The organism is Neptuniibacter marinus (assembly GCF_965223595.1).
Classification (GTDB): domain Bacteria; phylum Pseudomonadota; class Gammaproteobacteria; order Pseudomonadales; family Balneatricaceae; genus Neptuniibacter; species Neptuniibacter marinus.
Map to the genome: position 1 here is coordinate 3,106,088 of NZ_OZ245004.1, position 461,373 is coordinate 3,567,460.

Below are 461,373 nucleotides of genomic sequence, written 5' to 3' on the forward strand. Positions count from 1 at the left end.
GCATATTTTGAGACGGTCGCGCCAAGTCTTTATTAATCTGATGCTTAACACCGCTTAGGTTTTCTTCTAAGAGCTGCTGTACCGGACGATTCGGCGGCAGCTGAGCCAATAGTTTTTGAGGTTGCGCTTCCCCATTAATAAAGATCATTTTATCCTGATAACGGATAACATCACCCGGCAAACCAACCACTCGCTTAATATAATTAATCGACGGATTCTCCGGGTATTTAAATACAATCACATCACCACGCTCAGGCTCATTGATCTCCACAATCTTAGTATTCAATACAGGTAAACGTAACCCATAATGAAATTTATTAACTAAGATAAAATCACCTATTTTTAAGGTTGGCAACATTGAGCCTGATGGAATTTGAAAAGGCTCAACCAGAAAAGAACGCAGCACCAACACAATAAGTAACACAGGGAACATCGATCTACCTGTGTCCACCCAACCTGACTCACGCTCAATTTCAGCTTTAACCGATTCTGAAAGCTCACCATCCACTTGATTAGCTGCTGCACTCAGTTTAGCTTCACGTTTAGGCTTAAGTGATACTTTATCGTAAAACCACACAAGCCCTGATATAAACGTCAGTGCTACAAGTATTAGTGCAAAATCAAAATCCATCTATACTGCCCTTAAAAATTAACTATCTACTTTTAGTACGGCTAAGAAAGCATCCTGAGGTATCTCTACATTACCTACCTGCTTCATGCGTTTTTTACCTGCTTTCTGTTTCGCTAGCAATTTTTTCTTACGACTCACATCACCACCGTAACATTTCGCTAACACGTTTTTACGTAATGCTTTTACCGTTGTTCGTGCGATAATTTTACCACCCAATGCCGCCTGAATAGCAACATCAAACATCTGGCGCGGAATAACTTCCTTCATTTTTTCACAAAGCTGGCGGCCTTTATACTGAGCATTATCTCGATGCAAAATAAGAGCTAATGCATCCACCTTATCGCCATTAATCAGGATATCCATACGAACCAGCTGGGCCGGCTCAAAACGGACAAAGTTATATTCAAGCGATGCATATCCACGGCTAACCGACTTTAAGCGGTCAAAGAAGTCTAAAACCACTTCAGCCATGGGCAGTTCATAAGAGATCTGAACCTGATTACCTACATAGTTCATCTCTTTTTGAACGCCGCGCTTTTCAACACAAAGACCTATCACTTGCCCTAGATAATCTTGCGGCACAAGGATATTCGCTTCCACTATAGGCTCGCGCATTTCATTGATAGACCCTGGATCTGGTAGCTTGGACGGGCTGTCGATTTTAACAACATCACCGTTATTCATTTCAAGCTCATAAATTACCGTAGGTGCGGTGGTAATTAGATCAAGATTATACTCCCGCTCTAAGCGCTCTTGAATAATCTCCATATGGAGCATACCAAGAAAACCACAACGGAAACCAAAACCAAGGGCATCTGATGTTTCAGGCTCAAAGAACAACGAAGCATCATTCAATGTAAGCTTATCAAGTGCTTCACGAAAATCTTGATAGTCATCAGAGCTTGTTGGAAACAAGCCGGAGTAGACCTGAGGTTGAACCTTCTGGAAACCAGGTAGCATATCAACTTCAGGTGTTTTCTGATGGGTTAATGTATCACCCACAGGAGCCCCATGAATATCTTTAACACCGGCGACAACAAAACCTACTTCCCCAGCCTTAAGCACGCCAGTTTCTTTCCGTTTTGGCGTAAAAATACCTACAGATTCAGCTTGATAACTCTGCCCTGTAGATTTAACTAAGATCTTATCTTTCTTACTTAATGTTCCCTGTTTAACACGTACTAAGGAAACAACGCCTAAATAATTATCAAACCATGAATCTATAATTAAGGCTTGAAGTGGTGCATCTACATCACCTTGCGGTGAAGGGACATCTCGCACGAGATGCTCTAGTACATCAAGCACCCCTAAGCCACTTTTTGCTGAGCAGGTCACGGCTTCTGTCGCATCAATACCAATAACTTCTTCAATCTCCATACGAACCCTTTCAGGCTCCGCTTGAGGCAGATCGATTTTATTCAGAACAGGCACAACTTCTAACCCTTGTTCTATCGCCGTATAACAGTTAGCGACAGATTGGGCTTCAACACCTTGTGCAGCATCAACAACTAACAAAGCCCCTTCACAAGCCGCAAGGGAACGTGACACTTCGTATGAAAAGTCAACATGCCCAGGCGTATCGATAAAGTTAAGCTGATATGTTTGCCCATCTTTAGCAGTGTAATCCAAAGTCACACTCTGAGCCTTAATGGTAATACCACGCTCACGCTCGATATCCATTGAATCGAGCACTTGCGCCTCCATTTCACGTTCACTAAGGCCACCGCACATCTGGATAAAGCGGTCAGCTAAAGTCGACTTACCATGGTCAATATGGGCAATAATTGAAAAATTTCGGATATGTTCTAGGCTGCTCACTTGATGGCTACCATTACTATTAACTCGCTGGAAAGGCGCAAGTTTACAGTATTTGCTCTATATGAGCCACGAAAAATAGAGTGCATCTTTTTCAATATTTTTTATGATTTTTTTCACCTACAAAAAAATAAAATAAAGGGGTTAAAACACCCCTTTATTTTTAACCTTTTCACTCTACTCTTAAAGGAATAAACATTGGACTACCTCTACGCACAATCCGCATAGGTAAGGAACGATTGACAGGAAGAGAGCTTGCAATCCGATTAAAGTCGGCAACAGAACCAACCTGCTCGCCGTTTAACATAGTAATCACATCACCAACCATTAAACCAGAATTAGAGCCAGCCCCCGGCATAACGCGACGCACAACAACGCCAGCACTCACTTGCCATTTTTCTCGTCTCTGCTCATCTAATTCTACTACATCAACATTCAGGCGATTTAATGTATCTGCGTTATATTTATCCTGCCCTGCACTTGCTAGCTGGTTTTGATTCGGTAAAACACCAATCTTCACATTGATTGTTTGCTTTCTTCCAGCGCGCATTACTTCTACTTTGGCTCTAACACCTGGTTTAACTTGCCCTACATAATGAGGGAGATCAGACGACAGCGTTACATCTAATCCTTCAAAACTTAAAATCACATCACCCGCTTGCAAACCAGCTTCATCGGCGGGACTATCAGGCAAAACCTTCGCAACCAATGCGCCTGCGGGTTTATCTAATCCAAAAGATTCCGCTAAGTCCCTATTTACTTCTTGAATAATAACGCCCAACCATCCACGCGTAACATAACCATTGGCTTTCAACTGATCGGCAACATTCATAGCCACATCAATGGGAATAGCAAATGACAACCCCATGAAGCCACCAGAGCGCGTGTATATCTGCGAATTAATACCGACAACCTCACCATCAAGATTAAACAAAGGCCCACCGGAATTACCCGGGTTAATCGCTACATCAGTCTGAATAAAAGGAACGTATGTCTCGTTCGCCAAGGCACGTTCTTTCGCACTAACAATACCGGCCGTAACACTATGATCAAATCCGAAAGGAGATCCTATAGCCAGTACCCACTCACCTACTTCAAGATCTTTAGATTTACCTAATTCAACGGTTGGCAGGTTATGAGCATCGATTTTAAGCAATGCCACATCAGAGCGTTTATCCGAGCCAATCACTTCAGCTTCTAACTCACGCCGATCAGCAAGTCGAACGATGACTTTATCTGCATCAGCGACAACATGATGATTGGTAAGCAAATAACCATCTTCAGAGATAATAAAACCGGAACCTAAAGATTGAGGGGCTTGGTGCTTTGGCCTCTCTCCTTGCTCAAACTCCGGCATTCTAAAAAAATGCTTAAAAATTTCGGGAATCTCTTCTCCATTAGGGCCAACTAAAGAGTAGCCTTTAGAACTATCAGCTTTCTGGATTGTACTAATATTTACAACCGCGGGAGAAGCTTCTTTCACAAGAGATTTAAAGTCAGGAAGGTTGGCAGCTGAGACCGAATGTGCGAACACAATAAAAAAAGCAAAAATGAATTTAGATAAATATTTCATATCAAAATCACCTATAACTATCAGAAATAAAATTAAATTACTTTCATTAACGTAGGCTGGTACTTATACGAACGGAATAGAGAATAGCTTCCAAAACGAACAAGCAAGAAGCCTACTAACAAAGAGGAAAAAGATATTAAAATCATCCAGCCTTCGGAAAATCCTAAGGCATCAGAAATAACCGCTCCCGCAAAAAGACCAATAAGCGGTATAAGGTACATAAAGACAGTAGCCTTAAGAAAGGCACCCTCTTCAATTCCGATCAGCACATCATCATCGGTAATAACAGATAAGTTATCTGGGTTATTCACGCGGAAAATAAAACGCTTACCCTGACCTACTGATGCTAACAACTTCTGACCGCAACCATTTTTAGCTGCACAACTCGCACACGCACTTTGCTTGACTGTCTCAACCCATACACCTTGCGAGTTAACATCAACGACTTTCCCGTTTTCTTGAATCATTTTTTCACTACTGAAGACGCAATTCTTTCAGCGATCATCAAAGGGACATCACCAACAACGGTAACAAATTGATCGCCAATTCTTTTACCTACTGCAACCATATTTCCAGACTGGGCAACCCCTTCTGAAACTGATTGATGTCCATAGTTTTCAACACAAACACTAAACGTATTACGTCCGTTACTAAAAATTTGCACTTCCGCGTGAGGCATTACATCACTACGTAACCCACTAAAACCGTCTGGAAGCCATGAAGCCTGCCAATTCGGTTTTTGTTTTTTCAGCATATGCTCATGCTGTTCAATATAACGATCTATACCTTGAGGTAAGCGGATAATTTCAGGCTGCTGACTCTCAACTTCGATATTAGAACGGTTGCCAAACTGCGCTCGAACAATATCATTAGAAAGCGTACCCGCTGGAAGAGAATAGCTCGGACGGTTATCTGCAATAGTCGACTCTACAGGCTGAGAAAGGTTCTGCGCCCCAAGAATAACCATCGCCGTTACTGATGCCGCAGCGGCCATACTTGCTACTGGTTTCCAAAGAAAATGAGATTTACTCACCGCTTTTTCTGAATCAGTAGATCCATCTTCCAAATGAAACTCAGGCTCAGATTCCAAAGCAGACATAACACTGGAACTTATATCTACAGCGATTCCATTACCATCTTCGCTACGTATAGCAGACCGAATTAAATGGTAACGCTGCCAAGTTTCTGCAAGCTCAGGTTCGCTCTCAATCCGCGCTAATGTACGGCGGAGTTCAAAATCAGTTACTTCACCATCCATAAGTGCAGAAACAGACTCAATAGATCGATCAGTCATAATTGTGTACCTCAAATTTCATCATTTCTGCAATCAACTTGCCATTAAAGGCATAATTTCTTTATCTAATGTTTCCCGCGCCCTGAAAATCCTAGACCTTACCGTCCCAACGGGACAATCCATAACGCGCGCAATCTCATCATAACTCATACCCTCAAACTCTCTCAGGGTAAGCGCCATTCTTAAATCTTCTGGTAATCGATTCAACGTACGCTTAATCACTAAGTCCAACTCATCTTTATAAAGTTCATTTTCAGGCGTCGCTATGTCTTTCAATTGATGATCACCCTCAAAAAACTGTGCATCGTCAACATCAACGTCTATAGGTTTACGACCGCGTGAAACCAGATGGTTTTTAGCCGTATTAATGGCTATACGGTACAACCACGTATAAAACGCACTATCACCGCGAAAATTTGGAAGTGCTCGATATGCCTTAATAAATGTTTCTTGGGCTACATCTTGAGCTTCATGGAAGTCATATACATAACGACCAATTAACGCAATAATCTTGTGTTGGTACTTTTTAACCAAAAGATCAAACGCTGTTTTGTCACCTGCTTTAACGCGTTCGACAAGTTTTTGATCAACTACTGTTTGGCTCTCATTTGACACTCGATATTCCTTAGATTCTTTCCATGAGACTCATTACTATAAGCATAGAGGCTAAAGCAGCCAAAGTATCTCTTTTGCTTCTACTATATTCAACTCTCATCAAGAGTGTCGGGACAACTACTATGAGCTTAGAAATAAGATGAAGTTCCCTCAACACGTAAAAAAATGCTAAATTGCGCATTAAAAGTTCTAACAATTACCATAAAACACTACCCTCTACAGAATTTCTGTCAGTAAAATAGCCCGACAGCAATTTCTACTTTCATATAAAGAGCAACCAAATGACACAACACCACCACTACGACGCTTTAATTATTGGTAGCGGAGCCGCAGGCCTAAGTATGGCGTTACACCTCGCTGAAAACGCGCGCGTGGCGGTTCTTAGCAAGCGAAAACTAAAAAGTGGATCAACTTGGTTAGCTCAAGGTGGTATTGCCGCAGTCTTAGATACAACCGACAGCACACAAGCTCATATAGAAGATACGATGACAGCAGGAGGACAATTAAGCCGCCCTTCCGCCGTTGAATTTACGGTATCCCATGGCAAAGAGAGTATTGACTGGTTAATTCAACAAGGCGTTGCCTTCACACAAGAGAGTGATGATTACCATCTAACAAAAGAGGGTGGCCACTCCCATCGAAGAATTATTCATTCTGCCGATGCAACAGGCAAAGCACTACAAAGCACACTGATAGATCGTGCAAAAGCATCGCCGAATATAGACCTCTTTGAAGATCACATCGCAGTTGACCTTATTACCCGCCGCAAGCTCGGTCTGGCACACAACCGTTGCGTCGGAGCTTATATATTGAATGGAAAAACAGGCCACGTAGAAGTATTTCAAGCACCCCATGTGGTTTTAGCAACGGGAGGTGCTTCTAAAGCCTACCTTTATACAAGCAATTCAGATGGCGCAACTGGGGATGGTATTGCCATGGCTTGGCGTGCGGGCTGTCGGGTGGGAAATATGGAATTTAATCAATTCCACCCTACCTGCCTTTACCACCCCCAGGCAAAATCCTTTTTAATTACAGAAGCCGTTCGCGGTGAGGGTGGAAAATTATTACTACCTGATGGCGAACAGTTCATGCAGAAATTTGATAAGCGTGGTGAATTAGCGCCTCGAGACATTGTCGCTCGCGCTATAGATCATGAAATGAAACGCTTAGGTTGTGATTGTTTATTTCTAGATATATCTCACAAACCCGAATCGTTTATACGCGGGCACTTCCCGACCATCTATAAACGGTGCTTAAAGCTAGGTATTGATATCACTAAAGAACCTATCCCTGTCGTGCCCGCTGCCCACTATACCTGTGGAGGCATTGTTACCGACGAAAAAGGACGAACCGACATCCCTGGCCTCTATGCTATAGGCGAAACCTCATTCACGGGTTTACATGGCGCGAACCGGCTAGCCAGCAATTCATTACTTGAGTGCCTAGTCTATGCAAAATCAGCATCAGAGGAAGTTTACAGCTCCTTGGTAGCACCTCTCGATAAATCATTAATCCCTGCATGGGATGAAAGCCAAGTAACTGATTCTGATGAGGATGTGATTATCTCCCACAACTGGGATGAAATACGACGTTTTATGTGGGATTACGTGGGTATTGTGCGTACTACAAAGCGCCTACAACGGGCAAAGCATCGTATTGACCTTTTACACCATGAGATCAGCGAATATTACAGTAACTACAAAATCAGCAATGACCTTTTAGAATTACGCAATTTAGCCGTAGTGGCAGATTTGATAATACGCTCTGCTATGCTCCGTCACGAAAGCCGCGGGCTACATTATACTCTCGATTACCCAGAACTAGGCGCAGAGCCCATAGATACCATCCTGACCCCTATTAACTTTTCTTGGAACTAAATCAAAGATAAAGCGAAGCAACGCCACTGTTATTGAACAGCTTCGCCATTAGACTTTACCGAACAGTGTAAAGCCAACACTCTTAGACGACGAAATTCTTGAGGTGTGCAAGCATCCCAGAACACTATAACGGGAATAGGAAATAGACGTTCTTCAACTTTACATTGTAAACATACAACAATGGGTAAAACAGACGCCTGTTTTAGCTCCACAACATCCAAGCGCACACCATCTCTCTGGAAAAGCTGGATACAACCTCCTTCAGCTGACCAGGCTATAGAGGCGATCGAAGACGAGTCTCTACATAGCCTATTATAAATAAAATAAGCAAAACTCATTATTACAAACAAAGAAAAGAGAGATTTATGAAACGTAGGGATAAGCGAAACAAAAATAGAGTACAGCGCAATAAAATACACCCCACTACAAAGATAGAGTAGAGTGCGAGATTGTCTTATATATAGATTACTTAGGTTGAACACGCTCTAATATAATCCTCACAATCCGTTGCAAATCTAAATCATCAGGTACCGCCCGCTCCATAAGCCAAACAAAAAGATCCTGATCTTCACAAGCCAGCAATTTCACAAAGCGATCTTGATCATCCTTTTCAAGATCCGCAAAAGCTTCTTCTACAAATGGAACAAATAACACATCAAGTTCCAGCATGCCCCTACGACTCTGCCACCTTAAACGACGGATATCTTCTTCTGTATACATAACACCCACTATAGCTGACAATAATTTTATACTAGAAATACTGACTAGCGATAACTCTAATTATGAAGGTAAGCACAAAGAAAAAGAAGTCGAATACAACAACATTATTCAGATTAAAAGTACTTACCTTATATACACTAGAACTCTATGCATCTAAGCCTCTTACTTCCTACACTCCAAGCCCCAGACGCAAAAAACCCCGGCTACATAGTAACCGGGGTTTCTCTAAATAAATGCTTGGCGATGACCTACTCTCACATGAGGAAACCCCACACTACCATCGGCGATATTGCGTTTCACGTCTGAGTTCGGGATGGATTCAGGTGGTTCCACAACTCTATGGTCGCCAAGCAAAACTGTCACAATTAAGATTCAAATTCATTTTGATTTAGAAGGGAGTCTGTTGTCTCAACCTTGTACTTTCTACACACGCTAATTCGTTACTCTCTATCGTGTTTATTCTCTACTTAATCAATCACTTGCCAAACGCCTTAGGCGTTATATGGTCAAGCCTCACGGGCAATTAGTATTGGTTAGCTCAACGCCTCACAGCGCTTCCACACCCAACCTATCAACGTCGTAGTCTTCAACGGCCCTTTAGGGGAATCAAGTTCCCAGTGAGATCTCATCTTGAAGGAGGCTTCCCGCTTAGATGCTTTCAGCGGTTATCCCGTCCGAACGTAGCTACCCGGCAATGCAATTGGCATCACAACCGGTACACCAGAGGTTCGTTCACTCCGGTCCTCTCGTACTAGGAGCAACTCTTCTCAAATCTCAAACGCCCACGGCAGATAGGGACCGAACTGTCTCACGACGTTCTAAACCCAGCTCGCGTACCACTTTAAATGGCGAACAGCCATACCCTTGGGACCGGCTTCAGCCCCAGGATGTGATGAGCCGACATCGAGGTGCCAAACACCGCCGTCGATGTGAACTCTTGGGCGGTATCAGCCTGTTATCCCCGGAGTACCTTTTATCCGTTGAGCGATGGCCCTTCCATACAGAACCACCGGATCACTAGAACCTACTTTCGTACCTGCTCGATGTGTCTATCTCGCAGTCAAGCACCCTTCTACTCTTGCGCTCATTGCATGATTTCCGACCATGCTGAGGGTACCTTCGTGCTCCTCCGTTACTCTTTGGGAGGAGACCGCCCCAGTCAAACTACCCACCACACAATGTCCCTGATCCCGCTTAGGGACCTAGGTTAGAACCTCAATATTACCAGGCTGGTATTTCAAGATTGGCTCCACTCTATCTGGCGATAAAGTTTCAAAGCCTCCCAGCTATCCTACACAAGTAATATCAAAGTCCACTGTGAAGCTGTAGTAAAGGTTCACGGGGTCTTTCCGTCTAGCCGCGGGTAAACGGCATCTTAACCGCTATTTCAATTTCACTGAGTCTCGGGTGGAGACAGTGTGGCCATCGTTACGCCATTCGTGCAGGTCGGAACTTACCCGACAAGGAATTTCGCTACCTTAGGACCGTTATAGTTACGGCCGCCGTTTACCGGGGCTTCGATCAAGAGCTTCGGACGAATCCTAACCCCATCAATTAACCTTCCGGCACCGGGCAGGCGTCACACCCTATACGTCCTCTTTCGAGTTTGCAGAGTGCTATGTTTTTAATAAACAGTCGCAGCCACCTGGTATCTTCGACCGGCCTCAGCTTAGGGAGCAAGTCCCATCACTAAAACCGGCGCACCTTCTCCCGAAGTTACGGTGCCATTTTGCCTAGTTCCTTCACCCGAGTTTTCTCATACGCCTTAGTATTCTCTACCTGACCACCTGTGTCGGTTTGGGGTACGGTTAGTTATAACCTGAAGCTTAGAGGTTTTTCCTGGAAGCATGGCATCAACTACTTCGTTCCATATAGGAACTCGTCATCGGTTCTCAGCCTAACAAGGACCCGGATTTACCTAAGTCCTTAGCCTACTACCTTAAACGCGGACAACCAACGCCGCGCTAGCCTAGCCTACTCCGTCACCCCATCGCAGTTATAATCAGTACAGGAATATTAACCTGTTTCCCATCGGATACGCTCTTCAGCCTCTCCTTAGGGGCCGACTCACCCTGCCACGAAAAGCGTTGGACAGGAACCCTTGGTCTTCCGGCGGGGAGGGTTTTCACCTCCCTTATCGTTACTCATGTCAGCATTCGCACTTCTGATATGTCCACGGTGCCTTACGGCTTCCGCTTCAACCACTTACAGAACGCTCCTCTACCATGCACTAAGTGCATCCGTAGCTTCGGTGTTATGCTTAGCCCCGTTATATCTTCCGCGCGGGCCGACTCGACTAGTGAGCTATTACGCTTTCTTTAAAGGGTGGCTGCTTCTAAGCCAACCTCCTAGCTGTCTAAGCCTTCCCACATCGTTTCCCACTTAGCATAAACTTTGGGACCTTAGCTGACGGTCTGGGTTGTTTCCCTTTCCACGACGGACGTTAGCACCCGCCGTGTGTCTCCCGTGATTGAACTCATGGGTATTCGGAGTTTGCATCGGGTTGGTAAGTCGGGATGACCCCCTAGCCGAAACAGTGCTCTACCCCCCATGGTTAGACACGAGGCACTACCTAAATAGTTTTCGAGGAGAACCAGCTATCTCCGAGTTTGATTAGCCTTTCACTCCTATCCACAAGTCATCCGCTGGCTTTTCAACGACAGTCGGTTCGGTCCTCCAATGCATGTTACTGCATCTTCAACCTGCCCATGGATAGATCACTCGGTTTCGGGTCTACTCCTAGCGACTGGACGCCCTATTAAGACTCGGTTTCCCTACGGCTCCGCAATTGCTTAACCTTGCCACTAAAAGTAAGTCGCTGACCCATTATACAAAAGGTACGCAGTCACCGTCCTAAAACGGCTCCCACTGCTTGTACGTACACGGTTTCAGGATCTATTTCACTCCCCTCACAGGGGTTCTTTTCGCCTTTCCCTCACGGTACTGGTTCACTATCGGTCAGTCAGGAGTATTTAGCCTTGGAGGATGGTCCCCCCATGTTCAGACAGGATATCACGTGTCCCGTCCTACTCGATTTCACAATAAATAAGTTTTTGAATACGGGGCTATCACCCACTATGGCGGCGCTTTCCAGCGCCTTCTTCTAACTACATTATTGCTTAAGGGCTAATCCCCGTTCGCTCGCCGCTACTTAGGGAATCTCGGTTGATTTCTTTTCCTCCGGGTACTTAGATGTTTCAGTTCCCCGGGTTCGCCTCTAATACGCTATGTATTCACGTAAAAGATACCTATAAATAGGTGGGTTTCCCCATTCGGAAATGTCCGGATCAAAGCTTGTTTACCAGCTCCCCGAACCTTATCGCAGGTTACAACGTCCTTCATCGCCTCTGACTGCCAAGGCATCCACCGTGCACGCTTAGTCACTTGACCATATAACCCGAAGGCGTCTGGAATCATAGTAACTGATTAGTACAGTAACGATAGATTTCGCCGAATTGGCGCTTGTATGAAAAATACAAGTCAATCTAAATCAATGAATCTAAATCCAAATTGTTAAAGAGCGTTAAAGCAAAAAAGCTTTAAAAGATAAGTCACTTAGTAAACAATCTTCACTAATTGAGCTATGTTTTAAAACTCTTAATCCTTAGACTGAAGAGTTATGGTGGAGCTATGCGGGATCGAACCGCAGACCTCCTGCGTGCAAAGCAGGCGCTCTCCCAGCTGAGCTATAGCCCCTTACTTGTCCTTTTCACTTTATACGGCGTTGCACTCGTCGCTCGCTCAGTTATTACCCATTGAGGGTAACGTCTTCGCTCGCTCCAGCGTGCGCCTTGTCTAAAGCAAAAATGACTGCGTAAGTATTCTGCCTAGCAGGTTGTAGAGTGATGCAATATGGATCGGCCTGAGTGGACTTGAATCACTGACCTCACCCCCCTTTCTTTTATAAAGAGTGGGGTGCGCTCTAACCAGCTGAGCGTCTTTACTCTCAGTTCTAACTGACCACTTACTTAAGATTTTGCCAGTAAAAGTGGTAGGCCTGAGTGGACTTGAACCACCGACCTCACCCTTATCAGGGGTGCGCTCTAACCAGCTGAGCTACAAGCCTTCAATCGGTTAGAACTAATTCGCTCTCTTCACTTTCTGATCAGATAATTCGTGTGAACGCTTGCCAAGATTCGGCTTTCGTTTAAGGAGGTGATCCAGCCCCAGGTTCCCCTAGGGCTACCTTGTTACGACTTCACCCCAGTCATGAACCACACCGTGGTAACCGCCCTCCCGAAGGTTAAGCTAGCTACTTCTGGTGCAATCCACTCCCATGGTGTGACGGGCGGTGTGTACAAGGCCCGGGAACGTATTCACCGTGGCATTCTGATCCACGATTACTAGCGATTCCGACTTCATGGAGTCGAGTTGCAGACTCCAATCCGGACTACGACCGGTTTTATGAGATTAGCTTACCTTCGCAGGTTCGCAGCCCTCTGTACCGGCCATTGTAGCACGTGTGTAGCCCAACTCGTAAGGGCCATGATGACTTGACGTCGTCCCCACCTTCCTCCGGTTTGTCACCGGCAGTCTCCTTAGAGTTCCCACCATTATGTGCTGGCAAATAAGGACAAGGGTTGCGCTCGTTACGGGACTTAACCCAACATTTCACAACACGAGCTGACGACAGCCATGCAGCACCTGTCTCAGAGTTCCCGAAGGCACGAAACTATCTCTAGTAACTTCTCTGGATGTCAAGAGTTGGTAAGGTTCTTCGCGTTGCGTCGAATTAAACCACATGCTCCACCGCTTGTGCGGGCCCCCGTCAATTCATTTGAGTTTTAACCTTGCGGCCGTACTCCCCAGGCGGTCTACTTATCGCGTTAGCTTCGCCACTAAAAGATCAAGTCTTCCAACGGCTAGTAGACATCGTTTACGGCGTGGACTACCAGGGTATCTAATCCTGTTTGCTCCCCACGCTTTCGCACCTCAGTGTCAATATCGGTCCAGGTAGTCGCCTTCGCCACTGGTGTTCCTTCCTATATCTACGCATTTCACCGCTACACAGGAAATTCCACTACCCTCTACCGTATTCTAGACTGGTAGTATCAGGTGCAGTTCCAAGGTTGAGCCCTGGGCTTTCACATCTGACTGACCAATCCACCTACGCGCGCTTTACGCCCAGTAATTCCGATTAACGCTCGGACCCTCCGTATTACCGCGGCTGCTGGCACGGAGTTAGCCGGTCCTTCTTCTGTCGCTAACGTCACAGTATGCACGTATTAAGTACACACCTTTCCTCACGACTGAAAGTGCTTTACAACCCTAGGGCCTTCTTCACACACGCGGCATGGCTGCATCAGGGTTTCCCCCATTGTGCAATATTCCCCACTGCTGCCTCCCGTAGGAGTCTGGACCGTGTCTCAGTTCCAGTGTGGCTGATCATCCTCTCAGACCAGCTAGAGATCGTCGCCTTGGTGAGCTCTTACCTCACCAACTAGCTAATCTCACGCAGGCTCATCCAATAGTGCAAGGTCCGAAGAGCCCCTGCTTTCCCCCGAAGGGCGTATGCGGTATTAGACCAAATTTCTCTGGCTTATCCCCCGCTACTGGGTAGATTCCTACGCGTTACTCACCCGTCCGCCGCTCGTCAGCATCTAGCAAGCTAGATCTGTTACCGCTCGACTTGCATGTGTTAGGCCTGCCGCCAGCGTTCAATCTGAGCCATGATCAAACTCTTCAGTTTAAATCATATAGTGTCACCAGGAATATGGTGACGGCTCTAGTACTAAACAACCGGATTGCATTCGAAAATGCAAAACCTATTGTAAATCGTTTTAAATGAATTCACTTGGTTGCTTGTCTAGAAAATAAAGCTATTTGCTTCATCTCAACAAGCGCCCACACGAATTATCTGATCAAATTGTTAAAGAGCGTTGCTTGGAACCAACCTAACGCTGCGAAGCGTTTCGTCTCAAGCGAGGCGCATATTCTACTTTGCGCCGCTTCAAAGTCAACCGTTATTTTGTGTTTTTCTGAATTAATTCTCAATCAATTCCAACACAACAACCAACCTTGAAACTTTCAAACCAAATCCAACAAAACCAAAGGTTTTCAAGGAGTTAATTCAACCTCAACTTAGGTCATTCAGCGCTGCTTTGCAGGCCTCCCTTAGCAAGGACGGCGAATTATAGACTCTTCCCAAACAACGTCAACAGGCAAAACTAAAAAACTGTGAAATAAAGGTAAAAAAACACCTTAGTTAAGAGTTTTGTTCAAACAATAAACAAAATATTCAACTTAATAAGCCATATCGGTAATAGATCAACTTACCTAATCTACTCCGCTACTCTAGTCCCTCACCTACCCCGACCCAAAAGCAGACGAAAGAAGCTACAAATAGATTTGCCCTAAACGCCGATCGCAATTACAGTTTAAGCATATATAAAGCTCTTAATTGAGGTTATACATGTACAAAATACCCTCTTTGCCTACAAACAAGACAAAACCTCAAGCTATTGCAATTTTGACCAGTGGCGGAGACTCTCCAGGAATGAATCCTGCCATTCGAGGCGTTGTTCGTGCAGCCCTACATAAAGGTATAAAAGTTTACGGTATCAACAAAGGGTACAGCGGCTTAATTATTGGGGACATGGTGGAGATGGATTCCGCATCCGTTACTAACATTGTTCAACGCGGGGGGACCTTATTAAAAAGTGATCGCTGCTTAGCATTCAAAGACCCAACTGTCCGCCATCAAGCCGCCCTAGTATTAAGAGAAAAAAATATCGATGCGTTAGTTGTAATTGGTGGCGATGGATCTCTTACCGGCGCTCACTTACTAACACAAGAAAACGATATCAAAGTGATTGGGCTACCCGGCACTATTGATAATGATATTTATGGAACAGACGACACTATAGGGTTTGACACAGCCGTTAATACAGCTCTAGATGCAATCGACAAAATACGCGATACAGCCCTCTCACACGAAAGCCTCTTTTTAGTCGAAGTCATGGGACGAAATTCAGGCTTCATCGCCACACATGTAGGTATAGCCTGCGGTGCAGAAATGGTTGTTGTACCCGAATATGAAATCAAGCCTGAGACCATCTGCTTTCAGCTAGCCAATAACCGCTTATTAGGCAAAGGAGCAAGCGGTATTATTGTTGTTGCTGAAGGCCAAACCCCTGGTCTAACAACCCACTTAGCCAACGTATTAGCTCAACGTCAATTAGAAGCGAAAGTATGCATATTAGGCCACATACAACGAGGTGGTAGCCCGTCCGGCCATGACCGCGTGCTAGCATCTTGCCTTGGTTCAACTGCCGTTAATTATCTATGCGCAGGCTATAATGATGTGATGATTGGAGTACGAAATAACGCCATAACAGAGACTCCATTAAAAGATATTATCGAAAAAAACAAAAAGCTCGATGATACATTTTTTGAATTAGCCTTACTTCTGCATAAATGATCGCTGACTATATGATCACCACTCCAACAACCTTCTAAGTTTATAATAGCTTTCTTATGAAGATAATTATTCGGTCTATAGAAAAACAGTATCAGCAACTACTTGATCAATCCCAACTATCACCGGACCTTGCACAAACAGAGGTTGTTAAACAACTTCAGCAGCAACTAAACCACCTTTCTCATTTCGAACTATCCAAACCGATAAAGTGGGGTAAAAGATGGTTCGACAAACCGCCTTCTAGCCTTGGCATTTATATCTGGGGGCCTGTAGGTCGAGGCAAAACAATGCTAATGGATCTATTTTGCCAATGCCTAGCACCAAAGACTTATATCAGACTCCATTTTCATCGCTTCATGGTGATGGTTCATCAACAACTTTTTTTACATTCAGGAAAACCCGATCCTTTAGCTCATATTGCCAACAAACTGAGTCTTAAATACAAGGTAATATGCTTCGATGAGTTTTTTGTCTCTGACATTGGTGATGCCATGTTATTAGGACGGCTTTATCAGGCTCTGTTCTCCAAAGGGGTCACCATTATCAGCACATCAAATATAGAACCCGATGATCTATACTCAGACGGCCTTCACCGTGATCGATTCCTGCCCACGATCAAATTAATCAAGGACAATATGCAGGTCATTCCTCTAGATAATGGCAACGATCACCGCCTCAGTTACTTAGCTTCAAACCCAGCTTATTTTATTCAAGATAACCAAGCCTTAAAAAAGATCTATTACAAACTAACCCAGCACGAGGCACAGCCTAACAGCAACAGCGTCACACTCTGCGGGCGAAAAATTAACTGCATAGCTAGAGACGATTCTGTAATTTGGTTTGATTTTGCCGAACTCTGTGAGGGCCCAAGATCAGCACGAGATTACATTGAACTTGCTTCGAACTATTCACACCTCATTTTAAGTAACGTCCCACGTTTTCAAGGCCAAAGCAAAGAGCAGATAAAAGCGAGAGGAACGGAAGATAGTTATGGCTTATTTAACACCACCGGCTTAAGAAAGGTCGTGCAAAGTAATCATGATGATCCAGCAAGACGCTTTATCAGCCTAGTTGATGAGCTTTATGACTGTAGAGTAAATTTATATCTCAGCGCAGAAGACACTGCAGAGCAACTCTACAAGGGGGTTCTATTGAAAAAACCATTCAAGAGAACACTCAGCCGCTTACATGAAATGTCTTCCACCGCCTATCAAACAACACCCTCTTACGCTGTTAGCGAACGTAAGGATTACTCTTAATCTCAACACCCAATGTTGAGCGCGGGCCATGACCAGGAATAAACTCGACAGATTCACCTAAAGGAAAAAGCTTCATTTTGATAGAATCGATCAGCTCTTGGTGATTACCTTTAGGAAAATCAGTTCGACCAATAGAGCCATGGAATATTACATCTCCAACCAATGCCATCTGATCTTTCTCATTATAAAAAACAACATGACCTGGAGTATGTCCAGGACAGTGGATTACCTGAAAAACACCATCACCTACCTTAACCTCATCTCCATCATCCAACCATCGATCCGGCGTAAAAGAGTCACAATGTGGAAAATTAAACATTGAGCATTGCTGCGACATGCCTTCTATCCAAAAAAGATCACCTTTATGAGGCCCCTCAATAGGGAGACCTTTATTAGCCGACAACTCAGCAGTGCCACCAGCATGATCTATATGGGCATGAGTAAGCATGATCTTTTCTACCAGCACACCCTCCTCTTCAACCGCCATTAATATCCGATCCAAATCACCACCAGGGTCAACAATCGCTGCCTTTTTTGTATGCTCGCACCACACTAGAGTGCAGTTTTGCTGGAAAGGCGTTACAGGAATAGTCCGATATTTCATACTCATCTCTAATATAAACGTGCGACAAAGGCTCATTATATCAGCGGATATAGATTAAAAGACAAGATCTAAAGCGTATCTCTCCACTATCCATAATAATATTTATTTTCACGAGAAAGAAATACAACACCGCTACTGCAGAAAAGGGCATAATGAATAATTAATACAAAGACTTGTTTTTTATCACCTTTCTATTCAAAGTTAACATTTGAGCATCAAATAGAGTGGCTATTATGAAAAAGCACAAACATGAAGCAGAGCTAGTCAAGGAAGCACTTCGCATCGGCTCCATTTACATAGAAAAACGGGGTGCGGGCCAATTTGAATCTACAGATAGCGCATCAAATAAAATTACTGCCATTTATAGATTATTAGTACAAGATGGGCTCATTCAGCCGCTAGCCAAAGGCCAAGACAACGAAATCAACATGAGACATAAGCTGGCACTCTGGATCGAGAGACAACTTCCAGCAGAGCACCCTTTAAAACAGAAATAGTAAACCTCTCTTTCGGTAGCCCAGCCATCCCTAAGGATCTGTGACTTTGCGTCCTAAGATTACTCTAAGTTTGCCGTTATCGAGAGAGGATCTATTCGCTGGAACAAGACTTAAAATACCTCTACACTTAATTAGCTAACCAAATGTTCAGGCTCTTCAAGTCCTCTACAAGGTTAGCAGAGTTACAAGATTTTGCTAAATAATGATTTCAAATAAATAACAAGAACTAGACTAATATTCACAGACAACTAAATCAGTGACAGAACAAAGGCCAAACGCTAATGAATCATCCGACAAACGAGCCATCTCCAAGTAATCGCAACGATTTTTTAGAATGTCTTCGCTTGATTGAACGTCTTCACCGACGAATCTTAGATATTCTAAAATTCAGACTTGAAGCACTCGGATATACGGATATCAACAGTGTACAAGCACTTCTTTTACATAATATTGCTGACCGCGAGATGACCGCTGGTGAACTGCGCACACGCGGCTATTACTTAGGCTCGAATGTTTCATATAATCTAAAAAAAATGGTCAGCAACGGATACATAATTCAAGAACGCTCAGAACATGATCTACGCTCAATCCGCATAAAACTAAGCCCTAAAGGCCTAAATATACATACTCTAATTTCTGAACTTTTCGATCAGCAACTTGAATTAATCAATGCCGAGCAAGTATTACAAGGGGGCGACTTTAACCCACTACGTGAACAGCTCCGCCATTTAGAGACTTTTTGGGATCAGCAAGTTAGTTGTTACTAGCCTCTTTTTCTTTCTGGGCCTCAAGATACTGCTCATCTAATTGTCCATATTGACGCTTATATGCTTCAGGATCTGAGCGCCATAAACGATACAACTTACGATCATTTGCAGCTAAAGGCGGTGGAATTTCTTTTCTGCGACGGAAAGCATTCAACGTCACCACGCCAAAAGCAAAAACAATCATAAATCCGACTACGATATAGCTTACCCATTCATCTGACACATCATTCTCCAAAAACATCTTCAAAATGACACAAAAAAGCCGCTAAAGTAGCGGCTTTTTAATAGTGCTACTCAACTATACCTTATGATAAATTTCAGCACCTGAATCTTTAAATTCAGCTGATTTCTCCTGCATCCCTTGTTCAGCTTGTGCATTAATCGCTGCAACCTGCTCAGCATCTAACTCACGAACCTCTTGAGATATTTTCATAGAACAGAATTTAGGCCCGCACATTGAACAGAAGTGAGCAACTTTAGCCGACTCCTTCGGTAATGTTTCATCGTGATAAGCACGTGCAGTATCAGGATCCAGACCTATATTAAACTGATCTTCCCAGCGGAACTCGAAACGAGCTTTAGACATCGCATTATCACGAATTTGAGCACCTGGATGACCTTTTGCAAGATCAGCAGCATGTGCAGCGATCTTATAGGTAATAATACCTTCTTTCACATCATCTTTATTCGGAAGACCCAAATGCTCTTTTGGTGTTACATAACAAAGCATTGCACAGCCATACCAACCAATTATTGCAGCACCAATACCTGACGTAATATGGTCATAGCCGGGTGCAATATCAGTCGTCAACGGACCTAAGGTATAAAATGGCGCTTCATGACACTCAGTTAGCTGCTTATCCATATTCTCTTTGATCATATGCATAGGCACATGTCCAGGCCCTTCAATCATAACCTGCACATCATGGTTCCAAGCAATCTTAGTTAACTCACCTAAGGTCTCCAGCTCAGCAAATTGTGCTTCATCATTGGCATCGTACACAGAACCTGGACGCAAACCATCGCCTAATGAGAAAGAGACGTCATAAGCCTTGCAGATCTCACAGATTTCTTCGAAATGAGTGTAAAGGAAGTTTTCCTGATGATGCGCCAAGCACCATTTCGCCATGATAGAACCACCACGGGAAACAATACCCGTCATACGTTTAGCGGTCATCGGTACATAGCGCAGCAATACACCAGCGTGAATTGTGAAATAATCCACACCCTGCTCAGCTTGCTCAATCAACGTATCTTTAAAGACTTCCCAGTCTAAATCTTCAGCAACACCATTTACTTTTTCTAGCGCCTGATAAATAGGCACTGTACCAATAGGTACCGGCGAATTACGCATGATCCACTCACGGGTCTCATGGATATTCTTACCTGTAGAAAGATCCATAATGGTATCCGCACCCCAGCGCGTACCCCATGTCATTTTCTCTACTTCTTCTTCAATCGAAGAGCTCACTGCAGAGTTACCAATATTGCCATTAATTTTGACAAGGAAGTTGCGGCCAATAATCATCGGCTCCACTTCGGGATGGTTAATATTGGCAGGAATAATTGCGCGACCTTCTGCCACTTCTTGACGAACAAACTCTGGTGTTATTTCATCCGGTAAATTCGCACCAAAATTAAACCCAGGATGCTGTTCAGCAACAACATTTCCCTCAGCCCGCGTTTTCGCTAACTTCATATTCTCGCGAATCGCTATATATTCCATCTCAGGTGTAATTATACCTTGGCGTGCATAATGCAGCTGGGTAACATTCTTACCTTCTTGCGCGCGTAACGGCTTACGCGTCAATTCAAAACGTAGCTCATCTAAACGCAGATCCGCAGCACGAACACGGCCATACTGAGAGGTAAGCTTATCAAGCTCACAAGTATCTCCACGCTCTAAAATCCACTGATCACGTACAGGCGCCAACCCTTTACGTACATCAATCACTGCATCCGGGTCAGTATATGGACCTGACGTATCATAAACATACAAAGGATCATTTCTCTCTCCACCCATATCCGTTGGCGTATCATCAAGCGTAATTTCACGCATAGGTACACGGATATCTGGGCGCGAGCCTTCAACGTAGACCTTTCTAGATTTAGGAAACGGCTGCACCGAATCACGGTCAACCTGTGCTGTCTGGCTCAATGCCTGACTCTGTGGTTCTAATTGCTTATTATCTTCCATCATCCAACCTGTCATTATTGTTTCTTCACAGCACAAGTAGCGATTGCTACCAGATATTGTGGAAGTGATTAACTGGGCCGTGTCCTGCACCCACATTCAATTGATCAGCCGCTTTAATCGCCGCTGTAATGTATTCTTTTGCTCGTGTGACCGCTTCCAGAATGGAGCAGCCTTGCGCTAAATACGCAGTAACAGCTGACGCTAAAGTACAGCCCGTACCATGAGTATTCTTGGTTGCTATACGCACACTTGGGAATTCAGTAAATGTAGTACCATCAAATAAAATATCTGGAGAAGACTCGCCTTCAAGGTGACCGCCTTTTAAAAGTACATTTTGAACGCCTAAAGCATGTACTTGGACAGCCATTTCACGCATACCTTGAATAGATATGGGTTCCTCTACACCCAGTAAAGCTGCAGCTTCTGGAAGGTTTGGTGTAACCACGTAGGTTAAAGGTATCAGTTTATCGATTAACACCTCTACCGCATCAGAAGATAACAAAGCGTTGCCACTTTTTGAGATCATCACCGGATCAACAACCAGCCTCACATTATCAACACCTGATAAAAACTGAGCCACCCGACCAACCATCTCAGCACTACCTAACATGCCTGTTTTGACAGCATGAATCTGAATATCAGCAAAAATAGTCTCTAACTGCAGAGATACAAAATCAGGTGTAACAGGATAAATACCCGCGACACATTGGGTATTCTGGGCAGTTAATGCGGTTATTACGGAAGCACCATAAACACCCAGGGCGGAAAAGGCTTTCAAGTCAGCTTGTATACCTGCCCCTCCGCCAGAATCGGAACCAGCGATGGTTAATACATTAGATATTTTAGGTGTGTTAACAGACATGACTGACCTCAATTATCATACTGAGGCCAGAAAAATTATTGAATTGATTTGAGATTATCAACATCTGGGTTTCCTACGCCGGAATAAACCGGATCAGGTTCAACGGGTATAGTCTCAGCCCTATAGGGCACCCCGACCAAAAACGCCTATCAGTTTAAGTCCCCTCCCCCCATATGTCCAGTAAACAGAAAAAACTCATGACTAGCCAAAATCTAAGATACAGGGTCAAAAAAAGAAACTTTATTACCTGCTACGTAATCTAAACCCAGAGATCAACGATCACAATGCCCCAACTGGACAAATATCAAACAGATAAAATATCAGGGTTATCCATTCGATAACTATCTTTTTGCCTCCATCAAAAGATAGGAAATCGTCAAAAGCCACCTAATAGATTAAAACAAGCGTTCCACTCACAATTCAAACTGAAAATTTCCATTAGCTTAGCTAGACCGAAAATTAGGAATTTTTCTTATATCAATACTCCCCGTAAAGGGCATAATTGAATACGTGGATCTCCTGTTCATGGAACGAATACGAAGGATGGCCTCGAGAAGCGGAAAGGAAGGCATGACGCCCTAGGATTTTCGACCGCAAGGATTATGGAAGCCAATAGAGGGGATTCTTCAAGGAATGAAGTATCCCCTTACCCCCCATTTTTACATATCTCAATTTAACTAAGCACTAATCTCTAAAGACTATATTACTTACAGTTAGATACGTCTATAAAAGATTAAGGCGGTCTTAACGAGAAGGAGTGACGCGATATGAGCTATTCCAAGCATCATCCACCACTGACTGCACCGTTCGATTACAACCAGCTGCAATCCATTCAGCTAAAATAGTCGCCAAATCAGGAAACACTTTAGGCTCAGGCATAGGTAAAACTAACCACTGAACAAGTCGCTCGGATTGCAAACTATCAATCACAACCCCTAACCCTAAATATTCGAGTATCTCAGCATTAGATTCCTGCTCTGCCTGCCCGACCTGTGGCAGCGTCAGAATTTTTTTACCGTACTGAATCGCCTCACTCAACAAACCAAAGCCAGAATTACAAATCACCCCCGAACAGTCAGACAAGTCGCGGTGAAACCCATCACGCGAAAAAGGCCGAACATGCATATTCCCATCATCTGTCGCTTTATCAACTCGCGCATAGACAAAAAATTCGCACTCGGTATACAGCTGCAACGCCCGACAAATTTGATCTACATTATCATGTGGTAAATAGACAACGACTTTATTGTCACTTTTAACGGGATCGAACAACCGCGCTTGAATCAACGGCGGGCAGATTGCATGGTTAAAATGGTGCCAATGAATACCAACAGACACTTTAGCAGGTGCAAAGCTTTTGATTTGATGTCTAAAAATAAAGCCTGTTTTTGAATCAGGCAAAGCATGCAAAAAAGCATATTGGTGAGCTATACCCACACTAGGAACCCCTTTGAGCTTGGCCGCCCAAGCAGTCACGGGCTCAAAATCGGTGATCACTAAATCGTATTGATCCAGATTCAAAGCAAAAATATCTCTGACCAATTTTATTGGATTATTACCCGTAAAGGTTTTCCACTGATTAACTTTACTACCTTCCATATAGAAGGTTAAACCTTGTCGGCACTGGTAAGCACCAAAGGGCTCCATATTGAACAACTCTTCAGGATTTCGACCACTAAATAAATAATCAACATCCACACCTGCTTTCTCTAAAGCGGGAGCCATCACCCTGGCACGTGTGATATGGCCATTACCTGTCGCTTGAACACCATATAAAACTTTCATATTTTAGAACGTAACCAAAGTAGGCAAAAAACTTAATGCAAACGTTGCACTGCACAAACCTAAGGCAGCACCCGCCAAAATATCAGTAGGATAATGAACGCCTAACAATATACGAGAAACACCCACCATCAACGCACAACCATAAGCGAACTCAGCATAATCAGGGTAGAAATTAGCAATAAGGGCTGCAAAAACAAAAGCCGCTGCGGAATGCCCTGAAGGAAAACTAAACTTATCAGAAGGTACTATATAAGCCTCAATAGAAAGAGACTCACAAGGGCGATCCCGTTTAATAGTATTTTTAAGTATTAAATACAGAGGTAATTCGATTGAGTAAGCAAACAATCCGGCAATCAGAAAAACGAGCCCAGACTCTGACTCGAAGATTGCAAGAAAAACACCCACCAGCAAATAAAAGCCGCCATCACCTAAACGAGAAATTTGACGGCTAATTAAAGCCATTTGAGGTGCTTTAGGCAGCCCTAAACACCAATTAAATGCCAAAAGATCAAACGCTGTTAGAAACTTTATAGCACTCATATTCGGAGTTCTCCAAGTACTCTAGTCATACTTGAAGATAATGAGTAACTAAGGTGACATTCCGATGAATGAGTATTTACATTTTTATGACAACGATAAATTAAAGAACGGCGTCAGCCATCTCTTTCAAAAACTGCTTTTCAAACCACTGAGCGGCCATTTCAACAATAAGCTTAGGCTTCATTAATGGCACCATATGCCCTTCATTATCAACAACTAATAGTTCCAATGGCTGGTCGCAGTAACTCATCACCCGCCGAGAATAACTAAGAGGCAGCACCTCATCTTGATCGCCATGTAAAATAGCAGAAGAAAAGTCAAACTTTTGGCTAACAATATTACAGCGGTAATTAAATAAGCTAGAAAGGGTACGAAGCGGATAATCAAAAACAATCAAAGGATCATTATTGATTTCTTGTGCGGCTGGATGACCTTTTAGTAACTGCTCAAAATCTACAAAGTTTTTAAGAGGGACTTTATAAGTAGGCATCATAAGAGAAGAAGCCCATGTCCAATTCCAGCCCATACGATAACCCATATCAGGCGCTACATCAGGTACCAATAACGTGCCACATAGAACTGCACAAAGACGATCATCTTGTTCCGCTGCAGCCATCGCAAGCAACGCGCCAATAGAATAGCCATAAATACCAAACGGCCCCTCAAAGCGTTGCTGAAGCACATCAAGCACTTCCGATACTGCTTCACACATCTGTTCAACGGTGTAATCCCCTCGAGAACCCGCCGAATATCCGTGCCCTAAAGGGTCAATACCGACCACATTGAACCCTTTTTTAGCCAACTCCGACAATAACTCAGCGTAAAGCTCGCAATACGTGCCAATACCCGGTAAAAAAACAATCGTGGGAGCATCAGGAGAGTACTCATACAATTCACAGTGAATCGCTTTCTCTCCTACACAAAACGCGGTCCGGTCCTGTAAGTAAGATTCAATATTTAGCTTCTTTCGCAGATTAGCGCGAAATACACTTCCTTCTTGCGATAAAACGGGAGGTCTAATCTGTACTGTCATAAATAATCTCTGGTTATGTCTGGCAATGCTTACAAAAAACGGTAGAGCGTTGCCCTAATCGCACTTCAGTCAAAGGAGCTAAACAATTAACACAAGGCTCCCCTTTACGGCCATATGCATGCAGTTTTTGCTGAAAATACCCTGGCTTACCATCACCTCCAACAAAATCTTTCAGCGTAGTACCTCCCTGCTGTATTGCGGCGGCCAGTACACCTTTAATCTCATTAACCAATATCAGCAACCGCCTCTTAGAAATTTTTCCTGCAGATCTTCGCGGATCTATACCACTTATAAAAAGCGCTTCCGTAGCATATATATTCCCTACACCCACTACGATCTTACTATCCATAATTAAGGACTTAATAGCCACTTTTTTGCCCGCACAACAGCCCGCCAAATACTCAACATTAAATGCCTCACTTAAAGGCTCTGGACCCAGCTTATAGAGCAATTCATGGTGCTCACCTTCTGGCTGCCATAAAACAGAGCCAAAGCGGCGCGGATCGGTTAACCGAAGAACCTGATTATTAGTAAAGCAAAAATCTACATGATCATGCTTTTGCGGGACTTTATCTTTATCTACAATTCGCAAACTTCCAGACATTCCCAAATGAAGCATCACCTGCCCACCGTCAACGCAAACAAGAATGTATTTCCCTCGACGAACAACATCAACTACCGTTTTCCCTTCTATTTTTTCAGCAAGGAAGTCAGGTACTGGCCATCTTAAATTCGGATTTCTCACATTCAAGGCAATTAATTTCTCCCCCTTAATGTGAGGGCGAATACCACGACAGGTCGTTTCTACTTCAGGCAATTCAGGCATGAATACAACTAATTTAAATAAATAGATAAAGAAAAATCACTATCAGATTAACACAAAAACAAGTAATTAAATGCTTCAGCTAATCCACAGTACAAAAACGGCGTGGTAAACTTCGCCTTAACTTAACAAGCTCATTTATTAGGTAGTCTCAATAGCTTATGGATTTTATCTGGATACTTTTTGCATTTGTCTGCGGCTATACGCTACGTTTAATCGAAATGCCACCACTAATCGGCTACCTTTTTGCCGGCTTTTTCCTCAACTTCCTTGGCATAGAGCCTGTTGATAGTCTAGATAGCTTAGCAGACCTGGGCATAACTTTGATGCTCTTCACTATAGGTTTGAAACTAAACATAAAAGACCTAATTAGAAAAGAAGTATGGGTAAGTAGCCTGTCACATATGGGCCTATGGACTCTATTGATCGGATTGCTATTTTTATTGCTGTCGGTCATGTCCGCGCCATTCTTTACTCAGCTAGACCTGAAATCAGCAGCCCTTATAAGCTTTGCACTCAGCTTCAGCAGTACTGTATGTATAGTTAAACTGCTAGAAGAAAATGGTGAAATGCAAACAAGGCACGGCCAACTCGCCATTGGCGTTTTAGTAATGCAGGATATTGCGGCAGTCCTTTTCTTAGCTTTTGCCACAGGAAAAGTCCCTTCTATCTGGGCATTAGCTTTATTTGGCCTACTTTTCATAAGACCCCTATTAAACCATTTACTCATGCGTGCAGGTCACGGGGAACTACTTCCACTATCAGGTTTTTTCTTGGCTCTCGGCGGTTATGAGCTTTTCACTCTTGTTGGCGTAAAAGGCGACTTAGGTGCTTTGATCTTCGGCATGCTATTAAGCGCTCACCCTAAAGCAAGTGAGTTGACAAAGTCGCTTCTGAGTTTTAAAGATTTATTCCTAATCGGTTTTTTCTTATCTATAGGTTTCACCGCTCTCCCTAGCTGGCCGATGTTTGGAATGGCCCTTGCGCTAGCCATATTAATACCGCTGAAGTACTTCATGTTCTTCTTACTGTTTACCAAACTAAATTTAAGAGGACGATCCTCGTACCTTGGCGCCCTCGCACTCAGTAACTTCAGTGAATTTGGCTTGATCGTAGCTTACCTTTGTGTAGATAACGGCTGGCTAAATAAAGAGTGGCTCGTCATATTGGCACTGGCCGTATCGATCTCATTTATAGCCACAAGTCTCGTTTATCGATCAGCACACTCAATTTTCGCCCGCTACAAAAATAATATAAAAAGCTACGAAAGCAATACACCTTTACTGAACGATATATTTGTTCAACCTAAAGACTCAGAAATATTAGTCATTGGACTTGGGCGCGTAGGTAAAGGCGCATTTAGGGCGCTTCACAATATTGTCGGAGATAAAGTATGGGGAATGGATGCGGATCGAAACCGTATCAAGAAATTCCAAGAAAAAGGGTTACATGTATTCTATGGGGATGGTGAAGATGCCGATCTCTGGAGCAATATGAATACTAGCGGTATAAAACTTGTTCTCCTTGCCCTCCCCTCCATTGATGACACTCTAAATATCGCAGAGCAGCTACACAGTGCAAATTACTCTGGAACGATTGCAGCCATTGCACGCTTTCCCGATGAGCATGACATATTAGCAGATGGTGGTATTGATAAAGTGTTCAACTTTTATACTGAAGCAGGCGTAGGTTTTGCGGAGGAAAGTCTTCAACTAATTGCTAACGCGAATGACCGCGCTTAACCAGCAGCTAAATTTCAAAACAAAAAAAACCCGATACAAGATCGGGTTTTTCTGAAGAACATAAAATCTTATTTGATTTTATGTTCTTTATATTCAACATGTTTACGAACTACTGGATCGTACTTTTTGAACACCATCTTTTCAGGAGTGTTACGTTTGTTCTTATCAGTAGTGTAAAAGTGACCTGTACCGGCAGAAGAAACCAGTTTGATCTTCTCGCGTGCGCCTTTAGCCATGATTCAGTTCCTTATACTTTAATGCCGTTGGCACGAACATCAGCAAGAACTGCGTCGATACCTTTTTTGTCTATAATACGCATACCTTTGGCAGATACACGGATACGAACAAATTTCTGCTCGCTCTCTACCCAAAAACGATGCCAATGCAGGTTTGGAAGAAAACGGCGACGAGTTTTACGCTGTGAGTGGGAAACATTGTTCCCTGTAACTGGGCGTTTACCAGTTACCATACAAACTTTAGACATATTAATAGCCTTATAAATTAATGGTTACGTATCTACCCTTAATATTTATCAAAATAGCCTTCGTGCTTTTACTGAAAGTAGCCACATAGTGACCTTTCAAGCACCTTGGATATATCTGCACTCATCAGATTCCAAGCTATTCCTTAGGCGGAGCGTCCCGTAACTGAACAAACTACCGTACCGGAGTGTGGATAGAAGGTCGCGCATTATACACAAGGAATACTCTTAGCACTAGCTAAAACAACTTTTATTTATAGTAATCCCCGTTCAGCAAAAGAAACAACCTCTTGATCACCTACAATCATATGATCGATAACGCGTACATCGATCATATCTAGGGCTTTTACTAAACGATCGGTTATTTGCTGATCGGCCATACTCGGTTCTGCAACACCCGACGGATGATTATGCGCAAACACAACTGCAGCCGCATTATTAGCGAGAGATCTAGCCACGACCTCGCGAGGATAAACAGCAGCTGCATTAATTGTCCCTAGAAACAATATTTCAAAATTAATCACCTGATGTTTATTATCCAAAAAAAGACATGCAAACACCTCCCTCGATTGGTGGCGCAGCTTTAAAGTCAAGTATTCTCTGACTTGCTGAGGATTTTCCATAGCATTACCACGCGCCATCGCAGAGCGAAGATGCCTTCGACTCATCTCCAGTACTGCCTGCAACTGCACATATTTAGCCACGCCTAAACCATGCGCTGCACAAAATGCTTGCTGCTCACTTTCAAGCAATACTCGAAGTGAACCAAAACTATTTAAAAGATCCCTCGCTAAATCAACTGCGCTTTTCCCCTTCACCCCCGTACGCAAGAAAATAGCTAACAGCTCAGCATCAGATAAAGCTGAAGCGCCCTGCTGTAATAATTTTTCCCTCGGCCGTTCAGACATTGGCCAATCAGTAATAGACATACTCAAACTCCTTTTTAAGACCATCAATCCTTGATGTTTTTTTTACATAAATAAGGTTCATACAATCTACGAAACTTTTACTAAAAATGGTATGGTTAACATCAGCTTTAATAGCAAGTGTTAACAAACACTTCTCATCCAACCCTATAGATAACAGTATCCAGCAAGTATGCAGAGACTTACTAACAAACGGATCATTTTAGGTATTACCGGTGGTATTGCCGCATACAAAAGCGCCGAATTAACACGTTTACTAAAAAATGCCGGCGCCGACGTTAGGGTTGTTATGACTCCAGCATCCACTGAATTTATTACCCCTCTAACATTACAAGCACTCTCGGGAAACACTGTACATCTTCACCTATTAAATGCTGAAGCAGAAGCAGGTATGGGCCATATAGAGTTAGCAAAATGGGCTGATTTAGTATTAATAGCACCCGGCAGCGCCAATTTTATATCCCGATTAGCTGCTGGCCAAGGTGACGATTTGCTTACCACCCTCTGTTTAGCAACAGATGCTCCTATATGTATCGCTCCAGCGATGAATCAAGCGATGTGGCGAGATGCGGGGACACAAGCCAATACCAACTTACTAACAAATCGTGGCATCAAACTCTTCGGCCCCGGCGTTGGCGAACAAGCCTGCGGAGATAACGGTCCAGGCCGAATGTTAGAGCCGGAGGAGATAGCGAATCTGACGGCTTCACAATTCAATTCAGGCCAGTTGACCGGTAAAACTGTTTTTATCACAGCTGGCCCTACTCGTGAAGCACTTGATCCCGTACGTTACATATCCAACCACAGTTCAGGAAAAATGGGTTACGCTTTAGCTGAAGCTGCGATTGAAGCCGGCGCTAAAGTAAAACTTATCAGCGGCCCAGTGACACTGCCAGCCCCTGAACGTGTAAAAACTGTAAAAGTAGAAAGTGCTCAAGAGATGCTAGCTGCATCCTTACAAGACTTAGCACTCTGCGATATCTTTATAGCAGCGGCCGCTGTGGCAGATTACCGTCCAACGGCCGTAGCGGAACATAAAATAAAAAAAGGCTCTGAAGAAATCATGGAGCTTCATCTGGTTAAAAACCCAGATATAGTCGCAACAATTGCAAACACAGAACCAAAACCATTTACTATTGGCTTTGCTGCTGAAACTCAAGATGTTCTAAATTATGCACGTAGTAAGCTAGAACGAAAAAACTTAGACATGATCATAGCAAATGACGTTTCTCGCACTGATATAGGTTTTAACAGTGATGAAAATACCGTCACAATTGTGACTGACACCAGTACAGAAACATTGCCGCAAACATCCAAACGTAAACTGGCCATTCAGTTAATTAACCAAATTGCGATCCAATACAACAAACATGATATTTAATTTTGTATTGGCTACACCTAATTCATTTTATGCAAATTAAAGGATTAACATGCGCTACACATTAAACGAACTTGATCATGCAATTTTTCGTGCCTACGATGTTCGTGGGATAGTTGGCACAGCCCTAACCGACAGTACTGTTTATCACTTAGGCCGAGCCTTTTCTGCCGAAGCAAAATCTCAAGGCATCAACCATATCAATGTGGCCGCAGACGGCCGTTTATCCAGCCCATCGCTGAAAAAAATATTTAGCCAAGGGTTAATGGATGGCGGTTGCAAAGTGACCGATATTGGCTATGTCCCTACACCGACTTTGTACTATTCAGCCTATCAAAATGAGCAATGCACAGGCGTGATGATCACAGGTAGCCACAATCCTGCTGATTACAACGGTTTTAAAATGATGATTAATGGCCACACGCTGTCTGGCGATGACATACAAAGCCTAAAAACACGAATCATCGAACAAAACTACACTGAAGGTGAAGGCTCGTTTGAAGAGCTCGATATTCGTAAACGTTATTTAGAACGTATTCTCAGCGACATTAAACTGAAGAAAAAACTTAAAGTCGTTGTAGATTGCGGTAACGGTATTCCTGGAGAGCTGGCACCACAACTTATTGAGCAACTAGGCTGTGAAATTACGCCGATGTACTGCGAAGTTGATGGCACTTTCCCTAATCATCATCCAGATCCCGGTAAACCCAAAAACTTACAAGACGCAATCGCGATGGTTAAAGAAACGGGAGCGGATCTAGGCTTAGCCTTCGATGGGGATGGCGACCGTGTAGGCGTTATCACCAACGAAGGTAATATAGTCTATCCCGATCGCGTAATGATGCTCTTCTCTGAAGAGATCATTAAACGTAACCCAGGTGCAGAGATTATCTTTGATGTGAAGTGTTCACGCCTACTTGCCAAAGTCATCGAAGCAGCCGGTGGCAAAGCCACTATGTGGCGAACAGGCCACTCCTTAATTAAACAAAAAATCAAAGAATCTGGCGCACTCTTGGGCGGCGAGATGAGTGGACACATTTTCTTTAAAGAGCGTTGGTATGGTTTTGATGACGCTCTATACAGCGCTGCCCGCCTCTTAGAAATTCTTACAAATACCGATAAAACAGCCGAACAGCTTTTTACTCAGTACCCAGAAGATATCAGCACTCCAGAGCTAAACATTACCGTAACGGACGAGAACAAATTCAATATAGTTAAAGCCCTGCAAGAGAAAACATTCTCCGGTGGTATCGCTAACCACATTGATGGGGTTCGAGTTGATTACCCTGATGGCTGGGGTCTTGTGCGTGCATCAAACACTACACCAGTTTTAGTCCTTCGCTTTGAAGCGGAAACTGAAGAAGTATTACAAAGAATAAGAAATGAGTTTGAACAGAAGCTGCATGAAGTAGACAGCAGCCTCGTCATTCCTCATGAATAAATGACTACTACGGTTGGTACTACGCTTGTAGTACTGGCCGTATTTAACCGTTTTTAAGGACCAACTATGCCTCTTACACGCAAAGAAGCCATGACAACCGCTCATGTTCTTAGTGAAGCAATGCCCTACATTCAGCGCTTCGTGGGAAAAACCATCATCATTAAATATGGTGGCAATGCCATGATCGACGAAAAGCTACAAAACAGCTTTGCTCGCGATATAGTAATGATGAAACTGATAGGCATAAACCCCATCGTAGTCCACGGCGGAGGCCCGCAGATTGGCGAATTACTTAATGACCTAAACATTGAGTCCCACTTTATTAACGGCATGCGCGTCACCGACTCCAAAACGATGGATGTTGTTGAAATGGTATTAGGCGGTGCAGTTAATAAACAGATCGTCGGACTTATTAATAACAATGGTGGTCAAGCGATCGGTTTAACCGGTAAAGACGGTAAACTCCTACAAGCTAAAAAATTGCGTATAGAACACAAAACACCTGATATGGAAGCTCCAGAGATCGTCGACATTGGTCACGTAGGTGAAGTATCTAGTGTCAACGTGAGTGTTTTAGATATGCTGGTAAACTCCAATATTATTCCCGTTATTGCCCCTATTGGAGTAGGCTCAGACGGCGCCTCTTATAATATCAACGCCGACTTAGTTGCAGGAAAAGTTGCCGAAGTCATGCAAGCAGAAAAACTAATTCTGCTAACCAATATCGCAGGCTTAATGGATAAAGATGGCAACATTCTTACCGGTTTAACTACCCACGAAGTCGATGAACTAATCAACGATGGTACTATCTATGGCGGCATGCTACCTAAAATCGGCTGCGCACTCAGCGCAGTAAAAAATGGCGTAACAAGCGCACATATTATTGATGGCCGAGTAGAGCACTCATGCATGTTAGAGATTTTCACCGATGAAGGTGTTGGTACATTGATTACCAATCGTGGTTAGAGGCAAGACAATGAACGACAACGAAAAACTTTCTCGACGTGAGCAGATATTGCAATCACTAGCTCACATGCTTGAAAGCCCAGGACAAAAAATAACAACCGCCGCACTAGCCAAAGAAGTAGGCGTGTCTGAAGCTGCGCTCTATAGGCACTTCCCAAGCAAAGCACGTATGTTTGAGGGATTAATTGGCTTTATTGAAGAAACTGTCTTCAGTCGTGTAACGGTGATTACACAGGTTGAGCCTGACGGCATAAAGCAATGCGAGCAAGTACTTACACTTACGCTAGCCTTCGTAGAACGAAACCCTGGCATGGCGCGTATTTTAACGGGTGAAGCACTTGCAGGTGAAACAGACCGGCTGCGTCAACGTATTAACCAGTTTTTTGAACGCTTAGAAACTCAACTTAAGCAGATTCTACGTGAAGCAGAAGCCAAACATGGTTTACGCACAAAAACGACCGCAGGTGCGTCAGCTAATCTAATGCTATCTACAACAGAAGGTAGAATTAGACAGTTTGTCCGGAGTGATTTCCGTAAAAAGCCTACCGAACAATGGCAAGAGCAATGGCCTCGCCTAGCTGAAGGCATTTTTCGCCAAGCTTAATGACTAAAAAGCTAAAGGGAGATCGCTATCTCCCTTTTTTATTCCAGTTAGCGCTCGACCCTATCTTAGAATAAACAGATTTCATGGACATACTTTTAGAACAAAGCACTCTGCTGCTCCTCTCTTTAGTGGCCAACACTCTGTCAGCCATGGCCGGCGGAGGCGCAGGGCTACTCCAGCTCCCCGTCCTGCTTTTTTTAGGACTTAGCTTTAGCACAGCACTCGCCACTCACAAAATAGCCAGTGTCGCTTTAGGTATAGGTGCAACGCTGCGTCATATAAAAGAGGGACATTTAGATTATCGTTTCTGTGGATATATTCTTTTATGCGGCTTACCCGGCGTAGTACTTGGGGCAGACATAATCTTAAGAATACCTGAAGGCTGGACTATTCTCAGCCTAGGCATTCTAACAACAGGCTTAGGCATCTATTCCCTACTGCAAAAATCTTTAGGGCTGACTGAAGAGCCCCGAAATAGAAACCGCCGAGGCATGATTATTGGTGGCTTAGTCCTTTTCATTATCGGCGCGCTAAACGGCTCGCTAACCTCCGGAACAGGGCTTTTTGTCACAATCTGGTTAGTGCGCTGGTTCGGCCTAGAATACAAAACAGCGGTAACTTACGTTCTGATATTAGTCGGCCTTTTCTGGAACTCTACTGGTGCACTTACGGTTTCGCTCCAGCAAGCTCCCCGCTGGGATTGGCTTGCCGCACTGCTTATAGGCGCAACAGCAGGCTCATACTTAGGAGCGCATTTAGCCATTACCCAAGGAAACAAACTGGTAAAGCGAGCATTTGAAGCACTGACGATGCTCGTAGGCATCAAGCTTATCGTAGATGGCACGTCAATTCTTTCTAATGTTTTATAGCGACAGGCATAGAGACACAATGCCCCTCTTTACTATCGCAAGGTTGATCAACCTTGGGCGGACTGATCATTAGGCGTGTTTGGGAGCGTAAGCTCAAAAGTTCAGAGGCAGAAACTAATTTAATATTTAACTCTGCCAAGATCGGAATAACTTCAGATAAGTAAGCGATAGTTTCAGGGTAAGGATGACCTATGACAACTGCATGGCCTTGTGTAACAGCTAAGCTCAAGGCCTGCTTAAACTGGTTATGAATATAAGCACGATGAGGCTGATTATCTAAAAAAACATCTCTAATCAAATAAGGAATCTTATATTCATGAGCAAGCTGCCAAGCTACTGTATTAGGTGTTGTTAAACTATCGATAAAAAACATATTCCTTTCACGTATAACCGACATAACAATATCCATTCTCTGTCGATCTTCCGTTAAAAGGCTACCCATATGGTTATTCATACCGACAACATGAGGTATTGAATCTAAGTCTTCATTTAAAATCTGATTCACTTGCTGCAAACTATGTTGCTGTGTCAGTGCACCCGGCCCTAAACGCAGCCCTGCCTTATTCTCCATAGGCGCATGAAGAATAACCTCCTTACCTAAACCATAAGCCGTTTGAGCCAATTCAAAAGAATAAGGAGTATGTGGAAGAAATGCATAAGTGATCACCCCTGGCAATTTTATGGCCGCCAGCCCCTTCTCTTTGTTATCCCCAATATCATCAATAATAATAACCATAACGGGGTCTTCATTAGTAAATGCTTGATTCGCAACCACATTGCTGACAAGACCTATAGGCGATGCCAGTAAAAACAGAAGCAATAATTTATTAACGAAGCCCATCATTACTTCTGGACGATCACTAGAGCTTTTAACAGATTCAGCGCTTCATAAAGTTGATAGTCCTGAGCCGCGAGCCCTGCCACATCAGCATCAGTCTTATCAGTTTTACTTTCATCACCATTTTCTAAATGGCCACTTAGATCTCTTTCTTTCAAATATTCAGGGCCATTATCCCGTAGAGTAATATCTGCATCTTTTACCTCTATATCAGGCTTAATACCTTGCGCTTGAATCGAACGCCCTGCAGGCGTGTAATAACGAGCAGTAGTCAGTTTTAATGCACGTTCTTTGGTCAACGGCAGTACCGTTTGAACTGAACCTTTCCCAAAACTCGGCAATCCCATAATAACCGCCCGCTTTTGATCTTGCAGCGCACCTGCGACAATTTCTGAAGCAGAAGCAGAGCCTCCATTAATTAATACCACCATCGGTAGATCGGGTACTAATGTATCTTGCGTTGCGCCAAAACGTTGCTCAGAATCAGGCAGTCGCCCTTTGGTATAAACAATCAACCCATCATTTAAGAAAGTATTACCAATATCAACAGCGGCCTGAAGCACACCTCCTGGATTATTTCTCAAATCCAGAACCACCCCTTTAAGGTCATTTTTCATTAAGCGCTTAAGGTGTTTATTAACCTCTTTACCTGAATCGACTTGAAACTGCGATACACGCAAATAGGCTATATTGTCATCAAGCATCCGGCTTTTAACACTGGCAACCTGGATAACATCCCGTATTACTTCAATCTCAAGGGGTTTATCTTCCCCTTGACGTACTACCGTTAAAATTATCTTGCTGCCGGGCTTGCCGCGCATTAACTCTACAGCTTTGCTCAGATCCATCCCCTGTACAGCGTGATCATCAAGTTTAGTAATTAAATCTCCCGATTTAACTCCCGCCCTTTGTGCAGGTGTATCATCGATCGGTGTAATGACACGGACAAAACCATCTTCAATTCCAACTTCTATACCTAGGCCTCCAAACTCACCGCTTGTATGAGCTTGAAGATCTTCAAATTCACTAGGTTCTAAATAAGCAGAATGGGGATCAAGACCAGCAATCATGCCTCGTAATGCATCCTCTAATAATTGCGCATCATCAACAGGCTCAACATAGGAAGACTTGATGCGCTGAAAAACCTCAGTAAACAACCGCAATTCATCAAGTGGTAAAACTTTTTCGCTTTTAACTTCTTCAGCATCAGGAACAGGCGCTTCGGCAGCAATGACAGATAATGACAAACATCCGCTCATAGCTATACTTATAAGACTGTTTTTTAACCCGCCAGACATAAACACTGACTTCATAATCCATTCCCTTATCAATTATCGACTTAACCAACGCTGAGGGTTACTTGGTTTACCTTTGTAACGTATAGCAAAATAGAGCCCGCTTACTTCATGCCCACCACTATTACCAGCAGTTGCAACAGTATCACCCACGGAAACCCAATCACCCGTTTCAAGCAGCAAGCTCTGGTTGTAACCGTAAAGACTCATATAGCCAGAACCATGATCAATGATCAACACTAGACCATACCCGCGTAACCAGTCCGAAAAAACAACTCGACCATGATGTACAGCCTTAACCGGCGCGGCTTCATTAGCATTAATCCATACCCCATCATAACGGATATTATTACGGACAGAGCCAAAAGTCTGCTTAACTTTACCTTTTAACGGCCAAGGCAACTTACCTTTAAGCTGAGAGAACTTCTTATCGTCTTTAATTAAACTCGAAAAATTAAGACTCTTCTCAATTTCACGCAGTACCGCCTGCAATCTTTTTTGGTCTAATTTGAGCTGTTTAAGCTGTTGCTCATCTGACGAAAGAGTTTTACGCAACTGCGCTAAAGTTTCTTTCCGCTGACTTCTTGATGCACGAAGCGCAGTCACTTCGCTTTTCAATTCATCACGTTTTAAGACCATTTTCTTTTCAGTTTCGGTCAGTTCACGCTCTGTGCCACCAAGTAAAGCTAATTTGTTTGTAAACGCCTGCATATCATTACGCAGTTCATCATTTATAAAATCATAATAGCGAATCATTCGATCTAAGGTTTCCGGATCTCGCTGTGTCAGCAGCAACTGTAAACGAGCTTGATTACCCATTTTATACTGCTGAGCTACCTGCTGTTCGATCAACTCAGCTCTCTTTTTTAGTTCTGCCTTCAGAGCATCCCTTTTTTCTTCTAAATCTTCCGCATGCTCACTTAAGCCGCTCAACTGCTTATCTAAAGCCTGAATTTGACGAGCGAGTTTACCTATAGCAACCTCACTTTTTCTCAGTTCGTCACTCAATTGACGAGACTCTCCTTCCTGCTGACGCATATTTTTTTGTAGCGAAGAGATTCGAGAGGAAAGTTGTTTAATCTGTTTTTCAGTCAAAACTTGCTTGTCAGCTGCTTGAAGAGCCGAAGCAAGTAGTCCAAAACAGACCAACGAACTAAGAAGAACGAGAACGCGCAACATATAATTTTCTAAAGAAAAAGGGATAATATTTTATCCCTTTTTTCAGTTACAACTTAAAACGATGCCAATGAATTGCCGCTCATCTCTGCAGGCTTTTCAAGATCCATCATCGCCAATAAGGTTGGAGCTAAATCACATAAGGCCCCATCCGATAAAGTTAAATTATTTTTCCTTGGTCCATCATAGATAAGCGCAACAGGCCAATTAGTATGGGAGGTATGAGGCTGCCCAGTCTCAGGGTTTACCATTAATTCAACATTACCATGATCGGCTGTAATTAAGGCTTCGCCGCCCACCTCTTCCAAAGCGGCGAGTACCTGCTTCACACTTTCATCAAGAACTTCACACGCCTTCACTGCCGCATCAAATTTGCCTGTATGTCCAACCATATCACCATTAGCAAAGTTACAAACGATCAAGTCATATTTGCCACTTTTGATCGCTTCAACCAATTTAGCAGTCACTTCAGGGGCACTCATTTCTGGCTGTAGGTCATAGGTGGCAACATCTGGAGAAGGCACAAGGATACGATCTTCTCCAAGGTACTTATCCTCTTCCCCGCCATTAAAGAAAAACGTTACATGCGCATACTTTTCAGTTTCAGCGATACGAAGCTGAGTTTTACCTAACCCAGATAAATACTCACCTAGATCGTTAGTGATTTTTTGCGGCGGATAAGCGCAGTCTGCATCAATATCGGCTGCATATTGAGTCAAAGTCACAAAACTAGATAATTCTGGGCGTTTTGCACGCTCAAAACCAGCGAAGCTATCTTCAGTAAACGCTCGGGTAATTTCACGTGCACGGTCGGGACGAAAATTAGCACAAATAACTGTATCGCCGTCACTAATAGCGCCCACCGGCAATCCTTGGTTATCAGTGATCACTGTCGCCTGAACAAACTCATCATTTTCATCACGCGTGTAGGCATCGGCTAACGCATCTAATGCGCTCAAAGCCTGACAAGGGGCCTTATCTGATGTCATTGCATCATAACCCAACTGCACGCGGTCCCAGCGGTTATCACGATCCATGCTGTAATAACGCCCAACCACGGAAGCGATAACACCAACACCTAATTCAGCTAGTTTAGCTTCCGTCAGCTCAATAGATGGTTTAGCGGAACGGGGCGGCATGTCACGACCATCTAGTATGGCATGTATATATACCTGCTTGGCACCACGTTTAACGGCCATCTCAACCAATGCTAGAATATGCTCTTCATGGCTATGTACACCACCAGGTGACAGCAAGCCCAGAATATGCACAGCTTTATCAGCAGAAATTGCTGCATCCATCCCTTTAGTTAAAGCCCTATTCTCAAAGAAGTCACCATCATTTATCGCTTTAGATATGCGAGTGAAGTTTTGATAAACAATTCGCCCAGCACCGATATTCATATGACCTACTTCAGAATTACCCATTTGACCATCAGGTAAGCCGACCGCTAAGCCTGATGTTTGAATTCTTGAGTTAGGGTTATCGGAGAGCAGCTTATCCCAAACAGGTGTATTTGCTGCTTGAATAGCGGATGACTCTGAACTTTCAACACCATAACCATCAAGAATAATTAGTGCTTTCGTTGCGCGCTTTTGTGTCATATCTGCCAAATTCTGTAATTAACGATAATAAAATGGCTCATAATTTTACTGTGAAAGCCCTAACAACGCCATGAATGAACAGGAGGAAAGCAATAAATAATCAAAATTCGACACTTTCCTCTACATATCCCCTTATACCGTCAAAAAACGCAAGGTATACTATTGCCCACTTTTAGTGGATCAATAGCATCCTTAGTTTTTTATCGGCCCAAACTTAAGCGGCCTCATCTGGATACGTAATGGACCAATTTATCGAATTTATCAGCAACCACCCTCTTATGGTTGCAGCTTGGGTTTTAACGCTAGGCATGTTTCTCTTTTATGAGCGCAGTAAATCAGGCAAGGCTGTCACTCCTGCTCAAGCAACCAGCCTCATTAATAAAGAAAATGCTGTCGTTCTAGATATTCGCCCCAAAAAAGAGTGGTCTACTGGCCATATTACTGGTGCGAAGCACATCCCTCTTTCAGATCTTGATCACAGAATTGATGAGCTTTCCAAATATCAGCAACGTCCTGTTATAGTCGTATGCAATCTAGGCCAAGCAGCTGGTACCGCTACGCGTAAGTTAAAAACAGCAGGGTTTGAAAATGCGGTTCGCCTATCTGGCGGTATGACTGAATGGAAGAGTCAAAGCCTTCCTATAATAAAAAGTAAATAATATGAAAGATGTAACGATCTATACAACAAAATGGTGCCCATTTTGTATTCGCGCCAAAAAGCTACTTGAACACAAAGAGATCAACTACACAGAAATAAAAGTGGATGGCGATCAAGCTAAGCGCCAAGAGATGACCGAATTAAGCGGCGGTCGTACCGTTCCACAAATTTTCATTGGTGATACACCTATTGGTGGCTGCGATGAAATATTTGCCCTTGAGCGCCAAGGCAAATTAGATGCATTGATAAACGCCAACTAAATATAAAACGCAAAGGAACTAACATGGCCGATAACGAACAAAATACAGCAGCACAAGAAGAACAGGGACCACAATTTGCGGTTCAGCGTGTTTACATTAAAGACGCTTCTTTTGAATCACCTAACTCACCTGAAATTTTCATGAGCCCATGGAAGCCAGAAGTTGGTTTAGAGATGAACACCCAAACAAATCAAGTGGGTGAAAATGCATTTGAAGTTGTATTAACGCTAACCGTAACTGTTAAAAACGATGAGAAAACGGCTTTCTTGGTTGAACTACAACAAGCCGGTATCTTTGCTGTTTCAGGATTAGGCGAACAAGAGATGCACCATACTCTGGGTGCGTTCTGCCCTAGCATTTTATTCCCTTATGCACGTGAAGCTATCGATGCAATGGTTATCAAAGCCAGCTTCCCTGCACTAATGTTAGCACCTGTTAACTTTGATGCTTTATATGCTCAACAGATGACTCAAGCGCAGCAAGAAGCATCTGAAGCACAGCACTAAGTATTAGTACACTTATAAAAAAAGAGCCTAATTGTAAAATTAAGCTCTTTTTTTATATCTAACAAATAGTCTCTAACAGTATCATCAGTCCCGCCGCTACGGACCCATCTCGCCCTTGGCCGTTGCAACAGCTGCAGCTTTACGCTTAACTTTATAATTAAGCCAGCCCACAAGATCTGTCCACATTTTATCTATATCTTTTTTCTTCGGCATAATCCCTGCGTAAGGAAGCTCAATAGTCACGACGGGAATATTTTTCACAAACCAACCATAGTTACCTAAAGAGCCAGGATAAGTACCCAACTGACGTAAGTGCAAAGGCCCTAGCTTTCTGGGCGGTTGAATCCCACCATCAAAATCAAGAATCCCATGAGGAGCATGCACCGATACAATCACTGTCGGTTTATAACTATCAATAAGCTCATGTATCACACGGCTTTCAGGCTCACTTAAGGGCTGATGCCCTGGATAGTAACGCAGTCGCTTCTTAGCTTGCTTTTGCCAATGTACTAAAGGTTCTGGGAACTCTGGTGCAGGTAAAAAATTACGATTTAAATCAACTTTATTGGCATTTACGCGAGTCGATTTACGCTGTAATAAACCATCCGGATTAAGTACTGGTAAAAAGTACCAATCAAACTTCCCACTGTGATGTTTATGAAGCGTATTCAGCCATTTAAAGGTAACACTCACACTAGAATATTCATCTCCATGAATCCCTCCAATAAATAAAATACGAGGAGCATCTTCATTGCCTTCACGGGCAGGAAAATGAGTTTCTAAAATTGCATGACCATTAACTGAAAAAAAACGAGGTTCATTATATTGATGAGTTAGGCACTCCTTCTCAGAAACACTTGCCAGTTTACGCCCAACCGCTTGACACAGGCTTTTAACATCATCATTCACTGCCGCCACTGGTAGTGGGACACACAGCATTGTTAGCGTAAAAAAAGACAGGAAGTATTTAATCATGTAAAAATCCAGCAGCACTCAACCATTGCTTGCAAATTGACCAAATTTCGCATTCTAACATGATTTTAAAGAAAGACTTTGAAGAATCTCTTCTGCTTTACCTGCGTCAATCACACCCTGCATAGACCTTGCAGCAATGGGTACGCTACTGACTAAAGCAGTAGCAGGTATAGATATCCGCTCATCACCGATAATATCTATCTGATCCGATAGAACAACAATGGGAAATACCTGATTTTGGAGCGCCCTAATATTAATCTGCTGCTCAGGAGTTCCCAATATTGAAATATTACGGTTACGATAATCGATCAGACCAAGGCGAAAAACCTGACCTTCGCACTCTGCCACATAAGATTCAATTTTAGTAAAAATAAAAGCATGCTGCATAGAGCAACTCCACCCAAGAGCGTATAAAACGACTATAGCTGATTAACTTTCCTCAGCACCGGAAAAACCTAACTGACGCCAAGCCTCATATACAACTACAGCACAAGCGTTAGACAAATTAAGGCTACGACTATCAGCCATCATTGGCAGCTTAATCCATTGATCTTCAGGTAAGGATTCACGCACATCAACAGGCAAGCCTCTTGTTTCTGGCCCTAGCAATAACATATCCCCTTCTGAAAAGTCGGCATCTACATGCATCCGGCTGCCCTTAGTCGTTAGCGCCCAAACTTTACGCGGTTTAATTTCAGCTAAACACGCTGCTAGATCCTTATGTACTTTTATGGCTGCAAATTCATGATAATCCAAACCAGCCCGACGTAAACGCTTGTCATCGATATCAAAACCTAAAGGTTCAACCAAATGGAGATGAAAACCCGTATTGGCACACAAACGGATAATATTGCCGGTGTTCGGCGGGATTTCTGGTTCAAAAAGTACAACGTGTAACATAAAAAATCCCCGCAACGTTTAAGATGCAGGGATTATATAGGAAACTATAAATGAAAGGTGTAGTTATACAAGGTTAGTGCTAAGCGGCACTATCTTGAGAATCGCTTTTATCATCATCCATACCCAGTTCTTTAATTTTACGAGTTAAGGTATTACGTCCCCAGCCCAGTAGCTCTGAAGCATCACGTCGACGCCCCGCAGTATGCTTCAATGCGGTTTCAATCATGATTTTCTCAAACGCTGGAACAGCTGAATCCAATAAATTCCGCTGCCCCAAGCTGAGCTGCTGATCTGCCCAATTTCTTAGGGACTGCTCCCAATTACTTCCAGCAACTGGCTCTCCGCCCGCCTGCTCCATTAACTCCGGTGGCAGGTCATCAATCAACACTTCACGGCCTGTTGCCATAACTGTTAACCAGCGGCAAGTATTTTCAAGCTGACGGACATTGCCAGGCCAAGCGAGATTACAGATATAGTTTTCTGTATCTGTATTAAGAATTTTAGGCTCAACGCTTAACTCTTCCGCAGATGTTTGCAAGAAATGCCGTGCTAAACGGGGAATATCTTCTCTACGCTGAGACAGGGTAGGTAGATGAACACGAATCACGTTTAGACGATGGAATAGATCTTCACGGAAACGCCCTTCTTCAACAAGCTTTTCCAGATTCTGATGTGTCGCAGCGATAATACGCACATCAACTTTTACTGCTGTATGCCCACCTACACGATAAAACTCACTATCAGCTAATACACGCAACAATCGAGTTTGCGCATCTGCTGGCATATCTCCGATCTCATCCAGAAACAGCGTACCACCATCCGCCTGCTCAAAACGCCCACGGCGTGCTGCGGCTGCACCAGTAAAGGCGCCTTTTTCATGACCAAACAACTCGGACTCAATAAGATCATGAGGAATAGCAGCCATATTTAAAGGAATAAAGGGCCGATCTCTTCTTGGACTATGCTTGTGCAGAGCATGAGCTACCAACTCTTTACCTGTACCCGATTCGCCATTAATAAGAACCGTAATATTCGATTGTGATAATCGTCCAATGGCACGAAAGACCTCCTGCATTGCAGGCGCCTCACCAATAATTTCCGTATTATCTTCTAATACCTGCTCCGCAACTTGCTGGCGCTGCTCAATCGCATGAGCCAGTGCTCGTTTAGCCAATGCAACGGCGTCATCTACATCAAATGGTTTTGGCAGATACTCAAAGGCACCGCCTTGATAAGAAGCAACCGCAGACTCTAAATCTGAGTGCGCGGTCATAATAATAATTGGCACTTCAGGATGACTCTCCTGAATACGCTCTAGCATCTGCAGGCCATCGGTTCCTGGCATACGAATATCACTAATTATCGCATCCGGTGTATCTTTACTTAATCTGGATAACAGAGAATCAGCGGTTTCAAAAGCTTCAGTATATAAACCTTCAGCAGCTAACGCTTTCTCTAGGACCCAACGAATAGATCTATCATCATCAACGATCCAAACTTTACATGGTAGATTCATTGTTAAGCTCCAAAGGGATTAAAAGTTGAAATCTAGTTTCACCAGGGCGTGTTTCACACTCAATCAGCCCTTGGTGTTGATTAATAATTGACTGAGCAATCGACAACCCAAGCCCAGTTCCTTCAGCACGCCCACTTACCATGGGATAAAATATCTTACTGAGGATATCTTCTGGAATACCTGGACCATTATCGATAATTTCGACACTACAAACTAAACGATGCTTTTCCGCGCCTAAAGTTACTTGTCGGAAAGCACGTGTTCTAATCTTAATAGTAGGTACATCTACATCTGCGCTCATTATCGCCTGCATACTGTTACGTAGAATATTAAGCATAGCTTGAATTAACTGCTCTGCATCGCCCATAAATTCTGGAATACTTGGGTCGTAATCCCGCTGAAGAAGAATCTCACCTTTAGTTTCAGCTTCGATTAGGTGGCAAACTCTTTCTAAGACAGCGTGAATATTAATCATTTTCATATTAGGGAGTTTTCTCGGCCCCAACAGACGATCAACTAGGTTACGAAGCCTGTCAGCTTCTTCAATAATGACATGGGTATAATCATGCAGACTAGGATCATGAAGCTCACGTTCAAGGAGTTGCGCAGCTCCACGAATTCCCCCTAAAGGGTTTTTAATTTCATGCGCTAGCCCTCGCACTAAAGAGCGAGCTGTATCATGTTGAGTCAAAAGATCCTCTTCCCTCTCAATACGCATCAAGCGATCTCTTGATTCAATCTCAATCAGCAATTGCTGCCCTTCAGGTGTAATCAAAGGATTGATACTGTAATCCACAGTGAGCGTTGCACCACTTAACGTAACAATTTTCGCTTCTCTATGGGTATATGGATGACCGGTCGCTAAACACTCTTGTAAATCTTTCTGCTCCACCGCACACAACGAAAACCACTCAGCTATATTAAGTTGACTCAAACGGCGCATACTTGCTTCCAACAGCATTTCAGCCGCTGGATTCGCATATTCAACCACCATACTTTCATCCAACAAAACAACTGCGGTTGATAGGTTTTCCAAAATCTGTTTATGTAACTCTATTTTTGCCATTAGCCTGCACTCAATATCCGTAAGATTACTACTGCAAAAAGCAAACCAATTTGAATTAATACAAAAAAATAGCCGCAGGGCGCACCATTACTATATCTAAATCATTATAAGTCTAGCCTAGATAATGCAACACGCCCCATATTGGTGCAAGCCAATATATTGAGTCATTCCCGCCTACACTAACCGCCCCTTCAAGCCACCTTATTAAAAGCCTCCCATGAAAATACTCAACTAAAAGCCAAAAACAAAAAAGCCTCCACTAGGGAGGCTTTTTCAGCGAAAGTTTAACTTATACAGAGTAGTACAGGTCAAATTCAACTGGGTGAGTTGTCATGTTCACTTTCTCAACTTCTTCACGTTTAAGCTCGATAAAAGCATCAATCATGTCATTAGTAAACACGTTACCTTTAGTCAAAAATTCACGATCTTCATCCAAAGCGTTAAGCGCTTCTTCTAAAGAGCTAGCAACTGTTGGAATTTCAGCCGCTTCTTCAGCAGGTAGATCATATAGATCTTTATCTGCAGCATCGCCAGGGTGAATCTTATTCTGGATACCGTCTAGGCCAGCCATCATCAATGCAGCAAAGCATAAGTATGGGTTAGCAGATGGATCAGGGAAACGCGTTTCAACACGACGTGCTTTTGGGTTTGTAACGTAAGGAATACGGATAGACGCAGAACGGTTACGTGCAGAGTACGCAAGCATTACAGGTGCTTCAAAACCAGGAACTAAACGCTTATAAGCGTTAGTTGATGAGTTAGTTAACGCATTCAACGCTCTAGCGTGCTTGATAATACCGCCAATGTAATAAAGCGACATTTCGCTCATGCCCGCGTAGGCATCACCAGCAAACAAGTTAACGCCATCTTTAGAAAGAGACATATGAACGTGCATACCAGAGCCATTATCACCAACAAGTGGTTTAGGCATAAATGTAGCTGTTTTCCCGTAAGCATGGGCAACGTTATGTACACAATACTTAAGAATCTGCACTTCATCAGCTTTAGCTGTAAGTGTGTTTGGACCTACACCAATTTCACACTGGCCCGCTGTCGCTACTTCATGGTGATGTACTTCAATATGAAGATCCATTGCTTCCATCGCATCACACATAGCGCCACGTAAGTCATGCAAGGAATCGATTGGAGGTACTGGGAAATAACCACCTTTAACACGTGGACGATGACCCGTGTTTCCGCCTTCAATACTATGACTAGAAGACCAAGATGCTTCTTCAGAGTCAATAGAGTATCCACAACCACTGATATCAGCGTGCCATTTAACAGCATCAAATACGAAGAATTCTGGCTCAGGACCAAACATAGCAGTGTCAGCAATACCTGTAGACTTTAGGTACTCTTCTGCACGTTTAGCAACAGAACGTGGATCACGCTCGTAACCTTGACCTGTAGCAGGCTCAACGATATCACAACGAACAATAACGGTCGTTGCTTCAGAAAATGGATCTAGAACAGATGCACTGTCATCAGGCATAAGAATCATGTCAGATTCATTGATGCCCTTCCAACCGGAAATGGAAGAGCCATCGAACATTTTGCCTTCTTCAAAGAAGTCATCACCCATATCGGAAACAGGGATAGTAACGTGCTGCTCTTTACCATGAGAATCAGTGAAACGCATATCGATCCACTTAGCTTCGCTTTCTTTGATCAGATTCAGAGTCTTCTCTGACATGTGACTTTCTCCACTTTGTAATTACCAGGCCGATATTAGCTCAGCCTTGAGAAATCAGAATTATAAAATCAGCGAGAATTCAAGCAAGTAATATACCAAAAAGCCACCACTAAGAGCTTCCCGAAATTACTGGCATTACAACGAAAACACCAAAAGCCAGACGCACCAAAAAAAATCACTCGCAACACAATGTGCGCTATATTGGTGCAAATAACAATTAACCTGAGCTTCCACCATGATTCTTGCTTTTATAATCATACTCCAACAGATACGCAAAAACCTAGCGCAAACGCGAGTTTTAGATACAGATCGACCTAGAGATTGATGATCATCACCCCTTATTGATCTTTAAACACACTTTTAGTCCCTTTTGTCTCAGAAATATGCGGTATTTTCTGCATAAATCCGTATAATTCCGCATTCGCAAAAAAATATCTCACAGGTATACACACGTGATTGAAAAGCTAAGAAATATCGCCATCATTGCGCACGTTGACCACGGTAAAACAACCTTGGTTGACAAGCTGCTTTCCCAATCAGGCACATTGGGTCGTCGTGATGAAGGTACTGAGCGCATCATGGACTCCAATGATCAGGAGAAAGAGCGCGGCATTACCATTCTGGCAAAAAATACAGCCATTACATGGAACGACTACCGCATCAACATCGTTGATACTCCTGGACACGCAGACTTTGGTGGAGAAGTTGAACGCGTACTTTCCATGGTTGACTGTGTATGCCTTTTGGTAGACGCGGTAGATGGCCCAATGCCACAAACCCGCTTCGTCACCCAAAAAGCCTTTGACCAAGGCTTACGCCCAATCGTTGTTGTCAACAAGGTTGACCGCCCTGGCTCTCGTCCAGATTGGGTTATCGACCAAGTTTTCGAGCTTTTCGACAGCTTGGGCGCCACCGATGAGCAACTCGACTTCCCTGTTGTTTACGCATCTGCATTAAATGGTATCGCAGGCCCAGAGCCTGATGATATGGCCGATGATATGACACCTCTATTTGAGGCTATTGTCGAGCATGTCACACCGCCGCAAGTTGACCTTGATGGTCCGTTGCAGATGCAGGTTTCTGCCCTAGACTACAACAGCTACCTTGGCGTTATCGGCGTTGGCCGTGTAACCCGCGGTACTATGAAGATCAACACTCAGGTAAAAGTGATCGACCGTGAAGGAAAAATTCGCAGCGGACGCATTCTAAAAGTCATGGGTTACCATGGACTTGAGCGTATAGATGTAGAAAGCGCAACTGCGGGTGATATTATCTGCGTTACAGGTATAGACGAGCTAAACATTTCGGACACTATTTGTGATCCTGAAAAAATTGAAGCCCTAACAGCCTTAAGCGTCGATGAGCCAACGGTATCGATGACATTCCAAGTGAATGACTCTCCATTTGCTGGCCAAGATGGTAAATACGTAACAAGCCGAAATATCAAAGAACGCTTAGAACGGGAACTTATTCATAACGTTGCCCTTCGTGTTGAAGACGGCGAAACTCCTGAAAAATTCAAAGTATCAGGCCGTGGTGAATTACATCTATCCGTTCTGATAGAAACCATGCGCCGTGAAGGCTTTGAACTTGGCGTATCTCGTCCTGAAGTAGTTCAAAAAGAGGTCGATGGCGAAATCCACGAGCCTTACGAAGATGTAATGATCGACGTAGAAGATGAGCATCAAGGTGCAATCATCGAAGAGTTAGGTAAACGTAAAGGCGATATGACCAATATGGAAGTAGATGGCAAAGGACGCTCGCGTCTTAGCTTCATCATCCCTTCCCGTGGTCTGATCGGCTTCCGCTCCCTGTTCTTAACAATGACTTCAGGCACAGGCATCATGACGTCTGTATTTGACCACTATGGTCCCGTTAAAGCAGGCGAAGTTGAAAGCCGAAATAACGGCGTATTAGTGTCAATGGTGACAGGTAAAGCACTAGGCTATTCTCTTTGGAACCTGCAGAGCCGTGGCCGCCTATGTATTGAACCCAACGTTGATGTTTACGAAGGCATGCTTCTAGGCATTCACAGCCGCAGTAACGATTTAGCTGTTAACCCTATTAAAGGTAAGCAGCTCACCAACGTACGTGCGTCCGGTACTGATGAGAACATTCAATTAACACCTCCGATTAAATTCACGCTCGAACAGGCACTGGATTTCATTGAAGATGACGAATTAGTTGAAGTAACACCTAATTTCATTCGCTTACGCAAGAAACTACTTAAAGAAAACGAGCGTAAACGCGCTAAAAATAAGTAGATCTTCAGATCTAAGAGGCAGCCCCATTGGCTGCCTTTTTTTTCATTTCAACGTAGATTGCCACACCTCTCCTCTTTATACTGCTGTGCATACAGCAATAGATAGCGGAGACATAATGCGCACCCTGTATCCCGAAATTAGCTCTTACCATAAGCTTAATCTTCCGGTAGATGACCTTCACACCCTTTATATTGAAGAAAGCGGTAACCCTAAAGGGATACCCGTGATTTTCATTCATGGTGGTCCTGGCGGCGGTACAAGCTCTGCGCATCGTCGATTTTTCAATCCTGAAAAATATAGAATCATATTGTTTGATCAACGTGGCTGTGGTCGCTCAACACCCCACTCAGAGCTACATAAAAATACGACAAATAATTTACTGGAGGATATGGAAAAAATAAGAAAGCACCTATCTATCGAACAATGGCTTTTATTTGGTGGCTCATGGGGCTCCACCCTCAGTCTGCTATATGCGCAAGCCTTTCCCGATAAAGTATTAGGGCTGATTTTACGCGGTATATTTTTATGTCGAAAACAAGATATCCAATGGTTCTATCAACGTGGCGCTAGCGCTATCTTCCCCGACTACTGGAAAGAGTACCAGCACCCTATCCCTACAGCTGAACGTCACGATATGCTAAGCGCGTACTATAAACGCTTAACCTCAGATAATGAGATAGCCCGCATGTCCGCAGCAAAAGCTTGGTCAATATGGGAAGGCCGCTGCTCTACAATTGATCCAAATACAGACATTGTTGATCACTTTGGCGATCCTCACTTCGCCTTAGCCATGGCTAGAATTGAAGCTCATTACTTTATTAATAACGCCTTTATTGACGAAAACCAGATTCTTAATAACTGCGAATCTATTAAAGAGATCAACACAACAATTATCCACGGTCGATACGATATGGTCTGCCCTATAGAACAAGCCCAAGCTCTCCATGATCGACTACCTAATTCAAAATTCCATATAGTTCGCGATGCAGGTCACTCCGCTTTTGAAAAAGGCATTACAGACAATTTAATTAAGACAACTGACGATTTCGCTCTCTCTCTAGCGTAACTAGGAATTGATAATAAAAATGAAAGCACTTATACAGCGTGTAAGTTCCGCCTCGGTACACATTGATGGCAACTCAGTCGGCCAAATAGAACAAGGCATATTACTTTTGTTAGGAATTGAAAAGGGAGATACATTCCAAGCAGCCGACAAGCTTCTACAAAAAATTTTGGCCTACCGAGTATTTTCAGATAAAGAGGGAAAAATGAATCTTAACCTTCAACAAACCGAAGGTGGGCTACTCATCGTTTCACAATTCACTCTTGTTGCAGATACAAAAAAGGGATTACGACCAGGGTTTTCGGCAGGAGCTTCTCCACAATTAGGCGAGGAACTCTATAATTACTTTATCGAACAAGCTAAACGCTTACACCCGATCGTTGAAACAGGCCGTTTCGGTGCAGATATGCAGGTCCACTTAATAAATAACGGACCCGTTACATTTTGGTTAGAGAGCTAATCAGCTCTCAATCTACGCAAAAAGGCTTTAGCTTCTGAATTATCATCTAAAGGCCGATTTAAACGGGACGCCTTGTAATGATCATTAAAAATTGAAAAGTAAGCCGATAGTATCTCCGCCCCCTTAGTATCATTTACTTGTTGTAGCATCAATGCAGCAACCTCAGCTGTACAAAGCTGTCCATCAACGGCAGCTTTGCGCAAATGGTAGTTAGAGGAAGCAACCACATCAGGTTCGATCACGGGTAGATGATCAAGAAATCGACTCAGACGAAACATTCTTCGAGCTTGACGCCAAGTACCGTCCAAGACGATAAACACTGGGCGCTTCCCCTTTTTCGGCTCATACTTCACCATTCTACCTTCATAGCCCTCCCCCTCAGGAAACACAATATAAGGATCTAACTGCGGATCCGTAATAGCACGGAGCAGCTCATCAGAAGGTTCTGTCCTAGACCACTCAAAACGTCTTGTATCAGCAATACAATCCTCAATTAAACGCCCTGTGTTAGTTGGTTTGAACCCCTCATTATGATGCATTAACAAAAAAAACTGGGCTTCTGACTGATAGGACATTTTAAAATCACAAATACAGACATGAGCAGCTAATAAACAGGATCGACAGCGAAGAACACGAGATCCTCGAGCAACAAAAGGTTTTCGTGGATACATAAATTACTGCAACGTTAAAGAAGAGGTAGAAACATCAGGAGTGAATAACTGATTATCCACACCCCAATCTAATGCTAAAGATCCTCGATGGATAAGGTAGAGCATCTGATGCAATTCATCATAAGTTAAAACACTGGCAGCAAAAGGGTCTTCATCACCAATAAAGAACAATATACGGTAACGTCCATCCTGATGGCTTACATCCAATCGACATAATAGAGATGGGTCTTCGGCAAGCAAGTCCTCACTCTCTCGATCAACCTGCAGTCCTTGACGGGCGCTATCATGGTGAAACTGAGCAAGGTCAGACTTAAGCTGAACCGGAGCTCCAGCAATATCACTCGATGTTTTCTCAATTAACCCTGCCGCTGCCGATAAAAGACGCAGAACAAGCTTACGTGTTAACCAAAAATCGACTCTCTGTAGATCATTACCAAGATTACCCACCATCAAAATACGATCTTCAATATGATCATATTTAAATGTAAACGCAGCGACATTTAACATTAAGAATACTCGTAGTCCATAACAACTAAATGGATATTAAAAACATGTAATATAGGGAGTGATCAGTAGCAATGATAACAAAAATTAGAACATAAACGCATCTTGCATAACACTCCTAAGCAACCTAACACAACTACTAAAAGGTAGCAGTACTTCCTAAGCCCTAACACCAAAGCCCCACAAAGTCGCCCCAAGCCCTCAGACGCAAAAAACCCCGGCTACGTAGTAACCGGGGTTTCTCTAAATAAATGCTTGGCGATGACCTACTCTCACATGAGGAAACCCCACACTACCATCGGCGATATTGCGTTTCACGTCTGAGTTCGGGATGGATTCAGGTGGTTCCACAACTCTATGGTCGCCAAGCAAAACTGTCACAATTAAGATTCAAATTCATTTTGATTTAGAAGGGAGTCTGTTGTCTCAACCTTGTACTTTCTAACACACGCTAATTCGTTACTCTCTATCGTGTTTATTCTCTACTTAATCAATCACTTGCCAAACGCCTTGGGCGTTATATGGTCAAGCCTCACGGGCAATTAGTATTGGTTAGCTCAACGCCTCACAGCGCTTCCACACCCAACCTATCAACGTCGTAGTCTTCAACGGCCCTTTAGGGGAATCAAGTTCCCAGTGAGATCTCATCTTGAAGGAGGCTTCCCGCTTAGATGCTTTCAGCGGTTATCCCGTCCGAACGTAGCTACCCGGCAATGCAATTGGCATCACAACCGGTACACCAGAGGTTCGTTCACTCCGGTCCTCTCGTACTAGGAGCAACTCTTCTCAAATCTCAAACGCCCACGGCAGATAGGGACCGAACTGTCTCACGACGTTCTAAACCCAGCTCGCGTACCACTTTAAATGGCGAACAGCCATACCCTTGGGACCGGCTTCAGCCCCAGGATGTGATGAGCCGACATCGAGGTGCCAAACACCGCCGTCGATGTGAACTCTTGGGCGGTATCAGCCTGTTATCCCCGGAGTACCTTTTATCCGTTGAGCGATGGCCCTTCCATACAGAACCACCGGATCACTAGAACCTACTTTCGTACCTGCTCGATGTGTCTATCTCGCAGTCAAGCACCCTTCTACTCTTGCGCTCATTGCATGATTTCCGACCATGCTGAGGGTACCTTCGTGCTCCTCCGTTACTCTTTGGGAGGAGACCGCCCCAGTCAAACTACCCACCACACAATGTCCCTGATCCCGCTTAGGGACCTAGGTTAGAACCTCAATATTACCAGGCTGGTATTTCAAGATTGGCTCCACTCTATCTGGCGATAAAGTTTCAAAGCCTCCCAGCTATCCTACACAAGTAATATCAAAGTCCACTGTGAAGCTGTAGTAAAGGTTCACGGGGTCTTTCCGTCTAGCCGCGGGTAAACGGCATCTTAACCGCTATTTCAATTTCACTGAGTCTCGGGTGGAGACAGTGTGGCCATCGTTACGCCATTCGTGCAGGTCGGAACTTACCCGACAAGGAATTTCGCTACCTTAGGACCGTTATAGTTACGGCCGCCGTTTACCGGGGCTTCGATCAAGAGCTTCGGACGAATCCTAACCCCATCAATTAACCTTCCGGCACCGGGCAGGCGTCACACCCTATACGTCCTCTTTCGAGTTTGCAGAGTGCTATGTTTTTAATAAACAGTCGCAGCCACCTGGTATCTTCGACCGGCCTCAGCTTAGGGAGCAAGTCCCATCACTAAAACCGGCGCACCTTCTCCCGAAGTTACGGTGCCATTTTGCCTAGTTCCTTCACCCGAGTTTTCTCATACGCCTTAGTATTCTCTACCTGACCACCTGTGTCGGTTTGGGGTACGGTTAGTTATAACCTGAAGCTTAGAGGTTTTTCCTGGAAGCATGGCATCAACTACTTCGTTCCATATAGGAACTCGTCATCGGTTCTCAGCCTAACAAGGACCCGGATTTACCTAAGTCCTTAGCCTACTACCTTAAACGCGGACAACCAACGCCGCGCTAGCCTAGCCTACTCCGTCACCCCATCGCAGTTATAATCAGTACAGGAATATTAACCTGTTTCCCATCGGATACGCTCTTCAGCCTCTCCTTAGGGGCCGACTCACCCTGCCACGAAAAGCGTTGGACAGGAACCCTTGGTCTTCCGGCGGGGAGGGTTTTCACCTCCCTTATCGTTACTCATGTCAGCATTCGCACTTCTGATATGTCCACGGTGCCTTACGGCTTCCGCTTCAACCACTTACAGAACGCTCCTCTACCATGCACTAAGTGCATCCGTAGCTTCGGTGTTATGCTTAGCCCCGTTATATCTTCCGCGCGGGCCGACTCGACTAGTGAGCTATTACGCTTTCTTTAAAGGGTGGCTGCTTCTAAGCCAACCTCCTAGCTGTCTAAGCCTTCCCACATCGTTTCCCACTTAGCATAAACTTTGGGACCTTAGCTGACGGTCTGGGTTGTTTCCCTTTCCACGACGGACGTTAGCACCCGCCGTGTGTCTCCCGTGATTGAACTCATGGGTATTCGGAGTTTGCATCGGGTTGGTAAGTCGGGATGACCCCCTAGCCGAAACAGTGCTCTACCCCCCATGGTTAGACACGAGGCACTACCTAAATAGTTTTCGAGGAGAACCAGCTATCTCCGAGTTTGATTAGCCTTTCACTCCTATCCACAAGTCATCCGCTGGCTTTTCAACGACAGTCGGTTCGGTCCTCCAATGCATGTTACTGCATCTTCAACCTGCCCATGGATAGATCACTCGGTTTCGGGTCTACTCCTAGCGACTGGACGCCCTATTAAGACTCGGTTTCCCTACGGCTCCGCAATTGCTTAACCTTGCCACTAAAAGTAAGTCGCTGACCCATTATACAAAAGGTACGCAGTCACCGTCCTAAAACGGCTCCCACTGCTTGTACGTACACGGTTTCAGGATCTATTTCACTCCCCTCACAGGGGTTCTTTTCGCCTTTCCCTCACGGTACTGGTTCACTATCGGTCAGTCAGGAGTATTTAGCCTTGGAGGATGGTCCCCCCATGTTCAGACAGGATATCACGTGTCCCGTCCTACTCGATTTCACAATAAATAAGTTTTTGAATACGGGGCTATCACCCACTATGGCGGCGCTTTCCAGCGCCTTCTTCTAACTACATTATTGCTTAAGGGCTAATCCCCGTTCGCTCGCCGCTACTTAGGGAATCTCGGTTGATTTCTTTTCCTCCGGGTACTTAGATGTTTCAGTTCCCCGGGTTCGCCTCTAATGCGTTATGTATTCACGCAAAAGATACCTATAAATAGGTGGGTTTCCCCATTCGGAAATGTCCGGATCAAAGCTTGTTTACCAGCTCCCCGAACCTTATCGCAGGTTACAACGTCCTTCATCGCCTCTGACTGCCAAGGCATCCACCGTGCACGCTTAGTCACTTGACCATATAACCCGAAGGCGTCTGGAATCATAGTAACTGATTAGTACAGTAACGATAGATTTCGCCGAATTGGCGCTTGTATGAAAAATACAAGTCAATCTAAATCAATGAATCTAAATCCAAATTGTTAAAGAGCGTTTAAAGCAAAAAAGCTTTAAAAGATAAGTCACTTAGTAAACAATCTTCACTAATTGAGCTATGTTTTAAAACTCTTAATCCTTAGACTGAAGAGTTATGGTGGAGCTATGCGGGATCGAACCGCAGACCTCCTGCGTGCAAAGCAGGCGCTCTCCCAGCTGAGCTATAGCCCCTTACTTGTCCTTTTCACTTTATACGGCGTTGCACTCGTCGCTCGCTCAGTTATTACCCATTGAGGGTAACGTCTTCGCTCGCTCCAGCGTGCGCCTTGTCTAAAGCAAAAATGACTGCGTAAGTATTCTGCCTAGCAGGTTGTAGAGTGATGCAATATGGATCGGCCTGAGTGGACTTGAATCACTGACCTCACCCCCCTTTCTTTTATAAAGAGTGGGGTGCGCTCTAACCAGCTGAGCGTCTTTACTCTCAGTTCTAACTGACCACTTACTTAAGATTTTGCCAGTAAAAGTGGTAGGCCTGAGTGGACTTGAACCACCGACCTCACCCTTATCAGGGGTGCGCTCTAACCAGCTGAGCTACAAGCCTTCAATCGGTTAGAACTAATTCGCTCTCTTCACTTTCTGATCAGATAATTCGTGTGAACGCTTGCCAAGATTCGGCTTTCGTTTAAGGAGGTGATCCAGCCCCAGGTTCCCCTAGGGCTACCTTGTTACGACTTCACCCCAGTCATGAACCACACCGTGGTAACCGCCCTCCCGAAGGTTAAGCTAGCTACTTCTGGTGCAATCCACTCCCATGGTGTGACGGGCGGTGTGTACAAGGCCCGGGAACGTATTCACCGTGGCATTCTGATCCACGATTACTAGCGATTCCGACTTCATGGAGTCGAGTTGCAGACTCCAATCCGGACTACGACCGGTTTTATGAGATTAGCTTACCTTCGCAGGTTCGCAGCCCTCTGTACCGGCCATTGTAGCACGTGTGTAGCCCAACTCGTAAGGGCCATGATGACTTGACGTCGTCCCCACCTTCCTCCGGTTTGTCACCGGCAGTCTCCTTAGAGTTCCCACCATTATGTGCTGGCAAATAAGGACAAGGGTTGCGCTCGTTACGGGACTTAACCCAACATTTCACAACACGAGCTGACGACAGCCATGCAGCACCTGTCTCAGAGTTCCCGAAGGCACGAAACTATCTCTAGTAACTTCTCTGGATGTCAAGAGTTGGTAAGGTTCTTCGCGTTGCGTCGAATTAAACCACATGCTCCACCGCTTGTGCGGGCCCCCGTCAATTCATTTGAGTTTTAACCTTGCGGCCGTACTCCCCAGGCGGTCTACTTATCGCGTTAGCTTCGCCACTAAAAGATCAAGTCTTCCAACGGCTAGTAGACATCGTTTACGGCGTGGACTACCAGGGTATCTAATCCTGTTTGCTCCCCACGCTTTCGCACCTCAGTGTCAATATCGGTCCAGGTAGTCGCCTTCGCCACTGGTGTTCCTTCCTATATCTACGCATTTCACCGCTACACAGGAAATTCCACTACCCTCTACCGTATTCTAGACTGGCAGTATCAGGTGCAGTTCCAAGGTTGAGCCCTGGGCTTTCACATCTGACTGACCAATCCACCTACGCGCGCTTTACGCCCAGTAATTCCGATTAACGCTCGGACCCTCCGTATTACCGCGGCTGCTGGCACGGAGTTAGCCGGTCCTTCTTCTGTCGCTAACGTCACAGTATGCACGTATTAAGTACACACCTTTCCTCACGACTGAAAGTGCTTTACAACCCTAGGGCCTTCTTCACACACGCGGCATGGCTGCATCAGGGTTTCCCCCATTGTGCAATATTCCCCACTGCTGCCTCCCGTAGGAGTCTGGACCGTGTCTCAGTTCCAGTGTGGCTGATCATCCTCTCAGACCAGCTAGAGATCGTCGCCTTGGTGAGCTCTTACCTCACCAACTAGCTAATCTCACGCAGGCTCATCCAATAGTGCAAGGTCCGAAGAGCCCCTGCTTTCCCCCGAAGGGCGTATGCGGTATTAGACCAAATTTCTCTGGCTTATCCCCCGCTACTGGGTAGATTCCTACGCGTTACTCACCCGTCCGCCGCTCGTCAGCATCTAGCAAGCTAGATCTGTTACCGCTCGACTTGCATGTGTTAGGCCTGCCGCCAGCGTTCAATCTGAGCCATGATCAAACTCTTCAGTTTAAATCATATAGTGTCACCAGGAATATGGTGACGGCTCTAGTACTAAACAACCGGATTGCATTCGAAAATGCAAAACCTATTGTAAATCGTTTTAAATGAATTCACTTGGTTGCTTGTCTAGAAAATAAAGCTATTTGCTTCATCTCAACAAGCGCCCACACGAATTATCTGATCAAATTGTTAAAGAGCGTTGCTTGGAACCAACCTAACGCTGCGAAGCGTTTCGTCTCAAGCGAGGCGCATATTCTACTTTGCGCCGCTTCAAAGTCAACCGTTATTTTGTGTTTTTCTGAATTAATTCTCAATCAATTCCAACACAACAATCAACTCTAAAACTTTCAAACCAAACCCAACAAAACCAAAGGTTTTCAAGGAGTTAATTCAACCTTTACTTAGGTCATTCAGCGCTGTTTTGCAGGCCTCCCTTAGCAAGGACGGCGAATTATAGACACTTCCCAAACAACGTCAACAGGCAAAACTAAAAAACTGTGAAATAAAGGCAAAAAAGTGAGATTAAGCGGAAATCGGGGCGAAATTGATTGCTGAATAGTCAATTTGACATTAGCGCCTTACCTAAGAACAGAGAAAAACATGCAAACATGTCATAAGGCGGGGCTATTATATAGACGCCATTAAGGTAAACGACTCAAAAACGCTTTAATGGGCAAAGTGCTGTATATCAACCAATTGTATTTCTGAGCCAGGAATAGGATCTGAGAAAAAATGCTGAGCCACACGCGCAAAACGGGTAGGCCCGTCGGTTACTAAGAATTGAACATCTCCTTTAACCATCCGTGTATTTGACAAATCATCTATTTGCAACCGATTAGCGACCTCCTGGGCCGTTACCTCTGCCGAATCAACTAAGCTGACCGCGTCACCCATCACCTCCCCAATTACTTCCTTTAATGCCGGGAAATGCGTACAGCCTAATACTAGCGTATCGATCATTGCATGATCAGCATGTCTGAACGGTTCAAGACAAGCTTCAGCTATTTGCTTAACGAGATCACCTTTATGCCAACCTTCTTCAGCAAGCGCAACAAATAATGAACAGGGGTGAGCAACAACAGAAGCACTAGGCAACCGCTCTAATATTGCATTTTGGTATGCCTGATTATTAACGGTACCTTCTGTAGCAATCACACCTATATGCTGACTTTGGGTGGCATCACAGCTAGCGTCGGCACCTGGACCAATAACACCAATCACAGGAATATCTGGATATAAATATTGAAGCGGCTCAATAGCCACCGCGGATGCCGTGTTACAAGCGATAACTAGCATCTTTATTTTACGTTCCATTAAGGCTTTGGCTGCTTGTTCTGCATAGCGGGTTACAGATAATGCACTTTTCGTCCCATAAGGAACACGGGCTGTATCGCCTAAATAGATGAGATTCTCATTAGGTAAACGCTGACGAATAGCATTAAGCACCGTTAATCCGCCCACACCCGAATCAAAAACACCTATAGGTAAATGGGCATTATGCGCCAAGCTCATCGTTTGGCTTTTTTCTTCTTGTTCATTTTTTTCAACTGCTTAACGTGATCTCTGAAACGTTCTTTCTTCGCAAGCTGTCGTGAACTCAATGGGTTCACCTTACCCTCAAATGGATTATCACTCGATTTAAACTCAAATCGAATAGGTGTGCCTTTAATCGCCAACACTTTAATAAACTTATTTTCTAAATAACGTTTATAAGAGCCAGGAAGTGATTTCGTCTGATTACCATGAATAACAATAATTGGAGGGTTTGAACCGCCCTGATGAGCATAACGTAGCTTAATACGCCGATTATTAATGGCCGGAGGCTGATGATCCGCAACTATATCTTCTAAAAGACGCGTCAACTTACTGGTCGACCACTTAGCCATTGCACAATCATAAGCCTCTTCAACAGAGTCATACATATTACCAACGCCACTACCATGAAGCGCTGAGATAAAGTGCATACGAGCAAACTCAGCAAACTCTAATTTTCGCTCAATCTGTTCTTTAACCTCTTCCTTTTCATCAGCACTCATACCATCCCATTTATTCAACGCGATAACCAATGAGCGTCCAGTATCAATAACAAAACTAAGCATATGCATATCTTGCTCAGTGATACCATCTCGAGCATCAATCACCATAACAACTACATGGGCATCTTTAACCGCTTGAAGTGTTTTAACTATTGAGAATTTTTCTACCGCTTCACGAATATTCTTACGACGTCGTATACCTGCCGTATCAATTAGCGTGTAGTTTCGACCATCTCTCTCATAAGGTATATAGACGCTATCGCGTGTAGTCCCCGCTTTATCAAAAACGACAACACGCTCCTCTCCTAACAAGCGATTAACTAAGGTTGATTTACCAACATTCGGTCGACCAACAACAGCAATCTTAATTCCTTTTTGTACTTGAGCCATCATCTCCAATGACTCTTCACTCAATTCAGGAAGTTCTTCCAGTACATATTCAATCAATGAGGTAACGCCACGACCGTGCGCAGCCGCAATCGCTAATGGATGACCTAAACCTATAGAAAAGAAGTCACCAATAACAACATCTGGATTTAAACCATCTGTTTTATTAACAACCAAATAACAAGGTTTATCTATTTTTCGTAAATAATTGGCGATAACTTCATCCGCAGGATTCAGACCGGCACGACCATCCACCAAAAACAAGACTATATCCGCTTCATCAATGGCTTGAAGAGACTGCTTAGCCATCTCATAATCTATACCTTGCTCATCACCTGTGATACCACCTGTATCGATCACGATGTAGTCTTGATCTTCGCCTAGCTGGCCTTCACCATATTTTCGATCACGCGTCAGCCCTGGCAAATCAGCCACTAACGCATCTCTTGATTTAGTTAGACGATTAAATAATGTAGATTTGCCGACATTCGGTCGACCAACAAGAGCAATTACCGGAAGCATGAACCCTACTCCTGCACTATGCAGGTAAAAACAAAACGACGGCTAATTGCAAAGCAAATAGCCGTCAGAATCGAACAATTTAAATTACTGTACGCTCAACGCAGCCAAGCGGCCGCTGTTTGTCAGCACATACAGAACATCATCTTTGACAATCATATCGCCATAAACACCAGAAGAGTCTACTTTATGTCTTGCCACAAAATGTCCATCAGTCTGAGACATAAAATGTAGATAGCCTTCAAAGTCAGCCACTACAACTTCATTACCTATAGTTGCCGGCGCAGTAATACCTCTGTTAGCCAGCTCAGCTTGACGCCAAACACTCGCACTACTTGCACGATCGAAGGCCTGAACAGCATCATCAGCCTCACTGACGTAGACATTACCAAAACCTGCCGCCAATGAATGATAGCTCGATACATCTTGAGCCCAAACAACCTGAGCACGGAATGGATTAATCGCAACCAAACGTCCTTGATAACTAGATACGTAAAGCATACGGTCAACTAACAATGGACGTCCATCAATATCTACCATACGCTCTAATTCTGAGCGGCCCTGCGGTAAAGCCACTCGGCTTTCCCAGATTGCTACACCTTTAGCATTATCGATAGCAACCAGCTTACCGCTAGCAAAACCAGCAAAAGTAACATCACTCGCAACAATAGGAGAGCTTGTACCACGCAAGGTTAAACGAGGAATTTGACTGTCATACAACCAGCGCTGCTCACCCGTTGAAATATCAAATGCAATGACCTTGCCATTAATTAGCTGAAACACGGCTAACTCTTCATTAAACTGAGCCGCTGCACTCACTTCAGAGTTGACATTAGCACGCCATAATTCAGCGCCATCATCACCCGAAAGCACAACAACTTCACCTTCATCATTAGCAACAGCGACTCGACCAAAACCGGCACCGACACCGCCAATCACTGTCGTTTCTAATTCAACTTCCCAAACCTTATTACCCGTTTCCAGATCAAACGCAAAAACAGATCCATCTTTGTCGGCTGCATATATATGCTCTCCATCAATTACAGGCCTGACTTGATGATACTTCTCACCTAACCCTGAACCTACGGAAGCGGACCACAATACAGATACTTTCTTTTCAGCATCAAAGGATACTAAGGGATTAGCTTCAACCTCTTCGCCATCATCGCCCCAAAAGCCACAACCAGCGATAAGAATAGATGCGATACTAACTGCAGCTAGACGACATAGACTTTTCATTTAACTCTCCTGTGCAGCGAGATCATTCAACTTCATTTCTAACAAAGGACGACTGCCTACAGCGGAAGCATTCAATGCTGATTCATACGCTGCTTTAGCTTTAGCTCTATCACCTTTAGAGAGATAAAGATCACCTTTCAACTCATTCAAACTGACATCATAACCCGCAGTTGGAATGCTATCGATTATGCTAATTGCTTTGCTAGCATCACCTTGGTCAGCAATCACACGTGCTTTCCGCATACTAGCTAGAACATACATGGATTCTGTTGGCTGATGGGTTAAAACCCAATCAAGCTCTTCGACTGCCTTATCTAACTGACTTTGCTCAACAGCAACACGAGCCATGATAAGCGCAGCATAATTAGCATATGCAGTGCTTTCGTATTCTGACTTAAGCTGACCACTAAGATGACTAGCTGTTGCTAGCTTTGCTTCATCCTGCTGAGGCCCTATTGCACCGACAACAGAGTCTAAAAGATTCTGATAGAGAATAGATGCGTTTTCAGCCTTAACAGCTTCTTGCTGCTGCCAACCTTTCCAGCCAAGAACAGCCGCTAATGCTACTACAATCCCTAGAATCAAGGATTTCCCATTCTCATCCCACCACGACTTTAGCGCCTGGATTTGTTCTTCTTCGGTGCGTAGCTCTGCCACCTTAAACTCCTGTGCCTATGTTCAAATTCAATAAATTTAGATTATGCGCTATGGCATTTAGTAATCGTTTCTAGTATTTGAGATTCAGTTAGATCAAACACTGGTTCTTCTTGGTGCCAGATTGTACCGCAAAGCTGCTGATTATCAGACTCTTTTACCAACAGAACAATAGGCGCACCTGATTGTTGTGCTTTCTGTTTAATATTTTTCAATCCACCACAATGGACCCGAACCCTTAAACCTGGACACTGATCACGTAAACGATCAGCTAAAAGTACAACCTGAGACTGCAACCCTTTTTCTTCTGCTGCCACATAAAGATCAAACGGCAAACGCACCTTTTCAGGTATGAGTTCCAATGTTTCAAGTAATAAAATTAGACGCTCAACACCCATGGCAAAACCAACAGCGGGCGTTGGTCGACCACCCAATTGCTTCACTAGGCCATCATAACGACCGCCAGCACACACTGTACCTTGAGCACCTAATTTGTCAGTTACCCACTCAAATACAGTTTTGCAATAATAATCCAGCCCACGCACTAAACGAGGGTTAATCTCATACACAATACCTGCCGCATCTAATATCGACGTCAATTCCAGAAAATGCTCTCGCGACTCAGCATCTAAATAATCGCTTAATACTGGCGCATCATTCAAAAGCACCTGGGTCTGAGGCGCCTTGCTATCAAGAATCCGCAATGGATTAGAATCTAAGCGACGAAGGCTGTCTTCATCTAACTGATCTTTGTGCGCACTAAGAAATACAACCAATGCCTCTTTATATTCAGCACGCGCCTCATTACTCCCCAACGAATTCAATTGAAGAGTAACCGAGTCCAATAAACCTAGCTCTTTCCATAAGCGCGCACTTAACAAAATCACTTCGGCATCTATATCTGCATTAGGCATACCGAACGTTTCAACACCAATCTGATGAAACTGCCTATATCGACCTTTTTGAGGTCGCTCATAACGAAACATAGGACCTTGATACCAAAAACGCTGCATCTGATTAAATAGCAGACCATGCTCTTCCGCCGCACGTACACAACTGGCCGTTCCTTCTGGACGAAGCGTTAAACTCTCTCCGTTTCGATCCTCAAAGGTATACATCTCTTTTTCAACAATATCAGTCACTTCACCTATGGAGCGCTTAAACAAACTCGTTTGCTCAACAATAGGCATACGAACTTCACTATAAGCATAAGCGGAAAGTACATTTTTAACGGTGCTTTCAAGATACTGCCACACTGGCGACTGATCAGGCAGGATATCGTTCATCCCGCGAATGGCTTTAATTTTGGCCAAAACAACAACTCACACAACTATAATTTATTCGGAAATAGGAAGATTCACACGAACTACATTTTTATTACTATAGGGCGTCAAATCAAACGACTTACCATTGTAGGTGAAGTTACCTACTGCATCGGCTGCACCAATAAGAACGTTCAATGGAGGCTTACCGGTCACACTAACACTCTGACCTTTGCCTCTTAAGTTATTAAATAACTTTTTACCGTCACCATCCTGTATAGATACCCAGCACTCCGCTACAAAATCAGCAGAGACTGTAATTTCAGCATTGCTATCAGCGCTTTGATTAGAGTTTTCAACACTCACCTCAGTAGAGGCTCTATTTTCATCTATCGCTTGCTGCAGCTTCTCTTGTTCCTCTGCAGAAAGCTCTGGCTGAGTTTCCTCATCCTGTGCAGCACTAGGTTTGTTATCTACGCTTTCATCTAGAGGGCTATCATCTAACATAGGTAACGCCAATGCAGCCGTACCATCTTCCAGCACAGTGACATCACCCGCCTGCGAAGAGGGATCCGTTATTTCTGTCGTTTCGCTTTCTGTAGATGATGCTAAGTCTAATGAACCACCATATTGGGTCTGCCACCACCAAAAGGAGACACCTAAGATCGCCAACACAAAAACCCATGTAAAGAGCTTCATCAAAGGATCGCCCATTTTAACCTGCTGGCGAACACGACTAACAGGGCGAATAGCCCCTTTACTCGAACCTTCACCATGAATTGCGACAAACTCCGCAACCCGTACATCTATATCCTCCATGCCAAGCATTTTGAGATACGCACGGATATAACCTTTAGCAAATACCATGCTTGGCAAGCCTTTCAAACTCCCAGCCTCAATGCAGCTAAGGTACTCGGCTGGCAAGTTCAAATCTGCAGCCGCTTGTTCTATAGAAATAGAACGAGATTCACGAGCAGATGTCAGGCGCGCCCCCCACTCTTCTGCCAGTAATTCAGGTTGACACTCTTGTTCTTCACTGTTCAACGCGCAGACTCCTCATACTGACGATACTCTTCTGAATTCGGATAAAGGTTTTTAAGGATTAAAGCAAAAGTCGCCGCACGGGTTGCCTCTCTATTATGACGAGCCAAACGAATACCCACCCAAAGACTTTTCGCATAATGATCAACACGTCGATTCTCTACCAAAGCAAGAAATCGATCAAAGTAATTTTCAGCTTCTAAGTAATTACCTTCAAGCAGATACAGTTCTGATAACTCAACTAAGGATACCGGCCGATTTGCTGTGACTTGAAGAGCACGCTTAAATGCGTGAATAGAAGCTTCTTTACGATCTAATAGACGATAACAACGTCCTAAATTCTCAAACGCTTGAGATCGTAATTTATAGAAAGGATCTTCAGTCGCTCTCGCTAATTCGTCACAAGCTTCAGCGTAACGCTCATTGGAAAAGAGAAAAGCACCAAAATTATTATGAACCATGGCCGAATCTGGCGCGACAGCAATGGCTTTGCGGAAATATGTCTCGGCCAGCTCACTATCACCTTCTAACTGAAAGGTCAGAGCTAATCCATTATATGCTTCAGCGTAACCACTATTAAGCTCTATAGCACGTTGAAATGATTGTTTTGCAGTTACCGTATCGCCATTTTGAAGGTACTGAAATCCCAATCGAGAATAAGCTTCATGAGCAACCGCATTATTACTCTCTGGCTGGGAACCTTTTGTCGTACAACCTACGACGACTAGCACCATAAATAGAGCGAGTACCAGTTTGATTCCTCTCACGCTTTTCTTCCCTCTTATTGTTAGCGATGACGTTTACTCACGCCCTTCTTGAACTACAGGTATATATTTTTGGCTACGCCGTGTTCTATCTGCAACTTGACCAACCAATTGACCACAAGCAGCATCGATTTCATCACCACGTGTACGCCTTACCGTTGTAACAATGCCACCATGAACGATTATCTCTTTAAATGCCAGAATTCTTTCTTCTGTTGGGCGTTCATAGCCTGAATTTGGGAATGGGTTGAACGGTATAATATTTAACTTCGATGGCATACGGCGCAAAACTTTCAACAACTGCTTAGCATGCTCCGGTTTATCGTTCACCCCATTAATCAATGTATATTCAACAGTGATAACCCTTTTATCACTAAGCTTACCCAAATAACGATTACATGCATCAACCAGATCATTAATAGGATAACGCTTATTAATAGGCACGAGAATATCACGTAAATCATCATTCGGCGCATGTATAGAAACAGCTAAAGAGACATCAGTCACTTCAGCCAGTTTATCAATTGCGGGAACAACGCCTGCAGTTGACAAAGTAACACGCCTTTTCGATAAGCAGTAAGCATTATCCTCCATCATCAACGTCATAGCATCAACTACGTTGTCAAAGTTCATCAGAGGTTCGCCCATACCCATCATAACCACGTTAGACACGACACGCTGAGATGTAGTGTTGTAATCGCCGTATGACCGAATAGCTATACGCAGTTGCCCAATAATTTCTGCAGCGGTGAGGTTACTATTAAACCCCTGTTTACCCGTCGAACAGAAACTACAATCTAAGGAGCAACCAACCTGAGATGATACACAAAGTGTTTTTCGCTCACCATCGGGTATTAATACTGCCTCGACACTAGAGCCACTTTCTGTACGGATAATCCATTTCTTAGTGCCATCTTTCGAGACTTTTTCTAACAAAACTTCAGGCTCTCGAATTTCCGCTACTTCTTCAAGCTTAATGCGTAAAGCCTTACTAATATTAGTCATCTCTTCAAAGCTAGACGCTCCAAGCTGATGAATCCATTTAATCACTTGAGTTGCACGGAATTTTTTTTCGCCTATCTCTTCAAAAAAAGCTTCCAGCTTTGCAGGTGACATGCCCAGTAAATTAACTTTTTTGGTGGATTCAGTCATAGATGACAGTGCTCATAATTGGGGGTAGATCAATAGACCGCTCATAACTAAAGTCATAAGCGGCCTGGACGGTAATTACTTACCGAAGAAGTAAGCGATTTCGCGCTCAGCAGACGCTGGTGAATCAGAACCATGTACCGCATTTGCATCAATAGATTGTGCAAAATCACGACGAATAGTACCTTCAGCAGCTTCTTGAGGGTTAGTAGCGCCCATAAGCTCACGATTTAAAGCAATTGCATTTTCGCCTTCAAGAACCTGAACAACAACAGGGCCTGAAGTCATAAATTCAACAAGATCACCAAAGAAAGGACGCTCTTTATGCTCTGCATAAAAACCTTCAGCTTCTTCTTTAGAAAGCTGCTTTAGTTGCATTTCAACAATTTTAAGACCGTTAGACTCAAAACGAGAAACGATTTTGCCAATAACATTCTTAGCAACTGCATCCGGCTTAATAATTGAAAACGTACGTTCAAGTGCCATGTTTAAAGCTCCAAAATAAAATAAAAAGAATTATCTGAAAACCCTTACAGTTCTGTTAAACCGTATAATTAACCGATATAAAACAATCGACAAACTGCAATAAGGCTTTCGGATGACCCCTACAAAAATCCAGCGCGCAATTATACGCTAGAGCGGCGCCAGAAAACAGCCATTAAAAAACAAGAAAACCCGGCATAACCGGGTTTTCACAATAAGTTGGAGATTAATCCATCTCTTCTATCCAGGCCATTTGAATCCCTTCTAGAATTTTCTCTCCACAACGATCAGGATCATCATCAAATTCTTCAAGATCCATTACCTTCTGATAAAGGTCAGGAAAGCCAATTGCCATAGGGTCTTGCTCAGGATATTTCTCTGATAATTCAATCGCGATATCTAATACATCTACCCACTTAAGACTCATATCAATCCCTTTAGTGACGTTCAGAAACCTGATTAATTGTATACTTAGGAATTTCGACCACTAAGTCTTCATCAGCTACAACCGCTTGGCAACTTAAACGAGACTCAGGCTCTAACCCCCAAGCTTTATCTAACATGTCATCCTCAAGCTCATCAGATTCCTCTAAGGAATCAAACCCCTCACGCACAATCACGTGACAAGTTGTACAAGCACAAGATTTTTCACAAGCGTGCTCAATCTCAATTCCATGAGCAAGCGCAGCATCACAGACCGTAACCCCTGGTTCAGCGTCAATCACCTTACCTTCAGGACATAATTCATCGTGTGGCAGAAAGATAATCTGCGGCATCACTCACTCTCCCCAAGTTCATCAATACTGTGTCCTTGCAACGCTTTTTGGATGCTATGATCCATACGACGCGAGGCATATTCATCCGAAGCTTTTGACAAGGCAGCAACACCTCGCTCAATAGCCACCAGATCACTACCATTACGTAGCTCAATTAACTTTTCAATTTCACTTTCTAGTAACTTGTATTCATCAGGACTTAATAACTGCTTGCCATCTGCAATTAACGCATCCTGAAGAGAAACAATTAATCGATCTGCATCCACCTGCTGTTCACGCAATGCACGCATATCTTTATCTTCAGCTGCATTCAAATAAGACGATTTTAACATCTCAGCAATTTCAACATCGCCTAAACCATAAGAAGGCTTAACCTGAATACTACTCTCAACACCTGAGGTAAGCTCTTTAGCATGCACGCCCAACAAACCATCAGCATCCACTTGATAAGTAACACGAATCTTAGCAGCACCTGCTGCCATCGGCGGTATACCGCGTAAAACAAACCGCGCTAAAGAACGACAATCCGATACCAACTCACGCTCACCCTGAACAACATGAATCGCCATAGCCGTCTGGCCATCTTGATACGTGGTAAACTCTTGAGCGCGCGCAACAGGAATAGATGTATTCCTATGTATAATCTTTTCCGTTAACCCACCCATAGTCTCAATACCTAGAGAGAGAGGAATAACATCCAGCAACAACATACCACTATCAGGCTTATTACCTGCCAGCACATCTGCTTGAATAGACGCACCAACCGCAACAACGCAGTCTGGATCTATTTTTATATGAGGTTCACGTGCAAAAAACTGCTTTACCTCTTCCCGCACCAATGGCACACGAGTTGAGCCGCCCACCATCACAACCTCAAGCACATCTTCAGCTTCAACCGATGCATCTTTCAACGCCCTACGGCAGGCACGGATAGTACGCTTAACCAGAGGCGAGACCAATTCATCAAACTTTGCTCTCGTCACGGTAATGGACTGCTTACGCCCTTTTATTTCAAGATCAATGGTCGCTTCGTCAGCACCACTTAACACTTCTTTCGCTTGTTTTGATTTTTCCATCAAATAGCGAGATACCGAGTTACCATCAATATCTATATCTAACTGTTGCGCTATCCAGTCAGCCAAAGCCAAATCAAGATCATCTCCACCCAGCGCACTATCACCCCCGGTCGACAGCACCTCAAACACGCCCTTATTTAGACGAAGTATAGATATATCAAAGGTACCACCACCAAGGTCATAAACGGCAATAACGCCTTCCTTACCTTGATCTAAACCATAAGCAACAGCCGCAGCCGTAGGCTCATTTAACAAGCGAAGTACTTTAATATTCGCTAAGGTAGCCGCATCTTTAGTCGCCTGCCTCTGTGCATCATCAAAATAGGCAGGCACCGTAATCACAGCACCGGTCAATTCACCGCCTAGCGCCTCTTCTGCACGCGAAACCAACGCTTTCAATATATCAGCAGAAACCTGAACAGGACTTTTATTTCCAGCCGCTGTTTTAATGTAAGGCATACCGCCATCATTAACGTCAAACTGGTAAGGCGCTTCATCTCCAAGCGTTTTAAGATCACTAACCCCACGCCCCATCAATCGCTTAACGGAGATGATCGTATTATCAGGATCCGAAGCGGCATAAGTCCGTGCCTCAGCACCAACTAAATGATTTCCGCAGGGCATGTATCGTACAACTGAAGGCAATAAATGCTGACCTTCAATATCGGGGATAGTAACAGCTTCGCCACTCTTAACTGATGCGACAAGAGAATTAGTTGTCCCTAAATCGATACCCACTGCTAGTTTATGTTGATGCGGAGCCTCACTCTGCCCCGGTTCTGCTATCTGTAATAGCGCCATAGTATTGCGTTAACCATCCAGCCTGTCTTCAAGACGTTCTATCTCAACAACAAGCTTTTCTAAAAATTGCATTTTACGCACAGCTTCAGTAGCAGCAGTTAATGCCCCTTCCTGATAATCCTGTGCAAACTGCTCGCGTAAAGCCTTTAACATACCCTCAACTTCAGCCAGCAAATTTTCTAGCTCTGCATAAGGATCATCCTGATCGGGAATCTCCTCAAGTCGCTCTCTCAACTCCATCTGCTGCATCAAAAACATCGGCGCAATAGGTGTAGAAGATTCACTTTCCGTATCAATCCCTTGCAACAACAAAAGATATTGCGCTCGCAACAACGGCGATCGCAACGTTGCCACGCCTTCATTAAGAAAGGACATATATTGCACAGACATACGCTGTTCACGGTCAGATAAATGAGCGTAACGGTCAGGATGAAGTTTTTTTTGTAATTCGCGAGAACGATCAGCCAATTCTGACTGATCTATGTCGAAAGAGACCGGCAGACCGATAAACTCAAAGAAATTTTTACTAATATCCATCATTCTGCCGACAAAGGAGTTTAGACGTTGAAGCTTTCACCGCAACCACATTCGCTAGAAACATTAGGATTATTGAATTTGAAACCTTCATTTAATCCCTCCTTAACGAAATCTAATTCAGTGCCATCCAAGTACAACAAGCTTTTCGGATCAATAACAATTCGAACATCTTGCGGACCATCAAACACTTCATCTTCATCCTGAACTTCATCTACAAATTCAAGGACATAAGCCATACCAGAACAGCCAGAGGTACGCACACCTAAACGAATACCCGCACCTTGGCCACGCTTCTCAATATAACGCGCAACATGTTCTGCTGCTGCATCAGTCATGGTAATTGCCATAAACGCCTACTTCTCCCGAACAAATAACTAAACAGTTACTTGCTCTTTTTTTCTTTATAGTCAGCCACTGCTGCTTTAATAGCATCTTCAGCTAAAACAGAGCAGTGAATCTTCACTGGTGGCAAAGCCAACTCTTCAGCAATAGCAGTGTTTTTCAATTCTGACGCTTCTTCTAGGGACATCCCTTTGACCCATTCAGTGATCAAAGAACTAGAAGCGATAGCAGAACCGCAACCATAAGTTTTAAATTTAGCATCTTCAATAATACCATCATCGCTTACTTTAATTTGTAAGCGCATAACATCGCCACAAGCAGGTGCTCCAACCATACCTGTACCAACGCTTGTATCTTTATCATTCATTTTGCCAACATTACGAGGATTCTCGTAATGATCAATAACTTTCTCACTATAAGCCATGACGACCTCCAAAAAACTTTCAGTGTTGAATTAGTGATGAACCCATTCAACTTTGCTCAAATCAACACCGTCTTGAAACATATCCCACAACGGTGAAAGCTCACGTAATTTGCTCACTGCTTCTTCAATCTGTGCCGCTGCATAGTCCACTTCCTCTTCTGTCGTAAAACGACCGAATGAGAAACGAATAGAACTGTGCGCCAACTCATCGTTTAAACCTAAGGCACGAAGCACATAGGAAGGTTCTAAACTTGCAGATGTACAAGCAGAACCAGACGAAACAGCTAGATCTTTTAATGACATCAGTAATGATTCACCCTCAACAAAAGCAAAGCTAATGTTAAGGTTACCTGGAACGCGCTGCTCTTTAGAGCCATTCAGGTAAACCTCTTCCATGCCGTCAATACCGGCTAGAAAGCGGTCACGTAGTGCAATAATTGCTTTAGTATCTGCCGCTAGCTCTTCTTTACAGATACGAGCAGCTTCACCCATACCAACAATCTGATGGGTAGGCAATGTGCCTGAACGCATACCACGCTCATGACCACCACCATGAATCTGTGCCTCTAAACGAACACGCGGTTTACGACGTACAAATAGAGCGCCGATCCCTTTTGGCCCATACATTTTATGCGCAGAGAACGACATCAAATCAACTTTTGCTTTAGCTAAATCAATCTCAACTTTCCCCGCACTCTGAGCGGCATCTACATGAAAGATAATGCCCTTAGTACGTGTTAGCTCGCCAATAGCTTCTATATCGGTAATAGTGCCTATTTCGTTATTTACATGCATCAGCGACACAAGAATTGTATCTTCACGAATAGCATCGGCAACCGCTTGCGGTTCAATTAAACCATCAGAATTAGGCGTTAAGTAAGTTACTTCAAACCCTTCACGCTCAAGCTGACGACATGGATCTAACACAGCTTTATGTTCAATTTTCGAGGTAATAATGTGCTTACCTTTCTTTTGATAAAAGTGTGCAGCCCCTTTTATAGCTAAGTTATCAGATTCTGTAGCACCCGAAGTCCACACAATTTCACGCGGATCAGCATTAATCAGATCAGCAACTTGACGACGTGCAATCTCAACAGCTTCTTCTGCTTTCCAACCAAAAAGGTGTGAGCGAGAAGCTGGATTTCCAAAGTTACCATCTACGGTTAAACACTCGATCATTTTATCAGCAACGCGCTGATCTACGGGTGTTGTAGCTGAATAGTCCAGATAAATCGGTGTTTTCATTTATTCTCTCCGAGCCTACTTATACAGACGCTTTATCTGAAAGCGCCAGAGTATCTGATCCCGTCATAATCTGATCTAAATTGACCCTATTCTGACGTTCTGAAATATTTTGCACATCTTTTCTAGCCACTAAATCGGCCAAAGATATACTTCTTAAAAAACCATGAATTTGGTCACTCAAATCGCACCACAAATGATGGGTAAGACAAATCTCGCCATTCTGACAATCGCCATGACGCTGGCAGCCTGTGGCATCAACCGATTCATTTACTGCGTCGATAACTTCAGCAACATTAATAATCGATTGTTCACGATTAAGCTGATAGCCGCCACCCGGACCTCGTACACTACGCACTAATTCATTTCTACGCAGTTTTGCAAATAACTGCTCTAGATATGACAAAGAGATTCCCTGCCTTTCTGATATATCAGCCAAGCTAATAGGCCCTTTACCTTCATGAAGAGCCAAATCAAGCATTGCTGTCACAGCATAGCGCCCTTTAGTCGTCAGTCGCATATTCTTTACCCCGATGCGAGTTAGCATTTGAGTATATTATGCAATACCCGACTAAAAAGGTCAATTAAATAACCAACCTCTTTGGTAGGGCTTTACCTACTTTGTGCGCAAATTCTAACACGAATAGAGAACAACCCCACGCCACAAATTAAAGATTACTTTTTTACGTGCTTCTGAGTCGCCGTTAAAATACCACGCAACACATTTACCTCGACCTTATCCATCAAAGAGCGAAGGTAGAGCCTACGAAGCCTAGGCATTAATTGACGCGGACGCTCCGGATCTAAAAACTCTATATCAATCAACGTCTGCTCCATATGCTCAAACAACCTCTCTAAATCAGCACTTTCTGCCAAATCCATATCCCACTCTGTACCCCATTGAGGCTTATGCGCTTCATTTTGTGAAGCATACAAAGAAGCCATACGTAACTCATAAGTAATAACCTGAACCGCAGCCGCAAGATTCAAGGAACTAAACGCCTCATTAGACGGGATATGCACATGATGGTGACATAAGTGCAACTCTTCATTAGTTAAGCCTCGGTCTTCTCTACCAAAAACAATCGCGACTTTTTTATCTGTCATTATAGGATAGATGATTGACGCCAATTCACGAGGATCAACAACAGGCCAAGGAATATGACGCCCTCGCGCACTCGTACCCACCACTAACTGACAGTCACCAATAGCAGCCTCTAACGTTTCATGAACAACCGCATTTTCTAAAAGATCTGTAGCACCTGACGCACGCGCGTCAGCATTAGGATGAGGAAATTTTTTAGGGGCAACAAGATGCAGCTCTTCAAACTTCATATTTTTCATTGCACGTGCCACCCCACCAATATTTCCAGGATGGGTCGTGTTAACCAGCACAATACGAACATTAACTGACATCAAATTAACCTTAAAGTGGGAAATACTCTATTTTAACAGACCTAACGACATCAATTCAGCTATTAAGCACATCTAATCGGCGACTTAATTCAAGCTTTTATTCACGACACCCTTATCCTCAGGTATAATACTCGCTTCAATTTTGTACAGTCTTTAGGTCCCCATCAGATGCAACCTATGGTTAACATTGCACTGCGCGCTGCTCGCGTCGCAGGAGAACAGATTACCCGCGCCGTCGAACGCTTAGATCTTGTAAAATCAGAACAAGCGGATGCAGCAAAATTAATCAGCGAAACATGTAAAAAAGCTGAATTAAGCATTACCCAGGCGATTCATAAAGCTTACCCAAACCACAAAGTGATTGGGGAGTATACAGGGGAGCATGCACCTATTGGCGAAGGCCCAGAATTCACTTGGACTATAAACCCAATTGATAGCCTATCCAATTTTTCCAATGGCTTACCTACTTTTGCGCTTTGTATTGCAGGACAACAAAATAACCGCATCGAACATGCACTAATTTTGAACCCAATCACGAATGAAGAGTTCACCGCAAGCCGAGGCCATGGAGCCCAACTAAACGGCAAGAGACTGCGTGTAAGCAACCATAAAGGTATAGAAAACGCCTTAATTAGCACAGGCTTCTTTAATCGCAAAAGTGACAAAGACCATTTAGACACTTACTTAAATATCTTTCGCGACATCACCACCACGGGCGGCACGATTTATAACGGCGGCTCCCCAGCACTTAATTTAGCCTATATCGCCGCTGGGCGAATCGATGGTTATTATCAAATCGGCCTAAATTACAGTGAGATTGAAGCAGGCCTATTACTTATCCAAGAAGCTGGCGGACTTGTAGGCGATTTCAAAGGGAGCAATAATTTCCGCCAGAACGGCAATCTAATTGCTGGCAACCCGAAAATGTTTAAAGCCCTGATAAAAGCACTTCAACCATCACTGACTGATGATTTGAAATAAGTTTTATCAGATATAAAAAAACCGGCTAATGCCGGTTTTTTTTATATCTGAACGAACCCTTAAACTTCGTAAGGGTTACGCAAAATAATCGTTTCAACACGATCCGGTCCAGTAGAGATGATATCTACAGGCGCCTCGATTAGCACTTCAATACGCTTAATATAAGCAACAGCAGCTGCTGGCAACTCATCGATTGATTGAGCACCAACCGTACTTTCACTCCAACCCGACATAGTTTCGTAAACAGGTTCCACCACTTCGTAGTCTTCACTACCGCTTAGGGAAGTAACCAAATTACCTTCAGAGTCCTTATAACCTACACAGATATTAATTTCATCCATGCCGTCCAAAACATCTAACTTAGTTAAGCAAAGACCGGAAACAGAGTTAATTTGAATCGCATGTTTCAACGCAACCGCATCAAACCAACCACAACGACGGGAACGCCCGGTTGTAGAACCAAACTCATGCCCACGCTCTGCTAAGCCCTCACCCACATCACAATGAAGCTCCGTAGGGAAAGGCCCCCCCCCAACTCGAGTTGTATAAGCCTTCGTGATACCCAATATGTAATCTAAGTACAACGGACCAAAACCACTACCCGTAGAAGTACCGCCAGCAGTAGTATTAGAAGAGGTAACATATGGATAAGTACCATGATCAATATCTAATAATGATCCTTGAGCCCCTTCAAACATAATATTCTTGTCTGCCTTTCTCAAGTCATGAAGCATCGCTGTCACATCAGCAACCATAGGTGCAATCTGCTCACCCATAGCCAACGCTTCATCAAGAACAGTCTGATAGTCAACCGGCTCAACTTTATAATAATGCTCAAGCTGGAAGTTATGATACGCCAAAACCTCCTTCAACTTAGCCGCAAAGCGCTCTTTATCCATAAGGTCAGCCAAACGCAAACCACGACGAGCAACTTTGTCTTCATACGCAGGACCTATACCACGACCTGTTGTACCAATTTTTGCCTCACCACGCGCAAGTTCTCGCGCCTGATCCAATGCAACATGATAAGGGAGAATAAGAGGACAAGCAGGGCTTAAGCGCAAACGCTCACGTACAGGAACCCCTGCATCTTCAAGACCTTTAATCTCTTTCAACAGCGCTTCCGGCGAAAGCACTACACCATTACCAATCATACACACGACATTGTCGCGTAATATCCCCGACGGAATCAGGTGCAAAACAGTTTTTTCACCGTCTATAACCAACGTATGCCCAGCATTATGTCCGCCTTGAAAGCGAGCGACTGCTGATGCTTGGTCTGTTAGCAAATCAACGATTTTGCCTTTACCTTCATCACCCCATTGGGTACCCAGAACGACTACGTTTTTGCCCATTGCTGCCTACTTGAGATTACTTAAAAAATTTAATACAAGTTACAGATCACTAACGATCCATTCACCATTACACCGCACTAACTGAGCGGTACACTTTGCTGCCGATTCAACACCAGACAACGCATAAATCACACAAACACCCTCTGAACGGAGCTGTTTCACTTTATTTAAAAGCGAAGCATCTTCCTCAACTGGCGCCAAAACTACCTCAAGACTCGAAGCAACCTCTTTAGAGAGCTCAACCAGTCTATGCAAATCAGCACTAAAACCCGTTGCAGGGCGCGCACGACCAAAATCTCGGCCAATTTCATCATAACGACCGCCTTTAGCAATCGCTTGCCCAAACGCTGGGGTATACGCAGCAAAAACAACACCCGTGTGATAGTTATAACCACGTAATTCACTCAGATCAAAATATTGATCCAATTCAGGGAAACGTAACGCAATACGATCAGCTAATTGCTGCAAATACTCAATTGCATCGAGTACGCGCTTCGGCGCTTCAGCAAATAATGTACGAGCACGAGAAAGCACTTCTACACCACCGTTTAAACGTGGTAACGCTAATAAACACTGAGCAATGATAGGCTGCGCATCTAAGGAGGCTACAAACACTTCTAATTCTGGCAAAGCCTTACGGCTTAATATATCTAGATACTGATCTTGCTGCTGGTCAGTCAGCTCAGCTATCTCCATTAACCCAGTAAACACACCTACATGACCTAAATCTATACTCAGCTCATGCTCAAGACCTACTACCTGCATAGTCTCAACCATAAGAGAGATAACCTCTACATCACTCTCAATACCTGAGTGACCATAAAGTTCAGCACCAATTTGCAGAGGATTACGTGAAGCTAAGGGCTGTGCTGGCATAGCATGAACAACAGGACCAGCATAACAAAGACGTGTTGCTCCCGATTCACGCAAACGGTGAGCATCTATACGTGCAACTTGAGGCGTAATATCTGCACGTACACCGATCAAATGGCCACTCATCTGATCCGTAGCTTTAACCGTATTGAGCTCTAAATCACGACCAACACCAGTAAGCAGAGATTCTAGATGCTCAAACAAGGGAGGCATAACGAGCTCATAACCCCAATGTTCGTACAGATCCAATAGACGCCTACGTAAAATTTCAACGCGACGGGCTTGCGAAGGAAGAAGTTCTTGCACACCTTCCGGTAGCAGCCAACGATCTGCCAATGCCATGTGGTACTCCGTATATCTCAAAAAAAACATCACACCGGGCAAATACCCGATACTTCAATAAATCTTTAATGAACTAGGTAGAGAAGAAAAACCCCTAGTAGCATACTGCCAAGGCCGATAAAACGCAGAGATCGGTCACTGACAAGCGCAAGCTGCTGAACAAGATTGCGCCAACGCTGCGGATAGAGGAATGGAATAATACCTTCGAGTATAAGCATCAAGCAGAAACCAATCACCAAACCATCAACTAATTCAGATGACACTACTTAATATCCCCAATCTTATCACACAAAAAAACCGGGCTTTAACCCGGCTGCCGTATTCTATCACGGAATCAGGGGAATGCCTTCCCCTGAACCGTTTTTTTGTGCATTTTTACATCAACATTTCTTAACGTACACTAGGCTGCCCCATGTACTTAAAGAAATCGCTATCAGGCTTTAAGACAAGCACATCGCCACTTTGAGAAAATGACTCGCGATACGCCTGCAAGCTACGATAGAAAGAGTAGAACTCTGGGTTAGCTGAATAGGCTTTAGAGTAGTTATTTGCCGCAACCGCATCACCCTCACCGCGAAGCTCTTCAGATTCACGATAAGCTTCAGCCTCAATAACCGTTCTTTGACGGTCAGCATCCGCACGGATACCTTCCGCTAACTCTTTACCACGAGAACGAAGCTCACGAGCTTCAAGCTCACGCTCTGAACGCATACGTCCATAAACTGATTCAGATACCTCTTGCGGTAGATCAATACGTTTAACACGTACATCAACCACTTCAACACCAAATTCCTGGATCGCTATTGAACTCAACTTATTAGTCAGTTCACGCATCAACTCTTCACGCTCACCTGACACAACCTCAGTAACAGTACGTTCACCAAACTGATTACGTAAACCTGTATCAACACGGTCAGACAGCAATTGGGCCGCTTTCAGTGCATCACCTGATGTAGCCGTATAGAACTTTTGCACATCTGATACACGCCATTTAACAAAAGAATCAACGATCAAACGCTTTTTCTCTAGCGTCAAATACGCTTGCGGACGCGTGTCCAACGTTAAAATACGCGAATCAAATTTACGCACTTTATTCATAACCGGAATTTTAAAGTGCAATCCCGGAGCAACATCAGCCTCAGAAACTTCACCAAACTTCAGCAATACTGCACGTTCAGTTTCTTTAACAATATAAAGAGAGCTTTGAGCCAACAAAACAACAACAGCCAGTAAAGCTAGGCCTACCATAGATTTAGATTGCATTATCGACCCTCCCTACGTGTACTCTGTCTTATACGAAGCTCATCCACCACCTGATCAGTCACTTCTCTCAAGCTTTGACTATCTAGACGAACTGGCGAATTAGCATCTGCCGATACCGGACGATTCTGCATAATCTTATCAAGCGGTAAATACATCATGTTATTACCACCCTCAACATCTACAAGAACCTTAGGATTAGCAGCAAGCACCTCCTGCATTGTATCTAAATACAAACGTTCACGAGTAACATCAGGAGCCTTTTCATACTCAGTCAACAATGCCGTAAAACGCTTAGCATCACCTTCAGAGCGGGCAACAACCTGCTCTTTATATGCACTTGCTTCTTCTAACACACGCTGCGCCTGACCACGAGCCTCTGGAATAATACCATTCGCATAAGATTCAGCTTCGTTTTTAACACGCTGCTCATCTTCTCGCGCCTTGATCACATCATCGAATGCATCTTGAACCTGGTTAGGTGCTTTAGCCTCTTTAATATTGACCTTAGATATACGCAGACCTGTACCATAATCAGCCATATAACCCTGCAAGCGTTCCTGCACTTGAATAGACAGCTGCTCACGACCTTGGGTTAAGATTGAATGCATATTGGTAGAACCAACCACATGACGAAGTGCAGATTCTGCAGCATTAGAAAGACTCGCTTCAGGATCTCTAACGGTTAGCACAAAACCTTTGGCGTCAGTAATAACGTACTGAACCGTCATTTCAACATCCACAATATTTTCATCTTTAGTCAACATAAGCGCACGATGATCACGCGTACGTACACGCGTTACGTTTACTTTTTCAACCAGATCAATTAACGGCGGATTCCACTGCAAACCAGGGCCAACAGTATCGTTATACTTACCTAAACGTAGCACGACACCTCGTTCTTGCTGATCGACGGTATACACCCCCATACCAGCCCAGATCACGATAGCAATAAGCGCAATAATCCAGAACAAGCCAGCACCACCCGAGGGGGTGCTTGAACCACCGCCATTTCCAGTACTACGTTTACCAGAACCACCAAAAATACCACTCAGCTTATCTTGTAATTTCCGTAACGCCTCATCTAAGTCTGGCGGCCCCTGATCTCCACCACCTTTATTGCCCCCACGGTTGTTATTACCACTACCCCAAGGATCTTTATTATCATTATTACCAGGCTCATTCCAAGCCATATGCCACTCCGTATAAACAACTAGTTAGCTAAATTAAAACACACAAATTCAATAAGTATTATTCGATTGATATTACTCAGCCCTTCGCAATACCCGAAGTATTCACAAAACAGCTCCAGCAATCAAATTAAATCAATAAGGATTGACCTCCATTGGGAAACAACGTTCCCGAGACATACCCAACCGACTCAAAATTTGTAACATATCTTTCTTTTGTATACGTACTTCAAGAACAATAGACCCTTTATCATCCATTTGCTCCGAAAGCACCGCACCGCTTTCATATAACTTTGCTCTAAACTGCCCTTCGTCTGGCTGCAAAGAGACACGATCATGATAAACATCATCCGCAAGCAACTCATTCACAGCCTGAAATAACAGGTCATGACCTACGCCTGCAACAGCAGAAAGCCACACTCGAATGGGCTTACCTTCTTCATTACGATCAATTCTTGCTTCACGCCCCTCAAGCAGATCTATTTTATTATAAATCTCAAGTACAGGAACCTCATCAGCACCGATTTCACTTAAAACGTGTTCAACTTCAGTTATATGCTCGTGCCTGTCATCATCATGACAATCAATAACATGTAACAGCAACGTTGCTTCAATCGTTTCTTGCAATGTTGCTCTAAATGCTTCAACTAACTTATGCGGAAGGTGACGAATAAAACCAACAGTATCAGCTAATATCGCAGATCCAACATCTTCAATTTCTATACGGCGCAATGTAGGATCAAGCGTCGCAAAAAGCTGATCAGCCGCATAAACCTCAGAGGCTGTAAGAGAATTAAACAGTGTGGACTTACCAGCATTGGTATAGCCAACCAGCGAGAGTGTTGGGACTTCGGCACGTTTTCTTGAGCGCCGCCCTTGATCTCGCTGTTTACGAACTTTTTCTAAGCGCTTATGAATAGACTTCATACGTGCTCGAAGCAGACGCCGGTCAGTCTCAAGCTGGGTTTCACCTGGACCTCGCAGACCTATACCACCTTTTTGTCTTTCTAAGTGGGTCCAGCCTCGAACCAAACGAGTCGACATATGATCCAACTGCGCTAACTCAACCTGCAGTTTCCCCTCATGAGTACGCGCACGCTGAGCAAATATATCCAATATCAGCCCTGTACGATCCAGCACTCTACATTGAATTTCATGTTCAATGTTTCGTTCCTGAGCAGGGCTCAAAGCATGATTAAAGATCACAACCTCGGAGTTGTGATGATCAACCAATACTTTTAGCTCTTCAAGCTTGCCCTGACCAATAAAGAACTTAGGGTTCGGATGCCCAAGAGACCCGGTAAGAAACTCAACCGGGTCTGCACCCGCTGACAATGCCAGCTCTTCGAGTTCCTTTGGACTTTCTTGGTCAGCAGCAGCTGCCAAATTCATGTGTACTAATATGGCGCATTCGCCACTCTTCGGTCGCTCAAAGAACAATTATTATCAGTCCTCAGCTTTCATTTCGTCAGCAGCTGGTAGTTTTACAGGGCGTGCAGGTACAACTGTAGAAATTGCATGCTTGTAAACCATTTGACTAACTGTGTTTTTTAACAGAATGACAAACTGATCAAACGATTCAATCTGTCCCTGCAATTTAATACCATTTACCAGAAAAATAGAGACCGGAATGCGTTCCTTACGTAACGCATTTAAATAAGGGTCTTGTAACGATTGCCCTTTTGACATTTTGCAAACTCCTTCCCAAGAAATATTTTATATTTTGTCGTTATAGTATTACTGACGGCGCGCAATTCGCCTCACTGTAGCCGAATTACAACTAATATACGGCAGTTTTTCAGTCCAGCATGACATTATATAATGCCACCATCCACTAATTTCAAGGCATTAGATAATAGTTTTGAATCATGAGTGTCCATCCAAGTAAGATTTTCCCAACTTCTCAGCCAAGTAACCTGCCTTTTTGCTAGCTGACGCGTAGCCACCACACTTTTGAATTTCATAGTCTCAAAATCCCAAGTCCCGGCAAAATATTCCCACACCTGTCTATAGCCAACACACCGAACGGCGGGCATTTGCAACGTTAAATCGCCACGATCCCACAACCCTCTAACCTCATCAATAAAGCCTTGATCCAGCATAAGATCAAATCGTTTTTCTATACGTTCATGTAGTTCAGAGCGATCTTTAGGCATTACCGCCATAGGAATAATAGAAAAATCAGGCTGTTGGGCTTTTTGCTCTGCCCAGAGCTCACTCATGGGCCGACCCGTAATCTCATACACCTCAAGGGCACGCTGCAAACGCTGCGAATCATTTTTATTTAAGCGAGCTGCAGATTCAGGATCAACTTCAGCTAAACGGCTATGGATACTTTCCCAACCACTAAATTCAGCTTCTTTAAGGATGCGCTCCCGCACCGCGACATCAGCCTTCGGCAAAGAGGCTAACCCATTCTTTAAGGCATGAAAGTACAGCATAGTCCCCCCAGTCAAAAGAGGAATTTTTCCCGCTGATCGAATTTCTTCAATTTGCGTTAAAGCATCACAACGAAATTCAGCCGCTGAGTACGCATCAAGGGGGTCACATATATCAATTAATTGATGCGGGTAACGCGCCAACATGGCAGCATCGGGCTTTGCCGTACCTATATCCATTCCTTGATAGATCATAGCGGAATCAACACTGACTATTTCACAAGGCATATTATCGTAAAGCTGCATGGCAAGATCAGTTTTACCTGAAGCCGTAGGCCCCATTAAAAAAACAACCGGTAAATTACTCAAATTATCCTCAACTACTGCCCACGCATAAATAATTTATCAAGATCGTTCATCGTCATTTGACTCCACGTAGGCCGACCATGATTGCACTGTCCACTACGCTCTGTATTTTCCATATCACGCAGCAGCGCATTCATCTCAGGTATGGTTAGCTGCCGATTTGCTCTCACAGCCCCATGGCAAGCCATAGTTCCTAGCAACTCGTTAATATGTTGCTCTATTCGCTTACTTTCACCATAGACCAGCATGTCTGATAACACATCACGAATAAGCTGCTCCACATTACCTTTAGCTAAAGAAACTGGCACTTGGCGTACAACAATTGTTTCTTCACCCATACGTGCTAATTCAAAACCTAAACGCTTAAACGTGTCTGCATACTCTTCAGAGCAATCAGCTTCACGCTCACTTACAGCAAGACTCAAAGGCACCAACAAGGGCTGAGAGCGCACGACATCTTCCTCGTAAGACTGCTTCATACGCTCATAAACAATACGCTCATGGGCCGCATGCATATCTACAACAATTAAACCTTGCGCATTCTCTGCAAGGATATAAACCCCATGCAATTGAGCAACCGCATACCCCATGGGAGGACATTCCTCCTGAGCTTCATCAATTTCACCAGTCTGCTGAGCACTATCAGGGTGTAGCGCAGCATAGCCAGCTAACTGATCATTAACCAGCCCCTGCGATGGTGGCTGCGAATAACTAGATCTATATCCAGAAGAAACGGCGCCTTCTCCATAGCGAGTTGGCGACCGTTGAGTAAATGCCATTCTCCCTTGCTCATGCGACGGCTCTTGCACAGCGACAACCGGTTGTAATCCCTGCTCAAAACCTACATTTTCAGCCGTTCGTTCACCGCCCAATTGATCTTGTGGCCGCATATCTGCAATTAATCTATGCAAGGTTCTGAATAAAAAATCGTGCACTAAGCGACTTTCACGGAACCGAACTTCATGCTTGGTTGGATGGACATTAACATCCACTAAGGAAGGATCAAGTTCCAAATAGAGAACATACGCAGGGAAACGACCATGATAAAGCACATCAGCATAAGCCTGCCTCACAGCATGAGTAACCACTTTATCTTTAATCATTCGACCATTAACAAAGAAATACTGCAGATCCGCCTGACTACGTGAGAAGGTAGGTAAGCCAACCCAACCCCACAACCTTAGCCCTGATGCCTCAGCAACAACATCAACATTTAAAGCGTTATCAATGAAGGCCGAACCACAAATATTAGCGACTCGCCGCTCTTGCTCTAGCTGACTATCAGCCTGTCGAAGTTGATGAATCACCTTTCCGTTATGTCGTAACTGAAAAGCCACATCAAAACGACTTAACGCAAGGCGTTTAACCACTTCATCTAGATGGCGAAATTCTGTTTTCTCTGTTTTAAGAAATTTACGACGGGCAGGTGTATTAAAAAAAAGATCCTTAACTTCAACCGTTGTCCCTTCTGGATGGGCAGCAGGCTCCGTTGTAGCCTCCATATCACGCCCTTCTGTCTGTACCTGCCAAGCATTCTCTTGTGAGGCCTGCCGGGAGGTCAATGATAAGCGAGAAACCGAACTGATACTGGCTAAAGCCTCGCCGCGAAAGCCCAAACTTCCCACCGACTCCAAATCCTCCAGCACCTGTATTTTCGATGTTGCATGCCGACTAAGCGCTAATGGCAAATCCTCTTTATCTATACCGGAGCCATTATCCCGGACACGCATTAACTTAACACCGCCTTGCTCAATCTCAACATCAACCTTACTGGCACCAGCATCAAGACTGTTTTCTAAGATTTCTTTTATAACTGAAGCAGGACGCTCAACAACCTCCCCCGCTGCTATCTGGTTAGCTAAACGTGGTGATAGCAAATGAATACGTGACATTAAAAATCCTTTAACTTGCGGGAATTCTTAGAACTTGACCAATTTTGATCGTATCATTTTTAAGGCTATTAACCTTACGAAGCGATGCCAACGAGACACCATTTTTTGAAGCAATAACGGAGAGGGTATCACCTCGTACAACTTTGTAGCTACGAGCATCCTTTACTTTACGCTGTGCAATAAGCGTTAGAGCCGGCGGCTTCCGTTCAAAATGCTGAACAATACCTTTGTAGACCGCATCAGCCATCTTTTTTTGATAGCTACGCGTCTTTAACTTAGCCGCTTCTCCAGGATTAGAGATAAAGCCAGTTTCAACCAATATAGAAGGAATATCAGGCGATTTCAGGACTACAAAACCAGCCTGTTCAACATAGGACTTATGCATACGAGCAAAACGCTTAATATTAGTATGAATCCCTTTAGCTATTGAGCGACTATCTTCTCTGCTTGCGGTCATCGACATATCAAGTAATACACTGGCTAAAACATTATCTTTATCATCTAAGCTAACGCTACCCACACCACCAATCAGATCTGCACTATTCTCTTTACTTGCCAACCATCGCCCCATTTCACTACTCGCCCCTCTCGAGGAGAGCACCCAAACAGAAGCACCTCGGGCTCTAGGATCTTTGAACGCATCCGCATGAATTGAGACAAAAAGATCTGCATTATGTTTTCGTGCCGCCGACGTTCGTCCACGCAAGCTAATGTAATAATCCCCGGTACGCGTCAACTGACCTTTGTAACCCGGCGTTTGATCTAAACGTCGCTTCAACTCTTTTGCTATCGCAAGTACAACATCTTTCTCTCTAACTCGCCCACTCCCAATAGCACCTGGATCATCGCCCCCATGCCCAGCATCAATAGCGATCACAATATCTCGACCAGCTACCGCCTGCGGTTTAGCCGTTTTTGTCGCTTTAACTAAGGACGCTTTTTCATAAAGATCCAAGACCAAACGGTGACCATATTTTTGATTAGGTTTAAGTTCAAAACTCTTCGGGCGCACAGCATGTTTGAGGTCCAACACCAACCTGAGTGTTTTACCATTTTTACCAGAACGAATACGCTCAACCGGACTTTTTTCAAGACCTAAGCGCTCCAAATTTGCCGTTAGCTTCGTATCCTCAATATCCAAAACGATACGTTCAGGGTTATTTAAGGTAAAAACCTTATGTACAGCAGGCCCCGAAAGATCAAAAACCAAACGAGCATGATCCGGTGCAAGCCATATACGTACCTTTTCGACTTCTGCCCCTTGAACAAAAAAACTGCCCAACGATAGGGCCGCACAAAATAACCAACTGACTACCTGTCTATACTTCGTTATCTGCATAAAGCCCCAAAAAACCCCTTCACAAAAAGCAAAACACCCTAACCCAACTTATGACTCAGCATCGAATCGTTTAATCAATAAGCTTATCGGCCATTATCTGACCTAATTCAGTCTGCGGCGTCCAGCTTAACTGCCGACCATACCCCAATAGCTCTATCTGTAACACTAAATCGGCTTTCGGCAACATACCACGACCTCGATCTGGCCATTCAACCAAGCACAATGCATTTTCATCAAAATAATCACGAATACCCAAGTATTCTAGCTCTTCAGGATCCGACAAGCGGTAAAGATCGAAATGATAGATATGTTTACCGTTAATTTCATAAGGCTCCACCAGCGTATAGGTAGGACTCTTAACGGAGCCTTGATGACCGGCCCCTCTTATAACACCACGGCTTAAGGTGGTCTTACCCATACCCAAATCACCTAATAAAAAAACAACGCCCCCATTTTCTGCAGCTTGGGCTATTTTGTAACCAAAGGCGACCATGGAATCTTCATCAGGCAATTCAATCCGATACTCTTTACTCATATTGACCATTTATCACTTTAGGAATCGTTAAAAAAAGATCGGACGCCAACATCCCAATCTCCCCTTGAGACTGAGCAATATAATCTGCTGCTGTCGCATGTACATAAACAGCGATACGGGCCGCATTTTCAGGGCTCATCTTTTGCGCCATAAATGCTCCACAAATACCCGATAATACATCACCCATTCCGCCGACAGACATCCCTGGATTACCCGCAGAACACAAATAGCTCGCATCACCCGCCGACACCAGCGAACCTGAACCTTTTAACACTACAGCGCCACCACAAACAATCTGCAACCTTTCAACCGCATCAAAACGGTCCCGCTCTATATCATTCACGGTTTCACCCAGTAAGCGCGCAGCTTCGCCCGGATGGGGTGTACATAGCCATTTATTACGCTGTTTCAGCTCAAATTGACTAAATAAATTCTTACCTACCATCAAATTCAACGCGTCCGCATCTAGCACCATAGGCTTACCAGCCCCTAAAGCGGTGAAGAGCATCTGTTCAGCCCAAGCGTTCTGACCAAGCCCTGGCCCGGCAATAATAACATCCACTTTATCAAGTAAAGGTTGCAGTTGAGCGCTTGAATCAACCCCTTTAACCATAATCTCTGGACAGCGACTTAACGAAGCCCGCACATGTTCAGAGCGTGTAGCCAGTGTGACTAAACCAGCCCCACTTCGCATGGCTGCTTCTGAAGCTAATAGAGCAGCCCCGCCCATACCGTGGTCGCCACCAACAACTAATAAGTGACCAAATCGCCCCTTATGTGATGACTTTGATCGAGGCGGCAAACACTCACCGAGATCCTCTTCTGTTGTTCTAAAAAGATTAACAGGAACCGCTTCATAAACCTCATCAGGCACCTTGAGGTCATCAAACAACAGTGTTCCACAGTAATCAACAGCCTGACCCGTCAACAGGCCCCGTTTCATGCCAATAAAGCTTATGGTGATATCAGCATGGACCGCCACACCCAAAACCCCTCCAGTGTCAGCACAAAGCCCTGAGGGAATATCAACTGAGACAACAGCTTTAGTGGAAGCGTTAAACTGCTCAATCGCAGTGTAAAACAAACCACGAACCTTACCAGAAAGCCCTGTGCCTAACATAGCATCAACTAATAGACCGCCACGAAAACTCATACCTGGCCTATAAAGCTCATAGCTAGGATAGATCGATTGCAGTTGCTGCCACGCCGCTAACGCCTCACCTTTAAGTGTAAAAGGAAAGCGTTCATCCCCTACACAAATCAGTTGAACATCAAGCCCTTTCTGTTTAGCCAGCAACGCAACAACAAAACCATCACCCCCATTATTACCTGCACCACAGACTATTGTAATTGCAGTTACATTTGGGAAACGATCTAGCATTTCAGCAAAAACAGCGTGACCCGCCCGCTGCATAAGGCGGATACCTGGAATACCAAATTCATTGATTGCCGTACTATCCAGCACACGAGTTTGTTCCGCTGTGTATAATGTCGCCGGAAGAACCGCTCTGTTTACAGACATCGCTCGAACCAATTATTTATGTAACGTTATGTTTTTAGAACATTATGAGGAATCTTCCCCGTAAAGGGCAAGCCTGAATATATGCCAGATAAACCATCAGATACACTAGCAACACTCGCACAGAAGATAAAAAGCTGGGCAAAAGAGCTAGGTTTCCAACAATGCGGTATCACCGATTGCGATCTGAGTGCGGAGAGAGCCCATTATGAACAGTGGATCGAAGCGGGATATCACGGTGAAATGGCGTACCTCAACAATCATTTAGACAAACGTTTCTCAGCTGAGAGTTTACTCCCTGGCACGCAACGCATTATTTGTGTACGGATGGATTACCTTCCACCAGATACTGCAGCTGTAGACCGGCTTGATGATGGTAAACATGCGTATGTATCTCGTTATACCTTAGGTCGAGACTATCACAAACTCATTCGTAAACGTCTAACTCAGCTGGGTAAAAAAATAGATGATGAAGTAGGGAAAACAGTCTTTCGAGCCTTTGTTGACAGCGCCCCTCTACTGGAACGCCCTTTAGCGGAGAAAGCAGGTCTCGGCTGGCGTGGAAAACATACACTTATCCTTAACCGCGAAGCGGGTTCCATGTTTTTCTTGGGCGAACTTCTGATCGACCTTCCCCTTCCTATAGATCAACCTAGTACGGAAGAGCATTGCGGGAAATGCACGGCCTGTTTAGATGTATGCCCAACACAGGCCTTTCCCCAACCGCATCTGCTTGACGCACGAAAATGTATCTCTTATTTAACAATTGAACTAAGCGGATCTATTCCAGAAGAGCTCCGCCCCAAAATGGGTAATCGCATCTTTGGTTGTGATGATTGTCAATTGATCTGTCCTTGGAATCGATTTGCCGATTTCACTCACGAACAAGACTTCCATCCTCGACAAAAGTTAGACAAAAGCGAATTAATTGAGCTCTTCAACTGGGATGAAGCCACATTCCTGAAAAAAACTGAAGGCTCCGCTATCCGTCGAACAGGCCATATTGGCTGGCTAAGAAACATTGCTGTTGCTTTAGGTAATAGTGATGGCGGGGAGAATGTTATTAACGCACTGAAAGCAAAGCTATCCCATAGTTCAGAGATCGTACAAGAACATAGCTTATGGGCACTCAACAGGTTAGCGACTAAAAGGACTGAAGGGGCATTGCCAATCCACACCCACTCCCGTCGAAATAAGATCAAATTCTAAGAAAATAGATTTACAGCTTAATAAAGTGCTCTCGGTAATACTTCAGCTCATCAATAGAATCACGAATATCGTCTAAAGCTAAGTGAGAGCCTTTTTTAACAACACCAGCAGCAACTTCAGGTTTCCAGCGTTTAGCTAACTCTTTCAGCGAGCTGACATCCAAATTACGGTAATGGAAGAAAGCCTCTAATTCAGGCATATATTTATCAAGGAAACGGCGGTCCTGACCTATACTATTACCGCACATGGGGGACTCACCCGCGGCCACATACTGCTTCAAGAATGCAATAGTTTCCTGTTCAGCCTGAGCCTCAGTGACAGAACTATCTTTTACTCTCTGAGTTAATCCAGACTTACCATGCTGATTAGTACACCACTCATCCATTCCGTCCAATAGCTCATCACTTTGATGGATAGCTAACATAGGCCCCTCAGCCAATATATTCAGATCAGAGTCTGTAACAACCGTTGCAATTTCAATAATTACATCAGTTTTCGGCTCTAAACCGGTCATTTCTAGATCAATCCAGATCAAATTGCCCTTATTTTCCATTAAAAATCTCCAAAGTTGACGCAGGCACTGCACTTTCCCTTAGAATACCTTACCTTGGGCAGGTAAACAGGCCTTATTATTCTATTAAAATCATAAAATCGGGGATATTTAGTGATTCAGTCGCTACTCTTTAAGAACATACAGCAACTAAAGGCGTGTCACTAACAGCCTATGACAAAACGTAAACTTACTCGCCGTCAAAGCTGGCGCATTCAAAAGATTCAAGACGAACGTACTGCTCGTGCGTACAAAAAAGACGCCACAATTGAGCAACAGCTCGATAGTAGCGAATTAGGTCCAGAACAACATGGGCTTATTATTTCCCACTTTGGCCGTACTGTAGATGTAGAAGCGTCTGAAGGTGAGCATAAGGGAGACATAATCCGCTGCCATATGCGTACAAATTTAGGTCAGCTTGTTACTGGCGATCGCGTCATCTGGCGTCAAGGCAAAGATACCGGAGTCGTCGTTGCCAAACTAGAGAGAAAGAGCGAACTACTTCGCCCTAACCCATACGGAGAGATGAAGCCTGTAGCCGCAAACATTGATTTTATCGTTATTACTGTAGCCGTAGAACCAACGCCCCATGCAAATTTAATTGACCGCTATCTCGTTGCCGCAGAATTAAGTGGTATAGAGCCAGTTATCTTGCTGAATAAAACCGATCTACTTAATGCTAAAAACCGCGAAAAAATTGAAGCTATGCTGCAACGCTACCGAGATATAGGCTACGAAGTATTACTCGCGTCCACCTCTCAAGAACAAGGGCTTGCAGAGCTTAAGGCTAAACTTGATCAGAGAATCAGTGTATTCGTTGGCCAGTCAGGTGTAGGTAAATCCTCACTAATTAACGCACTCCTACCCGGTATAGATCTAAAAGTCGGCGATCTATCAGAACAGACTAAGAAAGGTCGACACACGACAACCACCGCTCGCTTATTTCACTTTCCCGATGGTGGTGACCTAATAGATTCCCCAGGCATCAGGGAATTTGGCTTATGGCACATTGAGTTGGATGACGTTATAAGTGGCTTTAGAGAGTTAAAACCACTTGCAGGTCTATGTAAATTTCGTGATTGTAATCACGAAAAAGAACCTGGGTGTGCGCTGAAAAGCGCGGTCGAAGATGGCACAATTAGCGAGCAACGCTGGAAAAGCTACAAATATATTCTTTGCTCTATTAAGGAGCAAAACAGTTAAATGCAGTTAGAATTATAAATAATCAGCAAACAAAGGCGTAGTAGAAATGTCGAATTTTCCATACGGTGCAGAGTCTTGGGTTAGCTACCTAAAAGACCGCCCTTTGCCTGTAAGAAACAGTGTACTTCGCCGACTACAACGCAAGTTACGTGATGCTTCAGTCCCCTTACAAGATCTGAAAAAGATAATAAAATTGGATCCTGTCCTCTCTTTGCACATGGTACGTAAAGCCGCTGAACTTCATAACAAGGTCGACTCAAAAGTCACAAGTCTTGACCATGCTATTAGCTCATTGGGGCTAGATAATATTGCAGCGGTTTCCGAAACAATAACCCCGCTAAGACTAAACCCTTCAAGCGTTGCGCAAAAAATGTACTTCCGCTATATATCAGTTAGCCACCATGCAGCCTCTCAAGCTCAAGCTTGGTTAGCGCGAAAAAGTACACTATTTGCAGAAGAAACCTATCTGGCTTCTCTCTTTTATGGCGTAGGGCATTGGTTTCTCTGGCAACATGCAGCCTTACATATGAGCCAAATTCAGATAAAGATACGAGAGGAACAGATCGACGTAGTCTTGGCTGAAACCGATATTCTCGGCTGCACTGTGCAAGAGATATCCCGCGGTCTCATTGAGAGCTGGGGGATTTCAGAATTAGCTGTCACCAGCTTAGAGCATGAAACGTCCCCCAATAAGAAAACCTTGGCACAACTCCATCAAAGAGCATTAGGCGATCCACGTTTAAGTGCAGAGAGCCTTCGCGAAATCAACCATCTAGTACAAGAGAAGTTTTTCCCTGTAAAACTATCCAACTGGATAGCATTAACGACCAGTTTCGGCTGGAACAGCACCAAATCAATGAAAATAATCGACATTATTAATGATTATTTAAAAGCTGAAATTGCAGAAACGACCAATAGTTTACATATGACCTGCGCCCATTCATCACGCACATTTCATGTAGCAGGTACTATGGCTCTCGCTGCAGAGATGCTATTACTTCCATCAAACGAAACGATCAACTACCGCATATCTTCTAAAGAAGAAAAGCTACTTTGTAGTTTAATGCCAGCCATCAGCCCCACTATTATCGAGCCTTCCTCTCCCAAAAAACGCAACACTTCAGCGCCTAACACAAAAACAAAACCCGAATTTTTAGACAAATTTCTTTATGACCAAATATCTGAGCGTTTTTCAAAAGGGTACGATGCCTATACTCAACCTAAGCACATTCTACGCGTACTGACTCAGGGATTAAACAAAGGTCTAGGGTTTAATCGTGTGGCGCTATTACTCATAAACCATAAAGCTCGCTCTCTCAAAACAGCACTCAGCGTTGGCTTTACCGATGAGCACCCTATCCATAGCTTTAAATATGATCTTGAAGTCCCGAGTCTTTTTAAAAAGCTAAGAGATAAGCCTGCCTGCATCTGGATAAAGCCAACCAACAAAGAGCAGCTGCTGCCTATGCTACCGGAAACTTATCACAACTGGGGAAGTCCCAACGGCTTCTTGCTCATGTCCATATTCTCTAACAAAGCACCACTCGCTATTATCCATGCAGATTATGATATGGCAGGCACCGAAATATCTGAATTTCATTATGAGCTATTCAAACACTTATGCTCTGCGGCAACCGCCAACTTACAAAAAATAAAAACCTAGTTTCAATAATTACAGCAGGTTGGTTTGTTATAAATATCCATATAACCCGCTTTCCAGCGCTAAACCAACCCAGTATTATCCTTTTTTCTAATCAGTTTTTGGAGCGACCACAATGACACTGCCCCTATTGATTGAGGCTTCTGAACTACATCAACACCTCAATAATCCAGATCTATTAATTGTTGATCTCTCTAGCGGAGAGAATTATTTAAAAGGGCACATTCCAAACGCTATTAATCTATCACCCTCCTCTTTACTTTCTGGACAGCCTCCTGTTCCGAACAAGCTGCCATCTAACGACCAACTCCAACAACTATGTAAGGCAATAGGCTTAACAGAGAAAAGCCTTGTAGTCGCATATGACGATCAGAAAGGAGCGCTGGCAGGCAGATTTATATGGAGTTTAAATATTATTGGGCACAACAACTGCTCAATGCTTAATGGGCAGATAACCAGCTGGACAACAGAAGCATTTCCGCTTGAAACAGCAGTTAATCAAGCAAAAGCTTCCACTTACAAAATTAGTATCAACCCAAAACTAATCGCTGACGTCGAGTTTATAACCCAACATCTACAAGACCCGAATCTAGCTATATGGGATGCCCGAAGTTACCCAGAATATACTGGTGAAAAGGTGATCAATGCCGCAAAAGGAGGGCATATTCCAGGAGCATACCACTTTGAATGGACAGATTGCCTTATTAGCGAAGATAATCTTCGGCTTAAACCAGCTAATACATTATTATCTGCACTTAAAGAACAGGGCATAACCCCAGAGAAAACAATCATTACACACTGCCAAACACATCGCCGCTCTGGCTTAACCTATTTCGTGGCACGCTACTTAGGTTTCAAGGATGTTCGCTGCTACGATGGCTCATGGTTTGAATGGGGTAATCTACCTGACACACCTGTGGAGAAATAATGAAAAAGCTAAAAGAAACGCTGTTTATTCTTTTTCAGCATATTGTACCTCAGCACCTTTTATCTAGACTGGTCGGAAAAATCGCTGACAGTACAACCCCTTGGATAAAAAACAGCTTTATAAAGTGGTTTTGTAATAACTACCAGATCAATATGACGGAAGCTAAGGAAGAGATTGCCACAAACTACCCTAGTTTTAACGCTTTCTTTACCCGAGCGTTAAAAGATGATGTTCGACCTATTGACCAAACACCGGGGGTTATTACAAGTCCTGCCGATGGCGCATTTAGCCAATTAGGTAAAATCGAACATGGACGAATCTTTCAAGCTAAAGGACACGCTTACGGCTTAACCACCCTTTTAGGTGGTGACCACGAGATAGCCGCTCCTTTTATCGATGGCGAGTTTGCCACTATTTACCTCTCTCCACGTGACTACCACCGTGTACACATGCCTATTGCTGGCACACTAACCCACACAACCTATGTCCCTGGTGATCTATTCTCAGTAAACCAAACAACGGCGGCAGGGGTAGAACAGCTATTTGCTCGCAACGAAAGGCTGATTGCTCATTTTGAGACCGAACATGGCCCTATGGCAATGGTATTAGTAGGTGCAATGATTGTAGCTGGAATAGAGACGGTATGGTCGGGCCAAGAAGCACCCCGCCTAAAAGCGCCTGAACACAGATCATTCAAGAATGAAACAATCCCACCTATCAAGCTTGAGAAAGGCGCAGAAATGGGCCGTTTTAAACTGGGTTCAACGGTTATATTATTATTCGGTAAAGACAAAATCAGCTGGCAAACAGGTCTAGAGGCAAACAGCCCCATAAAGCTGGGCGAAGCTATAGGTTCACAAAACAACGAATCAAAGAATCTGAATTAAATAACCTTAAAATATGTCTGCTGTTCTCAACTATTTTTTGGCGTAGACTGAGTACCTTAAACGATTACCTACAGGTATAAGAGTTACAATGAACAACCTACTAACCTTACTTGAAGAGAAAAAAATTCAACTTAACGCCGATAAAACTCGCGTATTAAATAGTAGCGGTAAAAAAACGCAGGTTATTCCTCTTATTCACCAACGCGTTCTTTCCATTAAAGGTCCTGAGACTGAAAAATTCTTACAAGGACAACTGAGCTGTGACGTTAACAACGCTTTCAAGACAGGCAGCTCACTAGGCTCACACTGCAACATCAAAGGGCATATGTTAAGCCTATTTCGTCTACTTAAAGCAGGCAGTGAAGAAGCCTGGCTACGTATGAGCCAGGATATTTTTGAAAGCGCGACGGCGAACCTGCAAAAATATATGATTTTTTCCAAAGCTGAAGCTCAAGCAATTAGTCATACAATCTCAGGAATAGGCTTAGTCGGCCCAGGTGCTCAAACACTCATAGAACGCTGGTTTGGAAATAGCCCAAGTGAAACAAATAGTATCATCTCATTAAGTAACGGCCTTATTGTACGTGTTCCTGGAGATCGTTTTGAAATATGGATGGACGATGATGCAGTAACAGAGATAGTACGTCAGTTACCGGAAGAGGTTGGGATTGGCTCAACTAATGATTGGATCCTCAGTGAGATAGATGCTGGTATCCCTGATCTTAGAGCTGAAACCCAAGAAGCCTTTATTCCTCAAATGACAAATTTCCAAGTTTTCGCTGGCATTAGTTTCACTAAAGGTTGCTATACGGGCCAAGAGATCATTACCCGCTTACAGCATCGCGGACAGCTAAAAAAGCCTATGTATCTTGCTGAAGTATCAACTGATCAAGAACCGCAAGTAGGAGAAACAATCTCAGCACCCAATAAACCTAATGCGGGACGCGTTGTGCTTTCCGCTCAATGCGGTGAAAATAGATATAGAATCTTAGCCGTTATTGTGAAAAATTTAGCTGAGGAAGGCGCTTTATCACTGCATAACCAAGCAGTAGAGTTAAAAACACTCCCTTACACATTAGATCCCAAGCTTTTTCTCCCCAAATAAAAGTGCTCAATTAAATACCAACAGTTGACCTTGCCGTCAAATAGCGAGACACTTCTAGTATGGGATCAAACAACGCAAAGGGAGATGCGCGGGGATGAAGCGAACAACGAACACCCCGACTATACCATTACTACTTATCGGTATGACCGCAATACTTAGTATCCTGCTGCTTCTCTATATTCATGTCATCTCAAAAAGCACTAGCCAAAAATATGTTCCTTGGGTTGATGCCTCCATTGAAATAAAATTAGAAACAACCCTATCCCATCTTTGGTTCGAAGAAATTCTATCAGGTGATAGCGTTCGCTCCATCGACTCAGTCTATCATCACATCACTATGGCTAAGTGGTATGCCACAGCCATACTCGATGGCGGCAAAAATGATCAAGGCACTTATTACCCACTAAAAAATGCAGAGCTAAGGGCAAAAGTTAATAAGCTACTCTACTCTTTACAAAAATTTCATAATATTACAACCGTTCGCTACCAATTTCCTGACAAAAACTCAAAATCAGATCAGCAACTCGATGCTCTATTTGTTCAGATTATGGAAGACGCAGACCTGCTTGAAGTCGAATTAAAACAACATATCGCATCTGAAAACCATTCACAAAATGCACTTTTGTTTATGTTATTTATTGCGATATGCTTTATGTGCTTTATTTCTGCTTATTCAGTTTGGCGCTTTACCGATAATAGAACGCGTTATCTCAAACAATTATCCTCAGCCCATCATCAAATTTCAGAACAATATACCCAGTTAAAAACCCTTGCTCATACAGACCAGCTGACGGGTATCCCTAATAGAAAAATGTTAGAAACATTTGCTAATCAAGCGCTTAGCAAAGTAAACAGAGGAGATAAATGGCTATCCGTAACCTTCATAGATTTAGACTTTTTCAAACCAATTAACGATCAGTTTGGTCACAATGTAGGCGATAAAGTTCTTGTTAACTTTACTAAGGCCATCAAAGCTCAATTAAGAGAGGGAGATATCTTATCTCGCTTAGCGGGCGATGAATTTATTCTTCTTATCGAAGCAGACAGTGAAACTCAGCTTCACGAATCACTAAATCGCATAATTACACGTGTGCAACAGCAATTATTACAACCGATTTTAACAACACCCGTAGATATACATGTTAGATATAGTGCAGGATCCGCCGTCGCCCCTACAGACTCCACGGATTTTGAAACCCTAGTTCATTATGCCGATATTGCCATGTATGACAGCAAGAAAAATGGCCGCGGGCAGCATCATTACTACAGTGAGACAAACAGCTACCAAGAAGAGTTAGCGCTTGAGATGACTAAACCAGAGGCGGGAGCTGCCAGGTAATAATCAAACGCTTATGCTGAGCAAGATACTCATTCGCTTGACTAAAATGCCTGCAACCAAAAAAACCTCGGTAAGAAGAGAGCGGCGATGGATGCGGCGCCTTAAGCACTAAATGTCGATCTGTATCAATACAGCCCCCCTTCTTTTGCGCATAACTTCCCCACAAAAGAAAAACAATATGTTCACATCTATCATTGATAACTTGAATGATTTTATCAGTGAAATGCTCCCAGCCCTTGCCTTGATGAGAACCGGCTGCACCCTGCTCTACCGTCAGCACACTATTCAGCAACAGAACACCCTGCTTAGCCCAACTTTCTAGATAGCCATGGGAAACAGGTTCAACACCCAAATCGCTCTTTAACTCTTTATAAATATTTACCAATGAGGGAGGTATTTTCACCCCGGGCTGTACGGAAAAACACAAACCATGGGCCTGTCCAGGCTGATGGTAAGGGTCCTGCCCCAAAATAACGACTTTCACATCATCAAGCGGCGTTGATTCCAAAGCATGGAACCAATTAGACGAATGGGGGTAGATCACTTTCTGTTGATCTTTCTGCTCTTGTAAAAACTGTTTCAACTTCTGCATATAGGACTGATCGAACTCATCAGACAATACATTCTGCCAGCTTTTCGCACGCTCTAAGACCATAATCACCTATCCCCCACAATCTGTAAGTTGCTTACCTTTACGCATAGACGAATTCATAACTACACGGCCATGCCAAACCGAAAAATACCTGACTTTACCGGGCGCATGGGATACTACACCAGAAATAATAATGACCAAAAAATATATATTAGAATTCGGCTGTTCAAACCACCAAATCATCGTAGATAGCAAAAGCAGCTTAATACCTATAGCCGTACCTCTAAGCTGTAAAAGCCAGATGCCATCGGTATAAATCTCCAAACCGCTCATCACCAGACCACTCACAACGGTGAGATATAGAAACAACTGCCAAGACCCTATAGGCTGATGATACAAGTAAGCGCCCGCCAATCCACAAATACCAACCAGATGCAAAGTACGGCTAAGAATACTTATCCAGCGTTTCCCAGGGATGATCCGTTTTTTTATAGGAAAGAGCCAAGCCATCATATCCCTCATTAAAAAAGACGGAAAACAACCAAAAAAGCCCTCATAGAGGGCTTTTTAATCTTATAAATAACAAACTTTAAACTATGTCCGCGGGCGCATGGCAGGAAATAGAATCACATCACGGATCGAAGGCGAATCAGTAAATAGCATGACCAAACGGTCGATACCAATACCTTCCCCCGCAGTCGGTGGTAAGCCATATTCTAAAGCATTGATGTAGTCATCATCGTAATGCATTGCTTCATCATCACCTGCATCTTTTTCTGCCACTTGAGCACTAAAACGCTCTGCTTGGTCTTCTGAATCATTTAACTCGGAGAAACCATTAGCAAGCTCACGCCCTGCAACAAAGAACTCAAAGCGATCTGTAACAAACGGATTATCATCGCTACGACGGGCCAGCGGTGAGACCTCAGTTGGGTATTCAGTAATAAAGGTCGGTTGCTGAAGGCGATGTTCAACCGTTTTCTCAAAGATTTCGATCTGAACTTTACCTAAGCCCCAACTATCTTTAACTGCAATATCTAAACGCTCAGCTATTTGACGCGCCGCATGATCATCAGCCAGAGCTTCAGCAGTGATATCTTCATTAAAATGCAAGATAGAATCAAACACACTTAAACGCTGAAACGGCTTAGCCAGATCGTATTCAAAGGTTTCAAGGACTTCACCTTCATCATTACGAACCGTATTGATGATCGTTGTTGTACCTAACACCTCTTGTGCCACAGTACGCAGCATATTTTCGGTTAGGTCCATCAGATCATTGTAGTCAGCATAAGCCTGATAGAACTCAATCATAGTGAATTCTGGGTTATGACGCGTCGATAGACCTTCGTTACGGAAGTTACGGTTGATCTCAAAAACACGTTCAAAACCACCCACAACCAAACGCTTCAAATAAAGCTCAGGTGCAATACGAAGATACATATCACGATCGAGTGCGTTATGGTGGGTAATAAATGGCCGCGCAGTCGCTCCACCTGGAATAACCTGAAGCATTGGTGTTTCTGCTTCAATAAAACGACGTTCAGTAAGGAAATTACGAATACCGGATACAATTTTAGAACGCATTTCAAACACGTTACGTGAATCTTGATTAGTAATAAGATCAACATAACGCTGACGGTAACGAATTTCAGTATCCTGCAAACCTTTATGTTTATCCGGTAGTGGACGTAGGTTTTTAGTTAATAACTGGTATTCCCCCATATCGACATAAAGGTCACCTTTACCTGACTTATGCAGTACACCCGTAACACCAATAATATCACCAAGATCTAAACGCTTAGCAAACTTACGCGCCTCTTTATTGACATAAAACTGCACACGGCCTGTCATATCTTGAACCACGCCAAATGCGCCACGATTAAGCATTACACGACCAGCAATACTAACGGTAATCGCTGCTTCTTCCAGCTCTTCCTTAGTCTTATCGCCGTACTGATCTTGTAAGTCCTGAGCGTAAGAATCACGACGGAAGTTATTTGGAAATGCATTCCCCTCTTCACGAAGCGCATTTAGTTTTTCTCGGCGCTCTGCAATCAGGCGGTTCTCATCTTGCTTCTGATTATTGTCAGACATCGGTGGTAAACCTTTAAATTTGTTAACTAATAGCCCTACCCGAAAGGAAGAACTTAGCTGTTAGAGTTTAAGGCGCAAAACCTATCCCTGTAACAAACGCTATAACCTCAAGAGATCTGTTTACAATCCAGCTTTTAAACTTGCTTCGATAAATAGATCTAGATCGCCATCCAGTACCTTGTCACAGTTGGAACTCTGCACATTGGTACGTAGATCCTTGATACGCTGATCATCTAAAACGTAAGAACGAATCTGGCTACCCCAGCCAATATCCGCTTTTGAATCTTCTAGTTCTTGCGCTGCTTCACTGCGTTTTAACATCTCCATCTCATAGAGTTTTGCACGCAGCTGCTTCATACAAGTGTCTTTGTTTTGATGCTGTGAACGCTGGCTCTGACTCTGCACAACAACACCTGATGGTTCATGGGTAATACGTACAGCAGATTCCGTTCTGTTTACATGCTGTCCACCCGCACCCGAGGCACGGTAAACATCAACACGTAGATCCGCAGGGTTAATATCGATCTCTACGTTATCGTCAATCTCCGGCGAGACAAATACCGAAGAAAAGGAAGTATGACGACGGCCACCAGAATCAAAAGGTGATTTTCGTACCAAACGGTGAACACCCGTCTCTGTACGAAGCCAACCAAATGCATATTCACCCTGAAAACGAATCGTAGCGGATTTAATCCCCGCCACATCACCCGCTGAGCACTCCAACAATTCAGTTTTAAAACCTTTATCTTCACCCCAGCGCAGATACATACGCAACATCATCTCAGCCCAGTCTTGAGCTTCTGTGCCACCTGAACCTGACTGAATATCCAGAAAGGCATTATTAGGATCCGCTTCACCAGAAAACATACGACGAAATTCAAGCTTCTGTAGACGTTCCATCATGGCCGCCACATCATTTTCGACTTCACCGACCGTATCTTCATCATCTTCTTCGACGGCCATATCCAGCAGGTCTCGAGTATCTTCAACACCCGCAGTAAGGTCGTCAATTGTTTCAACAACCATCTCAAGTGCTGAGCGTTCTTTACCTAGCTGTTGAGCATTTTCTGGATTATCCCAAACAGCAGGATCTTCTAGCTCACGAGTCACCTCTTCTAGGCGCTCTTTTTTACCTTCATAATCAAGAAAACCGCGCAATTCGTTCGCGCGTTCGCTAATATCTTTTAAGGCATTGAGAATCGGGTTAATTTCCATGATAAAAATCGTAGACGACCGTTTGAAAAAGTGCGGTATTTTATCGAAATTAAGCATATAACACTACCAATTTCGACCCTATCTACGCTTTAATTGCCTTTAAAATGAAATTCTCGACTCAAACTAGCATCACACAGAAACAAAGATTTAGAATAAGCTTATTCAGTAACTACGGAATCAAAGATGCTTAGTAAAAAAATTCTGTTACTCTGCACACTTATTTTTGCACCCCATCTATATGCGTCTACAGGCGCCCCCCCTCTAATATTATCCGATATGACCGGATCAATTTTTGGTATTTTAGCACTGATTATTTTTGTTATCGGTTATATTTTTGTACTCGGGGAGGAGTTTATCCACCTTCGAAAATCAAAACCAATTATGGTGGCGGCAGGATTGATCTGGTTATTAACCGGTATCGCCTACTCTCTTAGTGGCGACGAATTCACAGCGGGATTAGCCGTAAAGCAATACATTCTTGAATATGCCGAGCTATTTCTATTTCTATTAGCCGCTATGACATTTATCACCACAATGGAGGAGCGATTAGTATTCGCAGCACTTCGGTCTTGGCTTGTTGTGCAAAGCTTCTCCTTAAGAAAGATCTATTGGATTACTGGGCTACTCGCGTTTTTTATCTCACCTATAGCTGACAACCTTTCAACAGCGCTACTCATGGGCGCTGTCGTGCTCGTCGTAGGTAATTCATACCATCATTTTGTTACTGTCGGTTGTATCAATATTGTTATTGCCGCCAATGCAGGAGGGGCATTCAGCCCGTTCGGTGATATTACAACACTTATGGTTTGGCAAAAGGGGCTGGTTCAATTTGAGGAGTTTTTACTACTTTTCTTCCCTGCATTAATTACTTGGTTTATACCTGCACTCATTATGAATAGAGTGATTGAGGATGGCCCACCATCCGGCGAAACAAACCTCCTTCATATGAAGAAAGGTGCTATTACAATTATCTTTATTTTCCTCTTCACGATTGTCCTCTCCGTACTGTCGCACAGCATTTTACACTTGCCTCCTGTACTCGGCATGATGACTGGGTTAGGGATACTGAAATTATTTGGCTTCTACATCAGTAAACAAGCCCCTATCGTCCAAGAACAAGGGCATATCCACAACTTTCAAGCTGAAAATATGCAAAGCCACGAACAGAGCAAAGGTGATAACGCTGATGTTATTCGCCGTTTCAATATATTCAACGTTGTTGAGCGCTCCTCATGGGACACACTTATGTTTTTCTATGGAGTTGTACTCTGTGTAGGTGGGCTCGCAACGTTAGGCTACCTTACACTGTTATCTGAATTTATGTATAACGGCTTAGGCGCCACAACAGCCAATATACTCGTAGGGGTCGCCTCAGCATTGATAGATAATATTCCTGTTATGTTTGCAGTATTGAGCATGGAACCCGATATGAACGTGCAACAGTGGTTACTCGTCACACTAACTGCCGGTATTGGTGGTTCACTTCTTTCTGTAGGTTCAGCAGCAGGAATAGCGCTTATGGGACAAGCCCAAGGTGTTTACACTTTTATGAGCCACCTGAAGTGGAGCTGGGCAATATTGATCGGTTATAGCTTTGGTATATTAACCCACCTATATATTAGCGGGTTAATATAGGAAGCACTCATAACGTATAACAATCAACGTTAAAGCATATCAAACTCAGCAAGGACTTGTTGTGACCATTGCTCAACCCGCGCAAAGGTTTCACCGTGCTGACAATCTTCATCGATTGCCAAACCGACAAACTGGCAACCATCTTCAGTTAACGCTTTAGATTCATCAAAACTATAGCCTTCGATAGGCCAGTACCCGACCATCTCAGCACCTTGTGCTTTTAGAAGATTGTGGAGCAACCCCATCGCATCAAGAAACCATTCGCCATAACCAATTTGATCGCCCAAACCAAATACAGCGCAGGTCTTACCTGCAACATTAGCGTTTTCTGCAATCTCCCATAAATCAGCCCAATCTTCCTGCAACTCCCCAAAATCCCAAGTAGGGATTCCTAAAATAAGGTACTGATAATCAGAGATACTATCTAAACCATCAGCGGCAATATCGATCCGATCAATTTTATCAAACCCTATATTTTCAGCGATAAGATCCGCAATGCTTTCAGTATTTCCTGTTGTCGAACCATAAAAAAGACCAATCGGTGCTGTCATTCTTTATACCTTACCCCAGACAAACAAAAAGCAGCCCTTGGCTGCTTTTATGAATGATAACAAATTACTTATTAAAAGCATCAAAAGCTGAATGTGCAATTTCTTCAATTTCTATTCTTGCATCTTGCAAGGCTTTCAAATTTTGATCACTGGCGCTTTTAATTGTTGCTTCAAGATCTCGTGCATAACTCTTTTGAAGATCAACAAGATCCCTCGGCGACTGGCATTTTTGCATCTCTTGTGTCTGTTGTATAGTTGCATCAATACAAGATTTAGTACACGCCATCTGCTGCCGAGTTAGCTCCTCCAACATTTTCGTTTGTATATTAACCAGCTCCCTAAAAGGCCCTATTGAATCTGATATTTTCTTATTCATGTCTTGGAACATAACAACTTCCTCTACCCTACCGCCAGAAGCACAACTATTTAACGCCGTTTATAATTCACATAATGTACGCATGACTTATTTCTTTAATCACTTATAATAAAGCACTCTATCATTGAAATGGCAAAGCTTATCTTGCCCTTATGATACCAAATAACAATATTAAGGATGTAGAAAATGCGCCTATTACACACCATGTTACGTGTCACAGATTTACAAAAATCGATAGATTTCTACACCAATATATTAGGAATGCAGCTTTTACGCAGCAAGGATTACCCAGAAGGTCGTTTCTCCCTTACCTTTTTAGGCTACGGTGACGAATCTGAAACCACAGCACTAGAATTAACCCACAACTGGGACACTGACAGCTATGATTTAGGTAATGCATATGGGCATATCGCGATTGAAGTAGACGATGTGTACAAAGCCTGCGAAAAAATAAAAAGTAAGGGCGGCGAGATCGTTCGCGAAGCAGGACCTATGAAAAACAGTACAACGATACTTGCCTTTGCCAAAGATCCTGATGGCTACATGATCGAACTACTCGACAAAACAAGGAACGACTAAGTCGATCACCTCCAAACAGATATAAAATATCAACTCTACAGCGATTAGCTTTATCGCTGTAGAGAATACCTCCTATACCGATAAAAAACGCCTAGCAATTACTCCTCTCAACGGATCAAAGCCTATATTCAAACCTCTCTCAAATACCGAATAAGCCTTAATTACCAACAATTGCAGTCTTACTTTATAGACGTGGATCATTAAGCAGAACAGTAGCAACGATATTATTAAAGTTTACTAAACAACAAAGGTCGCCGTTTTATAAATTGCATATAAAATTCACCTTTATATTCATAAGATATGAAAATTTGTCTTCAATAGGGTTATAATTACCCACCTCTCTCGAATCCTAACGACATTTAAAGTGAGCGATACTCGATGAAGAAACAAATCCTTTTAGCTGCAGGTTTGATGCTAAGCATTAGCACAACCCAACTAATAGCAGCTGATCTAGGCAAAGGCACAATAGCTTTTGACAACAAAGATTACACTACTGCGTTTAATGAGCTAAATTCGTTGGCTAAGGAAGGCAACCAAGATGCTATGAACATGGTTGGCCAAATGTATGAAAATGGCTGGGGTGTTGATAAAGACATTAAAAAAGCACGCCGCTTCTATAAACGTGGCGCTGCTTCAGGTCATATGGGCTGCGTCAACAGCTTGCGCGCCTTAAAAGACCAGGAATATAAAAAAGAATTAGTCACAGTCATCCCAGCAGCAGAAGCTGGAGATGCTACAGCACAAAACCGTCTAGGAGAGATGGCGGAATTTGGCTACGGCATGAAACGAGATCCAAACTTAGCAATTCAATGGTATAAACAAGCCGCTGACCAAGGCTTAGTTGCTGCACAACATAATATTGGACGCTGCTACAATTTTGGCACTGGCGTAGAACAAGACTTTGCCGAAGCTGAACATTGGTATCGCAAAGCAGCAGAACAAGGCCACACCGATGCAATGTTCTTTTTAGGTACTCTTTACTCCAATAATCATGGGACACAAGCAGACCAGAACACCAACGTTCTAGCTTATGCATGGATGCATAATGCAGCAGAACTTGGTAACCGCACAGCAGTGGCTATCGAGAAACGCTTAGTTATGAAACTGAATGAAAGTGAGTTGAGCGATGCAAAACAATTAGCGGCAACTTACCGCCATGAGTACGTCGGCAAATAAACTTCATATCGAAAAAGGCGATCTTATGATCGCCTTTATTATTTTATAAGGCCCCATTTATTTTAAAGAAACACTAAGCTGATTTTATTTCATTCAAGATCACTATTGATTGATGATATAATGATCAACTAATACTGATAGATACCCTCTTGATAAACAGGAACGATCTTTCACCCCAAGCCGCTGCCCTTATAATATGAATAAACCTTATGAATAGCGTGAAAACGCCCTCTACAGCTACGTTCAATATCTCGCCTAATCGCACACGCAAAGCAGCGATAGTAATGTTTGCTGCAAGCTTGTTTATCTATAGTTTGTATTGGCTAAACACCTATGAATCCAACAAGCTTATGTGGCTTATGTTTATAGGCGGACTATTAGGACTTTCTCTCTATCATGCTTCATTTGGCTTCACCACAGCTTGGCGAAATTTCATCATCAACCGTCGAGGTCGCGGCCTTAGAGCGCAGATGGTTATGCTTGCCGTGACAGTATGTCTATTCTTCCCTGCATTAAATGCAGGTGCGCTTTTTGGCGAAGAGGTTAGAGGTTATATCCGCCCATTAGGCTCTTCAGTCCTTATAGGCGCATTTATCTTTGGTATTGGCATGCAACTAGGTAACGGCTGTGCATCAGGCAACCTTTATCATGCCGGCGGTGGTCAAGTACGCGCGATACCAAGCATGATCGGCTTTGTCATAGGCGGGTTATGGGCAACAGCAGACTATGAATGGTGGATGGAGTTACCGCAATTAGCTCCCGTATCTCTGATTGAACAAGCAGGGGTTGTCGGTGCAATTATCCTTAACCTCACTCTCTTTGCCGGGATTGCAGGAATGACTATCTGGCTAGAAAAACGTTCCCATGGCCACATAGAAAAGGACAAAACATTCAATAATATAAAAAATTGGCGGCGCTACCTGCAAGGTCCCTGGCCTTTTATTTGGGGAGCTCTCGCCTTAGCCTTATTAAACTTTTCCACACTGGCACTAACCGGCCGCCCATGGGCCGTTGCAGTAGCCTATCCGCTTTGGGGTGCAAAACTTGCGATGCTTCTCGAAATGGAACTAGAATTCGATTTTTGGACTTACTGGCTACAACCGGGAAGAGAAACAGCTCTAAGCCAACCCCTTACCAGCGATATTAATTCAGTAATGAACGCGGGTGTATTACTCGGTGCCTTTTTTGCCGCAGCAATAGCGGGTAAATTTTCCTTCGAGTGGCGTTTACCTTTACTACATTGGGTCGCAGCCATTTTAGGTGGATTGATGCTAGGTTATGGCGCTACTATAGCCTTTGGCTGTAATATTGGCGCCTATTTTAGCGGTATAGCCTCTGGTAGTTTACATGGCTGGCTATGGCTAGTTGCAGCCTTTGCAGGGAGCTATATAGGCAGCCACCTACGCCCCTTGTTTAAATTAGATAAAAAAACATCAACGCGTAGCTCGTGTTAAAGACACTTATCACTTTTCAATAATTAAGATTAAAGCGGTACCCAACCTGATGTCACGTTCATTTAAAGAAACATATTCCGATATAAAAGTTGCCAGCCCCATCAAACGTTTAGGCGCTTTTGTTTATGACATGATGCTAATTATCGCCTTACTTATGGTTTCCACCGGCATTATCACTATGGGATTTAATCAAGGGGAATCCGTCCAAGGCCCCCTCTTCCAATCCTTCCTTTTTATTTTGGTCTACCTGTTTTTATCTTTTTTCTGGATGAGAAACGGCCAAACATTAGGCATGCTTGCCTGGCGTTTGCGTGTTCAAACCACAGAAGGAGAACGCCTAAATGCTAAACAATGCTTACTTCGATATATCGTAGGTATACTTTCCCTATTAGCGGGAGGTGCGGGATTTTTATGGATGTTCATCAACAAACAAAAAATGACATGGCACGACTTAGCCTCAGGCACCCATGTTATTGAACTGCCTAAGCGCGCTAAGATCTTAGAATAAACACTAATGAGCTATGGCTTAGCTAAATAATCCACAGCTCATGACAGAGTTACTTAGCTCTATTAAGTAACCAAAAACCAAGCCCTATACAGATCAAAATCGGCAACAACACAGCGACTAAAGGCGAAAAGCCAAAAACTGCACTAGTTGGCCCTAAAACATCTTGGCTTAACTTAAAGGTCAAACCCACAATAATTCCGGTTATCAAGCGCTGCCCTAATGTAACACTGCGTAAAGGACCAAAAATAAAAGACACTGCAACAATAACCAAGGCAAAAATAGCAACAGGAAGTAGCAATTTACTCCAGAAAGCAACACGATATTGCGAAGAAGCTAACCCCTGCTCATCCAGATAATCCCCGTAAGAAAGTAATCCAGCCATAGATAAATTGGAGGGTTCAATCATCACCACTTTAAGCAACTCAGGTGTTAAACCGCTCGGCCAAACCTCTTCTTTCAGTATAGATGTTTCCAGTTGTGCTGTAGCGGGATCGCTGCCATCAACATTGTCTGGAAAGCGAGTTTCTTTAATATTCGATAGAAGCCAATCTTTGCCATCATAACGCGCCTCTTTTGCAAAACTGGCACGTGCTAAGCTCAAATCCTCATTAAATTCATAACGGGTTAAGCCACGTACAGAGCCATCAGGGATAACCGCATTAATATGTAGAAAGGTCATCTCATCTCTATGCCAAACATGGCTTGCATCACTAATCGCTGAGTTCCCTGTAAGCATCACCTGACGATGACTTTGCGCGCTCTGCTCACTTTGCGGCACAACCAACTCGCCCAAACTCAGAGCCAGAACAATAATCAACAGAACCGGCTTCATCACTGAGAGAATAATCCCAAATGTTGAAATACCTGCCGCACGCATAACAGTAAGCTCAGAACTGGAGGCCAAAATACCAAGACCTAACAAGCAACCAATCAAGCTAGAAAGGGGGATAAATTCATAAAACCTGCGGGGCGCAGTTAACATCACATATTCAACGGCAGCAGCAAAAGTATAGTCGCCGCCAACATCCTTAACCTCCTCAACTAAAGCGAAGAGCATATCTAAACCAGCAACCACGAGCAGAACAATAAGGAAGCCACCTAGTACATGACGAGCCACATAAAGATCTAAAATTTTCATGAGCTTTTCTTCCACAACATACTTAACGTCGGCATAGGTATCTGGTTGTATAACCTACTCCAGAAAGCACCAAACAAAATCATATTGAAAGCAAAGGCCGCAAAAACAAAGTGTACTAACCAGATCAGAATAGGAGAACTCTGCCCCTCACCCACCTTACTCGTAATGCTACTAAGAACAGAGATGTAAACTAAATAGATAAGAATAGAGGGCACTAAACGGGCAAAGCGCCCTTGTCTAGGATTTACACGACTTAAAGGCACAGCCAAAAGCGTTACAACAATAGCTAATACAGGCAAAGATAAGCGCCAATTTAATTGCGCACGATATTTTGGCTCATCTGAATTCCAAAGTACCGATGTAGGCAAGGCTTCAATTTTATCATAACGAATTTCATTATCTTTCCGCGTGATTTCGCTACCATACTTCTGGAATCCTAACTCAACAAAATCACCAGAACCGGGCGAACCTTCATAACGAAAACCATCTTCCAAGACAACAAAACGCTGATCTCGTTCTTTATCAAGCAATGTGTCTCCACTAGCGGCCAAGGTGACTCGCGTACGATTGTTACTTTTATTCTTATCGGAGATAAACGTCATACCGAGCAAGCCATCGCTTGTAACAGAATCGGTGTAGGTAACACGCGCACTGCTACTTTGACGCTGAAAACGCCCTGGTACCAAGCTCTCTAATTCACTGCGACTTTCCTGCTCATCAAAAATTTTATTTGTTTCTGATGCACCATAAGGCGATATAAAAATAGCCAAGCAGCCCACAATCAAAGCTATAAACAGCGCGGGTCCCATAGAGTAACCGATTAAACGTCGACGACTCATTCCACAAGCCTCTAAAACGGTCATCTCACTTTCAAGATAAAGGCGTCCATAGCCTAACAAAAAGCCTAAAAACAAACCTAAAGGCAAGATCAGCTCAAGAAAACTAGGTAAACGATAAAAGATAAGAGAAAATAGAACATTAGGATCTAACTCACCAACAGCCGCCTTCGATAAATACCGAACAAAGCGCCCACTCATAATAATAAACAGCAGCACAGAACTGACAGCAAGCATGCTGAACAAAACTTCACGTGCTAAATAGCGAAAAACGATCACTCTATGTCCTTAATGAAAACTGTTACTGACCCAAAAATGGTTTATATTATTAGGCTTTGACAGTAAATAAAGCAGATTGCCACAAGAAATTGCCTACTTATTTTAAAAACCGATATGGAAAATCTATTTAGTATCAGGTCACACACCTATATAGTAGCCAACATTATCCTTTAATCTGCGGACAATGTCTTGTGCAGACGCATACACGCCTCAAGTTGGAGCCAATATGGATTTTGAAATTGTAAACGGTGATATCGCATCACTTGAAACCGAATGTCTAATTATCGCTGTAGAAGCGGATTCTACTCTTTCACCTGCAGCCAAAGCAGCTGACACAGCAAGCTCGGGCTATATTAGTGAGATTTTAAAGGGTGGCGATATAAGTGGTAAAAACGCAGAAAGCTTATTACTACATAAAGTACCTGGCCTCGCGGCCAAACGTGTACTACTACTGGGCTTTGGCAAAAAAGATGAACGCAATAACCGCAACTTCCGCAAAATAATCACTGCGGCAATGAGCATCGTAAAAAGCACAGGAGTAAGCAACGTAACGTTTGCCTTAGATTGCACCCTGACAGACGATGCTGATCAGTACCGCCAACTACGCCACCTGGTTGAATGGAGTGGAGCTGAGCTTTACAGCTACGATGAGACAAAAAGCAAAAAAGCAGATCCATTAAAATTAGAGCAGATCGGTATTCTGGTTAACGAAGAAATTTCTGATATAGCGGAAACCGCCCTATTAGATGGAACCGCTATTGTTAACGGAATGAGCATCGCGCGTGACCTTGGCAACCTGCCAGGAAACATATGTACGCCTACTTATCTTGCTGAACAAGCCCTTGAACTAGATGATGAATTTGAAGACCTAACAGCGACCATCGTTGATGAAGAGGAAATGGCTGAGTTAGGTATGCACTGCCTTCTATCCGTAGGCACGGGTAGCGCACAGCCTTCAAAATTAGTGGTTATGGAATACAAAGGTGGTCCAGAAGGTGAAAAGCCACATGTACTCGTCGGCAAAGGCGTGACCTTTGATACCGGCGGCATCTCACTAAAACCAGGCGGCGGCATGGATGAGATGAAATATGACATGTGTGGTGCGGCCAGCGTATTTGGAGCAATGACAGCTGTATGTGAAATGGCCCTACCGATCAATGTTGTAGGTATTGTTGCAGCGGCAGAAAATATGCCGAGCGGTAACGCAACTAAGCCCGGTGATATAGTAACCACAATGTCGGGTCAAACAGTAGAGATCCTAAACACCGATGCAGAAGGTCGATTAGTACTATGTGATGCGCTAACTTATGCAGGTCGTTTCGAACCAGCATCTGTGGTAGATATTGCAACCTTAACGGGTGCTTGCATCATCGCTCTGGGCCATCACGCGACCGGGGTACTAACGAACACTGACGATTTAGCCCAAGAGCTGATCGAAGCCAGTAATCAAGCCGCTGATAAAGCGTGGCAGTTGCCTTTATGGGATGAGTTCCAAGAACAGCTTGATTCTAACTTTGCTGATATTGCAAACATTGGTGGTCGCCCAGGTGGTACTATCACTGCAGCATGTTTCCTATCTCGCTTTACTAAAGAGTATCGCTGGGCGCATTTAGATATTGCGGGTGTCGCATGGCACAGCGGAGGCAAAGCCAAAGGTGCCACTGGTCGCTGCGTTCCTCTTTTGACCCAATACTTGCTCAATCAAGCAACTGAAGAATAAGGTCTAGAGTTAACATAGATGACCAGCAAAGCTGATTTTTACGTATTACCTTCAACCGATCCCGATGCTCGGGGTCGCTTTCTTTGCCGTTTGGTTGAAAAGATCCGCGCCCTTGGACATGAGATATTTATCCAAACCCGCGACGAAAGCGAAGCACAACGTATAGATCAGCTCCTCTGGGAGTATCGCCCTGAATCCTTTATCCCTCACAGCTTATTAAATGAGAAAGATACTGCAGGCGTAAAGATAGGCTGGGACGAACAACGCCCAGCCCATCACGATGTTTACGTTAACCTTAATTTAGAGATCCCTGAAGACGCGCTAAACTTTGATCGTATTCTTGAAATTGTTGTGCAAAGTGAGGACATACTTACCGCAACACGCAGTAATTACAAACTCTATCAAAAAAGCAATGTGCAGATAGACATGCATGATATGCGTAAAAAAGTCTGATATATCCTGTCTTATTCAGTGATCGACAGATTAATATCTGCAACTTATTCAGACCTATAAAACAAGACTCCATTTAACACACCACTCTCCCTCAAACCCCACCCGTCCAAACAGAGCATAAAAATAGATCAAAACATCTACTCCAATCCCTCGCCACTTATTGGTTTTAACCTGTATAATGCCGGGTTTATTTGTGCCTCCCAACCATTCAGGGAAGCCCACAACTGACTGATTTTCAGAAAATACTTTTCGGAAGAACTAGAGCGCCATGGAAACTACTTACCAGCCGCAAGAGATCGAAAAATCCTGGTACAAAACCTGGGAAGAAAACAACTACTTTGCCCCATCTGGCGAAGGTGACTCCTACTGCATCATGATTCCGCCGCCAAATGTCACTGGTAGCTTACATATGGGTCACGCTTTCCAACATACGATCATGGATGCGCTCACACGCTACAAGCGTATGCAGGGCAAAAATACATTGTGGCAAGTCGGTACTGACCACGCGGGTATCGCAACCCAGATGGTTGTAGAACGTAAATTGGCCGCAGAAAGTCAGCAAACACGCCATGACCTTGGCCGCGATGCGTTTATCGAAAAGATCTGGGAATGGAAAGAGGAATCCGGCGGCACAATTACTAACCAGATGCGCCGCCTAGGCAACTCTGTTGACTGGAACACTGAGCGTTTCACTATGGACTCGGGCTTTTACAAAGCCGTACAAGAAGTCTTTATCCGCCTCTATGATGAAGGCCTCGTTTACCGTGGTAAACGCCTTGTAAACTGGGATCCAAAACTACATACCGCCATCTCTGACCTTGAAGTCGAAAACAAAGAGACTAAAGGTAAAATGTGGTACCTACGCTACCCATTAGCCGATGGCGAAAAAACGGCTACAGGCGACGATTTCCTCGTAGTCGGCACCACTCGTCCAGAAACTTTCTTGGGTGATACTGGCGTGGCCGTTAACCCAGACGATGAGCGCTATAAAGACCTCATTGGCAAAGAGGTTGTTCTTCCATTTGTTGACCGCCGTATTCCTATTGTTGGCGACGAACATGCTGATATGGATAAAGGCACGGGTTGCGTAAAAATTACGCCGGCTCATGACTTCAACGATAATGAAGTTGGCAAGCGCTGCAACCTACCTATGATCAATATCTTGACCTACAACGCCGATATTCGCGATGAAGGTGAAGGCTTTAATACGGACGGAACGCCTAACAGCGATCTTAATACAGCTATTCCAGAAAAATATCGCGGTATGGAACGCTTTGCTGCTCGCCGTGCAATCGTCGCGGATTTTGAAGAAGCAGGCCTACTGGTTAAGATCGAAGAAAACGATATGACCGTACCTTACGGTGACCGTGGCGGTGTGGTTATCGAACCTATGCTAACGGATCAATGGTTTGCCGATGCAAAAACGCTGGCTAAACCTGCGGTAGAAGCAGTCGAAAAGGGCGACATCAAATTTGTACCACAACAATACGAAAACATGTACAACGCTTGGATGCGTGATATCCAAGACTGGTGTATCTCTCGCCAGCTATGGTGGGGCCACCGTATCCCGGCCTTCTACGATAATGAAGGCAATGTCTATGTCGCAAACGATAAAGAAGCTGCACGCCAAAAATACAATCTAGATCCAGAAACAGAACTACGTCAAGACGATGATGTACTAGATACTTGGTTCAGCTCGGCACTTTGGACATTCGGCACACTAGGCTGGCCTGAAAACACCCAGCGCCTGCAGACGTTCCACCCAACTGATGTACTGGTTACCGGCTTCGATATTATCTTCTTCTGGGTTGCCCGCATGATCATGATGACCATGCACTTTATGAAAGATGAAGATGGCAAACCTCAAGTACCTTTCAAAACCGTCTACGTTACTGGCCTAATCCGCGATGAAAACGGCGATAAAATGTCCAAGTCTAAAGGTAACGTGCTAGATCCGTTGGATATGATTGACGGTATCGAGCTACAAACGCTACTTGAGAAACGTACCGGCAACATGATGCAGCCGCAATTGGCTGAGAAGATCGGCAAACGTACCGAGAAGGAGTTCCCAGAAGGTATCTCTGCCCATGGTACTGATGCTCTACGTTTCACCCTTGCTGCACTGGCCTCTACTGGCCGTGACATCAACTGGGATATGAAACGTCTAGAAGGTTACCGTAACTTCTGTAACAAAATCTGGAACGCAGCCCGCTACGTGTTAATGAACACAGAGGGCGAAGATTGCGGCCAAAACGCCACTGACGATAACGGCATTGAACTATCTTTAGCAGATCGTTGGATCAGCAGCCGTCTACAGCAAGTCGAAACCGACGTTATCAAACATTTCGACGAATACCGTTTCGATATGGCCTCTAAAACCCTGTATGACCTCATCTGGAATGAATACTGCGGTTGGTACTTAGAGCTATCTAAGCCGGTATTATGGGACGAAGATGCCTCTGCAGAAGCCAAACGTGGCACACGCCGCACGTTGGTACGTGTACTTGAAGCTCTGCTTCGTTTAGCACACCCGATCATGCCTTACATCACTGAAGAGATCTGGCAACAAGTTAAAGGCTTAGCCGGCAAAGATGGCGACACCATCATGAACCAACCCTACCCTGTTGCTAACAACGATAAGTTCGATGCAGCCGCTGAAACGGAGATCGAATGGCTAAAAGGTGTTATCACTGGCGTACGTAATATTCGTGGTGAAATGGGGATCTCTCCAGCTAAAGAACTTTCAGTGCTACTACAAAACGGCAGCCCTGAAGATCTAACTCGTCTTAACGCTAACCGTACTTTCTTATGTAAATTAGCCGCACTGGAAAGCATTACTTGGCTTAACGTCGGTGACGAAGCTCCAATGTCAGCAACACAACTAGTTGGTGACATGGAAGTACTCGTGCCAATGGCTGGCCTGATAAACAAAGATGCTGAACTAGCTCGTCTACAAAAAGAGCTCGATAAGCTGCAAAAAGATATAGCTCGCGTCAAAGGCAAGTTGAGTAACGAGAAGTTTGTATCCAACGCCCCTGAAGCGGTTATCGCTAAAGAGCGTGAAAAGATGGCTGCCTCTCAATCTTCTTTTGATAAACTACAAGAGCAATACGCGAAAATTGAAGCGCTTTAATTAAGCACTAGATATTTGAATCACAAAAAAGCCCAGACACTGTTCTGGGCTTTTTTGGGCAGAGGGTAGAGACGTGTTCAGTTTTTACAAGGTCACCACAAACAGACTATGCCACAGCAACCCTTCGGCCAGAGGCAGGCCTCCTACAAACCAGCAACACCCCCGCAAGAATAAATCCCGCGCCAATAATAAAGTTCAGCTCAATCTGCTCATTAAGCCACCAGCTCCCCAGCAACACACCCAAAACAGGGGTCATAAAGGAGAGAATGCCTAGCTGAGATGCCTTATAGCGGGTTAACAACCAGAACCAGAGCAAAAAAGCGAGAAAAGCAACTCCAATTCCATGAAACGCCAAACTTGCCAGCACTTCAGGTGTCAGATTAATAGAAGCCTGCTCGCTCCAAAAGGACCACAACCCCAGCACCACAAATGCAATTAACAGCTGATAAAATAAGATCTGCTTCGCTGGTAGCACCGACAACCCCGTTGCTCGAACAACAACCGTTGTAACGCCCCACGAAGCCCCCGCTAACAATGCCAATAGATCGCCCAACAGCACCACTGCACCGAAACTGCTTGCGTCTCCCCCAATAAATGCCAACACCATACCGCTAAATGCTAAGGCGATACCGACCCATTGCAGAATGCCCATACGCTCGCTCGGTATTTTAATATGTAGCCCTATCGCAGCAAAAATAGGGGAGGTATAAAGAAAAACCGTTGCATGTCCAGCCGTTGTAAATCTTAACGCCTCCCCTAATAAAAGAAACTCCAAAGTAAATAAAACACCGATCCACAGCGCTGGCCATCTATTTTCAGGCGCGAGCCTGACTTGAGTTCGCTTCGTGCGAATCAACATCATCAACAGCAGTAGCGCAATTCCATATCGCAACGCAATCTGGAAAACCGGCGCAATATCCTCTTCAACCGCTTTTAAAACCACCTGTTGTGATGCCATTACTAAACAAAACAGCAACATACAACCAAATGCAAACAGATCGAGTGGTTGACGAACCAACATATAGATACCCCATAATAGTGTAGCCACTATTATGTTTTGTCTTAAATAATTTATATAGCTAAAATAAGACAAATAGGCATGCAGATTCGCCAAGTTAGCGAAACATATTTTTTCCTCTAGTGCGTTAGTCATGTCATCATGGCCTTTTATTCACACACTGCTAAAGTTCAGCCCCCCCCGAGCCGGAAGTTATTTTCCCGATTCAAATAACCCAATGTTGATAAAAGTATTGACCTATATTCCTCTGGAATTGCTTTATCCAAAGCCCGCCGACTAATATTTGTAAACACAGCCCCATAGCCATAAGGACAACACAACTTCCCCTTATAGCGACCGGACACTTGTTTTAAAGCAGTATCAGCCTCCAACATATTTAAAACTTGGTAACTACACTGGCGAGCTTGTTCAATAGGATTAGATACTGTTTTCATTCCTGAACCAGTCAGTAAATCTACCGAATGATGACTGATCTTCTTAATACTCTCAGGCTTCCAATCCTTTACCTCTAAAAACAGCAAGCCTCTTGACGGGTGCAAAATAATAAAGTCAGGATCACGACGTTTCCCACCAACGGGATGTCATACCAACACAAATAATCATCTTCCAGAAAGGCTTCTAAACAGCGAGCCAAACGCTTCTCGCCTGATGTCATATTAGGTAAGCAAGTATTTAAGAAGGGGATCAACTCAGCCATAAGCAACCTACTTGCAAACAAATAAAAAAACAGGGATAACTGCTATCTAACCGCTCCACTAATCTCCTCCCTACAAAACGGTTCCATTAATTTTCTGCGGCAAAATCTCAGCTTTATCCATACTTTCAAAGCGCTTCCCCAACAAAGCCTTTAGCTCTTCTGGTTTATACCCACGTTTTGCCGGTACTCGATAAAGCGAAAGCCCTGCGGATTCACATACTGACTCAAGCAGTTCATCACGTTGCTGACGTTTCTTTTGGTTGTGACTTTGATCATCCAGCTCAATAGTGCAGACAGGGATTAAAATATCGCGGTACATATAATGTAATCGGAGTGCTTAGCATTAACCTTATTAAAAGCTTTTTGCCATTCGCTTCGGTTTTTTGATGGGTTAGGTTCTATTAGATCAGCTACACACACCTTGCCAAAAACACGATACTTATCCTGATCAATGACTTGATCAAGCACACCTAAAAAAGAGCGTTCGGCTGCACTAAACAGGGTTTTCTTTTGACGATAACCAAGTGCGTCACTTAAAGGGTTTTCACTATTTAATTAAGAGGCAAGACCTTTTAAGAAAAATAACGCAATTAACATTAGTACGACAACAATCAGAATTATATCCATTAAATACCCTTTACTCGCCGTTCCTTTTGGCTTTTGCTCCTAGACCCTCTGGTCTACTGGCAAACAGTTTGCCTTTATCAGCAGCCCATGACACAACTACACTTACTGATAAGTAGCTGAGGCTTAAGCTCATAAATGATGAAAATCTGTAATCGTACTTTCAAGCACTGCTTTGATTATCTTCACGCCAGAAAATAAAGCTTTTTGCGTTAACATTTGGAATGGTATTTATTACAACTTTCGCGTAAAAGGGAATGTTATACGTGCAGATATGTAAGCAATAGATCTTAGCTCCTGAAAAAATTCAGGAGTGCTAATGGGCGAAGGTAAGCGGAATTAGTTAGATCTGAGCAGACGTTAGCTGCCTATGGTCAAGAGCCGTTAAGCTTTCAGATCGGCTTATATAATCCCGTCTAGTTTTCGGATAATTTGTATATTAAATGGAGTTACTTATGTGTTTTGTCGCTTATCGTCGTTTTTTATATTTAGTTAGCGCTCTTCTTTTAAGCGTTTTATCTTTTTCTGCAAGCGCAGAAAAATATGATGACTCAGTGGCTCTTAAAGGAATTGATGCAGTGAAATCTGTTTTCTTAATCGACTTTAAAACGGCCGCACAAACAGCTTTTTACATGGACTTAATAAAAGGTACTTACGATGGCTTAGAGCGACAAGGCGTATCTACCGAGATGATCATTGTTATTATCGGGCCCACAGTGCAATTCCTCAGCAAAACAAATAACCCTGAACTGACATTCGATTATGAAAAAGAGTTTGACTCTATTCAAGCGAGTATCAAAGCTTTACATGAGCGCGGGGTGAGAATTGAAGTTTGTGCAATTGCGACTAAAGTTTTTAATGTAAAAGATGAAACCCTACCACCAGAACTAAGCATGGTGGCCGATGGCTTTATCTCTCTTATTGGGTGGCAAACTAAAGGATATAAATTAGTACCCGTTTTTTAAGAGAGTACAAATCACAAAGATAAGAGAGACAACCTTACCTGTAAAATAGACCTCTCGAAAGCATTCGAGGGGTCCCTTCGAGGGATAAGGTTTTGCTTTTTACAACTTCAACGGCACAATATACAGTGACCTATAGGTTAGGTGCTTACCCCAGCTACAACAACCCCGACTTAATCAAATCAAAGCTTTCTAATATGCGTGCTACATACTGATCTTTAGGGCGGAAACTACCCTGAGTCTGTTTGAGTAAATCATCTTCCATATGCTTAAGCATTTTGCGCAGTCGGAAACGATGTAACCCTGTTTTCGCTTGTATAGGGTCTGTAATAACACCGGATAAAGCGGCAAAAGATGCCAACAATGTCAGTACAAACACTATACTCAGCGTAGTTAAACCCAAAGATGGATCAGGTGGGAAAGCACCATAATAGAGCTCCCCCACTCTATGGCCAAAAATAAAATCTGAAGCAGCTAATTGGATACTTAATGAATAGGCTAACATTAGCGCGATACCTATGCCTCCGGGTGTAAATTTCTGGAAGGCAAAGGCTCCTAAGATAGTACATGACAGTGTGTTTGCAATATCAGCTGAAGCGGTTCTGGCAACTTGATACTGGGCTAAAGATTCAGTAACAATAGGTTGAAAACAGGCATGGAAGTGTTTTTCATCCACTTCCACATGTTCTGCACGTTGATAAAGATTGCGCAATTCATCTGTGATATACCAGTTAAGGGTGTATTCGCCTTCACCCAAATCCTCCTTAGCTGCCTTAAGCAGATCACTGAGAACCAGATCAGAAATCTGTTTCTGAACATCGGTGGTAAAACCGGCGGGAATAGCAGCCAATATTTTGCCTAACTGATCCCCATCTGAAAAACGACCTAGCAAAAACTTAAACAAACTGATTAAGGTAAAACAGGGTGCCCAAAAAAGATTAACAGGGGCACGGAAAATATCTAATCCCCAAGCAATACGGTTGGTTTTTATAGCGCCAGGGTAATTAAAATGCCGGCTTACAAAATCGGGGATACGCGCTTGACAAGATTCAAAGTAACGCTTGATACCACGCTCAATAGCTGGCTCGACCTCTCCCGACAAGCTCACTATAGGTAACGTTAGATCTGAGTGTGACATAAATAACTTAGCCTAAGTAAGACCTTATGGCCATGATGATAAAAACCTTATTGAGTTTAAAACCTTTAGGTTAAGCCCTGATGAAACTCGGTAAATTAGTTTATATCGACATAAAGCAGAAAAATCGGCCAGCATTCAATACTGGCCGATTAATATGAATGGTTTGTATCTTAACTATCAGCTAACAATTACTCTGTAGCGGCCTTGGCAAACTTTGCCAACGCACCAGAAACTTTAGCCACCGCAGCATCACAGCCTTTAACATTATGGCGTGAAGCAAGGTAATGAGGGTCATTATAGCTCAACCATACGGCTCCATTTTCATCCTGCCAAACTAGTGCTTTTTGCGGCAGATCTATCGCCATAGTTTGGGAACATTGCATCAAGGGAGTACCTACCTTGGGGTTACCAAACAACACCACCTCAGTTTCACGTAACTCTTTACCAGCCTTTTTAGCGCCTTCCGTATGATTTATACGCGTAAAAACAGTCATCCCTTTGCTTGTTAGTACTGATTCTAATTTATCCGCAGTTTCTTTTACGCCATGCGTACTTGGTACACTTACAAGACCATTTTCAGCTAAGGAGCCATCCGCCGCAAACGAAAAATTACTAATACCTAACGTAAGCGCAACTAAGATTAATGCTTGTTTCATATATAAAGCTCCCTCAATTTAATCAAACAGCGGTTGAACCGAATATGTGACAAGACACATGAGAATAAGTTTCAAATAAAGTAATTACAACCTTCTTAATCTGTTGACCCAACGGGTCACAATAAGGATTACACCCAAAGCAAGTAAGAAAAAGTAACTACTGACAATAATTCCTCAGCGTAAGGGAAAAGAAAATCGCTTGAACGACTCCCTCATCTCCGATTAGTCATTAATTTAAACTCCTTAGCCGCCAGCTTAGCTAGATACTTTAAACCTATCACAGGAAAAAATAGATTAGCCTACAAAGCTTCCCCAAAAACTGTGGATAACACTGTAGATTAATTATGGACATCCCCTATATACCCCTAAATATAAGGCTTTCAGATAACTGTTTATTTATTAACCCTATCCACTAAAGCCCCATTTCTCGATTAATAGCAACATCTTTTTAATAAATATGCTTTTAATTCTTTAACCAAAAATTTTGTATAAAATTCACTCAACTTAAGCTTATGTTTAACTATTTTTTTACCCCCACATTCTGTGGATAAGTATGTAGACTAATTATGGGTATCCTCACAAAGGCCCGTAAAATAGGGATTATAGAAGACTGCCTACTTTTCAGCCCATTATATGGACTATAAAATTATTTAATATATCCACCACTTTTATTGCTTTCTACCCCACCCTTATAGTACTTCTAACACTAACTGTTCCTAACTAAAATAGATTAGATGTCGTTGACCCTTCTTTCCCTTTTTATCCCCACTTTTTTCTTAGTTTCTATCACCCCAGGTATGTGTATGACCCTAGCTCTTAGCTTAGGTATATCAATTGGCGTAAAACGCAGCCTTCATATGATGTGGGGGGAACTGATTGGCGTGGGCTTAGTCGCTACATCGGCGGCCCTTGGGGTTGCTACCTTAATGCTTAAATATCCTGATGCGTTTCTCTTTCTCAAATTAGGTGGCGGAGCCTACCTATGCTGGATTGGTTATCAGATGTTCCGCTCAAGAGGAAAGCTCGTTTTAACCGAATCGACACAAGAGCAACCAGAGCTATCTCGATTACAATTGGCATCCAATGGTTTTTTAACTGCGGTAGCAAACCCTAAAGGCTGGGCTTTTTTTGTTACCCTCTTACCACCCTTTATAGACTCAACACAGCCAATAGCACCGCAATTAAGTATGTTAATCGCCATAATTCTACTGCTGGAGTTCATCTGTTTGCTGATTTACGCAAATGGCGGCAAGCTACTTCGGCAACTACTGATGAAGCGCGACAATGTCCGTTTAATGAACCGTATTGCAGGCTCACTTATGATTATTGTTGGATTATGGCTAGCACTAGGAAAGTAAGCCCTGCTCCAAGTTAAAACAGAGCTCAATAACTAAGAACGGAAGTAAGATCCTTCCTTCTATAGCTGTTCATCCATTGATTTCACAGTAATAGAAGAAAGGTCTAATTATTGTTCTGATAGAAGCCGTATCAATTTCTTGATACTGAAACCTGCCCACTCACAACCCAAGCAGAGTCACCTGTACTATTCTGAGAGCGGATACGGTATTGATAAGTGCCCCCAAATACAGAGTCTTGATAACTCGTAGAATCGGCTGCCGCCCTCACAACGGAACGATAAGTACCCCATTGATTAGAGAACTTACGACGTTTCTCAATATAGAAACCCGTTTCATTTGTACTTTGATCGGACCAATTAAGCGTTACTGTGCCAGCACCCGCTATGGCAGTAAAGTTACTTGGTGCCGCAGGTTCTGTCGGCGTAACACTACCATCCAATGCCGCAATAGCTGCACCAGCATCTAAAATACCAGACCCGCATTGAACACAGGAGTCAGGAAATGCACGTGCCGTTGAGGTTAATATAGTTTTCACTTCAGTAGGCGTAACACTCGGCTTTTTCACATAGAGTAAACCAGCCACTGCTGCCACATGAGGGGCTGCCATACTAGTGCCTTGATAATAAGCGTATGTTGGAGCGGCTGGAACCGTTGTACCTTCATTTAAGGTAGAAAGCACGCCATTACGTGCACCTGTACTTGTTTCCCCACCAGGTGCTGCTAGATCAACAACATCGCCGTAGTTTGAATAATAAGCTCGACCTCCAGCTCGGTTAGTAGAAGCAACGCTAATTACATTATTACAGCTAGCAGGCGTATAGTTTCCAGCATCATCATCCGAGTTACCCGCTGCTACCACAATCGTTGTTCCGGCCGCAACCGCAGTATCTATCGCTTGCTGGTAGGTTGCATTACAACTACCCGCGCCACCGATACTCATATTAATAACTTGCGCTTTATTCGGGTTGTCCTCGCCAGTCGCAGCCCAAACAATCGCATCTGCAATATCGGAGGTATAACCACCACATTTACCCAATATACGAACAGGCACTATATTAATTTTGTTATAACCAACACCAGCAACACCTGCACTATTATTAGTAAAAGCGCTGATCGTGCCACTGACATGAGTCCCATGCCAACTACTATTTGACGCCTTAGAGCCTAAATAACATTCGCCTCGACTAACCCAATCACCGGGATCACTTGGGTCAGCATCTCGTCCATCGCCATCATTAGATATGGACTGTGCAGTAATCATATCTGTACCGCCAATAACATTAGCATCTAGATCGGGGTGCGCTGTGATCCCCGTATCTAAAACAGCTACATTTACCACTGAATCACTACTATCTAATTGATTCCATGCACCATCAGCATTCATACCTCCAACCGGTTCAAAATAATGCCATTGCAGGTCATAAATTGGCTTCTTTGTACCCACGATGCCTTCGGTAGGAGGAACCGCTAAGTCATTAATAGCAAACATCATCTGGTCAGCTTCAGCGTATTTGATACCAGAGATAGTTTTCAACACTTTCAAGTAGGCTTTTACACTCGAAAAATTTTCTCTTGAGGGAAGTCTAAATACATAGGAACCTTGAGAAGTTTTACGAACAAAGGCAAGTTTCTTATTAAGGCGTGTTGATAACGTTCTCGCTTGTGAATTCCCTTCAACATTTGCATTATCAAACTTAATGATAATCTGATCGGTAGGTTTATGCTCCACCGTAACAGCCGCTGCATTTAGCGATATTAAAGAGGTTAAACCAAGCAATGGTAACAACCGAAGATTCCTAATTTTCATTTTAAATTCCTATAATCCCTTACCACATGGATAAACTAATTCGAATCTTAAAAGACGGCTCTGAAGCATATCGGATCAATCAACCAATCCTCATATCTTATAAGTTCAAAAACTGGTAGTGGCATTTTAGCTTTTTTGAACAAAAAATGCTCACTGCGGTTTTCAATTGAAGACTAAATAACTTGAAATTCATTAACTAGAGGCGAGAAACGTAAGAGGGTGCTAAGCGCAGTGAGGTAAAAACGATGTATTTAGCCCGGCTAAGGGCGATAAACATCGACCATTTTCAAACTAAATTGCGCTTGGCCGAGTTCAGAATTAGCAGTATTAGGGGCAGAGATTGTTCGTTCAAACCGCTCAATAATTTCGACTAAATTATAACCATTTTGAGGGGCGACTCTAAGTAAAGGCAAACCCACTTCATAACACAACTCCTCAATAAATAGATCTTGTTGTTTATGACGCTTTTTATGATATTCATGATCATCTAATTCGACAGCACAGATAACGGCGCTATTACTAACAGCACACACAATGTAATCAAACTGGAGGGATTTAAGCGGTTTAGTTACTTTATTCTTAGCTCTATCTGATAAGCCACTTTCTGCCTCAAATACATGCTCCATTGGAACTTTACAGATAACTCTATATTGCTCCCCGACTGCTTTTTCAAGAACAGAGGTAAACATACGCTCTTTTTGAGACAAGTTTGGATCGATTTCCTGTTTTGCCCTGACTTTCTTGAAACAAACTAACAATAGAATTAAGAAGATTACTAAAGCAGAAAGATATAGCCACGATTGTTCAATCACATTTTTAACCTTGTACAAAATGAGGCGGCAATATTACCCAGTGTGTATACAGAAAGCATCTCAAATTTAAGCGAACTGTACCTGTTTCAAACAAAATCTATCAATTATTTTCGGGGCTCTAAATCTATCAGTGACAAGAAGCGTAACAATAATAAAATTACTGATAACTTAACAATATACCGAGATCGGCCTCTATAAAGAGATCGCCCACTTAAAAGTGCTCGACTCAAATATATTAAAAGATATGTTTAAGAGTCAGAAATATCTAGAAAGGTCAGATAAAGGCGAAGATCTAATTCATATTGATGATAGTTAGGTTCCATATACTCACAAAGCTGATAGAACGCTTTGTTATGATCCATCTCTTTTAAATGCGCTAACTCATGTACCACGATCATACGTAAAAATTCCAGTGGCATTTGTTTAAAACGGGAATCGATCTTAATCTCTTTTTTAGCTTTTAACTTCCCTCCATGCACACGGGATATACGGGTGTGTAAGCCTAAAGCGTTTAATGCAGATATTTTATCGCTGTACTGTACTTTGCTAAGAGGCGAAGATTTGCGCATATAGCTATTTTTAATATCTATAGCGAAATCATATAACGCTTTATTACTTTGAAAGCTATGAATTGCTGGGTATTTTTTTTGTAATATTGTGCCTAGCTTATTTTTGTCCAGCAATTCCTGCACTTGATGCTGAATGTGGCTAGGGTAATGGCTGATATATTTTAACCGATGCATTTTATCTTCAATTAGCCAAGCGTAATAAGTTAGTCATACGCTTGGCTGGGTCATTAAACTGCGCGAATATGAAGCACCATGCCTTCTGAGGCATAAACCTCTATCAAGGTTCCGGCTTTTAGCTCACCTTCTGCTTCTACTTTCCATAGGGTATCGCCAATCTGAATTTTACCTTGGCCATTGTCAATATCCGCCTGCAGGGTCAGCTTTCTACCAATCAACTGGGCTGCGCGGTTATTAATATTAACCGCTTCATCTGTCGTATTTTGACTACGGAAAAACTTCCAGAAAACAATAGAAGCAAGTACAGAAAATAGAGCAAATAGCAGAAATTGGATCTGCCAATCATGTACCAAATCTATAGCTAACAAAGCTCCAACAATAAACGCAGAAATTGCCAAACCGATTAAAAAGCCTGCTGCCCCTAAGGCTTCACCGGCCAGTAGCAACAGACCAAGAATAATCCAGTGCCAATATGACAACGTTTCTAGTTGCTCAATCATTTAAGATCCTGCTTTAGTATTTTTAAGTAACTCACTAATGCCAGCTATAGAGCCAATCATGCTACTTGCTTCCAATGGCATCATAACCACTTTAGAGTTTTCGCTTGCACCTATACCTTGCAATGCCTCAGTATATTTTTGTGCAACAAAATAATTCAACGCTTGCGGGTTACCTTGAGAGATCGCTTCTGATACTACTTTTGTAGCTCTCGCTTCGGCCATAGCCAAACGTTCACGGGATTCCGCCTCACGGAAAGCGGCCTCTTTTTCACCTTCGGCTCTTAAAATAGCCGCACGCTTTTCACCTTCGGCTACCTGAACTGCTGCTTCGCGCTCACCTTCAGCCGTTAAAATAGCAGCACGCTTTTCACGCTCCGCTTTCATCTGGTTGGCCATCGCATCAACCAGATCACTAGGAGGGGAAATATCACGAATTTCTACACGGGTAACTTTTACACCCCAAGGATCGGTAACTTCATCAACTTTATTCAGAAGGTGGCTATTAATGTTATCTCGGTTAGATAGCATTTCATCCAACTCCATTGAGCCTAGCACCGCACGAATATTTGTCATGACCAAATTCTGCATAGCGCGGTATAGATCATTTACTTCGTAACTGGCTTTAGATGCATCATGCACCTGATAAAAACAAACAGCATCTGTTGTAACCTGAGCATTATCTGCACTGATAACTTCTTGCGGAGGAACATCTAATACCTGCTCCATCATGTTTTGCTTAGTGCCTATACGATCCACAAAAGGAATAATCAAATTCAGCCCTGGCGTTAGGGTTTTGGTAAAACGACCAAACCGTTCTATCGTCCAGTTGTGGCCCTGTGGGACCATCTTGACCCCCGAAAAAATTACAATCAAAGCCAGTACAACGACTACGCCTGCTGTCATTTCAAATCCAAACATTACAACCTCCATTTGTGGAACACTAAACGCCTGTACGCAGATCCAACCACTCTACCTTTTAGAGTAATTGGCAACTATGACATGTACAGCATCGATTCCCTTATTTTTCATTATTACCTGAATAATGAACTAGAGCCGTCTATGGTAATACTGATCAAGAATAACTGATAGGGAGCCTATAAAAAAATAGCTCTAAAGATGCAGGATGAGATGAGAAAGGGTTACAGAATTGAATGGAATAGAGGAGAAAGGAAGTAGATATCATCTACTTCCTTTCTAAAAATAATCAGTTAAGCGCTAATTATTTTGCTTTTTTAAGCAGTTTCTTAAGCCCTTTAAGCTTACCTTCGTGCTTAGCAATTTTAGCTTTACGTGCTTTGATCTCTTTTTTAACTGTTTTTGCTTTTACTTTAGCCATTATATAAATCTCCATTGGAATAATTAAATATAAGCACAGCAATCATCCAGGTGATAATTATCACTCTTCTTTTTGCGCATGCTCTTCTAGAAAACCACGTATAAAACGACGTATCTCACGTGCAGCGCTTGTATCTAATTCATCACACAGCGAAACAAACTCATCTCGTTGCTCACCATTAATACGAATTACTAATTGGCTGTTTTTTTTCTTCGCTTTCGTCTTCTTTTTTTCAGTCATACTGTGCGACCTCAAATATCTTCTGACAGGAAGAATACAGCAAATACAACGCATGCCCAACGCACATCGAATGTATATACATATTTATATAGATTTTAACCTTCAGGATCAAATGATTATGAAAAACTTCATGAAAATGAAACATATAAAAGCAACGCACTTTTTATATATAGATCGATCTAAAGGTGCTTCTAATCCGCTTTAATTTCTAGGCGGCATTTGTCTAAGAGCTTGTGGTAAAATCGCGCTCATTTAAGATCCGGAGTCGGTAAAAAGAGATGGACATACTTAGCAGCGCCTTTGGAGAGTTCCAACTATCACGCTTTCCTCGCCGTAGAAAAGAGCAACTTAGAGCTTGGGATGCAGCGGATGAATATATTCTTCAGCATCTTAGCGAAAATGAAGCAATCAATGAGCATTCAAAGGTGCTCATCGTTAATGATCAGTTTGGCGCGCTGGCTGTATCGCTCAATCAATTCCATCCAGAATCCATAAGCGACTCTTGGTTAGCCCATGCAGGCACTAAGGAAAACCAAACGGACAACCAAATCAGCCAAGAAGATATAACCCTTCATACGAGCCTTAACTATCCCAAACAGATATTTGACATAGTGCTTATCAAAGTACCAAAAAGCTTAGCTATGTTGGAAGATCAGCTCATCCGGTTAAAACCGCTTTTAACACGAGAAAGCACTATTATTGCGGGAGCGATGACTAAAGCAATTCATACATCAACATTAAAATTGTTCGAGAAAATAATCGGCCCGACTAAGACATCTTTAGCTAAAAAGAAAGCTCGTTTAATCTTTCCTACTATAGATGAGTCACTTAATATCACCGATTCGCCATACCCTTCAACTTACAAACTTGAAGGAACTCAGTATCAAATTAGCAATCACGCTGCCGTATTCTCTAGAGATAGCTTGGATATAGGGACTCGCTTTTTCCTACAGTACCTACCTGCCACCGATAAATATGAAACGATTGTTGATTTAGGCTGCGGAAACGGTGTCGTCGGATTAGTTGCTGCGGAGAAAAACCCTAAAGCGGTGATCAACTTTGTTGATGAATCATTTATGGCTGTAGATTCAGCTAAAATAAATTTTATCCATGCATTCGGGCCTGAACGCACAGCGATATTCACACCGACTGATTGTTTACAGGGTTTAGCTAAGAATAGTTTTGATTTAGTACTCAACAACCCCCCGTTTCATCAGCAGAATGTTGTCGGTGATTTTATAGCACAGCAGATGTTCCATGAATCTTACGCCGTACTCAAAAAAGGTGGGGAGCTCTGGGTTATTGGCAATCGCCATCTTGGTTACCATATTCCACTTAAGAAAATCTTTGGTAACTGTACAACCGTAGCCAGTAATAAAAAATTTATAATTTTAAGAGCCACTAAATAAAATATAACAATATGGGGTCGATAGTGCATCTACCGACCCATTGATTATCAGCTACTTAAGGTCAGCGGCATAGGGATGAACTCCCCAACTTCATCGGGTTGCTGATCAAGCACAGCTTCCCATCCCTCTTCCCCCGGTTTCATCTCGTCCGGTAAACCCCATAGTTCACCACACCAATAAGCGGCAATCCAACGCTTACCATAACGGACTTTATAAAAGCCTCTTTCTCTACTGTCATTCACCATCATCTCCTTTTTGCTCAAAATGCGAAAACCTCTCATTTATCACGCAAGAAGCAGTTTGAAGAACCTCTTGCTTGTAAAGGACTTATTATTTCAAAAATGTACAAGTGCTGACCTCTCATTACATGGGGCCATTTCACTTATACAAATCAGGGATAAGTGTACACAATACGCTTAAGCTATAAACAGCATTTAGTCTAAGGTTTAATAAGTATGCAGAGATATACAAACTCAATAGGCATATGACAAAAACAAAAAAAGACCACCAAAGTGATCTTCTTTTGCTGTAGTAAGAGAACTCTCTATCGAACCGAGGAAGGTGACAACAACCTCAATAGTATCCGCTTACTTCTTTTTATCTTCGTTCATCAATCCGCGAACTTTAAAAAAGCCCCAAGTCATAGCGGCGCTCATTACACCAATCATCAACAAGCTAGGAACCAACACTTCCATACTATATACATCAACCATCACGATATCCCCACGATTTGTTCGTAATTTTTTACTGCTCTGGTAAAGGAGATTACCCCTTTACACATTAGCAAATATTGATGCAGCTCAAGAAAGCCCCTCCCGTTTAATACTGGCTTAGCCTTTTATTGATCTAGTTCAATTTATTGGGCCTTTTACCCCAAGCGCCAGGCAGTTCTTTCTGACCTACCGATCCCAGATAATGCTGCAAATCAACAGCGACTCTTCTCACACGCCCAACCTTCGAAAGCTACTCCATAAGATAACCAGCGGTTGAACAACAAAACAAAACAAATCAATAAACAATCAAAAATTAATTACAACAAACATAAATAAATTTTAATCATTTAAAACAACAATTTGATTAAAATATTTCAAGATGACAAATAAAAAATATCCTTTAATTTCAATTAGTTACAAACAACAAATACACCCCTTTTAAAACCTAGAAATAATTTATTTTATCCTTATTTTTCAATTAGTTAGACAACAAAAAATCAACTAAAAATTTGGCTATACTCAAAACTTAATTTATAATTATCATTATTAATTTAAGATAAGTTAAATAAGGAATATGAATATGCAAGAGAAAGAAATAAGACTTCTTTTTAAGGCAGGTGTATTTGATTCTTGCCAAGCAATACCGATCTCTATGGCACGAGGCTGGACACTAAAATTTGTCACTAAACATGAAGAGGTTTTTACCCTTGAACTACAACGCTCAAAAAAGGAACGTGAATTTAAAAGCTTAGATGGCGCAGCCGCCGTTGCTAAGAAGATAGGGTTTGAGTGGTTAAAAGTTCAAATAGGAGATTTAGAATGGCAGGAAAAAGTAAAATAAAGACATAAAAAAGCCGTTTATTCAACGGCTTAGCTAGGAGTAAGAATCGATAGCAAAGCAATACTATCGATCTAATGCATCCTTAATTTTCTGATCAGTTTTATACTGGCTTAGTGCATACACTGACCAAATAGCGGCAGGAATCCAACCGACAACCGTGATCTGTAAAATCAAACAGATAATGCCGGCAATTGGACGACCAATAGTAAAAAACTGTAACCAAGGTATAAGCAAAGCTAATATTAAACGCATGATAATTTCCAAATATTCACGGTAGCTTGAAGGTAATCGCTACTGCGTACGGCTTTATTTAAACGGTTTTATAACTTTAAAAAGTTTATAGTTCAATACGTCCAGCAGACAACTCATCTTCTGTTGCATCTCTGATGTCCATAATTTCCACATCAAAATTGAGTTCAAGACCGGCAAAAGGATGATTCGCATCAACCGTCACCTCCTCTTCATCAATTTTGGTAATTGAGACAAGCTGAAGATCACCCTGCTCATCCTCCATCTGACAAACCATGCCTTCAGCTAATTCGGTGAACCCCTCGAAAGACGCACGTTCAACCAATGAGACTTTGTCTTCATCACGCAGCCCATAGCCTTGCTCAGGTGACACCTTAATCTTGAATTTATCACCGACACTGTGACCCAACATGGCCTGCTCTAAACCCGGCACAATGTTTTTATGTCCATGCAGATAAGGTAAAGGGTCGCCCCCACGGGAGCCATCTAATACTTCGCCATCAGCATTAACTAAGGCATAATGAAACTTAACAACTTTATTATTTGCAATCTTCATACACTCTCCGACTTAAAGCTTAAGCTGCTGAGCCATCCAGCAACCTAAGGCTTCGATCTCTTCCATCATGACTTCATGCCCCATAGGGTAAGTAGTCCATAACGCGTTATAATTCATATCCTTCAATGCAGTCAGCGCTTGCTCGCCAAGCGCAAGCTGAACAACTTCATCTCGCTCACCATGGGCAACCCAAATAGGAATTTGATAATTACTCGATTGGCGCTGTAGTTTAATTTCCTCAGCGGTCGCCATATAAGTAGACAAAGCAACTAAGCCAGCCAAGGATTTGGGATATGTTAAAGCGGCATGATAGGCAACTGCACCACCTTGTGAGAAACCGGCTAACAGAATCTTATCCGCAGGAATGCCTTCAGCAATCTGCTCATCGATCAGGCGCTGTATCCTCTCGCTAGATGCAATCAATGTAGCCTTATCCACTTTACGGCCTACATTCATTTCTAAAATATCGTACCATGCCCGCATCGGTGCTCCGCCATTAACCGTTACAGGCATCACCTCTGCATGGGGAAATAAAAAACGTACCGCACTCGATTTAGGAAGCTTTAAATAAGGTATTATCGGTTCAAAATCGTAGCCATCGGCACCCAATCCATGCAACCAAATAATACAAGTACTAGGTGTAGATTCTGGTTCAACGCGAACTAAGGTCGCTTCAGTTTCGCTACTCATGGTTGCAACCTCTGTATCTGCCAACCGCTCTCGGTCAGATTAAATTGAAAACGATCATGTAGTCGACTTTCTCGACCTTGCCAAAACTCAAACCGCGTAGGTTTTAAAATATATCCTCCCCACTCTTCAGGATGAGGGATCTGTCCATCTTGGTGTTGTTGCTCTAAACGCTGCACAGCTAGCTCTAATTCTTCTCTACTGGCAATAGGGTGGCTTTGACAAGAAGCCGCTGCGCTTAAACGGCTTCCAAGAGGACGTTCCTCAAAGTATTTCTTTCCCTGAGAAAGCGATAGTTTTTCTACTCTGCCTTGAATTCGGACCTGCCGCTCTAGACCGTACCAGTAAAACATCAATTCCGCTTGAGGATTTTCCGCTAGATCAGCGCCCTTCTGGCTGCGATAGTCCGTGTACCAGGCAAACCCCTCTTCACCAAAATGTTTTAACAATACGATACGTGCCGAGGGCATGCCCGATGAATTAGCCGTCGCTAAGGTCATGGAAGTGGCATCATCAGGCGTGACCGAGAGTGCTGTATCCATCCACTCAGAAAACTGAACGAGAGGATCTATATTTAATCCTGCTTCACTGAGAGGGGCAGCTATATATTCTCGACGGGTAGTGGTGAGATCACCTTTCGCTTTCATAAATATGTCTCAAGTTAATGTCTATGTTCAGTAAAAAATAAAGCGAACTATATCATTAAGGACCGCAGCAAATAAGAGGATCAAAATAGCCACCAGCCCGTTTATCATTCCGAGTAGATAGGGCAAACTCACTCCTTACACCTTCATACAAAGGTTGTCTGCTCTGGCCAGCCAAACCTTTTATATTCAAACATACACGCATGTTTATATGTTCTTATTCCTTGTTAGCTTGTACCTTATTCAACATTACCTATATAGTTGCTATTGTCACCCGCTACGCATCATTAAGGGAATTTATGCGTTTTATTTTGGTTATTATTTCGTTATTTCTAATTACTGGCTGTTTAGATAAAAATGCAAAGCCGTTCGAGGTCAAAAACTTAGCTAAATCTGACATCGATATGGTTGCAGACGTTAATATCAAAGAATGGCATAAACTGACAAAAGAACTCACGATCAAACTCTACAAACGTAACCCAAAGGAGCTTAGGAAAGTTGAAGGCATGACCCTTAGCATGCGTTTAGAGCAGCTTTTCCCAACAGAACGACTTCCCAATGGGTTCGCTGAACTTAATTACTCTGATGGCATTACAGCGGTGCCTTTAGCCTTCTCGGATGAGTTTGAAGGTGATCGTGTCTTTGCGTTAATGGCAGGCATTACAGGCATGCTTCATGCCGCTTATGATGGGAAGAAAGAGATTTTTATCTTAGACGATCTAGACCAACAGAAGCTTTATAACTCAGCACGCAACCTCGAATCAATCGCTTGGCATCTGAACAATCGCAAAGACCCATCCGGACAACTCTATATATTAAGTAACGGTATCTCACCAGAAGGGATCAGCAATTACAGCTACGAGAGAATCCTTGGTAAACTTATAGGTATTCAAGATCTTATGGCGGATATTATTGCAGATAAAACAAGCCGAACGATTAACCGCGTTGTTCAAGGTGCGGCATCTATGACATTTTTACCTATTTAGCGAGCAGTAAGCATAGCGCTTTTTTACCAAGCGCTAGCCTATTATTTAGCTGAAAGGCTAAGTCTTCTACACCGATTCATGGAAAGCTTAGCTATTAGATTTTAACCCACAATGCTTGAGTGGGCTGTTAATCCTTATCTCTGAAATCTTATGATTTTTATTCAAAAATAAGGATATATCGGCACGATCTGGCATCTCTTCCAACATATGCCGAGTCAACCTCTCGTAGTGCTGAATAAAGCTCTTAATTTGCTCTTCATTCATAATCCGCAAATGCTCGGTTGGCTGTTGAGTGTCATAAATATATTTGACCCGCTCCGCTAGCTTTTTCTCTTGTAGTGAACGCCACTCAAAAACCGCATCCATGCTCGGTACTTTTAACATTATAAGTACCTCTATCATGGAGAAAAGATCTTGATAAACACCGGATAGTTGCGCATTAACATAATCACGCCATAAACCACTGGAGTCTTTATCCCTTTCAAGCTCATTAATCGGTTCTAATAAAGCATCCGCTTTTTGCGGATCCGCACCGACACACCACCCTTCAAAGACGATAATATCAGCAGGCCCAACCCACTCTTGCCAAACCGCTGCTTGGCAACGGTCATCTGTAGATTTATCAAAAACGGGAATCTTAGTGACGGTATGCTCATCACTATTTTTTAACGAATTAAGAATCTCTATTCCCAACTCAACATCATGAGTGCCTGGGACCCCTCTTGTACGCAATAAAGGGTGTACGGTTTCCGACAGCTCAACGCGCTCATCATAGGTTTTATAGAGATCATCTATAGAGAAACCAACAACTTTAAAATTAAAACCTTCAGTAAGAATCACTTCCAGTAAATTAAATAGGGTTGATTTTCCCGCCCCTTGCGCTCCGTTTATACCGATGACAAGCGGGCCTGTTTTCTGTCGTTTCCTACAAGCTAGCCATGCTCCTAGAGGAACATAAATCGCTTCAAACATATCGACTAGCCCAATATCCACTTTCAAGGACTCAAGCGTTGAGGCAAAAGCTTTTTCTACTGCATCTACTGCATCTTTACGCTCTTGGTCACTTAAACAAAGCTGATCTTGTGGCCAACGTGTTAATACGCTCATCTAAACTCCTTTATAGACCGCTCAAATATAGTAGGCAGTGCTTTAATTATGTCTATGCTGTTCACGCAACCACATTTTAACTTTTTCAATTTGTGGGCGCTCCATCAAAGAGGGAACGTGCCCTATCTCAGGTATAGTGAATAACTCCAGCTGATCATTCGCCTGCATAGCTCGTACCGTCTTTTCTGGCAACACATCTGATTCCTCACCCCAGATTAATAACTGAGGGATTTTAATAGCCGACCAGAAAGGCCAAAGGTCAACATCATCACTACAACTATGCTTAGCAGCTTCAGCAATCGCGGGATCATAGTGCAAGGCATATTCACCATTACCCTGTAACCGTGAGCCATACTTTGCTAAGTGACGCCACTGCTTGTCAGTTAGGTTGTTAAATGACAGATAGGTACTGCGCATATACTGCTCAACATCCGACAAGCTTTGAAAATGCTTATCGCCTAGGTATTCGGCAATACGCTGTAACGCAGTAGCTGGCACAAAAGCACCAATATCATTCAGCACTAAATGTTTAATCGGGGAATTAGGCAGGGCCGCTAAACAGATCCCGATAATCCCACCCATCGATGTTCCAATCCAGTCCACTGTATCTACATTTAAACGGGCTAGTAGGGTCGTCATATCACTTAAATACTGGGGAATATCATAAGTTTGACCTGAAGGTAGCCACTCGCTTGCTCCTCGCCCAACAATATCAGGGCAGATCACTCGATATTCGCGAGACAGCGCTAAAGCCAACTCATCAAAATCACGGCTATTTCGCGCCAATCCATGCACACACACAAGCACACGAGCATTATCACGACTACCCCATTCGTGATATACCATATTGTGAAATCCAGTAGCGTTTAAGCAGCGTACACTATCAGTATGCATACAAACTCCTTTTCATGGTCATAATTAATAGCACGTTAGCACAATATAAAGCGGCAACGTGAACAATCACAATATTCGGTGGTCATACTCACTATTCCATAAACATCGATATTAAGTACATAGTTTCAAAGATTGTAGATATACGAAACGATAAATGATCATTAATATAGGGTTCGGCTAATATTAGCCCGTTCACATAATAAACATGCTTACTGCCTGAATACGGAAATGACATGACCGAAGTGAAAGTAAAACAAAACACCCACTTAAAATGGATTCTACCTCTACTTATTATTGGGGCCGCCATTGCCGTGTTCGCTTTCCTGATGATGACCAAGCCCCAAGCACCCTCTCGCCCTACGACGGAAAAGATATGGAGCATAAGTACAGTGCCAGCAGCGTTTGGACTCCATCAACCCGTGCTCACACTTTATGGCAAAGTAGAATCTCCACGTGTCAGTAAAATAACCGCAGCAGTCACTGCATTTGTCAAAGACGTTTATACCGATGAAGGGCGCGCTATTAACCCAAATGAACCTCTGGTCCAACTTGACGATAGTGATACACAATTACTAGTTCAACAACGACAAGCCGATGTCGATAATACTATCGCTCAGATTGAAACCGAAAAAGTACGTCACAAGACCGATCTAAAATCTCTAAAAATCGAAAAGAACTTACAGCAGCTACGCCTCAAGACGGTTCAACGTTATGAAAATCTAATCAAACGCAAACTAACAAGCCAAGAACAACTGGATTCAGCCCGTCGTGATTATCAACAGCAAGCTTTATCTATTGCGCAACGGGAACAATCAATAGCTGACCATCCAAATCGTTTACGTCAATTAGAATCCCAGCTCATGCGTACAACGAGTCTTTTAGATGCAGCTAAACTTGATCTTTCGCGCACCAAAATCCACGCACCTTTTAGCGGCCGAGTAGCAAGTTTAAGTGTATCCCCAGGGGATCGCGTTCGTGCTGGGGATCCTATTGTTGAGCTTTACAGTTTAGATCGTTTAGAAGTCCGCGCACAAATTCCTAATCGTATTCTTCCTTTATTGAGAAACAAAAACTCATTACAAGAGATTGCAGCAACCGGTACGATCGACAATCGCACCATTGAGCTCAATTTAGAACGTATCGCCGCTGCAGTTAATAGTGGACGCGCAGGGGTTGACGTATTTTTTAGTATACAAAAACAGGATTATCAACCAGAACTGGGCCGCTCTTTGGCGATTAGTGTTACGCTCCCTGCAACCACTAAAGTCATTCCTGTTCCCCCTACCGCGCTCTATGGTTTAAATAAGGTATACAAGGTTGTGGATGATCGTTTAGTTTCGGTTCAAATTGAACGTATTGGGGATAGTACTGACGCCGATAACAACCCCATAGTCCTAATTACTAGCCCTGACCTTCAAGCTGGGGATTCTATAGTAACAACACAGCTACCCAATGCGATTACCGGTTTACGTGTTAAAGAGTTTACATCCCCTGAAACAAAGGGGCTAAAAGATGAGTAAGTACAATGGTTCGCTACAAAATATAACCGCCTCTTTTGCAACCCATAGAGTAGCTGCCAACTTATTTATGCTGCTAATGATATTGGCGGGAGTTTGGGGTATAAAGAAGCTTAATACTCAGTTCTTTCCTACCTTTGAGCTAGATGTAATAACAGTACAAGTCATCTGGAGTGGTGCCGCTGCTGAGGATATTGCCAGCTCTATTATTTTACCCATCGAAGAGGAACTTAAATCTCTTACTGGCATAGACACCCTCTATTCCACGGCTCAACAAAGCTCCGCATCTATTCGTATCGAGGTTGATGAAGACACCGACGTTGATTTTCTGTTAGATGAAGTCAAACAGAAAATAGATAGTGTGCGTAATGAATTACCTAGTGATATTGAGGAGCCTTTAGTTCAGCGTGTTATCCGCTACGAGCAAATTGCCAGCTTAATTCTTAGCAGTAAAAAAGGCACATTGGAGGAGTTACGAACCTTTGCGCACCGCTTTGAACAGGAGCTTTTAGCACTAGGTATTAACAAGATAGATTTTATCGGCCTACCTGACCAACAAATCAGCATCGAGTTTCCGGCAGCTCAATTACATGAGCTAGATATGACCATGGGGCAAGTCGCTGAGAGCATAAAATTAAGAAGTTTAGATCTGCCAGCAGGCACCGCAGCTAAAGGCGATGGTTCACGGCAAATACGCAGTTTAAATCAACAACGCGATGTAGAGGGTTTCCGGCAGCTTCCCATTATTACTGATAAAGACGGACGTTTAATCCGTCTAGGCGATATTGCGGAGATCTCATTAAAAGCCAAAGACAGTCAAGTACTACTACAATATCAAGGCGAACCTGCAGCGATGTTACAGCTTCGCCGCACAGAAACCCAAGACACCCTTAAATCTGCAAAAATTCTCAATAATTGGTTAGAAAAAACGCGACCGACCCTACCCGCTGACATACAAATGATCGCCTATGATGAACAATGGCAACCGGTCAAACAACGTATCAACCTCCTCTTAAAAAACGGTATTAGCGGTTTAATCTTAGTTATTTGCATCCTTTTCCTATTCCTCAATGCCCGCGTTGCCTTTTGGGTCACTATCGGTATTCCGGTTTCATTTATGGCTACCTTAGCGGTACTTTATGCCATTGGTGGGAGCATTAATATGATCAGCCTATTTGGGTTGATTATGGCGTTAGGTATTATCGTTGATGACGCTATTGTTGTGGGAGAGGACACCTTAACTCATGTCCAAATGGGAGAAAGTGGATTAAACGCCGCCATTGGTGGAGCACATCGCATGCTCGCCCCTGTAATAGCCTCATCATTGACCACTATAGCCGCCTTTTTACCTTTACTCATGATTGGTGGGACTATTGGGAACATCCTTATAGATATACCCACCGTAGTCATCTGCGTTATTTTAGCCTCATTAGTTGAATGCTTTCTCATTCTCCCAGGCCACCTTCACCACAGTATTAAGAACATAAAAGATTTACATCCATCTAAACTACGTGTTCGACTAGACAACGGTTTTAACCAATTTAAAGATGGGCCTTTTAGGAGACTCGTTACTAAAGCGGTAGAGTTCCGCTGGACCACCATAGCAACCGCACTAGGGATGTTTATTTTAGCCATAGCACTGATTCTTGGTGGTAAGGTCAAATTCACTTTTTTCCCTGCGGTTGAACGCGACACAATGACAGCCAACGTGCAATTCAGCGCAGGAACAGACTCAGCGACGGTGGATAAGTTTGTCCGCCATTTGGATATCACCTTGCAGGAAACAGATAAAGAGCTTGGCGGTGATAATATTAAAGTCGCCTTCCAACGTTTACGTAGTGCCTCCTTTTCGCGTACCTCCGCCTCCGGCAATAGTGGCGATGAATTCGGCTCACTGTTAGTGGAATTAGAGCCAGGGGACGACCGTGAAATGAGTACCACAGAATTTAACCGAGAGTGGCGCAAACGGATCACCGTACCAGCCGGCATTGAAAAGTTCACCATTGATGTGGCAACAAGTGGACCTCCTGGAAAACCTATCGAGGTAAAACTCGCAGGCAATGATATCCACGATATAAAGCAAGCCTCTTTGGATCTTCAGTCTCTGTTAAAAAGCTATGTAGGTTTAAGCAACATTGACGATGACCTGCCTTATGGAAAATCACAACTAATTTACGAACTAACCCCCGCCGGTAAAACCGCAGGGCTGACCTTAGATGCAGTAGGCCGCCAGCTACGTGCAGCATTTGATGGTTTAGAGGTGCAAAACTTCTATCAAGGCCAAGACGAAATAGAAGTACGCATTCAGCTACCGGAGGAGGAAAGAGATCGCCTTAGTATTATTGAACAACTCCCCGTTGTACTACCCGATGGGGGCACGACGCCACTGAGTAATGTTGTAAGCTTCCGCGCCAAACAAGGCTTAGATACCTTAACCCGTGTCGATGGCCAACTATCCATCAAAGTAACGGCGGATTTGGATGAAGCCATCGCCAATGCAGATGAGATCATCACCGATCTAAAATCGAGCAAACTTGATCAGATACTTGCTCAGTACGGTGTTTCAGCAAGCTTCGAAGGTAAAAATAAAAGCCAGCGAGAAACCTTAGATGATATGAAACTAGGTTTAATGCTCGCTTTAACATTAATTTTCATAATCTTAGCTTGGGTGTTCTCCTCTTACAGCTGGCCGATTTCTGTAATGCTTGCTATTCCTTTAGGCCTGACTGGCGCTATTCTTGGCCATGCTTTTATGGGGATGAGTATGACAATTCTGTCCCTATTTGGCTTTTTTGGCCTCTCCGGCATTGTAATCAACGACTCCATCGTATTAGTCACTTTCTATCAGGGCTTACGCAAAAAAGGAGTCGCCATCAAAGAAGCGTTGATTGAAGCAGCTTGTCAGCGTTTACGAGCCGTACTATTAACATCACTCACCACTATAGCAGGACTCACTCCCATATTATTTGAAACCTCGCTACAAGCGCAGTTTCTAATTCCTATGGCGGTATCCATTGTCTTCGGCTTAGCTTACGGTACGGCGCTGATCCTGTTATTTGTCCCTGCAACCCTAACCATTATTGAATCAACACGTGGCAGATTAAATATGAAAGATCACAACACACCGGTCACAGCAGACAAACCAGAGCTAGGAGGATAAATCTGGCTATATATCCATTAAGTTAACTGTTCAGAAATATACTGTTGAAGTAACGCTAAGGCTCTATCATCGATACTCAACAAGGACAATCCCAACTGTATACAGCCTTGGGATTGTCGATGCTGATAAACCACTCAACAATGACAGTGTAAAGGATACTGATTCAGGCCAAAATGCAGGTATAACTCCAAAGGAACTCCGTCAACCAGTGGCTGCAGTAACTCTACCGCCTTACCGCCTTACCGCCTTACCGCCTTACCGCCTTACCGCCTTACCGCCTTACCGCCTTACCGCCTTCAACGAACATACTACCAAACTAAGTTTTATCAACCTAACGCCAACACTCAATCCAGCAAACATCTACACCCCAGCAGGCAGGTACGTATCTATTCGAGGATAAGTTCCTCTATCTATATACATAACAATGCCTTTATAAAAATCGAAAAAATATACTGACCTAAGTTACAAATAAAACATCACCATTCAGTAACAAAACCAACCTATATTTATCTTCATATTGCAGCATAGTGTTTTTTATAAGTTGGACAAAAGGTCTTATAAATCAAAGTCAAAACCAGTACTCCCTATAAAGGGCAGAGACTAGAGAAACCTTTTCACAAAATAGCGCCCATACGCAGCGTTCAGTTAAACAACATATAACTTAGCCTATTCGCAGATTGGGGATAGTTAAGGTATAATTTAGCTCCTATTTTCTGCATTTCCATTTTCATCTATCGCCTTAAATATAGGAACTCAAGGATCAGTATGAATCGCGACCTTAGCCTGCTACAGCCTTATCCTTTCGAAAAACTCACTGCACTAAAGGCAGAAGTGACTCCACCGGCTGATTTAGATCATATTGCATTGTCTATTGGTGAGCCTAAGCACCCTTCACCACCGTTTGTGCAAGAGTGTTTAATTAAAAATATGGAAAAGCTGGCTAACTACCCCACCACCAAAGGGTTGCCTGAACTGCGCCAAGCTATTACCGATTGGTGCACCCGTCGTTTCAAGCTTACAGAAGGTAGTCTGAACGCAGAAGACAATGTATTACCCGTAAATGGAACCCGTGAAGCGATTTTTGCATTTACTCAATGCGCTGTAGACCGTTCACCTGAAGCATTAGTTTTATCACCTAACCCCTTTTACCAAATCTATGAAGGTTCAGCATACCTCGCGGGTGCGAAGCCTTATTATCTGAATTGCCTAGAAGAGAATGGCTTTATTCCAGATTACGATTCAATACCTGAAGACGTATGGCAGCGCTGCCAATTACTATTTATCTGTTCCCCAAGTAACCCAACGGGTGCAGTCACCGACTTAAAAACCCTGAAAAAACTGATCCAACTTTCAGACCAGTATGACTTTATTATTGCATCTGATGAGTGCTATTCAGAGATATATCTAAATGAAGAGCAAGCACCTGTAGGGCTTCTTCAGGCGTGCGCCGAGCTAGGTCGTGACGATTACAAAAATTGTGTAGTTATGCACAGCCTATCTAAACGCTCAAACTTACCAGGATTGAGATCTGGCTTTATTGCTGGAGATACAGCATTAATAACCCCTTTCCTCTCCTATCGTACTTATCATGGTTCATCTATGCCGATTCAACATCAACTAGCATCTATAGAAGCATGGTCCGATGAAGATCACGTTTTAGATAACCGAGATCAGTATCGACACAAATTCGACGCCGTTATAAAAATATTAGAGCCAGTAATGGATGTAAAAAAACCAGAAGCCAGCTTCTACTTATGGGCAAAAACACCGATTGCCGATGATAAATTTGCACAAGGCCTATTTGCATCACAAAACGTTACTGTACTACCTGGCAGCTATCTATCTAGAACAACTGACAACATAGTACCCGGCGCAGGCTATGTACGTATGGCCTTAGTTGCAACAATGGATGAATGCGTCGAAGCAGCACAACGTATTCGTAGCTATATTGAAGCACTATAAAAGGTAGGCAATTTATGATTACGATGTACGGCATACCTAACTGCGACACGATCAAAAAAGCGCGTAAATGGCTAGAAGCCAACCAGATAGAGTACCGCTTCCATGATTACCGAAAAGATGGTTTAGACGAAACCCAATTAAAAAATTGGGTATCAGAATTAGGTTGGGAAACTTTACTTAATAAGCGTGGCACTACATGGCGCCAACAACCTGAAGAGATAAAAAAAGCGATTGATGAAACATCAGCTATTAGCTTGATGCTTGAATACCCTGCCATGATAAAACGACCGTTAATTGATACAGGAAGCGTTCGTTTGGTAGGTTTTAAAGACACAGAATATTCCGCTCTGTTTGACATATAAGTCACAGGCATAACGAATAAATAATTTTAAGAATCGGAGATCAACATGGCTAATTTTGCATTCGGCTTAGGTGTAGGAACAAAATCCTCAGCGGGCGAGTTACTTGAAGTTTATTACAACGTACCCCTACTTAACGCTGATGATGCCATCGTAAACGCCGTTGCTGAGAAAGTAGGTTACCAAGGCGGCAATGCGGCAATAGAAATTAAAGAATCTCAACTTAAAGACCTTGAAGCGGCCTTTTTATCAGTAAATGCAGAAGCACAAGCGGAAGTTGTCGAGATTTTAGAAGGTACAAGCCAAGCATTAGTTTTATGTATTCTGGAAACTGATGAAGCACCTTCTTCAACCGCTGAAGCTTACCTAAAACTAACCCTACTTTCACACCGTTTAGTGCAACCACACGCTATTAATTTAACCGGTATTTTCGGTCTACTACCGAACGTTGCATGGACAAACGAAGGCGCGATCTCGTTAGATGACCTACCAAAGCGACAACTTGCTGCCCGCGCCCAAGGTCGTATTTTAAGTGTTACTTCTGTAGATAAATTCCCTAAAATGACAGATTACGTTGTACCAACAGGTATTCGTATTGGCGATGCTATCCGTGTTCGTTTAGGCGCTCACGTAGGTGAAGGCACAACGGTCATGCATGAAGGTTTCGTGAACTTCAATGCAGGTACACTAGGCGTCAGCATGATTGAAGGCCGTATCTCTGCGGGTGTTGTAGTAGGCAACGGTTCCGATCTTGGCGGCGGCTGTTCTACTATGGGTACACTTTCTGGCGGTAACAATGTTGTTATCTCTGTAGGTGAAAACTGCCTACTAGGCGCAAATGCTGGCCTAGGCTTACCTATGGGCGATCGCTGTACCTTAGAAGCAGGCCTTTATGTCACAGCAGGCTCTAAAGTCACTATCCTTGATGACCAAAATAACGAAGTCAGCACAGTGAAAGCTGCTGAACTAGCAGGTAAGCCTGATCTATTGTTCCGTCGTAACTCTAAAAATGGCCGCATTGAAGTTAAAACCAACAAATCTGCCATCGAGTTGAACGAAGAGCTGCATAAGCACAACTAACAAACCCGGTCATTCAATCACTGATTGTATAAACAATCTAAACTGATAGGTGACAGCGGTTAAGCGGTAATATTTAGAAGTGCGCCATAGGCGCACTTCTTATTACTAGCACTAAATTTTAAAAGGCTACACGGATCACAATTATGACCCAGAAACTTTCAGCAACAATCGAACTTGCCAAAGACCTCATTAACCGCCGCTCAGTAACACCGGAGGATGCAGGCTGCCAAGATATGATGATTGAGCGATTAGAAGCGCTAGGGTTTAAAATTGAACGTCTACCTTTTGAAGATGTGAAAAATTTCTGGGCACGACGCGGCGATTCCGGCCCAGTATTCTGTTTTGCTGGCCACACTGATGTTGTACCTTCAGGTCCAGAAGAACGTTGGGAGTTTCCGCCATTCGAAGCAACTATAGAACAAGGTATGCTTTGTGGCCGAGGCGCTGCCGACATGAAAGGCAGTATCGCTGCTTTTATGACTGCACTTGAACGCTTTATTGAACATCACCCTGATCATCAAGGCTCTATCGCATTACTGATTACCAGTGATGAAGAAGGTCCTTGGATTAACGGTACTACTCGCGTTATTGACCATTTAGAAGCGCGTAATGAAAAAATAAAATGGTGCATCGTTGGCGAACCATCCAGCACCACTCATGTCGGCGATACAATTAAAAATGGCCGTCGCGGCTCTTTAGGCGCTACCCTGAAAATTCGTGGCGTACAAGGCCATGTAGCCTATCCCCATTTAGTTAAAAACCCTATTCACATGGCTGCCCCTGCACTCGCAGCACTGGCCTCTGAAGTATGGGATGAGGGGAATGACTTTTTCCCACCAACTAGTTTCCAAATCTCAAACATTAATGGCGGTACAGGTGTTACTAATGTTGTACCTGGGCATGTCGACATTATGTTTAACTTCCGCTTTTCCACGGAAGTTACCGCCGATGAACTAAAAACACGTGTTGGTGACATCCTTGATAGCCACAATTTAGAATGGGATATAGATTGGGTGCTTTCCGGCAATCCTTTCTTAACCGCCGAAGGGGACTTAGTAGAAGCCTGCCAACAGGCCATTTCAGCCGTTACAGGCACTAAAACAGAGCTATCTACATCAGGTGGTACCTCTGACGGCCGCTTTATCGCCCCTACAGGCGCTCAAGTGGTTGAATTAGGCCCGATTAACGCAACCATTCATAAAGTTGATGAACGGGTTAGCTGTAAAGACTTAGACACACTGTCTGATCTCTATGAAAACATTATGGCTCATCTGTTAACTCAATCTTAAAGGTCCCGCTCAGATGCCACTCACTTGCCCTGTTTGCAAATCACTGCTCATTTTGCAGGATAAAAGCCTTCGCTGTGAAAACAACCACAGCTTTGACGCAGCTAAACAGGGCTACTGGAATCTCCTTTTAGCCCATAAAAAACGCTCAAAAGATCCAGGAGACAATCCTGAGATGGTACAGGCACGTAGAACATTTCTTGAACTAGGGTTCTATGAGTCCTTATCCAATGAGATAAATAAGCTTGCCGTAGAAGCGTTAGCGAGTGTCGATCATCCTCAGATTCTTGATATGGGCTGCGGCGAAGGTTACTACACAACGCGGCTACAAGATGCACTACTTCAAGCACATAAAGCCCCTTCAATAACAGCACTCGATATTTCAAAGCATGCAGTGAAAGCCGCAAGTGGAAAAAGCAAAGCCATAACTTGGCTTGTAGCATCCGGCGCAGATATTCCTTTGCCTGCAGAGAGTTTAGATCTACAACTTGTGCTTTTTAGCCGCTTAATACCTGAAGCATTTGCTAAACCGATGAGGCCAGGCAGCACCTTAATACTCGCTTGGCCAGGGGAGCAGCACTTAATAGAGCTACGTCAACTGATCTACCAAGAGATCAAAACGAGCCATTTTGATCCCATCAGTACATTGAGTGAACAGTTCGATCTCAGCCACAAGCAACAAGTTACTTACCCTTTTCAATTAGAGTCCAACAAAGAAATTACAGCCCTATTAGCGATGACCCCTCATAGTCAACGCTTGCCCCCAGAAGCTAAAGATAAAATCTGTCAGCTAAATACTTTGCCGCTTACCTTAGATGTTAATCTAGGGGTCTTCACACGGCGATGAAAAAAAAGATTCAACATTGGCTCTATCAACGGGCAGATAACCCTAAACAAAATCTAATCCTACTTGGCATTGGTTTTGTTGTGTTCTTTTTAGGTATGTTAATTCTAGGAGCCGCAGAGTTCGTATTAAAAAGCTCCATATCGCAGGAGATTCTTGCACTCATTGGCTTGATCATCCTATCGGCTGGCATCATACTGGCAGCAATTGGCTACATAAGCCTTAGCGTTTTACGCATTATCCGTTTTATAAGCGATGACAAACATGACTAGTACACGACACCCTGATATCGAAATCTATATTAAAAACTGTTCGTTCGAAGCGATTCAGGAATGGCTAGCATCACAGGCAGAAAAAATAGATTATATTTCATCCAAAGGAACAACCCACCAGCTCAACTTGCGCTTCTCCGGTAACGATGTAGAGACAATGATTCATGAGCGCGCAGCAGGAAAAGCATGGACAAGCCTCTGGTTAAAGTCTGACAAAAGCCCTTGGGCAACAGATCTTGAATGCGCTCACGCAACGGCCACCGCACTAAACACACAAGTTCGATGCATCGTTTCAAGCTGGGAAGATGGTGATGATCCTGATGAATATTGGAAGATTGAGAACGGCGCAGAAGAAAAAATTCAGTGGCAAACATAAGGCTTGCCTATCCATTAATTAGCTGCATAAGATGAGCGGTACTTATAACTTATCCCACGCTAAGTTAGCTGGCTATTACCCTCACCATAAACCACCACTCGATTTCGCCCTCCTTCTTTTGCCGCATAAAGTGCCTCGTCAGCCCGTTTAAGTAGCCTATTTAATGTATCCTCATCGTTAGTATATAAATGCGATACACCAAGACTAACTGTGACGCTAATAAGCTCGCCATTATCATTAAAACTCAGCTCAGATACTTTATGCCGTAACCGCTCAGCCACCGCATAAGCTGCGTCTAGAGAGGTTTCAGGCAACAGCATGGCGAACTCCTCACCACCAATTCGACCAAAACTATCCACTTCTCGCAGTTCACGGGTACACACGTTTACAATGTCTAACAAAACAGCATCACCAAACGCATGGCCGCAACGATCATTGATCTGCTTAAAGTAATCCACGTCTAGCATAAGTAGGGTTAACGGTAACCTATAGCGCTTACTTCTTGCACACGCGCTTTCTGCCTGCGCCATAAAATACCGGCGATTATAAGCATTGGTCAGCGAATCCCTATTAGCAAGCTCTCGTAACTCCTCATTACTCTTTTCTAAGGCAGCCGACGCTTCTGCTAACTCATGCGTCCGGGTCTTCACTTGATTGATAACCAACATATTTTGCCGAGCCAGCGCACCAATAATGGAAAATAACGCTAACACTAACGCAGTCCCTCCAACATGGACCACCCAGCCCAATACCTTATTGATACCTCCCTGATAGTTCGCCTCAACGTCCCAATAAAAATCCCAGCGCGCATTACCCGAGCGCGTCTGATAATAAAACGTTTCAACAATATCGTCGGTATCCGGCGAACCAATCATCAGATGTTCAACCAACACCTCGCGATCACCTTCACCCACGGGAAGGCGTTCAACCATTCGCAGCCTTAAACCATTCGGTACATGCAGCACGCTTAAATCTGCAAAAAAATCACTTAAATTAACTAAAGAGAGAACAACACCGGGCTGATTATCATTGGCAGCACTAAACGCAAAGGCGATAAATAGTTTGCCGTAATCATCAATAAACATAGGACTTAAGACCACCTGCGAAGGACTCGCCAGCGCTTGGCGCAAAACCGGAGCAATAATCGGCTGCGCTCTAAGATCACCCTTTTTAGAAAGCACCCCATGAACATCCGTGCTATAGCGCACTTTACTTTCCATATTGGGAGAATTGCTATTCATCACCGAAACATAGGCCACACTGGTTAATGGGATTACTGATTCATTCTCAATCTCCTCCATCAACTCGACCCCTTTAAAAAACTCATCCTCTGTAATAGATTGAGAGCCATAAAAGAGGGCGGCTACTCCCCTCAACTCTGAATGAAAAAGCGACATCCAGTTAAGGCTAATATGGGTAATCTGCTGGGTTTCCAGCTCGGCTTTATCTAACCAAACTTTGGCGGCGTGATCCCCTAAAGCCCAGCCCCAGCCATTGATTCCAATCAACGAAATCAAAAACGCCAGAACAAACATTATAAGCTTTACAACTCGCCTCTGTATTAACACATCTAATGCCTTATTTCACAGATAAAAATTGAACATACATAGCCCTTAAACCCTGTCCAAATACCCGCCGATTCAGTCCTCTCCTTTCAAGCGAACCCCCACTGAATAAGTCGCACGGAAACCGCTAGGAGCCAATGACGTTAAACGCGCTAACGCGTTTATATTTTTTTGATCAACCACATAAATTTCGGGGCCCACATGGCGAATAAAGGTTTTTTTATCCAGTACTCGTACCAATTGATCGACTGCAATTCGCCCTTGAATAACCGCAGAATCAGTCGGCGCTCCAACAATCTGTCCTCGCTTAATCCCTCGGTAGACCTCAGGCGTAAAATAATAAGCAAGGATCTTAACTTGGTCACTTAACCCTCGGGCACGTAACACCTTAATGGCCGCAGACGCCGTGACAGCAGTACCCACGATATAATCAATATCAGGTTGCATATCTAACACCTCGTTTAGCAAGGCTGTCTGCACTAACTTTCCCGTATCCCCATAGCGTTTAGCAACGATATTAACATCGCTGCCCATCAACGCCTTCTGAAACCCCAAATCACCCGCTAACACCCAACCCGCACCCTCAGGTCCGGGGAACCAAGCCACCTTTGCAGGTGAATTTGATGTGGCATGAAGCTGAGCAAGATAAGTGCCAGCACTAAACCCCATTTCTTCAAAGGACACTAAGGAGCGGGCAGCCACACGTGAAGATGACATGCCATTAATCACATCAATAACCGGTATACCTTTATTATGAAGCTCCTCAACAAGATCATCTAACCCTTTATAAGAGATGGCACCAATAATAACGCCGTTACTTCCCTCCTCCACGCACTTACGGATCTGTTGCAATTGAGTCTGCAAATGATCATAGCCTCCCGCTTCATGCACCTCTAAGTTAATCCCTAAACGACGCGCTTCACTGACCACACCGAAGTTAACAGCCAGCCAATAGGAGTCTTTCATATGGGGGAAGGATGTACAGATACGCCACGTTTTTTGAGCGGCCTTTAATGGGCTGTAGAACGCAATACTCTTTTCTTTTTCACCATCAATAGAGTGCCCCTGAACTTCTACAGGAAAGGGGTACCAAGAAACACCTCCCTGAGCATACACCGTCACAACAGCGCACTTTAGAAGCAGGATAGAGATCAAGGTTGTTAAACTACATCTCATCATTATTCAAGAATCACCACAGCCCATAACTTACCTAAACGCACTCACAAAGTGCCGCTAAAATAGATAAAACCGGTGTCGTATTGCATACGTGGATAAAACGCATCGCGCCCTATTTATACACAGTCAGCGTTGATCTTTTAAAAATCCACAGTGTACAAGATAGCAGCTTTTTATCTGGAAGGTCGAAAAAGACAACGGGGAAACAGCCAGAACGCTGAGTTAAAAACACTCTAATTGAAACAGAGAGGAGTTATTTTAAGCCGCAGCTCGAATCTGCTGCTTAGAACGCTCAATTTCACCAATAAGTAACTGCCCTGTCGACATCAAACCGACTTTCGCATACTCATCAGACGCCTGAGCTTGCTGACGAGGCATATGACTATGACTATAGATGTAACTATTAACGTAAGCGAAATCCCCTACTAATCCCTCATGCACAGCAACATTTAACCTTTCAGTTACTTGCGCATTATATAATTCGTTTGGATCTGGGTAGGTACTTTGGACTTCAGGAAGCTTAAAGTCACCGGACCCTTCAGATATGGACTCCGATTTAATGAGCGCTTGATTAGAATGAATCAAACTCAGCAGCATGGAGAATTGCGCACCACTACCACTTTGAACCGCTTGGCTCAAAGTAGAGGTATAGCCCTCAATTCGATTGATAATCTGCTCTGTTCGCATACTACTCGCTAATAAGTAAAAATAAATACTGATTTCTAATCCCAATTTTATCGACCAAAGGCTAGAATTCTTTACTATAAAATCATAAAAAATAAGGATAATTTATGGGAAGGTGGCGTCCACCACAGCCTCGCAGCTCGAAATATATTACCGCTGAAGGCTACGCTCGCTTAAATGAGGAGCTGAAATATCTATGGAAAGTAAAACGGCCTGAAATCACGCAGTCGGTAAAAGAGGCTGCAGCCCAAGGTGATCGGTCAGAAAATGCTGAATATATCTATGGGAAAAAGCAGTTACGTGAAATTGACAGGCGAGTTCGCTACCTATCAAAACGTCTCGAAGACATGGTAGTGGTCGATCGTGCACCGGAGCCATCAAAGCAAGACACTGTATTCTTTGGTGCTTGGGTAACCCTTATCGATGAAGATGACAACGAAAGAACACACCGCATCGTAGGACCGGATGAGATTGGTATCGAAGCTGATTTTATCTCCATAGATTCACCATTGGCGCGTCTTATCTTAAAAAAGCAGCTAGGGGACGAAATTTGTCTCAAGAAACCCGATGGAAGTGAAGTCTATTACGAAATTGTAGGGATTAGATACACCCCCTAAAAGCCGGTTACGCATTTTTATTTTCATACATCCGCCGATCAGCCTCCCCAATCCAGTACTCTAATGTCTGCGCGCTATCATCCATTAATACCGAGCCAATACTTACACGGATATCGTCCTTAGTTATTCGGTCGACTACTCGTTCAGCAATTTGGGTTAGCTGCTCAAGATTACGTATCGCGACCAGCATCACAAACTCATCACCCGATAACCGAGCGGCGACATCACTCTCTCTTACCGTCTCTTCCAAAGCTTTACCTAAGCGCCTTAACGCTTGATCACCGGCTAAATGCCCGTTAGACATCATTAACCCTCTTAAGACCGTCCATATCCATATACAGAAGCCCCAGCGACAATTTCGAGCGTTTAGCCAAGGCAATATATTGCTGAGCTACGGAATAAAACCCCCTCCGGTTATAAAGTCCAGTCAGCTCATCAGTCATAGCAAGATTAGAAATCATTTGATACCGCGATAGGATTTTAAGATCAGCCTCAATTAAATCTCTTAACTCACTCACCAGATCAACATAATCTTTTTGATAATTAGTGGCATTAAAATCCATCACACAAATGGTGCCAAAAGGCTCGCCTGTCGGCCATTTAACAGGCAAGCCTAGGTAGGAACAAAATCCATCGTCACTCACTTCTGGATTAGTGTTCCAATAAGGGTCAGTTGACGCATCAGGAACGTAAAGCAACTCCTGCTGCTCGACAACTTTTTTACAGAAAAGATTAGTATCCTGAGGAACCGTCACGCCAGCATCATAAGGGTTCGATGCCTGACCACTTGAGATCACGACTTGGAACCCTTCTGGTGCATACTGAACAATAAAGCCTGCCGGCGCGTTAAAGACACGCGCCATAACATCAATTGTTTTTTGCCACTTAGCTAAAGGGACTGAACCTTCACTCTCATCTAACACCCACTGGTCAGGGGTAAGCATCGCCATTCCTTATAAATACAACTAGAACTACTACTGTGACACTCCAATTAGCAAATAGTTTGTATAGTTTAAAAAGATAGATAAACGCCCCATAGACAATAACTAAACCAAAGGCGTTTAAACGCTAACCTTTAGAGAAAGGTAGGCTTAAAAATTTTCACTGAATTTCTTGCAGGCATAAAAAAACCAGCACAGGGCTGGATTCTTATAAGTGGTGGGTCGTACAGGATTACTGTTGCCCTTCGGGCCATCGTCGCAAGCTCCGATGTTTTCTTATGACTTCGTCATGCGAATCGAACCTTTAACGGTTCTCATCCTGTACTCGTGCATTTTTTACAGGCATAAAAAAACCAGCGCAGGGCTGGATTCTTATAAGTGGTGGGTCGTACAGGATTCGAACCTGTGACCAATTGGTTAAAAGCCAACTGCTCTACCAGCTGAGCTAACGACCCACAGTATTGCGATGATACTCACATAATAAAAGAGTGGTGGGTCGTACAGGATTCGAACCTGTGACCAATTGGTTAAAAGCCAACTGCTCTACCAGCTGAGCTAACGACCCATCTCTTAGATTGGCTCCCTGAGCTGGACTCGAACCAGCGACCAATAGATTAACAGTCTACTGCTCTACCAACTGAGCTATCAGGGAACTCTAGTTCCAGTAAATGGCGGAGGGATAGGGATTCGAACCCTAGGGCCCTCTCGGACCGCTGGTTTTCAAGACCAGTGCTTTCGACCACTCAGCCATCCCTCCGCAGGAACGGCGCGTATATTATAGGATTGAGTTTTTGTGTCAACCAATAACGCGACTTTTTACTGAAAAAAGCTGAATTATTATGAAACTATTTTCACAATAAAAATAAGCGGTTAGATAGTGTACAGAAATACACAACAAAGCAACCAAATAAGATCAAATTATAACCATTAGGTCAATATCCTGATCCCATTAACGTTACTCCTTCATCCCCTTAATGGGTCAATATCTTCCCTCTATTATGTATTTCTTATAAAAAACCTTAAAAAAATCACATGTTTGGGTAATTTGGCCCGCCTGTTCCTTCAGGCACCACCCAGCGAATATTTTGCGCAGGGTCTTTAATATCACATGTTTTACAATGTACGCAGTTTTGGCTGTTAATCTGAAACCGCTTCCCCTCTGCCTCCTCAATCACTTCGTATACCCCAGCAGGGCAGTAGCGTTGTGCAGGTTCAGCAAAGCGCTCTAGGTTACTCCCAAGCGGTATAGATGGATCTTTTAACTGTAAGTGACAAGGCTGATCTTCTTCATGGTTAGTATTAGACAGAAAAACTGAACTCAGTTTATCAAAGCTAAGCACCCCATCCGGTTTTGGATACGTAATTTGCTCACACTCTGCCGCCGGCTTTAACTGTGCATAATCTTCATGATTATCATGCAGTGTTACAGGCAATTTCCCGGAAAATATATTCTGATCAATAAAGTTAAAAGCTCCGCCTAATAACGGCCCGAACTTATGCATAGCTGGACCAAAATTCTTAGAGCTAAATAACTCATCATATAACCAAGAAGCTTTAAACTTATCTGCAAAGCTATTTAGATTTTCCCCACCAGCAGACGAGGACTGCAGCGCGTCAAAGATCGCCTCAGCCGCCAACATACCAGACTTCATCGCCGTGTGCGTACCTTTGATTTTTGAAAAATTCAACGTACCTGCATTACAGCCCGCAACGATACCACCAGGGAAAGTCATCTTAGGCAGTGCATTAAAACCACCTTTAGTGATTGCTCGCGCTCCATAGGAGACGCGCTTACCGCCGTCTAAATACTGTTTAAGAACAGGGTGATGCTTCAATTTTTGAAATTCATCAAAAGGGCTTAAGTAAGGGTTTTTATAGTTTAAATCAACAATCAAACCCACAACAACTTGATTGTTTTCAGTATGGTAAAGGAAAAAGCCACCACTGCTCTCGCCTGTTAACGGCCAACCCGAACCATGCAGTACAAGCCCTGGCTGGTGTTTATCTGGATCAACATCCCATAGCTCTTTAATACCTAGCCCATAATGCTGAGCATCAGATTGAGCAGCAAGATCATAGCGTTCGATCAGTTCCTTACCTAAATGCCCCCGACAACCTTCAGAGAAAATGGTGTATTTAGCATGCAACTCCATACCCGGCATATAACCATCTTTGTGCTCGCCGGATGCACTAACACCCATATCACCTGTCGCAATCCCTTTAACACTGCCATCCTCGTTATACAGCACCTCGGATGCAGCAAAACCGGGGAAAATTTCAACACCAAGCTGCTCAGCCTGCTCCGCCAACCAACGACAAAGATTCCCTAAACTAACAATGTAATTGCCGTGATTGTGCATAGTTTTAGGCACAAACATATTAGGTACTTTTATGGAGGAGGTTTCGTTTTTTAGCATGAAGATCTGATCTTCAACTACAGGGGTGTTTAAAGGCGCACCTAGCTCTTTCCACTCAGGAAAAAGCTCATCGAGTGCGCGACTTTCAACCACGGCACCAGACAATATATGCGCCCCCACCTCAGATCCTTTTTCAACCACACAAACCGTCATCTCTTGCTCGGCCGCCTGCGCTTGCTGCATTAATTTACATGCAGCGGATAAACCAGCAGGGCCAGCACCGACAATAACCACATCAAATTCCATGGATTCTCTAGCCACAGCATTCATATTTTTCACCTCAATTTTTTCGGGTATTAAGCGCGATCTATATACTTATCTGATCGCAGCTTAAAACTGCTCTTCGCTCATAGCCATAACGGTCTCACCACCAGATTGCATGGCCACTAATAAAGAACTAACCCTAGGTAACATCTGTTCGGTAAAGAAACTGGCAGAGATAATTTTGGCACTAAGGAAGTCACTATCAGCCCCCTCTTTAGAGAGATTTTCTTGCGCTATAGCTGCCGATTTAGTTAACAACCAAGCACCGCAAAGATAGCCCATTAGCATCATATAGCTGACACTCGCACTCCCTGCCGCTGAAGCATCTTTTGCAGCAACCTCTAAAACCCATTGTTTAGCGATGCTCGCTTGCTCAACCGCGGCCTGTGTTGCGCTAACAATGTCTTGCAACTCTGGATGGTCTATTTCCTTTAAATCACTGCTTATTTCAGAGAGCAGATCGGTAACCGCATCACCTCCATCCACAAGGGTCTTGCGACCAATAAGATCCAAAGCCTGAATCCCTGTTGTACCTTCATAGATAGTTAAGATACGTGCATCACGATAGTATTGAGCAACGCCTGTTTCCTCAATAAACCCCATACCCCCATGGATCTGTACCGCAAGATAAGTCAGCTCTTGTGCTAACTCAGTCACCCAGCCTTTTACAATAGGGGTCAATAGATCATTACGTTTCTGATGTTTTAACTTAGCCTCAGCATCGACAGCATTGTTTACATAGTCACTTTCGGCACGCGCCACATACACCAACGCACGCATTGCTTGAATTGACGATTTCATCTGCAAAAGCATTCGGCGCACATCCGGATGCTTAATAATGCTAATACGTGAACCATCCCGTAGCGTCCCTTGGATTCGCTCTTTAGCATAGGTAACAGCATGCTGATACGACCTTTCGGAGATCGCCAAACCTTGTAAGCCAACACCTTGCCGCGCATCGTTCATCATTGTGAACATACAGGCTAAACCTTGGTTTTCCTTACCCACTAGATAACCGATTGCTCCCCCGTTATCACCAAAACTCATCACACAAGTCGGGCTACCATGAATACCTAATTTATGCTCAAGAGAAACGGCATAAGCATCATTGCGCTGTTCAGTTGGATTGCCGTTCTCATCGAGTAGGTATTTAGGTACAACAAAGAGCGAGATACCTTTAACACCTGCAGGTGCATCAGGAAGACGAGCCAAAACCAGATGAACAATATTGTCCGTCATCTGGTGATCACCCCAAGTAATAAAGATTTTTTGCCCAGTGATACGGTAATAATCGTCCTCAGGTACCGCTTTAGATTTGAGCGCTGCCAGATCAGTACCTGCATCAGGCTCAGTCAAATTCATGGTTCCAGTCCACTCACCGCTAATTAACTTAGGCAGATAGTGTTTTTTAAGTTGATCATTTCCATGAGTTTCGATCGCTTCGATAGCCCCTTGCGTTAACAGTGGACAAAGTGCCCAAGCAAGATTCGCCGACTGCCAAACCTCATTAACCGCAACGGCTAATACATTCGGTAAGCCCTGCCCTCCAAATTCGGGATTGCCCGCAAGTGAAGGCCAGCCACCATCACAAAACTGTTGATATGCATCTGAGAAACCAGGCGTTTCAGACACATTATTATTCTCAATGGATGCACCTAATTTATCACCAGTAACGTTCAATGGCGCCAACTGCTCACTGCCAAGTTTCGCAGCCTCATCAAGTACCGCTTCCGCGAGACCATCAGCAAAATCGTCCAAACCTGCCTGCTGACAAATTTGTTCTAAACCCACCAACTGATTTAAAACAAAAACACCATCTTGATAGGGATATCGATAATCACTCATTGCTACTCTTGCTCCGTTCTGTAACCCACCTATCAATAATAGGCCACATTTTATTATTCTAAAGGAACTATAATCACATCGGGAAATGCTATTAACATGATCTATTTAGCACACCAAACCAGCAATAACATTTAATACCTTATTCGCTAACAATAACGGTCAAGACATTAAAAAACCCTAAATTTTATAAGTTACAGCCCTATCAAGAAGAAGCTAACTGCTGACAATATGTATCGCTACGACGATATTCACCGGGTGTCATACCTGTCCATTTTTTAAAGGAGCGGAAAAAAGCGGAAGGCTCATCAAAGCCCATCAAACCAGCCACATCATTAATTGATAATTGCGGAGAGTTCATATAATTAAGCGCCGCCATTTTACGGCTCTCATCTTTAATCTTTTGATAAGAGGTATCCTCTTCTAATAAGCGCCGACGTAGTGTAGAAACCGACATATGTAGACGGTAAGCAACCTCTTCAGCACTAGGCAACTCTTGGCTAAAATCTTTACCAATCAGTGCAACAACCTGCGATTTAAGACTCGCATCATCATCCACCATTACAATCAGTTGATAGGGCGCTGTTTTCAGGAAACTACGTAGAGTTTCGGGCGTTTGCACTATAGGAAAATCTAAATAGCGGGCAGGAAAAACAATGGCATTATCGTGCTGATCAAATTTAACTTCAGATTGAAAAAGAGTTTTATACTGCGCTACATCATCAGGTTCAGAGAATGAAAAATAAGCCGCTTTTAACTCCAAACGCTTACCAATCAACCAGCATAAAAAGTGATGCCACATGGAAAGAGAGGTTCTAATTCGACCTGGATTCTCATCAACCAACAGCTCCTCCATAGACGCGCCGGAAGCATCTGTTGTAGTGAACGAAACTTTGGCATATCGCCCTTTGCGTACTAAAAACGGCTTAACCTGAGTTCCACGACAGATCTCATGAAAATCACTTGCACGGTAGATCGCTCTTTCCAACGTAGGGCAATGAATCAAACAATGACACATCATGCGAAAAGTCCCATTCGGAACCTTCCCTCCGCTTAACATGCCAAAATATTCATCCTGAGCGATGTAATATATACGTTGGTATAATAGACCAAATTTATCCGCTGGAAACTCGGTCTGACTTCCCACCTCTGAAGGACTGATACCCACCTGATTTAACAGTTGATCAACACTAAAACCCTGTTCTTGAACTAGTTGCAGAAGGTGCCGTACATAGCCTGCCGGCACAGTAATTTTACGCTCCATAATCTCACTACCTACAATTAATATTGGTTAACATGAAACGCATTTCCCTCTTCATTGTTGACCCGAAGTAGTATATTTATCAAGCCCAAAGAACAATTTTGTTAATAAATGTGGAGTCAATTGTTATTGAGACTCAAGTCGCAGACATAGATTATGTGTAGGGTTCCTTACTCTATTTTACGCCCAAAGCACCTGAAAAAAGGCGCTTTATCAGAAAGTCGGCTATCTTAGAAGTAATACTAATTAGCGCCTTTTAAAAAAATAACAATGCTAGGTGAACGAAATGGCAATAAGAAATAGGATTTTGCACCGCAGCAAAAACCAAACTCCGATGTTCACACATCGACTACTTCCAATATTGGTGGGTTCTGTCGTGTCCATCAATCAAGCTCAAGCCCTCGAATTTAATCTAGGCGAGATAGAAGGCCGGTTAGATTCTCAAATTTCAGTCGGCGCTAGCTGGCGAATGGATGACCCTTCTCAAGCACTAATTTCGCCAGCGAATGGGGGTACAAGTAAAGGCGGTGGCAGCTATGATGATGCAACCCAAAACTTCGAAAAAGGAGAAACATTCTCTCAGATTGTTAAAGGGGTCCATGACCTTGAATTAAGTTATGAGAATGTAGGTTTCTTTGCCCGCGCAAAATATTGGTACGACTTAGAATTGGAAAATGGGGCCCGTGCACACGGCCATACCGCGAACAGCTACATTCCAGATACAGAATTAGATGATTCTGGCTTTAATGACTTTGCCAAGTTCTCCGGCTTCGAGCTACTCGATGCCTATTGGTATGGGTCATTTGATATTGCTCAAAAGCCGCTTGATGTTCGCTTAGGTCGACAAGTTATCAACTGGGGCGAAAGCACCTTTATACAAGGTGGCTTAAATGCGATCAACCCAGTGGATGTTAGTTCATTCAGACGGGCTGGCGCTGAAGTAAAAGAAGGCCTTCTGCCTGTTAATATGGCATTTGCATCTTTAGGTGTTACCGATAACCTAAGTGTTGAAGGTTTTTACCAACTTAAATGGGAACCCACAGCGATTGATGGCTGCGGCACCTACTTTTCAAACAACGACTTTGTCGGCGAAGGCTGTGACGGTATTCGTATAGGTAGTGGCGCTCTAGGCACTCTTGATGACCAAACTTATTTCAATAACCCCGCTGCGTTAGGCGGACAAGACCCCGTCGTTTATAGAAATGCCGATGGCCGACGTGAAGCCGATGATGATGGTCAGTTTGGTATCGCTTTCCGCTATTTTGCAGAAGAGCTCAACAATACTGAATTTGGTCTCTATGCTGCGCAGTACCATAGCCGCTTACCCATCACTAGTGGTGTCTATGACGTTGGGGCTTTCTTTGGTGGCCTTCCAGCAACCTTAGGCTCATCTTATTATGTTGAATACCCAGAAGACATTAAAATGCTCGGTCTGAGTTTTAGCACAAACGTTGGTGACATAGCTTGGTCAGGTGAGATCAGCCATAAAAAAGATGTCCCTATGCAAATCAACGGAACCTCGTTAATAGCAGGTATTCTAACCGCCGGTGCGACAGGGAATACAGCTTTAGATAACTATATAAAGGATGCAACCGGCAACGGTGCTTCGTTTGATAGCGAAGTAGACGGTTATCAAACCTTTGATGTTTCACAGTTCCAAACTAGCTTGATTAGCTTTCATGATCGGGTATTAGGCGCAAGCCGCTTAACCTTAATCGGTGAATTCGGCTGGACCCATGTTCACAGTCTAGATGAAAGCGCGAACGCTCTAAAATATGGCCGTCATGGTGCATACGGTTATGCGGCTGGCGATAACGATGGCTTCGTTACTCAAGACTCATATGGTTATGTAGTCAGAGCCAATCTTAATTACACTAATGTTTTTGCAGGTGTAAACTTAACACCAGAGATTAGCTTTAAGCACGGTTTAGAGGGTTATGGCCCTCAACCCGGTGCAGGCTTCAATGAGGATGAGAAAACACTAGGTCTAAGCTTAACCGCTGACTACCTTAACAGATACTCAGTCCAGCTTTCATACACTGATTACTTTGGTGGTGACTTCAATTCAATTGAAGACCGCGACTTTCTTTCACTCAGCGCATCCGTTTCTTTCTAAGAAGCGTTTACCAGATGGAGATATCATCAATGCTTAAAACTAAAAGACTGCTGCTGAGCACTGCCCTTATTTTGGCTTCATCTGCAGCATATTCAGCTACAACTGCTGAAGAAGCAGCTAAACTCGGTGATTCATTGACACCAATTGGCGCAGAAAAAGCCGCTAATTCATCGGGAAGCATTCCTGCATGGAAGGGGGGCTTAGCCACATCAACTGACCGTTATACCGACCCATTTGCTAACGAAAAACCATTATTTACAATTACAGCGGCCAATGCCGATCAGTATAAAGATAATTTGACGCCCGGCCAGCTAGCAATGTTAGAGCGTTACAAAGATAGTTTTTCTATCCCTGTTTATCCGACTCACCGAACCGCTGCATTACCCGATCATATCTATACCGCAGCTAAAGCTAATGCCATATCGACCACGTTAACCGATGGAGGCAACGGCCTAAAAGACTTTACAACAGCAATCCCCTTCCCTATCCCTAGCAATGGACTAGAAGTCATTTGGAATCATATGACTCGATATAGAGGCGGGGCTTTGGAACGTACTTTTGTGCAAGTTCCTGTACAAGCCAATGGTAGCTATACCGCGGTAAAAATAAACGAGAAAATGTCTTGGCCAAGCGCCTTAGAAGACGGTGCTGATCCTCAAAAAGACCAGAATATCTTGTTTTATTTCGTTCAAGAGGTCAAAGCACCTTCACGCCTAACCGGTAATGTACTTTTGGTGCATGAAACAATGAACCAAATCACCCAGCCTCGCCAAGCTTGGACCTATAATGCCGGCCAAAGAAGAGTACGTAGAGCTCCCCAGATTGCTTACGATGCACCGGGAACGGCAAGTGACGGGCAACGCACCACGGATAACTTAGACCTTTTCAATGGCGCGCCTGATCGTTACGACTGGAATCTTGTAGGTAAACAGGAAGTCTATATTCCTTACAATAGCTTCAAGCTAGCAGACAGAGGCCTAAAATATGAAGATATTTTACAGTCTGGTCATATGAACCCTGAACACACTCGCTATGAACTGCATCGGGTATGGAAAGTTGAAGCAACATTAAAAGAGGGTGAACGACACATCTATGCCAAGCGTACTTTTTACATAGATGAAGATAGCTGGCAAATCGCGATTGTTGATCACTATGATGGTCGAGGCGAGCTTTGGCGCGTAGCAGAAGCTCATCAGTTCCAATATCGTGATGCAAACGTACCTTGGCTTGTAGCGGAAACCTTATATGACCTTCAATCAGGACGTTATTTAGTCGGTAGTTTAACCAATGAAGAGGGTGAAGGGTTCGACTTTACTAAACGCTTTAGTCATAAAAACTTTACACCACAGGCCATTAGACGCTTAGGCAAGTAATAGCCCATTTATCCTCCTTTAATTTGATAGTTTTCCATAGCCTCCTCAGCTTTTGAGGAGGCTTTTTTATAAAAAGGCTTTTCTAATTCAACAGGGGCTAGGATAATAGGTTAGATTAGCAATGAATGCTGTTACAGCTCACCTACTCCGGAAATGAAAACCATGGCCGAAATCGGCAAATACAATACCCTTGAAGTACTTAAAGAAAGAGATTTTGGCGTTTATCTAGATGCCGGAGACTTAGGTGAAATTCTGTTACCTAAGCGTTACTGTGCTGATGACTTAGAAGTAGGTGATCGTATTCGCGTTTTCATCTACCTTGATACTGATGACCATCTTATCGCCACAACCGAAATACCCGTGGCCATTGTTGGTGAATTTTCCATGCTAAAAGTATCTGAGGTCAACAATACTGGTGCTTTCTTGGATTGGGGTTTACCTAAAGAGGTATTACTACCTTATAGCGAGCAAAAAAAACGCCCTGTTGAAGTCGATAAACGCTACCTTGTACGCCTTTATTTAGATAAGCACACCAATCGCATTGTCGCTTCCACCAAAATCGATAGGTTTTTAGATAAAACCCCTCCAAATTACAAAACCGGTGAAGAAGTTCAACTCGTTGTAGCAAATCGTACAGATCTAGGTCAGAAAGTTATCGTAAACCATGAACATTGGGGCATGATTTTCCGCAGTGACGTATTAAAAACGGTTTATCCTGGGCAAAAGTTTAAAGGCTATATAAAAGAAGTACGTGCCGACGGGAAGATCAATGTATCTATGCAAAAACCCGGTTATGGGAAAGTGATAGATACAACCGATAAAATTTTAGAAATGATGGCCGAACAAGACGGTTTTATCACAGTGCATGATAAATCATCACCTGAGATAATCTTCCAACATTTTGGTCTCAGCAAAAAAGCATTTAAGAAAGCGGTCGGCGCTTTATTAAAACAAGACAAAATCACTGTAGAACCCAGCGGTCTACGCCTTAAAGATTAAATAAAAAAACGCACTTCAATGAGGTGCGTTTTTTATTTCATATACTAAGAGGAAGGATTATGAAGCAACCCACTCCTCTAACTCATCAGCACTACCAATAAGCTTGCCATCGACAAAGATCTGCGGTGTAGTACCACGCCCAGATACCGCCTGCAAAGAACTAAAGCTAACACCGTTGGTACCTAGAACAATCTCTTCGTATTTATAGCCGTTATCAGCCAATACCTTCTTAGCACGCGTACAATGTCCGCAGCCAGGCTTACTAATAAGTGTGACACGTTTTGGCTGCTCCGCTTGTGGATTAATATACTCAAGCATAGTATCGCCATCAGATACTTCAAAAGGGTCGCCTGGCAGATCGGGTTCGATAAACATTTTGTCGATCACCCCGTCTTTTACCAACATCGAATAGCGCCATGAACGCTTTCCAAAACCTAGGTCATTTTTATCGACCAACATACCCATAGCTTCACTAAACTCACCATTACCATCAGGTATAAACGTAATATTTTCAGCCTTTTGGTCTTCAGCCCATGCATTCATTACAAAAGTATCATTCACAGACAAACAGATAATTTCATCAACGCCATTATCAGAAAAAACCGGCGCTAACTCATTATATCGTGGTAAATGAGTACTAGAGCATGTCGGCGTAAATGCCCCTGGTAATGCGAACAAAATAACCGTTTTTCCTTTGAACAACTGATCGCTTGTCACATCAACCCAATCATTACCCTGACGAGTGTGGAACACAACCTGTGGTACGCTTTGACCTTCTTTTGTCTGTAACATCAATCAATTCCTCATACTAAAATTATTACTCTAACGCCCGTTTGCGTTGATGGAATTACTATAACGAAAATCAAATAATTTAAGAAATTTAATAAAACAAAAGCACCGATAGATTAAAACTATATCTAGACACGATTTACCATGACCCAATTTAACGAGAACGATAAAAAGCGATAAACTCATCAAACGGTAAAGGCTTTCCTAAATAAAACCCCTGAATAAAGTCACAGCCTCGATCTTCTAACATCGCTAGCTGTTCCTTAGTCTCTACACCTTCAGCAATCACTCGGATACCCAGTGTTTGGCCCATTTTAATGATCACCTCCACAAGTGTACGGTCCTGCTCATCATCCATAATATCTGTAACAAAACTACGATCGATCTTTAGAAAATCAACCGGGTAGTGACGTAGATAATTTATGGCTGAATAACCGGTCCCAAAATCATCAATAGAAAAAGCGATCCCTTGCTCTCGTAATTGATTAATTTTATCTAATTGACTACCTCCGCCATCCATTAACAACGATTCAGTAATCTCAAAGACTAATTTATGATGATCAACTTCATACTGATCAATAATTCTCAGCCAACGCTCAACCGCATCTTTAGGAAAAAACTCGGCAACAGAACGGTTAACAGCGATTTGCACCTCAACCCCTCTCTCTGTCAACTGATTGGACAGATGACAGGCTTCCTCTAATACCCAATCCCCTAAGGCTCTAATCGCTCCCGTTTGCTCCGCTATAGGGATAAAATCTACAGGAGGAACGATCCCCCGTTCAGGATGAAACCATCGAATAAGCGCTTCACATTTAGCGATTTTACTATCTTTTAAGGACATTATAGGTTGAAGGTAAAGCTGAAACTGACCTCGGCGAATACCATCAAGGATTTCATTATGTACTTGTACATGCCGCTTAACTTCAAGACTTAGCTCATCATTAAAGAAATAAATTCTATTTTTTCCCGATCGCTTAGCTTCATACATCGCTCGGTCAGCATTTTGTAACAATACATCGGCTGACTGTCCATCTTGTGGGTATATAGCAATACCAAGACTATGAGTTACCGACAGATATTGTCCGCCAATAAGGTAAGGCTCACCCAACTCTAGTTGTAACTTTTCTGCCAACAGCTCCGCTTGAGTAGCGGTTTCAATATCATTCAGCACAATCACAAACTCATCACCCGCCAACCGAGCAATAAGGTCATCAGAACGAACAATATGACCCATACGTTGAGAAAACAGCCTTAAAAGCTCATCACCTGCATGATGGCCCCAGTTATCATTAACTTCTTTAAAATAATCAAGATCGATAAAAAACAACGCAAATATATTGCCGTGGCGTTGATGTTCATTAATTATTTTTTTGAATCTCTGCGTAAAATGGTAACGGTTGGACAGTCCTGTTAGACCATCATAGCTAGCCCTATAGTTTGCCGTATCTATAGCAACAAGCTTTTCTCGATAGTTGGAAGCAATAAGATAAGTAGCCATGGCTGTAACTAGGCTAACAAGCAGAGCGGCGGCCCAAAAATAAATAATTTCTTGAAGACTTACCTGCCATCCACCTTTAGCGCTGGCCGCCAGCTGCCATTTTCCTAAAGGTAAAAACACATCAACAATAACAGGGTCATTATCAAACGTAGAGGCATGTCCAAAAAAGACAGCTCCTTCAGACCCTTTACCATCTTTACCACGAATGGCAATGTCTAGCCCCCATAGCTTCTCATGGAGGCCAGCATTAGCAAACAGCTCTTTATCGTTGATAACGACTGAGATGAGTCCCCATAAAATATCACGCTTTACACCAATAAACACAGGCACTCTAGCGATTAAGGCACTCCCCCCCTGAACAAGATCAACTGGGCCAGTAAGGATAACCTGATCATTAATTACAGATTCTTGAACCGTCACAGACTGATCGGGCACATCACGATAATCAACCCCTAGGGCCGATTCATTACCAAGAACGGGATAAATATTAGTGATAATAAGGTCTGGAGCCAAAGCGATATGACTAATGCTTAGTTGGGTTTGAAGGTATTCATCGACGAGCCTAGCGAATTCTGACTGCGTTATATCAGAATTAATTGCAATTTCAGCCTTCAAACCACGCAAAACAACAAGATGTGAATTAATGGCACCTTCAAGACGGGCACCTAAAGTAAGCAGATTAACAAATGCCTGATGCTTCTGATTGTCACGAATTCGTTCGAACTCATGATTAACAAAAAACATAGCTATCAAAAACACGATCAAAAACACAAACGCTGAAAAAGCCAATGAGCGCTGTGTTAAAAACTGTAGAGCCTGTCGAAACATATTTATAAATGGTGCCCCTAAATTCACACTATAACGTGACTAAACCACCTCATGCATAGTGCTGTGTTGTAAACCTATGTATTGCAAAGCACTAGGTCATTCAATGACCGCCCCTGTATTCGCAATATATATCTTATTTAAAAATGCTTTACTAAAAAGGTTTCCAACCTATTGCTAATAATAGCGCACTTTGCCCATTTAGTACTGTGTTAACATGCCCTTCTGCGCCATAAATAAAATAATTTCCGATACCCCGTCACCAGATAAAACTCAACAGCACTTATTGAGCTTTATCTCACAACAAAATAACAGAGACCAGCTACCTTTTCCCAGCGTCCCAAAATAAAGCCACTGCTTTAAGGCTAGCCGCCTTAGAGAAAACTACCAAATTAAATAATAAAAACTTGATAATTTCCTAGCTTGATTAGAATTAAGATATAATCTCCACGCTTAGTGAGCTTAAAATTGATCTATCTCACACAAAACAGCAGCAATATAAAGGCCAAATAAAATGCCCATTGAGAACCATGTCTTCTGAAAATCTAGCATGCCACTGCTGCGATCTAATTGTTGAGGTGTCGACGCTCAAACAGGGCAGTAAAGCGCACTGCCCTCGATGCGGCCACTTATTATCTTCACAAACGGCCAATGCCTACAATAAGGCAACAGCATTCGCAGCAAGCGCACTCCTTTTTTTACTACTATCACTACCGTTTCCTTTTATGGCCTTCCAATCGCAAGGCCGTGAACAACAGGTTTCCTTAATCCAAAGTGGTTATGACTTACTCATACTAGGTTTTCCTCTCCTAGCATTACTATTGAGCGTATTCATTTTAATCGTTCCCTCTTTACTGCTTTGCGCATATTTATTGATCCTCATCCCCTTACGCAAACACACCACTTACCCTTGGAGTTACACACTCGCTCGGCTTATATTTACCCTCCACCCTTGGGCAATGGCCGAAGTATTTTTAATCGGTGTTTTAGTCAGCTTCGTTAAAATATCAGGTATGGCTGACCTTGTGATTGGTATGTCTTTTTGGGCTTATGTACTCTTCGTCCTTTGTCTAATCGCAACAATTACCTGTATAGATCGAGTACAACTATGGCACAGCCTAGATAAGGCATCATCAATACAAAGAACTCCTCCTAAGCACAATTATGGCGGTGCAATGCAACAGCAATTACAAAGCTGCCACTGCTGTGGTTTGATCCATCATTTAGACGCACACAACTGCCAGCGCTGTTCCAGCTCGTTACACCCAAGAATCCCAGCTAGCCTACAAAAAACCTGGGCTTTTTTAATCACGGCAGCCTTGCTATACATCCCAGCAAATATTTACCCAATTATGCACACTCGCTTATTAGGTGCTGACGAACCCAGTACTATACTGGGTGGTGTAGTCCTTTTATGGCAGCACGGCTCTTATCCCATTGCCCTCATTGTCTTTATCGCCAGTATTTTAATTCCTATAGTAAAAATGCTAGCGCTGTTCTGGCTCGCACTTAGCGTACAAGCGGGCCATCAAAATCGCGTCAGTGAACGTATATGGATGTATAGAATGACTGAACTTATTGGGCGCTGGTCAATGATTGATGTATTTGTCGTCGCAGTTTTAGTCGCGTTAGTACAACTTGGCGGGTTAGCTAGTATATTACCGGGTATCGCCGTAACTGCTTTTGCCGGAGTCGTTATTCTGACTATGTTATCGGCTATAAACTTTGACCCTCGCTTAATATGGGATAATCTGGATAAAGATGAGTTACACATTATCAAGAGTGGCCAAGAGCCATTAAATGATCTATTAGATGAGATAAACTAGGCCTCATATGTTTAATCATCAAACACTTAGCCAACAAGATAACTGATACTTATGACAGCAACAAATCACTCTTCAGCACAACCACTAATCAGTGCTAAACGTTCAGTGTCCAGCATTTGGCTGCTACCTTTCATTGCCTTATTTATAGGTGGTTGGATGGTCTATAACGATTGGGCGCATAGAGGGCAGCTAGTTAATATTAGTTTTATAACTGCCGATGGTATTGAAGCCGGAAAAACAAAAATCAAAGTCCGCAATGTTGAGGTTGGGAAAGTAGAATCAGTTAAACTTAACTATCCTAATAATAATGTTCTTGTACAAGCACGGATTGACCCTGAAGCAGAAGCGCTTCTACTTAAAGATACAAAATTCTGGGTTGTCAGACCCCGTGTAGGTACAGGCGGCGTGAGTGGTTTAGGCACCCTCCTATCTGGTGCTTACATCGAAATGGCACCGGGTGAAAAAGGCAAACCATCTAACCGATATATTGGTTTAGAAGAGCCCCCTGTAGCTTCCACAACAGAACCTGGCTTACGTTTAGAACTTATTAGTGATAATGCTCACTCATTAAGTGTGGGTGACACTGTACTTTATCGTGGCTTTTCTGTTGGTAGAATTGAGCGGGTTAATTTTGATGCCCAAGCGAAAGAAGCAGTTTATGGGATTTTTATTCAAGCCCCATATGATCAGCTCGTCAGTACAGATAGCCGCTTTTGGAATATGAGTGGTATCAACCTAAACCTCTCAGCGAACGGTGTTAATGTTCAAACGGGAACTTTCGACACCCTTTTTAGTGGCGGCATCACTTTCGATTTATTAGAAGGCGAACAACAAGGACGCACAGCAAAAGATGGCGACCGCTTCCGCCTTTATGCAGATTTTAATAGCGTCAAAGAACGCCCTTATGCGTACTATAATGAGTATCTGTTACTCTTCGATCAGTCGGTACGAGGACTGGTTGCCGGAGCACCTGTTGAATTTCGTGGTGTTCGAGTCGGCACCGTAGAAAATATCTCCTTTCAAATCGCTCACCTTTCAGAGATTACTGATTCACGTATACCTGTAGTGATCAGGCTCGAACCTGGACGTCTAGGTTATAAAGATGAAGAGCGCATATTAGCCGAAGTGCATTCCAAACTTAGTAACTGGGTGGAGCGCGGTATGCGAGCAAGCCTTAAATCAGGCAACCTTGTCACAGGTAGTTTATTTGTCGACTTAGACCTTTACCCAGACTCTCCCCATAAAACACTCACCAAAGTCGATGACTATTCCGTTATCCCTACAGCGCCAGGAGGCTTTGTACAACTGGAGAATAAATTAATTGCAGTGTTAAGCAAAATAGAACGCTTAAAAGTTGAGCCTGTACTTGATCAGCTCGACCATACTCTCAGTTCCAGCGAGAAAGTAATCACCCAACTCGATCAAACACTCCAACAGATCGAAAGCTTAGTGAAAAGTAAAGATACAAAAGCGCTACCTGAAGAGCTAACCGCCACCTTAAAAGAGATACGCCTAGCAGCCCAAGGACTAACCCCCGACAGTCAGCTATATTTAGAGATACACAACACACTACAAACATTGCAACAAACCTTAAAACAGCTACAACCGGTCATAAAAACTTTAGATGAAAAACCTAATGCACTTATTTTTGATGCTCAAAAAGGCCCAGACCTTATTCCTGGAGGTAAAAATGCCGACGACTAAAGGCTTAATGGCGTTAGCTATCTCGTTTTTATTACTCAGTGGTTGTGCCCAGCAAACAAGCCGCGATGAAAACCAGTTTTATCTACTCAGTAGTGACAGTGCAGCCATTCAAAAAGTAGATACTAAACACGTCATAGGTCTCAAGCCTGTGACGGTGGCTGCCTATCTGAATAATGCTGGTATCGCGATACAAACCACTGAAAGCCAATTAAAAATTGCTAATCATCACCTTTGGGCCGAGCAACCTAACTTAGCGATCACCCGTGTGTTACATGGAGAACTCAATAAAAAGCTCAGCCATAGTCGTATCGACAATGGCCAATTTGGGCGAAGCTCCGATTGGCAATACAGCCTTTCAACCCATGTGGACCAATTCCATGGTACTGAAAATGGACTCGCCACTTTTAGTGGTTACTGGCAATTAGATAAACAAGGCAAAGTACTTTTTAGTGCACGCTTTAATCTCTCGGCACCTTTAGAGGAACCCGGCTATGCCGCACTTGTATCTCAGCTACGACAGCTATTATCCCAACTAGCAGAAGATCAAACACAACAAATTACCAACCAACTAAATGAATAGACTCATTAAAGTTGATCTAAATAGAGCATGAACTTCATAGACAAAAAATGGTCTATACTTGCCTTAGGGTTTGCGTTACATAAAGCGACCTGCAGTAAAAAAACATATATTTATATCCACAATTTAAATAACTTTTGGTTCGCTTTATGGAAAATAGTATTCTCTCAACAGGCCTTTCAACGACATTATCTACACAAAGAACAGATAATTCAGCTAATCAGCCACCAGCGCCATCATCAGTGAATGACTCACTCGCGAACGCCTCAACAGGCGCTGCTGAGAGAAACCGTGATCTACCCGCCACTAGCCAAATTCCAGACGTTAACAATCCATCCGAGACGCGCACAAATCGTGTAAACAATACGGAAGAACAGACAGACCCAGCAGTTCAGCAACAACAGATAGAAAACTTTCTGGCTGAACAAACCGGCGCTGATCCAGCATTATTCCAAGGTATCGACATCCAAACAGCACTGGACCTACAAGAGAGCTTGCGCAATCGCCCAGAGCAGACAGAGCAAGCCTCAGTCTCATTAGCTCAACAAAATGCAGAACAACCCGTTGATTCTAACGAGCAACAAGCACAAGAGCTGCAACAGCGCTTACAAAGCCGACTCGCGGAACAGATCGCAAACGATCCTGGTACAGAGTTCCCCCAATTAATAGAAACCGTTGCTTAAACCTTATAAGTTAACGAAACGGTCTATTTGGTTCAGTTTTTTTCTATTAGATCGAAACTTTCCACTTCCAATACACTCCAATCAGCATTTAACGGGTCAGGAAGCTCTTAATGAAAATAGCACCAACCTCTATTTATCACTCCCTTCGCTTTCAAATTACCCTTGTTATCGTTCTGTTAATCGGCGTATTGCTTATTAATACTCTGTTTTCATTTTATAGTGAGAATCAGCGTCGCCATGATTACGACACATTGCAAAGCTCCGGTACAACGCAGCAGCTTTTTAGCTCGCTGATTACTCGCAGCAGCCAATATGCAGAAGCGGCTCCTAGAGACTGGGAGACATACTTCCGCGATTTAGGGATGTATGGACAAGATTTAAATAACATCATCTTAAAATTAGATAACACACTGTTAACGCTGACAGACCTACCCGATCTCCAACAGCAATGGAAAATCTACTCCCAAGAAATACACACTGTTCGAGGGGATCTAGCTGAACCTAAATTAGAAGCGGTTGCACACTGGGTCGTCGCCCATCAAGAAGAGATTAATGCATTATCTGATCAGATAGATAAGCGCATTAAAACGATGTTAGACCAACAGCTAAAAACACAAAGCCAGATTAATATTGCACTACTTGCCCTCTCTTTACTGGTGGGTTTATCTGCCCTGTTTGCACTTAACCAATTCTTTAGTCGCCCCTTACAAAGCATACTGTCTCGCTTACAACACTTAGCCCAAGGAAAAACCGCTGCAGATGATGCAATCACAAGCAGGAATGAGATGGGGACGATCTATTCCGCTATAAATGATTTAGCCTTCAATCTTGATACCACCTTCAACCTGACACGTAGCGTTAACCAAGCAACCAGTGTTGATAGTGCCTTATGCTTTGTTTATCGAGAGTATCAGCAACGTCTGCCAATCGATGCCCTGTGCTTAATACGCGATAGTAACGATAGCCAGTCTTTACTGCTGGAAAGAGTTCACAGCGATCAGCAACTCACACTGCAAGAAAATAGCCGTTACTCTAAACTCCATTGTGAACTGTGTAGTATGATTACACTGTCTGAACCTCTTCTTTGGCAAGAAGATCAAGACTGGGATGGGAAACACTCAGAGCTCGCTATATATCTACACAATGCGGGGATCAACTCAGCGCTATTTTTCCCATTTAATAATCAAAGCGGTTCGGTTTTACTCTTTGCCAGCATAAAACCATCCGCGTTTGATGAAAAACATCTGCAACTATTAAAAAACGCGGGTGGACAACTCCAACACGCATTTGAGAAAACAGAATTAGTTGAAAGCCTCGTTATATCGGCTATTAGCGGCCTATCAAAACTGGCCGAAAGTCGAGATCCGGAAACTGGCGACCATCTCGCACGCATGTCTCAATACTCTATGATTCTCGCCGAAGAGCTTAGCCATAACAGCCCTTACCAAGATCTGATTGATAACCGCTACATACGCGACATTCTCCGCTTCTCCCCGATGCATGACATTGGAAAAGTAGGGATCGCAGATAGCATTCTACTGAAACCCGGTCGATTAACCGGTGAAGAACGTCGGGATATGGAGTTTCACCCCGCTATTGGCGGTGAAGTATTAAAACGTTGCGAAGAACAACTTAATGCCAGTGGCCATAGTATGTTCACCACCGGTATCGAAATTGCTGAAGGACATCATGAAAAATGGGATGGCAGTGGTTATCCACACGGTTGGAAAGAGAAGGAGATCCCCCTTTCAGCACGTATTGTTGCCGTTGCCGATGTGTTTGATGCTTTAACATCAAAACGCCCTTATAAAGAAGCTTGGCCGGTCGAAAAGGCACTTAAACTCTTTGATGAAGAATCAGGCAAGCACTTTGATCCTGAGATCATTAAAGCTTTTCATCGCGCCCTACCGAAAATTTTAGAGATCTATGAACGCCTAAAACATGTGTAAAAACCACAGAGCCCCTCTGTGGTTTTACTCTCTAGCTATAGATTAAATATCAGCCGCTAATCGGGTACCTTGATCAATCGCCCGTTTAGCATCCAGTTCAGATGCCACATCCGCACCACCAATCAAGTGAACAGCTACATTTTTAATCTGTTCAACCAATTCACGACGAGGCTCCTGCCCTGCACAGACAATCACATTATCAACAGCAAGTGTTTGCGGCTCACCATTAACAAGAAGATGCAGACCCTCATCATCAATTTTCAGGTATTCACAGTTATTTAGCATATTAACGCCTTTCTTAGCTAAATCTGCGCGATGAATCCAACCGGTTGTTTTACCAAGCTGCGCACCCACTTTAGATTTTTTACGCTGTAAGAGATAAACCTCTCTAGCGGCCGGTTCAAAAACTGGGGTTATCTTTTCTACACCGCCACGGGCATCCATCGTCATATCTACGCCCCACTCCTGCATAAACGCGGGGATATTTAAACTCGTAGATTCACCCTGATGAATAAGATACTCAGAAATATCAAACCCAATACCGCCAGCACCAATCACCGCAACCTTTTGCCCAACCTCAGCACCTGACATCACATCAAGATAGTTCAATACCTTCCGGTGCTCTATCCCTTCAATATCAGGTGTACGAGGGGAGATCCCTGTTGCCAGTACAACCTCATCAAAGCCTTGCTCCTCAAGCATTTCAGCGTTAACAAAGGTATTCAATTTCAACTCAACACCGGTCAGTTCAACCTGTTTAGAGAAGTATCTCAATGTTTCATAAAATTCCTCTTTACCCGGAATCCGCTTAGCTATATTAAATTGGCCACCTATTTCAGAAGCTGCATCAAACAAGGTTACTTGATGGCCTCGCTTAGCCGCCGTTGTAGAAAATGCTAAACCAGCAGGACCTGCACCCACCACCGCTATTTTCTTACTATGGGTCGCCGGTGCGATCAACAATTCAGTCTCATGGCACGCCCGAGGGTTGACTAAGCAACTCGTTAATTTGCCAGCAAAAATATGATCCAAACAAGCTTGGTTACAACCGATACAGGTATTGATCTGATCTGCCTGATTCTGTTCAGCTTTACGTACAAAATCGGGATCCGCTAAAAATGGCCGTGCCATAGACACCATATCCGCATCACCACGGGCTAAAACCGATTCAGCAACGTCGGGCATATTGATACGGTTGGACGTAATCACAGGCACACTCAGTGCAGCACGCACTTTAGCTGAAGCCCATGTAAAAGCAGCTCGAGGCACTTTAGTCGCAATGGTAGGAATACGCGCCTCATGCCAACCTATACCTGTATTAATAATAGTTGCACCGGCATCTTCAACTGCTTTTCCTAACTGCACAATCTCATCAAAACTACTGCCCCCTTCCACAAGATCTAACATCGATAGGCGGTAGATAATAATAAAATCACTGCCTACCGCTTCGCGTACACGACGCACGACCTCTAACGGAAAACGAATTCTATGCTCATAATCGCCACCCCAGCTATCCTCACGTTTATTGGTGCGACTCACGATAAACTGATTTAATAGGTAACCTTCAGAGCCCATAATCTCAACGCCATCATAACCGGCCTCTTGAGCAAGGGTGGCACATCGAACAAAATCTTTAATCTGTTTTTCAATATCCTCTTCTGATAACTCTTTCGGCGGAAAAGGATTGATAGGTGCCTGCAATGCAGAAGGCGCAACAGGCTGAGGGTTATAAGCATAACGACCTGTATGTAATATCTGCATACAAATCTTACCGCCTTCATCATGAACAGCCTCAGTAACAATTTTATGATTGTCGACATCTTCAGCATTCGCCATTTGAGCAGCATGTCCATGTACTGCCCCCTCTTTATTAGGCCCAATACCGCCCGTCACAATCAAGGCAACACCTCCGCGGGCACGCTCTGCATAAAAGGCCGCCATGCGCTGGAAACCATTAGGGGTCTCTTCTAAGCCCAAGTGCATGGAACCCATCAGAATTCTATTTTTTAACGTGGTAAAACCTAAATCTAACGGCTGAAATAGGTGAGGATATTGGGTATTGCTCATGACTAAACTCTCGTCTTATATATTTTATTATTGTTAGGCTTTCTGCAGTGGTGGTGTAATCTTTCTTAGCGGCTCAAACTCAGGTGGCTTGCCCGACATTTTCGCGCTAAAGGTTTGCATCATATCCGCTGGCTGAAACATACCTGCTTGCCATGTAGCCATATAACTTAAACTATCGGCCAAACTGTGATCACGGGCGTAGTTGATCATCTGCTTACAACCGGTAACAGCTAGTGGAGAGCGTAACGCAATCTCTTCAGCAATCCTGTTAACTCCTTCTAACATCCTCTTCCCATCAGGATAAACACAATTGACCAATCCAGAAATGTGAGCTTCGTCAGCTTTCATTTTTCTTGCGGTATAAGCCAGTTCTCGGGCTAAACCGGGTGCGATTAGCTGAGGCAGACGTTGTAATGTACCTAAATCTGCCGTCATCCCTAATTCAGTCTCTTTAATCGTAAAAAACGCATCCTCTGTGCAATAACGCATATCGGCAGCACAAACGAGGTCGAGTGCCCCCCCTATGCAGCCCCCTTGGATGGCGCATAACACAGGGATTCGAATCTCTTCCAATACAGAAAAACACTGCTGCAGCTGAGTCACCAAACGCCTCATCGCTTCAGCTCTACGACCCGCTTCGCCATTAAACATCTGCGGATCAGGCTGGGTAAAAACCTCTAGATCCATTCCCGCACAAAAATGTTTGCCTGTAGACGAAATAATCAGAACTCGGGCTTCACCTTCAGCATCTAATGCCTGAACAGCCTGAGGAAACTCCGACCAAAATGCTCGGTTCATGGAGTTATATGCATCCGGCCTATTAAGCGTTATCTGTGCTATATGATTCTCAACACTCAACGTGAAGGTTTCGTAACTCATGGGATATCCATTTCTGTTTAATTAAACGGTTTATTACCTGATTACACTCACATTAAAAGCATAATCTAGACACTGTCTAGTTCACTAAGATAGTAATCAATTTTGACACTGTCAAGATTGATTGATAAATTGCCCCCATGACTGAGACAAAAAAGCCCTATCACCACGGTGATTTAAGAGAGAAATTATTAAGCGCCGCTACAAATCTAATCGCAGATGGCGGTGTAGATAATCTATCTATTCGCAAATTAGCGGATAAAGTGGGCGTATCCAGAACAGCCCCCTATCATCACTTTAAAGATAAAAACGAGTTGCTCTGCGCTATAGCTGAACAAGGGTTTTATCAGCAAGATCAAATTGTTAGAGCTATATCAACACAAAAAACAGATTTACCTGCCGCTGAACTTTTTGAAGAGTATGTGCTCACCTACATACGTTTTGCGAATGAAAACAGTGAAACCTACGACTTGATGTATGGACGCGATATATGGAAAGCAGGACAACCAACAAAATCATTAAAAGCGATCTCAAAAAACTGTTTTAAACTCTGGCTAGAATGGATCACCGTTCTGCAAACAGAAGGAGTTTTCGAATCAAACCATCCTCCTTTGCGAATAGCTCAATCAAGTTGGGCTGCTTTACACGGATTATGTCGACTCTTTAATGACGGCGTGTACATCAACCAAGATGATGTAGATGAAATCGCCAAAACAACAGTAGAGATACTGATAAAAAAAACCAGCTAATCATATACAGATAGACATAGACTTAATGACACAGATTCAATTTAGTCACGCCAATGGTTTCCCCGGTAGTAGCTACAATTATCTATTTAGCTTACTCCCCGACTACCTCATCAATTATGTTGAAAAGATGGGACATGGCGACTATCCGCTTGATAATGATCTGAAAAATTACGCAGCAGAACTTATTGCAGATATTGAAAAAAATCATAAGGAAGCGGTCGTAGGTATGGGCCATTCTGCAGGTGCGATTGTGACACTCATTGCAGCCTCACTACGTCCTGATCTTTTCAAACATGTTATTTTACTGGACCCTGTTCTTTTCAGTAAACGTAAACGCTATGCGTTAAAACTAGCAAAAAAACTGGGTTTTATCGATAAGATAACCCCCGCAGCACGTGCCAAAAAACGCCGAACCTACTTTAAAGACAGGCCAGCCGCAAAGCTGTATTTTAGCAATAAAGCACTGTTTAAAAAGTTTCACCCACGCTGCTTTGATGACTATATTGAATACGGTTTAGTCGATACAGATCAAGGTGTAGAGCTAAATATATCCCCTGAAGTAGAAGCTGACATTTTCCGTAATGTACTACTTGATGCACCTAAATCGTTAAGGCGGGTCAAAGGCACTGTTATTTATGGCGCCAACAGTGACCTTTTCGAAAAAAACGATCGAAAATGGTGGCAACGGAAATTTCCCAATATGGCGCTAATCAGTTTTGAAGGAGGGCACCTTTTCCCATTTGAAGACCCAGAAGGAACAGCCAACCTATTAAATAAGGTATTAAAGGATCAGTGCTGTTAAGGTTATTTTTCGCCCTAAAACAGCGAACAAGCCCAGCCATACACGCAGGCTGCCTAACGTAAAGATCCCCGCTGGAATTAAATCAGTCATTATTCGCAGTTACGATTCAGTACATGGCTTAGGCGAGAAAGAGTTCCGAGTAGAACTCCCCTAGAACAACCTCAATAGCGTATAATTATCTAAAAACGATAATTCTGATCGCTTATGTCTGAACAAAAAACATTCTTCTCTACTGCTGATGTTGCTATTGTTGCGGAAAAGATTCGTGACGCAAGCCATGAATATGAAGCCCTATTTACGCACTTAGGCACGCAGATCTATTCGGTCATTGAACCGCTTGAAAACCCATCAGATAAAGTGGACCTCACCCTACAATATATTGCTGACGCCGAAATCGCTTTTGAAAAAAGCTTCCCTACTAATCAGACGATCGCTTGCCAGAAAGGCTGCCATCACTGCTGCTACTTCCCTATTCAAACATCACAGCAAGTAGTCGATGATATTGTCGATTATATTCATCACCACTTTAGCGACGATAAGATTCAACAACTAAAAGCCAAACTCATAGACGATATAGCATCACGGCAACCACCCCTATACCGCTCGGCTTGTCCTTTTCTTGATGAAAATAATGCATGTTCTATCTATTCAAAACGTCCCTTGGCCTGTCGCTGGTTTAGCTCACCCGATGCCCAGAACTGCGAAAAATCCGTCAAAGATGGCCGAAATATTGATCAACATCCGGTGAAATCTCGTATTTATCAAGCCGCAAATACCTCCCTATTGGCTGATCAGAAAAGATTAACCGATTCAGATCAACAGCTTGCATTCATTCCCGCCATTTTGGCGGCTTTATAATTTTTGCGCCCTGATCCCCATGACGGACCGCTCTCTTTACACTACACTGCCCTATATATTTTGATTTAACACTCGCTGTTCAAAGGATGTGCAGATTATGCAGTTTCAGGACTACCTTACTATTTTGTCCAAACGCGACGGATCAGACCTCTATCTCACCACTGGAGCTCCACCTTGTGCAAAGTTCGAAGGCAAGCTGACACCGCTAAGTAAAGAAGCTTATAAACCGGGTGAAGTTGAACTGATCGCTCGCGAACTAATGGATGAGCAACAACAAGCTGTTTTTGAAGACGAGTTAGAGATGAACTTAGCCTACTCCATTCCTAAAGTGGGCCGTTTTCGTATCAATATTTTCCGCCAGCGAAACCAATACTCCCTTGTCGCCCGAAATATTAAAACCGACATTCCAAAAATGAATGACTTAGGGCTACCTAATGTCCTTAAAGATATCATTATGGAAAAACGCGGTCTCGTGTTATTTGTTGGTGCTACAGGTTCAGGTAAATCTACATCTTTAGCCGCCTTAATTGACCATCGTAACCGCAACAGTGGCGGTCATATTATTACCATTGAAGACCCTATCGAGTTTGTCCATAACCATAAAAAGTCATTGATTAACCAGCGCGAGGTGGGTGTAGATACACGAAACTTCCATAGCGCCTTAAAAAACGCACTGCGACAAGCCCCCGATGTAATTTTAATCGGTGAAATACGTGACCAAGAAACCATGGAACAGTGTTTAACTTATGCCGAAACAGGGCATTTAGCTATATCAACACTGCATGCTAATAACGCTAACCAAGCGATAGATCGTATTATCAACTTTTTCCCACAAGCGCGTCATAAACAGATATTTCACGACTTAGCGCTTAACCTTAAAGCCATTATTTCCCAGCGCCTCATCCCCACAAAAGAGGGTAAACGCTGCGCGGCAATTGAAGTGATGTTAGGCACATCAACGATCCAAGAACTGATTATGAAGGGTGATATCAAAGAGATTAAAGAAGTGATGTCATCCGCCTCTGAAGCGACAGGGATGCAAACCTTTGATGATTCACTTTATAAGCTTTATAAACAAGGGATCATTACAGAGGAGCAGGCCCTGCTCAATTCCGACTCAGCAAACGATATGCGTTTAAAAATGAACCTTGCTGTTGAGGAAGGTGATGATGAAAAAAAAGAAGACACACCACAAGACGAAACATTTGACGAAGAGAATCCTCTCGCAGGAATCAGACTGTTAGATGAGGGCGAAGAGGTCTAAAGTACCAACGAAAAAAGCCCCATCCAATGGATGGGGCAAACAAAGCTATAGAGCAGGGTTGAAAATATACGAATGAAGTCTGAGCCTATAAACGCTCAATTACTGTTGAGATACCTTGTCCCATACCTATACACATAGTCGCTAAGCCTAATGTGCCGTCTTGTTGCTCAAGCACATTCATTAAGGTATTAGTGATACGCGTACCAGAACAACCTAACGGATGCCCTAACGCAATCGCGCCGCCTTTAAGGTTTACTTTCTCTTCCATCTTATCGAGTAGTTTCAACCCTTTAAGAACGGACAAACCTTGTGCCGCAAACGCTTCGTTTAGCTCAACATAATCAATATCATCAATGGTAAGACCAGCACGCTTCAAGGCTTTCTGTGTTGCCGGTACGGGACCATAACCCATAATAGAAGGATCACAACCGGCCACGGCCATACTAACAATACGTGCCCGCGGTTTAAGTCCTAAGGCTTCAGCTTTAGCGGCTGACATCACCAACATCGCTGATGCGCCATCAGAGAAAGCCGAGGAGGTACCCGCCGTCACTGTACCCACTTTAGGTACAAAGACAGGCTTTAAACCTGCTAAGGTTTCAACGGTGGTTTCTGGGCGAATAACTTCATCCGCCTCAAGTAGAGATTTAAAGCCATTCTCATCATGTCCTTCGACGGCCACAATCTCGCTATCCCACATACCATCAAGGTGAGCTTGATGGGCTAAACGGTGTGAACGCGCCGCAAATTCATCTTGCATCTCGCGGCTAATACCGTTCATTTTACCCAGCATCTCTGCTGTAACGCCCATCATCATTGCCGCTTTGGCAACTTGCTTAGACATTTGAGGGTTAATATCCACGCCGTGCATAATAGAGATATGCCCCATATGCTCTACACCACCAGCAATAAAGACATCGCCATTACCGGTCATAATGTTCTGAGCAACCGCATGCAACGCCGCCATAGAGGAACCACATAGACGGTTGATCGTTTGCCCTGCAACGGTATGGGGAATACCCGCTAATACTGCCGCGTTACGCGCAATATTAAAACCTTGTTCTTTTGTTTGGTTAACACAACCCCACATCACATCTTCGATATCAGCCGGATTTAATGCATCGTTACGCTCAAGAAGTGCCGTCATCATCGCTGCAGATAATGCCTCTGCACGTACATTACGGAAAGATCCATTTTTTGACTTACCCATTGGGGTACGCACACCGTCAACGATGACTACGTCATTTGGTTTCAAGTTCATTGTCTTACCCCTTAACCTTTAACTTCAGAAAAGTATTTATCGCCAGCGGCGGCCATCTGTTTCATTTTTTCAGTCGGCTGATACAGCGGACCTAAGGCTTCATATTTTTTAGCCATCTCACAGAAACCGGCTAAGCCGATCTGATCAAGGTAATGAAGCGCGCCACCTCGGAAAGGAGGGAAACCTATACCATAAACAAGTCCCATATCAGCTTCTGCTGGGCTTGCCACTATGCCATCTTCCAAACAACGAACCGTTTCAATACAAAGCGGGATCATCATACGTTCAACGATCTCTTCATCACTAAACTCGCGTGTTTCAGAGCTAATACCCGCTAAAAGCGCCGGTACTTCATCATCTACTAACTTCTTAGGCTTACCTTTTCTATCGAGTTCATAGCGATAGAAACCTTTGTTATTTTTCTGGCCAAAACGTTCAAGCTTAAACATGCGATCAATCGCATTTTCACCTTCATGCTGCATACGATCTGGGAAGCCTGCCGCCATAACCGCATCGGCATGATGGGCCGTATCTATACCCACAACATCTAACAGATAAGCAGGGCCCATTGGCCAACCAAAACGCTCCATCACCCGATCTACTTGTTGGAAATCTGCACCATCAGAAATTAAAGCGCTGAAACCACCAAAGTATGGAAAAAGAATACGGTTAACTAAGAAACCTGGGCAGTCATTAACAACAATAGGAGTTTTACCCATCGCTTTTGCATAAGCGACTGTGCGTGCCACTGCCTCTTCCGAGGTTTTCTCTCCACGGATAACCTCAACTAAAGGCATCAAATGAACAGGGTTAAAGAAGTGCATACCGCAGAAGTTTTCAGGCTTTTTCAACGCAGTAGCTAGATCAGTAATAGAGATCGTTGAGGTATTAGAAGTCAATACCGCACCTTCAGGTAGATGACCTTCCACTTCAGCCAAAACCGCTTTCTTCACATTTGGATTTTCTACAACCGCTTCAACTACAAGATCTACGTTAGAGAAATCACCGTAATTCAAGGTCGGTCTAATGCTGTTAAGCACTTGAGCCATTTTAGTGGTGTCCATACGGCCACGAGTGACTTGCTTATTCAGCAGTTTAGTCGCTTCATCTAGACCTAACTGCAAAGCAGCCTCATTGATATCTTTCATCAAAATAGACGTGCCTTTAGAGGCCGATTGATAAGCAACACCCCCCCCCATAATACCAGCGCCTAGCACCGCAGCCTGTTTCACCGGCTCGGCTTTGCTTTCAAAACCTTTGCTGACTTTCTTGATATATTGGTCTTTCATAAATAGACCAACAAGCGCCGCACATACTTCCGTTTTAGCAACTTTGACAAAGCCTTTAGCTTCTATTTCTATGGCTTTATCTCGTGGAAGGCTAGCATGCTTTTGAATCGTTTTTAGGACCGCCATTGGCGCTGGGTAGTGCGGACCAGCCTTAGCACCAATCACACCTTTAGCCGACTCAAATGCCATCATCTGTTCAATTTGATTTAACTTGATAGGATTAATTTTCTCATCACGTCGCGCTTGATAATCAAATTTTCCTGCAATACAGCCTTTCAATAGATCTAATGCAGCGTCTTTAACCCGTGAGGTTTCAACAACCGCATCTACCGCACCATCAGTTAGCGCGGCCTTAGCGCGTTTTTCACTACCGCCACAGATCCACTCATTAGCATTATCAACACCAATCAAGCGAGATAAACGAACAGTACCGCCCCAACCTGGATAGATGCCCAATTTAACTTCAGGTAGACCGACCTTAGCCTTGTCGCCCAGCACACGGTAATCGGTGGCTAAACAAAGCTCAAAACCGCCTCCTAGAGCTAAACCATTGATCGCCGCAACCGTAGGAACGGACAGGTCCTCAATCTGGTTTAATAAACCGTGAATATCTAACAAACCTTGAACCAACTCATCTTCATCGGATGAGAAAAAGCCCATAAATTCCGTGATATCAGCACCGACAATAAAACTATCTTTGGCACTGGATAAAATCACGCCACGTAGGCCATCAACACCTGAAAGTGTATCAATTGCCGTGCGTAGTTCAGCTAATGTACTCTGATCAAGTTTATTGATTGAATCGCCTTGACGATCAAACACTAGATCGTAGATTCCGTCTTCAATCGACTTTACTTGAATCGCTTGCCCTTCGAAAAGCATCTAAGTTGCTCCGTATTTTTTATTATTAAGCCCTGCGGTTTACGCCAGAGCTGTTTAAAATTAAGTAAAAGCGTTAAAGCTTGCCTTCAAGTTCAGGCACTGCCTCAAACAGATCAGCCACAAGGCCATAATCTGCCACCTGAAAAATAGGTGCTTCTTCATCTTTATTGATAGCGACAATAATTTTTGAATCTTTCATACCCGCTAGATGCTGGATAGCTCCAGAGATACCGACAGCGATATATAGATCCGGCGCAACCATTTTTCCGGTCTGACCCACCTGCATATCATTAGGTACAAAGCCTGCGTCCACCGCTGCTCGCGAGGCACCAACTGCAGCGCCTAACTTATCCGCTACCTTATTCAGCAACTCAAAGTTTTCGCCGTTACCCATACCACGACCACCTGAAACAACAATCGAAGCGGCAGTCAACTCTGGGCGTTCACTCTCAGCAATCTCTTCATTAACAAAACGAGAGGTTCCTGCATCACAAACGTCTGATAAGTTCACAACCTCTGCGCTACCACCCGCCCCTTCAACAGGGTCGAACGCAGTGCCGCGTACCGTCATCACTTTAATTGCATCTGCGGACTTAACCGTTGCTATCGCATTACCCGCATAGATTGGACGCTTAAACGTATCCGCTGACTCAATCGCCATAACATCTGAAAGCTGATTAACGTCTAGCAACGCAGCCACACGCGGCAGCATGTTCTTAGCTGTCGTTGTGGACGACCCTAAAATATGGCTATAACTCTCCGCTAAACCCTGCACTAACTTACTCACATTCTCCGCAAGCTGATGCTCATAGGCGTCATTATCAGCCACCAATACCTGTGCAACAGCCGGAATTTGAGCAGCTGCATCCGCAACGGACTGACAACCACTACCCGCAACAAGAAGATGAATATCTCCACCAATCGCTTGCGCAGCACTTAGCGTATTCAGTGTGACTGGCTTTAATTCATTATTATCATGTTCTGCAATGACTAGAATGGTCATAACATTCACCCCTATATCACTTTTGCTTCGTTGCGTAATTTTTCCACCAGCTCATCAACTGAACTCACCTTGATACCCGCTTGACGTTCTGCCGGCGGTTCAACACTTAAAAGTGTTAAATTGCTCGATACAGCAACACCTAACTCATCAGGGGTCAGTAGATCTAAAGGCTTGCGCTTAGCTTTCATAATATTAGGCAGGGAGGCATAACGGGGTTCATTAAGACGAAGATCCGTGGTCACAATCGCAGGCATCTGTAATTCAACCGTTTGCAGACCACCATCGATCTCGCGTGTTACCTGTACTTTGTCACCATCCACGGCAACCTTAGACGCAAAGGTACCCTGCGGACGATCCAGCAATGCTGCCAGCATTTGGCCCGTTTGGTTATTATCAGAGTCAATCGCTTGCTTGCCCAAAATAACCATACCAGGCGCTTCTTTTTCCACGACCTTCGCTAACAATTTAGCAACAGACAAAGAATCTGGCGCATCCTCAGTATCAACACGAATACCACGGTCAGCACCTAAAGCTAATGCGGTACGAATCTGTTCTTCGCAGCTTTTACTACCAATAGAGACAACAACAACTTCGTCAGCCACGCTGGCTTCTTTTAAACGAACGGCTTCTTCTATAGCTATTTCACAGAAAGGATTTAAAGCCATTTTGACATTAGCTAGATCAACATCGCTATTATCGGCTTTAACACGTACTTTGACGTTGTAGTCAATTACACGTTTTACGGCAACCAGTACTTTCATAACCGCCTCTTCTCATTGTTATTCGGCTTTCAGGGCTTTTTAAAAAAATGCGCCCTGTAAAGGTTTAGGTATAGCTAAATACTAGTACCTATGCCGAATTCAACAATAACAAAAAGCAGCGACTTCACTGACAAAAATTACCATTAGGCATCAAAAGCCCATTAAATAAGCCTTACAGAGGAGATGTTTTGCAAACAAATACGATCACAAATAACTTACAAACTGTCATTTAAGGGCATAAAGGCTGACGCACCTAAACCTAACCCTATAAATCGTTTGGTATTAAAAAATTACCTTTTCGTGCAAAGCTATTGTTTCTCTACAATATCTGTATGGATATACAATATATTTTTAGCCTTACACTATTTATGCTGGTTTACAGCGCTTCTTATCCAAAATGATGCTTGTATTGCAGCCATGCTTAAGTTAAAAATAGTTATAAATCAGACAGATGGATGTCTGGCATGAGTAGATATACAGACCCCCGTATATCAATTGTTAATGCGCATGCTCGTTTTGTCACGGAAGAGTTCGATTTAATTCTTTAGTTTCTCCTTCCTTTTCAAATAATTACATCTATTTTTAATCAATAGCGGTGTGGGTAGATACACGGCCCCCCGTATATACAAATGTTAGCGTGTCAACTAATTAATAAATCAGCGGTGTCTAGTTTTTGCGGATAACACGACATGTCGCCTGATTTAAAAACCAGAAATTTCCAGATAATATGGGTGCCACTACCAATTAGTGATAAACAAGAGAGAAAATGATGGACTCTACAGGTCTGACCGACAAGGAAATACTCGATATAGTTTTACCGCTAGCCAACCATACTGAGAATTCATGGAATGAAAAGAATTATAGTGAATTCATAAGGTATTTTATTGAGGAAGATCCATCAGAGCACTTTCCTGAAGAGGAATTCAATAGACAAATCGAGGAAAGTTACGAAGAATATGGTAAGCATACAATCGCCGATTTAGTGACAATCCATAGGAATCCTGACCACGTCATTGTGATATGGAAATTGGATCTTGAAAATCGTATAGAACCTGGTCTTTTAATCTACGGCTTTAAAAATCGAGACGGTCAGGTGCTAATCGAAGGTTGTTCATACCATGCCTAGTATCGACTTTTAAGCGAGACGTTAGGGTATATGATTGAGTGCTATATTTTGGCAGGAGTGTGTTTATTGCTAACCATTCACTCCATGGGAACCAAACTGCGGTCCACAATTTTGGGGTGCTTCGCACTTTACCCCAAAATTGCTCCCCTCCGTTTGGTCCCATGAGCTTGGCGTTGGTATGACTCCCACTGTCAAGTTTAAGCACAGTTCTACCTGCTTTTTCGTTTAAAGCCCTTTTGTTTAACTAAATAGAGTTAATGCATCGAATGAGGCCGGTAATTTCGTCGGTTTTCATGCTGGTATCCGTGGATTACTCACTCTTAAATGAGCAGCGCCTACCTTACTTATTCCCTCGTGGCACCGATCTTCAGTCTATGCTCGTGGATCAACTGTTTACACAGTTGCCTGCCTAACGCCGTCGGAGATTATGCCACTGCCGTGGCCTGATCCAATGCACTAACTCTAAACCTGTCATTATGCGGGAACTCTCGATAAACGTTTTGTTGGATCCACGAATTAAAGGGCTCAGCCCTTTACGACCTTAGTAAACTCTTTGGGAGTGTCTAAGCCAATAAAAATTATGCTACTGTTAATCATGCTGACCTCCGACTGGTATTGTTAACAGATACAGTATGGCTCTGGCTTTCAGCTAACCCACGAAAATGGAGGTCAGCACCTCGTGGGAGTCATTATGTCTAACTGACTTTTGAGGAAAGGCATTATGTCTGGTTTACTTCCCCCTATTCAGAATAACCACAGCGGTAAAGAGCGCCGTATTGGCGTTGAAATAGAGTTTGCTGGTGTTGATCCTAATACTGTTTTGGCGATGATCGTAGAGTTGTACGGCGGTACATCGCAAGAAAATCATCTTTTTGACTATATTGTTCAAGATTCATCTTTAGGTGATTTCATTTTAGAGTTAGATTCATCTCAGTTTAAATCCCTTGGTGACTCGATAAGTGAGTTCAAAGAAGGTGGCCCACCAAGTCAGTCTGAATCGATGGCTTTACCTATCTTATCGAAGGTTGCAGAATCCTTGGTGCCATGGGAAATTGTGACCGCACCTATTGCACTGAGCGACTATGAAAAATTATTGCCTTTAGTGTCGAGTTTGCGGAAAGCTGGTGCATTAGGTACACGACATTCTTTGTACTATGCATTTGGGTTACATCTGAATCCTGAGGTGCCCGAACTCTCCTCAGAAACAATTTTATGTTATTTAAGGGCTTATTGTTGCCTTTACGATTGGATAGATGACAAAGAAAAAGTTGATTGGGTAAGAAAAATAACGCCCTATATTCGTCACTTTGATAAAGACTATATTCTGCATATATTACCCAGTGACTACCAGCCGGATATGAATCAGCTGATTGATGATTATTTATTTTTTAACCCCACTCGTAATCGCAGTTTAGATATGCTGCCCTTGTTTACTTTTATTGATGAACAGCATGTCAGAGCAACAATTAAAGATAAGCGGGTTAATGCGCGCCCTACCTTTCATTATCGTCTGCCGAATTGTGATATTGATAACCCTAACTGGAATGTCGATTACCCTTGGTTATTGTGGTTGGAAGTTGAAAAACTGGCGAATGACAAAAATAAACTAAGCGAGATGTGTAGCGCGTATCTGCAAGACTTAGATCGACTTACTCACAGTATTGATAATCAATGGTTAAAAAAATTAAATCATTATTTCGATAAGCAAGTTCAAACTTAAACCTCGAATTATTTACTTATGACTCGCCCATTGATTGCCGTGACCGGCCCTGACAAAAAACTCAAATTTGGTTGGTGGGCTACCCGCTTTGTTTTATGGTTGTGTGGAGCTCGCAGCTGTTATGTAACACCTTCTAATCCTCAACTTATCAATGCTGTTGATGGTGTGGTGATTGGCGGTGGCGACGATATTGAACCTCAGCATTATGGTGAGGTGGCCCCCGTAGGAAAAGATGGAGATTTTAGCCGTAGCTATGACCCAGCAAGAGATCAGCTTGAAATTGCAATGATTAAAGCCGCTTTAAAATCCAACGTGCCTATGTTGGGTATTTGTCGAGGCGCTCAACTGATTAATGTGGTCTCAGGGGGGAACCTGTATCAAGATATTAGACCCTTACGTTCAATAACGCCTAACCGTAACAGTGCGTTTATTGTGAAATTGGCCCTAATAGAAGAGCACTGCATTTTAAAGGGTATATTGAACAAGGCGGTCGTGAAAATAAATAGTCTTCACAGTCAAGCAGTTAACCGAATCGGTAAAGGGTTAACGGTTTCAGCCTATGATAAAGACGGCTTTGTACAAGCATTTGAACACAGGCAAAAATTATTTCTTATTGGTGTTCAGTGGCATCCGGAATACCTGCCTCATCATGCGGTTCAAAGAAAGCTATTCAAAAAAATGGTGAGCGCAGTGCAACAACAGAAAAATAAAATAACGCCTGATGTTTTTAATGAAATCCACTCTAAATAGACTATGTTAAGTTATTGGCTATTGTTTGGTAGCGCCTTTTTAGCAGCAACCATTTTTCCCTTCTACTCAGAAATATTATTAGTCACTTTGTTAACGCAAGGTAAGTCTGTTTGGATGGTATGGCTATTTGCCACGACGGGTAATTCATTGGGGGCGGTGGTTAACTGGGTGTTGGGGCGTTACCTTTTGTATTTTCAAGATCACCGCTGGTTTCCTTTTAAAGCGAAGCAGTTAAGTGGCGCGCAACGCTGCTTTCAACGCTATGGTGTGTGGAGTTTATTGTTTGCTTGGTTACCTATTGGCGGCGATGCGCTAACATTTATTGCTGGTATTATGCGTGTCAATTTTTGGGCCTTTTTTATATTGACGGCTATAGGCAAAGGTCTGCGTTATTGGTTTGTCATTTTGATTGCACAGGGCGTATTCCAGTAAAATAATTAGGGTCAAAGCCTGAGGAATTCCCACTATCTAACTAGATAGACATCCACTTTAAAATACCCCCGTGTGCTTTCCTGAATGAATTTTTAATGTGCGGTAGTGACCCGTGTGATCAGGCAAGATTGAAGAATGGAAAGCCGGGAGCCATTTGAATTGTAGAGCGAAGAGTATTTACTTATTCTGTCTTGGTGGCAATCAATATACCCAAATACAGTAGAAGATGACTTGAATTCTGAAAGACCTTTGGGGGGGGGCAGGTCTTGCATAGTGCATGCTGGGTACTAATACCTAACTAGGCCATATTCTTTTAAGTTGATGATTGTTGTTTTTGACAGACTTTCACAAGGAGTATAAATATGTCACGACCGCTAAAACTTAAAGGGAGCAGAGCCCTTTAAGTTTGTATTGCCACCCTGCAAATATCTATAAATCAAATAGATGGATGTCTGGCATGGGTCGATACAGATCCCCGTATATACAAATGTTATATTTCAGAGAGCTCGGTGCACATCTATGCTTTTATGGAGAATTCGAATAATTACAACATGTTCCTTACCAAACTCTTTGTAATAAATGAGTCAAAGTGCTCACCTAATGTAACACTTGTATTTTTCGCCATACTGCCCCCCAGTACCAATATTTCACATACTTTGGTATCAAAAACATATCAAGTCAATTAAGAAAGACAAAAACAGGGCCAAGTCTTGCTTTTTGCGATACATAAAACGACAAGCGAGAGCTGACTCCTTACATAGGGCTATTAGTCACCCTCATCCTTCTCAACGTCTTTCGGGTAAGTGTTATAAGGGGAAAGATGATTCTATTCATAACATTGGGGCATTCCAGACAACTGGGAAACTAGCCGTAAATATTTAAATGAACCTAAGGCGAATAACATAATGACTTACATTACACTAGCGGTGTAAGGAAAAAGGCGTATCCCATTGGAACTTGCGAATTACTCTATCGAATTACTACTACTTTTATTTTTGGTATCGGTTGTCGCCGGACTCCTTGATACATTGGCAGGTGGCGGCGGGTTAATATCAATACCCGCCTTAATTTTGAGCGGTGTTCCCCCTTTGGCTGCACTGGGGACCAACAAATTACAAGGTTGTATGGGGACGGCTACAGCGTCTTATATGATGCTTAAAAACAAAAGAATACGCTGGAACAACGTGAAGTATCTAATGTTAACAGCGTTTGTAGGCGCAGCATTGGGAACTATCGCTGTGCAGTTTATAAATACAGATATATTGGCATTTGTTATTCCCATTGTTCTTTTATTTATCGCTATCTACTTTCTTATATCGCCAAAACTCATTAAAACTCAGGGTGTCGCTAAATTAACCAACACAAAGTATAAAAATATAGTTGTCCCTTTTATTGGTTTTTATGACGGTATGTTTGGTCCCGGTACGGGCTCTTTTTTCGCCCTATCGGGTAATCTATGTCGAGGTCATGACCTAATAACATCTACGGTCATCGCTAAACCCTTAAACTTTGCGACCAATATCGCGTCTTTAATTGTATTTTTAGTGGCCGGTCATATTGTTTGGGTTGTTGGACTATCGATGATGCTGGGGCAATTCATAGGTGCATGGCTTGGCGCCCATTGTTTGTTCAAAATTAAGCCCGCCTATTTAAGAATCATTGTCGTTCTTATGTGTAGTGCTATGCTATTAAAGTATGCTGATTCAATGGGATGGGTTGTTTTCGCCTAACAAACCCTTCAAAAGGGAAAATAACGGTGGGTTTTGGGTAGTTACTTAACGTTAAGATCTATTAATAGCACGCTTGAGTAACGAGTGTTTCTCGTTTCTCACTGCTTGTAAGGTTTGTATGTTTACTTCTTTAACGTCCAGCATGATTGCTTTTGCTGTTGCCGCATTGGTGATTATCATTGCCGGTAGCAAGTTGGCAAAATTGTCAGATTCATTAGCTGACCAAACAGGCTTGGGCGAAGCATTATTTGGGGTTTTACTCTTAGCGGGAGTTACCTCATTACCTGACTTTGCAGCAACACTCACGGCGGCCATTGATGCTCGCCCCAATTTGGCTATGAGTAATGTCATGGGGAGTATGGCCGCTAATCTTGTCTTTCTGGCTGTGGCAGATATTGTTTATCGTAAAGCCAATTTGGAACATGCGGCAGCCTCTGCCGTTAATCTGATGCTCGCTGGCTTGCTCATTGTTTTGTTAACCTTGCCTTTACTGGCTATTTTTAGCCCCTCTATTACTTTTTTTAATATTCACCCCATTACACCCGTAATTATTATCGCTTATATATCCGGGTTGCACTTAGTTCTGCATACGAAAACAAAACCTATGTGGTTCCCTCGACAAACATGCCAAACAGTTGCAGACCAACCTGATACGCGCCATAGCAGTAATTTAACCTCCGTGTGGATAACGTTTATCTGCATGGCTGCGTTAACGGGGATAGCGGGTTGGGTTTTAATGGAATCAGCAAAACAGATAGCCGATCAAACGGGAATTTCTGAAACGTTAATGGGTGGCTTTTTCACCGCGCTTGCCACTTCTACACCCGAGCTAGTCACCACGATTGTTGCCATTCGTATTGGTGCTTTAACCCTTGCCGTCAGTAATATTTTTGGCACTAACTGCTTTAATATGTTGGTGGTTGCCGCTGCTGATGTAGGTTATACCCAAGGTTCTATCTATCATGATATGGCTCCTGTCCAAGTCATCTGGGCTTTGGTGAGTATTTTAATGACAGCGACTTTACTCTTAGGCATGGTGCGACGGCAGACTTATGGCATTGGTAAAATCGGGTTTGAGAGCGCCCTTATTTTAGCGATCTATGGTATTGCTTTGGGCTTCGTTATCTTAAGTTAAGTCATTAGCCTACGGGGCTAAGTCTCACTTATTGCAATACATAACAGCAAGTGAGGTCTGTCTTTTGTAGGAGGTCAGAACCTTATGAGCAGCCTCCGTTAAACTGTAGTAAATTCATATCTGTAAGCTGATAAGAAACAGCAAAAACAAGCCCCTATTCTTCACATAAAGCCTGCATCGCAGATGCTTTAAAAAATAGCCCTATTTCAACACTGGGTGTTCCGCTACCTATACAAGGTATTTGTCAGGCTGTAGATCAAAAAATAAAAGTCGAGCGTTTGTCATGGTAGCGTATACTAAGAAAATCAATCGGGCTGCCATTATTTGATGCGTTGAACATAGGGCAACATATGAATTCTTTAATTTCGTTAGACCGTCTCCGATTTCTATTCAATCGTTTTAGTGAAAGACTATGGGTGCGCCCATTGGCGGTCTGCTTTTTATCCATTGCAGCGGTCTTTGCAGCGAAATTGATAGATGGCTCCGTTGTAGCGAATCAAATGCCTTCTATTGCTCAAGATTCAGTTGAAACTTTACTTTCACTGCTCGCATCCAGCATGTTGGTAATCGCTACCTTTTCGGTGGGTTCAATGGTATCGGCATACGCCGCTGCCAGTAGCTCTGCCACCCCTCGCGCTTTCTCTTTAGTGGTTGCTGATGACGTATCCCAGAATGCTCTTTCAACCTTTGTTGGGGCATTTATTTTTAGTGTAGTTGCTCTAACTGCGGTAAAAAACGCCTTCTATAATCAAGCCGGCTTATTCAGCCTTTTTGTGCTTACCACCATTGTATTTGCAGTAGTGATTCTGACTTTTGTGCGCTGGGTCGATAATATCGCGCGGCTGGGACGGGTGGGATCGACCATTGAAAAAGTTGAAAAGGCAACGGAAAACGCTTTTATTAGACGACGAGATAAACCTAGGCTGGGTGGCATATCCGTATCAGACATTACCAGTAAAGGAGTAGATGTTTTCTCACCAACGATTGGTTATGTGCAGCATATTGATATGGCGACCCTTCAGGATTGGGCACAACGTGTTGATGCACATGTCGTAGTATCAGCATTACCCGGAACACTCACTACAGCCGATAAACCTTTAGCGTCAGTGCATATGTTATCATCTGCATTGTCCAACATAGATTGCACGGGCCTTATTAAATCATTCCACATTGGCCACGACCGAACGTTTGAAGATGATCCTCGCTTTGGCTTAGTCACGTTATCAGAAATTGCCGCACGTGCTTTATCGCCTGCCGTCAACGATCCTGGAACAGCGATAAAGGTAACGGGGTCGCTGGTACGTTTAATTTCGCTCATTGATCAACCCGAGCAAACAGAAAGCAAACCTAAATATGACCGTATAGCCATTCCAGAGGTTGCCTTGCAGGATATGTTCGATGATGCTTTTACGGCTATAGCACGCGATGGTGCGGGTGTAATAGAAGTATGTATTCGTTTACAAAAAGCGTTGAGCTCTCTTGAATCTCTTAACAATAAGGAAATCAAAAAAGCGGCCCAATATCACCGACGTTTAGCCCTTAAACGGGCATGTAATGTACTTGATATAGAAGAGGATTTAATCGCTATTAAAAAAGCCGCACGCGAAGATAAATCAATGTGATATTCAGATATAGATTAAGACAGAGCAAGCCTAACAGATGACAGCTATACTCACTTTTTTTACAACCTTGGCCTGTATAGTGACGTTACTTCCCTTTTCACGTCATCCCCACTGGGCCATCAGGGGAATGGATTTCCCACGCCTACAATTTACTATTTTTATAACGGCTTTATTGATAGCTAATTTTGTTTTCCTTAATAAACAATCCCCATTAACCTGGGTTGTAATCTCAATCACTGCGCTTTGCCTAGTCTGGCAGCTATGGTGGATATTACCTTATACACGTTTATGGCCCCATGAAGTAAAAGAGACTAAGGAGAGTAGCCCTGATAAGCAAATCAGTATTATGACAGCTAATGTTCTAACGCCTAACCGAAAGGCCGATAAGCTCATTAAGTTAGTACAAACGCATAAGCCCGATGTGCTTGTAACACTCGAGTCTGATCAGTGGTGGGAAGATCAACTCAAGGTGGTGGAAGTAGATATGCCACACAGCATAAAGTGCCCATTGGATAACCTTTACGGCATGCATGTGTTTTCACGGTTGCCCTTAAGTAACCAAGAAATAGCTTACTTGGTCGAGAAAGAAGTTCCGTCCATACACACCACCTTAACTTTAGACTCAGGTGATAAAGTCCGCATGCACTTTATGCATCCTGCCCCTCCTAGCCCTACCGAAAATACAGAATCAGCAGAACGGGATGCTGAATTAATCATTGTGGCTAAAAGTGTTGCTAAAAGTAATCAACCTATCATCGTAACAGGGGATCTTAATGACGTGGCGTGGTCTGCGACAACCCGCCTCTTTCGTAAAATAAGCGGTCTGTTAGATCCGCGAGTCGGACGGGGAATGCTGAATACATTTCATGCGGATCTACCTTTTCTACGTTGGCCTTTAGATCATCTATTTCATAGCCAACACTTTACCCTAAACTCCATTAAGCGTTTACCGCCAATCGGTTCTGATCATTTTGCTTTACTAACTAAATTAACTCTGTCATCTACAGCTGGGGCTGACCAAGCGGGGTTAGATTCTAATGCGTCTGATCACAACTGGGCTGAAGAAATAACCGAAAACCAAGGCGTTAGCATAAATGATGTTCCACAATTAGATGATAGTAAATAAAATCGGCCACTATAAAGGATATTTATCACGTCGTTTAGATAGTATATTTATCAACCACCAGCACCGTACAGACAAACGTTATGTTTAAGACACGATGAATAAAAACATCTTAGTCACAGCAGCAAGGTACTCGTTTCCACATGAAGCGGAATTAGCTCGCTCTAGTTTAGAAGCAAAGGGGATTACAGCCTTTGTTGCAGATGCTCATACGATAAATATGCAGTGGTTGTATTCTAATGCGCTAGGTGGCGTTAGGGTGCAGGTATATAAGAGAAATTTGGAAGCGGCACAGGCTATATTGAATACTGATTATTCATCATGTGTAGAATCCGAAGTCGATTGCGACGAAGAACCTAAGTGCTCAAAGTGCGGAGGAGTGCTAGAGCCATATACAAAAGGCAAACGGCCCGCATTTGTTGTTTTCATCCTATTTGGCTTTCCGCTCTTTTTTTATCAACATGGGCTACGTTGCACTCATTGTGGTTATTTCACCCAAACATAATCCATTAGCTGGCTCGCTTAGCGTATGCTTTTATCCTCCCTTATAGAAATACTCTGCTAAAAGCATAAAAACCCGTAGACTAAAAGTCTGCTGTTTTTTTTATTTAAGCTGCTAAATAGCATTAGCGGATGCGCCTAGACTTTATGCTTTTAATGACTATAAGATTTATAAATATTTTTTCAGCGTGAATGCACCACGTAGATCGCCCACGGAGAAGCCGGTTGCTTTATCTTCTGGGTATAGTGCTTGTAGGCTTTCCTGCAAGGCTGGCTTGATGTTACTGCCATGGCAGCCTAAACACTGGTCCGCTACTGGAATCGCTTTCATCATTCGGAAGACCTTACGGCCATCTTCATCCACAACGACTTGTGAAAAGCCTAAGGTTTTTAAATTAGCGCCTTGCTGAGTTTGTTTAGCAAACTGTTCTAGTACCTGTTTTTCCCATGCATCGGGTGCATTATCAGGGTTACGTAGTTTTAAACTGGTGCGACCGATCTCCCAATCTGATGATTCTGATACCTCATGGGTCAGAGGCATCGCTTTTGTATTACAAACGGCAATGGCAGCGGGTGCCCCGCCTTCTTCTTTCGCTTTTTTCAACTCGCCCATTAAGGTAGAAGCTAACTGCATAATAACCTGTTTAGCTTCAGTCTGAAGCTCAGGGATATTTACAGTGAACTCTTCAGCCTGAATCGAAGGGGCTGTAGCTATAGCTGCTGCAGCCAAAATAAGTGCTTTCATACTTAATGCCTCTTTGCATCCAATCTGTCTAATGCTACAAAGTATATAGCAATATACTAGATTAGAAAACACTAATATATATTAAACCTACTCAAAGTCTCTTAGCTGGCAGGTTTATTCTGTAAAAATTGCATAAACGCTTGCTGAGCTTCAGTTGAAGACAGACATTCGTAAAAAAGCGTACCCTCTTCATCCATTACTTGATGTAACTGCTGAAGGTAGGCTTTTTTCATTAACATTTTAGATGTTTGGACCGATTGCGAAGGCAGCCGTGCTAATCGTTCAGCACGAGCACGGGCGCATTTGAGTAAAATATCGCAGGTTACAATCTGGTTGATTAAACCAATCTCTTGGGCTTTTTCAGCATCAAAAGGCACACCTTCAACCATCATTTCAAACGCCTGCCGATGGCTGACCATTTGCGGAAACAGTAAAGTAGAACCCCCTTCTGGAATAAGGCCTAATTTAACAAAGGGCATTTGACAGTTTAAATCATCGGCAGCCACCACAAGATCGCAATGTAGCAACATGGTAGAACCTATACCTACGGCATTACCTTGAACGGCGGCAATAATTGGTTTTTTACACTCAGCTAATTGGTGTAAAAAGCCAATAATAATCTTAATTGCATCAGTCCCATCACCGACAGATATGAAATCTTGAATATCATTACCCGCACAGAAACTAGTTCCCTCAGCACGAATAAGAACCACATTGATCTCTGAATTTTCAGATGCAGAATCTAACAGTTGAGTTAGCTGCTCATACATAGAAAGGGTCAATGCGTTCTTTTTTGCTGTTCTGTTTAAAATAATCTCCAGAACATCCTTATTCTGCTCTGCTAGGACAAATTCATTCATAGGAATTCTCAATCAGATCTGATGTTTTATAAGAGATACAGTTATTATTTATCAATATAATGTTTGGGCAGATAGGTTTTAATCATTTCGCTGCTTTGGCCCCAGACATGGCAACTATTGAGCATAAAATTTGCGCCCTCTTTCAGAACCCCTTCACCCCCCTCTTTACCTGAACTTGGCCATATCGCTTGTATTGCTGTCGTTGCCACAACCGGTAATAGGTCATTCAGGTGGGTACAACCCGCCACACCGCCTAGCAATGCTCTGGCCTGTTTTTGCCACCCAGGTCCAATACGGGAGCCTTCCAGCTTTTTGAACGCAGAGGTAATCTGGCTACACATGCGAAAAGGTGATTCATCTATGACTGGTTCGACATGATGTATATGTAAGCCTTTATCAAGGGTCACCCGTATGCTGATATCGTGAAACGCTTCGCCACCTGCCACATAGCCACCCCGTTCGGCGTTATCCACATTATGGGTTTTAACATCCGTCATCCGCGCTTCTATATCCCATAATTTATCGTCACGTAGATAACCAGTACAAACCACTGTACGGGTATGTTGAGCCGTTCGACGAGAAGGTTTAGATAGTGACATTAGCTCGTTCCTTGCTCAGCTGGCATCAGGTTGTGGCGATTTAAGCATTCGACGTAAAATTTTACCTACATTCGATTTAGGTAGGTCATCTGCAAACTCAACCTGTTTAGGCACTTTATAGCGCGTGAGTTTATCTTTACACCAATTGCGAATATCTTCGCGGTTCAAATCAGGATCACTACTCACAACAAAAACTTTAACGGTTTCACCCGTTTTAATATCGGGAACACCAATAGCGGCACATTCGATCACATCGGGGTGCTGGGTAACGACATCTTCAACTTCATTAGGGTAAACATTAAACCCAGAGACGATAATCATGTCTTTAGCGCGATCAACGATTCGATAGTAGCCATCTTCATCTAACGTGGCGATATCACCGGTAATAAAGTAGCCATCGTCGGTGAAAGAACATGCTGTTTCTTTTGGACGCTGCCAGTAACCTTTCATCACCTGCGGACCTTTAACACAGAGTTCGCCCGCCTCACCAATAGGCACGTCTTCGCCATCAGTACCAATTACGCGGATATCCGTATGGAGCATCGATAAGCCAATGGTGCCTATGCGGTTCGCCAACGGTGGATTAAAACAGACCGCCGGTGAGGTTTCGGTTAAACCATAGCCTTCGGTAATATCGCAACCGGTTTTTTCCTTCCACAATACTGCTGTTGATTGGTTTAGCGCCATACCTCCCGACGCGGTAAATTTAAGGTTACTAAAATCCACATCTAAGAACTTTTCATCATTACACAATGCAATAAAAAGCGTATTCAAGCCGACGAAAGTGCTCATCTTCCATTTATGCAGCTCTTTGATAAAGCCGGAGATATCACGTGGATTGGGAATTAAAACACTGTGACCACCCAGCAGTGATACAACCTGAGCAACGGTAAAGGCATAAATATGATAAAGCGGCAGCGGAGAAATGACTGTTTCTGTCCAATCAACGCCGGGTACTGTGAGTCGATTTTCAGCCTGCAACATATTAGAAATTAGATTGGCGTGCGTGAGAACAGCACCTTTTGATACGCCTGTAGTGCCGCCCGTATATTGCAATACAGCCGTGTCACCGGGAACAACTTCAAAATGTTCAGGCGTTTCACCTAAATATTTTAAGAGCACTTCTCGTAAAGGGAGCGCATCCGGCAGATAGAAATTGGGTTCCATCTTTTTTAAATATTTAACAGCGGCGTTAAGTATATTACGCTTAACAAATCCGTGGAGATCGCCAACTTGGGTTACGAACAAGTGCTCTATCTCAGTATTTAACAGGATCTCTTCTGCCTTATGCGCCATACTTTTGTGAATAATCAACGCTTTTGCGCCAGAATCACAAAACTGATGCTCCATCTCACTCGCGGTATAGAGCGGGTTTGTATTAACAATCACTAAGCCCGCACGTAATGCACCAAAAAGTACGACCGGGTATTGAATAAGGTTAGGAAGCTGAATCGCAACGCGATCGCCCGGCTGTAGATTAGTCTCCTTTTGCAAATACACCGCAAACGAGGCGGAAAGGCGATCGAGTTCGTTATAATCTAACGTTCGTCCAAAGCTCGTGTAAGCGGGTTTAGGGCCAAATTTTTCACATGTATACGCTAGGACATCGAGGATTGTTTTAAATCCGTAATGATTGATATCCGCTGGTATTTGATCCGCTGCAGGTAACTGCTGCACCATTGCAGGCTCCTCGTATAATTATTTTTATCGAGAACCTTGTCGGTTCTAGTATGTTGTAACACGCTAAAGGAACTGTAAGCTACTGCTTAGACCCCCTTCAATTACTGAATTTATGCAACCGGAAATAACACCGCTAATTTGGTTGCCAGCATAATATCACCATCGGCCTGAATGCGACCGGTCATAAACGCTTGCATTCCATCGGTTTCACCAGACATGACCTCTTCTAGCGTAGTACTATCCATACGTAAAGTCACAGTAGGTTCGTCGCTACTACCTTCAGCAACCGCGCAGCTCCCATCTTGAACTGTAACAAACCATTCACCGCCATCACTAATATCATACTGAAAAACAGCGTCAGTACCCGCCGCCGCAGAGGCGTCAAACCGTTGTTCCATTTGAGTGAAAATTGCGTTTAAATCTGCCATGTTCGTGACCTCATTTTTATTATGACTGTTTGCATTTTGTAGTTTGTAACGCGTCGCATTTAGCTTCAGTAGGCCGCGCAATAAGGTGCGTCCTACTGGATTATTTAATACCTTTTTCATCTACCTGCCTTCAAAAGCATGATTAAAATGTAAAATGCTCTTGTTCCATAGACATCAGATTATCTGCACCGGATTGCATAGTAACGACCAAAGAGCGAGTACGCGGCAGAATACGCTGAAAATAAAATTGGGCTGTAGTCAGTTTAGCTTGATAGAAAGCAATATCACCTTCTCCTTCAGCTATTTTCTCCTGAGCAACTTTCGCCATCCGAGCCCAGAAATAACCTAACACCACGTAACCTGAATACATTAGATAATCAACAGAAGCGGCACCGACTTCATCACGATTTTTCATCGCTTTCATGCCAACTTGCATCGTTAATTCACCCCACTCTTTATTCAAATCAACAAGCGGCTGCGTGAACTTTTGCATTTCGGGGTTATCAGTTTCCGCCTGACAGAATTTATGCATGATTTTAGTAAAGCCTTTAAGCGCTTCACCTTGAGTCATCAATACTTTACGTCCCAGTAAATCGAGTGCCTGTATCTGGGTTGTGCCTTCATAAAGCATTGATATACGGCTATCACGTACATTTTGCTCCATGCCCCACTCTGCAATATAGCCATGACCACCAAATATTTGTAATCCATGGTTAGCTGATTCAAAACCGACTTCGGTTAAAAACGCTTTTGCTATAGGTGTTAAGAAAGCCAATAGGGCATCTGCGTCTTTTTTCTCGTCACCCTCACATAACTTCACTTTGTCCACCAGCTGAGCGCAGTAATAGATCATCGCACGGCCTGCTTCAGCAAACGCCTTTTGTGTCAGTAGCATTTTGCGTACTTCAGGATGAACGATAATAGGGTCGGCCGCTTTATCAGGGTAGGCTGGGCCATTTAATGCTCGCATCTGTAAGCGATCTTTAGCGTAGGCTAATGAGTTTTGAAACCCCCATTCGGCATGAGCTAATCCTTGCAGTGCAGTACCTAAACGTGCGGTATTCATAAAGGTAAACATACAGTTCAAACCTTTATTGGCAGGACCAATCAAGTAACCGGTCGCCCCATCAAAATTCATAACGCAGGTTGAATTACCATGAATACCCATTTTGTGTTCTAAAGAACCACAGCTAACCCCGTTACTCTCATTCAAAGCATCAGGTAAGTGCTTAGGAACAATAAAAAGCGAAATACCTTTTGTGCCAGCAGGGGCATCAGGAAGACGAGCTAATACGATATGGATAATATTTTCCGCCATATCATGCTCACCAGCAGAAATAAATATTTTCGTACCCGACACTTTATAGCTGCCATCAGCTTGAGGTTCTGCTTTGGTTCTCAGCATACCTAAGTCAGTACCACAATGAGGTTCTGTCAGGCACATGGTGCCGGTCCATTCACCTGATATCAATTTGGTCAGGTAGGTCTCTTTCTGTTCATCCGTACCGTGAGCATCTAACGTATTCATCGCACCATGGCTTAAACCTGGATACATACTCCATGACCAATTGGCCGTACCTACCATCTCATTAAGTACAATACCTAGAGACTCAGGTAAACCCTGACCACCCCACTCTGTTTCATGGGCAAGGGATGGCCAACCACCCTCAACAAACTGCTGGTACGCTTCTTTAAAACCATCGGGTGTTGTCACTACACCATCATTCCAAGTACAGCCTTGTTGATCTCCTACTTGATTCAATGGTGACAGAACGCGCTCAGAAAATTTGGCACCCTCTTCCATAATTGCTGCCACCATATCGGGTGTTGCTTCATCACAACCCGGTAAGCTTTGGTAATGTCTCTCAGCATCAAGAACTTCGTTAAGTACGAAATTCATATCACGCAGTGGCGCTTTATATTCTGGCATGACCTGTATCCTCAATATTATTTTTATAGCGCTAAGTGGTATTTATCACTTGAGCAATCGCTGCAAAGTACAATCTAAATCGGCAGCTCTGTTGTTCAGATATACTTAAGGATGGTCGATAGACTCAATTTCGCCAATAACAAAAGCTACCATTATTAATGACAAAAAGTAGCACGCGTTTTAAAACACCTAAGTTATAAGGCTTAACAAGGGAGAGAGAAGAGCTATAAATACGAGACTGACCGCTTGAGTGTAACAATATCCTTCAAATAACATTGCGGTGCACAATAGAAACAAAAAAGCCGACACTTTCATGTCGGCTTTAAGTATTTTAAAAAACAGGCTTATAGATAATTAAATAGACTTAGATCTTTAATGGCCGCAAAGCTAGCGTAGGACGCTTCAAGTGCAGTTTCCTGCAATGTGAAAATACTAATGGCTTCGTTATAATCCATATCTTCGAATGAGGAGCGCGCTTCCTCAGTGAAGAGAATATAATCTTCATTAACTAAAAGCTGCTGCTCTAAGGCATTGATGCGACCACCGATACTGGTACGTGCAGCAATATTTAGCTCCTCAATACCGGACAAGTTCGTTAAGATTTGATCCATCTTGGTATTAAATAACTCTTTTCCGCTTTCCGTTGTAAAATCTGCAGTGTCTAGCTGCTCTTTCAAATCCATCGCTGTATTAAGAATATTATGTTGATCGAACACATCTAAGGTCGCAGTCCCTTCGTTAGCTCCACTAACATCTAGTTCAACACCAGCAATAGTCAAGGTTGGCGCATTAGGGTTAGTGGATAGATCATAACCATTTAGGCTAACAGCCGGATCTTCTGCAGTAACAAACTGGCCATTTTTATCCGTTACTGTTAGTAAACCAGCCGCATCCACTGTCATCGTTAATGGACCATTGGCGCCCATATAACTACCAAAGGCTTCCGCATCACCTCCATCAATATCTATATTCGAAACCATAGAAACCGTTTGTGTCAGATCGGCTTCTATGTAACCTGGCACCATCGCTACTTTTTCAAATATTTCAAAACCTGAATCAGTTGAGGCGACCTTATTCTCAGGGCCCACCTGTAGGTAACGCTGGCCGTCATCGCCATTAAATTCATAACGACCATTACTTTCGTTATAGGTATAGGGCTGGGTAAAACCTTTATTACCCGCAAACAGATATTCACCTTGAACATCTTTAGTGTTCATCAGGCTGGATAAGGACTTAACGATCTCCCCAACTTCAGAAGCGATAGAGATACGATCACCATCACTTAGCACTCCATTTTTACCTTGGAGCGTTAATTCTCTTAGGCGAATGGATAGGTTATTGATCTGATCGATGGTGGTTTCTTCTAGACTCAAACGTCGGTCAGCGACTTCGATATTCGCTGAAAACTGCTCTGTTCTAGCGATCTCTTTTTTGAACTTTTGAATCTGAGCCGATGCTAAAGGATCATCCGATGGTTGCAATATTCGCTTACCAGTCGAAAGCTGCTGCTGTGTTTTGAATAAATCTGCGCTGCCTTTATTAAGATTATCAATATTACTCAGAAAAATTTGCTGTGTAGAAATTCTCATGGCTTATCTCCCTATACACTCTGCAGCAAGGTATCAAATATAGTTTGCGCAACTTGGATTAATTGAGCTGAGGCTTGATAAGCTTGCTGAAACTGAACCAGCTTAGCCGCCTCTTCATCTAAGTTAACACCCGATATGCTTGAACGTTGCGCTATATTCGAATCAAGTACCGCTTTACCTGCTTGTGCATTTATTTGTGCAACCGCCGCTTCTGTTCCGACACGCTCAACCGTTTGACCGTATTTATCCTGGTAGGAGGCACCTTCGATATTTTTAACAAACTGCAGATCAGACAGAAGTAAAGCATTACTGTTATCTGAGACTCCATCCGTATTGGGCTGTATAGTAAACACGTCATTTAAGTTAGGTTGATTACTAATCGTAATGTCAAACCCCTGAAGCTCTATCGCCTCACCTGGATTAAATGCACCAACTTGGCGATCGCCGCCTTCATCCGTTAATTGGTAGTAGCCGACCTCTCCTGAATCATCGTGATCGATCGTAAATACATCACCATTAGCAACCGATGCAATATCAAGTGTAATACCAAAGGTGGCCGTAAGATCTAATTCAGTATCACCTATATTACCGACACCTGTCGCTGTGATTGCAGGCGATCCAGAATCTGTAATATTAAAAGAACCACCTACCGCCGTAATTGTCAGCGGATAAGTGATGCTTGATGTGAGATCATAATCAGCAATTTGAACATTTGATGCCGTGCCCACGTTAGCCACGTCACCGTTTGCTTCCAAAGGTGAGAGAAAACTAAGATTAAGCGGTGGCGTTAACTGCCCCACTACCGCCGCCTGAGCCGCGTAGTCTTTATCAGTGATCGTAACGTTAACAACCCCTGTACCAGTATTAGCCACATCTTCAGAGGTCGATAATGGTGAGCCTAACGCCAGCTGACTTGCATTATTAATAACAGTATCAATCTCAGCAGCTGCATTGCGGGTTGGCTGAATTAAAAATTTATCACCTTGTGCAAATGAAGTTGTTCCATCGAGTGTTAAGGTAAAACCGTCTATCCGTAATGTAAGGTCACCCGTAGCTGCATCTAAATAATACTCACCATCTTCATCAACTTCTGACGCATTCGCTGGCGGCGTACCACTGGCATTAAATTCGTTTTGACCCCAACGAACCTCATCATTGCCACGGATCAGTGTAAAGGTACTATCACTGTTAAAGATTAACTCATACTCTGTCGCTTCAACCTGAGTGACATCATTGATAATCACCATACCTGTTGAAGAAGTTAGATTATCTCGCTCAGCTAAAACACGGTTGGAAGCCACTGTGGAATTGTTGATATCGGTGAACATCAGTCCACCGGCATTTCCGTCAAGGTCCATCCCCTTCTGATGCTGCTCGTTCATCGTGTCAGCAAAAACCAGTGCTATGCGGCCTAACTCATCTAAAGTTTCATTTAAGGTCGTATCACGATAATCAAGCATGCCACCGACCTTACCCCCAGATACTTGACTGGTGATATCACCGACATTATTACCTATTTGAATACCTAGATTTAGCTGGCTGCTATCGGCTGGGCTGGTCATGGTTGTTAATGTGTTAGCTGATTGCCCAACAACTAAGGGCTCACCATTACCAACAAAAACACTAACTTCCTGAGTATTACTATCTTCAATAATAGTAAAACCTATATATTCAGATAGTTCTTCTAGCTTCATATCTCGCTGATCAAGCAGCTCACTCGATACATTGCCAGAGGCATTAGCTATACGTATCTCATCATTAAGTTGGGCTATGTTTTGTGCAATCGTGTTGATAGCAGCAACACTACTCTCTAATTGACCGTTAATCGTTTCATTTTGGCGACGAATATTGGCATCTAAATCATTAAACCGTTGGACCAAGGATTCAGCCTGCGCAATAAACAGCTCACGATTCGGCAAACTTACAGGATCATCAACTGCCGTTTGCATCGCCCCAAAATAGTCATCCATCGCCGTAGATATGCTTGTTACATCTGAGGCCAGAAGGTTATCAAGTTCATTGGCAAAATCTTCAAAAACATCGTAACTACTATAGGTCGAGCTATCAGCCCAAATTTGACGATTTAAGAAATCATCCGCCACTCGATCAATATTATCTATAGTAACGCCACCTTGGCCTTCTCGTGCTTCAAACACAGGACGCTGACGTGTGTAACCCTCAGTATTTACATTACTGATATTCTGGCCGGTAACCGCAAGCGCTGTCTGGTTAGCCTGCAGGCTCTGCGTTCCTAGTGTAAGTAAACCAAAAGACATATGTGACTCCTTTTGAAGTGCAATGCTACTTAACGAAGTAACGGTTAAGGAGAGCTAAGTAATAGCTTATCGGCTATTAACTAAGTCTCTTTAGGAAAACCGCTTCGACTTGCAAGCAGATCACCCTCAAAAATATTTTTAATCTTTTCGGCATATTCAGGATCAGTTGCATACCCTGCTTCCTGTAATTTCCGGACATAATCATAAGGATTGCCAGCACTCTCTATTGCCATTTGGTAACGAGAGCTTCCTTTTAAAAAGCTGACATAATCTCTAAAACTATCTTCGTAGCTGTCATAGCTACGGAACGATGCATTTTCACGCTGTGCTAAACCATCACGGTATTCTAAGGTCGATACTTGAGCACTTGCCCCATCCCAACGCTGATCCGCTTTGATATTAAATAAGTTATTGCTATTGCTACCATCTGATTGACGCACCATAAACTTCCCCCAGCCTGTTTCTAAAGCTGATTGGGCAAGAAGAACACGCGGGTCAACACCTAGCTCATCAGCTACTTTTTCAGCCAATGGCAGAAGCTTTTCTACAAACTCTTCTGGTGATTCAAAGCGGTCAGGAAGGTCTTCTTCAGTTTTACTAGAAACAGCATCCAGTTGTTTTTTGAACACCTCTTTGACAGTACTAATCTGATCATCTGTTAATGTAACGCCTGGAGGGTTCTCTTTACCTTCGGCTTTAGCTAACAGTGCCGACGCAGCAATAGACGCCGCTTGATCAAATGCTTGATTCAATCTACGGCTATTTATGTCTAAAGCCTCTAAATCGACATTACGTGAGTCGCTATCGCTTTGCCCACCAAGCTGCCTAACTAAAACGTCAGTAAGACCAATCCCTTTATTGCCTGACATCTCCATAGCAATCTGATTATCGTACATGCTCTGATAAAGTTTGGTCTGACTGCTATTCATGAAGTTATCTTCACCAAAAGCTGCATTGGCATCACGCATAGATTTAAGAAGCATATTAACGAACAGCTGCTCAAACTGCTGAGCGGCTAAACGTAATCCCTCATCACTATTAGATCGGGCTTTAGCTTTTAGCTTTTGCAACTCAGCCAGATCCGAATACAACTGAGCATGACCACTGTCGCCGGTTTTAATCATCAGATAACCACCAATTCTGCTTTAAGTGCGCCCGCCTGCTTGAGGGCTTCTAAAATGGCCATCAAATCACCTGGCGCAGCACCTACGCGGTTCACTGCATCCACAATATCTTGCAAATTTGTACCTGGAGAAAACTCAAACATATGGCCTGAACCTTCATCCACCTCAATACCAGTACGTGGTGTCACTACAGTAGCGCCGTTACCTAATGGGTTAGGCTGATCTACATTAAGGTCTTCAGCAATAGCCACTGTTAGCCCACCATGGGTGATGGCAACTGGCGAAACCCGTACATTTTGGCCAATAATAATGGTACCTGTACGTGAGTTAATAACCACTTTGGCCGCATCCATGGCCGGTTCTACATTTAAGTTTTCAAGTACCGATAAAAACGATACGCGTTGCGATGGATCCCTAGGTGCTCGCACACGGATAGAGGTTGCATCCATTGATGCAGCCATCCCCTCACCCAATAAATGATTGATCTGCTCAGCCACTCGTCGAGAGGTTGTAAAATCAGAACGATGAAGGTTAAGAATCAAACTATCACCCTGAGCAAAAGCTGTCGGCACTGCGCGTTCAACGGTTGCTCCATTAGGGATACGTCCAACACTAGGTACATTTAAAGACAACCTAGACCCGTCAGCACCTTGAACACCAAACCCAGACACAACTAAATTACCTTGTGCTACTGCATAAACCTGACCATCTGCCCCTTTTAGCGGCGACATTAACAAACTACCGCCACGTAAGCTTTTAGCATCACCTAAAGCCGAAACAGTTATATCAATCTTTTGACCGGGCTTAGAAAAAGCAGGTAGATCTGCATGAATAGCTACCGCAGCAATATTTTTCGACTTAGGATCGACCGAAGTAGGAATCGCCACACCAAAGTTATTTAGCATGTTGCGGAACGTCTGTGAGGTAAAAGATGTTTTATCACCAGTACCATCTAAGCCGACAACTAAACCATAGCCAACTAATTGGTTCGAGCGTACACCTGAGATACTAACCATATCTTTTAGACGACTAGCTTCAGCGGTAATGCTAAGCAATAAACTAGCTATTAGAAGTAATGCAATTCTCATTATTCTATCCCCTTAGAAAGGCATTAACGCGCCGATAAAGAAACGAGACATCCACCCCATAACATTGGAATCATTGACAGCCCCCGTTCCACTATAAGCAATGCGCGCATCCGCTAATTTTGTTGATTCAACCGTATTATCCGACCCTATATCTTGCGGGCGAACCATACCGCTGATTCGAATATATTCATCACCCTGGTTAAGGTTCAGCCACTTCTCACCTTTAACAATCAAAACACCGTTAGGTAGCACATCATGTACAGTTACGGTGATATTACCGGTTAAATTATTACTCATATCAGAGGTACCTTCGCCCTCAAACGCTGTGGTAGTTGAAGGCAACGTAAAACTAACGGGCTTACCCAGTGCTGTAACTGGTGAACCAAAGGCAGTGGCTTGCTCTAACGACGTGGTACCGCTTTTATCAATCTCAGTCGTAGCGCTTTTCTGGGAACTCGTACTCTCTTGCAAAGCGATAGTTAAAATATCACCTACTCGGTGAGCACGCCCATCTCCATACAAATTAATACTCGTCGCCGCACTATAAATAGAGCCATTAACAGGCTTAGCATCCATCAACCCTTGTGGTCTAACCGGTGCATATTCGGGATTATTAGGCTGCACCTGCTTTTGCACACAACCGGTTAGCAATACACTGATAGCAACAAGCGCAAGGAGTACTTTGTTCATTTCAAGACCGCCTTCTATTATTCAATTAAAGCTGCTGACTCACGTAGGAGAGCATCTCATCCGCTGTAGAGATTACTTTAGAGTTCATCTCATAGGCTCGCTGTGTAGTTATCATATCCACCAGCTCTTGTACTGAATTCACGTTAGAACCTTCTAAGGTGCCCTGTATTAACTGCCCCGTCCCATTTTCACCTGGGTTACTTACTAAGGGCCCACCACTTGAAGCAGATTCTTGGTAAAGGTTTTGTCCTAAAGAAAGGAGCCCTTGGGGATTAACAAAATCAGCTAACTGTAACTGTCCAATTTCTGTTGGTTCAGAATCTCCAGCAACGGTAACTGAAACAATGCCATCGGTACTGATCGAAAAGTTAGTTACCTCTTCTGGCAATGTAATCGCAGGTTCTAGTTGATAACCTTCCGCTGAAACCAATTCACTATCAGAGTTAAGGTGTATCTGGCCATTACGGGTATAAGCCAAATCCCCATTAGGCAAAGTAACTTGCAGGAAGCCTCGGCCATTAATGGCCACATCAAAGGCCTCATCCGTTACCTCTAGGTCACCGGTACTAAACAGTTTTTGCGTACCAACCGTTCGAACACCTGAACCAATTTGTAACCCTGAAGGGAGCTGCGCCTCTTCTGCTGTTTGCGCACCCGGCTGGCGGCGAACCTGATACATTAAATCTTCAAATACAACCTGATCTCGTTTAAAGCCAACCGTTGAAACGTTTGCTAGGTTGTTAGATATCACCTTCAGATTTGTGTCCTGAGCGGTCATACCTGTTTTAGCTACATTCAGTGCACCGTGCATCTATCTATCCTCGGTTGGTTCTATGAGAGCTTCAAAATGGATGTGGCAGCTTCGGAATTTTCTTCAGCTGTTTTCATCATTTTTATCTGCATTTCAAACTGACGGGAAGATGTAATAATCCCCGTCAACTCACTTACAGCATTAACGTTACTCGTTTCTAAATATCCTGCCCTAAGCCTGACATCCAGATCAGCTTCTAACGGAGCTTGAGCCCCAGTAGTCATTAAGCCATCCGTCCCTTTAAATAAGGTTTTAGGGTCTGGGTTCACCAGTTTCAACTGATCTGCCACTAATAACTCAACCCCATTATCGCCGACGGGACGAATGGTAATAATGCCGTTTGTTGCAATATCAATATTTTCAAAAGGCGGCAAAGCGATAGGTATTCCGCCATTTCCCATCACCGGCAAACCGCTGCCCGTGACCAGCTGATTAGCGGCATTCATCTGCAGAGAACCGGCACGAGTGTACCCTTCCGTGCCATCAGGTTTGAGTACAGTCAACCAACCATCACCCGCAATTGCCACATCCAACTTCCGACCGGTATCAATCAGCGAGCCACTCGACATATCTGTAGCTGGACGCTCAGTTTGGGCATAAACACGTGACGCATAACCCTCCCCAAACACTTGCATAGCGCGGGCTTGAGCAAGATCCGACTTAAAACCTGTTGTGTTGGCGTTAGCAAGGTTATTGGCATAAGACTGCTGCGCAAGCATATTTTCTCGCGCCCCACTCATTGCTAAATAAAGAACCTTATCCATCTATCACTTCCAGAATTTGGCGGCAAAACCGCGTTTGTTTCTATGAATTTATTTTTCTCTAGTTATATAGATAGCAACACACGTGCCAGAAACGAAAAAAGGCCGCTAATGCGGCCTTTAATGAAGAAAGTATAAACCTTATATCTGCAAAATATTCTGCGTCACTGTATTGAGTGTTTCCAAGGTTTTCGAGTTTGCCTGGAAATTACGCTGTGCTTCGATCAAAGAGACAAGCTCGGCAGACAGGTCTACGTTAGATTGCTCTAAAGCAGCCGATTGTAAGGTACCATTCAGACCTGTACCTGGTGGGTTCACAATCGCATCCCCTGAAGCTAGCGTTGAAGTCCACTCCGTATCACCGGAAGGCGATAAACCTGACTGATTTTCAAACGTCGCTATAGCTACAACACCTAAGTCCTGAGTCTGACCATTGGAGAAACTTGCAACCATCTCACCGGTGCCTCCAAAAGTAACCCCAATCAAATCACCTTTTGTATAACCATCTTGAGCCGACGATTTAACGATCGATGAAGAAGCAAACTGTGTCGTATTAGCTATATCAAGATCAATAACAGTGGTTGAATCAGCAGGATCTGCGCCGCTAATTGTAATCGTTGGCACAACGGAACCCGCAGAGAACTGATCGCCATTAATACCTGTAAGCAAACCATTAGATGGATCAAACTTAACTAAGATCGGCCCCGGCTCAGTACCTGTGCCCGTTTCACCTGGGTCAAGTTCTTTCCCTATATCTAGCTGTTCAGATCCATTCAAGTATGCATACATCCGGTATACACCTTGGAATGAGTTATCACCATTTTTCACGATAGCGGGATCAAAAGGCGTCCCAGCAGCAGCACCGGATGTTTCAGCAATTGTGATTGCTTCAGCAGGTGTGATATCACCGGCTTCTGCCTTATAAGTGACGACAACTTCCTGATTAACATTATCGTAGATAACCGATTCAACACTCGGGTTTGCATCTAAGATTTTCGCCTCACTTGCGGCGATCGCTTGGCCTATCTGATCCGCGGTAGAACCAATACCTAAGGTGCCTATTGAAATTCCACCAACCTCAAGCACAACCGCAGCAGCCAAAGGCACTTCACCACCATCAATCGCGAAAGTATACGTTTCATTAGCATCAATTTCAGCAATTTCAGCAACCGCAGCAGTACCTGTCACTTGCACAAGATCGGGCTCTGGAAATTCCGATTTAAACCGTAACGTAATATCACCTGCACCGTTAATCACTACGCTGCCGATTCTCGGGTCACCGGTTACAGGATCAGTCAAGTCACTAAAGAACGCCCCCGAAGAGATAACATCTCCAGCCGCATAACCAGCAAGTTCAGTCATATGCGCAGCAGTTACAGTAACACCAGAAATCGTGTCACCCGCTGCTAAGCTTGTCACTTGCTGCTGAGCCTGAACAGGACGTGCTTCGGCCATATTGACCTTAATTGTGTGCTCGTTACCTAAGCTGTCAAAGGTTCGAACCGTTGTACTATAGGTGAATGAACCTGGTTCATCCTTATCATAGTCCGCTAAAAGCGTCTCAGGATCTTCGCGAGAATCAATATTAAATGAGAGATCAATCTCCTCTGTCGCTTTAGGTGGACTTTCTTTCTGAGTAACCGCCAAGTTGCCAATAGGTAAACGGTTTCCTTCCTCATCCAAACCATATCCTTGAAGATATTTACCAGTTTTCGACACCATGAAGCCATCTTTATCTAGTTCAAACGACCCTGCACGAGTATAAGTTGTGCCACCTTGTCCGTCATCAAGCTGAAAGAAACCGGAACCATTGATCGCTAAATCAAGGTTGTTGTTAGTAAATTCAATCGTACCGGCTTGGAAGTCTTGAGCGATATCGGTCACGGTTACACCCGCACCCGCTACATTCGATGAGCCCGCCCCCACAACTGCTGTCGCATAAATATCACCAAACTCCGTACGTGAAGACTTAAAGCCTACTGTACTCGCGTTCGCGATATTATTACCAGTCACATCAAGGTCTGTAGTTGCTGCCTTCAGACCGGTTACTGCTGTATTAAAACCTGCCATTATCCTGTCCTCACACGCCGATCTGTTTCACGTCGCTGACATCAAAAGAGCCTGCGTTCGTATTTACTTTCATACCGATACCATTCTCGCCCAATGTCACACTATTTACCTGATAAGCCAGATTAGTGTCTATTGCGCTGTATTCGCCATCATCTAGACGCTCAACCGTGAATGTGTAATCCCCTGCTGGTAGCTCAGGATTACCATCCTCATCAAACGCCATCTGCCAAGCAAACTCGTGTTCACCTTGCTCAACTGCTCCGAGCTGCATAGTGTCTACAAGAGAACCACTTGAGTTATAAACTTTGATACGCACGTCCGATGCACTTGTCTCTAGATTAAACGAGCCATGGGCATATGGATTTGCCTGTGTACCCACTTCCGAGGTATCACCAGGAATATAAACCGATTGACCAACCATCGCCGAAGCCTGCAACGCTGCTTGACTTGACAACATCGACTGAGACATCTCATTAATCGATGTATTCAACTGGTTGATACTTTCAACCTGCGACATGGTAGCAATCTGCTGCATAAAGTCAGTTGTATCTGCAGGACTTGAAGGATCCTGATTTTGCAACTGAGCAATCATCAGCCGCATGAACATATCACTATCATCATCCGTCTGACTTGTCGCTGTGCTCGAGGTCTGATTCGTCTGATTGATTTGTTCAAAGACGTTTTGATTTACGCCATCTACAGTACTCATGGCTATTTAGCCTCGCGTCTTAATTTGTTTATTACTGTCCAAGGCTGATGGTTTGTTGCAACATCTGCTTGGCCGTATTTAGAATTTCAGTGTTAATTTGGAAGGAACGAGAAGCCGATATCATATCTGCCATTTCCTCTACCACATTAACATTTGGGTAATAAATAAAACCTTGTTCATCCGCCATTGGATGCTCAGGGCTATACTCTTTGCGCAGCTCTGCTTGGCTTTCAACAATACCTAATACTTGTACACCCTTCCCTGCTGCAACCCCAAACTCATTATCTGCCAGCGGGTCGACCTGCTGCACCGAAAAAACTGGCTTACGTGCACGATAGGTTTCATCAACACTAGAGCTAATACTTTCAGCATTTGCCATGTTACTCGCTGTAGTATTTAAGCGGATCGTTTGCGCATTCATCGCTGATCCTGCAATACCAAAAACATTACTCAAAGACATGACTATTCACCTTTAATCGCTGATTTCAGCCCTGTAATTTTTTTATTCAACAACTGGAAAGATGTCTGATAATCCAGTGCATTCTCAGTGTAACGAGCCATCTCTTGCTGGACTTCAACTGTATTACCGTCAACAGATGCCTGAGAAGGAATACGAAACATCATGTCTGCGGCAAGATCAGGACTTAATAACGTTGTTTGATGCTTAGGAGATGTTACCGTTTGTTTAATTGTCATCTCAGATGCCTGATTTAAGATCTGAGAAAACTCTAAATCTTTGGCTTTAAAATTAGGCGTATCTGCATTAGCAATATTATTAGCCAGCACTTCTGCGCGACGTGCACGATACAATAGTGCATCATCATGTATCCCCAGTGCTGCATCAAAGCTAATTGCCATCAAACGATCTCCTTTATTGACTAGGTCCTACCAAGCAATACATATACCAAAACAAAAAAACCTTTATTTAACAAATATATATAAAAAAACCGACTAATATTCGTTAAACTTACAGGCAAGAAACGGCAATATAAAACCTATTCTTTGCCGCCCGGCAAACAAATAGAGCGGAAAGCGGAAAGCGGAAAGCGGAAAGCGGAAAGCGGAAAGCGGAAAGCGGAAGATAAATAAACCGCAGAAAGATATCTACGGCTTCATAATAGATCGAATATTTATTCAGATTGCTTGATAAATTATTCCAGGCTGGCAATGAATCATCTGATATTTATCAGATAAACCTGACAAAAATTCTGATGCTCCCAAAATCAGATAACCACCAGGTTTTAACACTGAATGCATTTTAGTTAGAATTTCAGTTTTTTTCTCACTGGAGAAATAAATCAACACATTACGACAAAAAATAACATCAAACTGGCCCAGCGCCGAGTACTGGCCTAACAGATTAATGCTTTGAAAACGCACACGCGCTTTAATATCAGGCTTAACAACCCAGCTACCACCGGCAGTCTCACTAAAATGCTGAACTAAGCGATCCTGAGAAAGCCCTCTACCAATCGCTAACATCTCATACTCACCACGTCGAGCTTGGGCTAATACCTGCGTAGATATATCGGTGGCAACAATCTCTTCTGATAACAACTTACCCGGAGTTTTCTTTTTAAACTCATCAAACGTCATGCTGATGGAATATGGTTCTTGTCCGGTAGAACATGCAGCCGACCAGATACGTATTTTTGAACCTGATCCACGACTTAACAGCTCAGGTAAAATACGATCTCTAAGAATATCAAATGGATGTACATCTCTAAACCATAACGTCTCATTCGTCGTCATCGCATCAATAACTTGCTCACGCAATTTCATTGAAGCAGGGCCCTGAAGTTTAGTAATCAGCTCTTTTAAACTAAGACAGTTTTGCTCTTGAACGATTTTGCCCAACCGGCTTTGAACTAGGTATTGCTTATGTTTAGCCAGCAATATACCGCTCGTCTCTTCAAGAAAGCGACTAAATAGTTCGAAATCAGAATCCGTAATAGCAAAACCAGCCCGAGGCGTAATACTCATGAAGAGTAGGCACTCCTATTCAACATGCGCTGCTACTTTGTTTCAACTTGATTAATACGTTTCACAACCGCTGCCGCCAAATCATCAGGGTTAAATTTAGCAAGAAAGCCATCAGCACCAACCTTTTTAACCATTGATACGTTAAAACCACCGGATAGGGATGTATGTAAAACAACATGCATATTTTTCATACGCTCATCATCACGGATCATAGAAGTTAAGGTATAACCGTCCATTTCAGGCATTTCTATATCTGAAATAACCATCAGGAAATGAGTTGTTACATCAACCCCACGATCGGCCAAATCACACAAGAAGTCCCATGCCTGTCGACCATTATTACACGCTGTAACTTTAATCCCTAGACTTTCTAAACTACGCTTCATTTGGTTACGCGCAACCGAAGAGTCATCAGTTATAAGTATCTGATATTCTTTGGCCTTTTCACGAAGCTGATCATCAGCCACCTCTTTACTTACCTCTGTAGCCATAGGGTAAAGGTCAGCAAGAATCTGCTCGACATCTAAGATCTCTATCAGTCGATCTTCGTGCTCAAAAATAGCTGTCAGATAGTTTTCTACACCTATTTCTGTTGGTGGAGCCATAATCTGGTCCCACTGCGTATTCAGAATACGATCTACTTGGCGCACTAAAAATGCCAATGTACGACGATTATACTCAGCGACAATCAGAAAACAGTCACTACGTTGATCTTTAGGTACAGACTCACGCCCAATCGCTTCTGACAGATCCAATACAGGAATTGTCTCACCACGAATATGTGCCATCCCTTTAATCGCAGAAGTCTGTCTAGGGACCTCTGTAAGTTTTGGGCACTGTAAAACTTCTCGTACTTTAAACACATTAATGCCGTACTGCTGATCACTTTCCAAAGCGAACAATAATAGTTCGAGCCTATTCTGGCCCACCATCTGAGTACGTAGGTTTACACTATCTAGGATACCTGACATGATCTAACAATCCCGTAGAGATTAAATCAATTCTATTTTTATATTGCACACAAATACGCCACCCTGAATATTGATGACACAACGTGAATACTTATAATTTAACACGACTTTTCCTACTAACCACTTTTCTTTTGTCACCTTTACAGCTTTTTGCTGCTGGTGAAGCAGAAAAACTTGAGCAGTCGGCTGAACATTACCTATATAAACACTACAGCAACACAGGGACTGGCACACGTGTAGAGATCAAACTTAACCCGATTAGCAGAAAAATCAACCTAAAAAGCTGTTTAAAACCGTATGAATTTCAAACACCAAAGGGAAATGGCAGTCGTATCACCCTAAAAGCGCGCTGCCCATCACCTCTTTGGCAGCTATTCATAACAGCAGAAGTAAAAGAATTTGATATAGCTGTAGTCGCACAATCTAGTTTAGCCCGCGGAACCTATATCAGCATCCAAGATATAAAACTTAAAGAGGTTGAGATAACTTCTTTAAGATCGGCTTATTTTACCAAACTCCAAGATATTCTAGGCTGGACAAGCAAAAGAAGCATTGCCGCCGATACAATAATAACCACATCAATGCTCAAAGTACCTTTAGCTGTATCTAAAGGGGACGCACTTATTATTGAAGCCAAGCTTAATGGCGTAAGTATCCGAACATCAGGTACTGCCCTCGAAAGCGGCACACTAGGGGAACAGATAAAAGTCAGAAATGACCGTTCAGGAGTGATGGTTAAAGCTAAAATAATCCAAGCGGGCTTAGTACAAGTCCCTTAGCCTTAAACCCAAGTAGATTGGCCATAATTCAACTGCTATACTGCATCAATACCACAAGAAAATAATTTAATTTTTTCTTAAAGTTCTATTAAGAGCCGCCGATAAGCTTGTTCAGATACAATATAGAGGACGGATAAATGATTAATGATCTCACGAGCCTGTCATCATCACAGACGGCAAGCACTCGTGCACGGACTAATGAGCAAGGTAACGCTGCCAAAAATGGCAACGGTGCAGTTGCCCAGCAGCCCCCGTCCAATAAAGGTGATACAGTCAATCTCAGCAATGCAGCACAGTTACTGCAGAATGTTGACAAACAACTGTCTGACACACCTGATGTGGACAATGAACGTGTCGAGCGAATCAAACAGGAAATAGAAAGTGGTAGCTATCAGATTAACGCTGAACGCGTAGCTGAAAAGATGCTTAACTTTGATAACCTACTTTAAAGCAATGACATGACTGAGCAACAAATAACAGAACTTAATACCCTGCTAGAGCAGGGTATTTTGCTTTTAGAATCACTCAGCTCTATTTACGACAAAGAGCTTGAAGCTCTGAGCAGCAAAGACATTGATCGCTTGAGTGATACCACTCAGGAAAAAATGGCCCTGCTCAATAGCTTCCATAATTTCACCCTCGAACGCGTAGAACTACTGAAATCTTTCGGTTATAACATCGAAGCGGGTGATTATGGGCTTCCCAGAAATATGGAAGAAGACAGCCCATTTTTATCGCAAGCAGCTGAACACTACGTGCTTATCAAGCAGTATTTGAAAGAATTACAACATAAAAATAAGCGTAACGAGCAAGCGATTCACCGCAGTCAACAAAATGTAACCCAGTTACTAGCCATTGTGCGCGGACAGAAAAAACAGGATCAGCTCTACACTAAAGCAGGCAGCTCTGGGCTTTATAAAGCTCAAAACAGGATAGGCAAAGCCTAAACCATCCTAATACCACGCCTAGCTAGTGACTCTTCATAGAATTAGCGCTAGAATCTCGCAGAATTTCACACCTACTTCAGTCCCAGTAGCTCAGTAGGATAGAGCGGTCCCCTCCTAAGGGACAGGCCAGGGGTTCGAATCCTCTCTGGGACACCATTTCTTCAGCTTTAAGTCCGAAAACATCTTCGGCAGCCGGTTAGCGTATAAGATTTCCCAAAGAACCATTAGGCAACTTACCTATTCCTTGCTCTAAATACTGTTGTAATCGGTGATATTTATCTTTCTCAACGCCATCAGAAACCAATCGGCTCGATAATTTTAAATAACGTTCTACCATTTTTAAGCGCTCTGCACGCTTATCTACGGTGTCTCTCGCCGACTCAAGAAAAAGTTGAGCCAAGTTAAGCAAGGCATTGACGTTAGTCGTGTCATATTCGGTCGCTAGACCAAAGTACTTGAGGGCTTGAGGCATTTTACCTGAGAGGTAATGCTTAACACCTAAGCGATTCACTTTAACACTCATCTCAGGGTCATGTTTTTTACTGACCGCAGGTGTTACACGCTTCGTCTTCTCAGGCTCGATCAGCGGTACAGCATCACCCATTACATTGAGTAGTTCACGTTCTAAGTTTAACGGTGTGGATAGCTCCGAATTAGCTCTCTGAGCATCACGTGTGCATTTACTTGCCGCTTCAGTATCACCAAGTTGGTTATACATCTCACTTTTTAGCAATGACGCTTTTACTTTTAACAGATGATCTTCAGGAAAGGTTTTATAAGCCTGTTCAATTATGCTTTCAAACTCATTATGAAGCCCTATTTCTGCATTACCTTCTGCTGCCGAAAGCTCTATCCGCTTTACATTTGCTAGACGTAAATACGGTTCTGGGGACTTATAACAACTATGCCGACCTAATGCGATCGACTTTTTATAAGCACCTCCAGCGAGGTCGAGTTTTTTTGTTTGGGTAGCTAAACGACCCAATTCCATTTGGCGAGGGATACCCAATGGCGACCTTTGAGTGGCTTCATTTACTGTTTCACAGGCTAATTCAAGATCACCATTTTTCTCATGACTAGAAGCTAAAAGGTCGTAAGCAACAATAAATAAAGGGTATTCACTAATCAGCTCATTTAACAATCGCTGCGCTTCTTCAATATTACCTTGCGCTAGAAGCGCCTGTGCCCAACACAAGCCCGCTTCTTTATCATGGCCTTTCCAATAGAGCTTTTCTGCAATTTTGGCAGCTTCCTGCGATTTACCAAACTGAGTTAATAAACGCGATAAAATTAACTGTGCTTCATCATATTCGGCATCATAACTAGCAAAGTTATTTTTGCAGTAATTTATAGCCGTAGGGTAATCTCCAATCTCAAGCGCATCGTCAATGGGTTTAAAAATGGTTTTACGAAACAAGATGCTATCTAATCGATGCTTAAGCTCATCGATTGAGAAAGGCTTCATAATAAGCTCATCAGGGCGGCTATCAATTGCATGCAAAATAACTTCTTGCGACGAATCGCTGGTCATAAAAACCCAGCACGCACTTGGTTTTATATAACCAAGATAGCGGCACTCTTCAAGAATTTGAATACCGGCAACACTGTCATTTATGTTATGACCGAGCAGAATAACATCGTAGTTATTTTCGGATATTTCGGATAGGACTCGCTCATTAATAGTGATGGCTTTAAGATTCACTACTCCTAAGCTTCTTAGCATATAGAAGATTGTTGCACGCATGTTGCCACTACTTTCAATCAGCAACACTTTTTTGTCAGAATAATCTACTTTGGCCACTCAACCATCCGCGATAAAGTTACATATATGTATGCAGTATAAAAGCGGAGGCCTCAAGACAAAAGCATTTACTGAAAACAAAAAAAGCACCAAGCGTAGGGTGAAACACTTGGTGCCAAGACAGTTCTATGCTGTGTTGACTATCTTATAGGGAGAACAACTAAACGCGCATGACCCAGATCAAGAAAAACCGCTCCCACTGAGCGTAATCTGGGAGTATTGATACAATATGATGAGTTCTTCATCTATAGGTTTCAGGTACACTACATAAAAACATATAAAAATAGATACTTATGACTACAGCATTTATCACACATGATGATTGTGGCTTACATAATATGGGGCCAGAGCATCCAGAAAGCCCTATTCGCCTTGTCGCCATTAAGAAAGTACTGGAAAAAACAGGGCTGATGCAAGAACTTGAACAGATTCAATCCGTTCACGTCCTCCCTGAACAGATCCAATTAGTTCATGCCCATCTCCATCAAAAGCGTTTAGAAATGAAACTTCCTGAACAAGGTGTTATCTATACCGATGAAGATACCGCCCTATGCCCAGACTCATTACATGCAGCAAGCTTAGCAGCCGGATCAGCTATATTAGCCACAAACAGGGTAATTGCAGGCAAAGCTCAAAACGCATTCTGCGCTGTACGTCCGCCTGGGCATCATGCAGAGCATAATAACCCTATGGGGTTCTGCTTTTATAACAATGCGGCAATTGCTGCCATGCATGCCTTACAGCAGCCAGGTATAGAACGCGTGGCGATCTTTGATTTTGACGTCCACCAAGGAAACGGGACCGTTGATATATTTAAAGACAGGCCTGAAGTGCTAGTGTGCTCGACCTTTCAGCACCCTTTCTATCCCAAACGCTATAGCGATATCCAGCGAGACAATATCATAAACTGCCCTATGGAAGCCCATAGTGATGGCATGGTGTTCCGCAAATTGGTTGAATCAAGATGGTTACCTGCGATACAAGCACATAAGCCCGATATGATCATCATCTCTGCAGGCTTTGATGCCCATCATGAAGACCCAATGGCAGATATAAAACTAAATGAAGAGGACTATCGCTGGGTCACTCAGTTTTTGATGGATGCGGCAAAGACATATAGTAAGAATCGCATAGTGTCTATTTTAGAGGGCGGTTATAACCCAATATCGCTCGCCTTTAGCGTACAAGCTCATATCGAAGTTCTTTCGGGACATTAACACCAAGATCAACAAAAAAAGGCTGCCAAGTGGCAGCCTTTTTAATGACTTACTTTTATCGTCTTGAAATAAGCTTAACTTACAAACTTAATCATTACACCCGCAGCCACTGCAGATCCAATTACACCCGCTACGTTTGGCCCCATAGCATGCATCAGAAGGAAGTTTTGAGGGTTCGACTCAAGACCGATCTTATTTGATACACGTGCTGCCATAGGTACAGCTGATACACCAGCTGATCCAATCAGAGGATTAATAGCGTTACCACCTGCCATTTTGTTCATGATCTTAGCCATGATAACACCACAGGCAGTACCAATACCAAACGCCACAATACCCAAAGACAGAATACCAAGCGTCTGGAAATCGAGGAACTTATCTGCAGACAATTTAGAACCAACAGATAAGCCCAAGAAGATAGTAACAATGTTAATAAGTGCATTTTGTGCAGTATCACTTAAACGATCAACAACACCACACTCTCGCATTAAATTACCAAAGCAGAACATACCCAATAATGGAGCAGCATCAGGCAGTAACAAGGCAACAAGTACAAGTAGTAAGATTGGGAAAAGAATCTTCTCAGTCTTGCTCACATGACGTAGCTGATGCATTGCGATCTTACGTTCAGCTTCTGTAGTTAAAGCTTTCATGATAGGCGGCTGAATCAGGGGAACGAGCGCCATGTAAGAGTAAGCAGCTACCGCAATTGCACCAAGTAAATGAGGAGCAAGCAAGCTCGTCACATAGATTGCTGTTGGTCCATCAGCACCGCCAATGATACCTATAGCAGCGGCTTCCTGAATGTTAAAGTCCATAACACCCAGCGTTGTTAGGCCAACAGCCCCTAATACAGTCGCAAAGATACCAAATTGCGCAGCAGCACCTAAGAACAGTGTTTTAGGGTTAGCCAACAAGGGACCAAAATCAGTCATCGCCCCTACGCCCATAAAGATCAGCAATGGTGCGGCACCCGAAGCAATAGCAACCGTATAGAAGTTATACAACATTCCGTTGTTATAACCGCTATCTTGAGCCGCATAAACTGCAGCCGTATGCTCAGCAGCTGATGCACCATGGTAAGCATGAAGAATCTCATGAGGGTCTGTACTAGCTATATTGAGCGCACCTGCAAGCGAGTTCAACACTTCAGGTACAGCAAAATGCACTGCGTTTTCAACTGCAGAATAAGCAAGTCCCGCTTCAGGGATATTTGCCATAATGCCGCCAAAGCCAATAGGCACTAGCAATAAAGGTTCAAAGTTCTTTCGAATGGCTAGAAACAATAGCAACAAGCCAACCAAAATCATGATGAACTGGCCGCCCGTGATATTATAAATACCTGAGGCTGTAAACAGTTGGGTTAACTTTTCCATCTAGAATACCTTACGCCAGTGTCAGCAAAGAATCGCCAACCTGAACAGCGTCACCTTCGCTCACATCAACAGACACAACAGTACCTGCGCGTGCTGCACGTACTTCCGTTTCCATTTTCATCGCTTCTAGGATAACAAGTACATCACCCTCTTGAACCGCCTGTCCTGCAGACACTTCAACCTTCCAAATGTTACCCGCTAGCGGTGCAGGAATATCTTCACCTTCGCCGGCAGGAGCAGCAGCTGGCGCAGCAGATGCGGGTGCTACAGCTGAGATATCTCCGCCTTCAGCCACTTGTACAACGTAGTTCTGACCGTTAACAGTGATTGTGTAAACTTCTGATCCAGATTTCTTAGGTGCAGACATCGCTAGTGCGTCCTCTAATGTTGGTGCAGGTTCAAATGCATCAGGATTATTACGATTCTCAAGGAATTTAAGGCCAATCTGTGGGAATAACGCATAGGTTAGAACATCGTCAATCTCGTTCTCACCAGTCGTTAGGTTGATGCCTTTTTCAGTTGCTAGATTTTTCAACTCAGCAACAAGCTTATCCATTTCTGGCTCAAGTAGATCAGCAGGACGGCAAGTTATCTCTTCGCCGCCATCTAAAACACGCGTCTGAAGTTCTACATTGTATGATGAAGGAGCTGCACCATACTCACCTTTAAGGATACCTTGAACTTCTTTAGAGATAGTTTTGTAACGCTCGCCCATAAGGACGTTAATCACCGCTTGCGTACCTACGATTTGAGACGTAGGTGTTACCAACGGGATCCAGCCTAGATCTTCACGTACTCGTGGAATCTCTGCCAACACATCGTCAAACTTATCAGCAGCGCCTTGCTCTTTCAGCTGGCCTTCCATGTTAGTCAACATGCCACCAGGTACTTGAGCAACAAGGATACGAGAATCGGTTCCACGTAGAGAACCTTCAAATTTAGCGTATTTTTTACGCACATCACGGAAGTAAGCTGCTATCTCTTCAAGTTGTAGCAGATCAAGGCCTGTATCGCGATCTGTACCGGCTAAGGCAGCAACTACAGACTCTGTAGCCGTATGACCATAAGTCATCGACATAGAAGAGATGGCTGTATCAACACGGTCAATACCCGCTTCTACTGCCTTCAGGATTGTCATATCTGACAATCCTGATGTAGCGTGCGCATGTAGCTGAACTTCTAGATCCGTTTGCGCCTTAAGACGGGAAACCAGATCAAATGCATCATAAGGCGTCAAGATACCTGACATATCTTTGATCGCAATAGAGTCGGCACCTTTATCTTCTAACGTTTTTGCATATTCAACCCACATATCTGTGGTATGAACAGGGCTTTTTGTGAAAGAGATTGTGCCTTGAGCATGCTTACCAGTTGCCTTAACAGCTTTAATCGCTGTTTCAAGGTTGCGTGGATCGTTCATCGCATCAAAGATACGGAACACATCAACACCATTGGTTGCAGCACGCTCAACGAATTTGTTTACAACATCATCGGCGTAATGACGATAACCGAGCAGGTTCTGTCCACGCAGAAGCATCTGCTGTTTAGTATTTGGCATTGCCTGCTTAAGCAGACGGATACGTTCCCACGGATCTTCTCCGATAAAACGAATACATGAGTCAAATGTTGCGCCGCCCCAGCTTTCTAGGGACCAAAAGCCTACTTTATCCAGCTTTTCCGCGATCGGCAGCATATCTTCAACTCGCATACGCGTAGCAAAAAGTGACTGATGTGCGTCACGTAAAACTACGTCGGTAATACCAAGTGGTTTCTTAGCGTCGGTCATGGGTAATGGCCTTCTGTCGATTAATGCAGATTATTCTTTATTTATCCGTTCTTTGTTTATGAACGGTATTTATGAACAGCAGCTGTCATTACAGCTATCAACTCATCATTACTAGCCGTAGCAGCTGTTGGTGCAGCTTTTTTTGCTTTCGGCTTAGCAGGTGTTTCTGGGAAATACTTGCTAACTACTTTTGACATTCCCGAAGTTGTGAATACCAACAAAGTTAGAAATACAAATACGAATCCCATACCAAAGGCCATTAATTCTAGGCCTTCTGATAGCAGATTTTCCATCTTATGGATGCTCCTGTACTTATCGAAACCCATTCGCTTAGTAAGCGACTTTTGATCCGTTTATAAATTATAAACGTTCACTAGCGAATGCACTGGTTGCAAATGGACCACAATTAAACCCGAAAAGTCTATTTCTGGCAATAAATTGAGATCAAAATTCATCTAATTAACGGCATAATACCCAAAAACATAGGCACACTGCCGCTTAAACTAAAAAACAGCCCTATTTTTCGGCTACACCTGGGCGGTACACTTTTACGTTACTGAAACCCCGCTCTTGCATTTGGTGGGCATGCATCTGGCTCATCACACCTTTCTCACAGTATAGTAGATAATCTTTGTCTTCAGAAAAGCCATCTGCCGCGGTGGATAGAGCAAAAAAGGGTACCAACTGAATTTCACATCCCGGAATATTCAAGGGTTTCTTTTCCTGCTCATGGGGCGCACGAATATCAACGACAACTTGATTGGCACCGACGTTGGTTAAGGCCTCAACTTCCGCATGAATATTTACGTCTTCAACAATCTCGTCGATACTGATAACCTGGCGGCGCTCCAAGGCCCTTTCTAGCACTTCGTAGTCAAAATCTGACTCTTCCTTCTCGACGCGGTCTTTCTTAGCGCACGTCGTCGGACGATCAGAGATAACTCCGCAGTATTCAGGCATATTTTTAGCAAAATCATAAACACCGATTTCACGCGTTATATCGATAATATCTTGCTTATCCATTGTTATCAGCGGCCTTACCACGAGCTTCTCTGTCGCAGCATCAATAATCGCCAAATTAGGTAACGTTTGACTAGAGACTTGAGCAATACTTTCGCCTGTCACTAAAGCATCTATCCCCATACGATCGGAGACCTGCTCGCTAGCCCTCATCATCATGCGCTTAAGAACAACACCCATATGTGAATGATGAACGGACTGAAGAATTTCACCTATAACTTCATCAAACGGGATGGTAATAAACTTAACCCGCGCAGAGGAGCCATATCGCTGCCATAAATACAGGGCAACTTGTTTCACACCAATCTCATGTGCATGCCCACCTAAGTTGAAGAAAAGAAAATGGGTTTTACAGCCACGTCGCATGGACATGTAGCTGGCAACAATGGAATCAAATCCACCTGAAATTAAAGACAAGGTCGCTTCTTGTGTACCGAGCGGAAAACCGCCAAGACCTTTGTAAGTATTCGTAACCACATGCAGCTTGTCATTACGAATTTCTAAATCCACATAAAGATCAGGCTTATGTACATCCACTCCAAGGGCTTCTGAGTGCTGATTAAGCCCACCCCCTACATAACGTTCAACATCAATAGAACGAAACTCGTGTTTGCCTGAGCGCTTCACACGTACCTTAAACGTTTTGCCCCTCAACTCATCTGCATAAATAGCATGAGCTTTTTCGTATATATCGTGAAAATCACCCAATGGATACTCTGTCACTTCCACAAAACTATGAATACCCGGCGTACGTTGCATAAGATCAACGACTTGCGCCACGATCTCGGCACTAGCCCCCTCACACACAACATCGAGCTTATCCCAGTGACCGCGCACTTTAATCTGCTCGTCAACACGACGCATCATATTCTGCAGATTACTCTGTAATCGCTGAATCAAACGTTTGCGTACCGGACGGCTTTTAATAGTAATTTCTGGAAATAAACGAATAGAGAACTTCATAGCGGGGAGCTCAACAATATAAAGGAATATGAATGGTTATTATAAAACGAAGGGATATACATATACAGCTTAGGTTTAGATGGCGCGCCCGAGAGGATTCGAACCTCTGACCGCCTGGTTCGTAGCCAGGTACTCTATCCAGCTGAGCTACGGGCGCATATCTGAAATATTTTTTTGAAGTGGCGCGCCCGAGAGGATTCGAACCTCTGACCGCCTGGTTCGTAGCCAGGTACTCTATCCAGCTGAGCTACGGGCGCATTCCAAAAAGTAAGACCGTTGTATTTGATTGGCGCGCCCGAGAGGATTCGAACCTCTGACCGCCTGGTTCGTAGCCAGGTACTCTATCCAGCTGAGCTACGGGCGCTTAATCAAATGGCGGTGAGCTAGGGATTCGAACCCTAGATAAGATTTCTCCTATACGCCCTTAGCAGGGGCGCGCCTTCAGCCACTCGGCCAGCTCACCAACAACGGCGCGTAATATACCTAACTGATTTTAAAAAGGAAAGAAAAGATTTGAAATTTATTACTGATTTCCCTCTTCTTCCTTCTCACGCTGGATACGCTGATAGATTTCTTCCCGGTGAACAGACACATCTTTAGGCGCATTTACACCTATACGAACCTGATTACCCTTCACACCAAGGACTGTAACAGTGACTTCGTCACCAACCATTAAAGTTTCGCCTACACGACGAGTAAGAATTAACATACTTTAGAATCTCCTTTGTACATCCAAGGCCAGCTTGCTCAACAAAACAACCTGCACACCGGTATTCATCCAATACCCTACCAATACGCTGCCCATATAATAACGCTAACCTAACTATAGACTAGCTTCCCACTATAAGTGCTATTTTTCACTTACAGAGTTGTTCGCATCTAGCTCAAAAACAGAGTGCAAAGCACGTACTGCCAGCTCTAGATACTTTTCAGCAATAACAACAGAAACCTTAATTTCAGAGGTAGATATCATCTGAATATTAATATTCTCTTCTGCCAAAGCATCAAACATTTTACTTGCCACTCCCGCATGAGAGCGCATACCAACGCCCACAATAGAAACTTTGGCAATTTTGTTATCTCCCACCACCTCACGGGCCCCAAGCGCCTCTGAGGCCTTCTCAAGCACGCTACGCGCAACATCGTAATCATTGCGATGTACAGTGAAAGTAAAATCCGTTGTGTTATCCGCAGCAACATTCTGCACGATCACATCAACTTCTATATTTGCACGACTAACTGGACCTAATATTTTGGAAGCCACACCTGGTATATCAGGTACTCCCATAACCGTTAGTTTTGCTTCATCACGATTAAACGCAATACCTGAAATAATTGGTTTTTCCACAGTTGACTCATCCTCTATGGTAATCAACGTACCCGGCCCATCTTGAAAACTATGCAGCACTCTCAAGGGAACCTTATATTTTCCAGCAAACTCAACCGCGCGAATCTGCAGCACCTTTGAACCAAGGCTGGCCATTTCTAGCATCTCCTCAAAGGTGATCACATCTAAGCGTTGCGCCCCACTAACAACTCTAGGATCAGTAGTGTATACGCCATCAACGTCAGTATAGATCTGACATTCGTCAGCCTTTAATGCCGCAGCTAATGCGACACCCGTCGTATCAGAACCTCCACGACCTAAAGTCGTGATATTGCCGTCAACATCAACACCTTGGAAACCGGCAACAACAATAACACGCCCCTCAGCCAAATCAGCTTGCATAGATGAGACTTCTATATCCTCTATCCGCGCTTTCATATGGGAAGAGTCAGTTAAAATTTTAACCTGACTACCCGTATAAGAACGCGCAGGAACACCTCTTTTCTCTAGCGCCATACAGAGTAGAGCTATAGTTACCTGCTCACCTGTAGAGAGCAGCACATCCATCTCACGAGGACTTGGTGTTTGCGGCTGTATCTCTTTAGCTAAGCCGATAAGACGATTAGTCTCACCACTCATCGCAGACACAACAACAACGATGTCATGCCCCTGCTGCTTGAAGCCTTGCACTTTTTCAGCCACAGCTTCAATCCGCTCAACACTACCTACGGATGTACCACCGTATTTTTGTACATACAGCGCCATAATTAATACCCTACGAGCAGATTAAACCGCTGCCTTAACAAGATCTTCTACTGAACCAAGCGCAGCAGACAATGCATCTAAATCCGTACCACCACCCTGCGCAAAATCAGGACGACCACCGCCTTTACCACCAATTTTACCCGTCAGGTCTTTGATGATATCGCCCGCTTTAATTTGACTTGTCAGTTCCTTAGTAACACCGGCTGCTAAAGCGATCTTGCCATCCTGCACAGTAGCTAATACGACCACGCCACTACCTAACTTGTTTTTCAACTGATCAATCGTGTCACGTAGTGCTTTGGCTTCTACACCTTCTAATTGAGCCGCAAGCACCTTAACGCCGCTAACCTCTATTGCAGAGCCAAGAAGATCTGAGCCCGCCGCTGAAGCCAACTTAGTTTTCAATTGCTCCAGCTCTTTTTCTAACTGACGATTTCGCTCAGACAATCCTTTAACTTTATCAATAACAGATTCGCGCGAACCTTTAACTAACGCTGAAACAGTAGACAAAGTTAAATCTGTTTCGTTCAACCAGTTAAGAGCGCCTAAACCTGTGACTGCTTCAATACGTCTAACGCCTGCAGCTACACCGCTTTCAGATACAATTTTTAATAAACCTATATCACCAGTACGCTTAGCATGAGTACCACCACAAAGCTCGATGGAGAAGTCCCCCCCCATAGTTAGGACTCTAACGGTCTCATCGTATTTTTCACCGAACAATGCCGCTGCGCCTTTCTCTTTAGCTGCATCTATTCCCATGATTTCAGTAACAACTTCTGAATTCTGGCGAATCTGCTCATTAACAAGACGCTCAACTTCACTTATCTGCTCAGCCGTCATCGCTTCAAAATGAGAAAAATCGAAGCGTAAACGCTCTTCATCATTAAGAGAGCCTTTTTGCTGCACGTGCCCCCCCAATACAGTGGAAAGTGCCGCATGCAATAGATGGGTAGCTGAATGATTCAAGGCAATCGCTTGACGGCGTACCGCGTCTACTTCAGGTAAAATATGATCACCTACAGTCAATGAACCTGAGGTTAATACACCATGATGGAGGTGATTTTTACCCTCTTTAGTGCAGTCAGCCACATCAAAACGAGCAGTATTTGACGTTAAAACGCCGCTATCGCCTACTTGACCACCCGATTCAGCGTAGAACGGTGTTTTATCTAGTACAACAATAGCCTGCTGACCTTCAGCAAGCTGCTGCACTTCACTTCCGTCAGAGAATAACGCTACAACCGTGGCTGTATCATTCAATCGTTCATAGCCAGTAAAGTCAGTCGAACCGTCAAGACGGATCGCATCGTTATAATCTACTGAGAACTTTCCAGCTGCACGCGCACGTTCACGCTGGGCTTCCATTGCCCGCTCAAAACCTGCTTCATCAACACTTAGCTCATGTTCACGTGCAACATCGGCAGTTAAGTCAAATGGGAAACCATAAGTGTCGTATAACTTAAAGATCGTTTCTCCTGGAATTTCTGAGCCATCTAACTGCTCAATCGCTTCCTGTAGTATACGCATACCGTGATCTAACGTCTTCGCAAACTGCTCTTCCTCTTTTAGAAGAACGCGCTCCACTTGAGATTGCTTCTCTTTTAATTCTGGATAGGCTTCGCCCATTTCCTTAACAAGCGCTGTCACTAATTGATTAAAGAAAGGACCACTTGCCCCCAACTTATTGCCGTGACGAACAGCGCGACGGATAATACGTCGCAATACATAACCGGCACCTTCGTTAGAAGGCAAAACACCATCAACAATAAGAAACGAACAAGAACGAATATGATCGGCAATTACACGTAATGATTTATTATCAAGATCACTCACGCCTACAGCCTCTGCCGTTGACTTAAGTAAGCTCTGAAACAAATCAATCTCATAGTTTGAATGGACACCCTGCATGATTGCCGCTATACGTTCTAAACCCATCCCCGTATCTACGGATGGCTTAGGTAACGGCGTCATTTCACCGTCAGCACTGCGGTTGTATTGCATAAATACAACGTTCCAGATTTCGATGTAACGATCACCATCTTCTTCAGGGCTGCCTGGAGGCCCCCCCCAAACATCTTCACCATGATCAAAAAAGATCTCAGTACAAGGACCGCAAGGGCCGGTATCGCCCATAGACCAAAAATTATCTTCATCCAATTTAGAAAAACGCTCAGGATCAACACCGATCTCATTTTTCCAAATTTTCTCAGCTTCAGCATCTGAATGATGAACCGTGACCCATAATCGCTCTTTTGGCAGCCCCATCACTTCAGTGAGAAAGCTCCAAGCAAACTGAATAGCATCACGCTTAAAATAGTCACCAAAGCTAAAATTACCCAACATCTCAAAAAATGTATGATGTCGAGCGGTATAGCCTACATTCTCTAAGTCATTATGCTTCCCGCCGGCTCGTACACAACGCTGAGAACTGGTAGCACGAGAATAGCTTCGTTTGTCGCTACCGAGGAAAACATCCTTAAACTGAACCATGCCCGCATTGGTAAACATCAATGTAGGATCATTGGCAGGAATGAGGGAGCTACTCGCTACAACCTCATGGCCTTGCTTATTAAAATAATCTAAAAAAGCTTGGCGAATTTCAGCACTTGTCATGTATTTCATTAGATGAACCGTATGCGTGTCCGTTCCAGTAAACCTGCCAAATGACCGTCTAATAGCCACGACAGAAAAAAGTAACCACAAATATGGGCGCCATAGTATATATCCTGTACTGAAATTGTTCGAATATTTTTGAATTAATGACCATTAATAGGACGATTAATGGGGATCTATAACCTACATACCTAATTTATGCGTTAATTTGTATTTTTTAACACTTCATTTTCAGCATATTGAATTTCATCAAATGAGAAACCACGTTGACTCATAAAACGAACTCTTCTTGCACGCTCCTTATAATCCAAGGGCTTAGACGATATTGCATATTTGCGCCCATATAACTCAAACGCTAGCTCAAACCAATCAACTTCACTCGCCTCTAAGACCTCCTCGATAAGCGCTTCATCAACACCCTTACGCTTAAGATCAAAACGAATACGCATCAGACCATGCCCTTGAGACACCCTCATACGTATAAAGCTTTCAACAAATCTCAAATCTGATTGATAACCCGCCAATTCCAAGTCATTCAATACAGATTCAACGTCTATATCACCCGATATTAACAACAGCTTCTTTCGCAGTTCACCTTTAGAGTATTCACGCCGCGCGAGTAGAACTATCGCTCTATTCCATACATCTTTTTTAGTAATTTCTCTATCCATGACATTGCCTTTAGCAAGCTCTAGGCATTGAAACAAAAAAGACCTCCATCACTAAGTGAGGGAGGCCTTAATCTTAACCTAGTCTATTATTAAATAAGATCAAGATTCTCAGAAGAATCACTCTCTTCCTTTTCTGCAGGAGCAGCTGCCAATAAACGTTTACGTAATTCAGTTTCAATTTCATTAGCGATTTCACGATTTTCTTCTAAAAACTTCGCAGCATTAGCCTTACCTTGACCAATTTTATCGCCATTATATGCGTACCATGCACCAGACTTATCAACAAGCTTCTCTTTAACGCCGAGATCAATTACCTCACCCATATGGTAGATACCCCTACCATACATAATTTGAAACTCAGCCTGACGGAAAGGAGGTGATACTTTGTTTTTTACAACTTTAACACGTGTCTCGTTGCCAATAACCTCATCTCCCAACTTAACCGCTCCTGTGCGGCGTATATCCAAACGTACAGAGGAATAAAATTTAAGCGCATTACCACCTGTTGTAGTTTCAGGATTACCGAACATCACACCGATTTTCATACGGATCTGATTAATAAAGACTAATAGACAGTTTGAATTTTTAACATTGCCTGTCAGCTTACGCAGAGCTTGGGACATCAAACGTGCCTGCAAGCCAACATGAGTATCACCCATATCACCTTCAATTTCGGCTTTAGGTGTTAAAGCAGCTACGGAGTCAACAATAATCACATCCACCGCATTTGAGCGCACTAACATATCGGTAATTTCTAACGCCTGCTCACCTGTATCAGGCTGAGAGACCAGCAAACTGTCTACATCAACACCTAATTTTTCAGCATAGATAGGGTCCAACGCATGCTCAGCATCCACAAACGCGCAGGTTTTCCCTTCTTTCTGTGCTTCGGCAATCACCTGCAGAGTCAGTGTTGTTTTACCGGAGGATTCTGGACCATAAATCTCAACAATACGACCATAAGGTAATCCGCCTATACCTAGCGCAATATCCAGCCCTAAAGACCCTGTCGATACGGCAGGGATTGCCTCTCTTGGCTGATCTCCCATACGCATGACTGCGCCTTTACCAAACTGTCTTTCGATCTGCCCTAATGCTGCATCAAGCGCTTTTTTACGATTCGCGTCCATCTTAAACCCTGTCTAAGTTATTTCACATTACGTTGAAATATACTGTATGTATGGACAGTATTATTTCATAACATTTCTGGATTGCAACCCTCAGATAGTCAAGTTATGTAAAATTCCTTCAAGCGCAACCCTAACCGCTTGTTTTCGAACGGATTCACGATCCCCATTAAACTGAAAAACTGCCGTTCGGGTCGGCTTTTCATGCACCGCCCACGCAAACCAAACCGTACCAACGGGCTTTTCTTCACTCCCTCCACCAGGACCCGCTATTCCACTTGTTACAACAGACAACTGAGCAGAGCTATGTAATAAGACACCTTCGGCCATCTCAATCACCACATTCTCAGATACCGCTCCAAACATCTCTAAGGTCTGTTCAGATACCCCTAGCATCTCCTGCTTCGATTGATTACTGTAAGTAACAAAGCCACGATCAAACCACTCAGAACTACCCGCCACGGCTGTTATCTCTTGAGCAATCCAACCACCGGTGCATGATTCTGCAGTAGCTATCATTACTTTCTTTTCGATCGCTTTCTTAGCAATCTCACATACTAGCTGTTGCATATAGACTCCACTTATCCACAACTTATCTCTTTTATTATTCTCATTTCTCACTAAAACAACAAAAAGAAAGACACGAACACATATATAATCGCATCTATGTTGTCATATCCATTTAACGTACAATGCCTCTAATAACTGCACCTAAACATAACTAACTTACTCAAAAATAGACAGTATAATCAGATGGTTACCAAAGCATCCCCAACCCACACCCCTATGATGCAGCAATACCTACGCATTAAGGCTCAACATCCTAATCAACTTGTCTTTTATCGGATGGGAGACTTTTATGAGCTTTTCTATGATGATGCAAAAAAAGCCTCTGAGCTACTGGATATTTCCTTAACTGCACGTGGAAAGTCAGGCGGGGAACCCATCCCTATGGCGGGCATCCCGTACCATGCAGCAGAGACCTATGTAGGCAAAATTGTCCGTGCCGGTGAATCCGTTGTCATCTGCGAGCAGATTGGCGACCCTGCCACCAGCAAAGGGCCAGTCGAACGGGCCGTTGCCCGTATTATCACCCCGGGAACCGTCAGTGATGAAGCACTCTTAGACGAAAATCGAGACAACCTATTAGTCGCTATCAATCAGGTTGATGATATTTATGGCCTCGCTATTGTCGATATAACATCAGGCCGTTTTAGTTTGCTTGAAGTTAATACTCAGGACTCACTTTTAAGTGAACTCGAGCGCTTACGCCCTTCTGAAACCTTATTCAATGAAGAAACGCCTCTAGGCACCTTGTTAGCTACACATAAAAGCTTACGGCCCCAAGCACCTTGGCACTTTGAGAACGATACCGCTCATAACCTTTTATGTCAGCAATTTAAGGTCAAAGATCTCGGTGGGTTTGGCTGCGAACAGCATAAGGTAGCAATCAGCGCAGCGGGGTGTTTACTCCAGTACGCGAAAGACACCCAAAGAACCGCACTCCCCCACATTCGTCGCATCCAAGTTGAGCACCACAACGATTGCGTCGCTTTAGATGCGGCCACCCGTAAGAATTTAGAAATTGATCAAAACCTGTCAGGCGGATTCGATAATACACTCGCCCAAGTAATCGACAAATGCCGTACTCCGATGGGGAGTCGTTTATTGAGACGCTGGCTGCATAGACCGTTGCAAGACAGAAGCGCCCTCTTAGCACGGCAAGCCTCAATCCAATGGCTTCAAGATGAATATCGTTTTGAAAACATAGAACAAGACCTTAAAAATATTGGTGATAGTGAACGAATCTTAGCGCGAATAGCCCTTCGTTCAGCACGCCCCCGTGACTTAGAAAGACTAAGAAATTCATTAAATGTACTGCCTAGCCTTCAAAATCAACTGCGGGGCACCACAGCGCCAAGAGTGGCGGAACTTGCCGAAACAATTAAAGAGTTCCCTACTTTAGCGAACTTACTCAGCCGAGCCATTATTGATAACCCTCCCGTAATTATTCGTGATGGCGGCGTGATCGCTGAAGGTTTTGATACAGAGCTCGATGAATTACGCGGTTTAAGTGAAAATGCTGGTGCATACTTGATTGAACTTGAGCGTCGAGAACGTGAACGCACAGGTATTCCAACCTTAAAAGTAGGCTATAACCGAGTACACGGTTATTTTATAGAGATAGGCAAAGCGCAAAAAGCGGAGCTACCCGCTGAATATATACGTCGCCAAACACTCAAAAACGCAGAGCGCTATATAACCCCTGAACTTAAAGAGTTCGAAGACAAGGCCCTATCCGCCAAAAGCCGCGCCCTATCACGGGAAAAAGCACTTTATGATGAGCTGCTTGAAACCTTAGCGACAGAACTCGCCGAATTACAAGATTCCTCAGCCGCTATAGCCGAACTAGATACCTTAAACAATTTAGCAGAACGCGCATCAACACTTGATTACGTCCCACCAACGTTGACGGATGAACCACAAATAAAAATTCAACGGGGTCGCCACCCTGTAGTTGAATCAGTTTTAGACGATCCTTTTGTCTCTAATGACTTAGAACTCGACGCTAAACGAAAGATGTTAATCATCACCGGCCCGAACATGGGTGGTAAATCCACCTATATGCGTCAAGCAGCGCTTATCACTTTACTGGCCCACATAGGAAGCTATGTACCCGCAAGTGCGGCAACAATCGGCATCGTTGATCGAATATTCACCCGCATGGGTTCATCCGATGACTTAGCAGGTGGTCGATCCACCTTCATGGTAGAGATGACCGAGACTGCTAACATTATGCATAACGCAACGGATCGCAGCTTGGTATTAATGGATGAAGTAGGTCGAGGTACCAGCACCTTTGATGGCTTATCCCTCGCTTGGGCATGTGCAGAAAATCTTGCCCGTGAAACCCGCGCTTTTACACTCTTTGCAACCCATTACTTTGAATTGACCAGCTTGCCAGAACAAGCACCAAGCGTATTTAATGTGCATTTAACGGCAGTGGAACACAATGATCATATTATCTTCCTTCATGAAGTCAAAGAGGGCCCAGCAAGTCAAAGTTACGGTTTACAGGTTGCTCAGCTAGCTGGTGTACCGCTGCAAGTAATACAGCAGGCAAAAACAAAACTGCTACAGCTAGAACAAGATGTTACCGTCGCAGCACAGATGACAACACCGCCACCACCGGTTCAGAACGATATGTTTTCCGCACCGACTCACAAAGCCGTAAAAGAGCTTAAAAAGATAGCGCCTGATGAGCTTTCTCCACGACAGGCATTGGAGCTTTTATACGAACTAAAGGAATTAGTTAAATAAATACAAAAAACCGCCAATGGCGGTTTTTTTATCGAGATACAAAACAATCTATTGCTGAAGTAGATCTTCTCCACTTAAGCCATTTCTTTCGACAATATCACGCAGTTTACGCAGCGCTTCAACTTGAATTTGACGAACACGTTCACGGGTCAGACCAATTTCTCTCCCCACTTCTTCTAAAGTACTCATTTCATAACCACGAAGGCCAAAACGCCGAGATAAAACCTCAGCATGCTTCTCAGGCAAGCTATTCAACCAATTATCCAGATTCCCACTGATATTGGAGTTCTGAAGTAAAGTAGCAGGGTCGGTCGAAATAGTATCAGGGATGGTATCGAGTAAAGATTTGTCTGAATCTTTACCCATTGGCGTATCAATCGAAGTTACACGTTCATTGAGACCCATCATACGTTCTACGTTCTCAACAGGCTTCTCCACCAGCTCAGCTATTTCTTCAACTGAAGGCTCATGATCCAATTTGTGCGCTAACTCTCTTGAGGCTCGAAGATAGACATTTAACTCTTTAACCACATGAATCGGCAGCCTAATTGTACGAGTCTGATTCATAATCGCTCGTTCAATCGTTTGACGAATCCACCATGTAGCATAAGTTGAAAAACGGAAACCTCGTTCAGGGTCAAATTTTTCAACCGCACGAATCAATCCTAAATTCCCCTCCTCAATAAGATCTAACAGCGTAAGACCTCTATTGATATAACGGCGAGAAATCTTAACAACTAATCTTAAGTTGCTCTCGATCATTCGTTTACGTGCAGACTCATCGCCCTTAAGTGATAAACGGGAGAAATGAACCTCCTCCTCTGCACTCAAAAGTGGCGAAAAGCCTATTTCATTCAGATAAAGCTGTGTCGCATCCAAATTTTTAGCATTTAACAAATCTTTGTGGGCAATGCTACCGCGTCCCCGCCCACTATTTAAAAGCTCCTTTTTTTCTTCGGATGTTACAGTGGTCTGATCCGGTTTTTCTGGAAGCTGCTCATCGCTTACAGCAGCACCCTGCAACTCCAATTTGCAGTCGTTATCCATATTCTCCATAACCCGTTCCCTAAACGTCGCATTCAAAAAAAAAAACAGATTTTTTATTATTATTGGCTATCGCTTGGGTAAATACCTAAGTGGATCAACCGGTTTCCCATCACGTCGTATTTCAAAATGTAACATGACTCTATCCGCACCACTGCTACCCATCTCAGCAATTTTCTGACCTGTTTTAACCATATCATTTTCTTTTACTAAAACACGACTATTATGTGCATATGCACTCAAAAATTGCTGATTGTGATCAATAATTACGAGATTCCCATAACCTAACAAGCCATTACCCGCGTAGACAACCTTGCCTGACGCCGCTGCTTTAATCGCCAGACCTCTTGACCCAGCAATATCTATCCCTTTATTAATAACACCCTTTGTTTTAAATGTATTTAAGATTTTACCGTTTGTCGGCCACTTCCAGTAAATTTTACCTGAAGAATTTGTTTTAATTATGGGATTTTTACTCTTAGTAGTTGTTGTTTTTGCTGGCGGCTTAGCTATAGATGAAGTCTTAGCTATACTCTTAATCTGCGTTTTCGTTGTTGCCTGAGCTTGAGGCTTAGATTTTGATGCAGGCTTATTAGCGACAACATTCTGCCGAGTAGACGTAATAATAGGCTTAGGAGCCACTATAGAAGAATCGCGAACAATTGATTCGCGTGAAGGTGCTGTCGCTGGCTTTAATCTTAAAGGCTGTCCAGGATAAATACTATAATGGCTGCCAATGCCATTCAAGGCAGCCAGTTGTCTATAATCCATCCCGTAACGAAACGCTATGGAATAAAGCGTATCCCCTTTTTTAACAATGTATTCTGATGTAGTCGGATGGATAGCTGCAGGCACAGCACGTTCACTAACGGGCGCATAAGTGTGTCCACCACATGCTACAAGCGACCCCGTTATAGTAAACGCTAAAAACCATCTTAGCAGCACAATACTATACCTCTGATTTTCGCCCCATTTTTTCAATTACTACAACCATAAGAACCCCTACAATCATCAATAATAAAGAATACATTAATAACGCGGGCTCACCCGTAAGCGACTCAAAGGAAAACGGAGATATATTTTCTTGCACTAAAGGTATCTCCTCACCATGCCGATTAATGGTATAGGCTGTTGTATATTTCCAAGGCCACACTTTATTAAGCGAGCCCAACATAAAGCCACCTAATAGTGCAAAGGTGGTGGTTTTGAAAGAACTAAACATCCAACTCAATACACGAGAAAAACTTAACAACCCAACAATACAGCCACCAACAAATAAACTTAGGGTCACCAACTCTAAATTTTTAATAGCCATCAAGATCGGCGCATACATACCTAAGAGCAACAGAATAAAACTTCCTGAAATACCGGGAAGAATCATTGCACAAATTGCCACCATACCAGACAGAAAGATAAACAGCGGTGTTACCTCCAAGCTTGTAGGAGACATTGATGTAACAAAGTAAGCCGTAACCACCCCAACAATAAAGGAGGTATAGGTATTACGATCCCATAGATCTATATGCCGACAGACTGACCATACTGAAGCCAAGATCAGACCGAAGAAAAAAGACCAAAGCAATTCCGGATATTCTGCTAACCAATACAGAACAACATGAGAGATAGTTAATAAACTAAATAGTATTCCGGAAATAAGTGTTAAAAGAAACGAGCCATTGACATGTTTCCATACAGCAACAGGCCCCTCCCTAAACAACATCAGTACAGCGGTTGGACCAAACTGCTTTAATGAAAATATAAGTTCTTCATATATTCCCATCATAAAGGCGATTGTGCCTCCAGACACGCCAGGAACCGCATCTGCAGCCCCCATCATCATACCTTTACCCGACAGCGCAATATAATCACGCAGTGAACGCCTTTCTTGCATCTAAACTCCCTAACGTACAGTACCGCTTAATAATGGAACAAATTTCACACACTCAAGCACTTCTGTTGAAAACTCCTCTTCTGAGAGGCGTAAAACCAGCTTAAGCTCCTGACTATCACTTCCACCTACAGGAATGATGAGTCTTCCACCAATAGCTAACTGCTGCTTCAACTCTTCTGGAACTTCTTCCGGAGCACAGGCAGCCAATATCCCATCAAATGGAGCCTTGACTGACCAACCCATTCCTCCATCGGTATGCTTAAGATGGACATTACTAAGTCCTAACAGTTTTAGCCGCTCTCGTGCTTTTTCTTGTAAAGGACGAATCCTCTCTACACTAAACAATTCGGACACCAAGGGTGCCAAAATGGATGTTTGATACCCTGAACCGGTACCCACTTCTAACACTTTATCTAAAGGCCCATCCGCCAATAAGGTTTCAGTCATACGTGCGACAATAAAAGGCTGCGATATAGTCTGATTAAAACCAATAGGTAGGGCTGTATCTTCATACGCACGATGCGATAAAGCTTCATCAATAAAGATGTGTCTAGGCGTCTGACGCATCACTTCGAGTACAGATTCATTAACTATACCCTGCTCCCTTAACCGATTAATTAATCGGTCTCGAGTTCGTTGTGAGGTCATTCCTATCCCACGTAATTGCTTATCGTTCAAAAACTACGCTCCAACCAATCACCTACATTATCCATACCTGCGTATTCCGTCATATCCACATGCAAAGGCGTAATAGATACACAACGCTCATCTAACGCATAAAAATCAGTACCCGGCGCCCTATCTGCTGCAGCCCCCGCTCCAGCAATCCAATAACGCACCTTTCCGCGAGGGTCATGGGTTACTATTGGTTTATCAGCACAGGATCTATGCCCTAAACGAGTCACATGAATACCGCTAAATTCATCCACAGAGCAGTCAGGCACATTAACATTTAAAATAGTTCTCGGCGCAACATTCAGCTGATGAATATTAGCTACTATATCTTTGGCCACTTGCGCGGCAGCTTCATAAGAAGCTGGATGAAAGCTGCCTGATGATATAGCAATGGAGGGATAACGAAAATGCCTGCCCTCCATCGCAGCAGCAACCGTACCTGAGTAGATCACATCATCACCAAGATTAGGGCCAGCATTAATCCCTGACACTACAATATCTGGTTCCATGCCCAATACTCCAGACCCACCAATATGAACACAATCGGTCGGCGTGCCATTGATACTATAAAATCCATTTTCGTGGTGAACAATTTCCAATGGTCTATCAAGGGTTAAAGAATTACTCGCGGCGCTCCGATTTCTATCCGGAGCGACGACCAACACTTCGCCTAAATCAGATAAGGCTCGGACTAACGCCGACAACCCTGGAGCATAAACACCATCATCATTTGAGATTAATATCTTCATATATCCGTCGTTACTCTGACACAGAAGTTAAACACAGCTCTCGAAGTACACTTGTTGCGAAAGCACCAGACATTAAACCAAACTCAATCCAACACTCTGTCTCGCTTATCTGCTCTAGCTTAAGGTTTTCAGGCTGCAGCTTCAAAGCTCTTCGCTCCTGATTTAAACTTAAGGTTTCTAAAAGATCGGAAACGCCTTTCCATTGCAACAAAGTAGAGCGCTCCCATTCTTCGGCTTCACCTGTAGGCATCATCTCACCACGCCCCCACAAAGGCCCAGTCAGCGTAATAGCATCATTATTAAGGCGCTCCTGTAGTTCATCGTTCGACTTTTCTTCAACAAAACAGCTCTGACTGCCGGAGATCATCAAAGCATCACCATCCATTATGCGACCCCACAACCCGCTTTCTATACGTGAAGACAAAAGCTGGTTAAACAACCATGAGCGCACCGCCGAAATATAGATCCCTTTTTTGTTACGCTGCCGCTCCTGAATCTCCCCTTTTAACAGGGCAATGCCTTTATACAAATTACCAAAATCAAAACCAAAGCGCTGTTCACCAAAGTAATTAGGTACGCCCCCTTGTTCTACCAAAGCCACGCGACGCTTCAACGCATCCATATCCGTAACTTGCCGTAAGCACAGCCTAAAGGTATTCCCTTTTAGCGTACCTAAGCGAAGTTTGCGCGGATGACGTACCGCCTCAAGCACCTCAATGCTATCGCCACCAAACAGCTTCCAATTGAGATTTCGCTTAATGGGAAATTTAATACAAAACCACTGTTCAGTAACCGCATGCCGATCTTTTTTGCCGGCATAAGTCACATCCCGCGGACCAACTTGAGCAAAGTTAGCTAGCTGGCGTGCAACCCAATCTGTATTCTCTCCACGTTTGCGGATATATAAAAATACATGCTCACCTTGCCCCTCAGGTTCAAAGCCAAGCAGCTCTATAACTTGGAAATCTTCAGGGGTTGAACGAATAACTGCTTCGCTCTCAGGAACGCCGTATAAATATTTAAAATCTGTAGGTAGGATTATCACGTGTTATTTATTCTCTTCTACAGGCTCAACTAACTGAATAAACGTTTCGCCATCACGTATCATGCCCAATTCACTTCGAGCACGTTCTTCTAGCGCTGCTTGCCCTTTTTTAAGATCCTGAACTTCAGCTTCTAACTCACTATTTCTTTGACTTAACTCTTGGTTAATACTTTTCTGCAACTCTATTTTGGCATTCAAGTCCCAAATATCACGCACATTCACCTCTCCGAACCACAATCGGTATTGCAGTCCTAATAAAAGGCAAATGAGTAACGTAATTAACCAGCGATACATAGACATTCTTTAAGCAAAAAAAGAGGGCAATCCGCCCCCTTTTTATATCAGACTATTGAGCAAACAACTACGTTAGCCCTGCCCTTTAATTTCTTTCAAACCATTATAGATAGCATCAGCACCTAACTCTTCTTCTATACGAAGCAGGCGATTGTACTTAGCTACTCGGTCAGAACGACATAGTGAACCTGTCTTAATCTGACCAGCAGCCGTACCCACAGCTAAATCAGCAATAGTGGTATCTTCTGTTTCGCCTGAGCGATGAGAGATAACCGCAGTAAATCCAGCATCTTTAGCCATTTTGATAGCATCAAGCGTTTCTGACAAAGAACCAATCTGGTTAAATTTAATCAGTATTGAGTTACCAATACTCTGCTCAATACCACGGCTCAATATTTTAGTATTAGTTACAAAAAGGTCATCACCAACCAATTGAACTTTATTGCCAATTCTCTTCGTCAGATAAGCCCAACCTTCCCAATCTGACTCATCCAAACCATCTTCAACAGAAACGATTGGATAGTTTTCAGTAAGAACCGCAAGGTAATCACTAAAACCTTCGGAATCAAAAACCTTACCTTCGCCAGCAAGATCATATTTGCCATCTTTATAAAATTCAGATGCGGCGCAATCTAAAGCTAGAGTTACATCTTTACCTAACTCATAACCTGCATTTGAGACCGCTTCTTTAATAACAACCAGCGCTTCTTCATTGGACGCGAGATTAGGCGCAAAACCACCTTCATCACCGACCGCTGTATTCAAGCCTTTGGCTTTTAAAACCGCTTTCAATGCATGAAAAATCTCTGCACCACAACGCAAACCTTCGGAGAACTTATCAAAATTAACCGGCTGCACCATAAACTCTTGGATATCTACGTTATTATCCGCGTGCTCACCGCCATTCAGAATATTCATCATAGGCACAGGCAAAGAGTACTGTCCTGGCGTGCCGTTCACATCTGCAATGTGCGCATAAAGAGGAATACCTTTCTCTACAGCCGCTGCTTTAGCCGCCGCCAAAGAAACCGCCAAGATAGCGTTTGCGCCAAGGTTTTCTTTATTTTCGGTACCATCCAGCTCAAGCATTTTATTATCAAGCGCACGCTGATCAGTAACATCCATTCCAATTAGCGCTTCACGGATAACACCGTTGACTGCAGCAACTGCTTTCAATACGCCTTTACCCAAGTAACGCGCTTTATCACCATCACGAAGTTCAAGTGCTTCACGAGAGCCTGTTGATGCACCAGATGGGGCACAGGCTGAACCAACAACACCTGACGCTAGGATAACGTCAGCTTCTACAGTTGGGTTTCCACGAGAATCCAATACTTCGCGGGCTTTAATGTTAGCAATCTGTGTCATGGGTAAAAAACTCCAGAAATTTTTCGTTCAGGGGGCTAAAGCCCCCGTCCATAATTTTTCAATTAGCTTGTTGATCTATCGCAGCCTGAATAAATCCGGTAAACAACCCGTGACCATCACGAGGAGTTGACGTGAACTCAGGATGGAACTGACAAGCCACAAACCAAGGATGATCCGCTACTTCTACGACTTCGACCAACTCACCATCAACTGAACGTCCAGAGATACGTAGGCCAGCATCTTCTAATTTAGAGACGTAATTGTTATTCACTTCGTAACGATGGCGGTGACGTTCAGTCACCTCTGTAGAACCATAAGCTTTAGCCGCCGTAGATCCTTCAGCCAAATGACAAATTTGGGCGCCCAAGCGCATTGTTCCACCTAAGTCATCAGTTTCACCACGCGTTTCTACATCACCTTCAGATGTTCTCCACTCAGTAATCAAACCAACAACCGGATGCTCTGCCTGAGCGTCAAACTCAGTCGAAGTCGCAGTTTCCAAACCTGCAACATTACGCGCAAATTCAATCACTGCTACTTGCATACCTAAACAGATACCTAAGTATGGAACCTTGTTCTCACGCGCATAGCGAACAGCACTGATCTTCCCTTCAACGCCTCGTTCACCAAAACCGCCAGGCACAAGAATAGCATTAACATCACTAAGAATACCCACCCCTTCACGCTCTACACGTTCAGAATCGATACACTCAATTTTAACTCGTCTCTTCAAGGCGATACCCGCATGGGAAAGCGCCTCGATCAATGATTTATAAGCATCCAGAAGCTCCATGTATTTACCAACCATGGCAATCTTAACTTCACCTTCAGGATTCAAGTGAGCATCAGCTACACGATCCCATTCATCAAGATTGGCTTCGCCACATTCAAGATTAAAACGCTCTATCACGATGTCATCAAGATGCTGTTCTGACAGCATACGAGGAATGTTGTAGATAGTATCGGCATCAGGTAACGAAATAACCGCCCGCTCTTCCACGTTAGTAAACAGGGATAATTTACGGCGCGATGAATCGGGTATCGCAAAATCAGACCGACATACCAAGATGTCCGGTTGAATACCGATTGAACGAAGCTCTTTAACCGAATGCTGAGACGGCTTAGTTTTGATCTCACCCGCAGTAGCAATATAAGGCACTAAGGTTAAGTGCATAAACATAGCGCGAGATGAACCGAGTTCCGCTTTAAGTTGGCGAACAGCTTCCATAAACGGTAGCGATTCAATATCACCAACAGTGCCGCCAATCTCTACCAAGGCAACATCAGCATCACCAGCACCCTCTATAACACGACGCTTAATCTCATCGGTAATATGAGGAATAACCTGTACTGTACCACCAAGATAATCACCACGGCGCTCTTTACGGAGTACATGCTGATAGATACGCCCAGCAGTGAAATTATTACGTTTACTCATGGTCGTACGAATAAAACGTTCGTAGTGACCAAGGTCGAGGTCGGTTTCTGCACCATCCTCTGTTACAAAAACTTCACCATGCTGGATGGGGCTCATAGTCCCTGGATCCACATTGATATATGGGTCCAGTTTCAACATAGTTACTTTCAGCCCTCTGGCTTCCAAAATGGCAGCGAGAGATGCGGATGCGATGCCTTTGCCCAATGAGGACACAACACCGCCTGTGACGAAGATATATCGCGTCATGCAGAACCTGTCTGATCGTGTATTAAACGAGGAAATTTTAAGTTGGAGATGGCGCTATAAGATAGCAAATTAGCAGCCCTCAGACAATGAAAAGGAGCACCATAAAACAGAAAAGCCAGACTTTTCTGAGTACCATCCCTCACAAATGCAAATACTAGGCACTGCAACTAACTGATCGCCGACATAAAGTAACGGCCAATGCTCCCTATACCAAGGCGGTATCGCTGCTTCTTGTAATAGTTTTTTAACAGAGACTGAGTGTTTTTTACCTTGAGGACGACAGCGCTCTCCACCTTTACGGCGCTTTACCACAACATCGGATAAGGATTTAAGCCCCATTGTCGCAGCGGATATATACAATGTTCCCTCACCCAAATCGTACTCCCCTTCGCGTACAACTGGGAGGCCATCACACAAAAAGTTAGGCAAGGATAGATCATCACGATCTAAATAAAGTGCACCTAAAAACCGCCGTAACTTATATCCACCCAAAATATAAACAGGATTAGCATCAACCTTAGCTAGCACAACATCAGCAAAAATCACTTGCAACTGATCCTGATTAATTCGAATACCTGTTTTCACATAAACCCAATGACGCAATAACGCACGACGTTTTTGCGGCTCAAACCCCTCTAATCTCTGTAAATCTAAGCATCCCCGTTGATCGGTACAGCCTAAAAGGTCTGATTCTAGATAGGATTCCAGCAAAGAGTGCGATTCAGCCATAAGCTCAGCGCTTTTCTGCCACTGAGTCAACACATGAGACCATCGTTGCTTTAACAACGGCATCACACGATGACGCAAATAATTTCGATCGTAACTCTCATCCTGATTGCTCGGGTCATCTATATATTCAAGTTCCAATAGATCAGCTACTTGCTCCAACTCTGCACGACTCAACTTAAGCAATGGACGAAACAGAGCCCCTTCCCCCAAAGAACGCATCGCAGCCATGCCCGACAACCCCAGCAATCCAGCTCCACGCAGCATTCTAAATAAGAGGGTTTCAGCCTGGTCATCTGCATGATGCCCCATTAACAACAAATCCCTAGCCCTTATTACCTGCTCAAATGCAGTGTATCGAGCATCTCGCGCAGCGTTTTCAGATGAGTTTTCAGGAAAAACATCAACCACTTCATGAGCAAGAGAAAGCATAGTAGCCTGAGCACACGAAAAAGCAGCCCAACTATCAGCCTCATTTTGTAAATGATGATTAATATGGACAACATGTATCTTAGAGGAAGGTAACAAGCGAGAAGCTAGCACTAGTAAGACCTGAGAGTCTAAACCACCACTATGAGCAATAAGGAAACGCTCTATATCTGAAGAAGAAACAACTGTGAGCGCATTTTTAAATTGGCGCTCACATTTTTTGAGAACAGCAACCGCTTCAGGGTTACTCTTCACCGCCAAAACCATAAGCCATCAGACGCTTATAACGTCGTTCAAGCAACTCTTCAGTCGGTAATTCATTCAAGTGCTCTAAAACACCTAACAAGTGACGTTTTAAGTTTGCAGCCGTTAGAGCAGGGTCACGATGTGCACCACCCAATGGCTCATTAATAATTTGGTCAACTAGGCCTAATTCATGCAAACGTTCAGATGTAATACCCATCGCTTTCGCTGCATCAGCTGCACGATCAGCACTCTTCCAAAGAATCGATGCACAACCTTCAGGAGATATAACAGAGTAAGTAGAGTAGCTCATCATCATAAGCTCATCACATACACCAATCGCCAACGCACCACCAGATCCACCTTCACCGATCACGGTAGAGATAATGGGTGTTTTAAATTGTGACATTTTAGCCAAGTTAAACGCTATAGCTTCTGACTGGCCACGCTCTTCAGCATCAATACCCGGATAAGCACCCGGTGTATCAATGAAGGTCAGGATAGGCATTTTAAAACGCTCAGCCATCTCCATCAGACGCAGTGCTTTACGATAACCTTCAGGACGCGGCATACCAAAGTTACGTTTTTGACGTTCACGCACGCCACGCCCTTTTTGGTGGCCAATAACCATAACAGGCTTTCCATCAAGGCGTGCTGTACCACCAACAATAGCCTGATCATCCGCAAAATGGCGATCGCCATGTATCTCATCAAATTCATCAAAAATATATTCAATGTAATCCAATGTATACGGCCGTTGAGGATGACGTGCTAGTTGAGACACTTGCCACGCAGAAAGGTCTGAAAAGATTGATTCCGTCAAAGCACGACTCTTACCTTCAAGACGAGAAATCTCTTCAGAGATATTTAACTCGGCAGTGTCATCTCCAACCAAACGAAGTTCTTCAATTTTTGCCTGCAGCTCCGCAATCGGCTGCTCAAAATCCAGATAGTTAGGATTCATATGACTCATCTATGCTTAAGTGAAAAATTGTGCAAAGTGTACCTTTTTGCAGCTTTAAGAACCAGACCTAGTAACTCAAAGAGACTGATTCGTGACCAAAACGCTCCATTAATGCAATAAGTAGCTCATCGCTGGCTTGTACCCTCCAGTTATCACCTAAGGTTAGTACCGCCTCAGCATCTGCTCTTTTATAACGCACTTTGACCGGTAACTGACCGCCAATCTTGTAAGTATTAAGTAAACTTTCGAACTCTTTTAACTTTCTACCAGTAAATTGATCTGCCGTTGCAACCACCTGAACACCAGACGCATATTGTGAGCGTGCCTGAGGAATCGTTAACACTTTATTAACACGCACCTTCAAACCTCCAGAGAAGTGATCTTCTGCTACCTCTCCTTCTACGATAAGAACCACATCTTTTTTCACAGACTCCCTTACTTCATCATAGGTATCCCCAAAAAGCGTCACATCAATGCGGGCACTACGATCATCTAAAGTCACAAAACAGAGGTTATCGCCTTTTTTGGTCTTTTTCAGCCTAATTTCTACCACTAGACCGGCAATTTTTTGCGATTGTCCACGTGCAGGTTGAAGCTCAACAATACGTTTACTAACAAAATGCTTCAATTCAGACGCATATTCATCAATAGGGTGACCCGTCAAATAGAGCCCTAAGGTATCTTTCTCACCAGTTAAGCGCTCCTTATCAGTCCAAGGCCTAACGCCTTTGTACTCCTCATAAGGATCTCGCGTTGACTCAGCCTCAGCCTCGCCAAACAAGTCAAACATACCTGCATCTTGGTTTTTAGCGGTTTGGTCGGCAGCCTGCAGGGCATCAGGAATAGCTTTCCATAACACAGCACGCTCAGCCCCTAATTTATCTAGGGCACCCGATTTGACCAGCGCTTCAAGCACCCGTTTATTTAATTTCTTTGCCCCAACACGTTGGCAGAAATCAAACAGGTCTTTAAACTCTTCCCCTGAAGCTCTTGCTTCAACAATCGCTTCAATCGGCCCCTCACCAACCCCTTTAATGGCCCCTAGTCCATAAACTATGTCGCCGTCATCATTAACAGTGAACATATAATCGCCACTATTAACATCAGGCAAGGTTGGTGCAATCTTCATCTGACGACATTCTTCAACGAAGATCACTACTTTATCAGTGTTCTGCATATCCGAAGAAAGCACTGCAGCCATAAAAGGAGCGGGATAATGGGTTTTTAGCCACGCTGTCTGGTAAGAAACGAGCGCGTAGGCGGCGGAATGGGATTTGTTAAAACCATAACCGGCAAACTTTTCTACCAGATCAAAGATGTTACCTGCTAAGTCTTTATCAATACCATTAGCTTCAGAGCCCTCTAAAAACAAAGCGCGTTGCTTCGCCATCTCCTCAGGCTTTTTCTTACCCATAGCACGGCGCAACATATCAGCCCCACCAAGGGTATATCCAGCCATAACCTGAGCAATCTGCATAACCTGTTCTTGGTAAAGGATAATACCGTAAGTCGGCTCCAATACTGGCTGCAAACTATCTAATTGGTAATCTGGATGCGGCCAAGCCATCTCAGCACGGCCATGCTTACGGTTGATAAAGTCATCAACCATGCCCGACTGCAAAGGCCCCGGACGAAAGAGTGCAACAAGTGCGACAATATCTTCAAAACGAGAGGGTAATAAGCGGCGGACAAGATCCTTCATACCACTCGACTCTAACTGGAACACAGCGGTAGTTTCAGAGGATTGCAGAAGATCAAATGTTTTTCTATCTTCTAAATCAATTAATGCTATATCGAGAGGCTCTTCATTATTTTTCTCTCGAATGCCATTAATCGTTTGTAACGCCCAATCAATAATTGTCAGCGTTCTCAGCCCCAAAAAGTCGAATTTAACCAAACCCGCTTCTTCAACGTCACCTTTATCGAACTGGGTAACAAGGCCTTTACCTTCTTCATCACAATAAGTTGCAGAAAAATCGGTTAGTTTGGTGGGGGCGATAACAACACCACCGGCATGTTTACCTACGTTTCGGGTAATACCTTCTAGCTTGTACGCCATCTCCATGATCTCTTGAGCTTCAGCGCTTGAGTTCACAAAATCACTTAACATTGGCTCTTGTTCCATCGCTTTCGTCAGCGTTATCCCAACCTCAAACGGGATAAGCTTAGATAGACGATCTGCCAAACCAAAAGGCTTGCCTTGCACACGCGCTACATCTCGGACAACCGCCTTGGCCGCCATAGTACCGAAAGTAACAATCTGAGATACCGCATCACGACCGTAAGTTCTAGCCACATAATCAATCACCTTATCACGGTTATCCATACAGAAATCGATATCGAAATCCGGCATAGAAACACGCTCAGGGTTTAGGAACCGCTCAAACAGTAAGTCATATTCAAGTGGGTCTAAATCAGTAATCTTTTGTACATAAGCCACCAATGAACCGGCACCAGAACCACGCCCAGGCCCTACAGGTACACCGTTTTCCTTACCCCATTTAATAAAGTCCATTACGATAAGGAAGTAACCTGGGAAACCCATCTGTATGATGATCTCAAGTTCAAACTCAAGTCGGTCAACATACAATTGCCGCTTAGCGTCATACTCAGGATCATCACGATCAAGAAGAATGGCTAAACGCTCTTCTAAACCGTCATAGGAGACCTTGCGAAAATAATCATCCATCAACATCCCTTCAGGGATAGGATATTTCGGCAGGTAGTAAGTCCCCATTTCAATTTCAATATTACAACGTTTCGCTATAGCTACTGTATTACTAACAGCCGATGGAATATCACTAAAAAGCTCCGCCATTTCATCTTGAGAACGGAAATACTGCTCTTCACTATAATCTTTAGGGCGAGTAGGGTCTTCAAAGGCCCGCCCTTGGTTTATACAAACGCGAACCTCATGGGCCTCAAAGTCTTCAGGTTTAATAAACATGACTTCATTGGTCGCAACGACTGGACAGTTATACTGTTTAGCTAAAGCAACTGAACCGTGAACCACCTGCTCATCACCACTGCGACCTGTACGCTGCACTTCCAAATAGAACGAATCAGGAAATACATCCATCCAATATTGTAAAATATCACCAGCCTGACCATTTTCAGCCAGAATGGAACGGCCAATTTCTCCCCGCTTACCACCTGAGAGTACAATTAAACCCTTGGATTTCTCTACAACCCATTCTTTTTTAATTAGAGCCATATCATGAATGATATTTTGCCCTTCAGAATAAGCTTGGGAGATCAGCTCCATTAGATTCAGATAACCTTCAGAGTTTCTCACTAAGAAGGTTAATCGATAAGGCTCGCCTCCCGGTTCATCCGTATTTTCAACCCAAAGATCCGCCCCACATAGTGGTTTAATACCACTACCTGTGGCTGCTTTAAAAAATTTAATTAAAGCAAAAAGATTAGTTTGGTCTGTCATCGCTACAGCAGGCATATTATTCGCTTTTGCGGCTGCAATAAGCTCTTTAACACGCACTAATCCATCCACTAAGGAAAACTCAGTATGTACACGTAGATGAATAAATTTAGGATCGTTTAAGGCTAGCTCTGACATGGTGCTCAATCTAAAATGGGTTAAGTTAATTTTCTTCTAATAACTGACGTACAGGCTTAAAAGAACGCCTGTGCTGAACTAACGGACCATGCTTTTTTAATGCTTCTAAATGGAGAACAGTCGGATAACCTTTATGTTTAGCAAACCCATATTCTGGGTGCAAAACATCAAGTTCCTGCATCTCCTTATCACGCGCAACTTTAGCGATGATGGATGCGGCACTGATCTCAGCAACTTTACTATCCCCTTTAACTACAGCTTCACTTGGGCATAATAGCTGGGGACAACGATTACCATCAATAAAAGCAAATTCGGGTGTTACATCTAACCCTTCAACGGCTCTCTGCATAGCCAGCATTGTCGCATGCAGAATATTCAGCTCGTCAATTTCCACAGGGGATGCAGAAGCAACACACCAAGCAAGTGCCTTCTCTCTTATTTCAAGATCGAGTGATTCTCGACGCTTCTCAGACAATTTTTTTGAATCGGCTAAACCTACAATCGGTTTCGATGGATCTAGAATAACAGCCGCCGCTACAACATTGCCGATCAATGGACCTCGACCAACCTCATCAACACCGGCTACCCGCTTCCCTTTCCCAAAATCAAAACCATCCATTACAGCACTCCTTTATCCTCAAGCAATTTAACGATCGCAGATGCGGCTCGCTCATCAGCATCTTGATGCAACTGAGTATAAACATCTTCAAAACGCTTCTGCACATAATCAATATAAGAGTGATCATTCAGAGCTTTTAATAGCGCCTCGCCTAAAATTCTGGGGGTCACATCATCCTGTAAAATTTCTGGGACCAACGCTTCATCAGCCAGCAAATTAGGTAATGATATATGACGAGATTTAATCATTCGGGAATAAATAGCATAAGTTAATGATGCCATTTTATAGGCCACAACCATCGGTTTTTTCAAAATAGTCGCTTCGAGTGTTGCTGTACCTGAAGCGATCAAGATTGCATCAGCAGTAGCCATAACTTGCCTAGATTGCTGCAGTACTAATCTAACATTAAGCCCAGAAAAGCTCTCATTAAGTAAAGCTTCAAGCTCATTGAATCGCTGCTCATTCGCCGCCGGCAAAAGAAAAAGCAAATCTGGCTCTTTTTCCGCTAACCATCTTGCTGTCTGTAAAAAAGGTTCAGCCAGATATTTTATCTCACTCCCCCTACTACCCGGTAACAGCGCGACAACTCGCTGAGACTCGCTAATACTAAATAAAGCCCGAGGATCCTGAAGAGACGGATCATTTACAATCTGATCTGCTAATGGGTGACCAACAAACTCAATTCTCTGACCTGTTTCTTGATAACAAGCGGGCTCAAAGGGAAACAAAGCTAGTACTAAATCTGTAGTTTGCTTTATTTTAAAAATACGCTTACGTTTCCACGCCCAAACAGAGGGACTTACATAATGAACCGTGGGAATTCCTGCCGCTTTCAAACGACCTTCCATATGAAGGGTAAAGTCTGGCGCATCAATACCAATAAAAACATCTGGGGGATTATCGATAAAATATTGGATAAGCTTTCTACGGGCTTTAAGCAGCTCAAACAATCGACCAAGAACTTCAACTAGCCCCATCACAGATAAACGTTCCATCGGGTAACGAGATATACAGCCCTCAGCCTGCATAAGCTCACCACCTATACCTTCAACGATAAGATCTGGAAACTTGGTTTTAAGTGATCGGATAAGGCCCGCGCCTAAAATATCACCTGAGGCTTCTCCCGCAACAATGCCTATTCGCAGAGGATTCGGCATAGTTTCTCCTAGCGAATAATGCCGCGGCTTGATAATTCAATAGAGTGAATCAGAGATAGGACTTCGGGACAGCTTTCCGCAAGCTCCCGTAGCTCAACTAGCGCTTGAGCAATAGTCAATTTTTTGCGGTAAATAATCTTGTAGGCGCGGCGTAAATTGGCAATAGCATCAGCTGAAAAACCTCTTCGCCTCAAACCTTCAACATTAATACCATGAGGGGCTGCTGTATTACCATTGGCCATAATGTAATCAGGGATATCTTTGAGCACTACAGTGCTGGTCCCGCACATGACATGTGCACCAATATGGCAAAACTGATGCACGGCAGTAAACCCACCAAGAACAGCCCAATCACCGACATGAACATGCCCAGCAATGGCCGTATTATTGGCCATAATGACATGGTCACCAACAATGCAATCGTGTGCCACATGCGCATAGGCCATAAAAAGGTTATCACTACCTACTTGAGTAACCCCCGCATCTTGCACTGTACCTCGGTGAATAGTTACACCTTCTCGAATGATATTATTATCACCGATAACCAATTTGGTTGGCTCACCTGCATACTTTTTATCTTGGCAATCTTCACCCACCGAAGCAAATTGGAAAATCTTATTGTTTTTGCCAATTGTCGTTGGGCCTTTTATAACAACGTGAGGCCCAACAACTGTACCCGCACCGATTTCGACATCAGGTCCAATAAGAGACCACGGCCCTACAGCAACATCACTGGCCAGCTTTGCAGAGGGATCTATAACAGCACGAGAATCGATCAAGACTTAAACCTTTCTATCAGCACACAAAATAGTTGCAGTACTTACCGTATCACCGTCGACAGATGAACGCACATCAAATTTCCAAATACCTCGACGTTCAGATACAACAGTCGCCTCTAACTTTAACTGATCACCTGGAACTACAGGACGTTTGAAGCGTAGTTTATCCGCACCCACAAAATAGTAGATAGATCCATCTTGTGGCGTTTTATCCATTGTTTTAAAACCGAGAATACCTGCAGCCTGCGCCATAGCTTCAACAATTAAAACACCAGGCATCACAGGATAGTCGGGGAAATGTCCATTAAAAAAGGGTTCATTAACTGTAACGTTTTTAATCGCAACAATGGACGTTCCTTTTTCTAGCTCCAACACCCTATCCACCAAAAGGAAAGGATACCGATGCGGAAGATATTCCCGAATTTCATTCACATCCATCATTTCTTACGAACCCTTAATCTCAATAATCTCGTCTTCAATAGACTTAATTCGACGCGCCATTTGATCCAGCTGTCGAAAACGAACAACATTTTTTTTCCACATTTTATTCGGTAACATTCCCGTACCTGATGAATATACACCCGGCTTCAATATGGATTTTGTAATAAGCGACATTGCAGTAATGTGTGAGCCATCAGCAATCGTCAAATGACCTGTAATTCCACAAGCTCCAGCAATTGTGCACTGGGCGCCAATTTTAGTGCTACCAGCCACTGCAGTACAAGCGGCTAACGCACTATTTTTGCCAATTGTAACATTATGAGCGATTTGAATCTGATTATCTAAAATCACACCATCTTCGATAACAGTATCATCTAAAGCACCACGATCAATGGTTGTACCCGCACCGATTTCAACATTATCACCTATGCTGACACCACCTAACTGAGCGATTTTCACCCAGTTATCACCATCTTTAGCAAACCCGAATCCATCCGCCCCCAAAACTACACCGCTATGAATTAGGCAGTTAGCGCCTATTTTCACATTATGGTAGATCGTCACATTAGCATTGATCACAGTATTATCTGCAACACTTGATCCTGCACCTACAACTGAATTAACACCGACAGTAGCATTATCACCAATTGTACAGCTGGGGCCTATATGAGCTCCGGCAGCCACAGAGGCAGTTTTACTCACAACAGCCGTAGGATGAACATATGCAGAAGGTGATATCTCTTGTGATAATTTTTGAGCTGAAGAAAACAGGTGACTTATTTTAGCGTAAGCCAAATAAGGGTCATCAACTAAAATAGCATTGCCTGAATAGCTTTCAAGATCTGCTGGCGACAGAATAACTGCGCCAGCCTGGGTCGTACGCAAATACTTCTGATAGCGATTATTTGCTATAAAAGAGAGTTGAGTCGACGACGCCGATTGCAATGTAGATACTGAGCTCAATTTATAATCAGCATTACCAACAAACTCTGCCGAAAGAAACGTCGCAATATCACTAAGCGTGTAATGATGATTTTTCATGAACCCATATAAGCCTATTGCTTATTTAAAAGTTCAACAACACGCGGCGTTATATCAACCTCTTTCTTTGCAAAAAGCGTTGCCTGTTTTGCTAAAACCACATCATAGCCTTCTTTTTCAATTAGCTCACGAATCACTTTATCAAGTTTAGGACGCATCTCCTGAATAAACGCTTGTTCACGCTCCATCCGCTTTTGCTGTAAGGCTTGACCATTACGCTGATACTGAGCAAATACTTTTTGAAACTGTATTTTCATTTTTTTCAGTTCTTCCGCAGAAGCAAGGTCTTTATTCTTTGTAACTTTATCTCGAGCAGCCTTAACTTGCTTTTCTAAATCTAACAGCGACTTTTCTTCTTTAGAAAATTCACTTTTCAGCTTTCCTCGGAAATCCGCAGCCGCTGAAGAAGCTAACAGCGCCTGCTGTACGCCTAATACTGCTATTTTCTCTGCATGCACAGAAAAGCTCATGCCTGCAACCAAAATAAAGCCTAACAACGATTTATAATTCATATCTTATCCCTTAGAAGGTTTGACCTAATGCAAACTGGAACACTTCAGTATCATCCCCAGCCTTATCATTTAACTGTGTCGCTAGAGCAACAGATAGCGGACCAATAGGAGTTAGCCAACTAAGACCTATACCTGCTGAATAACGAAGTTCATCCAACTTCACCCCATCTTCACAATTACCTGATAATGCAACTGATGAACAACTTGTATCAAAAACATTACCTGCATCCACAAAGAACAGCGTACGCCATGATGACTTATCTTTTACAAACGGCATTGGGAAAATAAGCTCAACCCCACCTGTAATGAGTACATCACCACCAAACGGGTCATCGTTTGTATCACGTGGACCTAAGGTATTTTGCTCGTAACCCCTAACTGTCTTTAAACCACCTGCATAAAAGTGCTTGTAAAACGGATATTCATTATCGCCCAATTCACCACCGTAACCGAGACGCCCCTTCATTGAGAGCACCCAATTACGATCTTCAGTTAGAGGGCGATACCATTTAGCATTATACAACGCCTTGTAATAGCTTAAATCGCTCCCAGGGATACTGACTTCAAGAGATGCACTTTGGGAATAACCTTTAGTTGGGAAATAACCCCTATTAAGATGGTTACTACTCCACGAACCCGTGAAGTTCATATTAAAATAATCATTTCCTTCATCCAGAAGATACTGATTAATCTCATCTGGCGTTTCAGAAGAATTTGTATTGATAGTGACCTGCTCAACATTTAGGCCAAAATTCAAACGCTGATAATCATCAATCGGATAACCAAAGTTAACACCACCGCCAATCTCATCGGTAGAGAATGCACTCGTATTATCTTCGTCAAAGTCTCGTTCACGGTAGTAAAGGTTAAAGCCTCGGCTTACGCCATCTACCGTATAGTACGGATCAACAAAACTATATGAATATTCCGTTAAAGTATCACTATTAGAGATACCTATACCGACTTTCTTACCTGTACCTAAGAAGTTATCTTGCTGCAGCTGGAAGCCCAGAATGATACCTGAGGTTTGGGAGAAACCTAAACTTGCAGAGAAGGAACCTGATTGTTGCTCTTCAACTGAATACTGCACATCGACAAGGTCTGTACTCCCTGGAACAGGGATAGTTTCGACACTAACAGCCTTAAAATATCCTGTTTTTTCTAATCGCAGCTTAGATTGTTCAATCAACTCGTTCGATGCTACCGCCGCTTCCATCTGTTTTAAGTGCTGACGAATAACATCATCTGCCGTACGCGTGTTACCTCTGATAGCAATCCTACGCACATAGGTACGCTTACCCGGATCAAGGAAAAACTTCACGGTAACAGTATTATCATCATGTAACTCAGGTGCAGGAGATACGTTGGCAAACATGTAACCTACATCGCCAATTTTATTACTCAATGCTTCTTGTGACTCAGTAATTAAACGTCTAGAAAAAGTCTGACCTTTCTCAACACGAATCACTTTCTTCAATTCAGCTTCCGGCACAACCATCTCACCCGCAATATCTACATCACGAACGGTGTATTTTTCGCCTTCAGTGACATTAACGGTTATATAGACATGCTTTTTATCAGGTGTAATTGAAACTTGTGTCGAATCAATAGAAAAGTTCACATAACCGCTATCGAGATAATAAGAGCGAAGACGTTCGATATCAGCAGACAGTTTTTGTCTCGCATAACGATCGTCCTTTTTAAAGAAAGACCAAAAATTAGGGAGTTTCAAGGAAAATAGGTCCGTTAACTCTTCATCAGTATAAACACTGTTACCCACAATATTTATATGCTGAATCGTCGCAACCTGTCCCTCTTTAATATTTATGTTTAGAGCAACACGATTACCCGGTAACGTTTCAACATCAGTTTCAACGTTTGCACCATAACGCCCTTGTGATGAGTATACTCGAACAATATCCTGCTTAATCTGCTCCAAGGTGGAACGTTTAAAAACATCACCCTCTTGCAATCCAGTCTGCTTAAGACCATCTAACAACGCATCAGATTCAAGAACTTTGTTACCATCTAATCGAATCAAACTGACTGAGGGTCTCTCCTGAAGCTGTAAAATCAGGACAGAGTCATCACGTAACAATTCAATATCATCAAAATAACCAGACTCAAACAGTTTCCGTGAAGCGTCCGCTAAAACCAAAGAATCAACCTGATCCCCTGCTGTAATCGGAAAGTTCCTAAAAACTATACCTGGTGATACTCGCTGTAATCCCTCCAAGCGAATATCTTCAACCACGAAAGATGATGTGTTTGCTTGAGCCAATGAGGCCCAAAGAAAAAGCGTAACCAGAAGTCCAATGGCGCGTTTCATGAAGTACTTCTTATCCATTATAAAAATAAAACCGACTGTAACTTAATATCACAACCGCATAAAGTCGTTAAACAGAGCTACTAACATAAGCGTTAACAGCATTGCCATCCCTATCTTCAATCCTAAAAATTGAACTCGTTCACTGACTGGCTTCCCTCTCAACAACTCAACTGTGTAGTAAAGAAGGTGCCCGCCATCCAAAACAGGAATCGGCAATAAATTCAATATACCTAAGCTAATACTCAGGTAAGCTAAAAAACTCACATAGGATTCTAAGCCAGAGGCTGCAGAAGCACTGGCCACTTTAGCAATGGTTATAGGACCACTCAAGTTTTTTACAGATATTACCCCTTCAATCATCTTCCAGATAGAATCAAGGGTCAAAGAAATCATCTGTAAAGTTTTGTTAAATGCCTTAATCAGAGCATCAAAAAAACCATAATGCAGCTCACGCTTATACTCTTGCGGCCAATCTACAGGCTGTGCAGCCGCTCCTATATAACCATAAGAACCACCCGCTTGATCTACTTTAAGCGCAGGAGATAAAACCAGTTCGCGCAATTCCACACCACGCTGCACTTGAAGCGTTAACTGCGTATTAGGGCTCGCTCTCACCACATCAACTAAAGCATACCAATCATCAACTACATCTGCATTTACACTTACTACCTTGTCTCCTAGTTGAAGCCCTGCAGCTTTAGCTCGCCCATCCTCAACTAAACGACCAATAATTGCCGGCACCTCTGGTCGCCAAGGGACCAAACCTAACGCAGTTAATGGCGACTCATTTTCAAGGTCAATATGCCACTGTTTCAGATCTATAACATACTCTTCAGGTACGACATTCACTTTATCAACGGGCCTTACAGTAAGCACCAAAGAGCCACTTTCACCAACACGAGAAGCCAGCTTTAAATTTACTTCATCCCAAGATAGGGTTTCATCACCATCAACAGATAAAATTTCGCTATTCGCAGGTATATTAGCTGTATCCGCAATAGAGCCTTCAATCAGCGTACCCACCACAGGTACGACGGTAGAAACACCCGATTGATACATAAACCAATAAGCCAGAACAGCAAAGATAAGATTAACTGCAGGACCCGCAGCCACAACAGCCATCCGCTGCAAGACCGGTTTACGATTAAACGCTTGATCTAACTGTTCAGGAGCAACCTCAGCCTCTCCCTCATCTAGCATTTTCACATAACCACCCAACGGGATAGCAGCAATAGCAAATTCAGTGCCCTGCCTATCACGCCAAGTATATAAAGCCTTACCAAAACCGATTGAAAACTTTAAGACCTTAATGCCGCACCTACGCGCAACATAAAAATGTCCCCATTCATGAATAGTAACTAAAATACCTAAGGTGAGAATGGTGATAAAAACAGTATGCAGAAATTCCATATTACACAAGCACCCAATACTGCATTCCTAATATAAACAGTGGCGAAGCGGCGGTAATGCTATCAATACGATCCAACACACCCCCATGCCCAGGCAACAATTGACTACTATCTTTAATGCCTCGATGACGCTTTAGCATACTCTCAAAAAGATCACCTAAGACTGAAATCAACCCCGTCAGTAGCGCCATAATAACTAAAGGAAAGATACTGACTGATGCCGCCCCAGCAATAAAACTATAAATAACCGCAACAGCAAAACATGCAACTAAACCTCCATACAAACCCTCACGTGTCTTTCCAGGGCTCACACTGGGCGCTAATTTTGTGCGACCAAAACGCTTGCCCGCAAAATAAGCACCGACATCCGCTCCCCAGACAAGCAATAACAGTAAAAAAATCAACTGATCACCCTGCTCTACGGACTTCATTTCAACAAACGCAAACCAACAAGGCAGAAGGACAATAAAACCAATCAGACCTCGAGCTAAGACTGAGCCCCAACTAGATACACGCGGAAATCTATACACCCAAAAGAGCGCAATAAACCAAAAGACAATAGCAAGAAAAAAAACATAAAAGGCATCTATAGTCTGATATTGATAGTGGCACAAACCTACAACGACAGCCACAAGGCACACATAGGCTACTTTCACCCGACCCTTCTGAAAACCAGCAAGATTAGCCCATTCCCATGCAGCCAACAATATAACCGCATCCATTAAAAAGACAAAGAAAGAGAAAGGAAGACCAAAAACACCAAACAACGCCAGAGGCGCAAGAACCATCGCCGTAATTATGCGCTGTTTAAGCATTCATCTCAGCCTCTACTTGCTCACTGGTACGCCCAAAACGACGCTGCCGACGACCAAAATCATCAATAGCAGCCAATAGGTGAGATTTATCGAAATCAGGCCAATAAGCATCAGAGAAATAAAGTTCGGTATATGCGAATTGCCAAATAAGAAAATTACTTATGCGCTTTTCACCACCTGTGCGAATACAAAGGTCAGGCTCAGGTAATTCATCAAGCGTTACCGCTGCGGACAATAACTCTTCAGTAATATCAGCAGGCGATATTTTATTTTGCACACACTGTTCAGCGACTTGTTGAGCGGCATTGACTATATCCCAGCGACCACCGTAGTTTGCTGCAATATTTAGCTGAAGGCCTGTACATTTTTCAGTCAACACTTCAACTTTCTCAATTTTTTTCTGTAGAGAAGCACTAAAAGCAGACTTATCCCCTATCACTCGTAAACGAATATTGTTTTTCAGTAATCGTCTAGCTTCGCGATCTAGAGCTAATTTAAACAACTCCATTAGCCCTTTAACTTCAAGGGGAGGTCGTTTCCAATTTTCAGAACTAAACGCAAAAAGCGTCAACACTTCCACTCCAGACTCAATACAGCCTTCGATAGTGGAACGGACGCAGTCAACACCAGCTTTATGCCCGGCAAGACCTGGTAGGCGCCGTTCTTTCGCCCAGCGATTATTACCATCCATTATAATGGCAATATGTCGCGGCGTTTTCGCAGCTAGACTAGACGGGCTATTAGTAGATTTCATGACATAAGTTCAGCGGCACTTTACAGCACCGCTGCTACGATCAAATTTCCATTAGATCTTTTTCTTTCTGCTCCAAAAGTGCATCCACTTCAGCAACATACTTATCCGTAATCTTCTGAATCTGATCTTCACCACGGCGCTGATCATCCTCAGTAATCTCCTTCTCTTTCAGAAGATCCTTCAAGTCACCATTAGCATCACGGCGAATATTACGTACAGAGACACGCGCATTCTCAGCTTCTGAACGAGCCTGCTTTATGTAACCTTTGCGTGTTTCCTCTGTCAAAGGCGGCATAGGAACACGGATATTTTCACCAGCCGTTGCAGGATTGAGCCCTAAGTTTGATGTCATAATTGCTTTTTCAATCACAGGTACCATAGGTTTTTCCCAAGGCACAATAGACAATGTTCTGCCATCTTCAACAGAGATATTAGCAACCTGACTTAAAGGCACATCAGATCCGTAATAAGAAACCTGCACACCTTCCAAAATACTTGGATGCGCGCGGCCGGTACGAATCTTTTTAAAATTATTTACTAGAGCATCTAAGCTCTTCTGCATGCGTTCGGAAGCATCCTGAGTAATTTCATTCAGCATATTTTTCTCCAACCGTTTCACTGCAATCAATCAATGTGCCTTCATTACCACCTACAACTAGGTTGGCCAAAGCACCTGATTTATTCATATTAAATACACGAACAGGCATATCATGATCGCGCGTTAAACATATCGCCGTCAGATCCATCACACCCAACTGTTGCTCCAGAACTTCATCATAATTTAGATGAAGGTATCGGCGCGCCGTTGGATCTTTAACTGGATCGGCAGTATATACACCATCAACTTTTGTCGCTTTTAAAACAACATCTGCATCAATTTCTATACCACGCAAACAAGCGGCAGAATCTGTAGTGAAAAATGGGTTACCTGTGCCAGCGGCAAAAATAACTACATCACCCTGATTCAAGTAACGTATCGCATTACGACGATCATAATGATCAACGACACCACTCATAGGAATTGCAGACATAACACGTGTATTAATATTGCTACGTTCTAAAGCATCGCGCATAGCTAATGCATTCATAACCGTAGCTAACATTCCCATGTGATCACCGGTAACTCGATCTAAGCCAGCAGCATTAAGTGCGGCACCGCGGAATAAATTCCCGCCACCAATCACCATACCCACTTGCACACCTATTCCAACCAACTGGCCGATTTCAAGCGCCATTCGATTGAGGACATTGGAATCAATACCAAAGCTTTCTTCGCCCATTAGGGCTTCGCCGCTCAACTTGAGCAGAATACGTTTATATTTGGACCGTTTTTCGGTAGATGGCATCCGTCTATCTCCGCAGAAATTGAGATCAGGATAGTGTATCAGGAAAAGGGAGGATTGCGCATGCAGAACATGCGCAATCGGAAGGTTTTACAGCAAGTTAGCCGTTCAATTGAGCAGCAACTTCAGCAGCAAAATCCACATCTTCAACTTCAATACCTTCACCCACTTCTACGCGAGTAAAAGATTTAACAGTCGCACCGGCATCTTTAGCAACCTGACCTACTTTAAGTTCAGGATTTTTAACGAATGCTTGCTCTACCAAGCTATTCTCAGCCAAGAATTTATTAATACGACCTACAACCATTTTCTCAGCAATTTCTGCTGGCTTACTCGCCATATCTGGCTGAGCAAGAATGATCTCTTTCTCTTTAGCTACGACATCTTCAGGCATATCTTCTTTACTTACAACCTGAGGATTAACCGCAGTAACATGCATAGCAATATCTTTAGCCGTTTCAGCGTTACCGCCTTCAAGCTGAACAACTGCAGCAATCTTATTATTACTATGTACATAAGCAGCAACAACACCACCTTCAACTAAGAAGACACGACGTACACCGATGTTCTCACCAATTTTCTGAACCAACGCATCACGTGCATCCGTCAATTCACCAGCCATCAACGCTTCAACATTAGTTTCTTTAGAAGCAAACGCTTTATCAAGCACAACATTTGAAAACGCTAGAAAACCTTCATCACGCGCAGCAAAGTCAGTTTCAGAGTTAACTTCTACCGCAACTGCATAATTATTGTCATCAGCAACTTTAACTAAAACAACACCTTCAGCTGCCGTACGGCCCGCTTTTTTAGCTGCTTTCATGCCAGACGCTTTACGTAGTTCTTCGATCGCTTTATCTACATCGCCATCAGTGCCCTGAAGCGCTTTTTTACATTCCATCATGCCTAGACCAGTACGGTCACGCAGATCTTTAACCATTGCAGCGGAAATCTTCGCCATTATCGATACCCCTAATTAAATAGCCGTGGATTAATCAAAAAATCCAAAAAAGGGGGCCAAGCCCCCTCTTTAAGTCATCAAAGAGAATAATTAACTGTGTTTACAGTCTGATTACTCAGCCGCAGCTGGCGTCTCTTCAACTTCTACGAATTCGTTTTTGTCGCCAGCGCCAGCACCTGAACCTTCAAGGCATGCATCAGCAGCAGACTTAACGTAAATCTGAATAGCGCGCAACGCATCATCGTTACCAGGAATAATAACGTCAATACCATCAGGGTTACTGTTAGTATCAACAACACCGATAACAGGGATACCTAGCTTGTTTGCTTCATTTACAGCGATACGCTCATGATCAACATCGATTACAAAAAGAGCATCAGGCAAACCGCCCATCTCTTTAATACCACCGATAGAACGCTCTAGCTTTTCCATTTCACGCTGACGCATCAAAGCTTCTTTTTTAGTTAGCTTTTCAAACGTACCGTCTTGGCTCTGTGATTCTAGGTCACGAAGACGACGGATAGACTGACGAATAGTCTTGTAGTTAGTCAGCATACCACCTAACCAACGGTGGTTAACGTATGGCATAGATGCACGGCTAGCTTCTTCTTTAATGATTTTGCTTGCTGCACGTTTAGTACCAACAAAAAGAACTTTATTTTTGTTAGATGCCATATTCTGGATGCTATCCAATGCACCATTAAGAGCAGGAAGTGTGTGCTCAAGGTTGATGATATGGATTTTGTTACGAGCGCCAAAAATGAATTTTGACATTTTCGGATTCCAGTAACGAGTCTGGTGACCGAAGTGAACGCCTGCTTTAAGCAGGTCACGCATAGTAGTTTTAGCCATTATTTTTTCCTAAATGTTTTGGGTTAGACCTCCACGAACCCCAACATTCAACCCGAAGGCACCCTGAATATTGTGTCGGCACGTGTGTGATATTTTTGCTTATGCAAATTGAGCGCGGATTTATACCATAACTACCTATAGAGATAAAGCTTATTTCTTTTAACCTCCGTTGATTGATACAATCCCCATCCAGATATTTTTTACATACAGTACTCACAAGAATTAAAAGGATACTTCGGCAGCTATGAGCATCAAGATTAAAACCCCAGAAGAGATCGAAAAAATGCGCATCGCAGGCCGCTTAGCTGCCGATGTTTTAGTCATGATAGAACCTTTTGTTAAAGTCGGCGTCACCACCGAAGAACTCAATCAAATCTGTCACGACTATATTGTCAACGAACAGCAAGCCATTCCCGCACCACTCAATTATCATGGCTTCCCAAAATCAATCTGCACATCTGTAAACCATGTCGTCTGCCACGGCATCCCCAACAACAAACCCCTTAAAAACAACGATATTATCAATATTGATATTACAGTTATTAAGGACGGCTATCATGGCGATACAAGCAAAATGTTTTTTGTTGGCAAAGAGCTTCCACATGCACGTAGACTGGTCGATGTAACATTAGAATGCATGTATAGAGGGATTAGATTGGTCAAACCAGGTGCTCGCTTAGGTGATATTGGTCACACCATACAAACCTATGCTGAGCAAAACCACTATACTGTTGTACGCGAATACTGCGGACACGGCATAGGCGCTGAGTTCCACGAAGAACCTCAGGTATTGCATTATGGTAAACCTGACACCGGCGATATTTTAGAAGAAGGGATGATCTTCACTATTGAACCAATGATCAACGCGGGCAAACGCCAAGTTAAGCTTTCAAAGAAAGATGGTTGGACAGTGGAAACATCTGATCGTCGCCTTTCCGCACAATGGGAGCACACCATATTGGTGACGGCAGATGGTTATGAAGTCTTAACACTCAGACCTGATGATACAATTTAATCTATACCTATAAAATTAGTGCCGCATTCAATAAAAGGTCGTATGTAATGCCAATTACTTTACAACAGCAGCTTGCCGAAACAGAGATTATTAATCTCAGCGATTTCAAAAACAAACTCGCTTCAGCAACATCCCAAATTCCTGTTTATAAAGACGCACTAAAAGAGATTAATCAAAACCTTGACGAGCGCTTCAAAGCTGGCGAAGACATTAGAAAACTTGTCTATGGGCGCGCCTGGGAGATTGATCGCATTCTACAAACAGCCTGGGAGCAGTTCGAATGGCCTGAAAACCAGATCGCACTGATTGCTGTTGGAGGTTATGGTCGCGGAGAACTCCACCCTCATTCCGATATCGATCTACTTATACTGTTAAGCGACAAACTAAACCCAGAAGAACATCACGACTCAATCAGTGGCTTTTTAACGTTTCTCTGGGATATAAACTTAGATATAGGTTCTAGCGTCCGAACACTGAGCGAATGCTACAACGAAGCTCAAAATGACATCACCATCGCAACCAACCTCATTGAGTCTAGAACACTGATCGGCAATGACGGTTTACACTCAGAGATGTACGACAAAGTCACCTCTGAAGGCGCTTGGACCGATAAAGAGTTTTTCCTTGCCAAATCAAAAGAACAGAAAGACCGTCATTCGAAAACAAACAACACAGAATATAACTTAGAACCTAACCTCAAAAACTCTCCAGGCGGCTTACGCGACCTACAAACCATCGGGTGGGTTGCTAAACGGCATTTTGGCTCTACATATATTCGTGACTTAGTAGAAGATGGCTTTCTAACCGAATCAGAACTCGATATTTTAAACAAAGGTGAACTCTATCTATGGTCAGTCAGATACGCCCTCCATATGCTGTGCAAACGGCGTGAAGACCGTCTTTTATTTGATCACCAACGCGAGCTAGCTGACTTCTTTGGCTACCAAGATAAAGATGGGAAACTAGCTGTTGAACAATTTATGAGTAAGTACTACCGCATAGCAATGGCAATGTCGGTTTTTAACGGCTTACTTCTACAACATTTCGATGAAGCGATCCTGCGTGCTGACGAAGAACAGGTTATCAAACCACTAAACAATCGCTTCCAAATACACAACGATTTCATAGAAGTTACCTACGACAAAGTTTTCGAACACCACCCTTTTGCATTAATGGAATTGTTTGTATTACTCGCGCAAAACGAAAACATAGCAGGCGTTAGGGCATCTACAATCCGACTTATACGCGCCAATCGCCATCGAGTAGATGACGACTTCAGAAACGATATACGCAACACCAGTCTATTTATGGAATTGATGCGCTCTCCTGAACGCGTCTCTACTCAGCTCAAACTCATGACCCGTTATGGGATATTAGGACGATACTTACCTGCATTCGGTAAAATCATAGGTCAGATGCAGCACGACCTATTTCATATTTATACCGTGGATGCACATACCATGAAGGTCATCCAAAACTGTAGACAATTTAGGCACAACGATGCACGAGAGGAGTTCCCTATAGCTCATCGAATAGTCAACCACCTTCCCAAGGTTGAACTTCTCTATATTGCAGCACTTTTCCACGACATAGCAAAAGGCCGAGGTGGTGACCATTCCGACTTAGGAGCAGAAGATGCACTGTCTTTTTGCGAAAAGCACCATTTAGGAAAATGGGACAGCCACCTTGTTGCTTGGTTAGTCAGAAACCACCTGCTAATGTCAATGACAGCACAACGAAAAGACATATCAGATCCAGAAGTCATCCATCGGTTCGCTAAACAAGTCTGTGACGTTGTCCACTTAGATTACCTTTATGTATTAACTATTGCCGATATTAACGCCACAAACCAGACGCTTTGGAATAGCTGGCGCGCAACCTTAATGCGCAAGCTTTACACAGATACTAAACGCGCATTAAGACGCGGCTTAGAAAACCCAATAAACAAAGAAGACCGTATTGAACAGATACAAAACGAAGCACTGGTTATTCTCAAACGCCAAGGAGTGGAGGCAGACGCATTTAAAGAGCTATGGGAATCTATTGGAGATGATTATTTTCTCCGGGAAACATCACAGAGCATTGCCGAGCACACAAAGGCAATTATTGAACATGATAGACCCCACGAACCTCTCGTTCTAATAAGACAAACATCACACCGTGCATTTGAGGGAGCAACTGAGATCTTTATCTACAGCGAAGATTTCAAGAATCTCTTTGCGGCCACTGTTGCAACAATGGATCAGCTTCACCTAAACATTCAAGACGCTAGAATCATAGTGACTGACGGTGGAGAGGTGCTAAATACCTACACAGTCTTATCGGACGACAACACCCCTCTATCAGAAAACCCTGATCATCTCTCCAGAATCAAAGAACGTCTTATTGAGGAGCTCGATGACCCGGATGATTACCCAGAGATTATCCAACGGCGTGTACCTCGCCAAATGAAACTCTTTGCCACACCTACACAAGTATATTTAAGTAACGACTCAATTTCCCAGCAGACTGTTTTAGAAGTTATCACGCCCGACAGGCCTGGCCTTTTAGCACGTATAGGTGGCATTTTCGCCGAACATAATCTCTCGGTTCGAAAGGCCCGAATTACAAGTGTCGGCGAAAAAGTAGAGGATTTCTTTTTTATCACTGATGAAGAAGGAACCCCGCTTTCGGATCCCAATGTGTGCCAAAAGCTGCAAGAAGATATATGTCATCAATTAGATGAAACTATCCAGCATGAATAATAAGGGTGAGAGAAATATGGATCAGAATAAACAAAACGAGATAGAAGCTGCCGTCTTTCGTCGCCTATTGGCCCACTTAGACGAAAGAAAAGATGTACAAAACATCGACTTGATGATTCTTGCCGGATTTTGCCGTAATTGCCTAAGCAAATGGTATACAGCGGAAGCAAAAGAGCGAGGCGAAGAGATCGATTACGAAGCAGCGAGAGAGTTAGTTTACGGAGAACCTTACGATAGCTGGAAAGAAAAACATCAAGCGAAAGCAACCCCAGAACAGATGGCAGCTTTTGAAGCGACGCAAAACAAATAACTACACACTCTACTGATCAACCGATCTAGTAGAGTCTTAGTTACTCACCCAAGCACGCTGCACTTGATTCATATCCACCTCAAGAGTAGTGGCGTATGTATCTTCCTGCACAGGGAAGGTCTTCACCACTCTCGCCCCCCGCACTATACCCGATACCGCCGTTTTAAATTGATCGCTCTGTAAAACCATATCTTTAACCGTTGTCGTGCCAAACATATATTGCCCGTGAACAACACCCGCCAACTCTTGGTATGCACGCAATTTAGATGCCCGCATAGCCATCAACACTTTATGTTGCTGCGTTTGACCCGGCTGTAAACTGATGGGTGCATAGCCTGTTGCACGCACCCAATTTGGCGCTTGCGGCTCCTCCACTCGCGGCGGAAAATTAATATCAGGTAACGCATCCACCACTTCAACAGTAGATTCCACAACCGTTTCACAGCCTTGAATAACTAGAAACATAGGGAAAAACAGCGCAAAAGCAGTCAGCTTTATAGATTTACTTATTATTTTTTTCATTATTACCTACCAACAGGACCGCCGCGATTTTCAATAATAAGCCCTTGATTTAGAGCCTCCAATGGATCATACCCTGGAATAGCACCTTCTAAACGTTCGTTAGGTATATGGGTTTGACCTGTTGCCAATACTTGCCGCGTCGTTGTATCAATGACTCGTGCATTAATTACTAAGCCATCTGAGTGTTGGGCATAAGTCCCTGTCACTAAGAAGTAAACCTTAAAACGCGTACGCAGACCAGACAGATTTTGTTTCGATAACGGCTGTTTTGTCGAAGTTGTAAGCCCAGCCGCACGATAATCAACAAGATTATAACCGTGCTGCTGTAATTGATAGATAAACCCTTGCTCTAATCGTTCGCCAAAACGACCAACTTTCCTAGCATTATGCAAGTTAGTAAATGGAATAACCGCAACGGGGAAGCGTTTTACTCGGTTTTCCTGCAAGCCAACATTCATCTGCACCGCCATTTGAGATACCGCCTCGCTAATGGGGTCCAACCCATTCGGCAAAGTGTCAATCTGTACAACTTGGCGCTGTAACATCGACCGCTCTTTTTCCAACAGCGCCTCTTTCTCTGCAATATGCGCTTTCTCAAGCTGATGCAACTGCTCAACAACCTCAGGACTCATACTTTCAATATGCACCTTTTCAGGCTGCTTATCTTGGGTATTAACCTGCTGAAAGCATCCGCTTAAAAAGCAAACCATTAACAGCAGTAAAATCTTTTTCATCCTGATATTCCAAACTCAAAAGGTTAAGCCCGACAATCTAACATAATCCACCAAGCATAGGGAGTCGACTTAAACCGTTTACAACAGGCACACAATAAAATACTGTTCTGAAAACGATTAATTATTTACTCGACCTCTTTTAGTAATCGGTCATTAGGCAGATATGTTTAATAAAACGCTGAATTTTCTTATTGTTAGCTTATTTCTATCTTTAACTTCTATAGCTCAAGCGGTTGTCATTGAAGCTGAGGGGCAAGCTATTATTGCCAACAAAAACATTACCGCTGCTAGAGAGGCTGCCATCAGGGACGCTTCTCAGCAAGCATCAATGCAGGCAGCTGTTTATGTGTCTAGCAGCCAAGTCGTAAGAGATGGCATTCTTGAGATCGACAATATGCAGATTAGCTCTTTGGGCCAAGTTTCAAATATCGAAATACTGGACGAGAAAATCATTGGTTCAACACTACACATTCGAATCAAAGCGAATGTAGATATTGATGAAGGTTGTAGCAACGGAAGTAGCAACAATTATAAAAAAACCATAGCCTTTGCCGCGTTTCCGCTTCAACAATTAAGCCAAGCTAATCTGGGCGGACTCCATAACGTTAGTAGTGAACTACCTGCACAATTAAGCCAACGCTTTAACAGCACAGCACAAACGATCACTTACAATGCTGGGTTAATTAACCTCTACCCTAACCCTAGCCAAGCTAGCTCATCACAGTTAGATAGCGGCAAGCTAACGAGTATGCTAAGCACGATTGGTCAGCTCGATGTTAACTATGTAATTTCAGGTGTTATCCGTGATATCTCTATGGTTGATCCTCGCACTCACGCCGAAAACAACTACTTTATGGATCTCTACAACAGGCTCGATTTCAAAAGTAAAAGACACCTCCGAAACTTTGAAATTGACCTATTTATACACGATGGTTTCTCGGGCCAACTTGTTTCACAAAAACACTACCAAACCGCAGGTTTATGGAGTCTTGATCGCACAATAACAACGGGATTCGCTACACCAGGGTTTATTAAGCAGGACTACGGACAGAAAGTAAGAGCACTCGAAGATAAGATTGCGGCGGAAATATCCGCAGAGCTACGCTGCGAACCTTTTAGTACTCGTATAACTCAAGTTGAAGATCGCACTATCTGGATCAATGCAGGTAAGCAGCATGGTTTAAAGCGTGGGGACAAGCTCACTATCTATCGCAGCTCCACCATTTTCACCCCACAAATGAACAGCAACACCCAATTAACCAACACACAACAAACCTTAATTATTGATGATGTACAGATGGGATTTGCATCTGGCCATATCAACGCATCCGCTGAAACATACAATATTCGGGCAGGGGATTTAGCTATTGCACGCTAATTCCATATAGCTAAAAGACGACTCCCCCGCCAGCAAAACGGGGGAATATATATACAAACTAGTTTGTACGTGTGCCGCTAATATTAATCTCTACACGGCGATTTTGAGAACGACCTATTTCAGTAGTGTTATCTGCTACGGGGTAACGCTCCCCAAAGCCACGTGCATTAACTCTAAGACGAGAAATACCCGAGCTCGCTAAGTAGTCAGCCACACGCGCCGCACGTCGTTCTGACAACTGCTGGTTATACTCAAACGATCCTGTGCTATCAGTAAAGCCATCCACATTCATCTCGGTTTTATCAAATTTCACCAAGACTTTTACTACTGAATCCAATACAGGATAAAAGTTGTTCGCTATCTGGTCTGAATTAAGCGCAAATGTGATATTACCCGGCATAATCAAACGAATTGAATCACCAATACGCTCAACTTGAACGCCTGTACCTTGTAGCTCTTGACGCAGAAGCGCTTCCTGTTGATCCATGTAGTAACCAATACCACCACCAACAGCACCACCCACCAAAGCCCCTGTTAAAGCGCCTTTACCACGATCAGATTTACTAGAAACAGCTGCACCTAGCACAGCACCTGCAACGGCACCTATACCTGCACCTTTAGTTGTGCTTCCTACTTTCTGCTCTCCTGTGTATGGATCAATTGTTTGACACCCAGTCAACAGAACGCCGGCAACACAAACTGCGAACAGTTTTTTCATAATTAACTCCAAAAAAAAATGACTATTGCACCATAATAACTCTACTATGGCTGAATAAACACTGACTAAAAAACAGATAAATACTACTTGCCGCTAGTCAGTCATGCCAAACACCGATAAAATAATCGTATTGTTCCAACAATGCAGTTTCATATAAACTCCACTCACTGTATTGAACATAAGTTAATTTTACGTAGTACTCGTTTTTAGGAGATTCAATTGTCCCAGCTTCCTGTCATTGTTGGTTTTGGTGGTATAAACCCTGCTGGGCGCGCTTCTTTTCACCATGCATATCGCCGATTGATTATAGAGAAACTCGACGAGCAGTCGCGCCAAGAGACACTCACTGACCTAGCTATATTGACAGGTCTTGTTACCTCATCTGATGGAAAATATAAAAATCAGGATGGAATTGAGTACAATGCAACCGAATTAATCAAAGATCTTCAAAAACAATTACTTGATAGTACTTTAATTCGTCGAATTGAAAAAAGCAGCTTTGATGTAAACCACGTTATGTTTAACAAGGCCGCCACTTTAAATTGTGGAGATGGCTCGCTAAAGTTTCACCTCCGCAAAAGGCAGATGCCATTAGAGATACCTGCTAATTGGTCGGTCACTGAAACTGCACCCGGACAGTTCGATATTCACGTTTCATCAAAAATGGATGTTCTCTTACCCGATAACAAAGTCGCGCCCGTCCAGTCTGCAGGTCAGCTACCTTCAGGCTTCGAACCTGGCAAGCTTTACCAATCCCGCAACCATCCTCGCAACCTTCAGATGACTGTTTTTGCAGCATCCGATGCACTCTCTTCGACAGGCATCCCTTTCGAAACAATCGCCAACAGCGTAGCACCGGATCAGATTGCGGTTTATGCCAGCAACTCTATAGGGCAGCTTGATGATTTTGGCTTTGGCGGACTTACAAAATTTCCTGCTATAGGGAAACGCACAACATCCAAACAGATGCCATTAGGCTACGCCCAAATGCCTGCAGATTTTGTGAATGCCTACATTCTAGGTAATGTAGGCACCACTGGAGGCGCGCTAGGTGCTTGCGCAACGTTTCTCTACAACCTTCGCAGCGGCGTAAATGATATTCGCTCAGGACGCCGTAAAGTCGTCCTCGTAGGCGGAAGCGATGCGCCTGTAACCCCAGAAGTCATTGAAGGCTTCAAAGCCATGGGAGCATTAGCGGAAGACAAAGACCTATTAGCACTCGACAATCTATCAGAACTCACGGCTGATGATTACCGTAAAGCCTGCCGACCATTCGGCAATAACTGCGGTTTCACTATAGGCGAAAGCAGCCAATTTGTTCTTTTAATGAGCGACGATTTAGCCATAGAGTTAGGCGCCGAAATATATGGCGCAGTTCCAGAAGTATTTGTAAGCGCAGATGGACATAAAAAATCGATCTCCGCACCAGGTATTGGCAATTACATCACTTTAGCCAAATCCGCAGCCCTTGTTCGAAAAATGCTTGGCGAAGAGTCCTTACAGCAAAGGAGCTTTGTCCAAGCTCACGGTACCAGTACACCACAAAACCGTGTGACTGAATCTCATGTAATTAACGAAACAGCAAAAGCCTTTGGCATACAAAACTGGCCGGTTGCTGCTATTAAATCCTATATTGGACACTCTCAAGGCACCGCAGGAGGAGATCAGCTTAGCTTATCTTTAGGCACTTGGAAGTATGGCTATATCCCCGGAATTTTAACGACAGATGAATTCGCCAGCGATGTACATCAAAGCAATCTATTCTTGAGCAACCAGCATATTGAAGTTGGCAAGCAAGGAATGGATACCGTGTTCTTGAACTCGAAAGGTTTTGGTGGCAATAACGCATCCGCACCCGTGATCGCCCCTCATGTTGTGAGCAACCTACTTAACAAGCGCTATAGTAAATCTCAATTATTGGCTTACCAAACAAAACTCGAAAAAACGCGTATGGCAGCCACTGCATACGACCAAGCCTCCCTTCATGGAGACGCTAAGCCAATCTATTTATATGACCATAATGTCCTTCAGGGCGAAGACCTTAGTATTAGTGATAAACAGATCACTATGCCGGGCTACAGCAATCCAATTAACTTGGATATTGATAACCCTTTTGACGATATCTGCTAACTAATAATTTATAAGGAACTGGCGATGCGTGTTTTCATCACTCTAATAGCAATTATCGGTCTTAATGGCTGTATTAATATGGATGCTATAACACCGGATTTCCAAGCTGAAACAGATACTAGCTATTACTTGATCGATACTAAATACCGCTTCTTTTGTGAAGGGGACAGTAAACGCTGCAAAGATATGACTAAGGTTGTTTCCTCTCGTGGCGAACTCTATCCCATCGAAAATGCTTACAACCAAGAAGTCAAAGGCCCTAATTATCCGGTATCCTTAATGTTGATGATCATGAATCCCAACGATGGAAGCTATAAAGCAACGCCCGTGGGTAATGAGGGTCGTTTTTTTAAAGTACCTAAAAACGACACGACTGACCTAGTCTGGAACACACTCTCCAGCATCCTAAACGATCTATTTGACTCTGGCAGTTAATCGACAGTGCTTGGCTGATCTATATTAAAAAGCTGCAACGCCTGCTGAGAGGTGGTTGCAGCTACTTCCTCCACCGTACAACCTTTCAGATCCGCAACAACCTTGGCAACATCCAATACCCGACAAGGCTCATTAGGCTTACCTTGATGGCCACTCAACGGCATATCCGGCGCATCAGTCTCTAAAACAAAATGTTCTAGCGCTGTAGCTTGCACTGTACGTCTTAATTTCTGTGCACGCTCATAAGTCACAGTCCCACCAAGCCCTAACTTAAACCCAAGTTCAATATACTGATGAGCCTGCTGCTCACTCCCGGAAAACGCATGCACAATCCCACCTCGAGTAAGCTTAAATAGCCTAAGCTGCTTAAGCATCTGATCGTGGGCCTTTCTAACATGTAATAAAACAGGAAGCTGATAGTTTTCAGCTAGTGCCAACTGGGGCTTTAAAAAACTTAGTTGCTCATCCAAATCCGCCTGCGGAATAAATAGATCCAAGCCTATTTCGCCAACCGCACATACCGACTTAGACGATAACAGTTGCTCTAACTGCTCAAGATCTTGAGATTGATGTTCATGAAGGAAACAAGGATGTAATCCTAGCGCCATATGAAGACTTGGCCAATTGTCACAATGGGCTGAAAACAAAGTTTCAATACCCGCCCAACCCACCGCATTAACACCGGGGACGACAATATGCCCAACGCCCGCATTAGAAGCGCGTGTAAGTGCCTCATCTCGATAGTCATCGAATTGAGAGAAATCTATATGGCAGTGGGTATCGAAAAGTTGCATAACAGCAGATTAAAGGCGAGAAGGCTTGGACGCAAGAGTACGCCAAGCCTTTGTAAACAATGAACCGATCAGTGCTCGCGTGTTGCCCTAAAAGCAACATCCGGCCAGCGCTCTTCCGCTAAACTCAGATTAACCCTTGTTGGTGCAAGGTAGGTCAGCAAACCGCTACCATCGAGCGCCAAATTATCATGATTTTTCTTCTCAAATTCAGCCAGCACTTTTTCGTCATCACACTCAGCCCAACGCGCCGTCTGAACGCTTATAGGTTCGTATTTACAATCCACTTTGTACTCATCTTTCAAACGAAAGACCACCACATCAAACTGTAATTGACCGACTGCACCAAGAATAAGATCGTTATTTTTAAACGGCTGGAACAACTGTACAGCACCCTCTTCTGAAAGCTGCTTCAAACCTTTTTGAAGTTGCTTCATTTTCAGCGGATCAAGGGGGCGTACACGGCGAAACATCTCTGGGGCAAAGTGAGGAATCCCGGTAAATTTCAGGTCCTCACCGGCAGTAAACGTGTCGCCGATCTGTATCGTCCCATGGTTATGCAAACCAATAATATCGCCCGACCACGCCTCTTCAACATTTTCACGATCGCCTGCAATAAATGTCACCGCATCCGCGATCTTCACATCTTTATTAATGCGGCTGTGGCGCATCTTCATACCCTGAGTATATTTGCCGGAGCAGATACGCATAAAGGCAATACGGTCACGGTGTTTAGGATCCATATTCGCCTGAATTTTAAAGATAAAGCCACTGAATTTTTCTTCAGCCGGCTCTACTGGGCGAGTAATCGCATTGCGAGCAATAGGTGCAGGTGCCCATTTCACAAAATCATTCAGCATCTCGCGTACACCAAAGTTCGCTAATGCTGTACCAAAAAAAACAGGCGTCAGCTTACCCGCCAAAAATGCCTCTTGATCATACTCATGGGTTGCACCACGTACGAGCTCAATCTCATCCACAAAATCATCGTAAATATCGCCCAATAGCGCCTTCGCTTCATCACTTTCTAAACCAGAGATACGCACATCTTCAGGAATGGTATGTCCCTGCCCAGGCTGAAAGACATGAATGGTATCCGTATAAAGGTTATATATCCCTTTAAAACGAGACCCCATCTCGATTGGCCACGTGATCGGTGCTGATTCAATTTTAAGCACCTCCTCAATCTCATCTAATAACTCGATTGGATCACGAATTTCACGGTCGACCTTGTTCACAAACGAAAAGATTGGTGTATCACGTAAGCGGCAAACATCCATCAACTTAATGGTTCGCGCCTCAACACCTTTAGCGCCATCTACCACCATTAAGGCTGAATCTACAGCGGTTAATGTGCGATAAGTATCCTCAGAAAAGTCCTCATGCCCCGGCGTATCCAATAGATTAACCATGCGATCATTATAAGGAAACTGCATGACAGAGGAGGTAATAGAGATACCACGCTCCTGCTCCATCGACATCCAATCCGATGTCGCGTGACGATCACCTTTTTTACCTTTAACACTACCCGCTTGCTGAATAAGCTGTCCAAACAACAACAATTTTTCAGTAATTGTCGTTTTACCGGCATCAGGGTGGGAGATGATAGCAAAGGTCCTTCGCTTATTGATTTCATTAAGAAAATCTTGGTTTGCCATGTATAAATTCTTTTAGTTTGTACACGGATTTGTACACACTTTTGGAAGTACTCTCTTTTCAGTTCTTCGCTTGTCAAATCCGTCGTGTTAATCGTAATTGGCCGCTATTTTCGCTGATCTTGACTTTATAAACAATCAATGGTTATCTAATCGGTTACCATTTACTCTCAGCGTGCGCCAATGCTCAGTTGTAGCTGTTTGCAATCGTTGCTTCTTCAGCTCATGAACAACTGTGGCTAAACCACAAATTCCTTCGCTACCAGAAATCGATGATAGCTTGTCGTACTACACCGATGATGGTGCAGTTGCCGTTGATCGGTATTGCAGGGTATTGCGGGTTCAAAGGTTTTAGGTACTTCTGTTCACCATCAATAACTAACTGCTTAAAGGTTGCTTCTTTCGAATCATCCAAACGCGCAACAACCAATGAACCTGAAGAGTAAGGTAACTCAGGATCAACAACGATCACTGCCCCCTCAGGTATGGATTTTTTCCCGCTTGGATTTTCCATACTGTCGCCTTTTACGCGAAGTGCGAAACAACCCTCATGTGCTTTCCCAGTGACTTCACGCCACTCTTCAGCATCTTCATGGGCAAATCCCTCCGCTATTTCAGTCCAATCACCGGCCTGAACCCAGTTAATGAGAGGAATTCTTCCCTTAATATCAGGCCCGACTTCTACATTACCGACCCCCAAGCCAATCTCGCCATCACCTGTGGCGAGCCAATGAGCATTCACGCGAAGCGCCTCCGCGATCTGCATGGTGTAACGAGACCTAGCCGATTTACCAGAGCAAATCTGGCTGATCGACTGCTGTTTGATACCAATGCGACGAGCCAACTCAGACTGAGTCACCCCAGTAAGCTGCAAGGCATGGTTTAGTCGTTCGGATAAAGTTTTCATAAGCCTGTATTCTACAAATAAAACTGTAGCCTTTCAACAATTTTAACTGTTGACTTGCCTACAGTTTAAACTGTAACATTCAATCTTGTAACAGTTATTATTGTAACAGGAGACGGTATGGAAGTGTTCAACACGACACAAAAACATCTCCGCCGTGCCATTGACTTGGTCGGCGGGCAATCAGCATTAGCACGAGCCATCAACTCAAAACAGCAAAACGTCTGGTTTTGGTTGAATAAATCAGGGCGTGTTCCCGCTGAATTCGTTTTACCCATCGAACAAGCTACGCAAGGACAGGTAACCCGATCTCAGTTAAGACCGGACATCTACCCCGAATGCCCAAGCGAGCTGAAAGCCAGTAACCATTAGGATTAAGGGCAAGTAATGGTCAGCATTTTACGTAAACACAAAAGCGAGTACCTCCATGCGTGATTATGGCAAGGTCTATACCCGCTTTTGGCTAAAGCAAAATGTTTTGTCCTGGAGTGACTCAGCGAAGTTGCTAGGACTGTATTTGCTTACATGCCCACATTGTAATTTGCTTGGCTGCTTTCGACTGCCGATTGGTTACGTTGCTTCTGACTTGAACTGGGATGAGCAACAGGTTGCCAAGGCGTTAAGTGAGTTAGAACAAGATCAGTTCCTGATTCGTTGCGAGGAATCTGGTTGGACTTTGATTCGAAGCTTTCTGAAGCACAACCCAATCGAAAACCCAAACCAAGGTAAGGCAGCCTTTCGGTTGCTTAAAGATGTACCTGCCGACTTCGTTGGTATGGCATCGCTTTTGAAATCTCTTGCCGCTTTTCAAGCTCGGCTTCCAGAAGAATTTTCATCATTGTTTATGCCTGATGGCAACCCGGTAAGGGACTCTCAACGGTCGGATGACTCTGAGAGAAGCAATAAACCAACAGTTAAAACTGTTGACCACATACAGTTTGAAGACTTCTGGGATGTACAAATACGCAAAGAAAAAAAAGCGAAAGCCAAAGAAGAATGGCTACGCATGGGCCTCAATGAAGACCATGAACTCGCCTTGGAAGTGCTAACACGCTGGAAAGAGCAACGAGACAACCGATTGCAGTATCAAGATCGGACTAAGACCCCTATGCCACATAACTGGCTTTTAAACCGGCAATGGGAAGACGAGTACGTTCGCATTGATGAAGTACAGCAATCATCGACGAGCCTAAAGGGCAGCAATCATCAATTGAATATTGAAGAAAGCAATCGTCGCATCGCTGAAAGCTGGGCCGGACCAGGTATTCGGGAGGTTCGTTCAAGTGCAGGAGGTTGATAAACGCGAGTTTGCTGAAGTTTGGGGAGCAGCTTGGGCCATGTATGGCAAAAGCGTATCACCGCAATTGCTATCCATCGCATTTGAAGCCCTTCGTGCTTATAGCATTGAAGAAGTGCGAATCGGTCTGACTCGGCATATTCAATCACCGGATACTGGGCAATTTTTTCCAAAGCCCGCTGACGTCATCAAGCATATCGATGGCAACTCGGGTTCAAGAGCCATGGTTGCTTGGAACAAAGTTGACAAGGCTGTTCGTCAGGTTGGCGCTTGGACATCCGTGATGTTTGACGATGCACTTATCCACCGCGTGATTTCAGACATGGGGGGATGGGTTGAACTCTGCAAAGTTGATGACAGGGAATACCCCTTTAAGCAAAAAGAGTTTTTAACACGCTACCAGGCTTACTTGCTGCGGGACGAAGTGGGTGAATACCCAAGGCTATTACAGGGTATTGCAGACCATCAGAACCAGCAAAAAGGATTTGATATGCAAGCGCCTGTTGCCGTAGGCGACTGGTCAAAAGCAGCACAAGTTTATACGAGAGGCATCGCCGACTTTAGCGCAGTGCCATTAAAAAGAATAAGCCCGAAAGCCATTCAGGCGCTTCTCGGAAATCAATTAGAGGACAAAAATGAAAACGATTAAAGCAAAAACCATTGCCCTAGTGATAGCCATGTCCGCAAGCACTTCAGTCTATGCGTTTCCGGGCTATCAGTGGGAAAAAGCAGCACAAAGCGTTGGTATTGATCCAGTCATGCTCTACGCCGTTGCCTTGGCTGAGTCGGCCTCACATCGTGTTCTCAACATGACCAGTCCATGGCCATACGCAATTCGCAATGGTTCAAACGCAACCTACGCCAAATCTAAGACAGAAGCAGAGCAACTGTTAAACCAGGCACTGCAAGAGACTGAAAAATATCAGCTCGATATTGGCCTTATGCAAATCAATTTGCATTGGCATGGGCATCGGGTGAGCTCAGCAGCGGAACTGCTAGACCCCATCACCAACCTTACGGTCGGCTCAAGTATTTTGGCCGAAGCAATCAAGTCTTCACCAAATGATTTAGAGCTTGGCATAGGCCGCTATCACAGTTGGAACGAAGAGCGTGCACGCTGGTATGGGCAAAGAGTGCTTTCTATCTATCGCAATATTTTACATGAACTGGAGGTCCGTCAATGACAACCAATCAACAAGACTTCTATCAATTAAATTTGGCGTACCTACACGCAGCACGAGAATTGGCGCGAATTGATCCGCAAGAGGCCGTCTTGCGCTTTGGACTTACACGCGACGTGGTTGATGCTCTGATTAATGCTGGTGTTGACGACCTGCAACGAGTGGCGACCTCATCATTCATGCTGTTTCAACCAAGGGGTAACCAAAGCCAACTGATTGAGATGGTGAAGAGCAAAGGCACAGGTATCCCAAGAATCGCTTATTTATTATCAACCCTAAACAATAAGGGGGATGCATGATTGATAACCTGTCCAAAAGTGAGCTATTTACCCGAGCCTCGCTGCTTATTAAATACGGATTTCGAACAACCATTATCGCGCTCGATACAGGTTTGCCAATCCACATTATCAGAAGGCTCCACAAAGAAGTGACTGGCAAGTCACCTTGTCCTGGTCAATTGCCAGAATCTGATGCCATCGTCAAAAGCAGAAGAGCATTAGTTGAAGGCTCCCTGCTTATGGCGCTTTATGTCAATATTGGTGGTGATAATGTCTACAAGCAATTAAATATCGATGCTTTGATGAAGGCTTACGATGCGTATTTGGTTGCAAGAAAAGAAGCAGATCTTCCAGCTGAGATCCCCTGGAAAAAACTGACCATCAATGAAGGTTGGGTTCTAGCTCGTGATTTAAGATCACAGCTAGCATCCTTACACCGGTGTCGATGCGGCAGTCTGTATTTGACGGTATCTCAACAGCGCATTCAGCTTAAATGTCCTGTGTGCGAGATTATGGCCGAGCAAACCACTAGAGCACTTTTTGAGAACTAAAATGCTGATGCATGATTTGATTGTGCACCGCCCGTGCACTTTGAGAGTACTAAGATGATAAAATTACTTAAATCTTTACCAGCACGCTGCTGGTTTATATCACTGGGGCTTTTTCTGGCGACTTTGGCTGCGGCTCATTTTTTTCCCTCAGAAATATTAACGGCATCTGCCAAGTTAGCGGCTTTGCCATTTCTGATTTGCACCATCGTTTTTTTCAGCTACTTGGGATTCAAAGCAATTGCTAGTCCTATCGGCCTTATAACCATCACCACTATGTTTTTAGCAATCGCATATTGGCAAGCGAGTTGGACAATTTTATGTGTCGGTTTAGCCTTCTTAGGCTTAAGCGGACTAATCCATTTATTTCAAAGACAACTGAAAGATACCGGTCGAGAACTAAGCCTGAGCGAAAAAAAATATTGGTACTGGGTAAACGAATTTGCAGATGGTCGCTCATCTATCCTCCCTAAAAAAACAAGGTCATAGTAAATTGACTGCTTTTTTACTTATACTCAAAAAATTGATTGGCACTTTCGTACTACGAATGAAAAATGCCATTTCCATCAATGAATACGGATCAACTCAAGTTCGTTACCCAGCACAACAGGACAGTTCTTTGACATCCTTGTTAAAGGTTTGGGCGCAGAGCTTCAAACCCTCCACCATAGTCAGGTAAGGGAAAAGCTGGTCGGCTAATTCCGTCACCGTCATACGGTTGCGGATCGCCAGCGCCGCACTCTGGATCAGTTCTCCACCTTCATGCGCCAGAATCTGCGCCCCGATCAGGCGGCCAGTGGCTTTTTCCGTCACCAATTTGATAAAACCATCGGTCTCGAAATTCGCCAGTGCGCGCGGCACGTTCTCCATCTCCAATACACGACTGTCGGTTTCAATGTCTTGTGCGTTGGCTTGCTCTTCCGTGAGCCCAACAGTTGCCACCTGGGGATCGGTAAAAATCACTGCTGGCATGGTGGATAGATCCAGTTTGGCGTATCCGCCCGTCATGTTGATGCCGGAACGGCTACCGGCGGCCGCGGCGACATAGACGAATTGCGGCATGTTGCAGCAGTCTCCGGCGGCGTAAATACCGGGAACATTCGTTTCCATGCGTTCGTTAACAACGATTTCGCCCTTTTTGTTGGTCGTAACACCCACCGCGCCCAGATTGAGTTGGCAAGTATTGGCGTGTCGCCCGGTGCTTACCAGCAAACGATCGCAGCGTAGATCGCCCGCGTTAGTTTCCAATGTAAATTGGCTTCCATCGTGGGTCACCTTGGTAGCTTGCGTACTGTTTAATACTCGAATGCCTTCTTTTTCAAAACATCCGGTGAGTTTTTCACCGAGCAAGGGATCTTCCCGATAAAGCAATGTATGTCTTGCTAATATGGTGACTTCACTGCCTAAACGGCGATAAGCCTGGGCAATTTCCAGCGCTACAACCGACGAACCAATCACGACCAGGTGCTGCGGCAATTCCTGAGCAAACAGCGCTTCGGTAGAGGTCCAATAAGGTGTTTCAGTTAAACCATCAATAGGAGGAATGGTTGGCGTGGAGCCGGTAGCGATCAGGATTTTATCGGCGTGAACTGCCTGCTCGGTTCCATCATTTTTTCTGACTATCAGGGTGTTGGCATTTTTAAATTGCGCCCAACCTTTAAGTAAACTAAGCGCAGGATTTGTCTCCAGAATATTCTGGTACTTTGCCGCGCGCAGCTCTTCGACCCGAGCGGTCTGCTGCTGAGTCAACAAGGCTCGACTCAATTGGGGCGCATGATTTTCCAGTCCGGTAAAGGGATTATTGCGTTGCTGCTGAGCCAATTGAGCGGCGCGGATTAGAATTTTTGAGGGTACGCAGCCGACATTCACGCAACAGCCGCCAATCACATCGGCTCCCTCAATAAGAGTGACCTTGGCACCACCTTCAGCGGCTTTAATAGCGCAGGCAAAAGCGCCGGAACCCGTACCGATAATCGCCACATGTTGAGTTTGGTTGCTTTCAGTGTTGCTTGCATTTTCGTTGTCACAGCAGTCGTTCGGTGAAGTAATTTCTTTTGCAGTGCCAGTGGATTCTTTTGCGATATAACCGAGAGCTTCTATTGCTCCAATGAGAACGGTTACGCTGACCCCACCGTTCGTGGTGATCGTTGCTCTGGCGTTTTCATAAGATATTTCAACCTTATTAACGCCTTCGATCGCATCGAGTGCTTCTTTAACGTGGGCGACGCAACTTGGACAGGTCATCCCTTCTATCGATAGTAAGATCATTCGTTTTCCTCAAATAGTAGTCAGGCATTGCGTCGTGTTAAACAGCACAGCTGTCATCATCACAGCGTTTATTCGCCGGTGAAAAAATATCCCAAAGCGATACGGCAACCATCAGGCCTAATGCTGAATAGGTGACATAGCTGCTCCAGCCGTACTGGAAAAACGGATAGAGCGATAACAGCAATAAAATGGGGCCGGCCACACCCAGCGCACTACGGTGCCATTGCCGGTGGCTGAACCAGCCAAGTCCGTTGAGTACCAAGGCAATCCAGGCAAACAGGGGTAATAGCGTGCTAACAAACAGACCTTCCCATTGGCTGAGAAAACCCAGTCCTACCGCAGCGCCCAGACTGGCAATGGCCGGGAAACACATGGCGCATCCCATAGCAGAAACCAGCGCGCCCAATGAGCTAATCTTATCGCCGAACCGGGTCAGTAACCGTATTAGCATTTCTATGCTTTACTCCTTGAGCGTTGACGGATAACCCGCGTTAGTGGTGGCTTCGGTCAGTGCTTTTACCGTGGTTTTTTCGTCGTCGAAGGTGACCACCGCCAGTTTGGTCTTAAAGGTCACTTCGGCTTTACTGACGCCATCGACTTTTTGTAAGGCTTTTTCCACGGTAAAGGGACAGGTCACACAGTTCATGGTTGGGACTTCCAAAGTAACTGTTTTCGGGGCAGCTAAAGCGTTCAGGCTGGTCAGTACGAACAGGGACATTAGGGCGAGTGTTTTCATAATTTTCTCCAAGAGCAAGCCATAAAGATTTAATCAAAATAAAAGGTTAGAAATCGTCATCAGGCGAACCAGACAATCCAATAATTACTGGTGACTAAAACCAACGCAGTCAGTGCCGTTAACCAAAAGATCACCTGCCGACGTTTTCGCACTTGAGGAACTGCACAGGCGGTGCCTGGCTCACAGTCCTCGACGGGGCGATAGACCTTCCAGCCTGCGAAGCCAAATAAGGCTAAAACCAGCAGGATAAAAATGGGACGATAAGGTTCTAACAAGGTTAAATTACCAATCCAGGAGCCACTCACGCCTAGCAGCAACAAGACGAAAGGACCAGCGCAGCAAAGACCAGCGCCAATAGCGGCAATAACACCGCCGATGATTGGAAAGTTGGGATTACTTTTTGACATAACTCACTCTACTTATCGTACTTTAGTAAAACAAGCTTAAACCCCGTACCCAACTACGGAGTCAAGATAAAATTTGACTCATTATTAATCTTCAGGAAGTAGGGAATCAATAATGGGACAGTGGGATTGGTTAGTATTAGAATTACACTCATTCAATAATTCTGTGAGAACGGTTTCTAAGCGGCGAAGACCTGCTATTTTGGCTTTCACACTTGCAAGCTTGTGTAAAGTCATTTCTTGCACTTCTATACAGGGAGTGTCATTAAGGCTGAGTAAATTGGAGATTTCTTCCAAAGTGAACCCAAGATCTTGGGAACGTTTAATGAATTTTATTCGGTTTAATGTTGCCAAAGGATAAAGTCGGTAGCCTAGATGCGGTTTTTCAGGTTTTTCTATAAGACCACGTCGTTCGTAATAACGAACAGTCTCAACATTGATACTAGCTTGTTCGGCTAATTTTCCAATTGTGTACATGTGTTATATTTCTCCGTATCTAAGTACGGAGAAATATATCCCTATCTACGTAATTAAGCCATAAAACTTCGTTAGCCTTGAGCTTCTACTCCTTGTTTTATTTATTTCCTGATGCCTGGTTATATGCCCTAATATCGATCAAGTTGTTCTGAGCATAATCTCCCGCAAGGGATGCATTTGAGATCACTGCAATCTGCTTATCCACAAATGCTTTATCTTCATCAGACACACTGTCAGAGATGTAAGCGCCACTCTCATCCTTTTGACGATACTCATTTAGCATTTGCTCCCTTAGACCAAGCATTTCAGGCGACCAACTCGATGAGTCTTCAGAGTTGAAAACGCGCCCCGCCAAACCTTCATTGAAAGCTTGAGCGAAAACTTGACTTTGAATCGGGGTCAATCCCATTCTCTGCCCTTCGCTGTATGCTTCCTGTTTAAAATCATCGGCGTACTGTTCTAAGAACTCACCATATCGATTGTTAACTGCCGCACCGAATGCCCCAGCCAACATGGCTTCAGACTTCGTGCCCCAGTTTACTTCGGAGGCATACTGCGAACTCGATCCACTGTATGCATCATTAAACGCCGTCAATGGGTTTTCCAAAGAGGTTCCTGCGTCAACGGCTGCTTTTAAGCCATCCCAGGTTGATTTACTGGCCACCGTTGCGTTGTGCAAGAAACCTCGTGAGCTAGGGTCTTCAAGTGCTTGCTCCTTGTAACTCTCATAGTCTTCGCCAAAGTGATTCAAGGTATGCAGTGCTGCATCAGTATGCTTGCCACTGAAGTCACCAATAGCACTGGCGCTGTTGAAGAACATTTCAGCACCAGAAACTCCGCTATCATCAGCCATAATGCGAGATCGCCACTGAGAGCCAGCTTCTCTGTTTAGTCCAGATTGATAGGTACTTGTGTCAGAAACTACGGCCTGTTGGGCTTGTTGTTGATGCGCATTTAGTTGTCCATCAACACCAGACAAATTAGTTTGGTAAGTCGATTGAGCTGCGTTGAACTGAGTTTGAACAGTTGCAGCACCCTCGTAGCCGCCCAATACATCCGATTCGACTTGGCTTTGAGTGCTACCAAAAGTAGGTGCAGCTGATGACAAGCCTTCATTAGAGCGCGGTTGAATTGATCGTAAATCGGCTCCGGTAGCCATGGCCATAACAGTCATTGCTGCTTGATAATCATTGTCTCGTTCAGCGGGCGTCGATGAGTTGCTATAGGTTAAAGACTCCATAGCTGCGGCCACATACGCCTGATTATCATCAGGTAGCAAGCGCTGATACATTGGAAGGTTTTCACGTAATCGGTTACCTGCTTCCACATGCTGGTTCATATAGCGACCTAAATAATCCATGACTTCAGGATTATCCGCTGCTAATCGAGTTAACGTCGCACCATCCGTGTTCCTTTGTCCTGATAGACTATAGCTGGCCTGATCAAGCTCACTAAAGCGGTTTGATGCCGTGATAACGTCTTGTGCTGAACTCTGAAGTGACTGATAGTCTTGGTTAGACAACGACATTTCAACGCCAGAACGTCTTGAATCTGAAAGGTCCTTAACCATTGCATCGCGATACTCAGCACGTCGTGAATCACTCGATGCCAAGCTTTGCATCTCCCCAGTGAGCGTATTTGCGGTCGTGGATCGAGAACTGCCTTCTGACGACTCAACTTGGCCACTAAAGTTTCCACCTAAATCCAAGCCTGCTCGTAACCGTGATATTTTGGGCACTCTTGAGGATTCAGGCTTATCGACTCCAGGCAAGTTACCTTGTGGGGAGTCATTCCCCCCTGTACCAAGTAATCTTCCCAAGAACCCTTTATCTGCTACTTCTTTATCACCGGTATTTGTAATAGTTCCATCTCCACCGACCCTTAGGCCTCCCGATAACACGCCAGATACCAAGCCACGTACAGCGTCTTTTTTATCGTCTCCGAAACCATACCGTGTTTGCAGGTCATCAGTGACCTGATTAACAACGGCGCTAGATGCGGAATTAGAAGAACCAATCTGACGTCCAACCGAAGAAAGGTTGTCGTAACTTATCTTTTCACCAAAAGTTCGGCTCATGGTATTGCCAACTTGACGGCTAAAGGCTTGAGTTGCTTGAGTCATGGATTCTTTTGCAGAGCCGACCATTGAACCCACTGCGCTTCCTACAGAGAAACTGCTTAGTAGGTTTGACGCTCCGGTCATAGCAGAACCCGTAAGGGCTGAATTCTGGAACATTGACTGTGATTGCATTACCGGGGCATTTTTCGCGACATCTGGACTTGCCATCTTTTCATCAATGGCATCACCGTTTTGAAGACGTCCAGCCAAGTGGGTTGCAGTTATTGCTGAGCCATACACGAGCATGAGCGAAATTGCCGGAACACTCGACGCCAACATGCCGCCAGTAGCTATCCAGGTTTGCAGCACTGAATCCATCTGCATCATCCCCGCAAAAGATGGTACTTCTGTACCTGCAAAGGCATCAAGAGCCGACATTTTCCCTGCAACGGTTAAATGAATATACAGGTTAATGATGGCCATGACAGGCATCCAAAGTTGAATCCAAAGCAGGATTAACAAATACTTCCCGGCCATTCGCATCCCGATTTGGCCAAGGGCAATCACAAAGGCCATCAATGGGGTGATGGCGTAAATGAAACCCTCAAAAAACGTCATCATCGGACGAACGATACTTTGGAACAGGGTCTGCTCCGCCGCCCATTGCGTATTGCGCTGCTCAATCGCTTGGTTAACCATCACGGCAGCGGTGAAAGCTTGATCATCCATATACTTGCCCGTCACGCTTTGCTCATAAATAGGCAAAAGCACCGACGAGGTCATGTACTCTTGGGTGTTAACCGAGGCCAAACCAAGATTATTCAGTGCATTTCGGATCACGTCATCAGTATCCGTTGCTGACGAAGTCCCCAATGAGGCTGACAAAACCTGTTTAAGCCTTGGAATGAAGGTTGATTCTGTCATGAGTTTCAGTTGGCTATAGGCATCGGTGCAGTCCAGATCGCTACTGCTACCACTGAGCATGATGCGTGTGCCATATATGCGCGAATCAAACCTAATCGCAGTCATCGGGTTAGGATCACTCAGCACCTGATCTAGGTTCTTTTGGCCGATGTCGATGCCAATCAAGGTGCATTCTTTGATGTAGTTAAACCACGATTGCTCGATATCTGAGCCACCGACACGATTTGCATCACCCAACCCAGAGCGATCCATCACCTGTTTTCTCACTTTAATCAGTGACTGTAAACTGGATGCAAAGCCGTATTCCGTCATGGCGGGGGTTGAGAACGCCGTTTCAAACAATCGCGTGATTTGAAATCCAACAGTCGAAATTGTACTGCCTGCGGCAGCAACACCGATGGGCACATTATCAACCACTCGAACTTGTCCCGTGTACGCATCCTCAATGCTCACACGGGTACTGGGTCCAAACATGGTTGCAAAGACTAGCCATGAGACTAAAACGTGCTGAAAGTTAATCCCTCGACCACCTTGCATTAAGGCCTGAACAGAGACCATCAATACCCCAATGAGCAAGCCAATGCGAACCATTGAAGTAAAGTCGCCTGTACCAGTAATCATCGCGACAGCGTTCAAGACCTGCTCTAAAAATGCCGAATCCCCGATGGAATAGATCTCCCACATGACCTATTCCCCCAGTGCCGTAGATTTAACGGTGTAATAACGCTGCTTGCGAATGGTCTGAATCACCTGGTTAAAATGCGCCAGCAATTCTTGCTCTGAACCGTATCTTCGCTGTAACGCGGCGTATTCCTCATTGATTTGGCGACGTGCACGTTCAAGGTCTTCCGTTAACAACTTCGCATAGGCATGATCTTCCACACCAGAGGTGCTTCTAGCTGCATTGAGCATGTCTTCAACCAATGCTCGGGCCATCTCAACAGCAATAAATGGTGCCGCTCTTGAAGCAAACGACCTAGCGGCCCCTTCATTTAATGCAGAAAGTGTTCGAATCATCCCCCCAATGCTCGCGGGAGCCGAGGTCATAAAAGCCTTTTCGGTGGTGCTAGCAGCCCCTGTATTTCGAGCAAACTTAAAAATAATGCCGTTACTAGAACCTGTACCAAGAAGTAAATTTTCTACCTGAGTTGATAACCCGGTAAGAGTCACGTTAGTAATTGTCGGATTCAGACAGCCGTCTTGTGTCACTGTGTCACATCGGTACATAGCGACGTTACCGCCATGAATTAGATGCTCAATAGTCACTTTATTGCCATTCAATCTGGTCAGTTTTGGGGCTTTACCTTGACCATCAGCCGCATTAGCCAAATCACCAACGATGATCGACCCCGTCACCGACATAACCGCTTCAAGAAAACGGTCATCCCCCGATGCAAACCAGCTTGATGCCGAATGACGTTTCAGTGCTCGCCAGACCAAGTTACCTTTAATCGTTTTATTCACATCAGATGCCGCGACACTTGAAGCATTCTCATAAGGGTTCTTACCGTTGGACTCACTCCAACTGGTAAAAATGTCTCCAGCCCCTTTAAGTGAGCTCAACATGCTGGCTTCTGTTTGCCCCTTCTTACCAAAAGCGGCCAGTGTATCGTTCACGACTCCCTGAGCCATTTGACAGGAATTGCCAAAATACTCGTTCAACTGCTGGATTTTCTTTTGCAGAGTCTCCATGTGCTGGGAACATTTCTCACACATAGCACTTAGCGCCAATTGGAATGCGTACCCCTTGGCATTTGCCGCTACAGAGCGAAGTAATTGAACGAACTGATCAGCATTAACAAATGACAAACTTCCAGCGAACATATCAATGCCGCCACAACCTGCTTGGAATGATGGAGGCACCATAGAGACGAGGTTCTCGTTCATGATTCTGTTACGGACAACAACACTTCCGCCAGATATAACGCCACGCCGCTGACTCTCGAATACACCAGGCGCAGTGGTGTTGGTCATTGAACCAAATAACTGGTTCATCTCCTGTTGCAAGCTTGCTTGGCTTATAGAAGAAAAACCAATCGCACAGGCGATTAGCGATACTTGGAATACTTTTTTCATCGTTATAACCCTCCTTGTGCACGCAGATAGCGAACAAGGAACTCAGGGTCCTGTAATATCTTCTCGTTAAGCTCTTGGGCTGACATCGCGAGTGACACGCCGGGCTGAACAGGTCTGGTTGCATAGTAAGTTTGATCGTCAATCCAACCGGCTTGATGGGCTGCTAGAATGATTCGATTATTGAGCTCATCAAGGCTCATTGCACCTTGGCCAATTGGAGTAATAACATTAGGCGGGTCTACTAAGAACACAGCTGGAACAGTCGTAACCGACAGGGATTGAGCTTGTCCTGAATCGACTTTGTAGTTTGGAAATTCTCCACCAGGTAAAGGCAAGCCATCGACAGCAATAGCAAACACCTTGAAACCGTAGTTCAAGGCCATGGACTCAATAATTGGCGCTTGAGCATGGCAGTAAGGGCAATCCGAACGATAGAAGAAGAACAAGCCAGCCCGTTTTGCTATCTCACCTAAAGCAACATCCCGTTGAGCACCAGCTTCTCGATCCATCCGATTGGCAGCATAGGTCGCCAAGGGTCTGCGACTGATTTCATCCAAAACAGGATCGCCCATGACCACCTGCTGGCTAACATCAGCAAATAGTGAGCCCTTATCCATCATAACGCGCTGAAGATACAGATAGGCTCTGACGTTCTCATTCGTAGGCTCATCAATTGCCTTGTCCATAAACGATTGCATATGCTCTCGGAACCATGCGGCACTGAAGGGCTTTAGCTCACTCTGACTGGACTCCACGACACCAGCTTCCGGCTCTATCAGCTCATCAGGCTGCTCAGGTTCAGGAATGACCTGATACCAAAACCAGCCTTCCTGACCACGCTGATAGAATTGCCCATCACTGGCATGGGCGGGCAAGATGAATAGCAAGAAAATAATGATTGGGATGGTCACCCATAGGATGAACCAAGGGAACAAGGGGGTTCTCATTGTCAGCTCCAGAAAATTTCACATAGCTAACATGCTAAAGATCCCCGTTAGAGCGATTGGCCAGATAGATGAAGGAATTGTGAGTGTTTCTGACTATGTATCGCAGGACAAACCACTTATTTCTGGACCACGGTTGTGAATATTCTAGCAGGCAATTGTTAAGTTGGTTAATTAATGCTGTTGCAGAAGTTTGCTCAGAATAAAGTCGATTTGCTGATCCCAGGTGGTAATTCCTGAAGTGTTTCTCTCAGGCTGGGAGCACTGCCTCATATTTCTCATGACGGAACTCCCAGACCTCGAGCTCCTTTCCGTCGGCAGTTTTCAGTCGTTCGCCGGTGTCGACGAGCCATTTAGTGTGTTCCGAAGTCCAAGGCATTCGTGAATCATCTCGCTTCGAAATTTCCGCTGATGCTGTGCCAGATAGCGACTTGACAAAATCCGTTGAAAATATAAACGGCCCAGGTCAGTTCTGCCCATACTCCATATTCAACAACTGTGTTAGCGAGTAGTTTCGCCAATCTACTGAAATTCCTTTCCGTTTGAGGCGATTCGCCGCACCGATCCTAGATTCCGCGTCAAGCATATCCGTTAAAGAGCTTGTTCTCCAATCCACCTTATAGCCGAGCCGGGCAAGGCGGTTCGCCGTGCCGATCCTGGATTCTGCGTCAAGCATGTCCGTCAGAGAGCTTGTTCGCCAATCCACCTTATAACCGAGCCGGGCGAGGCGGTTCGCCGTACCGATCCTAGATTCTGCATCGAGCATGTCCGTTAAAGAGTTGGTTCGCCAATCCACATCATAACCAAGCCTGCGAAGACGCTGTGAAGCATCGTACTTAGACTGTTCCTTGTAGGAGAGGTTTTTTGGTTTAGCTGTAGCAGTAGCCGGAGGGGTGCTGGAACGCGGCTGCAAACTTGTCTGGCTCTGCGGCTCAGACTGATAGGCTGGCTGTTTATAAGCGGCCTTTGCTCTCCGTAGTGTGCTCAGCAAATCTTCATCAATCCAACCATCCTGGGTGATACCTGCATCACGCTGAAAGGCCTTTACCGCGTCGGCTGTCCGGCGGCCATAGTCACCATCCACTGGACCGGGGGCATAGCCGAGATCGGTCAGAAGCTGTTGTGCCTCTCTGGTGTATTGGGCATTGGGCTTCTTGGGAGCGGTGCTGCTCGATACGCCTGGCGAAACCGATGGATAGGAGGGTTGATAGGAACGTCCCAGCTGTTTGGCCTCGCGAATGGCTTCCGAGACAATCTGGGTTCTGTAGGCTTCCACATCACGTTCAGCTCGAGACTGGGAACCCTCGCGATAACGGTAGCTCCCGCAGCGACTGTTGTAATCATTGACGATTTGGTTGAACTCATCGATGCCCGTATTGTTATCAATGATGTCGCGCATCGCTTCAATACGAATGCCTTCGCGGATACACCAGCGAATTTCCGGTACGGACAATACGTTATTGGAGCCGACCGAAGGCTTTGTATATTGCAGCCCGGCACTTTGGGTGTTGCTTTGCGTTTGAGTAACCGGAGCCGGTGTGCTCTTCGAGGAACCGTAGCTCTGTGACGACGATGGCTGAGTATATGAAGGCTTTTTGTTGCTCTGCTCTACATTATTAATCAGCCAGATCACAAAGATGACGCCGATAATTCCAAGAATCCATTTGCCCCCCGAACCGCCGCCGCTTTTACCGGAGTTCAAGGTTTCGACGGGTGGAGGAGAGCTTGTGGTTTTACGCTCGGGTTCGAAAGACGTTGTTTCCCGCTGGGGCTGGGGTGGTTGCTTAGGCGTTGAGGGCTTAGCCTCCGCTTTTGGCTCCGGCTTTATGGGCTCATCGATACCACTAACCTCGGATGCCAAGTCTGAAAGCCCGGAGAAGCCCTTTTTGTCCTTGTTGTTATCACCAGCCATGGGCATCGACCCCTTCCGTTTCGCACATAAATTTCATGCCGAGCTCCCTCATATGAACGTCAGCCCCCAAGCGCCCAGACCGCCAATCCCAATGCACAAAAGTATCACCGGAGCGCATCCAGAGTTTTTCTTTTTGGCGGGCAGTCCCGTTTCCGGATGTCCATGCGCCTGCGCCAGGTCGCCGATCATCTTTGGCTGGCCGCTTACTCCCAACTGTCGACCCAAGATCTCGAAAAACCTCTGCTTGACTGCCTGAGAGCTTGTGCCGCCTTCATATTCTCCGAGGTTCAATCGTGTCTCGCCGGTGAAGAGTCCGATCATCAGCGGCCCCATTTTGCTGCCACCCTCGGCTTGAAGGAGTTCGCCAGCTTCGCTGCCGAGCATTTTGGCCAGCATGCCCATATCGGCCTGTTCTAGGGCAACGGTCATAATCGGACGGTGCGATGGCCCGTGAGGATTCCTGTCGATGCGGTAGAAAACCGACATGGCGTAGTGGTAGGTCATACCTCCGTACTCGGCCTTCTTCCCCTGCATTTCCATGGTGAGGTCAAGAACGGTCTTCGGCTTTTTCTGGAATGTCAGGAAGAAATCCCCCCAGACCCAGGTCTCGCCGCTGTCAACGCTCGACCATGGAGCCGGAAGAGTTGGCCACTTGGTCAACTCCAACAAGGCGAACACCGTTTTTTGAGGTGTCGATGGCTGTGGGCTGGCTTGACGGGGTTGAGCCTGAGGAATAGCCCTGGTGTCCGAGGTCAGATCGGAGAGCCCAGAAAATCCGCGTTTATTGTCTTTGTTATCCATACATGCCTCTCAAAATCGGCCATTAAAGACTGTTCATTGACTACGAATTCCACCTCAATGAGAAATGCTTATCCAACAAATGGAAAATCACATCTGTGTCGATTATGGTGCTGAATTGTGGAATTTTGGTTAGGGATACTTCTCTCTTTATTTTATCGAGAATCCCAAAATCCTTTTTCCTCATCTCAACGTAGCCATACCCACGCAAAAACGAAGTTGATGTCAGGTCGAAATCTCGCCCACGGAATATTATTTTCTTACGCGGATAGAAATGACACTTGTCATACTCAAAATAGCCGTTCCTCTTTATTTGAGACTCATAAAAATCAACCCGGTGATCAAACGTAACGTGAGACAAATATGAATAGAACTCGACGACCGTCTTGATTTGTGCTGATTTGTCCTTATTGAAGAAAAATCCTTGTTCATCTACGGAGATTTTAACCTCTTGCCCTCCAGACATCGTAAGGTAAATATTGGCCTGCTCAGTCTTTCCCGTTTCGATAAAGTTGGTCTTATGAGTTGTAACGGCTCGATAGAATCCAATATGACGAATATCTTTCGTGTTATATGTTCTGCCCTTAAATGAAAATGAGTTGCCGTTTAGGTTAAATGCTCGGAATTGAGAAATTAGCTTGCTTCGGCTTGTGGCTATTTCTTGAAGAGCCTTAGCATCATCGGCAATGCGATCAGAAATATCACCAGCATCATCAAATACTCCAAAAAGCGCCTTTGTGAGCTGTTGAGCAAAATCCAGCTTGTCATGCTTGTTGAATATATGAATCGCTAAGTCTCGAACAATCCATGCAGCGTGTTGACTCGCATCATGCTCGGGATCGATTTCCCAATTCATGACGAGCTGGCAAAGCTGATTAACTTTTGGTGATAAATATGTATCCGGTCGCCCACCATCAACGTCGGCTTTAATCTGGGTAGTAAGCTCCTCGACTTTTGAAACTTCTGAATGAAGAACCCGTTGCTCCGCTATCTCACCAAGAGCAAATGCATCCTCAGCGGTGCGTTCTGCAACCTCGCCAACCTCCGCGAACACTTCCTGCAGCATATTCGTGAGTTGCTGCGAGAAATCGAGCTTCTCGTGCTCGTTGAACATATGAATCGCCAGGCCGCGAACCAGACCGGCAACGCGGTGGCTGGCGTCGTGATCGAGCCCTCGGCTCTTCGTGCTAACCTGAATCGGCTGAGCAACGGTATCCCAGTTCTTCACAACCTGGATTAGCTGGTTCACCATGGGGGCCAAGGTGGAATCGGAACGTTCCGCATCGACGGCGGCTCGAAGTTTTTCGACGAGGGCTTTTATGTTCCCTTCTTCCTTATCAAGGAATCCCTGTGCTTCGACCTCATACGAATCGACGAGGTCGGCTATTAGAATAGGGCCGTGTTCCTCGCCATCATCAGTTGCGGATTCGACGGCAATGGTAACTGCTTCCACGAGTTCTTTTGGGGAAAGGTTGTCGAGGGCCGACTTGATGACCTTGCGATAGTGTCTCCGCCGTTCCTGAATTTCAGCTTCAACGGCTGAGAGGTCCGACACCTCCGGAAAGCCGGAAACAACCCGTTCCTCGTTGATGATCACGCTCAGCTCATCGGCGTCGAGGTCCTCAAATGCCCATGAGATTTCGAGAATCCATTCCGCCACGTCATCGGCATTTTGGTCAGACAAACGAGCGAGTCCTGCTGCAAGCAGATTCGCCCGAGCAATTGACGACAGGTTATCGACGGCGAGCAAATCCGCTGGCGAAGACTCGAGAAGCGACAGCACTTCTCCCACACGCTTTGGCCCTATGCCTGGCAGCCAGGCGACTTCAGCGGAGAGCCTTTTACGAGGGTTCGTCAACTCCGAACGCGCCTCCATACACTCGCTTGAGTCGAGCAAAAGGCTGCGTTCATCAGCCAGTTCCATGATCCGCCGACGGTTATCGCGGGGGCTGGCATTTAGAATGTGAAAAGGATTTTGTAATAGGTCCATGCTCCCCTCCGGTTACTTGTCATCCCAGACGAATCCGATGCGTCTGCTTTTTTTCTCTTGGTCTTTAGGAAGGCTGTTCAACGCGGCCTCAATGCTCTGTTGATCGAGTTCTGTCTTCCCGGCCTTGGCAGCAAGCCGTGCGGCCTCGCGTATGACAAAAGCCGAATCGGAGAGCGCCTTACCCGTGAGAGCATCGAGGATCTTGTCCACGTTAATGCCTTCAGCCTTCGGTAGTTTGCTCAAAAGTGAGTTCACCAGCGATGCCACTTCTTCCCGCGACGGCATGCCCACCTCGATGATGTGGTCGAAACGTCCGCGACGCAGAATGGCCGGATCGATCATCTCGATCAGATTTGTCATAGCGATTATCAGTACCTTGTTTTTGATGGCCTCCGGAATCCGCCGAAGGAATTCCGCTACCTCCTCGACGTGATGCAATCCGGACGAGCTGCCGGAGCGCCTATCCGATAGGAAAGATTCCATCTCGTCGATCACGACGACGGATGGAGCCCCATCAATTGCCTTGTCAAAAACCTCGGAGATCTTCTTGCTGGTTTCGTGAATGTAGGGGCTGCCGACGCTGTTGGAATCAATCGAGTAGCTGGGCCAATCGATAAACTCGACAAGCCGCTCCACGGCAAAAGTCTTGCCACAACCCGGCGGCCCGTGGAGGACGATGGCGGAAGGGAAATCGATACCCAAAGCCTGATATTTCTCGGCATTGAAGATGATGTCGATGACGTGCTCGTTGAAAAACTCCTCAAGCTGAGGCCGTCCTGGAAGTTTGAAAACCTTGGCCTCGGCTGGTTCTTCAGGCATTTGCGGCTGGTCAGGTTCGACTACAGCCTCCTTGGCAATGGCGGCCTTCGCGTCGTTCTTGGCCTGAGAGGCGGGCTTGCGCTTGGCCAGCAGGCCCGCATCCGCAGGTACGCTAAACCCGGCAGCCCTTACAATTTCAGCCAGATCGCCAACGGGCATCCAGCCGGTCAGGCTGGTCAAACGCCGGAAAGATTCCGTCGAGATGACGACCCCACCGGTGATCCATGTTCCCAAGACAACTTCATCATCGACGTGAGGTGTCAGCGTCCAGGCCGGGAGCAGTCTGGAATACTGCTCGACATAAACGGCATCATGGAAAGAGGCATCCTCCGACAGTTTTCGAGACTCTTTGAGGGCGAAGGCAAAGGCCAGTGCATCGACCTTGCTTTCCGGGGATTTCCCATTCTCAACCGCCGTCAGGGTGTACTTCTTATGGCTGCTCAGGCTCCGGAATGTTTCACTCCCAAAAGCGACATCCCCGAACAAGGATTCATAGAGGAAGCCGAATTCATCCCACTTTTGCGTAAGTTCCGGACGCGTAAGCAGGATATTGTTCGAGCCATTGGTATCGAAAATCTGCCACTCGTCGCCTGCATAGAGGAGCGACCGGATTTTCGATCCGTCCGGCAACTCAAAGCCTTTAGGCAGCCATAAGTCCTTCGCCATAAATCATCCCCTGATAATGTTGGCTACATCGAACATCTCGTTGTCGGGGCCGCCGCCGATCTGAATCATCGAAAGCTGGGCGACAACGGCGCGAAGCTTTTCAATGTCATCGGAGCGCATGAGTTGCGTGCCGATCTGGGCGAGTTCCTCGAAACGGTGCTTGTCGGCAAACAGGTGGGGCGAGTTGACCATCGATTTGAACCGCTCGACCACGAACCAATCCTGCCGCCATAGGATCTCGAAGTTTTTACCTTTCAGCTCATCAAGGTGGTGCTCAAAGTCTTTGTCATTTCGGTCGATTGAGCGCTGTGCAGTCTTTGCCAGATTGTCAAAAGCCGACGCCTCTGATGGACGGGCATGTTGGCGGATATACTCATCAAAGAAGGAAACGACACCATCGAGGTCAATCTGCCGGATTTCCTTCAGATGCTCTTTTCGGACCTGGGCAAGAAGTTTCCTTGCCTCGAGAACCTTCTCCATGGCCTCTTGGGACTTCTCGGTCTCAGCTTCCTCTGGATCGAGCGAGACAGCAGATTCAAGCTTCTGACGCGCTTGTTCCAGCTTCGGGTTGTCCACCACCTCGTTGATTTCGTCGATGCGATTCAGCGTTCTTTCGCCTTCCTCGACAACCATGACGGCCGCGGCGGTGTAGTCGAGCTGACCCTCTTGGCGTGAATAAAAGTTCTTACCGGAGTGGAAGGTGCCGCCGATGCAGGGTACGGAGACCTCAATGTTGATGTTGCCGGAGTCCAGGATCTCATATTCGCATTCCAGATCGGCACCGGCGGGAATCACGCCGTCATCGAAGTCGGAGCCGGAAATCTTCAACACCCCGATGGGGCGGTTGTCGGTAATGGGGTCTTCGATTTCGCCTTCCCAGAGTTTCAGGTTGAGCGATCCCGAGGCACCGGATTTGAGCGACTCAGCGGCCTTGAATACCTTTTTACCCTTCTTGGGCAGCGAGTCACCCGAGCGAACCAGATAGTCGAGAACGGGACGACCGCCAAGTTTCTCCAATACTTCAATGCCAACCGAGTGAGAGGCTGGAATTGCATCCACTGAGGCAGCGGTTCGGGTAATGACGATATTGTCCTGTTGCAGAGCAATGGGTCCTCCTACAGAATCGAAAACAAATACCTTGAAGGTGTTGTCACCAGCTTTTGTCAGGGTGACGTCGATGGTTGCGCCATGCTTGAGAGGCAGGCGGCCTGAGGTCCAACCAGTGTCGACGCAGTCGACCTGAAACTCTGAACCAGATGCTGCTTGCACAGCGAGCTGCACTGCTATCTTCCCTTTAACATTCGGAGTACGAGCAATGTAATTGAAAGATAGTTCCAGTCCTCCACCGGAGGAGATTTGACCTCGGGTGCTTTTTCGCGATCGGTTCTGGGAACCCCAGTCTATAGATTCAGCGAAAAGACTAGCTCCTTCGGCCACAGCTGTCATTGGATTCACATCGGTATTTCCAGGTATTCCAAGCTCATAAGCAACCTTATCTCTCAAAGGCTTGTAATTGGTTGGACCACCCACAAACACAATTCTCTCAAGGTCATGAGGAGAGAGCCCAGCTTTATTTAAAGCCTCGCGAGCTGAGTTGACCGATTCAGCTACGCGCTCTGCAATTAAATTATCGTAAGTTTCACGTTTTAATTGGATATCGAGATAGATTTCATCTCCGCTCAGATCTCTAACTCGTGTTTCAGTTTCTGAGAGACTAATAACAACTTCCTCGCGCGCTGAAAGTTCAATTTTTGCGCGCTCGGTAGCCCAGGTAGCCAGTCTGATGAGAGATTTATAACTAGGATTCACAGAAAAGTCTTCTGGGAGGTCAAACTTTTCAAGTAACCAAGGACGAACCACATTATCGACTAATACTCGATCGAAGTCCCGACCACCGCACATAGCTATGCCACCATGAGCAAGAAGATTTACCCTTCCTCCAATACTTTCTGCAATGGCAATATCGAGCGTGCCGCCACCCAAATCATAAATTAGAAACATTCCATCTGTATTTCGAGCACGCATGACACTCATTACTGCAGCTACGGGTTCCTGCATAAGTGCAACTTTCCCGATCCCGGCCATACTAGCAGCCTGCATTGTTGCGTCTTTCTGCATCTGGTTAAATGCTGCCGGAACAGTTATTACAGTCCCCGTATCAGGATCATTTCTAATCTCTTCTGGCAAGTACCCGAACAACACTTTTAGTACTTCAGCTGAACATTCCTCGGGAGTCTTGGTAAGATTTACTGCAGATAACTGAATTGGCGTACTTGTTCCCATCACACGCTTGAATAACATCGCTGAGTTGTCTGGGCTATGCGGTGCAGAATCGTAAGCTCGCTTACCAACATATTTATTGCCACGACGATCAATATAAATAGCTGATGGCGTAACATCATTCTGTTCAGGACTCTTCCAGATGCGGGTTTCGGAACCGTCATAGGAGCAGATCGCGCTGTTTGTTGTACCCAGATCAATACCAACGAAATTTTTCATAGTTCCACCTTCCTCAAAGTGACCGTTCCTGTCTTAACCAAACCTTCTTTCCCCATAATGATCGGCTCGAGCATCTGATCGACCATCAAGGCATCCTTCGTATCGAACTCTTCGATATTCAGCGGAGTGGCGGCCATGCCGGGATCGAAGGGATGCCCTTCGACGTTGACGATGCGCAGATCCGCTTGCTCAAGGGCTTCTTCGACCTTTTTGATAAACCAGCGGAACTGGCTCTTGTACCGGTTCTGTTCCCCAGCATCGAGTTTCATCAGCAGACGGTCAAACACCCGGCCAAAGCGCCAGGACTCAACCGCCATGCTGATCACTGAATCCCTCATGGCCTCGGGGGTCGTTGTGGTTTGCTCAGAGTCCGCCATTAAAGTCTCCTATGAATTGTTGTTCTTATTTCCGTTTCTGAAAATCAAATGGGCTTGCTTGATTTCTCAAATTTTTGCGGTATCCAATCCCGCCGCCTTCAAGCGCTGAGTCAGATTCCGCATCTTGCTAAATTCCGTACCGAAACTACCTCGCAGGCCAACTCCCTCACAAAACTCTTTGGCTGTGATGTTCTTCAACTCATCAGCATATTTGATCATTTGCAGATGTAGCTCAGCAGTGTATTGATTGCGAGGGGCATCACTAAGTGCACTCTTTATTTGCGCAAAAATTTCGTATTGGTTCACTCTGGAACTCCAGCATTTGACGGACACACTATATAAATTAGCTAAATTATATAACAACTGGGTCAATTGCAATAAATTCCTTACTTTTCAGCTTGATAAAAATCAAAAAACGAACCAACATCTTCGGCAATCTAGACTCCTCAGTTTGAGTTTTGACAGATTAGTCAAAAGGGGCCGAAGCCCCTTCGATCAGATATGAACTTTAGGAAAGCCCATGGCTCCGTAAACATTCAGCACATCATTCCAATCCCAACTTTTCACGCCAAGTGACGTTGGTATCGGAGGGATCAGAACTTGTGTCAGAATGCCTTTCTGCCAGGCTTTTTTCTTGAGTTCATTCGCTGCATTCAGGCCGGTATCAGAGAGATCGTGATCTGCCCAGATGTACAGCATTTTCACATTACTTGGTGGTTCAAACCTAGCCAGTAGCGTTGCATTCACAACCGACCAACATGTTTGCCCCGTTGCTCTGGTTACCGCTAGGGCTGTTTCTATACCTTCAGAAACACCTAGTACTTCACCAGGCTCACCTATAGGAATGGCACCACCAGTGATTGTTCTGTCACTTGGTATCGGCATCATCTTTTTAGGCTTTTCAACCGGCGCTTTGAATCCATCTTCACTTAGGTAGATCCGATGAAACGTGGCCGAACGCCCTTGCTGCGTAACGATTTTACCTAGCAGCGCTGGGTAGCTATCGATAAACAGACCATCTTCATCATGGTAAGGCAAGTTTGGATGAAACCTCAGCACCGAATCCCATTCAGGACGAAGCCGGGTAACAATGCCACGACGATGCAAGTAGTTCCAAACTGGTTGCGCACGAGTATCTGCAAGAGATAACGTTTCTCCCCAGGTTTGATTCAAGCGATGGATAATCGCTTTGTCCTCTTCCTGCTTTTTAGTCTTCCAGTCAACAGCGTTACTCGGTATTGCCCGAGTTGGTACTTGTCCGGCTTGAATACCTAGAACTTGACCGATTGCTTCAACAGACTGAGCAAAGTTCCATCCATTAATCCAAGACAACAGTTCAAAGCCATCATGAAAGATACCGCAGGTATTACAAACGCCACCACCGGTATATTCAGCATCTTTGAATAGCCTAAAGCCATCACGACCGCCATGAACAGGACAAGCCACATGACGGCCTTTTCGAGCAATAGCGGCATCAAGTTCTGGCACCAATGCCGCCAAGACTTGAAGCCATTGGCCATTAAGATATGGCCTTACTGTTTCAATTTGTAAAGGTAACGCCATATAACCTCCTTAAGTAAAATGCCGACTCCTACCACAGATGGTAAAAGTCAGCTTAGGTCCTGCATTGAGCCGTTCGGTTAATGCAGGAACGTTAGTCAAGCTGGATACTATGTCGTCTTAATAGCCACATGATGGAATCACGAAGCATATCAGGATCTACAACCGCAGCCATTGCGCAAACACGAAAGCAAAATGGCGTTAATTCGTCATTTTGAATCCACGACAACACATCCTTTCGCAATCGAGTACTGACACGACCGTCTAGCAATACTCGGATCGCATCCAATAGAATGCCTTCGCGTAACTGCCAGATTTCCGTGTCAGACCAAGTGACTGGGGCATCATCAAACTCAAATAGAAATTCGAGCTGTGCTGATGTGTGTTGATTGGACTGCTTTTGTGATGAAGGAGAATGGGCAATGCGCCCATTCATTAAAGATAACCGCGTTCGGCAAGCGAAACGCAGCCCTCGGATGCGACCACAACATGGTCAAGCGTTCGAATATCAACAAGTGACAAGGCGTCACGGAGTCGATGAGTAATGCGTTTATCAGCTTCACTGGGTTCAGGATCACCCGATGGATGGTTATGAACCAATATCACTGCTGCCGCATTAAGTTCTAGCGCTCGTTTTGTTACCTCCCTTGGATACACGCTCGCCGCATCTAAAGTACCTTTGAACAGCTCTTCAAATCGAATAACGCGATGCTTTGTATCAAGAAACAGCACGCCAAAGACTTCGTGCTCATACTCGTGCATCAGTGTTTGCAGGTATGAGAACGCCGACGATGGCTGTTCAATTTTGCGATCTTTACTCAATCGACCACGAGCAAGCTTGAGCGCCATATCTAAGATATCCGCTTCGGTCACCTGCTCTGGAACGATGTAAGTACCGGCTTCTTCGCCAGCTAAGAACTTTCTGTTTTTCATAGGAGTCTCCAAAAAAAAGCGGAGACGAACCCATGCCCTGACGGAGACGGAATCGTCCCCGCAGGGTGGTAAAATTGATGTGGTTACTGAATTAACAGTTGTTGTGTTACTTCGAATAACTCACGCTTTAGATCTTTGACGTCATTAATCACGATGCTTTGAGGAAAGAATTTCTCAACACTGCGTGTTTGAATCCCGATCCCCAGCAGCTCAAAGCCACTGCGTCTGCACCGGTCAACAATGTCATGCGTGGCAGCCCAATCATCTGGGTCACCATCCGTTAGCACTATCATTAGCTTTCGCTTCTGTTTTTGCGCTAACAAACTGTTTGCCGCAAACCACATCGCTTGTGCCATAGGTGTACAACCTCGTGGTTTTTGGTCAAAACAGGCGGCCCGATGTCGAACCGATTGCTTGGGCAATAACGCGATAGAAACTTCCTGATGAATACCAGGAAAATAACTGACCGCAGGTACAACACCCGGTATGCCTTCCAGTGCCATGGCCAAAGCCAAAGCGGCTTCATTGGCAACATGAAAGTACTTTCGATTACCTTCGCCAATGGGTTTACCCATTGAACCCGATATATCGACCAGCAAGTGCACAGCAGCATTAGGCGCAATGCGAGGTTGCCTTTGAATAAACAATCTCGACTCACCGGCTTGTGAAGCGGCAAGACGATGGGTTGCAACTCGAAGACCGTGCCTTTTGGCATGATTCCGATTGTCCTGACTGGACTGAACCATGCCCCTAAGTCGGGCTCGAATTTGAGCGGACTCAGACGCCGATAAGGTCAAGATCGCCTCATCACCCAACATAGCGTGCTCTGCTTGGGGCAAACTGAGTGGAGTGACACCCTGATGTCCTTCAGCTTGTTCCGACAACACTTCTGCCACTTGGGCAAAGGTATCGGGTTCAAACTGAGCGGCACTGGCCTCTAAGGCTTGTCGCAAATTGTCAGCTTGATCAGAGTTATCTGAATCCCCCGTTTCAGCAGCATCCCCCATTGCAGACGAACCAGTTTCCGGGGTTTGACTGTCACTACTGTTATTGCTGTCATTACTCGCAGCTTGTCCAATGTCATTACTGTTATCAGCATCCGACTCATCCTGTGGTGGACGAGATTCTTCTTCCAACATGGCAACGATGGCATCGACAAGTTTTAGCACTTCACCTGTAGACGCTAGGCTAGGCACTACTGTCAGCATGGCGCTTAACCGGCTCATCGCTGCGGCAGGAAAGAGTTGTCTTACTCTTTCATCAACAACTTGATACAAAGGCATCAGTGCTTTCTGACCGAGAAAATGGCATCTCAAGCGGAACAACAACCATGCTTGCAAATTAGATGCAGGCTCAAGCTGTTCAGGTACACACATTTGCTGTGTGTCCACCATGTACTCAATCACTTGCGAAATACTGCGCCGGGTTCCGGGGTAATCCTTTGCCAATTCGTTTTCAATGCGCACATCCTCAATAATATTGAGAAGTGCCTTACGGATCGGCTTAGACGACGCCTTCTTCACCATGTCAAAATTGGTATGCCGAATATGCGCCGCTTCATGAGCCAGATAACCCCAAGCTATCTGTTGATAGTGTGGGTCGTCTGGGTTTGCTGTTGGGATCACAATCCGCTCACCATCGGTAAACGCATCTTGTCCTTGAATAAGCACCTTCACACCAAACTTTTCGCCATAAGCGGCGGCAACGATTGGCAGTGCATTTTTTAATGGATGATTCATGGGAGTCTCCTAATCATTAGGGGGAATACTCCCTCAGCGGGAGCGTTTCCCCGCTGGGAATATGGATGTTTAAACCTGTGCTTTTAGCTTATCCAGGTCGTATTTTTGACCTAACCAAGCCACCAATTGAGCTGGACTCTCGTGCTGCTCAAATGACGTTTTAAGCTGGTCTAAACTCAGGATGTCATCCAATGTCAGACCGTACTGATCTTGTAACTGAGTAGACACCTCGTGTTGATATTGCAGCCAGGCCCGCTCAAAAGCGGTTTGCTGCAATGCCATGTTTGGAACAAACACCATGGCCGTTACCCAAGCTCCTTGTGCGTCCGCATCTGCGATCAGCACAGGGTTCTTTGGGATCACGACACTATGTGTTGAGTACGACCGTTGTACTAACGTTCGACAACACGCCACTTCTGGTATCGATTCACTTTCAACCGCATCAGTCACACCACGAAAATGTGCTTCAAACTGCTTCAGTTGGCTGGGGTTATGGATGGTTGATTGCATAATTTCCTCTTACATAGTTCAGAGGACATGCGCCCTTAAGGGCAACATGCCCTCAAGGACGTTAGAAATAAAATGAGTTTGGTACAGTCGAACCAAGGTTTGGTCTGACGGTTGGTTGTGGTATTGCACGTAAGTTATCTGCCTGAGCAGATACTGGCTGTGCGGGTTTAGGTTCAGGTTTGGGCATCAGTTGTCTGATATCCAATTGACCTTCACCGTGCATTCTCATCTTGTCTGGATCAGACAAAATTAAAATGGTCGCCATCAGTTCGTGATAGAGATTGTCTGTCACAGGGCCGGTCTTCGGCAGACGAACAAATAAATTGTCCATCGCTTCAACCATCGGCTGAACTCGATGATCCAGGAAGGACAAACCATCCAACTTGTCTCTTAATCGCTTGAGCGGATTAAGAGCTCGCTGACTGATTTGATTCTTGCCTGCAACGGAACGCTCAAACAGTTCATTGGCATCACGAGCCACCTCCCTAAAGAGGGTGTGTCCCATACCATTGACCTTGTCATCTAAGCCTCCAGCTTGTTCAGCCGGTTGCATTCGATAGATGGCATAATCGAACTGAAGCCGTTGTTCCACGTCTTCGATGGGTGATAATGCACGTCGGATTGCATCTGCAAATTCCGGGTGTTTTGCAACCCAGTCAAACGTCACCTGATCATAGTTGTCCAGGAACAACTGCTTGCACTGCGCAAACTCCTGACCGATCCGGTCAAGCTCTGGAACAATCTGATCAATTCGGTCTTCAGGGACGGCATAGCCACCTAAAAACCGCACACCGACTTGCTCACACAAGCGCTGCGCTTCTTTCTTAAGCCTTTCAAAGTTCGCCAATGCCTCTGGGTCGCAAATTTTTTTACTCCCTAAGCTGGCAACATCCTTCGGTGGAAGTTGGCTGCCATTGGCTAGTCTGAAATCTTCAGGCCTTAGTTTTTTTCTACCGCTCCAGATGGAACAGTCGATGTGACAAATCAAAAGTTTGTCGAGGGTTTGAATACTCATAGTGCATCCTCATGCGAGATGGGGACGCACCACTCCCAACAGGAGCAATGGCCCCCGTTTGGGTGGTAGTAGTTGGCACGCTAATGGCAATACCACTATCAGAAATAGTAATTTTGCGAATCAGGCGACGATTGGTTGAGATCGATTTTCGCAGGCATTAAGTCCAGTGCTTCAGCTATCGGGCGAACCCGTTCTAAATCACTGCCTAATAACCTCAATACATCTTTTTCCAACTTCAGTTGGTCGGATACTTCTATCCCTTCAGGACTCGCTACTGTGAGCGAACACAGTGGTGGTAATTGACGCTTAAAGGCCAGTAACAGCAACAATGGCCACGGGCCATCATCAGTGTTAACAATGCCAGCGCCTTCACCTGACACCATGCTGATTTGATTGGTACTAGGTAATCCGCTTTTGCAAAACCCTAATGACCATTCTCCAATCCTGACCTGGTTATCATCAATAACAGCCAAGCCATAGGCTTCAAGCAGCTTTGCCATATCGAACAACGCTTTTTGCGCCAGCGATATTTGGCCATTGACGTCCTTGCGAGTACGAAACTCCCAACTGACGTTATTGGCGCACGCGACGTTATCTAACGCATTTGAGTGTTCAAATGGCCGCCCCTGATGATCAATGCCGACTTGTCCAACCAATCGATAACCCTTGTTGATTTTCTCATTGATTCTTCGGTCTGCTTCTGCGTTAGGATCAGTCGAGTCAATCAATCGCTGCTGCGACAATTGACCTGCTTTTCCAAACCGAACTTCAATCTCCTGGGTATCTGATCCAACGTAAATGGCCCATTCTTTGGCTGTCCCATCAGAATGACTGTAACGGTAAAGAGCAAAGCACTTATCCATCATCAATCCTCCCAATGGTCACCGAAGACATCAGCGGCAATACGGTGAATGGCTTCTCGTTGCTCCAACTCAGCACGAGCCGTCAAAGACCGAATCAGTGCATATTCCACTGCGTTAGGAGCGCCTTTAAAAGCAAGTGTTAACTTTGCCCAGCGCACCAAGGTCCTAGTGGACATGGTGATACTAAGCTCAGCACCGCCATCCGCGCCCCCAATAAAGAGACGACGAATGTCACCAGCCACTTTCACCATTTTCTGGCGAAAGACTTCTGGCAAGCCCGGCGCAACGTTCTCCAGAATGGCTTCCTCTACAGAAGGCTCTGCATAGGTCGCTTCGATGATTCTAAAGCGATCAAGGAAAGCCAAATTCTGTTGAAGCACGCCTTGATACAAGCCCGTTTGGTCACCGCTGCCCGCACTGTTGCCGGTAGCGATAAAACGAAACTTGTTGTGTGGCATGATGATCTCTCCGCCATTTTGTGCGATGACCAAAGGGGCACCTTCCAAAATGTCATTGAGCCCAGCCAGTTCAGCAGGCTCAGCAAGATCCATTTCATTAATGATCAGCAAATGGCCATGCTTGACAGCCAGTGCCAGCGGTCCATACACAAAGGTCATGTTGCCATTAACCAGTGTGTGGTGACCGATAAGATCGGACAACTCCAATCGACCATGCGCAGTAATTTGCTGAACTGGCCAATTCAATCGAGAAGCAACTTGGCAAATTAGCGAGGTCTTACCGCATCCAGTGGGGCCTGTAATATACAAACCGTCACCGTCTGGGTTAGACAAGAACGCCAATACGTCACGTAAGTCTTCTTTTCTAAAAACATACTCGTCCTTGCGAACGGGAATGTTTGGATGGGTAGTGTCGGCACTAAATCCTTCCAGAACGAAAGCATCAGGAGCCGGGACATTAAACGCTTGATTCACTTGAACCAAAAATGGGGATTGTTCAGTCATGGTAAACCTCATCTGTTTTGACGAGGCCCCATGCCCCAACAGGGAATGAAGTCCCCGTCGGGTGGTGTGTTGATTGTGGTATGGCTGTGTATGTAAGAGTTCAGCTCGCTCTATCATTCGTACCCAGCATTGGCTACGAGTGAAACTGCTTTCTGATGCACTCGATATAAGCGCATGAGAAAGGAGCCGAAATCGGCTCCAAGTGAACGTTAAAAATAAAATGAGCTCGGCGAGTCACCTGGCAGAACCAAGTTCTCTTGCTCAAGACTGATTTTGATTGGTGTTTCAACGGGCTGATCTGGCTTATTGGTGCTGATGCGCAACCGCTCTTGTGGCGCTTTTCGGTAAGCAGCTAAAACCTGTTCATCCAGCTCGCCTAACTTATCGGTGGCCAATTGCCTATAGTCCACCGTGCCCGCCATCATGTAGCGGCTGAGTTTGACCCCAGCATAGTCGGCATGAGCGTAGTTACCCATCATAGCGACCAATTTCGACTGAGCTTCTCGCATTTCCTCTTTCAAAGATTTAATGTGATTTTCCAGTCGAACCACTTCGGCATGTGCTGAGCAATATTGCCGAGACAGTGATGTCCAGCGGTATTGGGCTTCCCCCTTGGGAACAAAACAATCTTGTTCAGGGCATTTTGTCGGTTCTTTTTTGGTCTGTACTAACTCCCAAAACTGAAGCGCTGTTTCTTGCAACTCAGTTAAGAACGCCGCGTCTCGTTGTATTTCAAACTCAATCAGTTGATCCTCAAAATAGAATACCAACCAACCACGCGTGCTATTGGCGACCAGTATTTGATGCTGTACTTGCACCCAATACAACTGGTACGCCTCGCTTTGTTCTCTGTGAGCTTGCACATCCTCAAAAACTGACTGGCAAGGACATTTCAATTCAACGGGTTCGCCCGCATCGTTGATGCCATCAAAGCTGGCTCGAAAGATTGCGTTATGATCGGCTTCTGCACATAACGGCAGAAGAAAGTCATTATGCGCATTCTCAAATGCTCGCCTTGCTTGAGGCTCCAACCGAATACCGCGAAGCACATTAGGATTATTCGACAGGTCTTCCGGTAATACGAATCCAGTTTTTTCTGCCCATAATCGCCAAGGTGTTTTGTAGGGTGAACGCCCCATAATAATTGGGGCTTCAGATGCCGTAACCCCTGCAATGCGCCACTGGTGCCATGCAGGAGTACGCTGTGATAGGTCGATAACCTTCATATTGCCTCCTTTGAGGGGAGACTCCCCCGAAGGAGAGAACTCCCCTTCAGGGTTAAGTGGTTACTTTGCAGCTTGTACTAACGCTGTTTGGTGCTGAACAACACTCGCTTGAACCGAATCAATTGCCGCTTTACCAGCTTGAATCGAACCTACGACAAGGGCAACAACCAATACCAAGCGAAAAAGTGAGGCTGATTTAGTCATGGAAGATCTCCAAAAAAAAGACGAGACCTTCCCCCTGACGGGAGAATAATCCCGCCAGGGTTAGTAAAATGAATGCGTGGCGCTAAGAAGCTAAAGGCTGTGTGAGCGCTTTGGCTGCTTGTTGCTGTGCATTAAATATTTCTTGTTTCGCAAACGTCAGTTCAACACCTTGAAAATGTTCATTGGCATATTCCAATGCACTATTCCATGCGTTTGAAGCTTCCGCCCGCTCGATAAGCTTGTAAACAAGCCCTCGGGTTCGATCATCAACTTGCTCGGGTGGAATCACAGATGGCTCAACAACGTGTGTTGCTTGGCCTTCGATAATTCGCTCCGCTTCGTCTTGATCAAAAATTCCCACAAAGCCAAACGCAATGCGGGAACACTGGATCATGGATTTATGTCTTAGCATTCGCTTAGTGTGCGTCTGCCATGGACCATCTACACGGTAAGGGCCATTTTTGCCGTTACCTTCAAAAGGCGGTCGATAGACTTCATCTAGGTATTCAGTGATTTTGACTGGGTGCGAACGGTCGCGCCGGTAGATGATGCATTCCATCCATTCCGGGCATTCTTTCGCACCATCCAGTGAGACTTTGTTTTCTGAAGTCTTAAACTCCATGCCATCAAACTGGTCGTGTTGATTAATGATGCGAGACCATCCATCGACACCTACCACTGGAATAATTCCAGCTTGCTTATCAGGGAACGCAAAAATCTCTTTGGTGAAAGGGTTCAAGCCGTACTGATCTGCAACCACCAAGAGCGCCATCATCTGCTCATTGGTCGGTGCACTACCGTCACGTTGCTTGAATGCTGTTGCTTTTAGGGTATCGAACAATTTGTTTGGATCGACACTAAAGCGCTCAGCAAAGCGTTGGATTAGCTTTGGTTTTTCCATTTTGGACTCCGACAATCAAAGTGGGAGTCTGCCCCTGACGGGAAAGTACTCCCGGCTGGGTTAAAGGGTTTTGCTCGGTTAAAAATCTGGTTCAGGATAAGTTTGTGCCCAATTAACTTGGGAGCTCGCATCATCCGCCGCTGATGGCTCAGATGCTTTGTTCACACTATCAAGAAGCAGAAACTCGTCCGCGTCCACTTCGGTCAATCGATGCTTAATACCATCTTTCTCCCATGAGCGCGTGCGCTGAGGCCCTTGTACAAAAAGCTTCGCTCCTTTTTGGATTAAATCTTTTGCCCTTAGCCCTAACTTAAATCCACCACGATCTCGAAAAACGACCCGATGCCATTCCGTATGCTCTTTAAGCTCATTGGATTGACGGTCGCGCCATTTCTCAGAAGTGGCCAGTGAAATACTGGTCACTAAATCACCTGATGGATAGGCTCGCGTCTCTGGCTCAGCGCCAACGTAGCCTATGAGTGTTACTTGGTTTTTCATGATGTTCTCCTCGTCTTAGTTGAACTCTGTGCACACAGTCGCTTCTACCCGGCTGGGCAAAGAAGACTGACGACGCAGATAGGTTGGTATTTCGAGTAAAGCCATGTCGTACTGATGTGGCTCTTTGTAAAACGCAGATGTCAAACGGGGCATACCAGGAGCTTTAGGCACTGCCATTGGACGACGTTTTGGTGTTGGTGTGAGCAATCGCTTGATTTGAGTAAGTACAAATCGAAACGGGCGCACGCTTTGACGAGCAACCAATCGCAAAAGCGACCAGCTCAGTTTTGCAAGCAACATAATGCCTGCGACTTGGATAATAAATCCGAAGATATATTCCATTGGTGACTCCTTAATTAGGTTGTGAAGGAGTCACCCCCAACTGGGGAAAACTCCCCCAGTTGGGTGGTGAAAAGGCGAACCGCAAGGAACGCATGGTTGAGCATGTAAAAACATGCAGGCTATTTGTTTAAGGAGGCTAGCTACCTCTTAGTACCACTGAGAATACTCAGCGGCGGGCTTCCTTTGAGCTCATGCTCTCAGGCGCAGATATCACTGAAACAGATCAGCAATATTTGATAGTCATTGTAACCGTCTTATCCAGACAGGATAGTTAGAAAGATGCTCAATTCTTCCACCTAGCTGAAAGGCCATTACCGCACAGAGGATTAGGCTAGGGACTGATTATTGTCATATCAGGAGCAAAAACTTATGGCCCAAGCAAAACCCAATTACTCAAAACCCATCTTTGAACAATCATTCACAATTAATAGCTTACAGGCGCAACGTGTCGTTGACCGTGTTTTTAGACGGACGGTCAGTGCGCTTTACGGAATCGATGTCATCCTGCGCATCATTGGCGATGAGAACGAAATTGATGAAGTGGAACAGATCATTAGCCAGTTGATCGAGGATTGCGCTAAGGCGGTAGACAACGAACAATCTCGTTTGGACAAATTGATGGAGTCCAACGGCATCGATGAAGTACCTGACTACACCGACCCGATTACCTTCAACGCTAAAATCAGCTCGCCTCAGGTTGGCCAGTTTGTCGGCTTAGTGCGCAAACTCGATTCGTTGATGATCTCAATGGACACACTCTGGTTATCTAGCGTGCTTAGTAACAAGCAACGTGTTGATGGCAACTACGCATGGCAACAGCGCATTATCAAACTTGCACGACGCATTATTGATATCGAAATTCGTGCACGAAAATCAGCCCAAGCTAAGGGTAAAGAAGCAGAAGTTGAGCAAGCTGTGCCTTCAACCGATGACGATATCACTGAAGAGGAAACAGATACCCCCGCCAACTAGCCAACTGGGCTCCCATCAACCAGCCCCTCTCGAAGGGGCTCTTCTAAATTGCAGTTGTGGACTTTGTAAAACAGTTTTGGACAGAAATGAGTTAGAGCCGACCAGTGGCTCTGTGTCATAAGCGTACTTGATACAAAACAAAGGCACCTCATGCATGTATCAAAAGGTGCCTTTTAATTGATTAAAAGTCGTTTTTATTTTTAACCGCTAATACTTGACCGTTTTTTGCAATTTGGAAGTAAAGCTTATCTTCGTTGCTAGCATTAGATGCACTAACTACATAGAAATTGTCTTCAACGCTAGCAATCGAAAGTTGAGATTTATCAATATTCTTTCATGACTCATCTAACTTACCAACTTCAAAACCCGCGTCTTTAAATGTCATCTTTTTGATCAAGGTGGCAGAAATGCTAATTGCTTTCTGACCGCTGATAACCCCATGATCGCCATGTGCTTGCACATTACCAGTAATTAGAACACCACAAAGTGCAATAATTGATATTAGTTTGTTCATTTTAGTCTCCATCTCGTATGAAATTCGTAAAGTTAAATTAGTTATTGTTTAAGGCCAATAACTTTATATTGCCCTTTAACCATTAGTTGTATTGAAACAGGCTTGTCTGATTTGTTTTTCCAGTACCAGCCATGAGAACCAGTAAATGGCGTGGTATAGCTACCTTTCATTTCATTAGTAGTAGCAATGGCATAGCTTTCAAAATAACCCGTTGTGTCACCTTCAGGCTCTCCATGTAAATCGAAGTACAATGAAGCACCATCGGTTAACCATTCATAGGTCATTTTTTCATGCTGCTTCATATAAAATTTATATTCGATGCCGCGTCCCGCTGGAACGGTCACTTCTATTGTTTGAAACTCATCGGTGCCTTTAGTTGTCTCTAATGACGTTGTTTCCACTTCAGCCGCTTGTGCAAGTGCTGTTAAACCTAACTTGCCACCGAGACCTGTCGGATCGATGTTGTACTCTGCTGGTAAGATAAAGGTAACCAGAGTAATAGCCGCGACGACGACTGCTGAGATACTCGCTTTAACGAGTGTTTTGGTACTAACTGTATGTTGCATAAGATTCTCTTTTTGTTTTCTCTAATTTGTCGCGTATTTCTATTGATTGAATCAATTAAATAACGAAATAACCTGTAAGTTGATAGCCCATCAACATCACACCAGCGCTCATTAATGCGCCATTGGTAATTGTTGAAAATCGTTGGAATGACGGTAATTTTCGCCACGCATTTATCAAAATAAGTATCAGTGCAAGTGCCGCAAATTGACCAAGCTCGACACCAATATTAAACGCAATTAAATTGGTCACTAAGCCATCATCCGGAAGGCTGAATTCTTGTAACTTGGTTGCTAAACCAAAGCCATGAAACAAACCAAAAATCAGCACTGTCCATTGAGTATTAGGTTGCCAATTAAAGCAACGCTTAAAGCCGCCCAAATTATCAAAGCCTTTGTAAATTACCGAGAAACCAATAATGGCATCAATTAAATAAGCATTAACTTGAATATCGCTTAACACGCCAAATAGCAATGTTGTGCTATGTCCGATAGTAAACATAGTGACGTACAAAAGTACGTCACGGCTGCGATATAAGAAGAAGATAACACCGACTAAAAACAACAAATGGTCATAGCCCGTTATCATATGCTTAGCGCCTATGTATAAGAATGGAATAAACTGAACACCCGTATTTTGCTCTAAAAACGCTCTGGTTTTGTCATCAACTCCGTGAGCCAAAGCTTCAACACTGATAAGCGCTAACAGCGCAATCGTCAGATAGGTCAGTACTTTAATCATGTTACTTGGCATCTTGTGACTCCAATACTTCAACATCAGTCAAAATAGACTCCTTTTCTTTATGTAAAATTCTATACAAGGCAGGAATGACAAACAGGGTCAAAATCGTTGACGAAATAATGCCGCCAATGACCACTGTTGCTAGAGGCCGCTGAACCTCTGAGCCTATGCCCGTATTTAGCGCCATAGGAATAAAACCTAATGATGCAACGAGTGCCGTTGTTAGCACAGGTCTAAGACGCGTCAGCGCACCATCAAAGATTGCTTTATCAAGTGCCAGCCCATCTTTGCGCAGCTCCCTAATAAACGACACCATAACCAAACCATTTAGAATGGCTATGCCCGATAAGGCAATAAAGCCAACCGCTGCCGAAATTGAGAACGGAATATCTCGTAGTAACAGTGCAGCAATACCACCTGTTAATGCGAGCGGAACCCCCGTAAAGATGATCATGGCATCTTTAAATGAGTTAAGTGCGAGGATTAACAAACCAACAATCATGATTAAAGTGACAGGTACAACAATACTCAGGCGCTCTGAAGCGGATTGCAGTTTTTGATAAGTGCCGCCATATTCCACCCAGTAGCCTGCTGGAACTTCTACGTTTTCTTCAATAACCGTTTTAATATCACCAACGAAACTTCCTAAGTCTCTTCCGCGAACATTGGCAGTTACCACCACTCTCCGTTTACCATTTTCACGGTTAATTTGGTTTGCACCAGATATCAACTCAATATCAACTAATTCTTTAAGCGGTACTGAATGTCCATCAGCCAAAGTTATCGGTAAATAAGGTAATGAATCGATATCATTACGCTTAGACTCTGCAAGACGCACTACAATATCAGAACGGACATCGCCTTGATAAAACTTACCTGCGATTGTACCGCCCATAGCCGTTGCCACTTGAGACTGTACTTGGCTGATGCTAATACCAAACTGCATCAGTTTTTCACGATTTGGCACAAGACTAAGCATTGGTAAGCCAGTAGTTTGCTCAACTTGTATATCTACGGCACCTTCAACCTGCGAGATTGCACCCTCTATCTCGTCGCCTAACGTGGTCAACGTATCAAAGTCATCACCAAACACTTTTATCGCAAGTTCAGCTCTGACCCCAGCTAACAATTCGTTGAAACGCATTTGTATTGGCTGCAAGAACTCATAGCGGTTACCCGGAATTGGCTCTACTAGCGCGGCCAGCTCTTCTACAATTTGTACTTTAGTTTTGTCAGGATCAGGCCATAACTCGCGAGGTTTCAAGATAATAAAGTTATCAGCGACACTTGGCGGCACGGCATCCGTTGCAACATCGGCTGTGCCTATTTTGGCAAAGACGCGTTCAACTTCTGGCATTTGTTTAATTTTATCTTCTAAAGATTCCTGAAGCGCGATTGCTTGAGACAATGACGTACCCGGAATTCGCAGCGCGTGCATGGCAATATCACCTTCATCCAAATTAGGCGCAAATTCACTGCCTAACTTAGTTGCCTGATAACCTGTAAAGCCAACTAATACTGTTGCGACTACAACAACTAACCAGCGGGCTTTTAATACATAGCTCAAAGCGGGCTTGTAAAGAACAGCAGCACCACGAATTATTGGGCTATGTTTTTCTTTCACGGGCTTTTTAAATAACAAGGCAACCATAGCGGGTACAAAGGTAACCGATAACACCATAGCGCTAAGTAACGCGATAACCACGGTGATCGCCATCGGGTGGAACATTTTGCCTTCAACGCCTTCTAAGGCAAAAATTGGTAAGTAAACAGCGGTGATAATAAACACGCCAAATAAAGCTGGGCGTATGACTTCTTTTGTTGCTTCGAAAACGACTTCCATGCGTTCTTTTAGCGGCAGAGGATTGTTTCCTGCTTGACTTAGCCTGCGAAGACAATTTTCTACAATGATAATGGCACCATCGACTAACAAGCCAAAATCTAACGCGCCTAAACTCATCAGGTTTGCACTCACGCGAGTTTGTACCATACCTGTCACTGTCATCAACATGGCAAAAGGGATCACTAAGGCAGTTAAGAATGCGGCTCGGAAATTCCCTAACAAGACAAAAAGTACAACGATAACCAGAACCGCCCCTTCGGTCAGGTTAAGCTGAACCGTTTGCAGGGTTTTATCAACTAATTTAGTGCGATCATAAACAGCGGTTGCGACAATCCCTTCTGGTAAAGTGGCGTTAATTTCTTTGAGCTTTTCTCCCACGGCATGGGCAACGGTGCGGCTGTTTTCACCAATAAGCATGAACACCGTACTCATTACCACTTCACGACCATTTTGTGTAGCAGCACCAGTTCTTAGCCCTTTGCCGTTTTCAATATCGGCTACGTCTTTTATAAAAATTGATGAACCATCAAGCGACTTAAGCGGAATATTACCAATGGCAGTCATATCAGTAACCTGACCGGGCAGCCTTAACAACCACTGTGCGCCATTTTGCTCAATAAAGCCTGCACCTTGGTTTTGGTTGTTTTGCGAAATTGCATCAACCACATCGGCTTGTGACAGCCCAAAAGCAAGTAACTTTTCAGGTTTGAAAGCGACTAATATTTCACGCTCAAATCCGCCTATCGGGTTCACTTCTACTACACCCGGCACCCGCATTAACTGTGGTCTTATTGTCCAGTCATGTACGGTTCGTAAATCCGTTGGTGTAATAGGCGTGCCATCAGCATGTGTAGCATCAGGCTCAGCATCAACGGTGAACATGAATATTTCACCAAGACCTGTCGCAATTGGCCCAAGTTGAGGCTCTAAGCCCAGCGGTAATTCAGCGCGTGCCGCTGATAAACGCTCATTAACAAGCTGACGGGCAAAATAGACATCAGTATCATCACTGAATATTGCAACCACTTGAGATAGGCCATAACGAGAAACTGAGCGGGTATAGGTCAACCCCGGTAAACCCGACAACGCGGTCTCTAACGGAAAGGTTACCCTTTGCTCAACTTCTAACGGAGTAAAACCAGCCGCTTCGGTATTGATCATTACCTGCACATTGGTGATATCGGGCACTGCATCAATCGGTAGTTTGGTAAAATTCCAAATACCTAGACCTGAAACCGCTAATACCATCACCATCACAAGGAATTTGCGCTTTATTGAAAAGCGTAAAATTGACTCCAACATTTATACACTCCTAGTGATCGTGTGATGCGCCAGACTTTTCAATGTCGGCTTTTAAGATGTAGCTATTGTCGGTCACGTATTCGGTTCCCGCTTTTAAGCCACCTAATACTTCAATCCATTCGCCTCCAGCGCGGCCTAACTCAAGCATACGAACTTCATACTGCTCACCCACTTTGGCGTAAACGACAGTAAAATCTCTAAAGCCTTGCAAGCCCACACGTTTAACTGCCAGTGGCACATCAATAGTGGCAATTTCTATGTCAGCTTTAACAAAACTGCCTTCAGAAAAGAGGCCATCAGCTAATTCGACCCAAACTATTCTTGCCTGATCATCTCTCACGCTAGGCTCAATAAATGACACCTTACCTGCTAGGGTTTCCTCATGACCTTCAACATTTAACGTTACTGGCGTTTCCAGTTTCACCTTGGAATAATCCGAAGGATAAACCGCTAATTTGGCAATATGGCGATTAAAATTAGTAATGGTCAGTAAGGTTCTACCACCCGTTTGCTCACCCGCGTTTGCGAATAACTGGGTAACAACACCGTTAGTGGGCGCTTTAATAACGTAGGGTTTAAGACTTTCATTACTCTCTACTGTGAACAGCGTTTGGCCTTGTTTAACAGTTTCACCGTAATTGACATGTAACTTGGTGATTTCACCATCAAAACGGGCAGCAATGTTTCGCTTAGCGTCCACAGGTAAACTTAATTTGCCATAAGCGGGAATGGTTTGATGAATGGTCGCAGGGCCTGCAATTTCAGTGTTGATTTCCATTGCATCGGCAACTGCCTGTTCAATAGTGGTGCGACCTTCGAAGTTGTCATATCGCCAATTGTACTTTTTACCCTGATAAGTGGCTTCAATGGCAACAACAAAAGAGTGAGGCTCATAAATGACCATATCACCGCGAAGAAAATCACCTTGGGCATTAAAGTTAATATCATCAGTACCATCGCCTAAGCGAATTAATTTTACGCTTAAATCGACTTTCTTTGGGTCTATTGGCTGTCCACCATTAGTCGCCCAAACTCGAAATTCTGGTGGCACACCTGTTTCAAAAATAGATAGCTCTATTGCAAAGTCACCATCTCGTAACATGCGCCCACGGTGTGGACCTTTCTCTGGTTCAGCTTGCTCTGTTGCTGGTGTTGATGATGCAACAGCATTAGGTGCGATGACACCTGTTAATGAGATAAGTATCGCCAAGCTCAGTGACGACAGGATATTTTTATTTTTCATAAGTTTGCTCACGGTTCTACTCGCTATCACTAACGGACACGCCAGTTAGACGTTGAATTTCAATATGTTGTAAGTGCAAAGATTGATAGGCATCAAGTAACTGATTTTGGGCGCTAAGTAGCTCTCTACGGATGTCACTCCACTGGTTGTAGCTAAGCTTGCCGATATCAAATGCCTGACTTGCTTCAGTCAATGCGGTTTCTAGTACGGGAATAATTTCAGCTTGAATCGTTTCAATGACATGGTGGGAATGCGCCATTTCTTGCAATAGTACATATAGCTGTGCATCAAGTTTCTGCATTAAGGCTTGTTGCTGAGTTGCCAGTACATCTTGTTTTGCGCGTAAGGCCGCTATTGTTCCTGCATTTCTATTGGCATTCCCCCAAGGAATAGAGATACCCGCCACTAAACCAAAGTCATCTGTCGCTTCATATCGTCTCAATCCCGCAGTGAGTTGCCACTGAGGTTTTGCTTCAATGCGTGCAAGCTCCATTTGAGACTGAGCGATACGTTGTTCATTAACAAACTGCTGTATTTGTGGGATTTGCTTAAGCTTGATTAGCTGGCTTTCTACCGAGGGAATTTCCGGCTTAAGCATTAAATTCCCCGTTAATTTAAGCTCAGCCTGAGGCTTGCCCCATAAGGATGACAGTTGATAATGACTGGCTTTTAATTCGTGCTCTAAATCTTCTACAGCGAGATTTCTTCGAACCAGCTCGGCTTGAGCCAAGCGCATTTCAACATTGGAACTTTTACCCGCTTTTACTCTTTTGGCAATCGCGTCAACCACTTCCTGTGCCTGAGAAACTGCTAATTGATTTAATTTCAAGCGCTCTTGCTTTATCAAGATTTCAACAAACTGCTTTGCAACAATCGCAGAAAGATCGAGTGCTTTTATTTTTTGCTCTACTATTACTGCACTTGCTTGGCTTTTTGCCGCATTAACTCTGCCATCAATTTGATCTTGTTGAAGTAGCCAAGAGTAAGTGAGTGTCGATTGCATACTTTTTAATGCACTATGCTCACCTGTCCCTAACGCATCCTCAATCATTAAACCTATTTGAGGGCGTTCTCCAATGGCAGCTTGCTCGATATTGCCTTGCCACACAGCTTCTTCAGCTACCAAGGCTTTCAGTTCGGGATGACTTTCTAGTGTCATGGTCACAGCCTTGCTCAGATTAATAATCTGATGTGATGACTGTATTTGCTGCTGGGACTGCGAATTAGCCAAAGAGGGTGTTGGTATTGCTAAACCAACTCCCGTTGTTACAGCTATACCAACAGCCAAAAACCGATAGCTAATCGGTTTTTTTTCGTTGCTATTACGCTTGTTTTTATATGGGTTAAATCTCATTCCATATCCTTAATTAATGGATGAAAAAAGTTTCGATAAAGTGATGGAAACTATCGACCGTGGATGCAGCAAATACAGGCATAGTTACCAATAATGCTAGAGTAATGAAGATAGTGGTAAGCGATGGTTTATTAATTGGATTTAATAACCCCTCAACACGAAGACTCGTGTAATCATGTCCGAAGTAGCTAACAGACGCCTGATCGCAATCCGTAGGAAGTGCTTTTTGAAGTCTAGCGACATCAATCAATGTCTGTGCGATATCAAGGTGGTCGTATTCTTTAGTGACCTCATTGTCGGCTATCTTTTCCGTCATTAAGACATATTGCTCAATTAGGGTTTGTTTTATACGAGATGGATAGAAGCTGGCTAGTGCCGTGAAGAGCACTTTAAATAACGGATCTCTTGCCGTTACATGGGCAAGCTCATGATTAACGATGATATTAAGTTGTTCATCGCTAACTTGGGTTTGTAGTCCGGTTGATACGTAGATCTTGGGCGATATAAAGCCTGTAGTAAAAGCAACAGGTACTTTAACAGGCATCAAGAAATATTGATTGCCATTAGTCGTCTTAGCATCTTGTGCGTCAGTAAAGCTTAGCAAACTCGATAATGCGATAGATTGTTTGGTCCTAGCTAAGATAGTCTTTGCTACGCGCCATGCTAAATAGATCAATGCCAAAAGCAATGTTAACGCGTGCCAACTTGAAAAGCTGAAAATATCGATATGGTGCCAATGGGCAAAATCTTCGAACCAGCTTATTTTAAAAATTTTATCAAGCCCTATCGAGTAGGGCATAAAGTAACCGATGCAAGAAAGTGCTATCCACCAAGGCGCACTAACAAGAGACCACATTATAAATTTTTGACTATTAAAACTGACTTGATTGAGCCTGAACAACACAAAACGAGATATGACAGCGACACTTGCAATACCGATCACAAATGCAAGCACTGCAACACTGAGCAAGTTTAGTGCGATTGCCAACTCTCCAACCAACATAATTAAGCCTGTTCCTTTCTTAACTGGCGTTGTTTTTCGATCATTTTTTCTAATGTATCGAGTTGTGCGTCATTAAGTTGTGCTGAAGCGGAACTAAAAGCGGCTATTAAGCTGTTTTCACCATCTTCAACAAAGTCACTGGTCACATTTGAAATAAGCTGAGCAATTAAACCTTCACGATCTACTCTGGCTGAATAACAATACGCATGGCCTTGTTTAGTGCGCTTAAGTAATTCTTTTTTAAATAACCTATCAAGCGTACTTTGAATGGTATTTAAGGAATTACCACGCGCAAGCCCCAGTACTTTATGTACTTGCTTTGCATCCGCCTCTTTGACATTCCAGAAATGTTGAAGCACTAACTTTTCTAGTTCACCTAATTGCATAACACTTTACTCTATTTAATTCGCTGGCTATATTGTCACAACAAAAACCGATAGGCAATCGGTTTTTAGATTTAAGGGTATTATATGGGTTGGCTAATAACTAAGTATTTGATCACCGCAATGGTTATCGTAGCTGCATCAGAGCTAGCAAAACGAAGTGATAAACTAGGCGCACTGATAGTGGCATTACCGACAGTCACCATTTTAACCATGATTTGGTTATATGTTGAAAAGCAGCCGTCAGAGAAAATAGCCAATCATGCTTGGTACACCTTTTGGTATGTTCTTCCGACGTTACCAATGTTTTTTATTTTCCCCACGCTGATGCAACGCTACAGTTTTTGGCTATCGTTACTCATCAGCTCATTAATAACTGTAATTTGCTTTTGGCTGTTTTCTTTATTGCTGAAACAGTTTGGGATTGATTTGCTTCCTTGAGGTTAGCAGCAAGGTCCGTTGTTCGCCCCCACAGCTGCCATTAGAGTATTTACGTTAACGCGTAATGGGGCAAAAGCGCGTTAGCTGAAATATGTTCGATCTGTGATCACAAAGTACAAAAATGGTTACTTTAAAGCGGAAAAACGCATTAAAGTAACCAATATGGAACATTATTGGCGCAGCTATTTTAGAAGGACGTGCTCAATTATTTCCCGAAATTTCTTCCGTTGCCTCCTGGCGAAGCTTCTGCGCATCCATGCCGTTTAGCCGTTCAATAGCTCTGTCTGCTGCACTTTGACGGTTTCCATCAACGTTTAGCGTACTTCCTGAGCCAGTGAGTCTTTCCAGATCCAGTGACGGTACTTCGGGTAGGTTGCCCGTGATCGACAAAATACCTATCCATTCATCCAGATTGACTTGGCTCCAATCTACCTGGTTTAACTGACTCGCGGTCAAACCTTCACAGTTTGGTGACTTGGCACTGCCCCAGCCAAGACCAAGTTGCGGACGCACTTGTTCCTGAATGATCCGTGAAAGCGGCGAAGTAAAGCAGCAATATGATTGCCGTTTCTCAACACAGGCACCTAAGAACTTAGACTTGCAGTAAGAGCCTACGTAGTGGCAACTCTTCAATACTCGCTTGGCGTTCATTTCAAACTCACTCTGCTCACATTTCCAGATAAGCTGAATGAGGATCATGGTGACTGAATAAATCATGTAGGCCGTCATAACCGTACTCAGAACCGCGCCAGCAGCGCCACCCAGCGCAAAGTTACCGCCCGAAACGACACCATCGGCTCCAACCGCGCCACCAACGTTACTAAACAGTGCCGATTGCGCCCCCGAACCAAAGGTAGTACCTACCCATTCAGCCGTTTTGTTGGTCAACACCTGCATGAAGCCAGTCGCAGCTTGCTCCGCTCCCGCGCCAGCAGCCGTTGATGGCCCAGCTCCCATGAGAGAGTCCCATGCTGACACAAAAGGCTCTTTGACCGCACTCCAAGTGCTCGTGATTGGCTCCCTGAGCGTATTCCATGAACCATAGATTGCCGAAGAAGGATTCATGGCCATGACTGCCGTATCAAGCTTGTTAACCGCCACTATCATCGTGATGTAGTCCGATAACGACACGCCACTTGGCTTTTCACAGCAATCCACTATGCCGCCAACGGCTTTCTTGCACTGGCCAGCATTACCTTTAAAGACCGTACACTCGACGTTATCTTGGCCATCAGCGCCCGTACATGACATATCATTGGTCATAAACTGCGCCGCATTAAGCATGGCAGCGGCTTCTGCAAAGTTAGCCTGCTTGATTGACTCTGGCTCTAAACAATCTGTACCCATACAGCGAACTGGCCCCTCACAGTTGTATTGAGTTTCCATTCGAGCATTTTGCACTTCAACGCTTTGTCCGCAGTCATACACCAAACTTTGGATATAACAGAAGCCTTCATGACCAGCCCCGCCTTCAGTGCATTCGGTTCTGACATACTGGCAGGCAGGGTTTTGCTCTAGCGCGGCACACGTATTGGTGGTCGTATTTTGTCCGTTATTGACGATGGTTTGTGTATTACCATTGGAATCTACCCAGCTATCTGAGCTGCCCATGTTGAACTCTGGATGAGCAGTCGAAGCATTGTAGGTCGCTCTTGCCCTCCAGCATGAGAGCCCCAGTCCATCAGAGCTGCCGCGACTGGTTAAATGAGCAGGAGACGAAACAACCGCCGGATAAAGGCTTCCAAGATTGGCCAACTCGCCACTACCAACCGTTAACCCTTCAATTCGTTTTGTGCCCGTATCCAAACACTGCCACTGCACCGCAGTGAACTGATCCGTTTGCATCAAGCATTGGTCTATGCCCGGATCACTTGATTGATGAACAACGTCTTGCTCTAAGTACTTGCCGGAGAAGGTCAATGAAGCTCTCAGTTTCGCAGGAACCAAACACTTCTGGACTTCTCGGCTGCAAGTATCGAAATCGACTTTATTCCAGCCGGATTCACATCTGGAACGAGTGACTTCCTGAGGTTCATGCCACGAAATAATCGACCCATTAACGACCTTGCACAATGAGCCAACCAAGGTTCCTTTTGGACAGGTCATTTCAGGGTACTTAATGGACGGTTTCGTCTCTGTGACCGTCTCCTTGTTGCCCGTCAATGAGAGTGTCGTTTTCCAACCATTTGCCTTCGATGGCGACTCGGTGATTTGTATCTCAGTATTTTGATTATCAAAAATCCTCAGCGTCGCGTTTCCAGTTTGCATAGTGCTGCTGTGCTGTGGAACAAAGCTGAGCGTTTCAGAGCTAAAGCAACCGCGCTCAATGGACCAGCTTTTTTGATGGGTTTCAACGGATACACGTCGTTCTAACTGACACTGAGTAAGCGTGCTGATCTTCTCGCACACCTGGTAATCGGGTACATGCTTGGTTTCAGTAAATGGCGTGATCGTCTGAGTAGGCTCACAGGCCTCAAAACTACTCGGCATAAGATTGGATACCACACACTTTGGATCGCTGGTTTGCAATCCACAGTCATAGGTATCGGTAAAACGAATGCATTCACCTTTATCATTGGTCTCGGCACATTCTGACGACATGAATCCACAGGAAGGATTCGCTTCAAGCACTTGGCAGGCCTGATTTTCAATCCCCTTATAGCTTTCATCATCCACACTAACTTGTACACGCCGACACAAAGGCGATATGCCAGCCACTGGGCTTGGGGCAAAATAGGATTCACAAACTGAAACACCATTGACCACCGTACATCCGTTGGTTGAAGAAGGCTGATCCGTGCATTGAATGCTGTAGTCTGAAAACTTCGTCGGGATATCCGCTGCTTGTTCGATACAGGATTGTGGTGACCAACTATCATTCATCACCACCTTGGTTGGATCAAAGCGCACCTTGATGCGTGCATACCCCTCACCACTACCCGTTACCGATACGCGAATTTTGACTGGCACTTCTAAACCTGGTTCTACCGCTTTTAGCCTGGCTGTGAGATCGGTATTAGGATTGCGCTCCCAACTGGTACTGAGCTCGCAGCGACCTGCCGTCTCTGGTGGAAAATTATTGTTCGGCCCAGACCAGACTTTCTGATCGCCAAGCCACACTTGCATGTAGTCATCCCATTTTGCGTACTCAAGAACGGCTGAGGTAATCGCATCGGGGTTCACGACTTTGAGTGTGATGGCCTGTTCGAACACTTTACAACTACCACTCCAGTAGTTGTCGCCTATTCGTCCAATCCAAACTTCAAGACATCCCTCACCACAAGAGCGAAGGTTCATCGGCCCTGAAACATGCTCAATAATGCCTGCCGTGTAATCGTGAGTAATAGTGCAGCTGTTAACCGCTGTATTGAGCCTGTCGCATTGCTGGTAATTTGGGCTACCTTCACCTTGAGACTCACAGCCTGGGAAGCTTTGGGTTAATAGATTGGGGTCAGTTTGAACCGCATCAGTTAATGCCCAAAGCGGATCATTGACCATATCTGGCCGAGACCTGTCTTTGATTTGCTGTAGCGAGCGAAACGCCTCACCCGTAGCGCCATTTTCGGATGCCATGCTCTCTTGGCGCTGCGTCCCCAATTTATTCATGCTGGCATCAGAGCCATAAACGCCCGTTAAGACATCTAATGAGCCCTGATCCATACCAGGGAAAAGCTCTTGCAAGTTAATGGACTCATTACCACTGCCATTCGGCACCGACAATGTATTGCCATTGAGTGCGGGCATCGTCCAGTTTTGCAGCAATTGCTTACCTTCTTGTTGTCCGCTTAGGCCGGATTGGCGCTGCACATCAGCGGCCACACCATGTAAGGGCAAGCACGCCATAGTGATTGATAAAATACCCGCTAAAACTCGGGTAAAAAGTGTTGGTTTCATGGTTAACCTCCCGAGTTACAGCAGTCTTGCCAGCGCCACAAAATGTAGAGCGCATCTTCACCGGCACCGGGGATCATTCGCCACTCTCCCCATTTCATGGTGCTTTCACCGATGACATGCGCACTTTCAGTTTCCGGTACAGGGAAGAACATACTCATCTTGTATTGGGATTTCGGCAGCATGGGTTCGATAACAGGTCGGCATAACGCACTGTTCCCCATTGTTCGCCTTGCAAGACCACGCCTGTGTTGAGCCGCGATTGCTCGCGCTGCTAAATGGCTGGTGTTTTCTGCTAATGAGCCAAAGGCTAAGGTGTGGCCAGATAAGGGATAGAGATGGCCCCAACTGCCAGCACACCAAAACAACTGGTCGATGGGTTTACCAAGCGTTGATGAAGCAGCGTCAGCGGTACAAGCAGATATAGCCAATGGATTGGCAACGGCAGCTGCTTCAGGCTGAGTAAAAAAGGCCAGTTCATCGTTCAGCCATGTTGGGTCCAATTCCGACAAATACATCAAGTCAAAGTCCATGTAACCATCGGCATTGCAATTGCCATCCATGAACAAATCGAGCATGACCAAAAGCGGAAAGGCGTAATAATGGTAATGGTAGAAAGCGAGATCACCGGTGTCATATTCACCCTCGCCATGACCACCTTGCAGTCGTCTATCACCTAACGGTAAACGAATCCCTCCCAGGGAAGGCGAACAACCTGGCGTTCTGACCAGTTCAATCAAACGCGCAGGCTCCCACATGCTGGTAACAATACCTGGCCTTGGCACACCTAAGTTGTCTTCACATAAGCAAAATGACTTGTTTGATGCGCCGCTTGGGACACTGCCAGAGCCAAGAGGAAGACCGGCAACCCGGATAGGAAAAATGCATGACCAGCAAACATCCGTCAGCAACTTGCCGGACAATAACCCCGCGTCTGGGCAGGTCAATTCGGCTTTTGCAGGAATAGATGCGCCCAGGACAAGCATGACAACGAGAGTCCGGATCAGACGATACGTATTATTGAGCTTTTTCATGAACAAGCTCCTTTGCTGGAATTTCTTCTATTTCAAACGCGAGTCCCTTTGCTTGAACAAACGATGGGGTGACTTGCAGATCAAAGCGCTGCTTTAGCGAGACATTGAGAAGGTAAACCGGACTGTCCAATGTCTTTTCGAGCGCATTGAGGCGATTCCAGCCTTGCGCACGGTCGAGCTGCGTGGTGATAAGCGTAATGCGGCGCAGTGTCCTATCTTGCGTCTCAAGCCAATGCGCAACTGCGTCTACTTCTTCAGCGTCCGACGCATTAAACACCACGAGCTGCTGAGTAAATGGCAAGGCTTTGAGCGGGTTAATACGCGTTCCTGCTGGGATCAATGTTCGGCCATTGGCATCCAATAGTGGCCGCTGCAAGACGATGGTTGGATCAACCGTTCTTATCCGATACTGCGTGGCTTTGGGTAACTCAGTAAATGTTTGGCGAGACCAGAAACGCTCAATGGCTTTTTTCTTTAATGCGCCCAGATCAATCGACTGTAAACGCTGCATCGCTACTAGCATCAAATCCGGTTCTAAAATCGAATGAATCGGACCACGTTGACCCAATGAACCGGTATTGCCTGTTTCAATTTGACGCTGCAACCAGTCCTTGCTGTAAACCCCTAGTGCACTTGCAGTCACCTTGTCATCTTCTATGCGGAAAATGGCAGGCACGCTAGTCACCCGCCAGTGCACAAAGGCTTTCGGATCGATTCGAACCTGAGGAACAGGATCAAGTCCCACCATCAGCGTATGCCAATCACGGATAGCCGCCCCCAAGTTCTTTCCTTCAGGAATTCCCCGAAACAACACAATAGCGCCGGTAGCACTGGCCTCTTTAAATAGCTGCTTCAGTGAGGAATCTCCCAGTGAGGACGACGCAAATATCAACCATTCATCGTTGTTTTTGAGCGACGCAGGTTGTTCAATCGGTGAAAAAGGCTCGATAAATTCAGATGAACCATCCACAGCACTTTGTAAAATGCTGCGGCTCATTTCGACGATCTTTTTGTCCTCGTCAGACAACGGATAAGGCTCTTGTGCCCAGGACACTTGAACCCAAGCCAATGGCGCAACCAACAAAAATAAGAGGTATAGTCTTCTCATCTTCCACCTCCTACCAAAGCGGCCAAGCGCGACCGACAATCTGCTCGCGCTTAACGGCATTCCAATAGCGGGAGTCGAAACTCGTTGCGGCCTCGCCGGAAAACCAATATTCGTTTTCTTGCAGCATCAATGAACGGCTAAATTCTGTTTCAGCCACACCAAGACGCTGGGCTAATGCCATGCCGGTAGAGACTTCAGCACCGTTCACCAGCACATGCTCAGGCGTCACCTTGACTTCATCCCCTGGCATCCCTGTTAGGCGTTTCAGCATCCGAGTACCGTCGTTATATAACGGAGCGAGTCCTTTTGAGTGGAAGGCATACAGACCATCCTTAACGGGCTCTTTATTCCATAAGTCAATCAGATATACCGTGGTATCAGGAAGGCAGCGCTCTTGCTGGGTATCAATACCTATTCGGTAGCGCATCATGGCATAGGTGCCTACCAAGGCCATGATTAACGCAAGAATGGTCAGCCGGATGAGATATGGCCGCCAAGGCATTCTTTTACGGAGTATCTGCATGAGACACCTCCTTTGAGCCTACTGGCACGAAAACAGAATCATCAGCGCCAACCACCGCTTGGGCATCCAGCACGATAAAACCGGCTGCTTTTAACTTTTCAATTTGCTGATTGGTCTGAAGCAACCTGGATTCGATGTCTTGTTCGCTGGCATTAGGACCCAGTGACAACACCGCATCCCCAAAATCCACGACTGCAATGGGCGTACTTAACGCCAACTGGCTGTGGATGGGTTCGAGTGTTTTCATTAAAAGCCAGCTGGTCATTAAACCGCTACCAGCAATAGACAAAGTAATAGAGGCCATAAATGGCCAAAGCGTGGTCTTATTCATCTAAATCCCGCGAGAAACCCCGTCCTTCTAGGGCGAGGAGGGATAGCGGTTGCTCCGAAGGAGCAAAAACTACCCGATTGGTTAATGTTAATATTTACTTTCACAAAAACAACTGTATTCTTGTGAACTATGAAAGAGATCGCTATTAAACAACGCTTTTACCCAACGACTGAACAGGCTCAATTGCTTGCGCAGACTTTCGGCTGTGTGCGTTTCGTTTATAACGCGATCCTTAAATGGCGTACCGACGCTTTCTACAACGAAAGCAAAAAGGTTAACTACAACACGGCAAGCTCTAAGCTGACCGAACTCAAGAAGCAAACTGAGTTTGAATGGCTTAACAGCGTGTCGTGTGTACCGCTCCAACAATCTTTGCGCCATCAACAAACTGCGTTTAAGAACTTCTTTGAAGGAAGGGCGAAGTATCCAGCCTTTAAGAAGAAGCGCAGCAAGCAAAGCGCAGAATTCACGAAGTCGGCGTTTAAGTTCAAAGATGGCAATATCTACATTGCCAAGTCCAAACAGCCGCTTGATATTCGCTGGTCGCGTGAACTTCCTAGCGAACCAACTACCGTCACTATCTCGAAAGACAGTGCAGGCCGCTACTTCGTGTCTATGCTTTGCCGCTTCGAGCCTAAACCACTGCCTGTTACCAAAAAGACAACGGGTATTGATTTGGGTTTGACCGACCTTGTGATTACCGCTGACGGGTTTAAATCTGGCAATCCCCGCCATACTGCAAAGTACGAGAAGAAATTGGCTCAGGCGCAACGCCGCCTTTCCAAGAAGAAGAAAGGAACTGCCAACTTCCACAAAGCCAGAATCAAAGTTGCTCGCATTCAGGCGAAGATTGCCGACTGCCGCCGCGACTTTACCCACAAACTCACCACTACGTTGATAAACGAAAACCAAGTGATTAGCTGTGAGAGTTTGAGCGTTAAAAACATGGTCAAGAATCCGCGACTTGCTAAGGCCATTGGTGACGCCAATTGGGGCGAAATGGTTAGGCAGCTTGAGTACAAAGCAGAATGGCGCGGCAGAACACTTGTCCAGATTGACAAGTGGTATCCGTCTAGTAAGCGTTGTAATTGCTGTGGTCACGTAGTTGATTCTCTACCGTTACATATAAGGCATTGGACTTGTCCAGCGTGTGAAGCGCGCTTAGACCGTGATACCAATGCCGCTATTAATATCAAAGCCGCTGGGCAAGCGGTGTTAGCTTGTGGAGCGTAAGTAAGTCCCGATTGTTCTAATGAACTTCGGGCATAACGCCTTGAAACAAGAATCCCCTTCCTTTAGGGAGGGGAGCAGTCAAAGCCTCGCTCCTTCAACAACTGAGAGATGGCATCAGCAACAGAAAGGCCTTTGCGCGTTAACTGTTTAATCGCGTTTACATCTTCTGCACGGGACGAGTACAACAGCTTGTGAAACGGATCGACAATGAGGCGGCCAATCCCGGTGCCCATTTCGGTAATAAAGAAAATTTCGGAATAGACACCCGTGACGGTATGAACCGTTTTTAGGTACTCATAACCGCCTTCACCTAGTGGCAAGCGGCCTTCTTTTTTGAGCGCGTTGATGGTTTCAGCTTTTTGGCCAAGCAGGTACATATTGGCCGAGTTTTCAGCGATGGCTTTACCTGTTGGGCTGTCATACAAATCGTTGACCGACTGCGTTACCGTTACAGCACTGCCGCCATATTTTCGAAATCGACGGTAACCCGTCTCGATGAACTTACCGACATCACCTTGAGTCAGCAGATCCCAGGCTTCGTCAATGAACACAATCTTGCGACGATCCCGCTCACCTAAGTACATCTCTTGTTGGATTTGGTAGATAAGCTGAAGCAACACCACTTGTTGCAGGTGCTTGCGCCCCTTGAGCTCTTCTAACTCCAGAACGGTGAAACGGTTTTTGAAGCGAATATTGTTGTGACCATTAAAGAAGCGGCCATATTCGCCCTGTGTCGTAAACGGATAGAGCTGCTCACCCACGTCTTGCACACGTCGGTCTTCGTGATTTTTCAAGGCCTCTGCCACATCATCAACCAACATGGCACGACCTTTTTTCTCCCACAGTTCACGGGTCTGACGCTTTAGGTTGGCCATCTGAAAATCGGTTAATGACTGCGTAGGTGCGGCCATTGCGGCCAATAACCCAACCAGTACATCCGCTTCTTCGTCATAGTCCTCAACGATTTCAAACGGGTTTAAGCAAATGCCACTGTCCCGCCCGAACTGTAAGAACTCACCATCATAGACTTCACACAGCTTTTCATAAGAGCGGCCAACATCAATTACCCAGCATTGCCCGCCTTCAGATAAGTAGGAGGAGATGATTTCGTTCACCAGGAATGACTTGCCCGATCCCGATTGCGCCGCGATGCAACAGTTGTAATTACTGCCCGAGTCATAAAGGGACACACTCATGATCTGGCCATTGCGGGAAACAAAGTTAATCACTGGCGTGCCCGTGCCTTTCCAATCTGCAAACAAAGGCAACAGTGGGATCACATGTCGTGTCGCCATGGTCTTGAATCGAAACAAGTCGTTCATCGCCTGGCGGTCAGCACCAAATGGCAAGGCATTCAGGAAAATGGGCAAACAGAAGTACTTGTCTTCCATCAGCTCAAATCCGAGCTCTTTGAAATAGGTTCGAGCATTTGAAACAGAGCTGATGGACGCCTCTTCCGTCGGGGAAAACAGCGTTAAGGTCATATTTGCCCGAATAGGACGATCACCTTCTTGCAAAGCTTCAAAAAGAACATCAAACCCCTTTTTCTTGGCTGCAAGCACCGGCACAAACTTGAGCATCGGGCCATAGGCCTGATTGACCGCCCATTGACGCTTCGTCTCTAGACGAGATCGCATCGCCTCAGCTGAAGGAAAGTGAATGGTGACATTCAGCAAAAAGCTTCCGCGTAAACCGCGACTACCCGTCATCATATCGCCCGCAAAACTTGCGGCATGACCAAACCAGATCCGCTCAGGCAAGCGCTTAAACGATAAGGTTTTAATTCGGTAATCGCCCAGCATCAGACCTTGGCTATCCACCTTGATAGCTCGGTCATAATCCAACACTTGCTCTCGAAGTGGTTTATCTGCCTCACTGCGGATTGGTGATGGATTGCGCCAGGAAGCATCTTTTCCCCAGTTAAGCTGAGCACTTAATGCTGCGAGCCAATTTCGGTCGGTCATCTCAGTAACACGAAAACCAACCGTTGCCAGCGCTTGCGAGAAAGAAGCCCGAAGCGCGGATGCTCGACTCAACTCACGCTCCGTCGGTATAGGACTTTCCAAAGGCAATTTGCAGGTGACGATCAGTTGAAAGTTGCGTACCTGAGTCTGGGTCGATTCTTCTATCGGTCGAACCGTGCCCCCATCGAGGAAGTCCGCACGTTTGCGTATCGATGCCCTGAGCAATGGATCGGATTGACGATGGCGTAAGCCCATCATGCGCTGAAGGTCGGTTTGAATATCAGGCGAGGCGTACAGGCCAAATTGCAGCAAAGTGTCTTTTGGCCAGTCGTTGTTGAGTAGAACATTAACCCTGTCTGCAACAGACTCATCACCACCCGGCAATGGGTCACATAGAAAACCAAAGCCAACACTCTGGTCTTCCATGAAAAACAGTTGCTCATCGTCTGAATAGGCCAATACTGGCAAGAGCTCTGAAGCGCGTTGCCCTGAATACAGAGAGGCTTTCATTAACGCCCCTCCAACCAAGCAGAAAGGTCATAAGGACGGCCTCGGCTGATGCGACCATCATTGGCGACAATGAAAGGTACACCTTGAATGCCCAGGATTTGAGCCGTCACCAAGGTACGCTGCATTGGCTCTAAGTTGCAGGCATCATCCTGCTCTAAGTTACTAATTCGACCATTGAGCAATGCATCGGTGGCCGCTTTTTTGTCACGCGCACAGCCAAGCTGGCGAACCTGACGCTCTGAATCAGGACCAAGCACTGGCACAGGGAGTATTTGGAAGGTGTATTCTTTGGTTAACGGTAAGGCTTGCTTCAAAAGCTCATGGCAGTGCGGGCATCGTGGATCAACAAAGACCACCACTTTCTTTTTGCCTTCACCCAGCGTCAGTGGATTCAAATCATCCATTTTTAAGCCAAGACGACTTAAGTCCAGCGTGTTCCCCGCTTCACGAATTTCTTCAAGGCTGGTAAGCGGCTTTTTCGACCAGGCATCATAGAGCGTGCCATCAATGACGAACCGGCCACTGTCTGACATGAAAACAATACGGCCATTGCTTTCGACCGCTTTCATACCCGTGACAGGTAAAGAAACCATGCCGTCAATTTTGCCAACGGGCGACACTTCAGACACAGGTTCAGCTTGAACCAAAGGAGAAAGCGCAAGCGCCAGAATAATTGGAGATAGTTTTCGCATGAGGAGTCCTCGTTAATGTAAATCGAGGCTCCAGTCTATGCAGTTGTCCTATGTGGACTCGGTTAGATAGATTGAAGAAATCGCAATCTAACTAGGGGGCTTATAGCTCGTTGAGGTTTGTTATAAACGAATTACTCGGCGTTTGCGTTAACAAGCCAATCATCAAGCACTTGCTTCAATTTATCTAATTGCTCTTGATGTTTTGCTTGATTCTTTGCCAATTTGTTAATGTTCTGCAACTTCCAACGAATCGCTGGCAAGTCTGCTGCATTAGGATAGTCAAACAATGCCCAGTCAGGTTGCCCTCTTTTGAATGACATAAGGAAAGCATGATCCCTTTCTGTGAAATGTTTTTGCAGTTCAATTAACATCATGGGCCTAACAGAGGCTAAGTCTTCGCATTCAACTTTTTCAAAAGTCATTCCGTCAAATTCTGCCTGAAATTTCTCATTTAGAGGCTGCCAGTTTGGCGACATGACTTCATTAATAGGCCGAGGGTGACTTAATGTATAGGTTAAAAAACCCACCAAAATCTCTCTCGAAATCCCTTCACTGCCAAGTAACATACGCACATCAAATAAGTCGCGAGGATGTTGGCGATCCATAGCAGCACACAATTTTCCACCATACAGATCGGGAAGACTGACTACCTGAATCTCAGCATAACCAAACTCGTCTTCAACAGACTCTTGAACTGGCATTATTTCTGCACTTTGCAATGTACCTCTGGCGACGGGCGACACTTCAATTTTAATCGTCGCAACCGGACTGGATACAACTATTCTCAGTTCATCAGCTTTATTATCCTGAAATGCCGCTCTGATATCTGGTTGAGTATTGATTCTGTCTGTAATGCGCTGCAATGCAGCCCTGACATTAATCAAAGCCTCATCTCTTGGTTCAAGTGGAAGATAAGCAAGATCAATATCTACAGATAACCGAGGAAAATCTCTCACAAATAAATTAATGGCTGTGCCACCTTTAAGTGCAAAAACCGTCTCTGTTGCTACCACAGGCAGCATTCTTATGAGCAAAGAAACCTGTTTGTAGTATGGGCTATCTTTATCCATTATGTTGTTCACCTTTTTTGACGCTTAATATCTCTGGCACTGTGATTTGATATCGCTCATCAAAACGTCCTTTTTCGACAACCTGCCGCTTTCCTGCACCCAATTTAATTCTTGTTTCATCTACGCGATTGACCCACTGGTGATCGTAGTATCGACCCAGAAATAGAAATATTCGGTTTGCCTGAACAGAGCTGCTTCGCTCAAGAATATCTTGTACTTTTCTAGGGCTAAGATTGACTAAACCCTGAAATAATTCTGCGACATGCTCAAATGAAATCAGCTTCCCAATCCCGTCTACCACTTCATAGGCAGCAAGTTCTGCACAGCTGACAGTGAGTTCTTTCTCTTTAACCGTGATCCTTTTCAAATCTTTCTCGGGATTCACTTCAAGCTTATGGTTTCCACAGTAAAACCAATTCTGATAAGGGAATTCACGAAACCATTTTGGTAAGGACGACTTGTTTTTAACGCAAATCCAAACTTGCTCTTTGTTCAGCTGTAAATAGTGACTCAGTCCCTGGTGAGTTAAGCTGCTCAATCCAGCCAAATGAACTGAAACGCCCAATTGCACATCTAATGCTTGAATGGCATCAACCCAAGTTGGCTTTATATCGCCCTGCGCATCTGGACGATAATACACGCCAGAACATAGCTTCTTTAGCCAACCGTTCTGCGCGTACTTTTGAGCCAAGGAATAGCTCACACCGTTTTCAGTCAGCCATTGCTGAAGTACTAGCGCACCAGGAGAAGTATGAGCAACAAGCCAGTTTATCTTAGATGACATTTTAACACCCAAAGTATGAATATCACGAACAGTATAAACCATATAGTTTATTGTGACAGTGATATTAACACCTTAGGTATTAATATACCAAATACTGTAAACCAAACCCGCTAATGCGGCGTTGTTGAAATGAAAAGGTCTACACAACATCATCAATAACCCGATGTTGTGTAGACCTAGTTTGATTACCTTAAGTGAACTGCCTACTGTGGCTCACATTCAGGTGCCCAGTAAAACGGCGCTGATTGCTGGAACTGTTGTGCCAATGACTTCTTGAGTGCTAGCAACAACAGGTAAGGTTGCAGACATAACACTTTCAACGACGGTTGGCGTATTGTAGAGACCCATACCGCCACCAATGCCCAAGGCAAAAGCCATCAAGCTTTGGCGAGCGATACCGCCCACAATACCCACCAGAACCATGGCTCCCGCTACGATCCGTCCCAAAGTACCTTGGGTCCAATCTTTTAGGGTATCCCACACATCAGTGAAAGCATCACCACCGGTGCCCGCAAATGAGGGCTCCGAAATCATTAACGCCATCAAACCAAGCGCACCAATGGTCATTAGGCGCTGAGTTTGAATGGTGCGAACTGCATTTGTCATTCGTTAGTTTCTCCGTAGATACTCAAGTTATCGCGCTTACCATCAGCTCCCGCTGAGGTTGAATCGCTCTGAGTCTGAAGTGGACGTAGCACAGGCGAAACCGTTCGAGGTGCTGACACCCCAATATCCCACCGGCGCGGTTCAATTTCGGTAAACACGTAGCTGGATAAATTCAGATCTCCACGGTCATCCTCCCAAGGCGCAATCCAAATTCGCATCACCCTTGAAGGAATGCGAATAGGTGCAGATTGCTGCGTCTCGGGTAATGCTGGATGGCTCAGCAGTCCTGTCTCTAAATCAGATTGTGAATACCCAGAGGGAGAACCAATTCGAGTCGCCACAGCATCAATCGTCTTGGGTGCAGCGCTATTACTGGTAAGCTCATAGACTTCACGAGCGGATAAACAGCGCACACCGTCAGGCATACCTGGGCATCCATATTCACTACTCCCAAGACCCAATGAACTACAGCCAGACAATAAGGTTGAGCCGACTGCCAATAAAAGTAATCCAGCTTTAGACCACTGTTTTGACTGGTGCTTTGGGTTGTTCTGCATTGATGTCGTCATGGTTAACTCTCCTCTGGATACACATCTTATTGTCTGAAACGGACTTCGATCGGTTAGCAACATGCAGGATTTTTTCATCTTCTTGCACCTCCCCCTTGCGAAGTGGCCAACGATAACGAGGCCCCACGAGTGACGATTACTTCAATTTTCCTTGCAGCGTCTACCTCTATGACTGGGAACATATTTTCAGCCATGTCCAAATAGAACTTGGCCACTCGATCCAATGCTTTACCGGTGCCTTTAATCGCAGCGCCTTGTAATGCTTCTTGGCTCATGACTTGCTGGTACAGCTGAGTATCACCGGCATTACCCGTCTGAATCGTCGGAACAGGATTCACATCAAATGCGCCTGCCAAGCCCTGAAGGAATCCGGCCATCATCGATTTGGCCACCAGCTGGCCTTGTTTCGACACTAATCGGCCACGAATACCGGCTTTGCCGTCTTCACCCACGGCATAAGAATCCAGTCGTGTTTCAATGACGCCACCATCTTCTCTCACACATGAAATGGTCTCGCCTCGCAAATAAGCACGCTCAGAGCTCAAATCACCGTAACCTGCGGCGATCAAGAAACACTCTTTGATATCCGCTCTAAATCGGTTGGGTAAAATGGCTTCCTTTTGAATCCTCAGCAATGCAGGAAAAGGTTCACGTCTTGCGGACTCGTGAGTAGGTGCATCCAAACCCGTGATCAAAGTACCCGAGATAATGCTTCCTGCCGGTAAATACAAAGGCGGCGCTTCTTGCACAACAACGTCTGGTTCGACAACCACCTCAGGCTCAATCATACGAATCGTGAGTGGCGGTAATGGAACATCCCGAGCTCGTGTACCTTGACCATTGACTGGCTGCTGATAGAGCGGATCAGGCAGCGGCGCATTGGCAAAATAGTCGTCTGGGTTAGACGGCAGTGGCTTTTCGTCTCTAGGCAATTCCATGGCAGATAAAGGCACTTCAAAACGGCTATTTGTGCCTTCAACTGCTGCATCACCTCCTGCGCGAACATCATCAAGTTCCGCTCTAAGGCGGGCCAGCTCCGCATTGACCTCACTTGGTATAGAAGGCGAACCTGGGCTTAGCCGTCCTGAATCGACGTCACGACGCAAGCGCTCAACTTCACGACGTAACTGTTCATTGCGCTCACTGAGTAGTTTTACGTTCGCAGCCAAACTATCGACCCCAACATCACGAGTATTGGTATCCGTAAGAATGTGCCGGATCGTTTCCTGCCGGTTCCGACTGCTTGAGCCATCGTCAGGATTAGGTGAAAACACCATCACCATAAGGATGAGACCACCAGCAATACCAGTAACCGATAGGCCCCGCTTCATGTTCGGGCTCATTTGTTCCCATTGTGCTTTCATCGTTATTCACCTCCCACAAGAAGCGAAGGTCGCTGACTTTCCACCGTTTCTTCACGATGATTGCGAACAACCACATACAACTCAGTTTTTTCACCCGGCAACAAGATATTGCGAGGCCAGTAGGCGCTTGCCACTATATCTGGTGCATGACAGGCTATCTCACTGGCTTCTATCGGCTCATCGGCAAAGCTTTCAACCAGTCCTACATAGACTGTGAAGTAATGTCCCGTCACAATTTGTCCCTGCTTAAAACCAAACTTTAAACCTGGCTGAAAACATTTTGGGCTTGTGTCAATTTGGCCAGCCAAACGGATGTCATAGCCTTGTGGCAACTCATTTAATGCAAGGCGTCTGAGTAAGTCTCGTAGGTTATCGACGTATGGCTGAGCTGTTTCCCAAGTGGCGGCTTTTCGGTTCACGACGCCCTTAATAGGCCACTGCTGACCATCAATGGCTAAGGTGACTTCACGCGGTGGAATACGACGAGGTACTAAGGTGACAGATAACGCGGGCGCTTCCTGACCAGGCGGAGTGATGTAAAGTGAAACCGGTGATTCTTTGTCCGTGGCCACATATACAACATTCCCCTTGATTTGCGTCTGAGCATCACTGGTTGTTCTCACCTGAGGCGATTCAAACGGCGTCACAATCCGATTCAGATGCCCAAGAGCTACAGGGATCAGTTCATTAACCCCCGGTGTCATCAGTAACGTTGTTGGCACATCCGTTGAAACCGTATTGGTTTGAACAGGTGGATTTGCTGTAGCAGACTGCTTCATCACACTGGCTGGCACAATCGGCAATTCCACGTCTGCATACGACGCTTGAGATAACAGGACGCCACTCAAGCTGATTGCGATTAAGCTTGGTGTCATCCATCGACTAATTTTGGTTCGCATCATTCACCCTCCGGTTTTGCTCTTGGGTCAACTTTTCACGAACACGCTTCGTTCTAGCTTGCCCCTCATACGTATCCATCCAACTGAGCTTTGGACGGTATTGCTCAATATCGATGTCAAACTCATAAGTGCGAGTTTGGCGCTGTTCATCTCCAGATGGTCCAGAGACCAAGGAATAACCGGTCACAAAGACATGGCCGGTTTCATACTCATACTCCACTTGTCTGGGTTGGAATTTGAGCGTGACTCGGTCTTCACGGATCTGTCTTGCCTGAATCTCCAGTGCATCGACCACTTGCTGGTACACCGCTGGAGAAAGTAGCGGCTCAATGGCAACCCGGATAAAAGACACATTACCCGGCGTCACGTTGCCCATAAGCTCAGCCAGGTAGAGCCCCCAAGATTCCAAGTAAGGCTGAGTAGCCTGGTTTCGTGACACTTCAGCCGTTTCAGACAAGGTTGGCGGTTGAATGGCTACCACGGTATTGCGAGAAAATGCCGCTACCGCAAGTAGCAAGTTAGATAGCACCAGCACCGCAATCAGGAACCGTTGCCATCGGTTCTCTAATTGCGTGCCTTGCCATGATTTTAAAAACACGTCGAACTTCACGGCAGATAGCTCCTGATAAATGGGTTAGGGATCGTCTTGGCTTTGGTTGGCAACAGTCCGGCCCAGTAGATGGCGTGAAGAATAAAACCATCTGGGCGACCATCACGAAAACGCCGATAGAGCTTGGTTGTTACCAACCCCAACAGGCATAAAACCAAGGCATTACCGGTAAAAATGCCGATCACTAGCCCCAACAGAATGGGAGCCATCTCATCGGCACTCCAAAGCAGGAAGTGCGGCGGGTCATCGATATAGGATGGAATATTTACAGGTTCCATAGTCACTCCACGTTGTTTGAATTGGGAAGTGAAGAATGACTTGGGATTGGTGGGTTCGGTGGTCAGATAGATTGAAGAATTTTGTAGTTATTAAGCCAATCTCGAAAAATTACGGCTTAAGACTTTCTATTCCTAGCAACAGTATGTCTGTTACGGAATATCCTCCGTCCTGTAGAGCGCGCTCTAATTCTTGAATATCTTCATCATTCAAGTAATGCATTAGCACATTAGTAGAAATACTCATGGAATCAATCTTTGATAAGTCTTTAAATGTCATGCATTCTTCTGTGCATTTAGGGGATTTCTTTATAAGATCTAATTTATAGATCATGGAAGAATAATCGCAGCTTAATGGACTACAATCATCGACTCGATACGAGTGGGATTTACTTGGCTGGATATTATGGAGCGGATCTAGAAGTACAACGTTGAATACGTTCCTTTCGTCCCAAAACCCAACAACACGTCCTAAGGATTTTGATACTTGAAACTGCAATATGGGAAAATCTTCAGGATTATTCCTATAGCAATCGTCAATCCAAGTTAAGTCTTCGCGCTTAATTGGTATGTTCTTTTGATTCCAATTGATATTGTGGTAACGCCAGGCCTCTTTTTCAGCGGCATCCGATATAAATTTTTCAACTTCTTTTTGTGATAAATCCTTTAACTTATTTAGCAAAGAAACAAACCATTTAGACTCCGATTTATCCAAACCAAAATAGTCAATTTGTTCCCAATACCGTAAAGAAAAAGTCCACCTGATTGCTTCAGGTGAACTTAGTAAAACGGGCTCTTTAGATGACTTAGGTTCAAAATCTAAAACTGGTATTTTTTGCATTATTGCAAGCGCTTTGAGTAGCACTCCATCATGGTATTTTCATTCAATTCCACTTCACAACGTTCCCAAGAAGAATAACCTTCTCTGGCTTCAACCCATGGAGATTCTTTATGAGTCATTTCTTCAAGTTGCGGACCTGAATACTTTGCATAAACACTTAAAACACGATCAATATGACTCTTACAATCTGAATCCAAGTTTTCAGGGTCGAAGTCTTGGCTAATATCTTCTTGATTAATATCTGAATATAGAGATTTTGTGTCTGAGAACCTTGAGTATATTTCTCGTGAAACAGGGCCATGCACCCACGCTTGAAACTTACCATTGAACAACGGCTTACTTTCAAAAGCTAAGTGCCACGACTGAACGTAATAAAGCAATTTTTGTAATTTTAGGTTACTTAGGCTCTCACCTGATTCAATAACCCTATGTATGACATAATCACACACATCATTTATATTCATTTATTACCCCAAAGCTCACATCAAGATATTATGACGCCACAAAATTTTAGCAGATAGAAGCATAAATTTCATCACTTAGTTTAAACCCGTTTCTGCAAGTGGCTTAACGCCAACCCTGCCATCAATGCCAAGCCGATGATCAGCGACGGTAACACCACCGGTGGAATAGCCAGCGGGGCGAACAATCCCATAAACAGCAAGATGACGCCTGAGCCCAGGATAATCATGCTGTAGCGGTGAATGATAGGGCTCGAAAAATCAAAGGTTGTCTTCTTGATCTTCCAGGTCATCAAACCGTCCCACAACGCCGGTAACATGAGAATAAGAGCAAAGGGCAACCAGACCATCAGCAACGCAAATCGAGTGAACACTTGGTACAACACATCAAAAAATGCCTGAATACGGTCTTCTACCCAGACAAACCAAAAGCCTCCCATGTTCTCCATCCCTTTAGAGCGCAGTCGCTGCTCTTCAGTGGGGATCAGAAAATCACGCACAGATTGCTCCATCTGCGTATCCACAACCCATGACTGATACCAGCTATGGCTAGTTTGACCAATCCAATAGCTTGTTTGTGCGCCCAATTGGTTTTGGATCATCTGCTTCTCTTTACTAATGACCCGGCCAGTCCAATCACCGGGCACTAACACGCCAATGGCAATAATCTCCAGCATCAGCGCCAGACAAAGTAGCCAAACCGACTTATGCTTGCTCATGCCAAACATCCTCTTCTACTCGCGCCAGCATGGCTGCAACGGTCGGCGTCATAATCCGGGCTTTAATCACTTGTTGAAGCCGCTTTGTCGTCGTATGACCGCTGACATAACGCACGTCGATGCGTCCTTCAGCCAGATACGCCATCCGATTTGGACGATTACGCATCCAGGTGTGGAAATAGACACCATCTACAGCGGCCCACTCGAAATGATCAGGATCACGCAGCCGAATCCCCGTTAAAGCACTGGCGGCAGTCCAAGTCAGTGCCTCAATGAAATGCCACAGGCGCACACTGTCATCATCACAACTGACTTCTTCATAACTGCCCAAGCCATTACACAGACACAAATCAAAGATGGAATGGCCATCTAACGTGAGCGCATCCGTTAAATAGTCCGCCAAACAGTGCACTGAAGCCAAAGCATGAGGCCAATCGGTTTCAAGCAGTCTTAAAGCTTCCTTGAACTGAGGGTTATGTTGCTGCCACTGAGCGAGCATTTCTTTACTGGTAAGTGTTGTCATTTTCAGACAGACAGAATGATGCATACAGACTCCTTATGCTGCCTGTGTAGAGCTGGTTAAAATAGGAATGCGACCTTTAATCACACGGCCACCTGAAAGCTTGGCGATGTACTCCAGGTTAGGGAGCTGGCCTAATAGCTGCGGTGGAAACATATCGCCTTCTTCCTCCATCAAGCGTTCGCCATGATTGCCGGTAAACAACGCGGGGCTGTCCGAGTTGGACGACATACCTTGAGTTTGCATGATGTACTGCAACCGAGTCTTAGGCAGATTGTCAGTAATGTACTGCTGCGTTTCGGCATCCATCACCCGAAGGGCTATCAAGTTGTTGATGTTACCTAACACCTGGCGAGCCTTAGCTTCACTGCCTGTACGAGCGGCAAAGTCAGCAAAGGTCTGAGTAGCAATCACACAACGCATTTTTGCGCCACGGCCTTTGTTGAGCAGTTGAATAAAGGGATCGTTGACGACTTCAGCCGCCTCATCGATGAAGATATTTACGGGACGATTTTCAACACCATAGTTATAGCGGTCACCGGCCACGGCGGTGAGATCGGATAAAAGCAGCGAACCAATGGCGCTGCCAACCATGGCGTCGGTTAATGAATCCAAGCCTATATATGCCACTTGGGCATTGTTGATAATACGGCCAGAATCCGTAATTAACCGGCTGTCATCCACATCGTTTGCAATCGGTGATAGCAATGGGCCTAGTTCACTTGATGTGAGCATATTGAGTACCGGCATCAGTGAGGCCACCATCTTGGAATAGTGGGTTCTGTCATGCTCAAACATACTCAATAGCCCCTCTAAATCGGTATTGGCGGCAACGGGCTGAATGCGTTCGTAGTAGAAAAGCAGCATCGCCATGGCTTGTTTAGCCAAGGTATTGGCCTTTTCGGTAAAGCGCTTAATCTCCACACTAAAGTTCGGATACACCTGCTCCCCCCAAGCCGTGACGGCTTTTACTACCAAGCCTTCTGGGCCACCTTCCAAGAATCGTCTCAGTGTTTTCAGATCAGGACGTTGTGACGTAAGCAACAAACCTTGCACTATGTTATTCAGTGCCATTTGGCCAAAGGCTTTAAATGGATCAGCACCGGTTTCAGATGGGATTAGTGCCGCAATACGGCTGGCAATTTCAGTGCCCCGGTTAAAGTTTCTAAGGGGATTAAGCCGTACCGAATGCTCTGGAAAACCCGGATGAAAATACACAAAGCGCTCAGGACTACCGGCGGCAATACAGGCTCGTTGCGCATTATCCTTAAGTTCCTTGTCTCCCTTAGGATCAATAATAATCACGGCTTCATTACGCAAAATGGCCTGAGTGATCATCGCATCAAAGCATCGGGTTTTTCCGGCACCGGTCGTTCCGACAATTAAAGTATGCCCCTCGGTGTGACCAACTGGCTGGTACACATCTTCTTCTTTGGGCTCGACACCATGAATCCAAGTCGAGCCCATTTGCTTGCCGTGACCTTGGTTAAGCAAGGTTTGCTTATCCCGCTTTAATATTTCATAAGCGCGTTGAGCATGACGTTGATCCCACTCAAAGCCATACCCTAACCACAATTCATCAGGATGTTTTGCCATCACCTTTTGCAAATGCGACAGCTCCATAAATGCCAATGGTTTGCCTTTTAGCCCCATCTGCAACTTATAAAGGCGATAAGCCTCAGGAAGGCGGTACAACGCCATGCCCGAGGAAATCCCTGTCATCCACCAAAATGGCTCAGGTGGTAGCTCAGTCAGCATTTCTGCGGCAAATGCCCCAGTGGCTCCAACCAGCCAACCTGCTGCTGCCATGGCTTCATAGTTCGTGCGCCAGGGCATCTCATATGCGTTTTCTTTCATTCATGCTCCGCAAAATAACCGTTTACAATCCGCTTAACTTCAAATGGATTAACGTTTAGCGTGAGCGGTAAACAGAACCGTTTCCCCCTCATCAAACTGGCATTGGTCACTGGCCGAGATCCCCCGAAGCAGCTGTCCGGCTGGAATGCCATGCTCATTGGCGACTTGGCGTAAGGTTTGAATCGTGACGCGAATACCATCGGCACTATGATCCACGTCTGGGTAATCGCCATCGGTCAGTAAGATCGGCAAATCTTTCACAAAACTAACCATCTGTTGCCGCTGCGCGTGTTTGGGGTCTGTACTTGAGTTCGCATTGGCCGCAATAGGCTTTTGCTTACGCTCCGCTCTTGTGGCGGGCTCTTTTGCTTGGGCATTGGCTGTCTCAGTTCGACTCGGACGCTGTGAAGCCTCTTCGTTCTGAATTGGTTCCACTGACTCTGCGTCTTGTTTGGAAAGGTCAATCAGTGCAATTAGCCCTTTAGAAATCGATACTTTCAGCAGTAACCCTTGCTCCTGAACGCCATCATTCGTAGTCACAGTTCTGGCCTTACGTGTCGGGTTTGCGGGATCTAGTTCAAGCCAATCTAATCGACTGAGTTCAGCAAGCAGTTTTCGGGGAGCACACCAAGGTCTTACGGCATCGGGATAGCGGATCAGTATCTGTTCACCAACCATAACCAACGCACTGCTGGCCTCTGGGAGCCACGCCAAAGATTCAGGGAGATTCAATGCTTCTGTATCGTGCTGGTTCACGTTATTTGAGATAGCGCCATCATGAAAATTGTTAGGCTTTTCACATCCATCACCCGGAACGTTTTCATTTGCCTGGGGGTTATTAACATCACTAGCAAGACGAAGTTCATCATCTTGGTCGGACGGTTTTGTCGATGGCGACTCAGCCGAATTGCTGTGTTCAATTGATGATGACTCTTCAGACAAGCCTGGCTGCTCACTGGAACGACTCTGAGGCTCTGCTTGTGTTTGCTGTGTTGCTTCCCACTCAGATTTGCTAAACAGCCTCACACCACTTGGTACATTCGAACTGAACAATAAATCGGCCTCAGATATATGCAGCATGGGTAACCAGATTGGCTTGCCGTCTTTGATCAGCACTTCAGGGGCAAGGCTTTCATATCGCTCATTTGAGGCTGATTTTGTGGCTAATCCTCGCTCAATGAGGATGTCCGCAAGGGTATCGGGATCTCTTGGAATGCCAGGTATCTTGTCTTTGGCCAATAGCTCAATGATGTCCTTAGCCGCGCTTTTCCAAACCAGGTAAAGATTGATTGATTGATTCGATTTTCGTACCCAGACTCTGGCGTCTCGCTGATTGACCAGCCACTGGGAACTGGCAAGCAATCGCCTCATGGCATCAAGTAGATAGCGTTCGACTGGGACACCAAGGGCATTGTCGTCAACGGAAATTCGTTGAGCTTTCAGGTCTCGCTGGACACTGGTTTGGTCAGCTTCAATGACCAATTTGGACAGGACATGCTCTGGATCGGTATTGCCAATTGCTTCCAGCATGGCTTGCAAAATCTCAGGGCCCGGCTGGGTTAACCAAGCGAGCAACTCAGGTGTCATCACCCGGTTTAAAACCAGAATTGAGAATTGCTCGTGCCGCTTGCACCGTCCGTCGCGCCAGCGAATGAAATAGCGTTCAATGCTGTTATTAGTGGTCCACTGGGATAGTGTTTCTAAAAAAGGGTTCCACTGATAGCGTCCATCTTCGTCTGTGATGGATAAGTCTGAAACAGGCTTACCAATATCATGGAACAAACCGCCAAGAGCAGCAGCAACACGCCATCTTGGTTCCAGCTCTTTTTTCTCAACCGGTGTGCCACTGGCAACAAAGATGATACCTTCAGCTGCTTGTGCCGCCCAGAAAGCAACTTCCAACGAGTGACGTAATAAACCACCAGCGCCACTGTGATGATGATGCTCAGAAGCTGGCAACAAATGAACATAAGCAGCCAGATGGTCAATACAGGGCTGAATCAACCGTTGAAAATCACGCTGATTAAAGCCAAGTACCTGGCGCAGCTTGGCAATTAGCTCGTCTTGTGTGGACTGCAAATCCTCGGGTGACGCAGCTGGCAACCCCTTCAGGAATGGTGGGTAGCGTGGGATTTCTGCATCCAGTTGAGATGACAGCTCTGGTAGTGCTTTTGTTTGAAAAAATAGGTTTTTGAACATAGTGAACCTCCGACACGATAGTGTGAAGGTTCAATCTAGTGTTGCTGGCTAATTAGATTCAAAGATTTAATACTTATATGTGCAGACAATGTATTTAGGTCTTTTAGCACCCGATGAAACAAGCGAGTTGAAATACTAAAATTCAGCTTACGGGAATCAGGATACCTCTGCCGGTTTGTTTTTTAGCGCTTCAGCCGCTTTTTGCAGCGGCCCTTTTAAAGCTTTTTCTAACTTAGTCATCTGCTCTAAGTGCCACGCAACCGCATTGGGCCACGTATCTTTGTTGAAGCCATCGGCTTTGGTTGAAAACTGAATACGACAAGATTTCTTTTCATCCAATCTCATCCATTCAAGCTCCGCACCAAATACTTGTTCAATGTCCTGTTTGGACCCAAGCAATGAATCAAAGAGATATTTATTCTCTTCGGTAATTCCACGGCTAATCCAAAGCTCAACTCGAAGCTCTTTTTGCAGAAAAATCAGGTTATACGGACAACCACTCAGTCCAGAACCTGCTGATAGCCAATGATCTTTACTTGGGCTAATGTTGTTGTAGAGCTGGCACGGACTTTTCTGAAACGCCTCTAAGGCTCGCTCCCAGTATTCGCGACGCACCGTATGGCGGTTTTTCAGTACCACTTCGGTCGTTTTTTCTTCCGCTTCTTTAGCATTAATACCGATCATCAGCTCCTTCGCTTCGGGCGTGGGGATGATCTGGTCAATATTGATGAGTAGCTGCTCTCCCAACGAATAAGGGGTAATTTTGAAGCAAGCAATACTAATGCCTTGCCCCAAGAGCCAAAGTGCAGTACTGGTCACTTCTTTGCGAAAGTTTGCCGCAACCAACATAATACGCTGGCTGTTACCTAGATTGAGCTTGACCTCATCCAGATCTGGCGCATCCAGAAATTCACAAATTCTTTGACTGGCATTAAGTGCAGCACCTTGGGGGCCATTTAACGGGTCAACTTCTCCTGTTACAAGTTCATAGCGATCCAAGTACTGTTGGTAGATTTCAACTATCTGCGCTTTGGTCAAACTGGCGCAGTAGGAGGCATATTTAAGCGCCTGCCAGACCACATCACGACCGCTGTCATCCAGTTTATTTTCAATAATGACCAAGTTGCCATCTTTATCTAGCGCAAGTAAATCTAAGCGTTCGCGGGTATCATCAAAGCCATCGAACTCCTTTTGAATAATTAATAACTCTTCACCCAGCGCAGAAGGCTCATGCGCCAACCATTCCTGAAGGTGTTTTCGCTCAGAAAAGCCAAGCTCACTGAACTTCTTTGCCCTAACAGGACTAATCCTGTTGGTTTGATGATTTACCGTGAACATGGTTATTTATCCTATTACTTAGCATTTTTTATCGCTTCAATTTCATTTACAGAATTATTTAATAAAGTCATTTAGCAACTGAGCAAAATCGCATCTCTAGACTCGGGATTTATCTCTTTCCATCGCTTGATTAATGTTGTGACGCAGGGGTTACCCGCAAGCTGATTCATACGAACCCAATCAACATCTAGCAAATCAGCAAGTAATTCGATGTCCAATTCACCTTGCAAGGTGTGCCATTGTCGGATGCTTGGCTGTCTCATCAACTGAGCTTTTGGAGAGGTTAATCCACCGACAACAAAATATCCCTTTTCTTTGTCGTACCATATGCGTTGAATACCCGGAATGTTACTCATCCAGCGTTTGATGTCATTTAAAGGCTTATCAAAGTATCGAGATAACAAGGTATCTAAACTACCGCTGATTGATGTATCTTTTTTCTTTCCTCGCTTATCTAACCAACGCTGAATAACCTCTTTTTTTACCTGATAGTAAGTCACCTTCGTTTCATTTTGCTGATGAAGCGAAACTAATTGTTCTTGCCATAATTCAACTAATTCGGGTAACTCACTTTCAAATCGCATTGTTGCCTTTTGGCTGGATAACACGCCATCATCACTCAATTCTTTGACAATATTGAGCAATACTTCACTATCTGGCAGAACCCAATCCGTCAACGGATAAGGCTTCTGTTTCTTGGTTAAATCCGAAAGCGCATCTTCCATACCCAGTGGCAATACATTCGTTTGGTCGTAAGATGGATCTTGCATCATGATTGATACTTGTGAATCCTTATCCTTACTCAAAACAAGCGTAATTCTTGCCGCAAATCGTCGTTGTTTATCAACTTCAGTACCGTAGTAATCCATTACGACATTCTGACGATAATTATAGGGCCACTTCTCATTCATCAAAGTGAGCAAATCATCTACGGATGTTTCGAAATTGGCGAGGTACTCATTTATTTTCAAAGTCATACCAGAATCAGTGGGATCGAAGGGGATCAACACCGGCCTGTCGTTTGAAACCGTAAACAAATAACCATCAGTAATGACAATGGTTGATTCATTTAAACAGGCGCGTTGCAATGGCAAAACCTGAGAAACAGGCCGGTCTACGTCAATGAGTAAACGTTTAAGCTCTAACTCTTTAAGAACCACTTCAAGCTTTCTAATAATCGCTTCTTTGTATGCCTTGGTATCTAATAATTCGTAGTTGTAGGTGTAATATCCACCTTCAGACGCAACGTATAGCTTTATCGGGTCATCGTCTCTTTTTGACTCGATTAATAACCTTTTTTCGACTGGATCTCCCGTTACATCATGAGGATTAACATTGATATGTTGAACTGCACACCGTCCAACTAAAGACTTCGTTAGTGGATAACGGTCATCTTCAATACCTTTTTCCTGATCAAGCAGAATCAAAACACGGTCCGAACGTTCAAGCTTTATCCGTTCAAAGTCATTTACCGCAATTCCGTCTAGTAAATCCCACGAAACATCGACGCCTTTCTGTGCAATGAGCGATTTAAATAAGTCTAAGATTTCTTCACAAGCAACAACGGTATTAACTCTTAGGTCTATAACCTTGATTTCACCGGATATATCGATGCTTGGGAAAGATGACTTAGCCTTATTGGCCTTATGCTTTGTTTTCAACGTCAGTGGTTGGAGATTTAACGTTTTAGCTGAAAGTTCAAAACCATAGTCACGCGCAAAACAGATAAACGCATCTTGCACTGGTTTTAACACCATAGGCCAACTTTGCTCAAACCTAGTTGGTGTAGAAAGATCCAGAAACGGACGCTGTTTCCGTGAATTTTTACTCTTTCCAATTTCTTTAAACAGCGTACCTCTCGGTTTTCTTTCATGGCCAGGATACCACCTGACGAGTACCTTATTTTTGTCATAGACCCATAGAGGCTTCTTAATGCGATCTATATCATCGTCATTAGATAACGGTCTTAATGGAACATTGGTATAAAACAGAGCAATCTCAGTGGTATTTCCATCTTTTAACTGCTGAGTTCTACAATCTAGGCTGATCGCATTAACACCGCTAGCCCAGCTATCTACTTTCAATAACGGACAACCTAAACTGTAAGCGCCTTTACAATGACCGCCAAAAGCCCGTAATGATCGCATCATTAGTCGAATCCACACAGGATTTAACACCGGTGAATATTCAACTCGAACGGGAGTAATAGGTTGCAACTCAGCGTCTACAATAGACGGAGGAATATCACTTGAGCTTTGTAAAGCCACATAGAGACCAAACTGATTACCATTTTTTTTCATTAAATAGGCAAACTGCCGACTGTCTAGTTCAGCATCAATACGTTCTTCCCAGGCTTTCTTCTCTTTCCACTGATAGCTGTTATTGAGAAGTGGATAGTGATAAACCACGAATTTGTTGGCTTTATCTGCATCAACCTCGCTATTCAAATAAACCAAATGAGACAGCGGCAACTTCCTCAAATCTTTATTTTCATCCATTAACCTTGCTCCCCCATACGCTGCCAAACTATTTTCGAAAACCACTTAAAGCCAGACGTCATTTGATACCCATCACTCACCAAACAACCTGGTAGAAACAGGATTGAAGCATTCTCAACTTTTACCGGCTCCAACATTTCAGAAAAGCCCGATAAAGAACAATCTTCACCAGTCAATAGGTTCGCGATAACCAAAATGGCATTTTCACCACGGATTTGCCGGATCTTCTCCAGCTTTTTAATTAATCCCAAAGGCGCAAATTCAGGACGTTTACCAGAAGCAAGCCATTGCTCAAAGCCTTCATCTGACTGTTCCAGAGCAGCTATCGACCAAAATTTAGCATCAACAAAAACATCCGCGTTGGCTATCTCAAAATCATATAATTCAAACAACTCATGGTTGTAGACGTCTTGTTTAGTGGCTAGCTGCTTGTCACTCAGCAGTGCGCGAATACCTTCTTCACCAATACGCCCTTGTAAAATTCGCTGAATCACGACAGGATGAAATGCAAATTGCTCTTCAATATCGTTGGCAAACGGCTGAAACGACGTTCGAAAACCTTTACGATTAAACCAATCCGAAATAGCAGGTTGCCGATTAACAACCTCATAAAGCGTCTGTGGGTTATATTTGATCAATCCGGCTGCTCGCTTCGCAAAGAACTGCCAACTTTTTGGGTCGTACCATATTTCACCAGTAACCTTTGATTCCTCGGGCCGTTCAAAGCACGCCCAACGACACAAAGACTCAGTAATGCCAAACGTATTGTTATGCGGCATCCATTGGAGATCATGCTGTAATACAGCGCGGCCTAGTTCATGCCAAAGTCCTGAAATATCTTCGATACAACCCTTACCTTGTCGTGCATCTCGGATAGCGGAAACTAACTTGTTATCAATAATATCTACCGCAGCAGAGCCATCTTGGGATCGCGTTTTCAACAGGGTAAGAAAGTTGGAAACCGATGCATCTTCGGAATGAGTAAGATCATCAATCAGCTGATTATTAAGGTTTGAAACCCAATTTCGGTTGTTAGTACAAACGGTTAATTGGCCGTAGTTGCGAAGATGGCCTGCTAAATCATCGCTTAAATGAATGGCGACATGGGGCACATACGTCCAAGCACGTTCAATACGACCAACTTGCTGCTGCACGTCAGCGGCAAGATTCTTAACGTAGTCATTTGTCGCTTTATAGAGCTTGTTTAGCTCCTGGATTTTAGCGACTGAGTTATTCATTAACGGCATAATAAATTGCCGCTGCTGCTTACGTGAAAACTCTGAACGCCTGACTAATTTTTCTAAGTTTCTGAGCTGAAAGCCAGCATGAGACATTTCGTCATCATCGTCATTGCTATCCCATGGTGAAAAGTAAAAGTGCTTACTTTCAATAATAAACAGCGACGTCAGATCCATCTGCCCTTGAGAGTTAGGCAAGGAGTAATCCAAATTAATGCCATTGGTAGCGGATGCAGTTTGTGTCATTACCACCACGGTACGGCCAGAGTCGAACGCCGCTTGATATGCGTGCTCAAATCCTTCTCGCTTTTGTGCTTCAGCATTGAGCAAGCAAATCATCATGGGCTTGCCGTTGACAGCCAAAGGAATAAACACATCGTCAAATGAAGACAATACGCTAGTGGTTAAACACTCCATTTCAAGCCAATCAGCGCTCATTCTGCTGTTTTCTGCGGTATCACTTATCAACCACTTCCGAAGGTATTTGACTGAGTTAACAAAGGCCAGGTGCCCTTTATGTTGTGGCTCATTCGCTGCCAAATGCAGAACGTGCAGTAATTTAAACAACACAGACTGCCGGTATTCATACTTGTAATCTGAGTGCTCAGCCTCAAAAAATGCAGCGTTCAAATGCAGTTTTGCCTCCTGAAAAACTGGGGCATTGATAGCATCATCAAAGTCGTGGATCGTGGTTTTTAGTGTCGAGCGACGCTTTTCAGATTTATCTTTAACCAACGAGCGGATCACCGCCATTTGTAACTGCTTATCCTCGTCAGTTTGTAAATATGGAATCGGCTTCTTAAACCAATCTTCGGGGCGCTGCTCAAAGCTATCGCCCAGAAAACTCTCGGTACATTGTGGATTGCGGGCCTGAGCCACGTAACGCAAAGCGCTTTCAATCCAGCGTATATCGAAATGACCAATCCCCCTTTCGATATAAGAGGTTGCGGATAGTGCAAAAACGAGGTTTCGACTCGACAACGAAACCATTAATCCTTCAGGTGTTGTCGGCAATAGTGCGCGTTTAATTTTGATCCTCAACGGGTCAATATCCGCTTCGGCTTCATCCGTGGTTAACAGCCAGGTTGTTAGGCCAAACATATTCGTCTGAGTATTAGGTAATCGATTTGATCTACTCAACGCTTCTAACTCTGGCAAGCTAGTGCGAGGCAAGGAGAACAGCGATAAGCTGGGTAACGCTGTGCTGTAGTAGGATGGTCGATAGTCATTCGCAGGATCAAACAGCAATCGGTTTAGCCGAACGAGATACTCATAGGCTTCGGACTCATCGGTTGCGAACTGCGACAACAGCAAACTGAAGCGTCTGATATATTTCTCCATCACACGCAAAAAATCACCGACATCAACTGATGCTTCATCGCTTTGCCCATAACTTTTCACTTCAAAGCCGTGAGGTTTTTGCTGTAACTGCAAAGGCTCACTGGTTACTAAGTGATCTGAGCGAAACAGATATTTCTTTTCGAACGGCACACCGGATTCATACTGCTTTAATGGTATTACCAGCGCCCTAGACTGATTGAGATCGACACCTTTGCTGGTCAAATCCTCCTCTAGCTCCGCAATAAGCTGTTTAAGCTCACTGTAAAGCTCAGGTATAGGTTCAGCAGTAACAAACTGCATTCGCGCTAATAGGCGCTTACCGCCTTCAAGTAATTGACCAATACACTCAGGCGGCTCTTGCACCATTTGGGACTGGGCAAGTAATGTCTGTAGAATGTCCGCTTGGTAATCAAACTCATCAACAAATACAACCTTTTCGGCCAGTTGGCCGCTCGACATTCTAACTTTCTGTTTACCGTCGTAGAAGGAAGCGAACAGCTTCTGCGTTGTTAACACCAGCAAATGTTGCTTATCATCGTGCCAGGCAATCGCCGGGAAAATTCGACGCACCCATTTATTTTCTCTAAATAAACGAAGCTTTTCTTTTGCTTGCTCCGTGAGCTCATGCGTCTTGCCATGCTGCTTACTGGCATACTTCACTGCCTTCTCTAAGGACGACATGCACCCAAGTAGTGTGCGCTCGACAAAGCCACACAGTTTTCTTAGTTCCTGCTCTTCTCGTTCGAGTAAGACGCCCATCGAATCAGGATTTTTCTTTTTGTACTCAACATTACGGGCAATGGCCGCAACATTGTGGCAAGCACGAACGAGAGCCTCTTTATCAGCATTAGAACGAAACGCACCTAAACCATGAATATCCTCAATGGCCTTATAAGGATCGGGCAAGTCAGTTCTTTGAACACCTTGTTCATGTGGCAGTGCTCGTTGCGAAACCGCACTAACGACAGTTTCATCCTGTGCATAAAGAATACTAACCAGCAAGGGGTTACCCGAGCTGTCTTTTTCACTCGTGGCACTTTCATAAATGTCATGCAGGATATTCCAGCGATGGGTAACTAAGATGGCCTGCAACCCTTTGGATTTTATAAATTCAAGGCTCGCTGGAATTTTCCCGTCAGGGCTACGATAAAGCGAACTACTTTTGCCCCCGCCTGTTGGGCCTTGTAACTGGCAAAAGCCAGCAATAGCATTTTCGCTCTTTGCATTCACCGATAGGGCAAGCGCCTGTTCAATCGTATGCGCAATGATTTGATTATAAGAAGTCGGTAATGGCTGACTCATCTAAATCCTCGTTAACTTGATTTTCCTTTTGAGTTTCGCCCCTTTTTTAGAAGGGGCGACAAGGTTGGAGACAACACAACACCAACAAATGACTCATTAATTCAACTCAGGCACGATTTCCTGTGACCAACTGTCTTCCATCAGCATTCTGAACGACATACCACCCGACGCTGCTTCCAACGTAAGTTCGCCAGCATCCACCGCCGTCTTGACGTGCTCAGTTAACAGCTCAAATAATCGGCGCTTGTACTCAGTGTCATCGTTTCCTTTTAAATGCTCACCCTTGGTTTCCAGTACAGAGAAGCGGTAACTGCCAGAGTTTGGCTGTTCGACGCACACCAACAAGTCAGGGTAAACCTTTTGCTTTTGCCAGCCTTGCAGGCTGTACTCGCGTTGATTCACTGCAATACGATGCCACCAATGCACAGACTCTTGCTTATCCAAATACCAAGCTGTGTCGCGCTCTAAATTGTTCAGCCCATTTTGATAGACCTTTTCGAACAGGCTTTTTTCGAGTTCAGATCCATCTTTTCGGCGAAGTACCTGATCATGCTCACTGACATTAACCTCTAAGGTTTGCGCCAGTTCCCAATTTAGCTTTTCATTATCTGAAGCGAGTAGGCGCAGGGAAATATCACCCTTGTCCAACTTAGATCTGAAGATTTGTTCCGATAATTGTGCAACCTGTTGTTTAATGTCGCGCTTCATCTCTTTGAGTAGTTCAAGGCGGTTAGTAAACAAAGCCTCCTCAGAAACGCCATTACCACGCAAGATGTCTAACGTGTGCGTTAATACCCGCATGGCTTGCCATGGGTTTGGAATAACATCGGTGAGCTGCCTTACCATAAACGAAATATCTAGGCCTGCACTGGGGTCAAACTCGATGTTTTCGTGTACCGGATCGGCCAAGTCCAATTCACCTTGGTTATCCTTTGACATTTTGTAGTCGATACGGGCAATCGTGCGTTTTAACTTATCATCCACTAACTGGAAGTTCTCAGCGTTCAAATAAGACAACGACTCCCAATCTAGATCACCAAGCACATCCCGTTCATAATCGAATAAGCGGTAGCCGTCTTTGTTGCCAGCATCACGATGTAAAACCCGAGGCAAGAATATTTTAGGTAGGTTACGAAAACACTCTCTACGCAATAAGGTTTCTTTGCTTACCACTGCGGCGGGTTTATTCGCTTCTGAGGCTTTAACCTGATTCGCCACATCCCCCATGCCTTCTTCTTCTAAACCTTGCTTAACACCGGCAACGGCTTCCATCACATCCTGATCAAAGGTGTAGACATAACACTCATCTAAGCTTGGTTTTTGCGTCAATCGCGCATGTGGTTGACGGAGTACCCGGCCAATCATTTGGGTGATTGCCGTTTTTGCGGTCATTTTAGACAACACGGTTAACACATAAGCAAAGGGGCAATCCCAACCTTCACGTAGCGCATCCTTTGTGATGATGTATTTAACAGGGCACATTTCGCTGAGCAAATCATCATCACCCAACTCGTCTTTGTCAGACGTTTTCAGGCGAATTTCATTTTCATTTACGCCCAGTTTTTCTATCAAATACTCACGGGCGTCTTCCGCATGCACAAAGGCTGAATCTCGTTGGTCTTTACCTGTGCGCTCAACTCGGATCAGCATGATGGGCCGAATATAGCGACCGGTTTCGTTTTGAAGCTGCCCGGCATCCTGTTCAAGCTCTGCCAGTTTAGCGTGCGCAAGCGACAAGGTATGCTTCCACTCACTTTTGTCTTCGTTGATTAAGTTGATGGGTAACTTAATCATTTGCTCATCTTTCAAAGCTTGCCCAGACACGTTCACCAGTACATTTGAGTGATGCTTGCCGTTTGCGTTAGGCGTGGCCGAGAGCTCAAGAATAAACTTAGGGTTAAAGCCACACAGGGTTTCTCTTGCGGTTTCGCTATAGGCTTTATGCCCCTCATCCACAATAATCACTGGGCGAACCATGCGTAACACATTGCCTAAGCTTTGTTTAACTGACACTGAACCTGGGGCTATGCCTTCTTGCCAACCGTAATCGGATAGATCGTTACAATCTAAATTACGAATACTGCTCAATAGCGCCTCATTGGCTGTGGTGTCATCTTCAATCGGGAAGAAAGTGGTAAATCGCCCGCTATCGCGGAACATGCGCAAGGTTTCTTTCGATTGACGCGCACTGGATTGCAGCATCAACAGCATAACGCAGAGGTTTTCGTCGGTATCCCGCTTGGTAAATGCATCGTTCTTTTCGAGCACTTTTACGCGCCCACCCGAAGCACGCTCTAGCATTTGTCGATACGGATGCTCACGATTGGCCAACTGTTTCCAGGTTTGCTTGTAAATGGCATCCGACGGCACTACCCACAGCACCATACCAGTTTGTTGCGTAAACAAATCCGTTTGCAGGCGCTCAACCGCAGCAACACCAAGTAAGGTTTTACCACCACCCGTCGGTACTTTCAGGCATACATTAGGAATTGGCCGCTCTAAGCCATCAAATCTTGTGACATAAGGCGCAGGCACTAGGTGACCGCTTTTGTCTTTAAGTAGGTCAATACGGCGCTCCTGTACCAGAGCTTCCCACGTATCTTTGGCGTAATCGGTTAAGCGGGCCTCTTTGCCTTTCATTTTCTGAAATGCAACAAAGTCTTCCGCTTCTTCCTTGGTGTCGGCCAGCTTTTTTAAGTAATAGTCCAGTTTATCCAACACACCGTTTTGGTAGTCTTTTAACTCCATGTTACGCCCCCATAATACGATGGATAGCGTAAGGCAACTGGCAAAACTCAATGCGTTTTTCAGTTAAGTCCTTCTGGCTCATAAACTTCGCCACAGCAAAGACAATGGTGCGTTTCTTCGTGGCATTGTTTTTAGCAATCGCTTCAACTTTGTCCGCATTTAATGCCGCTTCATTTGAGCGCAACCATTCACTTTCTGGACGATAAAACAGATGAATACGGAATAAGTCTGTTTCGCCGATAAAACCATCGGCAGAAGCTTTAGCGACCGTTTCTAACGACTGCCCTGTGGCGGTATAGAACACATAACGTGCGAGCGCGTCGAATGACGGCATGGCTTCGCCGGTGAGTAAGCTTTCAATTTGGATCGGTTCACCCAAGGTACAATAAGTGAAACTGCCACCAATGCCAGGAGCAAACTCATCCACTTTGCGCTCACCGGTGACAGTCAGCACACCGTCTTTGAGCTCTTTTTTGATTTTGTCGAAATCTTTGCTGTGTTTTGCTTCAACTTTGGCTATTTTTTCAAGGAGTTCTGCGTGCTTTTTCTCAAAGACTGACCAAGTGATTTTTTCAGAAAGCAGTTCTTGCTTCTGGTTGCCTTTGAAGGGGTAGCCGTTGATAACACGGCGAACACGCTCTGCTGTCACCTCATCAGCATAATCTTCACATTCAATAAGAATGAATTTGCGATTGCCTTCATCACTCTTATTAGCCTCTAAAACTGCGTGAGCAGTCGTACCTGAACCAGCGAAAGAGTCAAGAATTATAGAGTTTTCATCCGTAGCAATTTTCAAGATTTTGCTTATGAGAACAGAGGGTTTGGGAGTTGGGAATGGTGAAACACCATTAAAAATTTTTGAAAGCTCAATACTTGCGCTTTGGGTGCTACCTGAATCACTGTAATCCCATACGCTGCGAGGAACTACTCCCTTCGCATCTGATAAAAACTTTTTCAATCTAGGTTTGGTACTTTTTCCGTCCTTTCCCCAGTACAACATATCGTCATTTTGCAATGCAATTGTCTTCTCCTGAGAAAACTTCCATACAGCAGTTTCACTAGGGTATACCACTTCACCTGTATTTGGATTTGTAATGCCATAGTAAAGGTTTGGCCTCTCAGATTTAGATTTATTACAGGTGTATGTACCTGAGCTCCAAGCCCCTCGTTCGTCATCATCTGAACTAGTGTAATTTTTTAGTTGCCCTTCATTCATCGGCAAACGATTTATAGACCATTCCTCTTGATTCTTGGCATAGACTAAAAGCCAATCATGATCGCTACTAAAGTATTCTGCATCATTAGATGGAGACACTTTTCTTTTCCAGCATATTGATGTAATGAAATTTTCGCGGCCAAATATTTCATCTAATAAGAGCCTTAATGCGTGTTGTTCATCATCTCCAATTGTAATAAAAATACTACCGTTCTCGTTTAATAGCTCTCTAAGCAAAATCAGCCTCGGCCACATCATGCAAAGCCATTTGTCATGACGCTCCAAGTCTTCTTTATCAACAGGATTGGCTGACTTTTTCAGCCACTCTTGCATCAATGGTGAACGCACGTTGTCGTTATAACACCAGCCTTCATTACCTGTGTTATACGGCGGGTCGATAAAAATGCAGTCTACTTTACCCGCATGGGTAGGCAGTAACGCCTTGAGGGCTTCAAGGTTGTCGCCATGAATGATGAGGTTGTCGTCCAATGATGCAGTATTGCCATCCAGCGGTAACGATTTATCCGCAACCACTTTTAATTCGCGAAACGGCACACTCAGATGGTGTGAATATACAAACTGCTTACCTTTAAAATCCAACGTTGGCATCGGTGTTCCTTAAATTCTTATTTAATTCTGATGATTAATCTTTAGTCATAAAAAGCGGTTGTCTGGGTTGTGCTCATCGTCTAAGTGACATAACCCGGCGCAATTGCGAGGTTTTGAACCCCATATAGCGCGGCACGATTGTTTAACGCAAGCTGACATTGGCTGGTTGATAAACACGCGGTCTCGGAACAATCAACATTCCAAAGCCTAAGCAAATACCCCGCAGTTGCTGCTCTGATCTCAACCCTCATCACGCCCCCCGTCATGCCATAGTCCAATTCAATCGCTTCACTGTGTTCAATACGCGGGTGTGGTACTAACTCCAGTTCTACAAAGCGGTTCCATTGCCGATCCTGGGTTTCGAGCTCAGCCTCAGACAACGTTGAATCTTCAAGCACAACCGCTACTTTAATTCGGGTCAATACAAAATCACGGAACTCACCATGCTTGCGGTCAAAACCACGAACATGCCAACGTAGGCCATTGTCCACCAGCGTATGAGGCACAATTTCACGCGTGGTTTCTCCGCTCGATAACGACACATAGGTGATACTCAAGGCTTTGCCTTTGTGGATGGCTTCGGTGACTTTCGCGACAATCGATAAATTCGGCTTATTAAGGTGATAAGGCGCTTCACACGCAAGAGGTGGTTTTACCTTTCCAGTGAAGCCATCGCCGTACCCTTGGCTAATGGTTGCCAGTGTTCGAACAACGTCATAGTCGAACAAGGGTTCAAATGCTTCACCACGTTTATGCAACTTGAGCTTTTGGTCATACTCAATGTTGCTTGGTGCAAGCTCTCGGTACATTGTGAAGTCTTTCGTTGCTTGTGCAGCGGCTATGCTGAAGCGATCAACTAAATCCGCCCGTACCGCTTCTCCCTTAAACAATAAGGTGAAGTCGATGTGGGCAATGCGATCCCTAGTTGCTTGTGGCAACTGCGCTATCTGCGAAAGCCTATCTGGCTTTCCTTTCGCGCCTTCTTGAGCGAGTGAACTCGCTGCTACCGTTTGTTTCAGACCATCATTTGTCATGCGTCTTGTTTATCCAATTCAACCAGATTCTTAAAACTCTGTTTATAAAGTACGGACCGACATCGCGTCATCACATTGAAAAGCGTCACTCAATGCTGCTCTTTATCCGCAATGACTAATCAATCTCTATTGGTTGAAGCTAGACAGATGGCCATAAAACACTGAATAGGCTTCAACCTAATTAATTTTATTAGGTGTCATCCTATCACAAATTATTTTGTAGGGAAGACTAAGCGGCAACTTTTTGATCTGGATTGCAATTGCCGCTCAGGTATGGGCGCAAAGACATTGTTTTGTGCCATTGTTGATAGCCGCTATCAATGCGCTACCCGAACCAATGGCACCACGATGTTACCGTGATGCGATGCCCCTTTGTCCGACTCTATAGACATCAGAACGCGTTGCTCACTCTCCCGAACACGCCTAGCAACTTCTGCCTGGGCGGGTAGCAATGGCAGAATCCCTTCAGCAATCGCTTCTGGTGCAGACTCTTGGCCACAGGACATCAAGTGCTTCCATGGATCTTTAAGAAAGCGCTCGAACGTGATGCCAAATTCAATGATGCGGGCAAAGACGAAGATGTCGCCCCAGTATTCAATGTAGGTGTCTTGGTACATGGAAAGATTCCTCTTGTTAGTTAAACCATGAGTTCACTTTCCATTTTCCAGAGGTTTTCAAATATGCAAGGCTTACCTTATAGAGAGCTACAAAGCTTTAAATCGATTGCGGGCATCTTTGTAGTCATAGTGGGCATGTTCTGAGCCACGATGATACAAATCATCCAGGTAAGTTTGTTCCTGCGGCAACTCGTCTTCGCTGATTTCGCGCCACCAATGTTTGTTGGCACCTTTCACACCGTCATGCCAGCGGTAACCACGCTCTTTTAAATAGTCCTTTACGTCAAACGGCGCACCAAACGCACGAACTAATACAGTTCGCCTGTCTGCTTCAGACAACAAGTTTGCAACGGACTCGGGCAACAAATAGAACAACCAGGCCATCGCCAAACAATCGGTTGCAGCTCGGTGTCCTTCATAGAACCAACCTAAGCGAAGCAGCAGGTACTCAAGCTTTCTACTTTCAAAGCCCAGTGCTTTCCAATCTATGCCACTGGCTGAACAGGCCCAAGATAGATGGCCTAATGCAGCAAACCGCTTTTCAAAGAAAGGACGATCAAACTGTGCATTGTGTGCAACCACCAGCGGATCATCGGATAACCAACTCGCTACAATTGCATCATCAATGCGCTGGCCTTGCACCATATCATCGGTGATACCGGTTAACTCGGTGATCAGCTCGGGGATTGGCTTGCCGGGATCTTCATACAAGCTGATCACATCAACAATCGACACAATCCGCATAGCTGATGGGCTGTAAAGCACCTTAACCATACCAAGCTCAATAATGGACTCGTCATCGGCAGACAGTCCGGTTGTCTCTGTATCGAGCAGCACCATTGGCTGTTCATCACCGACCACAGGAGAAAGTTCAAGTGGCCAGGACTGCGGTTCACGCGTTAATGGAATGCGCTCCAGCAATCTAAAATCTTCTGGTCTTTCTGGGATCTCCGCGAGGCGCTCTAGCGGAAATGGCGCAGGGGCTCTTGTCATTGATGGTTCCTCTTCAATTCTATTGTTCGCTTTGGGTTATTTCACTGTGCCACAGGTTTTTCAAAATGCACCTTGGATACCTCAGCGTTTTTTTAATCTTTCTACTGGGTGAACCCATGTATGAAGGCTTTGGCTAAGCCTTTCAGAAAGCCTTAGCTAAACCCTTTAGGTAACCCTTACCAATACCCTTTACGTATGGCTTAGCCAACCCCTTTTCAAACGGTTGAAAAAGGCTTTAACTGAGTTCGACTGAGCATTTTAATGATGCTCCTGACTTCCCTTTAAGCCAGTAAATTCAATACGAAACAGAATTTTACTAACTGTTTTGAAACCCTTTGCGAAGGGTTCAACAAGCCTTGTCTGACGGTTACTTGACCCATGCGTTAACCAGTAGCAGTAACAGGATCAGTAACAGAAACAAGAGCAGTAGGCAGAAGCAGTATTGTCCAAGCCTTGCAGGCTTTGACGAGGGCGAGCAATCCCCACATCAAGCTTTTCAACACAAGAAATAAATCACCCACGACACAACGTCTTACTCGAACAACTACAGTTTTACCTACAATTTTACTTGTAGAAATCAGCATAGCATTAGATACTGTATAAACAAACAGTATTAGTTATGATTTTTCGAGGTTCGTCATGAGTGTCTCGCTGATAGGCCGTAGCGGCGCACTTGCCTTCATCAAAGCCAAGCGCCTTCGTATCCCATTGTTCATGGAACGTGTTTCTGCTGGTTTTCCCTCACCAGCGCAGGATTATGTTGAGCAAACGCTCGACCTTAACGAGCTGTGCATCAAGCGACCGGCTGCAACGTTCTTTGTACGTGTTGAAGGTGATTCAATGATTGATGCCGGGATTCACCCAGATGATATTTTGGTGGTTGATCGCTCTGTCCAAGCCGAACACGGTGACATTGTCATCGCGGGTATCCATGGAGAACTCACGGTAAAGGAGCTTCAACTAAGGCCGTGCGTCATGCTGATCCCAAGAAACCGGGCGTATGAACCCATTCATATTCCCGAAGGGACAGAGCTAGGGATATTTGGTGTGGTCATCAGTGTGGTGCGAAACATGCGCCGTAAGTCGTGACTATCCCATGCCTGTATTTGCCTTGGTGGACTGCAACAACTTTTACGCCAGTTGTGAGAAGCTGTTTCGTCCTGATTTAAAAGATACGCCGGTTGTGGTGCTGTCCAACAATGACGGCTGCGTGGTTGCACGGTCGCGTGAAGCTAAGTTACTCGGTATTAAAATGGGCGTACCCGTCTTTCAAATCAAATCTGAAATGCAGCGCCATGGCATTTTGGCATTCTCGTCTAACTATGCGCTGTATGCAGATTTAAGCAGTCGAGTGATGCGCACTTTGGAGGAGATGGCACCACGAGTAGAGGTTTACTCCATTGACGAAGCGTTTTTGGACTTAACCGGTATTGAGTCTGCCCTATCCCTTGTCGAGTTCGGACAACAAGTGCGAGAGCGCATAGGCCACTGGATTGGGATCACCGTCTGTGTAGGCATTGCACCGACTAAAACACTCGCCAAGCTGGCTAACCATGCCGCCAAGAAATATCCTGCCACTCAGGGGGTTGTAGACCTGACCAATCTAGATCGGCAACGTCGATTGCTCGCATTAGTTCCGGTTGATGATGTTTGGGGCGTTGGTAGACGACTTTCTAAGCGTTTAAATGCGTTAGGTATCACCACAGCCTTAGATCTAGCCAATGCCTCACCTAGAGCCATCAGAGACCAGTTTTCGGTGGTTTTAGAGAGAACCGTCAGAGAGCTCAATGGTGAGTCGTGCATTGAACTTGAAGAGATCCCGCCAATTAAGAAACAAATCGTCTGTAGCCGTTCATTTGGCGTAAAAGTGACGCACTTTGAATTGTTACGTGAAGCCGTATGCGAATACGCAACCCGTGCCACTGAGAAGCTTCGCAAAGAACAGCAGCAAGCCAAAGTGCTGACCGTGTTTATACGAACCAGCCCCTTTAAGGACAACGAGCCGCAGTACAGCAACTCTGCATCGGGTGAGTTGCTGATCCCCAGTTGCGATACGCGGGATTTTATCGAGCTGGCCAATCACTTACTCAAGCGGATTTGGAAGGATGGTTTTCGTTATGCCAAAGCGGGCGTCATGCTGTCTGACTTTTACGATCCTGGCATGTTTCAACCAGGACTATTCGATGACGTATCGACCCGCTCTAATAGCCAGCAGCTGATGTCTGTATTGGACACTATTAATCAAAGCGGTGCCGGAAAGGTTTTCTTTGCTGGACAAGGTACGAAGAAAGATTGGTCAATGAAGCGAGAGCATTTGTCTCCCGCTTACACAACACGCTGGGACCAGTTACCGCGAGTGAAGTAGCGCCGATAATTCAGTAGGCATTCACTCTGCGACGCAGCATGTTGAGCTTATCAACCTGGCGTCGAACATCACTGAAGAATTCTTCTTTCTCCATGGCCAGCGCTAACTCCCATTCTTTGGCTAGACCTTGGCAGTCCAAAAATGAGTATCTCAGCTTCGTCTTTGAAATACGCAGACCCTTGCTAAAGACAACGCGCTTGCCTCGTTGACCGTGAAAACTGTTGATGTACCACTCTATGCCAAAGCCATACTTAAAGTCTCTGATACGGACACCAAGCAGCCCCCAATCTTTAAATGGCTCATTTTCACGAACCTTGTAATGGGTAACCCAAAAGTCATCAACTTCAGCTCGTGCCAGTGCTTTTAGCCTGTCCGTTTCTTGCTGAAGTAAATCTGATACATCTGCTTTCCATTGTTCATTGACGATTTCTACCAAACCAATTTCCCCATCCAATTAACCCCAAAAGCCAAAACCACTATCCGTTTGGCTTTTGGATCGAAACGCCAAACGTAAAACTGCCGTAACAATCACTGTTTGGCGTCTCGATATAAATCAACTCGCGCAATCCCATACCCGACAAGGGATACAGTCTGATTTCACATAAAAATGCCTGAAAAGACGTATCGTCATGAAGATACAAACCGTTTGGCGAGTTCAGGCCAGAATGCAAACGACGTTTGGCGTCTCGATTTTTTTGACTAGGTCATCCGCCGCCAAACAGAGCCTATTCTCATACTTTTGCGAAAATGCAATAGGCAGATAGATGAAAGGATTTGTCACCTTTCTGCCCACCGCCAGTGCACCGAATCCTGATAATGACATTTGAGTGAACCGCCAGAGCACTTGGAAATGCCCAAGCGTGGCCAGTGCGGTTGATTGAAAACCGTTAGAGCACTTTGAGTGCACAGGAGATAAGTATGTTTGTACTAGGCGTAGATATCGGTTACTCAAACCTGAAGCTGGCAATTGGCCAATCAGGCAGTGAACCGAAAACCATTATTCTGCCTGCGGGTGCCGGTCCTGCGGATCGTATGCCAGAGCGTATCGGTGGAGGCGATGATGAAACTTGTTTGTATGTGTCAGTCGATAATGAGCGCTGGGCCGCTGGTGTTCCTGCTGGACGCCTTCAAGGCTGGGAACGAGAGCTTCACCCGGAATATCCCACCACAAAAACCTATAAGGCACTTTTTCATGCCGCCTTGTTAATGGCTGAAACAGAATCCATCGATTTGGTTGTCACTGGATTACCGGTTTCCCAGTTTCATGAACCACAACGTAAATCTGACCTTGTGAAGCGCCTAAAAGGTGTCCATCAAGTGACGCCTAAACGCAGCATCACCGTTCATGACGTCAAAGTGCTGCCGCAGCCTGCCGGTGCCTATATGGATCTGGTTCAAACAGGTGGTGATTTGGGCTTGATTGAAGAAGGTCGCGTCGTCGTCATCGATCCCGGCTTTTTTTCTGTTGACTGGGTTGCCCTTGAGGCCGGAGAAATTCGCTACAGCTCATCAGGAACCAGTCTTCAGGCAATGTCCGTGCTACTGGAAACCATTGATAAGCTGATTTCAGAAGATCACGGTGCCAAAGTCGGAATGGATCGACTTGAAAAAGCCATGAGAACTGGCGACTTACAGGTCCTGCTATTTGGAGAAAAAGTCGATATTTCACCTTATCTGAATGCTGCCATGAAAAAGGTAGCGCCTGTTGCTCTTACAGCCATGCGCCAATCCATGCGTGACGAAAGCATCAATGCGGACTTGGTATTGATCGCCGGAGGTGGAGCCATGGCTTATAAGGAAGCGGCCAAGGAGATTTTTTCACGAAGCAAGATAATCGTGCCGGAACAGTCTGTTTTGGCGAACGTCCGAGGCTTCTGGTTTTATGGGGCCTGATTATGAGAGTTGTCGTCAACATTCCCCCAGGGAGCCACCCTGAACTGCTCAAAGAATTGGAAAAGACGCCACCACGGGAACGCGCTGAGCGTCTGCGGATGCTGGCCACCTTTGGGTTAATTCACATGAGCCAACCCAATCTATCCACGACATCTGCACCGGTGGATGGCCATGCACCAGATGGTGACGTTACTTCCATGAGTACAGCGCCAGAACCCAAAGCAGAATCACGTAAACAATCATTAAAATCCAAACTAGGGCTGGGCTTATAACATGGCGTTATCAGTTAGCTGGCTCGATGCCAGGTTAAATAAAGAAGCAAAAGAAACCGTAGTAAAAGCCGACCGAGATGGGCTAAGTGCTCGGGTATCGCCCAAGGGCAAAATTGTTTTTCAGTTTCGTTATCGTTTCGATGGCAAGCAACAGCGGGTAGACATTGGTACTTACCCACTTATGAAGCTTGCTGAAGCTAGGAATGAGCTGGATAGGTTAAGGGCAGTACTTGATCAGGGCAGAAATCCCAAGCTCTACCTTCAGCAGGAACGGGCCAAGTATTCTGCCAACCAAAGCTTCGAATCGATTTTTCGAGACTGGATAGACTCTGCCGGTAAGCAAGGGCTAAAGGAGAAAACGTGGCACTTCCAAAAACGCAGCAGTGAAATATATTTGCTGCCCCGACTTGGCAAGTACCCATTAACTGACATCAATGAATTGTCCTTAAGAAACTGTCTTCGTGAGGTTTCGGAGTCGTCCCCTTCAAACACAGAACGCCTAGTGTCTGTACTGCATAAGTTCTATGACTGGCTGATTGATGAACAAATTTTGGAAATCAACGCTGCTGCTGGGATCACAGCAAAGAAGGTTGGCGGTAAGAAAGGCAAACGAACTCGGGTGCTAAATGACAACGAGATCAGGATACTTTGGCGCTATTTGCATGAGTCAAAAATCACTGAGAAGAATCGCATCTACATAAAATTGCTTCTGTTATTGGGAGGCCGTAAGGGAGAACTCATTCAAGCTGAAAAGCATCACTTTGACTTGCAATCTGCAATGTGGACAGTGCCCATAGAGATCCGCAAACAAGGTGAGAAAATTGGAGCGCCGATCATGCGGCCATTGATTAAGCCAGCTATTGAGCTGATTGAACTGGCGATGCAGATGAGCAAATCAACCTACTTGTTTCCCGCGAACGGACAAGAAGAGCTTGCCACAAATGGCTTTGATACCACTATTCCTAATAATGTGAAAATCTGGGCTCGCAGATCGCTTGGTGTTGAGATGGAACATTGGTCTATGCATGATCTTCGCAGAACGATGCGAACGCGAATGTCTGCCATCACGACGCAAGAAGTTGCCGAGTTGATGATTGGCCACAGCAAAAAAGGGTTAGATGCTATCTACAACCAATATCAGTACCTGGATGAAATGCGTCATGCTTACGACGTTTGGTATCAACAGCTAGAGACCATCATCGAGCCGACAGGCTTTCCGTTCAACTGGCGTTTCGGACAGTAAAATAAAAGAAAGAGGCTCAGTCCTCTTTCTTCTCATACTCCTCCAAGTCTTCAATGTGCCACAGCTTGTTTCGTGTATTTCGGTTGATACGAGGTTGCGGCAAGCTGCCATCTTTTATTCTTCGCCAGAGCGTCGTATAGCTAATGTGGTAACGAGCCATCACTTCGTAAGACGTTAGAAAAGGGGTTACCTGGTGCGCTACTGCTGTCATCTGCATTCTCCTGAAAATCAATGTAAAGCTATCATCGCCTGATTCATCACTTGTTGATGGTCAGAAAGATGCATGATTTGTTCAGAAGATCAGCCTTATCAAAACACAAATGTTGCTATTAGGTACTTTTCAGCTCAAACCTATGAATAACAAGGGCTACAAGGCGGTTTGTGTCATGAATAGCAATCAACACGCCTAACGAGAAAAATTTGTACACACTGTTTGTACACTCGCAACAATGACACATCAAAAACCACAATGACGAACCCTTTAAATTCATAAACTTATAAACAAAAAACTAGAGATGATCGCATTTATTCCGCTTTTGTAATGTCGAAACCAAAGTACCAAAAGCAGGAAGTACTTTCTTCATCAAACCCAGTAAACACAAGGCCTACAGCCAGATTTGTGTCATGGAATTTTCACCAAAGGCCTCTAAAACGGAATTTGTACTCAAGTTTGTACACACTTTCCGAGGTTACGCTTGAACATCATTGAAAAGCAAAGAAACGAGAAAAAGACAAAAAGCCTTTAAATTCAGTACGTAGAGATGTGATTGTGGTGTGCAATGAAAGGTGGTTTTAAGCGTTGAAAGGCTGGGCGGCATCAGGGTGGGAGATGATAGCGAAAGTTCTTCGCCGAAAAAATCCGTCGCGTTAATCGTAGTTGGCGGCTATTTTCGCTGATCTGAGCTGTATACACAATCAATGCTTATCCAATCAGGTAGCATTTACTCTCAGCCTGTACCAATACTCAGTTATATCTATTGGTAATCGCGGTTTATTTAGCCCATAAACAACTGCGGGCAAACCCAAAATTTCTTTCTACTAAAAAATAATGATCACCTGTCGACCTATACACATGATGGGTGTAGTTACCGTTAGCCGGAATACCAAGTATTGGAGGGGGGAAAAGTTGTTTCTTACGCATCTTCAAGACGAGCCCCCCCCGGACCTGCCTTAGGCGTTTACCAATTCACTGATAGTCGGGTAGTCAAGATAGCCTTCGGGACCCTGGGTATAAAAAGTAGCTGGGTCTGCCTGATTCAGTTCTACATCATTCCGCAAGCGCTCCGGCAGATCAGGATTGGCGATAAAGGGCACACCAAACGCGATACTATCGGCTTGACCTGAAGCGATAACAGTATCGGCTTCGACACCGGTATAGCCCATATTCAGCATCAAATGGCCGCGGTAGTGTTCACGTACAGGCGTCACCACATCAGCCTGCTGCTCACCAAGGAAATCAGCACGCATAAGGTGCAGATACGCCAGATCAAAGTCGTTCAAGCGTTTGGCCAACCAAGTAACCAGCGCAATCGGATCACTGTCTTTCATACTGTTGAAGCTATTCAACGGCGACAGACGCACACCAACGTAGTCGCTACCCCAAACTTGAGTTACAACGTCTAGAACGTCTAGCAACAAGCGAGCACGGTTTTCGATCGGGCCACCATAAGGGCCTTTACGGTGGTTGGCGCCATCACGCAGGAACTCATCCAGTAAATAACCATTCGCGCCGTGTACTTCAACACCGTCGAAGCCAGCTCTCTTGGCATTTTCCGCTGCGACTTTAAACCCTTCGATAATGGCCGGAATCTCTTCATCAGCCAGTTCACGGGGAACAGTATAAGCCTTTTTCCCTTCTGGCGTGTGAACTTCATCATTGGTGATAGCCATAGCACTCGGTGCGACCGGTACACGACCTCCATTCAGCAAGGGATGGCAAGCGCGACCGCCATGCCAGATCTGCAAGAAAATCTTGCCACCCTTGGCATGTACGGCGTCAGTGACTCTCTTCCAGCCAGAAACCTGAGCCTCGGAGTAGATACCAGGTTCACGCCAAAATGCCGAGTTACCTTCCATTGCCATGGTAGCTTCGGCAATGATCAAGCCCGCTGAAGCACGCTGGGCATAGTGTTCGACCATAAGATCAGTGGGAACATGATCTGCATCAGCGCGAGTCCGCGTCAAAGGCGCCATAAGGACACGATTAGCCAGTGTTAGGGCACCGAGCTGAACCGGTGTAAAAAGATCTGCCATGTTAATCCTCGCTATTAGATTTTTGCATTAAGCCTTGAGGTTAAAAGCTGATAAATAAAGCACATGGGCATTGTATCAAACTCCAGTTGCCCCGTGCGCCTGATCCACCTTAGAACCATTATAAAATAAAACAGGAAAAGCGTTCCTATGCCATCTCAATAGTGTATTTTAGGGCCTTTTTATTGCTCTTAAACTCCCGTAAACCCTCTGCAACTGATCGAATCTAACTACATGAATATCAGGTCCTTTAAGTTCACCCCGATAAATCTGATTGAGTAGTTTTTCATCCATCTGAGCAGAACATTTCCACTGTACAACTGAACCTGTGCCATGCAAAGCATTAAGTACTACGCCATGTTGGTATAATCGCGACTAGAAAACGCTACGCCGCCTTTTCTAGACGCCCCACACTGCAGACTAGATATCCGCTGGACTCCGAAGCCAACTGCTCAACATAGACAGCATCGAAGGTTACATAGAAGGGCTTCGCCCTTGTATTCTCGTGTTTTCAGATGAATTGCAGTTGGTCACGTTTATCGAGAAAACCGGACAGTCGAGTAAGCACGAGTGCCAATGCAACGATCAGTGCTCCAATCCAAGCGGTATCCATCAGTGTCATTCTTTCTATTACAACCCCTCCGAGGATCGAACCCAATGCAATACCGACATTGAACGCTGCGATATTCAGCCCCGAGGCCACATCAACTGCCTGCGGTGTGTACTTCTCTGCCAACTGAACTACATACACTTGCAAGCCAGGTACATTACCGAAGGCAAAGGCTCCCCAAATTAAAATGGTGATAACAGCAGCAATCTGATTTCCGGCGGTAAAGGTAAACGCTAACAGTACAAGTGCTAGTGCAGTAAAGATTATATGTAATGCCTTGATCGGCCCCATACGATCCGCCATACGACCACCCCAAATATTACCAACGGCAACCGATACACCGTAGACCAGCATGATTAGGCCTATAGCACCCGATTCAAAGCCGGACACCTGTTCCAAAATCGGAGCAAGGAAAGTGAAAGCGGTAAAAGTGCCACCGTAACCAACGGCAGTCATGGCATAGACCAGCAGCAGGCGTGGTTGAGTCAATACGCTTAGCTGCTGGGCAATACGTGCAGGCGGGGCCTGTTTGAGATTCTTTGGCACAAGCAATGCACTACCGATCAGCGCAATTAACCCTAGAGCAGCCACAACCATAAAGGTCGCACGCCAGCCAAAGTTCTGACCAATCCAGGTCCCCAAAGGCACACCCGTGACCAATGCAACAGTCAAGCCAGTAAACATGATAGCGATAGCACTGGCCTCTTTTTCACGTGGCACCAAACTAGTTGCGATGGTTGATCCAATTGAGAAAAACACCCCATGGGCCAAGCCGGTCAAGATACGCGCAGTGATCAGTGAGCTGTAGGTAGGGGCCATCCAAGCCAGCAGGTTACCAACTACGAACAATAACATTACCGCCAGCAGCACATTTTTACGCTGCCAGCGCCCAGTCAGGGCTGTAAGGACAGGCGCCCCAATAGCAACACCCAATGCATAAAGACTGACTAACAGTCCCGCAGAAGGTAGGGAAACGCCCAGGTCTTGGGCGATAGTAGGTACCAAACCAACAATCACGAACTCGGTGGTACCGATTGCAAATGCGCTGAGAGTCAGCGCAAAAAGAGCAATAGGCATTTCAATCTCCTTGTATGTTTTAGTTGCTACGGAGTATGCCTACTGCTATCTTTTACAAAAACAGCATCAGTGACAAAATACCTTTACATATATGGCAATAATATCCCGTACTGAAGATCTTGAGATTCTGCTAACCGTGATTGATAGCGGCAGCTTCTCAGCCGCCGCCCGCATCCTAGATATTCAAGTTGCCAAGGTGTCACGCGCTGTCAGCCGACTAGAAAAGGATTTAGACTGCACATTGCTGAATCGCACTACGCGCAAGCTAGAGCTCACCGAAGAAGGCCGTATTTTTACCGAGCAAGTCAGAAACGGACTGCATCAGTTGGCAGAAGCGGAAGAAAAGATCAGAACCTTAAAAGGTATACCGGCAGGTCGGCTCAGAGTGGACGCCGCTACTCCTTTTATCCTGCACCAGCTAGTCCCACTGGTAGCAGGCTTTTGTGAGTGCTATCCAAAGATCGAGTTAGAACTTGTAGCCAATGAAAATATCATTGATCTGATTGAGCGCAAGACGGATCTGGCCATTCGCATTGGTACCCTACAGGATTCAAACTTGCATGCCCGCTTTCTCGGACGCAGCCCTTTGCATATCGTCGCCTCTCCTTCATATATTGCTCAACAAGGCACACCGGAAACCCCCGAAGCGCTAGAACAGCACAAAATCATTGGCTTTGCCGATGCGCCCCACCTGAATCGCTGGCCCCTTACCCGTCATGTTGCACTGTCCCCAACCCTAAGCAGTAGCAGCGGTGAGACCATTCGCCAACTTTGCTTGGCTGGACAAGGCTTGGCACTGCTATCCGAGTTTATGATTTGTGAAGACTTGGCCAACGGACGGCTGGTTAAAGTGCTAGATAATCATATCACCAGCCCAAGTAACCGCGAGTTGGTACATGCGGTCTACTACCGTAACACCACCCTTTCCAGTCGAATTACTGCGTTTATAGACTATATCCATCCTCGAATACAGCTGTAAGGCAGTGAAATCAAGCCGGCTTGCCTCGCAGAAATAGAAACACTGAGTCTTTGAACATAGCCCCCCCCACCAGCTTGATTGCAGAAGGTTAAGCGTAGAACGGCGGCCCCAGAAAAAAGGCTTTACTTGCTCGAAATAAACCGGTGCCCTAAGGTATCTAAAATTTGCTGCCCATCCTCTTTGTAGTAGGGGCCGGTGGGCCAGTTATTTAAGAGATCAAGCACTGCTTCGCTGGGGCGGCATAGCTTAACCCCTTTTGGGCTGCACACTATAGGTCTATTGACTAAAATGGGGTGCTCTAGCATTGCACTAAAAATTGCCTCGTTCGAGACAGTTTCATCTAGCAAGCCTAAAGCTTCCGCTGGGGACTTGGTTGTTCTAAAGGCCTGTCGTGGGGTTAAATCAGCGGCGGCAAGTAAGCCTTGCAACTGGGCTTTAGTCCAGCCTTCTTGTAGATATTCAATAACAACCGGTGAGTAGCCCGCATCTTGAATAATTTTAAGCACATTGCGCGATGTGCCGCAGTCTGGATTGTGGTGAATAACAATCATCGTTTATCTCTAGGCATCATTTACTAAAATCCATTTACACGACTACATTCGTAAACGGTAGAACAAAAACAAGGGGCACAGTCCTAAGCTTCACATTTATAGTGAGCGCTGATTAACCCGCTCACTCACCTGCTCCGCACTTTCTACACGCTCAGAATAACGATCTACAAAATAGTCTTTATTATCGCGTAGCAATAAGGTGAACTTCATCAGCTCTTCCATAACATCCACAATACGATTGTAGTAAGGCGACGGTTTCATCCTATCGTTTTCATCAAACTCTAAGTAAGCCTTAGGCACAGAGGACTGATTAGGTATAGTCACCATCCGCATCCAACGACCTAGCACGCGAAGTTGATTCACAACATTAAACGATTGTGAGCCACCACAAACCTGCATAACCGCAAGTGTTTTACCTTGGGTCGGCCTAACGCCGCCCATATTTAAAGGCACCCAATCCAACTGGCTTTTAAATATACTGGTCATCGCACCATGACGCTCAGGAGAGCACCACACTTGGCCCTCAGACCACATCATTAATTCACGTAATTCTTGTACCTTGGGATGATTCTCATCTTCAGTATCCACCTGAGGTAACCCCTCAGGGTTAAAGATCTTAACCTCTGCACCAAAACACGTTAGTAAGCGTGCAGACTCTTCGATGACTAGCCGACTAAAAGAACGCTCTCGTAACGACCCATAAAGTAATAATACACGCGGGGCGTGTTCACTCGGTGCACTTACGCATTTATCAAATGATGGAATATCCAGTAATTCATCATCTACATTAGGTAAGGTGCCCTTTTCTAGATTTAATTCACTCATGTTCGATGCCTTTTAATCTTGCAATCAAATGAACGCTGTACACATAAAATATTGCTTATGAACAATGCTATCACCTGTTCATATTCAATTAGCAATAGTTGTCTGTCCTATAGGACGATTGATCGGTAGTCACGCTTTATACGCATATCATCCGAAAAACATTTAAAAAACCCACATAATCCATAACAACATATTCGATTTACGGTATATATGGAATATCACATATACTATAAAATGATTCAAGAGAATAAACTGATAATCATCCACTAAAATTTAGTAAGATAAGGGAACTAACTATCATTCAATAACACTAAGGTTTATCGTCAAAAAGCACCTGTAAAACAGAACCCTGAAGGTCTCTTACATAAAGTTTTTATAGATACAGGGCGCACCCAAGATAGAGGACACAAAAAAGCACATCAAACGTGGTCTAAGACAATCCATTCTTCTATCTTCCAGAACTAGCTAGCGTCAGCCTACGCGCAAAGTATCAATACACATAAGGAAAGTGCATGACCATCGACCTAACCTATCAATACATTTTCTTATCCGGCCTACTTGTAATGCTATGTGTTGTTGCCAGCGTATTGACTCGTCGTATCGGCGCACCGGTTTTATTGGTTTTCTTAGTATTAGGTATGCTTGCAGGGGAAGATGGAATCGGTGGTATTAAGTTTGACGATTTTAATCTGGCCTTTCTCTTCGGCAATATCGCGCTTGCCATTATTATCTTTGATGGTGGGCTCGCCACAAAAACACAGAGCTTCCGTATCAGCCTCAAACCCGCACTCTCATTAGCCACCGTGGGTGTAATAGCTACAGCGGGTATAACCGGCTATGCCGCGCATATTATTTTGGGTTTACCCCTTCTCGATGGGTTATTAATAGGTGCCATTGTTGGATCGACTGACGCTGCTGCAGTCTTTGGCTTAATAAGAGGCGCAGGTTTAGACTTAAAAAAACGCACAAGCGCGACCTTAGAGATCGAGTCAGGCTCCAATGACCCAATAGCGATCTTTTTAACGATCACCTTAGTGCAACTACTTCAACTAAGCGATAGCGGTAGCGAAGGCTGGACAATTGCGAGCGAATTACTCAGCCAAATGGGCCTTGGTCTAGCTTTCGGCTTTGCGGGCGGCCATATAGTTGCTCAATTACTTAAACGTTTGCCACTTCCATCATCACTCTATCCGCTTCTCGCGTTAGCCGGCGGTATCTGTATCTTTGGTGTAACCAACCTGCTAAATGGCAGTGGCTTCCTCGCGATATTTATCGCCGGCGTAATCATTGGCAATACTCCGCTTATTTATAGTAATGAGATTCACCGTTTTCACGATGGAATAGCATGGTTAAGTCAAATTGGTATGTTTTTGATGTTAGGTTTGCTCATTACGCCAAGCCATATGATACCCATGATCATTCCCGCTATAGCGATCGCCTTTGTGCTTATTTTTATCGCCAGACCTATAGCTGTCGCTATGTCTTTGTTACCTTTTCATTTCCCATGGCGCGAACAGGTCTTTATTGGTTGGTGCGGGTTACGTGGCGCGGTTCCCATTATTTTGGCGCTGTTCCCATCCTTAGCGGGTTTAGAGAATACACAAACCTATTTTGATCTTGTTTTCTTCGTTGTACTTATATCATTGGTACTTCAAGGCTGGACTATTGCGCCTATGGCGAGATGGCTCAAGGTTGAACTTCCCCCGACATCACCTGAGCCAAATTACTTACACCTCACAATCAAACATAACCTAGATAAAGACCTCTTAATCTACCCTATAACAGCAGGAAGCAGCGTTATTGGAACATCAGCTACCAATCTACCCTTAAGTAACACTTGCCAAATGGTGGGTGTTATCAGACAAGGGCTGTTGATAAGTAATACTGAGGAACAGAAACTTATCCCTGAAGACCAAGTAATGATTCTAGCAACAAGTGAGGCAAAATCAGCTTTAGGACGTATTTTTGCGCCAGACACGCAATCGCCTCAGCTTAAAGCTAAACGCTTTTTTGGTGAGTTTGCTTTATTACCTAACGCCAAAATGGCTGATTTAGCTAAAGAGTATAGTTTTGAGATCGACCCAATAAGTGCAGAGAAAAGCGTTGAGCAATACTTAACCAAACAGTTCCACGGCACCCCCGTTGTAGGCGACCGAATTCAGCTTGGGTTTGTGCAAATTATTGTAAAGGAAACTGAGGGAGCTCGAATTTCATCTGTAGGACTAAAATTGAGCGTCTAACAAAAGCGATTCAAATCAAGCAAAGGCTTATAGATACGCTTTTTTAGCTTTCCTCTCATCCCCATGTAATTCCAAACATTATCTGCCTCTTAGTTGAAAATAGTCTCAACTCCAATGCTCTGTGCTTGCTATTAAACCTGACGGTTTTATATCCCCAAAGCTATAGACTCTCTTATACACAAGGCTTAATAGACTATAAAAAAGGGATGTTTTACCCAAGTCTACCGACCTGTCTGGAGATCACCTTATAAACGCTTACTACTCCAACACTGGCCATGAGATAAAATTACACTCTTTATTTTATATATATGAATTTTCATATATACTAATTCCCATATATCTTTACTAATCGAGAATCCAACAGGAAACAAAAATATCCATGCAGCCTACTCAGTTTTATAAATGCCTGTCAGACGAAACCCGTCTCCGCTGCCTGCTACTCATCAAAGCGGAGCAAGAATTATGTGTTTGTGAGCTGATGCAGGCATTAGATGAAAGCCAACCAAAAATTTCTCGGCATTTAGCCCAATTGAGAAACTGCGAATTACTGACCGACCGACGCCAAGGCCAATGGGTGTTTTATAGTATCAACCCAGAACTCCCTCCTTGGGCGCTGAATGTATTAACCGAAACGCTAAACAGCAACCCCGCATTTATTGAAGACGATAAACTTCGCCTTCAGAAAATGGGAGACAGGCCTGAACGCACACGTTTATGTTGTATCTAAATGTATTCTGCACACAATAAGCTTTAAAGAAGGAGTGTAATAATGGGAATTTTTGAGCGTTACTTATCTGTATGGGTCGGTGTTTCTATTATTGCAGGCGTTATTTTAGGTAATTTAGTACCTAATTTATTCGAGCTTATCGCTACCCTAGAGTTCGCCCATGTTAATTTAATCGTCGCACTACTTATCTGGATCATGATCTACCCGATGATGGTGCAAATTGATTTTAGCTCTATTAAAGATGTGGGCAAGAAACCTAAAGGGTTAGTCTTGACCTTAGTGGTTAACTGGTTAATAAAACCCTTTACCATGGCTTTTCTAGGCTGGTTGTTTTTTAAAGTTCTCTTCGCTAGCTGGGTAGATCCACAAACAGCAACTGAATATATCGCAGGCATGATTCTGCTAGGCGTTGCGCCCTGCACCGCTATGGTTTTTGTTTGGAGCCAACTCACTAAAGGTGATCCCAATTACACTTTAGTGCAAGTTTCAATTAACGACTTAATTATGATTTTCGCATTCGCACCTATTGCCGGTTTTCTTCTAGGTGTTACCGATATTGCTGTGCCTTGGAACACCCTTCTTCTCTCCGTAGCTCTCTATGTTGTGATTCCGCTGGTTGCGGGAGTATTGACCCGCAGAAGCATTGACAACAAAAACGACCATTCCAAACTTAATACCTTACTGGCAAGTCTGAAACCTTGGTCAATGATCGGGCTACTAGCAACGGTTATATTATTGTTTGGCTTTCAAGCAGAGACTATCCTATCTCAGCCGGAGGTTATCGCTTTAATCGCGATCCCTTTGCTGATTCAAACCTATGGTATTTTTGCCCTTGCTTATTTATGGGCTAAAAAGATGAAGCTTCCTCATAACATTGCAGCACCTGCTTGCATGATTAGCACATCTAATTTTTTTGAATTAGCCGTCGCTGTCGCAATCTCACTATTCGGTCTCCACTCAGGCGCAGCACTGGCAACCGTGGTCGGCGTGCTAGTCGAAGTTCCCGTTATGCTGAGTCTAGTTTGGTTCGCTAACCGCACTAGACATTGGTTTGGAGAGAACTAATGTTTGCAATATTCACCCAGCTCGCCGACTGGCTAACCTACTCAATTCTTAACTTATCCCCTGATTCAAAATTAGGTGATGCAACACACTTTTTTATCGAAGATGTAACCAAGATCTTCGCGCTGCTCATCGTCATGATTTACTTTATTGCGTTCCTGCGCGCGTCGTTAAATATAGAACGCGTTAGAGATTACCTTTCGGGAAAAAACCGTGGTGTAGGCTATCTACTAGGATCAGGTTTTGGCGCGATTACACCTTTTTGCTCCTGCTCAAGCATACCTGTATTTCTTGGTTTTACCTCAGCAGGTATCCCCTTAGGCATCACTATGTCGTTCCTTCTCACTTCACCACTAATTAATGAAGTAGCGATCTTACTACTGATGAGTTTGCTCGGTTGGAAGTTCACTCTGCTCTATGTCGCCATAGGGATCTGCGTAGGCACAATCGGTGGTTTTTTCCTTGATAGCATTAAAGCGGAGCGCTGGTTACAGTCCTTTGCTGCAAAAGCTCTTGCTCAAGGACAGCAAAAGGATCAGCTTCAACATGAAGATACACCTGTAGTTATGCCTGTAGTTATGCCATTTTCAGAACGCCATCAATTTGCGAAAGATGAAACTTTCGAGATTTTTGGCCGCGTTTGGAAATGGGTCATTATCGGTGTTGGGTTGGGGGCCGCGCTGCATGGTTTTGTTCCCGACGGCTGGATAGAACAATACCTCGGAGCTGGTCAATGGTGGTCAGTTCCCGCAGCGGTTTTATTAGGGATCCCGCTGTATTCCAATGCAACGGGGGTCATTCCTGTAATGGAAAGTTTAATTATTAATGGCTTACCTATAGGAACAACACTGGCCTTTTGTATGAGTACTGTTGCCGCAAGCTTCCCTGAATTCATTCTACTTAAACAGGTCATGCAGTGGCGACTACTCGCTACCGTCTTTTTCTTGCTACTCGTGTCATTCACTGTGGTTGGATGGCTATTTAATGCATTCTCTTCTTTTTTATAAGGTGATCTATGAAACAGATAAAAGTACTAGGTAGCGGCTGCAAAAAATGCACTAAAACGGCTGAGCTAATCAACAAACTTGCGCTTGAAAAAGGCGTTTCTGTGAATGTAACAAAAGAGACAGATCCGCAAGTTATCATGGCTTACAGGGTAATGAGTACACCTGCCGTCGTTGTAGATGAGCAACTCGTCCACTCCGGCTCGATACCACATACAGAACAAATCCAAGCATGGTTAAGCGAAGGGTGAACCAGCGACGTTAAGCATCGTGCATCAATACAAGAAAGCAGCACATTAACTTCGACACATTTAGCATTAATTTATAGACGTTATTCGATTTGAGGTTTTTATGACGATTAAAGTAGGTATCAATGGCTTAGGACGTATGGGACGGCTATCGTTTCGTGCTGCATTTGATTGGGATGATGTAGAATTTGTTCAATTTAATGATCCTGCGGGTGATGCTGCAACACTCGCTCACCTGATCACCTTCGATTCTGTGCACGGCCGTTGGCACCATGAGGCCCGCGCTGAAGGTTCAGATATAGTTATTAACGACAAACCTATTCATTGCACCCAAAACAAAGCGATTGCTGATACAGACTGGTCCAACTGTGATGTAGTCATTGAAGCTAGCGGTAAAATGAAATCGAAAGCCGCTTTACAGGATTACTTAAAACAAGGTGTAAAACGCATTGTTGTCACCGCGCCGGTCAAGGAAGAAGGCGTGCTCAATGTGGTTATGGGCGTCAATCAGCACTTATATGACAAGACGATACACTCAATTGTGACGGCTGCTTCCTGCACAACAAACTGCTTAGCACCCGTTGTTAAAGTGATTCATGAAAAGCTTGGCATAGTACACGGCTCCATGACCACCATTCACGATATAACCAATACGCAAACCATCTTAGATGCGCCCCATAAAGATCTACGTCGTGCTAGGGCTTGCGGCATGAGTCTGATACCGACAACTACCGGTTCTGCAACGGCGATTACTCATATATTCCCTGAGCTTAAAGGGAAACTTAATGGCCATGCGGTACGCATTCCATTAGCTAATGCATCTTTAACCGATTGTGTATTTGAAATCGGAAAATCCACAACTGAGGCAGAAGTTAATCAATTACTCAAAGAAGCGGCCGAAAACGAGTTAGAAGGGATTCTCGGTTATGAAGAGCGCCCCTTAGTATCAATTGATTACAAAACAGACCCTCGCTCAAGCATTATCGATGCCCTATCAACAATGGTTGTGAATGGAACTCAGGTGAAACTTTATGCTTGGTATGACAATGAGTGGGGCTATGCAAATCGTACTGTTGAGCTCGTTCGCCTCGTTGGCCGCTCAGACAAAGAGTAACTGAGATGCAATTACTCGCGCAGCTATCCCCTCAAGTTCGCCAATATATAATCGTCACGGGTAATTATTGGGCATTTACCCTGACCGATGGCGCCTTAAGAATGTTGGTTATTTTGTATTTTTACGGGCTAGGCTATAGCCCGCTGGAAATCGCAATGCTATTCATCTTTTATGAGGTTTTTGGCGTAATCACCAACTTAATTGGCGGATGGCTGGGCGCGAGGCTAGGTCTAAACAGGACCATGAATATAGGTCTCTTTATACAGATAGTCGCTCTCGCGATGCTCCTGGTTCCAACCAGTTTGTTGACAGTTCCTTGGGTTATGGGAGCACAAGCACTGTCAGGTATAGCTAAAGATCTAAATAAAATGAGCGCAAAAAGTGCTATTAAATTATTGGTTCCTGATTCAAAAAGCACTGAAAGCCAGTTATATAGATGGGTAGCTATTTTAACCGGTTCGAAAAATGCTCTAAAAGGTATAGGTTTTTTTCTGGGCGGTGCATTGCTAAGTCTTTTAGGCTTTGCGGGTGCCATATTAACTATGGCCATTGCATTAACTGGCGTATGGATATTGAGCTTAATCAGCCTTAAACAGCATTTAGGAAAGGCCAAAAGTAAACCGAAGTTCACAGCTATATTTTCCAAAAGCAGAGCGGTTAATTACCTATCTGCAGCACGTATGTTTCTTTTTGGCGCACGAGATATATGGTTTGTTGTCGCCTTACCTGTTTTCCTTGCCAATACCTTTGCTTGGGATCATTGGTATGTGGGCGGTTTTTTAGCGCTTTGGGTCATCGGCTATGGCATCGTTCAGAGCCTTGCCCCTAAAATCACAGGAAAAAACAAAGACCTTATGCCTGATGGAAGGCATGCAATTGCTTGGGCATTAGCGCTAAGCATCACACCTGCTATTATCGCCCTTGCCTTAACCTATGACTGGAATGTACAGATCGTTCTGATTAGCGGGTTACTTGCGTTTGGGGCGCTCTTTGCCGTCAACTCTGCCTTACACAGTTATTTAATTGTCAGCTATGCCAGTGGCGACCGAGTGTCACTAGATGTAGGTTTTTATTATATGGCCAATGCGATGGGTAGACTGATAGGCACAGTGCTATCGGGCTGGATTTATCAAGATTTTGGAATGGCTGCATGCTTATGGATATCTAGCGCTTTTATTATTTTAACAGCGCTTATTTCTCTGGGCTTACCTAAAAATCAGACATCAAAACCGTTGCTAAACAACATCTAATACTAAAATATCCCGCCAATTAACAAAAAGGCTAGCCAATATAAACCTGGCTAGCCTTCATCCAGAAAAATGCCATTGCTAAGTCATTTTCCCCTAAGATCGCTTTGCTAAATAATCTCATTCCAAAATCATATGCAAAGAAAATCTAAAAGCCGTCTAAACACGACTCTCAAAAACCATTACTACGCTTTTTTCACAAACTTAGATTTCAGCATCATATCGCCCATACCATCAACCTTACAGTCAATATCGTGATCGCCATCAACAAAACGCTTTATGGATGCTTTCGTTCCGATTTTAAGAACTTGTGATGAACCTTTAACTTTTAAGTCCTTGATTAAAGTAACTTTATCCCCTTCTAACAACGTATTGCCATTTGCGTCTTTAAGAGTCACTTCTTCCTCTTCACCGCTATCATTTGGATTCCATTCATATGCACATTCAGGACAGATCAGCATCTCTTGATCTTGATATACGTAGGCAGACTCACATTTTGGGCAATTTGGCAGACTCATTACGACCTCTCTTAGGGTGAAATTTGGATAATCACTTCTTTTGTCATTACAATTTTATTATAATCACATGATAATAGATTTACTAGAGTGTATACAGCATATGATCGCGATCAGAGATGCCTTTCAAGCGGGACTATTTTCGCATAAAAACTGGTTAAGAAATATTGTTGCTGGAACCATTGTTGGCGTCGTAGCGCTGCCTCTAGCAATGGCATTCGCGATCGCTTCAGGCGTCAAGCCGGAACAGGGTATTTATACAGCCATAATCGCGGGTTTGGCGGTTTCTATTTTCGGTGGAAGCCGATTACAGATCGCAGGCCCCACGGGTGCTTTCATCGTTATTTTGGCGGGAATCACCGCCGAATATGGCGTATCTGGGCTGCAAATAGCCACCTTAATGGCTGGCTTTATTCTTATTGCATTAGGGTTCGCCAAGTTAGGAAGCATTATAAAGTTTATCCCTGACCCTGTTATTGTGGGCTTTACCGCAGGCATCGCTGTCATCATCTGGGTTGGTCAATGGCAGGATTTTTTTGGCTTAGCTAAAGTCGACGGGCAACACTTTCATGAGAAGGCCATCAGCCTCTTCAACTTACTACCCGATTTCCATTTAGCCACGACCGCTTTAGCCATTTTTTCCCTATTTTTGGTTATTATCACAGCACATATACCTGGATTAAAAAAAGTTCCAGGTCCTTTAGTTGCTTTGATTGTTATCACCCTTACCCAAGCAATATTTCAATTCGAAGATGTACGTACTATAGGAACTGCATTTGGCGGGATACCACAAGGACTACCTGAGTTCGAAGTACCCTCGTTTACCTGGCCGCAAGTGATCTCATTAATTGGCCCCGCGTTCACAATCGCGATGCTTGGCGCAATCGAGTCTTTATTGTCTGCGGTGGTGGCTGACGGCATGTCAGGTACACGACACGACTCAAATCAGGAACTTGTTGGCCAAGGTATAGCTAACGTACTCACACCTTTATTTGGTGGGTTTGCAGCAACCGGCGCAATTGCCCGAACAGCAACGAATATCCGTAACGGTGGTAACAGCCCTATTGCCGGTATTGTTCACTCTGCTGTTTTGGTCATTATTTTGGTCTTATTAGCGCCACTAGCCAGTGATATTCCCCTTTGCGTTCTCTCAGCTATTTTGTTTGTGGTTGCTTGGAATATGAGTGAAGTCAGACACTTCACAAAAATCATGACAAAAGCCCCCCGCGCTGATGTTGTTATTTTACTGGTTACCTTTTTCCTTACCGTTTTTGCAGACCTTGTTATTGCCGTCAATATTGGCGTTATTATTGCCACCTTACATTTTTTACGCCGAATGGCTTCCAGTGTGGAAGTGTCTGTCTCTGAATCTAGTGATATTCATGCAGAACTGACCCACTTAGGTACGCAAAAACTTCCTGACTCTGTGCTTGTTTACTCTGTAGAAGGGCCTTTCTTCTTTGGTGCAGTTGAAACACTTGAGCGCTCTCTAGCCAATACTCACACTGACCCGCAATACCTAATTATTCGTTTAAAATGGGTGCCTTTTATCGATGCAACTGGCCTACAAACATTCGAAGAGGTTATTACTGCCCTACAGAAACGTAATGTCATTGTTTTAATGTCAGGCGCGAACAAACGCGTAGAGCGCAAACTCAAAAGAGCAGGAATTATCAGTTTAGTAGGTGAAGAGTACTTTTTTAGTGGTTTTACTCAGGCGATTAGCAAACTGCTTAAAATGAACGTCATTAAGCAGGATGACCGATTAATCATGAACAACTTTTTAGACGCTAGCCGCCAATACTTTGAAAATACGAGTAACCAATCTGATGGTAAAAAGGATTAGTCTGAGGTTTAGCTATCATCCTCAGCTTTGCTCAAATAATCAACGCCATGCTGCTCAAGGTAACCTCGCATAAGTTGACGAACAACTTGGGAAGGGGTTAAATCTTGCGACGCACATAATTGTTCAAAAGCTTTCTTTTTTCTTGGATCAAGCAGAACAGTAAAGCGAGCAGTTTTAGATTCCATATTCGTTTCCGTTGGCTGGGCATTATAATTTGATTATAATATCCAGCCAAAAATAAAGGAAGTCTATCACCACAGGAAAAACGACTCTCTATCTCTTTCACCAAGCAAAAACCGCTTAACTGCGACATTTTGCCTCGCCTTACTTAACCCTCTCTGGGGTATAATATCTTTATGGCTAATCATCGCGACAATCTATTACAGCTTTCTTATATTCGTTCAGTCACACTGTTTGGTCAGTGTCTTGCTGTTATCTTTGCTATTTATGGCTTACACGCAGATTTAAATGTTTGGAAAATAAGCTCAACCTTAGGAACGTTAGCCCTTCTAAACGTAATAACCTACGCCCGACTTTTTTCACCTTGGCCGGTTACTGAACCAGAATTTTTTACTCAGCTTATAGCCGAGATGTCATTGTATGGTGCTCTACTATTTCATACCGGTGGCGCAACAAATCCCTTTATCTTTTTATTACTAGTCCCGCTTATAATTGCCTCAGCGACGCTATCTAAACGATATGTGTGGCTTATCGCTCTTATGATCGTCGTTATTTATAGCTCCTTACTGTTCTACTACGAGCCCATTTTCAAACTAGGTAACAGCCACCAGCATCGTGTTATGGAGCTGTTTGATATACACATTGTAGGTATGTGGATTAACTTTTTACTGACGGTATTAGTTATTACTTACTTCATTGTTAGAATGCGACAATCCATGCAACAACAGCAGGAAAAACTGGAACAAGAAAGAGAAAGGCATATCCAAGATCAACAACTATTATCACTAGCAACCATGGCCGCAGGTACAGCACACGAACTCGGCACCCCCTTGAGCACTATGCAAGTGTTACTAAAAGAACTTGAATATGAACACAAGCAAAACCCCGAATTACAAGAAGATCTCCAATTGCTTTATCAACAAACGGAGATCTGTGCCGATCGTCTAAAACAGATGACCCAAAGTGTTAAAGAGGAACATTCGACAACTCAGTGGCTACCGGCAACTGAGCTTATTGAGGACACTTTAGAACAATTGATGGTGCAACGCCCTGAGATCAGCAAGATCTATACAGTAATGGGACTAGGTGACGCACCTTATATCAGCAGCACTACATCACTCAAACAATCCTTACTTAATCTGCTCAATAACGCAGCGGATGCAAACCCCAAAAATCTTCAAATAGAATTAGATTGGGATCAACAACAAACCTACTTCCGTATTCATGATTGGGGACCCGGTATTAGCCTTGAGCAAAGTGATAATTTAGGCAAACCGTTTATTACCACTAAAGGTAAAGGTTTAGGCATTGGCCTCTTCTTAACCGCTACAACGCTAGCCCGTTATGATGGTGATGTTCGTTTATATAACCATTCCGAAGGGGGGACATTAACAGAAGTGACTCTCCCAATAAGGAAAAAACATGACTAAGCACTTCCTTATTGTCGATGACGACCCAGCATTTACTCGAGTTCTATCCCGAGCTATGACTCGCCGAGGATTTGATGTTCAAGTCGCACGAAGTGCAGAAGATGCAGCACTGCTGATTGAGAACTGGATACCGGACTTAGCAACTGTCGACCTAAAAATGGAGGGCAGTTCAGGTTTAAGTATTATTCCTCACCTGAAAGAAAAAAATACAGAGATGCGGATTCTAATGCTAACTGGCTACGCCAGCATAGCGACCGCAGTAGAAGCGATTAAACTGGGAGCAACACAGTACTTACCCAAGCCAGCTGACGCTGAACAAATCTTAGCCGCCTTAGATCAAGTGGAAGCCGATGCTGAGCGTGAAGTTCTTGAACAACCCATGTCAGTTAATCGCTTGGAATGGGAACATATTCAGAAAGTACTTAACGAACATGAAGGCAATATATCAGCCACGGCACGCGCGCTAGGGATGCACCGTAGAACCTTACAACGGAAATTAGCTAAACGTCCCGTTAAACGTTAATCACTAAGCAAACCTTATTGATCATCAATATAAGCTTTAGCATCAAAGCCTCTCACCCAATCAGGATGAAAAACCAACATCCCGGTCAAAATAATCCCATTCATCAGCCCCTCAGGAAACATAATAAGCGGCAAATAACGCAGATACTCTAAGAAAACCTTTTCCAGACTGTACACACCATCTAAAACTAACACCGAGCTCGCAAGCAACCCTGCTCCAGCGGAAGATAAACCGGCTCCGAAAAAGCCACAAAGAAAAAGAAAGACAAAAAAGTTCTTACTTAGTTTTTTATCCACAAACCTATGAACGAAACAGGTAATAGCCACAGGGAAAAGAATGGAACACACGCCACTTAAAAACAAACTATCCCAGCTTTCTCTACCGATGATCCCCATACTTAACAAAGCCACAGTCCCTGATAAGATCGCCAGATCCCAACCAAAAATCAGTGTCATCATCGTCACGCCTAAAAAGTGAATCCCTAACCCCGGTGAAATCCCAGCTCTCATCGACCAGAGAACCACCAATAAAACGGTTGCTCCACCCAGCATATGCTGTAAGGTTTTATTATCTAGGAAGACACGCCAAGGGGTATTGCGTAAAGCAAACCCTAAAGCCAAAAGATAAATCGCTCCCCCTAAAAATAACCAAGGAGCCGTTATTAATCCATTAGTGAAACTCATAATATATCTTCATATAAGTGTGCTTAAGATTGTTACAACATTAAACTAAGCAGGATCGCATCTTCTCGAACCGTCGGAGACTCTAAGGAAGCGTAGTAACCTTTGCGCCGACCATCTTCAACAAATCCAAAATCATTATACAACGATCGCGCAGCAAGGTTTGACTCTCTAACTTCTAACATCAAACGCTTTATCTGCTGCTCTTCAAGTAAGGGCGTACAAGCGGCTAACAACTGCTGGCCTAAGCCTTGACCGCGATGATTAGAATCAACCGCTATCTGCAATAACTCAGCCTCATCCAGTATGGTACTCAACAAAACAAACCCGACAAGATCGGGTGCAAATATCCCCAAAGAGATCCCACGCGGATGTTCCAACTGTCTGATAAGTTGCGTTTGAGACCAGCCCCCGACAAAACACTCGTTTTCCAATTGGACAAGTGCCGATAAATTGGCGGCCGAAAGCGGTTGAATAATCGCCATAATGTTATGGAAGCTTTGCTAATAACGGCTGCAGATCGGTCCAAACCTGTTTTTTAATGCCAGGTAACTGCATCGCTTCGGTCAAACTATGACTCGCTATAGCTTTAATACCCGCCCGTACCTCAAAACAGATACCTTTCAACTGTTCCAGTGACTCTTGACGCTCCATTACCATCTGAACGGCGATCTCTCCAAACAATAAAACCGCTTTAACAGGATGCGCCTGCAACTCTTTACTTAACTTATGCTGTACCGCAATAGCGGCCTGTTTATAGCCTTGATCTAAGGTTTTACTTGCAAACATAGGCCAAGGCAGCATAAAAGCTGGCCCTTGTTCACCTTTAAAACCAAGAGCAGCCGCAATCGCTACGGCTAATGCTTGATAATTATCCCCAAAATGCCCTCCTTGGGGAGGTACACTATCAATCACTAATAACTCTCCAACCCTGAAATAAGCTAACTTAAATCGTGGCGGCTCAAGATCAGTATTTACCTGAACACTAGAGGCATCATCCTCACTCTCTCCCACCTCAACAGTAGCTAACGAAGAGGTTGATGGTGATAGCGAAGGTGCCTGAACAGAAGGAGGAGAAGGAGCCACTGCTTTCTCAGCAGGCTCAACAACCGTTAGGCCTAAGGCAGCTCTAGCTTGTGACATCCCCTGCTGAGCAGTTGCCACCGATGCGGGACTAGAACCACGGGTTTGAGTTTGAGATGAAGAACTACCGTTAGACGCCCCCTGCTGCCCCAAAGCCGAACGAGCACTTGCGACCCGATCAGACTTAAAAGGAATATCCGGCGCTGGATATCTAAAGTCAGATACCCACTCCGCCGAAGCCGCAGCATTAGGTAATACAGCACAAGGCAGCCAACTAGAGACCCCTAGGGCCTCTAAATATTGATGACGAAGCTGCTCTTGCTCCATATTGGCGATCTAAACCTTCACTGTTTGTTATACTTGGGGATGCGCTTTCTGAACGTTTGCTTCAAGCATGTTCAGCGCATGAATATACGCCTTAGCTGAAGCGATAATAATATCAGTATCTGCGCCTAAACCATTAACGATACGTCCACCTTTTTCAAGACGAACAGTGACTTCACCTTGAGAGTCCGTACCTTCGGTAACCGCATTCACCGAATAGATCTGTAAACTAGCACCTGAGTTAGCAATAGATTCGATCGCTTTAAACGTCGCATCCACTGGCCCGCTCCCTTCAGCTTCTGCTGTTTTCTCTTGATCACCTATTTGTATCACTATAGTCGCTGTTGGCGTTTCACCTGTTTGTGATACCACCGACAAACTGCTTAGTTTGAATTGCTCGCTGCTTGCTGCTGCACGTGTATCACTCACTAGAGCAACCAGATCCTCATCAAAGATCTCATGCTTTTTATCGGCAAGCTCTTTAAAACGCGAAAAGGCATTATTCAATTCAAGGTCAGAGGACAGCGATGTACCTAACTCCTCTAAACGACTACGGAATGCAGCACGCCCAGAGTGCTTACCCAACACCATGCGGTTAGTATTCCAGCCCACATCTTGGGCTGTCATAATCTCATAAGTTTCACGGTGTTTAAGTACACCATCCTGATGAATACCTGATTCATGGGCAAACGCGTTAGCCCCCACAATTGCCTTATTTGGCTGCACAGGAAAACCAGTAACACTAGAAACTAAGCGAGAAGCTGGAACAATCTGAGTGGTATCTATATTAGTCGAAACACCCAAAGAATCTTTACGTGTCCGAATCGCCATAACGATCTCTTCAAGCGAAGCATTACCTGCCCGCTCACCTAAACCATTAATCGTACATTCAACCTGACGTGCACCAGCTCCCACCGCAGCAAGAGAGTTCGCTACCGCTAGGCCTAAATCATTGTGGCAATGCACAGAGAACACCGCTTTATCGGCATTGGGAATACGCTGAATAAGCTGTCCTATCGTATTCGCAAACTCACCCGGAACGGCATAACCTACCGTATCGGGAATATTAATAGTGCGAGCACCCGCATCAATCACCTTTTCAATGATTCGACACATAAAATCAAGCTCAGAACGGCTGGCATCTTCTAATGAGAACTCAACATCGTCAATCAAATTACGTGCACGAGTAACCGCTTTAACTGCTTGTTCTACCACTTGATCAGGCTGCATCTGAAGCTTGTACTTCATATGAATAGGCGAAGTTGCGATGAATGTATGAATACGCCCCATCGCCGCATTTTGTAGCGCTTCACCGGCACGATCAATATCTGCGTCTAAAGCACGCGACAACGAACAGATACGGCTCTCAGTAACCGCATCAGCAATCGATTTAACCGATTCAAAATCCCCTTGACTGGCAATAGCAAAGCCCGCCTCAATAACATCTACACGCATCTTCTCTAACTGCATGGCAATACGCAGTTTTTCATCGCGAGTCATGGATGCGCCAGGGCTTTGCTCACCATCACGTAAGGTTGTATCAAATATAATTACACGATTATCATTATTCATCAGGGGCGCTCCAAAACAACTCACCAGCGTTCAATACAATGATTGAGCGCTACTCTCTAAATTCTTTACAATAACTGGACAAAAAAGGGCACTAGAGAACTATACTCTAAGTTTCAATAAATAGTTTTTAATAGCTAAAACTGGCTATCTTATGAAAATAGTAATCTGCGTTGTAATACTCTTTCTATAGCCTATTACTTAGCTATAAAAGTAGGAATATGCGTGGTTATCCAGTGACCACCCACTATAGCGCCGAAGCTATGTTTTGCAACCAATGTTTATCTCTTAATACAACAAAAGAAGATCATCATGGATAAAGAATTCGATCGCCCAATAAACCGAAAAGGAACCGCCAGCCAAAAGTGGGAAAAGTACGGTGATAGCGACATTTTACCGATGTGGGTTGCCGATACTGACTTCATGTCCCCCCCATGCGTAATCAACGCACTGAAGGAACGTATAGATCATGGCGTGTTTGGTTATACCGTCGTTCCTAGCGAATTAAACCAGCTAGTCATACAGCGTATGCAAAGCTTATATCATTGGGAAATAGATGCAGACTCAATCACCTGGTTACCCGGACTTGTCTGTGGACTAAACCTTGCCTGTCGTGCGGTTGGTAAAAGTGGTGACAGCGTCATCTCACCAAAACCTATTTACCCGCCGTTTATTTCATCGCCGCGACTATCCAATAGAGAGGTATGCACAGTCCCACTAAAAAAAGTGAATCAACGCTTTATCCTTGACTTAGACGCATTAGAAAAGAGCTTAACTGATCGCACTCGTTTACTTCTCTTTTGTAACCCTCATAATCCAGGGGGAACGGTTTATAGACAAGAGGAACTCGAAGCACTTGCCAGCCTTATTGTTAAACATGACCTTTATGTCTGCTCCGATGAAATCCATTGCGACCTTATTTTAGAAACGGGATTAAAACATACCCCTCTCGCCTCACTAAATGAAGAGATCGCCCAGCGTACCATTACCCTCATGGCGCCTAGTAAAACCTATAATATCGCAGGGCTTGGCTGCTCTTTTGCCATTATAAAAGATAAAAAACTACGCCAGCAGTTTATAAACGTACGTAAAGGCATAGTCCCTGATGTAAATCTACTTGGCTATACCGCGACAATGGCCGCTTATAAAGATGGGGATGAATGGAACAAAAAACAGCTCGACTACTTACGCAGAAACCGTGATTACCTACAAAAGGAGATCAACTCGATCCCAGGGCTTAAATTACTCCCTATCGAAGCAACCTATCTTGCATGGATCGATGTATCCGGTGCCAAGCTAACTAACCCAGCACATTTCTTTGAATACGCAGGGGTTGGCATGTCCCCAGGCCGTGATTTTGGTGACGAAAGCTATATGCGTTTAAATTTTGGCTGCCCAAGAAGCACATTAGAAGAAGCCGTGCACCGCATTAAAACGGCCTTACTTAATGAGCTACCTGCTTAAAGCGAATAACATAGGGGAAAGTTACACCCGTTAAGTGGGTCACCCTTATTCGTCATCGAAACCACTAAGCTTTTGAATAATCAAAAGGGATGACTTCAGCAATAGAATCCGCGTTTAATGCAAGCATTAATAAGCGATCAACACCTAAGGCAACTCCAGCACAATCGGGCAAGCCTGCTTCCAGCGCCTCGACTAAGCGATAATCTAAGGGGCGCTGCGGAAGCTGCAAGCGCTCTCGGTGTGTTTGATCAATCTGCAAACGCTTCTGTTGTTCTTGTGGATCGGTCAGCTCATGATAGCCATTAGCCAATTCAACACCGTTCACAAACAACTCAAACCGTGCCGCAACCCATTCACCCACGCTATTTTTCCTTACCTTAGCAAGCGCAGCTTGAGAGGCGGGGTATTCAGTGACGAAAATCGCAGCGACCGTTTTTAGCTGAGGCTCGATTACATGAGAGATCAAAAGGTTTAGCCACGTATCCGGGTCATCATCTTGCAGTGTTATATCCACATGTTTTTTGGTTTCAGCCACCAAACGATCAACACCCACCTGCTCTGGGCGAAAACCTAAGTAACGCATAAAAAGATCTGAGTAGGTAATTCTCTCTATACTGTTCAAGCCCAAAATAGGTAACACTAATGCTTCTACTTCATCCATTAACTGATGATCATCATAGCCAGGCTGATACCACTCCAACATAGTAAACTCAGGGTTATGGCGGCTTCCATATTCACCATTGCGAAACACCTTACTCATTTGATAAATAGCGCCACTACCCGCGGCCAGTAGACGTTTCATTGCATATTCAGGTGATGTTTGAAGATAATGAGTTTGCTCAGTAATACCAACAACAGGGCAATAATTGAGTTCAAAGCTATCGATAAAAGGGTCACTTACGGCACACTGCGACATAACTGGCGTATCAACTTCTAGCACATCCAACTGCTTAAAAAATTCGCGAATATGGTTAAAAAGCTGCGCTCGATGACGCAAGTTTTCAATTGTTGCTGATGGCCGCCACTCACTCATACTTTCTCACTTAATCACACACAAAAATAAACCATAAAATCTGGCACCAATAAAAACGGCAGCCTAAGCTGCCGTTTTTATTGACGATAAAATCAATTACGCACGAGAAACATATTCACCTGTGCGTGTATCAATCTTCAACACTTCGCCTTGATTGATAAACAACGGCACACGCACAACAGCACCGGTGGTTAACGTTGCAGGTTTCGATCCGCCTTGCGCCGTATCACCTTTAAGGCCCGGATCTGTCTCAACGACCTCCAATTCAACAAAATTAGGCGGTGTTACGGCTATAGGATTACCATTAAAAAGTGTAACCGTTACAGAATCTTGCTCTTTTAGCCAAGGCTTAGCATCAGACACAGCGTTTTCATCCGCACCTACCTGTTCAAAAGTATTCGGATCCATAAAGTACCAAAGTTCACCATCATAGTATGAATACTCCATAGTCGTATCCATAACATCTGCTGCTTCAACACTTTCACCCGATTTGAAAGTACGCTCCCAAATACGCCCCGACATTAAGTTACGCAACTTAACACGTGTAAATGCTTGTCCTTTACCCGGCTTCACAAATTCAACGTCAACCATTGAACATGGATCACCATCGATCATTACTTTCATACCGTTCTTGAACTGGTTAGAAGAAAAATTCGCCATAATGTCCTACGCATCTCTTATAATTTGCTATTCAACTAACAACATCGCTGTCAGCAGTAAAATTGACAGACATTCTACTAGAAAGGAGAATGCGAGCAACTTCCTGCTGCCATTCTGCCGAAAAACACTATGAATTCTGTCCCAAAAACGACCAAAATCAGTGAAACTGCGATTCAGATTGGCGAAAACACTCCGTGGCAGCACCTATTAAGCCATACCATTAACAGCCCTAAAGCATTATTAAAGAGGCTGGGGCTTTCTGAAAGTTACCTTGATGGGGCCATCGCTGGTGCGAATGAATTTCCCCTTAAAGTACCCGAACCTTACTTGGCCAAGATAAAAAAAGGCGATCCACAGGATCCATTACTACGACAGGTTCTACCTTTAGATGCCGAATTAGACGCTATTCCAGGTTACGTAATTGATCCCTTAGCGGAGATGAGCGCTAATCACCGTGATGGTTTAATTCATAAATATAAAGGCCGCGTACTGCTCATTCTCAGCGGCGCTTGCGCAATCAACTGCCGTTACTGTTTCCGTCGGCACTTTCCTTATCAGGAAAACCGTTTAGGCCCTGAACAATGGCAAGAGATACTGACTTATTTGACAGCCAATCCGAGTATTAGTGAAGTTATTTTTTCAGGTGGTGATCCGCTAGCCACTAGCGATGAGCGCTTAGCCCGCATGATTAAAGAGCTTGAGCAGATCCCGCACTTAAAACGCTTGCGTATCCACACTCGCCTCCCTATTGTTATCCCCCAAAGAGTAACAACATCGCTGACCACTATTTTGAAAGAGTGTCGTTTTGATACTGTGATGGTTTTACACGCAAACCATCCGAATGAACTAGACGAGCAGACAGTTAAGATAGTCACTGCACTAAAAAATGCTCAAGTAACAGTACTTAACCAAGCGGTACTATTAAAAGGCGTCAATGACAGCGTTGATACACTACAAGAGCTCAGCGAAACCCTTTTCCACTATGGTATTTTACCTTATTACCTTTTTACCTTAGATCCCGTTCAGGGAGCTGCACATTTCAATATCAGCGATACGGAAGCGCTTGCACTATTTGAAAAACTGCAAAATATACTCCCAGGTTACCTGCTACCTAGATTAGCCCGCGAAATCCCAGGCAAAGGCTCAAAAACTTTATTAAAGCCTTAGCCCTAAATAACAAAACCGCCTTGATTGAAAAATAGATCTCCTGAAATAAAGAACGCTGCCGATAACAACTTATCTAAGTGCAAAAGGTGATTTTATGCGTATTTCTGCCTCAGATATCTCATTTGATACACAAAGTAACAGCCAAACATACACTCATATCAGCGAACAACTCACTGAAGGTTACGTGCTTGCTGGAAACAACTTCAGTAAAAACAATCTCATCGCAGGTACGCATACAGAACAAACAAGAACAGAAACAATAACAAACCAGATCACAGAAACACCCACCTATTCAGACCTGAGGCAGGACGCAGCACGCGAGAGCGTTGGAAAATACACCCTAGACCAGCTACTAACTAATATCACAGGAAGAGATAACACGAGTCTCTTTGAGCTCACGCCTGAAGATAAAATGAAGATAGAGCTGTTAAAAAAAATTTATGAACATCTGACAGGAAAAACCTTCCATAGCGGCGTGCTCGACCTATCCAACACCACTAACAGGAGCACAGGAAACCAGCCCGAGAATAGTTCAACATCTTCCGCAATATCGCTCGCGACTGAGGTAGGCGCAGTAGAATATGGTTTAGATTACCGCTATACGGAAACAACAGAACACCAAGAGCAACTTCAATTCCAAGCTAAAGGGCAAGTAAGAACAGCTGATGGTAAGGTTATTGATCTAGACCTACAACTCAACCTAAGCCGCTCAGCCAGTGAAAGCGAAAGCCTACATATACGTATGGGCGCGGCGCTAAAAGATCCATTAGTAATCAACTTTTCGGGTCAATCAGCAGAACTAACCGCCAATAAAATTAGTTTTGATATAGATATGGATGGTGATCAAGAAGTAATTCACCAACTATCTGAACAGAGTGGCTACATCGCTCTTGATCATAATGAGAATGGCCAAATTGATGATGGCAGTGAGTTATTTGGTGCATCCAGTGGCAACGGTTTCAAAGAACTTGCCGCTTACGATGATGATCACAATGGTTTTATTGATGAAAATGATGACGCTTGGGATAAATTACGTATCTGGGTTCAACATGATGATGGTAGTAGCAGTTTGTTTACCTTGGCAGAAAAAGATGTAGGCGCACTCTATTTAGGTTACACCGATACTGATTGGGATCTTAATGCAGGGCCTAATAGTGACGAAATAGCAGGTAAAGTACGCGCAACAGGACTATTTTTAACAGAGAGCGGTGATACTGGAACCTTACAACAAGTTGATTTAGTTATATAAAATGTAAAAAATCAACATCTTAACTTGACGACAACAGTGATGTTTAATAGCATCGAAAGCACTTATACGAACGTCGCGTATATGGATATCAAAGGAAACGCGAATGCAGCCCTCCTCTCAAGCCTCACCAAAAAGTTACGCTATTGCTGTTTCTCTCTCCGCAATTTTTGGTGTTATGGGTATACATCACTTCTATCTTGGCCGATATATTGAAGGCATCATCGATTTTAGTCTCTTTGCATTGACCATCTATTTTTACGCCAACGGTGAACTGCTCTGGGCTGGCGCTTTCTTTGCTATAGATAGCATCCACACATTTATTATTACCATAATGCTCCTAACAGGATCATTTAAAGACGGCCAAGGAAAGTACGTTTGCTACCCCGGCCAAAAGCTAAAAACCCCATTTTAAGGATAAGAAAAATGACTGAACCAACAACAGTAAATGCAGCACCTGAAGTTATCGTTAGCGAAAAAGGCTTTGTTCCTACTCTATTACTTTGCTTCTTTTTAGGCGTATTAGGCGTTCATCGCTTTTATGTAGGAAAAATTGGTACAGGCATACTTATGCTGCTGACATTAGGTGGGTTAGGCATCTGGTCACTTGTAGACTTCATTATGATCGCTGTTGGATCTTTCAAAGACAAAAACGGTCATACGATCAAGCCAGCCTAATACAACTCGGCGCTACGTGTCTTATACAGCACGTAACGCCACCTTCCTTTCAATTACAAATTTACTTGCTTCGGTACTACTTGGCCTTTGTACCAATTGTTCATATCAATCCTTGCATTGATCGCATCAATCCGGTGCTGCAGTTTTGGGTGACTCAGCAACCATGTCGGCAGCTTTTCAGTTTCATCTTTCGCTGCATATTGTTCCTGCATAATAGTGAAAAACGTCGTCGCACCCGCCACATGCCCATAATGGCGCTGCAATGTATCTAACGCGGCTAAATCAGCACTTTCCTCCTGTCCTCGACTAAACACCAGCATTCCCAACTCCGAACCTGTATTAAAAACGGTACCAGGATCACCAGCAAAAAAACTATAAGCCACCTGTAAAGCAAGGCCGCGACTCACGCTCACAATAGGGTCTCTATGTTTTACATGTGCGATCTCATGGGCCAGCACCATTGCAAGTGCATTCTCATTAGGCATCGCCTCCACCAATCCACGTAAAACAAAAATATTACCCCCTAAGGTTGCAAACGCGTTGATCTCTGACGTGTCGAGGTAATGCACCTTTATGCGAACAGGCTCATCAAACTCACTTTTGGCGGTGAGATCATCCACAATATTTTGTAAATATCGCTCTACACGCTGCTGCTCCGGCTCAAGGATATTGTACTTTTCAAATAGGGATTCATAAGGTTTAACAAAACGCGCTTCAGCACTTAATGGCACATGGATCAATAAACGGTCAGCAAACCAAATAACAGCCACGACTAAACTTATAAAAAGGGCGACACCTAACAGCAACCAACGCATAAAAGATTTGACCTGCTGGTCATGTGAATCAGGAAGTTGATAACGATCAGAATCGCCGTAAGACATAATATAAACCTTTAGTAATAAGGCGATAAATATCACCATGAAGTGCTAAGTTGTGGATATTAAATCATCCTTACCTTTTCGGTGCTGGCGGCATAGGAAATGCTGCCACAACGCCTTTAGCTTCAGTAATTTTTGCCACACCTTCTTGCTCAACTTCGTCGATTCGAATAATTCCATTGAGTGGAATGAAAGAGCGTTTAACACCGCTAAACTTTGCCTTTAGTTTCTCCTCGCTAGGATCAACGACTAATTCAGAGCGATTGCCAAACACAAAACCTTCGACCTCTAAAAAACCCCACATATCACTTTGATAGACATGTTCCGCATAAATCTCAAACACCTGATCTTCATTTACAAAAATAACACGATAAAGACGATCACTCTTAGCCATAGCCTACCTTTTGCTATATTTTTATCAAAAATCGAGTCTATAAAATAACTAACTGCCTCCTTAAGTAAGGGCAGGATCCTCTTTTTCAAGACAAACTCCGCTATAGCAGAAGCTAAAACAACTGGATAAAAAAAGCCTAACCTCAACCACTCTTCAACCTGTTCATTATCTAGTCGCTTCAGTATAATGCCCGGTCCTTTGATAGGCTTGTCACTTTATTGACGATCCAACGATACACGCAAGATACAGGTGAACAATGGCGAAGAAGCTATTTATTAAGACTCACGGTTGTCAGATGAACGAATACGACTCTGCGCGTATGGCTGACCTTCTGGGAGAAAGTCACGAACTCGAGTTAACAGAAAATGCTAATGAGGCAGATGTGCTGTTGCTTAACACCTGTTCTATTCGTGAAAAAGCACAAGAGAAAGTGTTCCATCAATTAGGACGCTGGCGCAAGCTTAAAGCCAAAAATCCTGATATAAAAATCGGTATTGGTGGCTGTGTGGCTAGCCAAGAGGGTAATAACATCCTCAAACGCGCCCCCTATGTAGATATGATTTTTGGCCCGCAAACCCTACACCGCTTACCGGAAATGATTAATGAATCAGATGCAGGCGGCGTTGGTATTGTGGACGTTTCCTTCCCTGAGATCGAAAAATTTGACCACCTTCCCGCACCTAAAGTAGAAGGGGCTGAAGCCTTTGTCTCCGTTATGGAAGGCTGTTCAAAATATTGTACGTTCTGCGTAGTCCCATACACCCGCGGCGAAGAAGTTAGTCGTCCTCTAGATGATGTCATTACAGAGTGTGTCGAGCTAGCGGAGCAAGGTGTACGCGAAGTCAATTTACTTGGCCAAAACGTAAATGCTTATCGCGGCGAAACCCATGACGGAGATACAGCAGATTTAGCGGAGCTAATTCGTTGTGTTGCCGCAATCGATGGTATTGATCGTATTCGTTTCACTACCAGCCACCCCGTCGAGTTTACAGATAGTCTTGTCGAGGCCTATGCCGAGGTGCCTGAACTGGTAAGTTTTCTTCATCTACCCGTACAAAGCGGCTCAGATAAGATTTTAATGGCGATGAAACGAGGCCACACCGCCCTAGAATATAAATCTAAAATCCGTAGCATCCGCAAAGTACGTCCTGATATTGAAATATCATCAGACTTTATTATTGGCTTCCCAAATGAATCTGATGCCGATTTCGAAGCAACAATGAAATTGATCGAAGATATAGGCTTTGATAACAGCTATAGCTTTATCTATAGCCGCCGCCCAGGCACGCCAGCGTCAGACCTGCCAGATAATATTGATGATGAAACGAAAAAACAGCGACTAAAGATATTACAAACACGTATTGTTCAAAACGCCCAGCAGATCAGCCGTAAAATGGTTGGTACTACACAACGCATTCTCGTCAACGGCTACTCTAAAAAAGATCCTGGGTTACTGTCCGGCAGAACAGAAAATAACCGCGTAGTAAACTTCCGCTGCGACAATCCAGATCTAATCGGTCACTTTGCCGATGTAAATATCGCAGAAGCATACGCCAACTCATTGGTTGGTGAGCTATTATGCTCAGAACTAGACGATAACTTCCCACAAAAGGCGGGCTAAGCTGTTGAGCACTGCACAATCAATAAAACTGACACTTGAACCAGAAAATGCTGCTTTTTTAGCTAACCTCTGCGGCCCGTTTAATGAACACATAAAGCTCTTAGAAAAACGCTTAGGTATTGAGATCCGTAACCACGGCAATCATTTCCAACTACTGGGTGATATCGACATTATCAAAACAGTGTCTGACATGTTGGAAAGCCTTTATAAAGAGGCGACTCAAGATAAACGTTTATCACCTGATCAAATTCACCTTTTGATTCAGCAAAGCGGTATAGATCAGACAACTAGCACCCCTGCGGTAACCGATACTGATATCAGTATCCGTACTAAAAAAGTGCTGATTCGCCCTCGCGGAGACAACCAACAAGACTATGTGCGCTCTATTTTACAGCATGATATCAATTTTGGTATTGGCCCGGCAGGTACGGGTAAGACTTACTTAGCGGTAGCTTGCGCCGTTGATGCACTAGAACGCGAAGAAGTGGACCGTATTCTCTTAGTCCGTCCCGCGGTTGAAGCCGGAGAAAAATTAGGGTTTCTTCCGGGTGATCTTAGCCAAAAAGTCGACCCTTACCTACGCCCTCTCTACGATGCACTTTATGAGATGTTAGGATTTGAACGGGTCGGCAAGCTAATCGAGCGCAATGTGATTGAAGTCGCGCCTCTTGCCTTTATGCGTGGCCGCACGCTGAACAATTCATTTGTTATTCTTGATGAGAGCCAAAACACTACCCGAGAACAGATGAAGATGTTCCTCACTCGAATTGGGTTTGGTACAACAGCGGTTATTACCGGTGACATTACCCAAGTAGACTTACCTAAAGGCACACGGTCAGGTCTAATACATGCCATGCAGGTGCTGGATGGCGTAAAGGATATTGGTTTTACCCAATTCACAGCAAAGGACGTTGTTCGCCACCCACTCGTTCAACATATAGTCCGTGCTTACGATCGTTTTGAAAAACAACAAAATAATACCCGGGAACAAAAACCATGAGCTTTGATTGTGATATACAGTACGAAATTGAAGGCGACCTGCCAACTGAAGCTCAACTTACCCAATGGGTTGAAACAGCGTTATCTAAGCAACGAGATGAGGGGGAAGTTTGCATACGCATTGTATCTCCAGAGGAAAGCCGAACCCTAAATCGTACGTTCCGCAACCAAGATAAACCAACGAATGTTCTCTCTTTTCCGTTCGATGTACCTGACGGTATCCCTTTGCATTTATTGGGTGACTTAATTATCTGCGCTGATATTGTAAAAACAGAAGCCGATGCTCAGAATAAAGCACTATACGATCATTGGGCGCATATGGTTGTACACGGCTGCTTGCATCTTATAGGTTTCGATCATATAAATGATGCTGAGGCTAAAGAGATGGAAGACCTTGAAAAAGAAATTCTTGCCAGCATAAATATTGCTGACCCGTACCAAGAGAACAGCAACTAAGGACGAATATACACATCATGAGCGAAGATCAATCGGGACAAAACAAAGGCTGGTTCGACAAACTCACCCAAGCGTTTAGCGATGAACCCAAAAGCCGAGAAGACCTGTTAACCGATTTACGTCAGGCCTCCGATGACAACTTATTAGACAGCGAAGCGCTCACCATCATGGAAGGCGCGATGCAAGTCGCTGACATGCAAGTGCGCGATGTTATGATTCCACGCTCCCAAATGGTTGTCGTTGAAGCGGATCAAACACCGAAAGAATTTCTACCTATCATCATATCCAGTGCCCATTCACGTTTTCCCGTGATTGGTGAAAGACCGGATGAAGTACAAGGTATCTTACTCGCCAAAGATCTATTACCACTGATACTAAAAGGCAACCTAGAACAATTTGATCTAAAAAGTAAGCTACGTAATGTTACCTTTATACCCGAATCAAAACGCCTAAATGTCTTGCTGAAAGAGTTCCGTGTAACTCGCAATCATATGGCGGTAGTTATGGATGAATACGGCGGCGTATCAGGGTTAATTACGATCGAAGATGTACTTGAACAGATCGTCGGTGAAATTGAAGATGAACATGATAGTGAAGAAGATGACGGTAATATCAAACCGTTCGACGATAATGCATTCATTGTCAAAGCGCTCACTCCCATTGATGACTTTAATGAGTACTTCTCTACATCCTTTTCGGATGAAGAATTCGACACCTTAGGCGGCATCGTCACTCAGCATTTTGGTCACCTACCGAAAAAAGACGAGTCCGTCCAAATAGACGGTTTCTACTTTAAGATTTTATCCGCTGATACCCGCCGAATTCGATTACTACAGGTTTCAAGAGAAGAGTAAACACTATGCCTCTGCAATTTATTATATGTTTAATTGCAGGGGCATTGATTGCCCCTAGCCTAGCCCCCTTCAACATTCCCTATTTAGCGCTTATTCCACCGGCGATTCTTTACCTTTCAAGCTACAAAAAAAACAATAAGCAAAGTGCACTGCTTGGCTGGTCCTTCGGATTGGGCTTTTTTGGCAGTGGTGTATCATGGGTTTTTGTCAGTATTTCAGAACATAGCCAAACCCCTTTACCTATAGCGATCGGCTTAACCACGCTCTTTGTCGCAGCTCTCTCGCTGCTTTTTAGCATGCAGCTTTATCTCTGGAAAAAACTCTTTTCTGCTAAATTCTTATCCGCCAGTTTTATTGGCCTATGGCTACTCTTTGAATGGCTAAGAAGCTGGTTATTTACCGGATTCCCTTGGTTATATTTAGGTAACGCATCCTTAGATACCCCCTACCAGAACACCCTTTCTTTAGGCGGAGTATGGTTAGCCAGCGCCGCTATATTAATCACAGCATTAGCTATCGCAGAACTGTTAAGATCACGAAAACTGCTCCCGCTGCTAATTGCTCCCCTACCTCTAATCGGTAGCTATCTATTACCACTGCAATGGACAACACCTAACGAAAAAACTCTTACCGTGGCCATAGTTCAGCCTAATATTGCGCAGGCGGTGAAGTGGGATGCAAACTACCGTGAAGATATATTCACTAAATATGAAACGCTCACAAGAGACCATTTAGATGCACAGCTAGTGCTCTGGCCAGAAACAGCCATCCCTTCGCTGTTCAGATATGCAGCAACACCTCTGGCTGAGCTACTCAATGACTTAGATACAAAAGACACTACATTAATCAGTGGCCTGCCTAGCGCCATACCCGATAAGAACCACCCTAAAGGCTACCTTATCCACAACAGCTTAGCCGTACTGACGAGCGGCAGCGGTATTTACCATAAACAACGCCTTGTTCCTTTTGGCGAATACGTACCTATGGAAAACTATATTCGAGGGCTTTTTGATTTTTTTAATCTTCCCATGTCTAGCTTTTCACTTCCTAAAGCGCAGCAGCCTTTATTAACGGTTGGACAAGTAAAACTCAGTGCTGCCATTTGTTATGAGATCGCCTATCCAGAACTGGTACGAGATGCATCAAAACACGCAGATATTATACTAACCGTCTCCAATGACACTTGGTTTGGAAGATCCATTGCGCCCGCACAGCATCTACAAATAGCACGGGTGAGAGCAGTAGAAAATGGTCGCTGGGTCATACGTGGAACCAATAACGGTATTACTGCGCTAATTGATGCGGAAGGCGGCATAGTAGATCAGCTACCACAATTTCAGGCAGCGGTTTTACGAGGGGCAGCATACGGAATGGAAGGAGAAACCCCTTTTCAGCGCTACGGATCACTGCCAGTGTTACTACTAGCACTTGGCTTAACTGTTCTATCTATGGGGAAACGCAAAAATCAAGATAACGCTAAGCGCTATCCCAATTTCAGATAAGCCCATTTAAAGCTTAGTTGTGAGGCCAAGGCGCTGACACGCGCTTGAAATAACCTTGCTCACACTCAGAACAAGGTTTGAGTTTTTCAGTTTTATACAGATTAAATTGAGTCCCACAATTCAGACATTCAAGGGTGCCTACTGTCGCCAACTCTCCCACCATATATTGCTGATCAGTATGATCTAAACGCTCTCGAAGCGCCTCTTGCCCTATACGTGTTTGATCTGCAATTAATCTCAACTGCTCAATCAATGTCTGTTCTAGTATATTAAGATCAAAACCTAGCCATGCAGCTAAACCTTCACCTGTTTCATTCGCGTAATAACCTAGCTGTTTTAGATCTCTAGCTAAATAGGCTTTCAGCAGATCAAGCTCATCGCGAGTCATCTCCTCTGCTGCCAATTCAAGCTCTACAGCATCATGGATTTTCTCTTGCAAAAGATCCCAAGAACCCGCTTTTGAATTCTCTAGGTCTTTAGTAAGACGTAACAAGACCCTATCGTAGTCCTCAGAAGCTAATTTATTTTGCTTATCATTATTTTGCGACATAAAACCACCTCGTTATGAGCGGAAACTCTGTTTGCTTACCTGTATATATTGTATGCTATACCCCAATAAGCAAACTTTTATTAACCGGCATCAAAAGATGCCGGTTTTTCTATCAAAGGCATCACGATTTACGAACATGAACGAACAATACCGCCCACAAAAGATTGAGCCACAGGTCCAGCAACATTGGAAAGATAACGATAGCTTTAAGTGCGAAGAGGATCTGCAGAAAGAAAAATTCTACTGCCTATCCATGTTTCCGTACCCTAGCGGTCGACTCCATATGGGGCATGTTCGTAACTACACAATCGGAGATGTAGTTTCCCGTTACCAGCGTATGCAAGGTAAGAATGTTCTGCAACCTATGGGTTGGGATGCATTTGGTTTGCCTGCAGAAAACGCGGCAATGAAAAACAACGTAGCACCGGCTAAATGGACCTACGAAAACATTGATTACATGCGTAACCAACTGCAACTTATGGGTTTTGGTTATGACTGGAACCGCGAACTCGCTACTTGTCATCCAGAATACTACCGTTGGGAACAGTGGTTCTTTACTAAGTTGATGGATAAAGGCCTCGTTTATAAAAAAGAAGCAGAAGTAAACTGGGACCCGGTTGACCAGACGGTTCTAGCCAACGAGCAGGTTATTGATGGTCGCGGCTGGCGTTCTGGCGCATTAGTCGAACGCAAAAAAATCCCGCAGTGGTTCCTTAAAATTACCGACTACGCAGATCAGTTACTGTCAGACTTAGACAAACTTGATGAGTGGCCAGAGCAAGTTCGTACGATGCAGAAAAACTGGATCGGTCGCTCTGAAGGGGTTGAACTTACCTTTGATGTTGCTAATTATGGTCCACTAGAAGTATTCACAACACGACCAGACACGCTAATGGGCGTTACCTACGTTGCTGTTGCAGCACAACACCCGCTTGCCCAACAAGCAGCTGCAAACAACGCAGAGCTCGCTACATTTATTGATGAGTGCAAAAACATTAAAGTTGCCGAAGCTGATATGGCAACCATGGAAAAGAAAGGTATGGCGCTAGGCATTAACGCTATACACCCTCTTACCGGTAAAGAAGTACCTGTTTGGACGGCTAACTTTGTATTGATGGATTATGGCTCAGGCGCAGTGATGTCTGTACCTGGCCACGACCAGCGTGATTGGGAGTTCGCAACCAAATATGGTCTAGAGATCAAACAGGTTATCCGTCCACTGGACGACTCTGCCGTTGACCTAAGCCTTGAAGCCTATACAGAAAAAGGCGCCTTAGTTAACTCTGGCAACTATGATGATTTAGAATTTGATGTTGCCTTTAAAGCGATTGCGGCTGATCTAGAAGCTAAAGGTAAAGGCAAAGTCACTGTTAATTTCCGTTTACGTGACTGGGGCGTATCCCGCCAACGTTATTGGGGCGCACCAATTCCTGTAATCAATTGCCCAAGCTGCGGAGCACTTCCTGTACCGGAAGATCAACTACCTGTTGTTCTTCCTACTGATGTTGAGTTTGATGGTAGCGGCTCTCCAATCAAAAAAATGGAAAGTTTCATTAATACCACCTGCCCTAAATGTGGCGGTCCCGCAGAACGAGAAACCGATACCTTTGATACCTTTATGGAATCATCATGGTATTACGCGCGCTATGCTTCACGTAGCAGTGGCAATGCTATGCTTGAGCCAGAAAAAGCGAATTATTGGCTGCCTGTCGATCAATATATCGGCGGTATCGAACACGCCATTCTTCACCTTCTCTACTCACGCTTCTTCCATAAGTTAATGCGTGATGAAGGACTTGTAGACAGTGACGAGCCATTTAAACGTCTTCTTTGCCAAGGCATGGTGCTCGCTGATAGCTTCTACTACGAAGACGATAAAGGCGGGCAAGTTTGGATCGCGCCCAACGAAGTCGATATTCAGACTGATGAAAAAAGCCGTGTAATCAGTGCAACCCACCGCACTACAGGCCAAAGCCTTAAGCACGACGGCATGTCGAAAATGTCAAAATCAAAGAATAACGGCATCGATCCACAGATCATGATCGATAAATACGGCGCAGATACTGTGCGTTTATTTATGATGTTTGCTGCACCACCTGAGCAATCTTTAGAATGGTCAGATACCGGTGTAGAAGGTGCTCACCGTTTCCTTAAGCGTCTTTGGAAGCAAGTCCATGATCACCTAAACGTAGGTGGCTCATCGGCTGCGATCGACAAAGACAGTTTGACTGATGTGCAGAAAGAACTACGCCGTAAAGTTCATTCTACTATTCAAAAAGTAAGTGATGATATGGAGCGTCGCCAAACCTTCAACACTGCAATTGCTGCGGTTATGGAGCTGTCTAACACAGTCGCTAAATTCGTCGATATTAGCGAACAAGGCCGCGCAGTTATGCAAGAAGCGCTTGAAGCTGCTGTCTTACTGCTATCACCTATAGTGCCTCATATTAGTCATCAACTGTGGCAAGAGTTAGGTCACTCTGAAGTACTTACCGCCCCATGGCCAACAGTAGACGAATCAGCGCTTATCCAAGATACAGTGCAACTCGTTATCCAAGTCAACGGTAAGGTAAGAGCCAAAATCAACGTTGCTGCTGATGCAGATGAAGATATGATTCTTCATACCGCCTTAGCCGATGAAAACGTACAAAAGCACATGGCGGATAAAACAATCCGTAAAAAAATTGTTGTACCTGGCCGCTTAGTTAACATTGTTGTAGGTTAAAGCGAAATCGCTGGTTAAGGAGTAAACATGATTAGACAGTGGAAAACATTAATAGGGCAGTTCGTGTTGATACTAACCCTATTCAGCCTTATATCTGCCTGCGGCTTTCAACTTAGAGGAATACAAGACGTATCCGAAGATAAGAAACTCGTAACACTGATACCAGGTAACACTAATAATCAGTTACTCCGTAGCTTGCGACAAAACATGAAGTTTAATGGCATCAGTGAGATTGATAATGCGAACTATCAGATTCGTCTTTCAAACTTTCGCTATAAACGCCGTGCAGCGACCATAAGCAGCAGTGCTGATGTAGATGAATATGAGATCTCTGCAGAGGTGACTATGCTTATAACCGATAAGCAAGGACAACCTCTTACACAAAGCATCAAAATTCAGCGCGAACGAATCTACACTTATGACACAGACGCTGCGGCAGCAAGTTCAGAGCAAGAGGAGCTTCTACGTGGCGAGTTATACGACTCTATTGCACAAACTATATTACGCCGCTATCTAGCCAGTAATAATAAGTCAGAATGAAGCTACGTCCGGAGCAGCTAGAAGCTCAGCTAAAAAAAGGCCTAGCGCCGGTATATTTTATTACCGGCGATGAGCCGCTTATTTTAGAAGAAAGCTCAGATTTGCTCCGTAGCCGCATACAGCAACAAGGCTTTAATGAACGTGAAGTACTCCATGTAGATGGTAGTTTTAACTGGGAATACCTTCTCGAATGCGCCAACGCTTTATCGCTATTCGCTGAAAAGAAAATTATTGAGCTCCGCTTAGGTAGTCAAAAGCTGAATAAAAAATCCAGTGAGCTACTACAAAGCTATCTTAATAATCCCGCACCAGACAATATCCTTTTAATCACCGCAAATAAGCTCGATGGCAGTGCCAAAAAGAGCGCATGGTTCAAAGCCATTGATAAATGCGGAATTATCATAGAGATCTGGCCTGTAGAAACAGAACAACTACCTAATTGGATTAGGCAACGCGCTGCACAGATCGACCTACAACTGAATGAAGAAGCAATACAACTCTTATGCGATCGTATTGAAGGCAATTTGCTTGCAGCAAAACAAGAGATCAATAAACTAAGCTTACTCTTCCCTAATCAAGTTGTTACCGCTGACGATGTTATCGACTCAGTATCTGATAGTTCACGATATGATATTTATGGTCTGATCGATGCGGCATTAAATGGACAGGCCGCTCGTTGCTGTAAGATACTTCAGGCACTTAAACAGGATGGTACAGAGCCACCGGTTGCTCTATGGGCACTTTCAAAAGAGCTACGGAGCTTATCTGCTATCCAACAAGCTCAACAGAATGGTCAATCGTTCGATGCCGTATGCCAACGGGAAAGAATATGGGGGAAACGTAAACCTCTTGTCCGTAAAACAGCTCAGCGCATTTCAGCTGAACAGATAAACTTAGCTCTACAGCAAGGTGCCGAAGTTGATAAAATAGTTAAAGGGCTTGCATCGGGTGATGCTTGGCTACTTCTCACCTCCATCTCGCTTACGTTAGCAGGGCAACCATTAACCCTTCTCAATGCCCGCACATATTAAAAATCTAGTGTAAAACTAGCCGGATAGCATTCACCGCTTGCAGTTTATATCCTTGATCTATTAGCTCAACCTGACAAAATTAACTATGATAACTATAAAGTCACAAGGCGTATAATTACCTATGCACTTATCTCAACGGGCATCTACACTGATCCTAACGGCCATTTTACTGAGTGGCTGCGATGGGGAAATAACCCCTGAAAACATGCAGTCGGGAGAGGAACTCTATAACTATTACTGCAAAAACTGTCACGAGCTGAAAGGTCCTGGCGCCAATATGGAACGCTATGCTGGGGAAAAAAACTTAAAACCTTATAAAGTCATGTTGATGATCAAGTTCAACAAGGCTTCGTCTAAACACGACATGATCACATTCACCCAGCTATCGGACAATCAAGCTGAGGCTGTATCTGAGTACACGGTAAACCTTATTGAAAGACATCTTAATAGATAATGTCTTTATCACATATAAGGCTGATAGTACTTTTGGATCAATTTTAAATCATCTTCATAATTACCCTGTGTATGAAATACGCCTAAAATCCCTCCGCGTTTATTTTTATAATCTATAAAGCCCAAAACAATAGGCACCCCTGCGCCATCCGCTATATGATAAAAACCTGATTTCCAATGGGTTACTTGAGATCGGGTTCCTTCAGGGGCCATCATAATTTTCAGATCGGGATAAGTTTTAAATTTATCAACGGTCGCATCAACCATATTATTTTTTTTCACACGGTCGACCGGTATTCCTCCCATCCAACGCATCAAAAAACCAAATGGAAATTTAAAAATACTTGATTTACCAACCCAATGCAGCGGCATCCTCAATGCAAAAGCGATCATCAATGAAAACGGCATATCCCAATTAGTCGTATGTGGCGCAGCAATTAATACGCACTGCCTCATATCTTTTGGAAAAGAGCCTTCCACCTTCCAGCCACATACCTTAAGCAAAACTAGAGAAAAAAATCGTAAAAACGAGCTAATAACAGGCGTTGTAAACATTGTGTTACGCCACATCTTAAAGACCCCTATTTATTTAAAATAGATAAATTCACACAATAGGAATAATGGAGGATTTTACTGACATTGTCTGTAAACAGTTAGGTCGATTCGATAAAGAGCTAGATGAAAACACCCAGCTCTCTGGCCTTAGCGATGAAACTTGCACTTAAACAAGACAGTGCACAACATCAGTCGCTAGTTTTATGTTGTCATGTAATGGGCAACGCTCACAAACCTCATTTAAAAACACCAACTTCTCAGCGTCAGTTAGATCAGCATCAATGGTAGCCTCAACGCGAATCTGCTGAAATCCAGTACGATCCTCAGTAGGTTTTCCCAGTAAGCCCATTGAATTAAGGTCAGCTTCAACTTTAATACTCATGGCTCTAAGATCAATCTTCTGCTGACCTGCAGCAATATGCCCAATACTGCCGATACAACCCGCTAATGAGAACAAAAAATACTCTAAAGGTGTTGGCCCTTGATTACCACCACCATTAGCCGTTGGCTGATCAATCACTACATGATGCTCTCGAATATCCGCAGTTATCGCACAACCTGAGCCCATATTAGCCATAACAGTGATTGTTTTTGTACCCATTGAACTGCTCCATAATAATTAAATTAGATAGTACTAATTTAATTATTAATAAAGTAAAAAACAATATAGAAGCGATCAACAACTTAGAATAATACGATTTCATTGATATGAAAGACTAAGCGTTACTTAATCACAGAAGGTTCAAAGAAAAGCTGTTTTGATCAATCTATAAGCCTCTCCGGCTTAGGACGCCTTTATGGAAAGTCTCACATTGGATAGAAAAAAGAGGAAGGAAGCCTCCCACATAAGGCACCTATGTGGGAGACGGTCTTTATGCAGGGCATACCGATAAAGAGAGCCCTATTTACTTGCTTTTAACTAACTTTCTCACCTTTAGCCTGTAAGTCCGCATGATATGAGGAGCGTACTAGCGGGCCACAAGCGGCATGGGTAAAACCGAGTTCTTTTGCAATCCGAGCAAACTCATCAAATTCCGCGGGAGTTACATAACGCTCCAACTTAAGATGATTACCGCTCGGTTGTAGATATTGCCCTATAGTCAGCATGTCTACATCATGGGCACGAAGATCTTTCATTACTTGAATAATCTCTTCATTGGTTTCACCAATACCCACCATTAACCCTGACTTAGTTCGAACGTTTGGATTTTTGGCTTTATATTTTTTCAGCAGACGTAAAGACCACTCATAATCAGATCCTGGGCGTACCGCTTTGTAAAGGCGCGGCACCGTTTCCATATTATGATTAAGAACATCGGGTGGCGTTTCGGTAAGAATATCAATCGCTATATCCATACGGCCACGAAAATCAGGTACTAAGATCTCCATCTCAATACTCGGTACTTGTCCACGGGTCTCACGTACGCAATCTGCAAAATGCTGAGCACCACCATCACGTAGATCATCACGATCCACTGAGGTTACGACTACATAACGAAGCCCCATATCAGCGATAGCATCCGCTAACTCTTTAGGCTCATTTCTATCAAGCTCATTTGGACGGCCATGGGCCACATCGCAAAATGGACAACGACGGGTACAGATATCTCCCATGATCATAAAGGTCGCGGTACCGTGACTAAAGCACTCACCTAGGTTAGGACAACTTGCCTCTTCACAAACTGAAGCCAACTTATGCTTTCTCAGCTTATCTTTAATCCGTTGTACTTCAGCATTTGAACCCATCCTGACACGCAACCATTCTGGCTTACGTAGCATGTCGCTTTTCTCAGTTGGGATCACCTTTACTGGAATACGATCAACTTTATCAGCACCACGTAATTTAACGCCCTGCTCTACTCGTTTTTTCGCCGTAGCTTTATTATGTTCAGACATTTAGACTCAATCCAGAGTGGTTTTTCGGGTCACTTCTGCATACCCGAGTTTACTAATCAAATGGTTAAGTAAATGCTGAGTAGCATCAGCCTGATCAAGGTCTTCTACCAACATACCTAACTGTGTCATCTCCATGCCCGCATAGCCGCATGGGTTTATTCTTAAAAAAGGTTCTAAGTCCATCGCGAGATTTAGTGCTAATCCATGGAAAGAACAGCCCCGTCTAACTCTCAAACCTAAAGAGGCGATCTTATTACCCTCAACATAGACCCCAGGTGCATCAGGTTTTGGGTAAGCATGGATATTAAACTCGTTAAGCGTATCAACAACTGCCTCTTCCATTATAGAAACAAGCTCACGCACACCTAACTTTTTACGCTTAAGATTCAGCATTAGGTAGATTATAGCCTGCCCAGGACCGTGGTACGTCACCTGCCCACCTCGATCCACTTGTACTACAGGAATATCACCTGTGTTTAACAAATGCTCTTTTTTGCCCGCTTGCCCCTGCGTAAACACAGGTTCGTGCTGCAAGGACCAGATCTCATCAACTACATCTTCACCACGTTCGTTAGTGAAGGATTGCATCTGCTGCCAAGTGGGCTCATAAGGCAGTAAACCTAAATCTCGTACAATTAGCTGATCTGAAAGCATCAAATCACCATCTTCACGCGCTCTGAAGCAATTAATGCTTCATGTAGTGCAGCAAGCTGTTCTACACCTTGAGCTGTGATAGTAAACCGTACCGACTGAAAGGTACCATTCCGACTATCCTGAAGCGTAACCGAGGTGAAATCAAAATCAGGCACATGTACCCGAACAATCTCGATCACAACGTCACGAAAGTCATCGTCATTTCTGCCTACCACTTTGATAGGGTAGTTAGGACATGGAAACTCAATTTTAGGTCTTTCTTGCTGCTTATCTGTCATCTATTCATACCACTAATCACTAACTATCACAGTCCCGTCATTAACTTACGTTGGAAATCTGCGAAAAGCTCAAACATTTTGTGCCATACAGGCCCAGACTGCCCCTTTCCGATCTTATGCCCATCGACTTCTATCACTGGCACAATCCCGCGCGTCGAGCTAGAAACCCAAACTTCATCAGCAACCAGTAACTGCTGATAATCAATATCCACTTCTTGAAACTGAATAGCATGCTTGTCTGCCAATTCAAGAATTAGCTCACGCGTAATACCCCCTAAGATCTCAGAACTACGCTTAGGTGTATAAATAACTCCGCGTTTAACCAAAAATAGGTTACAAGCAGAACCTTCTGTCAGTTTATCATTACGTGAGAACAGCGCCTCTTGAGCCCCTTCATCTTTCGCTTGCTGCAACACTAAAATATTAGGCAGTAAGCAGGTCGATTTAATATCACAGCGATGCCAACGTAAATCTTCCGTCACTATAGCTTTTAGCGGGACAACACTATCAACACCCGCTTTCCAGACATCTTTTATAGGTGTGCAGCACGCAAATACTGTTGGCTCTAGTGAATCATCGTAAGCGTGGCTTCGTTTACCTGCACTACCGCGCGTGACTTGCAGATAAACAGATAGATTACCGCCGCCATTACGCGCAACAAGGGACTCTAAAATTTCTTCCCAGTGCTGCTCATTTTTAATGCGCACCGCTCTTAAACTGTGATTTAAACGATCAAGATGCGCTTGCAAACGAAAACCAACCCCTTGATAAAAAGGGATCACCTCATAAACACTATCACCAAACAGAAAACCACGATCGAATACCGAAACCTTGGCTTCCTCTGCCGGCAAAAACTCACCATTGAGATAAACTGTATTCATATAACCTAAACGCAAACACCCGCATCAATATTAAAAACTGAACCAAAGCTACATTCAGCTCTTCAGTATTTAATATAGATGCGGGCATCCATGCAATTATTAAAGGACTAGCGCTAAAAACAGTTACCCAATTAGACTAGTAAAGAATAAAAGTATCGCGTGCCAAATACGTTTTAATAGGCCCGCTTCAGGAATTGCATCCATTGCAACTAAAGGCACTTCCGTTACTAAATCCCCATCTAAGGTTACACGCACTTTACCTAACTCCTGACCTTTCATTATAGGTGCAGTGATAACCCTATCCACATCCATTATCGCTTGCAGCTTATCCGCTTGACCGCGTGGGATAGTTACCGATAGTGAATCAGAAATTCCGATACGTAATTGATCTTGAGTGCCTGACCAAACTTTAGCAGTATTCAAGACAACATTACTTTCATAAAGCTGATGAGTTCTATAATAACGGAAAGCATAAGAAAGCAGCTTCTGGCTCTCACGGGCACGGGCCTCTTCATCACTAGTGCCGAGTACTACCGAAATCAAACGCATGCCATCACGCTTAGCTGAAGCAACTAGACAGTAACCAGCAGCATCTGTATGGCCAGTTTTTAACCCATCGACTGTTTTATCGCGCCATAAAAGCTTATTACGGTTAGGTTGGCGAATTTTGTTATATGTAAAATATTTTTCCGAATAGATCCCATAATGCTCAGGGAAATCTTGGATTATCGCTTTAGCTAATAAGGCCAAATCAAAAGCTGAGGACTCGTGTGTCTCAGCAGGAAGGCCGGTGGCATTCATGAAGTTTGTATTCTTCATACCTAATAGTTTTGCATGCTGATTCATCAAATCAGCAAAAGCGGCTTCACTACCCGCGATATGTTCAGCTACCGCAACCGATGCATCGTTACCCGATTGAATAACGATCCCTTTCATCAGATCACCTAAACGGACTTGCGTACCTTCACGAATAAACATACGCGAGCCTTGGGTACGCCACGCCTTTTCACTGATCAATACTAGATCATCCGTACTTACATTCCCTTTACTCAATTCGTATTCGAGGATGTAAGCGGTCATCATTTTCGTCAAGCTGGCTGGGGCAAATCGCTCATTTTCATTTTTAGCGGCAATTATTTTGCCTGTATCGGCATCGATAACAAGGTACGCAGTCGCTGCGATCTGAGGTTCTGCTGGAATCAAACTTGCGGCAGATGAAAAATTGACAACCGCAATAGTCAAAAATAGCAGACTAAATACTTTTGAAACTTTATTTAAAAACACCTTTTTAAACCAAACCTTATTAAACATGTTCATCCAAAACAATCATTAAAGAAATCTAAGTGAGGCCACTACTGATACTGCAATATAGTAGCGATAACACACTTAATTTTCATAGTTACTTTAAGTCCACTTAACGCCGTAGGTAACTCTACTTAAGCTATTAAGGGAAGTCTACCAAGTGCGGAGTTGCATAGCCCATTTGTTCTACCTTCTGAGTTAAATCTGCCAAAGAGGTCGTACTTTTCAGCGGGCCTATTTGGACTCTATGTAAAACAGTTCCCTGCTGATTAGTCAGTGGACGAATAATCACCGCGAGATCGGTCAAAATAGGTCTTAACTGACTTTCAACATACTCAGCAGATGCGCGGCTTGAATACGCACCTACCTGTAAATATCTCCCCGCCACAGAAACTTGATGATTCACAACCGGCGAAGATATAAGGTTCTCTGAGTTTTGCCAAGCGCGCGGATCAAGGGCTTCAATTTTCACATGAGCGGTGCCTTTACTGAGCATATCCAGCTTGGAAGCAGCCGCATAAGAAAGATCGATCAAACGATTACCATGAAACGGGCCTCGATCATTCACCCTCACAATAACTTGGCGACCATTAGCTAAATTAGTTACCCGTAAGTAAGTTGGTAGAGGCAAACTTTTATGTGCAGCAGACATTTTATACATATCATAAACCTCACCATTAGAGGTTTGATGACCATGAAATTTACGTCCGTACCAAGATGCTGTTCCAGTAGCGGTATAACCATTAGCGTTCGGCATCACATAATATTGCTTACCTAACACAGTATACGGGCTTTTATTTCCGCCTCTGCTTTTAGGCTCTACCTGAGGCACGGCATCCTTCACATGCGAAACATCAACAGGTGCATCTGGCGCTTTATCGTGCTTCATGGAATAGCGGCCACTATTTTCACTCGTAGAGGAACAGCCCGCGAGTAACACAATAAAACTGAAAATAAAGAGCTTGTTATACATAGTCCACTCTACTTTTTATTTTGCGTTACAGTTTTTTCTGAAAGCGACTGCGCATAAGCCATTTTAATCTGCTCACTTAAACGATAAACAGCCATTGCATAAAGCTTGCTGTGATTATAGCGAGTGATCACATAAAAGTTATGTAAACCTAACCAATATTGAGCATCTTCACCTATCTCTAATCTCATTAGAATAGCTTTACCTTCAGGCGACAACGTCAACTCAGGCTCTACCCCTCTTTGCTGCCAATCAGCAATCGTCAACTCAGGGATTAATCCTTTCCGGCCTTTACTAAACCATGCCTCATCCGCCGTTTGGCTAAAAGAAACAGCACTAATGACTGGCTCACCTTTTTTCCAACCATGTTCAGCAAAATAGTTAGCCACACTACCTATAGCATCTGTTTTATTTTTCCAGATATCACGATGGCCATCATTATCAAAATCTATAGCAAAGCTACGGTAACTGGATGGAATAAACTGCCCATACCCCATCGCTCCCGCATAAGAACCTTTATGAGCGGTAACATCAGTTTTTTCTTCACGCACTAAACGCAGATACTCTTTCAACTGCCCCAGAAAAAACGCACTACGTCTTGGATAATCAAAACCAAGGGTCGCCACCGCATCTAACACTCGATAACTACCCATAATTCGGCCGTAACGGGTTTCTACACCAATAATAGAAACAATAACCTCAGCGGGAACTCCATAGGTTTTTTCAGCTAAGGCTAACGCTGCCTGGTTTTCTTGCCAAAACTGAACGCCCTGTTTTATACGTTTTGGTTGTATGAAGATCTTACGGTACTCACCCCAATTTAAGCTTTTTTCTGCCGGACGAGAGATCGCCTTTAAAATGGATTGCTGCCTTTTCGCTTCGCCCAAAACACCTTTTAAATAAGCTTCACTAAAACCTTCTGTTTTCATCTCATCGATAAATGCTTGAGCCTGAGGGTAATCAGCATAAGAACCCGACAACAAAGGCCCAGTAATCTTCTCTACAGACTCTTTAACCGGTTTTTCTGGAGTTGCAACGACTTTCTTATTTGGCGTTACCGGCGTTACGACAACGTCCTTATCTGGAGTTACAGTCTGTTTTTCAACCTCACTTTTCGGCGAACTTTCATCTTGAGTAGCAGCAGATTGCTCCACTGACGTTGCACAACCACTAAGAGACAGACTGGCCGCCAAAACAACCGTAAATAACAAAGACTGATTCACTCTAAACTCCCAATAAAAAATCCATAAATAGACCACAACCCAACTACTTGATCTAACACAGGTTTATATAACCTAAACTACACCGCTTGCTAATCCTTACTTTAAAAGCATGGTCCTATAGCTATAAACCGACATGATCATTCCAAATCCAGCCATAAGCGTAACAATAGATGTTCCTCCATAGCTAACCATAGGAAGTGGTACGCCCACAACCGGCAACAAACCGCTCACCATACCTATATTTACAAAAACATATACAAAGAACGTTAAGGTTAAACTGCCAGCTAACAAACGTCCGAAACTATCCGGCGCCCTAGCGGCTATCACTAACCCTCTAGCAATGATCAACACATACAAAGTTAACAGTATGAGTACACCAATGAAGCCAAGTTCCTCAGCGACCACCGCAATAATAAAATCCGTATGGGATTCAGGTAAAAAATCTAACTGGGATTGGGTGCCACTCAGCCAACCTTTACCATCTATTCCCCCTGAACCTATAGCCGTTTTTGATTGAATAATATTCCAACCTGAACCGAGTGGGTCGCTCTCCGGATCAAGAAAGGTAAGAACACGTTGCCTCTGATAATCTTTCATCACAGCCCACAACCCAGGCAATGCCGCTGATCCAATACCTACAGCTATAAAAATATATCGCCACAAAATACCCGATAGTAAAAGCACAAACACCCCTGATGCCGCAATCAGTAGTGATGTCCCTAAGTCAGGCTGTTTCATAATAAACACAGTCGGTACAGCAATCAGCGCTAAACAAATAAATATATGCCTAAAGCTAGGCGGAAGTGAGCGATGGGCCAAGTAATAGGCCACAGTTAAAGGCAAAATCAATTTCATAATTTCAGCAGGCTGAAACCTGAACCCAGGTAAAGCGATCCAGCGTTGGGCACCTTTAGCGCCAACCCCAAACAACATTACGCACACCAGTAATAGTACGCCTATGACATAGAGCCAAAGAGCCCAGCGACCAAAAAAACGTGGCGTTAACTGGGCTAAAAAAACCATCACAACAAAACCCGCACCCATACGTATCGCTTGGCGCGTGACATACCCTATATCTTGGCCTGAAGCGCTATATAGAATAAATAAGCCAAATCCACACAACAAAAATAGCAGTAACAACAGCCAACCATCTAAGCGCGTGTAACTCCAAAGACTGGGCCTTTGGCGCAAATGATCATGCGCTTCAGGCATATAGCGCTCAAATTCACGATTATTTATCATCCTCAGCCTCCGCAAACGGATCTATACCAAGGAGATATGCATCAAGTACCTTACGTGCTATAGGTGCTGCAGTACTGGAACCTCCCCCGCCATTTTCGACAATCACAGCAATCGCGATTTTTGGATCATCAACTGGTGCAAAAGCAGTAAACAAAGCATGATCGCGATGAATTTCTGCTAATTTATCAGCATCATAGACTGCGTCTTGTTTAATGCCGACCACTTGTGCCGTACCCGTTTTACCTGCGATTTCATAGCTAGAATTAGCCCCAGAACGACGTGCAGTACCATTTTTAGCGTGCATTACATCACGCATACCTTTGATAATATCATTCCAATGTTGCTCATCATTTAATACAACATCAGCGGGTGTTGGTTTGCCATCAGAGAAATCAGCAGACTCTAACACCTCCGCTCCTGCATCATTGATCTTTTTCGTTCCCTTAAGCAAACGAGGCGCAACCCACTCACCTCGATTGGCAATCACAGCCATCGATGTAGCCAACTGCAAAGGTGTCGCAACAAAGAACCCCTGTCCAATACTCATATTAAGGGAATCACCTGTGTACCATGGCGTTTTACGTGCTCTTTTTTTCCACTCTTTTGAGGGTAAAATCGCCCCTAGCGCTTCAGGTAAATCCAAACTTGTCACCTGACCAAAACCAAACATACCCAAATATTTTGACATGGGGTCGACCCCCATTTTATGAGATACATCGTAAAACCAAGTATCACAAGACTGGGCAATCGCCTCATACATATTTACACGACCATGGCCCACTTTTTTCCAATCTCGATATTTACGACCGCCGTGGGTTAACGAATACCAACCCGGATCAAAAATAGTGTAATTAGGTGTTACAACACCACTATCAATGGCAGACAAAGCAATCATCGGCTTAATTGTAGAACCGGGAGGGTAACGTCCACGAATAGCGCGATTAAACAGAGGCAGGTCAGGGGATTCCCTCAGTGCTTTATAGTCTTTCGACGAGATCCCCGTAACAAACATATTAGGGTCATAAGCGGGCGTAGAGACTAAGGCTAATATACCGCCGGTTTTCGGATCGATCGCAACAATAGATGCACGCCGTCCTTCTATCAGTTTTTCTGTGATTTGTTGTAGGCGCAAATCCAAGTGCAAAACGATATCACTGCCTGGGCGGGGATCACGCCGCTCTAATACTCGCATAACGCGGCCACGGGCATTAGTTTCTACCTTTTGAAAGCCCACTTCACCGTGAAGTTTGTCTTCATAAAACTTCTCAATACCCAGTTTACCTATGTAATGGGTTGCAGCGTAATTAGTAGAATCAACACGACCGAGTTCTTTCTCATTGATTCGCCCCACATAGCCCATCGCATGAACCAGCGACTTCCCGTAAGGATAATAACGTATTAATTCAGCCTCGACCCTCACACCCGGCAAACGATGATAGTTTACCGAGATTTTGGCAATTTCATCTTCCGTGAGACGGAAACGTACAGGTATTGACTCAAAGGGGCGGCGCCGTTGATACAAGCGTTTTTTAAAGCTTTCAACTTCACGATCTGTAATAGGAATCAGGGAACGTAAGGCCACCAGCGTGGCATCAAGGTCGTTCACCTCTTCTTTTAGGATCGTTACGCTGTAACTAGGCCTATTATCTGCGAGCAGTACACCATTACGGTCGTAAATAAGCCCTCGTGTCGGCGGCACGGGCTGCAATTGAACACGATTAGCTTCCGACATGGCGGCGTAGCGATCATGCTCTACAACCTGAAGGTAATAGAGTCGGCCAACAAGTATACACAGCATCACTACCACGACAAAAAAGGCCAAGACGGCACGCACTTTAAATGTACGACTCTCTTTTGAATGATCTTTTAAGCGTTCTGCTCCCATATACGTCAGCGCTTCTTCTCTATAAGTAAATTAACCATTATTTATGGTAGGGGTGTCCTTGAATGACAGTCCAAGCACGATAAAGTTGCTCAGCCAACATCACACGAACCAACGGATGGGGTAGAGTTAATGCAGAAAGGGACCACTTTTGATCCGCCATAGCAGAACAACGGCTATCTAAACCATCGGGGCCACCAATCAACAAGCTAATATTACGCCCGTCCATACGCCAATCTTCCACTTGAGTGGCGAGCTGCTCCGTTGACCAGTTTTTGCCAAGCACTTCTAACGCAATAACTCGATCCCCTTTAGGGATAGCAGCAAGCATTTGGTCACCCTCCTGCTTTTTTGCTTTAGCTATATCGCTACTTTTACCGCGATGACCTAAAGGCAATTCAATCATCTCTAATTGAAAGTCATTCGGTAGACGCTTTTCATACTCACGATAGCCTTCATTAACCCACGAAGGCATCTTCCCACCAATAGCTATGATCCGAATTTTCATAAAAAGTTTTATGCGTCTTTATCAACGCCCCAGAGGCGTTCTAAATCATAAAACTCACGCGCATCCGGCATCATGATATGTACAACCACGTCGCCTAAGTCGACCAGTATCCAATCACTAACACCTTGCCCTTCTGAACCTAAAGGTAGAAGACCTGCAGCTTTAATTTGGATACCTACCTCTTCGGCAATAGCTCCCACATGGCGCTTCGACGTACCACTGGCTATAACCATATAATCAGTTACGGTTGAGCGGCCTCGCACATCAAGATCCACGATCTCTTTTGCTTTCATATCTTCAAGGGCGTTATGAACAATCTCAATTACTTTTTCAGTTTGCATTATTTCGCTTCAATTAGTTAAACCGTAAAGACGGTTGTCTTGGATATATTGCCAAACTTGATCTGGAAACAGATAACGCGGGGAGTGCCCTTGCGCTATAGTTTGGCGAATCTGAGTCGCTGAAACCCCTATAGGTGTCAGCTCATGAAAAAGCACACAACCAGCAGGGGTCGATAACACTTGCTGTAAACTTGTCGTTTGGTGTTTTTCTGTAAATTTATTCAGCACCTCACATTGAGGCAAGCTATAGCCGGGCCGTTTTACCACCAGCAAATGTGCAAAATCCGTAAAACGCTGCCATTCATGCCAATGAGGCAATGTCTGATAAGCATCCATACCCATAATCATACAGATAGAAGCACTCTCGCCTAGCTCACGACGCAAAGATTCCAATGTGTGCAATGAGTAAGATGGCTGAGTAGATAGTACTTCTCGTTTATCCGCTGCTAAAGCAGGCTCATCAGCGACTGCTAACTCAACCATTTCCAGCCGCTGCTCTGCGGTTCTACCTGGCGTTTTACGATGAACAGGATCTCTAGAAGGAATTAAACATACCTTCTCTACTCCCATCCATTGTTGAAGTTCTAGAGCCGTTCTTAAGTGGCCGTTATGGATAGGATCAAAAGTCCCACCCATAAACACGTAAGCCTTAACGCTCATATGATCATTACTGCCTGATATGACCATCACCCAGAACAACATATTTTTCTGAGGTCAAACCATTAAGACCAACAGGACCACGGGCATGGATCTTATCAGTAGAGATACCGATTTCAGCCCCTAAACCATATTCAAACCCATCCGCAAAGCGCGTTGATGCATTCACCATCACCGAACTGGAATCCACTTCACGTAGGAATGCCCGTGATTTAGTGTAGTTTTCAGTCACGATTGAATCCGTATGATGCGACCCATAACGATTAATATGGAGAATAGCTTCATCCATATTATCAACCAATTTAATCGACAAAACAGGAGCAAGGTACTCAGTACTCCAATCCTCTTCTGTCGCTAATTTAATATGCGGAAGCAGCTTACGGGTCCGCTCACAGCCCCTCAATTCGACACCCGCAGCCTGATAACGTTCAGACAGCTCTGACAGAACTTCCTCAGCAATTGAGCTATTCACTAACAGCGTTTCCATCGTATTACAGGTGCCATAGCGGTGAGTTTTCGCATTTAACGCAATATTAACCGCTTTACCCGCATCGGCCTGATCGTCAATATAAACATGGCAGATGCCATCAAGATGCTTGATCACTGGAACTTTAGCATCGCGGCTCACCCGTTCGATAAGGCCTTTACCACCACGTGGCACAATAACATCTATATATTCAGGCATAGTAATCATCTGCCCTACCGCTTCACGATCTGTGGTCTCCACAACCTGTACCGCATGTTCAGGTAAGCCCGCAGATTTCAGCCCCGCTTTAATACAGTTAGCAACCGCCTGATTAGAATGAATCGCTTCCGAGCCACCACGTAAAATGGTCGCATTACCGGATTTAAGACAAAGGCTCGCCGCTTCAACCGTTACATTAGGGCGAGACTCATAAATAATACCAATGACACCGAGAGGCACACGCATCTTACCCACCTGAATACCACTTGGCAGGTATTTAAGATCATTAATCGCGCCAACAGGATCAGCTAAGGTCGCTACTTGGCGAAGACCTTCGATCATTGTATCGATTCGAGCATCAGTTAGCTCCAAACGGTCTAACATCGCTGAATCTAAACCGTTATTACGACCACCTTCTAGGTCTAAAGCGTTCGCTGCATGTAGTTCCGGTCGGCTACTATCGATTGCATCAGCCATGGCCAACAGAGCCTGATTTTTCAGGTTAGTATCTGCTTTTGCTACTAAACGAGCCGCATCACGTGCGTTCTCGCCTAATTCGATCATATATTCTTGTACGTTCATCGCCGTCCTTCCTATCATTAAGCCCATTATTATACCTGCCTGACAACGCGGGGTCATGGTCAGAATGCAATTGATATTCACACTCGCCGTTATGAACTGTTATTATCTGACTTTCGATCCATTTTGAGCTAATTTTGCCCTGTGACATTAAGCCGATTCAAAAACAACAGTTCAAGACAAAACCTTCTGGTTATTGTCGGCTTAATTCTATTTTCAGGGTTAAGCCTTGGTATCCTTTTCATGCAGTTTTCCACTGCGAGGCAAGCTGAGAGTGAGACCCAACATTTAGGCAAGGCACTTGCTCAGCAAAGCGATATTTTAATTCGCCCGCTACTTCTCTCAAATGATCGCGTCAGCCTTAATTATCTTTTAAATGAACTGCAGCAGATTCCCTATATCAAAGGCTTACAAGTAGCGGATCAATCCGGCGTAATTATCGCCAGGTCTGGCGAAGCAAATGACATAAAATTACAACAGCGGCTTATACAGCAAGAGAAAATCATTGCCACAGTTACGTTATGGCTAACCCCCGAGCCACTCAAACAAGCTCTACGCAGTCAGTTCTGGCCTCTACTCTTTCTAGCTTGTGCAATAGCTCTCTTGTCATTACTCGTTATTTGGTACTTTGGACACTACCCAACAACCGATGAACAAGAGGAGCAAACACCGGACGACCCCGCTCCTGATCGTTTATCCGGCCTTACATTCTCCGAATCTTTAGCTATACAAAATGAAGGGCGCCATAGCGATATTAGTGCGATAGAAGACAGCTCCCTCTCAAATAAAGAAACATTTATATCGACAAACAGCGACACAGAATCAGCAGTGGATGAAATAGATACCACTCCTCAAACCACTACTAACGACCACCCTCTGCGAGAAACGGAAACGGACTTTCAAAACGATGCCACACAAGATGATCAACTACACACTGAATCTCTTGTTGATCTACTCAAACCAGAACATAGCAATGCTCCACAGATGCCAAAATTCGAACATCATCCGCAAGATTTAGAGCACGCTGAAGCTACTGCAAGCCCAGATGAGTTCTCAATTGAAGAGGAGCTTATAGATGAAAAACAGGATAATACTGACGAAAGCCCGACAAAAACTAAAAATCCGCTCTTTAAAGAAGCAATGTCGGATGAAATGCGCGAACGAAAAGAGGTACAGCTTGGGCTCTACTCATTTGAAGACGAATTAGAGTTATTTCTAGCACCACAAGATGCCATTTACCTGTTTTACATAGATAGCAATACGGCCAGTTCAGATAACATGCATCCTGATGAAAAAGCGACCTTGCTCAATGTCTACCTTCATTTAGCTAAACAGGTCGCGCGAATTTATAACGGCGAGTCCGAACAACTAGAAAATAACGATATACTGCTACGTTTTGAATTACGAGACAGTAACGATAGCCATGGCATAAACGCACTATGCGCGGCCATACTTTTTAGTCTCTTATATAAAGGCTTCAACCAAGCAAGAATTAAAGGCTTTCAGCCTGTCCTAAGCTTACAAATGTCCCTATCACGTGGGCATTATGACAAGCACTCCTTAGTCAAAGAGGAAGCTCACTTCCTCACCCGCACTACAAACAGCAACGAACTAATTAGCCATACAGCGCTAACTGAAGCACCTTTACTAAAACGTGCTTTGCTGGAACAAGCGGATATTCGCCGAGAAGATGAAGATAAAGTACTGCTGCTTAAAGTCACACCAAAGCATCAGGCGCTCTTGCAAAAACAAGCAAACCACCTGCTAACAAAAATCTTCAAAAAGTCCTGATAGCTACTGAAAAACGCGTTATTTTACAAAGCGCTTCTTAAACTCTTTAGGTGTCTGGCCGGTAATTTTAGTAAAGGTTTTCCTAAAAGCACTTAAATCTTCATAACCGACTTCTGCTGCAACGTTCTCAAAAGAGGTAGTGCTTGTCTCAATAATTTCACACGCTTTTTGAATACGAAGACGCTGCAAATATTGAGTAGGTTTCAGTCCCGTAGCTTTCACAAAACGACGTAAAAATGTCCGTCCAGTTAAATGGGAATGCTCCGCAAGCTGCTGAATAACAATCGTATTTTTAAAATTACGCTGCAACTGATGTTGAGCTTTAATAATAGCCTCATCACCATGATCTAATTTTGGCGAAAAGCTCTGATAATAACTTTGCTCTCGCGGTCCCGTATCAACGATCAGAAACTTTCCTAACTGGCGCATCACTTTTGAGTTTGTGAATTGGGCAACCAACTCCAGTCCCAAATCGATCCAGCTCATCAAACCACCCGCTGTAATAATATCGGTATCGTTTATTAGTAGCTTGTTCGTCTCAAGCATAACGTTAGGAAAGCGCTTAGCAAAATCATCCGCTAAAGCCCAATGAGTCGTCACTTTACGGCCATCCAATAAGCCCGTTTCAGCTAAGACAAAAGCCCCTGCACACACCGAACAAATTATTGCCCCATTTTTATGCTGCTGCTTTAACCAAGCCAGTAAAGATGGCTGTGGCTTAAGATAGTAACTGTCATCTAAACAAGGCGGTAAAACAATAATATTAAGCGGTTTAAATGCCCCATGATGATCCGCATCATCAAGCTGCTGACTCACGCAAATTGAAGTACTAAACACTTCACCCAATTCATGCTGCTGACAGATCTGATTGGCTAGATAGAACTGCTCAGCGATACCTTGAACCGCCGACAATAAAGCACCAGGATAATGCACTATGCCTATTTCAATCTGCTTTATTGTCATATACAACCTCTTTTATGCCAATTATGCCCCCAGTATATGATTTAAAATCATCGAATAATAGACAGCGATAAACCAATGATTATTCCATACATAAAACTAAATCAGCCATAACAATTCATAAGGTATTTTATATGACAAGCTTAAGCACCATTCGCGACCTTGCTGGTCTAGGACATGAAGCAAGCTCAGTACAAGAATCCGCTTTGATTATTATTGATGCGCAAAACACCTATTGCGAAGGGATAATGAAACTGGAAGGCGTAGAAGAAGCCTTAGTAGAATGTAGAAAGCTTCTAGAGCGTTTCCGTAAAGCGGGCCGACCTATCTTCCACATTAGACACGATGCAGGCCCTGGAACACCTTACGATGTAAACGAACATATTGGTCAAATTACTGAAGTCGTAGCGCCTATAGAGGGTGAAGCAGTAATCACCAAAAACTACCCTAATTCATTTGCACAAACAGAGCTCAATGAATTACTTGAAAAGACTGGGGTTAAAAATCTGATATTGGTCGGATTTATGTCTCACATGTGCGTGAATTCAACCGCTCGTGCTGCATTCACATTAGGCTATAACCCTACAGTCGTCGCATCAGCAACGGCGACAAGAGCCCTACCTTCAAAAGTAACAGGAAAGGATGTTCCAGCGGCTCAAATCCAAGAAGCAGCACTGGCAGCACTTTCAGACCTACCATCAGCAGTTGTTCCTGCTATCAGTAATGTACCTGATTAATTAATCAACGAGCGCCGGTGCTACTAACCGGCGCTACAGTTAAAGCAGCCTGTACTGGTTCCCTTGCCTACAGGCTAGGCTAATTAACCGTGCAATTATAATAAGCCACATTCAATCCCTTCGAACCCAATTGCTGCTTAAGCCCTGCTCTTAAACGCATAGTGTCCGCAACCCTACCATTTTGCAAAACATAGTTTTGGCTAACCTTCGCTTGAACGGGCTGTATATGCTCCTGACCAGAGGCCACAAAATCAGCCCAACAACTAACGAGAATACTCCCCTCAGACGCCGCTCTACTGCGTACACTAAAGTTTACATCCAAATAGCAGAGAGATTCCCCTGTAATCATCGACTGACCATCACAAACCGGCTGTTCTGCCGAAACCTTAATATTAAACTTAGAATTGCCACCCTCATTAGGGGTCAATGTTTGAGGCTTAATATAGTTGTTATGCACCCAACCTTTTACTTTTTGCTTATTAGGACCGAGATAAAAAATCTCTGACCACACACCGTCGCGCTGGGTTTCAAGCACAAGCTGATTTCTTTCTGCTTTGGTAATCACATCCCATGTAAAATCTGGACCTTGTCGTACATTTAGCGAGTCAACTATAACCATATAAAAATTCATGGCCATTGCACTATTCGCAACAAGAACCAACCAACAGCAAATAAGCAGCTTCATCAATTGTTACTATTCCTCACCTTCTACCGCTTCCTTCTGTGAACGCTCCACATCCAAGCTATCCACCCGTTGATAACCACGCGGGAGCTTATTGCCCCGTCGACCACGTTCACCACGATAATGTTCTATATCTGAAGGTTTCAATTTCAGATGTTGTCGACCTGCATGAACCAATAAGGTGTCATCTGCCGATAAAATAGCAATAGCTACCACCAGCTCCTCTCTACTTGCTGCACGTGCAGAAGGTATATTGATAATTTTATTACCTTTACCTTTCACCAACTCCGGCAACTCTGCCACAGGGAAGACCAAGAGACGTCCCTCATTGGTTACTGCAGCCAATAGATTTGAAGTATCACTCACAAGTGTGGGTGCTAAGATCTGAGCATTTTTAGGCAGCGTCAATGCCGCTTTACCATTTTTGGTTTTACTGGTGAGGTCACTAATCTTAGTAATAAAGCCATAACCTGCATCCGAAGCCATTAAGACCTTATCGCTGTCTTTACCCGCGATTGCCGCATCAACCGTAGAGCCCTTCGGCAAGGTAATACGGCCAGTAATAGGCTCTCCTTGCCCTCGCGCAGAGGGTAGGTTATGTGTATCAATCGTAAAACTTCGCCCCGTTGTATCAAAAAGAATCGTTGGCTGATTCGTTCGACCTTTACATTCAAGTTTAAAAGCGTCACCTGACTTATAATTTAAACCCGCACCATCAATATCATGACCTTTCGCAGCACGCACCCAGCCTTGTTTAGATATCACCACAGTAACAGGATCTGAAGTTAATAGATCTTTCTCACTGAACGCTTGTGCTTCTTCCCGTTCAACAATTGGCGAGCGACGATCATCACCATAAACCTCAGCCGCTTCTTTTAGTTCCTGCTTGATTAACTTACGCATTTTACTGTCAGAACCCAGTATCGCTTCTAACTTCTTACGCTCTTCATCCAGCTCATTTTGCTCAGACTGAATTTTAAACTCTTCTAGTTTTGCTAAATGGCGCAGTTTTAAGTCAAGAATCGCATCGGCTTGAATCTCTGTTAAGCCAAAGCGCTTCACAAGCTCGGCCTTAGGGTTATCTTCATGACGAATAATGGCAATAACCTCATCGATATTGAGGTAAGCGACCATTAAACCTTCAAGAATATGCAACCTATCAAGAACTTTTTCCAAACGATATTGTAAGCGCTTACGTACTATTGTTGTTCGCCATTCCAACCACTCGACCAAAATCTGGCGCAAATTCTTAACTTGAGGGTTACCATCAACACCGATCATATTCATATTAACGCGATAGGTGCGTTCTAAATCAGTGGAGGCAAATAAATGCGCCATCAACTGCTCAACATCGACACGATTAGAACGAGGAATAATCACCAGACGGGTTGGATTCTCATGATCAGATTCATCACGTAGATCACTCACCATCGGCAGTTTTTTCTGCTGCATCTGAGCCGCAATCTGCTCCAAAATTTTAGCCCCAGACACCTGATGAGGTAGCGCAGTAACGACTATTTCACCCTGTTCCTTATCATAAACCGCACGCATACGCACAGAGCCACGGCCAGTCTCATAGATCTGTCGAAGATCGCGGCGCGAGGTGATAATTTCAGCATCCGTTGGCATATCAGGGCCGGGAACAAACTCACAAAGCTCATCAAGGTCTGCACGAGGATTATCTAGCAGATGAATACACGCACGGGTCACTTCATTTAAGTTATGGGGAAGAATATCGGTCGCCATACCAACAGCAATACCTGTTGTACCATTAAGCAGCACATTAGGTAGACGGGCCGGTAGAATCATTGGCTCCTGCATTGTGCCATCGAAGTTAGGCGCCCACTCCACTGTTCCTTGTGCCACTTCAGCCAAGAGAACTTCCGAATAAGGAGACAAACGTGATTCGGTATAACGCATGGCCGCGAATGATTTAGGATCATCCTGTGAGCCCCAGTTCCCCTGACCATCAACTAAGGGATAGCGGTAACTAAACGGCTGCGCCATCAAAACCATCGCCTCATAACAAGCAGAGTCACCATGGGGATGGAATTTACCAAGCACGTCACCTACTGTACGGGCAGATTTTTTATACTTCGCCGTCGCTTTTAAACCCAGCTCCGACATTGCATAAACTATTCGGCGCTGAACCGGTTTCATACCATCACCAATATGAGGCAAAGCACGATCAAGGATAACGTACATGGAGTAATCCAAATACGCTTTCTCCGTAAAATCTCTAAGTGCTAAGCGCTCATGACCATCTTCGAACGTTGTTTTTACCGTCATATCTACGTGTTACCGCTTATCAATATCTGTTTCATTAATGAGTGAGGGCTTAAAACTGAAACACCACTGTTTTAAATCACCCCACTGACAGTCACTATTAAACCTAAATTTTTAGGCTTAAATATCCGCCAAGTTACCTTTACTCTGCAGCCACTCTTTACGATCACTTGAACGCTTCTTAGCCAGCAACATATCCATCATCTCGTTGGTGCCATCACCTGGGGCAACCGTCAATTGAACTAAACGGCGGGTATCTGGTGACATAGTGGTCTCACGCAATTGTAAGGGGTTCATCTCACCTAGACCTTTGAATCGCTGCACCCCGATTTTAGCGTTTTTACGTTCGGCACGAATACGCTCCATAATGCCATCACGTTCCGCATCATCTAGCGCGTAATAAACCTCTTTCGCCACATCAATACGGTAGAGCGGCGGCATGGCCACAAAGACATGCCCTTCACTAACAAGATGCTTAAAATGCCTAACAAAAAGCGCACAGAGAAGTGTCGCGATATGCAAACCATCAGAGTCGGCATCGGCTAAAATACAGACTTTACCGTAGCGTAGCCCTTCTAAATTATCCGAGCCGGGCTCAACACCAATAGCAACCGATATGTCGTGAATTTCTTGGGAACCAAGGACTTCGCTGGGATCAACTTCCCACGAGTTAAGAATCTTACCACGCAAGGGCATAATGGCCTGAAACTCACGTTCACGGGCTTGCTTTGCAGAACCGCCCGCCGAATCACCCTCCACCAAGAACAGCTCTGACTGCATAGTATCTGCACCCGAACAATCGGCCAATTTACCCGGCAGCGCTGGCCCTTGGGTAACCTTTTTACGAATCACCTTTTTGTTAGAGCGCATACGTTTTTGCGCATTAGCGATGATCACTTCAGCTAACTGCTCACCCTCTTCCACATGACGGTTAAGCCATAGAGAGAATGCATCCTTGATCGTACCTGAGATAAAGGCAGCAATTTGACGGGTAGATAGACGCTCTTTTGTCTGCCCTGCAAACTGAGGGTCCTGCATTTTCGCAGATAGCACATAACAGCACTTATCCCACACATCATCAGCGGTGAGTTTAACGCCCCGTGGCAGTAAGCTACGGAACTCACAGAACTCGCGCATCGCCTCCAACAAGCCGGTACGAAGCCCATTAACATGAGTACCACCTTGAGCCGTAGGTATGAGGTTCACATAGCTTTCGCAGGTCATTTCGCCACCTTCAGGTAGCCACTGCACAGCCCATTCCACAGCGTCTTCTTCACCTTGTAGCGATCCAGAAAACGGTTCGACAGGCAAAGATTCAAAAACTTGCGTGGTACCTTTTAGGTAATCGATCAAACCATCTTCGTAATACCACTCCTCTTTCTCGCGCTTAGCGCCAGTAAGATCGGTAAAGGTTACTTTTAACCCTGGGCACAGTACCGCTTTAGCGCGTAAATTATGCTTTAAACGGGTAATGCTATATTTAGGTGAATCAAAATACTGAGGATCCGCTAGAAAACGAACGGTTGTGCCGGTATTACGTTTACCACAGGTATCAATGACTTCTAACTCAGATACTTTTTCACCATCGGCAAAACCAATTCGGTAAACTTGTCCATCACGACGCACCTGCACTTCTAGCAATTTTGACAATGCATTAACAACTGAAACACCTACCCCATGAAGACCACCGGAATAGTTGTAGTTATCGTTGTTGAATTTACCCCCCGCATGGAGTTTACAAAGAATCAGCTCCACACCACTCACCCCCTCTTCCGGGTGAATATCGACAGGCATACCACGACCATCATCAGTCACACTTAACGAGTTGTCCTTATTGAGAACGACATCGATCTGCTTGGCATGGCCAGCCAACGCCTCATCCACCGAGTTATCGATGACTTCTTGCGCTAGATGGTTAGGACGATCTGTCTCGGTATACATCCCTGGACGACGTCTTACCGGATCTAACCCACTTAAAACCTCAATGGAACCAGCATCATATTGCTTGGACATCAATCGTATTTCCTGTTGCTATGCTTGCTATGTATCACTCTAAAGCTCATATAACCAAAACTAAGCTTTACTCACGATGATTAAATTCATACTAACTTAAGGTCTGGCAACTCGATCCTTCCTTTAGCAAAAGCTAAAATACTAGGGATCATGCTTTCAAACTGTTCAAAACCGTGGCAACCACCCGCTTGTACAAACTGCGGTGTTTCAGAGAACTTATCCACAGCTTCGCGATAATCTAATGTTTCATCCCCGGTCTGAACAAGCAATAGATATGAATCAGGTTTCTTAACCTGTTCACAGTTAATCGCTAACAATTGCTCTAAATGCTGCTCTGTCAGCTCATACTTTTCGCCACTATAAAGGTTTTCATTCGCCCCTAAATACTGGGGTAGCAGCTCAAACGGTCTAATGGAGGGGTTAATTAGCACAGTACGAACATGAGCATAATGCTCAGTTAACCATGTGCTGTAGTATCCGCCCAATGAACTGCCCAATAATATAACCAGACGCTGCTGATGCTGCTCTACTAGGGATTTCAACGTCTCCATAGCCTCAGCAGGCCAGTGCGATAAGGTTGGCACAAGCACCTGATCAGCACAGCCCTTATTTTGCATATACTGCAAAAACAACTGCGCTTTCATCGACTTTGGCGAGCTATTAAAACCATGTACGTAAATAAAGATTGGTTTATTCATTTTCGTCCTCTGAACAAGAACTTACCGGAGGGGGAAGGTTGGTGCAATACCCATCTAAATTAGGATATTAACCGAACCACTTCTGATTGAATCTTACCATCATCATAAAGCTGGATACGACGGTAAGCAGGCCCCATAAAACGGGGGTCATCTTCTGTAATTGCAGATGCAGAGAATGGTTTGAATTGTGGCGCAGTAGCAGGGCAAGCCAATAACTTCACATTGCCCCGATGTTGCTGAAACTCTTGATGTACATGGCCAAAAACAACCCCTTTGACTTGTGAATAAGTATCAAGCAAAGCCCAGAACGCCTTGTGATTTGCCAAACCAATTCTATCCATCCACTCACTTTGCACCGTTACAGGATGGTGATGTAACACCAGTAAAACATGCTGTTGCTCGGTCAGTATTGCAAGCTGGGTATTTAAGAAATCGAGTTCCTCTGGACTGAGTGCACCCCCGCCTCGGCCATCAGGCTGCGATGTACTATCGAGTAGAATAATGCGCCAATCACCACGCACAATCACTTTCTGGTTGTAACCAAGATCAGAAAAACGGACCATTTCATCCACTAAATCATGATTACCGGGAATCCAACGGGCAGGGAAAGGCAAACCCTGTAAACATGACGATAAACGATCATAAGCGGCTGGAGCATGATGAGTTAGATCCCCTGTTAATAGGAGGAAATCTGCATTTTCTTGCTCTATTTGATGGATAACCTGTTGAAACCTAGCTTCTACATTAGCGCCCCGCATTAAACAAGAGGGCTCCTGTTGTAGATGCATATCAGTTACTTGCAGTAACCTAATGGGACGATCGCTAGCCACTGTACACTGTCTCCATAGAGTGACCATAGCTTAGGCACTCGTTTAACCATTCACCTAGATATTCATTGAGCTGAAGTTTTTCATCAGGCAGGTGCATATTACGATTAGGATAGGGATAAACACCCTCTAACTGTTTACGACGCTGCATACAGATTACTTCTGCCATTGAGGCATCATGATAAAGGCGCACCACCAACCCTGGGGACTCTAACCATGGGGAACTGGTTTCATAACGGTGACTAACCAGAACTGTAGACGTATATTTAAAACGCTCATCCACTCTGAGACGCAGGTAAGCGCAATGCTCCGGCCAGCTGACCTGGAACTCCCGCTCATCACAACTATCCAGATCAGGCAGAAGTTTCATAATGCGCGCATAGTTAGCTTCACATTGTGACATCTGCCTTGTTAGATCTGGAATATATTTACGTTTCATACATCTCAACTGTCTTATTAGAATGTTCACAACGGCAACTGGACTATAAGATCACTTGTTTAGCTAGACCAGCGTTTATCGACATCAGCTTTATTTAACTGTAACCACTGTAACGCGATCATTGCCGGTGCGTTATTAATCTTACCACTCTTCACTAATTCAAACGCTTTATCAACCGGGATCTTATGTACCTTGATATCTTCACCTTCATGAGGAAGACCATGGATTCCTTCTACATCCCTCGAATCCACACTAGCACAAAGCAGATCAATATACTCGCGCGTACCCCCAGAGCTTGGGACAAAACGGCTAATACTCACAACCTCTCCCAACTGTGCTCCAGCCTCCTCCTCAGACTCACGCCGCGCTACATCTTCGGCGCTTTCACCCTGTTCAACAATCCCTGCCACCAGCTCTAAAAGCCAAGGCCCTTCTGGATTATCAAAGACCCCTACTCGAAACTGCTCAACTAATACGACCACCTGTTCATTCGCATCATAAAGTAAAACACAAACAGCATCGTCACGATAAAACAACTCACGTTGGATACTAATCGAATCACCAGCAAATGTTTTATGGGTTAGATGAAGCTTCAGCATTTTAAAAAAACCATCGTAAAGTGATTCTTGCTTATCAATGCGGAAATCTTGTTGGTTATAGGTGGATTGCCAACCATCCGGTACGGAATGTTTAGACATATCTTAATCCCTGTCATGACTAATAGAAAAATCAACTATAGCAATCACTAGCCTCATAGCTAGATCAATCCATATAATCACTTGATATATACTTATACCTATATTGATATAATTGCTATAACCGTTGTCACTTAGATTATAAGATGCAATTCTGGGCCGAGCTATTCCCTATTTTGGGCTGGTTAAAGAACTATCAACGCCAAACCTTTATCAGCGATTTAATAGCCAGTATTATCGTTTCTATACTGCTGATCCCCCAATCCATGGCTTACGCAATTCTGGCTGGGCTTCCGCTTGGATATGGCCTTAATGCCAGCATTCTACCGCTGCTTATATACTCGCTCTTAGGCAATAGTCGCTCCCTTGCTGTAGGGCCAGTCGCTATAGCCTCACTTATGGTAAATACCTCAGTTAGCCAAATCGCTCCCCAAGGAGGAGTTGAATACCTCAATGCCGAGATCAACTTATCAAACTTAATATTCCCCAAGACTTAGCCCAACCAATCAGTAAAGCAGGCCCCATGTTTGCGTTACTGATGGGCTCAATTGTCGTTTGATATTTTCACCTTGATCAAGCATCAGCGGTGCAAACCGTAGGGACGATTCCACAGCCTCCCACTTCCAAGCGATTCATATTGATATAGAGTTATGGAAACAGTTGATTACACCCGCCCTACTGATCGCCTTAATTGGATTTTTAGAAAGCGTATCTGTCGGTACTGTTATCATCTGGAAACATCTATTTTACAACCGACCACGCTATGCGCGAGATTGCAGGCATCTAGATACTACATGCTGCAACTGGTAACTTTTTAAGATCGCCACCGGTAGAGCGGCGTTGGGAAACAAATAAAGTACTATCCACTCCCCGTTTCGCCTCTTTTTTAGCCATAGCCGCCAACTCAGCAACTTCATGATAGCTATCGCATTTGTAAGGGTCTGGATGCACCACTCCGATAGCTAACCCCAGCAATGGAAAGAAAGAGCGCACACCTTTTCGATCAGTGGACCAGATCCCTTCCGTCTGAAGATCTTTAGGTAGATAAAACCCTCTTACCTCTTGATCAAACTCCCGAATAATACGTTCACAGCTTAATTGCCAACCCGGTGAGCGGAAAATCACAACAAAATCATCGCCACCTACATGACCAATAAAATTCTTATCGCTATTAATAAAACGGGTAAGCAGATCACCCAGGAAACGGATCACTTGATCACCTTTTGAATAACCATAGCAATCATTAAAGGGTTTAAAGTTATTGAGATCAAAATAAGCAACATGAAAATCTGCGGTGCCTTTTAACAGAGAATCCACCTCATTATTAATCGGCACATTCCCAGGTAGCAAAGTTAAAGGGTTCGCATACTGAGCATTTTGGATCTTCAAAGCGGTTAAACGTTTTAATAAATCACGAAGATTGCCCATACCTAAGTAACAATCACTTTCAGTAATAATAATATCTTGCTGTAAAGCGCTACTTTCCTGATCTGTCACTAAGCGCGAGACTTCCACTAAGCTTAATTGGCTATCAACAAGCAGAACATCTTCACTCAAAATACGTGAGGCCGGCTTTTTCTCATATAACGCACGGCCATACTGGGTGGAAAACAGCTCCAATAGGTCGGATTTTTTCACTACACCTAAAGGGGTTCCATCCCTTATAACAGGCAGCGCGCCGACTTCTGGGTGCAATCTAAATTGCTCACTCACAAATAGCACTGTATCTTCAGGTGCCACCGCTGGAGTTTGACGTAAAAGAGAGATCGCTGTTTCGTCTTGAGCCATATTAACCATGGCATCGCAACAAATCGGATCGCTAATACCTTCAGCACTCCATGTAGGTTGGGGCTCTGGACTGGGGTAACCCAGATAAAAACCTTGGCCTATATTAATCCCTAATTCCATAAGGGTTGCGACCTCTTCCTTGCGTTCTATCCCTTCGGCAATAACCTTACAGCCAGTTGCAGTACTTATATTATAAATAGCCCGCACAAACTCCCGCTTCACTGGATCAGTATCAATATGGGACACAAAATGACGATCAATCTTCACATATTCAGGATTTAATTCGGACCAGAGTTTTAAGCCAGAGTAGCCGGTCTCTAAATCATCCACAGCCACTTGAAACCCCATATTGCGGTAGTACTCAACCGCATTATGTGTCAGCCCTTGTTTATCAAACGGATGTTGTTCTGACAGCTCAATCACTATATCAGAGATAGATATACCCAACTTTTGCAAAAGTTCCGACGTAAAACCTTCCGTATGTTCTGGCGTACCCAACAATGAAGCGCTTATATTCAGAAATAACTTCCCGCCCGGTTTTAGCTCGGCAAAACGCTCTAAAGAGCAACGACGGGACAAGAGTTCTAAGGTATGTAATAAATTATTTTCAATCGCTGTTTGGAAAAGAGCACCAGGGGAAGCCATTGCACTGCCGGAAGGGCCTCGTATTAAAGCCTCATGCCCAATCACTTCACCCTTTTTTAAATCGACTATAGGCTGAAAATGTGGATATAAAGACTCGGTCTCCAAAATCTCTAACAACAACTTCTGGCGCATATCTGCGCCGACTTCATCAGTTGCACATAACATAGGTCAATCACATAGTAAAAATGGAGCGCCTAGGCTACCCCCTCTTTATTACATTTGAGTGAAAATGTTTAATTCCTTTTACACTAAGTATCTATCGAAAACTGCTTTAAAAGTTGAATTTCATCTTGCCAGATCGTTCCATCAATTGTTTCTAACACTAATGGGATACCGCGAAAACGCTCATCCTGCATAATAAAACGAAACACATCTAAGCCAATCTCACCTTGTCCGAGGCTATGGTGACGATCCAGATGGGAGTTTAATCCCCCCTTCGAATCATTAAGATGCATCCCTTTTAAATACTGAAAACCAACGATCTTTTCAAACTGCTCAAAAACATCAGCACAGCTATCTAAGGAGCGAATATCGTAGCCCGCAGCAAACATATGGCAGGTATCAATACAGACTCCCACGCGAGACTTATCCTCTACCTGATCAATGATCGCAGCTAATTGTTCGAAGCTATAGCCTAAGTTACTGCCCTGCCCTGCGGTATTTTCGATAACCGCCGTAACACCGTGGCTTTGTGCCAATGCCCAATTAATTGAATCGGCGATTTTAGCTATACACTCAGCTTCAGAGATCGTGCGAAGATGGCTACCGGGATGGAAGTTAAGATAAACCAATCCCAGTTGTTCACAACGTTTCAATTCATCCAGAAAAGCCTCACGGGACTTTTGTAAAGCTTCCGCCTCTGGATGACCTAAATTGATTAAATAGGAGTCATGTGGAAGGATCTGTTCAGGTTTAAAACCCGCTGCTTTACACTGCTGTTTAAACGCTTCAATCGTCTTCGGCTCAAGCTCCTTAGCCATCCAACGACGTTGGTTTTTAGTAAACAGAGCAAATGCATTAGCACCTAGTTTTTGAGCATTTAACGGCGCATTCTGTACACCGCCCGACGCGCTCACGTGGGCACCCACGTAATAAGGTTGTTGATTCATCTAGGTTGTCACTCGTAATAATAGGGTGAAAAGCTAGTTAAGCTCTGCTCGAAGCTTTTCTCTAATATCCATCAACATCTGACCAAAGGCATTCGTCGCCCGCATATCACGGCCACTGCCCCAGAAATAGTCATATTGGCTCACATCCGCTATATCAATCTCACCGGTATCCAACAAGGTTTGAGCAATGTCTGGATAGGTACGGCACTTTATGTAAGTACCGCGGGTCATAAAGATCACTTTAACCTTATCCCAGTCTTTGCGCTTTTGATGTTTTTTACTTTTACCTAAGCTCGCCGCATCCTTTGGGGTCGGCGCTAGGCGGATCTGTTCACGGTACTCCGCATCCCCAAACTTCATCGCCTGATAGTAATGCTCCACCGACGGCCATTCACAGCCCTCTAACTCAAAGGGATGTTTCGAGTATGAAGCCAAAGGATTATCAGGATCGGTCCGCGTTAACGTAAAAAGCTTTTTCTCTTTTTTACCAAAAAACATGACGGGCATCCTAATTATTCAAAAGTAAGAAAAATATACCGCGTTTAGGTGGGCTAGGCACTCTTAAATGCGAGCAAGACTGGGGTTAAATAATAGGAACAGGGTGATGATATCACTCAATTGGAAAACGCCTACACTAAAATGCCTGCCCAGAAACGACGTTCAAGGCAAGCGGTCTAACCTTTACTTACTCTACCACCAGACAACAAAAAACCGCTTATTCGTTGGAGAACGCAGCTATTTTTAAAACCTGTTTATCCTAGCTTAACCGAAAAAGGAATAAAGAATGCCGCTGTTATCCATGCTTACGCGTTAAAAATAGAAAAGCACCGAGTGATGCCAATAACAGAGCCGTACTTGATATGATGGCTACGGGGTAATACAAGTTACCAGCGAGATCTAACTGACTGTATTTAATGACCATAATCAACCCCTCTAAAGATAATGCGATACATACGGTACCAATAAACCTAGGAATCGTTCTTCTTAAACTTTCAACTGCATCACCATCTTCTTCCGCTTCTGAATATTCTCGATTTATTACTAACGCCAACTCAAAAACAGCTAAAGCAATAATCCCTGTATTAATTCCGCTCAAGAAAATTTGAGTTATCTCCTCACCGATAAGAATGCTAGAAATCACCGATTGCGCTAGCGAGAAAATCATTGCTAAAGCCATTCCCAAGAAAATGAATGTAAATAGCTTCGCCATAACAAAACGTACTTTATTAGTAATACCGTTACTCATATTGTTCCTTATTAAATATATAACGTACAAAAAATTTGGAGCAGCTAACCCAGTAGCTATACATGTCCTAAGCCCTAGACTTTCCTGCTGTTATTACTAAATAAACAAAGCAAGCGCTAACGCATTGTGAATTATTTAATATCTGAAATGCTATATTGTCTTGCGCCATGATTGCCAATAGTTGGCGCACTATTTTTGGGAATAAATAGCTCTCTATGCGTACCTTTATCGTACGTCAAACTAACAGTAAAACGATTAGCATATTCGCAAGACCTTAAATCAATTTCTGTGCCTGCATCTATACTCATACCTTGAGCCTCAATAGCTTTACCCAGAGTATGCACATATGGCTTTGAACATAATAAATCAAAGCTGGGCGAATTTGCCCACCAACCACCGATAAAACCAATAGATAGAAAGACTACCGATAGCACTGTAGTTAGCATGAATTTTTTCACGTGAAAATTTCCTTATAAATAAGCAGCTTTACTACATAGACATCATTCGAAAAGGGAATAAAGAATACTGCTGCTAGTGATAGCGTTGCATTTCCAGTTGTTATCGTTGATGCCAAAGATGGTGCGAAAAATTGCTATGAACGCTATAGTTTTCAAGCATTTGCAGACGCTGAAAATCAACTCTGCATCACCATTGCTGATGTGAGAGCAAGCTTAGGCTAGTTAACCGCTGCCTTTAGCAAACTAACGCCCGCATTTGCGGCTGGTTTGGAGCGCAGTGTAAAATTAGTCCAACAGCAGCGCTTTGTTATGCCGGATTATGTACATTTTAGCCATAACTACATTGCTACCTTATCTGTTACTTCAGCAAATGAAAGCTCACCTCTTTGCATTTCAGTCTTTATTTTTAAAATATCATTCGAAGTTGGAAGACCTGCCACTACCAATTTGCACTTAATTTCCAACTTTTGTAATAATCTATTAATCTCCCTAATTATGTGTTCGCGTAAAAGTGCTTGTGCATGCTTGAAGCTGAGCATTCGATGAAATGTGTAGAATTCAGTACATTTATCTTGACTCCAATCTCTTCTGTTCCACCCCCAAGCTTTAGTGACGCTATTGAAATATATTTCACTATCTCGCACATATCTTAAAAAATCGAAACCATTTACCGTTGTTCCGCGCTCTAGATCTCGCCTATAAAACCCAGGGCCTAAATGGTTATACTTTCGTAATTTTCTCAAGACTTTTTTATAGCCCCACACTCCTCCAAGTTCATGTGGCATCTGTACTTTCCATATTTTCTTCTTAGTGACGAGCGACATTTTTCTTTTCCATAGCTCCCAGTCGCTAGGGGGTATTAATTGCAGATACCAATTAAATACCCTAAAAATATTCTTCGTTGTTAAACCATTAAGATATATCTGCTCTTCATCATATATAATTTCAAAGAGCGCTTGCCCCTCCCAAGCCAGATGTCTAGCAATACTGTCTATCGCGTCACACACCATTCCGGCAGTGTCATATCTATCAAATTCACCTAGTTCACCAACTATTTCTTTCGCCCTCTCATAATCTGGCGCATCTCCCTGAAATTCAACGAAAAACTCTTTCTGCTTATCTGTTCTCCCGCCTATTGGCATAATTGCCAAATGAATATCTTCAGTGAACATATGGACATCTGGATTAATATCCAGACTTTGTGACTGGCTTGGAAAGTGTGTAGCCAGAGATGACTTAACAGTTCTCTGTGATCTGTATATTCTCATTCTGTACCTTCCTCACCTTGTGCTTTTGCTACCTTTGCTTCTTCTCTTTCCAAAGAATCTTGCAAATCTCGCCTTTTCCATCCGTAATCAAGCTGATCTGCTCCTTCTTTAGTTCGTAGGTAGAAAGCCATGAATATATCTATGCCATCGTGAAAACTACCATGTAGTTCTCGAGCAAATATACGAATCAAAGCACTGTCATGGTCTATTTCTGTGTGAGACCCAATGGAATGCTGCAAAAAGACCTCATGGCGAGGAACGTTTAGCAATCTACGACTGATACGTATTTTCCAATTTGTTCGCAATACACCTCTATGCGGTATTTCGAAAGCCCCTTCTGTGAAAGCGATAGAACCAGCTAACAATGACAAAGAAGTTTCTTCTCCTCTTTTTACAAAGTATTCATTCCAGGCACCAGTCACTGTTTGCCATAACTGATCATTATTATGATAATCCGCCATTAATTTTGCATAACCTGAAAGCTCCATTAGATCTAGCAACGGTGCTGCGGCTATTTTGAATTCCTGTTGCGCCCTCCAATCCATTGATGCTGACTTCGGGCGTAAACTATCGAAACGCATGATGCATCCATACAAATACATTTTGAAAACATTGCCTAATAATTTTTGTTCATTATTTAGCAGTGCTTCAAATGAGACTTCACCCGAAGTATGCAAGAACTGCCCAGCATAATCTGGAAAACCACCTGGCCTCTCTAGAAATGCTAGCATTAAGTTCTGGGTTGACATCAATTCCAACAACTCTGATTGCCTTTCCTTGCTGGCCTTTTCTAATTTTTCGAATTCGAATTCAGACCAAGGCAACCCTTCAATTTTCTTTTCATCGCTTAAGTTTGACCATTTATTTGGCCATATTTCCATTTGATCGCCTACCTTGTGCCAAAACTCCCACTCCCTACTCATCACAGCACCGACTAACCACGGGTGCTTTGTGTCAGTGGTTTTAGCAATCCAAGATTTATATAGACTCGCGCCTTCGTTTATCAGAGCTTTCGTGTTTTCAACAAAAGTGTCAGCTTCAATTTGCAACAATAGTTCTTTTTGATACCAGATTGGTGTTACTTTCCTACCTTCTGTGAACACTTCAAATTTCAATCTTGGCTTGAACCACTCTAGTCGTGGTAAATAGTAGGAAGGAAAACCATGCTTATAGATGTCTGAATCATTTCTCCAAGTTACTTTTATCAACCTTCTTGCTACCGCTTCTGAATCTATTGACTCAATATGCTTTCTACATGCTAATGCAATCGTTATTGGCATAGATGCGAATCGTTCTATTATTGCGAGCTTTTCAAGAACCTCATTGGTTACTATTTCGCTTTCTGACGCTTGAGAAATCACTTGCAAAACACAGTCGCCCAGCTCCTCAAGAATTCCCAAAGCACGATTAGTTAGGCCACTTTCGGCCAATAGCTTCAAATAAGCATCAATGTACTCCGCCAACTCCAATATTTCGTTATATCTCGCCTCTTTTAAATTAACTTCCAAACATTGCTTGATAATTACTAAAACTCTAGCCTCAACCCATTCTTTATTATTTGTTATGTCTGGTTGCAGGGTTGTGCCAGTTTGGTGGGCAATAGACACCCTTGAATCATCAGTTCGATACCAGTCTTTATGGATGTATTTTTGCTCATACCATTGACTATTTGATGGTATTTCATTTTTCGCTTTTTCATAATACAAGAGAAATGAAATTAAATTTTCACAAAGATGAATGAAAGGCGCACCATGTAAATGAACCTCATTTTTTGTAATATCCGATAAAGTTTCCAGTGTATCCAAACTAGAAGAAGCCAGTTTATTTGCATGACGCTGAAAGACTGAATCATTCCACCGATAACCACCTGCCTTTACCATTTCTGTAAATTGCCTTAACTGACCAAACAAATGGTAACTAAGTGCAGTGGGGTCAAACAGATAAAATACTCGCTGACCTAATTTAACGAAAGCGATTATCCCAACCCCTGCCGCCAGCAACATTACAGGTATTGCAAGCTCGATTCGCTCGAAACCTAGAACACGGAAAGATACTAATGATATTCCTAAAAAGGTCACAAAGGACAAGAAGTGCATATATACATTCCCAACTCGTTCTTGCGCGAGAAGGTCTCGTATGTTATTTGGTACTTTTGCATAAATGGAGCCAGCAATAGTGCTAATTGCGGCATAATACAAACCGATAAATACACCACCAATTCCACTGATGGTTACTAAAAAGGTTACATAATCACTATCATTGGGTATTTTGAAAAACGTAAAGTTGTAGAACCCTAATACCAGTGGATTTAATACTTGGAGTAATATAGCGAAAATAATCGCAAGCACTAACTGAACCTGTGTTATCTGAAATAGATGACGCAATCCAATAAAGTTATCTTTTTTATTTCTTGAAAAGTATTGGGAGCGAAATATTTGAGCTCCAATCCAGAGCATGAACTTCTGACTGAGACTTTTAAGATGCCAAAAGAAACGAAATTGTGAAAAAAATATTAAGATTGCATTCATCAAGGTCGCATACTCATTTTATGTCAGCAAGGAAGTACCTGCTCTGTAAGGCATAGACATAATGACTCCCACGAGGTGCTGACCTCCATTTTCGTGGGTTAGCTGAAAGCCAGAGCCATACTGTATCTGTTAACAATACCAGTTGGAGGTCAGCATGATTAACAGTAGCATAATTTTTATTGGCTTAGACACTCACAAAGAGTTTACTGAGGTCGCCTATGTCGAAGATGATCGAAACGCCAAAATCGTCCACCTAGGCCGCGTGCCTAGTACTAAACTCTCCATCAAAAAACTCGTACGCCAGTTTCAATCTAAATACCCTAACGCCACACTACATTTTGTTTATGAGGCTGGACCCTGTGGTTATTGGATCTATCGACTGCTCACCAGTATCGGGCACCCATGTTACGTCGTCGCACCCTCTCTCATTCCTAAAAACCTGGTGAACAGATCAAAACAGACAAACGGGACTTGTTAGGGAGGTCACCTTACTTTTCCAAATATGAAATCGACATCAACGATTTCAAACCTTCCGTTTGCTGGCAGGAAATTGATAAATATACCTCTCTCTTCCGCCTTACCGTCATGCTCAACTTGGACATAAACTTTCTGTGACGGGATTAGAGGTGGTCCACCGTTTCGCCCAAGTGGTGCAAATACAATCGGGCCATATTCAGAACTCATAATTTTACCAAACTGACGAGACTGATATATGCACTTTGCATAAAAGTATTCTGTGTCATTGAAGTACTCACTTTGCCCATTAATTAATGGCAATAAGTCACGACAATCATCATGTTTGATCTTTTCAATAACCCTCTCTGCAAAAACCTTTGGATTACCTGTTTGTTTAATGAGACCATTCATTTCATTTAAAGCATTAATTATCTCGTCACCTCTGACTATTGAGGCTACGAACAAAAAAGATAATACTAAAATTCTCTGGTACATGTTGTTCCCTAACGCCAAAATCAGCCGCGCGTGTTTTGCGTCGGCTGAACTTTTTTGTTATGCAATTTTTCCGATTTAAAATAGGCGAAATAGCCGATAATAACCCCAGCTGAAATAAAACCCACCGCCATTAACCATGTGTTTTGTACTGGGTTGTTGCCAGTCTGGAGCGTAAATTCAGGTAGGGCAATCAAGAAAATACCTTTGAGAAAAAACATTAAGCCCAGTAGGGTGACAACTATTTGTAGTGGTTTTTTCCAAAGAAAATGAACTGTAAGGATAGTAGCTCCTATGAAAAAATGAACCATTCCAGATAAATTAATTAGTATTGGGTCTGAGCCTGAATGAGCGATCATTTTGCTGAAATAACCATCTGAAATCAGAAATCCCAAACCGGTTACCAAAAGGTACATCGATAGAATTCGTGCAATAATTACTGTTCTGTCTAAAAAAAGCTGCTTTTCCATTTTACCCTCAAACTATTTGATGCATAACGGCGCCGTAAAAAGCGAGCAACTTGTTGCGAGTTCAGCGCTGAAAGCGCGATTTTTAACGGCCTTGTTAAAGCGTGATGCTTGAAGTGGTTGTTGTACTTTTAACCTGTAACATTACACTTTTTTATAAACACCAATACTAAAGTTACCAGGCCTGGTTGTTTTGTTTTTTACTGTTTTTAAATACTGAATTTAGTTGTAAACAAGTCTTTATTTTACATGTTTTACCCTTAAAAACTCAGACGCTTTAACATTTAGTATAAGGCGCAAACGCCCTAATATATTGTATTGAAGTAATAAATATACCCTTTTGCCCTTATATTGAGCTAGCCTGTCAATAGGTTAGGTTATGCGATATTACCCAGAAAATCTGTTTTCAACACGGTTAATGGTTATGAATATTACTACAAAAAAACTAGCTCGCTAGAATAAATACGTAACTCTTTTAGAGCATAAGACTTATGCGTTTTCGACTTAGAAAAGTTATTGTGATTGGGTAAAGCTTTTTAAGTTCGAAGTCAGAGTAAAGTTATACTTGATTAACTCTAAATATCAACACGTTGAAAACTTAATTTAACTCTGACCCCAATTATTCGAAAAATACGCAAGCTTAATTCGAGCCGATAATCTCAACCCGCTCAGCTTGGCAATGAAGCTGCTGCCCGGCTCTGGCTGGATCGTATGTGATGCCAATCAAGCGCACTTGATCTTTACGTTTAAGCTGTTTAAAAAATGCGGTTTGATCAAGCCGCCGCTGCTTTTGCTGCTCTATCGTATCCGTTGAATCATGGGCAAACGCCATGACCATCGCTGTACCTCGGCAAATCTGTTGCCAGTCGGTACGGGCATCAGCCCGCACTCGCATCTCTCCTCTGAGTATTCCCGTCCATAGGCCTTCAACATCCGGCATAGTTGTGCGAGCAGGTTCCACTTTTGCTGGGGCATTTTGTGTTCGATTAACGGGCGGTAGCGTTTTCGTCAAACCTTTCTGCGCCCTCGCATAATCCCTATGGCATCTTTTCACCCCAATATCACTCAACAATTCAGGATATTGAGTTAACGTATCACCATAGCGTGCGCAACTCGACAAACACAGATGGGCGAGCTTCTGGCCTTCGGCCGTTTGAGCCATTGCCCGACATGTCTCTCCTTTCGCACGTATATCATCAATGACAGCATTCGACGCCATCACCGTGGTATGAGTGAAACATAAAAAGGCAACAAACGTGAAAGCAGTTTTCATCTTATTTCCTCGTTTAATTATCAAGAGCCTAAGCAGAACAAACTGACTATTCGCGTTTACTCTAGCCTACCCACTCGGACTACTGCAATGCATCATTGCGGTTGGGGGGAGGGGGGCCGCAAACTACTATAAAAGCGCTAAATGTTCGCATATTTATTATTAACTACCCGCATTTTTCATACTGATTGCAAGGGTCGCTTCCCTCGCACGCAAGATACCCACCCTACCAGCTCCACCTTTGGGCAGCACTATTCATCACAATCCCAACTAACAGAGTCTTTAGAAACTCTGCCAAATAATACGGTATTGCTCATTTAACGCAAAGCTTAGCGGCGAGCGAGAGCGAATCCACAGCCCACCGCGAAGCGGTGAATTTAGGGCTGTATTGCTACAGCGTTTTGTTACTTACTAGTGCACATCACCCACAAAGGTTTTATGGGAAGAAATAGCGTCTCCAATTTCTCTCGCACTAGGATGACCGCTTAAATTACAGCGGATTTTAATATTTCGGGATGTACCTGGTGCGAGTTGATTTTCGCTACTTTCACACTGATAAATAAAGTCACCGGCTTCGTTGAAGAGATCAGTCTTCACAAATACCCAAGTAGCATTTTTTTCAGAGTTATTGGTCAATGTAGCCATGAATTCAGGACCAAAACTACTGAAAGTCATACCCTTATCCTCGATTGAAAATTCAGAAGCCCAGTTTTTCTTTTGTGGCATTACAACTACATCTTCCTGGCTGGGCTCGGCGATTTCTGCCGTTTCTAGATTTCGTTCTAAAACTCGATTTGCGATAAACAGTACTAAGACTACAGCTAATGAAAACCCGATTCCGAAAACGAATCCCATCACGCCCTTTTTCAAATATTCCACATAGTATCCTTATGTAAGTAGACATAATGACTCCCACGAGGTGCTGACCTCCATTTTCGTGGGTTAGCTGAAAGCCAGAGCCATACTGTATCTGTTAACAATACCAGTTGGAGGTCAGCATGATTAACAGTAGCATAATTTTTATTGGCTTAGACACTCACAAAGAGTTTACTGAGGTCGCCTATGTCGAAGATGATCGAAACGCCAAAATCGTCCACCTAGGCCGCGTGCCTAGTACTAAACTCTCCATCAAAAAACTCGTACGACAATTTCAATCTAAATACCCTAACGCCACACTACATTTTGTTTATGAGGCTGGACCCTGTGGTTATTGGATCTATCGACTGCTCACCAGTATCGGGCATCCATGTTACGTCGTCGCACCCTCTCTCATTCCTAAAAAACCTGGTGAACAGATCAAAACAGACAAACGTGATGCGATGAAATTAGCCAACCTATTACGCACCGGTGATCTTGACCCTATCTATGTACCCGAACCTGAGGATGAAGCAATGCGCGATCTGTCTCGTGCAAGGGAGATCGCTATGAAGGACCTTAAAGACAGTAAGTATCAACTCAAAGCCCTTTTACTTCGTAACAATATAAAACCTACAGTAAAAGATAATTGGTCTCAAAAGCACTTGCGCTGGCTAACGGAACTGGTGTTGCCCTATCCCAGCCAACAGATCGTTTTACAAGAATATATTCAAACCATTTCAGAACGTGTTAAACGGCTAGCTCGCTTGGATAATGAACTCATTCATCATGTTAAAAACTGGCGCTATTATCCCGTGGTGAAAGCCATTCAAGTGATGCGTGGCGTACGCTTATTAGTCGCCGTTGGGGTGATTGCTGAATTAGGCGATTTAACCCGCTTTGATCATCCCCGTAAACTCATGAGCTACTTAGGACTTGTCCCTCGGGAGCATTCAAGTGGTGGTCACCGACGACAAGGGAGTATTACTAAATGCGGTAATGGCCGAGCAAGGCGCTTACTTATCGAAGGGGCACATAGTTATCGCTACAGTGCGAACATCTCGACAGATTTGCAAAAACGACAAGAATCACTCAGTAAAGAGATCATCGATATCGGATGGCTCGCTCAATTGCGTTTATGCCGTCGCTATCAACGGTTAATGAAGCGAGGGAAACACTATAACGTGGTTGTGACAGCCATCGCCCGAGAGATGATCGCTTACATCTGGGCTATCGCCAGGGAAGTTGTGTTGTCTCCTGTGGATCCAACAAAACGTTTATCGAGAGTTCCCGCGTAATGACAGGTTTAGAGTTAGTGCATTGGATCAGGCCACGGCAGTGGCATAATCTCCGACGGCGTTAGGCAGGCAACTGTGTAAACAGTTGATCCACGAGCATAGACTGAAGATCGGTGCCACGACGGAATAAGTAAGGTAGGCGCTGCTCATTTAAGAATGAGTAATCCACGGATACCAGCATGAAAACCGACGAAATTACCGGCCTCATTCGATGCATTAACTCTATTTAGTTAAACAAAAGGGCTTTAAACGAAAAAGCAGGTACAACTGTGTTTAAACTTGACAGTGGGAGTCATACCAACACTGAGCTCACCGGCCCATTTTGCGGAGAGCGTTTGTGTATAATGGAGCAAAGCGACATACACAAACGAGCGTAGCAAAATGGGTCCGTGTGTAGCGTTTTGTTATGTGATTTGCGAGCAGCTTGGCCATAAAAAACCAGTAATTACGAATATTGATATAGCCGAGAATATTGTTGGAAAAGCCAAATCAAACAACAACCTTGTAGCATTAGCCAAATTTACATAGCGAGAATGATAATTAGCTTCAATGCTTTTTCTTTGCCTTTGTATGTCTAGCAACTCAGAAGAGACCGTACCCACTTCTGGGTGGTCTAAATAGTGCTCAAAGTTTTCACTTTGGCACTCATCTTCGGTCAGACCAATCACACTTCCAGTGACATTCGCCCCTTTCTTGACTATAAAATAAGGCAAGTAGTATTTTACTAAATCAAGTGCACCTAAAACCAGAGAGGTGATAAGAAAATAACCGGTAATAGCTAATAGAAACCAGCCAAAAACCTCCGGCTTTCCAGACAAGTCTAAGCCAATTAGAGACACCTTTTGAGGTAGCGCCTCAGTTATCCCTATAAACAAACAAACCCCAGACAACACAAGAAGTTTGTTTTTACTTTTTAGATATAAATCACTGAAGCTTAAAATTTCTTCATCTCCTTGATTTCACATAGACATAATGACTCCCACGAGGTGCTGACCTCCATTTTCGTGGGTTAGCTGAAAGCTAGAGCCATACTGTATCTGTTAACAATACCAGTTGGAGGTCAGCATGATTAACAGTAGCATAATTTTTATTGGCTTAGACACTCACAAAGAGTTTACTGAGGTCGCCTATGTCGAAGATGATCGAAACGCCAAAATCGTCCACCTAGGCCGCGTGCCGAGTACTAAACTCTCCATCAAAAAACTCGTACGACAGTTTCAATCTAAATACCCTAACGCCACACTACATTTTGTTTATGAGGCTGGACCCTGTGGTTATTGGATCTATCGACTGCTCACCAGTATCGGGCATCCATGTTACGTCGTCGCACCCTCTCTCATTCCTAAAAAACCTGGTGAACAGGTCAAAACAGACAAACGGGATGCGATGAAATTAGCCAACCTATTACGCACCGGTGATCTTGACCCTATCTATGTACCCGAACCTGAGGATGAAGCAATGCGCGATCTGTCTCGTGCAAGGGAGATCGCTATGAAGGATCTTAAAGACAGTAAGTATCAACTCAAAGCCCTTTTACTTCGTAACAATATAAAACCTACGGTAAAAGATAATTGGTCTCAAAAGCACTTGCGCTGGCTAACGGAACTGGTGTTGCCCTATCCCAGCCAACAGATCGTTTTACAAGAATATATTCAAACCATTTCAGAACGTGTTAAACGGCTAGCTCGCTTGGATAATGAACTCATTCATCATGTTAAAAACTGGCGCTATTATCCCGTGGTGAAAGCCATTCAAGTGATGCGTGGCGTACGCTTATTAGTCGCCGTTGGGGTGATTGCTGAATTAGGCGATTTAACCCGCTTTGATCATCCCCGTAAACTCATGAGCTACTTAGGACTTGTCCCTCGGGAGCATTCAAGTGGTGGTCACCGACGACAAGGGAGTATTACTAAATGCGGTAATGGACGAGCAAGGCGCTTACTTATCGAAGGGGCACATAGTTATCGCTACAGTGCGAACATCTCGACAGATTTGCAAAAACGACAAGAATCACTCAGTAAAGAGATCATTGATATCAGATGGCTCGCTCAATTGCGTTTATGCCGTCGCTATCAACGCTTAATGAAGCGAGGGAAACACTATAACGTGGTTGTGACAGCCATCGCCCGAGAGATGATCGCTTACATCTGGGCTATCGCCAGGGAAGTTGTGTTGTCTCCTGTGGATCCAACAAAACGTTTATCGAGAGCTCCCGCGTAATGACAGGTTTAGAGTTAGTGCATTGGATCAGGCCACGGCAGTGGCATAATCTCCGACGGCGTTAGGCAGGCAACTGTGTAAACAGTTGATCCACGAGCATAGACTGAAGATCGGTGCCACGACGGAATAAGTAAGGTAGGCGCTGCTCATTTAAGAATGAGTAATCCACGGATACCAGCATGAAAACCGACGAAATTACCGGCCTCATTCGATGCATTAACTCTATTTAGTTAGACAAAAAGGCTTTGAACGAAAAAGCAGGTACAACTGTGTTTAAACTTGACAGTGGGAGTCATACCAACGCCTAGCTCACAGGAAAAATGCGAGCGCAGCGAGTATTTTGTCCGGTGGAGCTATTTGTTAGGCTATTTTCCATATTCCAATGAAGCCATTTTGATGCCAGTTGATATCAGCGTGATACCTGCTGCCTTATTGATAAGTGTTGTGACCCACGATTGAAGTTGTTGCTTTGCTATGCGATCGCCTAACCGACTGAATACGCTGTACACAACAATATCAGCTAATAAGCAAGAGGCGCCCATAAGTAGCATTTGAAACAGCACAGGCTTCGACGGATCAATGAACTGTGGAAGTAGCGCTGTAAAATACATAAGCGCTTTCGGGTTAGCTAGCTGGACTACTAATCCTTGTGAGAAGAGTTTTTTTCGAGTGCTTTCTTTTCTTTCTGCCGAAAGCTTAATTACTCCCGATTTGCTGAATAGGGCCGAGATACCAAGATAGAGCAAGTAGGCCACACCGAACCATTTAATCACTGAGAACATTAGGTTGGAAGCAAGTATTAGCGAGGCGATACCTGTAGCCGACAAAGCGAAAAATAAGACATCGGCGCATGCCACACCAAGCACACCAAAAAATGCTCGCTTAGAGTTATGCGAAGCCCCCTGGGCTGCGACTGTGATTGCAGCCGGACCGGGCACTAAAATTAGCATCACCGTAGTGACAAGAAATATTAAGTAAATGCTTATATCCACTTTTGTTCTCTTTTTAGCCTAACATTTGTATATACGGGGGTCCGTGTATCTACCTGCACCGCTATTGATTAAAAATAGATGTAATTATTTGAAAAGGAAGGAGAAACTAAAGAATTAAATCGAACTCTTCCGTGACAAAACGAGCATGCGCATTAACAATTGATATACGGGGGTCTGTATATCTACCCATGCCAGACATCCATCTGTCTGATTTATAACTATTTTTAACTTAAGCAGAGTGGTAATACAAGTATCTTCGCTCACAGGGTGAGCTCCTTGTATGTTTAACCTCAACGATTATTTATCATTGGTAATCGTTTCTGGGGAAGCCGCCCGCTCCTTGAAGCAGGTTAATTCTGACTTTGTATGTAGAGGGGCTCCCCACCTCTTTACTAGTTCGAAGAGTATCATGAAGCTAGTACTAGACTTCGCATCACAAGGTTGAGCCAGTATAAAGTGCGAGGTTGGGGAACCAGAAGCCATTCTAGCAATTCAACGTTATGGAGTCAGCTTGTGAGTACGTTTTCCGGTATTGATATCAGTGCAAGATCATTCGATCTAGTCATTAAAAGTGGAAACTCTATTGGTAAAGCACAAGCTTTCAAGCAACACCCTGATGACTTCGAGCGCGCTGCTAAAATTTTAAAGAAAAACAAGGTAATACTTGTTGTGATGGAAGCAACAGGAATCTATCACTTAGATTTAGCTGTCCATCTTGTAAGTGCAGGTATCACTGTTGCTGTGATTAATCCGCTGAGTAGCAAGCGCTTTGCTGAGTTGAAATTATCACAAACCAAAACCGACGCAGCTGATGCGGCCTTGTTAGCAGAATATGCGGCGGTTATGAAACCAGAACCTTGGGCCCCACCAAAATCAGAGTATATGGCGCTCAAAGATATTGGACGCCAGATTAACCGTATAACAAAAGATAAGGTAAAAGCGAAGAATCGACTGCATGCGCTTCAGTCCAAAAACAGTCCCGCTATTCTGATTGAAGACTTGGAAGAGAGTGTTTCTTTTTATGAGAGCCGCATTGACCGCCTATCTATAGCGGCGCTCAACATCATTCAAAAAGATGAGAAATTGGCTCTTGTCTTTGAATGCATGATTGCGGCCAAAGGGGTCGGTCAAAGCAGCGCTATCGCCATTCTTGCAGAATTTGTTGTACTGCCAAAAAACATGAAAGCTAAGCAGGTTACCCGTTACTGCGGCCTGGATATAAGAACTCATCAATCGGGAACCAGTGTTCGAGGTGCTGCACGAATAAGTAAAGCAGGGAACGCATACTTAAGATCGGCACTCTATATGCCAGCACTGTCAGCGTCTCGTTACGATGATAATGTTCATGAATTTAGAGAGCAGCTAATTTCTCGGGGAAAAACAAAGATGCAGGCAATTGTAGCTATCATGCGTAAGTACGTAACGGGATTATGGACTGTTTACCGTCAATGCGAAGCTTTTGATTCTGATAAATTATTCAATTTCAGTGAAAAAAAGCTTGAGCATTAACAGAGTATCTACATTAGACATTTAAAGGGCTCTGCCCCTTTTAATTTTCGTCAGCCTTTCGCTTTGATTCTCGTCGGGCAAAGGGTGAGCGCCTACACAGGCCGATGGGCGTCGACAATAATCAGATACAGGGGCGATAACGCGCACCCATTTGACCTGAGCGATCAGGTCAAATGGGTAGTATTGTGCTTATAGCTTACAGGCGCCGCCTAAGCAGTCGTCAAAGTCCATACTTTCTAGCTCTTGGCGGGTTTCTTGTGCGGCTTTTAAGCGTTGTAACATCTCACCTTCTGCGCCTTGATCAGTACTGATCCCCGCTTTTTCAAATACGCTTAAAAGTAGGTTTAGCTCTTCTAAGTTAAATTCATTCATAATTAGTATTCCACTCTTTTTACTGATCGGGGATTAATAAGTGATCGACTAGCATCTGTACGCTTTTGCGGCCACGGAATTCGTTTACATCTAAACGATAGATAACCCGTACATGGGTTTTCGATTCATCCGGCCATTGGTCCATATCGGCATTAAACTGTATCGCATCTACCGCTAATCCTGAAGCGGGTTCCATCAATACCATTTTCAGATGGCGATGGCCGACAATTCGTTGCTGTAGAAGTGAAAACTCACCCTCAAACAATGGCTCTGGAAATTGATGACCCCAAGGGCCTGCATCACGGAGCATTTCAGCTAACTCAATGGTCATATCATTGGCACTTAATGCACCATCGGTAATCACTTGTTGTTGTAGATCCGCATCTGATAACTGCCGTCTCACTTCGCTATCAAAGGCTTGCTGAAATAAGTCTAGATCTTTATCACTGATCGTTAATCCTGCTGCCATGGCATGACCGCCAAATTTACGCAGAAGTGCGGGGTGTTTTGCTGCGATCGCATCTAAGCCATCTCGAATATGAAAACCGGGAATTGAACGGGCCGAGCCTTTAAGTTCTCCCTCATCACCTTGAGCAAACGCGATAACAGGCCGATGGGTTTTCTCTTTGATTCTGGAGGCTAAAATACCGATCACACCTTGATGCCATTCTGGCTCATAGAGCGATAATCCGTAAGGTAAGGCTTCATCATCTAGCTGAAGGTGCGCCAACAGATCTAAGGCTTGTTGTTGCATCTCCTGCTCTATGCCTTTGCGCTCTTGGTTAAGGTCATTTAGCGTAGCAGCCAGCTCTTTTGCTTGCTGTTCAGATTCAGTCAATAGACATTCAATCCCGATCGACATATCCTCTAAACGCCCCGCAGCGTTTAGACGTGGCGCTAAAGCATAGCCTAAGTCAGAGGACGCTATTTTATGCTGTTGGCGACCTGATAGTTCAATTAAGGCTTTGATACCGGGTCGGCAGCGACCCGCTTTAATGCGTTGTAAGCCTTGATAGACCAGCACACGATTATTCTGTTCTAAAGGAACCACATCAGCCACAGTGCCTAAGGCAACAAGATCAAGAAGGCTGCCTAGGTTAGGCAGTGCTAACCCCTGCTCCTCAAACCAGTTAAGCGCTTGCAGTTTACGCCTTAGTGCGATCATCACGTAGAAGATAACACCAACGCCGCAGGTGGATTTAGCATTAAAATGGCAGTCCGGTTGGTTAGGGTTAACAATTGCGCAGGCATCCGGTAATTCGCAACCCGAAAGATGGTGGTCGGTAACAATGACATCTAAATTAGCGATATTAGCGGCGGCAACCCCTTCAATACTGGAGATACCATTATCAACAGTAATCAATAAATTAGGGGCTTGCTTTAACGCCTCCATCACAATCTCGGGACTTAGGCCGTAACCATATTCAAAACGATTAGGAACAAGGTAACAAACCTCCTCCGCTCCCATCATGCGTAAAGCCAGTACCGCCACCGCTGTACTGGTTGCGCCATCACAATCAAAGTCGCCAATAATCATGATTTTTTCACGCTTTTTAAGCGCAACCACTAAGCGCTCTATAGCAGCATCCATACCGGCTAAACCACTATCGGGCAGCAACTCTTTTAAGTTGCGTCCTAAACCGTCTACATCATGAATACCGCGAGAAGCATAAATCCGTGCTAAAACAGGGTTTGTTTGACTAAATATGGGCAAGCTAGGATCAGCGTTCTTACGCTGGGTAATCACCAGTTCTTTCATTAAGTTTCTGTTATTCCATTGAGTAAAGGCGTTACTTGTTGAGGCTCCGCACTATTGGCGTCAAGTTTTGGATTTTCAGCGTTTTGTGTTTCTAAGTGACGAGTTTCGAGCATTTGCTGTTCTGTGTTTTGCAATTTACTTTGCACAGACCGATGAGCGAATGGTTTCGGCAGCAAAACCGCTGTTTTATCAGTTAAGTAATAAGCCGCAAGCCCAATCCACTCTCGGACAGCCACATTAAGTTCTGACATATTAGCGTTCAGACCGAGCTGAATTTGATTATTAAACTGTCGGTAATCAACAGGGTAAGGAATAACATCGATGCCCGCTTGACGATAAACACCCACGGAGCGTGGCATATGAAATGCAGAGGTCACAAGCAACCATTTACCGCTGGCTAGGTCGTTCTCTTGATCATTTTGTTTAAGTTCATCAATAATTTCACGGCTATACATTGCATTTTGGAAGGTATTTCGTGAATCCCTTTCGACAATAAGCCTGGCACCTAACCCTTGTTCTGTCAGCCACTGCTTAGCCACATCACCACCGCGGTATTGAGGTTTGAGTAATGAACCAGACCCACCCGTAAAAATAACTTTAGCCTGTGGATAACGCAGCATTAAAGCAGGTAACACCATCAACCTTTCCGCCGCGCTGTTGAACTGAGGCATGTCATGCACTGCTGAAAGCTCTGCTTCCTCACCTCCTCCTAAAACGATAATACCTGCTATCGGTGTTTCTATTTGAGTTAAATCAGGCTGAGGAAATCGCTGCTCTAAAGGTTCGAGAAGATAGTTAGCCGCTGGGAATACACTTAAACAGAGAAGAGCTAACACCGAGCCCCAGACCATCACTACACTGGATGCTCTACGCCAACGCAGTAAACCGATCAGTAACACTAACAACAAAAAATGATCGGGCTGAACAATCAGCCAAAAAATTTTAGATAGGTAAAAAAACAGATCGGTCATCGAAGCGATTCCTTTCTTAACATAAAATAATCAATCGTCAGATACAAAAAACCCGACGTTAAGTACATCGGGTTTTGAGAGTATCACATTAAAAAAATAATTATTCTGTGTGAGCATGGCCCGCAATAAACTGCTGAACGGTCTTTAGATCATTATCTAATACGTCTAGCTTTTCTTCGCGCTCAAATAGGTCCGTCATATACGCCGGTAGCTGAGGCGACTCCAAACCCGCTTTAACAACAGGCTCAGGGAATTTAACCGGATGCGCAGTCGCTAAAGTGATCATCGGTACAGACTTATCACGGTTGCATTCACGCGCGGCTTTAACACCAATCGCGGTATGCGGATCAAGTAGGTATTCTGTCTCAGCATAAACCTGTTTAATTGTTTCACAAGTCGCGTCATCATCAACGGCACAGCTATCAAATAGCTCACGTACTTTATCCCAACGGTCAGAATCGAGTTCAACCGATTCTTTCGAGAAACGCGCCATTAGATCATCAATGGCTGCGCCATCTTTGCCGTATACATCAAACAACATACGTTCAAAGTTTGATGACACCATAATATCCATAGACGGTGATAAGGTATGAACCAACTCTCCTTTGGACATATCGTTACCGGAGATAACACGGTGCAAAATATCGTTACGGTTAGTAGCAACAACCAACTGCTTGATCGGCAAACCCATCTGCTTAGCTAGATAACCGGCAAAAATATCACCGAAGTTACCTGTAGGCACAGAGAAGCTCACTTCACGTTCTGGACCACCCACCGCAAGAGAGGCAGAGAAGTAATAAACGATCTGGGACATAATACGCGCCCAGTTGATCGAGTTTACTGCACCTAGCTTCATTCCTTTAAGGAAGTCTTGATTAGCAAAGCTATCTTTAACCATCTGCTGACAATCGTCGAAGTTACCTTCTAAGGCAATATTAAACACATTGTCTTTAATAACGGTTGTCATCTGACGACGCTGCACTTCTGATACGCGGTTATGCGGATGCAGAATAAAAATATCCAGATGTTTACTATGGCAGCAGCCTTCAATCGCCGCTGAACCTGTATCGCCTGAAGTTGCACCCATGATCACTAAATGTTCACCACGCTTTTCAAGTGCGTAATCCATCAAGCGACCGAGCAACTGAAGTGCGAAGTCTTTAAATGCCAAGGTTGGGCCATGAAAAAGTTCTAGGATCCACTCATTAGTACCTAGCTCTTTCATCGGTGCGACAGCAATATGATTGAAACCCGCATAAGTCTCATCAATCATCTGCTTGAGATCTGCATCGGCTACGCAGTCATCAACAAATGGCTTTATCACTTTATAAGCCAATTCGTTATATGGTAGACCGACCCAAGAGGCGATCTCCTCTTTGCTGAAAGTAGGCAATGTTTCTGGCACATATAGGCCGCCATCACTTGCTAAACCAGCTAGAAGAACCTCTTCAAAATTCATTGCCGGAGCTTTTCCCCGGGTAGAGATATATTTCACGGGATTACTCCTTAACGGCCAAAATTTTCAACGCGAATACGAGTAACACTACCGTTAATCTCATCTAGCGCTTCGATTTTTGCAATTGCATCGTTCATCTTCTGCTCAACCACAGTTTGGGTCAAAATAATAACCGGCACCTGATCTTCGCTTGTTGCTTTCTGAATAATGGCTTCAATATTGATGCCTTCTTCACCCAGAATACTGGTAATCATTGCCAGCACACCCGGTTTCTCTTGGGCATTCATGCGTAGATAGTAGGCAGTTTCTGTCTGATCCATTGGCAGAATCGGTGCATCTGATAACTCTGATGGCTGGAAGGCCAAATGAGGTACACGGTTATCACGATCAGCGGTCAAGGTACGAACAACATCGACTATATCAGCTACAACAGCAGAAGCAGTCGGTTCAGAGCCAGCACCCGGCCCGTAATACATAGTTTGGCCAACCGCATCGCCATCAACCAAAATTGCGTTCATCACACCGTTTACATTGGCGATAAGCGCAGACTCAGGAATCAGCGTTGGATGCACTCGCAGCTCCACACCGTTATCCGTGTGGCGGCTAACACCTAAATGTTTAATGCGGTAGCCAAGCTCTTCAGCATACTGCACATCATCGCGAGTGATTTTGCTGATGCCTTCAGTAAAAGCTTTGTCGAACTGCAAAGGGATACCAAACGCGATAGAGGCTAAAATCGTTAACTTATGAGCCGCATCAGTACCTTCAACATCAAAGGTTGGATCAGCTTCTGCATAACCCAGTGCTTGAGCTTCAGCGAGCACATCGTCAAAATCGCGCCCTTTATCGCGCATTTCGGTCATAATGAAGTTGCCTGTACCATTAATAATACCGGCTAACCAATTAATCTTATTCGCAGACAAACCTTCACGGATCGCTTTGATGATCGGGATACCACCGGCAACCGATGCTTCAAATGCAACCATGACATTCTTTTTCTGCGCAGCTTCGAAAATCTCATTACCATGAACAGCGATTAAGGCTTTGTTCGCAGTTACAACATGCTTACCATGCTCTATAGCTGTCAGCACAAGTTCTTTTGCTACGTCATAACCACCGATCAACTCAACAACTACATCAATTTCTGGGTTTTTAGCCACCGCAAAAACATCATCTGTAAGCTGTATACCTTTGGTATCACAGTCCGGATTAGTGTGACGAGCACCAATTTCTTCCACTATGATTTTACGTCCTGCCCGACGAGCAATCTCTTCGGCATTTCGCTTCAGCACATTGTATGTGCCACCACCGACTGTACCTAATCCACAGATACCTACTTTGACCGGTTTCAAACTTGCACCTCGCATGCTGTTGAACAACTATTTCTCACAGTATATATACCTATTGAGTCATAACTGTGATTTAGAAATCTAACGGAAACAGATAAACCAACGTAGCCAATAAACATTGAAACATGGCAAATTGATCCACTGATATAAGTTCCGTAAAAATGAGCCGAGTATTATAGCCAAAACAATGCAATAGCTCTATCTCTGCAATCATTCTGTAGCAACAAATAAATAAGGGAGCCGAGGCTCCCTTATTATTAAGAATATAAACGAACTTATTGCAGTTTTAACGCTTTCGCTAATTGCGCCGCAGGAACATAACCTGGCAGTAAACTACCATCAGATAGAACAATGGCAGGCGTACCAGTAACACCGATTCTTTGACCTATATGAAACTGTTCCATTACAGGGCTATCACAAGTTTTAGATGCTAGGTCTCCGCTACCTTTAGCTGCATCCATCGCTTTCCGCCGGCCGTCTGCACTTTCAGCACACCAAATTGATACCATGCTTCTATAGGTCGCAGTGCCTGCTCCTTGTCGAGGAAAAGCCAGATAATTAACTTGGACACCCATAGCTGTCAATTTAGGCACTTCGGCATGCAGTTTACGGCAGTAAGGGCAATCCACATCGGTAAACACGTTGATTGTCGCTTTTAATTCGCCTTCCGCTGGGTAGACAACCATCTGTTCAGGATCAATTTTGGCAAGGGACTCTTTTCTGATGACGCTCTGCTTCTGTTCTGTCACGTCAATAAAACCTTCAGGCTCACTAAACTGAAACAATTTACCTAATAAGAAATATTGACCCTGCTCATCGGAATAGAGGATCTCACCAGTGCTCAATACCACCTCATACATTCCATCCACTGGTGCTTTGACCACGGTCTCAACTTGGAGACTCGCATTAACCTTTTGCAGGTTCTGCGTAATCATCTCCTCAGGACTTGCTGCTTGGGCATTAATACTCAAACTGCTCATTAACAGCATGGCCGATATTAATATTTTTTTCATCATTTTCCTCTAACTATTCCAACTGCCTAATTGCGTATTATACCTAGGACTCTATTTTCCTAGTGAAGTTCCTGTAATTAACCCCGCGGATGATGGATTTGATGCAAGGACTGTAATCTTTGCTGGGCCACATGAGTATAAATTTGCGTAGTCGATAGATCACTATGCCCCAATAGCATCTGCACCACTCGAAGATCAGCCCCATGATTCAGTAGATGTGTCGCAAATGCATGTCTAATTACATGGGGTGATAACGGCTTATCAACACCCGCAACCAAGGCATGATGTTTTATACGATGCCAAAAGGTTTGCCGTGTCATCTGCTGCCCTCGCCGGCTAGGAAACAGCACATCACTCACATTCTCACCCAATAGAATAGGCCGAACCTGCACTAAATAACGCTGCACCCAACTAATCGCTTCTTCACCTAACGGAACCAAGCGCTCTTTGCCGCCCTTACCCATTACGCGAATCACACCTTGATTCAAATTCACTTCAAATAACTGCAAACTTACTAATTCAGTAACACGTAACCCTGTAGCATAAAGGACTTCTAACATAGTACGATCACGAAAGTGGATAGGATCGTTTAGTTCCGGCGCATCTAAGAGGCGCTCAACATCATCTTCCGTCAATGTTTTAGGTAGGCTTCGTCCCTTTTTCGGGCTATCTATTAAAAGCACCGGATCTTCACTAATTAGTTCTTCACGTAACAGATAACGATAAAACCCTCTCAAGCATGAGAGCATTCTCGCCGTAGAGCTGGCACGTAAGCGCTCCTTAACTCGCCAGCCTAAATACTGCTGCAACTCAGACCGCACACAGGAGATAAGGTGTCCCCCGCGCTGATTTAACCACAAACCAAACTGATTCAGATCCCGACGGTAGGAGGAAAGCGTGTTTTCACTCAAGCCTTTTTCCATCCAAATAGCATCTAAATATGTATCAATGAGCTGGCTATCTTTGTCACTTAGAACAACAGCAGCTTTAATGGAAGACGACACAATCACTCCATCCGACACAAGACAGATACACAGGACAGCAAGAGGAATTAATAATAAAGGCGCGCACTTTGAATTTTATCTCGAGAGATCGGATAAGTCGCAGTTCCGCGACCATCCACTAAACGATGCTCAACGGTAATTACATCGGGATTCACATCAATCAAACGGCCTTCAACTTTACGTCCAAAATAGGTGTACAAAATCACCGGCTCACCTAAGTGGGGCTCTAAATTCGACAGCTCAACGGGCTTAAAGGTTTTTTCATTTTTCTGCTGCTTCAATCGTTTTAGAGCATGCTGATTACGGCGCTCATAAACAGGAGAAGGCATAGCTATACTCATATCAAAATGTTCAGCATCTTCTTCAGGAAGAACGCTTGGTACCTGCTCTATCTCCGACACCTCTTCGGCGCCCATATTCAACTCATGCAGTAAGCGCTCTCCTTCAGGGTCAGGCTCACTCCAAGCAACCCCTTCCCAAGAGACCGCCTTACCATTAAATTCCATATATGGATTTAAAGCATCTAATAGATCAGTTGGCTGCTGAATTAGCGCCATTGACTGCATACCAAACCCTTGCGGAATATCAACACGTAGATAAAAAGAACCACCGGGGTTATTTAAACCATCAATCGCATCAAACAAATGTTTAGGGACTGTCCAACCTTCATAATCTAAACGTTTACTTAACATCTCAGCATAACGCTGACGATAATCTTGTACTGGTTCTTTATTTAAAGCCGCACAAAATTTGTTTTTACGAACATTATATCCACGGTCATAAAAACGAGTTTTAATCCTTTTCAACTGCGGCTGAGCAAAAGCGATTGTCTGCATATTTAACGTGTCACTAGTGACACCAACATTCAAAGAGATGCTCGCATCAGCCATTTGCGCAGTTTTGCTTTGCAAATCAAAGTTAAGCTGCTTGTCTACTTTATCAAAAGCATATTGGATAGATAGATCACTGCGAATGCGGCTATAGCCCATTTTACGAATATCGGCGATCGAAAAGAAATGACGGTCACCGCAGGCTAAAGTATCGTAACTTGGGCCCACATGGTGCTGTGCATCAGCGGCCATCCGTCCCCAGTCCTGCATGTAACCACTTTGGAGATTAAGATCAATTCCAGAAATATCAATATTAAACGATTCTGGCAGTTCACCTTTTGACAGCTGCTCATCCAAACTAAGAATAAATCCCCATGAAGGTGCTTTTAAGGTCGTAGCATCAATCCCTATTTCGCCTTTCATACCCGCGGGGATAAAACTCATACCACGCAGACCAACCTCAGATTGAAAAAGATCTATATAAATATCTTGGTATTTCATATCAGCATAAGGTGATATATCGCGCGCAAAGTCATCTGCGAACTCAGAGACTTTCCACCAAACAAATCCATAAGCTCCGGCAAACAGTAAGACGGGAACAAGGATAACCAGACATAATGAAACAGTGTGCTTGATGGTTTTGTTTTTCATAGGCTGACCTAAGATTAACTCCCTGTACCCAAAACTTGCAAAACTAGCCGCTTTTCAACCCTAATATTATGGGCGTGGATATTCAACTCTGTCCAAACTTTATAACAGATATCGAGATCAGGTAAACGGCAAACACAAAAAAAGCGACCGAAGTCGCTTTTTTGCTAAAGAAGGAAAGGCGATTAACCCAACTTTTCTTTAATACGTGCAGATCTACCACTACGCTCACGCAAGTAGTAAAGCTTAGCCTGACGTACCGCACCACGACGCTTAACTTCAATGCTATCAACTGCAGCACTGAAAGTTTGAAAAGTACGCTCAACACCCACACCGTGAGAAATTTTACGTACAGTGAAAGCAGAGTTCAGACCGCGGTTACGCTTACCAAGAACTACACCTTCAAACGCCTGCAGACGAGTACGCTCGCCTTCTACAACTCTAACCTGAACTACAACAGTATCACCTGGTGCAAATTCTGGTACTTCTTTATTCATTTGTTCAGCTTCAAGCTGCTGAATAATTAGGTTTTTGCCGCTCATCGCTTGCTCCTAAACATTCAACCTTCGGACCCTTGGGTCTCCCGGATAAAATCGGTTAACAATGACTTTTGCTCAGCGTTTAACTCAAGAGATTCGAGCAGGTCAGGTCGGCGTTGCCAAGTCCTTCCCAGCTGTTGTTTCAGACGCCAGCGTCTGATCTCTTTATGGTTGCCGCTCAGCAACACTTCAGGTACCTGCATATCATCATACTGTTCCGGCCTAGTGTAGTGCGGGCAGTCTAGCAATCCATCACAAAACGAATCCTCAGTAGCTGAATCTTGATGTCCTAAAACACCAGGAACCAAACGAGAAACTGCGTCAATCATAGTCATTGCGGGTAATTCCCCGCCACTAAGCACAAAATCGCCTAGCGACCACTCTTCATCAATCTCTGCATCTATTAGGCGCTCATCAATACCTTCATAGCGCCCTGCTACCAGAATCAGCTTCTTACGAGAAGCTAGCTCCTGCATACCCTGATGATCCATACGTCGTCCCTGTGGGGATAGGTAAATAACTTTTACCTCATCGCCCGCAGCGTCTTTTGCCGCATGAATAGCATCCCTAAGCGGTTGAACTTTCATCAACATGCCTGGGCCGCCACCATAAGGGCGGTCATCTACAGTTTTATGCTTATCATGCGTGAAATCCCGAGGGTTCCAGCACTGCATCTGTATCAAACCGTTTTTTACTCCTCGTCCCGTAACGCCGTAGCAACTAATTGCATCAAACATTTCAGGAAAAAGAGTTACCACACCAAACCACATGGTTCAGAATTCCGGGTCCCAATCGACCCGCATGGTACCTGTTTCAAGGTCAATATTTTTTATCACCTGGTCAGGAAGATAGGGCAACAGTCGCTCTTTTTGATCGAGACTGTCTGCCGTTCCCTTCACAACTAACACATCATTTGAGCCAGTTTCTAACAGGTGGCTTACCTTGCCCAATAATTGATCGGACTCGGTATAAACTAATAGGTCTTGCAACTGACTCCAGTAGTACTCACCAGCGTCCAATTTTGGAAGTTGCTTTGCATCAACCGAGATTTCAAGCCCGCAATATTTACGCGCTACGTCTCGATCATCTACTCCAACCAGTTTTGCAACTAGCCCTTTACCATGGCGCTTACCGGTTTCCACCTCGAGAGGCTTCAATACACCGTTAATGTTTACCAACCACGGCTTGTAGGAAAAAATGTTTTCTATTGGATCAGTGTTAGAGTAAATTTTTACCCAACCCTTAATCCCATAGACAGCAGAAATCGTTCCGACAATGATATGTTCATTACTTGGATCACTGCTCATCTTTAACCCTGACCAAAAACCTAAAAATTACTTAGCTGCTTTAGCTTCTTTAACTAGCTTAGCAACGCGCTCAGATAGCTGTGCGCCTTTACTCTGCCAGTATTCAACACGATCAAGATCGATACGAAGACCTTCCTCTTGACCACGTGCTGTTGGGTTAAAAAAGCCCACACGCTCAATAAAGCGACCGTCACGCGCATTACGCGAGTCTGCTACTGAGATGTGATAGAACGGACGCTTCTTAGCGCCACCACGAGACAAACGAATAGTTACCATGCGTTAGATCCCTTTATTGAGTGGGTTTTAATATCGCCCACAGTTAGAAAAACAGCCTGTTTTTGAGGCAGACTGAACCATTAAAAATTAGGGCGGGAATTCTACTAGAATTACCCGCCCTAATAAAGTCTTTTCGCCGATTAATTAAAAAGGCTTACATCCCAGGGAAACCGCCAGGGCCGCCCATACCACCAGGACCACCACCCATGCCCGGCGGTAACATACCTTTCATGCCGCGCATCATTTTGGTCATACCGCCTTTGCCGCTGAATTTTTTCATCATTTTCGACATTTGCTTATGCTGTTTAAGCAGGCGATTAATATCCTGAATCTGGGTTCCAGAGCCTTTAGCTATACGTTTTTTACGCGAACCAGAAATAATATCCGGCTTACGACGTTCTAATGCGGTCATTGAATTAATGATCGCTTCCATTTGATGCATACCTTTTTCAGCATTTGCAGCACTGGCGGCTTGAGTCAGTTGCCCCATACCAGGAAGCTTATCAAGCATTCCGGCCATACCACCCATGTTTTTCATCTGGGAGATCTGCTCACGGAAATCCTCTAAATCAAAACCTTTACCTTTCTTGATTTTCTTGGCAAATTTTTCCGCTTTGACTTTATCAATCTTCTGCTCAGCTTCCTCAATTAAGGAAAGCACGTCGCCCATACCTAAGATACGGGAAGCAACACGATCAGGATGGAAAGGCTCTAAGGCATCAACTTTTTCACCAACACCTAAGAACTTAATAGGTTTACCGGTAATCTGACGTACAGATAAAGCGGCACCACCACGGGCATCACCATCGGTTTTGGTAAGGATAACACCAGTTAAAGGCAATACTTCGTTAAAAGCTTTTGCGGTATTGGCCGCATCTTGACCTGTCATCGAATCGACAACGAATAGGGTTTCTACCGGATTAACCGCTTCATGCAGACGTTTAATCTCACCCATCATATCTTCATCAACATGCAAACGACCCGCCGTATCAACCAAGACAACATCATGGTGTTGAATACGTGCATGGGCGATTGCTGCATTTGCTATATCAACAGGATCTTGGTCCGCCGATGATGGGAAGAAATCAACCTCCACCTCGGTCGCTAGCGTTTCAAGCTGCTTGATAGCCGCCGGACGATATACGTCGGCCGAAACAACTAAGACCTTTTTCTTTTCACGTTCACGCAGATGACGACCCAGTTTTGCCACCGAGGTCGTTTTACCCGCCCCCTGAAGACCCGCCATCATAACAACAGCTGGAGGTACGACCGCTAGGTTCAGCTTTTCATTCGCCTCCCCCATGACCTTGACCATCTCTTCATTGACGATCTTTACAAATACCTGACCTGGGGTCAGGCTTTTAGTAACTTCAGTCCCAACAGCACGCTCTTTAACGCTATTAACGAACTCTTTAACGACAGGGAGTGCAACATCCGCTTCGAGCAGCGCCATACGCACTTCACGCAGAGTGCTTTTAATATTATCTTCCGTCAGTTTCGCCTGACCGGTCACTGAGCGTAACGTGTGCGTAAGTCGTTCTGTTAAATTCTCAAACATGTCCTGCCTCGACTTTCCCCCTGCGAAAGCGCTTCATAAATAAGCATATTATTAAGGGAAAAAGATAAACTAAGTTAATTATCGGCACATTATACCGTACAAGAGGCATCCTGAGCAGCCCCTTTAAATTACTCTTTGTATCTCTATTGCTATTCTTTAATCCGGCGCTTATATGTGACAAACTAGCGCTTCATGCCATAACACTGTTCTACTTGAACGCTGGACAGAAGAGACTTAGATGCTAGCTATATCCACACTTGTTGCCGTAATGCTTTATAGCGCTGCTGGAATCCTACAGTGGCAAGTTATGCGCGGTAGCCGCCAACAACCACGCTATTTCAACCAACTACTGGGTGTGTTGGGCTTATGCTCCCATACTTTGGCGCTTTACATCGTACTCCACCAGCCCGATGGAATTAACTTAAGCTTCTTTAGTGTTAGCTCACTTATCTCTTGGCTCGTCGCTAGCATCGTTCTTCTTAGTAGCTTGCGCCAAAATATAGATAATCTTTTTATTGGTGTTTTTCCTATGGCCGCCATCGCTTCATTAGCCACACTGGCTACTGGAGTATCTGATGGAAAAATCTATAGTGGCGGCGTAATCGCCCATATTTTGCTATCGATTTTGGCGTACAGTATTTTTACGGTGGCAACACTGCAAGCTATATTGCTCTCCTTCCAAATAACAGCACTGAAACAGCACCATACTCGCGGACTTGTGTCATCCCTGCCGCCACTCCAAACGATGGAATGCTTACTATTTGAGATGGTCTGGACCGGCTTAGTCTTATTGACCGCGGCAATGGTCACTGGCTTTATCGTGTTTGAAGATCTATTTGCACAACACTTAGTTCACAAAACTGCATTTTCGATCTGTGCTTGGTTTTTGTATGCAACCTTATTATTTGGTCGCATTAGCTTTGGCTGGCGTAGCAACACAGCAGTACGCTGGACTATTGCTAGCTTTATCACCCTTGCGCTTGGCTTTTTTGGTAGCAAAATGGTAATTGAATTACTCATCTAATCCCGCTTCTATCAGATAAATACCTCTATTCGTCTAAATAGACAAAATGTAGGGGTAATAGCCCTTGACAGGTAAAGGGCCACATTTGAAAATGACGCTCCATTCATAAGATAGGCATACCGTCTTGGAAGACGCATCGATAGGATTTCTCCTTGGAATACTCTGTTTCTTAATTTTATGCTCTGCATTTTTCTCCAGTTCAGAAACCGGAATGATGTCGCTCAACCGATACAGGCTGAAACATCTGGTCAAGAAAAAGCACCGTGGAGCACGTAAAGCCAGCAAATTACTTGAACGCCCCGATCGTTTGATTGGCGTTATTCTGATTGGTAACAACTTCGTTAATATCTTAGCCTCAGCAATAGCTACTGTTATATGCGTTAGATTATGGGGCGATACAGGAATTATGATCGCCACTTTCGGGCTAACATTAATCATTCTTATTTTTGCGGAAGTTTCACCAAAGACAATGGCTGCGCTCTATCCAGAAAGAATCGCTTTCCCTGCGTCTTATCTTCTTGCACCGCTATTAAAAATATCCTACCCACTGGTATGGGTGATAAACGGTATTACAAACACTTTTCTGCGCTTATTTGGGGTCAATGTAACTGGTGACAATAATCACCACCTAAGCACTGAAGAGCTTAGAACATTAGTTAATGAGGCCGGCGCCCTACTTCCACAAAACAACCAAAGCATGTTGTTAGGGGTATTAGAGCTGTCTGAAGTAACAGTAAATGACATTATGATCCCTCGCAACGAAGTAATGGGGATCGACCTAGATGATGATATTGATACGATTATTAACCGTTTGGGCAATACCGAGCATACTCGCCTACCTGTATACCAAGGTGAGCTTAACAAGGTGGTGGGTATTCTCCATATGCGTAACCTTGCGCAGGTATTCCATGAAGGAAAAGTAACAAAAGCAGCGATTCTTCAGGTTATACGAGAACCTTACTTTGTACCTGAAAGCACGCCGCTAGAAACCCAGTTGGTCCACTTTCAATCACAAAACCGTCGTATCGGCTTAGTGGTCGATGAATATGGCGATATCCAAGGCATCGTGACCTTAGAAGATATATTAGAAGAGATTGTCGGAGAGCTATCGTCTAGCCCTAGAGAGGCCGATCAAGATATATTTCCACAAGAAGATGGCAGCTATTATATTGAAGGCAGTGCCTATATTCGCGATGTTAACAAAGCGCTGGATTGGAACTTACCTACCGATGGCCCAAAAACAATGAATGGCTTGATTACGGAAACCCTGGAATCCATTCCTGAAGCTAACGTCTGCTTGCAACTAATGCACTATCATATCGAGACGCTTCAAATCAGCGACAATGTAATCAAGACCGCTCGAATAATCGCCTTTGAAAAAGAGCAAGAAGACTAGCTCCTCTTTAATATAAGGGTTGAGCTTCGAGAGAAGCTGGTGCTCAATCCGACCTATATTATTCTCGCTCCAACCGATCCCTTACGCTTTGAACTTTATCATTCATTGTTTGCTCACGGTCGGTTCGCGTACCTAAACGCATAGAGGTTGTTATCCGTGGCGCGCCCATCTCATGTATTATTTCATGACAGCGTTTGACTGCTACCATCACTTCATCCCAATCCCCTTCCACATTAGTGCCATAGGCATGCATCTCATGCTCCAACTGAGCATCATTTAGAACACGCTGACAGGCTGCGACATATTTTGAGACTGATACACCTACCCCTAAAGGCACAATGCAAATATCGATCATCACATTCATAACCAACAGACCCTAAAATTATTCT

432 protein-coding genes, 13 tRNA genes, 6 rRNA genes, 1 other RNA gene, 3 pseudogenes and 2 riboswitches (2 of these 457 only partly in view) are annotated in these 461,373 nt (G+C 44.1%); of the genes and pseudogenes, 133 read left to right on the forward strand and 322 right to left on the reverse strand.

Annotated features, from left to right (window positions below):
• The 6 genes from lepB to rpoE all read right to left on the reverse strand — a co-directional run.
• Window positions 1–631: the 5' portion of a signal peptidase I gene (gene lepB, locus ACOQOE_RS14610; RefSeq protein WP_067869018.1), read on the reverse strand. It extends 182 nt beyond the left edge of the window; the window shows 631 of its 813 coding nt (coding positions 1–631); its start codon is at window positions 629–631; the stop codon falls past the left edge of the window.
• Between the two features lie 18 nt (window positions 632–649).
• Window positions 650–2,449 (reverse strand): translation elongation factor 4, encoded by a 1,800-nt coding sequence (gene lepA, locus ACOQOE_RS14615; protein ID WP_067869021.1) that lies wholly within the window; start codon window positions 2,447–2,449, stop codon window positions 650–652.
• A gap of 169 nt (window positions 2,450–2,618) precedes the next feature.
• Window positions 2,619–4,019: a DegQ family serine endoprotease gene (locus ACOQOE_RS14620; RefSeq protein WP_420554342.1), complete on the reverse strand. Its 1,401-nt coding sequence runs from the start codon at window positions 4,017–4,019 to the stop codon at window positions 2,619–2,621.
• Window positions 4,020–4,051: 32 nt separating this feature from the next.
• The gene (locus ACOQOE_RS14625) at window positions 4,052–4,486 is read right to left on the reverse strand and encodes a SoxR reducing system RseC family protein (protein ID WP_420554343.1); all 435 of its coding nucleotides are present in this window, start codon (window positions 4,484–4,486) and stop codon (window positions 4,052–4,054) included.
• A complete protein-coding gene (locus ACOQOE_RS14630) occupies window positions 4,483–5,313 on the reverse strand; it encodes a MucB/RseB C-terminal domain-containing protein (RefSeq protein WP_067869031.1) in 831 nt (276 codons plus the stop codon). Before ACOQOE_RS14630 ends, ACOQOE_RS14625 begins: the two co-directional genes overlap by 4 nt.
• Before the next feature lie 33 nt (window positions 5,314–5,346).
• Window positions 5,347–5,928 carry an RNA polymerase sigma factor RpoE gene (gene rpoE / locus ACOQOE_RS14635; protein WP_067869033.1) on the reverse strand — a complete coding sequence of 194 codons (582 nt, stop codon included), beginning with the start codon at window positions 5,926–5,928 and terminating at the stop codon, window positions 5,347–5,349.
• A gap of 281 nt (window positions 5,929–6,209) precedes the next feature.
• Here rpoE and nadB point away from each other — a divergent pair, with 281 nt between their 5' ends.
• A complete protein-coding gene (gene nadB / locus ACOQOE_RS14640) occupies window positions 6,210–7,805 on the forward strand; it encodes an L-aspartate oxidase (RefSeq protein ID WP_420554344.1) in 1,596 nt (531 codons plus the stop codon).
• 29 nt (window positions 7,806–7,834) lie between these two features.
• On the opposite strand, the gene ACOQOE_RS14645 is transcribed toward nadB, so the two are convergent.
• The 7 genes from ACOQOE_RS14645 to ACOQOE_RS14675 form a co-directional block, all read right to left on the reverse strand.
• Complete coding sequence (locus ACOQOE_RS14645) at window positions 7,835–8,032, reverse strand: hypothetical protein (RefSeq protein WP_156473721.1); 198 nt, start codon at window positions 8,030–8,032, stop codon at window positions 7,835–7,837.
• Between the two features lie 238 nt (window positions 8,033–8,270).
• Entirely contained in the window at window positions 8,271–8,525 is a 255-nt protein-coding gene (locus ACOQOE_RS14650) for a succinate dehydrogenase assembly factor 2 (protein ID WP_067869042.1), read from the reverse strand.
• A 235-nt stretch (window positions 8,526–8,760) separates the two neighbouring features.
• Window positions 8,761–8,876 (reverse strand): 5S ribosomal RNA (gene rrf / locus ACOQOE_RS14655).
• Between the two features lie 151 nt (window positions 8,877–9,027).
• Window positions 9,028–11,915 (reverse strand): 23S ribosomal RNA (locus ACOQOE_RS14660).
• Window positions 11,916–12,145: 230 nt separating this feature from the next.
• Window positions 12,146–12,221: transfer RNA gene (locus ACOQOE_RS14665), tRNA-Ala, on the reverse strand.
• 293 nt (window positions 12,222–12,514) lie between these two features.
• Window positions 12,515–12,591: transfer RNA gene (locus tag ACOQOE_RS14670), tRNA-Ile, on the reverse strand.
• A gap of 82 nt (window positions 12,592–12,673) precedes the next feature.
• A 16S ribosomal RNA gene (locus tag ACOQOE_RS14675) occupies window positions 12,674–14,214 on the reverse strand.
• The 16S, 23S and 5S rRNA genes sit together here with 2 tRNA genes alongside, the layout of an rRNA operon.
• A gap of 723 nt (window positions 14,215–14,937) precedes the next feature.
• Between ACOQOE_RS14675 and pfkA the strand changes: the two genes are divergently transcribed.
• Together pfkA and zapE are read left to right on the forward strand one after the other, a co-directional pair.
• The gene (gene pfkA, locus ACOQOE_RS14680; RefSeq protein ID WP_420554345.1) at window positions 14,938–15,945 is read left to right on the forward strand and encodes a 6-phosphofructokinase; all 1,008 of its coding nucleotides are present in this window, start codon (window positions 14,938–14,940) and stop codon (window positions 15,943–15,945) included.
• 56 nt (window positions 15,946–16,001) lie between these two features.
• Window positions 16,002–17,204 carry a cell division protein ZapE gene (gene zapE / locus ACOQOE_RS14685; protein ID WP_420554346.1) on the forward strand — a complete coding sequence of 401 codons (1,203 nt, stop codon included), beginning with the start codon at window positions 16,002–16,004 and terminating at the stop codon, window positions 17,202–17,204.
• On the opposite strand, the gene ACOQOE_RS14690 is transcribed toward zapE, so the two are convergent.
• Window positions 17,179–17,808, reverse strand: coding sequence for an MBL fold metallo-hydrolase (locus tag ACOQOE_RS14690; protein WP_197468077.1), 630 nt, complete (start codon window positions 17,806–17,808; stop codon window positions 17,179–17,181). The genes zapE and ACOQOE_RS14690 overlap by 26 nt on opposite strands.
• Window positions 17,809–18,041: 233 nt before the next feature.
• On the opposite strand from ACOQOE_RS14690, the gene ACOQOE_RS14695 reads away from it, so the two are divergent.
• Together ACOQOE_RS14695 and ACOQOE_RS14700 are read left to right on the forward strand one after the other, a co-directional pair.
• Window positions 18,042–18,305, forward strand: a complete 264-nt coding sequence (locus ACOQOE_RS14695; RefSeq protein WP_067869367.1) for a DUF5062 family protein — start codon at window positions 18,042–18,044, stop codon at window positions 18,303–18,305.
• A gap of 11 nt (window positions 18,306–18,316) precedes the next feature.
• A riboswitch (cyclic di-GMP riboswitch) is annotated at window positions 18,317–18,390 on the reverse strand.
• Between the two features lie 196 nt (window positions 18,391–18,586).
• Window positions 18,587–19,072: a MarR family winged helix-turn-helix transcriptional regulator gene (locus ACOQOE_RS14700; RefSeq protein WP_303520023.1), complete on the forward strand. Its 486-nt coding sequence runs from the start codon at window positions 18,587–18,589 to the stop codon at window positions 19,070–19,072.
• On the opposite strand, the gene ACOQOE_RS14705 is transcribed toward ACOQOE_RS14700, so the two are convergent.
• The 7 genes from ACOQOE_RS14705 to mutM all read right to left on the reverse strand — a co-directional run bounded on the left by ACOQOE_RS14705 (window position 19,059) and on the right by mutM (window position 26,315).
• A complete protein-coding gene (locus ACOQOE_RS14705) occupies window positions 19,059–19,295 on the reverse strand; it encodes a hypothetical protein (protein WP_420554347.1) in 237 nt (78 codons plus the stop codon). The genes ACOQOE_RS14700 and ACOQOE_RS14705 overlap by 14 nt on opposite strands.
• Before the next feature lie 75 nt (window positions 19,296–19,370).
• Window positions 19,371–21,272, reverse strand: a complete 1,902-nt coding sequence (thiC, locus tag ACOQOE_RS14710; RefSeq protein ID WP_067869370.1) for a phosphomethylpyrimidine synthase ThiC — start codon at window positions 21,270–21,272, stop codon at window positions 19,371–19,373.
• 43 nt (window positions 21,273–21,315) lie between these two features.
• Window positions 21,316–22,131, reverse strand: coding sequence for a bifunctional hydroxymethylpyrimidine kinase/phosphomethylpyrimidine kinase (gene thiD, locus ACOQOE_RS14715; RefSeq protein ID WP_067869275.1), 816 nt, complete (start codon window positions 22,129–22,131; stop codon window positions 21,316–21,318).
• 53 nt (window positions 22,132–22,184) lie between these two features.
• Window positions 22,185–22,276, reverse strand: a riboswitch (TPP riboswitch).
• A 599-nt stretch (window positions 22,277–22,875) separates the two neighbouring features.
• Window positions 22,876–23,916, reverse strand: a complete 1,041-nt coding sequence (locus ACOQOE_RS14720) for an MJ1255/VC2487 family glycosyltransferase (RefSeq protein WP_420554348.1) — start codon at window positions 23,914–23,916, stop codon at window positions 22,876–22,878.
• Window positions 23,917–23,919: 3 nt separating this feature from the next.
• Window positions 23,920–24,456, reverse strand: a complete 537-nt coding sequence (locus tag ACOQOE_RS14725) for a phosphatase PAP2 family protein (RefSeq protein ID WP_067869281.1) — start codon at window positions 24,454–24,456, stop codon at window positions 23,920–23,922.
• Window positions 24,457–24,556: 100 nt separating this feature from the next.
• Entirely contained in the window at window positions 24,557–25,489 is a 933-nt protein-coding gene (locus ACOQOE_RS14730) for an alpha/beta hydrolase (protein ID WP_067869284.1), read from the reverse strand.
• 13 nt (window positions 25,490–25,502) lie between these two features.
• Entirely contained in the window at window positions 25,503–26,315 is an 813-nt protein-coding gene (mutM, locus tag ACOQOE_RS14735; RefSeq protein WP_420554349.1) for a bifunctional DNA-formamidopyrimidine glycosylase/DNA-(apurinic or apyrimidinic site) lyase, read from the reverse strand.
• 158 nt (window positions 26,316–26,473) lie between these two features.
• On the opposite strand from mutM, the gene ACOQOE_RS14740 reads away from it, so the two are divergent.
• The gene (locus tag ACOQOE_RS14740) at window positions 26,474–28,054 is read left to right on the forward strand and encodes a cation:proton antiporter family protein (protein WP_067869290.1); all 1,581 of its coding nucleotides are present in this window, start codon (window positions 26,474–26,476) and stop codon (window positions 28,052–28,054) included.
• A gap of 68 nt (window positions 28,055–28,122) precedes the next feature.
• On the opposite strand, the gene rpmG is transcribed toward ACOQOE_RS14740, so the two are convergent.
• The 3 genes from rpmG to radC (ACOQOE_RS14755) all read right to left on the reverse strand — a co-directional run bounded on the left by rpmG (window position 28,123) and on the right by radC (ACOQOE_RS14755) (window position 29,464).
• Window positions 28,123–28,290 (reverse strand): 50S ribosomal protein L33, encoded by a 168-nt coding sequence (gene rpmG, locus ACOQOE_RS14745; protein WP_067869293.1) that lies wholly within the window; start codon window positions 28,288–28,290, stop codon window positions 28,123–28,125.
• Window positions 28,291–28,301: 11 nt separating this feature from the next.
• Window positions 28,302–28,538, reverse strand: a complete 237-nt coding sequence (gene rpmB / locus ACOQOE_RS14750) for a 50S ribosomal protein L28 (protein WP_067869297.1) — start codon at window positions 28,536–28,538, stop codon at window positions 28,302–28,304.
• A 251-nt stretch (window positions 28,539–28,789) separates the two neighbouring features.
• Entirely contained in the window at window positions 28,790–29,464 is a 675-nt protein-coding gene (gene radC, locus ACOQOE_RS14755; protein ID WP_067869373.1) for a RadC family protein, read from the reverse strand.
• Window positions 29,465–29,633: 169 nt separating this feature from the next.
• Between radC (ACOQOE_RS14755) and coaBC the strand changes: the two genes are divergently transcribed.
• From coaBC to ACOQOE_RS14780, 5 genes are all read left to right on the forward strand, one after another.
• Window positions 29,634–30,842: a bifunctional phosphopantothenoylcysteine decarboxylase/phosphopantothenate--cysteine ligase CoaBC gene (gene coaBC, locus ACOQOE_RS14760; protein WP_067869300.1), complete on the forward strand. Its 1,209-nt coding sequence runs from the start codon at window positions 29,634–29,636 to the stop codon at window positions 30,840–30,842.
• Window positions 30,843–30,891: 49 nt separating this feature from the next.
• Window positions 30,892–32,280 (forward strand): phosphomannomutase/phosphoglucomutase, encoded by a 1,389-nt coding sequence (locus tag ACOQOE_RS14765; protein ID WP_420554350.1) that lies wholly within the window; start codon window positions 30,892–30,894, stop codon window positions 32,278–32,280.
• A gap of 66 nt (window positions 32,281–32,346) precedes the next feature.
• Complete coding sequence (gene argB / locus ACOQOE_RS14770) at window positions 32,347–33,246, forward strand: acetylglutamate kinase (protein WP_067869305.1); 900 nt, start codon at window positions 32,347–32,349, stop codon at window positions 33,244–33,246.
• Between the two features lie 10 nt (window positions 33,247–33,256).
• Window positions 33,257–33,850: a nucleoid occlusion factor SlmA gene (gene slmA, locus ACOQOE_RS14775; RefSeq protein WP_067869308.1), complete on the forward strand. Its 594-nt coding sequence runs from the start codon at window positions 33,257–33,259 to the stop codon at window positions 33,848–33,850.
• A gap of 83 nt (window positions 33,851–33,933) precedes the next feature.
• The gene (locus ACOQOE_RS14780; RefSeq protein WP_067869311.1) at window positions 33,934–34,719 is read left to right on the forward strand and encodes a sulfite exporter TauE/SafE family protein; all 786 of its coding nucleotides are present in this window, start codon (window positions 33,934–33,936) and stop codon (window positions 34,717–34,719) included.
• Here the strand turns inward: ACOQOE_RS14780 and ACOQOE_RS14785 are convergent.
• The 4 genes from ACOQOE_RS14785 to gpmI are packed head-to-tail and all read right to left on the reverse strand — an operon-like array spanning window position 34,706 to window position 39,632.
• On the reverse strand, window positions 34,706–35,563 hold the full coding sequence (locus tag ACOQOE_RS14785; RefSeq protein WP_067869314.1) for a divergent polysaccharide deacetylase family protein: 858 nt from the start codon (window positions 35,561–35,563) through the stop codon (window positions 34,706–34,708). The two genes, ACOQOE_RS14780 and ACOQOE_RS14785, sit on opposite strands and share 14 nt — an antisense overlap.
• Window positions 35,563–36,870 (reverse strand): S41 family peptidase, encoded by a 1,308-nt coding sequence (locus tag ACOQOE_RS14790; protein WP_082792460.1) that lies wholly within the window; start codon window positions 36,868–36,870, stop codon window positions 35,563–35,565. Before ACOQOE_RS14790 ends, ACOQOE_RS14785 begins: the two co-directional genes overlap by 1 nt.
• 18 nt (window positions 36,871–36,888) lie before the next feature.
• A complete protein-coding gene (locus tag ACOQOE_RS14795; RefSeq protein WP_420554351.1) occupies window positions 36,889–38,031 on the reverse strand; it encodes a murein hydrolase activator EnvC family protein in 1,143 nt (380 codons plus the stop codon).
• A 53-nt stretch (window positions 38,032–38,084) separates the two neighbouring features.
• The gene (gene gpmI, locus ACOQOE_RS14800) at window positions 38,085–39,632 is read right to left on the reverse strand and encodes a 2,3-bisphosphoglycerate-independent phosphoglycerate mutase (RefSeq protein WP_067869319.1); all 1,548 of its coding nucleotides are present in this window, start codon (window positions 39,630–39,632) and stop codon (window positions 38,085–38,087) included.
• Between the two features lie 239 nt (window positions 39,633–39,871).
• Here gpmI and ACOQOE_RS14805 point away from each other — a divergent pair, with 239 nt between their 5' ends.
• The 3 genes from ACOQOE_RS14805 to secB are packed head-to-tail and all read left to right on the forward strand — an operon-like array spanning window position 39,872 to window position 41,056.
• A complete protein-coding gene (locus tag ACOQOE_RS14805) occupies window positions 39,872–40,291 on the forward strand; it encodes a rhodanese-like domain-containing protein (protein WP_067869322.1) in 420 nt (139 codons plus the stop codon).
• A gap of 1 nt (window position 40,292) precedes the next feature.
• Window positions 40,293–40,550 carry a glutaredoxin 3 gene (gene grxC / locus ACOQOE_RS14810; RefSeq protein WP_067869325.1) on the forward strand — a complete coding sequence of 86 codons (258 nt, stop codon included), beginning with the start codon at window positions 40,293–40,295 and terminating at the stop codon, window positions 40,548–40,550.
• A 23-nt stretch (window positions 40,551–40,573) separates the two neighbouring features.
• On the forward strand, window positions 40,574–41,056 hold the full coding sequence (gene secB / locus ACOQOE_RS14815; protein ID WP_420554352.1) for a protein-export chaperone SecB: 483 nt from the start codon (window positions 40,574–40,576) through the stop codon (window positions 41,054–41,056).
• Window positions 41,057–41,152: 96 nt separating this feature from the next.
• Here the strand turns inward: secB and ACOQOE_RS14820 are convergent, their stop codons facing one another.
• The 6 genes from ACOQOE_RS14820 to glnA all read right to left on the reverse strand — a co-directional run bounded on the left by ACOQOE_RS14820 (window position 41,153) and on the right by glnA (window position 47,209).
• A complete protein-coding gene (locus tag ACOQOE_RS14820; protein WP_067869331.1) occupies window positions 41,153–42,031 on the reverse strand; it encodes a M14 family zinc carboxypeptidase in 879 nt (292 codons plus the stop codon).
• A 54-nt stretch (window positions 42,032–42,085) separates the two neighbouring features.
• A complete protein-coding gene (locus tag ACOQOE_RS14825; protein ID WP_067869334.1) occupies window positions 42,086–42,418 on the reverse strand; it encodes a hypothetical protein in 333 nt (110 codons plus the stop codon).
• Window positions 42,419–42,460: 42 nt separating this feature from the next.
• A complete protein-coding gene (gene trmL / locus ACOQOE_RS14830; RefSeq protein ID WP_067869337.1) occupies window positions 42,461–42,931 on the reverse strand; it encodes a tRNA (uridine(34)/cytosine(34)/5-carboxymethylaminomethyluridine(34)-2'-O)-methyltransferase TrmL in 471 nt (156 codons plus the stop codon).
• A 79-nt stretch (window positions 42,932–43,010) separates the two neighbouring features.
• Window positions 43,011–44,447 (reverse strand): nitrogen regulation protein NR(I), encoded by a 1,437-nt coding sequence (gene glnG, locus ACOQOE_RS14835; protein WP_067869341.1) that lies wholly within the window; start codon window positions 44,445–44,447, stop codon window positions 43,011–43,013.
• Window positions 44,431–45,513: a nitrogen regulation protein NR(II) gene (glnL, locus tag ACOQOE_RS14840; RefSeq protein ID WP_420554353.1), complete on the reverse strand. Its 1,083-nt coding sequence runs from the start codon at window positions 45,511–45,513 to the stop codon at window positions 44,431–44,433. The genes glnG and glnL overlap by 17 nt, the downstream gene beginning before the upstream one ends.
• Window positions 45,514–45,802: 289 nt before the next feature.
• Complete coding sequence (gene glnA / locus ACOQOE_RS14845) at window positions 45,803–47,209, reverse strand: glutamate--ammonia ligase (RefSeq protein WP_067869347.1); 1,407 nt, start codon at window positions 47,207–47,209, stop codon at window positions 45,803–45,805.
• Between the two features lie 452 nt (window positions 47,210–47,661).
• Between glnA and typA the strand changes: the two genes are divergently transcribed.
• From typA to dtd, 3 genes are all read left to right on the forward strand, one after another.
• On the forward strand, window positions 47,662–49,473 hold the full coding sequence (gene typA / locus ACOQOE_RS14850) for a translational GTPase TypA (RefSeq protein ID WP_420554354.1): 1,812 nt from the start codon (window positions 47,662–47,664) through the stop codon (window positions 49,471–49,473).
• Between the two features lie 115 nt (window positions 49,474–49,588).
• On the forward strand, window positions 49,589–50,539 hold the full coding sequence (pip, locus tag ACOQOE_RS14855) for a prolyl aminopeptidase (RefSeq protein ID WP_067869354.1): 951 nt from the start codon (window positions 49,589–49,591) through the stop codon (window positions 50,537–50,539).
• Window positions 50,540–50,558: 19 nt separating this feature from the next.
• Entirely contained in the window at window positions 50,559–50,996 is a 438-nt protein-coding gene (gene dtd, locus ACOQOE_RS14860) for a D-aminoacyl-tRNA deacylase (protein WP_420554355.1), read from the forward strand.
• On the opposite strand, the gene ACOQOE_RS14865 is transcribed toward dtd, so the two are convergent.
• The 25 genes from ACOQOE_RS14865 to ACOQOE_RS14985 form a co-directional block, all read right to left on the reverse strand.
• Window positions 50,993–51,667: a tRNA-uridine aminocarboxypropyltransferase gene (locus tag ACOQOE_RS14865; RefSeq protein WP_420554356.1), complete on the reverse strand. Its 675-nt coding sequence runs from the start codon at window positions 51,665–51,667 to the stop codon at window positions 50,993–50,995. The genes dtd and ACOQOE_RS14865 overlap by 4 nt on opposite strands.
• A 3-nt stretch (window positions 51,668–51,670) precedes the next feature.
• Window positions 51,671–52,174: a hypothetical protein gene (locus tag ACOQOE_RS14870; protein ID WP_420554357.1), complete on the reverse strand. Its 504-nt coding sequence runs from the start codon at window positions 52,172–52,174 to the stop codon at window positions 51,671–51,673.
• 250 nt (window positions 52,175–52,424) lie between these two features.
• Window positions 52,425–52,540, reverse strand: a 5S ribosomal RNA gene (gene rrf, locus ACOQOE_RS14875).
• A gap of 152 nt (window positions 52,541–52,692) precedes the next feature.
• Window positions 52,693–55,580, reverse strand: a 23S ribosomal RNA gene (locus tag ACOQOE_RS14880).
• A 231-nt stretch (window positions 55,581–55,811) separates the two neighbouring features.
• A tRNA-Ala gene (locus ACOQOE_RS14885) sits at window positions 55,812–55,887 on the reverse strand.
• 293 nt (window positions 55,888–56,180) lie between these two features.
• Window positions 56,181–56,257, reverse strand: a tRNA-Ile gene (locus tag ACOQOE_RS14890).
• An 82-nt stretch (window positions 56,258–56,339) separates the two neighbouring features.
• Window positions 56,340–57,880, reverse strand: a 16S ribosomal RNA gene (locus ACOQOE_RS14895).
• Between the two features lie 657 nt (window positions 57,881–58,537).
• Window positions 58,538–59,383: a glutamate racemase gene (murI, locus tag ACOQOE_RS14900; RefSeq protein ID WP_420554358.1), complete on the reverse strand. Its 846-nt coding sequence runs from the start codon at window positions 59,381–59,383 to the stop codon at window positions 58,538–58,540.
• Window positions 59,380–60,816 (reverse strand): ribosome biogenesis GTPase Der, encoded by a 1,437-nt coding sequence (gene der / locus ACOQOE_RS14905; protein ID WP_420554359.1) that lies wholly within the window; start codon window positions 60,814–60,816, stop codon window positions 59,380–59,382. Before der ends, murI begins: the two co-directional genes overlap by 4 nt.
• A gap of 84 nt (window positions 60,817–60,900) precedes the next feature.
• Window positions 60,901–62,052 carry an outer membrane protein assembly factor BamB gene (gene bamB, locus ACOQOE_RS14910; RefSeq protein ID WP_420554360.1) on the reverse strand — a complete coding sequence of 384 codons (1,152 nt, stop codon included), beginning with the start codon at window positions 62,050–62,052 and terminating at the stop codon, window positions 60,901–60,903.
• Window positions 62,053–62,709, reverse strand: coding sequence for a YfgM family protein (locus tag ACOQOE_RS14915; RefSeq protein WP_067869900.1), 657 nt, complete (start codon window positions 62,707–62,709; stop codon window positions 62,053–62,055).
• Between the two features lie 41 nt (window positions 62,710–62,750).
• Window positions 62,751–63,992, reverse strand: a complete 1,242-nt coding sequence (hisS, locus tag ACOQOE_RS14920) for a histidine--tRNA ligase (protein ID WP_420555488.1) — start codon at window positions 63,990–63,992, stop codon at window positions 62,751–62,753.
• Between the two features lie 51 nt (window positions 63,993–64,043).
• Window positions 64,044–65,012, reverse strand: a complete 969-nt coding sequence (locus tag ACOQOE_RS14925) for a RodZ domain-containing protein (protein ID WP_067869907.1) — start codon at window positions 65,010–65,012, stop codon at window positions 64,044–64,046.
• Entirely contained in the window at window positions 65,009–65,776 is a 768-nt protein-coding gene (gene pilW / locus ACOQOE_RS14930) for a type IV pilus biogenesis/stability protein PilW (RefSeq protein WP_231868003.1), read from the reverse strand. Before pilW ends, ACOQOE_RS14925 begins: the two co-directional genes overlap by 4 nt.
• A gap of 33 nt (window positions 65,777–65,809) precedes the next feature.
• Complete coding sequence (gene rlmN / locus ACOQOE_RS14935) at window positions 65,810–66,925, reverse strand: 23S rRNA (adenine(2503)-C(2))-methyltransferase RlmN (RefSeq protein WP_420554361.1); 1,116 nt, start codon at window positions 66,923–66,925, stop codon at window positions 65,810–65,812.
• 75 nt (window positions 66,926–67,000) lie between these two features.
• Window positions 67,001–67,408 carry a nucleoside-diphosphate kinase gene (ndk, locus tag ACOQOE_RS14940; RefSeq protein WP_067869919.1) on the reverse strand — a complete coding sequence of 136 codons (408 nt, stop codon included), beginning with the start codon at window positions 67,406–67,408 and terminating at the stop codon, window positions 67,001–67,003.
• A 223-nt stretch (window positions 67,409–67,631) separates the two neighbouring features.
• On the reverse strand, window positions 67,632–67,832 hold the full coding sequence (gene iscX, locus ACOQOE_RS14945; RefSeq protein WP_067869923.1) for a Fe-S cluster assembly protein IscX: 201 nt from the start codon (window positions 67,830–67,832) through the stop codon (window positions 67,632–67,634).
• A 10-nt stretch (window positions 67,833–67,842) separates the two neighbouring features.
• A complete protein-coding gene (gene fdx, locus ACOQOE_RS14950; protein WP_067869926.1) occupies window positions 67,843–68,181 on the reverse strand; it encodes an ISC system 2Fe-2S type ferredoxin in 339 nt (112 codons plus the stop codon).
• Window positions 68,181–70,058, reverse strand: coding sequence for a Fe-S protein assembly chaperone HscA (hscA, locus tag ACOQOE_RS14955; RefSeq protein ID WP_420554362.1), 1,878 nt, complete (start codon window positions 70,056–70,058; stop codon window positions 68,181–68,183). The genes fdx and hscA overlap by 1 nt, the downstream gene beginning before the upstream one ends.
• Window positions 70,059–70,067: 9 nt before the next feature.
• A complete protein-coding gene (gene hscB, locus ACOQOE_RS14960; protein WP_420554363.1) occupies window positions 70,068–70,598 on the reverse strand; it encodes a Fe-S protein assembly co-chaperone HscB in 531 nt (176 codons plus the stop codon).
• A 17-nt stretch (window positions 70,599–70,615) separates the two neighbouring features.
• Entirely contained in the window at window positions 70,616–70,942 is a 327-nt protein-coding gene (iscA, locus tag ACOQOE_RS14965) for an iron-sulfur cluster assembly protein IscA (protein ID WP_420554364.1), read from the reverse strand.
• A 35-nt stretch (window positions 70,943–70,977) separates the two neighbouring features.
• A complete protein-coding gene (gene iscU / locus ACOQOE_RS14970; protein WP_067869938.1) occupies window positions 70,978–71,361 on the reverse strand; it encodes a Fe-S cluster assembly scaffold IscU in 384 nt (127 codons plus the stop codon).
• Between the two features lie 30 nt (window positions 71,362–71,391).
• Window positions 71,392–72,606 (reverse strand): IscS subfamily cysteine desulfurase, encoded by a 1,215-nt coding sequence (locus ACOQOE_RS14975; protein WP_420554365.1) that lies wholly within the window; start codon window positions 72,604–72,606, stop codon window positions 71,392–71,394.
• 19 nt (window positions 72,607–72,625) lie between these two features.
• Window positions 72,626–73,123, reverse strand: coding sequence for a Fe-S cluster assembly transcriptional regulator IscR (gene iscR / locus ACOQOE_RS14980; protein WP_067869944.1), 498 nt, complete (start codon window positions 73,121–73,123; stop codon window positions 72,626–72,628).
• A gap of 155 nt (window positions 73,124–73,278) precedes the next feature.
• Entirely contained in the window at window positions 73,279–74,019 is a 741-nt protein-coding gene (locus ACOQOE_RS14985) for an RNA methyltransferase (RefSeq protein WP_420554366.1), read from the reverse strand.
• Between the two features lie 168 nt (window positions 74,020–74,187).
• Between ACOQOE_RS14985 and ACOQOE_RS14990 the strand changes: the two genes are divergently transcribed.
• Window positions 74,188–75,000, forward strand: a complete 813-nt coding sequence (locus ACOQOE_RS14990) for an inositol monophosphatase family protein (protein ID WP_420554367.1) — start codon at window positions 74,188–74,190, stop codon at window positions 74,998–75,000.
• Between the two features lie 59 nt (window positions 75,001–75,059).
• Here ACOQOE_RS14990 and ACOQOE_RS14995 read toward each other — a convergent pair whose 3' ends face one another.
• The 12 genes from ACOQOE_RS14995 to ACOQOE_RS15050 form a co-directional block, all read right to left on the reverse strand.
• Window positions 75,060–76,355 (reverse strand): adenylosuccinate synthase, encoded by a 1,296-nt coding sequence (locus ACOQOE_RS14995; RefSeq protein ID WP_067865953.1) that lies wholly within the window; start codon window positions 76,353–76,355, stop codon window positions 75,060–75,062.
• 39 nt (window positions 76,356–76,394) lie between these two features.
• Window positions 76,395–77,570: an ATP phosphoribosyltransferase regulatory subunit gene (locus ACOQOE_RS15000; protein ID WP_067865951.1), complete on the reverse strand. Its 1,176-nt coding sequence runs from the start codon at window positions 77,568–77,570 to the stop codon at window positions 76,395–76,397.
• Window positions 77,571–77,635: 65 nt separating this feature from the next.
• A complete protein-coding gene (locus ACOQOE_RS15005) occupies window positions 77,636–77,833 on the reverse strand; it encodes a DUF2065 domain-containing protein (protein ID WP_067865948.1) in 198 nt (65 codons plus the stop codon).
• A 127-nt stretch (window positions 77,834–77,960) separates the two neighbouring features.
• Window positions 77,961–78,833, reverse strand: coding sequence for a protease modulator HflC (hflC, locus tag ACOQOE_RS15010; protein WP_067865947.1), 873 nt, complete (start codon window positions 78,831–78,833; stop codon window positions 77,961–77,963).
• Window positions 78,833–80,023 (reverse strand): FtsH protease activity modulator HflK, encoded by a 1,191-nt coding sequence (gene hflK / locus ACOQOE_RS15015; protein ID WP_067865944.1) that lies wholly within the window; start codon window positions 80,021–80,023, stop codon window positions 78,833–78,835. The genes hflC and hflK overlap by 1 nt, the downstream gene beginning before the upstream one ends.
• Window positions 80,024–80,155: 132 nt before the next feature.
• A complete protein-coding gene (gene hflX, locus ACOQOE_RS15020; RefSeq protein WP_075107935.1) occupies window positions 80,156–81,460 on the reverse strand; it encodes a ribosome rescue GTPase HflX in 1,305 nt (434 codons plus the stop codon).
• Between the two features lie 6 nt (window positions 81,461–81,466).
• Window positions 81,467–81,709: an RNA chaperone Hfq gene (hfq, locus tag ACOQOE_RS15025; protein WP_067865939.1), complete on the reverse strand. Its 243-nt coding sequence runs from the start codon at window positions 81,707–81,709 to the stop codon at window positions 81,467–81,469.
• Between the two features lie 125 nt (window positions 81,710–81,834).
• Window positions 81,835–82,740, reverse strand: a complete 906-nt coding sequence (gene miaA / locus ACOQOE_RS15030; protein WP_067865935.1) for a tRNA (adenosine(37)-N6)-dimethylallyltransferase MiaA — start codon at window positions 82,738–82,740, stop codon at window positions 81,835–81,837.
• Between the two features lie 38 nt (window positions 82,741–82,778).
• Window positions 82,779–84,656 carry a DNA mismatch repair endonuclease MutL gene (gene mutL, locus ACOQOE_RS15035; RefSeq protein ID WP_067865933.1) on the reverse strand — a complete coding sequence of 626 codons (1,878 nt, stop codon included), beginning with the start codon at window positions 84,654–84,656 and terminating at the stop codon, window positions 82,779–82,781.
• Between the two features lie 10 nt (window positions 84,657–84,666).
• Complete coding sequence (locus ACOQOE_RS15040; protein WP_067865930.1) at window positions 84,667–85,995, reverse strand: N-acetylmuramoyl-L-alanine amidase; 1,329 nt, start codon at window positions 85,993–85,995, stop codon at window positions 84,667–84,669.
• A 70-nt stretch (window positions 85,996–86,065) separates the two neighbouring features.
• Window positions 86,066–86,530 carry a tRNA (adenosine(37)-N6)-threonylcarbamoyltransferase complex ATPase subunit type 1 TsaE gene (gene tsaE / locus ACOQOE_RS15045; protein WP_067865928.1) on the reverse strand — a complete coding sequence of 155 codons (465 nt, stop codon included), beginning with the start codon at window positions 86,528–86,530 and terminating at the stop codon, window positions 86,066–86,068.
• Window positions 86,523–88,052: an NAD(P)H-hydrate dehydratase gene (locus ACOQOE_RS15050; protein WP_420554368.1), complete on the reverse strand. Its 1,530-nt coding sequence runs from the start codon at window positions 88,050–88,052 to the stop codon at window positions 86,523–86,525. Before ACOQOE_RS15050 ends, tsaE begins: the two co-directional genes overlap by 8 nt.
• A gap of 81 nt (window positions 88,053–88,133) precedes the next feature.
• Here ACOQOE_RS15050 and queG point away from each other — a divergent pair, with 81 nt between their 5' ends.
• Entirely contained in the window at window positions 88,134–89,258 is a 1,125-nt protein-coding gene (queG, locus tag ACOQOE_RS15055; RefSeq protein WP_420554369.1) for a tRNA epoxyqueuosine(34) reductase QueG, read from the forward strand.
• A 10-nt stretch (window positions 89,259–89,268) separates the two neighbouring features.
• Here queG and orn read toward each other — a convergent pair whose 3' ends face one another.
• Window positions 89,269–89,811, reverse strand: coding sequence for an oligoribonuclease (orn, locus tag ACOQOE_RS15060; protein WP_067865919.1), 543 nt, complete (start codon window positions 89,809–89,811; stop codon window positions 89,269–89,271).
• A gap of 171 nt (window positions 89,812–89,982) precedes the next feature.
• Between orn and rsgA the strand changes: the two genes are divergently transcribed.
• From rsgA to ACOQOE_RS15090, 6 genes are all read left to right on the forward strand, one after another.
• Window positions 89,983–91,011 (forward strand): small ribosomal subunit biogenesis GTPase RsgA, encoded by a 1,029-nt coding sequence (gene rsgA / locus ACOQOE_RS15065; RefSeq protein ID WP_420554370.1) that lies wholly within the window; start codon window positions 89,983–89,985, stop codon window positions 91,009–91,011.
• A 46-nt stretch (window positions 91,012–91,057) separates the two neighbouring features.
• A complete protein-coding gene (locus ACOQOE_RS15070; RefSeq protein ID WP_067865912.1) occupies window positions 91,058–92,674 on the forward strand; it encodes an HDOD domain-containing protein in 1,617 nt (538 codons plus the stop codon).
• A gap of 112 nt (window positions 92,675–92,786) precedes the next feature.
• Window positions 92,787–93,599 carry a sulfurtransferase gene (locus ACOQOE_RS15075; protein WP_420554371.1) on the forward strand — a complete coding sequence of 271 codons (813 nt, stop codon included), beginning with the start codon at window positions 92,787–92,789 and terminating at the stop codon, window positions 93,597–93,599.
• A complete protein-coding gene (gene asd / locus ACOQOE_RS15080; RefSeq protein WP_067865904.1) occupies window positions 93,599–94,486 on the forward strand; it encodes an archaetidylserine decarboxylase in 888 nt (295 codons plus the stop codon). The genes ACOQOE_RS15075 and asd overlap by 1 nt, the downstream gene beginning before the upstream one ends.
• 88 nt (window positions 94,487–94,574) lie before the next feature.
• Window positions 94,575–95,591, forward strand: coding sequence for a YgfZ/GcvT domain-containing protein (locus ACOQOE_RS15085; RefSeq protein WP_067865900.1), 1,017 nt, complete (start codon window positions 94,575–94,577; stop codon window positions 95,589–95,591).
• Window positions 95,592–95,685: 94 nt separating this feature from the next.
• Window positions 95,686–96,930 carry a GGDEF domain-containing protein gene (locus ACOQOE_RS15090; RefSeq protein ID WP_420554372.1) on the forward strand — a complete coding sequence of 415 codons (1,245 nt, stop codon included), beginning with the start codon at window positions 95,686–95,688 and terminating at the stop codon, window positions 96,928–96,930.
• Here ACOQOE_RS15090 and ung read toward each other — a convergent pair.
• The 4 genes from ung to prfB all read right to left on the reverse strand — a co-directional run bounded on the left by ung (window position 96,902) and on the right by prfB (window position 100,834).
• Entirely contained in the window at window positions 96,902–97,585 is a 684-nt protein-coding gene (ung, locus tag ACOQOE_RS15095) for a uracil-DNA glycosylase (protein WP_420555489.1), read from the reverse strand. The genes ACOQOE_RS15090 and ung overlap by 29 nt on opposite strands.
• Before the next feature lie 6 nt (window positions 97,586–97,591).
• Window positions 97,592–98,035 carry a hypothetical protein gene (locus ACOQOE_RS15100; RefSeq protein WP_231867963.1) on the reverse strand — a complete coding sequence of 148 codons (444 nt, stop codon included), beginning with the start codon at window positions 98,033–98,035 and terminating at the stop codon, window positions 97,592–97,594.
• An 81-nt stretch (window positions 98,036–98,116) separates the two neighbouring features.
• On the reverse strand, window positions 98,117–99,619 hold the full coding sequence (lysS, locus tag ACOQOE_RS15105) for a lysine--tRNA ligase (RefSeq protein ID WP_067865896.1): 1,503 nt from the start codon (window positions 99,617–99,619) through the stop codon (window positions 98,117–98,119).
• A gap of 120 nt (window positions 99,620–99,739) precedes the next feature.
• Entirely contained in the window at window positions 99,740–100,834 is a 1,095-nt protein-coding gene (prfB, locus tag ACOQOE_RS15110) for a peptide chain release factor 2 (RefSeq protein ID WP_420555490.1), read from the reverse strand.
• 183 nt (window positions 100,835–101,017) lie between these two features.
• Between prfB and nhaD the strand changes: the two genes are divergently transcribed.
• Entirely contained in the window at window positions 101,018–102,469 is a 1,452-nt protein-coding gene (gene nhaD, locus ACOQOE_RS15115) for a sodium:proton antiporter NhaD (protein ID WP_067865894.1), read from the forward strand.
• A 29-nt stretch (window positions 102,470–102,498) separates the two neighbouring features.
• Here nhaD and fldB read toward each other — a convergent pair whose 3' ends face one another.
• Entirely contained in the window at window positions 102,499–103,020 is a 522-nt protein-coding gene (gene fldB / locus ACOQOE_RS15120) for a flavodoxin FldB (RefSeq protein ID WP_067865891.1), read from the reverse strand.
• A gap of 64 nt (window positions 103,021–103,084) precedes the next feature.
• Window positions 103,085–103,408: a phasin family protein gene (locus ACOQOE_RS15125; protein ID WP_067865888.1), complete on the reverse strand. Its 324-nt coding sequence runs from the start codon at window positions 103,406–103,408 to the stop codon at window positions 103,085–103,087.
• 174 nt (window positions 103,409–103,582) lie between these two features.
• Between ACOQOE_RS15125 and gloA the strand changes: the two genes are divergently transcribed.
• From gloA to ACOQOE_RS15145, 4 genes are all read left to right on the forward strand, one after another.
• The gene (gloA, locus tag ACOQOE_RS15130; protein WP_067865885.1) at window positions 103,583–103,975 is read left to right on the forward strand and encodes a lactoylglutathione lyase; all 393 of its coding nucleotides are present in this window, start codon (window positions 103,583–103,585) and stop codon (window positions 103,973–103,975) included.
• A gap of 378 nt (window positions 103,976–104,353) precedes the next feature.
• On the forward strand, window positions 104,354–105,151 hold the full coding sequence (locus tag ACOQOE_RS15135) for a tetratricopeptide repeat protein (protein ID WP_067865882.1): 798 nt from the start codon (window positions 104,354–104,356) through the stop codon (window positions 105,149–105,151).
• A 209-nt stretch (window positions 105,152–105,360) separates the two neighbouring features.
• Window positions 105,361–106,605 carry a YeeE/YedE family protein gene (locus ACOQOE_RS15140; protein ID WP_067865879.1) on the forward strand — a complete coding sequence of 415 codons (1,245 nt, stop codon included), beginning with the start codon at window positions 105,361–105,363 and terminating at the stop codon, window positions 106,603–106,605.
• Between the two features lie 49 nt (window positions 106,606–106,654).
• A complete protein-coding gene (locus ACOQOE_RS15145) occupies window positions 106,655–107,113 on the forward strand; it encodes an RDD family protein (RefSeq protein ID WP_067865876.1) in 459 nt (152 codons plus the stop codon).
• Between the two features lie 49 nt (window positions 107,114–107,162).
• Here ACOQOE_RS15145 and lptG read toward each other — a convergent pair whose 3' ends face one another.
• Complete coding sequence (lptG, locus tag ACOQOE_RS15150; RefSeq protein ID WP_067865873.1) at window positions 107,163–108,251, reverse strand: LPS export ABC transporter permease LptG; 1,089 nt, start codon at window positions 108,249–108,251, stop codon at window positions 107,163–107,165.
• Window positions 108,248–109,366: an LPS export ABC transporter permease LptF gene (gene lptF, locus ACOQOE_RS15155; protein ID WP_420554373.1), complete on the reverse strand. Its 1,119-nt coding sequence runs from the start codon at window positions 109,364–109,366 to the stop codon at window positions 108,248–108,250. The genes lptG and lptF overlap by 4 nt, the downstream gene beginning before the upstream one ends.
• A 226-nt stretch (window positions 109,367–109,592) precedes the next feature.
• Here lptF and ACOQOE_RS15160 point away from each other — a divergent pair, with 226 nt between their 5' ends.
• The 3 genes from ACOQOE_RS15160 to ACOQOE_RS15170 all read left to right on the forward strand — a co-directional run bounded on the left by ACOQOE_RS15160 (window position 109,593) and on the right by ACOQOE_RS15170 (window position 114,672).
• Window positions 109,593–111,086: a leucyl aminopeptidase gene (locus tag ACOQOE_RS15160; protein ID WP_067865869.1), complete on the forward strand. Its 1,494-nt coding sequence runs from the start codon at window positions 109,593–109,595 to the stop codon at window positions 111,084–111,086.
• 18 nt (window positions 111,087–111,104) lie between these two features.
• Window positions 111,105–111,539 (forward strand): DNA polymerase III subunit chi, encoded by a 435-nt coding sequence (locus ACOQOE_RS15165; protein ID WP_420554374.1) that lies wholly within the window; start codon window positions 111,105–111,107, stop codon window positions 111,537–111,539.
• A gap of 268 nt (window positions 111,540–111,807) precedes the next feature.
• A complete protein-coding gene (locus ACOQOE_RS15170; RefSeq protein ID WP_420554375.1) occupies window positions 111,808–114,672 on the forward strand; it encodes a valine--tRNA ligase in 2,865 nt (954 codons plus the stop codon).
• Window positions 114,673–114,778: 106 nt separating this feature from the next.
• On the opposite strand, the gene ACOQOE_RS15175 is transcribed toward ACOQOE_RS15170, so the two are convergent.
• The 4 genes from ACOQOE_RS15175 to ACOQOE_RS15190 all read right to left on the reverse strand — a co-directional run bounded on the left by ACOQOE_RS15175 (window position 114,779) and on the right by ACOQOE_RS15190 (window position 116,855).
• On the reverse strand, window positions 114,779–115,693 hold the full coding sequence (locus ACOQOE_RS15175) for a DMT family transporter (RefSeq protein ID WP_420554376.1): 915 nt from the start codon (window positions 115,691–115,693) through the stop codon (window positions 114,779–114,781).
• 167 nt (window positions 115,694–115,860) lie between these two features.
• Window positions 115,861–116,229, reverse strand: coding sequence for a hypothetical protein (locus tag ACOQOE_RS15180; protein WP_420554377.1), 369 nt, complete (start codon window positions 116,227–116,229; stop codon window positions 115,861–115,863).
• Window positions 116,230–116,457: 228 nt separating this feature from the next.
• Window positions 116,458–116,706: a DUF2726 domain-containing protein gene (locus ACOQOE_RS15185; protein ID WP_067865854.1), complete on the reverse strand. Its 249-nt coding sequence runs from the start codon at window positions 116,704–116,706 to the stop codon at window positions 116,458–116,460.
• Window positions 116,688–116,855, reverse strand: a complete 168-nt coding sequence (locus ACOQOE_RS15190) for a DUF2726 domain-containing protein (RefSeq protein WP_420554378.1) — start codon at window positions 116,853–116,855, stop codon at window positions 116,688–116,690. The genes ACOQOE_RS15185 and ACOQOE_RS15190 overlap by 19 nt, the downstream gene beginning before the upstream one ends.
• A gap of 611 nt (window positions 116,856–117,466) precedes the next feature.
• On the opposite strand from ACOQOE_RS15190, the gene ACOQOE_RS15195 reads away from it, so the two are divergent.
• Window positions 117,467–117,976, forward strand: a complete 510-nt coding sequence (locus tag ACOQOE_RS15195) for a DsrE family protein (RefSeq protein WP_420554379.1) — start codon at window positions 117,467–117,469, stop codon at window positions 117,974–117,976.
• A gap of 154 nt (window positions 117,977–118,130) precedes the next feature.
• Here the strand turns inward: ACOQOE_RS15195 and ACOQOE_RS15200 are convergent, their stop codons facing one another.
• Window positions 118,131–119,111, reverse strand: a complete 981-nt coding sequence (locus tag ACOQOE_RS15200; RefSeq protein ID WP_420554380.1) for a DUF6635 family protein — start codon at window positions 119,109–119,111, stop codon at window positions 118,131–118,133.
• Window positions 119,112–119,299: 188 nt separating this feature from the next.
• Window positions 119,300–119,767 carry a DUF302 domain-containing protein gene (locus ACOQOE_RS15205; protein WP_067865845.1) on the reverse strand — a complete coding sequence of 156 codons (468 nt, stop codon included), beginning with the start codon at window positions 119,765–119,767 and terminating at the stop codon, window positions 119,300–119,302.
• A gap of 734 nt (window positions 119,768–120,501) precedes the next feature.
• On the opposite strand from ACOQOE_RS15205, the gene ACOQOE_RS15210 reads away from it, so the two are divergent.
• Complete coding sequence (locus ACOQOE_RS15210; protein WP_075107930.1) at window positions 120,502–121,125, forward strand: LysE family translocator; 624 nt, start codon at window positions 120,502–120,504, stop codon at window positions 121,123–121,125.
• 130 nt (window positions 121,126–121,255) lie between these two features.
• Here the strand turns inward: ACOQOE_RS15210 and ACOQOE_RS15215 are convergent, their stop codons facing one another.
• The 6 genes from ACOQOE_RS15215 to ACOQOE_RS15240 all read right to left on the reverse strand — a co-directional run bounded on the left by ACOQOE_RS15215 (window position 121,256) and on the right by ACOQOE_RS15240 (window position 126,566).
• On the reverse strand, window positions 121,256–122,932 hold the full coding sequence (locus tag ACOQOE_RS15215; RefSeq protein WP_420554381.1) for a S8 family serine peptidase: 1,677 nt from the start codon (window positions 122,930–122,932) through the stop codon (window positions 121,256–121,258).
• Between the two features lie 260 nt (window positions 122,933–123,192).
• Complete coding sequence (locus tag ACOQOE_RS15220; RefSeq protein ID WP_067865837.1) at window positions 123,193–123,744, reverse strand: DUF2726 domain-containing protein; 552 nt, start codon at window positions 123,742–123,744, stop codon at window positions 123,193–123,195.
• A gap of 248 nt (window positions 123,745–123,992) precedes the next feature.
• Window positions 123,993–124,487: a M48 family metallopeptidase gene (locus ACOQOE_RS15225; protein WP_420554382.1), complete on the reverse strand. Its 495-nt coding sequence runs from the start codon at window positions 124,485–124,487 to the stop codon at window positions 123,993–123,995.
• Between the two features lie 53 nt (window positions 124,488–124,540).
• On the reverse strand, window positions 124,541–124,990 hold the full coding sequence (locus tag ACOQOE_RS15230) for an NfeD family protein (protein ID WP_067865831.1): 450 nt from the start codon (window positions 124,988–124,990) through the stop codon (window positions 124,541–124,543).
• Window positions 124,991–125,908 (reverse strand): SPFH domain-containing protein, encoded by a 918-nt coding sequence (locus ACOQOE_RS15235; protein ID WP_067865828.1) that lies wholly within the window; start codon window positions 125,906–125,908, stop codon window positions 124,991–124,993.
• A gap of 478 nt (window positions 125,909–126,386) precedes the next feature.
• Entirely contained in the window at window positions 126,387–126,566 is a 180-nt protein-coding gene (locus tag ACOQOE_RS15240) for a hypothetical protein (RefSeq protein ID WP_067865825.1), read from the reverse strand.
• A 278-nt stretch (window positions 126,567–126,844) separates the two neighbouring features.
• Here ACOQOE_RS15240 and ACOQOE_RS15245 point away from each other — a divergent pair, with 278 nt between their 5' ends.
• On the forward strand, window positions 126,845–127,975 hold the full coding sequence (locus tag ACOQOE_RS15245) for a methyltransferase (RefSeq protein ID WP_420554383.1): 1,131 nt from the start codon (window positions 126,845–126,847) through the stop codon (window positions 127,973–127,975).
• 47 nt (window positions 127,976–128,022) lie between these two features.
• Here ACOQOE_RS15245 and ACOQOE_RS15250 read toward each other — a convergent pair whose 3' ends face one another.
• Both ACOQOE_RS15250 and ACOQOE_RS15255 read right to left on the reverse strand, forming a co-directional pair.
• A complete protein-coding gene (locus ACOQOE_RS15250) occupies window positions 128,023–128,238 on the reverse strand; it encodes a hypothetical protein (protein ID WP_420554384.1) in 216 nt (71 codons plus the stop codon).
• Window positions 128,239–128,562: 324 nt separating this feature from the next.
• Window positions 128,563–128,688 (reverse strand): hypothetical protein, encoded by a 126-nt coding sequence (locus tag ACOQOE_RS15255; RefSeq protein ID WP_269454615.1) that lies wholly within the window; start codon window positions 128,686–128,688, stop codon window positions 128,563–128,565.
• Between the two features lie 580 nt (window positions 128,689–129,268).
• Here ACOQOE_RS15255 and ACOQOE_RS15260 point away from each other — a divergent pair.
• Entirely contained in the window at window positions 129,269–129,529 is a 261-nt protein-coding gene (locus ACOQOE_RS15260) for a hypothetical protein (protein WP_067865815.1), read from the forward strand.
• Window positions 129,530–129,592: 63 nt separating this feature from the next.
• Here ACOQOE_RS15260 and ACOQOE_RS15265 read toward each other — a convergent pair whose 3' ends face one another.
• The 4 genes from ACOQOE_RS15265 to pdxH form a co-directional block, all read right to left on the reverse strand.
• Entirely contained in the window at window positions 129,593–129,781 is a 189-nt protein-coding gene (locus ACOQOE_RS15265) for a YqaE/Pmp3 family membrane protein (RefSeq protein WP_067865811.1), read from the reverse strand.
• An 85-nt stretch (window positions 129,782–129,866) separates the two neighbouring features.
• Window positions 129,867–130,334, reverse strand: a complete 468-nt coding sequence (locus ACOQOE_RS15270) for an FKBP-type peptidyl-prolyl cis-trans isomerase (protein WP_067865808.1) — start codon at window positions 130,332–130,334, stop codon at window positions 129,867–129,869.
• A gap of 12 nt (window positions 130,335–130,346) precedes the next feature.
• Complete coding sequence (locus ACOQOE_RS15275) at window positions 130,347–131,024, reverse strand: alpha/beta hydrolase (RefSeq protein WP_067865805.1); 678 nt, start codon at window positions 131,022–131,024, stop codon at window positions 130,347–130,349.
• Window positions 131,021–131,668, reverse strand: a complete 648-nt coding sequence (pdxH, locus tag ACOQOE_RS15280) for a pyridoxamine 5'-phosphate oxidase (RefSeq protein ID WP_067865802.1) — start codon at window positions 131,666–131,668, stop codon at window positions 131,021–131,023. Before pdxH ends, ACOQOE_RS15275 begins: the two co-directional genes overlap by 4 nt.
• Window positions 131,669–131,964: 296 nt before the next feature.
• Here pdxH and ACOQOE_RS15285 point away from each other — a divergent pair, with 296 nt between their 5' ends.
• The gene (locus ACOQOE_RS15285; RefSeq protein WP_420554385.1) at window positions 131,965–132,651 is read left to right on the forward strand and encodes a hypothetical protein; all 687 of its coding nucleotides are present in this window, start codon (window positions 131,965–131,967) and stop codon (window positions 132,649–132,651) included.
• Window positions 132,652–132,738: 87 nt separating this feature from the next.
• Here the strand turns inward: ACOQOE_RS15285 and ACOQOE_RS15290 are convergent, their stop codons facing one another.
• On the reverse strand, window positions 132,739–133,758 hold the full coding sequence (locus tag ACOQOE_RS15290) for a hypothetical protein (protein ID WP_420554386.1): 1,020 nt from the start codon (window positions 133,756–133,758) through the stop codon (window positions 132,739–132,741).
• Window positions 133,759–133,800: 42 nt separating this feature from the next.
• Window positions 133,801–134,652 (reverse strand): alpha/beta fold hydrolase, encoded by an 852-nt coding sequence (locus tag ACOQOE_RS15295; protein WP_420554387.1) that lies wholly within the window; start codon window positions 134,650–134,652, stop codon window positions 133,801–133,803.
• Window positions 134,653–134,885: 233 nt separating this feature from the next.
• On the opposite strand from ACOQOE_RS15295, the gene ACOQOE_RS15300 reads away from it, so the two are divergent.
• The 10 genes from ACOQOE_RS15300 to ACOQOE_RS15345 all read left to right on the forward strand — a co-directional run bounded on the left by ACOQOE_RS15300 (window position 134,886) and on the right by ACOQOE_RS15345 (window position 145,508).
• On the forward strand, window positions 134,886–136,172 hold the full coding sequence (locus tag ACOQOE_RS15300) for an efflux RND transporter periplasmic adaptor subunit (RefSeq protein ID WP_420554388.1): 1,287 nt from the start codon (window positions 134,886–134,888) through the stop codon (window positions 136,170–136,172).
• Window positions 136,165–139,329, forward strand: a complete 3,165-nt coding sequence (locus tag ACOQOE_RS15305) for an efflux RND transporter permease subunit (RefSeq protein ID WP_067865789.1) — start codon at window positions 136,165–136,167, stop codon at window positions 139,327–139,329. Before ACOQOE_RS15300 ends, ACOQOE_RS15305 begins: the two co-directional genes overlap by 8 nt.
• Window positions 139,330–139,537: 208 nt before the next feature.
• Entirely contained in the window at window positions 139,538–139,729 is a 192-nt protein-coding gene (locus ACOQOE_RS15310) for a hypothetical protein (protein WP_420554389.1), read from the forward strand.
• A 365-nt stretch (window positions 139,730–140,094) separates the two neighbouring features.
• Window positions 140,095–141,291, forward strand: coding sequence for a succinyldiaminopimelate transaminase (gene dapC / locus ACOQOE_RS15315; protein WP_067865786.1), 1,197 nt, complete (start codon window positions 140,095–140,097; stop codon window positions 141,289–141,291).
• Between the two features lie 14 nt (window positions 141,292–141,305).
• Window positions 141,306–141,653 (forward strand): ArsC family reductase, encoded by a 348-nt coding sequence (locus ACOQOE_RS15320; protein WP_067865783.1) that lies wholly within the window; start codon window positions 141,306–141,308, stop codon window positions 141,651–141,653.
• Between the two features lie 45 nt (window positions 141,654–141,698).
• Window positions 141,699–142,730, forward strand: a complete 1,032-nt coding sequence (gene dapD / locus ACOQOE_RS15325) for a 2,3,4,5-tetrahydropyridine-2,6-dicarboxylate N-succinyltransferase (protein WP_420554390.1) — start codon at window positions 141,699–141,701, stop codon at window positions 142,728–142,730.
• A gap of 143 nt (window positions 142,731–142,873) precedes the next feature.
• Window positions 142,874–144,019 carry a succinyl-diaminopimelate desuccinylase gene (gene dapE, locus ACOQOE_RS15330; RefSeq protein ID WP_067865777.1) on the forward strand — a complete coding sequence of 382 codons (1,146 nt, stop codon included), beginning with the start codon at window positions 142,874–142,876 and terminating at the stop codon, window positions 144,017–144,019.
• 13 nt (window positions 144,020–144,032) lie between these two features.
• Window positions 144,033–144,863 carry a putative RNA methyltransferase gene (locus ACOQOE_RS15335; RefSeq protein ID WP_420554391.1) on the forward strand — a complete coding sequence of 277 codons (831 nt, stop codon included), beginning with the start codon at window positions 144,033–144,035 and terminating at the stop codon, window positions 144,861–144,863.
• Window positions 144,860–145,132 (forward strand): hypothetical protein, encoded by a 273-nt coding sequence (locus tag ACOQOE_RS15340; RefSeq protein WP_420554392.1) that lies wholly within the window; start codon window positions 144,860–144,862, stop codon window positions 145,130–145,132. The genes ACOQOE_RS15335 and ACOQOE_RS15340 overlap by 4 nt, the downstream gene beginning before the upstream one ends.
• Window positions 145,125–145,508, forward strand: a complete 384-nt coding sequence (locus tag ACOQOE_RS15345; protein ID WP_075107929.1) for a hypothetical protein — start codon at window positions 145,125–145,127, stop codon at window positions 145,506–145,508. Before ACOQOE_RS15340 ends, ACOQOE_RS15345 begins: the two co-directional genes overlap by 8 nt.
• A gap of 59 nt (window positions 145,509–145,567) precedes the next feature.
• On the opposite strand, the gene ACOQOE_RS15350 is transcribed toward ACOQOE_RS15345, so the two are convergent.
• From ACOQOE_RS15350 to ACOQOE_RS15360, 3 genes are all read right to left on the reverse strand, one after another.
• Entirely contained in the window at window positions 145,568–147,016 is a 1,449-nt protein-coding gene (locus ACOQOE_RS15350; RefSeq protein ID WP_420554393.1) for a GGDEF domain-containing protein, read from the reverse strand.
• A gap of 132 nt (window positions 147,017–147,148) precedes the next feature.
• Window positions 147,149–148,252 carry a TMAO reductase system periplasmic protein TorT gene (gene torT / locus ACOQOE_RS15355; RefSeq protein ID WP_197468033.1) on the reverse strand — a complete coding sequence of 368 codons (1,104 nt, stop codon included), beginning with the start codon at window positions 148,250–148,252 and terminating at the stop codon, window positions 147,149–147,151.
• 255 nt (window positions 148,253–148,507) lie between these two features.
• Window positions 148,508–148,936, reverse strand: coding sequence for a hypothetical protein (locus ACOQOE_RS15360; protein ID WP_420554394.1), 429 nt, complete (start codon window positions 148,934–148,936; stop codon window positions 148,508–148,510).
• A 104-nt stretch (window positions 148,937–149,040) separates the two neighbouring features.
• Here ACOQOE_RS15360 and greB point away from each other — a divergent pair, with 104 nt between their 5' ends.
• Window positions 149,041–149,550 carry a transcription elongation factor GreB gene (greB, locus tag ACOQOE_RS15365; RefSeq protein ID WP_420554395.1) on the forward strand — a complete coding sequence of 170 codons (510 nt, stop codon included), beginning with the start codon at window positions 149,041–149,043 and terminating at the stop codon, window positions 149,548–149,550.
• 7 nt (window positions 149,551–149,557) lie between these two features.
• On the opposite strand, the gene ACOQOE_RS15370 is transcribed toward greB, so the two are convergent.
• The 10 genes from ACOQOE_RS15370 to ACOQOE_RS15415 form a co-directional block, all read right to left on the reverse strand.
• On the reverse strand, window positions 149,558–149,857 hold the full coding sequence (locus ACOQOE_RS15370; protein ID WP_420554396.1) for a GGDEF domain-containing protein: 300 nt from the start codon (window positions 149,855–149,857) through the stop codon (window positions 149,558–149,560).
• Window positions 149,847–150,494, reverse strand: coding sequence for a diguanylate cyclase (locus ACOQOE_RS15375; RefSeq protein WP_420554397.1), 648 nt, complete (start codon window positions 150,492–150,494; stop codon window positions 149,847–149,849). Before ACOQOE_RS15375 ends, ACOQOE_RS15370 begins: the two co-directional genes overlap by 11 nt.
• A 212-nt stretch (window positions 150,495–150,706) precedes the next feature.
• Window positions 150,707–150,830, reverse strand: a non-coding RNA gene (locus ACOQOE_RS15380) — RtT sRNA.
• A 40-nt stretch (window positions 150,831–150,870) separates the two neighbouring features.
• Window positions 150,871–150,946 (reverse strand) — tRNA-Lys (locus ACOQOE_RS15385).
• A 34-nt stretch (window positions 150,947–150,980) separates the two neighbouring features.
• Window positions 150,981–151,056: transfer RNA gene (locus ACOQOE_RS15390), tRNA-Lys, on the reverse strand.
• 11 nt (window positions 151,057–151,067) lie between these two features.
• Window positions 151,068–151,143: transfer RNA gene (locus tag ACOQOE_RS15395), tRNA-Asn, on the reverse strand.
• A gap of 17 nt (window positions 151,144–151,160) precedes the next feature.
• Window positions 151,161–151,248, reverse strand: a tRNA-Ser gene (locus tag ACOQOE_RS15400).
• A 271-nt stretch (window positions 151,249–151,519) separates the two neighbouring features.
• Entirely contained in the window at window positions 151,520–153,178 is a 1,659-nt protein-coding gene (locus ACOQOE_RS15405; protein WP_269454614.1) for an electron transfer flavoprotein-ubiquinone oxidoreductase, read from the reverse strand.
• 60 nt (window positions 153,179–153,238) lie between these two features.
• A complete protein-coding gene (locus ACOQOE_RS15410; protein WP_420554398.1) occupies window positions 153,239–155,017 on the reverse strand; it encodes an acyl-CoA dehydrogenase in 1,779 nt (592 codons plus the stop codon).
• A gap of 202 nt (window positions 155,018–155,219) precedes the next feature.
• Entirely contained in the window at window positions 155,220–156,278 is a 1,059-nt protein-coding gene (locus ACOQOE_RS15415; RefSeq protein ID WP_067865757.1) for an AraC family transcriptional regulator, read from the reverse strand.
• Window positions 156,279–156,561: 283 nt separating this feature from the next.
• Here ACOQOE_RS15415 and ACOQOE_RS15420 point away from each other — a divergent pair, with 283 nt between their 5' ends.
• From ACOQOE_RS15420 to ACOQOE_RS15430, 3 genes are all read left to right on the forward strand, one after another.
• Window positions 156,562–158,391, forward strand: coding sequence for a DUF1302 domain-containing protein (locus ACOQOE_RS15420; RefSeq protein ID WP_420554399.1), 1,830 nt, complete (start codon window positions 156,562–156,564; stop codon window positions 158,389–158,391).
• A gap of 29 nt (window positions 158,392–158,420) precedes the next feature.
• Window positions 158,421–159,764 (forward strand): DUF1329 domain-containing protein, encoded by a 1,344-nt coding sequence (locus ACOQOE_RS15425; RefSeq protein ID WP_420554400.1) that lies wholly within the window; start codon window positions 158,421–158,423, stop codon window positions 159,762–159,764.
• Window positions 159,765–159,926: 162 nt separating this feature from the next.
• Complete coding sequence (locus ACOQOE_RS15430; RefSeq protein WP_420554401.1) at window positions 159,927–160,763, forward strand: S1 RNA-binding domain-containing protein; 837 nt, start codon at window positions 159,927–159,929, stop codon at window positions 160,761–160,763.
• Window positions 160,764–160,820: 57 nt separating this feature from the next.
• On the opposite strand, the gene ACOQOE_RS15435 is transcribed toward ACOQOE_RS15430, so the two are convergent.
• The gene (locus ACOQOE_RS15435; RefSeq protein WP_067865750.1) at window positions 160,821–161,555 is read right to left on the reverse strand and encodes a glutathione peroxidase; all 735 of its coding nucleotides are present in this window, start codon (window positions 161,553–161,555) and stop codon (window positions 160,821–160,823) included.
• 151 nt (window positions 161,556–161,706) lie between these two features.
• On the reverse strand, window positions 161,707–163,881 hold the full coding sequence (locus ACOQOE_RS15440; RefSeq protein ID WP_420554402.1) for a putative bifunctional diguanylate cyclase/phosphodiesterase: 2,175 nt from the start codon (window positions 163,879–163,881) through the stop codon (window positions 161,707–161,709).
• A gap of 527 nt (window positions 163,882–164,408) precedes the next feature.
• On the opposite strand from ACOQOE_RS15440, the gene ACOQOE_RS15445 reads away from it, so the two are divergent.
• The 5 genes from ACOQOE_RS15445 (at window position 164,409) to ACOQOE_RS15465 (ending at window position 170,617) form a co-directional block, all read left to right on the forward strand.
• Window positions 164,409–165,704, forward strand: a complete 1,296-nt coding sequence (locus ACOQOE_RS15445; protein ID WP_067865744.1) for a PqiA/YebS family transporter subunit — start codon at window positions 164,409–164,411, stop codon at window positions 165,702–165,704.
• 51 nt (window positions 165,705–165,755) lie between these two features.
• On the forward strand, window positions 165,756–167,408 hold the full coding sequence (pqiB, locus tag ACOQOE_RS15450; protein ID WP_067865741.1) for an intermembrane transport protein PqiB: 1,653 nt from the start codon (window positions 165,756–165,758) through the stop codon (window positions 167,406–167,408).
• Window positions 167,395–167,988 (forward strand): PqiC family protein, encoded by a 594-nt coding sequence (locus ACOQOE_RS15455; RefSeq protein ID WP_420554403.1) that lies wholly within the window; start codon window positions 167,395–167,397, stop codon window positions 167,986–167,988. Before pqiB ends, ACOQOE_RS15455 begins: the two co-directional genes overlap by 14 nt.
• A gap of 146 nt (window positions 167,989–168,134) precedes the next feature.
• Entirely contained in the window at window positions 168,135–168,668 is a 534-nt protein-coding gene (locus ACOQOE_RS15460) for a hypothetical protein (RefSeq protein ID WP_420554404.1), read from the forward strand.
• 110 nt (window positions 168,669–168,778) lie between these two features.
• Window positions 168,779–170,617 (forward strand): HD domain-containing phosphohydrolase, encoded by a 1,839-nt coding sequence (locus tag ACOQOE_RS15465; RefSeq protein WP_420554405.1) that lies wholly within the window; start codon window positions 168,779–168,781, stop codon window positions 170,615–170,617.
• Between the two features lie 42 nt (window positions 170,618–170,659).
• Here ACOQOE_RS15465 and ACOQOE_RS15470 read toward each other — a convergent pair whose 3' ends face one another.
• Together ACOQOE_RS15470 and ACOQOE_RS15475 are read right to left on the reverse strand one after the other, a co-directional pair.
• The gene (locus tag ACOQOE_RS15470) at window positions 170,660–172,684 is read right to left on the reverse strand and encodes an FAD-dependent oxidoreductase (RefSeq protein ID WP_420554406.1); all 2,025 of its coding nucleotides are present in this window, start codon (window positions 172,682–172,684) and stop codon (window positions 170,660–170,662) included.
• A 33-nt stretch (window positions 172,685–172,717) separates the two neighbouring features.
• Entirely contained in the window at window positions 172,718–173,563 is an 846-nt protein-coding gene (locus ACOQOE_RS15475; protein WP_067865724.1) for a crotonase/enoyl-CoA hydratase family protein, read from the reverse strand.
• A 137-nt stretch (window positions 173,564–173,700) separates the two neighbouring features.
• Here ACOQOE_RS15475 and ACOQOE_RS15480 point away from each other — a divergent pair, with 137 nt between their 5' ends.
• From ACOQOE_RS15480 to ACOQOE_RS15495, 4 genes are all read left to right on the forward strand, one after another.
• Window positions 173,701–174,309: a TetR/AcrR family transcriptional regulator gene (locus tag ACOQOE_RS15480; RefSeq protein WP_420554407.1), complete on the forward strand. Its 609-nt coding sequence runs from the start codon at window positions 173,701–173,703 to the stop codon at window positions 174,307–174,309.
• A 25-nt stretch (window positions 174,310–174,334) separates the two neighbouring features.
• Window positions 174,335–175,111 (forward strand): alpha/beta fold hydrolase, encoded by a 777-nt coding sequence (locus ACOQOE_RS15485; RefSeq protein ID WP_420554408.1) that lies wholly within the window; start codon window positions 174,335–174,337, stop codon window positions 175,109–175,111.
• Between the two features lie 204 nt (window positions 175,112–175,315).
• The gene (locus tag ACOQOE_RS15490; protein WP_420554409.1) at window positions 175,316–175,969 is read left to right on the forward strand and encodes a YkgJ family cysteine cluster protein; all 654 of its coding nucleotides are present in this window, start codon (window positions 175,316–175,318) and stop codon (window positions 175,967–175,969) included.
• Between the two features lie 97 nt (window positions 175,970–176,066).
• The gene (locus ACOQOE_RS15495; protein ID WP_420554410.1) at window positions 176,067–177,233 is read left to right on the forward strand and encodes a PilT/PilU family type 4a pilus ATPase; all 1,167 of its coding nucleotides are present in this window, start codon (window positions 176,067–176,069) and stop codon (window positions 177,231–177,233) included.
• Between the two features lie 85 nt (window positions 177,234–177,318).
• Here the strand turns inward: ACOQOE_RS15495 and fadA are convergent, their stop codons facing one another.
• From fadA to ACOQOE_RS15515, 4 genes are all read right to left on the reverse strand, one after another.
• Window positions 177,319–178,494, reverse strand: a complete 1,176-nt coding sequence (fadA, locus tag ACOQOE_RS15500; protein WP_420554411.1) for an acetyl-CoA C-acyltransferase FadA — start codon at window positions 178,492–178,494, stop codon at window positions 177,319–177,321.
• 11 nt (window positions 178,495–178,505) lie between these two features.
• Complete coding sequence (fadB, locus tag ACOQOE_RS15505; RefSeq protein WP_420554412.1) at window positions 178,506–180,665, reverse strand: fatty acid oxidation complex subunit alpha FadB; 2,160 nt, start codon at window positions 180,663–180,665, stop codon at window positions 178,506–178,508.
• Window positions 180,666–180,738: 73 nt separating this feature from the next.
• Entirely contained in the window at window positions 180,739–181,668 is a 930-nt protein-coding gene (locus ACOQOE_RS15510; protein ID WP_420554413.1) for an electron transfer flavoprotein subunit alpha/FixB family protein, read from the reverse strand.
• Between the two features lie 11 nt (window positions 181,669–181,679).
• Window positions 181,680–182,429, reverse strand: a complete 750-nt coding sequence (locus ACOQOE_RS15515; protein ID WP_420554414.1) for an electron transfer flavoprotein subunit beta/FixA family protein — start codon at window positions 182,427–182,429, stop codon at window positions 181,680–181,682.
• A gap of 766 nt (window positions 182,430–183,195) precedes the next feature.
• Between ACOQOE_RS15515 and ACOQOE_RS15520 the strand changes: the two genes are divergently transcribed.
• From ACOQOE_RS15520 to ACOQOE_RS15535, 4 genes are all read left to right on the forward strand, one after another.
• Complete coding sequence (locus ACOQOE_RS15520) at window positions 183,196–183,555, forward strand: hypothetical protein (protein WP_420554415.1); 360 nt, start codon at window positions 183,196–183,198, stop codon at window positions 183,553–183,555.
• Window positions 183,556–184,276: 721 nt separating this feature from the next.
• Entirely contained in the window at window positions 184,277–185,275 is a 999-nt protein-coding gene (locus ACOQOE_RS15525) for an amidoligase family protein (protein WP_420554416.1), read from the forward strand.
• Between the two features lie 18 nt (window positions 185,276–185,293).
• Window positions 185,294–186,025: a gamma-glutamyl-gamma-aminobutyrate hydrolase family protein gene (locus ACOQOE_RS15530; protein WP_420554417.1), complete on the forward strand. Its 732-nt coding sequence runs from the start codon at window positions 185,294–185,296 to the stop codon at window positions 186,023–186,025.
• Between the two features lie 3 nt (window positions 186,026–186,028).
• Complete coding sequence (locus ACOQOE_RS15535; protein ID WP_420554418.1) at window positions 186,029–186,457, forward strand: YqaA family protein; 429 nt, start codon at window positions 186,029–186,031, stop codon at window positions 186,455–186,457.
• A gap of 544 nt (window positions 186,458–187,001) precedes the next feature.
• Here the strand turns inward: ACOQOE_RS15535 and ACOQOE_RS15540 are convergent.
• Window positions 187,002–187,082 carry a type II toxin-antitoxin system ParD family antitoxin gene (locus tag ACOQOE_RS15540; RefSeq protein WP_420555491.1) on the reverse strand — a complete coding sequence of 27 codons (81 nt, stop codon included), beginning with the start codon at window positions 187,080–187,082 and terminating at the stop codon, window positions 187,002–187,004.
• 325 nt (window positions 187,083–187,407) lie between these two features.
• On the opposite strand from ACOQOE_RS15540, the gene ACOQOE_RS15545 reads away from it, so the two are divergent.
• From ACOQOE_RS15545 to ACOQOE_RS15565, 5 genes are all read left to right on the forward strand, one after another.
• A complete protein-coding gene (locus ACOQOE_RS15545) occupies window positions 187,408–188,187 on the forward strand; it encodes a TSUP family transporter (RefSeq protein ID WP_420554419.1) in 780 nt (259 codons plus the stop codon).
• Window positions 188,188–188,305: 118 nt separating this feature from the next.
• A complete protein-coding gene (locus tag ACOQOE_RS15550) occupies window positions 188,306–189,322 on the forward strand; it encodes a sodium:calcium antiporter (RefSeq protein ID WP_420554420.1) in 1,017 nt (338 codons plus the stop codon).
• Between the two features lie 350 nt (window positions 189,323–189,672).
• On the forward strand, window positions 189,673–190,944 hold the full coding sequence (locus ACOQOE_RS15555; protein ID WP_420554421.1) for a DUF2254 domain-containing protein: 1,272 nt from the start codon (window positions 189,673–189,675) through the stop codon (window positions 190,942–190,944).
• Between the two features lie 127 nt (window positions 190,945–191,071).
• The gene (locus ACOQOE_RS15560) at window positions 191,072–192,070 is read left to right on the forward strand and encodes an endonuclease/exonuclease/phosphatase family protein (protein ID WP_420554422.1); all 999 of its coding nucleotides are present in this window, start codon (window positions 191,072–191,074) and stop codon (window positions 192,068–192,070) included.
• A 94-nt stretch (window positions 192,071–192,164) separates the two neighbouring features.
• Window positions 192,165–192,572 carry a DUF2007 domain-containing protein gene (locus ACOQOE_RS15565; RefSeq protein ID WP_067867110.1) on the forward strand — a complete coding sequence of 136 codons (408 nt, stop codon included), beginning with the start codon at window positions 192,165–192,167 and terminating at the stop codon, window positions 192,570–192,572.
• 165 nt (window positions 192,573–192,737) lie between these two features.
• Here the strand turns inward: ACOQOE_RS15565 and ACOQOE_RS15570 are convergent, their stop codons facing one another.
• From ACOQOE_RS15570 to ACOQOE_RS15660, 19 genes are all read right to left on the reverse strand, one after another.
• Window positions 192,738–193,313, reverse strand: coding sequence for a Tll0287-like domain-containing protein (locus ACOQOE_RS15570; protein WP_420554423.1), 576 nt, complete (start codon window positions 193,311–193,313; stop codon window positions 192,738–192,740).
• Window positions 193,314–193,414: 101 nt separating this feature from the next.
• The gene (locus ACOQOE_RS15575; RefSeq protein ID WP_420554424.1) at window positions 193,415–194,173 is read right to left on the reverse strand and encodes an enoyl-CoA hydratase-related protein; all 759 of its coding nucleotides are present in this window, start codon (window positions 194,171–194,173) and stop codon (window positions 193,415–193,417) included.
• A 44-nt stretch (window positions 194,174–194,217) separates the two neighbouring features.
• On the reverse strand, window positions 194,218–194,772 hold the full coding sequence (locus ACOQOE_RS15580) for a DUF2889 domain-containing protein (RefSeq protein ID WP_420554425.1): 555 nt from the start codon (window positions 194,770–194,772) through the stop codon (window positions 194,218–194,220).
• Between the two features lie 15 nt (window positions 194,773–194,787).
• Window positions 194,788–196,452: an AMP-binding protein gene (locus tag ACOQOE_RS15585; protein ID WP_420554426.1), complete on the reverse strand. Its 1,665-nt coding sequence runs from the start codon at window positions 196,450–196,452 to the stop codon at window positions 194,788–194,790.
• Window positions 196,453–196,562: 110 nt separating this feature from the next.
• Window positions 196,563–197,000 (reverse strand): SCP2 sterol-binding domain-containing protein, encoded by a 438-nt coding sequence (locus ACOQOE_RS15590; protein ID WP_420554427.1) that lies wholly within the window; start codon window positions 196,998–197,000, stop codon window positions 196,563–196,565.
• A gap of 22 nt (window positions 197,001–197,022) precedes the next feature.
• A complete protein-coding gene (locus ACOQOE_RS15595; protein ID WP_420554428.1) occupies window positions 197,023–198,810 on the reverse strand; it encodes an acyl-CoA dehydrogenase C-terminal domain-containing protein in 1,788 nt (595 codons plus the stop codon).
• Between the two features lie 344 nt (window positions 198,811–199,154).
• On the reverse strand, window positions 199,155–200,399 hold the full coding sequence (gene flgL / locus ACOQOE_RS15600) for a flagellar hook-associated protein FlgL (RefSeq protein WP_067867122.1): 1,245 nt from the start codon (window positions 200,397–200,399) through the stop codon (window positions 199,155–199,157).
• A gap of 11 nt (window positions 200,400–200,410) precedes the next feature.
• Window positions 200,411–202,675: a flagellar hook-associated protein FlgK gene (flgK, locus tag ACOQOE_RS15605; RefSeq protein ID WP_420554429.1), complete on the reverse strand. Its 2,265-nt coding sequence runs from the start codon at window positions 202,673–202,675 to the stop codon at window positions 200,411–200,413.
• Window positions 202,676–202,755: 80 nt separating this feature from the next.
• Window positions 202,756–203,799 carry a flagellar assembly peptidoglycan hydrolase FlgJ gene (gene flgJ, locus ACOQOE_RS15610; RefSeq protein WP_067867126.1) on the reverse strand — a complete coding sequence of 348 codons (1,044 nt, stop codon included), beginning with the start codon at window positions 203,797–203,799 and terminating at the stop codon, window positions 202,756–202,758.
• Entirely contained in the window at window positions 203,799–204,887 is a 1,089-nt protein-coding gene (locus tag ACOQOE_RS15615; protein ID WP_067867128.1) for a flagellar basal body P-ring protein FlgI, read from the reverse strand. Before ACOQOE_RS15615 ends, flgJ begins: the two co-directional genes overlap by 1 nt.
• A gap of 12 nt (window positions 204,888–204,899) precedes the next feature.
• Window positions 204,900–205,577 (reverse strand): flagellar basal body L-ring protein FlgH, encoded by a 678-nt coding sequence (gene flgH / locus ACOQOE_RS15620; protein WP_067867130.1) that lies wholly within the window; start codon window positions 205,575–205,577, stop codon window positions 204,900–204,902.
• 25 nt (window positions 205,578–205,602) lie between these two features.
• Window positions 205,603–206,388, reverse strand: a complete 786-nt coding sequence (gene flgG, locus ACOQOE_RS15625; RefSeq protein ID WP_067867132.1) for a flagellar basal-body rod protein FlgG — start codon at window positions 206,386–206,388, stop codon at window positions 205,603–205,605.
• A 20-nt stretch (window positions 206,389–206,408) separates the two neighbouring features.
• On the reverse strand, window positions 206,409–207,152 hold the full coding sequence (gene flgF / locus ACOQOE_RS15630) for a flagellar basal-body rod protein FlgF (RefSeq protein WP_067867134.1): 744 nt from the start codon (window positions 207,150–207,152) through the stop codon (window positions 206,409–206,411).
• Between the two features lie 138 nt (window positions 207,153–207,290).
• A complete protein-coding gene (locus ACOQOE_RS15635) occupies window positions 207,291–209,219 on the reverse strand; it encodes a flagellar hook protein FlgE (protein ID WP_067867137.1) in 1,929 nt (642 codons plus the stop codon).
• A gap of 10 nt (window positions 209,220–209,229) precedes the next feature.
• Window positions 209,230–209,928: a flagellar hook assembly protein FlgD gene (locus ACOQOE_RS15640; protein WP_067867140.1), complete on the reverse strand. Its 699-nt coding sequence runs from the start codon at window positions 209,926–209,928 to the stop codon at window positions 209,230–209,232.
• A 31-nt stretch (window positions 209,929–209,959) separates the two neighbouring features.
• Window positions 209,960–210,388 carry a flagellar basal body rod protein FlgC gene (gene flgC / locus ACOQOE_RS15645; RefSeq protein ID WP_067867142.1) on the reverse strand — a complete coding sequence of 143 codons (429 nt, stop codon included), beginning with the start codon at window positions 210,386–210,388 and terminating at the stop codon, window positions 209,960–209,962.
• Window positions 210,389–210,390: 2 nt separating this feature from the next.
• Entirely contained in the window at window positions 210,391–210,786 is a 396-nt protein-coding gene (gene flgB / locus ACOQOE_RS15650; protein WP_067867144.1) for a flagellar basal body rod protein FlgB, read from the reverse strand.
• Between the two features lie 276 nt (window positions 210,787–211,062).
• Window positions 211,063–211,911, reverse strand: coding sequence for a CheR family methyltransferase (locus tag ACOQOE_RS15655; RefSeq protein WP_420554430.1), 849 nt, complete (start codon window positions 211,909–211,911; stop codon window positions 211,063–211,065).
• 32 nt (window positions 211,912–211,943) lie between these two features.
• Window positions 211,944–212,882 carry a chemotaxis protein CheV gene (locus ACOQOE_RS15660; RefSeq protein WP_420554431.1) on the reverse strand — a complete coding sequence of 313 codons (939 nt, stop codon included), beginning with the start codon at window positions 212,880–212,882 and terminating at the stop codon, window positions 211,944–211,946.
• An 83-nt stretch (window positions 212,883–212,965) separates the two neighbouring features.
• Here ACOQOE_RS15660 and flgA point away from each other — a divergent pair, with 83 nt between their 5' ends.
• The 4 genes from flgA to ACOQOE_RS15680 all read left to right on the forward strand — a co-directional run bounded on the left by flgA (window position 212,966) and on the right by ACOQOE_RS15680 (window position 214,764).
• Complete coding sequence (gene flgA / locus ACOQOE_RS15665) at window positions 212,966–213,661, forward strand: flagellar basal body P-ring formation chaperone FlgA (protein WP_067867151.1); 696 nt, start codon at window positions 212,966–212,968, stop codon at window positions 213,659–213,661.
• 137 nt (window positions 213,662–213,798) lie between these two features.
• On the forward strand, window positions 213,799–214,110 hold the full coding sequence (gene flgM, locus ACOQOE_RS15670; RefSeq protein WP_067867153.1) for a flagellar biosynthesis anti-sigma factor FlgM: 312 nt from the start codon (window positions 213,799–213,801) through the stop codon (window positions 214,108–214,110).
• A gap of 9 nt (window positions 214,111–214,119) precedes the next feature.
• Window positions 214,120–214,608 carry a flagella synthesis protein FlgN gene (locus ACOQOE_RS15675; RefSeq protein WP_067867155.1) on the forward strand — a complete coding sequence of 163 codons (489 nt, stop codon included), beginning with the start codon at window positions 214,120–214,122 and terminating at the stop codon, window positions 214,606–214,608.
• A gap of 79 nt (window positions 214,609–214,687) precedes the next feature.
• Window positions 214,688–214,764 (forward strand) — tRNA-Arg (locus tag ACOQOE_RS15680).
• Between the two features lie 40 nt (window positions 214,765–214,804).
• Here ACOQOE_RS15680 and ACOQOE_RS15685 read toward each other — a convergent pair.
• A complete protein-coding gene (locus ACOQOE_RS15685) occupies window positions 214,805–216,409 on the reverse strand; it encodes a tetratricopeptide repeat protein (protein ID WP_420554432.1) in 1,605 nt (534 codons plus the stop codon).
• A 293-nt stretch (window positions 216,410–216,702) separates the two neighbouring features.
• Here ACOQOE_RS15685 and ACOQOE_RS15690 point away from each other — a divergent pair, with 293 nt between their 5' ends.
• On the forward strand, window positions 216,703–217,626 hold the full coding sequence (locus ACOQOE_RS15690; RefSeq protein ID WP_067867167.1) for a histone deacetylase family protein: 924 nt from the start codon (window positions 216,703–216,705) through the stop codon (window positions 217,624–217,626).
• A gap of 74 nt (window positions 217,627–217,700) precedes the next feature.
• Here ACOQOE_RS15690 and ACOQOE_RS15695 read toward each other — a convergent pair whose 3' ends face one another.
• The 14 genes from ACOQOE_RS15695 to pncC all read right to left on the reverse strand — a co-directional run bounded on the left by ACOQOE_RS15695 (window position 217,701) and on the right by pncC (window position 229,847).
• Window positions 217,701–219,002: a sodium ion-translocating decarboxylase subunit beta gene (locus tag ACOQOE_RS15695; RefSeq protein ID WP_067867169.1), complete on the reverse strand. Its 1,302-nt coding sequence runs from the start codon at window positions 219,000–219,002 to the stop codon at window positions 217,701–217,703.
• A gap of 10 nt (window positions 219,003–219,012) precedes the next feature.
• Window positions 219,013–220,788 (reverse strand): sodium-extruding oxaloacetate decarboxylase subunit alpha, encoded by a 1,776-nt coding sequence (gene oadA, locus ACOQOE_RS15700; protein ID WP_420554433.1) that lies wholly within the window; start codon window positions 220,786–220,788, stop codon window positions 219,013–219,015.
• 56 nt (window positions 220,789–220,844) lie between these two features.
• Window positions 220,845–221,081: an OadG family protein gene (locus tag ACOQOE_RS15705; protein ID WP_067867173.1), complete on the reverse strand. Its 237-nt coding sequence runs from the start codon at window positions 221,079–221,081 to the stop codon at window positions 220,845–220,847.
• A 223-nt stretch (window positions 221,082–221,304) separates the two neighbouring features.
• Window positions 221,305–222,771 (reverse strand): tRNA uracil 4-sulfurtransferase ThiI, encoded by a 1,467-nt coding sequence (gene thiI / locus ACOQOE_RS15710; protein WP_420554434.1) that lies wholly within the window; start codon window positions 222,769–222,771, stop codon window positions 221,305–221,307.
• An 80-nt stretch (window positions 222,772–222,851) separates the two neighbouring features.
• A tRNA-Arg gene (locus ACOQOE_RS15715) sits at window positions 222,852–222,928 on the reverse strand.
• 23 nt (window positions 222,929–222,951) lie between these two features.
• A tRNA-Arg gene (locus ACOQOE_RS15720) sits at window positions 222,952–223,028 on the reverse strand.
• A gap of 30 nt (window positions 223,029–223,058) precedes the next feature.
• Window positions 223,059–223,135 (reverse strand) — tRNA-Arg (locus ACOQOE_RS15725).
• Between the two features lie 9 nt (window positions 223,136–223,144).
• A tRNA-Ser gene (locus ACOQOE_RS15730) sits at window positions 223,145–223,234 on the reverse strand.
• A gap of 60 nt (window positions 223,235–223,294) precedes the next feature.
• On the reverse strand, window positions 223,295–223,480 hold the full coding sequence (gene csrA / locus ACOQOE_RS15735) for a carbon storage regulator CsrA (RefSeq protein WP_067867177.1): 186 nt from the start codon (window positions 223,478–223,480) through the stop codon (window positions 223,295–223,297).
• Between the two features lie 141 nt (window positions 223,481–223,621).
• Window positions 223,622–224,863, reverse strand: coding sequence for an aspartate kinase (locus ACOQOE_RS15740; RefSeq protein ID WP_420554435.1), 1,242 nt, complete (start codon window positions 224,861–224,863; stop codon window positions 223,622–223,624).
• A 21-nt stretch (window positions 224,864–224,884) separates the two neighbouring features.
• Window positions 224,885–227,479, reverse strand: coding sequence for an alanine--tRNA ligase (gene alaS / locus ACOQOE_RS15745; protein ID WP_067867241.1), 2,595 nt, complete (start codon window positions 227,477–227,479; stop codon window positions 224,885–224,887).
• A gap of 203 nt (window positions 227,480–227,682) precedes the next feature.
• On the reverse strand, window positions 227,683–228,150 hold the full coding sequence (locus ACOQOE_RS15750) for a regulatory protein RecX (protein WP_420554436.1): 468 nt from the start codon (window positions 228,148–228,150) through the stop codon (window positions 227,683–227,685).
• An 89-nt stretch (window positions 228,151–228,239) separates the two neighbouring features.
• A complete protein-coding gene (gene recA, locus ACOQOE_RS15755) occupies window positions 228,240–229,280 on the reverse strand; it encodes a recombinase RecA (RefSeq protein ID WP_067867183.1) in 1,041 nt (346 codons plus the stop codon).
• Between the two features lie 90 nt (window positions 229,281–229,370).
• On the reverse strand, window positions 229,371–229,847 hold the full coding sequence (gene pncC / locus ACOQOE_RS15760) for a nicotinamide-nucleotide amidase (protein ID WP_420554437.1): 477 nt from the start codon (window positions 229,845–229,847) through the stop codon (window positions 229,371–229,373).
• A 183-nt stretch (window positions 229,848–230,030) separates the two neighbouring features.
• Here pncC and mutS point away from each other — a divergent pair, with 183 nt between their 5' ends.
• On the forward strand, window positions 230,031–232,598 hold the full coding sequence (gene mutS / locus ACOQOE_RS15765) for a DNA mismatch repair protein MutS (protein WP_420554438.1): 2,568 nt from the start codon (window positions 230,031–230,033) through the stop codon (window positions 232,596–232,598).
• A gap of 48 nt (window positions 232,599–232,646) precedes the next feature.
• Here the strand turns inward: mutS and rpoS are convergent, their stop codons facing one another.
• The 26 genes from rpoS to rpsB form a co-directional block, all read right to left on the reverse strand.
• Window positions 232,647–233,654, reverse strand: coding sequence for an RNA polymerase sigma factor RpoS (gene rpoS / locus ACOQOE_RS15770; protein ID WP_067867188.1), 1,008 nt, complete (start codon window positions 233,652–233,654; stop codon window positions 232,647–232,649).
• A gap of 57 nt (window positions 233,655–233,711) precedes the next feature.
• The gene (locus ACOQOE_RS15775; protein ID WP_420554439.1) at window positions 233,712–234,587 is read right to left on the reverse strand and encodes a peptidoglycan DD-metalloendopeptidase family protein; all 876 of its coding nucleotides are present in this window, start codon (window positions 234,585–234,587) and stop codon (window positions 233,712–233,714) included.
• 4 nt (window positions 234,588–234,591) lie between these two features.
• Window positions 234,592–235,533, reverse strand: coding sequence for a DUF368 domain-containing protein (locus ACOQOE_RS15780; RefSeq protein ID WP_420554440.1), 942 nt, complete (start codon window positions 235,531–235,533; stop codon window positions 234,592–234,594).
• A gap of 9 nt (window positions 235,534–235,542) precedes the next feature.
• On the reverse strand, window positions 235,543–236,181 hold the full coding sequence (locus tag ACOQOE_RS15785; RefSeq protein ID WP_197468059.1) for a protein-L-isoaspartate(D-aspartate) O-methyltransferase: 639 nt from the start codon (window positions 236,179–236,181) through the stop codon (window positions 235,543–235,545).
• 26 nt (window positions 236,182–236,207) lie between these two features.
• On the reverse strand, window positions 236,208–236,957 hold the full coding sequence (gene surE / locus ACOQOE_RS15790) for a 5'/3'-nucleotidase SurE (RefSeq protein WP_067867194.1): 750 nt from the start codon (window positions 236,955–236,957) through the stop codon (window positions 236,208–236,210).
• A 10-nt stretch (window positions 236,958–236,967) separates the two neighbouring features.
• Window positions 236,968–238,002 (reverse strand): tRNA pseudouridine(13) synthase TruD, encoded by a 1,035-nt coding sequence (truD, locus tag ACOQOE_RS15795; protein WP_420554441.1) that lies wholly within the window; start codon window positions 238,000–238,002, stop codon window positions 236,968–236,970.
• A 3-nt stretch (window positions 238,003–238,005) separates the two neighbouring features.
• Entirely contained in the window at window positions 238,006–238,296 is a 291-nt protein-coding gene (gene ftsB / locus ACOQOE_RS15800) for a cell division protein FtsB (protein WP_067867245.1), read from the reverse strand.
• A 72-nt stretch (window positions 238,297–238,368) separates the two neighbouring features.
• Window positions 238,369–239,664, reverse strand: a complete 1,296-nt coding sequence (eno, locus tag ACOQOE_RS15805) for a phosphopyruvate hydratase (protein WP_420554442.1) — start codon at window positions 239,662–239,664, stop codon at window positions 238,369–238,371.
• Window positions 239,665–239,722: 58 nt separating this feature from the next.
• Window positions 239,723–241,348 carry a CTP synthase gene (locus ACOQOE_RS15810; protein ID WP_420554443.1) on the reverse strand — a complete coding sequence of 542 codons (1,626 nt, stop codon included), beginning with the start codon at window positions 241,346–241,348 and terminating at the stop codon, window positions 239,723–239,725.
• Window positions 241,349–241,417: 69 nt separating this feature from the next.
• Window positions 241,418–242,758 carry a tRNA lysidine(34) synthetase TilS gene (tilS, locus tag ACOQOE_RS15815; RefSeq protein WP_420554444.1) on the reverse strand — a complete coding sequence of 447 codons (1,341 nt, stop codon included), beginning with the start codon at window positions 242,756–242,758 and terminating at the stop codon, window positions 241,418–241,420.
• Window positions 242,748–243,710: an acetyl-CoA carboxylase carboxyl transferase subunit alpha gene (gene accA / locus ACOQOE_RS15820; protein WP_067867247.1), complete on the reverse strand. Its 963-nt coding sequence runs from the start codon at window positions 243,708–243,710 to the stop codon at window positions 242,748–242,750. The genes tilS and accA overlap by 11 nt, the downstream gene beginning before the upstream one ends.
• Window positions 243,711–243,777: 67 nt before the next feature.
• Window positions 243,778–247,284 carry a DNA polymerase III subunit alpha gene (dnaE, locus tag ACOQOE_RS15825; protein ID WP_067867204.1) on the reverse strand — a complete coding sequence of 1,169 codons (3,507 nt, stop codon included), beginning with the start codon at window positions 247,282–247,284 and terminating at the stop codon, window positions 243,778–243,780.
• A gap of 25 nt (window positions 247,285–247,309) precedes the next feature.
• Window positions 247,310–247,903: a ribonuclease HII gene (gene rnhB, locus ACOQOE_RS15830; RefSeq protein WP_420554445.1), complete on the reverse strand. Its 594-nt coding sequence runs from the start codon at window positions 247,901–247,903 to the stop codon at window positions 247,310–247,312.
• A complete protein-coding gene (lpxB, locus tag ACOQOE_RS15835; RefSeq protein WP_067866231.1) occupies window positions 247,903–249,060 on the reverse strand; it encodes a lipid-A-disaccharide synthase in 1,158 nt (385 codons plus the stop codon). The genes rnhB and lpxB overlap by 1 nt, the downstream gene beginning before the upstream one ends.
• 8 nt (window positions 249,061–249,068) lie before the next feature.
• Window positions 249,069–249,839 carry an acyl-ACP--UDP-N-acetylglucosamine O-acyltransferase gene (gene lpxA / locus ACOQOE_RS15840; RefSeq protein ID WP_067866229.1) on the reverse strand — a complete coding sequence of 257 codons (771 nt, stop codon included), beginning with the start codon at window positions 249,837–249,839 and terminating at the stop codon, window positions 249,069–249,071.
• A gap of 3 nt (window positions 249,840–249,842) precedes the next feature.
• Window positions 249,843–250,280 carry a 3-hydroxyacyl-ACP dehydratase FabZ gene (fabZ, locus tag ACOQOE_RS15845; protein ID WP_067866228.1) on the reverse strand — a complete coding sequence of 146 codons (438 nt, stop codon included), beginning with the start codon at window positions 250,278–250,280 and terminating at the stop codon, window positions 249,843–249,845.
• A 3-nt stretch (window positions 250,281–250,283) separates the two neighbouring features.
• Window positions 250,284–251,321, reverse strand: coding sequence for a UDP-3-O-(3-hydroxymyristoyl)glucosamine N-acyltransferase (gene lpxD, locus ACOQOE_RS15850; protein WP_067866226.1), 1,038 nt, complete (start codon window positions 251,319–251,321; stop codon window positions 250,284–250,286).
• 14 nt (window positions 251,322–251,335) lie between these two features.
• Window positions 251,336–251,833 carry an OmpH family outer membrane protein gene (locus ACOQOE_RS15855; protein ID WP_067866224.1) on the reverse strand — a complete coding sequence of 166 codons (498 nt, stop codon included), beginning with the start codon at window positions 251,831–251,833 and terminating at the stop codon, window positions 251,336–251,338.
• 10 nt (window positions 251,834–251,843) lie between these two features.
• On the reverse strand, window positions 251,844–254,162 hold the full coding sequence (gene bamA / locus ACOQOE_RS15860) for an outer membrane protein assembly factor BamA (protein ID WP_420554446.1): 2,319 nt from the start codon (window positions 254,160–254,162) through the stop codon (window positions 251,844–251,846).
• A gap of 48 nt (window positions 254,163–254,210) precedes the next feature.
• Window positions 254,211–255,572, reverse strand: coding sequence for an RIP metalloprotease RseP (rseP, locus tag ACOQOE_RS15865; RefSeq protein WP_067866219.1), 1,362 nt, complete (start codon window positions 255,570–255,572; stop codon window positions 254,211–254,213).
• A gap of 1 nt (window position 255,573) precedes the next feature.
• Complete coding sequence (locus tag ACOQOE_RS15870; protein ID WP_420554447.1) at window positions 255,574–256,386, reverse strand: phosphatidate cytidylyltransferase; 813 nt, start codon at window positions 256,384–256,386, stop codon at window positions 255,574–255,576.
• Window positions 256,379–257,140 (reverse strand): polyprenyl diphosphate synthase, encoded by a 762-nt coding sequence (gene uppS / locus ACOQOE_RS15875; protein ID WP_067866216.1) that lies wholly within the window; start codon window positions 257,138–257,140, stop codon window positions 256,379–256,381. The genes ACOQOE_RS15870 and uppS overlap by 8 nt, the downstream gene beginning before the upstream one ends.
• 40 nt (window positions 257,141–257,180) lie before the next feature.
• The gene (gene frr / locus ACOQOE_RS15880) at window positions 257,181–257,738 is read right to left on the reverse strand and encodes a ribosome recycling factor (protein WP_067866214.1); all 558 of its coding nucleotides are present in this window, start codon (window positions 257,736–257,738) and stop codon (window positions 257,181–257,183) included.
• Window positions 257,728–258,486 carry a UMP kinase gene (gene pyrH / locus ACOQOE_RS15885; RefSeq protein WP_067866211.1) on the reverse strand — a complete coding sequence of 253 codons (759 nt, stop codon included), beginning with the start codon at window positions 258,484–258,486 and terminating at the stop codon, window positions 257,728–257,730. Before pyrH ends, frr begins: the two co-directional genes overlap by 11 nt.
• A 97-nt stretch (window positions 258,487–258,583) precedes the next feature.
• Window positions 258,584–259,444, reverse strand: coding sequence for a translation elongation factor Ts (gene tsf / locus ACOQOE_RS15890; RefSeq protein ID WP_420554448.1), 861 nt, complete (start codon window positions 259,442–259,444; stop codon window positions 258,584–258,586).
• 111 nt (window positions 259,445–259,555) lie between these two features.
• Complete coding sequence (gene rpsB, locus ACOQOE_RS15895; protein ID WP_067866207.1) at window positions 259,556–260,296, reverse strand: 30S ribosomal protein S2; 741 nt, start codon at window positions 260,294–260,296, stop codon at window positions 259,556–259,558.
• Window positions 260,297–260,540: 244 nt separating this feature from the next.
• On the opposite strand from rpsB, the gene map reads away from it, so the two are divergent.
• Genes map through ACOQOE_RS15910 form a run of 3 tightly spaced genes read left to right on the forward strand, consistent with a single transcriptional unit; the run spans window position 260,541 to window position 264,365 of the window.
• The gene (gene map, locus ACOQOE_RS15900; protein WP_067866204.1) at window positions 260,541–261,311 is read left to right on the forward strand and encodes a type I methionyl aminopeptidase; all 771 of its coding nucleotides are present in this window, start codon (window positions 260,541–260,543) and stop codon (window positions 261,309–261,311) included.
• 47 nt (window positions 261,312–261,358) lie between these two features.
• Window positions 261,359–264,055, forward strand: coding sequence for a [protein-PII] uridylyltransferase (locus ACOQOE_RS15905; protein WP_420554449.1), 2,697 nt, complete (start codon window positions 261,359–261,361; stop codon window positions 264,053–264,055).
• Window positions 264,056–264,071: 16 nt separating this feature from the next.
• Window positions 264,072–264,365 (forward strand): DUF1244 domain-containing protein, encoded by a 294-nt coding sequence (locus ACOQOE_RS15910; protein WP_067866200.1) that lies wholly within the window; start codon window positions 264,072–264,074, stop codon window positions 264,363–264,365.
• 36 nt (window positions 264,366–264,401) lie between these two features.
• Here the strand turns inward: ACOQOE_RS15910 and ACOQOE_RS15915 are convergent, their stop codons facing one another.
• Both ACOQOE_RS15915 and ACOQOE_RS15920 read right to left on the reverse strand, forming a co-directional pair.
• The gene (locus tag ACOQOE_RS15915) at window positions 264,402–264,887 is read right to left on the reverse strand and encodes an LPP20 family lipoprotein (protein ID WP_156473685.1); all 486 of its coding nucleotides are present in this window, start codon (window positions 264,885–264,887) and stop codon (window positions 264,402–264,404) included.
• 2 nt (window positions 264,888–264,889) lie between these two features.
• On the reverse strand, window positions 264,890–265,621 hold the full coding sequence (locus ACOQOE_RS15920) for a FlgO family outer membrane protein (RefSeq protein ID WP_067866197.1): 732 nt from the start codon (window positions 265,619–265,621) through the stop codon (window positions 264,890–264,892).
• 163 nt (window positions 265,622–265,784) lie between these two features.
• Between ACOQOE_RS15920 and ACOQOE_RS15925 the strand changes: the two genes are divergently transcribed.
• Entirely contained in the window at window positions 265,785–266,999 is a 1,215-nt protein-coding gene (locus ACOQOE_RS15925; protein WP_420554450.1) for a flagellar assembly protein T N-terminal domain-containing protein, read from the forward strand.
• Window positions 267,000–267,057: 58 nt separating this feature from the next.
• Here ACOQOE_RS15925 and ACOQOE_RS15930 read toward each other — a convergent pair whose 3' ends face one another.
• Window positions 267,058–267,717: an OmpA family protein gene (locus tag ACOQOE_RS15930; RefSeq protein ID WP_067866192.1), complete on the reverse strand. Its 660-nt coding sequence runs from the start codon at window positions 267,715–267,717 to the stop codon at window positions 267,058–267,060.
• A 219-nt stretch (window positions 267,718–267,936) separates the two neighbouring features.
• Between ACOQOE_RS15930 and ACOQOE_RS15935 the strand changes: the two genes are divergently transcribed.
• Both ACOQOE_RS15935 and ACOQOE_RS15940 read left to right on the forward strand, forming a co-directional pair.
• Window positions 267,937–269,847, forward strand: coding sequence for a beta-ketoacyl synthase (locus ACOQOE_RS15935; protein ID WP_420554451.1), 1,911 nt, complete (start codon window positions 267,937–267,939; stop codon window positions 269,845–269,847).
• Window positions 269,848–269,871: 24 nt separating this feature from the next.
• On the forward strand, window positions 269,872–270,282 hold the full coding sequence (locus ACOQOE_RS15940) for a hypothetical protein (RefSeq protein ID WP_420554452.1): 411 nt from the start codon (window positions 269,872–269,874) through the stop codon (window positions 270,280–270,282).
• On the opposite strand, the gene ACOQOE_RS15945 is transcribed toward ACOQOE_RS15940, so the two are convergent.
• The 3 genes from ACOQOE_RS15945 to ACOQOE_RS15955 form a co-directional block, all read right to left on the reverse strand.
• Entirely contained in the window at window positions 270,279–271,076 is a 798-nt protein-coding gene (locus ACOQOE_RS15945) for a TatD family hydrolase (protein WP_067866186.1), read from the reverse strand. The genes ACOQOE_RS15940 and ACOQOE_RS15945 overlap by 4 nt on opposite strands.
• A 68-nt stretch (window positions 271,077–271,144) precedes the next feature.
• Window positions 271,145–272,731: a peptide chain release factor 3 gene (locus ACOQOE_RS15950; protein ID WP_420554453.1), complete on the reverse strand. Its 1,587-nt coding sequence runs from the start codon at window positions 272,729–272,731 to the stop codon at window positions 271,145–271,147.
• 256 nt (window positions 272,732–272,987) lie between these two features.
• Window positions 272,988–273,635, reverse strand: a complete 648-nt coding sequence (locus ACOQOE_RS15955; RefSeq protein ID WP_000854920.1) for a LexA family protein — start codon at window positions 273,633–273,635, stop codon at window positions 272,988–272,990.
• 117 nt (window positions 273,636–273,752) lie between these two features.
• Here ACOQOE_RS15955 and ACOQOE_RS15960 point away from each other — a divergent pair, with 117 nt between their 5' ends.
• The 7 genes from ACOQOE_RS15960 to eexR are packed head-to-tail and all read left to right on the forward strand — an operon-like array spanning window position 273,753 to window position 277,425.
• Window positions 273,753–274,004, forward strand: coding sequence for a helix-turn-helix domain-containing protein (locus ACOQOE_RS15960; RefSeq protein ID WP_108945895.1), 252 nt, complete (start codon window positions 273,753–273,755; stop codon window positions 274,002–274,004).
• A gap of 55 nt (window positions 274,005–274,059) precedes the next feature.
• A complete protein-coding gene (locus tag ACOQOE_RS15965; protein WP_031500537.1) occupies window positions 274,060–274,929 on the forward strand; it encodes a hypothetical protein in 870 nt (289 codons plus the stop codon).
• A complete protein-coding gene (locus ACOQOE_RS15970) occupies window positions 274,916–275,578 on the forward strand; it encodes a DUF6475 domain-containing protein (protein WP_007105460.1) in 663 nt (220 codons plus the stop codon). Before ACOQOE_RS15965 ends, ACOQOE_RS15970 begins: the two co-directional genes overlap by 14 nt.
• Window positions 275,565–276,113 (forward strand): lytic transglycosylase domain-containing protein, encoded by a 549-nt coding sequence (locus tag ACOQOE_RS15975; protein ID WP_420554454.1) that lies wholly within the window; start codon window positions 275,565–275,567, stop codon window positions 276,111–276,113. Before ACOQOE_RS15970 ends, ACOQOE_RS15975 begins: the two co-directional genes overlap by 14 nt.
• Window positions 276,110–276,409, forward strand: a complete 300-nt coding sequence (locus tag ACOQOE_RS15980; protein WP_000210563.1) for a flagellar transcriptional regulator FlhD — start codon at window positions 276,110–276,112, stop codon at window positions 276,407–276,409. Before ACOQOE_RS15975 ends, ACOQOE_RS15980 begins: the two co-directional genes overlap by 4 nt.
• Window positions 276,406–276,939: a FlhC family transcriptional regulator gene (locus ACOQOE_RS15985; RefSeq protein WP_000566755.1), complete on the forward strand. Its 534-nt coding sequence runs from the start codon at window positions 276,406–276,408 to the stop codon at window positions 276,937–276,939. Before ACOQOE_RS15980 ends, ACOQOE_RS15985 begins: the two co-directional genes overlap by 4 nt.
• Before the next feature lie 54 nt (window positions 276,940–276,993).
• Window positions 276,994–277,425: an entry exclusion protein EexR gene (gene eexR, locus ACOQOE_RS15990; protein WP_028867978.1), complete on the forward strand. Its 432-nt coding sequence runs from the start codon at window positions 276,994–276,996 to the stop codon at window positions 277,423–277,425.
• A gap of 105 nt (window positions 277,426–277,530) precedes the next feature.
• Here the strand turns inward: eexR and merA are convergent, their stop codons facing one another.
• The 28 genes from merA to ACOQOE_RS16130 form a co-directional block, all read right to left on the reverse strand.
• On the reverse strand, window positions 277,531–279,204 hold the full coding sequence (gene merA, locus ACOQOE_RS15995; protein WP_028867977.1) for a mercury(II) reductase: 1,674 nt from the start codon (window positions 279,202–279,204) through the stop codon (window positions 277,531–277,533).
• 37 nt (window positions 279,205–279,241) lie between these two features.
• The gene (gene merC, locus ACOQOE_RS16000; protein ID WP_196575170.1) at window positions 279,242–279,649 is read right to left on the reverse strand and encodes an organomercurial transporter MerC; all 408 of its coding nucleotides are present in this window, start codon (window positions 279,647–279,649) and stop codon (window positions 279,242–279,244) included.
• 15 nt (window positions 279,650–279,664) lie between these two features.
• On the reverse strand, window positions 279,665–279,940 hold the full coding sequence (merP, locus tag ACOQOE_RS16005) for a mercury resistance system periplasmic binding protein MerP (protein WP_028867975.1): 276 nt from the start codon (window positions 279,938–279,940) through the stop codon (window positions 279,665–279,667).
• Window positions 279,941–279,999: 59 nt separating this feature from the next.
• Window positions 280,000–280,347, reverse strand: a complete 348-nt coding sequence (locus ACOQOE_RS16010; protein ID WP_028867974.1) for a mercuric transporter MerT family protein — start codon at window positions 280,345–280,347, stop codon at window positions 280,000–280,002.
• An 84-nt stretch (window positions 280,348–280,431) separates the two neighbouring features.
• The gene (merR, locus tag ACOQOE_RS16015; RefSeq protein ID WP_028867973.1) at window positions 280,432–280,821 is read right to left on the reverse strand and encodes an Hg(II)-responsive transcriptional regulator; all 390 of its coding nucleotides are present in this window, start codon (window positions 280,819–280,821) and stop codon (window positions 280,432–280,434) included.
• Window positions 280,822–280,918: 97 nt separating this feature from the next.
• Window positions 280,919–284,488 carry a conjugal transfer protein TraG N-terminal domain-containing protein gene (locus ACOQOE_RS16020; protein WP_420554455.1) on the reverse strand — a complete coding sequence of 1,190 codons (3,570 nt, stop codon included), beginning with the start codon at window positions 284,486–284,488 and terminating at the stop codon, window positions 280,919–280,921.
• A gap of 3 nt (window positions 284,489–284,491) precedes the next feature.
• Entirely contained in the window at window positions 284,492–285,880 is a 1,389-nt protein-coding gene (locus tag ACOQOE_RS16025; protein WP_064663595.1) for a conjugal transfer protein TraH, read from the reverse strand.
• 2 nt (window positions 285,881–285,882) lie between these two features.
• Window positions 285,883–286,827, reverse strand: coding sequence for a thioredoxin family protein (locus tag ACOQOE_RS16030; protein ID WP_064663594.1), 945 nt, complete (start codon window positions 286,825–286,827; stop codon window positions 285,883–285,885).
• Window positions 286,828–287,290: 463 nt separating this feature from the next.
• Window positions 287,291–288,736, reverse strand: coding sequence for a peptidoglycan-binding domain-containing protein (locus tag ACOQOE_RS16035; protein WP_420554456.1), 1,446 nt, complete (start codon window positions 288,734–288,736; stop codon window positions 287,291–287,293).
• A gap of 48 nt (window positions 288,737–288,784) precedes the next feature.
• A complete protein-coding gene (locus ACOQOE_RS16040) occupies window positions 288,785–289,537 on the reverse strand; it encodes a hypothetical protein (protein ID WP_420554457.1) in 753 nt (250 codons plus the stop codon).
• Between the two features lie 40 nt (window positions 289,538–289,577).
• Complete coding sequence (locus ACOQOE_RS16045; protein ID WP_420554458.1) at window positions 289,578–291,524, reverse strand: hypothetical protein; 1,947 nt, start codon at window positions 291,522–291,524, stop codon at window positions 289,578–289,580.
• A 12-nt stretch (window positions 291,525–291,536) separates the two neighbouring features.
• Window positions 291,537–293,009, reverse strand: coding sequence for an ATP-binding protein (locus tag ACOQOE_RS16050; protein WP_420554459.1), 1,473 nt, complete (start codon window positions 293,007–293,009; stop codon window positions 291,537–291,539).
• A gap of 3 nt (window positions 293,010–293,012) precedes the next feature.
• A complete protein-coding gene (locus ACOQOE_RS16055; RefSeq protein WP_420554460.1) occupies window positions 293,013–295,508 on the reverse strand; it encodes an Hsp70 family protein in 2,496 nt (831 codons plus the stop codon).
• Window positions 295,505–295,885, reverse strand: coding sequence for a hypothetical protein (locus tag ACOQOE_RS16060; RefSeq protein WP_109247970.1), 381 nt, complete (start codon window positions 295,883–295,885; stop codon window positions 295,505–295,507). Before ACOQOE_RS16060 ends, ACOQOE_RS16055 begins: the two co-directional genes overlap by 4 nt.
• A gap of 66 nt (window positions 295,886–295,951) precedes the next feature.
• Window positions 295,952–296,191 (reverse strand): HTH-like domain-containing protein, encoded by a 240-nt coding sequence (locus tag ACOQOE_RS16065; protein ID WP_420554461.1) that lies wholly within the window; start codon window positions 296,189–296,191, stop codon window positions 295,952–295,954.
• 189 nt (window positions 296,192–296,380) lie between these two features.
• Window positions 296,381–297,448, reverse strand: a complete 1,068-nt coding sequence (locus tag ACOQOE_RS16070) for a DUF7146 domain-containing protein (protein ID WP_420554462.1) — start codon at window positions 297,446–297,448, stop codon at window positions 296,381–296,383.
• A gap of 91 nt (window positions 297,449–297,539) precedes the next feature.
• Window positions 297,540–297,881: a plasmid-related protein gene (locus ACOQOE_RS16075; RefSeq protein WP_420554463.1), complete on the reverse strand. Its 342-nt coding sequence runs from the start codon at window positions 297,879–297,881 to the stop codon at window positions 297,540–297,542.
• Entirely contained in the window at window positions 297,881–298,378 is a 498-nt protein-coding gene (gene radC / locus ACOQOE_RS16080) for a RadC family protein (RefSeq protein ID WP_420554464.1), read from the reverse strand. Before radC (ACOQOE_RS16080) ends, ACOQOE_RS16075 begins: the two co-directional genes overlap by 1 nt.
• 83 nt (window positions 298,379–298,461) lie before the next feature.
• Complete coding sequence (locus ACOQOE_RS16085; protein WP_420554465.1) at window positions 298,462–300,117, reverse strand: VWA domain-containing protein; 1,656 nt, start codon at window positions 300,115–300,117, stop codon at window positions 298,462–298,464.
• Window positions 300,118–300,186: 69 nt separating this feature from the next.
• The gene (locus ACOQOE_RS16090) at window positions 300,187–300,627 is read right to left on the reverse strand and encodes a hypothetical protein (RefSeq protein WP_032469941.1); all 441 of its coding nucleotides are present in this window, start codon (window positions 300,625–300,627) and stop codon (window positions 300,187–300,189) included.
• Window positions 300,628–300,688: 61 nt separating this feature from the next.
• The gene (locus tag ACOQOE_RS16095; protein ID WP_000027441.1) at window positions 300,689–301,642 is read right to left on the reverse strand and encodes a DUF3150 domain-containing protein; all 954 of its coding nucleotides are present in this window, start codon (window positions 301,640–301,642) and stop codon (window positions 300,689–300,691) included.
• 98 nt (window positions 301,643–301,740) lie between these two features.
• Complete coding sequence (locus ACOQOE_RS16100) at window positions 301,741–302,508, reverse strand: hypothetical protein (protein WP_248419391.1); 768 nt, start codon at window positions 302,506–302,508, stop codon at window positions 301,741–301,743.
• Window positions 302,508–303,467, reverse strand: coding sequence for an AAA family ATPase (locus ACOQOE_RS16105; protein WP_374914663.1), 960 nt, complete (start codon window positions 303,465–303,467; stop codon window positions 302,508–302,510). The genes ACOQOE_RS16100 and ACOQOE_RS16105 overlap by 1 nt, the downstream gene beginning before the upstream one ends.
• 209 nt (window positions 303,468–303,676) lie before the next feature.
• Window positions 303,677–304,693: a YqaJ viral recombinase family protein gene (locus tag ACOQOE_RS16110; RefSeq protein WP_374914662.1), complete on the reverse strand. Its 1,017-nt coding sequence runs from the start codon at window positions 304,691–304,693 to the stop codon at window positions 303,677–303,679.
• Between the two features lie 60 nt (window positions 304,694–304,753).
• A complete protein-coding gene (locus ACOQOE_RS16115; RefSeq protein WP_172780803.1) occupies window positions 304,754–304,897 on the reverse strand; it encodes a hypothetical protein in 144 nt (47 codons plus the stop codon).
• Window positions 304,898–304,979: 82 nt separating this feature from the next.
• A complete protein-coding gene (gene bet, locus ACOQOE_RS16120) occupies window positions 304,980–305,798 on the reverse strand; it encodes a phage recombination protein Bet (protein WP_000414662.1) in 819 nt (272 codons plus the stop codon).
• A 78-nt stretch (window positions 305,799–305,876) separates the two neighbouring features.
• Window positions 305,877–306,296: a single-stranded DNA-binding protein gene (locus ACOQOE_RS16125; RefSeq protein WP_022614424.1), complete on the reverse strand. Its 420-nt coding sequence runs from the start codon at window positions 306,294–306,296 to the stop codon at window positions 305,877–305,879.
• Window positions 306,297–306,311: 15 nt separating this feature from the next.
• Entirely contained in the window at window positions 306,312–306,638 is a 327-nt protein-coding gene (locus tag ACOQOE_RS16130) for a hypothetical protein (protein WP_007104995.1), read from the reverse strand.
• A 369-nt stretch (window positions 306,639–307,007) separates the two neighbouring features.
• Here ACOQOE_RS16130 and ACOQOE_RS16135 point away from each other — a divergent pair, with 369 nt between their 5' ends.
• Window positions 307,008–307,610, forward strand: coding sequence for a hypothetical protein (locus ACOQOE_RS16135; RefSeq protein ID WP_022614423.1), 603 nt, complete (start codon window positions 307,008–307,010; stop codon window positions 307,608–307,610).
• Window positions 307,611–307,791: 181 nt separating this feature from the next.
• On the opposite strand, the pseudogene ACOQOE_RS16140 reads toward ACOQOE_RS16135, so the two are convergent.
• From ACOQOE_RS16140 to ACOQOE_RS16175, 8 genes and pseudogenes are all read right to left on the reverse strand, one after another.
• Window positions 307,792–308,136 (reverse strand): annotated as a pseudogene (locus tag ACOQOE_RS16140) (DUF6488 family protein).
• A 29-nt stretch (window positions 308,137–308,165) separates the two neighbouring features.
• Window positions 308,166–308,690 carry a hypothetical protein gene (locus ACOQOE_RS16145; protein WP_064663801.1) on the reverse strand — a complete coding sequence of 175 codons (525 nt, stop codon included), beginning with the start codon at window positions 308,688–308,690 and terminating at the stop codon, window positions 308,166–308,168.
• A 55-nt stretch (window positions 308,691–308,745) separates the two neighbouring features.
• Window positions 308,746–309,441 carry a HupE/UreJ family protein gene (locus ACOQOE_RS16150; protein ID WP_064663800.1) on the reverse strand — a complete coding sequence of 232 codons (696 nt, stop codon included), beginning with the start codon at window positions 309,439–309,441 and terminating at the stop codon, window positions 308,746–308,748.
• Window positions 309,431–312,574 carry an efflux RND transporter permease subunit gene (locus ACOQOE_RS16155; RefSeq protein WP_064663799.1) on the reverse strand — a complete coding sequence of 1,048 codons (3,144 nt, stop codon included), beginning with the start codon at window positions 312,572–312,574 and terminating at the stop codon, window positions 309,431–309,433. Before ACOQOE_RS16155 ends, ACOQOE_RS16150 begins: the two co-directional genes overlap by 11 nt.
• Window positions 312,575–312,584: 10 nt before the next feature.
• Window positions 312,585–313,817 (reverse strand): efflux RND transporter periplasmic adaptor subunit, encoded by a 1,233-nt coding sequence (locus ACOQOE_RS16160; protein WP_064663798.1) that lies wholly within the window; start codon window positions 313,815–313,817, stop codon window positions 312,585–312,587.
• Window positions 313,818–313,833: 16 nt separating this feature from the next.
• Window positions 313,834–315,171, reverse strand: a complete 1,338-nt coding sequence (locus ACOQOE_RS16165) for a TolC family protein (RefSeq protein WP_064663797.1) — start codon at window positions 315,169–315,171, stop codon at window positions 313,834–313,836.
• A gap of 13 nt (window positions 315,172–315,184) precedes the next feature.
• Window positions 315,185–316,174: a M56 family metallopeptidase gene (locus tag ACOQOE_RS16170; RefSeq protein ID WP_064663796.1), complete on the reverse strand. Its 990-nt coding sequence runs from the start codon at window positions 316,172–316,174 to the stop codon at window positions 315,185–315,187.
• A 2-nt stretch (window positions 316,175–316,176) separates the two neighbouring features.
• The gene (locus tag ACOQOE_RS16175; RefSeq protein ID WP_064663795.1) at window positions 316,177–316,560 is read right to left on the reverse strand and encodes a BlaI/MecI/CopY family transcriptional regulator; all 384 of its coding nucleotides are present in this window, start codon (window positions 316,558–316,560) and stop codon (window positions 316,177–316,179) included.
• A gap of 84 nt (window positions 316,561–316,644) precedes the next feature.
• Here ACOQOE_RS16175 and ACOQOE_RS16180 point away from each other — a divergent pair, with 84 nt between their 5' ends.
• A complete protein-coding gene (locus ACOQOE_RS16180) occupies window positions 316,645–316,998 on the forward strand; it encodes a DUF3147 family protein (protein WP_064663794.1) in 354 nt (117 codons plus the stop codon).
• A gap of 201 nt (window positions 316,999–317,199) precedes the next feature.
• Here ACOQOE_RS16180 and traN read toward each other — a convergent pair whose 3' ends face one another.
• The 5 genes from traN to ACOQOE_RS16205 are packed head-to-tail and all read right to left on the reverse strand — an operon-like array spanning window position 317,200 to window position 323,885.
• Window positions 317,200–320,892 carry a conjugal transfer protein TraN gene (traN, locus tag ACOQOE_RS16185; protein ID WP_420554466.1) on the reverse strand — a complete coding sequence of 1,231 codons (3,693 nt, stop codon included), beginning with the start codon at window positions 320,890–320,892 and terminating at the stop codon, window positions 317,200–317,202.
• Between the two features lie 2 nt (window positions 320,893–320,894).
• Window positions 320,895–321,923, reverse strand: coding sequence for a TraU family protein (locus tag ACOQOE_RS16190; protein WP_420554467.1), 1,029 nt, complete (start codon window positions 321,921–321,923; stop codon window positions 320,895–320,897).
• The gene (locus ACOQOE_RS16195) at window positions 321,907–323,031 is read right to left on the reverse strand and encodes a TrbC family F-type conjugative pilus assembly protein (RefSeq protein WP_420554468.1); all 1,125 of its coding nucleotides are present in this window, start codon (window positions 323,029–323,031) and stop codon (window positions 321,907–321,909) included. Before ACOQOE_RS16195 ends, ACOQOE_RS16190 begins: the two co-directional genes overlap by 17 nt.
• A 10-nt stretch (window positions 323,032–323,041) precedes the next feature.
• On the reverse strand, window positions 323,042–323,554 hold the full coding sequence (locus ACOQOE_RS16200) for a S26 family signal peptidase (protein ID WP_420554469.1): 513 nt from the start codon (window positions 323,552–323,554) through the stop codon (window positions 323,042–323,044).
• Complete coding sequence (locus ACOQOE_RS16205; RefSeq protein WP_008305502.1) at window positions 323,538–323,885, reverse strand: hypothetical protein; 348 nt, start codon at window positions 323,883–323,885, stop codon at window positions 323,538–323,540. Before ACOQOE_RS16205 ends, ACOQOE_RS16200 begins: the two co-directional genes overlap by 17 nt.
• Before the next feature lie 129 nt (window positions 323,886–324,014).
• Between ACOQOE_RS16205 and ACOQOE_RS16210 the strand changes: the two genes are divergently transcribed.
• Window positions 324,015–325,118, forward strand: a complete 1,104-nt coding sequence (locus ACOQOE_RS16210) for an RNA-guided endonuclease InsQ/TnpB family protein (RefSeq protein ID WP_032479266.1) — start codon at window positions 324,015–324,017, stop codon at window positions 325,116–325,118.
• Window positions 325,119–325,180: 62 nt separating this feature from the next.
• Here ACOQOE_RS16210 and traC read toward each other — a convergent pair whose 3' ends face one another.
• The 23 genes from traC to ACOQOE_RS16325 form a co-directional block, all read right to left on the reverse strand.
• Window positions 325,181–327,592, reverse strand: a complete 2,412-nt coding sequence (traC, locus tag ACOQOE_RS16215) for a type IV secretion system protein TraC (protein WP_420554470.1) — start codon at window positions 327,590–327,592, stop codon at window positions 325,181–325,183.
• Complete coding sequence (locus ACOQOE_RS16220) at window positions 327,592–328,284, reverse strand: DsbC family protein (protein WP_031500474.1); 693 nt, start codon at window positions 328,282–328,284, stop codon at window positions 327,592–327,594. The genes traC and ACOQOE_RS16220 overlap by 1 nt, the downstream gene beginning before the upstream one ends.
• Window positions 328,285–328,415: 131 nt before the next feature.
• Entirely contained in the window at window positions 328,416–329,354 is a 939-nt protein-coding gene (locus tag ACOQOE_RS16225) for a nucleotidyl transferase AbiEii/AbiGii toxin family protein (protein ID WP_420554471.1), read from the reverse strand.
• A complete protein-coding gene (locus ACOQOE_RS16230) occupies window positions 329,347–330,138 on the reverse strand; it encodes a type IV toxin-antitoxin system AbiEi family antitoxin (protein ID WP_420554472.1) in 792 nt (263 codons plus the stop codon). The genes ACOQOE_RS16225 and ACOQOE_RS16230 overlap by 8 nt, the downstream gene beginning before the upstream one ends.
• Before the next feature lie 219 nt (window positions 330,139–330,357).
• The gene (gene traA, locus ACOQOE_RS16235) at window positions 330,358–330,744 is read right to left on the reverse strand and encodes a TraA family conjugative transfer protein (RefSeq protein ID WP_000180225.1); all 387 of its coding nucleotides are present in this window, start codon (window positions 330,742–330,744) and stop codon (window positions 330,358–330,360) included.
• Window positions 330,741–331,313, reverse strand: a complete 573-nt coding sequence (gene traV / locus ACOQOE_RS16240) for a type IV conjugative transfer system lipoprotein TraV (protein ID WP_420554473.1) — start codon at window positions 331,311–331,313, stop codon at window positions 330,741–330,743. Before traV ends, traA begins: the two co-directional genes overlap by 4 nt.
• Window positions 331,314–331,387: 74 nt before the next feature.
• On the reverse strand, window positions 331,388–332,677 hold the full coding sequence (locus ACOQOE_RS16245; RefSeq protein WP_420554474.1) for a TraB/VirB10 family protein: 1,290 nt from the start codon (window positions 332,675–332,677) through the stop codon (window positions 331,388–331,390).
• 2 nt (window positions 332,678–332,679) lie between these two features.
• Window positions 332,680–333,579 carry a hypothetical protein gene (locus ACOQOE_RS16250; protein WP_420554475.1) on the reverse strand — a complete coding sequence of 300 codons (900 nt, stop codon included), beginning with the start codon at window positions 333,577–333,579 and terminating at the stop codon, window positions 332,680–332,682.
• Window positions 333,560–334,186 (reverse strand): TraE/TraK family type IV conjugative transfer system protein, encoded by a 627-nt coding sequence (locus tag ACOQOE_RS16255; RefSeq protein WP_000667170.1) that lies wholly within the window; start codon window positions 334,184–334,186, stop codon window positions 333,560–333,562. Before ACOQOE_RS16255 ends, ACOQOE_RS16250 begins: the two co-directional genes overlap by 20 nt.
• Entirely contained in the window at window positions 334,183–334,464 is a 282-nt protein-coding gene (traL, locus tag ACOQOE_RS16260) for a type IV conjugative transfer system protein TraL (protein WP_000433889.1), read from the reverse strand. The genes ACOQOE_RS16255 and traL overlap by 4 nt, the downstream gene beginning before the upstream one ends.
• A gap of 109 nt (window positions 334,465–334,573) precedes the next feature.
• Complete coding sequence (locus tag ACOQOE_RS16265) at window positions 334,574–335,302, reverse strand: hypothetical protein (RefSeq protein ID WP_188740532.1); 729 nt, start codon at window positions 335,300–335,302, stop codon at window positions 334,574–334,576.
• Entirely contained in the window at window positions 335,302–335,766 is a 465-nt protein-coding gene (locus ACOQOE_RS16270; protein WP_188740533.1) for a Panacea domain-containing protein, read from the reverse strand. The genes ACOQOE_RS16265 and ACOQOE_RS16270 overlap by 1 nt, the downstream gene beginning before the upstream one ends.
• 80 nt (window positions 335,767–335,846) lie before the next feature.
• Window positions 335,847–336,482, reverse strand: coding sequence for a DUF4400 domain-containing protein (locus ACOQOE_RS16275; protein WP_420554476.1), 636 nt, complete (start codon window positions 336,480–336,482; stop codon window positions 335,847–335,849).
• On the reverse strand, window positions 336,469–337,029 hold the full coding sequence (locus tag ACOQOE_RS16280; RefSeq protein ID WP_420554477.1) for a conjugative transfer protein: 561 nt from the start codon (window positions 337,027–337,029) through the stop codon (window positions 336,469–336,471). Before ACOQOE_RS16280 ends, ACOQOE_RS16275 begins: the two co-directional genes overlap by 14 nt.
• Window positions 337,030–337,038: 9 nt before the next feature.
• Window positions 337,039–338,859, reverse strand: coding sequence for a conjugative transfer system coupling protein TraD (gene traD, locus ACOQOE_RS16285; RefSeq protein WP_025516097.1), 1,821 nt, complete (start codon window positions 338,857–338,859; stop codon window positions 337,039–337,041).
• Between the two features lie 48 nt (window positions 338,860–338,907).
• Window positions 338,908–341,058 carry a MobH family relaxase gene (gene mobH, locus ACOQOE_RS16290; RefSeq protein WP_277054114.1) on the reverse strand — a complete coding sequence of 717 codons (2,151 nt, stop codon included), beginning with the start codon at window positions 341,056–341,058 and terminating at the stop codon, window positions 338,908–338,910.
• A 156-nt stretch (window positions 341,059–341,214) separates the two neighbouring features.
• Window positions 341,215–342,396, reverse strand: a complete 1,182-nt coding sequence (locus ACOQOE_RS16295; RefSeq protein ID WP_022609801.1) for a DUF4268 domain-containing protein — start codon at window positions 342,394–342,396, stop codon at window positions 341,215–341,217.
• Between the two features lie 71 nt (window positions 342,397–342,467).
• Complete coding sequence (locus tag ACOQOE_RS16300; RefSeq protein WP_022614404.1) at window positions 342,468–344,894, reverse strand: hypothetical protein; 2,427 nt, start codon at window positions 344,892–344,894, stop codon at window positions 342,468–342,470.
• On the reverse strand, window positions 344,894–348,775 hold the full coding sequence (locus ACOQOE_RS16305; RefSeq protein ID WP_277054111.1) for a hypothetical protein: 3,882 nt from the start codon (window positions 348,773–348,775) through the stop codon (window positions 344,894–344,896). Before ACOQOE_RS16305 ends, ACOQOE_RS16300 begins: the two co-directional genes overlap by 1 nt.
• 96 nt (window positions 348,776–348,871) lie before the next feature.
• A complete protein-coding gene (locus tag ACOQOE_RS16310) occupies window positions 348,872–351,523 on the reverse strand; it encodes a DEAD/DEAH box helicase (RefSeq protein WP_350397674.1) in 2,652 nt (883 codons plus the stop codon).
• Between the two features lies 1 nt (window position 351,524).
• Entirely contained in the window at window positions 351,525–353,348 is a 1,824-nt protein-coding gene (locus ACOQOE_RS16315) for a site-specific DNA-methyltransferase (RefSeq protein ID WP_420554478.1), read from the reverse strand.
• 80 nt (window positions 353,349–353,428) lie between these two features.
• Entirely contained in the window at window positions 353,429–354,382 is a 954-nt protein-coding gene (locus tag ACOQOE_RS16320; protein ID WP_022614400.1) for a WYL domain-containing protein, read from the reverse strand.
• A gap of 317 nt (window positions 354,383–354,699) precedes the next feature.
• Complete coding sequence (locus tag ACOQOE_RS16325; RefSeq protein ID WP_420555492.1) at window positions 354,700–354,945, reverse strand: hypothetical protein; 246 nt, start codon at window positions 354,943–354,945, stop codon at window positions 354,700–354,702.
• Between ACOQOE_RS16325 and ACOQOE_RS16330 the strand changes: the two genes are divergently transcribed.
• Complete coding sequence (locus tag ACOQOE_RS16330) at window positions 354,892–355,023, forward strand: hypothetical protein (RefSeq protein ID WP_353716873.1); 132 nt, start codon at window positions 354,892–354,894, stop codon at window positions 355,021–355,023. The genes ACOQOE_RS16325 and ACOQOE_RS16330 overlap by 54 nt on opposite strands.
• Before the next feature lie 63 nt (window positions 355,024–355,086).
• Here ACOQOE_RS16330 and ACOQOE_RS16335 read toward each other — a convergent pair whose 3' ends face one another.
• Both ACOQOE_RS16335 and ACOQOE_RS16340 read right to left on the reverse strand, forming a co-directional pair.
• On the reverse strand, window positions 355,087–355,992 hold the full coding sequence (locus ACOQOE_RS16335) for a 3'-5' exonuclease (protein WP_022614399.1): 906 nt from the start codon (window positions 355,990–355,992) through the stop codon (window positions 355,087–355,089).
• A gap of 383 nt (window positions 355,993–356,375) precedes the next feature.
• Window positions 356,376–356,576: a hypothetical protein gene (locus ACOQOE_RS16340; RefSeq protein ID WP_022614398.1), complete on the reverse strand. Its 201-nt coding sequence runs from the start codon at window positions 356,574–356,576 to the stop codon at window positions 356,376–356,378.
• A 55-nt stretch (window positions 356,577–356,631) separates the two neighbouring features.
• Here ACOQOE_RS16340 and umuD point away from each other — a divergent pair, with 55 nt between their 5' ends.
• Both umuD and umuC read left to right on the forward strand, forming a co-directional pair.
• Complete coding sequence (umuD, locus tag ACOQOE_RS16345) at window positions 356,632–357,081, forward strand: translesion error-prone DNA polymerase V autoproteolytic subunit (RefSeq protein ID WP_420554479.1); 450 nt, start codon at window positions 356,632–356,634, stop codon at window positions 357,079–357,081.
• Between the two features lie 7 nt (window positions 357,082–357,088).
• Window positions 357,089–358,357, forward strand: coding sequence for a translesion error-prone DNA polymerase V subunit UmuC (umuC, locus tag ACOQOE_RS16350; protein ID WP_022614396.1), 1,269 nt, complete (start codon window positions 357,089–357,091; stop codon window positions 358,355–358,357).
• Between the two features lie 10 nt (window positions 358,358–358,367).
• On the opposite strand, the gene mobI is transcribed toward umuC, so the two are convergent.
• A complete protein-coding gene (mobI, locus tag ACOQOE_RS16355) occupies window positions 358,368–358,811 on the reverse strand; it encodes a conjugative transfer protein MobI(A/C) (RefSeq protein ID WP_049544960.1) in 444 nt (147 codons plus the stop codon).
• A gap of 464 nt (window positions 358,812–359,275) precedes the next feature.
• Here mobI and ACOQOE_RS16360 point away from each other — a divergent pair, with 464 nt between their 5' ends.
• From ACOQOE_RS16360 to ACOQOE_RS16370, 3 genes are all read left to right on the forward strand, one after another.
• Complete coding sequence (locus ACOQOE_RS16360) at window positions 359,276–360,250, forward strand: ParM/StbA family protein (protein ID WP_000497805.1); 975 nt, start codon at window positions 359,276–359,278, stop codon at window positions 360,248–360,250.
• Window positions 360,251–360,375: 125 nt separating this feature from the next.
• The gene (locus ACOQOE_RS16365; RefSeq protein WP_002026338.1) at window positions 360,376–360,522 is read left to right on the forward strand and encodes a hypothetical protein; all 147 of its coding nucleotides are present in this window, start codon (window positions 360,376–360,378) and stop codon (window positions 360,520–360,522) included.
• Between the two features lies 1 nt (window position 360,523).
• Window positions 360,524–361,765: a tyrosine-type recombinase/integrase gene (locus ACOQOE_RS16370; RefSeq protein WP_004249312.1), complete on the forward strand. Its 1,242-nt coding sequence runs from the start codon at window positions 360,524–360,526 to the stop codon at window positions 361,763–361,765.
• Between the two features lie 16 nt (window positions 361,766–361,781).
• On the opposite strand, the gene ACOQOE_RS16375 is transcribed toward ACOQOE_RS16370, so the two are convergent.
• The 3 genes from ACOQOE_RS16375 to ACOQOE_RS16385 all read right to left on the reverse strand — a co-directional run bounded on the left by ACOQOE_RS16375 (window position 361,782) and on the right by ACOQOE_RS16385 (window position 365,702).
• Entirely contained in the window at window positions 361,782–361,976 is a 195-nt protein-coding gene (locus tag ACOQOE_RS16375; protein ID WP_000127614.1) for a helix-turn-helix transcriptional regulator, read from the reverse strand.
• A gap of 959 nt (window positions 361,977–362,935) precedes the next feature.
• Window positions 362,936–364,018, reverse strand: coding sequence for an alkene reductase (locus ACOQOE_RS16380; protein WP_067866176.1), 1,083 nt, complete (start codon window positions 364,016–364,018; stop codon window positions 362,936–362,938).
• A gap of 508 nt (window positions 364,019–364,526) precedes the next feature.
• Entirely contained in the window at window positions 364,527–365,702 is a 1,176-nt protein-coding gene (locus tag ACOQOE_RS16385; RefSeq protein ID WP_339890403.1) for an MFS transporter, read from the reverse strand.
• Window positions 365,703–365,799: 97 nt separating this feature from the next.
• Here ACOQOE_RS16385 and ACOQOE_RS16390 point away from each other — a divergent pair, with 97 nt between their 5' ends.
• Complete coding sequence (locus ACOQOE_RS16390; RefSeq protein ID WP_420555493.1) at window positions 365,800–366,681, forward strand: LysR substrate-binding domain-containing protein; 882 nt, start codon at window positions 365,800–365,802, stop codon at window positions 366,679–366,681.
• A gap of 122 nt (window positions 366,682–366,803) precedes the next feature.
• On the opposite strand, the gene arsC is transcribed toward ACOQOE_RS16390, so the two are convergent.
• Both arsC and arsH read right to left on the reverse strand, forming a co-directional pair.
• On the reverse strand, window positions 366,804–367,232 hold the full coding sequence (arsC, locus tag ACOQOE_RS16395; protein ID WP_420554480.1) for an arsenate reductase (glutaredoxin): 429 nt from the start codon (window positions 367,230–367,232) through the stop codon (window positions 366,804–366,806).
• A gap of 96 nt (window positions 367,233–367,328) precedes the next feature.
• The gene (arsH, locus tag ACOQOE_RS16400; protein ID WP_067866167.1) at window positions 367,329–368,057 is read right to left on the reverse strand and encodes an arsenical resistance protein ArsH; all 729 of its coding nucleotides are present in this window, start codon (window positions 368,055–368,057) and stop codon (window positions 367,329–367,331) included.
• 512 nt (window positions 368,058–368,569) lie between these two features.
• On the opposite strand from arsH, the gene ACOQOE_RS16405 reads away from it, so the two are divergent.
• The 7 genes from ACOQOE_RS16405 to arsJ all read left to right on the forward strand — a co-directional run bounded on the left by ACOQOE_RS16405 (window position 368,570) and on the right by arsJ (window position 375,702).
• Window positions 368,570–370,297: a potassium/proton antiporter gene (locus tag ACOQOE_RS16405; protein ID WP_067866164.1), complete on the forward strand. Its 1,728-nt coding sequence runs from the start codon at window positions 368,570–368,572 to the stop codon at window positions 370,295–370,297.
• A gap of 379 nt (window positions 370,298–370,676) precedes the next feature.
• Complete coding sequence (locus ACOQOE_RS16410; protein WP_067866161.1) at window positions 370,677–371,024, forward strand: metalloregulator ArsR/SmtB family transcription factor; 348 nt, start codon at window positions 370,677–370,679, stop codon at window positions 371,022–371,024.
• A gap of 42 nt (window positions 371,025–371,066) precedes the next feature.
• Entirely contained in the window at window positions 371,067–372,089 is a 1,023-nt protein-coding gene (arsB, locus tag ACOQOE_RS16415) for an ACR3 family arsenite efflux transporter (protein ID WP_067866159.1), read from the forward strand.
• On the forward strand, window positions 372,089–373,093 hold the full coding sequence (locus ACOQOE_RS16420; protein WP_420554481.1) for a permease: 1,005 nt from the start codon (window positions 372,089–372,091) through the stop codon (window positions 373,091–373,093). The genes arsB and ACOQOE_RS16420 overlap by 1 nt, the downstream gene beginning before the upstream one ends.
• 8 nt (window positions 373,094–373,101) lie before the next feature.
• A complete protein-coding gene (locus tag ACOQOE_RS16425) occupies window positions 373,102–373,341 on the forward strand; it encodes a thioredoxin family protein (protein WP_420554482.1) in 240 nt (79 codons plus the stop codon).
• Between the two features lie 100 nt (window positions 373,342–373,441).
• Entirely contained in the window at window positions 373,442–374,452 is a 1,011-nt protein-coding gene (locus ACOQOE_RS16430) for an ArsJ-associated glyceraldehyde-3-phosphate dehydrogenase (RefSeq protein WP_420554483.1), read from the forward strand.
• Between the two features lie 5 nt (window positions 374,453–374,457).
• Window positions 374,458–375,702, forward strand: a complete 1,245-nt coding sequence (arsJ, locus tag ACOQOE_RS16435) for an organoarsenical effux MFS transporter ArsJ (protein WP_420554484.1) — start codon at window positions 374,458–374,460, stop codon at window positions 375,700–375,702.
• A gap of 182 nt (window positions 375,703–375,884) precedes the next feature.
• Here arsJ and ACOQOE_RS16440 read toward each other — a convergent pair whose 3' ends face one another.
• Window positions 375,885–376,217 carry a zinc ribbon domain-containing protein YjdM gene (locus ACOQOE_RS16440; protein WP_420554485.1) on the reverse strand — a complete coding sequence of 111 codons (333 nt, stop codon included), beginning with the start codon at window positions 376,215–376,217 and terminating at the stop codon, window positions 375,885–375,887.
• Window positions 376,218–376,317: 100 nt separating this feature from the next.
• Between ACOQOE_RS16440 and ACOQOE_RS16445 the strand changes: the two genes are divergently transcribed.
• Window positions 376,318–378,060, forward strand: coding sequence for a SulP family inorganic anion transporter (locus tag ACOQOE_RS16445; protein ID WP_420554486.1), 1,743 nt, complete (start codon window positions 376,318–376,320; stop codon window positions 378,058–378,060).
• Between the two features lie 8 nt (window positions 378,061–378,068).
• On the opposite strand, the gene ACOQOE_RS16450 is transcribed toward ACOQOE_RS16445, so the two are convergent.
• Window positions 378,069–378,245: a CopG family transcriptional regulator gene (locus ACOQOE_RS16450; protein ID WP_067866145.1), complete on the reverse strand. Its 177-nt coding sequence runs from the start codon at window positions 378,243–378,245 to the stop codon at window positions 378,069–378,071.
• A 171-nt stretch (window positions 378,246–378,416) separates the two neighbouring features.
• On the opposite strand from ACOQOE_RS16450, the gene ACOQOE_RS16455 reads away from it, so the two are divergent.
• Both ACOQOE_RS16455 and ACOQOE_RS16460 read left to right on the forward strand, forming a co-directional pair.
• Window positions 378,417–379,670: an ATP-binding protein gene (locus ACOQOE_RS16455; protein WP_067866142.1), complete on the forward strand. Its 1,254-nt coding sequence runs from the start codon at window positions 378,417–378,419 to the stop codon at window positions 379,668–379,670.
• A complete protein-coding gene (locus ACOQOE_RS16460; protein WP_067866140.1) occupies window positions 379,663–380,193 on the forward strand; it encodes a response regulator transcription factor in 531 nt (176 codons plus the stop codon). The genes ACOQOE_RS16455 and ACOQOE_RS16460 overlap by 8 nt, the downstream gene beginning before the upstream one ends.
• A 14-nt stretch (window positions 380,194–380,207) precedes the next feature.
• Here ACOQOE_RS16460 and ACOQOE_RS16465 read toward each other — a convergent pair whose 3' ends face one another.
• The 4 genes from ACOQOE_RS16465 to ACOQOE_RS16480 are packed head-to-tail and all read right to left on the reverse strand — an operon-like array spanning window position 380,208 to window position 383,852.
• Window positions 380,208–380,876 carry an energy-coupling factor ABC transporter permease gene (locus ACOQOE_RS16465; protein WP_067866137.1) on the reverse strand — a complete coding sequence of 223 codons (669 nt, stop codon included), beginning with the start codon at window positions 380,874–380,876 and terminating at the stop codon, window positions 380,208–380,210.
• A gap of 32 nt (window positions 380,877–380,908) precedes the next feature.
• Window positions 380,909–381,358: a ribosomal protein S18-alanine N-acetyltransferase gene (gene rimI / locus ACOQOE_RS16470; protein WP_420554487.1), complete on the reverse strand. Its 450-nt coding sequence runs from the start codon at window positions 381,356–381,358 to the stop codon at window positions 380,909–380,911.
• Window positions 381,359–381,362: 4 nt separating this feature from the next.
• Window positions 381,363–382,283 carry a hypothetical protein gene (locus tag ACOQOE_RS16475; protein WP_067866132.1) on the reverse strand — a complete coding sequence of 307 codons (921 nt, stop codon included), beginning with the start codon at window positions 382,281–382,283 and terminating at the stop codon, window positions 381,363–381,365.
• A 27-nt stretch (window positions 382,284–382,310) separates the two neighbouring features.
• A complete protein-coding gene (locus tag ACOQOE_RS16480) occupies window positions 382,311–383,852 on the reverse strand; it encodes a 2-isopropylmalate synthase (protein ID WP_420554488.1) in 1,542 nt (513 codons plus the stop codon).
• A 309-nt stretch (window positions 383,853–384,161) separates the two neighbouring features.
• Between ACOQOE_RS16480 and ACOQOE_RS16485 the strand changes: the two genes are divergently transcribed.
• A complete protein-coding gene (locus ACOQOE_RS16485) occupies window positions 384,162–385,313 on the forward strand; it encodes a MalY/PatB family protein (protein WP_420554489.1) in 1,152 nt (383 codons plus the stop codon).
• 64 nt (window positions 385,314–385,377) lie between these two features.
• On the opposite strand, the gene epmA is transcribed toward ACOQOE_RS16485, so the two are convergent.
• Entirely contained in the window at window positions 385,378–386,346 is a 969-nt protein-coding gene (gene epmA / locus ACOQOE_RS16490) for an EF-P lysine aminoacylase EpmA (protein ID WP_067866127.1), read from the reverse strand.
• A 96-nt stretch (window positions 386,347–386,442) separates the two neighbouring features.
• Complete coding sequence (gene efp / locus ACOQOE_RS16495; RefSeq protein ID WP_067866124.1) at window positions 386,443–387,006, reverse strand: elongation factor P; 564 nt, start codon at window positions 387,004–387,006, stop codon at window positions 386,443–386,445.
• 129 nt (window positions 387,007–387,135) lie between these two features.
• Between efp and epmB the strand changes: the two genes are divergently transcribed.
• The 4 genes from epmB to ACOQOE_RS16515 all read left to right on the forward strand — a co-directional run bounded on the left by epmB (window position 387,136) and on the right by ACOQOE_RS16515 (window position 390,097).
• The gene (epmB, locus tag ACOQOE_RS16500; protein WP_420554490.1) at window positions 387,136–388,173 is read left to right on the forward strand and encodes an EF-P beta-lysylation protein EpmB; all 1,038 of its coding nucleotides are present in this window, start codon (window positions 387,136–387,138) and stop codon (window positions 388,171–388,173) included.
• A gap of 94 nt (window positions 388,174–388,267) precedes the next feature.
• Complete coding sequence (locus tag ACOQOE_RS16505; RefSeq protein WP_420554491.1) at window positions 388,268–389,422, forward strand: hypothetical protein; 1,155 nt, start codon at window positions 388,268–388,270, stop codon at window positions 389,420–389,422.
• 103 nt (window positions 389,423–389,525) lie between these two features.
• Window positions 389,526–389,834, forward strand: a complete 309-nt coding sequence (locus tag ACOQOE_RS16510; RefSeq protein WP_067866120.1) for an NINE protein — start codon at window positions 389,526–389,528, stop codon at window positions 389,832–389,834.
• 11 nt (window positions 389,835–389,845) lie between these two features.
• Window positions 389,846–390,097 (forward strand): NINE protein, encoded by a 252-nt coding sequence (locus ACOQOE_RS16515; RefSeq protein ID WP_067866118.1) that lies wholly within the window; start codon window positions 389,846–389,848, stop codon window positions 390,095–390,097.
• Between the two features lie 53 nt (window positions 390,098–390,150).
• Here the strand turns inward: ACOQOE_RS16515 and ACOQOE_RS16520 are convergent, their stop codons facing one another.
• Window positions 390,151–390,978: a M48 family metallopeptidase gene (locus tag ACOQOE_RS16520; RefSeq protein ID WP_420554492.1), complete on the reverse strand. Its 828-nt coding sequence runs from the start codon at window positions 390,976–390,978 to the stop codon at window positions 390,151–390,153.
• Between the two features lie 70 nt (window positions 390,979–391,048).
• Window positions 391,049–391,369: a DUF1820 family protein gene (locus ACOQOE_RS16525; RefSeq protein WP_420554493.1), complete on the reverse strand. Its 321-nt coding sequence runs from the start codon at window positions 391,367–391,369 to the stop codon at window positions 391,049–391,051.
• A gap of 256 nt (window positions 391,370–391,625) precedes the next feature.
• On the opposite strand from ACOQOE_RS16525, the gene miaB reads away from it, so the two are divergent.
• The 5 genes from miaB to lnt are packed head-to-tail and all read left to right on the forward strand — an operon-like array spanning window position 391,626 to window position 396,801.
• On the forward strand, window positions 391,626–392,990 hold the full coding sequence (miaB, locus tag ACOQOE_RS16530) for a tRNA (N6-isopentenyl adenosine(37)-C2)-methylthiotransferase MiaB (RefSeq protein WP_420554494.1): 1,365 nt from the start codon (window positions 391,626–391,628) through the stop codon (window positions 392,988–392,990).
• Window positions 392,991–392,994: 4 nt separating this feature from the next.
• Window positions 392,995–393,990 (forward strand): PhoH family protein, encoded by a 996-nt coding sequence (locus tag ACOQOE_RS16535; RefSeq protein WP_420554495.1) that lies wholly within the window; start codon window positions 392,995–392,997, stop codon window positions 393,988–393,990.
• Complete coding sequence (gene ybeY, locus ACOQOE_RS16540; protein WP_067866105.1) at window positions 393,987–394,445, forward strand: rRNA maturation RNase YbeY; 459 nt, start codon at window positions 393,987–393,989, stop codon at window positions 394,443–394,445. The genes ACOQOE_RS16535 and ybeY overlap by 4 nt, the downstream gene beginning before the upstream one ends.
• A 17-nt stretch (window positions 394,446–394,462) precedes the next feature.
• On the forward strand, window positions 394,463–395,299 hold the full coding sequence (locus ACOQOE_RS16545; protein ID WP_067866103.1) for an HlyC/CorC family transporter: 837 nt from the start codon (window positions 394,463–394,465) through the stop codon (window positions 395,297–395,299).
• A 5-nt stretch (window positions 395,300–395,304) separates the two neighbouring features.
• The gene (lnt, locus tag ACOQOE_RS16550; RefSeq protein WP_420554496.1) at window positions 395,305–396,801 is read left to right on the forward strand and encodes an apolipoprotein N-acyltransferase; all 1,497 of its coding nucleotides are present in this window, start codon (window positions 395,305–395,307) and stop codon (window positions 396,799–396,801) included.
• Between the two features lie 13 nt (window positions 396,802–396,814).
• Here lnt and ACOQOE_RS16555 read toward each other — a convergent pair whose 3' ends face one another.
• The gene (locus ACOQOE_RS16555) at window positions 396,815–397,351 is read right to left on the reverse strand and encodes a zinc ribbon-containing protein (RefSeq protein WP_067866097.1); all 537 of its coding nucleotides are present in this window, start codon (window positions 397,349–397,351) and stop codon (window positions 396,815–396,817) included.
• A gap of 136 nt (window positions 397,352–397,487) precedes the next feature.
• Here ACOQOE_RS16555 and leuS point away from each other — a divergent pair, with 136 nt between their 5' ends.
• From leuS to ACOQOE_RS16575, 4 genes are all read left to right on the forward strand, one after another.
• Window positions 397,488–400,076 carry a leucine--tRNA ligase gene (leuS, locus tag ACOQOE_RS16560; protein WP_067866094.1) on the forward strand — a complete coding sequence of 863 codons (2,589 nt, stop codon included), beginning with the start codon at window positions 397,488–397,490 and terminating at the stop codon, window positions 400,074–400,076.
• Between the two features lie 27 nt (window positions 400,077–400,103).
• Window positions 400,104–400,616, forward strand: a complete 513-nt coding sequence (lptE, locus tag ACOQOE_RS16565) for an LPS assembly lipoprotein LptE (protein WP_067866091.1) — start codon at window positions 400,104–400,106, stop codon at window positions 400,614–400,616.
• Window positions 400,613–401,647 carry a DNA polymerase III subunit delta gene (gene holA, locus ACOQOE_RS16570; RefSeq protein WP_067866088.1) on the forward strand — a complete coding sequence of 345 codons (1,035 nt, stop codon included), beginning with the start codon at window positions 400,613–400,615 and terminating at the stop codon, window positions 401,645–401,647. Before lptE ends, holA begins: the two co-directional genes overlap by 4 nt.
• A gap of 121 nt (window positions 401,648–401,768) precedes the next feature.
• Window positions 401,769–402,101: a c-type cytochrome gene (locus tag ACOQOE_RS16575; protein WP_420554497.1), complete on the forward strand. Its 333-nt coding sequence runs from the start codon at window positions 401,769–401,771 to the stop codon at window positions 402,099–402,101.
• Between the two features lie 8 nt (window positions 402,102–402,109).
• Here the strand turns inward: ACOQOE_RS16575 and ACOQOE_RS16580 are convergent, their stop codons facing one another.
• From ACOQOE_RS16580 to ACOQOE_RS16650, 15 genes are all read right to left on the reverse strand, one after another.
• On the reverse strand, window positions 402,110–402,670 hold the full coding sequence (locus ACOQOE_RS16580; protein ID WP_067866081.1) for a lysophospholipid acyltransferase family protein: 561 nt from the start codon (window positions 402,668–402,670) through the stop codon (window positions 402,110–402,112).
• Window positions 402,671–402,821: 151 nt separating this feature from the next.
• Window positions 402,822–403,256 (reverse strand): OsmC family protein, encoded by a 435-nt coding sequence (locus ACOQOE_RS16585; protein ID WP_420554498.1) that lies wholly within the window; start codon window positions 403,254–403,256, stop codon window positions 402,822–402,824.
• Between the two features lie 314 nt (window positions 403,257–403,570).
• Window positions 403,571–404,551: a lipoyl synthase gene (gene lipA, locus ACOQOE_RS16590; protein ID WP_067866075.1), complete on the reverse strand. Its 981-nt coding sequence runs from the start codon at window positions 404,549–404,551 to the stop codon at window positions 403,571–403,573.
• 6 nt (window positions 404,552–404,557) lie between these two features.
• Window positions 404,558–405,205, reverse strand: coding sequence for a lipoyl(octanoyl) transferase LipB (lipB, locus tag ACOQOE_RS16595; RefSeq protein WP_067866073.1), 648 nt, complete (start codon window positions 405,203–405,205; stop codon window positions 404,558–404,560).
• Window positions 405,205–405,483, reverse strand: a complete 279-nt coding sequence (locus tag ACOQOE_RS16600; protein ID WP_067866070.1) for a YbeD family protein — start codon at window positions 405,481–405,483, stop codon at window positions 405,205–405,207. The genes lipB and ACOQOE_RS16600 overlap by 1 nt, the downstream gene beginning before the upstream one ends.
• A 26-nt stretch (window positions 405,484–405,509) precedes the next feature.
• Window positions 405,510–406,364, reverse strand: coding sequence for a D-amino acid aminotransferase (locus tag ACOQOE_RS16605; RefSeq protein ID WP_067866067.1), 855 nt, complete (start codon window positions 406,362–406,364; stop codon window positions 405,510–405,512).
• Between the two features lie 123 nt (window positions 406,365–406,487).
• The gene (locus tag ACOQOE_RS16610; protein WP_067866064.1) at window positions 406,488–407,675 is read right to left on the reverse strand and encodes a D-alanyl-D-alanine carboxypeptidase family protein; all 1,188 of its coding nucleotides are present in this window, start codon (window positions 407,673–407,675) and stop codon (window positions 406,488–406,490) included.
• Between the two features lie 133 nt (window positions 407,676–407,808).
• Entirely contained in the window at window positions 407,809–408,639 is an 831-nt protein-coding gene (locus ACOQOE_RS16615; protein WP_067866062.1) for a septal ring lytic transglycosylase RlpA family protein, read from the reverse strand.
• Between the two features lie 8 nt (window positions 408,640–408,647).
• Window positions 408,648–409,859: a lytic murein transglycosylase B gene (gene mltB, locus ACOQOE_RS16620; protein WP_420554499.1), complete on the reverse strand. Its 1,212-nt coding sequence runs from the start codon at window positions 409,857–409,859 to the stop codon at window positions 408,648–408,650.
• A 96-nt stretch (window positions 409,860–409,955) separates the two neighbouring features.
• Window positions 409,956–411,101 carry a rod shape-determining protein RodA gene (gene rodA / locus ACOQOE_RS16625; protein WP_082792392.1) on the reverse strand — a complete coding sequence of 382 codons (1,146 nt, stop codon included), beginning with the start codon at window positions 411,099–411,101 and terminating at the stop codon, window positions 409,956–409,958.
• On the reverse strand, window positions 411,091–412,986 hold the full coding sequence (gene mrdA, locus ACOQOE_RS16630; protein WP_067866055.1) for a penicillin-binding protein 2: 1,896 nt from the start codon (window positions 412,984–412,986) through the stop codon (window positions 411,091–411,093). The genes rodA and mrdA overlap by 11 nt, the downstream gene beginning before the upstream one ends.
• A gap of 37 nt (window positions 412,987–413,023) precedes the next feature.
• Window positions 413,024–413,491, reverse strand: coding sequence for a 23S rRNA (pseudouridine(1915)-N(3))-methyltransferase RlmH (gene rlmH, locus ACOQOE_RS16635; protein ID WP_067866052.1), 468 nt, complete (start codon window positions 413,489–413,491; stop codon window positions 413,024–413,026).
• A gap of 8 nt (window positions 413,492–413,499) precedes the next feature.
• Window positions 413,500–413,832 carry a ribosome silencing factor gene (gene rsfS / locus ACOQOE_RS16640; RefSeq protein ID WP_067866048.1) on the reverse strand — a complete coding sequence of 111 codons (333 nt, stop codon included), beginning with the start codon at window positions 413,830–413,832 and terminating at the stop codon, window positions 413,500–413,502.
• Between the two features lie 9 nt (window positions 413,833–413,841).
• Window positions 413,842–414,492, reverse strand: a complete 651-nt coding sequence (gene nadD, locus ACOQOE_RS16645; RefSeq protein WP_420554500.1) for a nicotinate-nucleotide adenylyltransferase — start codon at window positions 414,490–414,492, stop codon at window positions 413,842–413,844.
• A 7-nt stretch (window positions 414,493–414,499) separates the two neighbouring features.
• Entirely contained in the window at window positions 414,500–415,756 is a 1,257-nt protein-coding gene (locus ACOQOE_RS16650) for a glutamate-5-semialdehyde dehydrogenase (RefSeq protein ID WP_420554501.1), read from the reverse strand.
• A 240-nt stretch (window positions 415,757–415,996) separates the two neighbouring features.
• Here ACOQOE_RS16650 and ACOQOE_RS16655 point away from each other — a divergent pair, with 240 nt between their 5' ends.
• On the forward strand, window positions 415,997–417,544 hold the full coding sequence (locus ACOQOE_RS16655; RefSeq protein ID WP_420554502.1) for a hypothetical protein: 1,548 nt from the start codon (window positions 415,997–415,999) through the stop codon (window positions 417,542–417,544).
• A gap of 18 nt (window positions 417,545–417,562) precedes the next feature.
• Here the strand turns inward: ACOQOE_RS16655 and ACOQOE_RS16660 are convergent, their stop codons facing one another.
• On the reverse strand, window positions 417,563–418,507 hold the full coding sequence (locus tag ACOQOE_RS16660) for a GlxA family transcriptional regulator (protein WP_420554503.1): 945 nt from the start codon (window positions 418,505–418,507) through the stop codon (window positions 417,563–417,565).
• 131 nt (window positions 418,508–418,638) lie between these two features.
• On the opposite strand from ACOQOE_RS16660, the gene ACOQOE_RS16665 reads away from it, so the two are divergent.
• Window positions 418,639–419,241, forward strand: a complete 603-nt coding sequence (locus ACOQOE_RS16665; protein WP_067866034.1) for a cysteine hydrolase family protein — start codon at window positions 418,639–418,641, stop codon at window positions 419,239–419,241.
• Window positions 419,242–419,320: 79 nt separating this feature from the next.
• On the opposite strand, the gene ACOQOE_RS16670 is transcribed toward ACOQOE_RS16665, so the two are convergent.
• The 7 genes from ACOQOE_RS16670 to ACOQOE_RS16700 form a co-directional block, all read right to left on the reverse strand.
• A complete protein-coding gene (locus ACOQOE_RS16670) occupies window positions 419,321–419,926 on the reverse strand; it encodes an SH3 domain-containing protein (RefSeq protein ID WP_420554504.1) in 606 nt (201 codons plus the stop codon).
• A 9-nt stretch (window positions 419,927–419,935) separates the two neighbouring features.
• A complete protein-coding gene (gene parC / locus ACOQOE_RS16675; protein ID WP_420554505.1) occupies window positions 419,936–422,212 on the reverse strand; it encodes a DNA topoisomerase IV subunit A in 2,277 nt (758 codons plus the stop codon).
• A 117-nt stretch (window positions 422,213–422,329) separates the two neighbouring features.
• Window positions 422,330–424,222, reverse strand: a complete 1,893-nt coding sequence (parE, locus tag ACOQOE_RS16680; RefSeq protein ID WP_420554506.1) for a DNA topoisomerase IV subunit B — start codon at window positions 424,220–424,222, stop codon at window positions 422,330–422,332.
• Window positions 424,223–424,308: 86 nt separating this feature from the next.
• Window positions 424,309–424,920: a YqiA/YcfP family alpha/beta fold hydrolase gene (locus ACOQOE_RS16685; RefSeq protein ID WP_067866023.1), complete on the reverse strand. Its 612-nt coding sequence runs from the start codon at window positions 424,918–424,920 to the stop codon at window positions 424,309–424,311.
• Window positions 424,921–424,979: 59 nt separating this feature from the next.
• Window positions 424,980–425,750, reverse strand: coding sequence for a metallophosphoesterase (locus ACOQOE_RS16690; protein WP_420554507.1), 771 nt, complete (start codon window positions 425,748–425,750; stop codon window positions 424,980–424,982).
• Window positions 425,743–426,186, reverse strand: coding sequence for a DUF1249 domain-containing protein (locus ACOQOE_RS16695; RefSeq protein WP_067866017.1), 444 nt, complete (start codon window positions 426,184–426,186; stop codon window positions 425,743–425,745). Before ACOQOE_RS16695 ends, ACOQOE_RS16690 begins: the two co-directional genes overlap by 8 nt.
• A gap of 59 nt (window positions 426,187–426,245) precedes the next feature.
• Complete coding sequence (locus ACOQOE_RS16700) at window positions 426,246–426,884, reverse strand: NUDIX domain-containing protein (protein ID WP_067866015.1); 639 nt, start codon at window positions 426,882–426,884, stop codon at window positions 426,246–426,248.
• 143 nt (window positions 426,885–427,027) lie between these two features.
• Between ACOQOE_RS16700 and ACOQOE_RS16705 the strand changes: the two genes are divergently transcribed.
• Window positions 427,028–427,378, forward strand: a complete 351-nt coding sequence (locus ACOQOE_RS16705) for a SulP family inorganic anion transporter (protein WP_067866012.1) — start codon at window positions 427,028–427,030, stop codon at window positions 427,376–427,378.
• A gap of 286 nt (window positions 427,379–427,664) precedes the next feature.
• Here the strand turns inward: ACOQOE_RS16705 and ACOQOE_RS16710 are convergent, their stop codons facing one another.
• The 5 genes from ACOQOE_RS16710 to ACOQOE_RS16730 all read right to left on the reverse strand — a co-directional run bounded on the left by ACOQOE_RS16710 (window position 427,665) and on the right by ACOQOE_RS16730 (window position 432,127).
• Window positions 427,665–429,479, reverse strand: a complete 1,815-nt coding sequence (locus ACOQOE_RS16710) for a GGDEF domain-containing protein (RefSeq protein WP_420554508.1) — start codon at window positions 429,477–429,479, stop codon at window positions 427,665–427,667.
• A gap of 83 nt (window positions 429,480–429,562) precedes the next feature.
• Window positions 429,563–430,423 carry a deoxyribonuclease IV gene (gene nfo / locus ACOQOE_RS16715; protein ID WP_420554509.1) on the reverse strand — a complete coding sequence of 287 codons (861 nt, stop codon included), beginning with the start codon at window positions 430,421–430,423 and terminating at the stop codon, window positions 429,563–429,565.
• 33 nt (window positions 430,424–430,456) lie between these two features.
• Window positions 430,457–430,921 carry an NADAR family protein gene (locus tag ACOQOE_RS16720; RefSeq protein ID WP_067866002.1) on the reverse strand — a complete coding sequence of 155 codons (465 nt, stop codon included), beginning with the start codon at window positions 430,919–430,921 and terminating at the stop codon, window positions 430,457–430,459.
• A 295-nt stretch (window positions 430,922–431,216) separates the two neighbouring features.
• Complete coding sequence (locus ACOQOE_RS16725) at window positions 431,217–431,669, reverse strand: hypothetical protein (RefSeq protein ID WP_420554510.1); 453 nt, start codon at window positions 431,667–431,669, stop codon at window positions 431,217–431,219.
• A 131-nt stretch (window positions 431,670–431,800) separates the two neighbouring features.
• Window positions 431,801–432,127, reverse strand: a complete 327-nt coding sequence (locus tag ACOQOE_RS16730; protein ID WP_420554511.1) for a hypothetical protein — start codon at window positions 432,125–432,127, stop codon at window positions 431,801–431,803.
• 60 nt (window positions 432,128–432,187) lie between these two features.
• Here ACOQOE_RS16730 and ACOQOE_RS16735 point away from each other — a divergent pair.
• Window positions 432,188–432,349 (forward strand): annotated as a pseudogene (locus ACOQOE_RS16735) (GNAT family N-acetyltransferase); the annotation flags it as partial.
• Window positions 432,350–432,465: 116 nt separating this feature from the next.
• Here ACOQOE_RS16735 and ACOQOE_RS16740 read toward each other — a convergent pair.
• Window positions 432,466–433,299, reverse strand: a complete 834-nt coding sequence (locus tag ACOQOE_RS16740) for a hypothetical protein (protein WP_420554512.1) — start codon at window positions 433,297–433,299, stop codon at window positions 432,466–432,468.
• A gap of 92 nt (window positions 433,300–433,391) precedes the next feature.
• Window positions 433,392–435,923 (reverse strand): hypothetical protein, encoded by a 2,532-nt coding sequence (locus tag ACOQOE_RS16745; RefSeq protein WP_420554513.1) that lies wholly within the window; start codon window positions 435,921–435,923, stop codon window positions 433,392–433,394.
• Between the two features lie 154 nt (window positions 435,924–436,077).
• Here ACOQOE_RS16745 and ACOQOE_RS16750 point away from each other — a divergent pair.
• A pseudogene (locus tag ACOQOE_RS16750) lies at window positions 436,078–436,400 on the forward strand (IS110 family transposase); the annotation flags it as partial.
• A gap of 6 nt (window positions 436,401–436,406) precedes the next feature.
• Here ACOQOE_RS16750 and ACOQOE_RS16755 read toward each other — a convergent pair.
• From ACOQOE_RS16755 to ACOQOE_RS16770, 4 genes are all read right to left on the reverse strand, one after another.
• Window positions 436,407–436,874, reverse strand: coding sequence for a hypothetical protein (locus tag ACOQOE_RS16755; RefSeq protein ID WP_420555499.1), 468 nt, complete (start codon window positions 436,872–436,874; stop codon window positions 436,407–436,409).
• A 20-nt stretch (window positions 436,875–436,894) separates the two neighbouring features.
• Entirely contained in the window at window positions 436,895–437,341 is a 447-nt protein-coding gene (locus tag ACOQOE_RS16760) for a hypothetical protein (RefSeq protein WP_420554514.1), read from the reverse strand.
• 637 nt (window positions 437,342–437,978) lie between these two features.
• The gene (locus ACOQOE_RS16765; RefSeq protein WP_420554515.1) at window positions 437,979–438,611 is read right to left on the reverse strand and encodes a hypothetical protein; all 633 of its coding nucleotides are present in this window, start codon (window positions 438,609–438,611) and stop codon (window positions 437,979–437,981) included.
• A gap of 408 nt (window positions 438,612–439,019) precedes the next feature.
• Window positions 439,020–439,487 (reverse strand): FxLYD domain-containing protein, encoded by a 468-nt coding sequence (locus ACOQOE_RS16770; RefSeq protein ID WP_420554516.1) that lies wholly within the window; start codon window positions 439,485–439,487, stop codon window positions 439,020–439,022.
• Between the two features lie 119 nt (window positions 439,488–439,606).
• On the opposite strand from ACOQOE_RS16770, the gene ACOQOE_RS16775 reads away from it, so the two are divergent.
• Window positions 439,607–440,761, forward strand: a complete 1,155-nt coding sequence (locus ACOQOE_RS16775) for an IS110 family transposase (RefSeq protein WP_420554517.1) — start codon at window positions 439,607–439,609, stop codon at window positions 440,759–440,761.
• Between the two features lie 404 nt (window positions 440,762–441,165).
• Here the strand turns inward: ACOQOE_RS16775 and ACOQOE_RS16780 are convergent, their stop codons facing one another.
• Window positions 441,166–441,600, reverse strand: a complete 435-nt coding sequence (locus ACOQOE_RS16780) for a hypothetical protein (RefSeq protein WP_420554518.1) — start codon at window positions 441,598–441,600, stop codon at window positions 441,166–441,168.
• Window positions 441,601–441,826: 226 nt separating this feature from the next.
• On the opposite strand from ACOQOE_RS16780, the gene ACOQOE_RS16785 reads away from it, so the two are divergent.
• A complete protein-coding gene (locus ACOQOE_RS16785) occupies window positions 441,827–442,981 on the forward strand; it encodes an IS110 family transposase (protein WP_420554519.1) in 1,155 nt (384 codons plus the stop codon).
• Between the two features lie 365 nt (window positions 442,982–443,346).
• On the opposite strand, the gene ACOQOE_RS16790 is transcribed toward ACOQOE_RS16785, so the two are convergent.
• The gene (locus tag ACOQOE_RS16790) at window positions 443,347–443,973 is read right to left on the reverse strand and encodes a LysE family translocator (protein ID WP_067862470.1); all 627 of its coding nucleotides are present in this window, start codon (window positions 443,971–443,973) and stop codon (window positions 443,347–443,349) included.
• Window positions 443,974–444,486: 513 nt separating this feature from the next.
• On the opposite strand from ACOQOE_RS16790, the gene ACOQOE_RS16795 reads away from it, so the two are divergent.
• On the forward strand, window positions 444,487–445,482 hold the full coding sequence (locus ACOQOE_RS16795; protein ID WP_067870027.1) for an IS110 family transposase: 996 nt from the start codon (window positions 444,487–444,489) through the stop codon (window positions 445,480–445,482).
• A 189-nt stretch (window positions 445,483–445,671) separates the two neighbouring features.
• Here ACOQOE_RS16795 and ACOQOE_RS16800 read toward each other — a convergent pair whose 3' ends face one another.
• The 13 genes from ACOQOE_RS16800 to ffh form a co-directional block, all read right to left on the reverse strand.
• Window positions 445,672–445,854 (reverse strand): hypothetical protein, encoded by a 183-nt coding sequence (locus ACOQOE_RS16800; RefSeq protein ID WP_067862474.1) that lies wholly within the window; start codon window positions 445,852–445,854, stop codon window positions 445,672–445,674.
• 19 nt (window positions 445,855–445,873) lie between these two features.
• The gene (gene recJ, locus ACOQOE_RS16805; protein WP_420554520.1) at window positions 445,874–447,613 is read right to left on the reverse strand and encodes a single-stranded-DNA-specific exonuclease RecJ; all 1,740 of its coding nucleotides are present in this window, start codon (window positions 447,611–447,613) and stop codon (window positions 445,874–445,876) included.
• On the reverse strand, window positions 447,613–448,584 hold the full coding sequence (locus tag ACOQOE_RS16810; protein ID WP_420554521.1) for a YdcF family protein: 972 nt from the start codon (window positions 448,582–448,584) through the stop codon (window positions 447,613–447,615). The genes recJ and ACOQOE_RS16810 overlap by 1 nt, the downstream gene beginning before the upstream one ends.
• Window positions 448,585–448,684: 100 nt before the next feature.
• Complete coding sequence (gene thrC / locus ACOQOE_RS16815) at window positions 448,685–450,079, reverse strand: threonine synthase (protein ID WP_420554522.1); 1,395 nt, start codon at window positions 450,077–450,079, stop codon at window positions 448,685–448,687.
• A gap of 11 nt (window positions 450,080–450,090) precedes the next feature.
• Window positions 450,091–451,392: a homoserine dehydrogenase gene (locus ACOQOE_RS16820; protein WP_067863276.1), complete on the reverse strand. Its 1,302-nt coding sequence runs from the start codon at window positions 451,390–451,392 to the stop codon at window positions 450,091–450,093.
• Between the two features lie 272 nt (window positions 451,393–451,664).
• A complete protein-coding gene (locus ACOQOE_RS16825) occupies window positions 451,665–452,405 on the reverse strand; it encodes a DsbC family protein (protein ID WP_420554523.1) in 741 nt (246 codons plus the stop codon).
• Between the two features lie 74 nt (window positions 452,406–452,479).
• Window positions 452,480–453,325 (reverse strand): site-specific tyrosine recombinase XerD, encoded by an 846-nt coding sequence (xerD, locus tag ACOQOE_RS16830; RefSeq protein ID WP_420555494.1) that lies wholly within the window; start codon window positions 453,323–453,325, stop codon window positions 452,480–452,482.
• 128 nt (window positions 453,326–453,453) lie between these two features.
• Window positions 453,454–454,887 (reverse strand): hypothetical protein, encoded by a 1,434-nt coding sequence (locus ACOQOE_RS16835; RefSeq protein ID WP_420554524.1) that lies wholly within the window; start codon window positions 454,885–454,887, stop codon window positions 453,454–453,456.
• Between the two features lie 182 nt (window positions 454,888–455,069).
• On the reverse strand, window positions 455,070–455,426 hold the full coding sequence (rplS, locus tag ACOQOE_RS16840; protein WP_067862484.1) for a 50S ribosomal protein L19: 357 nt from the start codon (window positions 455,424–455,426) through the stop codon (window positions 455,070–455,072).
• Between the two features lie 17 nt (window positions 455,427–455,443).
• Entirely contained in the window at window positions 455,444–456,193 is a 750-nt protein-coding gene (gene trmD, locus ACOQOE_RS16845) for a tRNA (guanosine(37)-N1)-methyltransferase TrmD (protein ID WP_067862486.1), read from the reverse strand.
• Window positions 456,194–456,196: 3 nt separating this feature from the next.
• On the reverse strand, window positions 456,197–456,730 hold the full coding sequence (gene rimM / locus ACOQOE_RS16850) for a ribosome maturation factor RimM (protein ID WP_067862488.1): 534 nt from the start codon (window positions 456,728–456,730) through the stop codon (window positions 456,197–456,199).
• Between the two features lie 27 nt (window positions 456,731–456,757).
• Window positions 456,758–457,006: a 30S ribosomal protein S16 gene (rpsP, locus tag ACOQOE_RS16855; RefSeq protein ID WP_067862491.1), complete on the reverse strand. Its 249-nt coding sequence runs from the start codon at window positions 457,004–457,006 to the stop codon at window positions 456,758–456,760.
• Between the two features lie 154 nt (window positions 457,007–457,160).
• A complete protein-coding gene (ffh, locus tag ACOQOE_RS16860; protein ID WP_067862493.1) occupies window positions 457,161–458,564 on the reverse strand; it encodes a signal recognition particle protein in 1,404 nt (467 codons plus the stop codon).
• A gap of 238 nt (window positions 458,565–458,802) precedes the next feature.
• On the opposite strand from ffh, the gene ACOQOE_RS16865 reads away from it, so the two are divergent.
• A complete protein-coding gene (locus ACOQOE_RS16865) occupies window positions 458,803–459,588 on the forward strand; it encodes a cytochrome C assembly family protein (RefSeq protein WP_067862495.1) in 786 nt (261 codons plus the stop codon).
• Window positions 459,589–459,712: 124 nt separating this feature from the next.
• Window positions 459,713–460,984, forward strand: a complete 1,272-nt coding sequence (locus ACOQOE_RS16870) for an HlyC/CorC family transporter (protein ID WP_420554525.1) — start codon at window positions 459,713–459,715, stop codon at window positions 460,982–460,984.
• A gap of 58 nt (window positions 460,985–461,042) precedes the next feature.
• On the opposite strand, the gene ACOQOE_RS16875 is transcribed toward ACOQOE_RS16870, so the two are convergent.
• Window positions 461,043–461,348 carry an MTH1187 family thiamine-binding protein gene (locus ACOQOE_RS16875; RefSeq protein ID WP_420554526.1) on the reverse strand — a complete coding sequence of 102 codons (306 nt, stop codon included), beginning with the start codon at window positions 461,346–461,348 and terminating at the stop codon, window positions 461,043–461,045.
• 18 nt (window positions 461,349–461,366) lie between these two features.
• Window positions 461,367–461,373, reverse strand: the final stretch of a protein-coding gene (locus ACOQOE_RS16880; RefSeq protein ID WP_067862501.1) for a DUF1289 domain-containing protein. 185 nt of this gene lie beyond the right edge of the window; the window shows 7 of its 192 coding nt (coding positions 186–192); its start codon lies beyond the right edge, outside the window; the stop codon is at window positions 461,367–461,369.

What these genes read in the sequence shown, in the direction of transcription:
- ACOQOE_RS14620 (WP_420554342.1), bottom strand. Translation starts at nt 4,019, where the DNA reads ATGAAATATTTATCTAAATTCATTTTTGCTTTTTTTATTGTGTTCGCA.
- ACOQOE_RS14625 (WP_420554343.1), bottom strand. Translation starts at nt 4,486, where the DNA reads ATGATTCAAGAAAACGGGAAAGTCGTTGATGTTAACTCGCAAGGTGTA.
- ACOQOE_RS14630 (WP_067869031.1), bottom strand. Translation starts at nt 5,313, where the DNA reads ATGACTGATCGATCTATTGAGTCTGTTTCTGCACTTATGGATGGTGAA.
- nadB (WP_420554344.1), top strand. Translation starts at nt 6,210, where the DNA reads ATGACACAACACCACCACTACGACGCTTTAATTATTGGTAGCGGAGCC.
- ACOQOE_RS14650 (WP_067869042.1), bottom strand. Translation starts at nt 8,525, where the DNA reads ATGTATACAGAAGAAGATATCCGTCGTTTAAGGTGGCAGAGTCGTAGG.
- pfkA (WP_420554345.1), top strand. Translation starts at nt 14,938, where the DNA reads ATGTACAAAATACCCTCTTTGCCTACAAACAAGACAAAACCTCAAGCT.
- zapE (WP_420554346.1), top strand. Translation starts at nt 16,002, where the DNA reads ATGAAGATAATTATTCGGTCTATAGAAAAACAGTATCAGCAACTACTT.
- ACOQOE_RS14690 (WP_197468077.1), bottom strand. Translation starts at nt 17,808, where the DNA reads ATGAAATATCGGACTATTCCTGTAACGCCTTTCCAGCAAAACTGCACT.
- ACOQOE_RS14695 (WP_067869367.1), top strand. Translation starts at nt 18,042, where the DNA reads ATGAAAAAGCACAAACATGAAGCAGAGCTAGTCAAGGAAGCACTTCGC.
- ACOQOE_RS14700 (WP_303520023.1), top strand. Translation starts at nt 18,587, where the DNA reads ATGAATCATCCGACAAACGAGCCATCTCCAAGTAATCGCAACGATTTT.
- thiC (WP_067869370.1), bottom strand. Translation starts at nt 21,272, where the DNA reads ATGATGGAAGATAATAAGCAATTAGAACCACAGAGTCAGGCATTGAGC.
- thiD (WP_067869275.1), bottom strand. Translation starts at nt 22,131, where the DNA reads ATGTCTGTTAACACACCTAAAATATCTAATGTATTAACCATCGCTGGT.
- ACOQOE_RS14720 (WP_420554348.1), bottom strand. Translation starts at nt 23,916, where the DNA reads ATGAAAGTTTTATATGGTGTTCAAGCGACAGGTAATGGCCATATCACA.
- ACOQOE_RS14725 (WP_067869281.1), bottom strand. Translation starts at nt 24,456, where the DNA reads ATGAGTGCTATAAAGTTTCTAACAGCGTTTGATCTTTTGGCATTTAAT.
- ACOQOE_RS14730 (WP_067869284.1), bottom strand. Translation starts at nt 25,489, where the DNA reads ATGACAGTACAGATTAGACCTCCCGTTTTATCGCAAGAAGGAAGTGTA.
- mutM (WP_420554349.1), bottom strand. Translation starts at nt 26,315, where the DNA reads ATGCCTGAATTGCCTGAAGTAGAAACGACCTGTCGTGGTATTCGCCCT.
- ACOQOE_RS14740 (WP_067869290.1), top strand. Translation starts at nt 26,474, where the DNA reads ATGGATTTTATCTGGATACTTTTTGCATTTGTCTGCGGCTATACGCTA.
- rpmG (WP_067869293.1), bottom strand. Translation starts at nt 28,290, where the DNA reads ATGGCTAAAGGCGCACGCGAGAAGATCAAACTGGTTTCTTCTGCCGGT.
- rpmB (WP_067869297.1), bottom strand. Translation starts at nt 28,538, where the DNA reads ATGTCTAAAGTTTGTATGGTAACTGGTAAACGCCCAGTTACAGGGAAC.
- radC (WP_067869373.1), bottom strand. Translation starts at nt 29,464, where the DNA reads ATGTCTATTACTGATTGGCCAATGTCTGAACGGCCGAGGGAAAAATTA.
- coaBC (WP_067869300.1), top strand. Translation starts at nt 29,634, where the DNA reads ATGCAGAGACTTACTAACAAACGGATCATTTTAGGTATTACCGGTGGT.
- ACOQOE_RS14765 (WP_420554350.1), top strand. Translation starts at nt 30,892, where the DNA reads ATGCGCTACACATTAAACGAACTTGATCATGCAATTTTTCGTGCCTAC.
- argB (WP_067869305.1), top strand. Translation starts at nt 32,347, where the DNA reads ATGCCTCTTACACGCAAAGAAGCCATGACAACCGCTCATGTTCTTAGT.
- slmA (WP_067869308.1), top strand. Translation starts at nt 33,257, where the DNA reads ATGAACGACAACGAAAAACTTTCTCGACGTGAGCAGATATTGCAATCA.
- ACOQOE_RS14780 (WP_067869311.1), top strand. Translation starts at nt 33,934, where the DNA reads ATGGACATACTTTTAGAACAAAGCACTCTGCTGCTCCTCTCTTTAGTG.
- ACOQOE_RS14785 (WP_067869314.1), bottom strand. Translation starts at nt 35,563, where the DNA reads ATGATGGGCTTCGTTAATAAATTATTGCTTCTGTTTTTACTGGCATCG.
- ACOQOE_RS14790 (WP_082792460.1), bottom strand. Translation starts at nt 36,870, where the DNA reads ATGAAGTCAGTGTTTATGTCTGGCGGGTTAAAAAACAGTCTTATAAGT.
- ACOQOE_RS14795 (WP_420554351.1), bottom strand. Translation starts at nt 38,031, where the DNA reads ATGTTGCGCGTTCTCGTTCTTCTTAGTTCGTTGGTCTGTTTTGGACTA.
- gpmI (WP_067869319.1), bottom strand. Translation starts at nt 39,632, where the DNA reads ATGACACAAAAGCGCGCAACGAAAGCACTAATTATTCTTGATGGTTAT.
- ACOQOE_RS14805 (WP_067869322.1), top strand. Translation starts at nt 39,872, where the DNA reads ATGGACCAATTTATCGAATTTATCAGCAACCACCCTCTTATGGTTGCA.
- grxC (WP_067869325.1), top strand. Translation starts at nt 40,293, where the DNA reads ATGAAAGATGTAACGATCTATACAACAAAATGGTGCCCATTTTGTATT.
- secB (WP_420554352.1), top strand. Translation starts at nt 40,574, where the DNA reads ATGGCCGATAACGAACAAAATACAGCAGCACAAGAAGAACAGGGACCA.
- ACOQOE_RS14820 (WP_067869331.1), bottom strand. Translation starts at nt 42,031, where the DNA reads ATGATTAAATACTTCCTGTCTTTTTTTACGCTAACAATGCTGTGTGTC.
- ACOQOE_RS14825 (WP_067869334.1), bottom strand. Translation starts at nt 42,418, where the DNA reads ATGCAGCATGCTTTTATTTTTACTAAAATTGAATCTTATGTGGCAGAG.
- trmL (WP_067869337.1), bottom strand. Translation starts at nt 42,931, where the DNA reads ATGTTACACGTTGTACTTTTTGAACCAGAAATCCCGCCGAACACCGGC.
- glnG (WP_067869341.1), bottom strand. Translation starts at nt 44,447, where the DNA reads ATGAATCTACCATGTAAAGTTTGGATCGTTGATGATGATAGATCTATT.
- glnL (WP_420554353.1), bottom strand. Translation starts at nt 45,513, where the DNA reads ATGGCAAAAATAGAGTTACATAAACAGATTTTGGAAAACCTATCAACC.
- glnA (WP_067869347.1), bottom strand. Translation starts at nt 47,209, where the DNA reads ATGTCAGAGAAGACTCTGAATCTGATCAAAGAAAGCGAAGCTAAGTGG.
- pip (WP_067869354.1), top strand. Translation starts at nt 49,589, where the DNA reads ATGCGCACCCTGTATCCCGAAATTAGCTCTTACCATAAGCTTAATCTT.
- dtd (WP_420554355.1), top strand. Translation starts at nt 50,559, where the DNA reads ATGAAAGCACTTATACAGCGTGTAAGTTCCGCCTCGGTACACATTGAT.
- ACOQOE_RS14865 (WP_420554356.1), bottom strand. Translation starts at nt 51,667, where the DNA reads ATGTATCCACGAAAACCTTTTGTTGCTCGAGGATCTCGTGTTCTTCGC.
- ACOQOE_RS14870 (WP_420554357.1), bottom strand. Translation starts at nt 52,174, where the DNA reads ATGTTAAATGTCGCTGCGTTTACATTTAAATATGATCATATTGAAGAT.
- murI (WP_420554358.1), bottom strand. Translation starts at nt 59,383, where the DNA reads ATGAGCTTGGCGCATAATGCCCATTTACCTATAGGTGTTTTTGATTCG.
- der (WP_420554359.1), bottom strand. Translation starts at nt 60,816, where the DNA reads ATGCTTCCGGTAATTGCTCTTGTTGGTCGACCGAATGTCGGCAAATCT.
- bamB (WP_420554360.1), bottom strand. Translation starts at nt 62,052, where the DNA reads ATGAAAAGTCTATGTCGTCTAGCTGCAGTTAGTATCGCATCTATTCTT.
- hisS (WP_420555488.1), bottom strand. Translation starts at nt 63,992, where the DNA reads ATGAACGATATCCTGCCTGATCAGTCGCCAGTGTGGCAGTATCTTGAA.
- rlmN (WP_420554361.1), bottom strand. Translation starts at nt 66,925, where the DNA reads ATGACTGAATCCACCAAAAAAGTTAATTTACTGGGCATGTCACCTGCA.
- ndk (WP_067869919.1), bottom strand. Translation starts at nt 67,408, where the DNA reads ATGGCACTTGAACGTACGTTTTCAATTATTAAGCCGGATGCAGTTGCT.
- iscX (WP_067869923.1), bottom strand. Translation starts at nt 67,832, where the DNA reads ATGAGTCTTAAGTGGGTAGATGTATTAGATATCGCGATTGAATTATCA.
- fdx (WP_067869926.1), bottom strand. Translation starts at nt 68,181, where the DNA reads ATGCCGCAGATTATCTTTCTGCCACACGATGAATTATGTCCTGAAGGT.
- hscA (WP_420554362.1), bottom strand. Translation starts at nt 70,058, where the DNA reads ATGGCGCTATTACAGATAGCAGAACCGGGGCAGAGTGAGGCTCCGCAT.
- hscB (WP_420554363.1), bottom strand. Translation starts at nt 70,598, where the DNA reads ATGATGGATATTAGTAAAAATTTCTTTGAGTTTATCGGTCTGCCGGTC.
- iscA (WP_420554364.1), bottom strand. Translation starts at nt 70,942, where the DNA reads ATGGCAATTACCATGACTGATGCAGCAGCAGAACATGTTGCGCGTTAT.
- iscU (WP_067869938.1), bottom strand. Translation starts at nt 71,361, where the DNA reads ATGGCTTATAGTGAGAAAGTTATTGATCATTACGAGAATCCTCGTAAT.
- ACOQOE_RS14975 (WP_420554365.1), bottom strand. Translation starts at nt 72,606, where the DNA reads ATGAAAACACCGATTTATCTGGACTATTCAGCTACAACACCCGTAGAT.
- iscR (WP_067869944.1), bottom strand. Translation starts at nt 73,123, where the DNA reads ATGCGACTGACGACTAAAGGGCGCTATGCTGTGACAGCAATGCTTGAT.
- ACOQOE_RS14985 (WP_420554366.1), bottom strand. Translation starts at nt 74,019, where the DNA reads ATGTCAGTTAATGTTCGTATTGTGCTGGTTAACACGACCCATCCTGGA.
- ACOQOE_RS14990 (WP_420554367.1), top strand. Translation starts at nt 74,188, where the DNA reads ATGCAACCTATGGTTAACATTGCACTGCGCGCTGCTCGCGTCGCAGGA.
- ACOQOE_RS14995 (WP_067865953.1), bottom strand. Translation starts at nt 76,355, where the DNA reads ATGGGCAAAAACGTAGTCGTTCTGGGTACCCAATGGGGTGATGAAGGT.
- ACOQOE_RS15000 (WP_067865951.1), bottom strand. Translation starts at nt 77,570, where the DNA reads ATGGCATTGGCAGATCGTTGGCTGCTACCGGAAGGTGTGCAAGAACTT.
- hflC (WP_067865947.1), bottom strand. Translation starts at nt 78,833, where the DNA reads ATGCAATCTAAATCTATGGTAGGCCTAGCTTTACTGGCTGTTGTTGTT.
- hflK (WP_067865944.1), bottom strand. Translation starts at nt 80,023, where the DNA reads ATGGCTTGGAATGAGCCTGGTAATAATGATAATAAAGATCCTTGGGGT.
- hfq (WP_067865939.1), bottom strand. Translation starts at nt 81,709, where the DNA reads ATGTCAAAAGGGCAATCGTTACAAGACCCTTATTTAAATGCGTTACGT.
- miaA (WP_067865935.1), bottom strand. Translation starts at nt 82,740, where the DNA reads ATGGGGCCTACGGCTTCAGGTAAAACTGATCTTGCCATGCAGCTTTAC.
- mutL (WP_067865933.1), bottom strand. Translation starts at nt 84,656, where the DNA reads ATGTCACGTATTCATTTGCTATCACCACGTTTAGCTAACCAGATAGCA.
- ACOQOE_RS15040 (WP_067865930.1), bottom strand. Translation starts at nt 85,995, where the DNA reads ATGCAGATAACGAAGTATAGACAGGTAGTCAGTTGGTTATTTTGTGCG.
- tsaE (WP_067865928.1), bottom strand. Translation starts at nt 86,530, where the DNA reads ATGAGTAAAGAGTATCGGATTGAATTGCCTGATGAAGATTCCATGGTC.
- ACOQOE_RS15050 (WP_420554368.1), bottom strand. Translation starts at nt 88,052, where the DNA reads ATGTCTGTAAACAGAGCGGTTCTTCCGGCGACATTATACACAGCGGAA.
- queG (WP_420554369.1), top strand. Translation starts at nt 88,134, where the DNA reads ATGCCAGATAAACCATCAGATACACTAGCAACACTCGCACAGAAGATA.
- orn (WP_067865919.1), bottom strand. Translation starts at nt 89,811, where the DNA reads ATGGAAAATAAGGGCAATTTGATCTGGATTGATCTAGAAATGACCGGT.
- rsgA (WP_420554370.1), top strand. Translation starts at nt 89,983, where the DNA reads ATGACAAAACGTAAACTTACTCGCCGTCAAAGCTGGCGCATTCAAAAG.
- ACOQOE_RS15070 (WP_067865912.1), top strand. Translation starts at nt 91,058, where the DNA reads ATGTCGAATTTTCCATACGGTGCAGAGTCTTGGGTTAGCTACCTAAAA.
- ACOQOE_RS15075 (WP_420554371.1), top strand. Translation starts at nt 92,787, where the DNA reads ATGACACTGCCCCTATTGATTGAGGCTTCTGAACTACATCAACACCTC.
- asd (WP_067865904.1), top strand. Translation starts at nt 93,599, where the DNA reads ATGAAAAAGCTAAAAGAAACGCTGTTTATTCTTTTTCAGCATATTGTA.
- ACOQOE_RS15085 (WP_067865900.1), top strand. Translation starts at nt 94,575, where the DNA reads ATGAACAACCTACTAACCTTACTTGAAGAGAAAAAAATTCAACTTAAC.
- ACOQOE_RS15090 (WP_420554372.1), top strand. Translation starts at nt 95,686, where the DNA reads ATGAAGCGAACAACGAACACCCCGACTATACCATTACTACTTATCGGT.
- ung (WP_420555489.1), bottom strand. Translation starts at nt 97,585, where the DNA reads ATGGTCTTAGAGCGTGCGAAAAGCTGGCAGAATGTATTGTCTGATGAG.
- ACOQOE_RS15100 (WP_231867963.1), bottom strand. Translation starts at nt 98,035, where the DNA reads ATGATGGCTTGGCTCTTTCCTATAAAAAAACGGATCATCCCTGGGAAA.
- lysS (WP_067865896.1), bottom strand. Translation starts at nt 99,619, where the DNA reads ATGTCTGACAATAATCAGAAGCAAGATGAGAACCGCCTGATTGCAGAG.
- prfB (WP_420555490.1), bottom strand. Translation starts at nt 100,834, where the DNA reads ATGGAAATTAACCCGATTCTCAATGCCTTAAAAGATATTAGCGAACGC.
- nhaD (WP_067865894.1), top strand. Translation starts at nt 101,018, where the DNA reads ATGCTTAGTAAAAAAATTCTGTTACTCTGCACACTTATTTTTGCACCC.
- fldB (WP_067865891.1), bottom strand. Translation starts at nt 103,020, where the DNA reads ATGACAGCACCGATTGGTCTTTTTTATGGTTCGACAACAGGAAATACT.
- ACOQOE_RS15125 (WP_067865888.1), bottom strand. Translation starts at nt 103,408, where the DNA reads ATGTTCCAAGACATGAATAAGAAAATATCAGATTCAATAGGGCCTTTT.
- gloA (WP_067865885.1), top strand. Translation starts at nt 103,583, where the DNA reads ATGCGCCTATTACACACCATGTTACGTGTCACAGATTTACAAAAATCG.
- ACOQOE_RS15135 (WP_067865882.1), top strand. Translation starts at nt 104,354, where the DNA reads ATGAAGAAACAAATCCTTTTAGCTGCAGGTTTGATGCTAAGCATTAGC.
- ACOQOE_RS15140 (WP_067865879.1), top strand. Translation starts at nt 105,361, where the DNA reads ATGAATAGCGTGAAAACGCCCTCTACAGCTACGTTCAATATCTCGCCT.
- ACOQOE_RS15145 (WP_067865876.1), top strand. Translation starts at nt 106,655, where the DNA reads ATGTCACGTTCATTTAAAGAAACATATTCCGATATAAAAGTTGCCAGC.
- lptG (WP_067865873.1), bottom strand. Translation starts at nt 108,251, where the DNA reads ATGAAAATTTTAGATCTTTATGTGGCTCGTCATGTACTAGGTGGCTTC.
- ACOQOE_RS15160 (WP_067865869.1), top strand. Translation starts at nt 109,593, where the DNA reads ATGGATTTTGAAATTGTAAACGGTGATATCGCATCACTTGAAACCGAA.
- ACOQOE_RS15165 (WP_420554374.1), top strand. Translation starts at nt 111,105, where the DNA reads ATGACCAGCAAAGCTGATTTTTACGTATTACCTTCAACCGATCCCGAT.
- ACOQOE_RS15170 (WP_420554375.1), top strand. Translation starts at nt 111,808, where the DNA reads ATGGAAACTACTTACCAGCCGCAAGAGATCGAAAAATCCTGGTACAAA.
- ACOQOE_RS15175 (WP_420554376.1), bottom strand. Translation starts at nt 115,693, where the DNA reads ATGTTGGTTCGTCAACCACTCGATCTGTTTGCATTTGGTTGTATGTTG.
- ACOQOE_RS15185 (WP_067865854.1), bottom strand. Translation starts at nt 116,706, where the DNA reads ATGTACCGCGATATTTTAATCCCTGTCTGCACTATTGAGCTGGATGAT.
- ACOQOE_RS15195 (WP_420554379.1), top strand. Translation starts at nt 117,467, where the DNA reads ATGTGTTTTGTCGCTTATCGTCGTTTTTTATATTTAGTTAGCGCTCTT.
- ACOQOE_RS15200 (WP_420554380.1), bottom strand. Translation starts at nt 119,111, where the DNA reads ATGTCACACTCAGATCTAACGTTACCTATAGTGAGCTTGTCGGGAGAG.
- ACOQOE_RS15205 (WP_067865845.1), bottom strand. Translation starts at nt 119,767, where the DNA reads ATGAAACAAGCATTAATCTTAGTTGCGCTTACGTTAGGTATTAGTAAT.
- ACOQOE_RS15210 (WP_075107930.1), top strand. Translation starts at nt 120,502, where the DNA reads ATGTCGTTGACCCTTCTTTCCCTTTTTATCCCCACTTTTTTCTTAGTT.
- ACOQOE_RS15215 (WP_420554381.1), bottom strand. Translation starts at nt 122,932, where the DNA reads ATGAAAATTAGGAATCTTCGGTTGTTACCATTGCTTGGTTTAACCTCT.
- ACOQOE_RS15225 (WP_420554382.1), bottom strand. Translation starts at nt 124,487, where the DNA reads ATGCATCGGTTAAAATATATCAGCCATTACCCTAGCCACATTCAGCAT.
- ACOQOE_RS15230 (WP_067865831.1), bottom strand. Translation starts at nt 124,990, where the DNA reads ATGATTGAGCAACTAGAAACGTTGTCATATTGGCACTGGATTATTCTT.
- ACOQOE_RS15235 (WP_067865828.1), bottom strand. Translation starts at nt 125,908, where the DNA reads ATGTTTGGATTTGAAATGACAGCAGGCGTAGTCGTTGTACTGGCTTTG.
- ACOQOE_RS15240 (WP_067865825.1), bottom strand. Translation starts at nt 126,566, where the DNA reads ATGACTGAAAAAAAGAAGACGAAAGCGAAGAAAAAAAACAGCCAATTA.
- ACOQOE_RS15245 (WP_420554383.1), top strand. Translation starts at nt 126,845, where the DNA reads ATGGACATACTTAGCAGCGCCTTTGGAGAGTTCCAACTATCACGCTTT.
- ACOQOE_RS15255 (WP_269454615.1), bottom strand. Translation starts at nt 128,688, where the DNA reads ATGGTTGATGTATATAGTATGGAAGTGTTGGTTCCTAGCTTGTTGATG.
- ACOQOE_RS15260 (WP_067865815.1), top strand. Translation starts at nt 129,269, where the DNA reads ATGCAAGAGAAAGAAATAAGACTTCTTTTTAAGGCAGGTGTATTTGAT.
- ACOQOE_RS15265 (WP_067865811.1), bottom strand. Translation starts at nt 129,781, where the DNA reads ATGCGTTTAATATTAGCTTTGCTTATACCTTGGTTACAGTTTTTTACT.
- ACOQOE_RS15270 (WP_067865808.1), bottom strand. Translation starts at nt 130,334, where the DNA reads ATGAAGATTGCAAATAATAAAGTTGTTAAGTTTCATTATGCCTTAGTT.
- ACOQOE_RS15275 (WP_067865805.1), bottom strand. Translation starts at nt 131,024, where the DNA reads ATGAGTAGCGAAACTGAAGCGACCTTAGTTCGCGTTGAACCAGAATCT.
- pdxH (WP_067865802.1), bottom strand. Translation starts at nt 131,668, where the DNA reads ATGAAAGCGAAAGGTGATCTCACCACTACCCGTCGAGAATATATAGCT.
- ACOQOE_RS15285 (WP_420554385.1), top strand. Translation starts at nt 131,965, where the DNA reads ATGCGTTTTATTTTGGTTATTATTTCGTTATTTCTAATTACTGGCTGT.
- ACOQOE_RS15290 (WP_420554386.1), bottom strand. Translation starts at nt 133,758, where the DNA reads ATGAGCGTATTAACACGTTGGCCACAAGATCAGCTTTGTTTAAGTGAC.
- ACOQOE_RS15295 (WP_420554387.1), bottom strand. Translation starts at nt 134,652, where the DNA reads ATGCATACTGATAGTGTACGCTGCTTAAACGCTACTGGATTTCACAAT.
- ACOQOE_RS15300 (WP_420554388.1), top strand. Translation starts at nt 134,886, where the DNA reads ATGACCGAAGTGAAAGTAAAACAAAACACCCACTTAAAATGGATTCTA.
- ACOQOE_RS15305 (WP_067865789.1), top strand. Translation starts at nt 136,165, where the DNA reads ATGAGTAAGTACAATGGTTCGCTACAAAATATAACCGCCTCTTTTGCA.
- dapC (WP_067865786.1), top strand. Translation starts at nt 140,095, where the DNA reads ATGAATCGCGACCTTAGCCTGCTACAGCCTTATCCTTTCGAAAAACTC.
- ACOQOE_RS15320 (WP_067865783.1), top strand. Translation starts at nt 141,306, where the DNA reads ATGATTACGATGTACGGCATACCTAACTGCGACACGATCAAAAAAGCG.
- dapD (WP_420554390.1), top strand. Translation starts at nt 141,699, where the DNA reads ATGGCTAATTTTGCATTCGGCTTAGGTGTAGGAACAAAATCCTCAGCG.
- dapE (WP_067865777.1), top strand. Translation starts at nt 142,874, where the DNA reads ATGACCCAGAAACTTTCAGCAACAATCGAACTTGCCAAAGACCTCATT.
- ACOQOE_RS15335 (WP_420554391.1), top strand. Translation starts at nt 144,033, where the DNA reads ATGCCACTCACTTGCCCTGTTTGCAAATCACTGCTCATTTTGCAGGAT.
- ACOQOE_RS15340 (WP_420554392.1), top strand. Translation starts at nt 144,860, where the DNA reads ATGAAAAAAAAGATTCAACATTGGCTCTATCAACGGGCAGATAACCCT.
- ACOQOE_RS15345 (WP_075107929.1), top strand. Translation starts at nt 145,125, where the DNA reads ATGACTAGTACACGACACCCTGATATCGAAATCTATATTAAAAACTGT.
- torT (WP_197468033.1), bottom strand. Translation starts at nt 148,252, where the DNA reads ATGATGAGATGTAGTTTAACAACCTTGATCTCTATCCTGCTTCTAAAG.
- ACOQOE_RS15360 (WP_420554394.1), bottom strand. Translation starts at nt 148,936, where the DNA reads ATGCGAACAGAGCAGATTATCAATCGAATTGAGGGCTATACCTCTACT.
- greB (WP_420554395.1), top strand. Translation starts at nt 149,041, where the DNA reads ATGGGAAGGTGGCGTCCACCACAGCCTCGCAGCTCGAAATATATTACC.
- ACOQOE_RS15370 (WP_420554396.1), bottom strand. Translation starts at nt 149,857, where the DNA reads ATGATGTCTAACGGGCATTTAGCCGGTGATCAAGCGTTAAGGCGCTTA.
- ACOQOE_RS15375 (WP_420554397.1), bottom strand. Translation starts at nt 150,494, where the DNA reads ATGCTTACCCCTGACCAGTGGGTGTTAGATGAGAGTGAAGGTTCAGTC.
- ACOQOE_RS15405 (WP_269454614.1), bottom strand. Translation starts at nt 153,178, where the DNA reads ATGAATGCTGTGGCTAGAGAATCCATGGAATTTGATGTGGTTATTGTC.
- ACOQOE_RS15410 (WP_420554398.1), bottom strand. Translation starts at nt 155,017, where the DNA reads ATGAGTGATTATCGATATCCCTATCAAGATGGTGTTTTTGTTTTAAAT.
- ACOQOE_RS15415 (WP_067865757.1), bottom strand. Translation starts at nt 156,278, where the DNA reads ATGGAGCGTAAAATTACTGTGCCGGCAGGCTATGTACGGCACCTTCTG.
- ACOQOE_RS15420 (WP_420554399.1), top strand. Translation starts at nt 156,562, where the DNA reads ATGGCAATAAGAAATAGGATTTTGCACCGCAGCAAAAACCAAACTCCG.
- ACOQOE_RS15425 (WP_420554400.1), top strand. Translation starts at nt 158,421, where the DNA reads ATGCTTAAAACTAAAAGACTGCTGCTGAGCACTGCCCTTATTTTGGCT.
- ACOQOE_RS15430 (WP_420554401.1), top strand. Translation starts at nt 159,927, where the DNA reads ATGGCCGAAATCGGCAAATACAATACCCTTGAAGTACTTAAAGAAAGA.
- ACOQOE_RS15435 (WP_067865750.1), bottom strand. Translation starts at nt 161,555, where the DNA reads ATGTTACAGACAAAAGAAGGTCAAAGCGTACCACAGGTTGTGTTCCAC.
- ACOQOE_RS15440 (WP_420554402.1), bottom strand. Translation starts at nt 163,881, where the DNA reads ATGTTTCGACAGGCTCTACAGTTTTTAACACAGCGCTCATTGGCTTTT.
- ACOQOE_RS15445 (WP_067865744.1), top strand. Translation starts at nt 164,409, where the DNA reads ATGTCTTCTGAAAATCTAGCATGCCACTGCTGCGATCTAATTGTTGAG.
- pqiB (WP_067865741.1), top strand. Translation starts at nt 165,756, where the DNA reads ATGACAGCAACAAATCACTCTTCAGCACAACCACTAATCAGTGCTAAA.
- ACOQOE_RS15455 (WP_420554403.1), top strand. Translation starts at nt 167,395, where the DNA reads ATGCCGACGACTAAAGGCTTAATGGCGTTAGCTATCTCGTTTTTATTA.
- ACOQOE_RS15460 (WP_420554404.1), top strand. Translation starts at nt 168,135, where the DNA reads ATGGAAAATAGTATTCTCTCAACAGGCCTTTCAACGACATTATCTACA.
- ACOQOE_RS15465 (WP_420554405.1), top strand. Translation starts at nt 168,779, where the DNA reads ATGAAAATAGCACCAACCTCTATTTATCACTCCCTTCGCTTTCAAATT.
- ACOQOE_RS15470 (WP_420554406.1), bottom strand. Translation starts at nt 172,684, where the DNA reads ATGAGCAATACCCAATATCCTCACCTATTTCAGCCGTTAGATTTAGGT.
- ACOQOE_RS15475 (WP_067865724.1), bottom strand. Translation starts at nt 173,563, where the DNA reads ATGAGTTACGAAACCTTCACGTTGAGTGTTGAGAATCATATAGCACAG.
- ACOQOE_RS15480 (WP_420554407.1), top strand. Translation starts at nt 173,701, where the DNA reads ATGACTGAGACAAAAAAGCCCTATCACCACGGTGATTTAAGAGAGAAA.
- ACOQOE_RS15485 (WP_420554408.1), top strand. Translation starts at nt 174,335, where the DNA reads ATGACACAGATTCAATTTAGTCACGCCAATGGTTTCCCCGGTAGTAGC.
- ACOQOE_RS15490 (WP_420554409.1), top strand. Translation starts at nt 175,316, where the DNA reads ATGTCTGAACAAAAAACATTCTTCTCTACTGCTGATGTTGCTATTGTT.
- ACOQOE_RS15495 (WP_420554410.1), top strand. Translation starts at nt 176,067, where the DNA reads ATGCAGTTTCAGGACTACCTTACTATTTTGTCCAAACGCGACGGATCA.
- fadA (WP_420554411.1), bottom strand. Translation starts at nt 178,494, where the DNA reads ATGAACTTGAAACCAAATGACGTAGTCATCGTTGACGGTGTGCGTACC.
- fadB (WP_420554412.1), bottom strand. Translation starts at nt 180,665, where the DNA reads ATGCTTTTCGAAGGGCAAGCGATTCAAGTAAAGTCGATTGAAGACGGA.
- ACOQOE_RS15510 (WP_420554413.1), bottom strand. Translation starts at nt 181,668, where the DNA reads ATGACCATTCTAGTCATTGCAGAACATGATAATAATGAATTAAAGCCA.
- ACOQOE_RS15515 (WP_420554414.1), bottom strand. Translation starts at nt 182,429, where the DNA reads ATGAAAGTACTGGTTGCCGTAAAACGTGTAATTGACTACAACGTCAAA.
- ACOQOE_RS15520 (WP_420554415.1), top strand. Translation starts at nt 183,196, where the DNA reads ATGATGGACTCTACAGGTCTGACCGACAAGGAAATACTCGATATAGTT.
- ACOQOE_RS15525 (WP_420554416.1), top strand. Translation starts at nt 184,277, where the DNA reads ATGTCTGGTTTACTTCCCCCTATTCAGAATAACCACAGCGGTAAAGAG.
- ACOQOE_RS15530 (WP_420554417.1), top strand. Translation starts at nt 185,294, where the DNA reads ATGACTCGCCCATTGATTGCCGTGACCGGCCCTGACAAAAAACTCAAA.
- ACOQOE_RS15535 (WP_420554418.1), top strand. Translation starts at nt 186,029, where the DNA reads ATGTTAAGTTATTGGCTATTGTTTGGTAGCGCCTTTTTAGCAGCAACC.
- ACOQOE_RS15540 (WP_420555491.1), bottom strand. Translation starts at nt 187,082, where the DNA reads ATGGCGAAAAATACAAGTGTTACATTAGGTGAGCACTTTGACTCATTT.
- ACOQOE_RS15550 (WP_420554420.1), top strand. Translation starts at nt 188,306, where the DNA reads ATGTTTACTTCTTTAACGTCCAGCATGATTGCTTTTGCTGTTGCCGCA.
- ACOQOE_RS15555 (WP_420554421.1), top strand. Translation starts at nt 189,673, where the DNA reads ATGAATTCTTTAATTTCGTTAGACCGTCTCCGATTTCTATTCAATCGT.
- ACOQOE_RS15560 (WP_420554422.1), top strand. Translation starts at nt 191,072, where the DNA reads ATGGATTTCCCACGCCTACAATTTACTATTTTTATAACGGCTTTATTG.
- ACOQOE_RS15565 (WP_067867110.1), top strand. Translation starts at nt 192,165, where the DNA reads ATGAATAAAAACATCTTAGTCACAGCAGCAAGGTACTCGTTTCCACAT.
- ACOQOE_RS15570 (WP_420554423.1), bottom strand. Translation starts at nt 193,313, where the DNA reads ATGAAAGCACTTATTTTGGCTGCAGCAGCTATAGCTACAGCCCCTTCG.
- ACOQOE_RS15575 (WP_420554424.1), bottom strand. Translation starts at nt 194,173, where the DNA reads ATGAATGAATTTGTCCTAGCAGAGCAGAATAAGGATGTTCTGGAGATT.
- ACOQOE_RS15580 (WP_420554425.1), bottom strand. Translation starts at nt 194,772, where the DNA reads ATGTCACTATCTAAACCTTCTCGTCGAACGGCTCAACATACCCGTACA.
- ACOQOE_RS15585 (WP_420554426.1), bottom strand. Translation starts at nt 196,452, where the DNA reads ATGGTGCAGCAGTTACCTGCAGCGGATCAAATACCAGCGGATATCAAT.
- ACOQOE_RS15590 (WP_420554427.1), bottom strand. Translation starts at nt 197,000, where the DNA reads ATGAAAAAGGTATTAAATAATCCAGTAGGACGCACCTTATTGCGCGGC.
- ACOQOE_RS15595 (WP_420554428.1), bottom strand. Translation starts at nt 198,810, where the DNA reads ATGCCAGAATATAAAGCGCCACTGCGTGATATGAATTTCGTACTTAAC.
- flgL (WP_067867122.1), bottom strand. Translation starts at nt 200,399, where the DNA reads ATGAGAATTTCTACACAGCAAATTTTTCTGAGTAATATTGATAATCTT.
- flgK (WP_420554429.1), bottom strand. Translation starts at nt 202,675, where the DNA reads ATGTCTTTTGGTTTACTTACACTAGGAACGCAGAGCCTGCAGGCTAAC.
- flgJ (WP_067867126.1), bottom strand. Translation starts at nt 203,799, where the DNA reads ATGATTAAAACCGGCGACAGTGGTCATGCTCAGTTGTATTCGGATCTG.
- ACOQOE_RS15615 (WP_067867128.1), bottom strand. Translation starts at nt 204,887, where the DNA reads ATGAGAATTGCATTACTTCTAATAGCTAGTTTATTGCTTAGCATTACC.
- flgH (WP_067867130.1), bottom strand. Translation starts at nt 205,577, where the DNA reads ATGAACAAAGTACTCCTTGCGCTTGTTGCTATCAGTGTATTGCTAACC.
- flgG (WP_067867132.1), bottom strand. Translation starts at nt 206,388, where the DNA reads ATGCACGGTGCACTGAATGTAGCTAAAACAGGTATGACCGCTCAGGAC.
- flgF (WP_067867134.1), bottom strand. Translation starts at nt 207,152, where the DNA reads ATGGATAAGGTTCTTTATTTAGCAATGAGTGGGGCGCGAGAAAATATG.
- ACOQOE_RS15635 (WP_067867137.1), bottom strand. Translation starts at nt 209,219, where the DNA reads ATGGCAGGTTTTAATACAGCAGTAACCGGTCTGAAGGCAGCAACTACA.
- ACOQOE_RS15640 (WP_067867140.1), bottom strand. Translation starts at nt 209,928, where the DNA reads ATGAGTACTGTAGATGGCGTAAATCAAAACGTCTTTGAACAAATCAAT.
- flgC (WP_067867142.1), bottom strand. Translation starts at nt 210,388, where the DNA reads ATGTCTTTGAGTAATGTTTTTGGTATTGCAGGATCAGCGATGAATGCG.
- flgB (WP_067867144.1), bottom strand. Translation starts at nt 210,786, where the DNA reads ATGGCAATTAGCTTTGATGCAGCACTGGGGATACATGATGATGCACTA.
- ACOQOE_RS15655 (WP_420554430.1), bottom strand. Translation starts at nt 211,911, where the DNA reads ATGAGTATTACGCCTCGGGCTGGTTTTGCTATTACGGATTCTGATTTC.
- ACOQOE_RS15660 (WP_420554431.1), bottom strand. Translation starts at nt 212,882, where the DNA reads ATGTCAGGTATCCTAGATAGTGTAAACCTACGTACTCAGATGGTGGGC.
- flgM (WP_067867153.1), top strand. Translation starts at nt 213,799, where the DNA reads ATGATTAATGATCTCACGAGCCTGTCATCATCACAGACGGCAAGCACT.
- ACOQOE_RS15675 (WP_067867155.1), top strand. Translation starts at nt 214,120, where the DNA reads ATGACTGAGCAACAAATAACAGAACTTAATACCCTGCTAGAGCAGGGT.
- ACOQOE_RS15690 (WP_067867167.1), top strand. Translation starts at nt 216,703, where the DNA reads ATGACTACAGCATTTATCACACATGATGATTGTGGCTTACATAATATG.
- ACOQOE_RS15695 (WP_067867169.1), bottom strand. Translation starts at nt 219,002, where the DNA reads ATGGAAAAGTTAACCCAACTGTTTACAGCCTCAGGTATTTATAATATC.
- oadA (WP_420554433.1), bottom strand. Translation starts at nt 220,788, where the DNA reads ATGACCGACGCTAAGAAACCACTTGGTATTACCGACGTAGTTTTACGT.
- ACOQOE_RS15705 (WP_067867173.1), bottom strand. Translation starts at nt 221,081, where the DNA reads ATGGAAAATCTGCTATCAGAAGGCCTAGAATTAATGGCCTTTGGTATG.
- thiI (WP_420554434.1), bottom strand. Translation starts at nt 222,771, where the DNA reads ATGAAGTTCTCTATTCGTTTATTTCCAGAAATTACTATTAAAAGCCGT.
- csrA (WP_067867177.1), bottom strand. Translation starts at nt 223,480, where the DNA reads ATGTTAATTCTTACTCGTCGTGTAGGCGAAACTTTAATGGTTGGTGAC.
- ACOQOE_RS15740 (WP_420554435.1), bottom strand. Translation starts at nt 224,863, where the DNA reads ATGGCGCTGTATGTACAAAAATACGGTGGTACATCCGTAGGTAGTGTT.
- alaS (WP_067867241.1), bottom strand. Translation starts at nt 227,479, where the DNA reads ATGACAAGTGCTGAAATTCGCCAAGCTTTTTTAGATTATTTTAATAAG.
- ACOQOE_RS15750 (WP_420554436.1), bottom strand. Translation starts at nt 228,150, where the DNA reads ATGGATAGAGAAATTACTAAAAAAGATGTATGGAATAGAGCGATAGTT.
- recA (WP_067867183.1), bottom strand. Translation starts at nt 229,280, where the DNA reads ATGGACGCGAATCGTAAAAAAGCGCTTGATGCAGCATTAGGGCAGATC.
- pncC (WP_420554437.1), bottom strand. Translation starts at nt 229,847, where the DNA reads ATGCAACAGCTAGTATGTGAGATTGCTAAGAAAGCGATCGAAAAGAAA.
- mutS (WP_420554438.1), top strand. Translation starts at nt 230,031, where the DNA reads ATGGTTACCAAAGCATCCCCAACCCACACCCCTATGATGCAGCAATAC.
- rpoS (WP_067867188.1), bottom strand. Translation starts at nt 233,654, where the DNA reads ATGGAGAATATGGATAACGACTGCAAATTGGAGTTGCAGGGTGCTGCT.
- ACOQOE_RS15780 (WP_420554440.1), bottom strand. Translation starts at nt 235,533, where the DNA reads ATGCAAGAAAGGCGTTCACTGCGTGATTATATTGCGCTGTCGGGTAAA.
- ACOQOE_RS15785 (WP_197468059.1), bottom strand. Translation starts at nt 236,181, where the DNA reads ATGACCTCACAACGAACTCGAGACCGATTAATTAATCGGTTAAGGGAG.
- surE (WP_067867194.1), bottom strand. Translation starts at nt 236,957, where the DNA reads ATGAAGATATTAATCTCAAATGATGATGGTGTTTATGCTCCAGGGTTG.
- ftsB (WP_067867245.1), bottom strand. Translation starts at nt 238,296, where the DNA reads ATGTATCGCTGGTTAATTACGTTACTCATTTGCCTTTTATTAGGACTG.
- eno (WP_420554442.1), bottom strand. Translation starts at nt 239,664, where the DNA reads ATGACACAGATTGCTAACATTAAAGCCCGCGAAGTATTGGATTCTCGT.
- ACOQOE_RS15810 (WP_420554443.1), bottom strand. Translation starts at nt 241,348, where the DNA reads ATGACGCGATATATCTTCGTCACAGGCGGTGTTGTGTCCTCATTGGGC.
- accA (WP_067867247.1), bottom strand. Translation starts at nt 243,710, where the DNA reads ATGAATCCTAACTATCTGGATTTTGAGCAGCCGATTGCGGAGCTGCAG.
- dnaE (WP_067867204.1), bottom strand. Translation starts at nt 247,284, where the DNA reads ATGTCAGAGCTAGCCTTAAACGATCCTAAATTTATTCATCTACGTGTA.
- rnhB (WP_420554445.1), bottom strand. Translation starts at nt 247,903, where the DNA reads ATGGATGGTTTTGATTTTGGGAAAGGGAAGCGGGTAGCCGGTGTTGAT.
- lpxB (WP_067866231.1), bottom strand. Translation starts at nt 249,060, where the DNA reads ATGCCGAATCCTCTGCGAATAGGCATTGTTGCGGGAGAAGCCTCAGGT.
- fabZ (WP_067866228.1), bottom strand. Translation starts at nt 250,280, where the DNA reads ATGATGGATGTGAATGAAATTCGGGAATATCTTCCGCATCGGTATCCT.
- lpxD (WP_067866226.1), bottom strand. Translation starts at nt 251,321, where the DNA reads ATGAAAAATCATCATTACACGCTTAGTGATATTGCGACGTTTCTTTCG.
- ACOQOE_RS15855 (WP_067866224.1), bottom strand. Translation starts at nt 251,833, where the DNA reads ATGAATTATAAATCGTTGTTAGGCTTTATTTTGGTTGCAGGCATGAGC.
- bamA (WP_420554446.1), bottom strand. Translation starts at nt 254,162, where the DNA reads ATGAAACGCGCCATTGGACTTCTGGTTACGCTTTTTCTTTGGGCCTCA.
- rseP (WP_067866219.1), bottom strand. Translation starts at nt 255,572, where the DNA reads ATGGAATTTCTGCATACTGTTTTTATCACCATTCTCACCTTAGGTATT.
- ACOQOE_RS15870 (WP_420554447.1), bottom strand. Translation starts at nt 256,386, where the DNA reads ATGCTTAAACAGCGCATAATTACGGCGATGGTTCTTGCGCCTCTGGCG.
- uppS (WP_067866216.1), bottom strand. Translation starts at nt 257,140, where the DNA reads ATGAAATCTACTAATAGCCCGTCTAGTCTAGCTGCGAAAACGCCGCGA.
- frr (WP_067866214.1), bottom strand. Translation starts at nt 257,738, where the DNA reads ATGCTGAATGAAATTACTCAGGATGCTTCCGAACGCATGCAGAAGAGC.
- pyrH (WP_067866211.1), bottom strand. Translation starts at nt 258,486, where the DNA reads ATGCCATCTACCGAAAAACGGTCCAAATATAAACGTATTCTGCTCAAG.
- tsf (WP_420554448.1), bottom strand. Translation starts at nt 259,444, where the DNA reads ATGGCGAAGATTTCCGCTGCAATGGTTAAAGATCTGCGTGACCGTACT.
- rpsB (WP_067866207.1), bottom strand. Translation starts at nt 260,296, where the DNA reads ATGGCTAAAACTACTATGCGTGACCTGCTTAAAGCAGGCGTTCACTTC.
- map (WP_067866204.1), top strand. Translation starts at nt 260,541, where the DNA reads ATGAGCATCAAGATTAAAACCCCAGAAGAGATCGAAAAAATGCGCATC.
- ACOQOE_RS15905 (WP_420554449.1), top strand. Translation starts at nt 261,359, where the DNA reads ATGCCAATTACTTTACAACAGCAGCTTGCCGAAACAGAGATTATTAAT.
- ACOQOE_RS15910 (WP_067866200.1), top strand. Translation starts at nt 264,072, where the DNA reads ATGGATCAGAATAAACAAAACGAGATAGAAGCTGCCGTCTTTCGTCGC.
- ACOQOE_RS15915 (WP_156473685.1), bottom strand. Translation starts at nt 264,887, where the DNA reads ATGAAAAAAATAATAAGTAAATCTATAAAGCTGACTGCTTTTGCGCTG.
- ACOQOE_RS15920 (WP_067866197.1), bottom strand. Translation starts at nt 265,621, where the DNA reads ATGAAAAAGATTTTACTGCTGTTAATGGTTTGCTTTTTAAGCGGATGC.
- ACOQOE_RS15925 (WP_420554450.1), top strand. Translation starts at nt 265,785, where the DNA reads ATGTTTAATAAAACGCTGAATTTTCTTATTGTTAGCTTATTTCTATCT.
- ACOQOE_RS15930 (WP_067866192.1), bottom strand. Translation starts at nt 267,717, where the DNA reads ATGAAAAAACTGTTCGCAGTTTGTGTTGCCGGCGTTCTGTTGACTGGG.
- ACOQOE_RS15940 (WP_420554452.1), top strand. Translation starts at nt 269,872, where the DNA reads ATGCGTGTTTTCATCACTCTAATAGCAATTATCGGTCTTAATGGCTGT.
- ACOQOE_RS15945 (WP_067866186.1), bottom strand. Translation starts at nt 271,076, where the DNA reads ATGCAACTTTTCGATACCCACTGCCATATAGATTTCTCTCAATTCGAT.
- ACOQOE_RS15950 (WP_420554453.1), bottom strand. Translation starts at nt 272,731, where the DNA reads ATGGCAAACCAAGATTTTCTTAATGAAATCAATAAGCGAAGGACCTTT.
- ACOQOE_RS15955 (WP_000854920.1), bottom strand. Translation starts at nt 273,635, where the DNA reads ATGAAAACTTTATCCGAACGACTAAACCATGCCTTGCAGCTTACTGGG.
- ACOQOE_RS15960 (WP_108945895.1), top strand. Translation starts at nt 273,753, where the DNA reads ATGGAAGTGTTCAACACGACACAAAAACATCTCCGCCGTGCCATTGAC.
- ACOQOE_RS15965 (WP_031500537.1), top strand. Translation starts at nt 274,060, where the DNA reads ATGCGTGATTATGGCAAGGTCTATACCCGCTTTTGGCTAAAGCAAAAT.
- ACOQOE_RS15975 (WP_420554454.1), top strand. Translation starts at nt 275,565, where the DNA reads ATGAAAACGATTAAAGCAAAAACCATTGCCCTAGTGATAGCCATGTCC.
- ACOQOE_RS15980 (WP_000210563.1), top strand. Translation starts at nt 276,110, where the DNA reads ATGACAACCAATCAACAAGACTTCTATCAATTAAATTTGGCGTACCTA.
- ACOQOE_RS15985 (WP_000566755.1), top strand. Translation starts at nt 276,406, where the DNA reads ATGATTGATAACCTGTCCAAAAGTGAGCTATTTACCCGAGCCTCGCTG.
- eexR (WP_028867978.1), top strand. Translation starts at nt 276,994, where the DNA reads ATGATAAAATTACTTAAATCTTTACCAGCACGCTGCTGGTTTATATCA.
- merA (WP_028867977.1), bottom strand. Translation starts at nt 279,204, where the DNA reads ATGATCTTACTATCGATAGAAGGGATGACCTGTCCAAGTTGCGTCGCC.
- merP (WP_028867975.1), bottom strand. Translation starts at nt 279,940, where the DNA reads ATGAAAACACTCGCCCTAATGTCCCTGTTCGTACTGACCAGCCTGAAC.
- ACOQOE_RS16010 (WP_028867974.1), bottom strand. Translation starts at nt 280,347, where the DNA reads ATGTCAAAAAGTAATCCCAACTTTCCAATCATCGGCGGTGTTATTGCC.
- merR (WP_028867973.1), bottom strand. Translation starts at nt 280,821, where the DNA reads ATGTACACAATTGGAAAATTAGCCGAACAAGCTAGTATCAATGTTGAG.
- ACOQOE_RS16020 (WP_420554455.1), bottom strand. Translation starts at nt 284,488, where the DNA reads ATGTGGGAGATCTATTCCATCGGGGATTCGGCATTTTTAGAGCAGGTC.
- ACOQOE_RS16025 (WP_064663595.1), bottom strand. Translation starts at nt 285,880, where the DNA reads ATGAAAAAAGTATTCCAAGTATCGCTAATCGCCTGTGCGATTGGTTTT.
- ACOQOE_RS16030 (WP_064663594.1), bottom strand. Translation starts at nt 286,827, where the DNA reads ATGAGAACCCCCTTGTTCCCTTGGTTCATCCTATGGGTGACCATCCCA.
- ACOQOE_RS16035 (WP_420554456.1), bottom strand. Translation starts at nt 288,736, where the DNA reads ATGGCTGGTGATAACAACAAGGACAAAAAGGGCTTCTCCGGGCTTTCA.
- ACOQOE_RS16040 (WP_420554457.1), bottom strand. Translation starts at nt 289,537, where the DNA reads ATGGATAACAAAGACAATAAACGCGGATTTTCTGGGCTCTCCGATCTG.
- ACOQOE_RS16045 (WP_420554458.1), bottom strand. Translation starts at nt 291,524, where the DNA reads ATGGACCTATTACAAAATCCTTTTCACATTCTAAATGCCAGCCCCCGC.
- ACOQOE_RS16050 (WP_420554459.1), bottom strand. Translation starts at nt 293,009, where the DNA reads ATGGCGAAGGACTTATGGCTGCCTAAAGGCTTTGAGTTGCCGGACGGA.
- ACOQOE_RS16055 (WP_420554460.1), bottom strand. Translation starts at nt 295,508, where the DNA reads ATGAAAAATTTCGTTGGTATTGATCTGGGTACAACAAACAGCGCGATC.
- ACOQOE_RS16060 (WP_109247970.1), bottom strand. Translation starts at nt 295,885, where the DNA reads ATGGCGGACTCTGAGCAAACCACAACGACCCCCGAGGCCATGAGGGAT.
- ACOQOE_RS16070 (WP_420554462.1), bottom strand. Translation starts at nt 297,448, where the DNA reads ATGGCGTTACCTTTACAAATTGAAACAGTAAGGCCATATCTTAATGGC.
- ACOQOE_RS16075 (WP_420554463.1), bottom strand. Translation starts at nt 297,881, where the DNA reads ATGAATGGGCGCATTGCCCATTCTCCTTCATCACAAAAGCAGTCCAAT.
- radC (WP_420554464.1), bottom strand. Translation starts at nt 298,378, where the DNA reads ATGAAAAACAGAAAGTTCTTAGCTGGCGAAGAAGCCGGTACTTACATC.
- ACOQOE_RS16085 (WP_420554465.1), bottom strand. Translation starts at nt 300,117, where the DNA reads ATGAATCATCCATTAAAAAATGCACTGCCAATCGTTGCCGCCGCTTAT.
- ACOQOE_RS16090 (WP_032469941.1), bottom strand. Translation starts at nt 300,627, where the DNA reads ATGCAATCAACCATCCATAACCCCAGCCAACTGAAGCAGTTTGAAGCA.
- ACOQOE_RS16095 (WP_000027441.1), bottom strand. Translation starts at nt 301,642, where the DNA reads ATGAGTATTCAAACCCTCGACAAACTTTTGATTTGTCACATCGACTGT.
- ACOQOE_RS16100 (WP_248419391.1), bottom strand. Translation starts at nt 302,508, where the DNA reads ATGATGGATAAGTGCTTTGCTCTTTACCGTTACAGTCATTCTGATGGG.
- ACOQOE_RS16105 (WP_374914663.1), bottom strand. Translation starts at nt 303,467, where the DNA reads ATGACTGAACAATCCCCATTTTTGGTTCAAGTGAATCAAGCGTTTAAT.
- ACOQOE_RS16110 (WP_374914662.1), bottom strand. Translation starts at nt 304,693, where the DNA reads ATGAAGGTTATCGACCTATCACAGCGTACTCCTGCATGGCACCAGTGG.
- ACOQOE_RS16115 (WP_172780803.1), bottom strand. Translation starts at nt 304,897, where the DNA reads ATGACTAAATCAGCCTCACTTTTTCGCTTGGTATTGGTTGTTGCCCTT.
- bet (WP_000414662.1), bottom strand. Translation starts at nt 305,798, where the DNA reads ATGGAAAAACCAAAGCTAATCCAACGCTTTGCTGAGCGCTTTAGTGTC.
- ACOQOE_RS16125 (WP_022614424.1), bottom strand. Translation starts at nt 306,296, where the DNA reads ATGAAAAACCAAGTAACACTCATAGGCTACGTTGGCGCTGAGCCAGAG.
- ACOQOE_RS16130 (WP_007104995.1), bottom strand. Translation starts at nt 306,638, where the DNA reads ATGGAATATATCTTCGGATTTATTATCCAAGTCGCAGGCATTATGTTG.
- ACOQOE_RS16135 (WP_022614423.1), top strand. Translation starts at nt 307,008, where the DNA reads ATGGCCCAAGCAAAACCCAATTACTCAAAACCCATCTTTGAACAATCA.
- ACOQOE_RS16145 (WP_064663801.1), bottom strand. Translation starts at nt 308,690, where the DNA reads ATGCAACATACAGTTAGTACCAAAACACTCGTTAAAGCGAGTATCTCA.
- ACOQOE_RS16150 (WP_064663800.1), bottom strand. Translation starts at nt 309,441, where the DNA reads ATGCCAAGTAACATGATTAAAGTACTGACCTATCTGACGATTGCGCTG.
- ACOQOE_RS16155 (WP_064663799.1), bottom strand. Translation starts at nt 312,574, where the DNA reads ATGTTGGAGTCAATTTTACGCTTTTCAATAAAGCGCAAATTCCTTGTG.
- ACOQOE_RS16160 (WP_064663798.1), bottom strand. Translation starts at nt 313,817, where the DNA reads ATGAAAAATAAAAATATCCTGTCGTCACTGAGCTTGGCGATACTTATC.
- ACOQOE_RS16165 (WP_064663797.1), bottom strand. Translation starts at nt 315,171, where the DNA reads ATGAGATTTAACCCATATAAAAACAAGCGTAATAGCAACGAAAAAAAA.
- ACOQOE_RS16170 (WP_064663796.1), bottom strand. Translation starts at nt 316,174, where the DNA reads ATGTTGGTTGGAGAGTTGGCAATCGCACTAAACTTGCTCAGTGTTGCA.
- ACOQOE_RS16175 (WP_064663795.1), bottom strand. Translation starts at nt 316,560, where the DNA reads ATGCAATTAGGTGAACTAGAAAAGTTAGTGCTTCAACATTTCTGGAAT.
- ACOQOE_RS16180 (WP_064663794.1), top strand. Translation starts at nt 316,645, where the DNA reads ATGGGTTGGCTAATAACTAAGTATTTGATCACCGCAATGGTTATCGTA.
- traN (WP_420554466.1), bottom strand. Translation starts at nt 320,892, where the DNA reads ATGAAACCAACACTTTTTACCCGAGTTTTAGCGGGTATTTTATCAATC.
- ACOQOE_RS16190 (WP_420554467.1), bottom strand. Translation starts at nt 321,923, where the DNA reads ATGAAAAAGCTCAATAATACGTATCGTCTGATCCGGACTCTCGTTGTC.
- ACOQOE_RS16195 (WP_420554468.1), bottom strand. Translation starts at nt 323,031, where the DNA reads ATGAGAAGACTATACCTCTTATTTTTGTTGGTTGCGCCATTGGCTTGG.
- ACOQOE_RS16200 (WP_420554469.1), bottom strand. Translation starts at nt 323,554, where the DNA reads ATGCAGATACTCCGTAAAAGAATGCCTTGGCGGCCATATCTCATCCGG.
- ACOQOE_RS16205 (WP_008305502.1), bottom strand. Translation starts at nt 323,885, where the DNA reads ATGAATAAGACCACGCTTTGGCCATTTATGGCCTCTATTACTTTGTCT.
- ACOQOE_RS16210 (WP_032479266.1), top strand. Translation starts at nt 324,015, where the DNA reads ATGAAAGAGATCGCTATTAAACAACGCTTTTACCCAACGACTGAACAG.
- traC (WP_420554470.1), bottom strand. Translation starts at nt 327,592, where the DNA reads ATGAAAGCCTCTCTGTATTCAGGGCAACGCGCTTCAGAGCTCTTGCCA.
- ACOQOE_RS16220 (WP_031500474.1), bottom strand. Translation starts at nt 328,284, where the DNA reads ATGCGAAAACTATCTCCAATTATTCTGGCGCTTGCGCTTTCTCCTTTG.
- ACOQOE_RS16225 (WP_420554471.1), bottom strand. Translation starts at nt 329,354, where the DNA reads ATGGATAAAGATAGCCCATACTACAAACAGGTTTCTTTGCTCATAAGA.
- ACOQOE_RS16230 (WP_420554472.1), bottom strand. Translation starts at nt 330,138, where the DNA reads ATGTCATCTAAGATAAACTGGCTTGTTGCTCATACTTCTCCTGGTGCG.
- traA (WP_000180225.1), bottom strand. Translation starts at nt 330,744, where the DNA reads ATGACAAATGCAGTTCGCACCATTCAAACTCAGCGCCTAATGACCATT.
- traV (WP_420554473.1), bottom strand. Translation starts at nt 331,313, where the DNA reads ATGACGACATCAATGCAGAACAACCCAAAGCACCAGTCAAAACAGTGG.
- ACOQOE_RS16245 (WP_420554474.1), bottom strand. Translation starts at nt 332,677, where the DNA reads ATGAAAGCACAATGGGAACAAATGAGCCCGAACATGAAGCGGGGCCTA.
- ACOQOE_RS16250 (WP_420554475.1), bottom strand. Translation starts at nt 333,579, where the DNA reads ATGATGCGAACCAAAATTAGTCGATGGATGACACCAAGCTTAATCGCA.
- traL (WP_000433889.1), bottom strand. Translation starts at nt 334,464, where the DNA reads ATGGAACCTGTAAATATTCCATCCTATATCGATGACCCGCCGCACTTC.
- ACOQOE_RS16265 (WP_188740532.1), bottom strand. Translation starts at nt 335,302, where the DNA reads ATGCAAAAAATACCAGTTTTAGATTTTGAACCTAAGTCATCTAAAGAG.
- ACOQOE_RS16270 (WP_188740533.1), bottom strand. Translation starts at nt 335,766, where the DNA reads ATGAATATAAATGATGTGTGTGATTATGTCATACATAGGGTTATTGAA.
- ACOQOE_RS16275 (WP_420554476.1), bottom strand. Translation starts at nt 336,482, where the DNA reads ATGAGCAAGCATAAGTCGGTTTGGCTACTTTGTCTGGCGCTGATGCTG.
- ACOQOE_RS16280 (WP_420554477.1), bottom strand. Translation starts at nt 337,029, where the DNA reads ATGCATCATTCTGTCTGTCTGAAAATGACAACACTTACCAGTAAAGAA.
- traD (WP_025516097.1), bottom strand. Translation starts at nt 338,859, where the DNA reads ATGAAAGAAAACGCATATGAGATGCCCTGGCGCACGAACTATGAAGCC.
- mobH (WP_277054114.1), bottom strand. Translation starts at nt 341,058, where the DNA reads ATGTTCAAAAACCTATTTTTTCAAACAAAAGCACTACCAGAGCTGTCA.
- ACOQOE_RS16295 (WP_022609801.1), bottom strand. Translation starts at nt 342,396, where the DNA reads ATGTTCACGGTAAATCATCAAACCAACAGGATTAGTCCTGTTAGGGCA.
- ACOQOE_RS16300 (WP_022614404.1), bottom strand. Translation starts at nt 344,894, where the DNA reads ATGGATGAAAATAAAGATTTGAGGAAGTTGCCGCTGTCTCATTTGGTT.
- ACOQOE_RS16305 (WP_277054111.1), bottom strand. Translation starts at nt 348,775, where the DNA reads ATGAGTCAGCCATTACCGACTTCTTATAATCAAATCATTGCGCATACG.
- ACOQOE_RS16310 (WP_350397674.1), bottom strand. Translation starts at nt 351,523, where the DNA reads ATGGAGTTAAAAGACTACCAAAACGGTGTGTTGGATAAACTGGACTAT.
- ACOQOE_RS16315 (WP_420554478.1), bottom strand. Translation starts at nt 353,348, where the DNA reads ATGCCAACGTTGGATTTTAAAGGTAAGCAGTTTGTATATTCACACCAT.
- ACOQOE_RS16320 (WP_022614400.1), bottom strand. Translation starts at nt 354,382, where the DNA reads ATGACAAATGATGGTCTGAAACAAACGGTAGCAGCGAGTTCACTCGCT.
- ACOQOE_RS16335 (WP_022614399.1), bottom strand. Translation starts at nt 355,992, where the DNA reads ATGACAAGAGCCCCTGCGCCATTTCCGCTAGAGCGCCTCGCGGAGATC.
- ACOQOE_RS16340 (WP_022614398.1), bottom strand. Translation starts at nt 356,576, where the DNA reads ATGCTGATTTCTACAAGTAAAATTGTAGGTAAAACTGTAGTTGTTCGA.
- umuD (WP_420554479.1), top strand. Translation starts at nt 356,632, where the DNA reads ATGAGTGTCTCGCTGATAGGCCGTAGCGGCGCACTTGCCTTCATCAAA.
- umuC (WP_022614396.1), top strand. Translation starts at nt 357,089, where the DNA reads ATGCCTGTATTTGCCTTGGTGGACTGCAACAACTTTTACGCCAGTTGT.
- ACOQOE_RS16360 (WP_000497805.1), top strand. Translation starts at nt 359,276, where the DNA reads ATGTTTGTACTAGGCGTAGATATCGGTTACTCAAACCTGAAGCTGGCA.
- ACOQOE_RS16365 (WP_002026338.1), top strand. Translation starts at nt 360,376, where the DNA reads ATGAGCCAACCCAATCTATCCACGACATCTGCACCGGTGGATGGCCAT.
- ACOQOE_RS16370 (WP_004249312.1), top strand. Translation starts at nt 360,524, where the DNA reads ATGGCGTTATCAGTTAGCTGGCTCGATGCCAGGTTAAATAAAGAAGCA.
- ACOQOE_RS16375 (WP_000127614.1), bottom strand. Translation starts at nt 361,976, where the DNA reads ATGACAGCAGTAGCGCACCAGGTAACCCCTTTTCTAACGTCTTACGAA.
- ACOQOE_RS16380 (WP_067866176.1), bottom strand. Translation starts at nt 364,018, where the DNA reads ATGGCAGATCTTTTTACACCGGTTCAGCTCGGTGCCCTAACACTGGCT.
- ACOQOE_RS16385 (WP_339890403.1), bottom strand. Translation starts at nt 365,702, where the DNA reads ATGCCTATTGCTCTTTTTGCGCTGACTCTCAGCGCATTTGCAATCGGT.
- arsC (WP_420554480.1), bottom strand. Translation starts at nt 367,232, where the DNA reads ATGATTGTTATTCACCACAATCCAGACTGCGGCACATCGCGCAATGTG.
- arsH (WP_067866167.1), bottom strand. Translation starts at nt 368,057, where the DNA reads ATGAGTGAATTAAATCTAGAAAAGGGCACCTTACCTAATGTAGATGAT.
- ACOQOE_RS16405 (WP_067866164.1), top strand. Translation starts at nt 368,570, where the DNA reads ATGACCATCGACCTAACCTATCAATACATTTTCTTATCCGGCCTACTT.
- ACOQOE_RS16410 (WP_067866161.1), top strand. Translation starts at nt 370,677, where the DNA reads ATGCAGCCTACTCAGTTTTATAAATGCCTGTCAGACGAAACCCGTCTC.
- arsB (WP_067866159.1), top strand. Translation starts at nt 371,067, where the DNA reads ATGGGAATTTTTGAGCGTTACTTATCTGTATGGGTCGGTGTTTCTATT.
- ACOQOE_RS16420 (WP_420554481.1), top strand. Translation starts at nt 372,089, where the DNA reads ATGTTTGCAATATTCACCCAGCTCGCCGACTGGCTAACCTACTCAATT.
- ACOQOE_RS16425 (WP_420554482.1), top strand. Translation starts at nt 373,102, where the DNA reads ATGAAACAGATAAAAGTACTAGGTAGCGGCTGCAAAAAATGCACTAAA.
- ACOQOE_RS16430 (WP_420554483.1), top strand. Translation starts at nt 373,442, where the DNA reads ATGACGATTAAAGTAGGTATCAATGGCTTAGGACGTATGGGACGGCTA.
- arsJ (WP_420554484.1), top strand. Translation starts at nt 374,458, where the DNA reads ATGCAATTACTCGCGCAGCTATCCCCTCAAGTTCGCCAATATATAATC.
- ACOQOE_RS16440 (WP_420554485.1), bottom strand. Translation starts at nt 376,217, where the DNA reads ATGAGTCTGCCAAATTGCCCAAAATGTGAGTCTGCCTACGTATATCAA.
- ACOQOE_RS16445 (WP_420554486.1), top strand. Translation starts at nt 376,318, where the DNA reads ATGATCGCGATCAGAGATGCCTTTCAAGCGGGACTATTTTCGCATAAA.
- ACOQOE_RS16450 (WP_067866145.1), bottom strand. Translation starts at nt 378,245, where the DNA reads ATGGAATCTAAAACTGCTCGCTTTACTGTTCTGCTTGATCCAAGAAAA.
- ACOQOE_RS16455 (WP_067866142.1), top strand. Translation starts at nt 378,417, where the DNA reads ATGGCTAATCATCGCGACAATCTATTACAGCTTTCTTATATTCGTTCA.
- ACOQOE_RS16460 (WP_067866140.1), top strand. Translation starts at nt 379,663, where the DNA reads ATGACTAAGCACTTCCTTATTGTCGATGACGACCCAGCATTTACTCGA.
- ACOQOE_RS16465 (WP_067866137.1), bottom strand. Translation starts at nt 380,876, where the DNA reads ATGAGTTTCACTAATGGATTAATAACGGCTCCTTGGTTATTTTTAGGG.
- rimI (WP_420554487.1), bottom strand. Translation starts at nt 381,358, where the DNA reads ATGGCGATTATTCAACCGCTTTCGGCCGCCAATTTATCGGCACTTGTC.
- ACOQOE_RS16475 (WP_067866132.1), bottom strand. Translation starts at nt 382,283, where the DNA reads ATGGAGCAAGAGCAGCTTCGTCATCAATATTTAGAGGCCCTAGGGGTC.
- ACOQOE_RS16480 (WP_420554488.1), bottom strand. Translation starts at nt 383,852, where the DNA reads ATGAATAATGATAATCGTGTAATTATATTTGATACAACCTTACGTGAT.
- ACOQOE_RS16485 (WP_420554489.1), top strand. Translation starts at nt 384,162, where the DNA reads ATGGATAAAGAATTCGATCGCCCAATAAACCGAAAAGGAACCGCCAGC.
- epmA (WP_067866127.1), bottom strand. Translation starts at nt 386,346, where the DNA reads ATGAGTGAGTGGCGGCCATCAGCAACAATTGAAAACTTGCGTCATCGA.
- efp (WP_067866124.1), bottom strand. Translation starts at nt 387,006, where the DNA reads ATGGCGAATTTTTCTTCTAACCAGTTCAAGAACGGTATGAAAGTAATG.
- epmB (WP_420554490.1), top strand. Translation starts at nt 387,136, where the DNA reads ATGAATTCTGTCCCAAAAACGACCAAAATCAGTGAAACTGCGATTCAG.
- ACOQOE_RS16505 (WP_420554491.1), top strand. Translation starts at nt 388,268, where the DNA reads ATGCGTATTTCTGCCTCAGATATCTCATTTGATACACAAAGTAACAGC.
- ACOQOE_RS16510 (WP_067866120.1), top strand. Translation starts at nt 389,526, where the DNA reads ATGCAGCCCTCCTCTCAAGCCTCACCAAAAAGTTACGCTATTGCTGTT.
- ACOQOE_RS16515 (WP_067866118.1), top strand. Translation starts at nt 389,846, where the DNA reads ATGACTGAACCAACAACAGTAAATGCAGCACCTGAAGTTATCGTTAGC.
- ACOQOE_RS16520 (WP_420554492.1), bottom strand. Translation starts at nt 390,978, where the DNA reads ATGTCTTACGGCGATTCTGATCGTTATCAACTTCCTGATTCACATGAC.
- ACOQOE_RS16525 (WP_420554493.1), bottom strand. Translation starts at nt 391,369, where the DNA reads ATGGCTAAGAGTGATCGTCTTTATCGTGTTATTTTTGTAAATGAAGAT.
- miaB (WP_420554494.1), top strand. Translation starts at nt 391,626, where the DNA reads ATGGCGAAGAAGCTATTTATTAAGACTCACGGTTGTCAGATGAACGAA.
- ybeY (WP_067866105.1), top strand. Translation starts at nt 393,987, where the DNA reads ATGAGCTTTGATTGTGATATACAGTACGAAATTGAAGGCGACCTGCCA.
- ACOQOE_RS16545 (WP_067866103.1), top strand. Translation starts at nt 394,463, where the DNA reads ATGAGCGAAGATCAATCGGGACAAAACAAAGGCTGGTTCGACAAACTC.
- lnt (WP_420554496.1), top strand. Translation starts at nt 395,305, where the DNA reads ATGCCTCTGCAATTTATTATATGTTTAATTGCAGGGGCATTGATTGCC.
- ACOQOE_RS16555 (WP_067866097.1), bottom strand. Translation starts at nt 397,351, where the DNA reads ATGTCGCAAAATAATGATAAGCAAAATAAATTAGCTTCTGAGGACTAC.
- leuS (WP_067866094.1), top strand. Translation starts at nt 397,488, where the DNA reads ATGAACGAACAATACCGCCCACAAAAGATTGAGCCACAGGTCCAGCAA.
- lptE (WP_067866091.1), top strand. Translation starts at nt 400,104, where the DNA reads ATGATTAGACAGTGGAAAACATTAATAGGGCAGTTCGTGTTGATACTA.
- holA (WP_067866088.1), top strand. Translation starts at nt 400,613, where the DNA reads ATGAAGCTACGTCCGGAGCAGCTAGAAGCTCAGCTAAAAAAAGGCCTA.
- ACOQOE_RS16575 (WP_420554497.1), top strand. Translation starts at nt 401,769, where the DNA reads ATGCACTTATCTCAACGGGCATCTACACTGATCCTAACGGCCATTTTA.
- ACOQOE_RS16580 (WP_067866081.1), bottom strand. Translation starts at nt 402,670, where the DNA reads ATGTGGCGTAACACAATGTTTACAACGCCTGTTATTAGCTCGTTTTTA.
- ACOQOE_RS16585 (WP_420554498.1), bottom strand. Translation starts at nt 403,256, where the DNA reads ATGGGTACAAAAACAATCACTGTTATGGCTAATATGGGCTCAGGTTGT.
- lipA (WP_067866075.1), bottom strand. Translation starts at nt 404,551, where the DNA reads ATGTCTGAACATAATAAAGCTACGGCGAAAAAACGAGTAGAGCAGGGC.
- lipB (WP_067866073.1), bottom strand. Translation starts at nt 405,205, where the DNA reads ATGCTTTCAGATCAGCTAATTGTACGAGATTTAGGTTTACTGCCTTAT.
- ACOQOE_RS16600 (WP_067866070.1), bottom strand. Translation starts at nt 405,483, where the DNA reads ATGACAGATAAGCAGCAAGAAAGACCTAAAATTGAGTTTCCATGTCCT.
- ACOQOE_RS16605 (WP_067866067.1), bottom strand. Translation starts at nt 406,364, where the DNA reads ATGAATACAGTTTATCTCAATGGTGAGTTTTTGCCGGCAGAGGAAGCC.
- ACOQOE_RS16610 (WP_067866064.1), bottom strand. Translation starts at nt 407,675, where the DNA reads ATGTTTAATAAGGTTTGGTTTAAAAAGGTGTTTTTAAATAAAGTTTCA.
- ACOQOE_RS16615 (WP_067866062.1), bottom strand. Translation starts at nt 408,639, where the DNA reads ATGTATAACAAGCTCTTTATTTTCAGTTTTATTGTGTTACTCGCGGGC.
- rodA (WP_082792392.1), bottom strand. Translation starts at nt 411,101, where the DNA reads ATGATAAATAATCGTGAATTTGAGCGCTATATGCCTGAAGCGCATGAT.
- mrdA (WP_067866055.1), bottom strand. Translation starts at nt 412,986, where the DNA reads ATGGGAGCAGAACGCTTAAAAGATCATTCAAAAGAGAGTCGTACATTT.
- rlmH (WP_067866052.1), bottom strand. Translation starts at nt 413,491, where the DNA reads ATGAAAATTCGGATCATAGCTATTGGTGGGAAGATGCCTTCGTGGGTT.
- rsfS (WP_067866048.1), bottom strand. Translation starts at nt 413,832, where the DNA reads ATGCAAACTGAAAAAGTAATTGAGATTGTTCATAACGCCCTTGAAGAT.
- nadD (WP_420554500.1), bottom strand. Translation starts at nt 414,492, where the DNA reads ATGAGCGTTAAGGCTTACGTGTTTATGGGTGGGACTTTTGATCCTATC.
- ACOQOE_RS16650 (WP_420554501.1), bottom strand. Translation starts at nt 415,756, where the DNA reads ATGAACGTACAAGAATATATGATCGAATTAGGCGAGAACGCACGTGAT.
- ACOQOE_RS16655 (WP_420554502.1), top strand. Translation starts at nt 415,997, where the DNA reads ATGCAGTTTTCCACTGCGAGGCAAGCTGAGAGTGAGACCCAACATTTA.
- ACOQOE_RS16660 (WP_420554503.1), bottom strand. Translation starts at nt 418,507, where the DNA reads ATGACAATAAAGCAGATTGAAATAGGCATAGTGCATTATCCTGGTGCT.
- ACOQOE_RS16665 (WP_067866034.1), top strand. Translation starts at nt 418,639, where the DNA reads ATGACAAGCTTAAGCACCATTCGCGACCTTGCTGGTCTAGGACATGAA.
- ACOQOE_RS16670 (WP_420554504.1), bottom strand. Translation starts at nt 419,926, where the DNA reads ATGAAGCTGCTTATTTGCTGTTGGTTGGTTCTTGTTGCGAATAGTGCA.
- parC (WP_420554505.1), bottom strand. Translation starts at nt 422,212, where the DNA reads ATGACGGTAAAAACAACGTTCGAAGATGGTCATGAGCGCTTAGCACTT.
- parE (WP_420554506.1), bottom strand. Translation starts at nt 424,222, where the DNA reads ATGTCCAAGCAATATGATGCTGGTTCCATTGAGGTTTTAAGTGGGTTA.
- ACOQOE_RS16685 (WP_067866023.1), bottom strand. Translation starts at nt 424,920, where the DNA reads ATGAATAAACCAATCTTTATTTACGTACATGGTTTTAATAGCTCGCCA.
- ACOQOE_RS16695 (WP_067866017.1), bottom strand. Translation starts at nt 426,186, where the DNA reads ATGAAACGTAAATATATTCCAGATCTAACAAGGCAGATGTCACAATGT.
- ACOQOE_RS16700 (WP_067866015.1), bottom strand. Translation starts at nt 426,884, where the DNA reads ATGTCTAAACATTCCGTACCGGATGGTTGGCAATCCACCTATAACCAA.
- ACOQOE_RS16705 (WP_067866012.1), top strand. Translation starts at nt 427,028, where the DNA reads ATGCAATTCTGGGCCGAGCTATTCCCTATTTTGGGCTGGTTAAAGAAC.
- ACOQOE_RS16710 (WP_420554508.1), bottom strand. Translation starts at nt 429,479, where the DNA reads ATGTTATGTGCAACTGATGAAGTCGGCGCAGATATGCGCCAGAAGTTG.
- nfo (WP_420554509.1), bottom strand. Translation starts at nt 430,423, where the DNA reads ATGAATCAACAACCTTATTACGTGGGTGCCCACGTGAGCGCGTCGGGC.
- ACOQOE_RS16720 (WP_067866002.1), bottom strand. Translation starts at nt 430,921, where the DNA reads ATGTTTTTTGGTAAAAAAGAGAAAAAGCTTTTTACGTTAACGCGGACC.
- ACOQOE_RS16725 (WP_420554510.1), bottom strand. Translation starts at nt 431,669, where the DNA reads ATGAGTAACGGTATTACTAATAAAGTACGTTTTGTTATGGCGAAGCTA.
- ACOQOE_RS16740 (WP_420554512.1), bottom strand. Translation starts at nt 433,299, where the DNA reads ATGTTCACTGAAGATATTCATTTGGCAATTATGCCAATAGGCGGGAGA.
- ACOQOE_RS16745 (WP_420554513.1), bottom strand. Translation starts at nt 435,923, where the DNA reads ATGAATGCAATCTTAATATTTTTTTCACAATTTCGTTTCTTTTGGCAT.
- ACOQOE_RS16755 (WP_420555499.1), bottom strand. Translation starts at nt 436,874, where the DNA reads ATGTACCAGAGAATTTTAGTATTATCTTTTTTGTTCGTAGCCTCAATA.
- ACOQOE_RS16760 (WP_420554514.1), bottom strand. Translation starts at nt 437,341, where the DNA reads ATGGAAAAGCAGCTTTTTTTAGACAGAACAGTAATTATTGCACGAATT.
- ACOQOE_RS16765 (WP_420554515.1), bottom strand. Translation starts at nt 438,611, where the DNA reads ATGAAAACTGCTTTCACGTTTGTTGCCTTTTTATGTTTCACTCATACC.
- ACOQOE_RS16775 (WP_420554517.1), top strand. Translation starts at nt 439,607, where the DNA reads ATGATTAACAGTAGCATAATTTTTATTGGCTTAGACACTCACAAAGAG.
- ACOQOE_RS16785 (WP_420554519.1), top strand. Translation starts at nt 441,827, where the DNA reads ATGATTAACAGTAGCATAATTTTTATTGGCTTAGACACTCACAAAGAG.
- ACOQOE_RS16800 (WP_067862474.1), bottom strand. Translation starts at nt 445,854, where the DNA reads ATGAATGAATTTAACTTAGAAGAGCTAAACCTACTTTTAAGCGTATTT.
- recJ (WP_420554520.1), bottom strand. Translation starts at nt 447,613, where the DNA reads ATGAAAGAACTGGTGATTACCCAGCGTAAGAACGCTGATCCTAGCTTG.
- ACOQOE_RS16810 (WP_420554521.1), bottom strand. Translation starts at nt 448,584, where the DNA reads ATGACCGATCTGTTTTTTTACCTATCTAAAATTTTTTGGCTGATTGTT.
- ACOQOE_RS16825 (WP_420554523.1), bottom strand. Translation starts at nt 452,405, where the DNA reads ATGATGAAAAAAATATTAATATCGGCCATGCTGTTAATGAGCAGTTTG.
- xerD (WP_420555494.1), bottom strand. Translation starts at nt 453,325, where the DNA reads ATGGAAAAAGGCTTGAGTGAAAACACGCTTTCCTCCTACCGTCGGGAT.
- ACOQOE_RS16835 (WP_420554524.1), bottom strand. Translation starts at nt 454,887, where the DNA reads ATGAAAAACAAAACCATCAAGCACACTGTTTCATTATGTCTGGTTATC.
- rplS (WP_067862484.1), bottom strand. Translation starts at nt 455,426, where the DNA reads ATGAGCGGCAAAAACCTAATTATTCAGCAGCTTGAAGCTGAACAAATG.
- trmD (WP_067862486.1), bottom strand. Translation starts at nt 456,193, where the DNA reads ATGTGGTTTGGTGTGGTAACTCTTTTTCCTGAAATGTTTGATGCAATT.
- rimM (WP_067862488.1), bottom strand. Translation starts at nt 456,730, where the DNA reads ATGAGCAGTGATCCAAGTAATGAACATATCATTGTCGGAACGATTTCT.
- rpsP (WP_067862491.1), bottom strand. Translation starts at nt 457,006, where the DNA reads ATGGTAACTATTCGTTTGTCTCGTGGTGGCGCTAAGAAGCGTCCGTTC.
- ffh (WP_067862493.1), bottom strand. Translation starts at nt 458,564, where the DNA reads ATGTTTGAGAATTTAACAGAACGACTTACGCACACGTTACGCTCAGTG.
- ACOQOE_RS16865 (WP_067862495.1), top strand. Translation starts at nt 458,803, where the DNA reads ATGCTAGCTATATCCACACTTGTTGCCGTAATGCTTTATAGCGCTGCT.
- ACOQOE_RS16875 (WP_420554526.1), bottom strand. Translation starts at nt 461,348, where the DNA reads ATGAATGTGATGATCGATATTTGCATTGTGCCTTTAGGGGTAGGTGTA.